This window comes from Streptomyces sp. NPDC050504 (assembly GCF_044458065.1).
GTDB lineage: Bacteria > Actinomycetota > Actinomycetes > Streptomycetales > Streptomycetaceae > Streptomyces.
This window is the reverse complement of sequence record NZ_JBITHO010000002.1, coordinates 802934-1210544: the sequence shown is the minus strand read 5'-3', so window position 1 is coordinate 1210544 and position 407611 is coordinate 802934. Positions and strand designations below refer to the sequence as shown.

General features: G+C 73.1%; 382 protein-coding genes, 4 tRNA genes, 1 other RNA gene, 6 pseudogenes, 2 CRISPR repeat arrays and 1 riboswitch. Of the genes and pseudogenes, 249 read left to right on the top strand and 144 right to left on the bottom strand.

Features of this window, described 5'->3' with window-relative positions; all coding sequences use genetic code 11:
- The first annotated feature begins 509 nt into the window (after nucleotides 1-509).
- From lpdA to ACIBNE_RS11340, 6 genes are all read left to right on the top strand, one after another.
- Nucleotides 510-1898 (top strand): dihydrolipoyl dehydrogenase, encoded by a 1389-nt coding sequence (gene lpdA / locus ACIBNE_RS11365; protein ID WP_399271236.1) that lies wholly within the window; start codon nucleotides 510-512, stop codon nucleotides 1896-1898.
- Between the two features lie 59 nt (nucleotides 1899-1957).
- Entirely contained in the window at nucleotides 1958-3760 is a 1803-nt protein-coding gene (gene sucB, locus ACIBNE_RS11360; protein WP_399271235.1) for a 2-oxoglutarate dehydrogenase, E2 component, dihydrolipoamide succinyltransferase, read from the top strand.
- A gap of 627 nt (nucleotides 3761-4387) precedes the next feature.
- Nucleotides 4388-5011, top strand: coding sequence for a GntR family transcriptional regulator (locus ACIBNE_RS11355; RefSeq protein WP_399271234.1), 624 nt, complete (start codon nucleotides 4388-4390; stop codon nucleotides 5009-5011).
- 327 nt (nucleotides 5012-5338) lie between these two features.
- A complete protein-coding gene (aceE, locus tag ACIBNE_RS11350; protein ID WP_399271232.1) occupies nucleotides 5339-8035 on the top strand; it encodes a pyruvate dehydrogenase (acetyl-transferring), homodimeric type in 2697 nt (898 codons plus the stop codon).
- Nucleotides 8036-8141: 106 nt separating this feature from the next.
- A complete protein-coding gene (locus ACIBNE_RS11345) occupies nucleotides 8142-8918 on the top strand; it encodes a VOC family protein (protein ID WP_399271231.1) in 777 nt (258 codons plus the stop codon).
- A 55-nt stretch (nucleotides 8919-8973) separates the two neighbouring features.
- A complete protein-coding gene (locus ACIBNE_RS11340; RefSeq protein ID WP_399271230.1) occupies nucleotides 8974-10032 on the top strand; it encodes a helix-turn-helix transcriptional regulator in 1059 nt (352 codons plus the stop codon).
- Here the strand turns inward: ACIBNE_RS11340 and ACIBNE_RS11335 are convergent.
- Nucleotides 9980-10942 (bottom strand): SDR family oxidoreductase, encoded by a 963-nt coding sequence (locus tag ACIBNE_RS11335; RefSeq protein WP_399271229.1) that lies wholly within the window; start codon nucleotides 10940-10942, stop codon nucleotides 9980-9982. The genes ACIBNE_RS11340 and ACIBNE_RS11335 overlap by 53 nt on opposite strands.
- A gap of 100 nt (nucleotides 10943-11042) precedes the next feature.
- On the opposite strand from ACIBNE_RS11335, the gene ACIBNE_RS11330 reads away from it, so the two are divergent.
- Entirely contained in the window at nucleotides 11043-11558 is a 516-nt protein-coding gene (locus tag ACIBNE_RS11330; protein WP_399271228.1) for a DUF4240 domain-containing protein, read from the top strand.
- Between the two features lie 48 nt (nucleotides 11559-11606).
- Here ACIBNE_RS11330 and ACIBNE_RS11325 read toward each other — a convergent pair whose 3' ends face one another.
- Nucleotides 11607-12125 carry a GNAT family N-acetyltransferase gene (locus ACIBNE_RS11325; RefSeq protein ID WP_399271227.1) on the bottom strand — a complete coding sequence of 173 codons (519 nt, stop codon included), beginning with the start codon at nucleotides 12123-12125 and terminating at the stop codon, nucleotides 11607-11609.
- A 42-nt stretch (nucleotides 12126-12167) separates the two neighbouring features.
- Here ACIBNE_RS11325 and ACIBNE_RS11320 point away from each other — a divergent pair, with 42 nt between their 5' ends.
- Nucleotides 12168-13064: a TIGR01777 family oxidoreductase gene (locus ACIBNE_RS11320; RefSeq protein WP_399271292.1), complete on the top strand. Its 897-nt coding sequence runs from the start codon at nucleotides 12168-12170 to the stop codon at nucleotides 13062-13064.
- A 430-nt stretch (nucleotides 13065-13494) separates the two neighbouring features.
- Entirely contained in the window at nucleotides 13495-14925 is a 1431-nt protein-coding gene (locus ACIBNE_RS11315) for an FAD-dependent oxidoreductase (RefSeq protein ID WP_399271226.1), read from the top strand.
- A gap of 31 nt (nucleotides 14926-14956) precedes the next feature.
- Here ACIBNE_RS11315 and ACIBNE_RS11310 read toward each other — a convergent pair whose 3' ends face one another.
- Nucleotides 14957-16414, bottom strand: a complete 1458-nt coding sequence (locus ACIBNE_RS11310; RefSeq protein WP_399271225.1) for a regulator — start codon at nucleotides 16412-16414, stop codon at nucleotides 14957-14959.
- 204 nt (nucleotides 16415-16618) lie between these two features.
- Between ACIBNE_RS11310 and lipB the strand changes: the two genes are divergently transcribed.
- The 4 genes from lipB to ACIBNE_RS11290 all read left to right on the top strand — a co-directional run bounded on the left by lipB (nucleotide 16619) and on the right by ACIBNE_RS11290 (nucleotide 19717).
- Complete coding sequence (gene lipB, locus ACIBNE_RS11305) at nucleotides 16619-17425, top strand: lipoyl(octanoyl) transferase LipB (RefSeq protein ID WP_399271224.1); 807 nt, start codon at nucleotides 16619-16621, stop codon at nucleotides 17423-17425.
- 127 nt (nucleotides 17426-17552) lie between these two features.
- On the top strand, nucleotides 17553-18533 hold the full coding sequence (lipA, locus tag ACIBNE_RS11300) for a lipoyl synthase (protein ID WP_399271223.1): 981 nt from the start codon (nucleotides 17553-17555) through the stop codon (nucleotides 18531-18533).
- 247 nt (nucleotides 18534-18780) lie between these two features.
- Complete coding sequence (locus ACIBNE_RS11295) at nucleotides 18781-18987, top strand: hypothetical protein (protein ID WP_399271222.1); 207 nt, start codon at nucleotides 18781-18783, stop codon at nucleotides 18985-18987.
- 22 nt (nucleotides 18988-19009) lie between these two features.
- Entirely contained in the window at nucleotides 19010-19717 is a 708-nt protein-coding gene (locus ACIBNE_RS11290) for a DUF4191 domain-containing protein (protein ID WP_399271221.1), read from the top strand.
- Between the two features lie 75 nt (nucleotides 19718-19792).
- On the opposite strand, the gene ACIBNE_RS11285 is transcribed toward ACIBNE_RS11290, so the two are convergent.
- Nucleotides 19793-20260, bottom strand: a complete 468-nt coding sequence (locus ACIBNE_RS11285; protein ID WP_399271220.1) for an RDD family protein — start codon at nucleotides 20258-20260, stop codon at nucleotides 19793-19795.
- Between the two features lie 184 nt (nucleotides 20261-20444).
- Between ACIBNE_RS11285 and glnA the strand changes: the two genes are divergently transcribed.
- Entirely contained in the window at nucleotides 20445-21854 is a 1410-nt protein-coding gene (glnA, locus tag ACIBNE_RS11280; protein WP_399271219.1) for a type I glutamate--ammonia ligase, read from the top strand.
- A gap of 71 nt (nucleotides 21855-21925) precedes the next feature.
- On the opposite strand, the gene ACIBNE_RS11275 is transcribed toward glnA, so the two are convergent.
- Nucleotides 21926-22822: a carbohydrate kinase gene (locus ACIBNE_RS11275; protein WP_399271218.1), complete on the bottom strand. Its 897-nt coding sequence runs from the start codon at nucleotides 22820-22822 to the stop codon at nucleotides 21926-21928.
- A 38-nt stretch (nucleotides 22823-22860) separates the two neighbouring features.
- The gene (locus ACIBNE_RS11270) at nucleotides 22861-24138 is read right to left on the bottom strand and encodes an MFS transporter (protein ID WP_399271217.1); all 1278 of its coding nucleotides are present in this window, start codon (nucleotides 24136-24138) and stop codon (nucleotides 22861-22863) included.
- A gap of 212 nt (nucleotides 24139-24350) precedes the next feature.
- On the opposite strand from ACIBNE_RS11270, the gene ACIBNE_RS11265 reads away from it, so the two are divergent.
- From ACIBNE_RS11265 to ACIBNE_RS11230, 8 genes are all read left to right on the top strand, one after another.
- On the top strand, nucleotides 24351-25367 hold the full coding sequence (locus tag ACIBNE_RS11265; protein WP_399271216.1) for an ABC transporter substrate-binding protein: 1017 nt from the start codon (nucleotides 24351-24353) through the stop codon (nucleotides 25365-25367).
- Nucleotides 25354-26460: a FecCD family ABC transporter permease gene (locus tag ACIBNE_RS11260; protein WP_399271215.1), complete on the top strand. Its 1107-nt coding sequence runs from the start codon at nucleotides 25354-25356 to the stop codon at nucleotides 26458-26460. The genes ACIBNE_RS11265 and ACIBNE_RS11260 overlap by 14 nt, the downstream gene beginning before the upstream one ends.
- Nucleotides 26460-27320: an ABC transporter ATP-binding protein gene (locus tag ACIBNE_RS11255; RefSeq protein WP_399271214.1), complete on the top strand. Its 861-nt coding sequence runs from the start codon at nucleotides 26460-26462 to the stop codon at nucleotides 27318-27320. Before ACIBNE_RS11260 ends, ACIBNE_RS11255 begins: the two co-directional genes overlap by 1 nt.
- A complete protein-coding gene (locus ACIBNE_RS11250; RefSeq protein ID WP_399271213.1) occupies nucleotides 27281-28150 on the top strand; it encodes a Rossmann-like domain-containing protein in 870 nt (289 codons plus the stop codon). The genes ACIBNE_RS11255 and ACIBNE_RS11250 overlap by 40 nt, the downstream gene beginning before the upstream one ends.
- Complete coding sequence (locus ACIBNE_RS11245; protein ID WP_399271212.1) at nucleotides 28147-29181, top strand: GHMP kinase; 1035 nt, start codon at nucleotides 28147-28149, stop codon at nucleotides 29179-29181. Before ACIBNE_RS11250 ends, ACIBNE_RS11245 begins: the two co-directional genes overlap by 4 nt.
- Complete coding sequence (locus tag ACIBNE_RS11240) at nucleotides 29102-30202, top strand: pyridoxal-phosphate dependent enzyme (protein ID WP_399271211.1); 1101 nt, start codon at nucleotides 29102-29104, stop codon at nucleotides 30200-30202. The genes ACIBNE_RS11245 and ACIBNE_RS11240 overlap by 80 nt, the downstream gene beginning before the upstream one ends.
- A 277-nt stretch (nucleotides 30203-30479) precedes the next feature.
- Nucleotides 30480-30722: a hypothetical protein gene (locus tag ACIBNE_RS11235; RefSeq protein ID WP_399271210.1), complete on the top strand. Its 243-nt coding sequence runs from the start codon at nucleotides 30480-30482 to the stop codon at nucleotides 30720-30722.
- A 19-nt stretch (nucleotides 30723-30741) separates the two neighbouring features.
- Nucleotides 30742-31587 (top strand): MOSC domain-containing protein, encoded by an 846-nt coding sequence (locus ACIBNE_RS11230; RefSeq protein ID WP_399271209.1) that lies wholly within the window; start codon nucleotides 30742-30744, stop codon nucleotides 31585-31587.
- 94 nt (nucleotides 31588-31681) lie between these two features.
- Here ACIBNE_RS11230 and ACIBNE_RS11225 read toward each other — a convergent pair whose 3' ends face one another.
- Nucleotides 31682-31972 carry a hypothetical protein gene (locus tag ACIBNE_RS11225; RefSeq protein WP_399271208.1) on the bottom strand — a complete coding sequence of 97 codons (291 nt, stop codon included), beginning with the start codon at nucleotides 31970-31972 and terminating at the stop codon, nucleotides 31682-31684.
- A gap of 155 nt (nucleotides 31973-32127) precedes the next feature.
- Between ACIBNE_RS11225 and ACIBNE_RS11220 the strand changes: the two genes are divergently transcribed.
- Nucleotides 32128-32490: an arsenate reductase family protein gene (locus ACIBNE_RS11220; protein WP_399271207.1), complete on the top strand. Its 363-nt coding sequence runs from the start codon at nucleotides 32128-32130 to the stop codon at nucleotides 32488-32490.
- A gap of 16 nt (nucleotides 32491-32506) precedes the next feature.
- Here the strand turns inward: ACIBNE_RS11220 and ACIBNE_RS11215 are convergent, their stop codons facing one another.
- The 3 genes from ACIBNE_RS11215 to ACIBNE_RS11205 all read right to left on the bottom strand — a co-directional run bounded on the left by ACIBNE_RS11215 (nucleotide 32507) and on the right by ACIBNE_RS11205 (nucleotide 34997).
- On the bottom strand, nucleotides 32507-33031 hold the full coding sequence (locus ACIBNE_RS11215) for a hypothetical protein (protein ID WP_399271206.1): 525 nt from the start codon (nucleotides 33029-33031) through the stop codon (nucleotides 32507-32509).
- The gene (locus ACIBNE_RS11210; protein WP_399271205.1) at nucleotides 33028-34011 is read right to left on the bottom strand and encodes a class I SAM-dependent methyltransferase; all 984 of its coding nucleotides are present in this window, start codon (nucleotides 34009-34011) and stop codon (nucleotides 33028-33030) included. The genes ACIBNE_RS11215 and ACIBNE_RS11210 overlap by 4 nt, the downstream gene beginning before the upstream one ends.
- Nucleotides 34012-34109: 98 nt before the next feature.
- Entirely contained in the window at nucleotides 34110-34997 is an 888-nt protein-coding gene (locus ACIBNE_RS11205) for a Gfo/Idh/MocA family protein (protein WP_399271204.1), read from the bottom strand.
- 224 nt (nucleotides 34998-35221) lie between these two features.
- Between ACIBNE_RS11205 and ACIBNE_RS11200 the strand changes: the two genes are divergently transcribed.
- The 6 genes from ACIBNE_RS11200 to ACIBNE_RS11175 all read left to right on the top strand — a co-directional run bounded on the left by ACIBNE_RS11200 (nucleotide 35222) and on the right by ACIBNE_RS11175 (nucleotide 40964).
- The gene (locus ACIBNE_RS11200) at nucleotides 35222-36640 is read left to right on the top strand and encodes a hypothetical protein (RefSeq protein WP_399271203.1); all 1419 of its coding nucleotides are present in this window, start codon (nucleotides 35222-35224) and stop codon (nucleotides 36638-36640) included.
- On the top strand, nucleotides 36637-37773 hold the full coding sequence (locus ACIBNE_RS11195) for an ARPP-2 domain-containing protein (protein ID WP_399271202.1): 1137 nt from the start codon (nucleotides 36637-36639) through the stop codon (nucleotides 37771-37773). Before ACIBNE_RS11200 ends, ACIBNE_RS11195 begins: the two co-directional genes overlap by 4 nt.
- A 159-nt stretch (nucleotides 37774-37932) precedes the next feature.
- Nucleotides 37933-38970: a glutamine synthetase gene (gene glnII / locus ACIBNE_RS11190; RefSeq protein WP_399271201.1), complete on the top strand. Its 1038-nt coding sequence runs from the start codon at nucleotides 37933-37935 to the stop codon at nucleotides 38968-38970.
- A gap of 137 nt (nucleotides 38971-39107) precedes the next feature.
- On the top strand, nucleotides 39108-40019 hold the full coding sequence (locus tag ACIBNE_RS11185) for a DUF6891 domain-containing protein (RefSeq protein WP_399271200.1): 912 nt from the start codon (nucleotides 39108-39110) through the stop codon (nucleotides 40017-40019).
- 132 nt (nucleotides 40020-40151) lie between these two features.
- The gene (locus ACIBNE_RS11180; protein ID WP_399271199.1) at nucleotides 40152-40274 is read left to right on the top strand and encodes a hypothetical protein; all 123 of its coding nucleotides are present in this window, start codon (nucleotides 40152-40154) and stop codon (nucleotides 40272-40274) included.
- An 87-nt stretch (nucleotides 40275-40361) separates the two neighbouring features.
- The gene (locus ACIBNE_RS11175; RefSeq protein ID WP_399271198.1) at nucleotides 40362-40964 is read left to right on the top strand and encodes a winged helix-turn-helix domain-containing protein; all 603 of its coding nucleotides are present in this window, start codon (nucleotides 40362-40364) and stop codon (nucleotides 40962-40964) included.
- A gap of 60 nt (nucleotides 40965-41024) precedes the next feature.
- Here ACIBNE_RS11175 and ACIBNE_RS11170 read toward each other — a convergent pair whose 3' ends face one another.
- On the bottom strand, nucleotides 41025-42506 hold the full coding sequence (locus ACIBNE_RS11170) for a PepSY-associated TM helix domain-containing protein (protein WP_399271197.1): 1482 nt from the start codon (nucleotides 42504-42506) through the stop codon (nucleotides 41025-41027).
- A 46-nt stretch (nucleotides 42507-42552) separates the two neighbouring features.
- Nucleotides 42553-43284: a hypothetical protein gene (locus tag ACIBNE_RS11165; RefSeq protein ID WP_399271196.1), complete on the bottom strand. Its 732-nt coding sequence runs from the start codon at nucleotides 43282-43284 to the stop codon at nucleotides 42553-42555.
- Between the two features lie 157 nt (nucleotides 43285-43441).
- Between ACIBNE_RS11165 and ACIBNE_RS11160 the strand changes: the two genes are divergently transcribed.
- Both ACIBNE_RS11160 and ACIBNE_RS11155 read left to right on the top strand, forming a co-directional pair.
- Nucleotides 43442-44716 (top strand): histidine kinase, encoded by a 1275-nt coding sequence (locus ACIBNE_RS11160; protein WP_399271195.1) that lies wholly within the window; start codon nucleotides 43442-43444, stop codon nucleotides 44714-44716.
- A complete protein-coding gene (locus tag ACIBNE_RS11155; protein WP_399271194.1) occupies nucleotides 44701-45354 on the top strand; it encodes a LuxR C-terminal-related transcriptional regulator in 654 nt (217 codons plus the stop codon). Before ACIBNE_RS11160 ends, ACIBNE_RS11155 begins: the two co-directional genes overlap by 16 nt.
- A gap of 281 nt (nucleotides 45355-45635) precedes the next feature.
- On the opposite strand, the gene ACIBNE_RS11150 is transcribed toward ACIBNE_RS11155, so the two are convergent.
- Nucleotides 45636-46094, bottom strand: a complete 459-nt coding sequence (locus ACIBNE_RS11150; protein ID WP_399271193.1) for a MarR family winged helix-turn-helix transcriptional regulator — start codon at nucleotides 46092-46094, stop codon at nucleotides 45636-45638.
- Nucleotides 46095-46280: 186 nt separating this feature from the next.
- On the opposite strand from ACIBNE_RS11150, the gene ACIBNE_RS11145 reads away from it, so the two are divergent.
- The 3 genes from ACIBNE_RS11145 (at nucleotide 46281) to ACIBNE_RS11135 (ending at nucleotide 48664) form a co-directional block, all read left to right on the top strand.
- Nucleotides 46281-46763, top strand: coding sequence for a carboxymuconolactone decarboxylase family protein (locus ACIBNE_RS11145; protein ID WP_399271291.1), 483 nt, complete (start codon nucleotides 46281-46283; stop codon nucleotides 46761-46763).
- Nucleotides 46764-46823: 60 nt separating this feature from the next.
- Nucleotides 46824-47183, top strand: a complete 360-nt coding sequence (locus tag ACIBNE_RS11140; protein WP_399271192.1) for a glyoxalase superfamily protein — start codon at nucleotides 46824-46826, stop codon at nucleotides 47181-47183.
- Between the two features lie 140 nt (nucleotides 47184-47323).
- Nucleotides 47324-48664, top strand: a complete 1341-nt coding sequence (locus ACIBNE_RS11135) for a DUF1996 domain-containing protein (RefSeq protein WP_399271191.1) — start codon at nucleotides 47324-47326, stop codon at nucleotides 48662-48664.
- Between the two features lie 31 nt (nucleotides 48665-48695).
- Here ACIBNE_RS11135 and ACIBNE_RS11130 read toward each other — a convergent pair whose 3' ends face one another.
- Complete coding sequence (locus ACIBNE_RS11130) at nucleotides 48696-49094, bottom strand: hypothetical protein (protein WP_399271190.1); 399 nt, start codon at nucleotides 49092-49094, stop codon at nucleotides 48696-48698.
- A 207-nt stretch (nucleotides 49095-49301) separates the two neighbouring features.
- On the opposite strand from ACIBNE_RS11130, the gene ACIBNE_RS11125 reads away from it, so the two are divergent.
- The 5 genes from ACIBNE_RS11125 to ACIBNE_RS11105 all read left to right on the top strand — a co-directional run bounded on the left by ACIBNE_RS11125 (nucleotide 49302) and on the right by ACIBNE_RS11105 (nucleotide 54643).
- Nucleotides 49302-51227, top strand: a complete 1926-nt coding sequence (locus ACIBNE_RS11125) for a hypothetical protein (protein WP_399271189.1) — start codon at nucleotides 49302-49304, stop codon at nucleotides 51225-51227.
- A 127-nt stretch (nucleotides 51228-51354) separates the two neighbouring features.
- Nucleotides 51355-52236 carry a metal-dependent hydrolase gene (locus ACIBNE_RS11120; protein WP_399271188.1) on the top strand — a complete coding sequence of 294 codons (882 nt, stop codon included), beginning with the start codon at nucleotides 51355-51357 and terminating at the stop codon, nucleotides 52234-52236.
- 3 nt (nucleotides 52237-52239) lie between these two features.
- Nucleotides 52240-53307 carry a PDR/VanB family oxidoreductase gene (locus tag ACIBNE_RS11115; RefSeq protein WP_399271187.1) on the top strand — a complete coding sequence of 356 codons (1068 nt, stop codon included), beginning with the start codon at nucleotides 52240-52242 and terminating at the stop codon, nucleotides 53305-53307.
- 34 nt (nucleotides 53308-53341) lie between these two features.
- The gene (locus tag ACIBNE_RS11110; protein WP_399271186.1) at nucleotides 53342-54052 is read left to right on the top strand and encodes a TetR/AcrR family transcriptional regulator; all 711 of its coding nucleotides are present in this window, start codon (nucleotides 53342-53344) and stop codon (nucleotides 54050-54052) included.
- 45 nt (nucleotides 54053-54097) lie between these two features.
- Nucleotides 54098-54643: a GNAT family N-acetyltransferase gene (locus ACIBNE_RS11105; RefSeq protein ID WP_399271185.1), complete on the top strand. Its 546-nt coding sequence runs from the start codon at nucleotides 54098-54100 to the stop codon at nucleotides 54641-54643.
- On the opposite strand, the gene ACIBNE_RS11100 is transcribed toward ACIBNE_RS11105, so the two are convergent.
- The 3 genes and pseudogenes from ACIBNE_RS11100 to ACIBNE_RS11090 form a co-directional block, all read right to left on the bottom strand.
- Nucleotides 54580-56229 carry a SpoIIE family protein phosphatase gene (locus ACIBNE_RS11100; protein WP_399271184.1) on the bottom strand — a complete coding sequence of 550 codons (1650 nt, stop codon included), beginning with the start codon at nucleotides 56227-56229 and terminating at the stop codon, nucleotides 54580-54582. The genes ACIBNE_RS11105 and ACIBNE_RS11100 overlap by 64 nt on opposite strands.
- A gap of 173 nt (nucleotides 56230-56402) precedes the next feature.
- Nucleotides 56403-61718, bottom strand: a complete 5316-nt coding sequence (gene pulA / locus ACIBNE_RS11095) for a pullulanase-type alpha-1,6-glucosidase (RefSeq protein WP_399271183.1) — start codon at nucleotides 61716-61718, stop codon at nucleotides 56403-56405.
- A 331-nt stretch (nucleotides 61719-62049) separates the two neighbouring features.
- Nucleotides 62050-63438 (bottom strand): annotated as a pseudogene (locus ACIBNE_RS11090) (alpha-amylase family protein); the annotation flags it as partial.
- A 339-nt stretch (nucleotides 63439-63777) separates the two neighbouring features.
- Here ACIBNE_RS11090 and ACIBNE_RS11085 point away from each other — a divergent pair.
- The 6 genes from ACIBNE_RS11085 (at nucleotide 63778) to ACIBNE_RS11060 (ending at nucleotide 70706) form a co-directional block, all read left to right on the top strand.
- On the top strand, nucleotides 63778-65091 hold the full coding sequence (locus ACIBNE_RS11085) for an extracellular solute-binding protein (RefSeq protein WP_399271182.1): 1314 nt from the start codon (nucleotides 63778-63780) through the stop codon (nucleotides 65089-65091).
- A 166-nt stretch (nucleotides 65092-65257) separates the two neighbouring features.
- The gene (locus ACIBNE_RS11080; RefSeq protein WP_399271181.1) at nucleotides 65258-66199 is read left to right on the top strand and encodes a carbohydrate ABC transporter permease; all 942 of its coding nucleotides are present in this window, start codon (nucleotides 65258-65260) and stop codon (nucleotides 66197-66199) included.
- Nucleotides 66196-67044, top strand: a complete 849-nt coding sequence (locus ACIBNE_RS11075; RefSeq protein ID WP_399271180.1) for a sugar ABC transporter permease — start codon at nucleotides 66196-66198, stop codon at nucleotides 67042-67044. Before ACIBNE_RS11080 ends, ACIBNE_RS11075 begins: the two co-directional genes overlap by 4 nt.
- Before the next feature lie 105 nt (nucleotides 67045-67149).
- Nucleotides 67150-68751, top strand: a complete 1602-nt coding sequence (locus ACIBNE_RS11070; RefSeq protein WP_399271179.1) for a glycoside hydrolase family 13 protein — start codon at nucleotides 67150-67152, stop codon at nucleotides 68749-68751.
- A 1-nt stretch (nucleotide 68752) separates the two neighbouring features.
- Entirely contained in the window at nucleotides 68753-69844 is a 1092-nt protein-coding gene (locus ACIBNE_RS11065; protein ID WP_399271178.1) for a LacI family DNA-binding transcriptional regulator, read from the top strand.
- A 37-nt stretch (nucleotides 69845-69881) separates the two neighbouring features.
- Nucleotides 69882-70706 carry a phosphatase PAP2 family protein gene (locus ACIBNE_RS11060; protein WP_399271177.1) on the top strand — a complete coding sequence of 275 codons (825 nt, stop codon included), beginning with the start codon at nucleotides 69882-69884 and terminating at the stop codon, nucleotides 70704-70706.
- Nucleotides 70707-70768: 62 nt separating this feature from the next.
- Here ACIBNE_RS11060 and ACIBNE_RS11055 read toward each other — a convergent pair whose 3' ends face one another.
- Nucleotides 70769-73777: a bifunctional [glutamine synthetase] adenylyltransferase/[glutamine synthetase]-adenylyl-L-tyrosine phosphorylase gene (locus ACIBNE_RS11055; protein ID WP_399271176.1), complete on the bottom strand. Its 3009-nt coding sequence runs from the start codon at nucleotides 73775-73777 to the stop codon at nucleotides 70769-70771.
- A 416-nt stretch (nucleotides 73778-74193) separates the two neighbouring features.
- On the opposite strand from ACIBNE_RS11055, the gene ACIBNE_RS11050 reads away from it, so the two are divergent.
- On the top strand, nucleotides 74194-76251 hold the full coding sequence (locus ACIBNE_RS11050) for a PIG-L family deacetylase (RefSeq protein ID WP_399271175.1): 2058 nt from the start codon (nucleotides 74194-74196) through the stop codon (nucleotides 76249-76251).
- 106 nt (nucleotides 76252-76357) lie between these two features.
- Here ACIBNE_RS11050 and ACIBNE_RS11045 read toward each other — a convergent pair whose 3' ends face one another.
- Nucleotides 76358-76594, bottom strand: coding sequence for a cold shock domain-containing protein (locus ACIBNE_RS11045; RefSeq protein WP_399271174.1), 237 nt, complete (start codon nucleotides 76592-76594; stop codon nucleotides 76358-76360).
- Between the two features lie 50 nt (nucleotides 76595-76644).
- Between ACIBNE_RS11045 and ACIBNE_RS11040 the strand changes: the two genes are divergently transcribed.
- Both ACIBNE_RS11040 and ACIBNE_RS11035 read left to right on the top strand, forming a co-directional pair.
- Nucleotides 76645-77064 (top strand): helix-turn-helix domain-containing protein, encoded by a 420-nt coding sequence (locus ACIBNE_RS11040; RefSeq protein WP_399271290.1) that lies wholly within the window; start codon nucleotides 76645-76647, stop codon nucleotides 77062-77064.
- Between the two features lie 10 nt (nucleotides 77065-77074).
- Entirely contained in the window at nucleotides 77075-77491 is a 417-nt protein-coding gene (locus ACIBNE_RS11035) for a VOC family protein (RefSeq protein WP_399271173.1), read from the top strand.
- Nucleotides 77492-77547: 56 nt separating this feature from the next.
- Here the strand turns inward: ACIBNE_RS11035 and ACIBNE_RS11030 are convergent.
- Nucleotides 77548-77697: pseudogene (locus ACIBNE_RS11030) on the bottom strand (glutamine synthetase); the annotation flags it as partial.
- Between the two features lie 298 nt (nucleotides 77698-77995).
- Nucleotides 77996-78586: direct repeats of the CRISPR family, unit length 29 nt; unit sequence GGTGGTCCCCGCGCACGCGGGGGTGGTCC.
- A 94-nt stretch (nucleotides 78587-78680) separates the two neighbouring features.
- On the opposite strand from ACIBNE_RS11030, the gene ACIBNE_RS11025 reads away from it, so the two are divergent.
- Together ACIBNE_RS11025 and ACIBNE_RS11020 are read left to right on the top strand one after the other, a co-directional pair.
- On the top strand, nucleotides 78681-79148 hold the full coding sequence (locus tag ACIBNE_RS11025) for a GntR family transcriptional regulator (protein WP_399271172.1): 468 nt from the start codon (nucleotides 78681-78683) through the stop codon (nucleotides 79146-79148).
- A complete protein-coding gene (locus ACIBNE_RS11020; RefSeq protein WP_399271171.1) occupies nucleotides 79145-79708 on the top strand; it encodes an HD domain-containing protein in 564 nt (187 codons plus the stop codon). Before ACIBNE_RS11025 ends, ACIBNE_RS11020 begins: the two co-directional genes overlap by 4 nt.
- On the opposite strand, the gene ACIBNE_RS11015 is transcribed toward ACIBNE_RS11020, so the two are convergent.
- Both ACIBNE_RS11015 and ACIBNE_RS11010 read right to left on the bottom strand, forming a co-directional pair.
- Nucleotides 79705-80178 (bottom strand): NUDIX domain-containing protein, encoded by a 474-nt coding sequence (locus tag ACIBNE_RS11015; protein ID WP_399271169.1) that lies wholly within the window; start codon nucleotides 80176-80178, stop codon nucleotides 79705-79707. The two genes, ACIBNE_RS11020 and ACIBNE_RS11015, sit on opposite strands and share 4 nt — an antisense overlap.
- Nucleotides 80179-80180: 2 nt before the next feature.
- Nucleotides 80181-80939 carry a helix-turn-helix domain-containing protein gene (locus ACIBNE_RS11010; RefSeq protein ID WP_399271168.1) on the bottom strand — a complete coding sequence of 253 codons (759 nt, stop codon included), beginning with the start codon at nucleotides 80937-80939 and terminating at the stop codon, nucleotides 80181-80183.
- A 649-nt stretch (nucleotides 80940-81588) separates the two neighbouring features.
- Between ACIBNE_RS11010 and ACIBNE_RS11005 the strand changes: the two genes are divergently transcribed.
- The 17 genes from ACIBNE_RS11005 (at nucleotide 81589) to xerC (ending at nucleotide 94791) form a co-directional block, all read left to right on the top strand.
- Complete coding sequence (locus ACIBNE_RS11005; RefSeq protein WP_399271167.1) at nucleotides 81589-81819, top strand: hypothetical protein; 231 nt, start codon at nucleotides 81589-81591, stop codon at nucleotides 81817-81819.
- Between the two features lie 82 nt (nucleotides 81820-81901).
- Complete coding sequence (locus tag ACIBNE_RS11000) at nucleotides 81902-82300, top strand: DUF3307 domain-containing protein (protein WP_399271166.1); 399 nt, start codon at nucleotides 81902-81904, stop codon at nucleotides 82298-82300.
- A 166-nt stretch (nucleotides 82301-82466) separates the two neighbouring features.
- Nucleotides 82467-82754 (top strand): hypothetical protein, encoded by a 288-nt coding sequence (locus ACIBNE_RS10995; RefSeq protein ID WP_399271165.1) that lies wholly within the window; start codon nucleotides 82467-82469, stop codon nucleotides 82752-82754.
- A complete protein-coding gene (locus tag ACIBNE_RS10990; protein WP_399271164.1) occupies nucleotides 82751-83404 on the top strand; it encodes a GGDEF domain-containing protein in 654 nt (217 codons plus the stop codon). Before ACIBNE_RS10995 ends, ACIBNE_RS10990 begins: the two co-directional genes overlap by 4 nt.
- Nucleotides 83401-83931, top strand: a complete 531-nt coding sequence (locus ACIBNE_RS10985; protein ID WP_399271163.1) for a hypothetical protein — start codon at nucleotides 83401-83403, stop codon at nucleotides 83929-83931. Before ACIBNE_RS10990 ends, ACIBNE_RS10985 begins: the two co-directional genes overlap by 4 nt.
- Nucleotides 83928-84911 carry a DUF2637 domain-containing protein gene (locus ACIBNE_RS10980; protein WP_399271162.1) on the top strand — a complete coding sequence of 328 codons (984 nt, stop codon included), beginning with the start codon at nucleotides 83928-83930 and terminating at the stop codon, nucleotides 84909-84911. The genes ACIBNE_RS10985 and ACIBNE_RS10980 overlap by 4 nt, the downstream gene beginning before the upstream one ends.
- A complete protein-coding gene (locus ACIBNE_RS10975) occupies nucleotides 84911-86047 on the top strand; it encodes a DNA cytosine methyltransferase (RefSeq protein ID WP_399271289.1) in 1137 nt (378 codons plus the stop codon). Before ACIBNE_RS10980 ends, ACIBNE_RS10975 begins: the two co-directional genes overlap by 1 nt.
- Nucleotides 86048-86139: 92 nt before the next feature.
- Nucleotides 86140-88374 carry a cell division protein FtsK gene (locus ACIBNE_RS10970; RefSeq protein ID WP_399271161.1) on the top strand — a complete coding sequence of 745 codons (2235 nt, stop codon included), beginning with the start codon at nucleotides 86140-86142 and terminating at the stop codon, nucleotides 88372-88374.
- A gap of 140 nt (nucleotides 88375-88514) precedes the next feature.
- Nucleotides 88515-88799, top strand: a complete 285-nt coding sequence (locus ACIBNE_RS10965; protein ID WP_399271160.1) for a hypothetical protein — start codon at nucleotides 88515-88517, stop codon at nucleotides 88797-88799.
- Between the two features lie 5 nt (nucleotides 88800-88804).
- Nucleotides 88805-88993: a hypothetical protein gene (locus tag ACIBNE_RS10960; RefSeq protein ID WP_399271159.1), complete on the top strand. Its 189-nt coding sequence runs from the start codon at nucleotides 88805-88807 to the stop codon at nucleotides 88991-88993.
- 11 nt (nucleotides 88994-89004) lie between these two features.
- Nucleotides 89005-89610, top strand: coding sequence for a hypothetical protein (locus ACIBNE_RS10955; RefSeq protein WP_399271158.1), 606 nt, complete (start codon nucleotides 89005-89007; stop codon nucleotides 89608-89610).
- The gene (locus ACIBNE_RS10950; protein ID WP_399271157.1) at nucleotides 89607-89915 is read left to right on the top strand and encodes a hypothetical protein; all 309 of its coding nucleotides are present in this window, start codon (nucleotides 89607-89609) and stop codon (nucleotides 89913-89915) included. Before ACIBNE_RS10955 ends, ACIBNE_RS10950 begins: the two co-directional genes overlap by 4 nt.
- 16 nt (nucleotides 89916-89931) lie before the next feature.
- Nucleotides 89932-90324, top strand: coding sequence for a hypothetical protein (locus ACIBNE_RS10945; RefSeq protein ID WP_399271156.1), 393 nt, complete (start codon nucleotides 89932-89934; stop codon nucleotides 90322-90324).
- A gap of 86 nt (nucleotides 90325-90410) precedes the next feature.
- On the top strand, nucleotides 90411-91295 hold the full coding sequence (locus tag ACIBNE_RS10940) for a bifunctional DNA primase/polymerase (protein WP_399271155.1): 885 nt from the start codon (nucleotides 90411-90413) through the stop codon (nucleotides 91293-91295).
- Between the two features lie 3 nt (nucleotides 91296-91298).
- Nucleotides 91299-92780, top strand: coding sequence for an ATP-binding protein (locus ACIBNE_RS10935; protein ID WP_399271154.1), 1482 nt, complete (start codon nucleotides 91299-91301; stop codon nucleotides 92778-92780).
- Between the two features lie 454 nt (nucleotides 92781-93234).
- Nucleotides 93235-93456 (top strand): helix-turn-helix domain-containing protein, encoded by a 222-nt coding sequence (locus ACIBNE_RS10930; protein WP_399271153.1) that lies wholly within the window; start codon nucleotides 93235-93237, stop codon nucleotides 93454-93456.
- A gap of 69 nt (nucleotides 93457-93525) precedes the next feature.
- Nucleotides 93526-94791, top strand: coding sequence for a tyrosine recombinase XerC (gene xerC, locus ACIBNE_RS10925; protein WP_399271152.1), 1266 nt, complete (start codon nucleotides 93526-93528; stop codon nucleotides 94789-94791).
- A 78-nt stretch (nucleotides 94792-94869) separates the two neighbouring features.
- On the opposite strand, the gene ACIBNE_RS10920 is transcribed toward xerC, so the two are convergent.
- The gene (locus tag ACIBNE_RS10920) at nucleotides 94870-96231 is read right to left on the bottom strand and encodes a glutamine synthetase family protein (RefSeq protein WP_399271151.1); all 1362 of its coding nucleotides are present in this window, start codon (nucleotides 96229-96231) and stop codon (nucleotides 94870-94872) included.
- Nucleotides 96232-96373: 142 nt separating this feature from the next.
- On the opposite strand from ACIBNE_RS10920, the gene ACIBNE_RS10915 reads away from it, so the two are divergent.
- From ACIBNE_RS10915 to ACIBNE_RS10900, 4 genes are all read left to right on the top strand, one after another.
- On the top strand, nucleotides 96374-96796 hold the full coding sequence (locus tag ACIBNE_RS10915) for a hypothetical protein (protein ID WP_399271150.1): 423 nt from the start codon (nucleotides 96374-96376) through the stop codon (nucleotides 96794-96796).
- An 82-nt stretch (nucleotides 96797-96878) separates the two neighbouring features.
- Nucleotides 96879-97538 (top strand): DUF3105 domain-containing protein, encoded by a 660-nt coding sequence (locus ACIBNE_RS10910; RefSeq protein ID WP_399271149.1) that lies wholly within the window; start codon nucleotides 96879-96881, stop codon nucleotides 97536-97538.
- Nucleotides 97539-97540: 2 nt separating this feature from the next.
- Nucleotides 97541-98317, top strand: a complete 777-nt coding sequence (locus ACIBNE_RS10905) for a DUF305 domain-containing protein (protein ID WP_399271288.1) — start codon at nucleotides 97541-97543, stop codon at nucleotides 98315-98317.
- A 100-nt stretch (nucleotides 98318-98417) separates the two neighbouring features.
- Nucleotides 98418-98843 (top strand): CBS domain-containing protein, encoded by a 426-nt coding sequence (locus tag ACIBNE_RS10900; protein ID WP_399271148.1) that lies wholly within the window; start codon nucleotides 98418-98420, stop codon nucleotides 98841-98843.
- Nucleotides 98844-98977: 134 nt separating this feature from the next.
- Here the strand turns inward: ACIBNE_RS10900 and ACIBNE_RS10895 are convergent, their stop codons facing one another.
- Together ACIBNE_RS10895 and ACIBNE_RS10890 are read right to left on the bottom strand one after the other, a co-directional pair.
- Nucleotides 98978-99814 carry an alpha/beta fold hydrolase gene (locus ACIBNE_RS10895; RefSeq protein WP_399271147.1) on the bottom strand — a complete coding sequence of 279 codons (837 nt, stop codon included), beginning with the start codon at nucleotides 99812-99814 and terminating at the stop codon, nucleotides 98978-98980.
- A 135-nt stretch (nucleotides 99815-99949) separates the two neighbouring features.
- The gene (locus ACIBNE_RS10890) at nucleotides 99950-101413 is read right to left on the bottom strand and encodes an APC family permease (RefSeq protein ID WP_399271146.1); all 1464 of its coding nucleotides are present in this window, start codon (nucleotides 101411-101413) and stop codon (nucleotides 99950-99952) included.
- Between the two features lie 82 nt (nucleotides 101414-101495).
- On the opposite strand from ACIBNE_RS10890, the gene ACIBNE_RS10885 reads away from it, so the two are divergent.
- The 4 genes from ACIBNE_RS10885 to ACIBNE_RS10870 all read left to right on the top strand — a co-directional run bounded on the left by ACIBNE_RS10885 (nucleotide 101496) and on the right by ACIBNE_RS10870 (nucleotide 107093).
- Complete coding sequence (locus ACIBNE_RS10885) at nucleotides 101496-102113, top strand: hypothetical protein (protein ID WP_399271145.1); 618 nt, start codon at nucleotides 101496-101498, stop codon at nucleotides 102111-102113.
- A gap of 105 nt (nucleotides 102114-102218) precedes the next feature.
- Nucleotides 102219-103895, top strand: a complete 1677-nt coding sequence (locus ACIBNE_RS10880; RefSeq protein WP_399271144.1) for a multicopper oxidase family protein — start codon at nucleotides 102219-102221, stop codon at nucleotides 103893-103895.
- A 171-nt stretch (nucleotides 103896-104066) separates the two neighbouring features.
- On the top strand, nucleotides 104067-105236 hold the full coding sequence (locus tag ACIBNE_RS10875; protein WP_399271143.1) for a DUF4190 domain-containing protein: 1170 nt from the start codon (nucleotides 104067-104069) through the stop codon (nucleotides 105234-105236).
- Nucleotides 105237-105338: 102 nt separating this feature from the next.
- On the top strand, nucleotides 105339-107093 hold the full coding sequence (locus ACIBNE_RS10870) for an NAD+ synthase (protein WP_399271142.1): 1755 nt from the start codon (nucleotides 105339-105341) through the stop codon (nucleotides 107091-107093).
- Between the two features lie 268 nt (nucleotides 107094-107361).
- On the opposite strand, the gene ACIBNE_RS10865 is transcribed toward ACIBNE_RS10870, so the two are convergent.
- The 3 genes from ACIBNE_RS10865 to ACIBNE_RS10855 form a co-directional block, all read right to left on the bottom strand.
- The gene (locus ACIBNE_RS10865) at nucleotides 107362-108384 is read right to left on the bottom strand and encodes an endonuclease/exonuclease/phosphatase family protein (protein WP_399271141.1); all 1023 of its coding nucleotides are present in this window, start codon (nucleotides 108382-108384) and stop codon (nucleotides 107362-107364) included.
- Between the two features lie 169 nt (nucleotides 108385-108553).
- Nucleotides 108554-109186 (bottom strand): TetR/AcrR family transcriptional regulator, encoded by a 633-nt coding sequence (locus ACIBNE_RS10860; RefSeq protein WP_399271287.1) that lies wholly within the window; start codon nucleotides 109184-109186, stop codon nucleotides 108554-108556.
- Between the two features lie 29 nt (nucleotides 109187-109215).
- Nucleotides 109216-110844, bottom strand: a complete 1629-nt coding sequence (locus ACIBNE_RS10855) for an MFS transporter (RefSeq protein WP_399271140.1) — start codon at nucleotides 110842-110844, stop codon at nucleotides 109216-109218.
- A gap of 156 nt (nucleotides 110845-111000) precedes the next feature.
- Here ACIBNE_RS10855 and panB point away from each other — a divergent pair, with 156 nt between their 5' ends.
- From panB to ACIBNE_RS10840, 3 genes are all read left to right on the top strand, one after another.
- On the top strand, nucleotides 111001-111864 hold the full coding sequence (gene panB / locus ACIBNE_RS10850; protein WP_399271139.1) for a 3-methyl-2-oxobutanoate hydroxymethyltransferase: 864 nt from the start codon (nucleotides 111001-111003) through the stop codon (nucleotides 111862-111864).
- A gap of 98 nt (nucleotides 111865-111962) precedes the next feature.
- The gene (locus ACIBNE_RS10845; RefSeq protein ID WP_399271138.1) at nucleotides 111963-112964 is read left to right on the top strand and encodes an ATP-binding cassette domain-containing protein; all 1002 of its coding nucleotides are present in this window, start codon (nucleotides 111963-111965) and stop codon (nucleotides 112962-112964) included.
- Nucleotides 112961-113800: an ABC transporter permease gene (locus tag ACIBNE_RS10840; RefSeq protein ID WP_399271137.1), complete on the top strand. Its 840-nt coding sequence runs from the start codon at nucleotides 112961-112963 to the stop codon at nucleotides 113798-113800. The genes ACIBNE_RS10845 and ACIBNE_RS10840 overlap by 4 nt, the downstream gene beginning before the upstream one ends.
- A 97-nt stretch (nucleotides 113801-113897) precedes the next feature.
- On the opposite strand, the gene ACIBNE_RS10835 is transcribed toward ACIBNE_RS10840, so the two are convergent.
- Nucleotides 113898-117431 (bottom strand): AfsR/SARP family transcriptional regulator, encoded by a 3534-nt coding sequence (locus tag ACIBNE_RS10835; protein WP_399271136.1) that lies wholly within the window; start codon nucleotides 117429-117431, stop codon nucleotides 113898-113900.
- A 138-nt stretch (nucleotides 117432-117569) separates the two neighbouring features.
- Between ACIBNE_RS10835 and ACIBNE_RS10830 the strand changes: the two genes are divergently transcribed.
- The gene (locus ACIBNE_RS10830; protein WP_399271135.1) at nucleotides 117570-118367 is read left to right on the top strand and encodes a site-2 protease family protein; all 798 of its coding nucleotides are present in this window, start codon (nucleotides 117570-117572) and stop codon (nucleotides 118365-118367) included.
- 46 nt (nucleotides 118368-118413) lie between these two features.
- On the opposite strand, the gene ACIBNE_RS10825 is transcribed toward ACIBNE_RS10830, so the two are convergent.
- Nucleotides 118414-118593 (bottom strand): hypothetical protein, encoded by a 180-nt coding sequence (locus ACIBNE_RS10825; protein ID WP_399271134.1) that lies wholly within the window; start codon nucleotides 118591-118593, stop codon nucleotides 118414-118416.
- 65 nt (nucleotides 118594-118658) lie between these two features.
- Entirely contained in the window at nucleotides 118659-119372 is a 714-nt protein-coding gene (gene npdG / locus ACIBNE_RS10820; protein WP_399271133.1) for an NADPH-dependent F420 reductase, read from the bottom strand.
- Between the two features lie 76 nt (nucleotides 119373-119448).
- Here npdG and ACIBNE_RS10815 point away from each other — a divergent pair, with 76 nt between their 5' ends.
- Both ACIBNE_RS10815 and ACIBNE_RS10810 read left to right on the top strand, forming a co-directional pair.
- The gene (locus ACIBNE_RS10815) at nucleotides 119449-120090 is read left to right on the top strand and encodes a hypothetical protein (protein WP_399271132.1); all 642 of its coding nucleotides are present in this window, start codon (nucleotides 119449-119451) and stop codon (nucleotides 120088-120090) included.
- A 79-nt stretch (nucleotides 120091-120169) separates the two neighbouring features.
- On the top strand, nucleotides 120170-121477 hold the full coding sequence (locus tag ACIBNE_RS10810; protein WP_399271131.1) for an MFS transporter: 1308 nt from the start codon (nucleotides 120170-120172) through the stop codon (nucleotides 121475-121477).
- 210 nt (nucleotides 121478-121687) lie between these two features.
- Here ACIBNE_RS10810 and ACIBNE_RS10805 read toward each other — a convergent pair whose 3' ends face one another.
- Nucleotides 121688-121912, bottom strand: coding sequence for a hypothetical protein (locus ACIBNE_RS10805; RefSeq protein WP_399271130.1), 225 nt, complete (start codon nucleotides 121910-121912; stop codon nucleotides 121688-121690).
- A 58-nt stretch (nucleotides 121913-121970) separates the two neighbouring features.
- Between ACIBNE_RS10805 and map the strand changes: the two genes are divergently transcribed.
- A complete protein-coding gene (gene map / locus ACIBNE_RS10800) occupies nucleotides 121971-122816 on the top strand; it encodes a type I methionyl aminopeptidase (RefSeq protein ID WP_399271129.1) in 846 nt (281 codons plus the stop codon).
- Between the two features lie 146 nt (nucleotides 122817-122962).
- Nucleotides 122963-123610, top strand: a complete 648-nt coding sequence (locus ACIBNE_RS10795) for a heme oxygenase (biliverdin-producing) (RefSeq protein ID WP_399271128.1) — start codon at nucleotides 122963-122965, stop codon at nucleotides 123608-123610.
- A 33-nt stretch (nucleotides 123611-123643) separates the two neighbouring features.
- Here ACIBNE_RS10795 and ACIBNE_RS10790 read toward each other — a convergent pair whose 3' ends face one another.
- The 3 genes from ACIBNE_RS10790 to ACIBNE_RS10780 all read right to left on the bottom strand — a co-directional run bounded on the left by ACIBNE_RS10790 (nucleotide 123644) and on the right by ACIBNE_RS10780 (nucleotide 127582).
- Nucleotides 123644-124291 carry a PhzF family phenazine biosynthesis protein gene (locus ACIBNE_RS10790; protein ID WP_399271127.1) on the bottom strand — a complete coding sequence of 216 codons (648 nt, stop codon included), beginning with the start codon at nucleotides 124289-124291 and terminating at the stop codon, nucleotides 123644-123646.
- Between the two features lie 86 nt (nucleotides 124292-124377).
- The gene (locus tag ACIBNE_RS10785; protein WP_399271126.1) at nucleotides 124378-126102 is read right to left on the bottom strand and encodes an HtaA domain-containing protein; all 1725 of its coding nucleotides are present in this window, start codon (nucleotides 126100-126102) and stop codon (nucleotides 124378-124380) included.
- 31 nt (nucleotides 126103-126133) lie between these two features.
- Entirely contained in the window at nucleotides 126134-127582 is a 1449-nt protein-coding gene (locus tag ACIBNE_RS10780; RefSeq protein WP_399271125.1) for an HtaA domain-containing protein, read from the bottom strand.
- 127 nt (nucleotides 127583-127709) lie between these two features.
- Between ACIBNE_RS10780 and ACIBNE_RS10775 the strand changes: the two genes are divergently transcribed.
- The 7 genes from ACIBNE_RS10775 to ACIBNE_RS10745 all read left to right on the top strand — a co-directional run bounded on the left by ACIBNE_RS10775 (nucleotide 127710) and on the right by ACIBNE_RS10745 (nucleotide 135294).
- Nucleotides 127710-128756 (top strand): hemin ABC transporter substrate-binding protein, encoded by a 1047-nt coding sequence (locus ACIBNE_RS10775; RefSeq protein ID WP_399271124.1) that lies wholly within the window; start codon nucleotides 127710-127712, stop codon nucleotides 128754-128756.
- A complete protein-coding gene (locus ACIBNE_RS10770; RefSeq protein WP_399271123.1) occupies nucleotides 128753-129889 on the top strand; it encodes a FecCD family ABC transporter permease in 1137 nt (378 codons plus the stop codon). The genes ACIBNE_RS10775 and ACIBNE_RS10770 overlap by 4 nt, the downstream gene beginning before the upstream one ends.
- Entirely contained in the window at nucleotides 129886-130719 is an 834-nt protein-coding gene (locus ACIBNE_RS10765) for a heme ABC transporter ATP-binding protein (RefSeq protein ID WP_399271122.1), read from the top strand. The genes ACIBNE_RS10770 and ACIBNE_RS10765 overlap by 4 nt, the downstream gene beginning before the upstream one ends.
- 254 nt (nucleotides 130720-130973) lie before the next feature.
- Complete coding sequence (gene efeO / locus ACIBNE_RS10760) at nucleotides 130974-132119, top strand: iron uptake system protein EfeO (protein WP_399271121.1); 1146 nt, start codon at nucleotides 130974-130976, stop codon at nucleotides 132117-132119.
- 15 nt (nucleotides 132120-132134) lie between these two features.
- Nucleotides 132135-133451, top strand: coding sequence for an iron uptake transporter deferrochelatase/peroxidase subunit (efeB, locus tag ACIBNE_RS10755; protein ID WP_399271120.1), 1317 nt, complete (start codon nucleotides 132135-132137; stop codon nucleotides 133449-133451).
- Nucleotides 133452-133469: 18 nt separating this feature from the next.
- Entirely contained in the window at nucleotides 133470-134435 is a 966-nt protein-coding gene (efeU, locus tag ACIBNE_RS10750) for an iron uptake transporter permease EfeU (protein WP_399271119.1), read from the top strand.
- On the top strand, nucleotides 134386-135294 hold the full coding sequence (locus tag ACIBNE_RS10745) for a hypothetical protein (RefSeq protein WP_399271286.1): 909 nt from the start codon (nucleotides 134386-134388) through the stop codon (nucleotides 135292-135294). Before efeU ends, ACIBNE_RS10745 begins: the two co-directional genes overlap by 50 nt.
- Nucleotides 135295-135390: 96 nt before the next feature.
- Here ACIBNE_RS10745 and ACIBNE_RS10740 read toward each other — a convergent pair whose 3' ends face one another.
- Nucleotides 135391-136140, bottom strand: a complete 750-nt coding sequence (locus ACIBNE_RS10740) for a bifunctional DNA primase/polymerase (RefSeq protein WP_399271118.1) — start codon at nucleotides 136138-136140, stop codon at nucleotides 135391-135393.
- A 410-nt stretch (nucleotides 136141-136550) separates the two neighbouring features.
- Entirely contained in the window at nucleotides 136551-137186 is a 636-nt protein-coding gene (locus ACIBNE_RS10735) for a TetR/AcrR family transcriptional regulator (protein ID WP_399271117.1), read from the bottom strand.
- 106 nt (nucleotides 137187-137292) lie between these two features.
- Between ACIBNE_RS10735 and ddaH the strand changes: the two genes are divergently transcribed.
- On the top strand, nucleotides 137293-138138 hold the full coding sequence (gene ddaH / locus ACIBNE_RS10730) for a dimethylargininase (RefSeq protein ID WP_399271116.1): 846 nt from the start codon (nucleotides 137293-137295) through the stop codon (nucleotides 138136-138138).
- Here the strand turns inward: ddaH and ACIBNE_RS10725 are convergent.
- On the bottom strand, nucleotides 138127-139143 hold the full coding sequence (locus ACIBNE_RS10725) for a small ribosomal subunit Rsm22 family protein (protein WP_399271115.1): 1017 nt from the start codon (nucleotides 139141-139143) through the stop codon (nucleotides 138127-138129). The genes ddaH and ACIBNE_RS10725 overlap by 12 nt on opposite strands.
- A 96-nt stretch (nucleotides 139144-139239) precedes the next feature.
- On the opposite strand from ACIBNE_RS10725, the gene ACIBNE_RS10720 reads away from it, so the two are divergent.
- Both ACIBNE_RS10720 and ACIBNE_RS10715 read left to right on the top strand, forming a co-directional pair.
- Nucleotides 139240-140673 carry a hypothetical protein gene (locus ACIBNE_RS10720; RefSeq protein ID WP_399271114.1) on the top strand — a complete coding sequence of 478 codons (1434 nt, stop codon included), beginning with the start codon at nucleotides 139240-139242 and terminating at the stop codon, nucleotides 140671-140673.
- A gap of 188 nt (nucleotides 140674-140861) precedes the next feature.
- Nucleotides 140862-141041, top strand: coding sequence for a hypothetical protein (locus ACIBNE_RS10715; RefSeq protein WP_399271113.1), 180 nt, complete (start codon nucleotides 140862-140864; stop codon nucleotides 141039-141041).
- Between the two features lie 69 nt (nucleotides 141042-141110).
- Here the strand turns inward: ACIBNE_RS10715 and ACIBNE_RS10710 are convergent, their stop codons facing one another.
- Complete coding sequence (locus ACIBNE_RS10710) at nucleotides 141111-142472, bottom strand: Bcr/CflA family multidrug efflux MFS transporter (protein WP_399271112.1); 1362 nt, start codon at nucleotides 142470-142472, stop codon at nucleotides 141111-141113.
- A 43-nt stretch (nucleotides 142473-142515) separates the two neighbouring features.
- Between ACIBNE_RS10710 and ACIBNE_RS10705 the strand changes: the two genes are divergently transcribed.
- A complete protein-coding gene (locus ACIBNE_RS10705) occupies nucleotides 142516-143514 on the top strand; it encodes a Gfo/Idh/MocA family protein (protein ID WP_399271111.1) in 999 nt (332 codons plus the stop codon).
- Here ACIBNE_RS10705 and ACIBNE_RS10700 read toward each other — a convergent pair.
- Nucleotides 143511-145148: an alkaline phosphatase D family protein gene (locus tag ACIBNE_RS10700; RefSeq protein WP_399271110.1), complete on the bottom strand. Its 1638-nt coding sequence runs from the start codon at nucleotides 145146-145148 to the stop codon at nucleotides 143511-143513. The two genes, ACIBNE_RS10705 and ACIBNE_RS10700, sit on opposite strands and share 4 nt — an antisense overlap.
- Nucleotides 145149-145254: 106 nt before the next feature.
- Here ACIBNE_RS10700 and ACIBNE_RS10695 point away from each other — a divergent pair, with 106 nt between their 5' ends.
- Nucleotides 145255-145998, top strand: coding sequence for an SDR family oxidoreductase (locus tag ACIBNE_RS10695; protein ID WP_399271109.1), 744 nt, complete (start codon nucleotides 145255-145257; stop codon nucleotides 145996-145998).
- 318 nt (nucleotides 145999-146316) lie between these two features.
- Nucleotides 146317-147207 carry a PhzF family phenazine biosynthesis protein gene (locus tag ACIBNE_RS10690; RefSeq protein WP_399271108.1) on the top strand — a complete coding sequence of 297 codons (891 nt, stop codon included), beginning with the start codon at nucleotides 146317-146319 and terminating at the stop codon, nucleotides 147205-147207.
- 52 nt (nucleotides 147208-147259) lie between these two features.
- Here ACIBNE_RS10690 and ACIBNE_RS10685 read toward each other — a convergent pair whose 3' ends face one another.
- Together ACIBNE_RS10685 and ACIBNE_RS10680 are read right to left on the bottom strand one after the other, a co-directional pair.
- A complete protein-coding gene (locus ACIBNE_RS10685; protein WP_399271107.1) occupies nucleotides 147260-147583 on the bottom strand; it encodes a nuclear transport factor 2 family protein in 324 nt (107 codons plus the stop codon).
- A 103-nt stretch (nucleotides 147584-147686) separates the two neighbouring features.
- A complete protein-coding gene (locus ACIBNE_RS10680; RefSeq protein ID WP_399271106.1) occupies nucleotides 147687-148715 on the bottom strand; it encodes a hypothetical protein in 1029 nt (342 codons plus the stop codon).
- Between the two features lie 198 nt (nucleotides 148716-148913).
- On the opposite strand from ACIBNE_RS10680, the gene ACIBNE_RS10675 reads away from it, so the two are divergent.
- Nucleotides 148914-149288: a hypothetical protein gene (locus ACIBNE_RS10675; RefSeq protein WP_399271105.1), complete on the top strand. Its 375-nt coding sequence runs from the start codon at nucleotides 148914-148916 to the stop codon at nucleotides 149286-149288.
- Nucleotides 149289-149303: 15 nt separating this feature from the next.
- Here ACIBNE_RS10675 and rnpB read toward each other — a convergent pair.
- An RNA gene (gene rnpB / locus ACIBNE_RS10670) (RNase P RNA component class A) lies at nucleotides 149304-149704 on the bottom strand.
- Nucleotides 149705-149782: 78 nt separating this feature from the next.
- On the opposite strand from rnpB, the gene ACIBNE_RS10665 reads away from it, so the two are divergent.
- The 3 genes from ACIBNE_RS10665 to ACIBNE_RS10655 are packed head-to-tail and all read left to right on the top strand — an operon-like array spanning nucleotide 149783 to nucleotide 151661.
- Nucleotides 149783-150568, top strand: coding sequence for a MerR family transcriptional regulator (locus ACIBNE_RS10665; protein WP_399271104.1), 786 nt, complete (start codon nucleotides 149783-149785; stop codon nucleotides 150566-150568).
- A complete protein-coding gene (locus ACIBNE_RS10660; protein ID WP_399271103.1) occupies nucleotides 150565-150825 on the top strand; it encodes a hypothetical protein in 261 nt (86 codons plus the stop codon). Before ACIBNE_RS10665 ends, ACIBNE_RS10660 begins: the two co-directional genes overlap by 4 nt.
- Complete coding sequence (locus ACIBNE_RS10655; protein ID WP_399271102.1) at nucleotides 150822-151661, top strand: hypothetical protein; 840 nt, start codon at nucleotides 150822-150824, stop codon at nucleotides 151659-151661. The genes ACIBNE_RS10660 and ACIBNE_RS10655 overlap by 4 nt, the downstream gene beginning before the upstream one ends.
- On the opposite strand, the gene ACIBNE_RS10650 is transcribed toward ACIBNE_RS10655, so the two are convergent.
- The gene (locus ACIBNE_RS10650) at nucleotides 151612-153054 is read right to left on the bottom strand and encodes an RNB domain-containing ribonuclease (RefSeq protein ID WP_399271101.1); all 1443 of its coding nucleotides are present in this window, start codon (nucleotides 153052-153054) and stop codon (nucleotides 151612-151614) included. The two genes, ACIBNE_RS10655 and ACIBNE_RS10650, sit on opposite strands and share 50 nt — an antisense overlap.
- 211 nt (nucleotides 153055-153265) lie before the next feature.
- Here ACIBNE_RS10650 and yaaA point away from each other — a divergent pair, with 211 nt between their 5' ends.
- The 3 genes from yaaA to ACIBNE_RS10635 all read left to right on the top strand — a co-directional run bounded on the left by yaaA (nucleotide 153266) and on the right by ACIBNE_RS10635 (nucleotide 156161).
- Nucleotides 153266-154048, top strand: coding sequence for a peroxide stress protein YaaA (gene yaaA, locus ACIBNE_RS10645; protein WP_399271100.1), 783 nt, complete (start codon nucleotides 153266-153268; stop codon nucleotides 154046-154048).
- Nucleotides 154049-154111: 63 nt separating this feature from the next.
- Entirely contained in the window at nucleotides 154112-154729 is a 618-nt protein-coding gene (gene eda / locus ACIBNE_RS10640; RefSeq protein ID WP_399271099.1) for a bifunctional 4-hydroxy-2-oxoglutarate aldolase/2-dehydro-3-deoxy-phosphogluconate aldolase, read from the top strand.
- Nucleotides 154730-154880: 151 nt separating this feature from the next.
- The gene (locus ACIBNE_RS10635; protein WP_399271098.1) at nucleotides 154881-156161 is read left to right on the top strand and encodes an LPXTG cell wall anchor domain-containing protein; all 1281 of its coding nucleotides are present in this window, start codon (nucleotides 154881-154883) and stop codon (nucleotides 156159-156161) included.
- Between the two features lie 97 nt (nucleotides 156162-156258).
- Here ACIBNE_RS10635 and ACIBNE_RS10630 read toward each other — a convergent pair whose 3' ends face one another.
- The 3 genes from ACIBNE_RS10630 to ACIBNE_RS10620 are packed head-to-tail and all read right to left on the bottom strand — an operon-like array spanning nucleotide 156259 to nucleotide 159192.
- Nucleotides 156259-157605, bottom strand: a complete 1347-nt coding sequence (locus tag ACIBNE_RS10630; protein WP_399271097.1) for a bifunctional RNase H/acid phosphatase — start codon at nucleotides 157603-157605, stop codon at nucleotides 156259-156261.
- A gap of 7 nt (nucleotides 157606-157612) precedes the next feature.
- Nucleotides 157613-158356 (bottom strand): zinc ribbon domain-containing protein, encoded by a 744-nt coding sequence (locus ACIBNE_RS10625; protein WP_399271285.1) that lies wholly within the window; start codon nucleotides 158354-158356, stop codon nucleotides 157613-157615.
- A complete protein-coding gene (locus tag ACIBNE_RS10620; protein ID WP_399271096.1) occupies nucleotides 158353-159192 on the bottom strand; it encodes a Nif3-like dinuclear metal center hexameric protein in 840 nt (279 codons plus the stop codon). Before ACIBNE_RS10620 ends, ACIBNE_RS10625 begins: the two co-directional genes overlap by 4 nt.
- A gap of 246 nt (nucleotides 159193-159438) precedes the next feature.
- Between ACIBNE_RS10620 and ACIBNE_RS10615 the strand changes: the two genes are divergently transcribed.
- On the top strand, nucleotides 159439-160833 hold the full coding sequence (locus ACIBNE_RS10615; protein WP_399271095.1) for a hypothetical protein: 1395 nt from the start codon (nucleotides 159439-159441) through the stop codon (nucleotides 160831-160833).
- A gap of 434 nt (nucleotides 160834-161267) precedes the next feature.
- Here ACIBNE_RS10615 and ACIBNE_RS10610 read toward each other — a convergent pair whose 3' ends face one another.
- From ACIBNE_RS10610 to ACIBNE_RS10600, 3 genes are all read right to left on the bottom strand, one after another.
- Entirely contained in the window at nucleotides 161268-162224 is a 957-nt protein-coding gene (locus ACIBNE_RS10610; RefSeq protein WP_399271094.1) for a 3-oxoacyl-ACP reductase, read from the bottom strand.
- Between the two features lie 26 nt (nucleotides 162225-162250).
- A complete protein-coding gene (locus ACIBNE_RS10605) occupies nucleotides 162251-163327 on the bottom strand; it encodes a Zn-dependent alcohol dehydrogenase (protein ID WP_399271093.1) in 1077 nt (358 codons plus the stop codon).
- Between the two features lie 65 nt (nucleotides 163328-163392).
- Entirely contained in the window at nucleotides 163393-164256 is an 864-nt protein-coding gene (locus ACIBNE_RS10600; protein ID WP_399271092.1) for a MaoC/PaaZ C-terminal domain-containing protein, read from the bottom strand.
- 321 nt (nucleotides 164257-164577) lie between these two features.
- Here ACIBNE_RS10600 and ACIBNE_RS10595 point away from each other — a divergent pair, with 321 nt between their 5' ends.
- Both ACIBNE_RS10595 and ACIBNE_RS10590 read left to right on the top strand, forming a co-directional pair.
- Nucleotides 164578-165867, top strand: coding sequence for a sensor histidine kinase (locus ACIBNE_RS10595; protein ID WP_399271091.1), 1290 nt, complete (start codon nucleotides 164578-164580; stop codon nucleotides 165865-165867).
- A 29-nt stretch (nucleotides 165868-165896) separates the two neighbouring features.
- Complete coding sequence (locus tag ACIBNE_RS10590; protein ID WP_399271090.1) at nucleotides 165897-166538, top strand: response regulator; 642 nt, start codon at nucleotides 165897-165899, stop codon at nucleotides 166536-166538.
- Here the strand turns inward: ACIBNE_RS10590 and ACIBNE_RS10585 are convergent.
- From ACIBNE_RS10585 to ACIBNE_RS10575, 3 genes are all read right to left on the bottom strand, one after another.
- Nucleotides 166535-167983 (bottom strand): MFS transporter, encoded by a 1449-nt coding sequence (locus ACIBNE_RS10585; protein ID WP_399271089.1) that lies wholly within the window; start codon nucleotides 167981-167983, stop codon nucleotides 166535-166537. The genes ACIBNE_RS10590 and ACIBNE_RS10585 overlap by 4 nt on opposite strands.
- A gap of 91 nt (nucleotides 167984-168074) precedes the next feature.
- Nucleotides 168075-169262 carry a thiolase C-terminal domain-containing protein gene (locus ACIBNE_RS10580; RefSeq protein ID WP_399271088.1) on the bottom strand — a complete coding sequence of 396 codons (1188 nt, stop codon included), beginning with the start codon at nucleotides 169260-169262 and terminating at the stop codon, nucleotides 168075-168077.
- Nucleotides 169263-169274: 12 nt separating this feature from the next.
- Entirely contained in the window at nucleotides 169275-171560 is a 2286-nt protein-coding gene (locus tag ACIBNE_RS10575) for an acyl-CoA dehydrogenase (protein ID WP_399271087.1), read from the bottom strand.
- Between the two features lie 193 nt (nucleotides 171561-171753).
- Between ACIBNE_RS10575 and ACIBNE_RS10570 the strand changes: the two genes are divergently transcribed.
- Both ACIBNE_RS10570 and ACIBNE_RS10565 read left to right on the top strand, forming a co-directional pair.
- Nucleotides 171754-173358: an MFS transporter gene (locus tag ACIBNE_RS10570; protein WP_399271086.1), complete on the top strand. Its 1605-nt coding sequence runs from the start codon at nucleotides 171754-171756 to the stop codon at nucleotides 173356-173358.
- A 13-nt stretch (nucleotides 173359-173371) separates the two neighbouring features.
- The gene (locus tag ACIBNE_RS10565; RefSeq protein WP_399271085.1) at nucleotides 173372-174025 is read left to right on the top strand and encodes a class I SAM-dependent methyltransferase; all 654 of its coding nucleotides are present in this window, start codon (nucleotides 173372-173374) and stop codon (nucleotides 174023-174025) included.
- 21 nt (nucleotides 174026-174046) lie between these two features.
- Here the strand turns inward: ACIBNE_RS10565 and ACIBNE_RS10560 are convergent, their stop codons facing one another.
- A complete protein-coding gene (locus tag ACIBNE_RS10560) occupies nucleotides 174047-174634 on the bottom strand; it encodes a GNAT family N-acetyltransferase (RefSeq protein ID WP_399271084.1) in 588 nt (195 codons plus the stop codon).
- Nucleotides 174635-174791: 157 nt separating this feature from the next.
- Between ACIBNE_RS10560 and ACIBNE_RS10555 the strand changes: the two genes are divergently transcribed.
- The 3 genes from ACIBNE_RS10555 to ACIBNE_RS10545 all read left to right on the top strand — a co-directional run bounded on the left by ACIBNE_RS10555 (nucleotide 174792) and on the right by ACIBNE_RS10545 (nucleotide 178086).
- Nucleotides 174792-175745: an N-acetylmuramoyl-L-alanine amidase gene (locus tag ACIBNE_RS10555; protein WP_399271284.1), complete on the top strand. Its 954-nt coding sequence runs from the start codon at nucleotides 174792-174794 to the stop codon at nucleotides 175743-175745.
- Between the two features lie 318 nt (nucleotides 175746-176063).
- Entirely contained in the window at nucleotides 176064-176930 is an 867-nt protein-coding gene (locus ACIBNE_RS10550; protein WP_399271083.1) for a hypothetical protein, read from the top strand.
- Nucleotides 176931-177075: 145 nt separating this feature from the next.
- Nucleotides 177076-178086 carry an LLM class F420-dependent oxidoreductase gene (locus tag ACIBNE_RS10545; protein WP_399271082.1) on the top strand — a complete coding sequence of 337 codons (1011 nt, stop codon included), beginning with the start codon at nucleotides 177076-177078 and terminating at the stop codon, nucleotides 178084-178086.
- Between the two features lie 144 nt (nucleotides 178087-178230).
- On the opposite strand, the gene ACIBNE_RS10540 is transcribed toward ACIBNE_RS10545, so the two are convergent.
- The gene (locus ACIBNE_RS10540; protein ID WP_399271081.1) at nucleotides 178231-178770 is read right to left on the bottom strand and encodes a hypothetical protein; all 540 of its coding nucleotides are present in this window, start codon (nucleotides 178768-178770) and stop codon (nucleotides 178231-178233) included.
- Between the two features lie 118 nt (nucleotides 178771-178888).
- Between ACIBNE_RS10540 and ACIBNE_RS10535 the strand changes: the two genes are divergently transcribed.
- A complete protein-coding gene (locus tag ACIBNE_RS10535) occupies nucleotides 178889-179185 on the top strand; it encodes a hypothetical protein (protein WP_399271080.1) in 297 nt (98 codons plus the stop codon).
- Here ACIBNE_RS10535 and ACIBNE_RS10530 read toward each other — a convergent pair.
- The 3 genes from ACIBNE_RS10530 to ACIBNE_RS10520 form a co-directional block, all read right to left on the bottom strand.
- Nucleotides 179182-180279: a prenyltransferase gene (locus tag ACIBNE_RS10530; protein ID WP_399271079.1), complete on the bottom strand. Its 1098-nt coding sequence runs from the start codon at nucleotides 180277-180279 to the stop codon at nucleotides 179182-179184. The two genes, ACIBNE_RS10535 and ACIBNE_RS10530, sit on opposite strands and share 4 nt — an antisense overlap.
- On the bottom strand, nucleotides 180276-181052 hold the full coding sequence (locus ACIBNE_RS10525; RefSeq protein WP_399271078.1) for a methyltransferase domain-containing protein: 777 nt from the start codon (nucleotides 181050-181052) through the stop codon (nucleotides 180276-180278). Before ACIBNE_RS10525 ends, ACIBNE_RS10530 begins: the two co-directional genes overlap by 4 nt.
- A 67-nt stretch (nucleotides 181053-181119) precedes the next feature.
- The gene (locus ACIBNE_RS10520) at nucleotides 181120-182463 is read right to left on the bottom strand and encodes a glycosyltransferase family 4 protein (RefSeq protein WP_399271077.1); all 1344 of its coding nucleotides are present in this window, start codon (nucleotides 182461-182463) and stop codon (nucleotides 181120-181122) included.
- A 241-nt stretch (nucleotides 182464-182704) separates the two neighbouring features.
- Between ACIBNE_RS10520 and ACIBNE_RS10515 the strand changes: the two genes are divergently transcribed.
- Together ACIBNE_RS10515 and ACIBNE_RS10510 are read left to right on the top strand one after the other, a co-directional pair.
- Complete coding sequence (locus ACIBNE_RS10515; protein ID WP_399271076.1) at nucleotides 182705-183325, top strand: TetR family transcriptional regulator; 621 nt, start codon at nucleotides 182705-182707, stop codon at nucleotides 183323-183325.
- A 254-nt stretch (nucleotides 183326-183579) separates the two neighbouring features.
- A complete protein-coding gene (locus ACIBNE_RS10510; protein WP_399271075.1) occupies nucleotides 183580-184209 on the top strand; it encodes a LuxR C-terminal-related transcriptional regulator in 630 nt (209 codons plus the stop codon).
- 249 nt (nucleotides 184210-184458) lie between these two features.
- On the opposite strand, the pseudogene ACIBNE_RS10505 reads toward ACIBNE_RS10510, so the two are convergent.
- The 6 genes and pseudogenes from ACIBNE_RS10505 to ACIBNE_RS10480 all read right to left on the bottom strand — a co-directional run.
- Nucleotides 184459-185058, bottom strand: a pseudogene (locus ACIBNE_RS10505) (ATP-binding cassette domain-containing protein); the annotation flags it as partial.
- A 916-nt stretch (nucleotides 185059-185974) separates the two neighbouring features.
- Nucleotides 185975-187765 carry an ABC transporter transmembrane domain-containing protein gene (locus ACIBNE_RS10500; RefSeq protein ID WP_399271074.1) on the bottom strand — a complete coding sequence of 597 codons (1791 nt, stop codon included), beginning with the start codon at nucleotides 187763-187765 and terminating at the stop codon, nucleotides 185975-185977.
- A gap of 142 nt (nucleotides 187766-187907) precedes the next feature.
- On the bottom strand, nucleotides 187908-188042 hold the full coding sequence (locus tag ACIBNE_RS10495; RefSeq protein ID WP_399271073.1) for a SapB/AmfS family lanthipeptide: 135 nt from the start codon (nucleotides 188040-188042) through the stop codon (nucleotides 187908-187910).
- Between the two features lie 97 nt (nucleotides 188043-188139).
- Nucleotides 188140-190716 carry a class III lanthionine synthetase LanKC gene (lanKC, locus tag ACIBNE_RS10490; RefSeq protein WP_399271072.1) on the bottom strand — a complete coding sequence of 859 codons (2577 nt, stop codon included), beginning with the start codon at nucleotides 190714-190716 and terminating at the stop codon, nucleotides 188140-188142.
- A 125-nt stretch (nucleotides 190717-190841) separates the two neighbouring features.
- Entirely contained in the window at nucleotides 190842-191075 is a 234-nt protein-coding gene (locus ACIBNE_RS10485; protein ID WP_399271071.1) for a ferredoxin, read from the bottom strand.
- The gene (locus ACIBNE_RS10480) at nucleotides 191075-192535 is read right to left on the bottom strand and encodes an aldehyde dehydrogenase (RefSeq protein WP_399271070.1); all 1461 of its coding nucleotides are present in this window, start codon (nucleotides 192533-192535) and stop codon (nucleotides 191075-191077) included. The genes ACIBNE_RS10485 and ACIBNE_RS10480 overlap by 1 nt, the downstream gene beginning before the upstream one ends.
- Nucleotides 192536-192709: 174 nt before the next feature.
- Between ACIBNE_RS10480 and ACIBNE_RS10475 the strand changes: the two genes are divergently transcribed.
- The 6 genes from ACIBNE_RS10475 to ACIBNE_RS10450 all read left to right on the top strand — a co-directional run bounded on the left by ACIBNE_RS10475 (nucleotide 192710) and on the right by ACIBNE_RS10450 (nucleotide 200166).
- Nucleotides 192710-193747 carry an MBL fold metallo-hydrolase gene (locus ACIBNE_RS10475; protein ID WP_399271069.1) on the top strand — a complete coding sequence of 346 codons (1038 nt, stop codon included), beginning with the start codon at nucleotides 192710-192712 and terminating at the stop codon, nucleotides 193745-193747.
- 107 nt (nucleotides 193748-193854) lie between these two features.
- A riboswitch (cobalamin riboswitch) is annotated at nucleotides 193855-193928 on the top strand.
- 113 nt (nucleotides 193929-194041) lie between these two features.
- The gene (locus ACIBNE_RS10470) at nucleotides 194042-195355 is read left to right on the top strand and encodes a prenyltransferase/squalene oxidase repeat-containing protein (protein WP_399271068.1); all 1314 of its coding nucleotides are present in this window, start codon (nucleotides 194042-194044) and stop codon (nucleotides 195353-195355) included.
- On the top strand, nucleotides 195352-196065 hold the full coding sequence (locus tag ACIBNE_RS10465) for an SCO2322 family protein (RefSeq protein WP_399271067.1): 714 nt from the start codon (nucleotides 195352-195354) through the stop codon (nucleotides 196063-196065). The genes ACIBNE_RS10470 and ACIBNE_RS10465 overlap by 4 nt, the downstream gene beginning before the upstream one ends.
- Nucleotides 196062-197282 carry an energy-coupling factor transporter transmembrane protein EcfT gene (locus ACIBNE_RS10460; protein WP_399271066.1) on the top strand — a complete coding sequence of 407 codons (1221 nt, stop codon included), beginning with the start codon at nucleotides 196062-196064 and terminating at the stop codon, nucleotides 197280-197282. The genes ACIBNE_RS10465 and ACIBNE_RS10460 overlap by 4 nt, the downstream gene beginning before the upstream one ends.
- Nucleotides 197279-199288 (top strand): ABC transporter ATP-binding protein, encoded by a 2010-nt coding sequence (locus ACIBNE_RS10455; protein ID WP_399271065.1) that lies wholly within the window; start codon nucleotides 197279-197281, stop codon nucleotides 199286-199288. Before ACIBNE_RS10460 ends, ACIBNE_RS10455 begins: the two co-directional genes overlap by 4 nt.
- A complete protein-coding gene (locus ACIBNE_RS10450; protein WP_399271064.1) occupies nucleotides 199285-200166 on the top strand; it encodes an ECF transporter S component in 882 nt (293 codons plus the stop codon). Before ACIBNE_RS10455 ends, ACIBNE_RS10450 begins: the two co-directional genes overlap by 4 nt.
- Here the strand turns inward: ACIBNE_RS10450 and ACIBNE_RS10445 are convergent.
- From ACIBNE_RS10445 to ACIBNE_RS10425, 5 genes are all read right to left on the bottom strand, one after another.
- The gene (locus tag ACIBNE_RS10445; protein ID WP_399271063.1) at nucleotides 200163-201446 is read right to left on the bottom strand and encodes an alpha/beta hydrolase; all 1284 of its coding nucleotides are present in this window, start codon (nucleotides 201444-201446) and stop codon (nucleotides 200163-200165) included. The genes ACIBNE_RS10450 and ACIBNE_RS10445 overlap by 4 nt on opposite strands.
- A 99-nt stretch (nucleotides 201447-201545) precedes the next feature.
- Nucleotides 201546-202775: an ABC transporter permease gene (locus tag ACIBNE_RS10440; RefSeq protein ID WP_399271062.1), complete on the bottom strand. Its 1230-nt coding sequence runs from the start codon at nucleotides 202773-202775 to the stop codon at nucleotides 201546-201548.
- Nucleotides 202766-203560, bottom strand: a complete 795-nt coding sequence (locus tag ACIBNE_RS10435; protein ID WP_399271282.1) for an ABC transporter ATP-binding protein — start codon at nucleotides 203558-203560, stop codon at nucleotides 202766-202768. Before ACIBNE_RS10435 ends, ACIBNE_RS10440 begins: the two co-directional genes overlap by 10 nt.
- Nucleotides 203561-203622: 62 nt before the next feature.
- Nucleotides 203623-204738 carry a peptidoglycan-binding protein gene (locus ACIBNE_RS10430; RefSeq protein ID WP_399271061.1) on the bottom strand — a complete coding sequence of 372 codons (1116 nt, stop codon included), beginning with the start codon at nucleotides 204736-204738 and terminating at the stop codon, nucleotides 203623-203625.
- Nucleotides 204731-205396 carry a hypothetical protein gene (locus ACIBNE_RS10425; protein WP_399271060.1) on the bottom strand — a complete coding sequence of 222 codons (666 nt, stop codon included), beginning with the start codon at nucleotides 205394-205396 and terminating at the stop codon, nucleotides 204731-204733. Before ACIBNE_RS10425 ends, ACIBNE_RS10430 begins: the two co-directional genes overlap by 8 nt.
- A 115-nt stretch (nucleotides 205397-205511) precedes the next feature.
- On the opposite strand from ACIBNE_RS10425, the gene ACIBNE_RS10420 reads away from it, so the two are divergent.
- The 3 genes from ACIBNE_RS10420 to ACIBNE_RS10410 all read left to right on the top strand — a co-directional run bounded on the left by ACIBNE_RS10420 (nucleotide 205512) and on the right by ACIBNE_RS10410 (nucleotide 209368).
- Nucleotides 205512-206318, top strand: a complete 807-nt coding sequence (locus tag ACIBNE_RS10420; protein WP_399271281.1) for a response regulator transcription factor — start codon at nucleotides 205512-205514, stop codon at nucleotides 206316-206318.
- Nucleotides 206315-208177 (top strand): ATP-binding protein, encoded by a 1863-nt coding sequence (locus ACIBNE_RS10415; protein ID WP_399271059.1) that lies wholly within the window; start codon nucleotides 206315-206317, stop codon nucleotides 208175-208177. The genes ACIBNE_RS10420 and ACIBNE_RS10415 overlap by 4 nt, the downstream gene beginning before the upstream one ends.
- A 282-nt stretch (nucleotides 208178-208459) precedes the next feature.
- Nucleotides 208460-208854: a CRISPR direct-repeat array (repeat unit 29 nt; unit sequence GTCCGCTCCGCGCAGGCGGAGGTGTTCCG).
- Between the two features lie 313 nt (nucleotides 208855-209167).
- Nucleotides 209168-209368 carry a DUF397 domain-containing protein gene (locus ACIBNE_RS10410; RefSeq protein WP_399271058.1) on the top strand — a complete coding sequence of 67 codons (201 nt, stop codon included), beginning with the start codon at nucleotides 209168-209170 and terminating at the stop codon, nucleotides 209366-209368.
- A 169-nt stretch (nucleotides 209369-209537) separates the two neighbouring features.
- Here the strand turns inward: ACIBNE_RS10410 and ACIBNE_RS10405 are convergent, their stop codons facing one another.
- Entirely contained in the window at nucleotides 209538-210707 is a 1170-nt protein-coding gene (locus ACIBNE_RS10405; RefSeq protein WP_399271057.1) for a steroid 3-ketoacyl-CoA thiolase, read from the bottom strand.
- 254 nt (nucleotides 210708-210961) lie between these two features.
- Here ACIBNE_RS10405 and ACIBNE_RS10400 point away from each other — a divergent pair, with 254 nt between their 5' ends.
- Nucleotides 210962-212218 (top strand): cytochrome P450, encoded by a 1257-nt coding sequence (locus tag ACIBNE_RS10400; RefSeq protein WP_399271056.1) that lies wholly within the window; start codon nucleotides 210962-210964, stop codon nucleotides 212216-212218.
- 323 nt (nucleotides 212219-212541) lie between these two features.
- Nucleotides 212542-213243 (top strand): annotated as a pseudogene (locus ACIBNE_RS10395) (pyridoxamine 5'-phosphate oxidase family protein); the annotation flags it as partial.
- On the opposite strand, the gene ACIBNE_RS10390 reads toward ACIBNE_RS10395, so the two are convergent.
- On the bottom strand, nucleotides 213153-215318 hold the full coding sequence (locus ACIBNE_RS10390; RefSeq protein ID WP_399271280.1) for a bifunctional glycosyltransferase 87/phosphatase PAP2 family protein: 2166 nt from the start codon (nucleotides 215316-215318) through the stop codon (nucleotides 213153-213155). The pseudogene ACIBNE_RS10395 and the gene ACIBNE_RS10390 sit on opposite strands and share 91 nt — an antisense overlap.
- A 161-nt stretch (nucleotides 215319-215479) precedes the next feature.
- Between ACIBNE_RS10390 and ACIBNE_RS10385 the strand changes: the two genes are divergently transcribed.
- Nucleotides 215480-215830 (top strand): antibiotic biosynthesis monooxygenase family protein, encoded by a 351-nt coding sequence (locus ACIBNE_RS10385; protein WP_399271055.1) that lies wholly within the window; start codon nucleotides 215480-215482, stop codon nucleotides 215828-215830.
- Nucleotides 215831-215862: 32 nt separating this feature from the next.
- Here the strand turns inward: ACIBNE_RS10385 and ACIBNE_RS10380 are convergent, their stop codons facing one another.
- Complete coding sequence (locus tag ACIBNE_RS10380) at nucleotides 215863-216498, bottom strand: hypothetical protein (protein WP_399271054.1); 636 nt, start codon at nucleotides 216496-216498, stop codon at nucleotides 215863-215865.
- Entirely contained in the window at nucleotides 216498-217172 is a 675-nt protein-coding gene (locus ACIBNE_RS10375; RefSeq protein WP_399271053.1) for a hypothetical protein, read from the bottom strand. Before ACIBNE_RS10375 ends, ACIBNE_RS10380 begins: the two co-directional genes overlap by 1 nt.
- Nucleotides 217173-217272: 100 nt before the next feature.
- Here ACIBNE_RS10375 and ACIBNE_RS10370 point away from each other — a divergent pair, with 100 nt between their 5' ends.
- Together ACIBNE_RS10370 and ACIBNE_RS10365 are read left to right on the top strand one after the other, a co-directional pair.
- Nucleotides 217273-217758 carry a GNAT family N-acetyltransferase gene (locus ACIBNE_RS10370; RefSeq protein ID WP_399271052.1) on the top strand — a complete coding sequence of 162 codons (486 nt, stop codon included), beginning with the start codon at nucleotides 217273-217275 and terminating at the stop codon, nucleotides 217756-217758.
- Between the two features lie 152 nt (nucleotides 217759-217910).
- Nucleotides 217911-218870 carry a peptidoglycan-binding protein gene (locus tag ACIBNE_RS10365; protein ID WP_399271051.1) on the top strand — a complete coding sequence of 320 codons (960 nt, stop codon included), beginning with the start codon at nucleotides 217911-217913 and terminating at the stop codon, nucleotides 218868-218870.
- A 41-nt stretch (nucleotides 218871-218911) separates the two neighbouring features.
- On the opposite strand, the gene ACIBNE_RS10360 is transcribed toward ACIBNE_RS10365, so the two are convergent.
- Nucleotides 218912-219487 (bottom strand): RICIN domain-containing protein, encoded by a 576-nt coding sequence (locus ACIBNE_RS10360; RefSeq protein WP_399271050.1) that lies wholly within the window; start codon nucleotides 219485-219487, stop codon nucleotides 218912-218914.
- A gap of 67 nt (nucleotides 219488-219554) precedes the next feature.
- On the bottom strand, nucleotides 219555-220181 hold the full coding sequence (locus ACIBNE_RS10355; protein ID WP_399271049.1) for a hypothetical protein: 627 nt from the start codon (nucleotides 220179-220181) through the stop codon (nucleotides 219555-219557).
- A 208-nt stretch (nucleotides 220182-220389) separates the two neighbouring features.
- On the opposite strand from ACIBNE_RS10355, the gene ACIBNE_RS10350 reads away from it, so the two are divergent.
- Nucleotides 220390-223383: an AfsR/SARP family transcriptional regulator gene (locus ACIBNE_RS10350; protein ID WP_399271048.1), complete on the top strand. Its 2994-nt coding sequence runs from the start codon at nucleotides 220390-220392 to the stop codon at nucleotides 223381-223383.
- A gap of 140 nt (nucleotides 223384-223523) precedes the next feature.
- On the opposite strand, the gene ACIBNE_RS10345 is transcribed toward ACIBNE_RS10350, so the two are convergent.
- The 3 genes from ACIBNE_RS10345 to ACIBNE_RS10335 all read right to left on the bottom strand — a co-directional run bounded on the left by ACIBNE_RS10345 (nucleotide 223524) and on the right by ACIBNE_RS10335 (nucleotide 225969).
- Nucleotides 223524-224180 carry an HAD-IA family hydrolase gene (locus ACIBNE_RS10345; RefSeq protein ID WP_399271047.1) on the bottom strand — a complete coding sequence of 219 codons (657 nt, stop codon included), beginning with the start codon at nucleotides 224178-224180 and terminating at the stop codon, nucleotides 223524-223526.
- A gap of 141 nt (nucleotides 224181-224321) precedes the next feature.
- A complete protein-coding gene (locus ACIBNE_RS10340; protein ID WP_399271046.1) occupies nucleotides 224322-224903 on the bottom strand; it encodes a TMEM165/GDT1 family protein in 582 nt (193 codons plus the stop codon).
- A 331-nt stretch (nucleotides 224904-225234) separates the two neighbouring features.
- Nucleotides 225235-225969 (bottom strand): ABC transporter permease, encoded by a 735-nt coding sequence (locus ACIBNE_RS10335; RefSeq protein WP_399271045.1) that lies wholly within the window; start codon nucleotides 225967-225969, stop codon nucleotides 225235-225237.
- Nucleotides 225970-226229: 260 nt separating this feature from the next.
- On the opposite strand from ACIBNE_RS10335, the gene ACIBNE_RS10330 reads away from it, so the two are divergent.
- From ACIBNE_RS10330 to ACIBNE_RS10315, 4 genes are all read left to right on the top strand, one after another.
- Nucleotides 226230-226916 carry an HNH endonuclease family protein gene (locus ACIBNE_RS10330; RefSeq protein WP_399271044.1) on the top strand — a complete coding sequence of 229 codons (687 nt, stop codon included), beginning with the start codon at nucleotides 226230-226232 and terminating at the stop codon, nucleotides 226914-226916.
- An 88-nt stretch (nucleotides 226917-227004) separates the two neighbouring features.
- The gene (locus ACIBNE_RS10325) at nucleotides 227005-228708 is read left to right on the top strand and encodes an alkaline phosphatase D family protein (RefSeq protein ID WP_399271043.1); all 1704 of its coding nucleotides are present in this window, start codon (nucleotides 227005-227007) and stop codon (nucleotides 228706-228708) included.
- A 98-nt stretch (nucleotides 228709-228806) separates the two neighbouring features.
- Nucleotides 228807-229259, top strand: a complete 453-nt coding sequence (locus ACIBNE_RS10320; protein ID WP_399271042.1) for a DoxX family protein — start codon at nucleotides 228807-228809, stop codon at nucleotides 229257-229259.
- A gap of 321 nt (nucleotides 229260-229580) precedes the next feature.
- Entirely contained in the window at nucleotides 229581-230225 is a 645-nt protein-coding gene (locus ACIBNE_RS10315) for a DedA family protein (protein ID WP_399271041.1), read from the top strand.
- Here the strand turns inward: ACIBNE_RS10315 and ACIBNE_RS10310 are convergent.
- The 3 genes from ACIBNE_RS10310 to ACIBNE_RS10300 all read right to left on the bottom strand — a co-directional run bounded on the left by ACIBNE_RS10310 (nucleotide 230191) and on the right by ACIBNE_RS10300 (nucleotide 232816).
- The gene (locus ACIBNE_RS10310; protein WP_399271040.1) at nucleotides 230191-230436 is read right to left on the bottom strand and encodes a DUF2277 domain-containing protein; all 246 of its coding nucleotides are present in this window, start codon (nucleotides 230434-230436) and stop codon (nucleotides 230191-230193) included. The genes ACIBNE_RS10315 and ACIBNE_RS10310 overlap by 35 nt on opposite strands.
- Nucleotides 230437-230730: 294 nt before the next feature.
- Entirely contained in the window at nucleotides 230731-231948 is a 1218-nt protein-coding gene (locus tag ACIBNE_RS10305) for a tyrosine-type recombinase/integrase (RefSeq protein WP_399271039.1), read from the bottom strand.
- A gap of 493 nt (nucleotides 231949-232441) precedes the next feature.
- Nucleotides 232442-232816: a helix-turn-helix domain-containing protein gene (locus tag ACIBNE_RS10300; protein ID WP_399271038.1), complete on the bottom strand. Its 375-nt coding sequence runs from the start codon at nucleotides 232814-232816 to the stop codon at nucleotides 232442-232444.
- Nucleotides 232817-233362: 546 nt separating this feature from the next.
- Here ACIBNE_RS10300 and ACIBNE_RS10295 point away from each other — a divergent pair.
- The 24 genes and pseudogenes from ACIBNE_RS10295 to ACIBNE_RS10180 all read left to right on the top strand — a co-directional run bounded on the left by ACIBNE_RS10295 (nucleotide 233363) and on the right by ACIBNE_RS10180 (nucleotide 245007).
- Nucleotides 233363-233584, top strand: a complete 222-nt coding sequence (locus tag ACIBNE_RS10295) for a hypothetical protein (RefSeq protein ID WP_399271037.1) — start codon at nucleotides 233363-233365, stop codon at nucleotides 233582-233584.
- Between the two features lie 82 nt (nucleotides 233585-233666).
- Entirely contained in the window at nucleotides 233667-234503 is an 837-nt protein-coding gene (locus tag ACIBNE_RS10290) for a phage antirepressor KilAC domain-containing protein (RefSeq protein ID WP_399271036.1), read from the top strand.
- A complete protein-coding gene (locus ACIBNE_RS10285; RefSeq protein WP_399271035.1) occupies nucleotides 234500-234775 on the top strand; it encodes a phiSA1p31-related protein in 276 nt (91 codons plus the stop codon). Before ACIBNE_RS10290 ends, ACIBNE_RS10285 begins: the two co-directional genes overlap by 4 nt.
- Nucleotides 234772-235233, top strand: a complete 462-nt coding sequence (locus tag ACIBNE_RS10280) for a hypothetical protein (protein WP_399271034.1) — start codon at nucleotides 234772-234774, stop codon at nucleotides 235231-235233. The genes ACIBNE_RS10285 and ACIBNE_RS10280 overlap by 4 nt, the downstream gene beginning before the upstream one ends.
- A gap of 114 nt (nucleotides 235234-235347) precedes the next feature.
- Nucleotides 235348-236151: a hypothetical protein gene (locus tag ACIBNE_RS10275; protein ID WP_399271033.1), complete on the top strand. Its 804-nt coding sequence runs from the start codon at nucleotides 235348-235350 to the stop codon at nucleotides 236149-236151.
- Nucleotides 236148-236534, top strand: a complete 387-nt coding sequence (locus tag ACIBNE_RS10270) for a hypothetical protein (protein WP_399271032.1) — start codon at nucleotides 236148-236150, stop codon at nucleotides 236532-236534. The genes ACIBNE_RS10275 and ACIBNE_RS10270 overlap by 4 nt, the downstream gene beginning before the upstream one ends.
- The gene (locus ACIBNE_RS10265) at nucleotides 236531-236782 is read left to right on the top strand and encodes a hypothetical protein (RefSeq protein WP_399271031.1); all 252 of its coding nucleotides are present in this window, start codon (nucleotides 236531-236533) and stop codon (nucleotides 236780-236782) included. Before ACIBNE_RS10270 ends, ACIBNE_RS10265 begins: the two co-directional genes overlap by 4 nt.
- A gap of 97 nt (nucleotides 236783-236879) precedes the next feature.
- Nucleotides 236880-237677, top strand: coding sequence for a Rad52/Rad22 family DNA repair protein (locus ACIBNE_RS10260; protein WP_399271030.1), 798 nt, complete (start codon nucleotides 236880-236882; stop codon nucleotides 237675-237677).
- On the top strand, nucleotides 237674-238210 hold the full coding sequence (locus ACIBNE_RS10255) for a hypothetical protein (protein WP_399271029.1): 537 nt from the start codon (nucleotides 237674-237676) through the stop codon (nucleotides 238208-238210). Before ACIBNE_RS10260 ends, ACIBNE_RS10255 begins: the two co-directional genes overlap by 4 nt.
- Nucleotides 238207-238446 (top strand): annotated as a pseudogene (locus ACIBNE_RS10250) (WhiB family transcriptional regulator); the annotation flags it as partial. The gene ACIBNE_RS10255 and the pseudogene ACIBNE_RS10250, both read left to right, overlap by 4 nt.
- A gap of 422 nt (nucleotides 238447-238868) precedes the next feature.
- A complete protein-coding gene (locus ACIBNE_RS10245) occupies nucleotides 238869-239666 on the top strand; it encodes a hypothetical protein (protein ID WP_399271028.1) in 798 nt (265 codons plus the stop codon).
- The gene (locus ACIBNE_RS10240; protein ID WP_399271027.1) at nucleotides 239663-240100 is read left to right on the top strand and encodes a hypothetical protein; all 438 of its coding nucleotides are present in this window, start codon (nucleotides 239663-239665) and stop codon (nucleotides 240098-240100) included. Before ACIBNE_RS10245 ends, ACIBNE_RS10240 begins: the two co-directional genes overlap by 4 nt.
- Nucleotides 240097-240318 (top strand): hypothetical protein, encoded by a 222-nt coding sequence (locus tag ACIBNE_RS10235; protein ID WP_399271026.1) that lies wholly within the window; start codon nucleotides 240097-240099, stop codon nucleotides 240316-240318. The genes ACIBNE_RS10240 and ACIBNE_RS10235 overlap by 4 nt, the downstream gene beginning before the upstream one ends.
- On the top strand, nucleotides 240308-240658 hold the full coding sequence (locus ACIBNE_RS10230; protein WP_399271025.1) for a hypothetical protein: 351 nt from the start codon (nucleotides 240308-240310) through the stop codon (nucleotides 240656-240658). Before ACIBNE_RS10235 ends, ACIBNE_RS10230 begins: the two co-directional genes overlap by 11 nt.
- An 87-nt stretch (nucleotides 240659-240745) precedes the next feature.
- Entirely contained in the window at nucleotides 240746-241573 is an 828-nt protein-coding gene (locus ACIBNE_RS10225; protein ID WP_399271024.1) for a helix-turn-helix domain-containing protein, read from the top strand.
- Nucleotides 241570-241980, top strand: a complete 411-nt coding sequence (locus tag ACIBNE_RS10220) for a DUF4326 domain-containing protein (RefSeq protein WP_399271023.1) — start codon at nucleotides 241570-241572, stop codon at nucleotides 241978-241980. Before ACIBNE_RS10225 ends, ACIBNE_RS10220 begins: the two co-directional genes overlap by 4 nt.
- On the top strand, nucleotides 241977-242183 hold the full coding sequence (locus ACIBNE_RS10215) for a hypothetical protein (RefSeq protein ID WP_399271022.1): 207 nt from the start codon (nucleotides 241977-241979) through the stop codon (nucleotides 242181-242183). The genes ACIBNE_RS10220 and ACIBNE_RS10215 overlap by 4 nt, the downstream gene beginning before the upstream one ends.
- On the top strand, nucleotides 242180-242800 hold the full coding sequence (locus tag ACIBNE_RS10210) for an NUDIX hydrolase (protein ID WP_399271021.1): 621 nt from the start codon (nucleotides 242180-242182) through the stop codon (nucleotides 242798-242800). Before ACIBNE_RS10215 ends, ACIBNE_RS10210 begins: the two co-directional genes overlap by 4 nt.
- On the top strand, nucleotides 242797-242988 hold the full coding sequence (locus ACIBNE_RS10205; protein WP_399271020.1) for a hypothetical protein: 192 nt from the start codon (nucleotides 242797-242799) through the stop codon (nucleotides 242986-242988). Before ACIBNE_RS10210 ends, ACIBNE_RS10205 begins: the two co-directional genes overlap by 4 nt.
- A 28-nt stretch (nucleotides 242989-243016) precedes the next feature.
- Nucleotides 243017-243214 carry a hypothetical protein gene (locus ACIBNE_RS10200; RefSeq protein ID WP_399271019.1) on the top strand — a complete coding sequence of 66 codons (198 nt, stop codon included), beginning with the start codon at nucleotides 243017-243019 and terminating at the stop codon, nucleotides 243212-243214.
- Nucleotides 243215-243242: 28 nt separating this feature from the next.
- Entirely contained in the window at nucleotides 243243-243680 is a 438-nt protein-coding gene (locus ACIBNE_RS10195) for a hypothetical protein (RefSeq protein WP_399271018.1), read from the top strand.
- 67 nt (nucleotides 243681-243747) lie between these two features.
- Nucleotides 243748-244179, top strand: coding sequence for a hypothetical protein (locus tag ACIBNE_RS10190; protein ID WP_399271017.1), 432 nt, complete (start codon nucleotides 243748-243750; stop codon nucleotides 244177-244179).
- Nucleotides 244176-244412: a hypothetical protein gene (locus ACIBNE_RS10185; RefSeq protein WP_399271016.1), complete on the top strand. Its 237-nt coding sequence runs from the start codon at nucleotides 244176-244178 to the stop codon at nucleotides 244410-244412. Before ACIBNE_RS10190 ends, ACIBNE_RS10185 begins: the two co-directional genes overlap by 4 nt.
- A gap of 52 nt (nucleotides 244413-244464) precedes the next feature.
- Nucleotides 244465-245007 (top strand): WhiB family transcriptional regulator, encoded by a 543-nt coding sequence (locus tag ACIBNE_RS10180; RefSeq protein WP_399271015.1) that lies wholly within the window; start codon nucleotides 244465-244467, stop codon nucleotides 245005-245007.
- 73 nt (nucleotides 245008-245080) lie between these two features.
- Here the strand turns inward: ACIBNE_RS10180 and ACIBNE_RS10175 are convergent, their stop codons facing one another.
- Nucleotides 245081-245368 carry a sigma factor-like helix-turn-helix DNA-binding protein gene (locus ACIBNE_RS10175; RefSeq protein WP_399271014.1) on the bottom strand — a complete coding sequence of 96 codons (288 nt, stop codon included), beginning with the start codon at nucleotides 245366-245368 and terminating at the stop codon, nucleotides 245081-245083.
- A 174-nt stretch (nucleotides 245369-245542) separates the two neighbouring features.
- Here ACIBNE_RS10175 and ACIBNE_RS10170 point away from each other — a divergent pair, with 174 nt between their 5' ends.
- From ACIBNE_RS10170 to ACIBNE_RS10000, 35 genes are all read left to right on the top strand, one after another.
- Entirely contained in the window at nucleotides 245543-245872 is a 330-nt protein-coding gene (locus ACIBNE_RS10170) for a hypothetical protein (RefSeq protein ID WP_399271013.1), read from the top strand.
- A complete protein-coding gene (locus ACIBNE_RS10165; protein WP_399271012.1) occupies nucleotides 245872-246036 on the top strand; it encodes a hypothetical protein in 165 nt (54 codons plus the stop codon). The genes ACIBNE_RS10170 and ACIBNE_RS10165 overlap by 1 nt, the downstream gene beginning before the upstream one ends.
- Before the next feature lie 68 nt (nucleotides 246037-246104).
- Complete coding sequence (locus tag ACIBNE_RS10160; protein WP_399271011.1) at nucleotides 246105-246953, top strand: protein transporter Sec31; 849 nt, start codon at nucleotides 246105-246107, stop codon at nucleotides 246951-246953.
- Entirely contained in the window at nucleotides 246953-247480 is a 528-nt protein-coding gene (locus ACIBNE_RS10155; RefSeq protein ID WP_399271010.1) for a hypothetical protein, read from the top strand. Before ACIBNE_RS10160 ends, ACIBNE_RS10155 begins: the two co-directional genes overlap by 1 nt.
- Nucleotides 247477-247983 (top strand): hypothetical protein, encoded by a 507-nt coding sequence (locus tag ACIBNE_RS10150; protein ID WP_399271009.1) that lies wholly within the window; start codon nucleotides 247477-247479, stop codon nucleotides 247981-247983. Before ACIBNE_RS10155 ends, ACIBNE_RS10150 begins: the two co-directional genes overlap by 4 nt.
- Nucleotides 247980-248741 carry a hypothetical protein gene (locus ACIBNE_RS10145; RefSeq protein ID WP_399271008.1) on the top strand — a complete coding sequence of 254 codons (762 nt, stop codon included), beginning with the start codon at nucleotides 247980-247982 and terminating at the stop codon, nucleotides 248739-248741. The genes ACIBNE_RS10150 and ACIBNE_RS10145 overlap by 4 nt, the downstream gene beginning before the upstream one ends.
- A gap of 230 nt (nucleotides 248742-248971) precedes the next feature.
- On the top strand, nucleotides 248972-249391 hold the full coding sequence (locus ACIBNE_RS10140) for a hypothetical protein (protein ID WP_399271007.1): 420 nt from the start codon (nucleotides 248972-248974) through the stop codon (nucleotides 249389-249391).
- On the top strand, nucleotides 249388-250731 hold the full coding sequence (locus ACIBNE_RS10135; RefSeq protein ID WP_399271006.1) for a terminase large subunit domain-containing protein: 1344 nt from the start codon (nucleotides 249388-249390) through the stop codon (nucleotides 250729-250731). The genes ACIBNE_RS10140 and ACIBNE_RS10135 overlap by 4 nt, the downstream gene beginning before the upstream one ends.
- A gap of 10 nt (nucleotides 250732-250741) precedes the next feature.
- On the top strand, nucleotides 250742-253021 hold the full coding sequence (locus ACIBNE_RS10130) for a phage portal protein (protein WP_399271005.1): 2280 nt from the start codon (nucleotides 250742-250744) through the stop codon (nucleotides 253019-253021).
- A 192-nt stretch (nucleotides 253022-253213) separates the two neighbouring features.
- Nucleotides 253214-253561, top strand: a complete 348-nt coding sequence (locus tag ACIBNE_RS10125) for a hypothetical protein (RefSeq protein ID WP_399271004.1) — start codon at nucleotides 253214-253216, stop codon at nucleotides 253559-253561.
- On the top strand, nucleotides 253561-254205 hold the full coding sequence (locus ACIBNE_RS10120; protein ID WP_399271003.1) for an HK97 family phage prohead protease: 645 nt from the start codon (nucleotides 253561-253563) through the stop codon (nucleotides 254203-254205). Before ACIBNE_RS10125 ends, ACIBNE_RS10120 begins: the two co-directional genes overlap by 1 nt.
- 186 nt (nucleotides 254206-254391) lie before the next feature.
- Nucleotides 254392-255690 carry a phage major capsid protein gene (locus ACIBNE_RS10115; RefSeq protein ID WP_399271002.1) on the top strand — a complete coding sequence of 433 codons (1299 nt, stop codon included), beginning with the start codon at nucleotides 254392-254394 and terminating at the stop codon, nucleotides 255688-255690.
- Between the two features lies 1 nt (nucleotide 255691).
- Nucleotides 255692-255925, top strand: a complete 234-nt coding sequence (locus tag ACIBNE_RS10110; protein ID WP_399271001.1) for a hypothetical protein — start codon at nucleotides 255692-255694, stop codon at nucleotides 255923-255925.
- A gap of 2 nt (nucleotides 255926-255927) precedes the next feature.
- On the top strand, nucleotides 255928-256203 hold the full coding sequence (locus ACIBNE_RS10105) for a hypothetical protein (RefSeq protein WP_399271000.1): 276 nt from the start codon (nucleotides 255928-255930) through the stop codon (nucleotides 256201-256203).
- Between the two features lie 3 nt (nucleotides 256204-256206).
- Entirely contained in the window at nucleotides 256207-256884 is a 678-nt protein-coding gene (locus ACIBNE_RS10100; protein ID WP_399270999.1) for a hypothetical protein, read from the top strand.
- A gap of 50 nt (nucleotides 256885-256934) precedes the next feature.
- On the top strand, nucleotides 256935-257354 hold the full coding sequence (locus ACIBNE_RS10095) for an HK97-gp10 family putative phage morphogenesis protein (RefSeq protein ID WP_399270998.1): 420 nt from the start codon (nucleotides 256935-256937) through the stop codon (nucleotides 257352-257354).
- Nucleotides 257354-257659, top strand: coding sequence for a hypothetical protein (locus ACIBNE_RS10090; RefSeq protein ID WP_399270997.1), 306 nt, complete (start codon nucleotides 257354-257356; stop codon nucleotides 257657-257659). Before ACIBNE_RS10095 ends, ACIBNE_RS10090 begins: the two co-directional genes overlap by 1 nt.
- Nucleotides 257659-258111, top strand: coding sequence for a hypothetical protein (locus tag ACIBNE_RS10085; RefSeq protein ID WP_399270996.1), 453 nt, complete (start codon nucleotides 257659-257661; stop codon nucleotides 258109-258111). Before ACIBNE_RS10090 ends, ACIBNE_RS10085 begins: the two co-directional genes overlap by 1 nt.
- Nucleotides 258112-258178: 67 nt before the next feature.
- Nucleotides 258179-258745, top strand: coding sequence for a phage tail protein (locus ACIBNE_RS10080; RefSeq protein ID WP_399270995.1), 567 nt, complete (start codon nucleotides 258179-258181; stop codon nucleotides 258743-258745).
- Between the two features lie 91 nt (nucleotides 258746-258836).
- Nucleotides 258837-259352: a hypothetical protein gene (locus ACIBNE_RS10075; protein ID WP_399270994.1), complete on the top strand. Its 516-nt coding sequence runs from the start codon at nucleotides 258837-258839 to the stop codon at nucleotides 259350-259352.
- Nucleotides 259325-259465, top strand: coding sequence for a hypothetical protein (locus ACIBNE_RS10070; RefSeq protein ID WP_399271279.1), 141 nt, complete (start codon nucleotides 259325-259327; stop codon nucleotides 259463-259465). The genes ACIBNE_RS10075 and ACIBNE_RS10070 overlap by 28 nt, the downstream gene beginning before the upstream one ends.
- A gap of 12 nt (nucleotides 259466-259477) precedes the next feature.
- Nucleotides 259478-263017, top strand: a complete 3540-nt coding sequence (locus tag ACIBNE_RS10065; protein ID WP_399270993.1) for a hypothetical protein — start codon at nucleotides 259478-259480, stop codon at nucleotides 263015-263017.
- Nucleotides 263017-263865, top strand: a complete 849-nt coding sequence (locus ACIBNE_RS10060; RefSeq protein ID WP_399270992.1) for a phage distal tail protein — start codon at nucleotides 263017-263019, stop codon at nucleotides 263863-263865. The genes ACIBNE_RS10065 and ACIBNE_RS10060 overlap by 1 nt, the downstream gene beginning before the upstream one ends.
- 13 nt (nucleotides 263866-263878) lie before the next feature.
- Complete coding sequence (locus ACIBNE_RS10055) at nucleotides 263879-264982, top strand: hypothetical protein (protein ID WP_399270991.1); 1104 nt, start codon at nucleotides 263879-263881, stop codon at nucleotides 264980-264982.
- Complete coding sequence (locus ACIBNE_RS10050) at nucleotides 264982-266136, top strand: hypothetical protein (protein ID WP_399270990.1); 1155 nt, start codon at nucleotides 264982-264984, stop codon at nucleotides 266134-266136. Before ACIBNE_RS10055 ends, ACIBNE_RS10050 begins: the two co-directional genes overlap by 1 nt.
- 1 nt (nucleotide 266137) lies before the next feature.
- Complete coding sequence (locus tag ACIBNE_RS10045; protein ID WP_399270989.1) at nucleotides 266138-266620, top strand: hypothetical protein; 483 nt, start codon at nucleotides 266138-266140, stop codon at nucleotides 266618-266620.
- A gap of 9 nt (nucleotides 266621-266629) precedes the next feature.
- Nucleotides 266630-266995 (top strand): hypothetical protein, encoded by a 366-nt coding sequence (locus ACIBNE_RS10040; RefSeq protein WP_399270988.1) that lies wholly within the window; start codon nucleotides 266630-266632, stop codon nucleotides 266993-266995.
- A gap of 12 nt (nucleotides 266996-267007) precedes the next feature.
- Nucleotides 267008-267973, top strand: coding sequence for an N-acetylmuramoyl-L-alanine amidase (locus ACIBNE_RS10035; RefSeq protein ID WP_399270987.1), 966 nt, complete (start codon nucleotides 267008-267010; stop codon nucleotides 267971-267973).
- A 14-nt stretch (nucleotides 267974-267987) separates the two neighbouring features.
- Nucleotides 267988-268215, top strand: coding sequence for a holin (locus ACIBNE_RS10030; protein ID WP_399270986.1), 228 nt, complete (start codon nucleotides 267988-267990; stop codon nucleotides 268213-268215).
- Nucleotides 268179-268643: a hypothetical protein gene (locus tag ACIBNE_RS10025; RefSeq protein ID WP_399270985.1), complete on the top strand. Its 465-nt coding sequence runs from the start codon at nucleotides 268179-268181 to the stop codon at nucleotides 268641-268643. The genes ACIBNE_RS10030 and ACIBNE_RS10025 overlap by 37 nt, the downstream gene beginning before the upstream one ends.
- Nucleotides 268636-269016, top strand: coding sequence for a hypothetical protein (locus ACIBNE_RS10020; RefSeq protein ID WP_399270984.1), 381 nt, complete (start codon nucleotides 268636-268638; stop codon nucleotides 269014-269016). Before ACIBNE_RS10025 ends, ACIBNE_RS10020 begins: the two co-directional genes overlap by 8 nt.
- 25 nt (nucleotides 269017-269041) lie before the next feature.
- The gene (locus ACIBNE_RS10015; protein WP_399270983.1) at nucleotides 269042-269485 is read left to right on the top strand and encodes a hypothetical protein; all 444 of its coding nucleotides are present in this window, start codon (nucleotides 269042-269044) and stop codon (nucleotides 269483-269485) included.
- Nucleotides 269482-270354, top strand: a complete 873-nt coding sequence (locus ACIBNE_RS10010) for a hypothetical protein (protein WP_399270982.1) — start codon at nucleotides 269482-269484, stop codon at nucleotides 270352-270354. The genes ACIBNE_RS10015 and ACIBNE_RS10010 overlap by 4 nt, the downstream gene beginning before the upstream one ends.
- On the top strand, nucleotides 270347-270622 hold the full coding sequence (locus ACIBNE_RS10005) for a hypothetical protein (RefSeq protein ID WP_399270981.1): 276 nt from the start codon (nucleotides 270347-270349) through the stop codon (nucleotides 270620-270622). Before ACIBNE_RS10010 ends, ACIBNE_RS10005 begins: the two co-directional genes overlap by 8 nt.
- 104 nt (nucleotides 270623-270726) lie before the next feature.
- Nucleotides 270727-271032, top strand: a complete 306-nt coding sequence (locus ACIBNE_RS10000) for a hypothetical protein (protein ID WP_399270980.1) — start codon at nucleotides 270727-270729, stop codon at nucleotides 271030-271032.
- A gap of 30 nt (nucleotides 271033-271062) precedes the next feature.
- On the opposite strand, the gene ACIBNE_RS09995 is transcribed toward ACIBNE_RS10000, so the two are convergent.
- Nucleotides 271063-271818 (bottom strand): GntR family transcriptional regulator, encoded by a 756-nt coding sequence (locus ACIBNE_RS09995; RefSeq protein ID WP_399270979.1) that lies wholly within the window; start codon nucleotides 271816-271818, stop codon nucleotides 271063-271065.
- A gap of 144 nt (nucleotides 271819-271962) precedes the next feature.
- On the opposite strand from ACIBNE_RS09995, the gene ACIBNE_RS09990 reads away from it, so the two are divergent.
- Nucleotides 271963-272313, top strand: a complete 351-nt coding sequence (locus ACIBNE_RS09990; RefSeq protein ID WP_399270978.1) for a hypothetical protein — start codon at nucleotides 271963-271965, stop codon at nucleotides 272311-272313.
- Nucleotides 272314-272694: 381 nt separating this feature from the next.
- On the opposite strand, the gene ACIBNE_RS09985 is transcribed toward ACIBNE_RS09990, so the two are convergent.
- Both ACIBNE_RS09985 and ACIBNE_RS09980 read right to left on the bottom strand, forming a co-directional pair.
- A complete protein-coding gene (locus ACIBNE_RS09985; protein ID WP_399270977.1) occupies nucleotides 272695-272928 on the bottom strand; it encodes a helix-turn-helix domain-containing protein in 234 nt (77 codons plus the stop codon).
- Between the two features lie 549 nt (nucleotides 272929-273477).
- Nucleotides 273478-273549, bottom strand: a tRNA-Val gene (locus tag ACIBNE_RS09980).
- 178 nt (nucleotides 273550-273727) lie between these two features.
- Here ACIBNE_RS09980 and ACIBNE_RS09975 point away from each other — a divergent pair.
- The 3 genes from ACIBNE_RS09975 (at nucleotide 273728) to ACIBNE_RS09965 (ending at nucleotide 276340) form a co-directional block, all read left to right on the top strand.
- Complete coding sequence (locus ACIBNE_RS09975) at nucleotides 273728-274492, top strand: DUF4097 family beta strand repeat-containing protein (protein ID WP_399270976.1); 765 nt, start codon at nucleotides 273728-273730, stop codon at nucleotides 274490-274492.
- A gap of 71 nt (nucleotides 274493-274563) precedes the next feature.
- A complete protein-coding gene (locus tag ACIBNE_RS09970) occupies nucleotides 274564-275943 on the top strand; it encodes a hypothetical protein (protein ID WP_399270975.1) in 1380 nt (459 codons plus the stop codon).
- 181 nt (nucleotides 275944-276124) lie between these two features.
- Nucleotides 276125-276340 (top strand): zinc ribbon domain-containing protein, encoded by a 216-nt coding sequence (locus tag ACIBNE_RS09965; RefSeq protein ID WP_399270974.1) that lies wholly within the window; start codon nucleotides 276125-276127, stop codon nucleotides 276338-276340.
- 96 nt (nucleotides 276341-276436) lie between these two features.
- On the opposite strand, the gene ACIBNE_RS09960 is transcribed toward ACIBNE_RS09965, so the two are convergent.
- Genes ACIBNE_RS09960 through ACIBNE_RS09950 form a run of 3 tightly spaced genes read right to left on the bottom strand, consistent with a single transcriptional unit; the run spans nucleotide 276437 to nucleotide 278919 of the window.
- A complete protein-coding gene (locus ACIBNE_RS09960; protein ID WP_399270973.1) occupies nucleotides 276437-277096 on the bottom strand; it encodes an O-methyltransferase in 660 nt (219 codons plus the stop codon).
- A 33-nt stretch (nucleotides 277097-277129) separates the two neighbouring features.
- Complete coding sequence (locus tag ACIBNE_RS09955; RefSeq protein ID WP_399270972.1) at nucleotides 277130-277774, bottom strand: response regulator; 645 nt, start codon at nucleotides 277772-277774, stop codon at nucleotides 277130-277132.
- Nucleotides 277765-278919: a sensor histidine kinase gene (locus ACIBNE_RS09950; protein WP_399270971.1), complete on the bottom strand. Its 1155-nt coding sequence runs from the start codon at nucleotides 278917-278919 to the stop codon at nucleotides 277765-277767. The genes ACIBNE_RS09955 and ACIBNE_RS09950 overlap by 10 nt, the downstream gene beginning before the upstream one ends.
- Nucleotides 278920-279149: 230 nt before the next feature.
- Here ACIBNE_RS09950 and ACIBNE_RS09945 point away from each other — a divergent pair, with 230 nt between their 5' ends.
- A complete protein-coding gene (locus ACIBNE_RS09945) occupies nucleotides 279150-279770 on the top strand; it encodes a DedA family protein (RefSeq protein WP_399271278.1) in 621 nt (206 codons plus the stop codon).
- Here ACIBNE_RS09945 and ACIBNE_RS09940 read toward each other — a convergent pair.
- From ACIBNE_RS09940 to ACIBNE_RS09930, 3 genes are read right to left on the bottom strand one after another with little or no spacing between them, the layout of a single operon-like run.
- Nucleotides 279739-280602 (bottom strand): HAD family hydrolase, encoded by an 864-nt coding sequence (locus tag ACIBNE_RS09940; protein ID WP_399270970.1) that lies wholly within the window; start codon nucleotides 280600-280602, stop codon nucleotides 279739-279741. The genes ACIBNE_RS09945 and ACIBNE_RS09940 overlap by 32 nt on opposite strands.
- Complete coding sequence (locus tag ACIBNE_RS09935) at nucleotides 280599-283316, bottom strand: phosphoribosyltransferase (protein WP_399270969.1); 2718 nt, start codon at nucleotides 283314-283316, stop codon at nucleotides 280599-280601. Before ACIBNE_RS09935 ends, ACIBNE_RS09940 begins: the two co-directional genes overlap by 4 nt.
- Entirely contained in the window at nucleotides 283316-284479 is a 1164-nt protein-coding gene (locus ACIBNE_RS09930) for an HpcH/HpaI aldolase/citrate lyase family protein (RefSeq protein ID WP_399270968.1), read from the bottom strand. Before ACIBNE_RS09930 ends, ACIBNE_RS09935 begins: the two co-directional genes overlap by 1 nt.
- A gap of 177 nt (nucleotides 284480-284656) precedes the next feature.
- Between ACIBNE_RS09930 and ACIBNE_RS09925 the strand changes: the two genes are divergently transcribed.
- Complete coding sequence (locus ACIBNE_RS09925) at nucleotides 284657-285640, top strand: TerD family protein (protein WP_399270967.1); 984 nt, start codon at nucleotides 284657-284659, stop codon at nucleotides 285638-285640.
- 154 nt (nucleotides 285641-285794) lie between these two features.
- Here ACIBNE_RS09925 and ACIBNE_RS09920 read toward each other — a convergent pair whose 3' ends face one another.
- From ACIBNE_RS09920 to ACIBNE_RS09895, 6 genes are all read right to left on the bottom strand, one after another.
- A complete protein-coding gene (locus tag ACIBNE_RS09920) occupies nucleotides 285795-286529 on the bottom strand; it encodes a Tellurium resistance (protein ID WP_399270966.1) in 735 nt (244 codons plus the stop codon).
- A gap of 325 nt (nucleotides 286530-286854) precedes the next feature.
- Nucleotides 286855-288033 carry a DUF475 domain-containing protein gene (locus ACIBNE_RS09915; protein WP_399270965.1) on the bottom strand — a complete coding sequence of 393 codons (1179 nt, stop codon included), beginning with the start codon at nucleotides 288031-288033 and terminating at the stop codon, nucleotides 286855-286857.
- 72 nt (nucleotides 288034-288105) lie between these two features.
- Nucleotides 288106-288681 carry a TerD family protein gene (locus tag ACIBNE_RS09910; protein WP_399270964.1) on the bottom strand — a complete coding sequence of 192 codons (576 nt, stop codon included), beginning with the start codon at nucleotides 288679-288681 and terminating at the stop codon, nucleotides 288106-288108.
- A gap of 92 nt (nucleotides 288682-288773) precedes the next feature.
- Entirely contained in the window at nucleotides 288774-289349 is a 576-nt protein-coding gene (locus tag ACIBNE_RS09905) for a TerD family protein (protein WP_399270963.1), read from the bottom strand.
- Between the two features lie 157 nt (nucleotides 289350-289506).
- On the bottom strand, nucleotides 289507-289965 hold the full coding sequence (locus ACIBNE_RS09900) for a peroxiredoxin (protein ID WP_399270962.1): 459 nt from the start codon (nucleotides 289963-289965) through the stop codon (nucleotides 289507-289509).
- 180 nt (nucleotides 289966-290145) lie between these two features.
- Nucleotides 290146-290574 (bottom strand): DUF3052 domain-containing protein, encoded by a 429-nt coding sequence (locus tag ACIBNE_RS09895; RefSeq protein WP_399270961.1) that lies wholly within the window; start codon nucleotides 290572-290574, stop codon nucleotides 290146-290148.
- Between the two features lie 526 nt (nucleotides 290575-291100).
- Here ACIBNE_RS09895 and aceE (ACIBNE_RS09890) point away from each other — a divergent pair.
- Both aceE (ACIBNE_RS09890) and ACIBNE_RS09885 read left to right on the top strand, forming a co-directional pair.
- Nucleotides 291101-293833, top strand: a complete 2733-nt coding sequence (aceE, locus tag ACIBNE_RS09890; RefSeq protein ID WP_399270959.1) for a pyruvate dehydrogenase (acetyl-transferring), homodimeric type — start codon at nucleotides 291101-291103, stop codon at nucleotides 293831-293833.
- A gap of 74 nt (nucleotides 293834-293907) precedes the next feature.
- Nucleotides 293908-294696, top strand: a complete 789-nt coding sequence (locus ACIBNE_RS09885) for a potassium channel family protein (RefSeq protein ID WP_399270958.1) — start codon at nucleotides 293908-293910, stop codon at nucleotides 294694-294696.
- Here the strand turns inward: ACIBNE_RS09885 and ACIBNE_RS09880 are convergent.
- Together ACIBNE_RS09880 and ACIBNE_RS09875 are read right to left on the bottom strand one after the other, a co-directional pair.
- A complete protein-coding gene (locus ACIBNE_RS09880) occupies nucleotides 294677-295069 on the bottom strand; it encodes a peptidase inhibitor family I36 protein (protein ID WP_399270957.1) in 393 nt (130 codons plus the stop codon). The two genes, ACIBNE_RS09885 and ACIBNE_RS09880, sit on opposite strands and share 20 nt — an antisense overlap.
- 170 nt (nucleotides 295070-295239) lie before the next feature.
- Complete coding sequence (locus ACIBNE_RS09875) at nucleotides 295240-296847, bottom strand: MFS transporter (protein ID WP_399270956.1); 1608 nt, start codon at nucleotides 296845-296847, stop codon at nucleotides 295240-295242.
- A gap of 146 nt (nucleotides 296848-296993) precedes the next feature.
- Between ACIBNE_RS09875 and ACIBNE_RS09870 the strand changes: the two genes are divergently transcribed.
- The 3 genes from ACIBNE_RS09870 to ACIBNE_RS09860 all read left to right on the top strand — a co-directional run bounded on the left by ACIBNE_RS09870 (nucleotide 296994) and on the right by ACIBNE_RS09860 (nucleotide 299963).
- Nucleotides 296994-297659, top strand: coding sequence for a TetR/AcrR family transcriptional regulator (locus ACIBNE_RS09870; RefSeq protein ID WP_399270955.1), 666 nt, complete (start codon nucleotides 296994-296996; stop codon nucleotides 297657-297659).
- Nucleotides 297660-297772: 113 nt separating this feature from the next.
- Nucleotides 297773-298957: an alpha/beta hydrolase gene (locus ACIBNE_RS09865; RefSeq protein WP_399270954.1), complete on the top strand. Its 1185-nt coding sequence runs from the start codon at nucleotides 297773-297775 to the stop codon at nucleotides 298955-298957.
- A 100-nt stretch (nucleotides 298958-299057) separates the two neighbouring features.
- Nucleotides 299058-299963 carry a DUF4429 domain-containing protein gene (locus ACIBNE_RS09860; RefSeq protein WP_399270953.1) on the top strand — a complete coding sequence of 302 codons (906 nt, stop codon included), beginning with the start codon at nucleotides 299058-299060 and terminating at the stop codon, nucleotides 299961-299963.
- Between the two features lie 16 nt (nucleotides 299964-299979).
- On the opposite strand, the gene ACIBNE_RS09855 is transcribed toward ACIBNE_RS09860, so the two are convergent.
- The 4 genes from ACIBNE_RS09855 to ACIBNE_RS09840 form a co-directional block, all read right to left on the bottom strand.
- A complete protein-coding gene (locus ACIBNE_RS09855; RefSeq protein ID WP_399270952.1) occupies nucleotides 299980-301143 on the bottom strand; it encodes a PP2C family protein-serine/threonine phosphatase in 1164 nt (387 codons plus the stop codon).
- Nucleotides 301144-301358: 215 nt separating this feature from the next.
- Complete coding sequence (locus ACIBNE_RS09850; RefSeq protein WP_399270951.1) at nucleotides 301359-302372, bottom strand: hypothetical protein; 1014 nt, start codon at nucleotides 302370-302372, stop codon at nucleotides 301359-301361.
- A gap of 234 nt (nucleotides 302373-302606) precedes the next feature.
- Complete coding sequence (locus ACIBNE_RS09845; RefSeq protein ID WP_399270950.1) at nucleotides 302607-303626, bottom strand: aldo/keto reductase; 1020 nt, start codon at nucleotides 303624-303626, stop codon at nucleotides 302607-302609.
- Nucleotides 303623-304099, bottom strand: coding sequence for a MerR family transcriptional regulator (locus ACIBNE_RS09840; RefSeq protein ID WP_399270949.1), 477 nt, complete (start codon nucleotides 304097-304099; stop codon nucleotides 303623-303625). Before ACIBNE_RS09840 ends, ACIBNE_RS09845 begins: the two co-directional genes overlap by 4 nt.
- Nucleotides 304100-304253: 154 nt before the next feature.
- Here ACIBNE_RS09840 and ACIBNE_RS09835 point away from each other — a divergent pair, with 154 nt between their 5' ends.
- The gene (locus tag ACIBNE_RS09835) at nucleotides 304254-305075 is read left to right on the top strand and encodes a serine hydrolase domain-containing protein (RefSeq protein ID WP_399270948.1); all 822 of its coding nucleotides are present in this window, start codon (nucleotides 304254-304256) and stop codon (nucleotides 305073-305075) included.
- On the opposite strand, the gene ACIBNE_RS09830 is transcribed toward ACIBNE_RS09835, so the two are convergent.
- Entirely contained in the window at nucleotides 305067-305738 is a 672-nt protein-coding gene (locus ACIBNE_RS09830; RefSeq protein ID WP_399270947.1) for a pirin family protein, read from the bottom strand. The genes ACIBNE_RS09835 and ACIBNE_RS09830 overlap by 9 nt on opposite strands.
- A gap of 78 nt (nucleotides 305739-305816) precedes the next feature.
- Here ACIBNE_RS09830 and fasR point away from each other — a divergent pair, with 78 nt between their 5' ends.
- From fasR to fabF, 5 genes are all read left to right on the top strand, one after another.
- Entirely contained in the window at nucleotides 305817-307001 is a 1185-nt protein-coding gene (gene fasR, locus ACIBNE_RS09825; protein ID WP_399270946.1) for a fatty acid biosynthesis transcriptional regulator FasR, read from the top strand.
- Between the two features lie 89 nt (nucleotides 307002-307090).
- A complete protein-coding gene (locus ACIBNE_RS09820; protein ID WP_399270945.1) occupies nucleotides 307091-308017 on the top strand; it encodes an ACP S-malonyltransferase in 927 nt (308 codons plus the stop codon).
- A 15-nt stretch (nucleotides 308018-308032) separates the two neighbouring features.
- Entirely contained in the window at nucleotides 308033-309034 is a 1002-nt protein-coding gene (locus tag ACIBNE_RS09815) for a ketoacyl-ACP synthase III (protein WP_399270944.1), read from the top strand.
- Between the two features lie 82 nt (nucleotides 309035-309116).
- Nucleotides 309117-309374, top strand: a complete 258-nt coding sequence (locus tag ACIBNE_RS09810) for an acyl carrier protein (RefSeq protein WP_399270943.1) — start codon at nucleotides 309117-309119, stop codon at nucleotides 309372-309374.
- Between the two features lie 73 nt (nucleotides 309375-309447).
- Nucleotides 309448-310722 carry a beta-ketoacyl-ACP synthase II gene (gene fabF, locus ACIBNE_RS09805; RefSeq protein WP_399270942.1) on the top strand — a complete coding sequence of 425 codons (1275 nt, stop codon included), beginning with the start codon at nucleotides 309448-309450 and terminating at the stop codon, nucleotides 310720-310722.
- Between the two features lie 275 nt (nucleotides 310723-310997).
- Here the strand turns inward: fabF and ACIBNE_RS09800 are convergent, their stop codons facing one another.
- Complete coding sequence (locus tag ACIBNE_RS09800; RefSeq protein ID WP_399270941.1) at nucleotides 310998-311492, bottom strand: DUF3145 domain-containing protein; 495 nt, start codon at nucleotides 311490-311492, stop codon at nucleotides 310998-311000.
- A gap of 247 nt (nucleotides 311493-311739) precedes the next feature.
- Here ACIBNE_RS09800 and ACIBNE_RS09795 point away from each other — a divergent pair, with 247 nt between their 5' ends.
- Complete coding sequence (locus ACIBNE_RS09795) at nucleotides 311740-312657, top strand: SGNH/GDSL hydrolase family protein (protein WP_399270940.1); 918 nt, start codon at nucleotides 311740-311742, stop codon at nucleotides 312655-312657.
- 23 nt (nucleotides 312658-312680) lie between these two features.
- Here ACIBNE_RS09795 and ACIBNE_RS09790 read toward each other — a convergent pair whose 3' ends face one another.
- Nucleotides 312681-315113 carry a beta-glucosidase gene (locus ACIBNE_RS09790; protein WP_399271277.1) on the bottom strand — a complete coding sequence of 811 codons (2433 nt, stop codon included), beginning with the start codon at nucleotides 315111-315113 and terminating at the stop codon, nucleotides 312681-312683.
- Nucleotides 315114-315410: 297 nt separating this feature from the next.
- Here ACIBNE_RS09790 and ACIBNE_RS09785 point away from each other — a divergent pair, with 297 nt between their 5' ends.
- Nucleotides 315411-315983 carry a TetR/AcrR family transcriptional regulator gene (locus ACIBNE_RS09785; protein WP_399270939.1) on the top strand — a complete coding sequence of 191 codons (573 nt, stop codon included), beginning with the start codon at nucleotides 315411-315413 and terminating at the stop codon, nucleotides 315981-315983.
- A gap of 194 nt (nucleotides 315984-316177) precedes the next feature.
- Here ACIBNE_RS09785 and ACIBNE_RS09780 read toward each other — a convergent pair whose 3' ends face one another.
- Together ACIBNE_RS09780 and ACIBNE_RS09775 are read right to left on the bottom strand one after the other, a co-directional pair.
- Nucleotides 316178-317479 (bottom strand): pyroglutamyl peptidase, encoded by a 1302-nt coding sequence (locus tag ACIBNE_RS09780; protein ID WP_399270938.1) that lies wholly within the window; start codon nucleotides 317477-317479, stop codon nucleotides 316178-316180.
- A gap of 9 nt (nucleotides 317480-317488) precedes the next feature.
- Nucleotides 317489-318097, bottom strand: a complete 609-nt coding sequence (locus ACIBNE_RS09775; RefSeq protein ID WP_399270937.1) for a LysE family transporter — start codon at nucleotides 318095-318097, stop codon at nucleotides 317489-317491.
- A gap of 181 nt (nucleotides 318098-318278) precedes the next feature.
- On the opposite strand from ACIBNE_RS09775, the gene ACIBNE_RS09770 reads away from it, so the two are divergent.
- Nucleotides 318279-319085 carry a pentapeptide repeat-containing protein gene (locus tag ACIBNE_RS09770; protein ID WP_399270936.1) on the top strand — a complete coding sequence of 269 codons (807 nt, stop codon included), beginning with the start codon at nucleotides 318279-318281 and terminating at the stop codon, nucleotides 319083-319085.
- A 166-nt stretch (nucleotides 319086-319251) separates the two neighbouring features.
- Here the strand turns inward: ACIBNE_RS09770 and ACIBNE_RS09765 are convergent, their stop codons facing one another.
- Nucleotides 319252-320013: an EI24 domain-containing protein gene (locus ACIBNE_RS09765; RefSeq protein ID WP_399270935.1), complete on the bottom strand. Its 762-nt coding sequence runs from the start codon at nucleotides 320011-320013 to the stop codon at nucleotides 319252-319254.
- 140 nt (nucleotides 320014-320153) lie between these two features.
- Between ACIBNE_RS09765 and ACIBNE_RS09760 the strand changes: the two genes are divergently transcribed.
- Entirely contained in the window at nucleotides 320154-322730 is a 2577-nt protein-coding gene (locus tag ACIBNE_RS09760; RefSeq protein WP_399270934.1) for a M14 family zinc carboxypeptidase, read from the top strand.
- A 61-nt stretch (nucleotides 322731-322791) separates the two neighbouring features.
- Here the strand turns inward: ACIBNE_RS09760 and ACIBNE_RS09755 are convergent, their stop codons facing one another.
- Together ACIBNE_RS09755 and ACIBNE_RS09750 are read right to left on the bottom strand one after the other, a co-directional pair.
- Nucleotides 322792-323217, bottom strand: a complete 426-nt coding sequence (locus ACIBNE_RS09755) for an organic hydroperoxide resistance protein (protein WP_399270933.1) — start codon at nucleotides 323215-323217, stop codon at nucleotides 322792-322794.
- 39 nt (nucleotides 323218-323256) lie between these two features.
- Nucleotides 323257-324291 (bottom strand): NADP-dependent oxidoreductase, encoded by a 1035-nt coding sequence (locus ACIBNE_RS09750; protein ID WP_399270932.1) that lies wholly within the window; start codon nucleotides 324289-324291, stop codon nucleotides 323257-323259.
- 284 nt (nucleotides 324292-324575) lie between these two features.
- Here ACIBNE_RS09750 and ACIBNE_RS09745 point away from each other — a divergent pair, with 284 nt between their 5' ends.
- The 11 genes from ACIBNE_RS09745 to ACIBNE_RS09695 all read left to right on the top strand — a co-directional run bounded on the left by ACIBNE_RS09745 (nucleotide 324576) and on the right by ACIBNE_RS09695 (nucleotide 340927).
- Nucleotides 324576-325163: a hypothetical protein gene (locus ACIBNE_RS09745; protein WP_399270931.1), complete on the top strand. Its 588-nt coding sequence runs from the start codon at nucleotides 324576-324578 to the stop codon at nucleotides 325161-325163.
- Between the two features lie 103 nt (nucleotides 325164-325266).
- On the top strand, nucleotides 325267-326304 hold the full coding sequence (locus ACIBNE_RS09740) for a rod shape-determining protein (protein WP_399270930.1): 1038 nt from the start codon (nucleotides 325267-325269) through the stop codon (nucleotides 326302-326304).
- Between the two features lie 140 nt (nucleotides 326305-326444).
- The gene (locus ACIBNE_RS09735) at nucleotides 326445-328040 is read left to right on the top strand and encodes a GAF domain-containing protein (protein ID WP_399270929.1); all 1596 of its coding nucleotides are present in this window, start codon (nucleotides 326445-326447) and stop codon (nucleotides 328038-328040) included.
- A 43-nt stretch (nucleotides 328041-328083) separates the two neighbouring features.
- A complete protein-coding gene (locus ACIBNE_RS09730) occupies nucleotides 328084-328707 on the top strand; it encodes a hypothetical protein (protein ID WP_399270928.1) in 624 nt (207 codons plus the stop codon).
- Nucleotides 328708-328800: 93 nt separating this feature from the next.
- Nucleotides 328801-330000 (top strand): nitrate/nitrite transporter, encoded by a 1200-nt coding sequence (locus tag ACIBNE_RS09725; protein WP_399270927.1) that lies wholly within the window; start codon nucleotides 328801-328803, stop codon nucleotides 329998-330000.
- A 141-nt stretch (nucleotides 330001-330141) separates the two neighbouring features.
- Nucleotides 330142-331590 carry an acyl-CoA synthetase gene (locus tag ACIBNE_RS09720; RefSeq protein ID WP_399270926.1) on the top strand — a complete coding sequence of 483 codons (1449 nt, stop codon included), beginning with the start codon at nucleotides 330142-330144 and terminating at the stop codon, nucleotides 331588-331590.
- Entirely contained in the window at nucleotides 331583-332968 is a 1386-nt protein-coding gene (locus tag ACIBNE_RS09715; protein WP_399270925.1) for a carboxyl transferase domain-containing protein, read from the top strand. Before ACIBNE_RS09720 ends, ACIBNE_RS09715 begins: the two co-directional genes overlap by 8 nt.
- A 93-nt stretch (nucleotides 332969-333061) precedes the next feature.
- Entirely contained in the window at nucleotides 333062-333523 is a 462-nt protein-coding gene (locus ACIBNE_RS09710; protein WP_399271276.1) for a CU044_2847 family protein, read from the top strand.
- On the top strand, nucleotides 333520-335418 hold the full coding sequence (locus ACIBNE_RS09705; RefSeq protein WP_399270924.1) for a trypsin-like peptidase domain-containing protein: 1899 nt from the start codon (nucleotides 333520-333522) through the stop codon (nucleotides 335416-335418). Before ACIBNE_RS09710 ends, ACIBNE_RS09705 begins: the two co-directional genes overlap by 4 nt.
- A gap of 66 nt (nucleotides 335419-335484) precedes the next feature.
- Nucleotides 335485-336492, top strand: a complete 1008-nt coding sequence (locus ACIBNE_RS09700) for an AAA family ATPase (protein WP_399270923.1) — start codon at nucleotides 335485-335487, stop codon at nucleotides 336490-336492.
- 13 nt (nucleotides 336493-336505) lie between these two features.
- A complete protein-coding gene (locus ACIBNE_RS09695; RefSeq protein ID WP_399270922.1) occupies nucleotides 336506-340927 on the top strand; it encodes an SAV_2336 N-terminal domain-related protein in 4422 nt (1473 codons plus the stop codon).
- Nucleotides 340928-341010: 83 nt separating this feature from the next.
- Here ACIBNE_RS09695 and ACIBNE_RS09690 read toward each other — a convergent pair whose 3' ends face one another.
- Nucleotides 341011-344445: an AfsR/SARP family transcriptional regulator gene (locus ACIBNE_RS09690; RefSeq protein ID WP_399270921.1), complete on the bottom strand. Its 3435-nt coding sequence runs from the start codon at nucleotides 344443-344445 to the stop codon at nucleotides 341011-341013.
- Between the two features lie 177 nt (nucleotides 344446-344622).
- Between ACIBNE_RS09690 and ACIBNE_RS09685 the strand changes: the two genes are divergently transcribed.
- Both ACIBNE_RS09685 and ACIBNE_RS09680 read left to right on the top strand, forming a co-directional pair.
- Nucleotides 344623-345372: an SDR family oxidoreductase gene (locus ACIBNE_RS09685; RefSeq protein WP_399270920.1), complete on the top strand. Its 750-nt coding sequence runs from the start codon at nucleotides 344623-344625 to the stop codon at nucleotides 345370-345372.
- A gap of 40 nt (nucleotides 345373-345412) precedes the next feature.
- Entirely contained in the window at nucleotides 345413-346051 is a 639-nt protein-coding gene (locus ACIBNE_RS09680; RefSeq protein ID WP_399270919.1) for an NAD(P)H oxidoreductase, read from the top strand.
- A gap of 200 nt (nucleotides 346052-346251) precedes the next feature.
- Here ACIBNE_RS09680 and ACIBNE_RS09675 read toward each other — a convergent pair whose 3' ends face one another.
- The 13 genes from ACIBNE_RS09675 to ACIBNE_RS09615 form a co-directional block, all read right to left on the bottom strand.
- Nucleotides 346252-346809 (bottom strand): TetR/AcrR family transcriptional regulator, encoded by a 558-nt coding sequence (locus tag ACIBNE_RS09675; protein ID WP_399270918.1) that lies wholly within the window; start codon nucleotides 346807-346809, stop codon nucleotides 346252-346254.
- 74 nt (nucleotides 346810-346883) lie between these two features.
- The gene (locus ACIBNE_RS09670; protein WP_399270917.1) at nucleotides 346884-347864 is read right to left on the bottom strand and encodes a 3-oxoacyl-ACP synthase III family protein; all 981 of its coding nucleotides are present in this window, start codon (nucleotides 347862-347864) and stop codon (nucleotides 346884-346886) included.
- 126 nt (nucleotides 347865-347990) lie between these two features.
- Nucleotides 347991-349166, bottom strand: coding sequence for a hydroxymethylglutaryl-CoA synthase (locus tag ACIBNE_RS09665; RefSeq protein WP_399270916.1), 1176 nt, complete (start codon nucleotides 349164-349166; stop codon nucleotides 347991-347993).
- A gap of 2 nt (nucleotides 349167-349168) precedes the next feature.
- Complete coding sequence (locus ACIBNE_RS09660) at nucleotides 349169-350230, bottom strand: hydroxymethylglutaryl-CoA reductase (RefSeq protein WP_399270915.1); 1062 nt, start codon at nucleotides 350228-350230, stop codon at nucleotides 349169-349171.
- Complete coding sequence (fni, locus tag ACIBNE_RS09655) at nucleotides 350227-351318, bottom strand: type 2 isopentenyl-diphosphate Delta-isomerase (protein ID WP_399270914.1); 1092 nt, start codon at nucleotides 351316-351318, stop codon at nucleotides 350227-350229. The genes ACIBNE_RS09660 and fni overlap by 4 nt, the downstream gene beginning before the upstream one ends.
- Entirely contained in the window at nucleotides 351315-352433 is a 1119-nt protein-coding gene (locus ACIBNE_RS09650) for a phosphomevalonate kinase (protein ID WP_399270913.1), read from the bottom strand. The genes fni and ACIBNE_RS09650 overlap by 4 nt, the downstream gene beginning before the upstream one ends.
- Entirely contained in the window at nucleotides 352430-353482 is a 1053-nt protein-coding gene (gene mvaD / locus ACIBNE_RS09645; RefSeq protein ID WP_399270912.1) for a diphosphomevalonate decarboxylase, read from the bottom strand. The genes ACIBNE_RS09650 and mvaD overlap by 4 nt, the downstream gene beginning before the upstream one ends.
- On the bottom strand, nucleotides 353475-354506 hold the full coding sequence (gene mvk / locus ACIBNE_RS09640; protein ID WP_399270911.1) for a mevalonate kinase: 1032 nt from the start codon (nucleotides 354504-354506) through the stop codon (nucleotides 353475-353477). The genes mvaD and mvk overlap by 8 nt, the downstream gene beginning before the upstream one ends.
- A 69-nt stretch (nucleotides 354507-354575) precedes the next feature.
- The gene (locus ACIBNE_RS09635) at nucleotides 354576-355658 is read right to left on the bottom strand and encodes a polyprenyl synthetase family protein (RefSeq protein WP_399270910.1); all 1083 of its coding nucleotides are present in this window, start codon (nucleotides 355656-355658) and stop codon (nucleotides 354576-354578) included.
- A 298-nt stretch (nucleotides 355659-355956) separates the two neighbouring features.
- Complete coding sequence (locus ACIBNE_RS09630; RefSeq protein ID WP_399270909.1) at nucleotides 355957-357351, bottom strand: cytochrome P450; 1395 nt, start codon at nucleotides 357349-357351, stop codon at nucleotides 355957-355959.
- Between the two features lie 67 nt (nucleotides 357352-357418).
- Nucleotides 357419-358495 carry a terpene synthase family protein gene (locus ACIBNE_RS09625; RefSeq protein WP_399270908.1) on the bottom strand — a complete coding sequence of 359 codons (1077 nt, stop codon included), beginning with the start codon at nucleotides 358493-358495 and terminating at the stop codon, nucleotides 357419-357421.
- A 752-nt stretch (nucleotides 358496-359247) separates the two neighbouring features.
- Nucleotides 359248-360750: an MFS transporter gene (locus tag ACIBNE_RS09620; protein ID WP_399270907.1), complete on the bottom strand. Its 1503-nt coding sequence runs from the start codon at nucleotides 360748-360750 to the stop codon at nucleotides 359248-359250.
- A gap of 142 nt (nucleotides 360751-360892) precedes the next feature.
- On the bottom strand, nucleotides 360893-361309 hold the full coding sequence (locus ACIBNE_RS09615; protein WP_399270906.1) for a PPOX class F420-dependent oxidoreductase: 417 nt from the start codon (nucleotides 361307-361309) through the stop codon (nucleotides 360893-360895).
- Nucleotides 361310-361389: 80 nt separating this feature from the next.
- On the opposite strand from ACIBNE_RS09615, the gene ACIBNE_RS09610 reads away from it, so the two are divergent.
- Nucleotides 361390-361863, top strand: coding sequence for a hypothetical protein (locus tag ACIBNE_RS09610; RefSeq protein WP_399270905.1), 474 nt, complete (start codon nucleotides 361390-361392; stop codon nucleotides 361861-361863).
- Nucleotides 361864-362033: 170 nt separating this feature from the next.
- Nucleotides 362034-362600 (top strand): TetR family transcriptional regulator, encoded by a 567-nt coding sequence (locus ACIBNE_RS09605; protein ID WP_399270904.1) that lies wholly within the window; start codon nucleotides 362034-362036, stop codon nucleotides 362598-362600.
- Between the two features lie 253 nt (nucleotides 362601-362853).
- Here ACIBNE_RS09605 and ACIBNE_RS09600 read toward each other — a convergent pair.
- From ACIBNE_RS09600 to ACIBNE_RS09590, 3 genes are all read right to left on the bottom strand, one after another.
- Nucleotides 362854-362927 (bottom strand) — tRNA-Ile (locus ACIBNE_RS09600).
- Between the two features lie 189 nt (nucleotides 362928-363116).
- Nucleotides 363117-363189, bottom strand: a tRNA-Asn gene (locus ACIBNE_RS09595).
- Between the two features lie 5 nt (nucleotides 363190-363194).
- Nucleotides 363195-363267, bottom strand: a tRNA-Asn gene (locus tag ACIBNE_RS09590).
- 250 nt (nucleotides 363268-363517) lie between these two features.
- On the opposite strand from ACIBNE_RS09590, the gene ACIBNE_RS09585 reads away from it, so the two are divergent.
- The 5 genes from ACIBNE_RS09585 (at nucleotide 363518) to ACIBNE_RS09565 (ending at nucleotide 369693) form a co-directional block, all read left to right on the top strand.
- Nucleotides 363518-363832, top strand: coding sequence for a YtxH domain-containing protein (locus ACIBNE_RS09585; RefSeq protein ID WP_399270903.1), 315 nt, complete (start codon nucleotides 363518-363520; stop codon nucleotides 363830-363832).
- Between the two features lie 98 nt (nucleotides 363833-363930).
- Nucleotides 363931-365385: an FGGY family carbohydrate kinase gene (locus tag ACIBNE_RS09580; protein WP_399270902.1), complete on the top strand. Its 1455-nt coding sequence runs from the start codon at nucleotides 363931-363933 to the stop codon at nucleotides 365383-365385.
- Between the two features lie 203 nt (nucleotides 365386-365588).
- On the top strand, nucleotides 365589-367322 hold the full coding sequence (locus ACIBNE_RS09575; RefSeq protein WP_399270901.1) for an ABC transporter ATP-binding protein: 1734 nt from the start codon (nucleotides 365589-365591) through the stop codon (nucleotides 367320-367322).
- On the top strand, nucleotides 367322-369244 hold the full coding sequence (locus tag ACIBNE_RS09570) for an ABC transporter ATP-binding protein (RefSeq protein WP_399270900.1): 1923 nt from the start codon (nucleotides 367322-367324) through the stop codon (nucleotides 369242-369244). The genes ACIBNE_RS09575 and ACIBNE_RS09570 overlap by 1 nt, the downstream gene beginning before the upstream one ends.
- A 122-nt stretch (nucleotides 369245-369366) precedes the next feature.
- Complete coding sequence (locus ACIBNE_RS09565) at nucleotides 369367-369693, top strand: hypothetical protein (protein WP_399270899.1); 327 nt, start codon at nucleotides 369367-369369, stop codon at nucleotides 369691-369693.
- 88 nt (nucleotides 369694-369781) lie between these two features.
- Here the strand turns inward: ACIBNE_RS09565 and ACIBNE_RS09560 are convergent.
- The 5 genes and pseudogenes from ACIBNE_RS09560 to ACIBNE_RS09540 all read right to left on the bottom strand — a co-directional run bounded on the left by ACIBNE_RS09560 (nucleotide 369782) and on the right by ACIBNE_RS09540 (nucleotide 376189).
- A pseudogene (locus ACIBNE_RS09560) lies at nucleotides 369782-371070 on the bottom strand (RNA polymerase sigma factor).
- Between the two features lie 156 nt (nucleotides 371071-371226).
- The gene (gene dnaG / locus ACIBNE_RS09555) at nucleotides 371227-373128 is read right to left on the bottom strand and encodes a DNA primase (protein WP_399270898.1); all 1902 of its coding nucleotides are present in this window, start codon (nucleotides 373126-373128) and stop codon (nucleotides 371227-371229) included.
- Between the two features lie 112 nt (nucleotides 373129-373240).
- On the bottom strand, nucleotides 373241-374500 hold the full coding sequence (locus tag ACIBNE_RS09550) for an NAD(P)/FAD-dependent oxidoreductase (protein WP_399270897.1): 1260 nt from the start codon (nucleotides 374498-374500) through the stop codon (nucleotides 373241-373243).
- A gap of 129 nt (nucleotides 374501-374629) precedes the next feature.
- Nucleotides 374630-375937: a deoxyguanosinetriphosphate triphosphohydrolase gene (locus ACIBNE_RS09545; RefSeq protein ID WP_399270896.1), complete on the bottom strand. Its 1308-nt coding sequence runs from the start codon at nucleotides 375935-375937 to the stop codon at nucleotides 374630-374632.
- A 60-nt stretch (nucleotides 375938-375997) separates the two neighbouring features.
- A complete protein-coding gene (locus ACIBNE_RS09540) occupies nucleotides 375998-376189 on the bottom strand; it encodes a hypothetical protein (RefSeq protein WP_399270895.1) in 192 nt (63 codons plus the stop codon).
- 129 nt (nucleotides 376190-376318) lie between these two features.
- Between ACIBNE_RS09540 and ACIBNE_RS09535 the strand changes: the two genes are divergently transcribed.
- From ACIBNE_RS09535 to ACIBNE_RS09525, 3 genes are all read left to right on the top strand, one after another.
- On the top strand, nucleotides 376319-377056 hold the full coding sequence (locus ACIBNE_RS09535; protein ID WP_399270894.1) for a vancomycin high temperature exclusion protein: 738 nt from the start codon (nucleotides 376319-376321) through the stop codon (nucleotides 377054-377056).
- 122 nt (nucleotides 377057-377178) lie between these two features.
- On the top strand, nucleotides 377179-377850 hold the full coding sequence (locus ACIBNE_RS09530; RefSeq protein ID WP_399270893.1) for an FG-GAP repeat protein: 672 nt from the start codon (nucleotides 377179-377181) through the stop codon (nucleotides 377848-377850).
- Nucleotides 377847-379112, top strand: coding sequence for an ATP-binding protein (locus tag ACIBNE_RS09525; protein WP_399270892.1), 1266 nt, complete (start codon nucleotides 377847-377849; stop codon nucleotides 379110-379112). The genes ACIBNE_RS09530 and ACIBNE_RS09525 overlap by 4 nt, the downstream gene beginning before the upstream one ends.
- 12 nt (nucleotides 379113-379124) lie before the next feature.
- On the opposite strand, the gene ACIBNE_RS09520 is transcribed toward ACIBNE_RS09525, so the two are convergent.
- From ACIBNE_RS09520 to ACIBNE_RS09510, 3 genes are read right to left on the bottom strand one after another with little or no spacing between them, the layout of a single operon-like run.
- Nucleotides 379125-380984 carry an ABC transporter ATP-binding protein gene (locus ACIBNE_RS09520; RefSeq protein WP_399270891.1) on the bottom strand — a complete coding sequence of 620 codons (1860 nt, stop codon included), beginning with the start codon at nucleotides 380982-380984 and terminating at the stop codon, nucleotides 379125-379127.
- Nucleotides 380981-382714 carry an ABC transporter ATP-binding protein gene (locus ACIBNE_RS09515; protein ID WP_399270890.1) on the bottom strand — a complete coding sequence of 578 codons (1734 nt, stop codon included), beginning with the start codon at nucleotides 382712-382714 and terminating at the stop codon, nucleotides 380981-380983. Before ACIBNE_RS09515 ends, ACIBNE_RS09520 begins: the two co-directional genes overlap by 4 nt.
- Nucleotides 382715-382736: 22 nt before the next feature.
- A complete protein-coding gene (locus tag ACIBNE_RS09510) occupies nucleotides 382737-383339 on the bottom strand; it encodes an NADPH-dependent FMN reductase (RefSeq protein ID WP_399270889.1) in 603 nt (200 codons plus the stop codon).
- A 109-nt stretch (nucleotides 383340-383448) separates the two neighbouring features.
- Here ACIBNE_RS09510 and ACIBNE_RS09505 point away from each other — a divergent pair, with 109 nt between their 5' ends.
- The 4 genes from ACIBNE_RS09505 to ACIBNE_RS09490 all read left to right on the top strand — a co-directional run bounded on the left by ACIBNE_RS09505 (nucleotide 383449) and on the right by ACIBNE_RS09490 (nucleotide 387417).
- On the top strand, nucleotides 383449-384240 hold the full coding sequence (locus ACIBNE_RS09505; protein WP_399270888.1) for an aminotransferase class IV: 792 nt from the start codon (nucleotides 383449-383451) through the stop codon (nucleotides 384238-384240).
- 201 nt (nucleotides 384241-384441) lie between these two features.
- Entirely contained in the window at nucleotides 384442-385080 is a 639-nt protein-coding gene (locus ACIBNE_RS09500) for a hypothetical protein (RefSeq protein ID WP_399270887.1), read from the top strand.
- A 125-nt stretch (nucleotides 385081-385205) separates the two neighbouring features.
- Nucleotides 385206-385838, top strand: coding sequence for a class F sortase (locus tag ACIBNE_RS09495; RefSeq protein WP_399270886.1), 633 nt, complete (start codon nucleotides 385206-385208; stop codon nucleotides 385836-385838).
- Between the two features lie 265 nt (nucleotides 385839-386103).
- Nucleotides 386104-387417 (top strand): phytase, encoded by a 1314-nt coding sequence (locus tag ACIBNE_RS09490; protein WP_399270885.1) that lies wholly within the window; start codon nucleotides 386104-386106, stop codon nucleotides 387415-387417.
- A gap of 44 nt (nucleotides 387418-387461) precedes the next feature.
- Here ACIBNE_RS09490 and ACIBNE_RS09485 read toward each other — a convergent pair whose 3' ends face one another.
- The gene (locus ACIBNE_RS09485; protein WP_399270884.1) at nucleotides 387462-388244 is read right to left on the bottom strand and encodes a sulfite exporter TauE/SafE family protein; all 783 of its coding nucleotides are present in this window, start codon (nucleotides 388242-388244) and stop codon (nucleotides 387462-387464) included.
- A 134-nt stretch (nucleotides 388245-388378) separates the two neighbouring features.
- Here ACIBNE_RS09485 and ACIBNE_RS09480 point away from each other — a divergent pair, with 134 nt between their 5' ends.
- From ACIBNE_RS09480 to ACIBNE_RS09470, 3 genes are all read left to right on the top strand, one after another.
- The gene (locus ACIBNE_RS09480; RefSeq protein ID WP_399270883.1) at nucleotides 388379-388963 is read left to right on the top strand and encodes a TetR/AcrR family transcriptional regulator; all 585 of its coding nucleotides are present in this window, start codon (nucleotides 388379-388381) and stop codon (nucleotides 388961-388963) included.
- 83 nt (nucleotides 388964-389046) lie between these two features.
- On the top strand, nucleotides 389047-389823 hold the full coding sequence (locus ACIBNE_RS09475; protein ID WP_399270882.1) for an SDR family NAD(P)-dependent oxidoreductase: 777 nt from the start codon (nucleotides 389047-389049) through the stop codon (nucleotides 389821-389823).
- A 78-nt stretch (nucleotides 389824-389901) separates the two neighbouring features.
- Nucleotides 389902-390903: an oxidoreductase gene (locus ACIBNE_RS09470; RefSeq protein WP_399270881.1), complete on the top strand. Its 1002-nt coding sequence runs from the start codon at nucleotides 389902-389904 to the stop codon at nucleotides 390901-390903.
- 25 nt (nucleotides 390904-390928) lie between these two features.
- Here ACIBNE_RS09470 and ACIBNE_RS09465 read toward each other — a convergent pair whose 3' ends face one another.
- A complete protein-coding gene (locus tag ACIBNE_RS09465) occupies nucleotides 390929-391363 on the bottom strand; it encodes a VOC family protein (protein ID WP_399270880.1) in 435 nt (144 codons plus the stop codon).
- A gap of 302 nt (nucleotides 391364-391665) precedes the next feature.
- Between ACIBNE_RS09465 and ACIBNE_RS09460 the strand changes: the two genes are divergently transcribed.
- From ACIBNE_RS09460 to ACIBNE_RS09435, 6 genes are all read left to right on the top strand, one after another.
- Nucleotides 391666-392856, top strand: a complete 1191-nt coding sequence (locus ACIBNE_RS09460) for a cytochrome P450 (RefSeq protein WP_399270879.1) — start codon at nucleotides 391666-391668, stop codon at nucleotides 392854-392856.
- A gap of 5 nt (nucleotides 392857-392861) precedes the next feature.
- Complete coding sequence (locus tag ACIBNE_RS09455) at nucleotides 392862-393086, top strand: ferredoxin (RefSeq protein ID WP_399270878.1); 225 nt, start codon at nucleotides 392862-392864, stop codon at nucleotides 393084-393086.
- Nucleotides 393087-393188: 102 nt separating this feature from the next.
- Nucleotides 393189-394454, top strand: a complete 1266-nt coding sequence (locus ACIBNE_RS09450) for an ABC transporter substrate-binding protein (protein WP_399270877.1) — start codon at nucleotides 393189-393191, stop codon at nucleotides 394452-394454.
- Nucleotides 394451-395362, top strand: coding sequence for a carbohydrate ABC transporter permease (locus ACIBNE_RS09445; RefSeq protein WP_399270876.1), 912 nt, complete (start codon nucleotides 394451-394453; stop codon nucleotides 395360-395362). The genes ACIBNE_RS09450 and ACIBNE_RS09445 overlap by 4 nt, the downstream gene beginning before the upstream one ends.
- Entirely contained in the window at nucleotides 395362-396249 is an 888-nt protein-coding gene (locus tag ACIBNE_RS09440; protein ID WP_399270875.1) for a carbohydrate ABC transporter permease, read from the top strand. Before ACIBNE_RS09445 ends, ACIBNE_RS09440 begins: the two co-directional genes overlap by 1 nt.
- Nucleotides 396250-396423: 174 nt before the next feature.
- Entirely contained in the window at nucleotides 396424-397584 is a 1161-nt protein-coding gene (locus ACIBNE_RS09435; protein ID WP_399270874.1) for an alkaline phosphatase PhoX, read from the top strand.
- Here the strand turns inward: ACIBNE_RS09435 and ACIBNE_RS09430 are convergent.
- The 6 genes from ACIBNE_RS09430 to dusB form a co-directional block, all read right to left on the bottom strand.
- Nucleotides 397550-398296, bottom strand: a complete 747-nt coding sequence (locus ACIBNE_RS09430; protein WP_399270873.1) for an ArsR/SmtB family transcription factor — start codon at nucleotides 398294-398296, stop codon at nucleotides 397550-397552. The genes ACIBNE_RS09435 and ACIBNE_RS09430 overlap by 35 nt on opposite strands.
- A gap of 762 nt (nucleotides 398297-399058) precedes the next feature.
- Complete coding sequence (gene ppdK, locus ACIBNE_RS09425; RefSeq protein WP_399270872.1) at nucleotides 399059-401809, bottom strand: pyruvate, phosphate dikinase; 2751 nt, start codon at nucleotides 401807-401809, stop codon at nucleotides 399059-399061.
- Nucleotides 401810-402138: 329 nt separating this feature from the next.
- Entirely contained in the window at nucleotides 402139-402777 is a 639-nt protein-coding gene (locus ACIBNE_RS09420) for a response regulator (protein ID WP_399270871.1), read from the bottom strand.
- A 1-nt stretch (nucleotide 402778) separates the two neighbouring features.
- Entirely contained in the window at nucleotides 402779-403963 is a 1185-nt protein-coding gene (locus tag ACIBNE_RS09415) for a sensor histidine kinase (RefSeq protein WP_399270870.1), read from the bottom strand.
- A 5-nt stretch (nucleotides 403964-403968) separates the two neighbouring features.
- A complete protein-coding gene (locus ACIBNE_RS09410; protein ID WP_399270869.1) occupies nucleotides 403969-406167 on the bottom strand; it encodes an MMPL family transporter in 2199 nt (732 codons plus the stop codon).
- Between the two features lie 140 nt (nucleotides 406168-406307).
- Complete coding sequence (gene dusB / locus ACIBNE_RS09405; RefSeq protein WP_399270868.1) at nucleotides 406308-407453, bottom strand: tRNA dihydrouridine synthase DusB; 1146 nt, start codon at nucleotides 407451-407453, stop codon at nucleotides 406308-406310.
- Nucleotides 407454-407611: the final 158 nt, after the last annotated feature.

The following is a 407611-nucleotide window of genomic DNA, read 5'->3' as shown; positions in this document are numbered from 1 at the left end:
AGTTTAGCCGAAGCCATCGGAGCCTCCCTTGCGACAGTCCCTCGCCACCGCGTCCCCCTACTTCCCCGACCACACCCCCCACACCCCCCCCCCCCCGGCCCCCCCCCCCCCCCGGGGGGGGGCCCGGGCCCCCGGGGGGCCGGCCCCCCCCCCGCGGGGGGCCCGGGGGGGGGGGGGGCCCCGGGGGGGGGGGGGGGGGCCGCCCCCCGCGGCGGGCGCGGGGGGTTGACGGGGGGGGGGGGGGGGGGCCCGGGGGGGGCCCCGGGGCCCCGCCCCCGCGTTGTTCGCCCTCGACGAAATCCGCACGCCAGTACGGATCAGTAACCCCAGGAGACGGTGTTTCCTCCGTCTCGGACCCTGGCCCCGCGTCCCGCCTTCCGGCAACAAGTGCGAAGATGGGTTCTCGGCAGGACAGGGCCCCCACCACAGGGCCGAAGAAAAGCGGCCGAACACCAGCCGCCGCCGGTCATCGACGACCGCGCCCGGCGCACATGCATGGAGGACGTGACGTGGCGAACGACGCCAGCACCGTTTTCGACCTAGTGATCCTCGGCGGCGGTAGCGGCGGTTACGCCGCGGCGCTGCGCGGAGCTCAGCTGGGCCTGGACGTCGCCCTGATCGAGAAGGGCAAGGTCGGCGGCACCTGCCTGCACAACGGCTGCATTCCCACCAAGGCGCTGCTGCACGCCGGTGAGATCGCCGACCAGGCCCGCGAGGCGGACCAGTTCGGCGTGAAGGCCACCTTCGAGGGCATCGACATGGCGGCCGTCCACAAGTACAAGGACGACGTGATCTCGGGCCTCTACAAGGGCCTGCAGGGTCTCATCGCGTCCCGCAAGGTGACGTACATCGAGGGCGAGGGCAGGCTCTCCTCCCCGACCTCCGTCGACGTGAACGGCCAGCGCGTCCAGGGCCGCCACGTCCTGCTGGCGACCGGCTCCGTGCCGAAGTCGCTGCCGGGCCTGGAGATCGACGGCAACCGCGTCATCTCCTCGGACCACGCGCTGAAGCTGGACCGCGTCCCGCAGTCCGCGATCATCCTGGGCGGCGGCGTCATCGGCGTCGAGTTCGCCTCCGCGTGGAAGTCCTTCGGCGCCGAGGTGACCGTGATCGAGGGCCTCAAGCACCTCGTGCCGGTCGAGGACGAGAACAGCTCCAAGCTCCTGGAGCGCGCGTTCCGCAAGCGCGGCATCAAGTTCAACCTGGGCACCTTCTTCCAGAGCGCCGAGTACACCGAGACCGGTGTCAAGGTCACCCTGGCGGACGGCAAGACGTTCGAGGCCGAGGTGCTGCTCGTCGCCATCGGCCGCGGCCCGGTCTCGCAGGGCCTGGGCTACGAGGAGCAGGGCGTCGCGATGGACCGCGGCTACGTCCTGGTCGACGAGTACATGCAGACCAACGTCCCCACCATCTCCGCCGTCGGCGACCTCGTCCCGACGCTCCAGCTCGCGCACGTCGGCTTCGCCGAGGGCATGCTGGTAGCGGAGCGTCTGGCCGGCCAGAAGGTCGTCCCGATCGACTACGACGGTGTTCCGCGCGTCACGTACTGCCACCCGGAGGTCGCCTCCGTCGGCATCACCGAGGCCAAGGCCAAGGAGATCTACGGCGCGGACAAGGTCGTCGCTCTGAAGTACAACCTCGCGGGCAACGGCAAGAGCAAGATCCTCAAGACCGCGGGCGAGATCAAGCTCGTCCAGGTCAAGGACGGCGCCGTGGTCGGCGTCCACATGGTCGGTGACCGTATGGGCGAGCAGGTCGGCGAAGCGCAGCTGATCTACAACTGGGAGGCGCTGCCGGCCGAGGTCGCGCAGCTCATCCACGCGCACCCGACGCAGAACGAGGCGATGGGCGAGGCGCACCTGGCCCTGGCCGGCAAGCCGCTGCACTCCCACGACTGATCCTTCAGTCCCCGGGCGCGACGACCACTTACCGCAATTCGATAGGAGCAACCGAAACCATGTCGGTTTCCGTAACCCTGCCGGCGCTCGGCGAGAGCGTCACCGAGGGCACCGTCACCCGCTGGCTGAAGGCCGAGGGCGAGCGCGTCGAGGCCGACGAGCCGCTGCTCGAGGTCTCGACGGACAAGGTCGACACCGAGATCCCGGCGCCCGCGTCGGGCATCCTGGCGTCCATCAAGGTCGCCGAGGACGAGACCGTCGAGGTCGGCGCCGAACTGGCGATCATCGACGACGGCTCGGGCGCCCCCGCGGCCGCCCCGGCGGCGGAGGCCGCTCCGGCCCCCGTCGCCGAGCCCGCCCCGGCCGCTCCGGTCGCCGAGGCCCCCGCGGCCCCGGCCCCGGTCGCCGAGGCCCCCGCCGCCGCTCCGGCCGCGTCCGGCGCGTCCGGCACCGACGTGACCCTGCCCGCCCTGGGCGAGTCGGTCACCGAGGGCACCGTCACCCGCTGGCTGAAGCAGGTCGGCGAAGAGGTCGCGGAGGACGAGCCCCTCCTCGAGGTCTCGACGGACAAGGTCGACACCGAGATCCCGGCGCCCGTCGCCGGTGTCCTGCTGGAGATCGTGGTCGCCGAGGACGAGACCGCCGAGGTCGGCGCCAAGCTCGCCGTCATCGGTGCCGCCGGTGCCGCTCCCGCCGCTGCTCCGGCCGCCGCGGCTCCGGCTCCGGCCGCAGCTCCGGCCGCCGCCGCCCCGGCCCCGGCCGCCCCCGCGGCGCCCGCCCCGGCTCCGGCCCCGGCGGCTCCCGCCGCTCCGGTCGCCGCCCCGGCCCCGGTCGCGCCCGCCGCCCCGGTCGCCGCTCCGGCTCCGGCTCCGGTCGCGCCCGCCCCCGTCACCCCGGCCCCGGCGCCCGCCGCGACCTCCGGTGACGACGGTGCGTACGTGACCCCGCTGGTCCGCAAGCTCGCCTCCGAGAACGGCGTGGACCTGGCGACGGTCAAGGGCACCGGCGTCGGTGGCCGCATCCGCAAGCAGGACGTCATCACCGCTGCGGAGGCCGCCAAGGCCGCCGCTCCGGCCCAGGCCCCGGCCGCCGCCGCCGCTCCGGCCGCGTCCAAGGCCCCGGCCCTGGAGGTCTCGCCGCTGCGCGGCCAGACCGTCAAGATGACCCGGATGCGCAAGGTCATCGGCGACAACATGATGAAGGCCCTGCACTCGCAGGCCCAGCTCACCTCGGTCGTCGAGGTGGACATCACCAAGCTGATGAAGCTGCGCGCCAAGGCCAAGGACGCGTTCGCGGCCCGCGAGGGCGTCAAGCTCTCCCCGATGCCGTTCTTCGTCAAGGCCGCGGCCCAGGCGCTGAAGGCCCACCCGGTCGTCAACGCCCGGATCAACGAGGACGAGGGCACCATCACCTACTTCGACTCGGAGAACATCGGCATCGCCGTCGACTCCGAGAAGGGCCTGATGACCCCGGTCATCAAGGGTGCCGGTGACCTCAACCTGGCGGGCATCTCCAAGGCCACCGCCGAGCTCGCGGGCAAGGTCCGCGGCAACAAGATCACGCCGGACGAGCTGTCGGGCGCGACCTTCACGATCAGCAACACCGGCTCGCGCGGTGCGCTGTTCGACACCGTCATCGTGCCGCCGAACCAGGTCGCCATCCTGGGCATCGGCGCCACCGTCAAGCGCCCGGTGGTCATCAACCACCCGGACCTCGGCGAGACCATCGCCGTGCGCGACATGACGTACCTGTCGCTCTCCTACGACCACCGTCTGGTGGACGGCGCGGACGCCGCCCGCTACCTGACGGCCGTCAAGGCGATCCTGGAGGCCGGCGAGTTCGAGGTCGAGCTCGGCCTGTAGGACTCACCACCGCACCAAGCGGCACAGCGCCCCCGCCCGGTCCTCCGGGCGGGGGCGTTCGCGTCGCGGGTGTTCCTCGTGTCACACCCGGCAGAGCCGCCGCACGGGTCGGCGCGGCGGTTGCCCGGCGCGGATCCCGGGGGCCGGGAGCGGGCGGCGCACAGGGTGCCGGTGCGGACCCGCGCGGGCGCAGCGGGCGGACGCCGCGCACACCTGCGTGGCGGGCCGGGCGCACCTCGCGGAGCGGGTGGCGGGGAAGCCGCTGCCCGACCCCGGCTCCGGCACTGCGCCACGGGCGGTCGCACCGCTCGAACTCCGCCCGTACGAGAAGGAGTTCACGACCCCCGTACGCCCAAGGAAGCGCGCGGCGCCCGGCGGCGGCGAGGGTCGCGGGCGGCCCCGGGAACCGTCGCCCGCGGCCCCGTCCGAGGCGCGCGAGCGGGCGGTGGCGCAGCCGGTGGGACCGCCCGAACGCGTTCCCGAACGGGCCGTCGCGCCCGGCCGGTTCCGCGGCGCGGCACCGGCCGCCACGGGGACGTCCGGTTGAGGGAGCGTCGCGGCAGAGCGTTTCAGGGATGCCGTGTCGCCGTATTGTCTAGGAGGTTTTCCCGTCCCTAAGGAGCCTCCATGACCCCGCCCGTCGTCCACTCGCTGCGCGAACAGATCCGCGAGCACATCGTGGAGGGCATCGTCAGCGGCCGCTGGAAGCCGGGCGAGCGGATCGTGGAGCGGCGCATCGCGACGGAGCTCCAGGTGAGCCAGACGCCCGTGCGGGAGGCGCTGCGCGAGCTGGAGTCGCTGCGCCTGATCGAGTCGGCGCCCAACAAGGGCGTGCGCGTGCGGAACCTCACCGCGGCCGATCTGGAGGAGAGCTACCCCGTGCGGGCGGGCCTGGAGCAGATCGCCGCGGAGCTGGCGGCCGAGCGGCTCGCGGACGACTGCTCGGCGCTGGAGCCGCACGTCGCGGCGCTCTACGAGGCGGACGCGTCGGCGGACGGCACGGGGCAGGTGCGGCACACGGTGGGGTTCCACCGGGAGCTGGTGCGCGCGGCGGGCAACGGCGTGCTGCTGCACACGTGGGAGGGGCTGGGCATCGAGGTGTTCACGGCGCTGTCGATCCGGTGGCTGGGGACGGTGCAGAAGTCGTACGCGGAGGAGCACCAGGACCTGGTGGAGGCGTTCCGCCGCCGCGACCCGGAGATCGGCTCCCTGGTGAAGGCCCACGTCCTGGGCTGCGCCCCGAGGGCGTGAGGCGGGGGGTCAGGGGGGTACGGGTTCCGCTGCGCGAGAGTGGGGCACCGCCCGCCGCAGGCGAAAAACGCCCACTCCGGGGCAATGTGACCCACGACATCGCGCGCCCGAAATGCCCCGTTCTATGGGGCACCCCGTGCCCCATTTCGCGGCACCCGATGCCAATTTCTTGCCCCAGGCACATTTTTCCCGCCCAAGCTTTGATCGATCATCGATCGTGCGTTTACAGTCGACGGCGCGGGTCCACCAGACCCCACCCCGCCCTGTCCTGCCAGACAAGGCCCCAAGACTTTTATCTCCACCCCCTCCATCCGGAAGGCGGCCATCGTGACCGACCCCGTAGGCAAGCTTCCGAGCGAGCTCGACCAGCTCCCGGACCGCGACACCGAGGAGACCGCCGAGTGGGCGGCCTCCCTCGACGCCGTCGCCAAGGCCGCGGGCCCCCACCGGGCCGCGTACCTGATGCGCCGCACCCTCCAGCACGCCGACGCCGCCGGTCTGGCGCTGCCCAAGCTGCTGGAGACGGACTACGTCAACACCATCCCCACCTCCGCCGAGCCGGCCATCGACGGCGACGAGGAGATGGAGCGGAAGATAACCGCGTGGAACCGCTGGAACGCGGCCGCGATGGTCACCCGGGGTTCGAAGTACGGCGTCGGCGGCCACATCGCCACCTTCGCCTCGGCCGCCTGGCTGTACGAGACCGGCTTCAACCACTTCTTCCACGGGAAGGAGCGCGACGGCTCGGGCGACCAGCTCTACATCCAGGGCCACGCCTCCCCCGGCATCTACGCCCGTGCCTTCCTGGACGGCCGCATCTCCGAGCAGCAGCTCGACAACTTCCGGCAGGAGTCCGGCGGCAACGGCCTGCCCTCCTACCCGCACCCCCGCCGCCTCCCGTGGCTGTGGGAGTTCCCCACGGTCTCCATGGGCCTCGGCCCGCTCTCGGCGATCTACCAGGCGCGCTTCAACCGCTACCTGACCAACCGCAACATCAAGGACGTCTCGGCGTCCCACGTGTGGGCGTTCCTCGGCGACGGCGAGATGGACGAGCCGGAGGCCACGGCGGCACTCGGGCTCGCCGCCCGCGAGGGCCTGGACAACCTGACCTTCGTCATCAACTGCAACCTGCAGCGCCTCGACGGCCCGGTCCGCGCCAACTTCAAGATCGTCCAGGAGCTGGAGGCCCAGTTCCGCGGCGCCGGCTGGAACGTCGTGAAGTCGCTCTGGGGCGGCGCCTGGGACGAGCTGTTCGCCCTCGACACCACGGGCGCGCTCATCCGCCGCCTGCGCGAGGTGCCGGACGCGCAGGTCCAGACGTACCAGACCCGCGACGCCGCCTACATCCGCCAGGACTTCTTCGGCAAGGACCCGGCGCTCGTCGAGATGGCGAAGCTGCTCTCGGACGACAAGATCCTGGAGTGCTTCCACCTGTCGCGCGGCGGCCACGAGCCCCGCAAGGTGTACGCGGCGTACAAGGCGGCCCTGGAGTTCAAGGGCGCGCCGACCGTCATCCTGGCGCAGACCGTCAAGGGCTTCACGCTGGGCTCCGGCTTCGCGTCGAAGAACGCGAACCACCAGATGAAGAAGCTGTCGAACGACGAGTTCAAGGAGATGCGCGACCTCCTGGACCTGCCGATCTCCGACAGCCGGTTCGTCGACGGCCAGGTGCCCTACGGCCACCCCGGCGCCGACTCCCCCGAGGTCCGCTACCTCCAGGAGCGCCGCGCCGCGCTCGGCGGCCCCGCCCCGGCCCGCCGCACGCAGCCGCTGCCCGCGCTGCCCGCCCCCGCCGACAAGGCGTTCGCGGCCTTCGACAAGGGATCGGGCTCGCAGTCGGTCGCCACGACCATGGCGTTCGTCCGCCTCGTCAAGGACCTGGTCCGCGACAAGGAGACCGGCAAGCGCTGGGTGCCGATCGTCCCCGACGAGGCGCGCACCTTCGGCATGGAGAGCCTCTTCCCGTCCCTCGGCATCTACTCGCCGAAGGGCCAGACGTACGAGCCGGTCGACCGCGACCAGCTGATGTACTACAAGGAGGCGGTGAACGGGCAGATCCTCAACGAGGGGATCACCGAGGCCGGCTCGATGGCCGACTTCATCGCCGCGTCGTCCGCGTACTCCACGCACGGCGAAGCGATGATTCCGTTCTACATCTTCTACTCGATGTTCGGCTGGCAGCGCACCGCCGACCAGATGTGGCAGCTCGGCGACCAGCTCGGCCGCGGCTTCCTCGTCGGCGCCACCGCGGGCCGCACCACCCTGACCGGTGAGGGCCTCCAGCACGCCGACGGCCACTCCCCGGTGATCGCCGCGACCAACCCGGCCGCGCTCACCTACGACCCGGCGTTCGCCTACGAGGTCGCCGCGATCGTCAAGGAGGGTCTGCGCCGGATGTACGGCGAGGCCGCCCCGGGCGAGGACCAGGACGTCTTCTACTACCTGACGGTCTACAACGAGCCGATGCCGCAGCCCGCGAAGCCCGCGGGCGTCGACGAGGGCATCGTCAAGGGCCTGTACCGCTTCAGCACGGCGGAGTCGGCCGGCCGGACCCTCCCGGTGAACGCGCCGCGCATCCAGCTGCTGGGCTCCGGCACGGCGATCCACTGGGCCATCGAGGCGCAGAAGCTGCTCGCCGAGGAGTGGGGCGTGGGCGCCGACGTGTGGTCCGCGACCTCCTGGACCGAGCTGCGCCGCGACGCGCTGGAGGCGGACGCCGCCCTCCTGCGCGGCGAGGAGCGCGTGCCGTACCTCCGCAAGGCGCTCGGCGGCATCGAATCGCCGGTCCTCGCGGTCTCCGACTACATGCGCCAGGTCCCCGACCAGATCGCGCAGTGGGTCGAGCAGGACTACTCGTCGCTGGGCGCCGACGGCTTCGGCCTCTCGGACACCCGTGACGCGGCCCGCCGCCACTTCGGCGTCGACGCCCAGTCGATCGTCGTCGCGGCCCTGGCCCAGCTCGCCCGGCGCGGCGAGGTCCCGGCGACGGCCGTGAAGGAGGCGCGCGAGCGCTACGGCCTGTAGTCGCCGCCCGCCGCACGAACAGCCGCGCGTGCCCCGTCCCGATTGCCGGGACGGGGCACGCGTGCGTGAATGGTCGACCGGGGGCCACCGACTCCGGGAGCACGCCATGAAGACCGTCAACCAGCCCTCGACGCCCACCTGGGCCGACCTCTCGACCACCGACGTGCCCGCCGCGAAGACCTTCTACCAGGACCTCTTCGGCTGGACCTGCGCCGACGTCCCGATGGAGGAGGCGGGCGGCTACGGCATGTTCCTCCAGGGCGAGGAGTACGTCGGCGGGTACGGCCCCTGCATGGCGGCGGGCCAGCCGGTCGGCTGGTCGACGTACTTCCGCTCGGACGACGCCGACGCCACGGCCGCGCAGGTCACCGAGAACGGCGGCACGGTGATCGCGCCCCCCATGGACGTCTTCGACTCGGGCCGCCTCGCCTACTTCACCGACCCCGAGGGCGCGGCGTTCGGCGTCTGGCAGCCCAAGGAGCACAAGGGCTTCGGGGTGTACCAGGAGCCGGGCGCCGTCTGCTGGTTCGAGCTGATGAGCCGGGACGCGGACCGGGCGAAGACCTTCTACCGGGCGGTCTTCGGCTGGGACGCGGACACCTGCGGCACCGACGGCGGGGGCGCGTACACCGAGTGGAAGCTGGGCGGGGAGCCGCTCAGCGGGATGATGCACATGGCGGGCGAGGGCTTCCCGCCCGAGATCCCGGCGCACTGGATGGTGTACTTCGCGGTCGCGGACTGCGACGCGACGGCGGACCGGGCGCGGGAACTGGGCGCGGCGGTGGCGGTGCCCCCCACGACCGTCCCCCCGGGCCGCTTCTCGGTGCTCCGCGACCCCCAGGGCGGCCACTTCTCGGTGATCGCCCTGGACGGGCCGCGGTAACGGGACCTGTCAAGGGGCGGGGCCCCCGCCGCCGCCCCCGTGGCAAGGTGGCCGTATGCGCGCCGCACGCCTCATCAAGATGGTCCTGCTCCTCCAGTCCCGCCCCATGATGACCGCCGCCGAGCTCGCCCAGGAGCTGGAGGTCTCCGAACGCACCATCACCCGGGACGCCCTCGCCCTCTCCGAGGCGGGCGTCCCGGTCTACGCGGACCGGGGCCGCACCGGCGGCTACCGGCTGATCGGCGGCTACCGCACCCGCCTCACGGGCCTGGCCCGCAGCGAGGCCGAGGCCCTCTTCCTCTCCGGGGTCCCGGGCGCGCTGCGCGAGATGGGCCTGGACGACGCCGCGTCCGCCGCCCGCCTCAAGGTCTCCGCCGCCCTCCTCCCCTCCCTCAGGGACGCCTCCGCGTCCGCCTCGCAGCGCTTCCACCTGGACGCGCCGGGCTGGTACCAGGAGCCCGAGACCCCCGAACTGCTGCCCTCGATCGCGGACGCGGTCTGGGACGACCGTCTGATCACCGCCCGCTACCGGCGCCAGGACGCCGAGGTGGAACGGGAGTTGGCCCCGTACGGCCTGGTCCTGAAGGCGGGCGTCTGGTACGTCTGCGCGCAGGCCGGGGAGAGCTTCAGGACGTACCGCGTGGACCGCTTCACCGCGGTCGCGACGAGCGCCGAACGGTTCGTGCGGGACGAGGAGTTCGACCTGCCCGCGTTCTGGGAGGAGCGCGCGGCCCAGTTCGCGCGCTCGCTGCTGCGCGCGGAGGTGACGGTGCGCCTCTCCCCCGCGGGCGCCGCCCGGCTGCCGTACGTCGTGGACCGCGCCGCCGCGCGCGAGGCGCTGGACGCGGCGGGGCCGCCGGACGCGCGGGGCCGGGTGACGGTGACGCTCCCGGTGGAGTCGGTGGACGTCGCGTACGGCCAACTGCTCGCGCTGGGCCCCGAGTCGGAGGCGCTGGAGCCGCCGGAGCTGCGCGCGAGGTTCGCCGGGGCGGCAGCGGCGATGCACCGGCTCTACGGAGACCCGAGCGCCCCGGACGGCGCCGCCCCCGCCCCGGAACGGCTCAGCGGTACTCCTCCGCGGACCTGCCCGTCTCCCCCTCGACGGCTTCCATGAAGTACCGCCAGGCGTCCGGCCTGCTGCCGTCCGCGTCCGTGAAGCCGTACTCCTTGGCGAGCTGTCCGCTGGAGAGCGACTGCCCGCTCCAGCGCGCCCGCTCGGGGTCGGCGGCCAGTGCGGCGACCGCGCGGCCGACGTAGCGGGGCGACTCGGCGATCGCGAAGTGCGGCTCCTTGGCGATCACGTCGCGCCAGTTCTCCTCGGTGACCCCGAAACCGGCGAGCATCTGCTCGGACCGCAGGAAGCCCGGTGTGACCGAGACCGCGGTGCCGCCGTGCTCCGCGAGTTCCTTCGAGAGGCCGAACGCCATTCGGATCGGGGCGTTCTTGGCGAGGTCGTAGTAGAGGTTCTCGCGGTAGCGGGTGCCGTTGTACTCCCAGGTGCCGTCGGTGACCTCGACGACCAGCCCGCCCCTGTTCCGGACGAGCAGCGGGAGCGCGTGGCTGCTGGTGATCAGGTGGGTCTTCACCCCGAGCTCCAGCATCCGCAGCCCCTTGTCCAGCGCCATGTCCCAGGTGCTGGTGCCGAACTCGACGAGGTGTTCGCCGCCCCACACGTCGTTGACGAGGACGTCGAGCCGCCCGCCCCGCTCCCGGTCGATCCGCTCGACCAGCGCCGCCACCTGCTCGGGCACCAGGTGGTCGGTGGGCACCGCGACGCCGGTGCCGCCCGCCGCCGTCACCAGCTCGGCGGTCTCCTCGATGGTCTCCGCGGCCCGGCCGACCTCGCTGACCTTCTCCCGGGTGGTGCGCCCCGTGACGTACACGGTCGCACCCGCCCGGCCCAGCTCCACGGCGATGGCCCGGCCCGCGCCCCTGGTCGCGCCCGCGACGAGCGCCACCTTCCCGGTGAGGGGCCCCTCGGCCCTGCCGCCGTCCCGTGCGTTCTCGTTCCCGTTCTGGTTCATGGGACCAGCGTCCCCCGTAAACCCGACATCTTCTGTCCGCTTTCCATTTACGCATCTCCGCGTGCGTCTCCCCCCGCCAAGCCCGATGCTTGAGCCTGTGATGGACGAGACGGAGTTCTGGGAGATCGTCGACCGTACGCGCCAGGCGGCGGGAGGCGATCCCGAGGAACACGCCGACCTGCTGGTCGAGCGGCTGCTGCGGCACGATCCGGACTCCGTGCTGGACTTCGCCAGGCACTTCGAGGCCCGCTACAACCGCGCGTACCGCTGGGACCTGTGGGGCGCCGCCGCGCTGCTGCTCGGCGGGGCGGACGACGAGGCGTTCGACTACTTCCGCTGCTGGCTGATCGGCCAGGGCCGGGAGGTCTTCGAGGGCGCGCTGCACGACCCGGACGCCCTCGCCGGGCTCCTCGACTCGTTCGACGAGGAGTTCGACGGGGACGGCGAGGAGCTGGGGTACGCGGCGGACGAGGCGTACGAGCAGCTGACCGGGGTGGTCGCGCCGGACCTGGGCGTCCCGCCGCAGTCCGCCGAGCCCGCGGGCACGCCGCTGGACCTGGCGGACGAGGACGCGCTCGCCGAGCGCTACCCGCAGCTGTGGGAGCGCTTCGGATAGCCCGGACGGCGCACGCGCCGCGGGCGGCCCGGTACCGGGTCCCGAACCTCACCGGTCCCTGACGGGATCGGCGACGACCAGCGAGCGCCCCATCAGCACGTCGTCCACGTACCGCCCGTCCAGCCGGAACTCCCCCGGCAGCACCCCTTCCACCGCGAAGCCCTCGGATGCGTACAGCGTCCTGGCGGGGGTGTTGTGGCCCAGCACGCGCAGGGTCATGCGGTACGCGCCCTGGCGGCGCGCCTCGTCGAAGGAGGCCCGCAGCAGGGCCCGTGCGACGCCCTTGCCGCGCGCCCCGTCGGCGACGGCCAGGCCCTGGATCTGGCGGACGTGGCCGTTGCTGGGCAGCGGGGTGGGCGCCACGAGCCGCAGGTAGCCGAGGACCGTGCCGCGCGCGTCCTCGGCGACGAGGATGTCCTCGGGCCGGTGCCGCTCGTCGAAGAACGGGGCGTACGGGGGCGCGGGTCTGGGCGTGACGGCGTGCAGCGGCGACCAGGTCTCGCGGTCGAGGACGGCGAGCGCGTCCTCGTCGGCGGGTCGGGCTCGGCGTATGTGCGTTCCTGACATGGCCGCACTCTGCCACGCGGGGCGCGTGGTGTTGACGGAATAATCCGTCGCATGCGGATCGCTATCACCGGCTCGGCCGGGCTCATCGGTACGGCGCTGGCGCGCTCCCTGCGGGCGGACGGGCACGAGGTGGTGCGCCTCGTCAGGCGCCCGCCGCGCGGCCGCGACGAGGTCGAGTGGGACCCGAAGCGGGGGTACGTGGACGTGTCGGGCCTGGTCGGCTGCGAGGCCGTGGTGCACCTGGCAGGCGCGGGGGTGGGCGACCACCGCTGGACCGACGCCTACAAGAAGGAGCTGCGGGACAGCAGGGTGCTGGGCACGGCGGCGGTCGCGGAGGCGGTCGCGGCGCTGGACGTCCCGCCGCGCGTCCTGGTGTGCGGCACGGCGATCGGCTACTACGGCGACACCGGGGCGCGCCCGGTGGACGAGGGCGCCCCGCCCGGGAGCGGGTTCCTGGCGTCGCTGTGCGTGGACTGGGAGGAGGCGGCGGCGCCCGCGGAGGAGGCCGGGGTCCGCACGGTGTTCGCGCGCACGGGCCTGGTGGTGGCGAAGGAGGGCGGCGCCTGGGGCAAGCTGTTCCCGGTCTTCCGGGCGGGGCTCGGGGGGCGCCTGGGCTCCGGGCGGCAGTACTGGTCGTTCATCTCGCTGCACGACGAGATCGCGGCGCTGCGGTTCCTGATCGACACGGAGTCGCTGGCGGGCCCGGTGAACCTGACGGCCCCGGAACCGGTCACGAACCGCGAGGTGACGGCGGCGATGGGGAGCGTGCTGCGACGCCCGACGGTGTTCGCGGTGCCGGGATGGGCGATGCGGGTGGCGCTCGGCGAGTTCGCCGAGGACGTCCTGGGCAGCCAGCGGGTCCGCCCCGCGAAGCTCCGCGAAGCGGGCTTCGAGTTCGCCCACCCGGACATCGCGGAGGCGGTGAGGGCGGCGAGGTAAGGGGGTTGGGGGGTGGTCCCGTTGCCCGGGGTCGCCGCTTTTTCGCCTGCGGCGGGGCGGGTACGCGCGGCGTCTGCCCCACCCTCGCGCAGTTCCCCGCGCCCCTGAAGGGGCGTGCGCCCCTTTAGGGGCGCGGGGAACTGCGCGACCAGCCCACCACCGCCCCGCAGGGTAGGGGACCGGCCCGCCGCAGGCGGAGAAGCGGCGCCCCCGGGCAACGCCCCCCCCCCGAAGACCCGCCCCCGAAGGGGGCCACGCGCCCCCGCGCTCCCGTACCCCCTCGCACGCGCGTCCGCCCCCCGCCCCGCCCTCCCTACCCTCGACCGGAACCCGGGCATCCCGAAGGCCCGTTCGGGGCATCACGCCACCAGCGGCCCGAGCGGCCGCGCACCCAGCCCGCACCACCCGCGCCGACCACGGGGAGGGTCACGTGCTCAGCACGGCACACCACGCGGACGTCATCATCGTCGGAGCCGGCCTCGCAGGCCTCTCCGCAGCCCACCACCTGACCAGCGCAGGTGTCAGCGTCACCGTCCTGGAGGCCGCCGAACACGCCGGCGGCCGCATGGCCACCGAACACCTCGACGGCTTCCGCCTCGACCGGGTGGGCCAACTGCTCAGCTCCTCCTGTCCTGAGCTGAGCCGCATCCCCGCCCTGGCCGCGGCCGCCCTGCGGCCCTTCGCGCCGGGCGTACTCGTCCGCAGCGGCGACCGGCTGCACCGCACCGGCGAGCCGGGGAGCGCGAGGGGCGCATTACAAGCAGCGCGCGCCCTCGCGAGCGCCCCCCGCAATACCCCTCGCGGCGCCCCCCGAGGCACCCCCAGAAGCGCCCACCGCGCCGCTCAACGCACCGCCCGCACCATCCGCACCACCGACCCCCGCGCCCCCGTCGCCCGCCCCGCACCGGCCCCCCTCGGCGGCGCCCTGGACCAGGCCCGCCTCGGCGCCGCCCTCGCCCGCCTCGCCGCCACCCCGGCCGACCGGCTGCTCGCCCGCCCCGAGCTGCCCGCGCACGAGGCGCTGTACGAGCGCGGCCTGCCCGCCCGTACCGTCGACGGCTTCCTCCGGCCGCTCCTGGCCGCACTGCTCTGCGACCCCGCGCTCACCACGTCCAGCCGCTGCGCCGACCTGGCCCTGCGCGCCTACGCGCGCGGCCGCCTCTGCGTGCCCGCGGGCGGCGCCGCGACGCTGCCCGCGCTGCTCGCCGCCGCCCTGCCCCCGGGCACCGTACGCACCGGGGTCCGGGTCAAGGACGCCGCGATCTCCACCGTGGACACCGAGGAGTACGGCCCGCTCTCCTGTCGCGCCCTCGTCCTGGCGACGGGCGCCCGCGCCGCCGCCGAACTGCTGCCGGGCCTGCGGGTGCCCGACTTCCACCCCGTCACCGTCTTCCACCACACCGCCCCCACGCCCCCGCTCACCGTCCCCGCGCTGCTGCTGGACGGCGGCGGCAGCGGGGCGGGCCCCGTCGCGCACACCTGCGTGATGAGCGAGGTCGACCCGGACCGCGCCCCGCACGGCCGGGTCCTGGTCTCCTCGACCGTCCTCGGCGCGGCCTCCGGCGTCGCGACCGACCGCGAGGTGCGCGCCCACCTGACCCGCCTGTACGGCACCTCCACCCACGACTGGGAGCTGCTGGCCGTCCACCACACCCCCGACGCGGTCCCCGTGATGGCCGCGCCGCACGACCCGCGCCGCCCGGTGCGCCTGCTGGCCGGGCTCTACGTCTGCGGCGACCACCGGGACACGAGCACGGTCCCGGGCGCACTGCTCTCCGGGCGCAGGGCCGCCAGGTCCGTGCTGCGCGACTTCGGCGCCCTGCCGGGGTCCGCGCCCGCCCCGCTCCCGGCCGCCGCCTGAGCCAGGGGCGCCCGGACCCGGGGCCGGGTCGTCAGTGGAAGGCGGCGACCCGGTCCCGGTAGTTCCGCACGGCCGCCGCGTCCCGGTAGGGCTCCAGCCTGCGCTCGAAGTCCCGTACGTACTCCGTCGCCCGCGCCGAGCGCATCTCGGCCGCCTGCTGGGCCGCCTCGGCGCCCAGCGCGCACGCCTGGTCGAGCTCGCCGAGCCCGAGCCTGGAGGTCGCGAGCACCACCCGGCAGAACAGCCGGGAGCGGGCGAAGGCGGGGGCGCGCAGCTGGAGCGAGCGCTCGGCGCTCTGCGCGGCGGCCCGGTACTGCTGGAGGTCGCGGTAGCAGTGGCCCTGCTCGTCGGCGAGCTGCGCCTCGTCGAAGAAGCGCGCCCAGTGCGGCACCTCGTCGCCGGGGCGGGCCGACTCCAGCGCCCGCTCGGCCCGCATGAGGGACGCCGTGCACGCCCTGACCTCGCCGAGCACGCCGTGCCCGCGCGCCTCCACGGCGTGCAGCAGGGACTGCACGACGGGCGAGGCGGAGGAGCCGACGCCCTGCTGGGCGACGCGGGCGAGCTGGACGGCCTCGCGGCCGTGCCCGAGGTAGACGGCCTGGCGGCTCATGGTGACCAGCACGTAGCTGCCGTACGCCCGGTCCCCCGCCGCCTGCGCCAGGCGCAGCGCCTGGACGAAGTACCGCTGGGCGAGGCCGTGGGCCGCGATGTCGTACGAGGTCCAGCCCGCGAGCCTGGTGAGGTCGGCGGCGGCCGCGAAGAGGCGGCGGCCGACCGCCTCCCCGTAGGTGCCGCGCAGCATCGGCTCCGCCTCGTGCTCCAGGTACCTGACCAGGGCCTGGCGGGCGTGGCCGCCGCCGTAGGCGTGGTCGAGGGTGCGGAACAGCTCGCCGACGGAGCGGAGCGCGGCGATGTCCCCGCCGCTGACGCGCTGTCCCGGGCCCCGGTCGGTGGCGCGCTGGCGGGGCACCGAGGGGCGGCCCTGCACGGGGATGCGCACCCCGGCGCCGTTCTGCACGACCTGCGGGGGCTCGCCGCGGCCGACGCGGTCGTCGGGGCGGCCGATGAGCCAGTCGCGGCTGGGGACGACGAGTCCCGCGGGGGTGAAGGCGATCTTGCGCAGCTCGATGTGGCTGCCGGAGTCCTTGCGCCACAGGCCGCTGACGATGTCCACGGCCTCTTCGGGGGTCGCGGCGAATTCGAGCCCCGCGTAGACCGGGGCGCACGCGTCCAGGCCGAGGTCCTGGGCGGAGAGCCGTCGCCCCAGGCGCCGGGTGAAGACCTCCGCGATCAGCGCGGGCGTGGTGCCGCGCGGCTGCTGGCCGCGTAGCCAGCGGGTCACGGAGGTCTTGTCGTACCGCAGGTCGAGGCCGTGCTCCAGGCCGAGCTGGTCCACCCGGCGGGCCAGACCCGCGTTGGAGAACCCCGCTTCCGCGATGAGTGCGGCGAGCTGTCGGTTGGGGATGCGCTGCGGGGGTCGTTCCGTCATCAGCTCTATGGTCTCCTGCCTTCTGGGCCCGGGTTCAGCCCTCATGGAACGGCGCGAATTTAGCGGTCGCGGGCCCCCTCTCCGACCCCACGGCCGCACATTCATCCGATCGTGTGAGGAGGTGCCGTTTCTGCCCGCCGAAGAGGTGTGGCGCGCGCGGTCGTACAGTGTCAGGGGCGCGATACAGACATTCGAGGAGCTGTCGTGAGTGAGCTGCGGTTGGTCCGTCTCGGATTCGGCGAGGAGGCGGTCGAGTACCAGCGGGCGTGGGACGAGCAGCGCCGGGTGCACGCCGCACGCTTCGCCGACGAGGTCCCGGACACCTGTCTGCTGCTGGAGCATCCCGACGTCTACACGGCGGGGCGGCGCACGGCCGACAGCGAACGCCCCCTGGACGGCACCCCGGTCATCGACGTGGACCGGGGCGGCAAGATCACCTGGCACGGGTACGGACAGCTGGTCGGCTATCCGATCCAGAAGCTGCCGCGCCCGGTCGACGTCATCGCGCACCTGCGCCGCCTGGAGGAGGTCGTCATCCGGGTCTGTGCCGACTTCGGCGTGGAGACCAGCCGGGTCGAGGGCCGGGCGGGCGTGTGGGTGCTGGGCGACCCGGTCGAGGAGCGGCCCAGGCCCACCCTGGGCGGGCTGTCGCTGGACTTCGACCCCCGGCTGCAGGACGAGGAGTTCGACCCGCGGATGAACGGCCCCCAGTACGCGCCGTCCAACGCGGGCCAGCGCCGCGAGGACCGGAAGATCTGCGCGATGGGCATCCGGGTCGCCAAGGGCGTGACGATGCACGGCTTCGCGCTGAACTGCGACCCCGACCTCAGCAAGGGCTTCGACCGGATCATCCCGTGCGGGATCCGGGACGCGGGTGTGACCTCGCTCTCCCAGGAACTGGGCCGCGAGGTGACGATCGCCGAGGCGCTGCCCGTGGTGGAGAAGCACCTGAAGGACGTGCTGGAGAACGCCGCGCTCGCGCCGCGCACGGTGGAGCGGGCTCCGGCCTGAGCACCGCCCCGGGGGAATGGCCCCCCATGGCCATTGGTTGGCCATGCGTAAGACCGTACTTTCAACGGGCGTACCCTGGTGTATGCCGCCGATTCGAATGCCCGCGATAGCAGAAAGGGGCGCCGACGTGTCCGCTGTCGCACCCGACGGACGCAAGATGCTGCGCCTGGAGGTCAGGAACGCCCAGACCCCCATCGAGCGCAAGCCCGAGTGGATCAAGACCCGGGCGAAGATGGGCCCCGAGTACACGAAGATGCAGGCCCTGGTGAAGGGCGAGGGACTGCACACGGTCTGCCAGGAGGCGGGCTGTCCCAACATCTACGAGTGCTGGGAGGACCGCGAGGCGACCTTCCTCATCGGCGGTGACCAGTGCACCCGGCGCTGCGACTTCTGCCAGATCGACACCGGCAAGCCCGAGGCGCTGGACCGCGACGAGCCGCGCCGCGTGGGCGAGTCCGTCGTCACGATGGACCTGAACTACGCCACGATCACCGGTGTCGCCCGCGACGACCTGCCCGACGGCGGCGCCTGGCTGTACGCCGAGACGGTGCGCCAGATCCACGAGCAGACCGCGGGCCGCGAGGCGGGCCGCACCAAGGTCGAGCTGCTGGCCCCCGACTTCAACGCGGTGCCCGAGCTGCTGGCCGAGGTCTTCGAGTCGCGCCCCGAGGTCTTCGCGCACAACGTCGAGACGGTGCCGCGGATCTTCAAGCGGATCCGCCCCGGCTTCCGCTACGAGCGCTCGCTCGACGTGATCACCCGGGCGCGCGACTTCGGCCTGGTGACCAAGTCGAACCTGATCCTGGGCATGGGCGAGACCCGCGAGGAGGTCAGCGAGGCGCTGCGCCAGCTGCACGACGCGGGCTGCGAGCTGATCACGATCACGCAGTACCTGCGCCCGTCGGTCCGGCACCACCCCGTGGAGCGCTGGGTGAAGCCGCAGGAGTTCGTGGAGCTGAAGGACGAGGCCGACCAGATCGGCTTCTCCGGCGTGATGTCGGGTCCGCTGGTGCGCTCCTCGTACCGCGCGGGCCGGCTCTACCAGCAGGCGATGGAGCGGCGCGCGACGGGGAACGCGACTCCGGTCGACGCGGCCCAGGCCGTGTGAATTCGCGCACAAGCTACTACCGGTCGGTAACGGCCGGGTCGCGCGGCCCGTACGGCTCCCCGCAGGTGGGGGTGCCCGTACGGGCCGCGTCAGTGTTCCGAGGCCGCGCATCAAGGTTTCATCGGTGTTTGACCGGTCGGTCACGCACTGGTAACACCGAACAGTGACCCTGGCTTCACACCCCGCGTCCGGCGCCGCACCCGCCGGGAACACCAGCCACCCACTGACCCGAGGGGGGACCTCAACGATGCAGGCCGTGCCCGTCCGTCCGGTTCGCGCCACCGCCATCCCGTCCGTCACCGACGCCCTGCGCGCCATGGAGGCCGTCCTGCTGCGCGGCGGCCAGCGCACCGCCCGCCGCAACGCCTGGACCGCGGTCCTCGAAGACCGCCGCCGGGCCAAGGACCGGGTCGAGACCCAGCACGTGGTCGAGGCCGTGGCCGCCCGCTCCTGAAGCGCAACGTAAACTTCGTCGTATGGCGAGGAAGGCAAAAACAGAGGGCGCCGAGAGCGCCGCGAATGCGGGGCGGTTCAAGCAGATCGCCCTGACGTACAAAATGACCCGCAGGTCCGACCCCAAGGTCGGTCTTGTCGTGGCGGGTGTGGGAATCGTCACCTTCGGTGCCTTCCTCGCGTTCGGATTCTGGATCGACCACCCGATCTACCTGGGCATCCTGGGCTTCCTGCTGGCGTTCCTCGCGATGGCGATCCTCTTCGGACGCCGCGCCGAGCGCGCCGCCTTCGGGCAGATGGAGGGCCAGCCGGGCGCGGCGGCCGCCGTACTGGACCGGGTCGGCCGAGGCTGGACCACGACCCCCGCGGTGGCGATGAACCGCAGCCAGGACGTCGTGCACCGCTCCGTGAGCAAGGCGGGCATCGTGCTGGTCGGCGAGGGCAACCCGAACCGGCTGAAGACGCTGCTGGCGGCCGAGAAGAAGAAGATGGCGCGCATCGTCGTCGACGTGCCCGTCCACGACATCATCGTCGGCAACGACGAGGGCCAGACGCCGCTGAGCAAGGTCCGTACGAAGATGCTCAAGTTCCCCCGCGTCCTGACCGGCCCGCAGGTCACCGCGACCAACGACCGGCTGCGCGCGATGGGCGACCTGATGAGCAACATGCCGCTGCCGAAGGGCCCGATGCCCAAGGGCATGCGGATGCCGCGCGGCGGCAAGGCGCGCTGACGCGCTGAGGAGCGTACGAGAGAGGGCGGGGACCGACGATTCGGTCCCCGCCCTCTCTCGTGCTCCCGTACGCGGCTAGGCCCGCACCTGGACGGCCTTGGCGAGGCGGTCGTGCAGGCCGCGGCCGTCGCGGTCCCAGACCAGCGCGGGGATCGCCAGACAGAGCAGCACGCCGCGGACGACGCCCCAGAGGAAGCCGAGGCGCTCGCCGCGCTCGGAGATCACCCGCAGCCCCATCAGGCGCTTGCCCGGCGTGGTCCCCAGGGTGCCCACGAGCAGCACCGACATCGCCAGGAACACCACCAGGGCCCAGTTGCTGGTCGCCTGCGAGTAGTGGCCGACGATCATTCCGTACGCGATGAGCATGCACAGCGCCCAGTCGACGAAGAGCGCGCCGAAGCGGCGTCCGAGCGGCGCCACCGACCCCGGGCCCTCCTCGGGCAGCCCGAGCCGCTGGCCCCGGTACCCGAAGTCGGCGCCCATTTCCTCGGCCGCCGCGCGGGGGCCGGAGAGCCACGATCCGATTGCTTGCCTGTTGTCCACCCGTCCACGGTACTGCGACCCCATTCCGCCCTTTACGGGCGGGCCCGGTTAACTTGGGTGAAACAAACGGGTCACGCTTGAGAAATCCCCCGTCCTTAAGGTCGGGAACCAGCGTGGGCCACCGCACTGGCCGCACCACTGAGCTGCAACCCCGCCCCTCCCGGGTGGGAGTAGGAGGAGTTGGATGTTCCAGAACGCCGACGACGTCAAGAAGTACATCGCGGACGAGGACGTCAAGTTCGTCGACGTCCGCTTCTGTGACCTGCCGGGCGTGATGCAGCACTTCACGATCCCTGCCACGGCGTTCGACCCGGACGAGGAGCTGGCCTTCGACGGTTCGTCGATCCGCGGCTTCCAGGCCATCCACGAGTCCGACATGGCGCTGCGCGCGGACCTGTCGACCTCCCGCGTCGACCCCTTCCGCCGCGACAAGACGCTCAACATCAACTTCTTCATCCACGACCCGATCACGGGCGAGCAGTACAGCCGCGACCCGCGCAACATCGCCAAGAAGGCCGAGGCCTACCTCGCGTCGACCGGCATCGCGGACACCGCGTACTTCGGCCCCGAGGCGGAGTTCTACGTCTTCGACTCGGTCCGCTTCGCGACCTCGGCGAACGAGAGCTTCTACCACATCGACTCCGAGGCCGGCGCCTGGAACACCGGCGCGGTCGAGAACAACCGCGGCTACAAGGTCCGCTACAAGGGCGGCTACTTCCCGGCCCCGCCGGTCGACCACTTCGCCGACCTGCGCGCCGAGATCTCCCTTGAGCTGGACCGCCAGGGCCTCCAGGTCGAGCGCCAGCACCACGAGGTGGGCACGGCCGGCCAGGCGGAGATCAACTACAAGTTCAACACGCTGCTCGCCGCGGCCGACGACCTGATGCTCTTCAAGTACATCGTGAAGAACGTCGCCTGGCGCAACGGCAAGACCGCGACCTTCATGCCGAAGCCGATCTTCGGCGACAACGGCTCGGGCATGCACGTCCACCAGTCGCTGTGGTCGGGCGGCCAGCCGCTGTTCTACGACGAGCAGGGTTACGCGGGCCTGTCGGACACCGCCCGCTACTACATCGGCGGCATCCTCAAGCACGCCCCGTCGCTGCTGGCCTTCACGAACCCGACGGTGAACTCCTACCACCGCCTGGTCCCCGGCTTCGAGGCCCCGGTCAACCTGGTCTACTCGCAGCGCAACCGCTCCGCCGCGATGCGCATCCCGATCACGGGCTCGAACCCGAAGGCCAAGCGCGTCGAGTTCCGCGCGCCCGACCCGTCCTCGAACCCGTACCTCGCCTTCTCCGCGCTCCTCCTCGCGGGCCTGGACGGCGTCAAGAACAAGATCGAGCCGGCCGAGCCGATCGACAAGGACCTCTACGAGCTGGCCCCCGAGGAGCACGCGGGCGTCCCCCAGGTCCCCACGTCCCTCCCGGCGGTCCTCGACGCCCTGGAACAGGACAACGAGTACCTGCAGGCGGGCGGCGTCTTCACGTCGGACCTGATCGAGACCTGGATCGACTACAAGCGCACCCAGGAGATCGCCCCGATCCAGCTCCGCCCGCACCCCCACGAGTTCGAGCTGTACTTCGACCTCTAAGCCGTTCCGGTCGTCGCACGAAGGCCGCCGCCCCCTCGGGGCGGCGGCCTTCGCCGTGCGGCGGCGCGGGCCTACAGCTCGTGGGCGTACGGGGGTTGGGCTCCTGGGCGGGAGCAGGTGATTGCTGCTGCTTCGGCCGCTCGGGTGAGGAGGGCGTGCCAGGTTTCGGGCGGGAGCGTCGCGCGCTCCTCCGGGGGCAGGGGGGACAGGGCGTGGAGGAGGACCGCGTTGACCGTGTCTCCCGCTCCGATCGTGTCCGCGATCTTCGCGGGGGTCGCGGGGACCGAGACTTCGGGGCCGTTGGCCGTGTATACGGTCAGGCCCCGCGCTCCCCGCGTGAGGACCACCGCTTCGGGGCCGCGCTCCAGGCAGGTGGCGATGTCGACCTCCAGCCAGTTCGCGTCCTCCTCGCTGAGCTTGAGGAGCGTGACGTGCGGGAGCCAGGTCAGGAAGCGGGCGCGGTAGGCGGCCGGGTCCTCGATCAGGGGCGGGCGGACGTTGGGGTCGAGGAGCGTGAACGTGCCCCGGGACGCTTCCCGGCGCAGGAGTGCCTCGTAGGCGCTCGCTCCCGGTTCCAGGACCAGGGAGCAGGTGCCCACCGCCAGGGCGCGGGTCGTCGGGGGGAGGGCTCCGGGTGCGGTGAAGAGGCGGTCCGCCGTGCCCTGGGTGTAGAAGGTGTACGTCGCCGAGCCCGCCCCGTCCAGCGCGGCCACCGCCAGGGGCGTCGGCTCCGGGCCCCGTTGCACCAGGGTCACGTCCACGCCCTCCGCGCGCAGGTGCGCCAGCAGCGCCTCGCCGAACTCGTCCGTGGAGATCCGGGAGCAGAACGCGCTCTCGCCGCCCAGCCTCGCCAGGGCGACGGCCGTGTTGTACGGGCCGCCGCCCCTGGCCGGGCGCAGGGGGGCCAGCGCGTCCGACGCGGTCTCGGGGACTAGGTCGATCAGGGCCTCACCTGCGATGACGATCACTGACGTTGCCTTTCGGGAGCTGCGGGGCTACCCGGACATCATGGGGTACGCGGGGTCTGCCGTACCGAGAGGTGGCGCGCGCTCGGGGTGAGGGCCGCCACCGCCGGCGCCAGGAAGCAGAGCGCCGCGCACGTCACCAGGACCGGGGTCGGGCCGAAGGCGTCGATCGCGGGGGCGATCAGCGCCAGGCCCAGCGGGGCCAGGCCGTAGGAGACCAGGAAGTCCAGTGACGAGACGCGGGCCAGCCGGTCGGGGGCCACCTCGCGCTGGGTCGCGGTGAACCAGGGGACGTTGAAGAGTTCGATGCCGATGCCCGCGAGGGCGTACGCGGCGAGGACCACCGCGTAGTGGACCGGCAGCGCCAGGCTCAGCGGGGCCAGGCCGTAGCAGGCCAGGCCCGCGAAGGCCACCCAGCCCTGGGCCTTCGGGCGCCAGCGGGCGATGAGCAGCGCGCCGCCGAGCGCGCCCAGGGTGTACGCGGTCATGGCGGCGGCGAGCACCGCTTCCGTGTCGTAGCGGTCCCGGCTGACCAGCGGGAGCGCCACGCCCGTCGCCGAGTAGCCGGTCGCGACGACCGCCGACAGCGCGCCGAGGCCCGCGAGGAACCACGGGTGGCGGCGGGCCTCCTGGACACCCTCGCGGAACTCCCGTACGAGGGAAGGGGGTTCCGCGGACGGCACGCGGGTGGCCCGTGCGGCGCCCCGGCCCGGCACGAGCGCCGCCACCAGCCACAGCGCGCCGATCCCCAGGAGCAGCGTCGAGGTGTCGAGGAGGACCGCGAGCAGGGCGGTCAGCGCGGGGCCCGTGAGCGTCGTGACGCGGACCGCGAGGGTCATCGCCGCGTTCGCCCGCTGCCTGCGGTCCTCCGCGACGACCTCCGCGGTGAGCGCCTGGAAGGCCGGGCGGCAGGCTCCCTGACCCGCGCCCGCCACGACCGCGGCCGCCGCGATCAGGGGGAGGGAGGCGTCGAGTCCCGCGGCCATCACGGGAGTCGAGGCCGCTGCCGCGAGTCCCGACCAGAGGACCACGCGCCGCCGGGAGTGGCGGTCGGCGAGGACTCCGCCGACCGCCACGGCTATCAGGAAGCCCGCGGTGCGGGCGCCCAGCAGCAGGCCGAGCGTGGTGGCGTCGATCGTGCGGTCCAGGACGGCGAGGCCCAGGACGAAGGGCAGGGCCCAGGTCGCCAGGCCCGACGCGGTGGTCCCGGCCCAGAGGCGGAGGAAGGCGGCGTCCTTCAGGAGGGAGTTGCCGGGGCGCGGGCGGGGAGGGCCGGTTTCCGTCCGGCTCTCGGCGGGATCGGCAGGAGTGGTGGGCACGGGGTTCGGGGCTCCTCTTCGGTGAGGTCAGTGGGGTTGGTGGGGTCAGTGAGGTCGGCGGTGCGCGAGTGGCGGGGCGCTGGGGATCGTGCCCCGCAGGCGGGCGCACCACCCGGGGTAGCTTAATGAAAATGATTACCGTTATGCTAGCCGCCTTCCCGGGCCCGCTCGCCCGGCTCCCACCCGAACCCTGCCTGGACCGGAGAACTCCCATGCCCCGAACCGCCCGCACGGGCGCCGTCGCGCTCGTGCTCGCCCTCGCCGCCGTCAGCTGTTCCGGAGCCCCGGGAGGCGGCGGAGGTACGGAAGCCGCCGGGAAGGGCGGCGCCACCGTACGCAGTTGCGGACAGAACCTCACCTTCCGCACACCGCCCGAACGCGCCGTCACCCTCGACCAGTCCGCCACCGAAGTCCTGCTGGAACTCGGCCTCCAGGACCGGATGGCCGGCACCTCCAACCTCAAGACGAAGATCGCCCCGGAGTACCGGAAGGCGTACGGGAAGGTCCCCGTCCTCAGCCCGAAGCTGCTCGGCGGCGAGCAACTGCGCGCCGCGAACCCCGACTTCGTCGTCGCCGGGTTCACCGACCACTTCACCAAGGACCGCGTCGGCACCCGCGCCGAACTCGCCGGGCTCGGGCTGCCCAGCTTCGTCAGCGCGGTCGACTGCCCGAAGCGGAACGCGCCCGGCAGCTCGCCCTTCGACCTGCTGATGGCGGACTACACCGCGCTCGGCCGGGCGTTCGGGGTCGAGGACCGGGCCGCCCGGCTGGTGCGCGAGCAGCGGGCGACGCTCGCCGCCGCGAAGAAGGCGGCGGCCGGAGTGACGGGCGCGCCGCGCGTGGTGTGGGTCTACTCGGTGTACGGCGACGCCCCCTACGTCGCGGGCGGCACCTCCATGCCCAGCGAGCTGAGCCGGATCGTCGGCGCGAAGAACGCCTTCGACGACCTGGACGAGGACTGGCCCGCCGTGACCTGGGAGGAAGTCGCCAAGAGGAACCCGGACTTCATCGTGGTCGGCGACCTCTCCGAGCGCGGCAAGCCCGGGGACAGCGCGGCGGACAAGCTCGCCGCGATGCGCGGCAACCCGGTGGTCTCGAAGCTGGACGCCGTACGCGAAAACCGGTTCGTGACGATACCCGGCACGGAGATGGACCCCTCGGTGCGGACCGTGGACGCGCTGCCGCGCCTCACCGCCGGAATGCGGGAACTCGGCCATGGCCGGCGGTAGTTCCGGGACCGGACACGACCTCCTGCTGCCCACCGCACGCGGCGTCCTCGTCGAGCACCGCTCCCCCGCGCTCCGCGGCCCTTCCGCGCTCTCCCGCACCGCGCTCCTCGCCGCCGCCTGCGCCGCGCTGCTGCTCTCGGTCGCGCTCTGCGTGCGCATCGGGACGACCGACGTCGGGTACGCCGACCTCGCCCGCACCTTCGGCGCCCGTCTGGGCCTGGGCACAAGGCCGTTGGCTCCCCTGCTCGACTCGCTGGTCTGGGACCTGCGGGTCCCCCGCGTGCTGCTCGCCGCGCTCGTCGGCGCCTCGCTCGCGGTGTGCGGGGCCGTGCTCCAGGCGGTCACCCGCAACGCGCTCGCCGACCCCTACCTGCTGGGCGTCTCGTCCGGGGCGTCCACCGGGGCCGTCGCCGTGGTGGTGCTCGGGTACGGCGCGGGGACGGTGGGCGTGAGCGGCGGGGCGTTCGCCGGGGCGCTGCTGTCGTTCGGACTGCTGATGCTGCTGCTGCGGCGCGGCGGGCTCGACTCGGTGCGGGTCGTGCTGACCGGTGTCGTGGTGGCGCAGCTGTTCACCGCGCTGACCTCGCTGGTCCTGATGGCCTCGGGGGACGCCGATCTCATCAGGGCCGTGACCCAGTGGCTGCTGGGCTCGATGGCGGCGGCGCGCTGGGACGCCGTCGCGATCTGCGCGGTCGTGACGCTGCTCGGGCTCGCGCTGGTGTGGCCGTACGCGGGGGCGCTGGACGGTTTCTCGTTCGGCGCCGACACCGCCGCCTCGCTCGGCGTCGACGTGCGGCGCACCAGGACGGTGCTGCTCGTGGTGGCCTCGCTGATGACGGCGGTGGCCGTGGCGGCGGTCGGGGCGATCGGGTTCGTGGGGCTGATCGTGCCGCACTGCGCCCGGTTCCTGGTCGGGCCCAGGCACCGCGTGCTGCTGCCGTTCTCGGCGGTGGCGGGCGCGGTGTTCCTGGTGTGGACCGACGCGCTGGCGCGGGTCGCGTTCGCCCCGCAGGAGGTGCCGGTCGGGGTGTTCACCGCGCTCGCCGGCGTGCCGCTCTTCCTGTTCGTGCTGCGTCGGCGGGGCGAGCTGTGATGCGGATCGGGGCCGACGGGGTGAGCTGGTCGGCGGGCGGCGAGGACGTGGTGCGCGCGGTCTCCTTCGAGGCGGCGGCCGGCTCCACGGTCGGGCTGATCGGGCCCAACGGCTCGGGGAAGTCCTCGCTGCTGCGCTGCCTCGCAGGGGTGAGGGCGCCTTCGGCGGGGAGCGTGCGGTACGACGGGGAGCCGATCGCGGGCTGGAGCGCGCGCCGCGTCGCGCTGCGCGCCGCGTTCGTGGAGCAGTCCGCCGAAGCGGCGAGCGAGCTGCGGGTCGCGGACGTGGTGGGCCTGGGCCGGACGCCGTTCCGTGGGCGGTGGCGCGGCGAGGGCGCCGGGGACCTGGCCGTGGTGGCGGCCGCGCTGGAGCGCGTCGGGCTCGGCGGGCTCGGGGAGCGGCCGTGGCGGGCACTGTCCGGCGGGGAGCGGCAGCGCGTCCACCTCGCGCGGGCGCTGGCGCAGCAGCCGTACCTGATCCTGCTCGACGAGCCCACCAACCACCTCGACATCAAGCACCAGTTGGCGCTGATGGAACTGCTCGCGGGCACCCCGCAGACCGTGCTCGTGGCGCTGCACGACCTGTCGCTCGCCGCGCGCTACTGCGACCGGCTGCTGCTGATGGACCAGGGGCGCCTGGTCGCGGACGGGCCGCCCGACGAGGTGCTGACGCCCGCGCGGCTCGCCGAGGTCTTCGGGGTCGACGCGCGGCTGGGGCGCGACGGGCTCGGCAATCCGGCGGTGACGTACCGCTCGACCGTGGACGAGAAGAACCACAAGAACCAGAAGAACCAGAAGAACGAGAAGAACGAGGAGTCCGCATGGAACCGACCACTGCCACCGACTGCGTCGAGGAGCTGATCGATGCCGTACGCAGGGGTGAACACGGGCCGCTGCCCGGTGAGTTGACCGCGACCAGCGTCTTCTGGCTGCACCACGGCACCCGGCTCTCGGGCGGGCACGTCACCTACCTCAACCAGTACGCGCTGGTGCGGGTCGGCGGGGCCTTCGGCGCGTGCGCGTTCGAGGCCGGCGAGGTCGGCCCCGACGTGTGCCGCGACGCGTCGGGCAGCGCGCTGGACGCGCTGCTGCGCCCCGACGTGCCGCGCGCGCTGCGGATCGCCGCGCTCGACGCGTACTTGGCGACCGTGAGGCCGCACAGGGAGGCGGGCACGGAAGCGGACGCGGGCTCGGGCTCGGGCGCCGCGTGGCGCGTCGAGGCCGTGCCGCTGCCCGTCGGGCCGCCCGAGGTGCGGGCCGTCGCCAGGGACACCGCGATCGCCGGGCTGCTCGACGTGCGGCCCGGGGCCCGCGTCGCGCTGATCGGCGTGGTGAACCCGCTGGTCGCGGCGATCCGCGAGCGCGGCGGCGTACCGCTGCCGTGCGACTTCAACCTGCGCGCCACGCAGTGGGGCGACCCGGTGACCCGGGACATGGAGGAGGTGCTGGACGCCGCCGACGCGGTGGTCGCGACCGGGATGACGCTGAGCAACGGCTCGTTCGACCGGATCGTGCGGCGCTGCCGGGAGCGCGGGGTGCCGCTGGTGGTGTACGCGCAGTCGGGCAGCGCCGTGGCGCGGGCGTTCCTGGGTGCCGGGGTGACGGCGGTCTCGGCCGAGCCCTTCCCGTTCTCGCAGTTCAGCGCGGACGAGACGGTGCTGTACCGGTACCGCGCGGCGGGGCGCTCGTGAACGGCGGTACGGGGGTCGGTGTCGCCGACGCCCACCACGGGGAGCTCCTCCAGGGCGTCTTCCTCGACGCCGAGGGGCGGCGGTGCGCGGGGCTGGTGACGCTGCCGCTGCGCGGGCTCGGCACCCGGGCGCGTTTCGTCCGCCGTCCGGGTCCCGGCGTCTCGGTGGTGCCCGCCGACCGGACCAAGGCGCTGCGGGCGGCCGGGATGGCGGTCGGCGAGTGCTGCCACGGCCGCCGCGTGCTGTGCGACGGGGGCGAGTTGACGCTGGAGTCGACGGTTCCGGTGGGCCTCGGGATGGGCTCGTCGAGCAGTGACGTCGTCGCCGCGATCCGGGCGGTGGCCGCCGCCTTCGGGGTGGCGCTGCCGGCCGGGACCGTGGCGCGGATCGCGGTGCGCGCCGAGACCGCGTGCGATCCGCTGATGCTCGGCGACGGGCGGCCCGCGCTCTTCGCCCAGCGCGAGGGGCGGGTGCTCGACGTGCTCGGCGACGCGCTGCCCGGCGCGGTCGTCGTGGGGTGCGCGCTCGGCGGCGGGCGCCCGGTGGACACGCTGGCGCTGGCCGGGGCCGACCCGGAGGCGTACGGCGAGGAGGACGTGCGCGCCTACGCGGACCTCCTCGCGCTGCTGCGGCGCGCCGTCCGCGAGGGCGACGCGGGGCTGCTGGGGCGGGTCGCGACGGGCAGCGCGCGGCTCGGCCAACGGCGGCTGCGGCACGCGGAGTTCGATGAGCTGGTGGAGGTCGCGGGGCGAACCGGGGCGGTGGGCGTGCAGATCGCGCACAGCGGCAGCGTCGCGGGGCTGCTCTTCGACCCGGCGGCAGACGGCGGGCCCGAACGACGGGTGCGGGGGTGCCTGCGGGCCCTCGCGGGGCTGGGCATCCCGGTCACCCGGATCTTCCGCACGGACGACGGCGGCAGGGGCCACGGGGCCCCCGAGGAGTGGGAGCGGCATGGACGGGCACATAGCGGACGCGGTCGGCAGGCCCGATCTGGTGCGGCTGGAGGACGGGCTCGTCTGCCTGCGCTTTGAGACGATGAAGGTCGTGTCGGCGCTGGCCGCCGTGCGCCACCTGCTGGACACGGGCGCGGTGCGGCGCGGGGACACGCTGCTGGACAGCTCCAGCGGCATCTACGCGTACGCGCTGGCGCTGGCCTGCCACCGCTACGGGATGCGCTGCCACATCGTCGGCTCGACGACCGTCGACCGGGCGCTGCGCACCCAACTCGCGGTGCTGGGCGCGACGGTGGAGCGCGTCGAGCCGAGCAGCGACCTGAAGCTCGACCAGAAGCGGCGGGTCGCGCGGGTCGCGGAGATCCTGCGGGAGCGGCCGGACGTCCACTGGATGCGGCAGTACCACGACGACGTCCACTACCTGGGGTACCGGGCGGTCGCGGACCGGATCCGCGCGGAGGTCGTCGGGCGCGACGGCCGCGGGGACGGCCGCGGTGCGCTGACTCTGGTCGGCGGGGTCGGGTCGGGGGCCTCGACCGGGGCGCTCGCCCGGTACCTGCGGGAGGCGGGCACGGACGTGGAGCTGGTGGGCGTGCAGCCCTTCGGGAGCGTGACGTTCGGCAGCGAGCACGTGGCGGACCCGGAGATCGTCATCGCCGGGATCGGCAGCTCCATCCCGTTCGGGAACGTCGCGCACTCCTCGTACGACACGGTGCACTGGGTCTCCTACGAGGCCGCGCTCGCGGGCAGCGTCGACCTGCTGCGGCGGCACGCGGTGTTCGCGGGGCTCTCGACGGGCGCGGGGTACCTCGCGGCGCGCTGGGAGCGGGACGCCGCGCGGCGGGAGCGGGGGGCGGCCCGCGGCGGTCCTGGCGCCCCGCCCGCCGGCGGGCGGACCGTGCTGTTCGTCGCGCCCGACACCGGGCACCGCTACGTGGAATCGGTGTTCGCGCGGCACGAACGGGCGCGGCCCGTATCGGAGTTGGCGCCGCGCGAGGTGACGGACACCGGGGAGCTCGCGCTGCCGTGGGCGCGGATGCGGTGGGGCCGCCGGGGGCGACGGAGGGTAGCGGAGGAAGGCACCGGTTCGGGCGGGTAGCGGCAAATCACTGGGCTGCCGCAGGGGCCGGGGCTACGCTGTGTACAACGGCCCCAGCCCCGGCAGCGCCCTCCGCTCCCGGACGAAGCTCCTCAAGTCCCCGTGCCGACAGGGCACTTGCCACGGACTCCGGCCGTCCGACCGACCGACGTGCGCGCCGCGGTCCAGGAGGACCGCGCCGTTCGGGGACGCGTCCTCCGCGGCGCGCACGCGTTCGACTCATAGCGCCGCGACGGGCGGGGTCCCCCAGGCCGCCGTGGTGCCTAGGAGGTTGGTGATGCTTCCGTTCGTCCTCGTCCTCATCGTCGTGCTGTTCGTGATGGGGTTCAGCAACCCCCTGCTGTGGGTGGCAGCCGGGGTCCTCCTCTACATCGTCATCAGTTCGGGCCGGGGCGCGCTCACCCGGGACCCGGAGTACCAGCAGTACCGCGAGCGTCGCATCCGCAACGCGCGCTACGAGAAGCGGTTCCGCCGCGAGCACCCGCACGGGGGCGGCGGTGGCGGGGGCGGCTTCCGGTAGGCCGACTACGATCCCCGCCATGGGGATCACTGTGCACGCGCTGAACTACTACCCGGTCAAGGGCTGCGCCGGAACCGCCGTCGAGTCCGCCCGGGTCGGCGGGACCGGCCTCGAACACGACCGCACGTTCATGGTCGTCGACGCCGTCGACGGCACGTTCCGCAGCCAGCGGAAGCAGCCCGCTCTCGCGGTGGTACGGCCCCGGATCGAGGATTCCGGGGCCGTACTGACGTTGGAGGCGCCCGGCACGGACGACCTGCGCGTCGAGGTCGACCCGGAGGGCGAGCGGCTGCCCGTGACCCTGTTCGGCAAGCCGGTCGGCGAGGCGGTGGACCAGGGCGACGCCGTCGCCGACTGGTTCTCCGACGTCCTCGGCGCGAAGTCGCGACTGGTGCGGGCGGGCGCCGACTTCGACCGCGACGGCTGGGGCGAGCACCCGGGCAAGATCGTCTTCGCCGACGCGCACTCCGTGCTGGTGACCTCGCTCGCCTCGCTGGCCGAGCTGAACCGGCGCATCGCGGAGGCGGGCGCGGACGCCGTGCCCATGGCGCGCTTCCGGCCCAACGTGGTGCTCGCGGGCGACGGCGCCGCGCCGGACACCGACCCGCACGTCGAGGACCGGATCCGGCGGATGCGCGTCGGCGGCGCGGAGTTCGGCTACTCCACGCGCGCCATGCGGTGCAACGTCACGCTCGTCGACCAGTCGACCGGCAGGCGCGGGGGCCCCGAGCCGCTGCGCACCCTGGCGACGTACCGGCGCGAGCCGGAGTTCGACAACAAGGTCAGCTTCGGGGCGAAGAACGCGGTCCTGCGGCACGGCGTGATCGCCGTGGGCGACGCGGTGGACGTGGCCGCCTGGGCGTGAGGCACGGCGCGTGCGGCACGGCCCTTCGGGCGGGGACGGGACACGGGACACGGGCGGGCCGCGCTCCGCGGCCCGCCCTCCCGGCTCCCGGGGCTCAGCGGCCGTATCGGATCAGGGCGCGCACCATCCGGCAGGTGATGTCGGACGGCGGGTGCACCCCGATGCGCTCGGCCGTGGCCCGTATCGTCCGGTTGTCGGCCTGCGCCGGGTGGTACACGCCCGCGTCCAGCAGCGCGATCGTCAGGCGCATCGCCTTCAGGCGCCGGTTGTGCGAGACGTACCACTCGCGCGGCTGCCCGGCCGGCAGGCGCTTCTTCTCCGGGGACTCGTAGAACGAGAGCTGGACCGGAACGGTGAACCTCGTCGGGACTGCGGCAACGGCCATCGGCGACCTCCTGGCGCGTAGTTGAGAGCCTCACGAACTACCCCCAATTTTACGAGGCACCACTGACAATCGCCCCTGACCAGACGCCCGTTCTGAACGCCCTTTCGAATACGTCCGTGAGGTTTGGCGCGCGGTGCGGGCGGTACCTTGGCGGCATGGAGATCTGGATCAACCCCGCCTGTTCCAAGTGCCGCGGCGCCCTCACCATCCTCGACGCCGAAGGCGCCGATTACACCGTCAGGCGCTACCTGGAGGACGTGCCGACCGAGGACGAGATCCGCGCGGTGCTGGAGCGGCTCGGCCTCGAACCGTGGGACGTCACCCGCACCCAGGAGGCCGCCGCGAAGGAGCTCGGGCTCAAGGACTGGCCGCGCGACGAGGCGGCGCGCGGGCGCTGGGTCGCCGCGCTCGCCGCGCACCCGAAGCTGATCCAGCGGCCGATCATCACGGCGGACGACGGCACGGCCGTGGTGGCGCGGACCGACGAGGCGGTACGGGACGCGCTCGGCCGGTCCTGAGCCCGGCACCCGGCCCCTACAAGGGCGCCCGGTACCAGCGGCGGTGCGCGACCGGCTCGACCAGCAGCACCCCCGCCGACGCGACGAGCGCGACGGCCGCGGCCGCGGGCGAGCCCCACGCGGCGGCGGCCGCGCCCGCCGCGACGACCAGCGGGCGCAGCAGGGTCAGCGGGCCGAGCCCGACGACCGTGGCGAGCGTGCTCAGCCGGAACGGCCCCCACAGGTACGCGGCGAGCGAGGCCGCGACCACGGCCGCGTACGGCAGGTGGACGCGGAGCATGCGCCCGGCGGCGGCGTCGAGCGCGGCGTACCGCTCGGCCACGGCCGCCGCCCCGCCGCCGACGCCGGTCCCGGTGAGCAGCACCGCGCAGGCGACGGCCGCCGCGAGCGCCAGCGCGGGCACGCCGAGCGCGAGGCCACGGCGCGCGGCGAGCGCGTTGGCGCGGGCCTTGCGGATGCGGCCGTCGCGCCCGGCGGACGCGCGGAAGCCCGCGAACGCGGCGTCGGCCAGGCCGAGGAACAGGAGCAGGGCGGCGTTCATCCGGCGGTCCCGGTGAGCCTGGGGCCGAGCGCGGCCCGCAGCGGGCCGCGCAGTTCGGGGCGCACGCCGATCACGGGGCGCAGGGTCGTGCAGAACGGGTTGCTCAGCCGGCGCGGTTCGTAGAGCAGCGGTACGAGGCCTTCGGCGTGCCGCGCGGCCCGCAGCAGCGTCGCGTCGTCGTGGGCGCGGCGCGCCGAGACGATGCCGTCGTGGCGGCCGAGCGGGTCGCGCATCCGGGCCCGGTGGAAGACCTGGGCGCCGATCGGGGCGAGCGGGGTGACCGCGATGTCGTAGTGGACGAACGCGGCGGTGCCCGGCGCGGAGTGCGCCGCGAAGAAGGCGTCCAGGTCGGGGCCCCTGAAGTGGTGGAGCACACCGGTGGAGACGTACACCGTGGCGGCGGCTCCGCCCCCGGCGTCCCCGCCGCCGATGGCGAAGGCGTCGCCGCGCTCGAAGCGGCACGGCAGGTCCTCGGCGCGGGCCAGCCGCGCGGCCTCGGCGACCAGCGCGGCGTTGAAGTCCATGCCGATCAGCTCGACGCCGTCGGCGCGGGTCCCGTCGGCACCGGGGACGTCCGCACCCGTCGCGCCCGCAGCCGTCGCGCCGAGCGCCCCGGACGCGGCGAGCCAGCGCACCAGGTAGCCGAGGCCGCAGCCGACGTCGACGATCCTGATCCGCCCGTGTCCACCGGCGCGCAGCGCGTCGAGCAGCGGGCGCAGCAGTGCGGTGATGCGGTCGCCGGTGCGCAGTTCCTCGCTGAGCCGCTGGAGTTCGGTGTGGACGGCGACCAGGCGGCGGTCCACGGCGTCGGGGTCGAGGGTGCCGTCGGGCGCGCACGGCAGGGTCGCCGCGATGCGCGCGCCGCGCCGGTCCCCGGCCGCCGCGAGCCGTGCGACGACCGCCTCGCGCGGGACGGGCCGCCGCTCGTGCGTGACCGGGTCGTGGTCGATGACCAGGTCGGATATCTCCAGCAGGTTCACGCGCGAACGTTACGTCAGGGTGCGCGTCCCACGGGATGCGCTCCGGGGCCGGCCGGGGGGCGCGCCTCGCGTGGGCCCGCCCCCGCTTCCCCCATTTCCTACTTCAGCAGTCCCTCCGCCTCCGCCAGCACCTGGGTGAGCCGCAGTCCGAAGCGCGCGTCGCAGGGGTGCGGGGCGTCCGACAGCAGGGCGGTGAGCGCGCGGCGCAGGGCGGCCTGCGGGTCGGTCCAGTGCGGCATCGTCGACGTGCCCGCTTCGCCGTGGACGTGGATCTGTGCGCCCGCCGCCTTCGCGGGCGCGCTCAGGCCGAGCGTGGCCGTGCTGGACGCGCCCGACGCGTGCCGCAGCACGAGGTGGACCGTGTCCTTCGGGCCCGCGGCCGCCGTCACCCCGGTCGCGTCGCCGAGCAGCGGCAGCAGTACGGACAGCACGTGCGGGCCCACGTCCCACAGCGCGCCCTTCTCGCGGCGCCAGGGCGAGGCGGCGTACGGGCTGCTCGACCCCTCCGTGAAGAGCGGGGACAGCCAGCGGGCCTCGGCGGTGAACCAGCCGTCCACGGCGCTCTGCTCGGCCAGCCAGCGCTCGGTCTCCGTCGAGAAGCGCAGCGTGCAGAAGACCACCGACGCGACGCCCGCCGCCGCCACCGCGTCCGCGACCTCGGCGGCCGCCGCCACGTCCGTCGCCACGGGCTTGTCCAGCAGGACGCGGCAGCCCGCGCGGGCCGCCCGCACCGCGAGCGGGGCCTGGACGTCGGGCGGCAGCGCGAAGGCGACCGCGTCGCTCGCCGCGAAGAGCGCGTCCACGTCCTCGTACGCCTCGGTGCCGTGCTCCGCGGCGAGTTCGGCGGCCGCTTCGGGGCGGCGGCCCCAGACGCCGCTGAAGACGGCTCCCGGCAGGCCCGCGATCGCCGGGGCGTGGGTGCGGGCGGCCCAGGGGCCCGTGCCGAGGAGCCCGATGCGCTGTGTGGTGGTGACGGGGGTGTCCATGGGGCCAGTCTGCCTGCGGGGACCGGAGTGGCGGGACCGCGCGTACCGGAAATTCCCGACGGGCGGGCCGGGGGCGGTGTTACGTTTTCCGGGCCGGCCGCGGGACTCCGGCGCGACTTCCGAGACTTGCTTCTGACGCAGTGATTTCGCCGTTCGCGCCCCCTTTCCCCGGCCGGCGTCCGCATGCCACCGGGGGAACCGGGGAACCAACGGGGAGATCCACCATGGCGGAGACCTTCGCCGATCTCGTCGAGGCCGAGGACGTGCTCCTCTTCGTCAACGCCTCGGTCACGGCCACGGGACAGCGCGAGTTCCGTTCGGGCGCGCACGAGCAGCGGCTGTCGCTGGCCTTCCTGCACGAGTACGTGCGGGTCAACTACCGCAGGGTGTACGCCGCCGCGCTCGCCCTGGACATCAACGACCACAACGCCGCCACGATCGTGCGCGAGCTGCTGATCTTCGCCGCCGACGCGACCGACGAGGAGAAGCGCACCGAGGGGCGGCTCATCGCGGCCCGGCTGGCGCGGCTGCCGCCGCAGCGCGTGTACCGGCTCTTCCGCGAGCTGCGCGCCGCCAAGGTCAACAACCGGCGCACGCGCGTGATCGTGCGCGACTGGCTGGCCGGACGGCCCGACCTCGCGCACGACGCGGTGAAGTACCGGGGCGGGCTGCGCACCGCCCTGCGGCACAACCGCCCGGCGGACGTGCCCGCCGAGGTCCGCGACTTCCTGTTCCGCCCGGGGCGCCGCACCCGGTACGAGAACGCGCTCCTGGACGCCCACCGCCGCGCGCACTACGAGCAGGCGGCCGTGTACGAGCTGCCGTTCACCGTCGCCGAGGGCTTCGCCGCCAAGCACGGCATCGACCGGGCGACGTTCCTGGAGCGCATCGCGCCGCGCATGACCCGCCTGGAGCGGCTGCGCACCCGGGAGCGGGCGGCGGAGGGGCGGGGCGCCGACCTGACCGTGATGCCGCTGACCAGGCTCGCGCTGTACGCGCTTTCGCTGCCCGTCGAGGAGCGGGTGCGGCGCCGCGCGGAGCTGGAGGGCGCACTGCGGGCGTCCGCGCTGCGGGCCGCCGGGCCGCACGCCGGGACGTGGGGGCGGGTCGCCGCCGTCCTGGACGACAGCTACTCCGCGTCGGGCTCGGCCGAGAAGCGGCGCCGCCCGCTCGCGGTGGCGCTGGCCTGCCACCACCTGCTGGCCGCGCTCTCGGCCGCGTACACCCCGCTGTGGACGTCGGGGGCCAAGGACCCGCTGCTGGTGCGGCCCTGGGGGCCGACCCCGCTCGGGATGCGCATCGTGGACGCGCTCGAAGGCGCCCCGGAGCGGCTGGTGATCGTCTCGGACGGCTGGGACAACGCGCCGCCCGGACTGGCGGGCGAGGTGCTGCGGGTGTGGCGCACCCGGCTGGACCGGGAGCGCCGGACGGCCGTGGTGCACCTCAACCCGGTGTACGACGCGGACGGCTTCGACGTGCGGCGGCTCGCGCCGAGCGTGCCGACCGCGGGCATCAGGGACGGCGAGGACCTGCCCGCGCTGGTGGAGATCGCCCAGTTCGCGGAGGGGCGGACGGGGCTCGCCGAGCTGTACGCGTACCTGGACCGCCGGGTGCTGCGCACGATCGGGGGGACGGCGCGGTGAGCGCGATCGACCTGACCGGCCTCGCCGTGCGCCCCGCGCAGGTGTGGGGCGGCATCCGGCTGGTGCCGCTGGTGCGCGACGAGCCGGTGCCGGGACTGCGGCTGGCGCGCGAGGCGTACGGGGAGGGGTACACGTCGGTGCGGGTCGGGCCGCGCACCGAGTACGTCTCCTACGTCCCGCACGGCTTCGTCGCGTCCTGGGGCGAGGACGCGGAGCAGTCCGCCGCCTACGGCACGCGGCTCGGCACGGCCCGGGAGCTGCCGCGGGTGCCCGTCCGCCGCCACCACCGGATGGCCAAGCGCCGGCTCGGCGACCGGCTGCGCTTCCTGCCGCTGCACCTCGCTCTCGACGGCTACCTCGCGCTGCACTTCGGCGGCCCGTCCACGGTGTGGGAGGAGTGGTCGCGCCGGGCCCTGTCCGAGGGGCTCTCGCCGCGCGTCGAGGACGCCTACCTGGGCGCTTCGGTGCGGGGCCTGGCCGAGGCGCTGCGGATCTTCGAGATCCACCCGGGGCAGTGCGGCGTGCTGCTGTACGCGGCCGACGCGCTCGCCGGGGCCTTCGTCGTGCCGCACCCCGACGACTACCGCGCCCTGCACCCCTCGCTGATCCAGGACCTGTACGGCGAGACGGTGCACCACCACGCCTTCTTCGGCGGCCCCGTCCCCGACTTCGAGGCCCGCATCGCCGACGGCCCGCACCTGCGGAGCGTCGCCGACCTGCGGAGCGCGGCGCTGGCCCAGGAGCGGGCCTGGGCGCGGGCGCACGACGACGTGCTGGCGCGCGGGCTGCTCACCGACGCGTACGCCTTCGAGCGGGTGTACGCGATGGGGTCCTTCACGCTGTCGCGGTTCCGGCCGCCCTTCCGGCGGGACGGGCGGGAGCAGCACATCGGCGAGACGATCACCGACCACAAGGGGCGCGTCGCCTATCTGAAGACGTTCCGGCTCTCCGACGCCCAGACCAGGCGCGGGCACCTGCTGGACCGGCTGTCGGAGAACGACTGGCACCTGGAGCGCACGGCCCGGGCGATGCGCACCACGTACGAGGACCTGGTGCGCCGCGTGGAGCGCGCCGGGTTCGGGTCGATGCTGGACACGCACGCGGTGCGTCGGCGCGCCAAGGGGGCCCGGTAGCCACCGTGGGAACGCATCGGAGCCTCTGATGGCGCCGGGACCTTCGAATTCCAGGAAACACGGGGTTCACATTCGGGCAACGGATGGGAAATCCGAACTTGCGATGGTCGGGCCATCCCCCTGGACGCGCCCCCGCTGGACCCGCAAAGGATGACTTCCGTGACGTACAAGGCCGAGTACATCTGGATCGACGGCACCGAGCCGACCGCCAAGCTCCGCTCGAAGACGAAGATAATGCCCGGCTCGCCGGAGTCCGTGTCCGCCGCCGAGCTGCCGATCTGGGGCTTCGACGGGTCCAGCACCAACCAGGCCGAGGGCCGCTCGTCGGACCGCGTGCTGAAGCCGGTGTTCACCTGCCCCGACCCGATCAGGGGCGGCGGTGACGTCCTCGTCCTGTGCGAGGTCTACGACATCGACATGACGCCGCACGCGTCCAACACGCGGGCCCTGCTGCGCCCGGTCGCCGAGCGGTTCGCCGACCAGGAGCCGATCTTCGGCATCGAGCAGGAGTACACCTTCTTCGACGGCGCCCGCCCGCTGGGCTTCCCCGTCGGCGGCTTCCCCGCCGCGCAGGGCGGTTACTACTGCGGCGTCGGCGCCGACGAGATCTTCGGCCGCGAGATCGTCGAGAAGCACCTGGACCACTGCCTCGCCGCCGGGCTCGGCATCTCCGGCATCAACGCCGAGGTCATGCCGGGGCAGTGGGAGTTCCAGGTCGGTCCGCTGTCCCCGCTGGAGGTCTCGGACCAGCTGTGGGTGGCCCGCTGGCTGCTGTACCGCACCGCCGAGGAGTTCGACGTCTCGGCGACGCTGGACCCGAAGCCGGTGAAGGGCGACTGGAACGGCGCGGGCGCGCACACCAACTTCTCCACCGGGGCGATGCGCGAGGGCTACGACGCGATCATCACGGCCTGCGAGTCGCTGGGCGAGGGCTCCAAGCCGATGGACCACGTCAAGAACTACGGCGCGGGCATCGACGACCGCCTCACGGGCCTGCACGAGACGGCCCCGTGGAACGAGTACAGCTACGGCGTCTCCGACCGCGGCGCGTCCGTCCGCATCCCGTGGCAGGTCGAGCAGGACAAGAAGGGCTACATCGAGGACCGCCGCCCCAACGCCAACGTCGACCCGTACGTGGTGACGCGGCTGATCGTCGACACCTGCTGCACCGCGATCGAGAAGGCCGGCCAGGCCTGAACCGGTCCTCCCGCACGGCTCGTTGGGCGTCCGCCTCTCCGGCGGGCGCCCGCCGTGCGTCCCGCCGTGCGTCCGGCCGCGCTGACCGGTCGCGCTGACCGGCCGTGTTGTCAGTGGCGTGTGCCAGGGTTCCCACCATGAGCGACGCACTCGACATCAAGGTGAGGACCGAGCCCGGCGACATCGTGCTGCGCCCGACGCGGGAGCGGTTCGCGGAGCTGGTGGGCGGCATAGGGAACAGGCACGACCGGTTCGCGGTGGTCGACCGGGTGCCCGCGCTGCCCGACGTGTACGTCCAGGTCTGGTACGACGGGGGCGACGCCTACCAGTTGGAGCACCGGGACGGCGCGGCCGACCGGCACTACACGTGCGACGTGGCGGAGCTGGAGCGGGTCACGGAGGCGATGACGCGCTGGGCGCTCGGCGAGGAGGGCTGGGACGCGGGCATCGAGTGGGCGTCGGCCGGGTTCGACGTGCCCGCGCCGCCGCCTGAGCCCGAGCCCGACGTGCGGCGGCGGATCGAGGAGCGGGTCCGCGAGCGGATCGTCTACGGGTACGACGGCCTCGACGAGCTGACCGAGATCGCCGAGGAGTGGCTGGTCTCGGGCGAGGAGCGGCCGGTCACCCGCGACCAGGCCCAGGTGATCGTCGAGCGGCTGTGGCTGGAGCGGGTCACGGAGATGGCCGCCTGGCGGGGCGAGACCGACCCCGAGCGGCTCGCGCGGGTCTTCGCCGAGTTGGCCGCGGCGGACATCACGGCCAGGGAGGACTTCGCCTGCTGCCGCGGCTGCGGCCTGTCCGAGATCGGCGCGGAGCGGGCGGACGCCCGGGGCTTCGTGTTCTTCCACTCGCAGTCCGACGCGACGGTGGGCCGCGGGCAACTGACGCTCCACTACGGCGGGTTCGACGAGTCCGATGAGACGACGGAGGCCGTCGGGCACGAGGTGGCCCACGCGCTGCGGGCGGCGGGGCTCACCGTGGAGTGGGACGGCTCGCCCGACCGGGCGATCGAGCTGACCGGTCTGGACTGGCGCAAGCGGCTGGTCTGAGGGGAACGTCCGAGGGGTGCGGCAGTGAGCGGGTCCGTGAACGATCGATTTCGGCCATTGGTCGACAAGGTTCCGTATCGACCGGTGACACGCCCCTACTGCCGCGCTCCTGACGTCTGCTTCAATAGGGGCATGTCAAGCTTCCAGAACTCCCGCGCTACAGGTCGTTACGACCTGGAGCCGTTCTGGCCTTCCCGTCAGCACCACGACTTCGACCGGGTGTGTTGCCGCGCGATGAACGCGCAGGCCCTCTAAAGCCGCTCACCCCGGTCTTCGGCCCGCGCGCAAGAAGTACGTCCGACCCACGTCCTTCTCGTCTCCGCGCGAAAGAGCTGACCTCTCATGGCTAACGCCCGTACCGCCACCGTTCCCCAGAACCGCCACCGACTCCGTGCCGTCGACCGCGACGAGGTCGTGGACGTCGCGGACTTCCTCCCGCCGGGCACGACCTGGCTGCCCGCTCCCCCGCACACCCTGCCCACGCTGCCCGGCCGCCCGCCCATGATCGGCTACCTGGTGCTGGTCCCCGCCGACCAGCAGCCGCCGGTCCAGGCCGTGCACGACACCGCGTCCTTCCCGGCGCCCGCCGGATACGTCGTGGCGGGCACCTCGCCCGCCGCCGCGCCCGACGAGACCGCGGGGACGCCCGCCGCCGGGCCCGGCGCCGGACCCGTCACCATCGACTCCGCCCAGCGCACGGCCTTCGTGGACGGGCGCACGCTCGACCTCACGTACCTGGAGTTCGAGCTCCTCGCGCACCTCGTCGCCCACCCGCAGCGGGTGCACACCCGCGACCAACTGGTCACCACCGTCTGGGGGTACGGGCACGTGGGCGACGGCAGGACCGTCGACGTCCACGTGGCGCGGCTGCGCCGCAAGCTGGGCACCGAGTACCGGCACGCGATCCAGACCGTGCGGCGGGTCGGGTACAAGTACGCGCCGTGATCCGGGAGGAGGTGGGGCCCGGCGCCGCGAACGGCGCCGGGCCCCGCCCCCGTACCGCCGCTAGGACGCGGCCGTCTCCCGGCCCGCGCGCAGCCGCGCGACCGCGCCGAGCGTCAGGTCGACCGCCAGGAACACCAGCAGGCTGATCCCCAGCATCGGCACGAACCAGCCGACCAGCGCGGTCAGCGCGCCGAGCGGCAGCAGCCAGTACACCGGCACCTTGCGCCACGCGCCGCGCGGCACCGGCCGTCCCACGGCGAGCCCGCGCTCCTTGGTCGGCCTGCGCAGCCACCACATGCGGTAGCCCCACACGATGAGCAGGATCAGCGCGAGCGCGAGCGCCGCGAGGGCCAGCTGGTTGACGAGGCCGAGGAAGACGCCGGTGTGCGCGTCGATGCCGAACCTGGTCAGCTTGGCGAGCACCGGATAGTCGTCGAAGCGGAGTTCGTCGATGATGCCGCCGTTGACCGGGTCGAGGGCGACCGAGTCGAGGTGGACGGGGAAGTGGGTGTCGGTCTCCTTCACCACGTAACCGCGGCCCTCGCCCGGCAGGACGATGGAGATCCGGCCGGTCTTCTCGCCTATCCCGGCGGCGCGCGCGGTGTCCAGCGCGGCGTCGATGCCGACGTCCATGCCGGGCATCCGCTGCCCGTCGTGCTCCATGCCGCCCTGCGCCGTGCCCGTGCCCCCGCCGCCGTGCCCGGCGTGCTCGCCGCCGCCCGCCGGGGCGTCGCCCAGGGTCGCGGAGACCGTCGGGGTCGCGCCGCCCAGCTGGTCCTGGACCTTGCCGATGTTCTCGCCCGCGTACCGGGACCAGGTGAGCCCGGTCGCGGACAGCAGGACGAGCCCGGTCACCGCCCACAGGCCGACCGAGCCGTGCCAGGAGAGGGTGCGGCGGCGGGACTTGGGGCCGCGCTCGGGGATCAGCAGGGTGCGCTTGGCGGTGCGCCTGCGGCCGATCCACAGCAGCAGGCCGCCGAGCGCGACCACCCAGAGCCAGCTCGCGGCGAGTTCGCTGTAGTTGCGGCCGAGGTCGCCGAGGCGCAGGTCGCGGTGGAACTCGTCGAGCCAGGTGCGCAGCGGGAGCGCGCCCGAGCTGCCGAAGCTGGTCAGCTCGCCGCGGACCTCGGCGGTGTACGGGTTGACGAACACCGCGAGGGACTTGCCCTCCTCGACCTCGGGGGTCGTCATCAGGACGCGGGTGGTGGCGCCGTCCACGGCCGACGGCCACACGGCGGTGACCTTGCCCTCGGGGTGGGCCTTCTTGGCGGCGGCGACCTGGGCGGAGAGCGGGACGGACCGGTCGCCGACCGGGACCTCCAGCTCGTGGCTGTAGACGATCTTCTCCGCCTGGAAGGAGAGCGCGTAGAGCAGCCCGCTGGCGGCGGCGATCAGCAGGAGCGGGGCGATGAGCAGGCCCGCGTAGAAGTGCAGGCGCAGGAAGAGGGGGCGCAGGGCGCTCCAGGTGGTGGGGGCGGCCTTCGGCTCTGAAGGTGCCGCTCCGGGGTTTCTCGTCCCCTGTACGGGGTCGTCAATGGCCATGGTGGTCCCAAGGGTTCGGTTCTGGCATGGGGAAGGAGACCCCAGGTCAGACGGCGACTCCTGGGGCCGTGGCACGGGTGAGGGGGCGGCGTGCGGGCGGGCCGCGCCGCGAGAGGGAGTGCGCGAGGACGACGCCGCGGAAGTGCGGGAGCCTCGCCCCGGTCCCGGCCCGCGCGGGGCGGGGCAGCGGGGGCGGGGCGAGGGCCGAGGGCGGCGGGCGCAGGGGCGCGAAGGCGAGGGCGGCGGCGGTGCGGGCGAGCTGGAAGAAGGCGGCCTCGCCCCGGGCCAGCCACAGGGCGCACACGAGGGCGGCGACGAGGTGGACGAGGAGCATCCCGAGGGCGCCGTGCAGGACGGTCCCCGGGACCGGCAGGCCGGGGCCCGCGACGAGGGCGGTGACGTCGGCGGCGGCCGTGGGGTCGTGGAGCGGGGCGGCGGACCCGGGGGCGGCCGGGTGGGACCCGGCGCCCGGGTGGGACATGGTCATGCCGCTGCCGGGGTGGGCGTGGTGCCCCGGGCTCCTCGGATGGGCGTCCGCGTACAGCAGGTGCAGCGCGCCCTGGACGGCGAGCATGCCCGTACCGATCGGCACGGTCCCGCGCCGTCTGCCGCCCGCGAGCCAGCCGACCGCGCCCGTCACGCCGAACGCGGCGGCGAGCGTGGGGAACGGGATCGGGTGCCCAGACATGGACGAATGCCCCACGGATGCCAGAGTGACGCAGATCGCCGCGAAGAGTGCGGCTCGCAGCGCCCGTACCGGCGACCGTGCGTCTGTCATGGTGGGCTCATCCTGCCATCGGATTCCCGCCACGCGGCAGGGGTGTCGCTGGGTACACCCCGGGAGCGGGGTGCGAAGGCCCGTGACCTTCCCCGCCCGGCCGGTAAGACTGGGGCCCACGGCTCGGCGGACGGACCGCCGGGGGAGGATGATCGTCATGAAATCGATGCGCGCGGGCACCGCGGTCAGGGACGGACTGCGCGGCACCGGCCTCGCGGTCCACGCACTCGTCTGCTCGATCACCCTGTTCGTCCTCTCGCTGCTCTCCCTCGTGTTCATCGCCCTCGGCATCGGCTTCCTCACCACCCCTTACCTCGTGGGGACGGTCCGGCGCTACGCCGACCACCGGCGGCGGCTCGCCGGCACGTGGTCGGACGTGACGATCCCCTCGGTGTACCGGCCGTTCCCCGACGACCTGCACTCCGGCTTCCTCGGGCAGGTGCAGCGCACGACGCTGCTGCTGAAGGACCCGGCGACCTGGCGCGACCTGCGGTGGCTGCTGCCCGACGCCGTGGCCGGGTTCCTCACCGCGCTGCTGCCGGGCGTGCTGCTGCTCTACCCGGTCGAGGGCCTCGTGCTGGCGGCGGGCCTGTGGCGGGCGTTCGCCGGTTCCGGCGACGTGTACTGGTACGGCTTCGTGCCCGTCGACAGCCAGGCCACCGGACTGGCGGCGCTCGGCCTGGGCGCCGCGCTCCTGGCGGTCGGCCTGTTCGTCAACCCGACGCTCCTGCGCGGGCACTTCCTGCTGTGCCGCGCCCTGCTCGGGCCCGGCCGCGAGGAGGCCCTGGAGCAGCGCATCGACCGGCTCACCGAGACGCGGCACGACGCCGTCGACACGTCGGCGGCGGAGCTGCGCCGCATCGAACGGGACCTGCACGACGGCGCGCAGGCACGGCTGGTCGCGATGGGCATGCACCTGGGCACGATCGAGGCGCTGATCGAGAAGGACCCGGCGCAGGCGAAGCAACTGGTCGCGATGGCGCGGGAGTCGTCGGCCGAGGCCCTGACCGAGCTGCGCGACCTGGTGCGCGGCATCCATCCGCCGGTGCTCGCCGAGCGCGGTCTGGGCGATGCGGTACGGGCGCTGGCGCTGCGCATGGCGGTGCAGCCGGAGGTCTCCGTCGACCTGCCGGGACGCGCGGACGCGCCCGTCGAGTCGGCGGCGTACTTCGCGGTGAGCGAGGCGCTGACGAACGCGGCGAAGCACTCCGGGGCGGACCGGATCTGGGTGGACATCGGCTACCGGGACGAGGACGGGATGCTCGTCGTCGGCATCACGGACAACGGGAAGGGCGGGGCGGTCGTCGGGGGCGGGTCCGGGCTGAGCGGCGTCGAGCGCCGACTCGGTACATTCGACGGCGTCCTGGCCGTCAGCAGCCCCGTGGGCGGCCCCACCATGGTGACCATGGAGATCCCTTGCGTGTTGTCCTAGCCGAAGACCTGTTCCTGCTCCGCGACGGGCTGGTGCGCATGCTGGAGGCGTACGGGTTCGAGATCCTGGCGGCGGTGGAGAGCGGGCCCGAACTGACGCGGGCCTTCGCCGAGTTGGAGCCCGACGTCGCGGTGGTGGACGTCCGCCTCCCGCCGTCCCACACGGACGAGGGCCTGCAGTGCGCCCTGGCGGCGCGGCGGGCGCGGCCGGGCCTGCCGGTGCTGGTGCTGTCGCAGCACGTGGAGCAGTTGTACGCGCGGGAGCTGCTCGCCGACGGCAACGGGGGCGTCGGATACCTGCTGAAGGACCGGGTGTTCGACGCGGAGCAGTTCGTGGACGCGGTGCGGCGGGTGGCCGGGGGCGGCACGGCGATGGATCCGCAGGTGATCTCGCAACTGCTGTCGCGGCGCTCCCAGTCCCGGGACAAGCCCATGGGCGGGCTCACGCCCCGGGAGCTGGAAGTGCTGGAGCTGATGGCGGAGGGGCGGTCGAACGCGGCGATCGCGGGGAAGCTGGTGGTGACGGAGCGGGCCATCGCGAAGCACACGTCCAACATCTTCGCGAAGCTGGGGCTGCCGGTGTCGGACGACGACAACCGGCGGGTGCTCGCGGTGCTGGCCTTCCTGGACCGGGGGTAGCCCTTCCGGGGGCGTTGCCCCGGGGGCGTTGCCCCGGGGGCCCTGTGCACGGGGGCACTCCTTGCGGGGTGCGGGGTGGCGGGGTGCGGGGTGGCAGGGTGCGGGGTGCCGTTGCCCGGGGCGGGCGCCTTTCGCCTGCGGCGGGCAAGTCCCCTCCCCGCCCCTTCCCGAAAACCTGCCGGTGGCGAGCCCGCTTGCGCGGGGTGGATACGTTGCGCGTCTGCCCCACTCTCGCGCAGTTCCCCGCGCCCCTGACGGGGCGCACCTGTGCTCGCGCCCCCCTACCCCGTCATCCAGCTCGCCGCGTCCAGGCCCGTCGCGCCCCCGGGGGCCACCTCCCGCAGGGCCTCCTCCATTCCCGTCACCCGGTCCTCCCCCAGCCGCGCGACCCACGCCCCCCGCAGCCGGTCGAAGATCTCCGCCGACAGGGCCAGCACCTCCGTGCCCCGCCGCGTCAGCCTGACGATCTTGCGGCGGGCGTCGGCGGGGTCGTCGGCCCGCTCCACGTACCCGAGCGCCTCCAGCCGTTCCACGGTCTTGCCCGCCGCCTGCTTGGAGACCCCGAGGCGCCGTCCGATCTCGCTCGCGGTCGCCCCGCGCACGCCCACCGCCTGGAGCGCGAACCCGTGCGCGGGGCGGGCGTCGGGGTGCCCCCGCTCCGCCAGCTCCGCGTGCAACTCGTCGATGAGCGAGCGGAACCCGGCGAAGAGGAGCAGCGGCAGTTCGTACCCCTCAGCCATGCGGAGCCCCGTCCTCCACAAGGAACCCCTTGCCAGGTTCGACAACCTCGTTTACCTTTTGGTCAATCACGTTGTCGAGTTTAGCCGAAGCCATCGGAGCCTCCCTTGCGACAGTCCCTCGCCACCGCGTCCCCCTACTTCCCCGACCACACCCCCGACACCGCCCCCGCCGAGGCCCGCCGCCCCATGCGGGCGGTCGCCGGGCACCAGGGCTTCCTGCCCGCCCCCGTCGCCCGCCTCGCCTCCTCCCCCGAACTCCTCGACGGCTTCCTGAAGATCAGCGCGATCTTCGAGTCCACCACCCTGGACCCGCTCTCCCGCGAGACCGTCGTCATGGCGATCGCGACCCGCAACGACTGCCACGTCTGCGTGGCGATGCACACCGCCAAGCTCACCGGGCTCGGCGCGTCCGCCGAGCTGATCGCCGCACTCCGCGAGCAGCGCGAGCTGCCCGACGAACGCCTGGAGGCCGTACGGCAGTTCACGCTCGCGGCCGTCGCGACGAGCGGCGCGGTCGCCGACTCCGACATGGACGCGTTCCTGGCCCACGGCTACACCCCGCGCAACGCCCTCGAAGTCGTCCTGGGCATCGGCGCCTACACCATGTCCACCCTCGCCAACCGGCTGACCGGCGCCCCGATCGACCCCCAGCTGGCGCACTTCGCCTGAGAGCCCGTGCGCCCGCACGGCCGTGCGCCCGTGCGCCCGCACGCCTGTGAGAATCGGCGCATGAGTGAACAGCCGTCCCGGCCCGAAGAGGCCATCCCCGTCCTCCGCGTCCTCGACGCCGCCGCGTCCGTCGCCTGGTACGCCCGCCTCGGCTTCCGCCAGCTCTGGGAACACCGCTTCGAACCCGGCTTCCCGGCCTTCGTGGAGATCGCCCGCGGCCCCATGCGGCTCTTCCTCTCCGAGCACGAGGGCGACGCCAGGCCGAACACCCTGGTCTACCTCCGGGTGCCGGACGTCGACGCCCTGGTCGCGGACTTCGGGGTGACGGGCGAGGACACCGAGTACGGCATGCGGGAAACCGAGCTGACCGACCCGGACGGCAACCGCATCCGGGTGGGGACGGAACTGCCCGAGCGGTAGCGGCCGAAGGGTAGCCCCCGCCGGGCCGGGGTGCGGGAGGTTTCGGGGAATTCGGGTGGCGTTGAGCGCCACGGGGCTTTCGTCCGTATGGAACGGCACGTTTCCCCCCACACCGAAGCAACCGAAGCAGAGGCACACCCATGGCACGACAAGCACAGCAGACCTCCCACAAACGCTCCCGGCGCGCCCGCCGCGCCGTCGCGGCCGCCACCGCGCTCCTCCTGGGCGGTGGCGGCCTGGTCGCCCTCAACGTCCGCGCGTCGGCGGACGAGGAGGGGGCCCCACCGCCCCGTACCGCGTCGGCCACCGTCGACTGCCCCGACGTCGCCCATGCCGTACGGAACCTCCCCGACGGCTCCCGGCGCGGCGTCGACGCCGAACTCGCCGCCGTGGACGACCAGATCACCGAGGCGTACCGGGCGCTCGCCGACGATCCGGGCGCCCCGCCGCGCGACGTGCTCGGGCCGCTCGGCGAGCGGCGCTCCGCGAGCATCGAGCGGCTCGTCGCCGCGACCGGGCAGCGGGAGCTGCGCGACCTCGCGCCGTGCGCGCTCGTCCCGGTCGCCGACGCGGCCGACCGCCCCTCCCCCGGGGGCAACGGCCCCGCGGCCGACGACTTCGCGCCCATCCGCTCCGCGCCCCGCGAAGCCCCCCGCCCCGGGCCCGCGCGCGGCGCGTCCCTCGGGTCGTTCACCACCGACTGCGGGCGCAACGCGAACGGGAAGTTCAACCCGGACAACGTCATCGTCGCGCCCGGCGTCGGCAACGGCGCCCACCACATGCACGACTACGTCGGCAACCAGGCCACCGACGCGTTCGCGAGCGACGCCGACCTCGCGGCCGGGGCGACCTCGTGCCGCGAGAAAGGCGACAGGTCCACGTACTACTGGCCCGTCCTGCGGCTCCAGAACGGCGTCGCCGAGGACGACGCCGACGCGGACGGCGGCGGCAGGGACGGCAACACCGGGGAGATCAGGACCCCGGCGCGGGTCACGCTCCGGTTCGTCGGCAGCCCCGTCGGCAAGGTCACCGCGATGCCGCGCTTCCTGCGGATCATCACGGGCGACGCCAAGGCGTTCACCAACGGCACCGCGAACGCCAACGCGTCCTGGAGCTGCACCGGGTTCGAGGACCGGCAGCTCAAGGACAAGTATCCGATCTGCCCGCGCGGCAGCCAGGTCGTGCGCACCTTCCGCTTCCAGAGCTGCTGGGACGGGCGCGGCACCGACAGCGCCAACCACCGCACCCACGTCGCCTTCGCCGACCGGGCCGGGCGCTGCCCGACCGGCTTCCGGGCGATCCCGCAGCTGGTCCAGCGGATCGTGTACGACGTCCCGCCGGGGCCCGGATTCGCCGTCGACTCGTTCCCCGAGCAGTTGCACAAGCCGGTCACCGACCACGGGGACTTCATCAACGTCTTCGACGAGCGGCTGATGCGGCGGCTGGTCGCCTGCATCAACGCGGGGCGCGTCTGCCGCTGACCGCCTCGCGCCGCGCGGCCGGTCGGCTCCCTCAGTGGTCCCGGGAGTCGTGGGCTCCGTGCCCCGCGCCCGACTCCAGGGTCCCGCCCAGCCGGCCGCGCAGCGCCTCCACCGTGTCCACGTCCCCCGACACCACCCACTTGCGGCCGACCAGGTACGTGCCGCCGTACGCCTTCGCGTCGTTGATCCACTCGCGCTGGCCGCGGTCGGTCGTGAAGGTGGTAATGACGTAACGCCCGTTCTTGGTGCGGCAGTTCGCCTGTCTCAGCTCGGGGGACCCGGCCCTCTCTGCGGGGACGCAGCCGACCCGTTCGGCCAGCGCCTCCAGACTGCCGCCGGGCGCGACGTCCTCGCTCGCGCAGGCGGTGAGTGCGGCGAGCAGGGCCACGGTCGCCGCCGCGAGGGCGGGCACGGTCCGCTGGTGCAGCATTCCGCCAGAGTGCCGTGCCGGGCGCGGCACACGGGGAGGTTCGCGCGATTGCGGTACAGGGCGGCACGGGGTGTGCTGTACGGCGGGGCGGATGGGCGGGGTACGGGTGGCGGGCCCGCCCGGCACGTCCAGCACAGGCGCCCCGCCGCACGCGCCCCGCGCCCCGCGCCGAAGTGACCATCGCATCAATCGCTCGTTTTGCTGAACGTGCGCCCACAGCAGCGGAACCCCCCGCTCCCCGTGCCCCTGGACCTCGCCGAAGCCGCCCTCGTCGAGCACTACCCCCGCCTCGTCCGCATCGGGTACCTCGTGCTGCCGCCCGCCCTCGGGCGCAACCGCCGCGTGCTGACCGCGCACTCCCTCGTGCAGCGCGCCCTCCCCCGGGGCCGGGCCGCGGCGGCCCACTCCCCCGCCGTGCCCGCCCCGCGCGGCGCGCGGCCCGGGGGCGACCCCGGGTACGCGTACGTCCGCGCCCGCGTGCTGAAGCAGGCCATCGACGCGGGCCTCCCGCTCCGCCGCAGGGGCCTGCCCAGGCGCGCGCAGCTGCCGCCCCTGCTGCCGCAGGTCTGGGGCCTGCGGCTCTTCCCGCGCTCCGGCGGCGCCGACGAACTCGTTCTGAACCAGCGGCTCTCCGCCCTCCCCGGACCGGCCCGCGCCGCGTACGCGCTGCGCGGGATCGAGCGGCTCGAAGACCCCGAGGTGCGCCGGGTCCTGACCGCCGCGGGGGTCACGGGCGCGGACGCGGACGCCGCGCTCGCCCTCGCGGACGGGGTGCGCCCCGCGTACGAGCTCCTGGAGTCACCGGAGTTCGACCCCTGCTCCCTCCAGGCCAGGCCCACCGACCTGATGCGCCGCAGACAGCACGCCAAGGCGGCGCTCGCCGCGTCCGCCGCGCTGCTGGTGTGCGGCGTGCTCCTCGGGCTGCCGGGCGAGGGCTGGGGCCCCGACGGGGCGGCCGCCCCGGTCTACGCCCGCAATCCGGCCGCCGAGCGCGCCCTCGACCCGGGCGCGCTGCGCCGCGTCGCGCCCGCCGAGTGGCGCCACGCCTCGCGCGCCGACTTCTCCGTGTGGCCCACGCGCGGCGACCGCGCCGCCGACCGCGCCCTGCTGCGCCGCGCGCTGGCCGTCTGGGCCCGCCCGGGGACGCGCGTGGAGACGACGGCGACGCCCGGCACCCCGGTCGGGCCGCCCATGGGCCCCGCCCAACTGCTGTACGCGGGGGTGGTCGACGGGGCCGCCGTGGTGCTGTTCTTCGACGGGCTGCGCGTCGTGCGGTACGCCGAGCCGGTCTCGGGACAGCGCGGCGCCGCGCTGGACTTCGCACGGGTCGACGGCGCCGCCGAGGCCGACGCGCAGGCGCTGGTCGTGGGGCGCACGGCGAGCGGCGTCCGCTATCTCACGGCGCCCTGGGTGCGCGCCGCCAAGGCCCGTGACCTGCTGCGGCCCGCCGCGCCCGGAGCCGTACTGCCGCTGGGCGCCGACGGGGTCACCGCGCCGCTCGCCGCGCCCGCGCGGGCGGGCGACTGCCGGAGCTGGGCCGCCCTGGAGCTGCGGGGCGCCGCCGCGACCCGGCTGCTGACCGACCTCGGCGAGCTGGCGCCCGCGCGGCTCACGTCCGGGGCGCCCGGGGCCCCCAAGGACGTGGTGGAGGGGGCCGGCCTCGCGGGCTGGGCGCGCACCGCCTGTCTGCTGCCCGCGTTCCGCTCGCACGGGGTGCGGTCCGTCAACTCCTGGCAGTTCGCCCGGCAGCCGCTGCCCGAGGACGGCGGCACGGCCCGCTGGCTGTGCACCCGCGCGGAGACCTGGCGGGGCGGCGGCAGCCGGGTGTTCGCGCAGTTCCAGGCCCCGGCGGCGGCGCCCGCCGCGCCCGGCGCGGTCGCGGCGCGGGCCGAGTCGTCGCCCGCGTGCGGGGAGCGGTACCCGAAGGTGCTGGCGGGCGTGCTGTGGAAGTCGCGCGGCGGGTCCTGGTACGTGCTGGCGGCGGGCAGCAACCAGCTCGTGTCGGTCGCCGCGTTCGGCGGCGTCACCGGCAGCGCGCGCGGCCCCCTGCTGACCGTGCCGGCGAAGGCGGGCGCGCGGGCCGAGCTGGCGGGACGGCTGGCGGACGGCACCGGGGTCGCGGCGCTCCGCTGAGCGGGACCGCACCCCGCTGCCGCACCCCCTGCCGCGTCCGGCGGCCCGCGACCGCATCCTCCCGCTTCGGAACTTTCTCGGCGCAAGGCCCTGTTGCCAACCCCGTACCCGTCAGTACATTGACGCCATGTCTAATACGCCGGAGTCGATCGCGTCGGAGCGGGCGCCTCTCAAGGCCCGCAAGGTCTCCTTCGGGTGGGAGGACACCCCGCTCCACTGGATACCGGGCGATCCGTTCACGACGCACACCATCAACGTGCTGCACCTGCTCCTGCCCGCGGGCGAGCGCTGGTTCGTGCACGTCTACAAGCAGGTGCTGCCCTACATACACGACGAGCGGCTGCGCGCCGACGTGATCGGGTTCATCGGCCAGGAGGCCGTGCACTCCCAGGCCCACGACGACGTGCTGCCGCACCTCAAGCGGCTCGGCCTCGACCCGACCCCGTACACCGCGCAGGTCGACTGGTTCTTCGAGAAGCTGCTCGGCGACCGCACGCTGCCGCCGGGCAGGGCGCGCCGGTGGTGGCTGATGGAGCGGGTCGCGACGATCGCCGCGATCGAGCACTACACGGCGTTCCTCGGGGACTGGGTGCTCAACGCGGACGCGCTGGACCGGCGCGGCGCCGACCCGACCATGCTGGACCTGCTGCGCTGGCACGGCGCGGAGGAGGTCGAGCACCGCTCGGTCGCCTTCGACCTGTTCATGCACGTCGACGGCGGCTACCGGCGCCGGGTGCGGACCTGGGCCATAGCCTTCACCGCCCTGCTCTTCTTCTGGCAGCGCGGCACCCGGTTCTTCATGGAGAACGACCCGAGCCTGCTCGACGGCAGGGCCAGCGTCCGGGCGTTCGTGCGCAGCGGCCGACGGGGCACCCTGCCGACGGCGGGCGCGATGGCCCGCTCGATACCCCGCTACCTCAGCCGCGCCTACCACCCCTCCCAGGAGGGCAGCACCGAGCAGGCCGTGGCCTACCTCGCGGCGTCGCCCGGCGCGAACGGAGGGCACTGAGCCATGCCGAGGATCCGTACCGTGGTGGCCGTCGCGGGCGCCGCGCTGCTGGTGAAGCGCGCGCTGGGCCGCCGCGTCGAGCGCTCACCGCTCTGGCCGCTGCCCGCCCTGGAAGAGCCCGTCTCCGGTTACGGCAGGGGCCGCACCGCGACCCGCCGGGTGCGCGTCACCGAGCGCACCGCACCCGCCGAAGGCGTCGTGCGGCTGCGCCTCGAAGGACCCGGGCTGCCCGACTGGGAGCCGGGTGCCCACCTCGACCTGGTGCTGCCCTCCGGTCTCGTCCGGCAGTACTCGCTGTGCGGCGACCCGGCCGACACCGACGCGTACACCGTCGCGACCCGGCTGGTCGAGGACGGCCGCGGCGGCTCGCGCGAAGTCCACGAACAGCTCCACGAGGGCACGGAGGTGGAGATCCGAGGGGTGCGCAACCGCTTCCCGCTGGTCGCCGCCGACGCGTACCTCTTCGTCGCGGGCGGCATCGGCATCACGCCCGTCCTGCCGATGGTCCGCGAACTGACCGCGCGCGGCGCCGACTGGCGGCTGCTGTACGGGGGCAGGGACCGGGCGTCGATGCCGTTCCTGGACGAGCTGGCGAAGCTCGACGCGGACGCGGGCGGCGGGCGCGTGACGGTCGTGGCGCAGGACGAGTCGGGGCACCCCGACCTGGCGGCCGCGCTCGCGGCGACGGCCGAGGGCACGGCGGTGTACTGCTGCGGCCCCGAGCCGCTGATGGACGCGGTCGCCGCGGCCCTGCCCGAGGGGCGGACGCCGCACCTGGAGCGGTTCGCGCCGGGCGCGCCGGGCGCGGGCGGCGCCTTCGACGTGGAGCTGCGGCGCAGCGGGGTCACGGTGCCGGTGGCGGCGGGCCGGTCGGTGCTGGACGCGGTGCGGGCGGCGGTGCCCGGGGTCTCGTACTCCTGCGAGCAGGGCTTCTGCGGAACCTGCCAACAGCGCGTGCTGGAGGGCGAGATCGACCACAGGGACGAGCTGCTGACGGACGGCGAGCGGGCCGACTCGATGCTGATCTGCGTCTCGCGGTGCGCGGGGACCCGGCTCGTCCTCGACCTCTGACCGGGCCGGGCACGGGGCTGGGTACTCTGTTTGTATGACCACCGGGGTGCGCCGCAGGATGGGTGTCGAGGAGCGCAGACAGCAGCTGATCGGCGTCGCGTTGGAGCTGTTCAGCCACCGCTCCCCCGACGAGGTGTCGATCGACGAGATCGCTGCGGCCGCGGGCATCTCGCGGCCGCTCGTCTATCACTACTTCCCCGGCAAGCAGAGCCTGTACGAGGCCGCGCTGCGGCGCGCGGCCGACGAGTTGGCCGAGCGCTTCCACGAGCCCCGCGAGGGGCCGCTCGGCGCGCGGCTGCTGCGGGTGATGGGCCGCTTCTTCGACTTCGTCGACGAGCACGGGCCCGGGTTCTTCGCGCTGATGCGCGGGGGGCCAGCGGCCGGGGCGGGTTCCTCGCGGACGAACGCGATGATCGACGAGGTGCGGCAGGCGGCCTACGAGCAGATAATCGCCCACCTCGGCATCCAGGAGCCGCCCGCGCGGCTGGAGTTGGTGGTCAGGTCGTGGGTGTCGCTCGCCGAGTCGACGGCGCTGATCTGGCTGGACGGGCGGAAGGTGCCGCGCAAGGAGCTGGAGCTCCAGCTCGTGCACGACTTCGCCGCGCTGGTGGTGGTGAGCGCCGCGTACGACGCGGAGATGGCGGGCGTGGTGGCGCGGGTGCTCGCCGGGGAGCCGCTGGAGGGGCCCTTCGGCGACCTCGTCGACCGGCTCGCGGCGCTGGCCCCGCGCATCCTGCCGGGGTAGCGGTCCCCCCGCCGCGGGCGCGGGCGCGCCCCGCATAATGCGCGCATGATCCAGATGCGCCTCGCCGTCCCGTCCGACGCCCCCCTCCTCGCCTCCCTCTACGACACCGCCGCCCGCTGGATGGCCGGTCGGGGCATCGTGCAGTGGAAGCCCGGCGGCAAGGACGCCGCACACTTCCTGCGGTGGATGGCGCAGGGCGAGGTCTGGCTCGGCGAGGAAGCCCGGGGCCGGGAGCGCCGCGTCATCGGGGCGTACGAGTTGTGGTGGGACGACGAGCCCGCCTGGGGCCCGCAGCCTCCCGTCGCCGGCTACGTCCACCGCCTCATGACCGACCGCGCGCACGCCCCCGCCGGCGCGGGCCGCACCCTCCTCGCGCACGCCGAGTCCCGCGTCGCCGCCCGCGGCAGGCGCCTCGCGCGGCTCGACTGCCTCTCCTCCAACCCGCGTCTGCGCGCCTACTACGAGGCCCTCGGCTACGCCGTCGTCGGCGAGGAGCCCCACAAGGAGGACCCCGGCGGCGGGGCGGGCTACGGCGTGACCCTCCTGGAGAAGCCGCTCCCCCCGGCCCCGTCGCCGCGGCCGTCCAGCTGAAGCGCCAGCAGCGCCACGTCGTCGTCCCGCTTGCCGAAGCAGTCCAGCAGCGTGTCGCACAGCGGCCCCGCCCCCGGCGGCGCGTGCGCCGCCGCGAGGCGCAGGCGTTCCATGGAGACCGCGAGGTCCGTGCCCCGGGTCTCGATCAGCCCGTCGGTCACCATCAGCAGCCGGTCGGCCGCGCCGATCGTGACCGCGCTCGCCGACGGGTGCGTGAGCCCGAGGCCGAGCAGCGGCCCCGCGGCGGCGGCGAAGGCGGTGTCGTCGCCCGCGACGACCAGGGGCGGGATGTGGCCCGCGTTGGCGACCTCCGCGCGGCCCGTCCGCGGGTCGATGAGCGCCAGGCAGACCGTGGCGGTGGCCTCGGGGTGGTAGAGCTGGAGCATCCGGTCGAGCCGGGTGAGGAGGTCGACGGGGTCGGGGCGGTCGGCGACGTACGCCCGCAGCGCGTGCCGCAGTTCGACCATGACGGTCGCCGCGTCGAGGGAGTGGCCCACGACGTCGCCGACCCCCACGAGCAGCCCCTTGGGCGTGGACAGCGCGATGTAGAAGTCGCCGCCGATCTCCGCGCTCGTCGACGCGGGCACGTACCGCACGGCCATTTCGGCGCCGGGCAGTTCGGGCGGCCGCTGCGGCAGGAAGCTGCGCTGGAGGGTGAGCGCGACGCGCCGCTCCTCGGCGTAGCTGCGCAGCGCGTCGGCGGACACGGCCAGGCTGCTGGCCAACTGACCTACGCAGAGCGCCATTTCGGGGTCGTCCGCGGAGTAGGCGGGCTGGGCGATGCAGACCGGCGGCTGGTCCACCCGCTCGCGGGCGAGCAACAGCCGCGCCCCGCCCGGCCCTTCGGGCTGGAGGAAGCCGGGCGGCCACAGCGGGGCGGGCGCCAGCAGGCCCCGCACCCCGGTCCGCCCCGCCATCGCCCGCTGGAGCAGCAGGGCGACGGCGGCCCGCGCGCTGTTGTCGGGGGCGCGCAGGGCGCGGCGCGGCTGGCCGACGTACAGCATGCCGTCGATGCCGAAGGCGAACGCGACGGCCGGGCCGCCGGTCAGTTCCGCCGCCCCGGCGGCCGCCAGGTCGACCAGTTCCTGCGGGGTGTGCGCGACGTGCAGTTCGGCGATGCCGACGGCGAGCCTGCTCAGCCGGTCCACCTGCGCCTCGGCGTCGTGGCGCGAGCGGGCGCCGCGCATCGCGGCCCGTACGACCGCCTGTATCTCCTCCGGTTCGACGGGGACGGTGAGGTACGCCTCCGCGCCCGCGTCGAGGCCCCTGCTGCGGTCGGCGGAGGTGACGGCCGCGGCCGAGAAGTGCACGACGGGGATGCCGGAGATGCGCGGGTGGGACTTGATGTGGCGGCAGAGGTCGAAGCCGCTCATGTCGGGCAGCCCGACGTCGACCAGCGCCGCGTCGGGCAGGGTGCCCGCGCGCAGCCCGGTGTCGAGCTTGACCAGGGCGTCGCCCGCGCTCGACGCGGGCAGGACGCGGTGGCCGGCCCGGTGCAGCACGGCCTCCATCGCGTACCGGTTGGCGTCCAGGTCGTCGACCACCAGCACGGTGGTCGACGCGTTCGCTTCTCGGGTGCTGTTCACCCGCTCCCCCTCACGGGATGCGGCGGCGGGGTGACGGAGCGTTCCCCCGTGGAGCACCTTCGCACCGCGACCACCCCCGGCACAGCGTTTTGGCCGACCCTCACGCCTGAGGACCGGCCAGAGCGCCTGCCTTTACGACACGTTCACGAACGGACGGACCCTACGGTCCGCCGTCACCGGCGGGCCGCGCGGAACACCGCCACCGTCCTGGCCGGCACGGTGAACGCGCCCGCCCCGGTCTCGTGGCGCGCGGTCTTCACCACCGCGTCCGCGCCCGCCGCCTGCACCGGGTGCAGCGCGTACGCCCTTCCGGCCAGCTCGGGCACCTTCTCCGTGCGCCGCTCGGGGGTCGCGTTGAAGACCACCACTAGGTCGCCCGCCCGCATGAGGACGACGCCCGGCGTCTCTCCGGTGCCCGACAGCGGGAAGGAGACGTCCCGCTGGACGGCCTCGGCCGTCGCGAGACCGAGCGCGCCCTCCGTCGTGCGGATCCGCAGCAGGTCCCGGTAGGCGGCCGAGGCGGCCGTCATCTCCGTACATCCGGCCCGCAGCTTCGGGTCCTTCAACAGGGGAAGCGCGTAGGGCCACTTGGTCCTGTTGTCGGCGGCGGGCGGCAGTCCCCGGCCGAATCCGTTGCCGTCCCGGCAGTCCCAGTTCAGTACGTTGAACCAGTCGCCGCTGTCGTAGGAGTTGCGGTCCAGGGACTTGGAGCGCAGCAGGTCGCTGCCCGCCTGGGAGAGCGCGGGGCCCTGGGAGAGCGCGGCGGTCGCCATGGCGAGCACCTGCATCCTGGCCCGGTCGCCGGGGGACGTGGCCGCCGGGAGCTTGAAGGCCAGCGCGTCGTAGAGCGTCTCGTTGTCGTGGGCGTCCGCGTAGGCGAGGGCGTCGCCGGGCTCGGCGGCGTATCCGGCGGGCGCGCCGTTGTAGTCGACCTCCGAGCCCTTCACCGTACGGCCCCTGGTGTCGGTGAAGCGGAAGTCGGCGAGGTTGCCGGTGAGGCCGACCTTGATGAGGTCCTGGTAGTGCAGCAGCCGGGCCCGCTGCTCCTCCCTGCTGCCGTTGGCCTTCGATGAGTTGGGGTCGGTGAACAGGCCGGAGGCGAAGCCCTGCACGCCCGGGTCGTCGTCGAAGGGGCCGCCGCCCCTGACGGCGTCGCGCGCGCGGTCGGAGAAGGTGGCGATGCCGGTGCCCGCCATGTTCTTCTGCGTGGCCTGGACGAAGCGCGCGTCGTCGGCGACCTCGCCGAAGTTCCAGCCCTCGCCGTAGAGCACGACCGCCTTGCCGTCGACGCCGTCCTTCTCGACGGTCAGGGCGTCCAGGGCGCGGCGCACGGCCAGCATGTTGGCCTTGGGGTGGTGGCCCATGAGGTCGAAGCGGAAGCCGTCGACCTTGTACTCCCTGGCCCAGGTGACGACCGAGTCGACGACGAGCTTGCCCATCATGGCGTGCTCGGGCGCGGTGTTGGCGCAGCAGGTGGAGGTGGCGACGGAGCCGTCGGCGAGCAGCCGCTGGTAGTAGCCGGGCACGATCCGGTCCAGGACGGACTTCTCGGACTGGCCGGCGGCGACGGTGTGGTTGTAGACGACGTCCATCACGGTCCGCAGCCCGGCGCCGTTCAGGCCCTGCACCATCCGCCGGAACTCCACGGTCCTGCGGGTGCCGTTCGGGTCGGAGGCGTAGGAGCCCTCGGGGACGGTGTGGTGCAGCGGGTCGTAGCCCCAGTTGTAGGCGTCCGCGGCGGCCGTCCTGGCGACGCAGGCCTGCTGCTCTTCGGAGTCGGGCGGGAAGGCTGCCAGGTCGCAGTCGGGGGTCCGCTGGTCGGACTTCTTCTCGGGGACGGTGCCGATGTCGAAGACGGGGAGCAGGTGGACGTACGAGGTCCCGGCGGCGGCGAGGGACTTGAGGTGGTTCATGCCCTTCGACGCGGTGTCGGTGAAGGCCAGGTACTGGCCCCGGTGCCTGGCGGTGCGGTCGGAGATCGAGAAGTCGCGGACGTGCAGCTCCTGGATCCGCGCGTCGCGCAGCGGCACGGCGGCGGGCTTCTCCAGCCCCCGCCAGCCCTCGGGGGCGAGTGCGGGGTCGGCGAGGTCGACGACGAGGGAGTGCGTGGAGTCGGCGGTCAGGGCGGTGGAGTAGGGGTCGGTGACCTTGTTGGTGACGACCTCGCGGACGCCGGGCGCCCACACCTTCACGGCGTACCGGTAGGGCTTGCCCGTCCAGCTCCTGCGGCCGGTCACCGACCAGACGCCGGTCGCGCCGTCGCGCTTCATCCGCACGGTCCTGCCGTCGAGTTCGAGCGCGACGGACTGCGCGGTGGGGGCCCACACGGACAGCGTGGGGCGGCCCTTCCGGTCGAAGACCGGCCCCAGGCGGGCGTTCCGCGCGTCGTACAACGCGTCGAGCGCGCCGGGCAGTTGGACGCCGGTCGCGGCGAGGAGCGCGCCGTTGGCGGCCCGCTGGGTCGCGACGACCTGGCCGCGCAGGGCGCCGCGCACCCGGTCGCGGTCGCGCGGGTCGACGGTGAACGCCGGATGGTCCTTCAGGTGCGGGTACTTGGCGCGCTGCGCGTCGGTGAGGGTGCTCGGGCCGAGCCGCAGCCAGCGGCCCTCGGTGGTCAACGCGCCGTCCACGACGGCGATGTCGCCCTTCTCGGAGTAGACGAGCTGCTGGCTGGTGTCCTTGGTGGCCCTCACCTTCCAGACGACGGTGTCGGCGTCGATCCACTGCGCCTCGGCCTTGGAGAGGTCGAGGGAGGTCCCGCCGAGCTGCGGCAGCAGGTACGCGGGCCGCCCGGCGAGCAGCCACACCTCGTGGCCGTACGTGCCGAGCGCCAGCGACTGGTCGCCCGGCAGGTCCTTCTCGTCGCCCTTGTGCAGGATGTAGCTGAGCGAGGTGGCGCCGGGTGCGAGCGGGACCTCGAAGGTCGCGCCGTACGCGTCCGTGCGGACGGGCCTCAGCGGCCCGGCCCAGTCGGTGGGGTCCTTGGCGCCGGTCCAGGTGTGCAGGCCCCAGCCGTCGTAGTCGCCGTCCGGGCGGTTGTAGTGGATGACCGCCTTGGTCCTGTCCTGCGGCGGGTGGGCGCCGTCGGGCGCGGCGTCCGCCTGGCCGTCCTTGCCCCGCTCGATCCACACCTCGCCGGTGCGGGCGAGGTTCACGACGCGCTCGGGCCCGTCGCGGACGCCGTCCTTCTCGACGGTGTACGCGAGGGTGCTCGCGCCCTCGGGCAGTTCGACCCAGGCGAAGGCGCCGTAGGCGTCGCGCCCGCCGAACGCCGCCCGTGCCGCGCCCGCCTTCACCTGCCAGCCGTCGTAGTCGCCGTCGGGGCGCTTGTAGTGCACGACGGCGTGGGTGCGCTCCACCGCCACGGGCTTCTCGGGCGGCGGGGCCTGGCCCGCCGTGGTCGAAGCGGTCGCACTGCTGGTCCGTCCTCGGCTGTCCACCACGACTGCCTTGTACCGCAGGGCGGTTCCCGCGGCCACCGTCGCGTCGACGTACTGGGTCACCTTGTAAGGGGCGTGGTCGGCGGACCCGAGGACCCGCCAGGGACCGTTGCCCGCCTGGGCGGCGAAGACGACGCGGTTCAGCTGTCCGCCGGTCACGTCGGCGGAGACCTCCACGGTGCCGGTGGCGCCCGCCGCCGGGGCCTTGAGGGTCAGCGCGGGCGGGTCGGCGGGCGGCGCCTGGGGCGCGCCCGCGCGCAGGACGACGCTGGAGAGGGCGGGCACGGTGACGGTGGCCCTGCGGTCGGCGCCGCTGCTGACCGTACCTTCGCCGCCGTAGAGGTACCGGAAGTCCGTGCCCGCCGAGCCAGTCGGCAGCTGGACGGTCTTCGGGTCGGCGCCGTTGTTGGCGGCCACGAGGTATTCGACGCGGGCCTTCGCGTCCGTACGGGAGAAGGCGTACACGCCCCCGTCCGCGTACCGCTCCTCCTGGACGCCGTCGCGCAGCGCCGGGTGCGCCTTGGTGAGGCGGGACAGCTCAGCGATCGACCGGTAGAGGGGGTGGGTCGGGTCGTAGGCGTCGGTGGCGTGGGTGCGGTCGGTGCCGATCAGGTCGTCGTCGAGGTAGTCGGGGGTGCGGGAGGCGAAGAGGGTCTGGCGGGCGTCCTTGTCGCCGCCCGCGCCGGTGAAGCCCTGCTCGTCGCCGTAGTAGACCACCGGGTTGCCGCGCGAGAAGAACATCAGCTCGTTGGCGAGGCGGGCGCGGCGCAGGAGCCGCGCGTCGTCGGCGCGGGGGTCGTCCTGCTTGAGGAAGGTGCCGATGCGGCCCATGTCGTGGTTGCCGAGGAAGGTCGGCGCCTCGTAGGCGTTGGCCTTGTCGGTGGTGTACCGGTAGTCCTGCGCGAACACCCCGGCGAGGCGCTTCGCGTCGGCGCCCTGGGAGACGTAGGCGCGCAGCGCGTCCTGGAGCGGGAAGTCGAGGGTCGCGTCGAGGCGGCCCCGGGTGACGTAGGGGGCGGTCTTCGCGGGGTCGGAGTCGTAGACCTCGCCGAACATGAAGAAGTCGTCCCGGCCGCGCTCGGCGGCGTACGCGTCGAGGGCGGTGGCCCACTGGGTCCAGAAGTCCAGGTCGACGTGTTTGACGGTGTCGATGCGGAAGCCGTCGATGTCGAAGTCGCGGACCCACTTCTCGTAGATCTTCTCCATGCCCGCGACGACCTCGGGGCGTTCGGTCCACAGGTCGTCCAGGCCGGAGAAGTCGCCGAGTTCGGCGCTCTCGCCCGCGAAGGTGGAGTCGCCCCTGTTGTGGTACAGCGTGGGGTCGTTGAGCCAGCCGGGCACCTTCTCGTCGCTGGTCGCCTTCGGGGTGTACGGGAAGGAGTCGCCGTCCACGTCCCCCTTGGCCCCGTCCGTGGGGCGGCCCTGCGGGTCGAGGTAGGGGAAGGCGCCCCTGGGCTTGTAGCCGTACTCCTTCTCCGCGTAGTCGACGGTGTCGGCGGTGTGGTTGGTGATGACGTCGAAGAAGACCTTCATGCCCTTGGCGTGGGCCGCGTCGATGAGGCGGGAGAGGTCGGCGTTGGTCCCGAAGTGCGGGTCGACCTGGGTGAAGTCGGTGATCCAGTAGCCGTGGTAGCCGGCCGAGGCGTCCTTGCCCTTCCCCTGGACGGGCTTGTTCTTGAAGATCGGGGCGAGCCAGATGGCGGTGGTGCCGAGGCCCTTGACGTAGTCCAGCTTCCGGGTCAGGCCCTTGAGGTCGCCGCCCTGGTAGAAGCCCTTGTCGGCGGGGTCGAAGCCGTGGGCGAGGCGGTCGCCCGGTATGCCCGCGCGGTCGTTGGCGGGGTCGCCGTTGGCGAAGCGGTCGGGGAGGACGAAGTAGAACTGCTCGCGGGTGAGGTCGTGGCGGGCGGGGGCGCTCGCGAGGGCGCGGTCGGAGGGGGGCGGTGGCGGTGGCTTCGCCCCGGGGGCCGGGGCGGCGGCGGCCGGGGCGACGGGGAGGAGCGCTGCGCACAGGGCGGCGATGAGGAGGGTTGCCCGGGGTCTGCTGGGCATGGGGGTGGGCTCCTTGGGTTGGTGGGTGGGTTGAGACGGGTGGGCGCAGGTGAGTGGGGCGCAGGTGAGTGGGCGGGCCGCTGCGCGGGGCGGTCCCCTACCCGCCCTTTCCCGAAACCCTGCCGGGGGCTGGGCGGGGTGGCGAGCCCGCCGAGCGCGGGTGGTGCCCTGCGGGCCGGTGGACGGCTGGCCGCGCAGTTCCCCGCGCCCCTATCGGGGCGCACCTGTGCGCAACGGGGTCGTCCCGCACAGGCGCCCCGTCAGGGGCGCGGGGAACTGCGCAAGGGTGGGGCAGATGCCGCGCGTACCCACCCCGCGCCCGCTAGGGCGCCGCGCAGCCCCGTGCTCCGACGTGCAGCGCGACCGCCGTCCCGGCCGGGACCGTCGCCGTGAACCATCCGTCCCCGTTCACGACCACCCCCCGCCCCGACTGCACGTCGCAGTAGACCCCGCCGGGCAACCCGGTCCGGAAGGACCGCGTCATCGCCGTGCCCTCGTGGTTGATGACGACGTACGCCTTGTCGCCCCGCCCGAAGGCGATCGCGTCGCCCCCGTTGTCCCACCACCCGGTCACGGGCTGTCCGCGCGAGACGTTCCGCAGGGCGACCATCGAGGAGATCTCGCGCCACGCGTGCTGGCACTTCCAGCCGTCCTGCCAACAGGCCGCCACCGCGCCCCCGTCGGGCGGTCCCGCGTCGCGGTCGGACCACTCGTAGCCGGAGTGGACGTCGGGCGCCCCGTAGGGCCAGGCGAGCATGAAGACGTTCGCGAGGGTGTAGTCCGCGCCGTCCTTGTAGTTGAGGGTGTCGCCGCCGCGCTCGGTGTCGTGGTTGTCGACGAAGACCGCCGACTTCCCGGACGGCAGGTACCCCCACCCCTCGCCGTAGTTCTTCAGGTAGGCGAGGTTCTCGTTCTTGAAGACGCGCTTGAGGTCGCGGGCGTAGCGGAACTCCTGGACGTCGCCGGTGCCCAGGTACTCGTCAGGGGAGACGGCCTCCCCCGCACCGTGGATCGCCTCCTGCTTCCAGTACGCGCCGGGATCGGTCAGCCGGGACTTGATGTTCGCGAGGTCGGCGGCCGGCATGTGCTTGGCCGCGTCGATCCGGAAGCCGTCGACGCCGAGCGACAGCAGGTCGTTGAGGTAGGCGGCGATGCGGCTCCGCACGTACTCCTCGCCCGTGTCGAGGTCCGCGAGCCCGACCAGCTCGCAGTTCTGGACGTTGGCGCGGTTGCCGTAGTCGTCGCCGATCCGGCTGCGGCAGTCGTCCATGTCGGCGCCGGACCAGATGCCGGGGTAGCGGTACTTCTCGTACGCGCTGCCGCCGGTGCCGGTGCCCGAGCCCGCCGCCATGTGGTTGATCACGCTGTCGACGACGACCTTCACCCCGGCGCCGTGGCAGGTGCCGACCATGCGGCCGAAGGCCGCCCGGTCGCCGAGCCTGCCCGCGATCCGGTAGCTGACGGGCTGGTACGAGGTCCACCACTGGCCGCCCTGGACGTGCTCCTGCGGGGGCGAGACCTGGACGTAGCCGTAGCCGGCCGGGCCGAGCTGGTCGGTGCACGCCTTGGCGACGGAGTCGAAGCGCCACTCGAAGAGCACGGCCGTGACGTCCTTCGGTCCGGGCGGCGCGGCCGTCGCGGCGCCGCCGGGCGCCGCGACGGCCAGGGCCGCGCCCAGCGCCAGGGCGAGCGCGGCGGCCAGGGGCCTGCTGCTGACCATGTTTCCTCCTGGGGACGGAGTCTCCTGGTGACGGAGTGCGGAAACGAAAGCGGCCTCGCAAGACAACGCGCCGTGCCCGAAAGGCTCTTGCAGTTCTTTGCAGCTATTTGCAGATCTTGCAGCAAGCCGTTCACATCCAGCCAGCGGCCCGCCGTGCAGCAGACCGTAGGAGGCGCCCACTCCGGCGTCAACCCTCAGGACACGGGGAGGTTACAACCTGGAAACCCGGCCGTTTTCTTCTTGCAAGGTCTTTCGCAAGCTCTTGCAGGACTGTTAACTTCACGCCGCAGCAGCCCAGCCCGAGGACAGGCGGGGCCTGACCTCAACGAGGAGATCAAGATGCGCATCAAGGGCATCAGGGGAATATCGGGCGTCGCTCTTGTCGGCGCCCTGGCCCTGACCGTCGGCGCCTGCGGCAGTGACGGCGGCAGCAGCGACAGCAGCGGCAAGAAGGCCGCCGAGGACCCGCAGAGCGTCAGCGGCTCCATCACCTGGTGGGACACGTCGAACGAGGCCGAGGGCCCCACGTACGACAAGCTGGTGAAGCAGTTCCAGGCCGAGTACCCCAAGATCAAGGTCCAGCGCACGCCGGTCTCCTTCGACCAGGCCGAGCAGAAGTTCAAGACCGCCGCGCAGAACGGCAAGGGCGCCCCCGACGTCATCCGCACGGACGTCGGCTGGTCGGCCGGGTTCGCCAACCTCGGGTACCTCCAGCCGCTGGACGGCACCCCCGCGCTCGACAACCCCGGGGACTTCATGGAGGGCCCCCTGTCGACGGCCAAGTGGAAGGGCGAGACGGTCGGCGTCCCGCAGGTCACCGACACCCTCGGGCTGCTCTACAACAAGGAGATCTTCGCGAAGGCCGGAATCACCAAGCCGCCGGCCACCTGGGACGAGTTCGTCGCCACCGCGAAGACCATCAAGCAGAAGACCGGCGTCGCGGGCACCCAGCTGAACCCCGAGGGCTACTTCTCGCTGCCGTTCCTCTACGGCTCCGGCGCCGACATGCTCGACGTCGAGGGCAAGAAGATCACGGTCAACTCCCCCGAGGCCGTCAAGGGCATGGAGACCGCGGTCGAGCTGACCAAGGGCGACGTGGCGCTCAAGCCCGCGTCCACCGACGGCTACGTCGCGGCCCAGACGTCCTTCAAGGACGGCAAGGTCGCCATGGTGATCAACGGCCCGTGGTCGGTCTCCGACGACTACAGCGGCAAGGCCTTCAAGGACAAGGCCAACCTCGGCATCGCCAACATCCCGGCGGGCCCCTCCGGCAAGGCCGCGGCCCCCATCGGCGGCCACAACTACTCGGTCTACCGCGGCTCGAAGAACAAGGACGCGGCGTACCTCTTCGTGAAGTTCATGGCCTCCGCCAAGAGCCAGGAGCTCACCGCCAAGGAGATCAACACCCTCCCGACGCGCAAGTCCGCCTACACCCCGGCCGTGACCGCCGACCCGGCGAAGAAGGCCTTCCAGCAGGCGCTGACGATCGCGAAGTCCCGCCCGGTGATCCCCGGCGTCGGCGACCTCTTCGTCGCGTTCGACCAGCACTACGTGAAGATCCTGCGCGGCGACAAGTCGCCCAAGGACGGGCTGGACGGCCTGGCGAAGGAGTGGAAGGACAAGCTCCTGAAGGACTACGAGATCGGCGGCTGACCCGCCGTACGGGCACCGGGCTCCAGCGGCCCGCCCACAGTCTCCGGTTCGGCCGGTCGGGGGACCTCTTCCCCGCTCCGCGTGGGACAGGCCCCACGCGCCCGGCCGGCCGAACCGGTCCGCACGACCCCGCCGAGCACCACCGCCGTACGCCTTACGGAGAACGATGAGCACCCTCATAGCCAGGACCCGAAGGTCCTTCGCCACCCACTGGTACGCGTGGGCCATGGTCCTGCCCGTGGTCGTCGTCCTCGCGGTCCTCGTCGGCTATCCGCTCGGCCGGGGCATCTACCTCTCCTTCACCGACGCCAACGAGGCCAACATCGGCCGCACCATCGGTGACTTCGAGGTCCCGGCGTCGTACGAGTTCGTCGGGCTCGACAACTACTGGAACATCCTCTCCGGCCAGGAGGGCTCGTTCTACCCGCGCCTGACCTGGACGGTCCTGTGGACCGCCTCCTGCGTCTTCCTGCACTACGCGATCGGCCTCGGCCTCGCGCTGCTGCTCAACCGCAAGATGCGCGGCCGCTCGGTCTACCGCGTGCTGCTGATCCTGCCCTGGGCGGTCCCGGCGTTCGTCGCCGCCTTCGCCTGGAAGCTGATGTACAACACCGACAACGGCGTGCTCAACGCGCTGCTCGGCAAGGTCGGCATCGGCGCGGTCGACTGGCTCGGCGACCCGACGATCCAGAAGCTCTCGGTCATCGCGGTCAACACCTGGCTCGGCGTGCCGTTCATGATGGTCGCCATCCTCGGCGGCCTCCAGTCCATCCCGCGCGAGCTGCACGAGGCCGCCGAGATGGACGGCGCGAACGCCTGGCAGCGGTTCTGGAACGTGACGGTCCCCGGCCTCAAGCCGGTCTCCTCGACCGTGATCCTGCTCGGCACGATCTGGACGTTCAACATGTTCCCGATCATCTACCTGGTGATCGGCCAGGCGGGCGGCACCGAGAGCGAGATCCTGGTGACGTACGCCTACCGGCTCGCCTTCCAGGGCGTGCGCGACTACGCGGGCTCCGCCTCGTACGGCATCGTGATCCTCTCCCTGCTGCTGGTCTTCTCCGTCTTCTACCGCAGGATGCTCGAACGCCAGGAGGCCGCCAAGTGAGCACCGTCAAGATCCGTGCGCGCGGCGAGCGCTCCCCCGCGGCGTCCTTCGCACTGCACGCCACCCTGGTCGTCGCCTCCCTGATCGCGCTGTTCCCGATCGCCTTCATCGTCCTGGTGTCGATCCGCGGCGAGAACGGCTGGACGCACCCGACGGAGATGGAGGGCTTCACGCTCGCCAACTACCGCCACGTGCTGGGCGACACCGAGTTCGCCACCTGGTTCCTCAACTCGGCGGTCATCGCGGGCGGCACGATGCTCGTCGGCGTCTTCATCTCGGCGAGCGCCGGGTACGCGGTGTCGCGGATGCGCTTCCCCGGCATGCGCCCGCTGATGTGGTCCTTCCTGCTGTGCCAGATGTTCCCGGTGGCCGTGCTGATCGTGCCGCTCTACAACATCCTCGGGAAGCTCGGCCTGCTCGACTCGTACGGCGGCCTGATCATCACGTACTGCTCGGTGTCCGTGCCGTTCTGCGCGTGGATGCTCAAGGGGTACTTCGACACCATCCCCACCGAGATCGACGAGTCGGGCCGGGTCGACGGGCTGACCCCGTTCGGCACCTTCTGGCGGCTGGTCGTCCCGCTGGCCAGGCCGGGCCTCGCGGTCACCGCGTTCTACACCTTCCTCACCGCCTGGGGCGAGGTCGCCTTCGCGACGTCCTTCATGAGCAGCGAGAAGAAGTACACGCTCGCGGTGGGGCTCCAGACCTTCGTCGGCCCGCACCGCGCCGAATGGGGCCTGATGACCGCGTCCTCGGTCCTGATCATGGTCCCGGCCGGGCTGCTCTTCTTCTTCGCCCAGAAGCACCTGGTGGCCGGCCTGACGGCGGGCGGCACCAAGGGCTGACGCAGGCGGGGAAGGGCTCGGAGCCCGAACCTCGTATCCGGTCCGCGCCGCGACGCGTTGACCCCGTAACGGCACTTCCTCGAACGTAACGTAGGGAACACGTACATGACCCAGGAGCTCGCTCCCACCCTCCGCGACCAGTCCTCCGCACCGGCGGGCGAGTGGTGGCGCGACGCCGTCATCTACCAGGTGTACGTGCGCTCCTTCGCCGACAGCGACGGCGACGGCATCGGCGACCTGCGCGGCATCCGCGAGCGGCTGCCGTACCTCGCCGACCTCGGCGTGGACGCCGTCTGGCTCACCCCGTTCTACGCCTCGCCGCAGGCCGACGGCGGCTACGACGTCGCCGACTACCGCGCCGTCGACCCGCTCTTCGGCGACCTCCAGGACGCCGACGACCTGGTGCGCGAGGCCCACCGCCTGGGCCTGCGCGTCATCGTCGACGTCGTGCCCAACCACACCTCCGACCAGCACGCCTGGTTCAGGGCCGCGCTCGCCGGAGGGGACGAGCGCGACCTGTACCACTTCAGGCCGGGCAAGGGCGAGAGCGGCGAACTCCCGCCCAACGACTGGGAGTCCGTCTTCGGCGGCCCGGCCTGGACCCGCACCGGGCGGGGCGACTGGTACCTGCACCTGTTCGCCTCCGAGCAGCCCGACCTCAACTGGGAGAACCCGAAGGTCCGCGAGGAGTTCGAGGCGATCCTGCGCTTCTGGCTCGACCTGGGCGTCGACGGCTTCCGCATCGACGTCGCGCACGGCATGGTCAAGGCGCCCGGACTGCCCGACATCGGGGCCAGCGAGCAGGCGAAGATGATCGGCGCGCAGACGCTGCCCTTCTTCGACCAGGACGGCGTCCACGAGATCCACCGCTCCTGGCGGACCCTGCTGGAGAGCTACGGCCCCGAGCGCATCGGCGTCGCCGAGGCCTGGGCGCCCACCTCGGAGCGGCTCGCGCTGTACGTGCGCCCCGACGAGCTGCACCAGGCGTTCAACTTCCAGTTCCTGACCTGCGACTGGGACGCCGCCGCCATGCGCACCGTCATCGACGGGTCGCTGGCCGCGACCCGCTCGGTCGGCGCGCCCACCACCTGGGTGCTCTCCAACCACGACGTCGTGCGGCACACCACCCGCTACGGCGGCGGCGAGCAGGGCCTGCGCAGGGCCCGCGCGGCGGCGCTGCTCACCCTGGCGCTGCCCGGCTCCACGTACGTCTACCAGGGCGAGGAGCTGGGCCTGCCCGAGGTGACCGACCTGCCCGACAGCGCGCGCCAGGACCCGGCGTTCTTCCGGGGGGACGGGCAGGACGGGATGCGCGACGGGTGCCGCGTGCCGCTGCCGTGGTCCGGCACCGAGGCCCCGTACGGCTTCGGGCCCGGCGGCTCCTGGCTGCCGCAGCCCGACTCCTGGAAGGCCCTGTCGGCCGAGGCGCAGAGCGGCGACCCGCGCTCCACGCTGGAGCTGTACCGCTCGGCGCTGGCCCTGCGCAAGGAGCTGCCGGGCCTCGGCGACGGCGAGATGACCTGGCTGGAGGGCCCCGACGGCGTCCTCGTCTTCGGCCGCCCCGGACTGGTGTGCACGCTCAACACCACCGCCGCCGAGGTCGAACTCCCCGTCCCCGGGCGCCCGGTGCTCGCCACCGCCGCGCTGGAGTTCTCCGGCGGCAGCGCCCGCGTCCCCGGCGAGACCTGCGTCTGGTGGGCAGTCTGAGATGCGCCCGGTACAGTCGCATCCCGTGACCGCACCCGCACGACTGGCCGACATCGCAGCCCAGGCGGGGGTCAGCGAAGCGACCGTGAGCCGCGTCCTCAACGGAAAGCCGGGTGTCGCCGCGACCACCCGCCAGTCCGTTCTCGCCGCACTGGACGTACTCGGATACGAGCGTCCGGTGCGGCTGCGCCAGCGCAGCGCCGGACTGGTCGGACTGATCACCCCGGAGCTGGAGAACCCGATCTTCCCCGCGCTCGCCCAGGTCATCGGACAGGCGCTGACCCGGCAGGGCTACACCCCGGTCCTGGCGACCCAGACGCCGGGCGGCTCGACCGAGGACGAGCTGACCGAGATGCTGGTGGACCGGGGGGTCTCCGGGATCATCTTCGTCTCGGGCCTGCACGCCGACACCTCGGCGGACATGAACCGCTACGAGCAGCTGCGCGCCCAGGGCGTGCCCTTCGTGCTCGTGGACGGCTTCTCGCCGCGGGTCCAGGCGCCCTTCATCTCGCCCGACGACCGGGCGGCGATGCGCCTGGCGGTGACGCACCTGGTGTCGCTCGGGCACAGCAGGATCGGCCTGGCGCTGGGCCCCAGGCGCTTCGTGCCCGTGCTGCGCAAGATCGAGGGGTTCGTCGCGGCGGTCGGGGACCAGCTGGCGCTGGACGCGGCGACGATAGAGACCGAGCTGATCCAGCACTCCCTGTACACCCTGGAGGGCGGTCAGGCGGCGGCTTCGGCGCTGATGGACCGGGGCTGCACGGCCGTGGTGTGCGCCAGCGACATGATGGCGCTGGGCGCGATACGGGCGGCGCGGCAGCGGGGCCTGGAGGTGCCGGACGACGTCTCGGTGGTCGGCTTCGACGACTCCCCGCTGATCGCCTTCACCGATCCGCCGCTGACCACGGTCCGCAAGCCGGTGCCCGCGATGGGGCAGGCCGCGGTCCGCACGCTCCTGGAGGAGATCGGGGGCACCCCGGCCCCGCACAGCGAGTTCGTCTTCATGCCCGAACTGGTCGTTCGCGGTTCAACCGCTTCCTGTCCGCGCGTCGCGCGGCAGCGGAGCGGGGGGGCAAATCCGACTCAGGTATGAACAGCCGGGCGGTACCCGTCTGGCAGAATCTGACCCTATGGGTGAAACGACCGTACAGACACCGGAGGGCCGCGCGAAGGCCGCTCCGGCACCCATCGTCACCGGCCGGCTCGCCCGGTTCCGTGTGCCCCGGCGCCCGCGCATCTGGTTCGAAGTGCTCCTCATCGCGGTCAGTTACTGGGTGTACTCGCTCGTGCGCAACGCGGTGCCGGAGCAGAAGGCGACCGCGCTGAGCAACGCCGACTGGATCTGGTCGGTGGAGAAGTCGCTCGGCATCGCGGTCGAGGAGTCGGTCAACCACGCCGTGAACTCGGTGACATGGCTGATCGTCGGCATGAACTACTACTACGCCACGCTGCACTTCGTGGTGACCATCGGCGTCCTCGTCTGGCTCTACCGGTGGCACCCCGGGCGGTACGCGGCGGCCCGCACGGTCCTCTTCGCGACCACCGCGGTCGCCCTCGTCGGCTACTACCTGTACCCGCTGGCCCCGCCCCGGCTGATGACCGGGCAGGACTTCATCGACACGGTGCTGGTCCACCACACGTGGGGCTCGATGGCGTCGGGCGACCTGAAGAACATGTCGAACCAGTACGCGGCGATGCCCTCGATGCACATCGGGTGGTCGACGTGGGCGGGCCTCATGATCTTCGCGATGGCCAAGGTCCCCTGGGCCCGGGTCCTGGGCCTCCTCTACCCCGTGGCGACCCTGGTCGTGATCGTCGCGACGGCGAACCACTTCTGGCTGGACGCGGTGGGCGGCCTGCTCTGCCTCGCGTTCGGCATCGCGGTGAGCCGCTACTGGTACGGCGCGTACCCGGGGAGCCTGCCGCGCTTCCCGGAGGACGCGGGCCCCTTCTAGGGGCGCGGGGGCCCGCCGCAGGCGAAAAGGACGACGCCCCCGGGCAACGGACCCCGTGAGGGCTACGCCCCGTAGAAGTACGTCTCCATGACCGCCCGCGCCCGCCGCGTCATGCGGCGGTAGTCGTCCAGCATGTCCCCGACGTGCCCCGGCTCGTACCCCAGGTACCGCCCCACCGCCGCCAGCTCCCGCCCGTCCGAGGGGAACGTGTCCCCCGCGCGCCCGCGCACCAGCATCACCCCGTTGCGCACCCGCGTGGCCAGCACCCACGCCTCGTCGAGGATCTGCGCCTCCTCCGCGGGGATCAGCCCCGCCGCGTGCGCCGCGGCCAGCGCGTCCCGCGTACGGGTGGTCCGCAGCCCCGGCTCCGCCCACCCGTGCCGCATCTGCATCAGCTGGACGGTCCACTCCACGTCGCTCAGCCCGCCCCGCCCCAGCTTGGTGTGGAGCGTGGGGTCCGCGCCGCGCGGCATGCGCTCGGTCTCCATGCGGGCCTTCAGCCGCCGGATCTCGCGCACGGCGTCCTCGCCGAGCCCCTCCACCGGGTACCGCAGCGGATCGGCCAGCTCGATGAAGCGCCGCCCGAGGTCCGCGTCGCCCGCCATGGGCTCGGCGCGCAGCAGGGCCTGGGACTCCCAGACGAGGGACCAGCGCCGGTAGTACGCCTCGTACGACTTGAGGGTCCTGATCATGGGCCCGCTCTTGCCCTCGGGCCGCAGGTCGGCGTCGATGAGCAGCGGCGGGTCCGCGGTGGGCAGCTGGAGCAGCCGCCGCATCTCGGTGACCACGGTGTTCGCGGCCTTCGCCGCCTCCTGCTCGTCGACGCCCTCGCGCGGCTCGTGGACGAAGAGGACGTCGGCGTCGGAGCCGTAGCCCAGCTCGTGGCCGCCGAAGCGGCCCATGCCGATGACGGCGAAGCGGGTGGGCAGCGTGTCGCCCCACCGCTCGCGCACGGCGGCGCGCAGCGCGCCCGCGAGGGTCGCGGCGTTGAGGTCGGTGACGGCGCCGCCGACGCGGTCGACGAGCGCGCCGGGATCGGACTCGGCGGGGCTGTCCTCCGTGCCGTACGAGCCGATCAGGTCGGCCGCGGCCGTACGGAACAGCTCCCTGCGCCGCACCCCGCGGGCCGCCGCGACGGCCGCCTCCGCGGTGTCGGCGCGGCCGACGGCGGCCAGCACCTCCTGCTCCAGGTGGTCGCGGTCGCGCGGCACGAGACCTTCGGGGTCGCCGAGGATGGCGACGGCCTCGGGGGCGCGCAGCAGCAGGTCGGGGGCGAGGCGCCCGGCGGACAGGACGCGGGCGAGGTTCTCGGCCGCGGCGCCCTCGTCGCGCAGCAGCCGCAGGTACCAGGGCGTCTTGCCGAGCGCGTCGGAGACCTTGCGGAAGCCGAGGAGCCCGGCGTCCGGGTCGGCGGAGTCCGCGAACCAGCCGAGCAGCACGGGCAGCAGGGTCCGCTGGATCGCGGCCTTGCGGCTGACGCCGGAGGACAGCGCCTCCAGGTGGCGCAGGGCCGCGACCGGGTCGGCGTACCCGAGTGCTTCCAGGCGCTGGCCCGCGGCCTTCGGGGAGAGCCGGGTCTCGCCGGGCGCGAGCTGGGCGACGGCGTCCAGCAGCGGCCGGTAGAACAGCTTCTCGTGGAGCCTGCGCACCACGGAGGCGTGCCGCCGCCAGGCGCGGTTCAGTTCGGCGACCGGCTCCTTGCGCAGGCCGAGCGAGCGGCCCAGGCGCCGCAGGTCGGCCTCCTCCTCGGGGACGAGGTGGGTGCGGCGCAGCCGGTACAGCTGTATGCGGTGCTCCATGGTGCGCAGGAAGCGGTACGCCTCGTCGAGCTGCGCGGCGTCCGCGCGGCCCACGTAGCCGCCGGCGGCGAGCGCGGCCAGCGCCTCCAGCGTCGAGCCGCTGTGCAGCGTGGCGTCGCTCCTGCCGTGCACGAGCTGGAGCAGCTGTACGGCGAACTCGACGTCCCGCAGCCCGCCCGGCCCGAGCTTCAGCTCGCGGTCGACGTGCGCTGCGGGGATGTTGTCGACGACCCGGCGGCGCATCTTCTGCACGTCGGGCACGAAGTTCTCGCGCTCGGCGGCCTGCCAGACGAGCGGGGCCAGGGCCTCGACGTACTCCGCGCCGAGCGCGAGGTCGCCCGCGACGGGCCGGGCCTTGAGCAGTGCCTGGAACTCCCAGGTCTTGGCCCAGCGCTGGTAGTAGGCGAGGTGGGAGGAGAGGGTGCGGACGAGGGGCCCGTTGCGGCCCTCGGGCCGCAGGTTGGCGTCGACGGGCCAGATGACGCCCTCGACGGTGGTCTCGGAGCAGATCCGCATGAGGTGCGAGGCGAGGCGGGTCGCGGCGCGCAGCGCCTTGCCCTCGTCGACGCCGTCCGTCGCTTCCGCGACGAAGATCACGTCGACGTCGGAGACGTAGTTAAGCTCGTGGCCGCCGCACTTGCCCATCGCGATGACGGCGAGGCGGCAGGCCGCCGCGTCGTCGGGGGCCGCCGTACGGGCGATGGCGAGCGCGGCGCGCAGGGTCGCGGTCGCCAGGTCGGCCAGCTCGGCGGCGGTCTGGGCGACGTCGGTGGTGCCGCAGACGTCGCGGGCGGCGATGGTGAGCAGGCAGCGGCGGTACGCGACGCGCAGCGCGACGGGGTCGGCGGCGTCGGCGAGCCCGCGCTCGAACTCCGCGACGCCCGGGTGGAGGTCCGCCGACTCGTACGTGACGAGGGCCTGCCAGTCGGCGGGGTGCCGCGCGAGGTGGTCGCCCAGGGCCTCGGAGGCGCCGAGCACGCCGAGGAGGCGGTCGCGCAGGGGCTTGGCGCTGACGAGGGTGTCGAGCAGGGCGCGGTGCTCGTCGCCGCCCCGGGCCCCGTCCTGCGCCTCCTGCGCCTCGGCGAGGCGCACGAGGCCGCGCAGGGCGAGGTCGGGATCGGCGGTGGCCCCGAGCGCGTCGAGGAGGACGGGGTCGGTGCGGACCTCGTCGAGGGCCGGGGACTCCAGGAAGCGTTCGGCGGACGAGGGGTCCGTGAAGCCGTGCCGGAGCAGGCGGGTGAACGTACTGCTTCTGCGCCCAGGCACCGTCATCCCCGTGACCTCCGCTCAACGTGATCGCCCGGGGCCGAGCCTATCGGGAGCGGCCCGAAAGAGGACGCCGCCTCACGCCTGCGGCGGGCGGGGCACCCGTCTTGGCCCCGTTGCCCGCCTGTGCGGGGCGGGGCCGTTCAGCACAGGCGCCCCGTCAGGGGCGCGGGGAACTGCGCGACCAGCCCACCACCGCCCCGCAGGGCCCCCGGAGGGTTTCGGGAAGGGGTGGGGAGGGGCCTTGCCCGCCGCAGGCGAAAAGACGGCGCCCCCGGCAACGGGCACCCCGCGAGGAAGCCCGCCCCACCCCCGGGCGCCCCGCCCGACGCGCGCCCCGCCCCGATGAACCGCATCCTCAAAATCCCCGTCTTCTTCACGGATCGTCCTAAGATCCGACCCCGCACAAGACCGGAACCCCGATGCCACCCACCCCGCCCCACGCACCCCGCGCACCCCGTACGCCCCGCCGCCGCAGACCCGCCCGCACCCGCCGCACCCTCATAGCCACGAGCGCCGCCCTCGCCGCGGTCCTCGGCGGGGCGCTCGTCGTGAACCTGCGCGGCGCGGACCCCGCCTCCTCCTCGCACCGCCACACGCACCGCCCCCAGCAGGACGCCCCCGTCCAGCCCCTGCGCACCGGCCCCGGCGCGGCCGTGATGCAGGTCGTCGCGCACCCCGACGACGACCTGTTCTTCATGAACCCGGACACCCACCGCACCCTCACCGACCCCCGCGCCACCCTGACCTCCGTCTACCTCACCGCGGGCGAGTCCGACGGGGTCAACGCGCGCCGCGACGACGAGCCGAAGCCCCGCGCCGACAAGGCCAAGTACGCCGAGGCCCGGCAGAACGGCATCCGCGCCGCGTACGCCGAGATGGCCACGGGCAGCCGCACCAGCCCCTGGAAGCGCACCGCGATCCGCACGGCGGGCGGCGGCACCGCCGAGCTGGACGTCCTCAAGGCGAAGCCGCGGATCAGCCTGGTGTGGGTGCAGCTGCACGAGGCGGGCTCGATCTCGGGCGACCGCCCGCGCAGCCTGCGCGGCCTGTGGGACGGCCGGGTCGGCGAGCTGAAGTCGCAGCTGGCGTCGGGCTCCCCGGTCACCTCCTCCTTCGCGTACGACCGCCAGGAGGTCGTCGCCACCGTCGCCGGCCTCATGCAGCGCTTCCGGCCCACGCACATCCGCATGCAGGACCCGACGCCCGGGAACAACCCCAAGAGCGGGAAGCTCAACGACCACCAGGACCACATGTACGGCGCCCGCTTCGCGCAGGCGGCGATCGCGCGGTACGCCGCGTCCCCCGGGCATCCGCGCTTCACCGTGCAGAACTACCTCGGCTACTACACCAGCGCCCTCCCCCACACCCTGGACAGGGCCGCCGCCGAGGCGAAGCTGCGCACCATGAAGACGTACGCCTGGATGGACGCGCCCGCCGACCACTGCCGGTCGAAGGCGGGCTGCGGCGACCGCAAGGTGGCCGCGCGGCCCACCGGGCACGGCTGGACGAAGACGATCCGCTACACCCGGGGCGAGTCCACGAGCTGGGTGCTGCCCGGCGAGGGCGGCGCACTGACCGCGTACGGCGTCCTGGACCAGAAGCTCGCGGTGTGGCGCAAGGCCCCGTCGGACGGGGCCTGGAAGGGCCCCGAGCTGCTGCCGGGCGGCGGCCTCGACAGCGGGGTCACGGCCGTGCGGCTGCCGGACGGCAGGGCCGCGGTGCTGGGCACCCGCACCGCGGCCGACGCGGCGACCGGGAAGTACCACCGCGACGTGGTGGTGCGCACCCAGAGCGCTCCCGGCGGGCCGTTCGGCGCGTGGCGCTCGCTGGGCGCGCCCGGCGGTTCGACGTCCTTCGGCGCGCCCGCCGCGACGGCGGACGCGAAGGGCCTGCTCACCGTCTCCCTGCGCGACGGCGAGCACCGCCTCGCGAGCGCCGCGCAGCGCACGGGCGGCGGCTGGTCCGGCTGGCGGAACCTGGGCGGCGACGGCGACCTCCAGGGCGACCCGCTCGCCGTCACCGACGCCAAGGGCCGGGCGCACGTCTTCGCGGCGACCACCGGCACGGTGCTGACCTGGGCGCAGCCGAAGCCCGGCGCCCCGCTGCCCGCGGCCCCGGCCGCCACGGGCCTGCCGAGGACGACGCTGGCGCTGAGCGGGGCGGCGGAGGGCGCGGGGGTGCGGATCTGGTTCCGCAAGCCGGACTCGGGCGACCTGCGCACGGCGCTGCTCACCGACGGCCGCCCCTCGCCGGTGACGGCAGCGGGAACGCCCGGCCTTGGCGGCTTCGGCCCGCCCGCCGTCACGGGGAACGGCGTGGCCGGCGCCCGGTCCACGACGGGCCTGCTCGCCACGGTCCCGCGCTGGCGCGCGGCCACCGGGGGCGGCCTGTTCGTCGGCGCCCCGGCGGCGACGCCCGCGGGCGTCGCGGTGATCGGCCTGGACGGACAGCTGCGCTGGACGCCGCTGGGCGGCTAGCCGGGCCGCTGGACGGGCGGCTCGGGCAGCTGACCGGGCGGCTGGACGGGACTGCGGGACCCGGCTCGACGGATCACGAACGCGTCGGGCCGGGTCCCGCCCGGCATCAGGCGGGGCGGGGCACGATGAGCAGTGCGCGGTACTCGTACCCGTCCTGCCGGAAGCCGGGCGCCTCCCACCTGAGGTCCACGGTCTGCCCCGGGGTCAGCGTCCGGAACCCCGCCGCCTCGATGTTCGAGTAGTGCCCCCAGCAGCCCCCGGGAGTCTCGGGGCAGTCGAGGACGCCCCACCCCTCCTCCTCGTGCCACACCCGTACCGTCGCCCGCACCGTCGCCTTCGCCATGCGGGCACCCTACGGCGCGGGCGCTGTGCGAAGGTGGGCGGGTGAAGCAGGTGAACCTGGAGGACCTCGCCCGGCTGCGCCGGGCCCGCGACCTGATGGACCGCGAGTACGCGGAGCCGCTCGACGTGTCCGCGCTGGCGCGCGTCGCCCTGATGTCGGCGGGCCACTTCTCGCGCAGTTTCCGCGCCGCGTACGGCGAGACGCCGTACAGCTACCTCATGACGCGCCGCATCGAGCGGGCGAAGGCGCTGCTGCGGCGGGGCGACCTGTCGGTGACGGAGGTCTGCTTCGAGGTGGGCTGTACGTCACTGGGGTCGTTCAGCTCGCGCTTCACCGAGCTGGTCGGGGAGAGCCCGAGCGCGTACCGGGCCCGCGACCACGGGGCGGACTCGGCGGTCCCCGCGTGCATCGCCAAGATCTACACGCGACCGGTCAGGAACGGAGAAGCGAAGCCGGAGCCCCGCTCGTAGCGTGGAGGACATGGACATCACGCTCTCGCAGTGCTTCATCGCCACCTCCGACCACGACACGGCGGTCCCCTTCTACCGCGACGTGCTCGGCCTGGAGGTCCGCAAGGACGTCGGCTACGCGGACATGCGCTGGGTGACGCTCGGCGCACCCGCGCAGCCCGGGGTCGACATCGTCCTCGAACCGCCCCTCGCGGACCCCAACGCGGCGCCCGAGGACCGCAAGGCCATGGACGAGCTGCTGGCCAAGGGCCTGCTGCGCGGCGTCATCTTCGCGACCGAGGACTGCGACGCCACCTTCGAACACATCCGCGCGGCGGGCGCGGAGGTCCTCCAGGAGCCGGTGACCCAGCCGTACGGAGTCCGCGACTGCGCCTTCCGCGACCCCTCGGGCAACATGATCCGCTTCGCCCAGCCCCACCGGTCCTGACACGACGAAGCCCCGGGCGCCTGGTGTTCCACCAGGCGCCCGGGGCTTCCCCACGCCTACAGCACCGGCAGGTTCTTCCGCAGCTCGAAGGCCGTGACCTCGCTGCGGTACTCCTCCCACTCCTGCTTCTTGTTGCGCAGGAAGTGGCGAGACCAAGGACGGCCCTGCGGAGATCTCGGCACCGCAGGGTCTGACCTGCGGAGTAGCGGTCATCGTTGGTCATTGGCGGGCACTGGTGGGCGTCGCTTGACGGCCCAGGGACGGCCCAGACCCACCGCAGACCAGAAGGCCCGCACGACACAAGCGAACTCCCCCGAACGCGGAATTCAGAACGGATTGAGACCACAACTGAGACCGGATCACGGATACCTATCGCACCTCCCGCCAGAGACGGGCATGCTCACCATGCATCCCACTGCCTGAGCCAGAAGGGCGAGGAATGTCCGTTTCTCTCAAAGTGAGTAAAAACCGGGGTCGGCTCGACTAACGTGCCTGGTCAGCTCCTGTGGTCCCCGCGCACGCGGGGGTGGTCCGCGGAAATAGCCCTGATCGGGGTCCGCCTCCAGGTGGTCCCCGCGCACGCGGGGGTGGTCCCTGCGTTCAGTCCATCACGCGTCAGGACGGTGGGTGGTCCCCGCGCACGCGGGGGTGGTCCCCCGCTGCCGTTGTGTTTCTCCCAGATCACGTCGTGGTCCCCGCGCACGCGGGGGTGGTCCCGCGTGCCGCTGCAAGGTCGTGAAGCGCGGGAAGTGGTCCCCGCGCACGCGGGGGTGGCCCCCTGTTCCTCGGCGTCACCGAGGACGCCCTCGGCGACGCCGCCGAGTGGTCCCCGCGCATGCGGGGATGATCCCCTACACACGTGAGTAGGCTGAATGAGGTCCTGGTGGTCCCCCGCGCACGCGGGGGTGGTTCCGCACAGACCTCGGCTGTGGGGTCGCGCTCGACGCGGTCCCCGCGCACCCGGGGCTTTTCCCGAGACGCGGAGGCGTTAGGTGTTCAGACGATGTGGTCCCCGCGCGTGCGGGGGTGTTCCCACAGTCCCGGCTTCACGAGAACACGCGGGTGGGCGATCCCCACGCGCGCGGGGGTGCTCCGCAGGCAGCCCTGCCCGAACGATGGTCTTCGCTGTTCGCTCCGCGCAGGTGGGGATGGTTCGGTATTACGCCTCCTCTGGCCGGGAGGAGCGCTCGTGTCGCAGCAGGTGAGTCCTCGCGGGACGTATCTGAAGATCGTGGACGCCATCAAGGGACAGATCGCAGACGACCCGAACATGCACGAGCTGCCTTCGGCCGTTCACGTGATGGAGACCCACGGAGTTTCCCGGGGCGTAGCCCTGCGTGCCTTCAACGCGCTGCGCGAGCAAGGCGTTGCCGAGCCCGTTCCGGGAGCGCGCTGGCGAGTGGTACGGGACGGGGAGCCGACCGATCGTCGCCCGCTGGCCGACCGTATCGCCGCCGTGATCACCGAGGACGGGCTGTCCGTGGGGGCGAAGTTCCCGAGTGCTACGGCCTTGTGCGCGCGCTTCGACGTGTCGCGGCCGACCGTGCGCAGAGCCCTGGACCAGTTGGAGGCCAAGGGGCTGCTCTCCGCAGGGAGTCAGGGGAAGGCCCGCACCGTACGCGCCGTACCGAACCGAGAGGAACCGGACCGATCGTGAGTTCCGACGGGCTGACCGCATGGGCCTACCGACTCTCCGAATCGCTGCTCGCACAGCCACTTCCACGTCGCTGGCAGCACTGTCTTGGTGTCGCCGAGCGGGCACGCTCCCTCGCGCCGATCCTCGGCGAGGACGCCGAACTGATGGAGGCGTCCGCCGTCCTGCACGACATCGGATACTCCCCCGGCCTGGCCAAGACCGGCTTCCACCCGCTGGACGGCGCGCGGTACCTGCGCGACGTCGCACGGGCCGACGTACGCGTGCAGCGGCTCGTGGCTCACCACTCCTGCGCCTGGATGGAAGCGGAAGCGCGCGGGTTGCGGGACGAGCTGGAGGAGGAGTTCCCCCGGGAGCTCCCGCACCTCGCGGACGCGCTCTGCTTCTGCGACATGAACACGACTCCGGACGGCACGCCGACCAACCCCGTCGACCGCGTCAACGAGATCGCCGGACGGTACGGGTCCGACAGCCTCATCGGCACGTTCATCCGCCGCGCCGAACCCGAGATCCTCGCCAGCACGGCCCGCGTGCTCGAACGCCTCGCCGCGGCGAAGCGCTAGCCGATGTAGGGGGCGGACCGGCCGCTGTCCATCGCGTGCTCGATGCGCAGGCGCATCGTGGGGTGCACGTCGTACGTCGCCAGGTCCGCCGGGTCCACCCAGCGGACCTGCGTCGTCTCGTCGCTCGTACGGATCTCACCGCCGACCGGCCGCGCCCGGAAGCAGATGCTGAACTGCTGCCTGGCCTCGCCGTCGTCGTACAGCATCACGTGCCCCGGGTCGGTGTAGATCCCCGACATGTCGACGACCTGGGCCTTGATGCCGGTCTCCTCCCAGACCTCGCGCACCACGGTGTCGCTGATGGACTCGCCCACGTCGTGACCGCCGCCCGGCAGCGCCCACCGGCCGTTGTCGGAGCGCTGGATCATCAGCACGTGCCCGGCGTCGTTCCGCACGAAGGCAACGACGGACGGCACGACCGAGTTGGCCGGCGGTGCGTCGGGGTCGTGCAGGTAGTCGATGCGTCCCATGGTCAGACTCCCGTGAGGTCGTGCTCGGTCACCTGGCGCGCGCCTCCCCAGGTCTGTTCGATGCTATTCGCGTACGTGTCGAAGAGCCCGCCCCCGGGGAGTCGGCGCAGGTGGAGGACGGGGGCCATGTACGCGCCGATCCCGTAGACGTGGGTGTTGACCAACATCTCGTCGTCCGCCCGGAACAGCGAGTTGTAGAGCGTCGCGTCATGCAGCCGGAACCCGATCTCGGGGTGGCTCTTGAACAACGGGCGGTAGTTCATCAGGGCGTTGCGGATCTTGCCGCCCATGATGCGGTGCCCCTCGTCGACGCCCCGCTGTTCCACGGCAGCGCAGTCCGGGTCCCCGAGCAGGATGCGCACCTGGGTGTTCCCCTGCACTTTCGACCTGAGCAGGTCGAGGAACTTGGGGTCCTCGGAGAGCCACAACCCGGCGTAGACGAGCACGTCGATGTGCGCCGCCGCACGCGCGTACATCTCCCGCCAGAGGTCCGTGGGCACCATGTGGCGGTGGGGGTAGACGGTGACGATCTCCGCCTTGCTCAGGTCCATGGCGCTCTCGGCCGTGCGGGAGTCGTCCCAGAGGGTCGTCACGTCGACCTTGAGCACGGTCGCCGCCGCGTACTGATGCCGTCGGTACGGCACCTTGCCCTGCGTGATCCAGCGTTCGACGGTCTTCGGGTTGACCTCGATCGCATCCGCCAGTTCTTGGACGGTCAGGCCCTGAGCTAACAGGGCCGACCGCAAGCGCTCGTTGGACATCCGCCCTCCCCATGGGACGTCTTGGGATTTCTTGACGGTAACGAGATGCCCTCAAGGTGTCCACGGATGAGGTGACCAAGGCCCCTGACCTGCGGGGATTCTGATGGTGCGCCAAGAAGTTCCGGCGCGAAGCCAAGAAGTTTCGACGCTCCACTTGACGACACCCCTATGCAGTACCTGTAATACAGGTACTGCATCACGCGGTCGGCGAATCCGACTGCGAGTGCTTGCAAGACCCGTTTGAACTGCATGGCGCGGGGACGCTGCAACCCCGCTAAAGGCCAGGTGGAACAGGGTTTCGGCCCGTACTGGCGAGGTGGCCCGGCGACCGCGAGCAACGGCCGGAGAGTGGGGACGCAGGTCCCCCTTGCAGTGCGTATCCCCTGTTCAGCGACGTGGAGGTGTGGAAGTGAACCGACGAAAGCGATGGGCGCGGCCGTGACGACTGGCATGGCGGCGCCGCTTCACCCTCGTGGTCCGTGAACGTGGCGGGCCGACCGGTCGCCCTTTCGACTGCTTCGCGGCGGCTAGCGCCGCGCCGCAGCGATGCCGCCCCGATGGTCGTAGGCCGGGTTCGACTCCCGGTCGGGGCGCTGCCCCTGCCGCTCTGGCGTGGGGTTTTCCGTTCCCTCCAGCTCAAGGATGTGCCGTGGACCAGAACCAGCTTGACGAGATCGGCCGCCGTATCGGTGCTGCCGCCGCCCTGTTCGCTCCGGCCCACAAGCCGACCCCGTTGCAGATGGCGGATGCCGCTTCGGTCCTGCGGAACATGATCCAGGCCGTGGCGATCTACGGGGTGGCGTTCGAGCACTTCGACGGCGTCGCGGACTTCCCGCGTATGGCCATCCAGCTCGTTCAGCGTCGCGACCAGGACCAGTAATCGAGCCGGGGCGGCCGACTCACTGCCAGGCGACCGGCCGCCCCTTCCCTCCCCAACCCGCTACAGATCAGGGAGAAAGCCCATGTTCGCATCGCTGTTCGTCCTGCTCTACGTCGCTCACCTGCTGTCGGACTATCCGCTCCAGACGGACCATCAGGCCGCGCACAAGGCCGGGGCGGGAGCCTGCGGATGGCGGGCGAACCTCGCCCACGCCCTGACGCACGTGGCCGTGACTCTGGTCGCGCTCGCGGTCGGCGCCGCCGTGCTCGATCTGGATCTGAACCTGATCGCTGTGGCGGCCGGAGTCCTCTGGATCGGTGCCACGCATGCGGTCATCGATCGGCGCTGGCCGGTGGCCCGCTGGATGACGCTCGCACGGCAGGCCGGGTTCGCCCAGCACGGCGGCGCCGCCCACGTCGACCAGACCGCCCACCTGACCGCCCTGGTCATCGCCGCGCTGGCCATCACAGGCATGTCCTGACCAGCACCGATCAACCGCCCCGATGGTCGCAGGCCGGGTTCGACTCCCGGCCGGGGCACGGTCCGTTCCGCGCTCGCGGTACGGCTGCACGCACAGGGGTGGCCGCCTCTCACCACAAGGCCACGGCCGCTCCTGCCCGCTGTCCCTTCGGTCTCAGGAGAGCACGATGCGTACCTACATCGGCGGCCATCAGGCCGTCAGCGACACCGATTTCGTTGAACTCGCCCTTGGTACGCCGGTCGAGCTGTGGCTCGGTGTGGAGGGCGAGAGCGAGGAGGAGCGGGCCGCCCGTCTGGACGCGGCCCGTGACATCCTCGCCGACAACCCCGGCTTCCCCGACGACGCGATTCGCGTGGCGAGCGAGGCGATCGAGGCGTACGCCCCGGAGCTGCTCGCCGTCCCGCTGGCGTCGTCCGCCCCGCGGCGCTCGCCCCGCCGGGCGGTGGCGGCATGAGCGAGGCCATGACGGCTCTGGCCGCAGCGCTTCCGCTCGCGGCTGGATGGTCCCTGCACAGCCTGCGTCTGCGCCGCCGCATCGAGGTCGCGCGCCGCGACCCGCTGACCGGTCTGCTGACCCGCGACGCGTTCGCCAAGCTCGCGCAGCGCACGTTGGCCGGCGGGCGCAGCGCGGTCTACCTGATCGACCTGGACCGGTTCAAGCAGATCAACGACACCCATGGGCACGCTGCCGGGGACGCGCTGCTGTGCGCGACGGGGCAGCGGCTGCGCGAGTGGGCCGACGATCACTCGGGGACGGTGGTCCGGTTGGGCGGCGACGAATTCGCGACTGTGGCCCGGGTGCTGAGCCGTGACGATCTGATCTGGACGCTGACGGAGCTGACCCGCTCGTTGGAGCGGCCCGTGCAGGTCGACGGGCATGCGCTCACGGTGGGCGCGTCGATCGGTGCGGTCGCCTTCGACCCTGCGGTCGACACGCTGGATGTGTCGGAGCTGCTGCGGCTGGCCGATGAGCAGATGTACCGGGCCAAGCGCTTCGGCGCACCGTGGCTCAACGCGCTCGACCTGGCCCCGGAGCACGGGACGGTCAACGGCCGTCGTGCCGGTCGTCCCGGCACCGGGGGCGGCCAGGGGGTGGCGGCATGATCCGTATCGTCACGAAGAAGCGCCTCGCGCTGCTCGAAGCCGACACGCGGGCCGCGTTCGAGCGGGCCCGCCAGGCGGCCGAGGCCGCGGGCAAGGCGTCCGCCCGGCACGCGGTTGAGCTGTTCGATGTCACTGGCCGCGCGGAGCGCGCGGAGTCGGCCGCGGCTGAGGCCGGTGCGCTCCTTTCCGGTGCCCTGGAGGAACTGGGGGCCGCTGAGGAAGAGCTTCTGCTGAAGGACATCGAGCGGCGGCGCCTGCGCGAGGAACTCGTCGAGGCGCTGCTGCCGACGCGGCAGGTGTTCGTGCTCGTGCACTACGGCACCCCGTGGATGGTCTACCACAGCCGCGAGGACGCCTACGCCGACACTGCCACCCACGGCGCCCCGGCAGACGCGGCCTGGGGCCCGGTCCGGACGTTCTGGGCGGATGCGGAATGGCTGCTGTCGGCGTTCACGTACGACCCTGCGGCACGTGGCTTCCGCGGTTCGCTCACCCCGGTCGCGGAACCGGTGGGGGGCACGGCGTGAACACTGTTCATATCCGTTCAGCGGAGAAGGCACTGTCGGTCGGCACGTGGCTGATCGTGTCGGGGGCGATGCTTTTCTCCGTCCTCACCGTGACGCCGCTGATGGCCAAGCACACCGCCGACGCATGGGACTGGACGGCCCCGATCCTGCCGCTGGTGGTCGATGCGGCCGTGGTGATCGTGGTCAAGCTCGATGACGTGCTGGCCCGTCTGGGTGGGCACGGCGGGCGCTGGCCGGTGGTGCTGCGCTGGATGACCGGTCTGATGACGCTGGCGCTCAACACCGCCGACTCCGCGTTGAGGAAAGACCTGGTCGGAGTGTCCGTCCACGCCGTGGCGCCGCTGCTGCTCATCGTCACGGCAGAGACCGGCCTTGCCTACCGGCGGGCCATCGCACGGGCCCTCAGCGCCCTGGAAGCCCGGCAGAAGGCCGAGCGTGAGGAGCGGGAACAGGCGGCCCGTGAGCGTGCCGAGCGGGCCCGTGCCGAGGCCCGTGAGGAGCGCGAGCACGCGGAGCGGCTGGCCCGTGAACAACGCGACCACGAAGCGCGCCTGGCCCGTGAACAGGCCGAGCGCGAAGAACGTGCCCGCCGTGAGGAGCGCGAAGCCCGTGAGCGGGCGGAGGCTGCTGAGCGGGCGGTCCGTGAACGCCGTGAACGCGAGCATGAACAGCGTGAACGCGAGCGTCAGACGCGTGAACGCCAGGCCCGCGAGCGCGCGGAAGCGGAACAGCGCGAGCGGGCCCAGGCGGCTGAGCATGAACGCCGTGAACGCCGGGAGCGGGCCGAGCGTGAACGCGCCGCGCTGCTGAGCCGGGGCCCTGCCGAGGGCAAGCTGCCCGAGGACGAGGCCCGCCGGATCGTGGCTGCCGCGCTCGCGGTGGACATGCCGGTGCGGCAGACGGCGGAGCTGTGCGGCTGGTCGGTCGGGTGGGTCAACGCCCGGGTGCACGACCTTCGTAACGAGCGGCTGGCCGCGTGATGGGCCTTCGGATCGGTTCGCTGTGTACCGGGTACGGCGGCCTGGACATGGCCGTCCAGGCGGTGTTCGGCGGTTCGCTGGCGTGGGTCGCAGACAACGATCCCGGAGCGGGCCGCATCCTCGCCCACCGCCACCCAGGGGTGCGCAATCTCGGGGACATCACAGCCGTCGACTGGCACGACCTAGAGCCGGTCGACATCGCCTGCGGCGGCTATCCGTGCCAGCCGTTCAGCCTCGCCGGCCGTCTGAAGGGAACCTCTGATGAACGCCACCTCTGGCCGGACATCGCCCGTGCCCTTCGCGTTCTACGACCCCAACTCGCGATTTTTGAGAACGTCGCGAACCACCTTCGGCTTGGATTTGACCAAGTCCTGCGGGACCTTGCCCGCCTCGGGTTCGATGCACGCTGGTGCACTCTTCGCGCGTCCGACGTCGGCGCCGCCCACCAGCGCAAACGTCTCTTCGTCCTCGCGTGGCCTGCCGACTCCGGCGGCCAGGGACTGGCGTGGGGGCGGGCAGACGGGCCAGCTCCCGACGGCCGTCGCTTCGCTGCTGCCGACCCCGTCGGCCTCGGAGAACACCGGTCCCGGACACGCGGCGCAGGGCGGGATGAACCTGCGGCATATCGTCTCGCTGCTGCCCACGCCCCGGGCATCGGAGAACGAGAACCGGCAGACCCGACGCACCCCCTCGCAGCAGGCAGGGACGCACGGCAAATGCCTGGCGGCGGAGGTGGCGCACCTGCTGCCCACGCCGACCGTCGCGGACTCGAACGGGACCCGGAACCACCGGCCGGACGGAACGCCCTACGCCAGCGGGTACGGCAGGACCCTGACAGACGCGACGACGCTCCTGCCCAACCCGGCACCGACTTCGGCGAGTACGGCCCGGCGGTCGCGCGCTGGGAAACCGTCCTCGGACGCCGGAGTCCCGGGCCAGTTGATGCTCTGGGACGACTGAACCCCGCTTTCGTCGAATGGCTCATGGGTCTGCCCGCCGGCCACGTCACCGACGTGCCCGGCCTCTCCCGCACCGCCCAGCTCAAAGCCCTGGGCAACGGCGTCGTCCCCCAGCAGGCCGTTGCAGCTCTGCGTTTCCTGACGCTCGCTGCTCTTCCTGCTCGTACTGCCGCTTGACCTGCACAACTTCGCAGAGCGGGGCCCGGACGGTCGGCTGTCCAAAGCGCCGTCCGGGCCCCTTCCAACTCCACTGAGGGAGCAGACCCGCCGTGTCTGAGATTCAGGTCGTTGACCAGCAGGAAGAGGCGCCGGACCAGAAGATGTCCGGCGCCGGTGGAGCGGCTGAGGTGCTGCCGTTCCCGCTGAAGAAGAAGGCTGGGGAGTCGGCGGCGCCCGCGCCGGGTGAGGTGAAGCCCGGTGAGTGGGAGGCCGAACTCCCCGACGACAACCCGGACGACGACGGGCAGGTGAGCGAGGGCGACCCGGTGGACCCGCCCAAGCACGCGTTCCCGCCGTCGATCGCCGAAGTCATCGAGGCCAAGGACAAGGCCCGCCGCCCGGTTCTGCCGGACTGGCTGACCAGCGCCAAGCAGCGGGCCGCGGTCATCAAGTGGGCCGCCGGCCACTACGGCAAGACCAGCCTGTACCACCTGGTGCGGACCCCGGTGTACTCCGCCAAGCTCATCGCCTACGCGCCGCGCGGCGCCTTCCGCTGGGTCGCCGCGACCGGCCGGTGGGCCTCCGACGCGGAGGGCCTGCCGGTCCGCCTTGCGGCGGTGAGGACGGAGGACGCAGGCGAGTACCTCAAGCTGTCGCGTCAGCGCGACGCGCGGGTGAAGCTGCGCGGCATCATCGCGGTCATCGCCTCGTTCGTCGGACTCGGGGCGACGCTCGCCATGTGGGTCCTGGCCCCCGCCTGGCTGCTGGCCCTGGCGGTGCTCGCCCTGACCGGGGCACTGGGCTGGGCGGGTACGCCCGCCGACCGGCCGCTCATCGATGCGGCCAAGGTGAAGTTCCGCCACCGCAAGCTCACCTCCGACATCGTCACCCGCGCGTTCCTCGCGGCCGGGCTGACCAAGCCGGACCAGGGCGTGGCCTTCCCGCAGCCGATCCGGCAGGACGGCGACGGCTGGCGCGTGGTGGTGGACCTGCCGTACGGCAAGACGTTCTCCGACGCGGTCAAGAAGCGCGACGCGCTCGCGTCGGGCATCGACGTCGCGGAGACCCAGGTGTTCCTGGACCGCGACGTGAGCAGCTCGCGGCGGGTGTCGATGTGGGTGGCCAACCGCGATCCGCTCGCCGTGCCGACCGGCCGCACGCCGCTGCTCGGGGCCACGAGGGTGGACTTCTGGAAGCCGTTCCCCTGGGGCCGTGACGAGCGCGGCAACGAGGTCGAGATCAGCATGCTGTGGCTATCGCTGCTGGTCGGCGCTGTCCCCAGGCAGGGCAAGACGTTCTCGGCCCGCACCATCGCGCTCGCCGCGGCGCTCGATCCGTACGTCCGCCTGTACGTCTTCGACGGGAAGGCGTCGCCGGACTGGCGGAAGTTCTCCAAGGTGGCCCACCGCGTCGGCTTCGGCACCGTGCCGCAGGGCGGGACCGACCCGGTGATGCACCTGGTCACCTCGCTGCAAGAGCTCAAGGCCGACGTGGAGGACCGCTATCACAGGCTCTCCGAACTGCCGCTGCACGTCTGCCCGGAGGGCAAGCTCACCCCGGCCATCTCCCGCGACAAGCGGTACAGCATGCCGCTGGTCCTGTTCGTGGTCGATGAGGTGCAGGAGTACCTGATGCACCCCGTGCACGGGAAGACCATCCTGGAACTGCTGGTCTTCCTCGCCCGCGTGGCCCCGGCGGTCGGTGTCTCGGTGATGACCGCGACGCAGAAGCCGGACGACACGGCCTGCCCCTCGGTGCTGCGCGACCAGCACCAGGCCCGGTTCGCGCTGCGGGTCGGTGCCTACCAGGTCTCGGAGACGATCCTCGGTGCCGGTTCGTACGGCGAGGGGCTGGACGCCTCGCGGCTGCTGAAGTCCCACAAGGGCGTTGGACTCCTCAAGGGCATGTCTGACGACGCCGGGATCGTCCGCACCTACCTCGCCGATGGCCGCGACGCGGAGACGATCCTCACCCGCGCACAGGCGCTGCGCGAGGCCGAGGGCACCCTGAGCGGCGACGCGGTGGGCGAGGCCCCGGCCGATGCCGCGCTCGCCACGGTCCTGGACGACGTCGCGGCCGTCATCGGCCGCGGCGAGGCCAAGATCTGGTCCGAGACCATCGTGGACCGGCTCGCCGAAGCACGCCCCGAGGTCTACGGGCCCTGGGCCGAGATGGAGCCCAAGCCCAAGGCCGAACAGCTCACCAGCGCGCTCAAGCCGTACGGCATCGGCACCGAGCAGATCAGCCGCCGCATCGACGGCAAGACGGTCAACAAGCGCGGCATCCTCCGCTCCGCCGTCACCAAGGCGATTACAGAGCGCGACAAGAAGCGGGACGCGAGCTAGCCCCGGAAGGTCGCTTGCGCAAGCACCCGCTATCGCTTGCGCAAGCGACCCCGCTAGCAACCCAAACCGCACCTGATCAGGTCGCTAGCAGAAAGCGTCCGACCTGCGAAAACCCCGAAAACCCGCCCTGGAGGCCCTTCATGCCCCTGCCCGCGTTCGCTAGCACCTTCCTCCTGCTGTTCACGCTCGGTTACATCTCTCTGTGCGCCGCCTCGCCGTTCGGCCGCTGCCGCAAGTGCGACGGGCTCGGCTTCGCCCTCAAGCACGACCGCGCGGGACGGCCCAAGCGCGGCAAGCACTGCCGCCGCTGCGACGGCCACGGCATCCGCATACGCACGGGCCGTCACCTGTGGAACCTGTGGGCCCGCACCTACCGCAGGGGCACCCCCGCCCCCACCGCCAAGCAGCCCGCTCAGAAGGGATAGCCCCGATGGCCATGACCGTCTCGCTGGTCGCCCTGTTCGGCCTCGTCCTGTTCTTCCTGCTCCGCTCCAAGACCCTCGGCTACGGCTCCGCGTTCATCGCCGCCATGTTCGGCTTCCACCTCGCCGCCACCGGCGCCTACCAGCCGGTGACCGACCTCACCACCGCCGTCGTCAACGCCATCGGCAACCTCTGAGGAGACGGGCCGTGAACGAACCGATCGTCGCCCGCCACTGGCTGGCACTCGCCGCCCCCAAGGCGGCCCCCGCCGTGGCCACGTCCACGGTGCTGATCCTGGGCCGGATCTGGAACGCCAACGGCGCCGAACACAGCGTCGGCAACGCGGCCCTCATGGTCGTGCTCGCCGCCGGGGCCGCGACCGCCGGCGCCTTCGCCTCCGCCGGACGCGCGGGCGATCCCGTCATCGCCGGGACCGCGTTCGCCAGCTCCGGCGCGCTGGCCCTGGCGGGCGTGGCCGGGTACGCCGACAGCATGCCGCTGCCCCTGCTGCTGTGGGCAGTGGCCACCGCCGTCGCCTACGGACTGGCCGCACGCCACTGGCGCACCGACCGCCGCGAAGCGGTGGCCGACCAGCGGCACACCACCGAGCGCCACGACCAGTACATGCACCTGGAGCGCGTCGAAGCGATCCGTGCCCGCGCACAGGTCGAAGTCGCCCGCGAGGGCGCCGCCTACGCCGAAGCCCTAGCCGCCGCACTCACCATCCGCGCAGCTCTGCCCGGCTTCGACCCGCGCGCGCTGCAAGACGCGGGGCTTCCTGAACTGCCCGCCGCTGAGAGGGAAACCACGTGACCCCCATCCCCCTGCCCCGCCTCCGCATCCAGCTCACCGGCTGGCCCCGCCGGAACCTGATCCTGACCGACACGCCCCGCCCCGGCTGCCGCGACTGCCGGGGCACGGGCGGCTTCGAGTACGACTACGGCGACTACGAGACCGGCGAGTACGCCGGTACCGACTGGAACCCCTGCCACTGCTGGAACGAGAACCGCCGCTGGGTCCTTCTGCCCCTGCCGCGCCTGCCACGCTGGCTGCACCGCCGCCGCCAGGGCCGCGACCCGTGGACCGGCAACGGCTCCAACAACGAACCGCCCTTCTGACCACGAAAGGAACACAATGACCAGCCGAAAGACCGACCCGGTACGGAACCCGCAGAAGGCCGCTGAAGCGATCCGGCTCTTCAACCACGCCACCCTCCCCGCCCGTAACGGACACCCCGGCCTCGCCTACCCGGGCACGGTGTACCGCGCCATCGGCGCCTTCCAGTCGCTCGCGTACCGGCTGCCTCAGTCGTTCGACCACATCGCCATGGCGCTGGCCGACCTCCACAAGACCGGACACCTCACCGCCGACTACGGCACCCCCACCGAGCACACGGCTGCCGCCACGGCGGCCCTGCGCGAGGCCGAGCACCACGCGCTCGCGATGGCCGAAGCCCTGGAACGCGCCCACGGCGCCACCAGCCCCCTCGGCTACTGCGGCCCGATCGACCCCGACGACGACCTGTAGACACGCCCGGGGCGGTCGCCTCTCACCACAAGACCGCGACCGCCCCGGCTCTCCGTCCCTTCGACAGAAACAGGAGAACCCCCAGAATGCCGCACCCGAACCGCTCCCGGCGAGAAGGCCTCGCACACCAGTCGGCCCCGCCTCTCGACATCGCGCTGGCGCTCGCGGCCCGGGGAGTGCCCGTACTGCCCCTGCGTGTGGGCAAAGCCCCCTTCGGGAACTGCGAGGCCTGCACCAAGAACGCGTGCGGCGGTCGGCCGAACATGAAGCAGGCCGGTCCGTGCACCTGCCCGCGCCCCTGCCACGGCTGGGCCGCCGCCACCACGGACCTCAGCATCCTGACATCCACCCCCTGGACGGCGGCCTGGCACAAGGCCGCCGCTGTCGCCTACCACCCCGCCGGCGCTCGCCTCACCGTCGTCGACCTCGACAACGCCGCGGCCATCGCCTGGGCCCACACGCATCTGCCGCCCACACGCACCGTCCCCACCACACGCGGCCAGCACTGGATCTACGCGGGCACGATGCCGTCCGCCAATGGCGTGCGCCCCGGCGTGGACGTCAAGTCCCGCATGTCCTATGCCCGCTGGCTCAGCCCCGGGAGCGGACGCATCGGACCACTGCCCAACGCCGTGCGCGAGCTGGCCCCAGGCAAGCCCACCCCGGCACCGGCCGCGCCGCAGCCCTTTGCCGCGACCGCGCCGGACGGGACTGGGGAGTGCCGACATCGCACGCCGGTGTTCCTGGAGCGCGGCATCGCCATGGCGGAACAGCGCATCGTCGAGGCTTCCAGCGGCATCCACGCGACCGTCTACCGCACCTTCCTCGCCGTGCTGTCCACGCACGGCCGATGCGGCTGCCTCACCGACACGCACGTAGAGCGGCTGTTCACCGCCGCGCAGGCCAAGGGCGAGACCGCACGGCACTGCGCGGACGCATGGGCCAACGCCCGCACCGCGCTGGGGATGTGAGCCATGTCCGAGGACGAGAAGCACCCGGCGCGTGAGGTCATCACGGACTATGCGCAGCAACACTTCCGGTACTTCCGCACCACTGAGGGCACCGTGTACGCGCAGCACAACGGCCACCCCGTGGCCCGCCCGATCCGCTCCCAGGGCACGACCGGGAGCCATCGGCAGGAACTCATGGTCGGCCTCTACAACGACGGACACGGCGTGTTCAACGGCACCGCCCTGAAAGAGGCGTTGGACCTGATCGAAGCACTCGCGCTCAGCCGCGACGTGCAGCCCACGCACATCCGTGTGGCGCCCGGCCTCGACGGGGCGACGTGGCTGGACCTGGGCCGCGACGACGGCCAGTCCGTGCGCATCCACCCCACCGGCTGGGACATCACCGTGCCCGACCCGCGTGAGGTGTCCTGGCGGCGCACCCAGCTCACCGGCGAACTCCCCCTCCCCGCCAAGGACACCAACGGCAAGGGCATCGACCTGCTGCTGCGGCTGTGCAACTTCGCGGGCGCGGAATCCGAGTGCCTGGCCATCGCCTGGCTGATCGGCTGCCTGGAACCGTCCGTGCCCGTCCCCGCCCCCTTCCTCACCGGCCCCCAGGGAGCGGGCAAGTCCACCGGCGGTCGGATGCTCGTGCGGATCATCGAGGGCATGACCGGCGACCTGCGCCGCGCGCCCAAGGATGAGGAGAACCTGATCACGGCCGTCGCGGCCGGGTGGGTCACCGCGCTGGACAACCTCTCCCACCTGACCCCCGACCTCTCCGACGCCATGTGCTGCATCGTCACCGGCGGCGAGAACGTCAAGCGCGCGCTGTTCACCGACGGCGACGTCGTACGCGCCCGCTACCGCCGCCCCCTGCTGCTGACCGGCATCGACGTCGGCGTCATCCGCCCCGACCTCGCCGAACGCCTCCTGCCCCTACGGCTCGTACGGCCCCGGGTACGGCGCACCGAAGCCGAACTGTGGGCGGAGTACGAGGAGATCCTGCCCGTCGTCCTCGGTTCCCTGCTGGACCTGACCGTGAAGGTACGGGCCAGTGAGGCAGACATTCCCACCGACCTGCGGATGGCCGACTTCGCCCATCTGTGCGCGCAACTCGACACCGCCACGGGCCTGGGAGCGCTCGCCGCCTACCGGGCGAGCCTGGACGACCTGAACGACGACGTCATCGAGGGCGACCTGCTGGCGCAGACGGTCCTGAAGCACGCCGCGGGGCTCGACGCGGGCGCGGAGGTACGGATGGCGTCGGCGGAATGGCTGCACTGCCTCACCGGCCTCTACAGCGGCGAGGACTACCGTCCCCTGCCCAAAGGATGGCCCACCACCGGCAAGGTCCTCTCCGACCGGCTCAAGCGGCTCCAGCCGACCCTAGCCGCACGCGGCGTCCTCATCGACTGGGGCCGTACCCGCACCGCCCGCTACATCGAAATGACCCGGCCCCCGGCCCAGCCGCCCGACCAGGACCAGCAGGAAACCGCGTTCTGACCAACGGACAGCGTCGCGCCGCGCGCACAGGCAAGAGGAGCACCACCCGGCCCGGGCGACCGGTGCTCCTCTTGCTCTTCCGGCGGCTTGCCGCCGCCGCAAGGTCGTGCCGCGTCGCGGCTCCGCATTCGCGCGCTGAGCCGCACCCCACCACCAACAGACGCCCCTTCTCTTTTCCTAAGAAGGGAAGCGCTGCGTCACCTGCGTCACCGCGTCACACCAGACGGCCGCTGACCTGCGGCGACGAGCGTGACGCAGAGCCCGAAATCCTGCGTCACCTCGCGTCACCCGCGTCACCCGTGACGGACGCCCGCGTCACCCGTGTCACATCCCGCGCCCCGCTGTGTCACGAAAGACCGCAGGTCACGAGCGCGGTTGACGCACATGACGCTGTGACGCAGAAATCCCAACCTCGGACAGACGCAGGCCCCAAGACGCCCTGCGAGAGGAACCCATGCCCATCGCAGCCTCGGCCACCCTCCGGGGCGGTCTCCCAGACCGCTACCTCACCCCCGAGGACATCGCCGCCCTCTTCTCCGTCCCGCTGGAAACCGTCTACGCCTGGCGCAAAAAGCGCACCGGCCCGCCCGGTTTCCGCGTCGGCAAGCACCTGCGCTACGACCCCACCGACGTCCACGCCTGGGCCACGAGCCTCGCCGCGGGCGAAGTCGCCTGAGCACCCCACCCCTCGCAGGGGCGCACCCTCGTCGGGCGCGCCCCTGCCCCATGCCCGACAGGAGCCCGCATGGCTGGCCACATCCAAGACCGCTGGTACAAGACCGAGACCGACGCCGACGGTAGGACCATCCGCGTCAAGAGCGACCGCTACGGCACCGGCCTCCGCTACCGAGCCCGGTACGTCGGCCCCGACGGCACCGAGAAGTCGCAGAGCTTCCCGGACGGACAGAAGCGCCTCGCCGAGAAATGGCTGACGAAGACCAAGGCCGACATGGACAGCGGCCGGTACATCGATCCGAAGGCAGGCCGGATCACCTTCCGCCAGTACGCCGAGAAGTGGCTCAAGTCGCAGACGACCGACCAGACCACCAGGGAGCCCGTCGGCGTACAGATCCGGCGCCACGCCATCCCGTACCTGGGATCGCGTCCGCTCGGCTCGTTCAAGCCCGAGCACATCCGTGACTGGCTCAGCGAGCTGGAACGCGCGGTGCCCGCCACGTCGTACCGGCGCGTCATCTTCGCCTCCGTGTCCGGGGTGTTCACGGCGGCCGTGGAGGACGACCACCTGCACCGGAATCCGTGCAAGGCAAGCACCGTCCATGTGCCTGGCCCGAGCAACCGTCGTGTCGTCCCGTGGACAGCGGAACGAGCGTTCTCCGTTCGTGCCGCGCTCCCGGAGCAGTACCGCGCCGCCGTCGACCTGGGCGGCGGATGCGGCCTGCGACAGGGCGAGATCTTCGGTCTCTCGGTCGATGCGATCGGGTTCGACACCGGATGGCTGCATGTCGGCTGTCAGGTGAAGGTGTCGGGCGGGAAGCTCGTGTTCGGCCCGCCGAAGCGTGGCAAGGAGCGAGACGTGCCCCTCGCTGGTTCAGTGGCACATGCGCTGAAGGAGCACATGGAGGATCACCCGCCCGTTGACGTCACGTTGCCGTGGCTGCGCCCTGATGGGGAGTTGATCACGAAGCGGCTCTTGTTCGTCCGCCCCGACGGAGGCGGGGCCGTGCGGCGTACGGACTTCAACACTCGCTTCTGGAAGCCCGCTCTCGTAGCGGCCGGCGTCATCCCTGAGCCCAAGCCGGGCGAGCGTCACCAGGCGGCACGCGAGCACGGCATGCACGCGCTCAGGCACTTCTACGCGTCCGTACTGCTGGACGCTGGAGAGAACATCAAGGCCCTGAGTACGTACTTGGGGCACACGGACCCCGGCTTCACGCTCCGCGTGTACACGCACCTGCTGCCGAGCAGCGAAGGACGCAGCCGCAGGGCCGTGGACTCTGTGTTCCAGCGCACCGCTCTGGCGCCTGACGGCCCACAGACGGCCCAGCCGTAGCCAGACGGCCGGAGGGGGCCACGACTCGCGACCGTGACCTCCTCCGACGTGACCGGCGAAATGCCCGCTGACCTGCGCCTACAGCACCGGCAGGTTCTTCCGCAGCTCGAACGCGGTGACCTCGGAGCGGTACTCCTCCCACTCCTGCTTCTTGTTGCGCAGGAAGAAGTCGAAGACGTGTTCGCCCAGGGTCTCCGCGACCAGTTCGCTCTTCTCCATCAGGGCGATCGCCTCGCCGAGGTTCTGCGGGAGGGGTTCGATGCCCATCGCGCGGCGTTCGGAGTCGGAGAGGGCCCAGACGTCGTCGTCGGCGCCCGGGGGGAGTTCGTAGCCCTCTTCGATGCCCTTGAGACCGGCCGCGAGGAGGACCGCGTAGGTCAGGTAGGGGTTGGCGCCCGAGTCGATCGAGCGGACCTCGACGCGGGACGAGCCGGTCTTGCCCGGCTTGTACATCGGGACGCGGATCAGGGCCGAGCGGTTGTTGTGGCCCCAGCAGATGTACGAGGGGGCCTCGCCGCCCGCGCCCGCCGCGCGGGACGAGCCGCCCCAGATGCGCTTGTAGGAGTTGACCCACTGGTTGGTGACGGCGGAGATCTCCGCCGCGTGCCGCAGCAGGCCCGCGATGAAGGAGCGGCCGACCTTGGAGAGCTGGTACTCCGCGCCCGACTCGTAGAACGCGTTGCGGTCGCCCTCGAAGAGGGAGAGGTGGGTGTGCATGCCGGAGCCGGGGTACTCCGAGAACGGCTTGGGCATGAAGGTGGCCTGGACGCCCTGTTCCAGCGCCACCTGCTTCATGACCAGGCGGAACGTCATGATGTTGTCGGCCGTGGAGAGCGCGTCGGCGTAGCGCAGGTCGATCTCCTGCTGGCCGGGCGCGCCCTCGTGGTGGCTGAACTCGACCGAGATGCCCATGGATTCGAGCATGGTGATCGCCTGGCGGCGGAAGTCCATGCCGACGTTCTGCGGGGTGTGGTCGAAGTAGCCGGAGTTGTCGGCGGGCGTCGGGGTGGAGCCGTCCAGCGGCTTGTCCTTCAGCAGGAAGAACTCGATCTCCGGGTGGGTGTAGAAGGTGAAGCCCAGGTCGGAGGTCTTGGCGAGGATCCGCTTCAGTACGTAGCGGGGGTCGGCGAAGGACGGGGAGCCGTCCGGCATCAGGATGTCGCAGAACATCCGGGCGGTGCCCGGTGCCTCCGCGCGCCACGGCAGGATCTGGAACGTGCCGGGGTCGGGCTTGGCGATCATGTCCGATTCGTAGACCCGGGCGAAGCCCTCGATCGCGGAGCCGTCGAAGCCGATGCCCTCGTCGAACGCCTGCTCCAGCTCGGCGGGGGCCACCGCGACCGACTTGAGGAAGCCGAGCACGTCGGTGAACCACAGGCGCACGAAGCGGATGTCGCGCTCTTCGAGCGTCCGGAGCACGAATTCCTGCTGCTTGTCCATGTGCCACATCCTTGCAGTTCAGACGGGTTGTGCACCACCGCCCCTGCGCAGCGGATGAACGTCAGTATCGCCACCCGGGGTTTCGGCCACATTACGCACCCGTATGACCTGCGGCACCCCCCGCCCATTACCATCAGCGCCCATGGGGGGTACGCGGCACATCCGCAGCGCGCGCGTCGCGCGTCACACGCGCACCGCGCGTCGCACGGGGACCGTTCCGGGGGCCGCCTCCGGGCCCGTCCTCGTGCTCGCCGTGGCGACGCTGCTCGCCGCCCTCTTCCTCTGTACGGCTCCGGCGGGCCACCACCCCGTCGACGAACCGGCCGCAGGCGCGACCGTCGGCACCGCCGAGCGGTTCAGCTGTCCGCTCGACACCGACGACTGCCGGCTCTTCCCGCGCTCGGGCCCCGCCGTGCTCACCGCCCCGCTCCTGGACCCCGGCGCGGGCGGCGGCGAGCTGCCCCGCGGCGCCGTCCCCCCGTCTCCGGCGTCCGTCGCCGTCCCCGAGGGGGCGGCCCGGCCCCGCGCGCCGGATCTGCACGTCCTTCAAGTGCTGCGGACCTAGGAGGGCCCGGCCCGGCATGCCCCGGACCGCCCCTCCTTGATCCCCGTTTCGCACACATATACGACAGAAGGACCTCACCCCCATGACTTCCAAGAACCAGAAGATGGACCGCAGGGCCCGCATAGCCGAGGCGCGCCGGGCCGAGCACGCGCGCGAGACCCGCAACCGCTTCATCACCATCGGACTGAGCGTGGTCGTCGTCGCCGGGCTCGTCGGCTACGGCTCGTACGCGCTGCTTGAGGAGTCCGACAAGAAGGAGAAGCAGCAGGAGAAGGTCGCGACGATGGCCAAGCAGCCCATCTCGGCCGAGAAGAGCTGGGACGCCAAGAAGCTCGGCCGCAACCACGTGCAGCAGGCCGTCACGTACCCGATGAAGCCGCCGGTCGGCGGGGACCACAACCAGGTCTGGATGAACTGCGACGGCGACGTCTACGAGAAGCCGGTCCCCGATGTGAACGCGGTTCACTCGCTGGAGCACGGCGCGGTCTGGGTGACGTACAACGAGAAGGCGCCCAAGGCCGACGTGAAGAAGCTGGGCGAGAAGGTCGAGAAGACGACGTTCTCGTTGATGAGCCCGGTCCCCGACCAGGCCGGCGCGATCATGCTGAGCGCCTGGGGCAAGCAGCTGACGGTCGACAGCGCGGACGACCCGCGGGTGGACCAGTTCTTCACCAAGTACGTGCGCGGCGCCCAGACCCCCGAGCCGGGCGCGCCCTGCACCAACGGGATGGGGGAGAAGTGACCCTGACCCGTACGCACTGGGCCGCGGCGATCGCGGTGGTGCTCGCGCTGCTCTTCGCCGGGGCGGCGACGGTGGCGACCGCCGGGGAGGACGGCGACGGCGGGTCCGGCGCGCACGCGGCGCACACGCCGGGCGAGGCGTCCGCCGACGCGGGGTTCGCGCGGGACATGTCGGACCATCACCAGCAGGCGGTGGAGATGTCGTTCATCGTCCGGGACCGCACCCGCGACGAGGAGGTCCGCAGGCTGGCGTACGACATCGCCAACACGCAGGCGAACCAGCGCGGGATGATGCTGGGGTGGCTTGACCTGTGGGGGCTGCCGAAGGTGTCCATGAGCGGTGCGCCGATGGCCTGGATGGGATCGGGAGCGGCGTCGGGATCGGGGTCGGGGTCGGGGCCGGGGTCGGGGGCGCACTCCGGGCACGACATGCACGGCTCGTCGGGCGCTGCCAACGGCTCGGCGGGCGGCACGACCGGCTCGGCGGGCGGCGCGAAGGGCTCGGCGGGCGGCGCGAAGGGCTCGCTCATGCCCGGGATGGCCACCAAGGCCGAGCTCGCGCGGCTGCGGGCGTCGAGCGGACGGGCAGCCGAGGTGCTGTACCTCCAGCTGATGACCGACCACCACAAGGGCGGGGTCGCGATGGCCGAGGGCTGCGTACGGCTCTGCACGGTCGGCGTCGAGCGCGAACTCGCCCGGGGGATGGTCGACGCCCAGCGGTCCGAGCTGGACCTGATGGCTCAGATGCTGGTCAAGCGGGGTGCGAAGCCCCGGGGCTGACCCGTTTGGGCGAGTGCGGTCGCGTGGGCCGAACGGCCCACAGACGATGGGGTGGTCCCCCGGATCGAGAGACGAGTGATCGAGAGATGAGGACCACCCCATGACCACCGCACGAGACATCATGCACGCGGGCGCCCACTGGATCTCCTCGCACGAGACCCTGGACCGCGCGGCGCAGGTGATGCGCGACCACGACCTCGGGGCGCTGCCCATCTCCGCCAACGGCGACGAGGGGCGCATGGTCGGCATCCTCACCGACCGGGACATCGTCGTCGGGTGCGTGGCGATGGGCCACGACCCGTCGAAGGTCACCTGCGGCGACATGGCGAAGGGGACGCCCCGCTGGATCGACGCGGGGGCGGGGGTCGAGGAGGTGCTGGAGGAGATGCAGAGCCATCAGATCCGGCGGCTTCCGGTGGTGGCGGAGAAGCGGCTCGTGGGGATGATCAGCGAGGCGGATCTCGCGCGGCACCTGTCGGAGGAGCAGATCGCGGGGTGGGTGGAGAAGGTGTACGCGACGGGGTGAGGCCCGCGGGCGGCGGGGCGGAGTGTCGGGGCGGACGGGGCGGGGCGGACAGGGGTGGGGGTCGGCCCGCTGCGCGGGGCCGGTGGGCGCGTTCCGCGTGTGCCCCGCTCCCGCGCAGTTCCCCGCGCCCCCTTTCAGGGGCGCGGCGTCGTCAGGATGCTGGACGCCACCGCCTCCGGCGCGTCCAGCATCATCAGGTGGCCCGCCCCCGGCACGATCCGCAGGCGGGCGTCCAGGAGGTGCGCCAGTTCCCGCTGCCGGGTCGTCCAGCGGCGGCTGTCCGGCGCCGCGAGGACCGTCGTGGGCGCGAGCAGCGGACGGGCCGCCCGCAGCGCGAGCACCTGCGCGGCGACCGCCCGGTAGTGGGTGTTCTCCAGGAGCGCCCCGTTCAGCACGCGGGACGTGGCGTAGCACCGCCGTACCAGCTCGGCGGCCGCCGGGTCTCCCCCGCCCGTGCGCGAGAGCCGGACCGTCGCGCGCCGCGTCAGGGGGCCGAGCGCGGCGGGCGCCCCGGCCGCGCCGAGCGCCGCCCCCACGGCCCGCGCCGCCGCGGTGCGCAGCGCGGGCGCCCGCGGGGCCCGCGCGCGGCCCTCGACGCTGGAGTCGACGAGCACGAGCCCGGCGGTCCGCCCGGGGTGCAGCCGGGCGAACGCCTCCGCGTGGAACCCCGCGATGGAGTGCCCGACGACGGTCACCCGCTCCTTGCCCAGCCCCAGCGCGTCCAGGAGCCCGGCGATGCGGTGCGCCTCGCCGGACGCGGACGGCGGGACCTCGGCGGGCGCGGAGAGGCCGTGGCCGGGGCGGTCGAAGCGGACGACGGTGCGCCGGGGGGCGAGCAGCGGGACGACCGGGTCCCAGTCGAACCAGCTCATCGCCAGCCCCGCGCTCAGCACGCAGACCGGGCCCTCGCCCTCGACGACCACGTGGTGCGCCACCCCTCCGACCCGTATGAACTCCCCCGTGGACGCCACCGCTCCTCCTCCACCGCCGACCGCGCGAGTACCTCGGGCCAGCCTGTCACGAGCCGCCCCCGCAGGTCGTGTCCGCCCCCGGAGCCGTACCCGGAAGGGGTCACCCCGGCCCCCCGCCCCCCCGGCCCGAGCGCCTCACTCGATCTCGGGGTTGCCCCGCGTCGGGTCGCTCCGGTGGTCCGGGTGCACCCAGCTCGCCTTGCGGAACTTCAGCAGCCCCAGCGGGATGGCCAGGCCGAGCACCAGCAGGCCGCCGCCGACGATCAGCAGGAACCGCCAGAGCGGGCCGCTGCTGTAGTTGTCCGGCGGTACGAAGCCGATGAACAGCGCGGCGACCGACGCGACGAAGCCCGTGCCCGCGACGAGTTTCACCGCCGGCACCCGGAAGCCGCGCTCCACGCCCGGCTGGGTCGTGCGCAGCTTCACCACGGCGAGGAACATCAGCAGGTACGCGAGGAGGTAGATCTGGACCGTGATCACCGAGAACATCCAGTACGCGCTGGAGACGTTGTCGCTGAACGCGTACAGGAGGCCGATCAGGGTCGTCACCACGCCCTGCGCGATCATGATGTTCTGCGGCACGCCGTTCTTGTTGACCTTCTGGAGCGCCGGGGGCAGGTAGCCCTCCTGGCGGGCGAGCGCGACCAGGCCCTTGGAGGGGCCCGAGAGCCAGGTGAGCATGCCGCCGAGGGCGGCCATCACCAGCATGATGCCGACGACCTTGGTCATCCAGCCGACCGAGAAGTGGTCGAAGAACGCCTGGAACGCCTGCATCAGACCGGCCGTGAGGCTCAGCTCGCTCGACGGCATCACCCAGCTGATCGCCAGGGCCGGAAGGATGAAGATCAACAGGACGAGGCCGGTCGCCAGGAAGATCGAGCGCGGGTACTCGCTGCGCGGGTGGCGCAGCGACGAGACGTGGACGCCGTTCATCTCCATGCCCGCGTACGAGAGGAAGTTGTTGACGATCAGCACGAGCGAGGCGAGGCCGGTCCACGGCGGCAGCCAGTGGTCGGCGCTCATGGGCGCGGCCGAGGCGTTGCCCTGCCCGAGGAAGACGATGCCGAGCACGACGAGCAGGACGCCCGGGATCAGGGTGCCGATGACCAGGCCGAACGAGGAGAGTCCCGCGACGGTCCTGGTGCCGCGCGAGGAGACCCACACCCCGGTCCAGTAGATCGTGACGATCACGATCGCCACGTACAGGCCGTTCTCGGCGAGGCTCGGATCGATGACGTACGCGAAGGTCGACGCGACGTACGCGAGCAGGCTCGGGTAGTACGCGATGGTCATCGCGAACTGGCACCACACCGCGAGGAAGCCGAGCGGCTTGCCGAGCGCCTCGCTCACCCAGCGGTAGATGCCGCCCGACCAGCCGGACGCCAGCTCGGCGCCGACGAGTGCGGTGGGGAGCAGGAAGACGACGGCGGGGAGGAGGTAGAGGAAGATCGCGGCGAGGCCGTAGATCGCCATGGTGGGCGAGGGGCGCAGGCTCGCCACCGAGGCGGTGGTCATCAGCGCGAGGGTCACCCAGGAGATGAACTGCCGCTTGGTCCCGTCGTCCTGGACCTGACCCTCGGCCGTATCCGTGCTCGTCATGGGGCCATGATCGACGGGGCGGACGGAGCCCGCATGTCGACCGGCGCGCCGCTGGATACCCGGTGGGGGTAGGGTGCACGGCATGGCGGACGGAACGGGGAGCACGGGGTACGGGCAGCGGCTGCTGCTCCTCGTCGCGCTGCTGTTCGGGATCGTCACGATGCACACGGTGGGGCATCCGTCGGGGTCGCACGGGGCGGGGCCGGGGCACTCCGGCGCTGTTACGGAGAGCGGTGCTCTCGGTGCGGGTGGCGTTCTGGGTGTGAGCGGTGCTCTCGGCGTGAGCGGTGCTCTGGATGCGAGCAGTGCTCTCGACATGGGCGGTGCTCGCAGTGCGAGCGGTGCTCACAACGAGAGCGGTGCTTACAACGAGAGCGGTGCTCACGTCGCGAACAGTGCTCACGTCGCGAGCGGTGCTCTCCCGGCGGGCCAGAGCACCGCTCTCGGCGTAGAGCACCGCACCCCCGGCGACCGGTTCGGGAGCGCGGACTCCGGCGGCACCGGCATGGACCCGCTCTCCGTGTGCCTCGCCGTGCTCGTCGCCTGGGGCGCGGCCCTGCTCGTACGGATGCTGCTCGCCGCGCGTGCGCCCGGTTCGCGCACCGCGCCCGCCGCCCCGACGCGCCTGCCGCACGCGCTGTGGCCCCATCCCCCGCCCACGCGCACCGCCCTCGCCCGGCTGTCGGTGCTGCGGATCTAGGAGGAGTGCGTACGGGTGCCCGCGGAGCGACCGGCTCCGCACCCGCACCCGCGCGCTCCCCCGCCATCCGCAGATCACCCACACCCACACGAGGTGCACTCCGTCATGCGTTCCACCCAGCACACCCGCCGCGCCCTGCTCGGCGCCGGTCTCGCGATCGCCGGGACCGGGGTCCTCTCCGCCTGTTCCGACGGGTCGGGCGGCTCCGGCCAGTCCGCCACGTCCGGCGGCCACGGCGCCGGCCACGGCAGCGGCTCCGGCTCCGGCTCCGGCTCCGGACAGGGCGCCGCGCCCGAGGGCTTCGTCGACCCCGCGGGCCCCGAGGTCGCCGCCGCCGAGGCGAAGCGCGGCAGGCCAGGCCCCGTGCGCGAGGTCCGGCTCACGGCGACCGCCGCCACCGTCGACCTGGGCGCGGGCCGTACCGTCAAGACCTGGGCGTACGGCGACGCGCTGCCCGGCAAGGAGGTCCGCGTCACCGCGGGCGACACCCTCGCGCTCACCCTCGCCAACCACCTCCCCCAGGCCACCTCCCTGCACTGGCACGGCCTCGCGCTGCGCAACGACATGGACGGCGTGCCGGGCCTGACCCAGCAGCCGGTCAAGCCCGGCGCGGAGTTCGCGTACCGCTTCAAGGTGCCGCACCCCGGCACGTACTGGTTCCACCCGCACTCCGGCGTCCAGCAGGACCGCGGCCTGTACGCGCCGCTGATCGTCGAGGACCCGAAGGAGCCCCTGAAGTACGACAAGGAGTGGACGGTCGTGCTCGACGACTGGGTCGACGGGGTGGACGGCTCCACCCCGGACGCGGTCCTCGCCGAGCTGCGCAAGGGCATGGGCGCGGGCGCGGGGATGGACCACGGCTCGGGGCACGACATGTCGGGGCACGGGATGACGGGGCACGGGATGACGCGGTCGTCCGCGCGGTCCCCCGAGAAGCCCGAGCCCTCGCCCTCCCGCATGCTCATGGGCGCCAGGAGCGACGTCCTGGGCGGCGACGCGGGCGACGTCGCGTATCCGCACTACCTGATCAACGGCCGTACGCCCGAGGCCCCTTCGTCCTTCGCGGCCGAGCCGGGGGACCGCATCCGGCTGCGCATCGTCAACGCGGGCGGCGACACCGCGTTCCGCGTCGCGCTCGGCGGCCACGAGATGACGGTCACCCACACGGACGGCTTCCCGGTGCGGGAGGCGAAGACGGACGCGCTGCTGCTCGGCATGGGCGAGCGGTACGACGTGCTGGTCACGGCGGGCGACGGGGTCTTCCCGCTCACCGCGGTCGCCGAGGGCAAGAAGGAGGCGGCGCTGGCCCTGCTGCGTACGGCTCCGGGCGCGGCGCCCGCCGCTTCCGTGCGCCCGCGCGAGCTGTCCGGCAGGCTGCTGACCGCCGACAGGCTGCGCGCGGCCGACGCGGTGGCGCTCCCGGCGCGCAGGCCGGACCGCACGGTCCGGATCCGACTGACGGGCGGGATGGCGAAGTACGACTGGGCCTTCGACGGCAAGCCGTACGCGCCCGACCAGCGGCATCCGGTGGAGGCGGGCGAGCGGGTCAGGCTGGAGTTCACCAACGCCACCGCCATGTGGCACCCGCTGCACCTGCACGGCCACACCTTCGCCCTGGCGAACACACCCGGCGGGCCGCGCAAGGACACGGCGGTGATCCTGCCGAACGGCAGGCTGACGGTGGACTTCGACGCGGACAACCCCGGCCTGTGGATGATCCACTGCCACAACGTGTACCACTCGGAGTCCGGGATGATGACGGTGCTGGGGTACCGGCGCTGAGCCGACGGCCGAGCGGCCGGGGCACGGGGCGGCGGACCCACAGGGCCTGCCGCCCCGGCCCCGGCGACCGTAAAAGGGGCGTGGGGGGCCGGGTGGGGGCCCTGTAATGTCGCCAGGAATCGAAAAGTCGAACCTGTATTCGCCTTGCCCCATACTCTCCGAGGACCACGCATGCCCCAGCCGCCCACCCCCTCCGAACCGGACCCGTGGGCGCCGCCCCAGGGGGAGCCCCGGAAGCAGCCGATCGATCTCGTGAAGTCGACCCCGAGCCCGGAGCCGGACCGGGAGCCTGACCCGTCAGAGTCCGCCCCCGACCCGTCGGGGATCGCCCCGGACCCGTCGGGGGCCGATCAGGGGTACGGGCAGGGGGCCGGGCAGGGGGCCGCTCAGGGATACCCGCCGTACCCCTACGGCGCCGCCCCGCACTCCCCGTACGGCCACCCCCCGTACGGCCACTCCCCGTACGGCCACCCCCCGATGCCGTACCCGGCGCAGGCCCCGCGCAACGGGATGGGCGTCACCGCCCTGGTCCTGGGCATCACCGGCAGCGTCCTCGGCATCCTGGTCATCTTCTTCTGGCTGAGCTGGATCCCGGCGCTACTGGCCGTGGTCTTCGGCTTCATCGGCCTGAGTCAGGCCAAGAAGGGCCTCGCCACCAACCGGGGCATGGCCCTGGCCGGCACGATCCTGGGCGGAGTCGGCCTCCTGTTCTCCGGCGCGGGAGGGACGCTGCTCGTGGCGGGCCACTACTGGGGCGACGGAGAGGGCTCCATCATCGAGGTGTCGGGCGGGGACGACTCCTCTGACGACCCCTCGGATGACTCGGACGCCCCTTCGGACGAGCCCACCGACAAGGAGCCCACCGAGGCGGAGAAGCGGCTGGCCGAGCTGGAGGCCTCCCGTGCCGCCGAGGCGCGGGAGGAGGCCGAGGCCGCGAAGCCCAAGGCGTGGGGCACCACCTACACGTACCCGAACGGCGTATCGATCAAGGTCGGCAAGCCCGAGCCCTACACCGCGAGCGGCACCGCGGCCGGGCACACCGACGGCTACAAGACGTACACGGTGAAGATCACGATGACGAACGGCTCGAAGGAGAAGTTCGACTCCCTGTACGCGATCCCGCGCTTCATGGACGCCGACGACGCCGAGGTCCAGAACGTCTTCGACGGGGACGTGCCCGTCTCGTTCCGCGGGGCCCTGCACCCCGGCAAGTCCAAGACCGGCACGTTCGCCTTCGACCTGCCGCCGGAGGCGGCCGGGACGGCGAAGGCGGAGATGTCGCCGGGCGTCGGATACGCCGAGGCCATCTGGTCGGGCCCGACCGGGCAGCCCCCTCAGTAGCCCCCTCACCAGCCCCCCACGGGGGCGGCGCTCCGAAGCCGCCGGCACGTCTCGCGGCAGTCCGCCAGGACATCGCGTCGCTCTGACGATTACACTGGGCGCGTGCCTCAACTACGACTCGCCCTGAACCAGATCGACTCCACCGTCGGCGACCTCGCCGCCAACTCCGAGGCGGTCGTGCACTGGACCCGGCACGCCGCCGAGCAGGGTGCGCACCTCGTCGCGTTCCCGGAGATGGTGCTGACCGGCTACCCGGTCGAGGACCTCGCCCTGCGCTCCTCCTTCGTCGAGGCCTCGCGCGCCGCGCTCACCGCGCTCGCGGCGCGCCTGGCCGACGAGGGCTTCGGGGAGCTGCCGGTGGTCGTCGGCTACCTCGACCGCTCCGAGAAGGCCCAGCCCAAGTACGGCCAGCCCGCGGGCGCCCCGCGGAACGCGGCGGCGGTGCTGCACGGCGGCCGGGTGGTCCTGTCCTTCGCCAAGCACCACCTGCCGAACTACGGGGTGTTCGACGAGTTCCGGTACTTCGTGCCGGGCGATTCGATGCCCGTCGTACGGGTACGGGGCGTGGACGTGGCCCTCGCGATCTGCGAGGACCTGTGGCAGGACGGCGGCCGGGTACCCGCGACGCGCTCGGCGGGCGCGGGCCTGCTGGTGTCCATCAACGCCTCGCCGTACGAGCAGAACAAGGACGACACGCGCCTCGAACTGGTCCGCAAGCGCGCCCAGGAGGCGGGCTGCACCCTCGCGTACCTCGCGATGATCGGCGGCCAGGACGAGCTGGTCTTCGACGGGGACTCGATCGTCGTCGACAAGGACGGCGAGGTCGTCGCGCGCGCCCCGCAGTTCGCCGAGGGCAGCGTGATCCTGGACCTGGAGCTGCCCGCGGCGGCCGCGGACGCGCCGACGGGCGTGGTGGACGACGGGCTCGTCATCGACCGCGTGGTCATCTCCGAAGAGCCGGTCCCGGCGTACGAGCCGGAGCTGACGGGCGGGTACGCGGAGCGTCTCGACGACGACGAGGAGGCGTACACCGCACTGGTGGTGGGCCTGCGGGCGTACGCCGCGAAGAACGGTTTCAGCTCGGTGCTGATCGGCCTCTCGGGCGGCATCGACTCGGCGCTGGTCGCGGCGATCGCCTGCGACGCGCTGGGCGCGGCGAACGTGTACGGCGTCTCGATGCCGTCCAAGTACTCCTCCGACCACTCCAAGGGCGACGCGGCGGAGCTGGCCCGGCGGACCGGGCTGAACTACCGGACCGTGGCGATCGAGCCGATGTTCGACGCGTACATGGGGTCGCTGGGGCTGACCGGGCTCGCCGAGGAGAACCTCCAGTCGCGGCTGCGCGGCACGACGCTGATGGCGATCTCCAACCAGGAGGGCCAGATCGTGCTGGCGCCCGGCAACAAGTCGGAGCTGGCGGTGGGGTACTCGACGCTGTACGGCGACTCGGTGGGCGCGTACGGGCCGATCAAGGACGTGTACAAGACGTCGGTGTTCCGGCTCGCGCGGTGGCGCAACCGGGCGGCCGAGGAGCGGGGGCAGGTGCCGCCGATCCCCGAGAACTCGATCTCCAAGCCGCCGAGCGCGGAGCTGCGGCCCGGTCAGGTCGACACGGACTCGCTGCCGGACTACGAGGTCCTGGACGCGGTCCTGGCGATGTACGTGGACCGGGACCTGGGGGCGGACGCGATCGTGGCGGCCGGGTTCGAGGAGGAACTGGTCGCCCGGACGCTGCGGATGGTGGACACGGCGGAGTACAAGCGGCGGCAGTACCCGCCGGGTACGAAGATCTCGCCGAAGGGGTTCGGGAAGGACCGGCGGCTGCCGATCACCAACCGGTGGCGCGAGCGCGCCTGACGGCGCGGGCGGGTGGGGGCGGGGCCTTGCGGGGTGCCCGTTGCCCGGGGGCGCCGTCTTTCGCCTGCGGCGGGCCGCCCCCCACCCCGCCCCTTCCCGAAACCCTGCCGGGGGCGCCAAAAGATTCGCGCAGTTCCCCGCGCCCCTTTAAGGGGCGCGGGGAACTGCGCAGTCTTCGGCGGGGGCTGGGGCAGCGCCCCAGTTTCGGGAAGGGGCGGGTAGGGGAACGCCCCGCGCAGCGGAACCCGCGCCGTCCCCCCGCCCGCCGCTACAGGCGGACCCGGGCCGCGATCGGCAGGTGGTCGCTCTTCGTCGCCGGGAGCGTCCAGGACGACACCGGGTCCACGTTCCGCACCATGATCTGGTCGATCCGCGCCATCGGGAACGACGCGGGCCAGCTGAAGCCGAAGCCGTCGCCCGCCGCGCCCTGCGTGGACCGCATCTGCGCCGTGACCCCGTTCAGCGCGCGGTCGTTCATCGTGCCGTTCAGGTCCCCGAGCAGGACCACCCGCTCCACGGGCTCCCGCTTGATCGCCTCGCCCAGCGCGTCCGCGCTGTTGTCGCGCTGGTTGGCGGTGAAGCCCGCGTGCACCTTCACCCGTACGGACGGCAGGTGGGCGACGTACACCGCGACGGGGCCCTTGGGCGTCGTGACGGTGGAGCGCATCGCGCGCGTCCAGCCCATCTGGATGTCGACGGGCCGGGTGTCGCTCAGCGGGTACTTGCTCCACAGGCCGACCGTGCCCTGCACGGAGTGGTGGGGGTAGGTGGCCGCCAGGGCCTCCTGGTACGTCCCGACCTTGCCGCTCGGCAGTTCTTCGAGGGCCAGGACGTCCGCGCCGGACGCCGCGACCTCACGGGCCGTGCCCGCCGGATCGGGGTTGTCGGCGTTGACGTTGTGCGTGGCGACCGTGAGGTCGCCGCCCGAGCCCGACTTGTCGAAGAGCAGGCCGCCGAAGAGGTTGAGCCAGACGGAGACCGGGAGCACCACGGCGATCAGCGCGGTCGCCGAGCGGCGCCACACCGCGAGGGCGAGCAGCAGCGGGATCAGGACCCCGAACCAGGGCAGGAACGTCTCCGACAGGCTGCCCAGGTTGCCGATCTTGTTGGGGATCTCCGCGTGGAACGCCATGACCAGCGTCAGCAGGACCGCGCCCGCCGCTGTCACCAGTCCGCGCCGCCAGATGCCCCGGTTGCCGCGCAGCCGTTCCAGCAGGGTCCGGAGCCTGGACCCGGTGGGCTGGGGCTCCGTGCCGCCGCTGTCCGTTTCCGTGCTGTACGCCTGCGTCATCGCTGCCCTCACTGCCTTGCCCACTTGCCGCCGCCCCTGGTCCGCCCCCGACACTAGGCGATGACCGGCACGGCCGTACTGTCGGCAGGACGTCGGGGCACGGCGCACAGTTCCCGCAGGTGGGACGGGTCACGACGCTGTGACAGAACCCGGACGAAGCGGTCATTCGTCAGCCGGGTGGGCGTACCCCCCGTAGTGCCGCGTCCACGATCTGCTCCGCCAGGTCGTCGGGGAGCGGTGTGTCGGGGCGCACGACGGTGCGCATCAGCATGGGGCCCACGACGAGGTCGTTGACCAGTTCCAGGTCGAGGTCGGCGCGGATCTCGCCGGCGTCGACGGCGCGCCGCAGCACGTCCAGCATCATGCGGCGGCGCGGTTCGATCACGGTGGTGTGGTAGGCCTTCCAGAGCTTGGGGTAGCTCAGCATCTGCGCGTGCACGTTGTGCAGCAGCAGCGAGGAGCGCTTGGCGAGGCCGCGCTGCCGCAGCGCCTCCAGGAAGGCGATCATGTCGTCGCGGAGCGAGGTGCCGGGGAGCTTCGGGTCGGGCGGCTCGATGTCGGCGAGCACGTCGACGAAGAGCTCTTCCTTGCCCTTCCAGCGGCGGTAGATGGTGGCCTTGCCGACGCCCGCGGTGCGGGCGATGCGCTCGATGGACAGCTCGGCCAGCGGCACGCCCTCCTCGAAGAGCTTCACCACCGCTTCGAGGATGGAGCGCTCGACGGCCTCGCTGCGCGGTCGCCCGCGCCGCGCCGTCTCGGCGTCCCCCGCGTCCCCGGCCTTCCGCCCCGCATCGCCCCGCACGTCCTCAGCCCCTCGCTCCACCGGTCACGTCACTCCGTGCCGATTGTCGCCGACCGGGGCCGTTCCTCCGCTCCTCCCCCGGTTCCGCCCGGTGCCGCGGCCGTCCTGCCGGGCAGGAACAGCGCCACGACGGCCGCGCCGACCAGTGCGACCGCCGCCGAGCCGATCGCCGTGACGTGCATCGCGTCGATGAACGCGGCGTGCGCGGGCGCGATCAGCACGTCGCCTGCGGGGCCCAGCTTCTCGGCCACCGCGAGGGTGCCCTCGATCGACTCGCCCGCGGCCTCGCGCGCGCCCGCGGGCAGGGCGGTGAGCCCGTCCAGGTGCCCCTCGATCTCGCCGCGGTACGTCGTGGAGAGCAGCGAGCCCAGTACGGCGACCCCGAGCGCGCCGCCGACCTGCCGGAACGTGTTGTTGACCGCGGACCCTGAGCCCGCCTTCTCGCGCGGCAGCGACTGCATGATCGAGACGGTGACCGGCGGCATGATGTGCGCCATGCCGGCGCCCTGCACGAAGAAGACGACTTCCAGGACCCACAGCGGGGTGTCGGCGTCGAAGAAGGCGAAGCAGGCCAGGCCGAGCGCGACGGCGAGCATGCCCGCGGTGCACACCGCGCGGGCCCCGAACCGCTCGACGACCAGCCGGGTGCGCGGCGCGAACACCATCTGGGCGACGGCGAGCGGCAGGATCAGCAGGCCGGATTCGAGCGCGCTGTGGCCGCGTACCGACTGGAGGTAGAACGCGGAGAAGAAGGTGACGCCCATCAGGGCGAAGAAGACCAGCGCGATGGCGGCGACGGCCGCGGAGAACGCGGGCTTCTTGAAGTACGAGACGTCCAGGGCCGGGTGTTCGGCGCGCTTCTCGTACAGCACGAAGGCGACCAGCACCGCGAGGCCGCCGAGGCTCGGGAGCAGCACGGAGGGGGCCGTGAAGTCGGCGAGTTCGCCGCCGCGGATGATGCCGTACACCAGCAGGACCAGGCCGACGACGGAGAGGGCGACGCCGATCGGGTCGAGGCGGCCGGGCTTGGGGTCCTTGGAGTCGGGGACGAGCCAGACCGTCAGGGCGAGCGCGATCAGCACGACGGGGACGTTGACCAGGAAGACCGAGCCCCACCAGAAGTGTTCGAGCAGGACGCCGCCCGTGATGGGGCCGATCGCGATGGCGAGGCCGACGCCGCCCGCCCAGATGCCGATGGCCTTGGGCTGCTCGTCGCGCTCGAAGACGTTCATCAGGACGGCGAGGGTGGCGGGCATCACGAAGGCCGCGCCGAAGCCCATCAGCGCGCGGTAGGCGATGAGCTCGCCGGGCGATCCGGACATGGCGGCGAGCGCGGACGCGGCGCCGAAGACGGCGATGCCGAAGAGCATGACCTTCTTGCGGCCGAGCCGGTCGCCGAGCAGGCCCGAGGTGAACAGCAGGCCCGCGAAGACCAGCGTGTAGGAGTTGATGGCCCATTCGAGCTCGCTCTGGGTGGCGCCGAGGCCGGTGGGCCCGGGGGCCGCGATGGTCTTCACCGCCACGTTCAGGATCGAGTTGTCCAGTACGACGATGAGCAGGCTCAGCATGAGCACGCCGAGGACGGCCCAGCGCCTGCGGTGCACGGCCTCGGGTATCCGGGGGCCCTGGTCGGCGGCCGGTGGTGCGGTGTCGGTCATGGCGACAGCCTAGATCAATTCCGATACGAGACCGTCTCGTATTTGAAAGTCTTTACCCGGGGCTCCCCCTTTCCGTCCACTGGCACGAGGTGCCACCATGGATGTGATCCGGGGACGCCGTCAGGGCGCCTCGAGATGACGAAGGAGCCGTTCACCATGACGCTTCAGGCTGCCCAGAAGCAGTCCGACAGCAGCAGCAAGGCGCTGTACGGAGGCAAGGGCACACGCCGCATCACCGTCCACGACATCGCCGCCGCCAAGCAGCGCGGCGAGAAGTGGCCGATGCTCACCGCCTACGACGCGATGACCGCGTCGGTCTTCGACGAGGCCGGGATCCCGGTCGTGCTCGTCGGCGACTCGATGGGCAACTGCCACCTCGGCTACGAGACGACCGTGCCGGTCACCCTCGACGAGGTCGCGATCCTCTCCGCCGCCGTCGTGCGCGGCACCAGGCGCGCGCTGGTCGTCGGGGACCTCCCCTTCGGCTCGTACCAGGAGGGGCCCGTCCAGGCCCTGCGCAGCGCCACCCGGCTGGTCAAGGAGGCCGGGGTCGGCGCGGTCAAGCTGGAGGGCGGCGAGCGCTCGCTGGCCCAGACCGAGATGCTGGTGAGCTCCGGCATCCCCGTCATGTCCCACCTGGGCCTGACCCCGCAGTCCGTGAACACCATGGGCTACCGGGTGCAGGGCCGCGCCGACGAGGACGCCCACCGGCTGCTGCGCGACGCCAAGGCGGCGCAGGACGCGGGCGCGTTCGCGCTCGTCCTGGAGCTCGTACCGGCCGAACTGGCCGCCGAGGTCACCCGCTCGCTGCACATCCCGACCATCGGCATCGGCGCCGGGCCGGGCACCGACGCGCAGGTCCTCGTCTGGACCGACATGGCCGGGCTGACCGGCGGCAAGGTGCCGCGCTTCACCAAGCAGTACGCGAACCTCCGCCAGACCCTCGGGGACGCGGCGCGGGCCTTCGCCGACGACGTCGCCGGCGGGGCGTTCCCCGCCGAGGAGCACACCTTCCACTAGCCACTCCCGGTACGACCGACAGCCCGCCGACTCCCCCATCGGCGGGCTGTCGGCAGCCTGTCGCCGCGCTGTCGGCGGGCGCTGGTGTCCTTGGGGACATGGAACGAATCGACAAGACGCCCCACGCCGTGGAAGTGCGGGGGCTGGTCAAGCACTACGGCGGGACCAAGGCCCTGGACGGGGTCGACCTGGACGTGCGCGAAGGCACCGTCCTCGGCGTGCTCGGCCCCAACGGCGCGGGCAAGACCACGCTGGTACGGGTGCTGTCCACGCTCGTCAGGCCGGACGCGGGAAGCGCCCGCGTCGCCGGGTACGACGTGCTGACCCAGCCCCGGCAGCTGCGCCGCACCATCGGGCTCACCGGACAGTACGCGTCGGTCGACGAGAAGCTCTCCGGCTGGGAGAACCTCTACATGATCGGCCGGCTGCTCGACCTGTCCCGCGCCGCCGCCCGGCGCAGGGCCGACGAGATGCTGGAGCGGTTCTCCCTCACGGAGGCCGCAAGGCGCCCGTCGGGCACCTACTCCGGCGGCATGCGGCGCCGCCTCGACCTGGCCGCCTCCATGATCGGCAGCCCCGCGGTGCTCTACCTCGACGAGCCGACCACGGGCCTCGACCCCAGGACCCGCAACGAGGTCTGGGACGAGGTGCAGCGGATGGTCGCCGAGGGCGCCACCGTGCTGCTCACCACCCAGTACATGGAGGAGGCCGAGCAGCTCGCGAACGAACTGACGGTCATCGACAAGGGCCGGGTCATCGCCAGCGGCGGCGTCGACGAGCTGAAGGCGCGCGTCGGCGGCCGGACCCTGGAGGTCCGCCCCGCCGACCCCGCCGAGCTGCCGCGGATGGCGCAGGCGCTGCGCGAGTCCGGCCTCGACGGCGTCGCGGGCTCCTCCGCCGTGCCGGACGAGAACCTGCTGCGCGTGCCGATCCTCAGCGACGAGCAGCTGACCGCCGTGGTCGCGCTGTTCGCCGCGCGCGGCTTCGGCATCGCCCACATCGGCACCCACCTGCCCAGCCTCGACGAGGTGTTCCTGGCCATCACCGGCCCGGAGCGGACCGTCGCCCCGAACCACGCACCCCAGGAGGTCGCGGCATGAGCGCGGCAACGCTTCACGCGGACCCGGCCGCGCCCGGCCGCCCCGCCGACGACGTGCGCATCGGGCTGCGCGGCAACCTGCGCCACATCGGCGCCCTGGTCCGCAGGAACCTGCTCCAGATCAAGCAGGACCCCGAGTCGATGTTCGACGCGGTGCTGCTGCCGATCGTCTTCGTGCTGCTCTTCACGTACGTCTTCGGCGGGTCCGTCGGCGCGAGCCTGGGCGGCGGCCGGGAGGAGTACCTGAAGTACATCGTCCCCGGCCTGATGGCGATGATGAGCGTCAACATCGCGACCGCGGTCGGCGTCGGCATGAACGACGACTTCCGCAAGGGCGTCATGGACCGCTTCCGCACGATGCCGATCTCCAAGTACTCGGTGATCGTCGCGAAGATCGTCGTGGAGGTCGGCCGGATGCTGATCGCCTCGGCGATCCTGCTGGCCTTCTCGTTCCTCATCGGCTTCGAGCTGGAGGGCCCGGTCCTCGGGCTGCTCGCCTCCGTGGCGCTCGCCGCGGTGTTCGGCTCCGCCATCATGTGGATCTTCATCCTGCTCGGTCTCTCCCTCAAGACGTCCCAGGCGGTCCAGGGAATGGGGTTCCTGGTGCTGATGCCCCTGCAGTTCGGCTCGTCGATCTTCGCCCCGCCGACCACGATGCCCGGCTGGCTCCAGACGTTCACCGACTACAACCCGCTGTCCAACATGGCCGACGCGGCGCGCGCCCTGATGTCCGGCGGTTCCGCCGCGCACTCGGTGTGGCTGACGCTGGCCTGGTCGGCGGGGATCACGGTGGCGGTCGCGCCGTTCGCCGTCGCCAAGTTCCGCAAGAAGACGTGACGCGGGACGGACGGGGGTACGGGCAGGGCCCCGGGGCGAGCGGCCCCGGGGCCCTGCCGCCTCGGGCACGGGCCCTGCCGCCCCCGGGCGCGGGCTCTCAGTGGGCCCGGCCGTCCAGCAGGGCGATCGCGTCCGCCACCGTGAGCCCGCGGCCCTCCGCGTGCGCCCGCTCGAAGGCGGCGTCGCCCAGCGCCGCGCGGGCCGTCTTCTCCGCGTCGTCCCCGTCGTGGCGCTCCATCAGCCTCGGCACGTGCCCTGCGGGCAGCAGCACCTCCTGAAGGCCCAGCATCCTGGCCGCGTCCCGCACGTCCCCCGCCCCGCCGAGCCCCGCCAGCACCCGGGCCGCGACCCCCAGGTGGAGGGCCGGCATCTGCGGGGCGACCAGCATCGACATCGGCTCCACGGCCCGCTCCAGCGCCTCGCGCACCCGCGCGAGACCCGCGGCGTACTGCCCGTCCTGGCATTCGAGCCAGGCGTGCGCGCCCGCCAGGATGCCCCGGAAGAGGTGCAGCATGTCGGGGCGGAACTCCTTCTCCAGCTCCGCCACCTGCTCCCTGGCCTCGCCGGTGCGGCCCGTCGTGCCGAGCAGCACGATGAGGGACATCCGGGCCATGGGCAGCGCCTGGTGGCCCGAGCGCCGCCGGGCCAGCACGCCCCTGAGCACGGTCTCGGCCTCCTCGTCGTGCCCCAGCTCCCCCATCGACATGGCGTACCGCGCCCGCAACAGCTCCACCTGGCCCTGCGCGCCGAACCGCTCCGCGTACTCGACGGCGGCCAGGAAGTCGGCCGCCGCCGCCTCGAAGTCGCCCTTGTTCTCCCTGGCCTCGCCGCGCGCGGACAGCGCCTCCGCCACGCCCCACTCGTCGCCGAGCCGCCGGAAGATCTCCAGGCTCTCGTCGGCGGCCGCGCCCGCTTCGGCGGCGCTCTCCGGGGAGCCCGCCAGGATGTTGGCGCGGGTGTGGAGCGCGGTGCCCAGCTCCCACTCGTACCCGAGCTCGCGGCAGGTGGCGACGGCCGCGTCCAGCACCTCGCGCAGGTGCTGGACGTCCCCGCTCAGCAGCACCGCGTAGAGCCAGAGCGAGCCGGGCGCGCGGCACGCCTGCGGCAGCCCGGGGCGGTAGGTGTCGACGATCACGCGCAGCCTGGCCCGGCCCTCTTCCGAGAGCCATTCGTCGCCCTCGTGCTCCATCCCGGCGAGCGCGATGAGCGCGGCCCCGCGCCTGGCCTCCTGGAGCACGTCGGGCGCCATGGGCGGCGGGGCGTCCGTGCAGCGGTCGAGGACCGGGAGCGCGGGGACGGCGGGACCCGCGAACGGGTCGGGGCCCAGGCTCGACGCGGCCTGCGCCCACTGGCGGGCCTCGGTGCGCAGGTCGCGCAGCTGCCAGTACCAGGTGAGGGCGTGCACGAGGCACAGCGCCTCCTGCTCCTCGCGTGCGGCGACCGCACGGCGCAGGGCGGTGCGGAGGTTGTCGTACTCGGCGGTGAGGAGCGCGATGGCCGCCTGCTGGCCCGGCCCCCTGAGCAACGGGTCGGTGGTGCGGGCGAGTTCGCGGTAGTGCGTGAGGTGCCGACGCTCGGCCCCGGGGCGGTCGCCCGACGCGTCGAGGTGTTCGGCCGCGTACTCGTGGATGGTCTCCAGCATCCGGTAGCGCATCCCGGTGCCGTCCGGCGCGGGCGCGGCGACCAGGAGGGACTTGTCGACGAGCGAGGAGAGGTGGTCCAGCGCGAACGGCCCGGTCACCGCCTCCGCCGCCGCCAGGTCACAGCCGCCCGCGAAGACCGACAGCGCGGCGAGCGCACGGCGCTCGTCCGCGTCCAGCAGCTCCCACGACCAGTCCACCACCGCCCGCAGCGTCTGCTGCCGGGGCAGCACCGTACGGCTCCCCGACGTCAACAACCGGAAACGGTCGTCCAGACGGTCCGCGATCTGCCGCAGCGTCAAGTGCCGCAACCGGGCCGCCGCCAACTCGATCGCCAGCGGCAGACCGTCCAGACGACGACAGATCTCGGCGGCGGCTTCGGGATCGGAGTGGGTGTCGGTGCCGGTACCAGTACCGGTACTGGTTTCGGAGCCGGTTCCGGCGGAGGCCGGGTTGGCCGCCGCGCCGCGTTCCGCCAGGAGGCGGAGGGCCGCCGGGGTGGGCAGCGGGCCGACGGGGCGGACCGATTCGCCCGGTACGCCGAGGGGTTCGCGGCTCGTGGCCAGAACGCGGAGTCCGGGGCAGCGCGTGAGCAGGGTCTGCGCGAGGTCGGCGGCCGCGCCGATCACGTGCTCGCAGTTGTCCAGGACCAGGAGCATGTCGCGGCGCGCGCAGTGTTCGACGAGGCGGGCGACGGGGTCGTCGGCGTGCCCTTCGGCGGCGCGCAGCTCCTCGGCGCCCGCGCCCCTGAGGACGGTCTCGCGGGCGCCGAGCGCGGTGAGGACGGCCTCGGGGACGGTGCCGGGGTCGGTCACGGGGGCGAGCTCGGCGAACCAGACCCCGTCGGGGCAGGTGGGGGCGGCGGCGGTGGCGGCCTCCTGGGAGAGCCGGGTCTTTCCGGCGCCGCCGGGGCCGAGGAGGGTGACGAGGCGGGTGCGGGCGAGGTCGGTGCGCAGGGCGTCGAGTTCGACCTCGCGGCCCACGAAGCTCGTGAGTCTCGCGGGGAGGTTGCCCTGCGCGGCGGGGTGGACGGTCCCGTACGGGGTGCCGTTGCCCGGGGGCACCGTCGCCCGCGGCGCGGTCCCCTCCCCACCCCTTCCCGAAAACCCGCCGGTGGCGAGGGCCGCTTCGCGGGGTGAGTGGGTACGAGGGGTGGCGGGCCCGCTCGGGGTGGGTGGGTGTGCCCGGCGTGTGCCCCACTCCCGCGCAGTTCCCCGCGCCCCCAGGGGGTCCGCCCCACCGGGGCCGTTCGGTTCATCCTCCCCGCCCTCCAACAGCTCCGCGTGCAGCGCGCGGAGCTGTGGGCCCGGGTCCGCGCCCAGGCGGGCCGCCAGGTCCCGGCGCACCTCCTCGTACGCCGTGAGCGCCTCCGCGCCCCGCCCCGCGCCCCGCAGGGTCCGCAGGCGCAGGGCCTGGAGCGGCTCGTCCAAGGGGTGCTCCGCGCACAGCGCCACCAGCTCCGGCAGCGCCTCCCGCGCCCGGCCCAGCGCCACCAGCGCCTCCAGCCGGGCCCGCACCGCGTCCAGGCGGCGGGCGTCCCAGCGGGCCGCCTCCGTCGCCCGGTCCGGCAGGTCGGCGAGCGCGGGCCCGCGCCACAGCGCCAGCGCCCCGTCCAGCAGGGCGAGCCCGCCCGCCGCTTCGCCCCCCGCGACCGCCGCGGCGCCCTCGCGCGCGAGCCGGTCGAAGCGGTGGACGTCCACGTCGTCGGGGCCCGCGTCCAGCCGGTATCCGCTCTCGTCGGAGAGCACCGCGTCCTTGCCGAGCGCCCTGCGCAACCGGCCGACCAGCGCCTGGAGCGCCCCCACCTCGTCGGCGGGCGGCTCCCCCGCGCCCCACACCTCCGCCACGAGCACGCCCGTGCGCACCGCGCGGCCCGGCCGCAGTGCCAGGACCGTCAGCAGGGCGCGCAGCCGCGCACCGCCGACCGGGACGGGAGTCCCGTCGGGGCGGTGGACCGTGGTGGTGCCGAGCACGTCGTAGCGGTAGCGCACCGGCCCATTGTCCTGGACGGCGCCGACGGCGCGCGAAACCCCCCACGGCAGGTGGAACCACCTTCCGTATCCGGGACGTTCCACCCGAGTGACGGGTACGGTCGATCCGGCCCGCACCCCACCCCAGGAGCTCCGCGCATGACCACCGCCACCTCACGCCGCGGCGAGCGGCGCATCAGCCCCGTGTTCCTGGGGATCGTCGCCGTGATGGCCGTCACGGGCTGGGCGGTGTGGACGGACTTCGCGCCGCGGGCCGGCCTCGCCGTGTTCCTGTTCGTGACGTCCGCGTGGATCGTCTCGCTCTGTCTGCACGAGTACGCGCACGCCCGCACCGCGCTGCACGGCGGGGACATCTCCGTCGGCGCCAAGGGCTATCTGACGCTGAACCCGCTCAAGTACACGCACGCGCTGCTCAGCATCGTGCTCCCGGTGGTCTTCGTGGTCCTGGGCGGCATCGGTCTGCCCGGCGGCGCGGTCTTCATCGAGCGGGGCCGGATCAGGGGCCGCTGGAAGCACAGCCTGATCTCGGCGGCGGGCCCGCTGACGAACGTGCTGTTCGCGGTGGTGTGCACGGCGCCGTTCTGGCTGGACGCGCTCGACGGGGTGCCGCTGGTCTTCCAGGTCGCGCTGGCGTTCCTAGGACTGCTCCAGGTGACGGCGGCGATCCTGAACTTCCTGCCGGTCCCGGGCCTAGACGGCTACGGCGTCATCGAGCCCTGGCTGTCGTACGGGGTCCGCCGCCAGGTGGAGCCGTACGCGCCGTACGGGCTGCTCCTCGTCTTCGTGCTGCTGTGGGTGCCGGAGGTCAACGACGTGTTCTTCGACGCGGTCCACGGGGTGCTGCGCGGGCTCGGCGTCGAGGAGCTGTGGACGTACTGCGGCCGGGAGTACTACCAGTTCTGGCAGGACCCGAACGAGATCTGCGTGCCCCGGTGAGCCGTGCCCCGCTGAGCCGCGTCCCGGTGAGCCGCGCCCCCGCGGGTCAGGAGCGCGCGGCCTTCTCCAGCTTCGCCTTGCGCAGGTAGTACCAGGCCATGTTGGACGTCAGGCCCGCCAGCAGCACCCAGACGATCCCGATGAGGCTGCCCTGGACGAAGGCGACCACGGCGGCGGCCACCGCGAGGGCGCAGAGCACGAGGGAGTAGAGGGCGAGGCGCGGCATGGGGGACTTCTCCTGTCCGGGGCTGAGCTGGTGCCCGTCCAGTGTCCCCCATGCCCGCCCCCACCTCACACGTCGGTGACGCGCAGGCCCGCGTGGGCCTTGTAGCGGCGGTTGACCGAGATCAGGTTGGCGACCAGCGACTCGACCTGGTGGGCATTGCGGAGCCGGCCCGCGAAGACGCCCCGCATGCCGGGGATGCGCCCGGCCAGCGCCTGGACGAGGTCGGTGTCGGCGCGCTTCTCGCCGAGCACCATCACGTCCGTGTCGATCTCCTCGATCGACGCGTCCTGGAGGAGGACCGCCGACAGGTGGTGGAAGGCGGCCGTGACCCGGGAGTCCGGCAGCAGGGCGGCGGCCTGCTCGGCGGCGCTGCCCTCCTCGGGCTTCAGCGCGTACGCGCCCTGCTTGTCGAAGCCGAGCGGGTTCACGCAGTCCACGACCAGCTTGCCCGCCAGCTCCTCGCGCAGGGCTTCGAGGGTCTTGGCGTGGCCGTCCCACGGCACCGCGACGATCACGATGTCGCTGCGCCGCGCGCACTCGGCGTTGTCGGCGCCCTCCACGCCCAGGCCCAGCTCGGCGGCGGCCGACTCGGCGCGCTCGGCGGCCCGGGAGCCGATGATCACCTTCTGCCCGGCGCGGGCGAGCCGGTAGGCCAGGCCCCGGCCCTGGTCGCCGGTGCCGCCGAGGACGCCGACGACGAGGCCGGAGACGTCGGGGAGGTCCCAGGGGTCGCGGGCGGGTGCGGGGGCGGCGGCCGAATCTGTCTTCGAAGAGGTCATGGTGCCGACCCTACTTCGGGTGACCCGGGGCCCGTTCGGACCCGCCGCGCACCCCGGGCCGCGCACGATGCGGGCCATGGACGCTGTGCGCGTGGCGCTGCTCAGGGAAGTGCTGGCCGGGACCGAGTGGCCCGCGGAAGCCCGGCGGTTCGCCGGGGTGCTGAGGTCGTCGGTGGTGCCGCACGGCGGGGGCCTGCTGCTGGTGGGCACGGAGTCGTACGAGCCCTGGCACATGGCCGCCCACCTGGTCGACGAGGCGGCGTGGGCGGGGCTGCCCGAGCTGGCGCCCACGCTCGTGCGGCACCGGGTGCGGCCGGGCGCGCCGGGCCACCTCGGGGTGGGGCTCGGGCGGATCGAGGCGGCGGGGCGCGGCGAGACGCTGCTGGTCGTCGCGGACGGGGCGCCGGACGCGGCGCTCCTGGAGCGGGTGCACGGGGCGCGGCGGGCGGGGGCGACGGTGCTCGCGCTGGAGGGCGGGGGCACGGGCCCCGGGCGCGGCGGGGATCCGGAGCTGCGGGCGCTGGCCCACGAGGCGCTGGTCGCGGACGGCGCGGCGGGGCCCGTCGACCTGGACACGGCGCAGCACCTGGTGAGCGCGGCGGCCGGGGAGAACACGGTGGCGGCGGCGGAGGCGGGGCGGCGCGGCAGGCGGGGGTTCCGGGACCGGCTGTCGCGGCTCGCGGACCGGTTGACGGCGCCGCCTCCGCCCCGGTGGTGAGCGCGGGGCGGAGGGTGCGTCCGGATAGTGGGTTAATCCGTTTGCCCCGTACAACGGTCTTGGCGGACCATGTCCCGTTGTGACCGACAAGCCCCCCGCTTCCCCCACGCTCCGCGCGCGCCTGACGTCGGTGCTCCCCGACCTCTCCCCCTGGCACTCGTCCGCGGACTTCCGGCTCCTGTGGGTGCAGGGCCTGATCACCTACTTCGGCAGCTCGATGGCGCTGGTCGCGCTGCCGCTCCAGATCAAACACCTCACGGACTCGCCGCTCGCGGTGGGCGTGATGGGCGCGGTCGAGCTGGTGCCGCTGATCGTCTTCGGGCTGTACGGCGGGGCGCTCGCCGACGCGGTCGACCGGCGCAAGGTCATCCTGCTGACCGAGGCGGGGCTCGGGCTGCTCGCGCTGGTGCTGCTGGTGAACGCGGTGCTGCCGTCGCCGCTGCTGTGGCCGCTGTACGTGGTGGCCGCGGGCGTGTCGGCGCTCGCCGGGCTCCAGCGCCCGGCGCTGGACTCGATGATGGCCAGGATCGTGCCGCACGACCAGCAGACGGCGGCGGCCGCGCTCAACGCGCTGCGCTGGCAGGTCGCGACGATCGCGGGGCCCGCGCTCGCGGGTCTGGTGGTGGCGTACGCGGGCAGCGCGACGGCCTACGGGACGACGGTCGGCTGCTTCGTCGTCTCGGTGCTGCTCTGCACCCGGCTCTCGCCCGCGCCCGCCGCGCACGACGCGCAGAAGCCGTCGCTGCGGGGCATCGCGGAGGGCGCGCGGTACGCGTGGTCGCGGCCCGTGCTGCTGGGGACGTACGCGGTGGACCTGGCGGCGATGTTCTTCGCCTTCCCGAACACGATCTTCCCGTTCCTCGCGGACGACCTCGACGCGGAGTGGTCGCTGGGCCTGATGTACGCGGCGGGCTCGGTCGGCTCGGTGGTGCTGAGCCTGACCAGCGGCTGGATGTCCCGGGTGCGGCGGCACGGGCTGTTCGTGGTGTTCGGCGCGGCGGGCTGGGGCGTGGCGATCGCGGCGGCGGGGTGGTTCTCGAACGTCTGGCTGGTGCTGCTGTGCCTGGCGTTCGCGGGCGCGGGCGACATGCTGAGCGGGCTCGGCCGGTCGACGATCTGGAACCAGACGATCCCGGAGGAGCTGCGGGGGCGCCTGGCGGGGATCGAGGTGCTGTCCTACAGCGTGGGCCCGCAGCTGGGACAGGTGCGGGCGGGCGCGATGGCCGGGTGGACCGGGACGCGGGCGGCGGTCTGGAGCGGGGGCGTGGCGTGCGTGGCGTCGGTGATGGTGCTGTCCGCGGCGCTGCCGAAGCTGATCTCGTACGACTCCGAGACGGATGAGGACGCGGTGCGGCGGCGCGGCCAGCGGGAGCCGGCGGCGTCCTAGGGGGCGGTGCCGGGGGGGCGGTGCCCGGGGGGTGCGTGCGGGTTCCGCTGCGCGGGGCGTTCCCCCACCCCGCCCCTTCCCGAAACCCTGCCGGGGGCGTCAAAGATTGCGCAGTTCCCCGCGCCCCTTTTAGGGGCGCGGGGAACTGCGCGAGAGTGGGGCACACGCGCAACGTGTCCACCGCCCCACAGGGCCCCCGGCGCGGGGACGTTACCCCGCCTCCCCCGGAGGGGCGTTGCGCCACTTGGGGTCTTCGTCCCACGCCTCGTTGCGCTCCCGCGCCGTCTCCATCGCGTGCTCCGCCTCCTCCCGGGTCGCGTACGGGCCGAAGCGGTCCGCCGCGCGGCACTCGGGGCCCTCCTCCACCACCCCGTGCCGCAGGCAGTAGTACCACTCGCCCGCCTTGCCCACCGTGCGCTTCTTGAACAGGGCCATGTCCGGCTCCTTTCTCACCCCCCATGCTGCCCCACGGCCGCTGGTTAGACTCGCTGGCATGCAGCTCGTACCGGGGGAGATCTCCCCCATCCGTTCCGTACCCGGAAACATCCGGCGCCCCGAGTACGTCGGGAAGCCCGCTCCCACCCCGTACACCGGTCCCGAGGTCCAGACCCCGGAGACCGTCGAGGCCATGCGCGTCGCGGGGCGCATCGCCGCGCGGGCGATGGAGGAGGCGGCCAAGCACATCGCGCCCGGTGTGACCACCGACGAACTCGACCGGGTCGCCCACGAGTTCATGTGCGACCACGGCGCCTACCCGTCGACGCTCGGCTACCGCGGCTTCCCCAAGTCGCTGTGCACCTCGGTCAACGAGGTGATCTGTCACGGGATCCCGGACTCGACCGTGCTGCGCGACGGCGACATCGTGAACCTCGACGTGACGGCGTACATCGGCGGCGTGCACGGCGACAACAACGCCACCTACCTCTGCGGCGACGTCGACGACGAGTCGAAACTGCTCGTCGAGCGGACCCGGGAGGCGCTGAACAGGGCCATCAAGGCGGTCAAGCCCGGCCGCCAGATCAACATCATCGGCCGGGTCATCGAGTCGTACGCCAAGCGCTTCGGCTACGGCGTCGTGCGGGACTTCACCGGCCACGGCATCAACACCTCGTTCCACTCCGGGCTGATCGTCCCGCACTACGACTCGCCGCACGCCACGACCGTCATCCAGCCCGGCATGACCTTCACGATCGAACCGATGCTGACGCTGGGCACCCACGAGTACGACATGTGGGAGGACAGCTGGACCGTGGTCACGAAGGACCGGAAGCGGACCGCGCAGTTCGAGCACACACTGGTCGTGACGGAGACCGGGACGGAGATCCTCACGCTGCCGTGAGCGCGTCCCGCGCAGATGCCGACAGGGCGTCGGGAACCAGTTGACTTAGGTAAGCCTAAGTAGGAAGATCGGTGGTGGCAGGCGCCACCGCCGTAACTTCCGTTTTCCGTGTTCCCACACGCCCCATCGGCCACCGGAGGCCCGCCTTGGACGCTTTCTCCACGCTCATCCGTGTCGCTTCGCACGAACAGCACACGGAGGCGGAGACCTCGACCTTCATGAGCGACCTGCTCGGCGGGCGCCTCGGCGTCGACGCCTACGCCCGCTACACCGAACAGCTGTGGTTCGTGTACCGGGCCCTGGAGGACGCGGCGGACGGGCTGAAGGACGACCCGGTCGCCGGGCCCTTCATACAGGCGGAGCTGATGCGCACCGCCGAGCTGGAGCGGGACTTGGCGCACCTGCGCGGGCCCGACTGGCGCGCCGGAGCGCGGGCGCTGCCCGCCACCGCCGCGTACGCCGCCCGGGTCGAGGAGTGCGCGCGCACCTGGCCCGCCGGGTACGTCGCCCACCACTACACGCGCTACCTGGGCGACCTGTCCGGCGGGCAGATCATCCGCGACAGGGCGGAGAAGACCTGGGGCTTCGCGCGCAAGGGCGACGGCGTGCGGTTCTACGTCTTCGAGGAGATAACCAACCCGGCGGCCTTCAAGCGCGGCTACCGCGAGCTGCTGGACGCGGTGGACGCCGACGACCTGGAGAAGCAGCGCATCGTCGACGAGTGCAAGCGGGCGTTCGCCTTCAACAGCGCCGTCTTCCACGAGCTGGGCGCGGAGTACCCGCTCAGCGCGTGAACCGCTTAGCGCCCGGGTCCGGACCGGGTCCGCTCAGTCCGCGAACCTCACCCGCCCGCCGATCTCGATCGTGCCTTCAGGGCCGGGGCCTCCCGTCAGGATCTGGGAGCCCCGGCCCTGCGTGACGTTCAGGGCGCGGCCCAGCCGCGCGGTGAGCAGCAGGGCCGCCGCGCCCGTCGCCTCGTCCTCGTCGATGCCGTCGCCGCGCCCGGGGAAGCCCCGCGCCCGCACCCGGCCCGCCGCCTCGTCCTCCCACGCCCAGGCGTAGACCCACTCCCCCGGCTCGGGCACCTCCAGCGCGTCGACCTCGGCGGCCGACGCGTACTGGCGCAGGGTGCGCGACGGCGCCCACTCGGGGCGGGCCTCGATCCAGCTGAACTCGCCGTCCTGGCGCGCGAACACGTCGCCCACCTCCAGTTCGAGCACCTCGATGTCGAGGAGCCAGGAGGCGCCGATGAGCGGGTGGCCGGCGAACGGCAGCCGGGTGCCCGGCGTGTAGATGTCGAGCCTGCCGCGCTCGGGGTCGTCCACGAACACGGTCTCGCTGAAGCCCAGTTCGGCCGCGTACGCCTGGCGGGAGGCCGGGTCGGGGTGCGTACGGCCGTCGCGCACGACACCGAGCAGGTTGCCGTGGCTGCCGTCGGGTCCGCAGAAGACGTTCAGTACGTCGAGTTCGTTCACGGGTGGCATTCAAGCACCAGGGCCGTACCGCGTGGATCGCGGTACGGCCCTGGGGTGTTTCCCGTGGGTCCCGTTGGTCCCGTGGGTCAGGAGGCCCGGGTGCGCCTGCGCGCGGCCCAGACCGCGCCCGCGCCCGCGGCGACGATCAGCCCGGAGGCGCCGACCAGCGCGCCGGTCGGGACGCCCGCGCCGGTCGCGGCGAGCGAGCCGCCGCCGGTCGTGCCGCCCGTGGTGCCCGCGCCGCCGACCGTACCGCCGCCCACAGTGCCGCCGCCGACCGTGCCGCCCGTGGCGTCCTGGCCGCCTGCGGTCCCGCCGCCCGCGGTGCCCCCGGTCGTGCCCGCGCCGCCCGTCGTGCCGTCCGTCGTGCCGCCGGTCGAGCCGGTGCCGCCGTCCGTGCCGCCCGAGTCACCGGGGACCTCGGGGAGCGCGGTGCCCTCCTTGAGGGAGACCGCGAGGTTCAGGTCGTCCAGCGCCTCGCCCTGCTCGTAGCCGCCGCCGAACGCCTTCTCGGCGCCCGCCGCCGTGAGGGTGGCGTTGACGCCCTCCAGGACGACGACGCCCTTCTCCGCCTTCATCGGGCCCTGGGGCAGCCGGAGGGTGGCCAGTTCGAGGCCCTTGTGGTGGTACGTCTTCTCGGGCTTCGCACGGTCGTTGACGTCGACGTCGGCGTAGAGGGTGCCGGTCCTGCCCTTGGCGACGACCTTGAGGTTGCTGAAGCCCGCGTCGAGGCCGTACACGCCGTTCGTCAGGTGGCCGCGGAAGCGGACCTTGCCCTGGAAGGACGCCTTCAGCTCCTGGCCCGCCGCGTCGAAGGAACCGGTGGCCTTGGTGAAGCGGTAGCCCGCGCCGTCCTTGGCCGCGCCGTCCGAGACGGTGGCCTCGCCGTGGGCGATGGGGCCCGTGACGTACTTCCGGAAGCGGGCGCTGACGCCCCAGCCGAGGGTGCCGTCGACGACCGGGCCGCTCTCGACGGGCTTCTCGTCGGGCTTGCCGCCCCCGTCGGGCTTCCCGTCCGGCTTGCCGCCACCGTCCGGCTTCTCGTCCGGCTTGCCGCCACCGTCGGGCTTGCCACCGCCGTCCGGCTTGCCGCCACCGTCGGGCTTCCCGTCCGGCTTCTCGTCCGGCTTCGGGTACACCGCCTTCGTGGTGAGCGTCGCCGCGTCCAGCGCCTCGCCCTCCTGGTACGAGCCGCCGAACGCCTCCGCGCCCTTCGCGGTCAGCTTCGCCGGGATGTCCTTGAGGACGATCGTGCCGTCCGCGCCGCCCGCCATCCTGACCTTCGACAGGTCGAGCGAGGCTATCGCCACGTCCTCGCCCTCGACCCAGGCGCCCTTGCGGTCCTTGGACCTGAAGTCCGCGACGATCTCGCCGGTCCCGTCCGGCACGCCCTTCGTGACCAGCTTGAAGTCGCCGAACGTCATGTCGAGCACGCCGCCGTAGCCCTCGAAGCGCACCGACCCCGGGACCTGGGACGAGATGGCGTGCGTCGCGCCGCCCGCGTAGCGGCCCTTGCCGCCCTTGAAGGTGAACGGGCCTCCGGGGGTCGCCTGTTCGGCGCCGCCCGTCACGGTGGTCTTCCCGTTCACGAAGGGCTTCGCGATGTGCTTGCGGAAGTCCTCCTTGATGCCCCAGTCCAGTTGGACGTCCTTGAGGTCCATCGCGGGGGTGCCGCTCGTGCCCGCCGCGGGGGCGGCGGACCGGTCGGCCGCGTCGAGCGCGAGCGCCGGGAGGGTCAGCGAGGTGACGCCGAGCGCGGCGGCCGTGGCGACGGCGGCGGCGAGTGCTACGGGGCGGCGGGTGGCTGCCATGGTGGTGGATCTCCTGATGGGGGAAGGGGGTTCAGCTGTGGGGGGTGGCGTCGGCCCGGCGCCTGCGGGCGACCAGGGCGTACGCGAGGGCCGCGAGTGCGACCAGGACGATGCCGCCGACGGCCAGGTACGTGCCGGTGCCGGTGCCCGAGGAGGACTCCGACGCGGCGGGCGCGGTCTTCGGGTCGGCCGGCTCCCCGGCCGCCCCCGACTTAGCGGGCTTCTCGGCGGCCGCGGTGGCCTTGGGGTCGCTGCCCAGGTCGGGCAGCGCGGGGAGCTGCGCCTTCGGGTCGACGGAGACGGCGAGGGAGACGGGGTCCATCTCCGTACCGGCCTTGTACATGCCGTTGAAGGCCTTGGAGCCCTGTGCGGTGAGCACGGCGGGGGCCTCGGTGAGGGCGGCCAGGCCGTTCTTCGGGGCGAAGTCCTTCGCCGTGAAGGTGACCAGGGGCGTGGCCCGCTGGGTGCGGCCGCCGCTGGTGACGTCGGCGGTGAGCGTGCCGGTGCCGCCCCGCACCTTGACGGCGACCTTGCCGAGGGTGAGGTCGAGGTGGGCGCCGGTGAAGCGGACGCTGCCCGCGAAGGCCGCGTCGAGCGTCTGCGTCCCGGCGTCGTACGTGCCCTTGCCCTGCGGGAAGCGGAAGAGCGCGCCGCCGTCCCTGGCGCCGTCCGCGAGGGTCCACTCGCCCTTGGCGATGGCACCGGTGACGTACTCGCGGAACGTGCGGCGCACGCCCCAGTCGACGGCCGCGTCGCGCAGCGCGCCCGCCTGCGCGGGCTTGCCGGACGCGCCGGGCTCGGCGGGCTCGGCGGGGGCCTTCGACGGCGCGGGCTCCGCGGGCCGCCGCTCGGCGGGGGCCGTGGTGTCGACGGAGAGGCTGACCGGGTCGAGCGCGGTGCCCGCCGGGTAGTAGCCCGCGAACGCCTTGGCGCCCTGCGCGGTGAGCGAGGCCGGGACGCCCGTGAGGGCGACCGGGGACGTGCCGCCGCGCATGTCGATCCCGGCGAGGTTCAGCGAGGCGAGCGGGACCTGGGACGAACTGGTGACCCGGCCGGTGCCCTTCTCCTTGCTGACCATGTCGGCGAAGAGGGTGCCGCCGCCGCCCTGGATGCGGACGGTGGGGCGGCTGATGGTGAGGTCCAGCTCGTGGGAGCCGTCGGCCTTGCGGTGCCCGGTGAAGCGCACGCCGCCGGAGAAGCCCGCCTCGAAGGCGCCGCTCGCGGGGTCGTACGAGCCCTTGGCCGAGTGGAAGCGGAAGAGGCTGCCGCCCGCGGTGGCCGCGCCGCCGGTGAGGCTGTAGCCGCCGCTCGCGATGGGCCCGGTGACGTAGCTCTGGAAGGACGCCTTGATCCCCCAGTCGAGCCTGCCGCCCTGCACCGTGCGGCTCGCCGCGTGTGCGGCGGTGGCCGGGAGCAGGGCTCCCAGCAGCGCCGCGAGAAGCGCCACGGCGAGAGCGCGGGCCGGTTGGGACGGCAGCATGGGGGACCCCTCCTGGGACTGGATAGCAAGGTAAGGCTAACCTAAGCTATCCGTGGTCCCGGTCGGAACCCCATCCGCCCCGGGCCGACCGCACACCACACCCCGGAACGACAGGACGGTGCCAACGGTGCGTCAAACGCGCAGTGCACGGCGGGTAGGCGCCCGTACATCGACAGCGGTCCTCGGCCTTGTCCTCGCCCTCGCCCTGACGGCGTGCGGCGGGACCGGGACCGGGGACGGGGCATCGGCCGCGAAGGACACCGGCGCCGCGAAGCCCGCGGCCGACCGGGTCGAGCCGCTGGCCGCGAAGCCGCGGCCCGCGCTCCCCGTGACCGTGCCGTCCGCCGACGGCAAGCGGGTGGAGGTCACGTCGGCCGACCGCATCGTCCCGCTCACCGGCTCGCTCAACGAGATCGTGTTCAGCCTCGGACTCGGCGAGCACGTCGTGGCGCGGGACATCACCGCCACGTTCGAGCAGGCGAAGGAGCTGCCCGTGGTGACGCGCGCGCACGACGTCTCGGCCGAGAGCGTGCTCTCGCTGCGCCCGACGCTCGTCATCGCCGACACCACCACGGGCCCCGCCGAGGCCGTCGGGCAGATCCGCGACGCGGGCGTCCCGCTGCTGGTGGTCGCGCCCGCCAAGAGCCTCGCCGACGTGGGACGCCGCATCGACGCGGTCGCCGCCGCGCTGGGCGTCGAGGCCGCGGGCAAGGAGCTGAGGCAGCGCACCGAGGCCCGGATCGCCGCCGTGCGCAAGGACGTTCCGGCCCCGGAGTCCGACGGCGAGAAGCCCCGGGTCGCCTTCCTCTACCTGCGCGGCTCGGCCGCGGTCTACCTGCTGGGCGGCCGGGAGTCCGGCGCGGGCTCGCTGCTCGACGCGGCGGGCGCGGTGGACGCGGGCGCCGAGTCGGGCCTCACGAAGGACTTCACCGCGATCACCAGCGAGGCCCTGGCGAAGGCCGCGCCCGACGCGATCCTCGTCATGCGCAAGGGACTCGAATCGGTCGGCGGCATCGACGGCCTCGTGAAGATCCCGGGCGTCGCCCAGACCCCCGCCGGAATGGACCGCCGCGTCGTCTCCATCGACGACGGGGTCCTGCTCAACTACGGCCCCCGCACCGACCAGGTGCTGAAGTCGCTGGTGGAGCAGTTGTACGGGAAGCGGGCGTCGTGAGCGTGACGCGCGCCCCCGAAGCCGCTGGGCCCCGCCCGGAGGCTCCCGACACGGACCCGGCCACGGACCCGGCCACGAAACCCGCCGCGAAACCGGCCGCGCCCCGCCGGGCCGCGCCGCTCGCCCTGAGCGCCGGACTCGTCGTCGCGCTCGTCGCGCTCGCGCTGCTCTCCGCCGGGCTCGGCTCGTACCACCTGACCTTCGGCGAGGTCACCGGCTCCCTGCTGCACAGACTCGGGCTCGGCGGCGCCGAACTCGACCGGGTCGGCGAGAGCGTGCTGTGGAACGTCCGCCTGCCGCGCGTCGTGCTCGCGCTGCTCGTCGGCGCCTCGCTCGGCTGCGCGGGCGCGCTGATGCAGGGCGTGTTCGGCAATCCGCTCGCCGAGCCCGGCGTCATCGGCATCTCGGCGGGCGCCGCGGCGGGCGCGGTCGGGGCGATCGCGCTCGGCCTGAGCTTCGCGGGCAACTGGACCGTGACCGTCTGCGCGTTCGTCGCCGGACTCGCCACCGTCCTGCTGGTGTACGCGATGTCCCGCTCGGGCGGCAGGACCGAGGTCGTCACGCTGATCCTCACCGGCATCGCCGTGAACGCCTTCGCGGGCGCCCTCATCGGCCTGTTCATCTTCCTCGCGGACAACGCGCAGATCTCCCAGATCACCTTCTGGCAGCTCGGCTCGCTCGCGCAGGCGACCTGGCCCAAGGTGCTCGCGGTGCTGCCGTGCGCGCTGGCCGGGCTGCTCGTCGCGCCGCTCTACGCCCGCAAGCTGGACCTCCTCGCGCTCGGCGAGCGCCCCGCCCGGCACCTGGGCGTGGACGTGGAGCGGCTGCGGGCGGTGCTGATCCTGGTGGTCGCGCTGCTCACCGCCGCCGCGGTGGCCGTCGCGGGCGTCATCACCTTCGTGGGGCTGCTCGTCCCGCACCTGCTGCGCCTCGCGAACGGCCCCGGGCACCGCTTCCTGGTGCCGGGCAGCGCGCTGGGCGGGGCGCTCGTCCTGCTCGCGGGCGACCTCGCGGCCCGTACCGTCGCCGCGCCCGCCGAGCTTCCGCTGGGCGTGCTGACCGCCCTCTTCGGCAGCCCGTTCTTCTTCTGGCTGCTGCGCAGGACCCGTCGCAAGCAAGGTGGTTGGGCATGATCAGGAGCTTCTTCGCGGCGCGCGGCCGGACCCTGCCCGAGCCCGTCGCACCGGGCGGACCGGTCGCGGTCGCCGAGGACGTGCGGGTACGGCTCGGCGGGCGCCCCGTCCTGGACGGCGCCGGCCTCACCGCGCGCGCGGGCGAGGTGCTGGCCCTGGTGGGGCCCAACGGCGCGGGCAAGTCGACGCTGCTCGCGGCGGTCGCCGCCGACCTGCCCGCCGAATCCGGCGAGGTGCGGATCTGCGGGCGCCCCGCCCCCGAGTGGACCGCCGCCGAACTCGCCCTGCGGCGCGCGGTGCTGCCGCAGTCCGCGACGCTCTCCTTCCCCTTCCCCGTCGAGGACGTCGTACGGATGGGCCGGGCGCCGTGGGCCGGGACGGACCGCGCCGACGAGGACGAGGAGGCCGTCGCGGACGCGATGGCCGCGACCGAGGTGACCGGCTTCGCCGGGCGGCCCTTCGCCGCGCTGTCCGGCGGCGAGCGCGCCCGGGTCGCGCTGGCCCGGGTGCTGGCGCAGCGCGCCCAGCTGCTGCTGCTCGACGAGCCGACGGCCGCGCTCGACCTGCGCCACCAGGAGCTGGTGCTGCGGGTGTGCCGCGCGCGGGCGGCGGCGGGCGACGCGGTGGTGGTCGTCCTGCACGACCTGGGGCTCGCGGCGGCGTACGCGGACCGGGTGGCGGTGCTGCGCCGGGGCCGGGTGGCGGTGGAGGGAGCGCCGGGGGCGGTGCTGTCGGACGGGCTGCTCAGCGAGGTGTACCGGCAGCCGGTCGAGGTGTTCCCGCATCCCCGGACGGGGGTACCGCTGGTGGTGCCGGTACGCGGCGCGTAGGCGGGTGGACCTCCGCGGCGCGGGGCGGCACCCCGCCCCGCCCCTTCCCGGAACCGGGGCGGCCCGGTCCGAATTGACTTCCGTTTGACCTTCCCGTGGGTGCCTCATGGGGGCGCCGTGACAGCTCCGTAGCCGTACGCCCCGTATGAGAGCTGAATCACTGGACGGATGGGTATCGCCCAGGTAAGCCTCAGTTAAGTTAGGGCGGCCTCACCCCGAGGCGACCCCCCTCCTTCACCAGCGTGGAGTCCCGCATGCGCCCCACCCGCCGCCGATCCCTCGTCACCGCGACCGCGGCCACCGCCGCCGTCCTGACCGCCGTCACGGGCTGCGCCGAGAAGAGCGACGCCAAGGGCGACGGCGCGGTGCGGGTGACCGCCAAGGACGACTCCTGCGAGGTCTCGAAGAAGGAGTTCCCGGCCGGTCACGTCCAGCTCGCCGTCGAGAACAAGGGCTCCAAGGTCACCGAGGTCTACCTGCTCTTCCCCGACGACCGCATCGTCACCGAGCGCGAGAACATCGGCCCCGGCACGGAGGCGAACATCACCGCCGAGGTGAAGCCCGGCTCGTACGAGATCGCCTGCAAGCCCGGCATGAAGGGCGACGGCATCCGGCAGAAGGTCACGGTCACCGGCGACGGCAAGGCCGCGAAGCGCAGCCCCGAGATGGACGCGGCGGTCGCCGCGTACCGCACCTACGTGCAGGCGCAGGCCGACGAGACGCTGCCGAAGGCGAAGGCCTTCACGGACGCGGTCGCCGCGGGCGACGTCGAGGCCGCGAAGAAGGCGTACGCGGACTCCCGCATCGGCTGGGAGCGCACCGAGCCCGTCGCGGAGTCCTTCGGCGACATCGACCCGAAGGTCGACCTGCGCGAGGACGGCCTGGAGAAGGGCCAGAAGTGGACCGGCTGGCACACCCTGGAGAAGGCGCTGTGGCAGACGAAGAAGATCGGCCCCGCCGAGAAGGCCCTCGCCGCGACCCTCTACACGGACCTCGTCGACTGGCAGAAGCGGGTCGGCAAGGCGGACATCTCCCCGACCTCGATGGCCAACGGCGCCAAGGAGCTGCTGGACGAGGTCGCCACCGGCAAGGTCACCGGTGAGGAGGAGCGCTACAGCCACACCGACCTGGTGGACTTCAAGGCCAACGTCGAGGGCGCGCAGAAGTCGTACGAGCTGCTGAAGCCGATCGCGGCGAAGAACGACCCGAAGCTGACGGCCACGCTGGACGAGCGGTTCGCCGCGCTGAACACGCTCCTCGACAAGTACCGCGAGGACAAGGGCTCGTACGAGTTCACCTCGTACGACAAGGTCGGCAAGGCGCAGCGCAAGGAGCTGAGCGACGGCGTGAACGCGCTCGCCGAGCCGCTCTCCAAGCTGGCCGCGGCCGTCAAGAAGTAGCGGGAGGGCAGCGTCGTGTCCGAGACACCAGAGACACCGAAGACGCCGGAGACGCCGGAGACATCCGAGACACCCGGGACGTCCGGGACGCCGGAAGCTCCCGGCTCCCCCGCTCCCGCCCCCACCCGGCGCTCGCTGCTCGGCTGGGGCGGCGCCGGCCTCGCGCTGGGTGCCGCCGCCGCCGGTGGCGCGGCGGTCGCGCTCGGCCGGGAGACGGACGCGGTGCCCACGGCCGGGTCCGGCGCCGCCGTGCCCTTCCACGGTCCGCACCAGGCGGGCATCGCCACGCCCGTGCAGGACCGGCTGCACTTCGCCGCGTTCGACGTGAAGACCGAGGACCGCGCGGAGCTGGTCCAGCTGCTGAAGGACTGGACGGCCGCCGCCGCCCTGCTCACGCAGGGCCGCGAGGTCGGCGAGGGCGCGTTCGGCGGGCTCGCCGAGGCGCCGCCGGACGACACGGGCGAGGCGCTGGGCCTTAAGGCCTCGCGCCTCACGCTGACCGTGGGCTTCGGGCCCTCGCTCTTCGCCAAGGGGCGCTTCGGGCTTGAGGGCAGGCGCCCCGACGCCCTGGTCGACCTGCCGAAGTTCCCGGGCGACAACCTCGACCCGGCGCGCAGCGGCGGCGACCTGTGCGTGCAGGCGTGCGCGGACGACCCGCAGGTCGCGGTGCACGCGATCCGCAACCTCGCGCGCATCGGCTTCGGCCGGGTCGCGGTGCGCTGGTCGCAGCTCGGCTTCGGCAAGACGTCCTCCACGACGCCCGACGCGCAGACCCCGCGCAACCTCTTCGGCTTCAAGGACGGCACCCGCAACGTCGCGGGCACCGACGCGAAGGCGCTGGACGAGCACGTGTGGGTGGCGCCCGGTTCGTGGCTGTCCGGGGGTTCGTACCTGGTGGCGCGGCGGATCCGGATGAACATCGAGACCTGGGACCGCACTCCGCTCGGCGAGCAGGAGGACATCTTCGGCCGCGACAAGGGCGAGGGCGCGGCCGTGGGCAGGTCGAAGGAGCACGACGAGCCGTTCCTGAAGGCGATGAAGCCCGACTCGCACGTGCGCCTCGCGCACCCGGACAGCAACGCGGGCGCGACGATCCTGCGCCGCGGCTACTCCTTCACGGACGGCACGGACGGGCTCGGACGGCTGGAGGCGGGCCTGTTCTTCCTGGCCTACCAGCGCGACGTCCGTACGGGCTTCGTGCCGCTCCAGACCTCCCTGGCGCGCTCCGACGCGCTCAACGAATACATCCAGCACGTGGGTTCGGCACTGTTCGCCGTCCCGCCGGGCGTCCGCGACAAGGACGACTGGTGGGGCCGGGCGCTGTTCTCGTAGGCGACGAAGGGAACCGTCGTGTTCAGCAACTTCCTGATCGGACTGCGCGAGGGCCTGGAGGCCAGCCTCGTCGTCTGCATCCTCGTCGCCTATCTCGTGAAGACGGGCAACAAGGACAAGCTGGCCCCGCTGTGGGTCGGCGTCGGCATCGCGGTGGCGCTGAGCCTCGCCTTCGGCGCGGGGCTCGAATTCGGTACGCGGGAGCTGACGTTCAAGGCCCAGGAGGCGATCGGCGGCACGCTGTCGGTCGTCGCGGTGGGCCTGGTGACGTGGATGGTCTTCTGGATGCGCAAGACCGCGCGGCACCTGCGGGCCGAGCTGGGCGCCAAGCTGGACGCGGCGCTCACCATGGGCACCGGCGCGCTGGTCGCGACGGCGTTCCTGGCCGTGGGCCGGGAGGGCCTGGAGACCTCGCTGTTCGTGTGGCGCGCGGTGAAGGCGGCGGACGACGGCTGGCACCCGGTGGTCGGCGCGCTGCTGGGGCTGCTGACCGCGGTCTTCCTCGGCTGGCTGTTCTACCGGGGCGCGCTGAAGATCAACCTGTCGAAGTTCTTCACCTGGACCGGCGGGCTGCTGGTGGTCGTCGCGGCGGGCGTGCTGGCGTACGGCTTCCACGACCTCCAGGAGGCGGAGTTCATCGGCGGCCTCGCCGACAAGGCGTTCGACGTGTCGGGCGCGATCCCGCCGGACAGCTGGTACGGCACGCTGCTGAAGGGCACCTTCAACTTCCAGCCCGACCCGACCGTCGTCCAGGTCACGGTGTGGGCGCTGTACCTGGTCCCCACGCTCGCCCTGTTCCTGGCCCCGGTAGGGTTCGGACGGTCAGTGGGGGGCGAGGAGCAGAAGGCGACCGATGAGAACGCTGCGAAGGCTGAGCCGGCCGGCGGTGGGGCTCGTGGCGGCGACGGTACTGTCGCTGACGGCGAGCGGCTGCGTGACGGTGCACGGCGAGCGGGAAGTGGTTCCGTCGGCGACGCGGGATGAGGCCGCGCAGGCGCTGACCGATTTCACGAACGCCTACAACAAGGCGGACAAGGCGTACGACCCGGCCCTCGACGAGGGCCGGGTCACCGGCGCGCTCGGCGCGGTCAACCAGGCGGGCCTCAAGGCGCGCCGGGTGCAGAGCCCCGACGGCAACGCGCGGCACCGGCCGCTGGTGCTGGACGACGCGAAGTACACCATCCCCAAGAAGGCGGGCTGGCCGCGCTGGTTCGTCGCCGACACCGACTCCGACCGCGACGCCGAGTCCGGTCCACGGGACACGCGCTGGCTGGTCGTCTTCGTGAAGAGCGGCCCCGACGCGCTGTGGGAGGCGTCCTACCTGACGGTGGTCGCGCCCGGCGACGTACCGGAGTTCGAGCTGGACGGCGACGGGTACGCCAGGACCGTGCCGGTGGACTCCGACGGCCTCGCGGTGGCCCCGAAGGACCTGAGCGAGCGGTACGCGGGCCACCTGGGGACGGGGAAGCCGGACGCGTTCGCGCCGGGCACCCACACCACGGGCATCCGCGACTTCCGGCGCACGCACCGCAGGGCGGGCTTCTCCTTCCAGTACGTCGACCAGGCCCTGGACACCGGGGACTTCGCGCCGCTGGGCCTGGCGACGAAGGACGGCGGCGCGCTGGTCTTCTTCTCGACGCGGCACTTCGAGCGGCAGACCGCGGCGAAGGGCCTGAAGCCCGAACTGAACGCGGACGTCAAGGCGCTGCTGACCGGCGAGGTGAAGTCGACGCTCACCAAGGAGCGGGTGGCGGGCCAGGTGGCGTACGTCCCCGGGGGCGCGGGCGGCAAGGTGGAGGTGCGGGGCCGTCTCCAGGGCCTCGTCGCGGCGAAGGGCTCCTGACGGGCCCCGGAGGGCGTGCCGGGCGAGCCCGGCGGAGTTCGGGACGGCGGGTTCGGGACGGCGGGCCCGGTGTGCGGGGCCCGCGCCTCCGCGCTCCTACCGGGACAGGGGCCAGGCGGGTTCCTGGGGCTCCGACGCCGCGTACTGCGCGCAGGCGTCCGTGAGCGTCTCCAGGAGCGTCAGCGGGTCGGGCAGCGGGTGCTCGGGGCCCCGCAGCCAGGAGACTCCCAGGTCACCGGGGAGCTGGGCGGGCGGCACCAGGACGTAGCTGCCGCGGCAGTGCCAGCGCAGGCCGGGGTGCTCGTCCATCGTCTCGGGGTGGCAGTCCAGCTCGCACGGCCACCACTCGTCCTCGTCCTCGGGGGTGCCGCGCGTCGCGGTGAAGAAGAGCAGCCGGCCCTCGCCCAGTTCGCCGTGCGGCCCGGGGGACTCGGCCACGGGGCCGACGTCGACGCCCGCGGCGAGCAGTCGCTCCAGCGCGGCGCGGCCCGCTTCCGCGGGGACGTCCAGGACGTCGTGGATCATGCCGGTGGCGGTGATGAAGTTGGCCTGGGGCTGGTTGCGCGCCCAGCGCTCGATCTGGGACCTGTCGGTGGTGGACTGGGTCTGCCACGCGAAGGAGACCGGATGCCTGGCCGGGGTGGGACAGCCGACGCGCTCGCACGAACATCGGTAGCCGACGGGGTGCGCGGCGGGGGCTATCGGCATTCCGGCGGCGGCCACGGCCAGCAGCAGTTCCTCGCGGGCGGCCCCGCCCTCGTCCGCCGCGGCCTTCTTCGGGCGGCGGCGCAGCCAGCCGGAGATCCTGCCCTCTGTGCCGCGATAGCGGCCGAAATCGGCGCCCATCTATCCCCTCACCTCAGCGTTGCCCCGAGCGTCAGCACTTCACATGGTCGCACCATCCTGCGCCCCGGGTGGCCACAGTCCTCAACCGGGGTACGGGGGTGGATGGCGCGAGACGGGTGCCATTCCATGTGATGCACGGACATAACACCCGAGCGGGGGGCGCTCCGTGACGGTGACCACACCGGGGGCGGGTGCGGACCCGCGACCCGGCGGCGGGTTGCTCGCACAGTTCCCCGCGCCCCTGGGTGGCCTGTACCGGACGGTCCCGTTCAGTACAGGTGCGCCCCTTCAGGGGTGCGAGGCCGTGCCCGATGTGCGGCTCCGCCGCGTGGGCGCGAGAGTGGGGCAGATGCCGCGCGTACCCACCTCGCGCGAGCGGGCTCGCCACACGCGCCCACCCCGGGCGACGGTCACGTCCCCCGGACGATCCCCCCGAGCACCTGGTTCACCAGCGCCTCCGCGAACTCGTGCGTCACCGGCCCCGTCCGGTGCAGCCACCGGTGGTGCAGCGGCCCCACCAGCATCTCCACCGCCACCCTGAGGTCCACGTCCTCCCCGATCTCGCCCCGCTCGCGGGCGACCCGCAGCCGCTCCTCGTACAGCCCGAGCGCCGGCGCCAGGTACCGCTCGGTGAACGTCCGCCCCAGCTCGGGATCCGTCGCCCCGGCGGCCGTCAGCGCCCGCATCGGCGCCTCGACGCGCGCGTCGTGGAACTCGTCGACGGTCGCCCTGAGCACCAGCTTGAGGTCGGCCGCGAGGTCCCCGGTGTCGGGGAACACCGCCGCCACCGCGCCCCCGTCCTCCGCGCCCCCGTCCTCCGCCGGGGGACTCTCCGCGAACACCCCCGCCGCGTCCAGCAGCACCGCCGCCTTCGACGGCCACCACCGGTAGATGGTCTGCTTGCCGACCCCCGCGCGGGACGCGATCGACTCGACGGTCAGCTTGTCGTAGCCGACCTCGCCGACGAGCGCGAGGGCCGCTTCGAGGATCGCCCGCCGCGAGCGCTCGCTGCGGCGGCTGGAGTCGGGGGCCTTCGTGGATGCCATGCCGCGAGGATACCGGACACACGATTCGAGACGTATCGTCTCGCCAATCGCGCCTCGGACGTACCGCCCATTCCGTGTGCTTCCATAACTCCACGCGCACAACGACGTGCGTCCTGTCGCTCGTGAGGAGCCCTCATTGCCTCGTGACGCTTCGCCCCGCCGCTACCTGATGTGCCCGCCGGCGCACTTCAAGGTGACGTACTCCATCAACCCGTGGATGGACCCCTCGAAACCGGTCGACCTGCCGCTGGCCCTCGCCCAGTGGGAGGTCCTGCGCGACCGCTACCGCGCGCTCGGCCACACGGTGGAACTGCTCGACCCCCGCCCCGACCTGCCCGACATGGTGTTCGCCGCCAACGGCGCGACCGTGGTCGAGGGGCGCGTGCTCGGCGCCCGGTTCGCCCACCCCGAGCGCACCGACGAGGCCGCGGCCCACCTCGACTGGTTCCGCGCGCACGGCTTCACCGAGATCCACGAGCCGACGCACGTCAACGAGGGCGAGGGGGACTTCGCGGTCACCGCGTCCTGGATCCTCGCGGGACGCGGCTTCCGCTCCAGTCCGCTCAGCCACGACGAGGCGCAGGAGTTCTTCGGCCGCCCCGTCATCGGCCTCGAACTGGTCGACCCGCGCTACTACCACCTGGACACCGCGCTGAGCGTCCTCGACGACGCGGCGGACGAGGTCATGTACTACCCGGGTGCCTTCTCCCCCGGCAGCCGCGCCGTCCTGGCCAGGCTCTTCCCCGACGCGCTGATCGCGAGCGGGGCCGACGCCGCCGCGCTGGGGCTCAACGCGGTGAGCGACGGCCGCCACGTCCTGCTGCCGCAGGGCGCCACCGGCCTGTTCGAGCCGCTGCGCGGGCGCGGCTACGAACCGGTCCCGATGGACCTCGGCGAACTCCTCAAGGGCGGTGGCAGCGTGAAGTGCTGCACCCAGGAGCTACGCCCCTGACACCTCGTGCGATTCCTCGTGGGGCGGCGGCCAGCCGTCGCCCCACTCCGCGTCGCGGGCGCCGCGGTAGAGCGGCCCGTGCCGCTTGGTGACCGTCTCGCGGCGCAGCCCCTCTTCCTCGGTGCACAGCTCCAGCAACACCTGCCCCTTGCGGATCTGCGGCTTGCGGGTGATCCGGGCGGGCACCGGCTCCGCGGCGAAGCGCACCCCGACGACGTACGCGAACTTCTCGTCCTCGTACGGCAGCGAGCCGCCCTTCACCCGGCGGTGCAGCGAGGACCTGCTGACCCGCGCCGAGAAGTGGCACCAGTCCTTGCCGGGCACGATCGGGCAGGCGCCGCCGTGCGGGCAGGGCGCGGCGATCCGCAGCCCCGCCGCGAGCAGCCGCTCGCGCGCCTCGACGATCCGCTCGTAGCCGTCCGGGGTGCCCGGCTCGACGACCACCACCGCCTGCGCGGCGGCCGCGGCGGCCGTCAGCAGGTCGGCGCGGTCCCGCTCGGTCAGCTCCTTGAGCACGTACGAGACGGTGACCAGGTCGGTCTCCGCCAGCTCCGGCGCGGCCCCGATCCGCGCCTTCTGCCACCGCGCGCCGCGCAGCGCCGGGGAGCCGGACGCGGCGGCCAGCTCGCGGCCGAGCGCGAGGGCGGGCTCGGCCCAGTCCAGGACGGTCGTGGCGTGGCCGTCCCACAGCTCGGCGACGGCCCAGCTCGCCGCGCCCGTGCCGCCGCCGACGTCGGTGTGCGTGGCGGGCGCCCAGCCGGGGGCGGCCGCGTGCAGCGCGGCGAGCGCGGCCCGTACGGCCTCGAAGGTCGCCGGCATGCGGTACGCGGCGTAGGCGGCCACGTCCGAGCGGTCCCTGAGCACCGGGGCGTCGGTGGGGGTGGTGCCCCGGTAGTTGGCGATCAGCCGCTCGACGGCCTGCGCGGCCTGCTTGGGCGGCAGCCCGTCGAGGAGCCCGGCGAGGGCGCCGCGCAGGGTTTCGGCGGTGGAGGGGGAGACGTTCACCGGCCGAATTCTAGGCGTGCCGTGTTGCTACGCTGGCGCCCGGAGCCGTCCGGGGCGAGCCGTCGGGACGCGGGGCGCTGGGCACACGGGGGAACCATGAAGTTCGGGATCGCTCGTGCCGTCGGGGGCCCGCGCAGGTTCCGGGTCGTCGCCCACGACGTGCCGCTGGGGCGGCGGCTCCTGCGGCTCGGGCTGACCGCGGTGGGGTTCGCGCTGGCCGCGCTGCTGGTGCTGGCGGTCTTCGGCGACGGCGGCGCGCGGCGCGAGACGCCGCCCGTCGAGCGGCCCGGCGCGTCCGTCGAGCCCGTCCCCTCCCCCGTGACCAGGCTCACCGTCCCCTCCGGCTTCGCGACGGACCGCGGCTGGGAGGTCGCCCAGGCGTCCCCGGAGATCGCGCTGGCGCGGACGGCCGGGCTCGTGGCGTACCTGGAGCGGGTCTCCGACGACGGGTTCCGGCTGCGCACCGTGGCGGCGGCGAGCGGGAAGGCCGGCTGGCGCAGCGAGCCCTTCAGGCCCGCGGACCGGGCCCACTACCCGGGGCTGCTGTCGCTGACGCGCGGCGGGCGGGAGTACTTCGTCGCCTGGTCGTACGGGAAGGTGGCGGGCGACGCCCTGACGAAGGCCGCGCAGCCGATCGTCTCCCTCGACGTGTACGACGCCCAGGACGGCACCCGGCAGCGGGCCGAGCTGCCGTGGCCCGGCGTGCCGACCGTGACCGTGGCGGGGCCGTCCGTCGTCGTCACGGACGGCCGGGCGCGGGCCGCGCTGGTCGACCCGGTGACCGGCGAGGTCGGACAGGTCCCGGCGGCGGCGCTCGGCTTCCCGAAGGGGTGCGCACAGTGCCGCGGGTCCGCCGAGGTGCTGGGGCAGACGCCGAAGGGGCTGCTGGTCGGCGGGGGCCGGGAGTTCTGGGTGAGCGGGGCGTGGTCGAGCCGCGACCGGGCGCCCGCGGGGACGGACGCGCGGTCCGGTACCGCGACGGCCCTGACGCCGCGGCAGGTGCTGGCGCGCTGGCACAAGGCGCGGGGTGCGAAGCGGGCGGCGACGCACGACGTGTGGGCGGTGCACGACGGGGCGAGCGGGCGGGTGGTGGCCACCGCGGAGTGCCACAAGCCTGCGATAGCGCCCGGTGAGCACCCGGAGGCGGTCCTCTCGCCGGACGGGCGGTTCCTGGTCGCCGGGAACCTGGCGTTCGACCTCGCGCGCGCGAAGGGGTTCTGCTTCGAGAACGCGGACGGTTCGCGGCCGCTGACGCTCACCACGGTGGGCGACGCGGGGCTCGCGTACGGCGCGCGGGCCGCGCGCAACGCGGCGGACGCGCTGGCGGGCGGGGGCGCGCCGGTCGCCGTCGACCTCACGGAGACCGGCGACCGGGGCCTGCCCGAGCCGGTCGGCCTCGCGCCGAGCGTGCGGCTGCCGGGCGCGGTGGTGCCGGGGGCCGGGCTGTTCCGGTGGACGGACCCGCGGGGGCGCGAGCACTTGATCGCGTACGCGGAGAAGCAGGCGGAGGAGAAGGCGGAGGAGCAGTAGGGGCGGCCGGGAAATCAGTGGAACGGCGCTCCGCGCGGGGCTACCGTTCCCCTGCCCGTACCCCTCCTCCGAAGGACACGCCGTTGTACATCCGGTGAGAAACCCCGAGCGCTGATCCGTCGCGCGTCGCGCAACTGGTGCGACGTGCCCCTTCCAGCTGAGCTCCTCTCCCCGGAACGAGTGTGTCCATGTCCAGAACCTGGTCGAAGAACCGTCCCTTCCCGCCCACCTGCGCGGGGCAGCGCCGCCCGGCCTGGCAGTCGCCGTACGGCCCCGCGCCCCACCGCTCGCGCCGCGCCCGCTGGTCCCCGGTCCCGGGCCTGAGCGGCGCGCTCGTGCGCGAGAGGTGGCGGGCCCGCTCCCGCTGAGTGCCGCTCGCGCGGTTGCCCGCACCCCTGAAAAGGGGCGCGGGCAACCGCGCGATCCTGTGACGCCCCCTAAAAGGCGCGCTCGTCCTTCTTCCGGCACAGGAGGAGGAAGCACCCCAGCGCCACCACTCCGCATCCCACCTGCACCGCGGCCATCGGCACCGCGGTGCCCTCCCCCGCGACCCCCACCAGCGGCGAGGCCACCGCGCCGATCAGGAACGACGACGTGCCCAGCAGCGCGGACGCCGACCCCGCCGCGTGCTGCGTCCGCATCAGCGCGGACGCGTTGGTGTTCGGCATCACCAGCCCCATCGAGGACATCAGCACGAAGAGCCCCACCGCGACCGGCACGAGCCCGACCTCGCCGAAGAGCCCCGCCGTCATGAGCAGCAGCGCCGTCGCCGCCAGCGTCATCACGACCAGCCCGACGAGCAGCACCTTGTCCGTCGAGACCCGCCCGACCAGCAGCTTGCCGTTGACCTGGCCGACGGCGATCAGGCCCACCGAGTTGACGCCGAACAGCAGCGAGAAGGTCTGCGGCGAGGCCCCGTAGATCTCCTGGACGACGAAGGGCGAGGCCGTGATGTACGCGAAGAGCGCCGCGAAGGCCAGGCCGCCGGCCAGCATGTAGCCGGTGAAGACGCGGTCCGCGAGCAGCCCGCGCATGGTGCGCAGCGCCTCGCCCACGCCCCCGCTGTGGCGCCGCTCGGGCGGCAGCGTCTCGCCCAGCCACTTCCACACCACCAGGGTGAGCAGCACGCCCACGCCCGCCAGGACGTAGAAGACGCCCCGCCAGTCGGTGACCCGCAGCACCTGCCCGCCGATCAGCGGGGCGACGACCGGGGCGACGCCGGAGATCAGCATCAGGGTGGAGAAGAAGCGGGCCATCTCCACGCCGTCGTACAGGTCGCGGACCATCGCGCGGGCGATCACGATGCCGGCCGCGCCCGCGAGGCCCTGGAGCAGCCTGAAGGCGATCAGCAGTTCGACGGAGGGCGCGAAGGCGCAGATCAGGGTGGCGACGACGTACACGACCATGCCGACGAGCAGCGGCGAGCGCCGTCCCCACCTGTCGCTCATCGGGCCGACCACCAGCTGCCCGAGCGCCATGCCCGCGATGCAGGCGGTGAGGGTGAGCTGGACGGTCGCGGAGGGCGCGGCCAGCGAGCCGGTGACCTCGGGCAGGGCCGGGAGGTACATGTCCATGGAGAGCGGCGGCAGGGCGGTGAGGCCGCCGAGCGCCAGGGTGACGAGCATCCCGGCCCGGCGCCCGCCGGCCGCCGGGGCCTGGGCCCCGTCCGCCGCCAGGTCCCGCGCGGCGGACCTGGCCGGGATCACGGCGGCGGACTCCGGGGACGCGACCGGGGTCACGGCCTCCGGGGGCACCGCCCCGGGTATGTGTTCCTGCTGGGTGGGACCGCTCTCCGGCATCTGTCTCTCCAAGTCGTTGAATCCGCATCTATGCTCTCAGGCCATGACTCCTGAGAAGACCGTGCGGTGGGGCGTACTGGCTACGGGCGGCATAGCCGCGGCGTTCACGGCCGACCTGAAAGAGCTGCCGGACGCGGCCGTGGTGGCGGTGGCCTCCAGGACCGCCGCGTCGGCGAAGGGCTTCGCCGAGCGCTTCGGGATCGAGCGGGCGTACGGGGACTGGGCCTCGCTCGCCGCGGACCCGGACGTCGACGTGGTGTACGTCGCCACCCCGCACTCCGCGCACCTCGCCGCCGCCCGCCTGTGCCTGGAGGCGGGGAAGCACGTCCTGGTCGAGAAGGCGTTCACGCTGAACTCCCGGGAGGCCGAGGAACTGGTGGGCCTGGCCCGCGAGCGCGGGCTGTTCCTGATGGAGGCCATGTGGATGTACTGCAACCCGGTCGTCCGCCGCCTCAAGGAACTGGTCGACGGCGGGGCCGTGGGCGAGGTCAGGACCGTACAGGCGGACTTCGGCCTCGCGGGCCCCTTCGCGCCCGACCACCGGCTGCGGGACCCCGCGCTCGGCGGCGGCGCCCTGCTCGACCTCGGCGTCTACCCGGTCTCCTTCGCCCACCTGCTGCTCGGCGAGCCCGACCGCGTCCAGGCCGACGCGCTGCTCTCGCCCGAGGGCGTCGACCTGAACACGGGCGTGCTGCTCGGCTGGGACCGCGGCGCCACCGCCCTGCTGTCCTGCTCGATCACCGCCGACACCCCGATGACCGCGTCCGTGACGGGCACGGAGGGCCGCATCGACTTCGAGCGCGGCTTCTTCTACCCGGAGCGGCTGACCCTGCACGGGCCGGACGGTTCGGATCCGCGGACGTACGCGATCGAGGGGGACCGGCACTCGCTGCGGTACGAGGCGGCGGAGGTGATGCGGGCGCTGCGGGCGGGCGAGACGGAGTCGCCGCTGGTGCCGCTGGACGGCAGCCTGGCCGTGATGCGGACGCTCGACGCGGTGCGGGACCGCATCGGCGTCCGCTACGCGGCCGACCGGTCCTAGGCGGGCTTGAGGCCCTGGTCGCCGACCTCCGTCACGAAGGAGGCGGCCGTGGTGATCGGCGCGCCCGGCTTGGTGACACCGGAGACGGTGCGGAAGTCGGCGCGCGCCCGCTCGGTGCCCAGGGTCACCTTCACGTATCCGCGCCGCCCGTTGTAGAACTTCATGTGCGGGTTGGCCCGGGTGAAGTTGTCCCAGTTCGAGGGCTTGTCGGCGCCGTCCTTGCCGCTGCTGATCGAGGTGGCGACGATCTCCGTGCCGACCGTCCGCGACGCGGGGTCGTCGAAGTCGGCCTTGAGGTCGAAGCCGTAGCCGACGTGCACGTCGCCGGTGAGGACCATGAGGTTGTCGACCCCGGCGGACGCGGCGCCGTCCAGGACCCGCTTCCTGGAGGCCGGGTAGCCGTCCCAGGAGTCCATGGAGAGCTTGAAGTCGGGGCGCGGGACGTCGCGCCGCTGCGCGAAGGTCACCTGCTGCGGCACGACGTTCCACAGCGCCCTCGACTGCCGCCAGCCGTCGATGAGCCAGCGCTCCTGGGCGGCGCCCGTCATGGTGCGCGTCGGGTCCTCGGACTCCGGGCCCGGGACCTTCCAGCCGTCGCCGTACGCCTGGTTGGAGCGGTACTGGCGGGTGTCGAGGATGTCGAACTGGGCGAGGCGGCCGAACTGGAGGCGGCGGTAGAGCCGCATGTCGGGGCCGGTGGGGCGCTGCGGGGCGCGCAGCGGCTGGTTCTCCCAGTACGCGCGGTAGGCGGCGGCCCTGCGCAGCAGGAACTCCTCCGGCGGCACGTCGTTCTCCGGGTCCTGGCCCGCGTAGTTGTTCTCGGTCTCGTGGTCGTCCCAGGTGACGACGAAGGGGTGCGCGGCGTGCGCGGCGCGCAGGTCGGGGTCGGACTTGTAGAGCGCGTACCGCAGCCGGTAGTCCTCCAGCGTGAGGGTCTCGCGGTTGAAGTGCGCGGGCAGCCTGCGGTCGGTGTAGGCGCGGGCGCCGCCGGTGGCGGTGACGGCGTACTCGTAGAGGTAGTCGCCGAGGTGGAGGACGACGTCGAGGTCCTCCTCCGCGAGGTGCTGGTACGCGGTGAAGTAGCCGTCGTGGTACGCCTGGCAGGAGACGGCGGCGAGCTTCAGCTCGGACACGCGGGCGCCGCGCGCGGGGGCGGTGCGAGTGCGGCCGACGGGGCTGAGCCAGCTCCCGGCGCGGAAGCGGAAGTAGTACGTGCGGTCGGGGTCGAGCCCGCCCGCCTCGACGTGCACGGCGTGGTGGAACTCCGGGTGGGCGGTGACGCGTCCGCGCCGCACGACGCGCCGGAAGCGCTCGTCGCGGGCGAGTTCCCACCTCACCGTTATGCGCGCCTTGGGCAGGCCGCTGTCCGCCTCGTACGGGCGCGGGGCGAGTCTGGTCCACAGGAGCACGGATCCGGGCATCGGATCCCCGGACGCGACGCCCAGCGTGAACGGGTCCTCCTTGATCCGCGCGGCGTCGAACTCGGCGGCCTGCGCGGTGCCGGGCAGGTTCACGGCGAAGGCGAGGGCGGCGGCGGCACCGGTGCCGGTGAGGAACCTGCGGCGGGCCAGCCGGCGTGCCGCGGCGCGGAGTTCGGGATCGTGGGACTGCTGGGACGTACGCGCATGTGTCATGCACGCATTGCAGCGGGACGCGACAGCGCAGGCCTGACACGTACACAACACTCAGATGGCGGACGGGTGAGATCCGGGTGCCGGGCCGTCCCGTACCCTCCCGCGCATGTCGAAGATTGCGGTGGTTACGGGAGCGGGTTCGGGCATCGGCCGCGCGGTGGCGCTCGCGCTGGCGGAGGCGGGCTGGTCGGTGGCGCTGGCGGGGCGGCGGGAGGCGCCGCTGCGGGAGACGGCTTCCGCCTGCGGGGCGGGCGCCCTGGTGGTCCCGGCGGACGTCGCCGATCCGGCTTCCGTGGACGGGCTGTTCGCGGCGGTGCGGGAGCGGTGGGGGCGGCTCGACCTGCTGTTCAACAACGCGGGGACGTTCGGCCCGGGGAACGTGCCGCTGGAGGACCTGGCGCACGAGGCGTGGCGGCACGTGGTGGACGTGAACCTCACGGGTGCGTTCCTGTGCGCGCAGGGTGCGTTCCGGCTGATGAAGGAGCAGGATCCGCAGGGCGGCCGGATCGTCAACAACGGCTCGATCTCGGCGCACGCGCCGCGCCCGATGTCCGTCGCCTACACGGCGACGAAGCACGCCGTGACCGGCCTGACGAAGTCCCTTTCGCTGGACGGGCGTCCGTACCGCATCGCCTGCGGCCAGATCGACATCGGCAACGCGGCGACCGACATGACGGAACGGATGCGGACGGGGGTGCCGCAGGCGAACGGGGAGACGGCGGTGGAGCCGGTGATGTCGGTGGCGGACGTGGCGGCGGTGGTCGTGCAGATGGCGGGCCTGCCGCTGGAGGCGAACGTCCAGTTCGCCACGGTACTCGCGACGAACATGCCGTACGTGGGGCGGGGTTAGGGGCGAGTGTGGGGATGGCGGGTGCGGGGGTGGCGGGTGTGGGGGTGGCGAGCCCGCTCGCGCCGGGTGGTCGCCTGCGGCCCGGTGGTGGCTCGCTCGCGCGGTTCCCCGCGCCCCTGACGGGGCGCCCGTGCTGGACGTGCCCGGTACGGCGGACCCCATGGGGGCGCGGGGAACCGCGCGAGAGTGGGGCAGATGCCGCACCTGCCCACCCACACCGAGCGGGCTCGCCCCAGAAACCCCCGCCCCAGAACCGCGCCCCCGCCCGGAGGGCAACGCCCCCGGGAATGCCCGCCGCACCCGCCACGTTCACGCGACATGATCACGGACGCACCCGCACCCGCCGCACCCCTCCACTACACCGCCTTCTCCACCGACCCCGCCGGAGGCAACCCCGCCGGCGTCGTGCTGGACGCCACCTCCCTGGACGCCTCCGCGATGCTCGCGACCGCCGCGGACCTCGGCTACAGCGAGACCGCGTTCCTGACCGCCCCGCCCGAGGGCCTGGACGCCGAGCCCGGACGGGGCTTCACGGTCCGGTACTTCAGCCCCCAGGCGGAAGTCCCCTTCTGCGGCCACGCCACCATCGCCACGGCCATCGCCCTCGCGGACCGCATCGGCCCCGGCGACCTCACGTTCGCCACCCTCGCGGGCACCATCCCGATCACCGTCACCCGCTCCCCCGCCGGGCACCTCCTCGCGACCCTCACCACCGTCGAGCCGCACACCGCCCCCATCGAGGACGCCGACGTCACCGAAGCGCTCGCCGCCCTCGGCTGGCCGGCCGCCGACCTGGACCCCGCGTTCCCCCCGCGCGTCGCCTACGCGGGCGCCCGCCACCTGGTGCTGGGCGCCGCGACCAGGGAGCGCCTCGCGGACCTCGCGTACGACTTCGAGCGCCTGAAGGCCCTCATGCTGAGGCTCGACCTGGTAACCGTCCAGCTGGTGTGGCGCGAGGCGGCGGACGGGACGACGTTCCACGTGCGGAACCCCTTCCCGGTGGGCGGGGTCGTCGAGGACCCGGCGACGGGCGCCGCGGCCGCCGCCTTCGGCGCGTACGCCCGCGAGCTCGCCCTGGTCCCCGGCGACGCGGTCCTGACCCTGCACCAGGGCGCCGACATGGGCCGCCCCGGCACGCTCACGGTGACGCTCACCGAGGGCGACCCGAGGATCAGGGTGAGCGGCACGGGCACGGAGATCCCCGCCTGAGGCCCAGCCCGAGGCCCCGCCCGCGCCCGCCCGCGCCCGTCCTGCCGCCCCCTCACGCCTGCCCGGTGTCGAACCGCGCGACCTTCCCGTCCTCCACGGTGAAGCGCCACGCGGTCCGCATCGCGCCCCACGTGTCGTTGCGGTAGAGCGCGACGAGCGAACGGCCGTCGTCCGACTGGGACTCGACGTCCATGTGGCCGCCCGAGGAGAAGACCTCCCGTTCGGTCCACTCCGTCAGGTCCCGGTCGGAGCCGTCGTCGGACATGGCCGCGCCCGGGGCGAGCGCGGCCCGGAACGCCTCCCGGTCGCCCGCGTTGATCGCGGCGACCAGGGCGCGCACGGCGGGGTCGGTGAGCTGGTCCACGGGAACGGTCACGGTGCCTCCAGGGGTACGGATCAGGGGTACGGATCAGGGGTACGGATGCGGACGTACCCCCACCCCTACACCCCACGACCCCCCGCACCGCCCCCGACAGGCCCTACGCCGCCGCGGGGGCCACCCGCGCGAACCACCGCGCGGCCTCGTCGGGTGCGAGCACCCGCTCCAGCACCAGGTCGCCCGCCATGTCGGGGAAGAACCGCCCGGACGGCCAGGTGTGCGGGTACGGCGGCGGGTCGAGGACCAGCAGCCGGGCGCCGTCCACGAGCGGGATGTCGGACGGGTCGCCCTCGTTCCAGACCCGCTCGCCGTCGGGCGCGGACATCATGAAGGAACCGGTGGTCAGGATCCGCTCGTGCGCCTGCCGGTCGCGGCAGACGTCGACCTCGGCGGCCGACGGCGCGTGCCCCGCGACATGCCCGCCGCCCACCAGCGCGTCGGCGAGCAGCGTGTGCAGCTGGAAGTTGTCGCCTATGCCGGATATCCGTACGGCGTAACCGGTGCCGCTCTCCCGGTGCAGCACCACCACCTGCTCGTCGTCCAGCACGCGCAGCGCGTACGCGAGCCCCTTAAACGCATCGCCCGCCACCCGCGAGACCCGGCCCAGCAGCGCGAGGGCCTCGCGCCTGCGCGCGGGGTCCACCGTGCGGCGCACGGCCGGGTGGTTGAGGTGGGCGAGGGCCGCCATCTGCCACTGCGGCATCCCCCACCAGCCCTCGGCGAGCAGGCCTCCGACCCGCTCCACGACCTCTGGCGAAGGCCCCAGGTCGTCGGGCATCGGCACGTCACCGCCCCCGCCCTCCTCCCAGAGGGCGCAGAACTCCAGCGCGTCCTCCAGCGATTCGCGCAGCCCGTCGAAAAGTCCGGGCGCGCTCAGCACGGGATCGGCCCCGCGCTCCACGCACGCCCCGACGATCACGGCCACCACGGCCCGCGGCCCGGCGGGCACCTGCGCGACCACCCCCGCCAACCGGGGCCCGGCCCCAGCCACTTCCCCCGCCCCGGCCCGCCCGAAGGTCTCCCGCAACCCCATGAAAGCCCGCCCGGTCCCCTCGGGGTCCCTGGCCAGCACCGCCGCCTCGAAATCCACTGCCGCACGCGCGAATTCGCCACTGTGTCCGTACACCATCCGCGCACCCTAACCGGGCGGCGTCCCGGCAGCGGCCCCGGGATCCGTGGCGGCCCCGCGCGCGGCGGGGGGCCAAGTCCCTGTTGGCGAGGTGTTGTTGATCCGTTGGTGCGGCTTCATAGCCTGGGTCCGGAACGTTCGGAGTTCAACGAGTTCTCCGGGCGCACGACGACACGATCGAACGGGGGACATCTCCACATGTCCAAGAACATCGCCGCACGCACCGCCACGGCCGTAGTGACCGCCGCCCTGGCCGCCACCGGAGTGCTCGTGGGCGCGGGTACGGCCTCCGCCGGCTCCAACGGGCAGCAGATCATCTTCAGGGACAAGGCTATGCCCAACTACCGCCACTCGGTCGAGCTCTACGGCTACAACCACAACGGCGAGGAGACCCTCGGCTGCTTCAACATCAACTCGGGCGGCACCACCTACATCTCCGGCTGGTGGTGGCGCGGCCCGCTGACGGTCAAGTCGTACAACAGCTACAACTGCCAGAACAGCTACAGCTGGGGCACCAACATCTCCGTGCCGTACTCCCAGAGCGACGACTGGGTCACCGTCACCGGCTACTAGTCATAGGTGGGGCGGCAGACGAGTCGGGCTGTACGCCGGGTTCTGTACCGCGGGTCCTCGCGGACGTCGCGGTGACGGCCATCCATCTAGGGCCGGTGTTGCCACCGGCCTCGTGCGGTCTACCCGCGGACTCGGGCGGGCAGCCCTCGAACGTCCGCGCAGAGCACGTTTCACGGTGCTCCTCTTGACCTTGCTCCAGGTGGGGTTTACCTAGCCGCCTGAGTCACCTCAGGCGCTGGTGGTCTCTTACACCACCGTTTCACCCTTACCCGGCGCCGAAGCACCGGGCGGTCTGTTTTCTGTGGCACTGTCCCGCGGGTCACCCCGGGTGGCCGTTAGCCACCACCTTGCCCTGTGGAGCCCGGACGTTCCTCGGGAGGTTCCGAAGATCCCCACGCGGCCGCCCGCCCGGCTCGTCTGCCGTGCCGACCATGCTACCCGCCGCACCGCCCGGTCCTTGACCCTGCCGCCGCGTCAACGTTTCTACTGGGGCCATGCGGATCGGAGAGCTCGCCTCACTCGTCGGCGTCACCCCGCGCGCGGTGCGCCACTACCACCACCGCGGGCTGCTGCCCGAGCCCAGGCGGCTGGGCAACGGCTACCGGGAGTACGGGCTGCGCGACGCCGTGCTGCTCGCGCGGATCAAGCGGCTCACCGAGCTGGGGCTCGGCCTCGACGAGGTGCGGGACGTCCTCGCCGACGACGCCGGGCGGGAGCTGGTGGAGGTGCTGGGCGGGCTGGACGCCGACCTGGCCCGGCAGGAGTCCGGGATCCGGGAGCGGCGGGCCAGGCTCGCCGTACTGATCCGGGAGGCCCGTGCGGGGACGCTGCCCGCGCAGGGGCCGTTCTCGCCGGAGCTCACCGCGCTCCTGGGGGACGTCGCGCGGGCCTCCGCCGGGCTGCCCGAGTCCCCCATGGCCGCCAGGGACCGCGAGATCCTGGCCCTCCTCGACACCGCGGGGACCCCCGAAGAGCGCGGGCGGCTGCTCGCCGCGATGCGGTCGGTGACCGGGGCGCCGGGCGCGGCCGAGCGGGCCCACGCGGTGTACGCGATGCTCGACGCCCTCGTGGACGCGGCGCCCTCCGACCCCGCGGTGGACGAGGCGGCCGCCGCGCTCGCCGCGCTCGTCCCCGTGGAGGCGCTGGGCGCGCCGGGCCGGGACGCCGAGCTGTCCGGGCCCGTCGTCGACGCGATGTTCGCGGACTTCGCGCCCGCGCAGGCCGAGGCCGTGCGGCGCGCGATGCGGATCGCCGCCGCCCGGCAGGACGGGCCGTCGTGATCCGGGCACCGTGGGGCGCCGCCGGGACGGGCGCGGCCTCGTACCGGATGCTGCGGAGCGCCGCAGGGTCGGGCGCGGCCTCGTACCGGGTGCAGCGGAGCGCTGCCGGGCCGGACACGGCCTCGTACCGGATGCGGCGGAGCACCGCCGGGACGGGGGGCAGCCTCGTGAACCGGATGCTGCGGAGCGCCGTCGGGACGGGCGCGGCCTCGTACCGGGTCCTGCGGAGCGCCGCCGGGTCGGGGGCGGGCTCGTGATCCGGGTGCTGCGGCTCGCCGCGTACGCCGTGCTGCCCGGCGAGCTCGTCCTGGTGATGTGCCTGGTCGCGGGCGTGCGGATACCCGGGGGCTTCCTCGTCGCCGCCGAACTGCTGATCGGCGCCCTGTTCCTCGCCGAGCTGTGGGCGTTCCAGCGGCTGCGACGGCGCCTGGGCGGTGCGCGGGCGGCCCTGGCGGAGCTGGTGCCGCGCCCGGTGCGGGCCCTCGTCGGGCACGAGCTGCGGCTGCTGGTGTCGCTCGCGCTGTGGGTCGCACGGCGGCGCCACGGCGTGCGGCCCGGCTCGCGGGCCTTCGGGCACGCGCGGGACCAGGCCGCCACGATGTACGGCTTCGCGTTCGTCTGCGCCGTGGAGACGGCCGGGATGTCGTACCTGCTCAAGGGGCTGCCCGCGGTGCACGCCGTGGTGCTCGTGCTCGACGTCTACACGGTGCTCTTCGTGCTCGGGCTGCACGCCGCCTCCGTGGTGCGCCCGCACGTGCTGGGCGGCGGTGCGCTGCGGCTGCGGCAGGCCGGGCACGTCGACGTGACGGTCCCGCTCGGGCTGGTCGAGGACGTCCGGTACGAGCCGCTGTTCACGCACCGCGCGAAGGAGGGCGAGCTGAACCTGGCGGTCGGTTCGCAGACCTCGCTCACGCTGCGGCTGCGCGAGCCCCTCGACGTACCGACGCTGCTGGGCAGGGCCAGGCCCGTGCACACCCTGCGCTGCCACGCGGACGACGCGCGGGCCCTGTACGCCGCGCTCAAGGATGCCGTCGCGGACCCGTTCACGCCGGGGCGAACAGCACCTTCGGCGCCCCCGGATCCGCCTGCGTGAGCCGCACCCTCAGCCGTTCCCCCAGCGGGAGCCGCGCCGTGCCGCCCTCGATCCTGGCGACCACCGCCGGGTCCTCCAGGTGGACCGTGCCGACGGCGGGCTCGCGCTCCTTCACGTCGACCACGTACGCGTCGAAGACCTCCCCCACCCGGTCCTTGAGCAGCGCGGCCTCGACGGTGTCGACGCACTCCCGCTCGACCGTGTTGGCCCGGCGCGAGCCCTCGGCCATCTCGCGCGGCAGCGCGTCGAGCGCGGCGCGCGCCCACTCCGGGGGCTCCTCGCCCGCGACGGCGGCCACGCACAGCTCGGCCGCGTACCGGTCGACGAGGCGGCGCAGCGGGGCCGTGCAGTGGGTGTACTCGTCGGCGACGGCGGCGTGCACGGTCGCGGCGGGGACGTTGCCGTCGGTGAAGACGGTGTAGCCCGCGCCGCGCAGCAGGGTCGTGCACTCCTGGAGGAAGGCGGCGTGCCGCGACACGCGCGGGTCGAGGGAGCGGATGACCTGGGCGTACGGGACGTGGTGCGGCCAGTCGATGCCGAGCGCCTTCGCGCTGTGCCGCAGCCGGGCGACGGCCCCGTCGGGGGCGGTGGGCAGGGTGCGCAGGATGCCGGTGCCGGCCGCGGTCATGAGGTCGGCGGCGGCCATGCCGGTGAGCAGGGAGATCTGGGCGTTCCAGCCGTCGGCGGGGAGCGGGGCGCGGTATTCGAGGGTGTACGCGCCGTCCAGCTCGACGATCTCCTGTTCGGGGACGTTGAGGGAGATCCCGCCGCGCTCCACCTCCAGGGCCTCGCGCAGCAGCCCGATGTCCTTGAGGAGGGCGAGGGGTTCCTCCGCGGTGCCCGCGTCGATCTGCCGCTGGACGCCCGCGTAGTCGAGCTTGGCGCGGCTGCGGACCAGGGCGCGGCGCACGTCGGTGGCGACGCGGCGGCCCTCGGCGTCCAGGTCGATCCGCCACAGCACGGCGGGGGCCGGCTGGCCGGGCAGCAGGCTCGCGGCGCCCTCGGAGAGGACCGCGGGGTGCAGGGGCACCTTGCCGTCGGGGAAGTAGAGGGTCTGGACGCGTCGGTGGGCCTCGGCGTCGAGGGCGCCGCCGGGGGTGACGTAGGCGGCGACGTCGGCGATGGCGTAGTGCACGCGGTAGCCGCCGTCGGCGCGGCGGGCGAGGTGCATGGCCTGGTCGAGGTCGACGGAGGTGGGCGGGTCGATGGTGAAGAGCGGGATGTCGGTGGCGTCGCGGCCCGGCAGGCGCGGGGACTTCGCGGCGTCCTCGGCCTCGGCGAGCACGGCGGCCGGGAACGCGTCCGGCACCTCCAGTTTCGTACGCAGTGCGCGCAGGGCGGCCCGCAGGGGCGCTTCGGCTGCGCCGGTCACGTGCATCTGGCGGCGAGGCATGCGTCGAGCGTATGGCGCGGGGCGGGGCGCGGCACTTCGGGCCTGTCCCGCGGGTCGTGGCGGCTCCGGGGACCGCTGACGGTCAGGACCGGGTGTGCGTGCCGGACCCCGCGGTCCAGCCGTGACCCGCAGGACAGGCCCTAGGCTTGCGGGTCCGGGGCCGTACCCCCTTGTCTGTTTGTCCCTGGTCCGTACGTAGAGGAGATCCACCGTGCTCGTGCTGTTGCCGCCGTCGGAAGGCAAGGCCGCTTCCGGGCGCGGGGCTCCGCTGAAGCCCGAGTCGCTGTCGTTGCCTGGGCTCGCCGGGGCGCGGGCCGCCGTCCTGGACGAGCTGGTGGAGCTGTGCGCGTCGGACGCGGCGAAGGCGCGCGAGGTGCTGGGGCTGAGCGAGGGGCTGAGCGGCGAGGTCACCAAGAACGTGGACCTGCGGGTCGCGGGCGCGCGCCCGGCCGGTGAGGTCTACACCGGGGTGCTGTACGACGCTCTGGGCCTGGCCACGCTGGACGCGGCGGCGCGCAAGCGGGCGCGGCAGTGGCTGCTGGTGTTCTCGGGGCTGTGGGGCGCGGTCCGGGTGGACGACCGCATTCCCTCGTACCGCTGCTCGATGGGCGTGAAGCTGCCGGGGCTCGGGGCGCTGGGCGCGCACTGGCGGGGCCCGATGGCGGAGGTCATGCCGGAGGCGGCGGGCAGCGGTCTGGTGCTGGACCTGCGCTCGTCGGCGTACGCGGCGGCGTGGAAGCCCAAGGGCGAGGTCGCGGGGCGCACGGCGACGGTACGGGTGCTGCACGCGCCGACGCGGAAGGTGGTCAGCCACTTCAACAAGGCGACGAAGGGCCGGATCGTACGGAGCCTGCTGGAGACGGGGACGGCTCCGGCCGGGCCCGCCGAGCTGGTCGACGCGCTGCGGGAGCTGGGGTACGCGGTGGAGGCCGAGGCGCCGGGGAAGGCCGGGAAGCCCTGGTCGCTGGACGTGCTGGTGGACGAGATCCACTGAGTGGCGTTGCGCCCTGCGCAACGCCCGTTGCACAGGGAGTCCGCCGTGGGCAGTATGGCGGGCATGAGCTCTGTTCTTGACCTGGCCCCCGTCATCCCCGTCGTCGTGATCGAGGACGCCGCCGACGCCGTACCGATGGCGCGGGCGCTGGTCGCGGGCGGGCTGCCCGCGATCGAGGTGACGCTGCGCACCCCGGCGGCACTGGAGGCGATCCGCGCGATCGCGGACGGGGTGCCGGACGCGGTGGTGGGCGCCGGCACGGTCGTATCGCCCGCCGGGGTCGCGGACGCGGTCGGCGCGGGGGCCCGCTTCCTGGTGAGTCCGGGCTGGACGGACACGCTGCTGACGGCGATGCGGGAGTCGGGGGTGCCGTTCCTGCCGGGCGTCTCGACGACGTCGGAGGTCGTGGCGCTGCTGGAGCGCGGGGTGGAGGAGATGAAGTTCTTCCCCGCGGAGGCGGCGGGCGGGGTGCCGTACCTGCGGGCGCTCGGCGGGCCGCTCCCCCGGGCGCGGTTCTGCCCGACGGGCGGGGTGTCCCCGGCGTCCGCACCCGCGTACCTCGCCCTGCCGAACGTCGGCTGCGTGGGCGGCAGTTGGATGCTCCCGGCGGACGCGGTCAAGGCCCGCGACTGGGCCCGCGTCGAGTCGCTGGCGCGCGGGGCGGCGGCGCTGGCGGGCTAGGGGCCCGCCCCTCGAACGCGGGTGGCCCATCCACAGTTCCGGGAGGTTCACCGCGGGACACGGGCGGCCATTCGTGTGGATTCCGGGAAGACACACCCCGAGGAACGCATTCATTACGAGCCAATTATCCGATTCATCACAATATCTGACTATGCGTTCCCTTCCTTCGTCCCTGTACGGGGCGACAACAGTTGCGGCGCTCGCGAGCTCACTCGTGCTGCTCGCCTCGCCCGCCTACGCCAATCCACACCCGGACGCGCCCTACGGCGGCTCGGACGTCAGCTCGCCAGAGGCTCCGAAGGTCCCGGGAATTACGCAGATCGCCGGAATTCCGCAGGTGCCGGACGTAAAGCCCGCGACGCAGCCGGGCGAGTCGTACGGCGGCCCGGACATCAGCCTTCCGCAGCTTCCGAAGATGCCGGAGCTTCCGCCCATTGCGCAGATCGCCGGAATTCCCGGCATTCCGGATTCCCCGGGTGCGAAGCCCGTTGAGCAGCCCGCCGAACAGCCGGACGAGCAGCCGGAGCAGCCGCCTTACGGGGAGACGCCGGACGAGCCTCCCATGGAGCCCGACGAGCCTCCCATGGAGCCCGACGAGCCCGGAGGCCCCGGCTGCGACGCCCCGGGCACGCCCGGCGACGAGCCTTCCGTCCCGGACTGCCCGACCACTCCGGACGAGCCCGGTACGCCCGACGAGCCCGGAACCCCGGACGAGCCCGGCACCCCCGACGAGCCGCCGATCGAGCCCGATGAGCCCGGCGTTCCGGACGGGCCCTGCGTGCCTCCCACCCCGGGCAATCCCGGCACCCCCGGCGTGCCTTGCGCGCCGGACGAGCCGGGAACCCCGGACGAGCCCGGTACGCCGGACGAGCCCGGCACTCCCGATGAGCCGGGTACGCCCGACGAGCCCGGAACCCCGGACGAGCCGGGTACGCCCGATGAGCCGGGAACGCCGGACGAGCCGGGGACCCCGGACGAGCCCGGAACCCCGGACGAGCCCGGCACTCCCGACGAGCCTGGTACTCCGGACGAGCCCGGTACACCCGATGAGCCGGGCACTCCCGACGAGCCGGGAACCCCGGACGAGCCCGGAACGCCCGATGAGCCCGGCACTCCGGACGAGCCGGGAACCCCGGACGAGCCCGGTAGCCCCGACGAGCCCGGTAGCCCGGACTGCGACGAGCCCAGTGCTCCGGACGAGCCCGGTACGCCGGACTGCGACATCCCGGTGTCTCCGGACGAGCCGGGCAGCCCCGACCAGCCGGGCGGCCCGCACCACCCGGGCACCCATCCCTCGGGTGACGAGCACGGGGACAGCCTCGCGGAGACCGGTGCGTCGAGCGGTCTGCTCACCATGCTCGGCGCCTCGGCGGCCGCGCTGATCTCCATGGGCGGCGCCGTGGTCAGGCGCAACCGTCGCAAGACCTCCTGAGGCGGGCCCGGCGGCGATAGCGAAGAGAAGCAGGAAGGGGCCGGGTGGCTGAACACAGCCACCCGGCCCCTTCCGTGCGTCCCGCGGCCGAGGTGCCTCAGCGCAGGTGCGACGTGTCGTTCAGCAGCCGCACCGACGCGTTGCCGTCCGCGTAGTACGCCACCGCCGAGATCGACGCCGCCGACAGCTCCATGCGGAACAGCGACTCGGGCGGCGCGCCGAGCGCGAGCCGTACCAGCGTCTTGATCGGCGTCACGTGGCTGACCACCAGGACCGTGCGGCCCGCGTAGCGCCCGGTGAGCCGGTCGCGCGCGGCGGCCACCCGCCGGGAGACGGCCGCGAAGCTCTCGCCGCCGCCGGTGGGCGCGGCCTTGGCCGAGCCGAGCCAGGCCGTGAGGTCGTCCGCGTACCGCTCGCGCACCTCGCCGAACGTCAGCCCCTCCCAGGCACCGAAGTCCGTCTCGCGCAGCCCCTCCTCGACGTGCACGTCGAGGCCGAGCCGGGCCGCGACCGCCTCGGCGGTCTGGCGGCAGCGCTTCAGCGGGGAGCTGACGACCGCCTGGACCGTGCCGCGCGCGGCGAGCGCCGCGGCCGTCGCCTCGGCCTGGCGGCGCCCGGCGTCGGACAGCTCGGGGTCGCTGCCGCCGCTGCCGGAGAACCGCTTCTCGGGGGTGAGCGCGGTCTCGCCGTGCCGCAGCAGGACGAAGGTGGCGGGCGCCCCGAGGTCGGCGGGCGCGGCCCAGCCGACGGGCGGGGTGGCGGGGCGAGCGGCGGCGAGCGAGGCGCGGGCCTGCTCGGCGACCTGCCCGGCCGCGGCGGCGGAGGCGGAGGCCGGGGCCTTGAGCGCCGTACCGGCAAGAGCCGTACCGCCGCCCTGTGCCGCGCCGCCGCCCGGTGCCGCGCCGCTCAGTGCCGCGCGGGCCTTCGCCGCTCCGGCCGCCGCGTCACCGGGCGGGCCCGAGGGCGCGAGCGCGGCCGTCCGCGCGGCGGACGCGTCGAGCGCCGCCGACGAGGACGCGGGCTCCCACTGCTTGCCGCGCTTGCCCGCGTCCATCGCCTCGTTGGCCAGCCGGTCCGCGTGCTTGTTCTGCTCGCGCGGGATCCACTGGTACTTCACCTGCGAGCGCGGGTAGACCGTCGCCGCCTCGGCGGCGAGCGGCTTCATGTCGGGGTGCTTGATCTTCCAGCGGCCCGACATCTGCTCGACGACGAGCTTGGAGTCCATCCGGACCAGGACCTCGGCGTCGGGCGCCAGCGCGTGCGCCGCGCGGAGCCCGGCGATCAGGCCCTTGTACTCGGCGACGTTGTTGGTCGCGACGCCGATGTACTCAGCCGCCTCCGCCAGGGTCTCCCCCGTCGCGGGGTCGATGACCGCGGCACCGAAGCCGGCGGGACCCGGGTTGCCCCGGGAACCGCCGTCGGCCTCGATGACGACCTTGCGCACGGACAACTCAGAGGCCCGACTCGGCGGTGCGCACCAGGATGCGGCTGCAGTTCTCGCAGCGCACGACCTCGTTCGCGGGGGCCGCCTTGACCTCGTTGATCTCGGTGATGTTCAGCTCCAGCTGGCAGCCCTCGCAGCGGCGCTGGTACAGCCTGGCCGCGCCCACGCCGCCCTGCTGGCCGCGCAGCTTGTCGTAGAGCTTCAGCAGGTCGGCGGGGACGGACCCGGCGACGACCTCGCGCTCCTTGGTGACCGAAGCGGTCTGCTCGTCGATCTCGGCGAACGCCGCGTCGCGGCGGCCGGTCGCGTCGTCGGCCTTGGCCTGCACGGAGGAGACGCGCTCGGTGAGCTCGGAGACGCGCTCCTGCACGCTCTCGCGGCGCTCCATGACCTCCAGGACGACGTCCTCCAGGTCACCCTGGCGCTTGGCCAGCGAGACGATCTCCTTCTGGAGGTTCTCCAGGTCCTTCGGGGAGGTGATGGCCCCGGAGTCCAGGCGCTGCTGGTCGCGGACGGCGCGCTGGCGCACCTGGTCGACGTCCTGCTCGGCCTTGGTCTGCTCGCGGGCGGTGTCGCTCTCCTCGGTCTGCGCGGCGACGAGCAGGTCGCGCAGCTGGGCGAGGTCCTTGGTCAGGGACTCCAGCTCCGCGTGGACGGGGAGCGACTTGCGCTTGTGCGCGAGCTGCGCGAGGCGGACGTCGAGTGCCTGGACGTCGAGGAGGCGGATCTGGTCGGCGGGCGCGGCGTTCAGTTGGGGGCTCCAGGAGAAGAGAGGTGGTTTGTCCAGGGGTCGGTGACCCGCTTCGAGACGTGGACTCGCAGTCCCCATCCGTTGCGGTCGGAGATCTCGTCGAGCTGGGCTGCGGCCAGCTCGCACCAGGGCCACTCGGTGGCCCAGTGCGCCGCGTCGAGCAGCGCGAGCGGCGCCTGCTCACGGGCTTCGGAGACCGGGTGGTGGCGCAGGTCGGCGGTGAGGAACGCGTCCACGCCCGCGGCGCGCACGTCCGCGAAGAGGCTGTCGCCCGAGCCGCCGCTGACCGCGACGGTACGGATCGTCGCTTCGGGGTCGCCCGCGACCCGTACGCCCTGCGCGGTGGCGGGCAGCCGGGCGGCGGCCAGCGCCGCGAACTCGCGCAGCGGCAGCGGGACGTCGAGCTCGCAGATCCGGCCCAGGCCCCGGCGGCCCGCCGGGTCGGCGGGGTCGGGCACCAGGGGGCGCAGCACCCGCAGGCCCAGGGCGCCCGCGAGGGCGTCGGAGACTCCGGGGTCGGCCTTGTCGGCGTTGGTGTGCGCGACGTGCAGCGCGACGTCGTGCTTGATCAGGGTGTGCACGACGCGGCCCTTGAAGTGCGAGGCCGCGACCGTCGTCGTGCCGCGCAGGTAGAGCGGGTGGTGCGTGACGACGAGCTGCGCGCCGAGTGCGACGGCCTCGTCCGCGGTGTCCTGCACGGGGTCGACGGCGAACAGCACCCGCGAGACCTCGGCATCGAGGTCGCCGCAGACGGTGCCGACGGCGTCCCACTGTTCGGCCCGCTCGGGGGGCCACAGGGCGTCGAGCGCGGCGATGACTTCAGACAGACGGGGCACGCAGACAGGTTACCCGCGCCGCGTGCCCCACCGGCCATGGCTCGGTCCGGCGGCCCGCTCCGCCACCTGGTACGGCCCGGGTACGGCGGGGACCCCCGCTCCGTGCACCCCGCTCCCGTGCAGCACAGCCGCCCCTGATTCATCCCGCGAACCGGGACAACAGCACCCTTCTGTGTGAAGTGACGGGTCTCGCGTTGTCCGGTCGGACGAGCGAAAACTAGCTTCGCCACCGGAGGTGACGATTCGATGACGGCGTGTGCCATCGAGACCGTCCGGCTCGGTACGGGGTCCGGCGCGGGTTCCGGGTCCGGGTCCGGTACGGGGGCCGGTCCCGGTCCGGGGTCGCTCACGATCTCGGCCGACGGTTCGTACGCGGCCCGGCTGGCTCCTGCGGGGGGCCGGGGCCCGGACGCGGGGGGCGGCGCGGGGAACGACCCGGGGTGGGGGGTTCCCGAGGAGGCGGGCGGGGCAGGAGGGGCGGGCGGGGCGGCCGGGGTCGCGTGGTTCGTCGAGCGGTGGACGCTCGGCGGGCCCGAGCCGTACGCCGTGCCGCTCCCCCTCGCCCAGCCGGAGGAGGCCGAGGCGGACGTGCTGCCGCTGGCCGACGGGCGGGTGCTGGTCAGGCGGCGCGTCGCGGAGCGGCACACGCTGTCGCTGCTCTACCCGACCGGTCCCGGGACGGGCGAGGTGCAGCTGGGCGCCGTCGAGTGCCCCGCGCTGACGCTCCTGCCGCCCGCCCCCGACGGGCGCAGCGCCTACGCGCTGGCGGTCGGGGCGCACTCCACCGCGATCTGGCTGGTGGCGGGCGGCGCGTTCGGGCCCGAGCACGTCGCGGAGGTGCGCGGGCGCTGCTCGGGCGGGGTCTGGCTGGACCGTGCGGGGCGGCTGCTCGCCCTCGACCGGGAGACCGACGGGGTGCTGAAGACGGTCGCGGTCGACCTGGGGCGGGGCGGCGAGGTGACGCCGCTGCTCCAGATCGCGGAGGGCAGCGACGACCGGCTGCTGCTGGCCGAGCCGGACAGCGGGCTGCTGCTCGTACGGTCGGACGCGCCCGGCGAGGACCGGCTGGGCTGGGGGGTGCTCGGCAGCCACCGCCCCGTGCGGTTCCCCGAGTGCCTGCGGGTCGGGGAGGCGGGGGGCGTGGCGGTGACGCCCTTCGCGGCGCAGCCGGGGCAGGTGCTGATGCCCGAGGCGTGCGCGGTGGCGCTGGAGATCGGCGGGGATCCGGCTTCCGGGGCGGGGAGTTGGCTGGGGGTCTGGCGGCCCGCCGAGCGGCGCATGACCCAACTCCCGGCGCCGGTCGGATGGTTGGCCGGGTCGGGGCTGTGGACCCGGGAGGGGGTGCTGCGGCTGCCGTGCTCCACGGCTGCGGCGCCGTGCTCGGTGGTGGGGGTGGGGGTGCCTGCCGCGGGGGCGGCGGAGGCGGGGCCGGAGGTCGCTGTGGGGGCGGGGGTCGCGGCGGGGGCGGCCGGGGCCTTGGAATCCCCGGGTTCCCCAGGAGCGCGGCGGGGGGATGTGCCCGGTGCGCCCGGGGGTGCGCCGGGGTCTGCGCCGGGGCTCGTGGCCGCGCCGAAACCCGTCCCTCTGCAACAGGCTCCGCTTACGGGGCAAGTGTTCACGAGGCAGCCCGTCGCGGGCTAGGAAGGCTGGTTAGACTCTGCGCCTGACCAGCAGCCGTACCAGTACAACGGGGTGACGTTCCAGCATGTCTGAAACCCGAACCGATTCGGCCACGGGGCGCCCGCAGGGCGAGGCCGACGGCTCAGGAAAGTCCGGTAAGCACCGTGGGGGGCCGGCTTTGACGGAGGACTCTTCGTCTCCGGCACACGGCAGGCACAGGCGGCCCGGGGAGGGCGAGGGCCGGGCGGCCTGAGCCTCGCGGTGCGCGTGATCACGAGGGACCTCGGCTTCGGCCGGGGTCCCTCACCCGTTTACGGGGCGTTGCCCGTTTACGGGGCGTTGCCCGTTTACGGGGCGTTGCCCCCGGGAGGCGCGAGCCCGCTCGGGGAAGGGGCGAGCCCGCTCGGGGAGGCATGCGCGGCATCCGCCCCGCCCTCGCCCGGTCCCCGTACCGGCTACGCCTCCCGCCTCAGGCCCAGGACCTCCGCCGCGCCGAACGTCTCCCCGGGCGGGCGCCCCGCGAAGTAGCCCGACAGCGCCTCGTCCAGTTCGTCGAACCCGAACACCCCCTTCGCCGCGTCGAACTTCGCCGCGACCCGGGGCCGCTCGACGACCGCGACCATCCCGCCGTGCACGACCAGGAGTTGGCCGTTCACCCCGGCAGCGGCCGGCGACGCCAGGTAGCCGACCAGCGGGGCGACGTGCTCGGGCGCCAAGGGGTCCCGCTCGCCATCCCCCGGCTCCGCGAACCCCGCGAAGACGTCCTCCGTCATCCGGGTCCGCGCCCTGGGGCAGATCGCGTTGGCCGTGACCCCGTACTTCGCGAGGGCCAGCGCGCACGACGTCGTCAGGCCCACGATCCCGCCCTTGGCCGCCGCGTAGTTGGGCTGGCCCGCCGAGCCCGCGAGGAACGCCTCGGACGAGGTGTTGACGATGCGCCCGTACACCGCGCCCCCTCCCCCTCCGCCCCCCGTCTTCGCCCGCGCGCGCCAGTGCGCCGAGGCGAACCTGACCGTGTTGAAGTGGCCCTTGAGGTGGACCCGTACCACCGAGTCCCACTCGTCCTCGGACATGGAGAAGACCATCCGGTCGCGCAGGATGCCCGCGTTGTTGACCAGGATGTCGAGCTTGCCGTACGCGGAGACCGCCAGGTCGACCAGTTCGCGGGCCTGCTCGTGGTCGGACACGTCCCCGATGTGGGCGACCGCCCGGCCCCCGGCCGCCTCGATCTCGGCCACGACCGCGTCGGCGGGCGCGGCCGACGCCTCACCCGAGCCGTCGCGGCCCGGCTGCCCGTAGTCGTTGACGACGACGGCGGCGCCGAGCCGGGCCAGCTCCAGCGCCTCGGCGCGGCCGAGCCCCCGGCCCGCGCCCGTGACGACGGCCGACAGGCCCTCCAGAGGAAGTGACATTCCCGAAACCCCTTCGGCGTTCGTTGTCAGAGCTCGATGCAGGTGCGGAGCGCCTCGCCCGTGCGCATCTGGTCGAGCGCCTCGTTGACCCCGGACAGCGGCACCCGGTGCGTGATCAGGGACTCCAGGTCGATGCGGCCCGCCCGCCAGAGCGCGATGGTCCGCTCGTACGAGCGGATGACGTCGCCGCCGCCGTACAGCGAGGGCAGGATGCGCTTCTCGTCGAAGAACAGCTCAAACATGTTGAGCTGGAAGAGGTCCTCCAGCCCGCCCGCGCCCACGACGCACAGCGTGCCGCCGCGCCGGGTCGTCTCGTAGGCGGTGCGGGCCGTCGCGGACTTGCCGACGACCTCGAAGACGTAGTCGAAGCCCTCGCCCGCCGTGACGCGTTGCTTGGCGTCGGCCAGTTCGTCCGGCGCGACCGCCTCCGTCGCGCCGAACCGCAGCGCCGCCTCGCGCCGCGCCGGGACCGGGTCGACGGCGACGATCTGCGCGGCGCCCCGCACCCGCGCGCCCTGGATCGTGGAGATCCCGACCCCGCCGCAGCCGATGACGGCCACCGACGAACCGGCTTCCACCTGCGCGGTGTTGATGGCCGCGCCGAGCCCTGTCGTCACCCCGCAGCCGATGAGCGCGGCGATGTCGAAGGGCACGTCGTCCGGGACGGGCACGGCGCACCCGGCGGCCACGACGACCTCCTCGGCGAAGGTGCCGGTCCCCGCGAAGCCGAAGACGTCCCCGCCCGCGCGGCGGAAGTTGGGGGTGCCCGCGTTCATGAATCCGGCGAGGCACAGGTGCCCCTGACCGCGCTTGCAGGCGGGACAGGCGCCGCACGCGGGCAGCCAGCACACCAGGACGCGGTCCCCCGGGGAGAGCCCGGTGACGCCGTCGCCGACGTCGACCACCTCGCCCGCGCCCTCGTGGCCGGGGACGAACGGCGCGGGCTGCGGGAGCACCCCGGTCATCGCGGAGACGTCGGAGTGGCAGAGGCCGGTGGCACGGATGCGCAGCCTGACCTTGCCGGGGCCGAAGCCCACCGCCTCGACGTCGTCGAACACTTCGAGCTTGTCCTGGCCCGTCTCGTGCAGTACCGCTGCGCGCATGGTGCGGCTCCCCTCGGGTTCGTCCTGATGGCTCGTGCCGCTCGCTCGTGTCGCTCAGGTGTGGCTCAGGTGTGGGACACGACGGTGTCGGTGAGGACCGGTGCCCCGTCCCGCTCGACCGCCTCCACCGCCACCCGTACGCGCCCCTCTCCCGCCGCCCCGGTCCACATCCGGATGCGCAGGGTCTCGCCGGGGAAGACGACCCCGGCGAAGCGGGTGGCGTACGAGGTGACGCGGGCGACGTCCCCGCCGAGCACGGTGTCCACGACGGCCTTGAGCGTCGCCCCGTACGTGCACAGGCCGTGCAGGACGGGCCGGTCGAACCCGGCGAGCTCGGCGAACTCAGGGTCGGCGTGCAGCGGGTTCCAATCGCCGGAGAGCCGGTAGAGCAGTGCCTGGTCCTCGCGCACGGCCCGCTCGACGGTGAAGTCCGGTTCGCCGTCGGGCCGTCCGGTGCGGACGGAGGGGCCGCGCTCGCCGCCGAACCCGCCCTCCCCGCGTACGAAGATGTCGGCGTCGGCCGTCCACAACGGCCCTTCCCCGTCGGCCACTTCGGTGCGCAGCACGAGGACGGCCGCCTTGCCCTTGTCGTAGACGGCGGCGACCCGGGAGGTGGCGACGGCCGCGCCCTCCGGCGGGATGGGGCGGTGCAGGCGGATCGCCTGGCCGCCGTGCAGCACGGCGGTGAGGTCGACCTCGATGCCGGGGGCGGAGAGGCCGCCGACGACGCCGCGGCCGCCGCCCGCGACGGTGGCGAAGGAGGGCAGGACGTGCAGCCGGGACTCCAGGGTGTAGCGCAGCTCGTCGGGGTCGGTCGCGGGGACGCCCGCGCCGATGCCCAGGTGGTAGAGCTGGACGTCCTTGCGGCCCCAGGAGATCTCGGCGGAGCGGGGCTCGGCCGAGACGGCCCTTGCGGCGTCGATGGGCATGTGGCTGCTGCTCCTTGGGCTCGGATCCCGGGCACGGCCCGCGGTCGGTGAGAAGCATCAAGACCTCGGCGCGACCGTCCGCACCGTCGGCCGCGCCGAGGTCGCTCGGGACCGGCCCGCACCCGCCCGTTCTAGAACGCGTTCTAGGCCGATCGGCCCTATGTATAACGCACCCCCCAGGAGTTGTGAAGACTCCCCGGCAGGTCATTCTGACGACTCGTCAGCACGGTGGTCCGCGTGCGCTGCCCGGTACATTTGTCACGCCCGGGTCCGTACATGCGGATCTGCCGCCGCGCCCCGCCGCTCCGTAGCGTTCCCGGCATGACAACGACACCCGGGGCCGTCCGCTTCGTGCGGAGGGCCGAGCGCAAGGCCCGGCGGGAAGCGGGCTGCGGGCCGGAACTCGGCCCCCCGCCCACCGGCTTCACGCTGCTGCCCTGGCTGCTGCTGGGAATGGGCTCGCTCTCCAACCTCCTCCAGGGCAACACCCCGGACCCGTGGATCGGCGGGGCGGGCCTGCTGGTCTTCAACTCCCTCTACGTCGCCGTGGTGTTCCGCGCGTTCGACCGGCGCAAGCGGGAGAGCCGGGCGACGCTCGCCGCACTGTCGGGCATGGGCGTGGTGACCTTCGCGTTGGCGCTCGGGTACGGCGGGAGCTGGCAGATGTTCTTCCCGCTGCACGCGCTGGCCTGGGGAGCGGTGCTGCGCGGCAAGGACCTGCCCCGGGTGATCCTGCCGCTGGCCGTGGCGTCGGGCGCGGCGAGCGCGGTGCACGACGGGTGGGGCGGGGTCACTATCGGCTACTCCACCCTGCTGGCGGGCATGGTGACCTCGGTGATCCTCGCGCTGTCCGAGGCGGTGCGGGAGCTGCGCGCCACGCGTGAGGAGCTGGCGCGCTCGGCGGTCGAGCAGGAGCGGCTGCGGTTCTCGCGGGACCTGCACGACCTGCTGGGCCACACGCTCTCGGTGATCGTGGTGAAGTCGGAGGCGGCGCGCCGCCTGGCGCCGCGCGACCTGGAGGCGGCGCTCGGCCAGGTCTCGGACATCGAGTCGGTGGGCCGCCAGGCGCTGACCGAGATACGCGAGGCGGTCACCGGCTACCGCGAGGGCAGCCTCGCGACGGAGCTGGACCGGGCGGTGTCGGCGCTGACGGCGGCGGGCATCGAACCGCTGGTGCGCCGCTCGGGCCCGCCGCTGGACCCGCGCACGGAGGCGCTGCTGGGCTGGGTGGTGCGGGAGGCGGTCACCAACGCGGTGCGCCACAGCGGCGCGGCGCACTGCGACATCACGGTGGGCGGCGGCCCTGGAAAGGTCCTGCTGACGGTCCTGGACGACGGCGGGGGCGGGGGCGGTACGGACGGCGGGGGCGGGGGCGGTACGGGCGGTAGCGGCGGTACGGGAAGCGCCGACCGCCCCGGCACGGGCGGCACGGGCACCGGCACCGGCACCGGTCTCAAGGGCCTGACCGAGCGCCTGGCGGCGGCGGGCGGCGTCCTGGACGCGGGCCCCCTGCCGAGATCGGGCTTCCGGGTGAGCGCGGAGCTGCCGGTGGAGGCGGCGGAGGCGGAGGTGGCGGCGGAGAGCGCCGTGGCCAGCCGTACGCTCCCTTGAGCCGACGCGTCGGCCGTAGCCTGGCGTCCATGGACGAGATGCCCCGTGAGCGGCGGGCCGGGAAGTGCGTGCGGGTGCTCCTCGCCGAGGACCAGGGCATGATGCGGGGCGCGCTCGCGCTGTTGCTGGGGATGGAGCCGGACATCGAGGTCGTCGCGCAGGTCGCCGCGGGGGACGCGATCGTGGACGCCGCGCTCACCGCGCGGCCCGACGTGGCGCTGCTCGACATCGAGCTGCCCGGCATGAGCGGCCTCGACGCCGCCGCGCTGCTGCGGGACGAGGTGCCGGACTGCCGGGTGCTGATCCTGACGACCTTCGGCCGCCCCGGCTACCTGCGCCGCGCGATGGAGGCCGGGGCCGCGGGGTTCCTGGTGAAGGACGGGCCCGTGGAGGAACTGGCGGTGGCGGTCAGGCGCGTGCTGACCGGGGAGACCGTGATCGATCCGGCGCTGGCGGCCGCCGCGCTCGGGGCGGGGCCCTCGCCGCTGACCGCGCGCGAGCGGGACGCGCTGAACGCCGCCGTGGACGGCGCGACCGTCGCGGACATCGCGGCGAAGCTGCACCTCTCGGAGTCGACGGTGCGCAACTACCTGTCGTCCGCCATCGGCAAGACGGGCACCCGCAACCGCATGGAGGCGGTGCGGGCGGCCCGGCAGCAGGGCTGGCTCTAGGACCTGTCGTCGGCCGGTGCCTTCGGCAGCCAGACCAGCATCAGCAGGACGCCGCCCAGCAGCACGAACCCGCTCGTGCGGAACGCCTCCGCGTACCCCTCGGTCAGCGCGCCCGGCGCCGTGGAGCCGTCCGTGCGGGACGCCGCGACCGTGGAGAGCACGGCCAGGCCCAGCGCGCCGCCCATCGTGCGGGAGGTGTTGACCAGGCCCGAGACCAGGCCCGCGTCGCCGGGGGCCGCGCCCGACGTGGCGAGCGCGGCGAGCGGGGTCATCGCGAGGCCCGCGCCGAGCATCATCAGGATGCCGGGGAGCAGGATCGCGGTGACGTACGAGCCGTCCTCCGTCATCGTCGACTGCCAGCCGAAGCCGGTCGCCGCGATCAGCGAGCCGAGCAGCGCGACGTTCTTCGGGCCGATGACCGGCATGACGCGCGGCGCGAACTTCGAACCGATCATGACGGTCAGCGAGCTGGGCACCAGGGCCAGGCCCGCCTCGAAGGCGGAGTACCCGAGGACGTTCTGCGCGTACAGCGTCATGAAGAACCACATGGCGAACATCGCCGCGCCGTTGACGAACATCGCGGCGTTGGCCGCGGAGACCGCCCGGGAGCGGAACAGGCCGAGCGGCATGAGCGGGGCGGCGGTACGGGCCTGCACCAGCAGGAACACCGCGAGCAGCACGAGCCCGACGGCGAGCGGCACGAGCGTCGCGGCGGCCGTCCAGCCCTCCGCCTCGGTCTGCACGATGCCGTACGCGAGGGTGGCGAGGCCCGCCGTGACCAGGACGGCGCCCGGCAGGTCGACGCGGCGGGCGTCGCCCGCGCGGCTCTCGCTGATCCAGCGCACCGCGGCGACGATCACCAGGGCGCCGATCGGGACGTTGATCAGCAGCACCCAGCGCCAGGACAGCCCGTCGGTGAGCGCCCCGCCGACGAGGCCGCCGGCGGCCCCGCCGCCCGCGCCGACCGCGGCCCAGGTCGCGATGGCCCGGGTGCGGGCGGCGCCCTCGGGGACGGCGGAGGTGAGGATCGCGAGCGTCGAGGGCGAGAGGACGGCCGCGCCGAGGCCCTGTACGGCGCGGGCCGCGAGGAGCTGCCAGCCCTCCTGGGCGAGGCCGCCCGCGAGGGAGGCGGCGGTGAAGAGGGCGAGGCCGAGGAGGAACATCCGCTTGCGGCCGAAGAGGTCGCCGGCGCGGCCGCCGAGGAGCATGAAGCCCGCGAAGGCGATGGAGTAGGCGTTGACCACCCACTGGAGCTGGAGGGTGCTCAGGCCGAGGTCGGCGCGCATGGAGGGGAGGGCGGTGTTCACGACCGAGACGTCGAGCACGACGAGGAACTGGCCCGCGCAGGCGGCGAGCAGGACGCCCCAGAGGGGGACGGGGCGGCGGGGGCGGCGGGGGGCGTCTTCGGTTATGGAGTCGGGCTCGGTCTTGAACATGCCTGTCATGGTCGCAGAGGTTCGTTGCCCCGTACATCGGGTATCGCGGACGTCTCGTTCACGGGGCGCCCGGCCCCCGGGCAACGATCACCACCCGCCCCTACCCCCGTCGAAGCACCGTCACCACCGCCGCGCCGCCCAGGCCCACGTTGTGCGTGAGCCCCACCCTCGCGCCCGGCACCTGCCGCGGCCCCGCCTCGCCCCGCAGGTGCCACACCACCTCCGCCACCTGCGCGAGCCCCGTCGCCCCCAGCGGATGCCCCTTCGAGATCAGGCCGCCCGACGGGTTCACCACCCAGCGCCCGCCGTGCGTCGTCGCGCCCGACTCGACGAGCTTCCCGGACTCCCCGTCCGCGCACATGCCCAGCGCCTCGTACGTCAGCAGCTCGTTGATCGAGAAGCAGTCGTGCAGCTCGACCACGTCCACGTCCTCGATGCCCAGTCCGGACTCCTCGTACGCCGCCCTGGCCGCCGCCCGTGACATCGGCCTGCCGACGACGTCGACGCAGGAGCCCGAGGCGAAGGACTCCTCGGTGTCCGTGGCCATCGCCTGGCCCGCGATCTCCACCGTGCCGCGCAGGCCGCGCTCCGCCGCGAAGCGCTCCGACACCACGACCACCGCCGCCGCCCCGTCCGACGTCGGCGAGCACTGGAGCTTGGTCAGCGGCCGGTGCACCTCGCGCGAGGCCAGGACCTCAGCCACCGAGTACACGTCGCGGAACTGCGCGTTCGGGTTGTCCGCCGAGTGCCGGTGGTTCTTCGCGGCGACCGCCGCGAGCTGCGCCGCGCTCGTCCCGTACCGCTCCATGTGCTCGCGCGCCGCGTTGCCGAAGATCTGGGCGGTGGGCGGGGTCCGCTCGAAGCCGTGCCGCGCGGCCATCACGCCGTAGTGCCGGGCGACCGGCGACGTGGCGAAGCCGTCGCCCTCGGCCCCGGCGCCCAGCGCGCCGCGCTTCATCTTCTCGAAGCCCAGCGCGAGCACGCAGTCGGCGATGCCGCCCGCCACCCACTGCCGGGCCAGCAGCAGCGCGCTCGCCCCGGTCGCGCAGTTGTTGTTGACGTTGAGGACCGGGACGCCGGTCAGTCCCAGTTCGTACGCGGCGCGCTGCCCGGCCGTCGACGCCTGGAAGCAGTATCCGGCGGCGACCTGCGCCACCTCCCCGTACCCGATCCCCGCGTCGGCGAGCGCCGCCGCGCCCGCCTCCCGGGCCATGTCCCAGTACTGCAGGTCCCGCGTCTCGGGCTTCTCGAACCTGGTCATGCCGACACCGGCGACGTACGTCTTCACCACTGGTTCCCTTCAGTCTCGGGGCAGGCCGAGGATCCGCTCGGCGACGACGTTGAGCTGCACCTGCGTGGTGCCGCCCGCGATGGTCAGGCAGCGCGACACCAGGAAGCCGTGCACGGCCCGCTCCCCCGCGCCCTCGCGGACCGCGCCCGCCGGGCCGAGGAGTTCCAGGGCGAGTTCGGCGACCTTCTGCTGGTGCGGGGTCTGGAGGAGTTTGCGCAGCGAGGCCGCGGGGCCCGGTTCCAGGCCCGACACCTGCGAGAGCGTGGTGCGCAGCGTGATGCAGGCCAGGGCGTGCGCCTCGGCGGCGAGCGCCCCGATCCGCGCGCGGTACGCGCCGTCCAGCTCGGCGGACCGGGCGATCAGCGCTTCGAGGCCGGTGTCGAAGGTGAGCTGGTCGGCCATGTGGACGCGTTCGTTGCCCAGTGTGTGGCGGGCGACCCGCCAGCCGCCGCCGACCTCGCCGACCACCGCGTCGTGCGGCAGCAGCACGTCGTCGAAGTACACCTCGTTGAAGAGGGAGTCCCCGGTGATCTCCTTGAGCGGCCGGATCCCGATGCCCGGGGTCCGCTTCATGTCGACGAGGAAGTAGGTCAGCCCCCGGTGCTTGGGGGCTGACGGGTCGGTGCGGGCCAGCAGGATGCCGTGGTCCGCGGTGCGGGCCGCGCTCGTCCACACCTTCTGGCCGTTGACCAGCCAGCCGTCGGCGGTGCGCTCGGCGCGGGTGCGCAGCGCCGCGAGGTCCGAGCCCGCGCCGGGCTCGCTGAAGAGCTGGCACCACAGGAGGTCCCCGGCGAGCGTCGGCGCGAGGTACGCGGCGCGCTGCTCGGGCGTCCCGTACGCGATGAGCGAGGGGACGACCCAGGTCCCGATCCCCAGGTCGGCGATGCGCACCCCGGCGTCGGCCAGCTCGCGCTGGACGGCGAGCTGCTGGACGGGCCCGGCGCCGAGGCCGTACGGCTCGGGAAGGTGCGGGGCGGCGAGTCCGGTGGGCGCGAGGGCGCGGCGGGCCGCGGCCGGGTCGAGGCCGCGCGCCGCGGCGACGGCCGCCGCGGCCCGGTCACGGAACTCCGCTGCCTCGGGCGGGAGTTCGACGCGCAGTTCACGGCGGGTGCCGTCGGCCGCGTACCGCAGGGCCCGCGCCCTGTGGGCGTCCCCCGGGCCGAGGAGCTGGCGGGCGACGAGCGCCCTGCGCAGCCGGATGTGGGCGTCGTGCTCCCAGGTGAAGCCGATGCCGCCGAGGATCTGGACGCAGTCCTTGGCACAGCTGTACGCGGCGTCCAGCGCGGTCCCCGCGGCGAGGGCGGCGGCCAGGGAGCGGGCGGCAGGGTCGGCGGGGCTCCGGAAGACGCCGCCGCCCCGGGCGTCCTCGTCCAGGGCGCGGGCCGCGTCCCAGGTGAGCGCGCGGGCCTGTTCGAGGCGGAGCAGCATGTCGGCGCAGAGGTGCTTGACCGCCTGGAAGCGCCCGATGGGGTGCCCGAACTGCTCGCGGACCTTGGCGTGTTCGGTGGCGGTGGCCAGCGCCCAGGCGGCGGTCCCGCAGGCGTCGGCGGCGAACAGGGCTGCGGCCAGGTCCCGGACGAGGTCGGGGTCGGGAACGCGGTCCGCGTCACTGTCGGGAACGCGGCCCTCTTCCCTGTCGGGGGCGCGGCCCGCGTCGTTGTCGGGGGCGCGGCCGAAGTCGAGGAGGCGTCCGGCGGGGACGAGCGCGCCCCGGGCCGCGACCTCGGCGGTGGGCCGGGTGGGGTCGGCGCTCTCGTGGGGCCGTACGGCCAGCGCGGCGGCGTCCACCGCGAACCAGAGCGTGCCGTGCTCGGACCCGGCGGCGAGCAGCACGAGGTCGGCCTGCGCTCCGCCGAGCACGGGCGGCGCGGTGCCGTCGAGGAGGTGGCCGCCCTCGACGGCGACGGCGGTGAGGGTGCCGGGCGCGAGTGCGACGGCCGCGACGCGTTCGCCGCCGGTCACGGCCGCGCACAGCTCGCGCCGCCCGGCGCGGCGCAGCAGTTCGGCGGCGAGTACGGCGGGCAGGAAGGGGCCGGGCAGCGCGGCGGTCGCGGCCTCCTCCAGGACGACGGCGAGGTCGACGAGGCCGCCGCCCCCTCCCCCGTACTCCTCGGGGACGTGGGGGCCGAGCAGTCCCTGTCCGGCGAGCGCGTCCCAGTGGCCGGGGCGGCCCACGGCGCTCGTCGCGGGGAGGTCGAGGGGTTTGCGCGCTTCTTCGGGCGGTACGGCGCGGGCCAGCCAGCCCCGCACGGAACGCCGCAACTCCCTCTGCTCCCGGGTGATTCCGATGCCCATGCGCGGCAGAGTAGAACACGTTCCAATCTGACGGAAGGTCAGATCCGGTGTCGATCCCAAGAGAACGTCAAGATTTCCCCAGGTGTTCCCTCCGCCGGAATGGTCGCCCCGGGTAACAGGTTCAGTCTGCATAGATCTCGCCGCCCGCTCGTCCGCACCCGCCCGCCCGCACCCGCTCCGGAGGCCGCACCACATGCACCGACCGACGACCCCGCACACGACCGACCGGCAGCACGGCGGCAGAGGCATCGTCCCGGTCCTCGCCTTCTCGGGCATCGTCGTCGCGGTGATGCAGACGCTGCTCGTGCCCGTCATCAAGGACCTGCCCGAGCTGCTGGACGCCGCCCCGGCCGACGCCACCTGGGTCCTGACCTCGACCCTGCTCGCCGGCGCCGTCGCCACCCCGATCATGGGGCGGCTCGGCGACCTCTACGGCAAGCGGCGGATGCTCGTGGCCAGCCTCGCGGTCATGGTCGTCGGCTCCCTAGTGGCCGGGCTCACCAGCGACCTGCTGGTGATGATCGCGGGCCGCGCCCTCCAGGGCTTCGCCATGGGCGCCATCCCGCTCGGCATCGGCCTGATGCGCGACGGCCTGCCCGCCGACCGGCTCGGCTCCGCGATGGCCCTGATGAGCTCGTCCATAGGCGTCGGCGGCGGACTCGCGCTGCCGGTCGCCGCGCTGGTGGCCCAGCACGCCGACTGGCACGCGCTGTTCTTCGGCGCGGCGGGGCTCGGGGCCCTCGCGATCGCGCTCGTCCTGCTCTTCGTGCCGGAGAGCCCGGTGCGCGCCGGCGGCGGCTTCGACGTGCCGGGCGCGCTCGGCCTCACCGCGGGGCTCGTCCTCCTCCTGCTGCCGATCACCAAGGGCAGCGACTGGGGCTGGGCGTCGGGCACCACGCTCGGGCTGTTCGCCGCCGCGGCCGTGGTCCTGCTGCTCTGGGGCTGGATGGAGCTGCGCCGCAGGGCCCCGCTGGTCGACCTGCGCACCACCGCGCGGCGCGAGGTGCTGCTGACCAACCTCGCGTCCGTGATGATCGGCGTCGCGTTCTACGCGGTCTCGCTGGTGCTGCCGCAGCTCCTCCAGCTGCCGACCGCCACCGGCTACGGCCTCGGCCGGTCGATGGTCGTCGCCGGGCTGTGCGTGGCGCCGCTCGGCCTGACGATGATGCTCACCGCACCGGTGTACGCCCGCGTCTCCGCGCGGTACGGCCCGAAGGTCACCCTCATCACCGGCATGCTCGTCATCGCGATCGGGTACGGCTCCGGGCTCGCGCTCATGAGCTCCGTCTGGGGCACGATCGTCATCTCGGTGGTGCTCGGCGCGGGCATCGGCCTCGCGTACTCCTCGCTCCCGGCGCTGATCATCGGCGCGGTCGACCCGTCCGAGACCGGCGCGGCGAACGGCCTCAACACCCTGATGCGGTCCATCGGCACGTCGGTGTCGAGCGCGGTGGTCGGCATGGTCATCGCCAACACGGCGGACGTCGTGGAGACCGGGACGGGGCCCGTCGCGGTGCCCACGATGGAGGGCTTCCGGATCTCGTTCCTGATCGCGACGGGCGCGGTGGCGGTGGGGCTGCTCTTCGCGCTGCTGCTGCCGTCGCGGTCCGGCGGCGGCCTCCGGCTGCGCGCGAGCGGCGGGGAGAACCCTCGGGGCACGGAGGCGGACTCGGAAGGCGCTGAGGGCGCGAAGGGCACGGAGGACGCGAAGGGCACGGAGAGTGGCGCGCGGGGTGCGGAGGTGCCCGCCGCTCCCCCGGTCGGGGCCGTACGGCACGATGGGGCGTCCCGTCCCTGACCAGGAGGTTCCCATGGCCGCCGCGCCCGCTCCCGCTCCTTCTCCCGAGGTCGTCGCCGCGTTCTCGGCGGCCAAGGGATTCATGCCCGAGCACGAGGGCCTCGCGCTGTACGCCGCCGCGGCCGAGGCCGCGGCGCTCGGGCTGCCGCTCCTGGAGATCGGCACGTACTGCGGCCGCTCGACGCTGCTCCTCGCGGACGCGGCGCGCGCGGCGGGGGTGAGCGTGCTCACCGTGGACCACCACCGGGGCAGCGAGGAACAGCAGCCCGGCTGGGACTTCCACGACCCCGAGGTGGTCGACCCCGAGACCGGCCTGATGGACACGCTGCCCACCTTCCGCCGCACGCTGCACCGCGCGGGGCTGGAAGAGCACGTGATCGCGCTCGTGGGGCGCTCGCCGCAGGTGGCGAAGGCGTGGGGCGGGCGGCTCGGCCTCGTCTTCGTCGACGGCGGCCACACCGACGAGCACGCCACGGCGGACTACGAGGGGTGGGCGCCGCACCTCGCGGTGGGCGGGCTGCTCGCGATCCACGACGTGTTCCCCGTGAAGCACGACGAGTGGACGGGGCAGGCGCCCTACCGGGTGTACCTGCGGGCGCTGGAGTCGGGTTCGTACGAGGAGGTCTCGGCGACGGATTCACTGCGGGTGCTGCGCAAGGTGCGGTGAGCCGGGCGGGGCGGGCCCCCCTCAGGCGGCGCCCCGTTCCCGGCCGGGAGCCCGGCCGGGCTCCCGCTCGGACTCCCGCTCGGGCTTCCACTCGTGCGCCAGCAGCCCGAGCAGCACCTCGTCCAGGAACTCGCCCAGCACCCAGGCCGAGGCGCGCAGCACGCCCTCGCGGACGAAGCCGTTGCGCTCGGCCGAGCGCAGCATCGCGGTGTTGTCGGCGAGCGTCTCGATCTGGAGGCGCTGGAGGCCGCGCACGACGAAGCCGTAGTGGCACAGGGTCGCGACCACGTCGGTGCCGTAGCCCTTGCCGCGGGCGGCGGGCAGCAGTCCGAGGCCGATGTGCGCGGTGCGGTTGTGGTTGTCGATGCCCCAGAGGGTGGCGGTGCCGACGAGGGTTCCGTCCGCCAGGTCGACGACGGAGAACTGGACGACGGCCTCGGACTCGGAGTCGCCCGTGAGGCGGGGGTCCTTCGCGCCGGGCCTGATGGGGCGCCACGGGCCGCCCTCGGCGCGCGAGCCGTTGACCACGTCGTCGTAGAGCTCGGTCCGCAGGACGGGGACGTCTTCCTCGTGCCGGGCCCTGAGCCCGATCTTGTCGCCTCGAAGCATGCACGCTTCCTATCCGGCGGGGCACGGCGGCGGCAATCGATTATGCGGGGAGAGGAGGAGGTGCGCCCGGCGCGTGCCCCGCTCTCGCGCAGTTCCCCGCGCCCCTTGCGGGCCGCACCGCGCGCCAGGGTGCCGTCGCCCCGGAGTGCGACCTAGCATCGCCCCCGTGTCGCACTCCAAGCCGTACCTCGCCCACCTGTCCGCCTTCGCCGCAGCCCTCACCGCCGCCCTCGCGCTGACCGGCTGCTCCGGCTCGGGCCCGGTCCCGGCCAAGGGCCCGGTCGGCTCCCCCGCCTCCCCCTCGGAGAAGCCGAGCACGAAGCCCTCCGCGACGCCCTCCCCCAAGGCCACGGCCGAAGCCCCCTCCAAGGCCCCGTCCACGGCCCCCTCCACGGCCCCGTCGAAGGCGCCCACCGCCTCCGCCCGCGGCCCCCTCTCGGGCAGGCTCGTCGTGGTCGACCCCGGCCACAACACCCGAAACCGCGACCACACGCGCGAAATCAATAAGCTCGTCGACATCGGAACGAATCGCAAAGAGTGCGACACCACCGGCACTTCCACCAATTCTGGATATTCGGAGGCCGAATTCACTCTGGACGTCGCCCACCGGCTCCGTTCGATTCTGGAAAAGCAGGGCGCCAGGGTCGTCCTCACGCACGACGGCGAGCGTCCTTTCGGACCGTGCGTGGACGAGCGCGCCCGGATCGGCAACAAGGCGAAGGCCGACGCGGTCGTATCGATCCACGCGGACGGCTCGGCGGTCGGCAACCGGGGGTTCCACGTGATCCTCCCCGCCCTGGTCAGGGGCGGCGCCGCGGACACTTCCAAGATCGTCGCGCCGTCCCGCGACCTCGGCACCCGAATCGCCGGGAAATTCGTCCAGGCGACCGGAAGCGCCCCGTCCAATTACGTCGGCGGGCGCACGGGCCTCGACGTCCGCAAGGACCTCGGCGGACTCAACCTCTCCACGGTCCCCAAGGTGTTCATCGAGTGCGGCAATATGCGCGACGCGGCGGACGCCGCGCTGCTCACCGACGCGCGGTGGCGGCAGAAAGCCGCGGCGGGCATCGCCGACGGAATCGGGAGTTTCCTCGGGGCGCGAAGGGCGTAAGGTGCGCGGAGCACAGGGAGAGAACCTCCACGGTGCATGTGCGCCGCGTGTACGGAGTACGTGAGGAGTACGGGGAGGAACACGGGGCGGAACACGGGGGAAGAGTGCGCGCGGGCGGGCCCGCACGGATTCTCCACCGCGTACACCCTTCGCACCCCCGTACGATGCCGGGCCGTACCGCATCGCGCGCCAGCTCGGCGGGTAGTCCTTATCCCAATCCGACACCCCTGCCGAATGGGCGATAGTGTCATCCGTACGATGAGGGGCCATCCCCCGATCTCCGCCGCCCCGACGAGCCGACCGACTAAGGACTTTTACGTGGATATCCGCTCACTCACCCGAGGCGACGCAGCAGTGCTCGGCGGGGCGGTGTTGCTTTTCATCGCCTCTTTCCTGGACGTCTTCTCCATCGACGACGCCCCGGACGACTACGACCTGACGAACTCCTGGGACAGCGGGCCCATCCTGATGAGCGTCGTCCTGACGGGCATCATCGGCGCCGCCCTCATCCTCCTCGCCCACCTCAGGCCGCAGCAGGCGCCGAAGCTCCTCGGCATGGACCTGGGCCACTTCGGCACCGCCATGGCGATCTTCGCCGCGTGGAGCGCGCTCGGCCAGGTCTTCGACCCGTCGGGCGGCCTCAACAACCTCGAAGGCGCGCGTGACGGCTTCGACGCGGGCACGGGCCTGATCCTGGGCCTGATCGCCACCCTGCTCATCGCGGGCGGCGCGGTCCTGTCGATCACCGTTCCGGCCATGAAGGCCCCGCTCCTCGGCGCCCCGCGCCCGGCCGGCCCGCAGCCGTACGGCGCGCAGCCGCCCGTCGGCGGCGGCTACGGCTACCCCGGCGCCCAGCAGCAGCAGCCGCCCTCCTTCGGCGGCCAGGCCCCCGGCCAGCCGCAGCCCTACGGCGCCCAGCCCGGCCCCGCGGCCCAGCCGCAGCCCGCCGCGCAGGCCCCGCAGCCCGCGGCCGGCGACACCTCCGGCGGCTTCGCGCCGTACTGGTTCGCCGTTCCCGTGGCCCGTCCGCTGTACGCCGAGGACGGCTCGCAGAACCAGATCGCCGAGCTCGCGCCCGGCACCTGGTACCTCGCGGTCGAGCAGCGCGGCAACAGCATCGTCGCCGAGACGCAGGACCAGCGCCGCGGTCTGCTGCACGACACGACGGGCATCCAGCGCGGCTGACCGGAACCCCCGGAGCACAGTCGCACGCGCACCGCGACCGGCCCCCCGCCCCTTCCGGGCGGGGGGCCGTTGTCGTATCGTCACCCGGACGCCGATCTGACGGTTCGTCAACACTCTTGCGCTGCCTCGGTGGAAGGGGTCCGACATGCGGCTGGGACTCGCGCTCGGCTACTGGGGCCGCGGCCCCGACCCCGGCCACCTCGACCTCGCCCGCGAGGCGGAGCGCCTGGGCTACCACTCGGTGTGGACCGCGGAGGCCTGGGGCTCCGACGCGTTCACCCCGCTCGCCTGGATCGCCGCGCACACCTCGCGGATCCGGCTCGGCACCGGCATCGCGCAGATGGCCGCGCGCACCCCGACCGCGACCGCGATGCACGCGCTCACCCTCGACCACCTCTCGGGCGGCCGGATGATGCTGGGGCTCGGGCTGTCCGGGCCGCAGGTCGTCGAGGGCTGGTACGGGCGCCCCTTCCCCGCGTCGCCGCTGACCGCGACGCGGGAGTACGTGGAGGTGGTGCGCCAGGTCCTGCGGCGCGAGGGGCCCGTGGAGCTGGCCGGGCGCTTCCACTCCCACCCGTACCTGGGGCTCGACGGCACCGGCACCGGCAAGCCCCTGAAGCCGATCACGCATCCGCTGCGGGCGGACCTGCCCGTGCTGCTGGGGGCCGAGGGGCCCAGGAACATCGCCCAGACCGTGCGGATCGCCGACGGATGGCTGCCGCTGTACTGGTCCCCGCTGCGGACCGACGTCTACGCGGCGTCGCTGACCGGGCTGCCGCCCGGCTTCATGATCGCGCCGCTCGTGCGGGCCCGGATCTGCGACGACGTCGCGCAGGGGCTGCTGCCCGTCAAGGCGATGCTCGGTTTCTACATCGGCGGGATGGGGCACGCGGCGCGGAACTTCCACGCGGACCTGATGGGACGGATGGGGTACGAGGAGGAGGCGCGGCGCATCCAGGAGCTGTTCCTCGCGGGGCGGCGGGAGGAGGCGGTGGCGGCGGTGCCCACCGCTTTCGCCGACGAGATCTCGCTGGTCGGGCCCCGGGGGCGGGTCGCGGAGCGGCTCGCCGCGTGGCGGGCGGGGCCCGTGACGGACCTCCTGGTGACGGCCCCCGACCCCGCGACGCTGCGGGTCCTGGCGGAGCTGAACGGGTGACAGTCTCGCCTGCGGCGGGCCGCACCCCTCCCCGCGCCCCTTTTAGGGGCGCGGGGAACTGCGCGAGAGTGGGGCACACGCGCAACGTGTCCACCGCCCCGCAGGGCCCCCGGAGCCGTACCGGCCCCCGCGAAGCGCGCCGCGCTAGCCCGCGAGCTGGGACACCGACGGGACCTTGTCCGTCACCTCCGCGCCCGCGCTCCGCCCCGCCCCCTTCACCTCGTTGATCACGTTCTCGATCGCACCGACGTCCGCGTCCCCCGCCTCCCCCTTGCGGAACTTCGTGCCCAGGCCCTTCAGCGACTCGATCCCCGCCTCGACCGGCACCAGCGCCTTCGACAGCAGCTCGTCGCCCTTCGCGTTGTTCACCGCCGCCTTCAGCCTGTTGTACGCGAACGTGCCCGCGAGCCCCGCCTTGACCAGGGCGAACTTCTGGCCGTCCGCGCCCTTCTTGAACTTCCCCGCCCGGTACGGCTTCACGATCCACTGGTACGCGGCCCCCGTCGCCAGCCCCGCGTTCGTGACGAAACGGGTCTTCGCGAACTTCTGGGCCTCGGCGGAGGTGGAGGGGGAGGCGGTCAGCGCGTTCTGGGTGTCGCCGCCGCACGCCGTGCCCGCCACCAGCAGCGTGCAGGTCAGGAACAGGGCGGGGGCGATGCGGCGCGTACGGGGACTGGGCGGCACGGCGGGGACCTCCGGAGGGGAGCGGCACGGGCCGCCAGCCTCACCCGGGCCCCCGCCGCGCGCCACCCGGCGCGGGCCGTGCGGGTTTCGGCCGCCCTCCCCTGGCTACCCGGACCCCATGGACCGTAAGTCGCACCGCAGCGGAAGCAACCAGGCCGCGACCCTCGTCGCCGTCGTCGCCGACGTCCTCGCAGTGATCATCGGGCTGTGGATCCTGATGTACCTGCTGGACGCGAACCGGGCCAACGACCTCGTGTCCTTCGTCCAGGACGCGGCGCGCTGGCTCGCGGGCTGGTCGTACGACCTGTTCACGTTCGACGAGGCGTGGGCGCGCGTGGTCGCCGGGTACGGGCTCGCCGCCGTCGTGTACCTGTTCGTCGGCCACGCCGTCGCCAACCGGCTGCGCCGCTACTAGGTCGCGTCGGGGCCCGTCGGGCAGCACCCCGGGGCCGCCAGGCCCCTCGGCAGGCGTTCCCCGCCGAACACCGCGACCGTCGCCTCGTCGCCGCCGAGCGCCGCCACCGCGAGGAGCAGCGAGCCCGCCGTCCAGGTGGTCAGCTCCTCGGGCCAGATCGCCCGGTCGCCCTCGAAGACGTAGCCCGTCCAGTACATGCCGCCGTCCCGCGCGCGCAGGTGCTGGACGGACTGGAGGATCTCCAGGGCCCGGTCCGACTCGCCCATCGCCCAGAGCGCGAGCGCCAGTTCGCAGCTCTCGCCGCCGGTGACCCACGGGTTGGGCAGGACGCAGCGCACCCCGAGGCCGGGGACGACGAAGTCCTCCCAGTGCTCCTCGATGCGGGCCTTGGCCTCCGGGCCGGTGAGCGCGCCGCCGAGGACGGGGTAGTACCAGTCCATCGAGTAGCGGCTCTTGTCGAGGAAGCGCTCGGGGTGGCTGCGGATCGCGTGGGCGAGCGCGCCGGTGGCCAGCTCCCAGTCGGGCTGCGGCTCCTCGCGCAGCTCGGCCAGCGCGAGCGCGCAGCGCAGCGCCTGGTGGACGGAGGAACTGCCGGTCAGCAGCGCGTCGGTCACGGCCGTGCCGTCCTCCTCGCGCTTCCAGCCGATCTGCCCGCCGGGCTGCTGGAGGGCGAGGACGAATGCGATCGCGGCGCGCACGACGGGCCACATGCGGTCGGCGAACGCGTCGTCGCCGGTGGCGAGGTAGTGGTGCCAGACGCCGACGGCGACGTACGCGCAGAAGTTGGTCTCGCGGCCCCGGTCGGTGACGTCGTCCGGGTCGCCGTCGCGGTAGGCGGCGTACCAGGAGCCGTCGGCGTTCTGGTGGGCGGCCAGCCACGCGTAGGCGCGGGCGGCGGCCTCGTGCTCGCCCGCCGCGTCCAGGGCCATCGCGGCCTCGGTGTGGTCCCACGGGTCGAGGTGGTGGCCCCTGAACCAGGGGATGGCGCCGTCCGCGCGCTGGACGGCGAGGATGCCCTCGACCGTCTCGCGGGCCTGACGGTCCGTCAGGACACCGGGCAGGACGAGGTGTTCGGTGCGTCCGGGGCTCGTCACGCCTCGGCCCCGGCCTTCGACCCGACCTTCGCCCCGGCCTCGTCCCGCGACAGCGCGGGCAGGTGCGGCTTGGTCGCGTACGCCACGAAGCTCTTGCCGATCAGCGGGTTGAGCGCCTGCTCGGCGAGCTTGGTCGCCAGCGGCTTCTTCATGATGTCCCAGACCAGCAGCTTGTGGTACGCGCGGACGGGCAGCGCCTTGTCGTTGTCCACGCCGAAGGCGCACTTGAGCCACCAGTACGGGGAGTGCAGCGCGTGCGCGTGGTGGGTGCCGTACGGCTTGAGCCCGGCCTGTTCCATCTTGGCGAGGAGTTCGTCCGCCCGGTAGATGCGGATGTGGCCGCCCTCGACCTCGTGGTAGGCGTCGGAGAGCGTCCAGCAGACCTTCTCGGGGCCGTAGCGCGGGACGGTGACGGCGATGCGGCCGCCGGGCTTGAGCACCCGGACCATCTCGGCGAGCACGCCCTTGTCGTCGGGGATGTGCTCCATCACCTCGGAGATGATGACGACGTCGAAGGACTCGTCGGGGAAGGGCAGGTTGAGGGCGTCGCCCTCCATGGCGGTGGCGGTGGCGCCCTCGGGGGCCTCGCCCGCCTCCTTCATCGCGGCGAACCACTTGGCGACCTCGCGGATCTCCTCGCCGTTCTGGTCGAGGGCCACGACCCGCGCGCCGCGCCGGTAGCACTCGAAGGCGTGCCGCCCCGCGCCGCAGCCGAGGTCCAGGACGCGGTCGCCCGCGGCGAGCGGGAAGCGGGAGAAGTCGACGGTCAGCACGGGGTCTGCCCTTCCGGGTGGGTTGCGGTGCCCCGGGGCGGGGCGGGACTGCGGGTGGTGCGCGCGGTCACTCGGCGGACCCCTCGGCCCGCCCGGTCCGCGCACCCGCGATGGCCTCGCGGTACAGCTCGGCCGTGCCCTGCGCGGCCTTCGCCCAGGTGAAGCGGGCGAGGACGCGTTCGCGGCCGGCCGCGCCGAGGCGGGCGCGCAGTTCGGCGTCGCCCAGCAGGCGGCCGAGCGCGGCGGCCAGCGCCCCGGAGTCGCCCGGCGGCACGGCCAGGCAGGTCTCGCCGTCGGCGCCGGTGACCTCGGGGATCGCCCCGCCCGTGGTGGCGACCAGCGGGGTGCCGGTGGCCATCGCCTCGGCCGCGGGCAGCGAGAAGCCCTCGTAGAGGGAGGGGACGCAGGAGATCTGGGCGCCGCGCACGAGGTCGACCAGTTCCTGGTCGGTGATGCCCTTGACGAACTCGACGGCGCCTTCGAGCCCGTACTTCTCGATCGCCTGCGCGACGGGACCGTGCTCGGCGCGCTTGCCGACGACGACCAGGTGCGCGTCGGGGCGCTCGGTGCGCAGCTTCGCCAGCGCCTCGACGAGGTGGACGAGGCCCTTGAGCGGGACGTCGGCGCTTGAGGTGGTGACGATGCGGCCCGGCACCTCGGGCACCGAGGGGTCGGGCGACCACAGGTCGGTGTCGGCGCCGATGTGCACGACGCGGATGCGCTCGGGGCGCACGCCGAGGTGTTCCACGATCTCCCGCTCGGAGGAGCCCGAGACGGTCAGCACCGAGGACAGTCTGCGCGCGACGCGCTTCTGCATGCGCGTGAAGCCGTACCAGCGGCGCACGGAGGCGCGCTTCTTGCGGTCGGGCGCGGCGTCCAGCTCCAACTGCCGGTCGACGGTGATCGGATGGTGGATGGTGGTGACCAGGGGCGCGCCGAGGTCGGCCAGGAGGCCGTAGCCGAGGGTCTGGTTGTCGTGGATCACGTCGAACTCGCCGCGCCTGGCGGCGAGGTGGCGCCGGGCCCGCAGCGAGTAGGTGAGCGGCTCGGGGAAGCCGCCGGTCCACATCGTGGCGACTTCGAGCGCGTCGATCCAGTCCCGGTACTCCTCGCGCTTCGGCGTGCGGAAGGGGTCGGGCGAGCGGTAGAGGTCGAGGCTGGGCAGCTCGGTGAGGGGGACGCCCTCGTCAAGGACGGGGTAGGGCTGGGAGCCGATGACCTCGACGCTGTGCCCGAGGCGGGCGAGTTCGCGGGAGAGGTGGCGGACGTAGACGCCCTGGCCGCCGCAGAACGGGTTCCCCTTGTACGTGAGGAGCGCGATGCGCAGCGGTCCTCCGCCGTCGGGGGCCCCGGGGGCCCGTCGTGCGTCGGACCCCGCGCGGGGGCTCGCCTCCATGGCCTCAGCGGTCACACTCGGCCCCCTTCATCACTGCTCTTTCATCGGAGCACACCGGAGCGTAACCGCTGGCGCTAACCTAGAACAAGTTTCAGTATCGATCGTTCGACGAGCTTTGAATCTACCGGCAGGTAGCGGCATCGCAAGCGGCAGGATCAGGTGATTCGCGCCACGGCACGGGCCCTGCCATGCTGTGCCGCTCGGGGGCGCCACACCCCCATCCTCTTTCAGGACAAAAGCTAAGGGATGGGACGCGATGACAGCGGAGATCAAGCCGGCCACCGCTCCACTGACGGAGCGTCAGGAGGCGCGCCGCCGCCGGATCCTGCACGCCAGTGCGCAGCTCGCGAGCCGGGGCGGGTTCGACGCCGTGCAGATGCGCGAGGTCGCCGAGGTGTCGTCGGTCGCGCTCGGCACGCTGTACCGCTACTTCCCCTCCAAGGTGCACCTGCTGGTCGCCACCATGCAGGACCAGCTGCACCACATGCACACCACGCTGCGCAAGCGCCCGCCGGGCTCCGAGAGCGCCGCCGAGCGGGTCGCCGAGACCCTGATGCGGGCGTTCCGCGCGCTCCAGCGCGAGCCGCACCTGGCCGACGCGATGGTGCGCGCGCTGACCTTCGCGGACCGCAGCGTGAGCCCCGAGGTGGACACCGTCTCCCGGCAGACGACCGCGATCATCCTGGACGCGATGGGCCTCGAAGGGCCGCCCACCCCGGAGCAGCTGTCGGCGGTCCGGGTGATCGAGCACACCTGGCACTCCGCGCTGATCACCTGGCTGTCGGGGCGGGCCTCGATCGCACAAGTGAAGATCGACATCGAGACGGTGTGCCGGCTGATCGATCTGACGACGCCGGAGGCCGGACCCGCCGACTGACTCCGGCGGATCCCGCGGCCGCCGTCCCGCGCTCCCGGGGCGCGCGTGCCCGCGTCACGGTCCGACCTGGTCGTGTGCCCCGGCGGGGGGCGCCCAATCCTGGGTTGTGCACAGGTTGCCCGTGCGCCGGGGCGTGCGCCCCCCTTGCCACTCGTTGGCCGGTTCTACCCGCTCATGACGCGCACTCTCCGGATAGGAATAGTCACGTGCTGAACAAGGTAATCGGTAGGCGGGGAGCTTGAGGGGGCAGGACGTTGACCCGGGTACTTCTGGTGCACGACGCTTCGCTACTGCGAGCGGCGCTCGCGGAACGGATAGCGCGTGAACCGGACCTCGACGTGTTCCACACGGTCTGGAGCAGAGCGGCCGCCCTGGCCCGCACGCTGCGGCCCGACATATACGCCGTGGACCTCGACTCCACGGACACGTACGGCATAGCGCCGCTGGGCGAGCTGCCGGTGCGCGAGCCGTGCGCGAAGCGCGGCGGCGCGCGCTGCGACGGCGGCGCGCTGCTCGTCCTCACCGCCGCGAACCGGCCAGGACCGCTGCGGCGCGCGGTCGAGGCGCACGCGCTGGGCTACGTCGACACGGCGGGCACGCCCGAGCAGCTGATCACCGCCATACGGCAGGTCGCCAGGGGCGAGCGCTTCATCGACGAGTCACTGGGCTTCGGCTTCCTGCGGGCGGCCCAGATGCCGCTCACCCAACGCGAACTGAGCGTCCTCACGCTCGCCGCCGAGGGCGCCACCATCGCCGACATCGCCCGTCGGCTGCACCTCTCCAACGGGACGGTGCGCAACTACATGGCGGCCATCACCCGCAAGACCGGCGCCCGCAACCGCGTCGACGCCATCCGGATCTCGCAGGGCGAGGGCTGGCTCTGACGCACGGTCCCGGGCCGGGCCACCCACCGGCTCGCCGTGTCCCGTCAACTCCCGGTAGAAGGCCGACCGCGCCAGCAGCTCCGCGTGGCCGCCGCGTTCCGCGCGCGCCCCGTCCATCAGGAGCACCCGGTCGGCCCGCCGCGCGGACGCGATCCGGTGCGCGATCACCACCAGGGTGCCGGGGCGCTCGCGGAACGCCAGCTCCGCCCGCTCCTCGGCCGCCGGGTCCAGGTGGCAGGTCGCCTCGTCCAGCAGGACCAGCGGGGCGGGCGAGAGGTGCGCCCTGGCGAGCGCGACGAGCTGCCGCTCCCCCGCCGAGAGGGCGGCCGGGTCGAGGGGCGCGTCCAGGCCACCGGCGCGGCGCACCAGCGCACCGGCGCCGACCGCTTCGGCCGAGGCGAGCACTACGGCGTCCGGCGGCGGCTCCGGGCAGTGGTGGACGAGGTTCGCGCGGACGGACGCGGTGAAGACGTACGCCTCCTGCGGTACGAGCACCCGCGCGTCCCGGATCGTCACCGCGCCGGAATCCGGCCGCAGGACGCCGGCGATCAGTGCGGCCAAAGTGGACTTGCCGATACCGCTCGGCCCGGCGACGGCGAGGTGCCCGCCGACGGGCACGTCGAGGTCGAGCCCGTCGACGACGGGCGCGGCGCCCTTCCCGTACGCGAAGGTGACGGCCCGGAGGCGGACGGCGGGGGCGCTTTCCGATGACTCGGGAGGTTCGGGGGGCCCGGGGGACCCGGGGGGCGTACGGGGCGCGGTTCCCCGGGGCTCCGGGGCCGCTTCCGCGGTTACGGCTCCGAAGGGGGTCGCCGCCGGGTCGGGGAGCCGCTCCAGGCGGCGCAGCACCACCGCGAGGCGGGCGCCCGAGCCGCCGATGCCCTCCACCAGGGACTGGAGCGCGGGCAGCAGCGACTGCGTCAGGTACGCCAGCGCGCCCACCAGCGCCCCCGCGCTCACCCCGTGGTCGAGCAGCCACGGCGCGGCGACCAGCAGCAGGACCACCGGGAGCCGTCCGCCGACGCCGACCGCCAGGTCGCGCACGGTGCCCCAGCGGGCCAGCGCACGCGCCGCGCGGTACTCCGCGCCGATCACCCGCTCCGCGTCCGCCGCCACCGCGTCCTCGGCCCCGGCGGCCCTGACGTCCCGCAGCCCCGCCGCCGCGCCGCCCACTCCCGCGGCGACGGCCTCGTCCGCGACGAGGAAGTCCTCCTGCCTGCGGGCCAGGGGGCGCAGCGTCAGCAGAAACAGCGCGAGCCCCGCGGCGAGCGGCGGCAGGACCACGGCGAGCAGCGCGGGCGCCAGCGCGAGGAGCCCGGCGAGCGCGCCGACAGCCGTGAACACGAAGGTCCTGGAGACCAGGACGAGCCCGGCGAAGGTGTCCCTGGCGATCTCCACCTGGTGGGTGAGGCGCGAGACGGCCGCGTCGCCGCCCTCCGCGAGCGCGCGCCGCACCACGCGGTGCACCAGCTCGTCGCGCACGGGCTCCACCAGTTCGGCGACCGCGCGGTAGACCCGGCCCGTGCCCAGCGCCCCCGCGAGGACCGCGGCGGCAGCGGCGGCGAGCCAGCCGAGCCCGACGCCGACCCGGCCCGGCACGAAGCCGTCGTCCAGGGCGCGTGCGATGGCGTACCCGAGCAGGAAGGTCTGCCCGGCCTCCAGCACGGACCAGCCGGCGAGCCGCGCCAGGACCCGCCGCCGCCCGCGCAGCAACCGCACCCGCCCGCCCCTGTCGGCGCCCCCGCCCACGCCCGCGCCCACGTCCTCACCCACGCCGCGTCCCCTCCACGGGGCCCGCGCCCGCCTCGTTCCCCGTCCCGTTCCCCGTCCCCGTCCCTGTCCCCGTCTCCGTCCCTGTCCCCGTCTCCGTCCCTGTCCCCGTCTCCGTCCCCGTCCCCGCCTCCGTGCCGAACACCGCGCGGTACCCCGGCTCCCGCCACAGCTCCTCGTGCGTGCCCGTGCCCGCCACCGCGCCCTCCTCCAGCCACACCACCAGGTCCGCCCGCGCCGCCGTCGCCGCGCGGTGGGCGACGATCAGCCGGGTGCCGTGCCGGGCGCCGCCCAGGACCGCGTCGGTGACCTTCGCCTCGGTCGCCGAGTCCAGGCTCGACGTCGCGTCGTCCAGCACGAGCAGCCGCCCCGGGTGGGCGAACGCCCTTGCCAGGCCGAGGCGTTGGGCCTCGCCGCCGGAGAGCGGGGCCGCCTCGCACGGCGTGTCGTACCCCCGGGGCAGCCGTCGCACGAAGTCGTCCGCGCAGGCCGCGCGCGCCGCCGTCCGCAGCGCCGCGTCGCCCGGGGCGTACGCGCCGAGCGCGATCGTGTCCCGGACCGTCGCCCCGAGGAGCGCGGGGCGGGCGAAGGCGTGGCCGACCTCGCGGCGCAGCACGTCCTTGGACAGTTCGGGCAGCGGGACGCCGTCGAGCAGGACGGTGCCGCGCTCGGGGTCCGCGAGCCGCCCCGCAGCCGCCGCGAGCGCGGACTTGCCGCTGCCCGAGCGGCCCACCACGGCGGCGACCGTGCCCCCCGGGATCACCAGGTCCACCGCGCCGGGCCCGCCCACGCCCACCGTACGGAAAGTCAACTCGCCGAACCCGGGAGGCAGTCCGCGCGTCCCGTACGCCATGACGGCCGACTCCTCGACCTCCGCGAGCCTGCGCGCGGCCGCCCTGCCGCGCACCAGCGCGTTGAGGCGGCCGACGAGGACGCCCGTGCCGGTCGCGAGCACCGCGTACCGCCAGGCGGCGAGCATGCCGCCGACGCTCAGCGCCCCTTCGGCGACCCGGCTGCCCGCCACGGCGAGCACCGCGAGCTGGAGCAGCGGCAGCAGGGCGGCGGCCTGGGCGGTGGAGCGGCCGAGCACGTGCCACATCCGCCGTCCCTGGCGGGAGAGTTCGGGGAGGGGCTCGAGGATCCGGGCGGCGTCGCGCTCGGCCGTCCCGGCGGCGACGACGGTGCGCACCCCGCGCACCGCCTCCATCAGGCGCCCGGCGATCTCGCCCTGGGCTGCGAGGTATCCGGCGCTGGACTCGCCCGAGCGGCGCACGAAGACCTTGAGCAGCAGGATCAGCAGCGGGGCGCCCGCGACCAGCACCAGTGCGGTCCAGGCGTCGACGAGGACGAGCGCGACGAGGCCGCCGACCGGGGTGATCACGGCGGCGAGGGCCGCGGCGAGCGCGGTCGGCACGGTCCCGGCCTGGGCGGCGTTGCCGGTGAGCCGGGCGACGATCTCGCCGGGCGGCAGGGTGCCGCTCCCCCGGGCCGGGCCCGCCGCCAGGACGTGCCGCAGGACCCGGCCGCGCAGCCAGGCCGTGCCGCGCGCGTTGGCGGTGCCCGCGACGACCCCTTCGACGGCGCCGAGCGCCATCGCGAGGACGGTCAGCGCGGCGCAGCCGACGAGCCAGGGCCGGGCGTCGGCGTCGCGTCCGGCGAGCAGCAGGTCGAGGGTGCGCCCGAGCAGTGCGGGCAGCGCCAGTCCGACGGCGGCGGTGGCGCAGGTCAGCAGGGCGACGAGGGCGGCGCGCGACGCGCCGTGGCGGACGGTGTCACGCAGCAGCACCGGGCTCTTCGCTCCTCGGGTTCTTCAGGTTCTTCGGGTGCTTCGGGTTCTGCGGTGCTTCGGGTGCTTCGGCGGGAACGGCCGGTGGCCCCGGCCGGGCGGCAGACGCCGCCCGCCCGGGGCCACGGACTTCAGCAGACCGTCAGAGACACAGCAGGTTGCTGTGGGAGCTGTGCTTGTCGCACAGCAGGAGGCTGAGGCTGCTCTCGTCGCCGTGACCACCGCCGCCGCCGTTGGTCTCCGGGACGTCCATCTTCTGAAGGTCGAGAAGGCTCATAGTTCTCTCCTGTTCATGTGGGGACTCGGTGCTTTTCGTCATGTGGTGCCGTACGCCTGGTGGTGGCGCGTACGTCGTGCGGTGTTGCGGTGTTGCGTCAACCCCTCGCGGGGTTGTCCGTGGGGCCGCGGCCCGGCGCAGCCGGGAGCGGCGGGAGGAAGGGCAGTCCGGCTCCGCCGCCGCCCGCGGCGTCGAGCGCCAGCAGGCAACCGGCGGTGCCGGTGGCGAGGTCCATGGAGAGCCGCATCATCTGGTCGCCGGGGAAGGCGAGTTCGTCCTGGTAGCGCATCGCGTACCAGCCGAGCGCGGCGGCCTGCGCGGCCGTCTGCTCGGGCGGCGCGCCGGTGCGCGCCAGGTGCAGGACCATGCCGGCGCGGCCGTTGAAGAGGCCGGGCTGGGCGTAGTAGCGCAGCCGGGCGGCGGGCAGGATCGCCGCCCTGGCCTCGGCCAGTTCCCCGTCGTGCCGGTGGGCGAGGTGGTCGTCGAGCACCGCGCCGATGCCGACGCTGCCCGCGCCCAGGTAGGGCATGCTGCGCGAACCCTCGTCGACGAGGAGCGTGCCCGCGGAGTCGCGGACGCAGCGGGCGAGGTCGCGGCGCAGGAACTCCGCGGCGCGGTCCAGGAGTTCGGGCGCGCCGGTCGACTCGTACAGCCGCAGGAAGAGCAGGGCGGGGCCGCTCGCGCCGCGCAGCAGTCCCGCGCGGCCGCCCAGGGCCGCCGGGGGACGCTCCGCGACGATCCGGGCGGCCTCCGCCGCCGCCTCCCGCCGCCCGAGGCGGTCGAGGACGAGGCCGAGGCCCGCGAGGCCGCCGTGCAGCCCCGAGTCGAGGCGCTGCCACTTCTCGTCGAGGATCCGGTCGACGAGCGCCTGCGCCCGCTCGTGGTGGCCGAGGCCGTCGAGGACGAGGGCGGCTCCGGCGAGGCCGTCGTAGAGGCCGAGCGGGGTGCCGGACGGCGGGGGTTCGGTGTGGTCGACGAGCCACTGCTCGCCGCGTTCGTAGCGGGTGCCGGTCTGGGCGAGCGCGTACAGGACTCCGGCGGCGCCGTGGGCGAGGCCGAGGCCGCCGCCGTCGGCGAACTGGGCGACGTCGCCCGGGAAGAGCCGGTCGTCGCGCTCGGGGGTGGCGGAGGCGAGGATCGCCCTGACCATGGACTCGCGCCCGCCGGGGCGCTCGTCGGGCCGTACGGAGAGGTAGGGCCCGGGGCGCGCGGCGGCGGTGCCCGCGGGGCCGCCCTCGCCCGCGCCGCCCCCGATGACCTCCACGGCCTGGGCGAGGAAGCCGTCCGGCAGGCCGGGGAAGAGTTCCTCCGCGACCTCGGCGAGGTGGGCCGCCTTCGTCCGGTCCACGGCGAGCAGGGTCGTCATGGGGACGAAGAGGGCGAGCCGCAGACAGGCGAGCGCGTAGCGGTCCACGTCGAAGCCCTCGCGGTCCCCCGGTGCCACGAAGCCCGGGTGGGCCATCGCCTGTCCGCGGTGCTCTGCGACCGGGATCGCCGCCTCGAAGTCGAGGAGGCGCACGGTCCGTTCGTCGGGGGAGACCATGATGTTGAACATGTGCAGGTCGTTGAAGACCAGCCCGCGGCCGTGGACGGCGGCGACCGCCTCTTCCACGGCCCCGAGTATCCGCAGCGCCCACTCGGTGTAGTCGGCGACCTTCTTCGGGTCGGGTTCGACGGCGAGCAGCGGGTGGCGGCGGGCGAAGAACGAGTTGAGCGGGCTGCCCTCCAGGAACTCCATCACCAGGAAGGAGTGGTCGCCGAGGGTGAACCAGTCGCGCGGCTCGGGCGCGACGCCGAGCCCGGCCAGGGTCTCAAGGGCGGCGCGCTCGCGGCCGAGCCTGGTGACCGCGTCGGCGCCGTCCGCGGCGAGCCCGGCGTGCGGGCGGGCCTCCTTGAGGACGACCTGTTCGCCGGTGCGGGTGTCGGTGCCCGCGTAGACGCCGCCGCCGTTGGAGAAGTGCAGGGCGCGCTCGATGCGGTACGGGAGGTCCTGGACGGTCGTGGCGTTGCGGGCGGCGAGCTGCGGGGCCAGGAAGTCGGGGAGGGTCACCCAGTCGGGGACCTGGAAGACGGGGTCCCTGCGGTCGGGGACAAGCGTGCCGTCCGCGTTCTCGATCGCGGGCACCAGCGTGCCGTCGGGGCCGACGCAGTGGCGCTTGGCGAAGCCTCCGTACCGTACGTACAGCGGCCCCTGCTCCCAGCGCAGGTCGGTGAGGATGTACGGGCCCGCCTCGCCGGCGAGCAGCGCGCCGAGCTCTTCGAGGATCGTGCGCAGCTCGGTCTCGTCGAGCGGGTAGATCGTGGCGAACTTGCCGCTGGAGCCGCGCCCGGCGTACTTGGAGTTGCGCAGGTGCAGCGGCTGGCGGCCCGGCACGAACTTGAACGGGATCCGGCGCTCGACGCAGTAGTCCCAGACCTTGGCGCCGGTCTTCTCGGCGTTGTCCAGACAGGCGGAGACGTGGATCTTCCAGCCCTGGCGGGGGCGGGCGACGCCGTCGGGGCTGTAGTGCAGCCAGTCCCCCGACATGAAGCGCTGCCAGCCCTCGGGCGCGGGCCTGCCCGCCGCTTCGAAGAGCGGGACGGAGCGGCCCTGGCGGGCGGCGGAGGACAGGCGGTCCGGGGTCTCGTAGAACTGCCTGTCCGCCAGACAGAAGACCTCGTACCGCTTGTCCATGGTGTGTCCCCCCTCGACGGCGTGGCGTTGAGATTTCCACGCGGCGAGGGGGGCGGCACAGTCACGGCTGTCACGAGGTCACCGTGCAGTACGCACACGTCAACCTCTGTTCGAATAAGAGGAGTTCACTCCTCCGGAGGGAAGACGGGCTCGCCGGATCCGAGCAGGCTGATGGCGATCGCCTCGACCGGGCAGCCCTCGGCGGCGGCGAGGATCCGCTCGTTGGCGTCGGTGTCGGGTTCGACGGGTACGGACTGCCGCGCGGCGTCGAGCCGGAAGCCGTCCGGGGCGTGGCCCGCGCAGGCCCCGGAGCCGACGCAGACGCTCCGGTCGACCTCGACGTGCCAGCGGTCGCCCATCAGGCCCCCTCGTACCCGGCGGGGAGGTGGATCATCTTGTGCTCCAGGTACTCGCCGTAGCCCTCGGGGCCGAACTCCCGCCCGATGCCGGAGTTCTTGTAGCCGCCGAAGGGCCCGAGCATGTCGACGCTGAAGGTGTTCACGGAGAACGTGCCGGTGCGCACGCGGCGCGCGACGTCGATGCCGCGTTCGGTGTCGGCGGTCCATACGCTGCCGCTGAGGCCGTACTCGGAGTCGTCGGCGATGCGCACCGCCTCGTCCTCGTCGTCGTAGGGCAGGAGGCAGACGACGGGGCCGAAGATCTCCTCGCGGGCGATGCGCATGGAGTTGTCGACGCCGCCGAAGAGGGTCGGCTCGACGTACCAGCCGTGCTCCAGGTGGGCCGGGCGGCCGCCGCCCGCGACGATCTTGGCGCCCTCCTCCTGGCCGATGCGGATGTAGTCGAGGGAGCGGCGCTGCTGGCGTTCGGCGACCAGCGGGCCCAGTCCGGTCTCCGCGTCGAGCGGGTCGCCGATCTTGAGCGCGGCCGCCTCGGCGGCGAAGGCCTCGGCGTACTCGTCGTGGCGGGCGCGCGGCACGAGGATCCGGGTCTGGGCCACGCACGCCTGGCCGTTGAGCATCCAGGCCCAGGGGGCGACGCCCTTGACCGCGGTCTCCAGGTCCGCGTCGGGCAGGATCACGGCGGCCGACTTGCCGCCCAGCTCCAGGGTGACCCGGGAGAGGTTGCGGGCGGCGACCTCCATGACGCGCCTGCCCGCCGCGACGGAGCCGGTGAAGGAGACCTTGTCGACGCCCGGGTGGCCGACCAGGTACTCGCTGACCTCCCGGTCGGCCGGGAGGATCGACAGGACGCCGTCGGGCAGCCCGGCCTCGCGGCAGATGTCGGCCAGGACGTAGGAGTCGAGCGGGGTCTCGGGCGACACCTTGAGGACGGCGGTGCAGCCGGCGAGGAGCGCGGGCGCGAGCTTGGCCGCCGCGGTGAACTGCGGGACGTTCCACGGCACGACGGCCGCGACGACTCCGACGGGCTCGCGGCGCACCAGGAGCGGGCCCAGCGCGCCGGCCCGCCGCTCCTCGTACGGGAAGTCGCGGGCGATGGCGAGGTTGGCGTCCCAGACCATCAGCGCGGCGAGCGCCTGCATCATGACGCTCGTGGTGTACGGGGTGCCGTTCTGGGCGCTGATCGTGCGGGCCAGCTCCTCGTGGCGGGCGCCGATCGCGTCCTTGACGCGGGTGACGACGGCCAGCCGTTCCTCCAGGGAGGCCCGGGGCCAGGGGCCTTCGTCGAAGGCCGTGCGCGCGGCGGCGACGGCGCGGTCGACGTCGGCGCGCGAGGCGTGCGGGACGCGGCCGACGGGCCGTCCGGTGTGGGGCGAGATCACCTCGATGACGTCCGTGCCGAGCGGGTCGGTCATCCGGCCGCCGATGAAAAGCTTTCCGTGTTCCACGAGCTCGGTCATGGCTGAAGCCCCTCCTGACGCCGTTTCAGAACTGATACCAGTTCTACTTCCCATCGGGAAGGGGTGCGCATCCGCCACGAACGGCTACAGACGGAGCTGGAGTTGACGGCGTGCGCGGTGGATACTGAAACCTGTTCCATTCCTTGGCCGGGCCCTCACGGAAGCGGGGAACGCATGACGCGGACGACCGACCACGGCGGGGGCGTCTGGTCCATCGGGGTTCCCATCCCGGACAATCCGCTCGGCCACACGCTGGTGTACGTCGTCGACACCGACCGGGGCCCCGTCCTCATCGACACCGGCTGGGACGACCCGTCGTCCTGGGACGCGCTCTCGGCGGGCCTGGCCGCGCTCGGCCTGGCGGTCCGGGACGTCCACGGCGTGGTCCTCACCCACCACCACCCCGACCACCACGGCCTCTCGGGGCAGGTGCGCGAGGCGTCGGGCGCGTGGCTCGCCATGCACCCGGCCGACATCGAGGTCGTGCGCCGCACCCGGGGCGCCGAGCCCCGCGTCTGGCTCGACTACCTCGTGCGCAAGCTCGCCTCGGTCGGCGCGCCCGACGACCACCTGGGGCCGCTGCGCGCCGCCAGGGACTCCGGCCGCGCCCGCTCCCTGCCGGGGCTCGGGGCCGCCCTGCCGGACCGGGACGTCGTCCCGGGCGAACTGCTGCCGCTGGCCGGGCGGCGGCTGCGCGCGGTCTGGACGCCGGGCCACACCCCGGGCCACGTCTGCCTGCACCTGGAGGAGGCGCACCCGGCGGCGCTGCCCGGCAACGGCAGGCTGTTCTCCGGCGACCACCTGCTGCCCGGGATCAGCCCGCACATCGGCCTGTACGAGGACCCGGACGACACCGCGGTCACCGATCCCCTCGCCGACTACGTGGACTCCCTCGAACGCATCGGCCGCCTCGGCGCCGCCGAAGTCCTCCCCGCGCACCAGCACGCCTTCACCCGTCCGGCCGACCGGGTCCGCGACCTCCTCGCCCACCACGAGGAGCGCCTGGCCGAACTGCTCGCCCTGCTCGCGGTCCCGCTCACCCCCTGGCAGGCCGCCGAGCGGATGACCTGGAACCGCCCCTGGGCCGAGATCGCGCCCGCCTCGCGGAACATCGCGGTCTCGGAGGCGGAGGCGCACCTGCGGCGCCTGGTGAAGCTGGGGCGCGCGGAGCCGGTGCACGGCATGGAGCCGGTGGCGTACGCGGCGGTGTGAGCGGCGGCGCGGACGGCACCGTGGGCCGCGCTGCGGGCGGCGCTCCGCCCGAGGGGCCCGGCGACACCGCCCCCGGTAGAGTGTGCGAGTCGTCATCATGCCCGTACAGGGAGAAGCCGGTGTAAATCCGGCGCTGACCCGCAGCCGTGAGCGTGCCCCCGGGCACACAGCCGGAACGCCCTGGCCGACATGACCGGCACCGTCGAGGAATACGGAGCCGGAGCCCGGTCTCGCCCGCCGCCCCGTGCGCGGACGCCCGCGCCCTGGTTCCCCGCAGGAGAGGCACCAGCCGCCATGACCGTCCGCCGCAGCGCCCTCGCGCTCGCCGCATCCGCCGCAGCGCTCGCGACCGCGCTCGCGTCCGCCGCCCCGGCAGCGGTCGCGGCGCCCTCACCGTCCCCGAAGCCGGTGATCCCCTCCGGTCTGTACGGCACGAAGGACCCCGCGTACGACGGCGTGTGGCGCCAGTCGCTGTCCTTCCTCGCCCAGCTCACCCAGAAGGTGCGGCCCGCGGAGAAGTCCGTGGAGTGGCTGCTGGGCCAGCAGTGCGACAGCGGCGCCTTCCCCTCGTACCGCCCCGACCCCGCCGAGGCCTGCGGCACGCAGACGATGCTCGACACCAACGCGACGGCCGCCGCCGTGCAGGCGCTGGACGCGCTCGGCGACCGGCAGGAGGCCGTCGAGAAGAGCGTCGTCTGGCTGAAGACCGTGCAGAACGCCGACGGCGGCTGGGGCTACAACCCCGGCAGCCCCAGCGACACCAACTCCACCGCGATCGTGATCGGCGCGCTGGCGGGCGCGGGCGAGGCGCCCGGCGAAGTGCGGTCCACGGCGGGCAAGTCGCCGTACGACGCCCTCGTCACGTTCTCGATCCCCTGCGGGCAGCCCGGCGGCGGCGCCTTCGCCTACCAGCCCGACAAGAAGGGCAAGCTCGTCGCCAACGGCGACGCCACCGCCGCCGGTGTGCTCGGCGGCCTCGGCAAGGGCCTCGTCGCGGCGGGCCCCGAGCCCGTGCGGGCCCCGGCCTGCGAGAAGGCGAAGGGCGCCGCGCTCAGCCCCGACCAGTCCGCCCGCAACGGCGCCTTCTACCTGGCGGGCGCCCTCGCCAGGACCGGCCACCTCGACCTGCCGCCCATGCCGGGCGCCGAGTCCACCAAGCCGCTCCCCGACGTCGGCAACACCGCCGACGCGGTCGTCGCGCTCGCCGGGGCCGGGCACAAGGACGCGGCCGAGGGCGCGATCGACTGGCTGGAGAAGAACGCGGCCCCCTGGGCCAAGGAGGGCGGCCCCGCCGCCTACGCCCAGCTGATCCTCGCGGCGCGCGCCACCGGCGCCGACCCGCGCGCCTTCGGCGGCATCGACCTCGTGCACCACCTGAACGCGACCGGACCCGCGCCCGCCGTCGACCCGCTGAACCCGGACACGTCCGCCTCCCCCTCGCCCTCGCCGTCCGCCACCGACTCCTCCGGTTCCGCCGAGTCCTCCGACACGTCCGAGAAGGACGACGACGGCGGCGTGGGCGTCTGGTGGATCGTCGGCGTCTTCTTCGTCGCGAGCGTGGGCGTCGGCTTCCTGCTCAGCTCCCGCAAGAGGAACCAGCAGTCGTGACCCGCCGAAGGACCGTCCCCGGCGCCCTCGTCTGCGCGCTGTTCGTGCTGTTCTCGCTGCTGGGCACGGCGGGCGCCGCGCAGGCCGCCGGGTACCGCTACTGGTCGTTCTGGGAGGGCGGGTCGGGCCGGTGGGCCTACGCCACCCAGGGCCCGGCGACCGCCAGGCCCGACGACGGCGCCGTCATCGGCTTCCGCTTCTCCGTGAGCGAGGACTCCGGCGACTCCGCGAAGCCCCGGCAGGCCGCCGACTTCGACGCGGTCTGCGCCGGTACCGGGGCCGAGGACGGCAAGAAGCGGATCGCCGTCGTCGTCGACCCCGGCACGCCCGCCGACGCCCCGTCCGGCGAGACCCCGCCCGAGCGGCGCGCCGGATGCGCGGTGGTCGGCGGGGACGCGACGGGCGCCGACGCGCTCGCCGCCGTCGCCAAGCCGCTGCGGTACAACAGCCAGGCACTGCTCTGCGCGATCTCCGGCTACCCGAAGTCGGGCTGCGGGGAGCAGGTCTCGGACTCCGGGGAGAAGGACAAGGACAAGAAGGAGACGGTGGAGTCCGCCGCCCCGAAGGCCACGGGCTCCTCGGCCGCCGCCTCCGACTCCAGCTCCGACTCCGACTCCGGCGGGCCGAGCGTCGGCCTCCTCGTCGGCGTCGCCGCCGTGCTCGCCCTCGGATCCGCCGCCCTCTGGCAGGCGCGCCGCCGTCGCGGATGACGGTGCCCGCCGGTCCGAGGAAGTCCCGCAGGCTCCGGAAGCCGCGCAAGGCCCTGCGGGCCCCCGAGGCCACCCGCTCCAACGCCCTGCACGCGGGCGCCTGGTGGCTGTGGGCGCTCGGCCTCGCCACGGCCGCCTCGCGCACCACCAACCCGCTGCTGCTCGGGCTGCTGGTGGGCGTCGCGGGCTACGTGGTGGCCGCGCGCCGCACGGACGCGCCGTGGGCCCGCTCCTACGGGGCGTTCGTGAAGCTGGGCCTGATGGTCCTGGTGATCCGGCTGCTCTTCTCGGTCTTCCTCGGTTCGCCGATCCCCGGCACCCACACCCTGTTCACGCTGCCCGAACTCCCGCTGCCCGACTGGGCGAAGGGCGTGCGGATCGGCGGCCGGGTCACCCTCGAACAGCTGGTCTTCGCGTTCTACGACGGCGCGAAGCTGGCGACGCTGCTGATCTGCGTGGGCGCGGCGAACGCCCTCGCCAACCCGGCGCGGCTCCTGAAGTCCCTGCCGGGCGCGCTGTACGAGGCCGGGGTGGCCGTCGTCGTCGCGATGACGTTCGCGCCGAACATGGTCGCGGACGTGGCCAGGCTGCGCAGGGCGCGCAGGCTGCGGGGCCGGCCCACGGGCGGGGTGCGGGCCGTCCTCCAGATCGGCCTGCCGGTCCTGGAGGGCGCGCTGGAGCGGTCGGTGGCGGTCGCCGCGTCGATGGACGCGCGCGGCTACGGGCGCACCGCCGAGGTGCCGCCCGCCGTCCGGCACACCACCAACGCGCTCACGCTGGGCGGTCTGCTCGGGGTGTGCGCGGGGACGTACGGGCTGCTGGCCGCCGAGGGCGCGACGTACGGGCTTCCGCTGATGGGCGCGGGGCTCGCGGCCGCGCTGGCCGGGCTGCGGCTCGGCGGGCGCCGCCAGGTCCGCACCCGCTACCGGCCCGACCGTTGGGGCGTGCGGGCGTGGCTCGTCGCGGGGTCGGGCGCGGCGGTCGCGGCGCTGATGATCTGGGCGGGCGCGTACGACGCCGGGGCCCTGCACCCAGGGGTCGTACCGCTGACCGCGCCCCAACTGCCGCTGTGGCCCGCCGCTTCGGTGCTGCTCGGGCTGCTGCCCGCGTTCGTGGCCCCGGCCCCCCGTACCGCCACCCCCTCGGGGCAGACCCCTTCGCGGGAGACCCCCTCGCGGGAACACCCTTCGCGGGAGACCAAGGAGACCGCCAAGTGATCCGCTTCGAGAACGTCTCGGTCACCTACGGCGAGGGCGGCGCGCCGCCGACCGTGTCCGGGGTGGACCTCACCGTCCCCGAGGGCGAACTCGTCCTGCTCGTCGGCCCCTCGGGCGTCGGCAAGTCGACCCTGCTCGGTACGGTCTCCGGGCTCGTCCCGCACTTCACGGGCGGCACCCTGCACGGCCGCGTCACGGTCGACGGCCGCGACACCCGCACCCACAAGCCGCGCGAACTCGCGGACCTGGTGGGGACGGTGGGCCAGGACCCGCTCGCGCACTTCGTCACGGACACCGTCGAGGACGAGCTGGCGTACGGCATGGAGTCGCTGGGCCTCGCCCCCGACGTGATGCGGCGCCGCGTCGAGGAGACGCTGGACCTGCTGGGCCTGACCGAACTGCGCGACCGCCCGATCGCCACGCTCTCCGGCGGCCAGCAGCAGCGGGTGGCGATCGGCTCGGTGCTCACCCCGCACCCCCGGGTGCTGGTCCTGGACGAGCCGACGTCCGCGCTCGACCCGGCGGCGGCGGAGGAGGTCCTGGCGGTCCTCCAGCGCCTGGTGCACGACCTGGGCACGACGGTCCTGATGGCGGAGCACCGCCTGGAGCGGGTGGTGCAGTACGCGGACCGCGTGGTCCTGCTGCCGGGCGCGGGCGGGGCCCCGGTGTCGGGCACCCCGGCGGAGGTCATGGCGCTCTCCCCGGTGCACCCGCCGGTGGTGGCCCTGGGCCGGCTGGCGGGCTGGAGCCCACTGCCCCTGTCGGTCAGGGACGCGCGGCGCATGGCGGGCGGGCTGCGGGAGCGCCTGGCGGGGGCGGATACGGCCCCGGAGGCGCCGCTGCCCACGAACGCCCCGCGCTCCGCCGAACCGGAGGAGTCCCCCGCCCCGCCCCTTCCCGGAACCGGGGGCCTGCGCGGAACTCTGGGTCGCCTGTTCAGGGGCGGGGCCCGAAAGGCCCTCCCGGTTTCCGGGGGCGGGGCCCACGATCCAGCCCCTGCGGCGTTCGAGGAGCGGGGTCCGGGGCAGCGCCCCGGCGCCCCCCCCCCCCCCCCCCCCCCCCCCCCCCCCCCCCCCCCCCCCCCCCCCCCCCCCCGGGGGGGGCGCCCCCCCCCCGGGGGGCCCCCCCCCCGGGCGCCCCCCCGGCCGGGGGGGGGGGGGGGGGGGGGCCCCCCCCCCCCGCCGGGGGGGGGGGGGGGGGGGGGGGGGGGGCCCCCCCCCCCCCCCGCCACCCCCGCCCCGCCCGCACCCGCCCCCGCCCCCGTCGCCACCGCCGCCTCCCTGGGCGTGCGCCGCGACCGCGTGGAGGCCCTCCGCCGCGTCGACCTCCGCGTCGCCCCCGGCGAGACCGTCGCCCTCATGGGCCGCAACGGCGCGGGCAAGTCCACCCTCCTGGGCACCCTCGTCGGCATGGTGACCCCGACCTCGGGCACCGTCACGGTCGGCGGCCGCACCCCCCACCGCACCCCGCCCCGCGAGATGGTGCGCGAGGTCGGCCTCGTCCCGCAGGAACCCCGCGACCTCCTCTACGCGGACACGGTCGCCGCCGAGTGCGCGGCGGCCGACGCGGACGCGGGCGCGGAGCCCGGCGCCTGCCGCGCCCTGGTCTCGGAGCTGCTGCCCGGCGTCGCGGACGGGACGCACCCGCGCGACCTGTCGGAGGGCCAGCGCCTGGCCCTCGCGCTGGCGATCGTCCTCACCGGCCGCCCCCCGCTCCTGCTGCTCGACGAGCCGACGAGGGGCCTGGACTACGCGGCGAAGGCCCGGCTGGTCGGCGTGCTCAAGGGCCTCGCGGCCGACGGCCACGCCATCGTCATGGCCACCCACGACGTGGAGCTGGCCGCCGAGCTGGCGCACCGCGTGGTCATCCTCGCGGACGGCGAGGTGGTGGCGGACGGTCCGACTCCGGACGTGGTCGTCTCGTCGCCCGCCTTCGCGCCGCAGGTGGCGAAGATCCTCGCGCCGGGCCCGTGGCTGACGGTCGACCAGGTGCGGAGGGCGCTGTGAGCACGCCCGGGACGGCCCCGGTCCGCGAGCGCCCGCCCCGCACCGGCCCCGTCCGCACCGCCCCCGTCCGCATCGGCCCCCGCGCCGCCGCCGCGCTCGTGCTGGTGAGCGTCGTCGGGGTGATCGCCTTCGGCTGGCCGCTGCTGGCCGACGAGGCCTCGGGCCTCGCGCACTCCAAGGACGCGCCGTGGCTCTTCGCCGCGCTGCTGCCGCTGCTGGTCGCCGTGGTCGTCGCGACGATCACGGACGGCGGCCTCGACGCGAAGGCCGTGGCGATGCTGGGGGTGCTCGCCGCCGTGGGCGCGGCGCTCAGACCGCTCGGCGCGGGCACGGCGGGCCTGGAGCCGATGTTCTTCCTGATGGTGCTGAGCGGGCGCGTGCTCGGGCCGGGCTTCGGCTTCGTGCTGGGCTCGGTCACCATGTTCGCCTCGGCGCTGCTGACCGGCGGGGTCGGCCCGTGGATGCCGTTCCAGATGCTCTCCATGGGCTGGTTCACGATGGGCGCGGGCCTGCTGCCGGGCGCGGGGCGCCTCAGGGGCCGGGGCGAGCTGGTGGTGCTCGCGCTCTACGGGGCGCTCGCCTCGTTCGCGTACGGCACGATCATGAACCTCCAGGGCTGGACGTACATCGGCGGGATGTCGTCCGGGATCTCCTTCCACCCGGGCGACCCGGTCCACGACAACCTGGTGCGCTTCCTCGCGTACTGCGCGGCGACCTCGCTCGGCTGGGACCTCGGCCGCGCCGCCCTCACCGTCGTACTGACGATGACGGTCGGCGCGACCGTGCTCAAGGCGCTGCGCCGCGCGACGCGCCGCGCGGCGTTCGACGCGCCGGTCGGTTTCGACCCGGGGCCGGGGCACGTCGGGCCCCGGCCCTAGCGAGCGGGTCGAACCCCGGCCAGCCGGTCGAACCAGCGCACCGAGTCGGGCCCCGCCTTCATGAACGTGCCGCCGTGGTCGACGTTCCCCTGGTCGAGGACCGGTGCCCGCACGCCGCGCTTCGCGAAGTCGGCCGCGCAGCTGCGCGCGTTGGCGATCGGCACGTCGCGGTCGCCGCTCGACGCGTAGAGCCGCACGGGGACCTTCGGCTTCCAGGCGCAGCCGCCGTCCTGGCGGCGCAGCACGTCGAGGAGGGATCCCGAGGGGTTCGCGAGCCGCGCGTAGAAGTCGGGCGTGAACAGCTCCTTGATGTTCGGCGGCAGCGCGCCCGCGATCTGCTCCTCGGTGTGCAGGCCGTCGTACAGGCCCTCGACGACCTTGTCGTACGGGGCGCGGTAGACGTCCGCCGGGTCCTTGTAGATCGGGTGCAGGCGCTTTTGCGCGGTGAGGAAGTACGTCATGTAGACGACGGCGCTCACGTCGTTGATCCGCCCGTCGAACATCGCGGGCAGCTCGGCGCGCTCCAGGTCGTAGGGGCCCGCGACCGGCGCCAGGGCGCGCAGTCGCAGGTGCCGGTCGGCGCCCGCCGCGAGCTGCTTGGCCAGTGCCGCGGCGACCTGGCCGCCCTGGGAGAAGCCGGTGGCGTACACGTCGCCGGTCAGCGGGCGGCCGAGCCGCTGCGCCGCCGTGCGCGAGGCGCGCAGCATGTCGAGGGAGGCGGTGACGGAGGAGCGGGTGTCCATGTACGGGTGGGTGCCGGGGCCCTTGCCGAGGCCCAGGTAGTCCGGCGCGGCGACGGCGCGCCCGGCCGAGCCGTGCAGGTAGGGCGGCAGGAGCCCGAAGTCCTCGGCCACCGAGGGCGCGTAGTCGCGGTGGACCATGGTGCCGTGCGTGTCGGAGACCAGGTCGAGGCGGTGCGCGCCGCCCTTGGGGAGGACGAGCAGGCCGGTGGCGGTGGTGGGTCCGCCGGTGGGCGTGACGGTGCGGTAGGTGAGCCGGTAGGTGCGGATGCCGTACCGCACGGTGCCGTCGCCGGGGCCCGCCGCCTTGAGGAACGCGGCGACCTCGGCCCGGTCGAGGTCGGCGACCGGGGTGACGGAGACGAGCGCGCCGCGCTGGGCGGTGGCGTGCCGGGCGGCGGGCGCCCCGTCGACGGTGGGGATCGCGGCGGCGGGAATCGCGGCGGCGGCCGGGGCGACCGCCCCGGCGAGGGCCGCCACCGCGACGGCGGCGGCCGCCCAACTCTTGGCCCTGCGGGTGAAGTTCGCGTTGGTGTTCATGAGGAGGACGCTACGTGCCCCGGGGCCCGTACCGACATCGGGAATGTCCCCGGTTCAGGGGTGTACGTAGGAACACCCCCCGCCCCACCGCCCCGCCCTTCAGGACGCGGCCAGCGCCTCCGTCGGCATCAGCCGCGCCGCCCGCACCGACGGGTAGACCCCGGCCACCACCCCGACGAGCAGCGCCCCGCCCGTCCCGGCCGCGACCGCCTCCCAGGGCACCGCGCCCGGCCACCCCCGCCAGGCCGCGTAGCCGAGCGTCGCGACGGCCCCCAGCGCGCCGCCCGCGAGTCCGCCGAGCCCCGACAGGACCACGGACTCGGTGAGGAACTGCCCCCTGACCTGCCCCTTGCTCGCGCCGAGCGCCCGCCGCAGACCGATCTCCCTGCGGCGCTCCAGGACCGAGACGACCATGGTGTTGGCGATGCCGACGCCGCCGATGAGCAGCGCGACCCCGGCGAGGCCGAGGAAGAGCCCGGAGAAGGTGTGCTGCGCGGCCCGCTTCGCGGCGAGCGCGTCGGACGGCCTGCCGACCCGCACGAGACCGGGCGCCTCGGCGTGCAGCGTGGGCGCCAGCACGTCGCGCACGTCCTCCAGGGCGTCCTCGCGGGCCGTCACGTAGACGACCGTGGGGTGGCCGTCGAAGCCCAGGTGCTTCTTCGCCGACCCCCAGCCGACGACGACCGCGCGGTCCAGCTCGGGCGCGAGCGGCACCGGCGCGAGGATCCCGACGACGGTGAACCACTGCTTGCCGACCATCACTTGGGGCGGGGGCGCGCCCGGCTCCAGCGTCTCGAAGCCGAGGCGCCGCGCGGCCGAGCGGCCGAGCACGACCGTGGGGAAGTCCGCGTCGACCGCGCCGATGAAGCGCCCGGACGCGACCTCGCCGTGCACGGTGGCGAGCAGGTCGGGGCGGCCCGCGAGCACGGTGATGCCGCCGCCGTCCGTCTCGTCGAGCCGGTCCGAACGGCGCACCGGCGCATGGGTGTTGGCGACGGCGCTGGCGCCGGTCACGGGCCCGATGCGGCGCACCATGCCCACCGACTCCTCGGGCAGCAGCACGGGCGGCGACTGGTCGGGGGACGGCTCGGCGCGCAGCAGGTCGGTGCCCATCGCGGAGAGCTCCGCCTCCAGGGCCCGTTGGCCCGCCGCGGGGATGCCGACGACCAGGACGAGCGTGGCGATGCCGAGGCCGACGCCGAGCGCGGAGAGCGCGGCGCGCAGCTTCCTGGTGCGGATCCCGACGAGACCGAGGGCCAGCAGGTCGAGGGGGTTCAGCCGGACGGGGGCGAAGTCCCGGCGGGCGGACCTGCGGTGCTTCACGCGCACCGCCCGGTGTCCGCGGGACGACCCGTGTCCACGGGACAACTCGTGTCCGCAGGACAACCCGTGCCCGCAGGACAACCCGTGCCCGCAGGACAACCCGTATCCGTGGGACAACCCGTGTCCGTGGGACAACCCGTGTCCGCGACGATCGCGCCGTCCAGGATCTCCACGCGGCGCGGCAGCGCGGCGGCGATGTCCCGGTCGTGGGTGATGACCGCGATCGTGGTGCCGTCCGCGTTGAGCCGGGTCAACAGGTCAAGCACGGCACGTCCGTTCGCGGTGTCCAGCGCCCCGGTCGGCTCGTCGGCGAGGACCAGCGAGGGGCCGTTGACCAGGGCGCGGGCGATGGCGACGCGCTGGCGTTCGCCGCCGGAGAGCTGTTGCGGGTGGTGGCCCGAGCGGTGGCCGAGGCCGACCCGCTCCAGCGCTTCGAGCGCCAGGGGGCGGCGCAGCCTGCGGGCGACGCCCGCGTAGAGCAGCCCGGTCGCGACGTTCTCGGCGGCGCTGAGCCCGTCGGTGAGGTGGAACTGCTGGAAGACGAAGCCGAGCCGGCGCCCGCGCAGCGCGGAGAGCCGCCGGTCGGAGAGGGCGGACACGTCTTGCCCCTCAACCAGGACGGTGCCTGTGGTGGGCCGGTCGAGGGTGCCCATCAGGTTGAGCAGGGTGGACTTGCCCGAGCCCGACGGGCCGACGATGGCGAGGAGTTCGCCGCGCCGCACGGTGAGCGAGACGCCGTCGAGGGCGGTGAGCCCACCGGCGTACGCCTTGCTGACGTCCCGTATCTCCAGGACGGGTTCGCGCTGCTCGGGTACGGTCCCGGCAGCCGTCTCCGGCTCCGCGCGCGTCACGCTCACGACGCGGTCACCACCCTCGTCCCGGCCCGCAGCCCCTCACCGGTCACCTCGACCATGCCCCGGGCGAACATCCCGGTCTTCACGGCGATCAGCGCCCCGCCCGGCACCTGCACCGCGTACCCGCCCTCGCGCAGCGCCACCAGTGCGGCGACCGGCACGGCCAGCACGCCGTCGCGGGTCGCGGTCGTGAAGCGGACCCGGACGGACGCCGCGTCCAGGTTCTCGGCGCCCGCTCCCCCGTCGCGCTTCAGCCGGACGGTGACGTCCACCTTGGCGGGGCCGCCGTCCTGCCCCGGCCCGCCCGCGTCCGCGCCGCCCGCGCCACCGGTGGCGATGCGGCTGACCGAGGCGACGGTGCCCGGCACCTCCGTACCGTCGGGCAGGACGACGGTGACCGCGCCGCCCCGCTTCACCGCGCCGACCTCGGTCGCGTCCATCGGCACGGTGACGGCCTTCGCGGTGGTGGTGACGGTCATCAGCTGGCCGGTGGCGTCGTCGCCGAGCTGCGCGCCGACCCCGCCGACCCGCACCTCACCGGGCAGTACGGCCACGTCGCCGACGTCCAGCGTGCCGGTCGGGGCCATGCCGACCCGCTTCTGCCAGCGCTTGACCGCCGCGCTCAGCGACGCGGTGAACTTGCCCTGCTCACCGCCCGCCGTGGAGACCCGCGACCCGGAGGCGCGGTAGGGGCCGATGTCGTAGCCGAGCGCCACCAGGTTGTCCGCGACGACCTTGACGTCGCCGCCGGTCAGACCGGGCTTGCCGAGCTTGCGGAAGAGCGGGGTGCCGCCGTAGAAGACGGGCACGGGCCGGTCGTCGACCCGGTAGAGCGTCTTGCCCCTGCGTACGGTGTCGCCGCTGGCGGGCAGCCAGGTCACGGTGCCCTTCCTGCCGCCCTTGAGCGGCTTCTCGGTGCCGAAGCCGAGCGTGCCGGTGACCTCGCGGGTGTCGGAGAGGTCGGTGCGCACGACGGCCGCGGTGCTCGCCTTCGCGGGGGCGTCGGCCGCGGCGGGCGGCGCGGCGTCGCGGCCGGTGAGGGCCACGGCCCCGGCGCCGATGCCGCCCGCCGCGAGGACCGCGAGGGCGACCAGCACGGTCCGCCCGCTAGCCACCGAACGCCTCCTTCTGGCACTCGCGCTCGATCGTCTTCTGCTCGGCCTCGGGGACGCCGGGCCCGTCGGACGAGGTGTAGGTCCAGCCGTCCGGGATCTCCTTGATCTTCATGCCGCGCTTCTGCATGCAGCGGACCTGCGCGGACCACTGCTCGCGGTAGCGGGGGTTCTTGTCCTCGTCCAGCTCGGGCGGCTGGAGCGGCATCTTGACCTCGCACTTCTTGTACGCGGCCGCGGGCTCCTTGCCGTACTGGTCGGCGATGGCGAGACCGCCGTTGATCTCCAGCATCTCGACGCCGTTGTCCTTGAGGCAGCGCATGTAGCGCTGCCAGAGCCGGTTGGACTCCTCGTCGGAGGTGTCCAGGCGCAGCTGGGGACGGCCCTCGTCGGAGGTGGTGCCGTCGGAGCGGGTCCGCCCGGGAGCGGGGGCCCCGTCCTTCCCCGTGCCCTTCCCGGCGTCCTTCCCGGCGTCCTTCCCCGCGGGCTTCTCGATCGAGGCGACGTCGCCCCGCCCGTCCGTCGCGGCCTTCGTCCCGCCGCCGTCACCGCCGCCGTCACCGTCACCGCCGCCGCAGGCCGCGAGGGTCAGCAGGAGGGCGGCCGCGCCGAGTGCGCCGCCCGCGGCGCGCCGCCGGGCCCCACGCTTGTGAATCGTCATGCCGCCAGGCTGACCTGGACTTTTGAAGAACTTGTCAGACTCCTGTCGCCCTCGGGTCAGCCCGCCCGTCCGGCCCGTCCGGCTGCGTACTCTCAGTGGCGTGTGCGCAAGAGTCATGGTCGCCGAGGACGACGAGAAGCAGGCCGAGCTCGCCCAGCTGTATCTGGCGCGGGAGGGCCACGAGGTGCTGGTGGTGCGGGACGGGCGCGACGCGCTCGACCTGCTCCGGCGCACCCCGCCCGACCTGCTGGTGCTGGACGTGATGATGCCGCGGCTCGACGGCCTGGACGTGCTGCGGGTGCTGCGCGCGGAGGGGTACGAGCTGCCGGTGCTGATGCTCACGGCCCGCTCCACCGAGGACGACCTGCTGCTCGGCCTCGACCTGGGGGCGGACGACTACCTGACGAAGCCGTACAGCCCGCGCGAGCTGGTGGCCCGGGTGCGCACGCTGCTGCGCAGGACCCGGGCGGTACGGGGTCCGGCGCCCGAGCCCGATCCGGTGCTGCGGGTGGGCGGCCTGGCCGTCGACCCGGCGCGGCACGCGGTGACGGTGGAGGGCCGGGCGGTGGAGTGCACCCCCGGCGAGTTCCGCGTCCTGGCGGCGCTGGCGGCCCTGCCGGGGCGGGTGTTCACGCGGCGCCAGCTGCTCTCGGAGCTGCACGGCTTCGACCGGTACATCACGGAGCGGACGGTGGACGTGCACGTGATGAACCTCCGCAAGAAGATCGAGCGGACACCGCGCAGGCCGGAGCGGCTGGTGACGGTGTACGGGGTGGGCTACAAGCTCCTGGAACCGGGGACGGGGCCGGGACCGGGGCGGGAACAGGGCGCGACGGCGGGGCCGGGGTCAGGCGCATCGGCGGGGCCGAACGCATCGGCGGGGCCGGGGCCGGGCGCGTCGGCGGGGCCGGGGGCCTCGTGAAGGAGCGAGCCCGCCCCGCGAAGAACCCGACCCGCCCCACGAAGGACCCGGCCCGTCCCGCGAAGAACCCGTCCCGCCCCGCGAAGGGGCGCCGGCGCCCCCGCCTCGCCCCGCACCGCGGCCTGCACGCCCGCCTGCTGGCCCTCACCACGCTCGTCGCGGCCGTGTCGATCGCGGCGACCGCCTGGCTGGCCGCGCAGACCACGTCCGGCGCGATCCGCCAGGAGCAGGGCCAGGTGCTCGCGGACGACACCCGCGTCCACGACACCCTCCTCGGGTACGCGGCGACGCACCCCACCTGGGCGGAGGTGGGCCCCGAACTGACGCGCCTGGCGGCGTCGACGGGCCGCCGCATCGCGCTGACCCGCCAGGACGGCACCCCGCTCGCGGACTCGGCGCCCGAGGGCACCGCGCTGCCGCCGCGCGCGGCGGCCGTGCTCGACCCGCTGTCGGTGGACTCCACCGACCGGATCGACCCGCGCGCGGTGGGCCCCTTCAGGCTCACCGCCGCCGAGCGATCCCGGCTGCGGCAGCTCGCCGAGCGGCGCAAGAACTGCCTGGACGAAACCGCCGTGGACGCGTCGGTGCAGACACGGCCGAACGGCCGTTCCTACGTCCAGTTGGTCAGCAAGGACCCCGACACCCCCGTGCGCCCCTGCGAGATCCCGGAGCTCGACCGGCCGACGGCGACCGAGCGGGCGGCGCTGGCCCGGCTGAACGCACTGGTGGCACGGTGCCCTTCGGGGCGCGGCGGCTTCGAGGGCATCGAGGTGGGGCTGGACTTCTCCTGGCGCAGGACGGCGCCCGCGGTCGCGGCGAGCGGCGTGGACCGGCAGATCGCGGCGTGCGTGGAGTCGGCGCGGCGGACCCTGCTCGGCCCCCATGTGGCATCGCCGGCCCGGCTGTTCCTGGGGTCGGGGGACAGCGGCGGCACCGTGCCGGGCTTCGACCTGTCGCCCGCGAACACCGCGCGCCTGGCGTGGCTGGCGGCGCTGGTGCTGGCGCTCGCGGTGGCCGTTTCGGTGCTGGCGGCCGGGCGTCTGGTGCGCCCGCTGCGGGCGCTGACGGGCGCGGCGCAGCGGATGCGGGACGGCGACACGGCGGCGCGGGTGCCGGTGGCCGGGTCGGACGACGAGGTGGGCAGGCTGGCGGGCGCGTTCAACGAGATGGCCGAGCGGCGTACGGAGCTGGAGGCGCAGCGCAAGGACATGGTGAGCGACATCGCGCACGAGCTGCGCACCCCGCTCTCCAACATCCGGGGCTGGGTGGAGGCGGCGCAGGACGGGGTGGCCGCGGCGGACGGCGCGTTCCTGGAGTCGCTGCACGAGGAGGCGATGCAGCTCCAGCACATCGTGGACGACCTCCAGGACCTGGCGCAGGCGGACGCGGGCGAGCTGCGGCTGCACCCGGAGCCGCTGGACCCGGCGGAACTCCTCGACCAGACGGCCGCGGCGCACCGGGCGCGCGCGGAGGAGGCGGGCGTGGCGCTGACGGTGTCGGCCGAGGCGGGACTCGTCCTGCTGGCGGACGGGGTGCGGCTGCGACAGGCGGTCGGCAACCTGGTCTCGAACGCGGTGCGCCACACGCCGCGCGGCGGCGAGGTGCGCCTGTCGGCGTACGGCGACGGCGCGACGCTCGTCCTGGAGGTGACGGACACGGGCTCGGGCATCGCCCCCGAGGACCTCCCGCACGTCTTCGACCGCTTCTGGCGCGCGGAGAAGTCGCGGACGCGGAGGGCGGGAGGCAGCGGCCTGGGCCTGGCGATCGTCCGCAAACTGACGGAGGCGCACGGAGGTTCGGTACGGGCGACGTCCACCCCGGGCAAGGGCACGACGTTCACGCTACGCCTGCCCCGGTAGCCCGCCTCTCCAGATAAAGCCGCAGCTCAGGACGTATCGTCCCCGCACGAGCGAAGGTGTTTCGCGGTGCTCGGCAAAGTCGCGAACCAGGCCCTCGTCCACTCCCCACACACAAAGACATCGCGAACAAGACCGCCCTGTCCCCGCAGAACCGATAACCTCCAAAACCCGCACCGCCCCCAGACCAGGACCCCACCCATGCACGCAGCAGCACAGGCTTACCGAAGCAGCCCGCACAGTAAAGGAATTACCAAGCCCCTCTAACGCCGCAGGTCGCAAAGTGTCCGCTCCGCGCAGGCGGAGGTGTTCCGCCCGAGGTCTTCGGCGGTCTTGACGTCGGTGGGTCCGCTCCGCGCAGGCGGAGGTGTTCCGGTCTGGGCGGAGTGGGCGGCCCCGTTGGTGAGGTCCGCTCCGCGCAGGCGGAGGTGTTCCGACTCCTCGGGCATCTTCTCGACCTGGTCGGGGGTCCGCTCCGCGCAGGCGGAGGTGTTCCGATTCCCGCGTCCCAATCCGTTCTCGGCGCCCTGTCCGCTCCGCGCAGGCGGAGGTGTTCCGGCGTCGATCCTGGACCCCCGGAATCCTGCGTCGTCCGCTCCGCGCAGGCGGAGGTGTTCCGTTCGCCGTGTTCCGGATCGCAGCCGATGCCGCGTCCGCTCCGCGCAGGCGTGGTGACCGCCCCCGCCACTCGGCGAAACGCCCCCCGGCCGCCCCACAAAGCCCCGTGCCCCAGACCTCCGCTCCACCCCCGGCAGCCGCATCTCAGCCCCACCGCGCCCGGCCCCGGTGCCCTGTCACGCCCGCATCGACAGCTCCACCAGCACCGCCAACAGCACGTACGCCTCTGTGTGATTGGTCGACCCGGCGAGAGCATCTGGAACGGGACAGCTCCACTGGCGTGCCCGTACTGGAGGCATACCATCAGCTGCAGGCCGAGCCATCGCCCCGAGCAGCCTCCGTAGACCTGATCGACCAGTTACGAAAGGCTTCGAAGTGACGACCGAAACCCCCCGCTGGTTCACGAGTTCGTACAGCGGTAACGGCGGCCAGTGCGTACAGGTCGCCACGAGCCTCGCCGCCGCACACGGCATCGTCCTCGTACGTGACTCCAGGACTTCTGACGGCCCCACCCTGAACTTCCCCGCTTCCGCGTTCACTTCCTTCGTCGCGGGCATCAGGGAGGTCACCTCGTGACGCTCGGAGCCCGCCAGTAGTCCACGCCCTCGTACAGCAACGACGAAGGTCCCGCTGTCCCCGGGCAGCGGGACCTTCCGCGTTCGGCTCGCACGGGCGGCCCGCGCGATCACACCGCCCCACGCGCCGCGCCCCGGCCCCGGCCCCGGCCCCGGCCCACAACGCACCCCTACAACCGCTGGATGATCGTCCCCGTCGCGAGCGCGCCCCCCGCGCACATCACCACCAGTGCGAACTCCTTGTCACGGCGCTCCAGTTCGTGCAGCGCCGTCGTGATGAGCCGCGCGCCCGTCGCGCCCACCGGGTGGCCGAGGGCGATCGCGCCGCCGTTCACGTTCACCTTCGTCAGGTCCTGCTCGAAGACCCGGGTCCAGCTCAGCACCACCGACGCGAACGCCTCGTTGATCTCGACGAGGTCGATGTCCTTCAGGGACATGCCCGCCTTCCCCAGCACCGCCCGCGTCGCGTCGATCGGCCCGTCCAGGTGGAACCGGGGCTCCGCCCCGACGAGCGCCTGCGCCACGATCCGCGCGCGCGGCCGCAGCTTCAGCGCCCGCGCCATCCGCTTGGACGCCCACATCAGCGCGCACGCGCCGTCGGAGATCTGGGAGGAGTTGCCCGCGGTGTGCACCGCGGTCGGCATGACCGACTTCAGCCGCCCCAGCGCCTCCATGGAGGTGTCCCGCAGCCCCTCGTCGCGGTCGACGAGCCGCCACATGCCCTGCCCCGCGGCCTGCTCCTCCTCGTCCGTGGGGACCTGCACGGCGAACGTCTCGCGCTTGAACCGCTCCTCGGCCCACGCGGTCGCCGCGCGCTCCTGCGAGAGGAGGCCAAGCGCGTCGACGTTCTCCCGGGTCAGCCCGCGCCTGCGGGCGATGCGCTCGGCCGCCTCGAACTGGTTGGGCAGGTCGACGTTCCACTCGTCGGGGAAGGGCTTGCCGGGACCGTGCTTGGAGCCGCTGCCCAGCGGCACCCGGGACATCGCCTCGACGCCGCAGCTGATCCCGACGTCGACGACCCCGCACGCGATCATGTTGGCGACCATGTGCGAGGCCTGCTGGGAGGAGCCGCACTGGCAGTCGACGGTCGTCGCCGCGGTCTCGTACGGAAGTCCCATCGCGAGCCAGGCGTTGCGCGCCGGGTTCATGGACTGCTCGCCCGCGTGGGTCACGGTGCCGCCGACGATCTGCTCGACGCAGTCGGCGGGTATGCCCGTACGGCCGAGGAGTTCGCGGTAGGTCTCGCCCAGCAGGTAGGCCGGATGGAGGTTGGCGAGCGCGCCGCCGCGCTTGCCGATGGGGGTGCGCACTGCTTCGACGATGACGGGTTCCGCGGCCATGGGCTGGTCCCTTCCTCCCTCGACTGCCGCCGCCCGACCCCCCGTACACCGGACCGGCTCAAGAACTGATACGCGTTCTACTTCTACCGACAGTCTTACGAGTGCTACCCCCGGTACACAAGGGTCGTGCACGCTCCTCACCGACCCTTCACCGGTAACGGATCCGGCCACGCGTCTTGCGACTTGTAGAACTCGTTACTACCGTCCGGACGACTTCTGATGGTTCGTCAGACGGCTGTATCTGGAGTGAGCCGATGCCCTGTCCCGAGCTTCCGGACCTTCCCGACCTCCCCCGGGGATTCGACTTCACCGATCCCGACCTGCTCCAATCCCGCGTCCCCCACCCGGAGTTCGCCCGGACGCGGCGGACGGCCCCGGTCTGGTGGTGCGCCCAGCCCGCCGGGATCGCCGGGTTCGCCGACGAGGGCTACTGGGCCGTGACGCGCCACGAGGACGTCAAGTACGTCTCCACGCACCCCGAGTTGTTCTCCTCGAACACCAACACCGCCGTCATCCGCTTCAACGAGTCGATCAGCAGGGACCAGATCGAGGTCCAGAAGATGATCATGCTCAACATGGACCCGCCCGAGCACACCAGGGTCCGCCAGATCGTCCAGCGCGGCTTCACCCCGCGGGCGGTCCGCTCCCTGGAGGACGCGCTGCGCACCAGGGCCCGCGCGATCGTGGCCGCGGCGGACGCCGAGGGCGGCGAGACCTTCGACTTCGTCACCCGGGTCGCGGTGGAGCTGCCGCTCCAGGCGATCGCGGAACTCATCGGCGTACCGCAGGAGGACCGGAGCAAGATCTTCGACTGGTCCAACAAGATGGCCGCGTACGACGATCCGGAGTACGCCATCACCGAGGAGGTCGGCGCGGAGGCCGCGCTGGAGATCGTCTCGTACGCGATGAACCTGGCCGCCGCCCGCAAGGCGTGCCCCGCGAAGGACATCGTCTCCCGGCTCGTGGCCGCCGAGGACGAGGGAAACCTCTCCAACGACGAGTTCGGCTTCTTCGTGATCCTGCTGGCCGTCGCGGGCAACGAGACGACGCGCAACGCCATCAGCCACGGCATGCACGCCTTCCTCACCCACCCCGACCAGTGGGAGCTCTACAAGCGCGAGCGGCCCGCGACCGCGGCCGAGGAGATCGTCCGCTGGGCCACGCCCGTCGTCTCCTTCCAGCGCACCGCCACCCAGGACGTGGAGCTGGGCGGGCAGCGCGTCAAGAAGGGCGACCGCGTCGGCCTCTTCTACTCGTCGGCCAACAACGACCCCGAGGTCTTCGACGAGCCCGAGCGCTTCGACATCACCCGCGACCCCAATCCGCACCTGGGCTTCGGCGGCGGGGGCCCGCACTTCTGCCTGGGCAAGTCCCTGGCGGTGAAGGAGATCGACCTGATCTTCCACGCGATCGCCGACACCCTGCCCGACCTGCGCCTGGCGGGCGACCCCAGGCGCCTGCGCTCGGCCTGGCTGAACGGCATCAAGGAACTCCGGGTCACCCGGGGCTGAGCGGGCGGGCGGGGCCGCATCCCGGACCACGCCCGGCCCCGCCCGCCCCCGGCCCGCCCGTACCGCCCACCCCCGGCCCGCCCGTACCGCCCGTCGCGCCCGTCGCGCCCGGACCGCCCGTACCGCCTGGCGCGCCCCAGACCGCCCAGACCGCCCGGCGCGCGCCCGGACCGCCCGTACCGCCCGGACCGCCCGACCCCCGCCAAGACCACCCCGCCCGCCGCCGGACCGCCCGTCCGCACCGCGAAATCCCCCTGTCCCACGCGGGAGCGAGCTGCCACAGTGAGCGCGCACACGGCAACTCCACCGACCCCGCAGGGACCATGACTCAGACACCACCGACCACCACCGCACCGACGGACCCGCAGCTGGCCGTCACCGCGCGCACCCGCCACAACCGCCTGCGCCACAAGGGCAGCACCTCGCGCGCGGACCTGGACGCGGTCCTGCGCGCCGGATTCGTCTGCCACCTCGGCGTCACGGTCGACGGCGCCCCCATGGTCGTGCCCACCGTCTACGGCGTGGACTTCGAGGCGCGCGAGCTCTATCTGCACGGCTCGGTCGCCAGCCGCAGCCTGCTGCACTCCCCCGACGCGACGGTCTGCGTCACCGTCACGCACGTCGACGGCCTGGTCCTGGCCCGGTCCGTCTTCGAGCACGGCGTCAACTACCGCAGCGCCATGGTCTACGGCACCCCGCGCCAGGTCACCGCGCGCACCGACCGCGACGCCCTGCTGCACGGCCTGCGCGTCCTCACCGAGCACTGCGCCCCCGGCCAGTGGGACTACGCCCGCCGCCCGAGCGCCAAGGAGCTGGCGGCCACCACGCTCCTCGTACTGCCCCTGGACGAGGCGTCCGTGAAGATCGCGTCGGGCCCGCCGGACGACGGCGAAGGGCCCGACGCCGAGCTGGGCCTGTGGGCGGGGGTGCTCCCCTACCGGACGCTCTTCGACGCCCCGGAGCCCGACCCGGCGCTCCCGGCGGGCACGGCGCTCCCGTCGCACATCGCGTCCTTGGCCTCCGCCGCGCGGCCGCCCGCCGAGCCATCCGCGGAGCCGTCCGCCGAACCGCCCGCGGAGCCGTCCGCCTTCACCGCCTGAGCCACCACCTTCGCCTGAAGCCGCAGCGGCCCCGCCAGTACGTAGGTCAGGCCGAAGCCCGCGGCGACGACCGCCGCCCCGCCGACCGCGTCCATGATCCAGTGGTTGGCGGTGGCGACGATCGCGATGACCGTGAAGAGCGGGTGGAGCAGTCCGAGCGCCTTCATCCACCACTTGGGCGCCATCATCACGATGACGACGCCGCACCACAGCGACCAGCCGAAGTGCAGCGAGGGCATCGCGGCGTACTGGTTGGTGACCTCGGTCAGGCTGCCGTAGTCCGGCTTGGAGAAGTCCTGCACGCCGTGCACGGTGTCGATGAAGCCCATGCCGGGCATCAGGCGCGGCGGCGCGAGCGGGTAGAGGAAGAACCCGATCAGCGCGATCAGCGTGGCGAAGGCCAGCGAGCTGCGCACCCAGCGGTACGAGGACGGCAGCCGCCAGTACAGCACGCCGAGGATCGTCAGCGGCACCACGAAGTGGAACGACGTGTAGTAGAAGTCGAAGAAGTCCCGGAGCCAGCCGATCTCCACGACGGCGTGGTTGACCGACTTCTCGATGTCGATGTGGAGCCACCGCTCCAGCTCGTGGATCTGCCGGCCGTGCGCCTCGGCGTCGGCCCGGCCCGCGGTCGCCTCCATGCGGATCTGCGAGTAGAGCGAGTAGCCGACCCGGATCAGCAGCAGTTCGAGCAGCAGGTTGGGACGGCTGAGCACGCGGCGCCAGAACGGCACCAGCGGCACCCACGACCAGCGGCCGGGCACGGGCTTGGCGTAGTCGGTGGGGATCGGCCTGCGGAAGTGCGGCGAGTTGCGCGAGAGGAACGGCACGGCGAGCGCGGCGGCCAGCGCCGCGATCAGCAGGACGTTCTCCTGTACGGGCTGGAGGACGCTGCGGTTGGGCAGCAGCCACTTGCCGGGCAGCGTCATCACGAGCACCACGGCCACCGGCCACACCAGCCGGTCCCTGGCCCGCTTGCCGACGCGGCCGACGACCGCGAGGAGCAGCCAGACCAGCTGGTGCTGCCAGGCGGTCGGCGAGACCGCGACCGCGACGCAGCCGGTCAGCGCGACGGCCAGCAGGAGCTGCCCGTCCTCGGCGAAGTGCACGGCGCGGCGCAGCCCCACGAAGGCGACGGCGGCGGCGAGCACCAGCAGCAGCACGACCTCCAGCGGGCCGCTGAGGCCGAAGCGGAGCAGCATGCCGTGGAGCGACTGGTTGGTGGGGCTGTCGGCGTCGCCGCCGAGCCCGGCGCCCGCGACGTGGTGGATCCAGTACGTCCGGGAGTCGTCCGGCAGGGCGGCCCAGGCCAGGGCGGTGCCGGCGGCGAAGGTGGCCACGGATCCGGCGGCGGCGCGCCTGCGCCCGGTGAACCAGAGCAGCGGGGCGAAGAGCAGCACGGCGGGCTGGAGGGCGGCGGCGATGCCGACGAGGACGCCCGCGGTGCGCTCGCCGCGCACGGCGAGGCAGGCGAGGACGACCAGGAGCACCGGGACGATGCTGGTCTGGCCGAGGTGGACGGCGTTGCGCACGGGCAGCGAGAGCAGCAGCAGGATGATCGCGACGGGCGGCGCGAACAGCCTGGCGCGGCGGGTGACGGGCTCGGGCAGGGAGCGGGCGACGACGAGACCGAGCGCGACGACGAGCAGCAGCGTCCCGAAGGTCCAGGCGACGCCGAGCGCCTGCTCGGCCGCGTGCGACAGCGGCTTGAGCACGAGCCCCGCGAACGGGGTCCCGGTGAACTTGTCGGCGTCGTACAGCGACCCCGAGGTCCGCAGGACGCCGCCCTCGCCGGTCCACGCGCCCAGGTCCAGCCAGCGCTCGCCCTCGGGCTTGCGCAGGACGACCGCCATCTGCCGTACCGCCAGTACGGCGGCGAAGAACCAGAGCGCGGCCCTGAGGGCGCCCTGCCTGTTCCCCGCGCTGTTCCCCGCAGTCGTGCCTGAACGCACGCTGTGTTCCGCATTCGCCACGCCGCGCCGACCCTCCAGCCCGTTCATTCCGTTACCCATCAGCCCGTTTTGTCCGTCTGTCGTCGGCACTCCCCTGGACATAGAGCGTCGCATTGCCCCATGAGGGAGACACCGGCAACCCCCACTTCGCCTGACCGTCATCCCGGTTTTGTCCGAAAGAACCTAACGGAGCACGCAGAATGAAGCGCATGAGCATCGTGAAGATCAATGTGCTGACCGTCCCGACCGAACAGCGCGAGGTCCTGGAGAAGCGGTTCGCCTCGCGGGCCGGGACCGTGGAGAGCTCGGACGGTTTCGAGTGGTTCGAACTGCTCCGCCCGGTGGAGGGCACGGACCAGTATCTCGTATACACGCGGTGGCGCGACGAGGCCGCCTTCCAGGCCTGGATGGAGGGCCCGATGAAGGCGGCGCACCAGGGCGGGCAGCAGGGCGGCCCCGGCCAGGGCGGGGGCGAAGGCGGCGAGCGTCCCAAGCCCGCCGCCTCCGGGTCCACGGTGTGGTCGTTCGAGGTGGTCCAGCAGGCGGCCCCGAAGTCCTGAGCCGCCTGTGTGACGTCCGCTACAGCGGCTGCCTACAGCCTCAGCAGCCGCTCGGCCGTCTCGCGGTAGGACCGCAGGGCGACCCGCAGTTCCTCGGTGTCGGCGGCCCCGCGGTCCGCTCCGCCCTCCCAGGCCGTACGCAGGGTGCGGCGCCGCTCCGCGAGGTGCTCGGTCAGCCTGCGGACCGTCTCCTCCAGGACGCCGTCGGCCTCCTCGACCGCCCGGCGCGGGCTGTCGACGAAGTGGCTGACGGCGTGCTGGAGCCGCTCGCCGAGGCGGGCGCGCTCGCCGTCCGGGTAGGCGCTCGCTTCGGCCCCGGTGTGCGCAGGCCCGGGAGGGACGGCGCCGGGGGCGGGCCCGGACGTGCGTCCGGGGGCGGATCCCGGTGCGTGCCCGGGTACGGGTACGGGTCCGGGGTCCGACGTGCGCCCGGGTACGGGTCCGGGGTCTGACGTGCGCCCGGATACGGATCCGGGGTCCGACGTGCGCCCGGATACGGGCCCGGGGTCCGACGTGCGCCCGGATACGGATCCGGGGTCCGACGTGCGCCCGGATACGGGCCCGGGGTCCGACGTGCGCCCGGATACGGGCCCGGGGTCCGACGTGCGCCCGGATACGGGCCCGGGGTCCGATGTGCGCCCGGGTACGGGGTCCGGTGTGTGCCTCATCACGCCTCGCTTCCCTTCGCGCCGCGCCGCGGCCCCAGCGCGCGCGGTCCGTGTCCCTGCCGGGTGCGGGCGCCGCGTCGGCCGGTGTCCTCGGGGCCCGCCTTGACCAGTGCTTCGAAGAGGGCGCGCGCGTCGACGAGCGCCCCGCGCAGTTCCTCGGTCGTTCCGACGTTCCCCGCCGCTCCGGCCGCTCCGGCCGCGTCGGCCGGTCCCGCCGCGCCGTCGGCGAGGGCCGCGCGGTGCGCCCTGCGGGCGCCCGCGACGTACTGGGGGTGGTGCACGGAGAGCGCGGCGATCCGCTCCTCGTACTGCTCCTCGCCCGCCGGATAGCCCCGGTCCCCGGCCAGCGCGGCCAGCAGCCGGTCCGCGTCGGCGACCGCCTGCCGGGGCGCGTCCACGAAACGCTCCTGGAGACCGGCCCAGCGGGCCACGTACTGCTCGCGCGCCTCGGGCGGCAGCGGGCGCTGCCGCAGCGAGCCGTGCCGCCTCAACCGCTCGTTCAGCGCCTGCTCGGCGGCCTTGGCATCGCCGTCGTGCCGGGCGACTTCCCGGTCGTACTCGGGCCCGAAGCGGCGCCTGAGCCCCTTGCTCGTGCCGGGCCTGGCGTACAGCACCGCCACGACGACGGCGACGAACACCACGACGAGCGCGACGACGATCAGCACGGTGGACATGGCACCTGCCTTCCTGCATCTGACTGGCTGAACGGGTCACCCTGCCGAGTAACCGGGAAATCGTTGGCCAAACAGGCACGGGGTCCCGTAGGCAGTCCCCATGACATGGACCGTGACGCCGGAGCGCTACGACACCGCGGACGCGACGAGGCTGCGACGCGACTACTACGACGAGGTCGCCAGCAGGTACTGGCAGCGCCCGGCGACCGGGGCGGAGATCGACGAGGGCCTGAAGGACGACGGCGTGGAGCTCCTGGCGGCGCCGACGGGCGCGTTCCTGGTGGGCCGCTACGACGGGAAACCGGCGGCGTGCGCGGGCCTGCGCCTGGTGGGCCCCGGAGCCCCCGGGGTGGCGGAGGTGACGCGCGTGTACGTGGCCCCGGCAGCACGGGGCACGGGAGGAGGAGCGCTCCTCCTGAAGGCGCTGGAGGAGGCGGCGCGGGAGTACGGGGTGGAGCTGCTGCGCCTGGACACGAGGAACGACCTGGTGGAAGCGAGAGCCCTGTACACCCGTCACGGCTACGAAGAGGTCCCGGCGTTCAACGAGGGCGAGTACGCGGAACACTGGTACGCCAAGCGGATCTAGGCCGCCTTCACCTCGCGGGCGCGGGGCACACGCGCGACATGCCCACCCGCCCCGGGCAACCCCGCCCCGCCCCCCCCTCACGCCCCCTTCGCCCCAACCACCCCTCCCCCGCCTGCATAATCGCAGGCAGTCCAAAGGGGAGGGGACCCGAAATGACCGGTGATTCCAGACAGGCCAGCGACGACGGCCACGTCTGCGACGGCAGCAGACCGGACTGCGACTGCGCGGAGCGCGCGGCACGGCGGCTCCAGGCCGAGCGCACGGCCGAGATGGCCGCGGCGGAGGACTTCGACCCGCTGCGCATACGCCCCTACGTGACGCTCCAGGGCATGGAACCGGCGGAGGAACCGCCGACGGCGGCGATCCCGCAGGTGGAGTCGACCATGCCGCTACGGCTGCCGCAGGCACCCCCGTACGCCCAGGAGGACCGGAGCCGTCCGGAAGGCCAGGCGAACCCCACGGACCGCACGGACCACACCGACCGTACGGCCCCGGAGGCGCACCCCCCACCACCCCCCGCACGCCGCCGCACCGCATACATCGCGGCGGCGGCCGTAGCACTCACCGTGATCGGCACGGCGGCGTTCGCCGGCGGCCTGTTCTCCGCCGACGAGGACCGCACGGCGGCGAGACCGGCCCTGACCTCCTCGGGGCCGACCCACGAGCCACAGGCGCCCAGCAGCGAGCCGTCCGGGACGCCCGAGCCCTCCAAGAGCCCGTCGCGAGAGCCCTCTTCGAAGGCACCGGACCCGTCGCCCACGCCGTCCCCGTCCGCGACGGAGAAGCCCTCCGAGAAGCCGTCGCCCCCGCCGGAGAAGCCGTCCCCGTCCGCGCCTTCCTCCCCGAAGGCCACGGACGGGGCGACACCTCCCCCGGCGGAGGAGTCCGCGGGCGAACTGCGCCGCGGGGACAGCGGACCCGCGGTGCTCGACCTCCAGGAACGCCTGACCGGCATCGGAATGTACTGGGGCCCGTTGAACGGCCGGTACACCCAGCAGTTGGAGAACTCGGTCGGCTGGTACCAGCGGCAGAACGGCATAGAGAGCGACGAGCCCGGCGTCTACGGCCCGAACACGCGCAGGGCGCTGGAATCGGGCGAGTCGGACTGGTGACCCCGGTGAACGCCCCCGCCGTCGGCTGAGCGCCCCCGCCCTCAGCCGAACTGCTCCATGCTGAAGAGTTCGGCCCGGTTGGACTGGACGATCTGGGCCTCCGGGGCGGTCGAGTTGCCCTCGGCGCCGAGCCACGTGCGGCCGGAGGACTGGGTGTGCTGCGGGGAGAGCGCGAACAGGTTGGTCCCGGGGACTTCGAGGAGCAGGAACTCCTGGGCGTTGTTGTAGTCGTCGCAGTGGTCGGTGATCACCCACGCGCCGGAGGAGAGGCTCCGCTGGTCGACTGCCATGCAGCGGTCGCGCCACCCGATGAACCGGTAGATCCTCTTGCCGTCGGTCCCCGTGATGTAACAGGCCCTCCAGCGCTGGTTCACGAAGTCGTTCCACCAGAACTGGGCGACCGAGCCGTGGTTGCCCGACGCCTGCGAGACCTCCACGGCGAGTCCGCTGTTGGCGGCGGTGATCTTCTGGTAGCCGCCCTTGCAGGTGTAGCCGGCCGGGACGACGGCCTGGGCGGCCGGGGCCGTGGCGAGCAGCGTCGTGGAGAGGACTGCCGTGGTGCCGAGCGCGGCGGTCAGGAGGCGCGCTCTGGAGCGGGGGCGGTGCTGGTTGCGCATCGTGGGCTCGCTTTCACGAAGAAGGGGTGCGGAGAGCGGAGAGGGCTGCGAAAAAGCTGCGGACCGGTCAGCAGCCGATCCGGCTGCGGGCGGCCGCGCGCAGCGTCCCGGCGGGCTCGGGCGTGGCGCAGGAGACCACGCCCACCTCGACGTCCGCGAAGGTGATGTACGTGCCGGTGTCACTGGGGTTGGTGTTGAGCCAGTAGCCGGTGGCCGGGCCGGAGCGCGCGCAGATGTAGCGGGCGAACTGGCCCTGCACCTTCCGGGTGCCGCGGTAGATGCCGTACTGGCCGGGGGTGTTGAGGTTGAACTTGGTGGTGATCGTGCTGGTCTCGGTGGTCGCCCTGGTGGTGGCGACCGAGAAGCCCGCCTTGACGCCGACCTTGACGAAGATCGCCTTGAAGTCGGCGCTGACCTCCAGGCTGCGGTTGACCGTGGTGCTGACCGAGTCGACCCGCTGGAGGGTCTGGCTGAACTCCCCGGTGGTCCCGGGGGCGGTGTAGGACGCGTGGAACTCCGTGACGACCGGGTCGACCTGGGCCGTGACGACCTCTTCCCAGACGGTGTCGACGTTCGGGTTGCAGGTCTGCGTCGGGGGCGCGGCGGCCTGCGCGGGGGCGGCGGCGGTCAGCGGAACGACGACGGCGGCGGCGAGGGCGGCGGCCGCGGCGGCGAGGGGTCTGACGCGGGACATGGATGCTCCTTCGAGGCGTACGGGCGCTCAAGGCGTACGAGTGGCTCCAGGCCCACGGGTCCTCGGGACGTACGGGTGCTCAAGGCCCACGGGCACGGTTTCTGCGGGGAGTTGCGAGATCGACTCTCCCAACCGGCAGCACGGGTCTGGCATGATCTGGTCATCACGCGATCATCACGTGTGAGGGGCGGCGCCCCGGGAGGAGCACGTGGAGTTCGGGGTCCTGGGGCCGCTGGAAGTGCGGACCGACGCGGGCGGCAGGATCCACCTGGGAGGACACAGGCCGGAGCGGCTGTTCGCGGCGCTGCTGCTGCACGCGGACAGCAGCGTCCCGGTGGTCCGGCTGGTCGACGCCGTCTGGGACGGCTGCCCTCCGGCGACCGCCGACCGCCAGGTCCGCAACCTGGTCGGCGTGCTGCGCAGGATCTTCAGCGAGGCGGCTCCCGGCGGTCCGCCCGTGCTGCTGACCGACGGCCGCGGGTACCGGATCCCCCTGGACGGCCACCGGCTGGACGCCCGCCTGTTCGCCGACCGGGTGGCACGGGCCCGCGCCGACACCGCGGCGGGCGGGACGGCGTCCGCCGCCGCGGGCCTGCGGGAGGCGTTGGCCCTGTGGCGGGGACCCGCGCTCGAGGGCCTCTCCGGCGGGCTGATCGGCGCGGGCGGCCTCGCCCTGGACGAATCACGGCTGACGGCGTGGGAGGACTGCCTCGACCTGGAGGCGGCACTGGGCAGGCACCGGGCGATGGTGCCCGAGCTGACCGCCCTGGTGGCCGAGCATCCGCTGCGGGAGCGTTTCGTCGGCCGTCTGATGCGGGCGCTGCACCACTCGGGCCGGACGGCGGACGCCCTCGCGGCCCACCGGCTGTTCGTCGGGCGCCTGGCCGAGGAGACGGGCCTGGACCCCGGTCCGGAACTACGGCTCCTGCACCGCACGTTGCTCACGAGCGAACCCGGCGGCACGAGTGGGCGCGACGGCGTGACCGGGCACGACGGCACGAGCCAACCCGGCGCCGCGAGCCAACCCGACGGCACGAGCCAGCCCGGCGCCGCGAGCCAACCCGGCATCACCAGCCAACCCGGCCCCGCGGCCGGGCGCGACGCGCCTGCCGCCGACGGCCGCACCGCACCGCCCGGCTCCACCGGGAACGGGCGGGCACCGGCCGGTGCCGGGCCGATGACGTGGAAACCGGCCCAACTGCCTTCGGCACCCGCCACCTTCACGGGGCGCGGCGCGGAGCTGGCGGCGCTCGACGACTTCGCCGACCGCGCCTGCGCCGGGCACGGCGCGCGGCGGGAACCCGGCACGGCCCCCGCTCCGCCCGCGGCCCGGATCTGCACGGTTTCCGGAGGCGCCGGAGTCGGCAAGAGCACCCTGGTCGTGCAGTGGGCCCACCGGGTCCGCGACCGTTTCCCGGACGGTCAGCTCCACGCCGACCTACGGGGCTTCTCCGACGGTCCGCCGCTGGCGCCGCACACCGTCCTGGCCCGGTTCCTGCGCGCCCTCGGCGTGCCGGGCGAGCAGGTTCCGAACACGCCGGACGAGGCCGCCGGGCTCTACCGCTCGCTGCTGGCCGAACGGCGGGTCCTCGTACTCCTCGACAACGCGCACAGCGCCGAACAGGTCCGTCCGCTGCTCCCCGGTACGCCGAACTGCCTCACCGTGGTCACCAGCCGCACCGGCCTGCTCGGGCTCACCGCCAGGGACGGCGCCGCTCCGCTGACCCTCGGCCTCATGCCCACGGCCGACGCCGTCGCCCTGCTCGACCGGGTCATCGGCGGCGACCGCGCCCGCGCCGAGCCCCGCGCCACCGCCGAACTCGCCTCCCTCTGCGGCAGGCTGCCGCTCGCGCTCGCCATCGCCGCGAGCCGACTCGCGGAGCGCCCCGGCCTCAGCATCGCCGACAACGTCGCCGAGCTGCGCGAAGCGGAGGACCGCCTCGGCGCGCTGGAGATCGCGGGCGACGCCACCTCCGCCGTACGCGACGCGTTCGACCTCACGTACCTGGCCCTGCCCGAGCGCGCCCGGAGCCTGTTCCGGCTCCTCGCCCTCGCTCCCGCCCCCGACCTGGGCGCGCCCGCCGCCGCCGCGCTCCTCGGCGGGCGGACCGGGGCCGTGCGTCCGGTCCTCGACCAACTGGTCACCGCCCACCTGGTCACCCACGAGGACCACGACCGGTACCGGACGCACGACCTGCTGCGCCTGTACGCCGCCGAGCGCGTCGCCGCGGAGACCTCCCCGGCCGAACGCGCCGCGGCGCGCGAACGCCTCTACACGTGGTACTCGCACCACGCGCACGCCGCGAGCCTCCTGATCACCCCGCACCGGTCGCAGTGGGAACCGGCCGATCCCGGCCCCTGGTACGAGCCCCCGGGCTTCACCACGGTCGCCGGGGCCCGCGCCTGGTGCGAGCGGGAGCACACCCATCTGCTGGGCGCCGTCAGGGACGCCGCCGAGCGCGGCCTCGACCGCTTCGCCTGGCAGATTCCCCGGGCCCTGGAGGGCTACTACTTCGTGAGCCCCCACCTGGAGGACCGGAAGGAGGCGGCCCGGCTGGCCATCGCCGCCGCCGGGCGCGCGGGCGACCGGCGCGCCGAGGGCCACGCCAGGAACGACCTCGCCACCGCGCTGTGCGTGCTCGGCGGGTACGACGAGGCGCTGTCCGAACTCCATCGGGCCCGGCGGCTGTTCCGGTCCGCCGACGACCGGATCGGCGAGGCCCTGACGGTCGGCAACCTGGGCTCGGTCGCCCTGCACACCGGCGCGTACGAGCAGGCCGGGGAGCACTTCCGGAGTGCGCTCGCGGTGTGGTGTGAGCAGCCCGAGGAGAGCAGGGACCACTGGGCGATCGGCGCCTGGGAGGCCAGCATCGGGATCAGCGCCATGTACGCGGGCGACGACGCGGACGCGAACGAGCACCTGCACCGGGCCCTCGACCGCCACCGCGCGGCCGGGGACCCGGTCCTCGAAAGCCGGACCCTCTTCTACCTGGGCGACCACCACCGCAGACAGGGCAGGCGGGAGCAGGCGTCCGCCCGGCTCCGCGAAGCCCTGGAAGTGATCAACAGCGCCGCGGAGAACCCCCTGCTGCGCGCGCGGGTGCTGATAGCCCTGGAGGAGGTCCGCACGGTCCCGTCTCCGGTACCGGAGACGGGACCGGATCCGGAGCCGACGGCCGACGCCGCTCCGCCTTCCGGCTGACCGGGCCGCTCCGCGAACTCCCCGCTGAACTTGAACGGACCGCTCCCGCGAACTCCCCGCTGAACGCGCGCGGACCGCCCGCGCGAACTCCCGGCGGAACTCGCGCGGACCGCCCCCGCGAAGCGGACCCGCGTCCGCCGCTACGCTCCGCGCAGCTCCACGACCCCGCCCGCCACGAACGAGAGCTCCAGCTCAGCGAGGTCCCGCACGTGCAGGTCGGGCGCCTGCGCGGCGGCCCGCTCCCCCACGCCCACGACCTTCATCCCCGCCGCCCGCCCCGCGGCGATGCCCGCCTCCGAGTCCTCGAAGACCACGCACTCCCCGGGTGCGAACCCCAGCTCGGCCGCGCCCTTGAGGAACCCCTCGGGATCGGGCTTGCTCGCGCTCACGGACTCCGCCGTGACCCGGACGCGCGGCATGGGCAGCGCGGCCGCGGCCATCCTGGCCCGCGCGAGCGCCGCGTCCGCCGACGTGACGAGCGCGTGCGGGAACTCCGCTATCGCGGCGAGGAACGCCCCCGCGCCCCCGATGGGCACGACGCCCTCGACGTCGGCCGTCTCCCGCTCCAGCATCACGCGGTTGTCCGCGAGGTTGAGCTCCACGGGCCGGTCGGGCAGGAGCTCGGCCATCGTGGCGTGCCCCTGCCTGCCGTGGACGACCTTGAGCGCCTCGTCGGGGTCGAGCCCGTGCTCGACGGCCCAGGCGCGCCAGATGCGCTCCACGACGGCGTCGGAGTTGACGAGGGTGCCGTCCATGTCGAGGAGGAGGGCGCGGGCGGTCAGAACGGTGGCGGGCATCTGCGTACTCCCAGGAGAAAGAGAAAAGGGCCCCGTCCGCCGGTCAGGGAATACGCACGGGGCCACTTTGTTCCTCAACAATACAAACGAGCCCCCGTCCCCCGTCAAGCGGGTGCCCCGGCGGACGGGCGGACGGGCGGGTCACCCGGTGATCGCCTCGAACAGGCTGAACCCCGCGAGCGCCACCATCAGCGCCGCCGCCACCTTGGTGATCAGCCGCAGCGGTACGTACTTCATGAGCGTGCGCCCGCCGACGATGCCGAGCCCGGCCACCGCCCAGAGCGCCAGCACGGCGCCGATGCCCACGGACACGGGGTTGTCGTAGCGGGCCGCGAGGTTCGCGGTCATGATCTGCGTGAGGTCGCCGAACTCCGCGACGAGGATGAGCATGAACCCGGCGCCCGAGACCTTCCAGAAGGACTGGTCGGCGGGGGCCGCGACCTCCTCGTCCCCGTCGTCCTTCTTCAGCAGCAGCATCGCCGCGCCGCCCAGGAACAGCAGCCCCACGATCGCCTGGAGCAGCCGCTGCGGCAGCAGGGTCAGCACGCTGCCCGCCGCGATGGCGAGCGCGACGTGCACCGCGAAGGCCGCGGCGACGCCCACGAAGACGTACGAGGCCTTGTAGCGCGTGCCGAGCATCAGCCCGGCGAGCGCGGTCTTGTCGGGGAGTTCGGCGAGGAAGACGACACCGAAGGTGATCGCCATCACGGTGATGCTGAACACGCTGGAATACCTCAATCGGTCGGGCCGCCCCACCGAGAGTTGAACCGCGAAAAAGGGATCGCTTCGGCGCGGCAGCGTCAAAACGACCCACACCGAAGCGGCGTGCGCCAGAGACAACTGCGGCCGAAGGTCTCGCTGGCGTGTCGCGGGACACGCCTCCGGGCGCCGGCCGGGCGCGAGGCCCAGCAGTATGTCGACGGTCCGGCGAAGAGCTACTCCCCTTCTGCACGAACAAGCGTACGCCACCGCGCGGACAGCCGCGCCCCGCCGTACGGACAGCCGCGCCCCGCCGTCCGCCTCGCGCTCCCCGACGCCCCTGGGCGGCCACCGCCTACTCCCGGTGCACGATCCCCCTGGCCACCAGCTCCAGCACGACCGCCACGGCCACCGCCTGCACGGCCATCAGCGCGACCAGCACGAACAGCTGCACCGCCCCGGCCTGCACCGGCGACGCCCCGCCCAGCAGCATCCCCACGAAGGCGCCCGGCAGCGTGACGAGCCCGACGGTCCTGGTCTGGTCGAGCCCCGGCAGCAGCGCGTCCGACGCCGCCCCGCGCGCCACCTCCATCCGGGCCTCGCGCTCCACGAGCCCCAGCGCGAGCCCCGCCTCCACCTCGCCCCGCCGGTTGCCGAGCTCGTCCAGGGCGCGCCGCCCGCCGAGCACGGTCGCGGTGAGCGCGCCCCCGACGAGGATCCCGGTCACGGGGATCAGCGTGATGCCCCGCACCGGCACGAGCCCGGTCAGCACCAGCGCGAGCACCACGGGGGCGACGCCGGCCGCCAGCGGCGCGGCCGCCCACCACCAGGTCCCGTTCGACGTGATGCGGCGCCCCGCCGTCCGTACCGCCACCGCGAACATCACCGCCAGGAAGGCGAACAGCAGCGGGACGTGGCGCGCCACGGCCCCGATGAGCAGCGAAACGACCCCGAGCTGGACGACCGCCCGCGCCCCGGCGACGACGATCTCCCGGGACCTGCCGAGCGCGGCCCAGGCGGCCGTGCCCGCCGCCACGACCAGCAACAGCACGAGCACGACCGCGAACACCACATCGACCGGCAGCAGCACGCGGCCACCCTAGGGCCTGCCGGCAACCGCCCCCTGACGCCCCGCCAGCCCCGCCAGCCCCGCCGCCAGTCCCGCCAGCCCGGCCCGCCCCGCCCGGCGGCCCGCCAGCCCCGCCAGTCCCGCCCGAGCCGCCCCGCGACCCTTGAAATGACGTGTCCATGTCGCCACGCTGTTACCTGGCGCCCATCCCCGCGAAACCCGGCGCTTCGAACATGGCCGTGTCGCAACGGCCAAAGTCCCCCCACGACAAGGGAGTTCCCGTGCCCAGCATCTACGCGCGTCGCAGCCCGCACACCGCCCACGCACGAGGACGGACCGGCCGCACGGCCCTCGCCGCCTCCGCCGCCGCCCTGGCCACCGCCGCCCTCCTCACCCTCACCGCCGCCCCGGCCCAGGCATCGCCGCCCACCCCGGTCAGCGCCGCGACGGCCCGCACCTACCTCGCCTCGCTCACCGTCAAGACCGAGGGCTCGTCGACCGGTTACAGCCGCGACAAGTTCCCGCACTGGATCACCCAGTCCGGCGCCTGCAACACCCGCGAGGTCGTCCTCAAGCGCGACGGCACCGGCGTCCAGCAGGACTCCAGCTGCGCGGCGGTCGGCGGCAGCTGGTTCTCCGAGTACGACGGCGCGACCTGGACCGCCGCGTCCGACCTGGACATCGACCACGTGGTCCCGCTGGCCGAGGCCTGGCGCTCGGGCGCCAACTCCTGGACGACGGCCCAGCGCCAGGGGTTCGCCAACGACCTGACGCGCCCCCAGCTCATCGCCGTCACCGACAACGTGAACCAGGCCAAGGGCGACAAGGACCCGGCCGAGTGGCTGCCCCCGCGGACCTCCTACCGCTGCACGTACGCCCGCATGTGGGTGCACGTGAAGCACGACTGGAACCTCAGCGTCGACCAGGCCGAGAAGAGCGCGCTCCAGTCGGTGCTGAACGGCTGCTGACGGACCCTGCCGCCCGCCCCCTCCTTTCCGTACCGTTCCGTTCCGTACGGCACCCCCGTACGGAACGGGGCGACGGAGGAGGGGACCCATGACGGGACTGCGCCTTGGACCGGCACTGCGGCACGTCGACTGGGAAGGCGGGGGCACCGCGACCGTCTGGGTGGAGACCGAGGGGCCCTGCACGGCCGAGGTGCGCTGCGCGGACGGCGCGCGGGGCACGGCGCCGACCTTCCAGATAGCGGGGCACCACTACGCCCTGGTCCCGGTGACCGGCCTGACGCCCGGCACCACCACACCGTACGAAGTGCTCCTGGACGGCCTGCCGGTATGGCCCGAGCCCCGCTCGCCGTACCCGCCCAGCACCATCACCGCGCCCGCGCCCGGGTCAGGCGCGCGGGTCCGCGTCACCTTCGGCTCCTGCCGCTGGGCAGCGCCGCCCGCCGACGGGCGCGACCGCGTCGGCCCCGACGCCCTGGACACGCTCGCCGCGCACCTCGCGGCGGACCCGGACGCGACGCGCCCCGACGTCCTGGTGCTGCTGGGCGACCAGGTCTACGCCGACCGGACCTCACGGGCCGTGCGCCGCCGCATCGCCGCCCGCCGCGACCTCGCCGACCAGCCGGGCCCGCAGGTCGCGGACTACGAGGAGTACACCTGGCTCTACGACGAGTCCTGGGGCGACCCGGAGATCCGCTGGCTGCTCTCCACCGTCCCGAGCTGCCAGATCTTCGACGACCACGACGTCATCGACGACTGGAACACCAGCGCGGCCTGGCTCGCGGACGTGCGGGCCACGCCGTGGTGGCAGGAGCGGATCGTCAGCGGGCTGATGTCGTACTGGGTCTACCAGCACCTGGGCAACCTCTCCTGTGCCGAACTGGCCGCCGATCCGCTGTACGCGGCGGTGCGCGCGACCCCGGACGGCACGGACGAGCTGCGCCGCTTCGCCGCGAACGCCGACGCGGACCCCGCGTACACCCGCTGGAGCTACCGCCGCGACTTCGGCCGCACCCGGCTGCTGATGGTCGACACCCGCGCGGCCCGCGTCCTGGACGAGCAGAAGCGCGCGATACTCGACCCCGACGAGTCGCAGTGGCTGCGCGAACAGGCGCTGGACGACCCGGGCGGCTGCGACCACCTGCTGCTCGGCACCTCGCTGCCGTGGCTGCTGCCGCACCTGATCCACGACGCGGAGGGGTGGAACGCCGCGCTGTGCCGGGGCGAGCGCGGGGGGCGCTGGAGCCGCTTCGGCGAGGACCTGCGCCGCCGCTCCGACCTGGAGCACTGGGCCGCGTTCCCGGCCTCCTTCCAACGGCTGGCCGATCTGTTCGCTGAGGTCGGCGCCGCCCCGCGGGCCCCGGCGACGATCTGCGTCCTCTCCGGCGACGTGCACCACGCGTACGTGGCCGAGGCGGCGTGGCCCGCGCCGGCCGCGCCCGCCCCGCACCCGGACGCCGCGCCCGCCCCGCCCCCTGATGCCGCGCCCGCCCCGCGCGTGCTGCAACTGACCTGCTCGCCCGTGCACAACTCGGTGCCCGCCTCGGTCCGGCTCGGCTTCCGCTTCGGCTGGAGCCGGGCGGGCCGCCGCCTGGGCCGGGCGCTGGCGCGGCACGGCCGCACGGACCCGTCGCCCGTCACCTGGCGCAGGACGGGCGGGCCGTGGTTCGGGAACCAGCTCATGACGCTGACGCTGAGCGGCCGGAGCGCCGAACTCCAGCTCGACCAGGCCCGCCAGGAGTCCACAAGCGCCCGACTCAGGACCGTAATGAAGCGAAATCTAGTCCACGAATGACCAAAAAGTGAGATGTTGAACTTGCAAGCAATGCTTAGGCCTCCCTAACCTGGGGCGCTCATCGGTTACGTCCCCAAACCGGATGGAGTCCTGCCCCCATGTACACCCGCCTCAACCAGGCCCAGCCATACGTGCTCGGCGCGTTCCGTGCCGTCGTCGGCCTGCTCTTCACCTGCCACGGCGCCTCCACCCTCTTCGACGCGCCCGTCAAGGCCGCCTTCGGCACCCCTGAGATCGGAAGCTGGCCCGGCTGGTACGCGGCCGTCATCCAGCTCGTCTGCGGCATCCTCGTGCTCGTCGGCTTCGGCACCCGCTTCGCCGCGCTGCTGGCCTCCGGCTCGATGGCGTACGCGTACTTCGTGGAGCACCAGCCCGACGGCCTCTTCCCCCTGGAGAACGGCGGCGGCATGGCCGCCCTGTACTCCTGGGCCTTCCTGCTGCTGGTCTTCACCGGCCCCGGCGCCTTCGCGCTCGACCGCTACCTGAACCCCGCCGAGCGCGCCACGGCGCAGGCCGAGGAGCAGACCCGCAAGAGCACGGTGGCCGCCTGACGCACCACGCGCACGCGCGACGGCGCGCAGCGCACCCGACGCCCGGGACCCACGAGGTCCCGGGCGTTTCCCACGTCCGCGCCGGGCTCCCCGGCGGTGAAGTCAGGCCATACTTCAGCGGCCTGAACCAGTCGTCCGAAAAACGGACCGCCTTCCGGAGGTTTCCCCTCCGCCACGCCCCCGCCACCGCCCGCCACGGCCCCCGGGACGTGAGGTGCACAACATCGCCGGACTCCGGGTGATCTCCGGGCAAAGCACAGGCGTACGCTGTACAGCGGCCGTTGTGTAGCGGCCGTTAGCAAACGGGGAGCAGGAGCGGTCGTGCTGGAGAGTCTGGGTGCCCTGACGGGCAGCCCGTGGATCTACGCGGTGGTGGGACTCTCCGTCGTACTCGACGTCTTCCTGCCCGTCCTCCCCAGCGGAGTGCTGGTCATCACGGCCGCGACCGCCGCCGCCGCGGGCTCGTCCACCGCCGTCGCGGGTGCGGCGCAGGCCGCGGGGAAGGTGACCCAGGAGGTCCCCTCCCTCTTCGCCCTGTTCCTCTGCGCGGCCACCGCGTCCGTCCTGGGCGACCTGGTCGCGTACCGGCTGGCCTGGCGCGGAGGCGCCCGCCTGGAACGGGCCATAGCCCGCTCCCGCCGCCTCACCGAAGCGCAGGAACGTCTCGGCACGGCGCTCAACCGGGGCGGCGGCGCCCTGGTCGTCGTCGCCCGGTTCGCCCCCGCGGGCCGCTCGGTCGTCTCGCTCGGCGCGGGCGCGGCGCACCGCAAGGCGAAGGAGTTCCTGCCCTGGTCGGCCCTGGCGGGCGTGGCCTGGGCGGTCTACAGCGTCGGCCTCGGCTACTTCGGCGGCCAGTGGCTGGGCGCGAGCTGGGTGGGCGCGGGCGTCTCGGTCCTGGCGCTCTTCGCCGCGGGCACCCTGGCCGCGTACGTCATGCGGCGTCCTCGCCCGGCGACCGCCGCCTAGCGCCGCCGCGCACCTCGATCCCGGCGAGCAGCTCAGCGGTGGCCGCGGCGACCGCGTCGACGGCCCGCTCGAACGCCTCGCGGTTGTGCGCGGCGGGCGCCCGGAACCCGGACACCTTGCGCACGTACTGAAGGGCGGCGGCCCTGATGTCGTCCTCGGTCGCCTCCTCGGGGAGGACGGGCGGGCGGAGGGTCTTGATGCTGCGGCACATACCTCCAGTGTGCGCCAACTCCCCCGCCCGTCCAGGAGGAACGGAAACAGATGTCAAAGGCCCCTCGCCATGATCGGCGAGGGGCCTTTGCACTGGTGGGCGCGGACGGTTTCGAACCGCCGACATCTGCTTTGTAAGAGCCTCGATCGCTCTAACCGGGGCTTCCGAGTGCCGCCGAGACTCGCCGGGCCTTGATCGCGCCCCCTCGTAACTCGCGATCGACGATCCGCCGAGAGACCCCGAGAACCACCGAGGGGGATTTGTGGACTCTTCGTGGACTCCCGCCCATGTGGATCACTCCACAGCCCGGAGTCCACTACGCGGCCCCTCCAGCGCGGCGCGCACGCTCTCGCGCGCATCCTCACTCTCGTGCGTGTAGATCCATGTGACCTTGCCACCACGGTCGTGCCCGAGAAAGGACTGCGCGTCCTTCTCCGGAACGCCGCCGTGGTGCAGCGCGCTCGTGACCCGGTCCCGGTAGTGGTAGACGTCCGGCCACCACCGCGTGCGCCCGGTCTCCTTGTCCACGACCTTCCGCGACACCCCGGCCTGGTCCGTAGCACGCCTCCACGGACGGCGCAGGTTGTTGATGTTCAGTGCTGCACCGCGCGGGCCCCGCAGAACCAGCTCCTCCAGATGCAACCCCGTGCCGTCCCCGATCGCCGACCGGGTCCGCGCCGGACGCCACTTCGCCCGCATGAACTCCACCGCCGACCACGCCCGGTCCGTCAGGGGGACCGTACGAAACCCCGACTCGGTTTTCGGTGCAGCCTGGCGTACGAGCCGCCCGCCGTCCGAGACCAGGATCTCCTTGATGTGAACGACCCGTTCCTCGTCATCGATGCAGTGCTCCCGCAGCCCTGCGTACTCGCCGGGGCGCATCCCGGTCTCGTGCGCAAAATCCCTCAGGATCACCTGGTAGTACGCGGGAAGCGCGGCATGGATCAGCGCGTACTGTGCCGCCGTGGGTGGGGCAAGGTCGTCCCTGTGCCGCTTCACCCGCGGTGTCGTTACCGTCAGGTGCAGGGTCGGGTCCACGGTGATCCGCTCCCCGTCCTTGACCGCCGCGTCGAGCATCGCGTGCAGGAGCTCCTTGGCCTTCTTCTGAGTGTCGTGTCCCTTCAGCCCATGGGTGAGCCAGTGCTGAAGCGCCATGTACTCCAGGTCAACCAGCCGGTAGCCGCCCCATCGAGGCTCGATGTGCTTCTGCCAGATCCCCAGCTTCCGCGCACGAGTGCCGAGCCGCCCCTTCTCCTGCTCGATCTCCCAGAAGATCTCCCACCAAGCAGCGAGGCGAATCTCCCCGCGCTTCGGGTCGCGGTACCGCCGCTCGCGCACGGCCGTGCGCGTCTTGTCGAGGAACGCCTCGGCGGCCTTCTTGCCGCCGTCCTTGATCGGGAAGTTCCTCGCCTTCTGCGCCCCCGTGGGGTCGCGGAACCGGGCCTGCCAGGGGCCGACGCAGTCGCGCCGCGGGGCCCGCTCGCCGTGCTCTGCTGGCGGGTACTTCTCCATGCACAGGCCGCACCCGCACGTCTTGATCCTGATCTGCCGAGGGTTGTTCAACGCCCTACGAGGCATGCTTGATCACCTGCTCACCGCTCCTTCGCTGCTGAGGAATGCGGGGCAGCACAGACACAGGCTGCCCGCAGAAGCAGCGTGCACCCAGCGAGGGCTGGGCGATGTGGAGTTCGGCGAGTACCGCTCTTACGGCGTGAAGTGTGCTCGCTGGCGAAAGGCCAGCGGGGACGGTGATGGCCAGTGCGATGGGATCCCAGGGGACCAGCGAGTCGAGCGAGGCCAGGCGGACGCGGATGCACATACGGAACCCCCCGTGATGCAGGCGACGGGATGCCAGCCGCGGGGGAGGACGCGAGCCGTGGCCCGACGGTACTCCGAGATTGTCGAATATGCGACCACTCTGCGTCGCTCAACTCCAGCGGCGCTTACGGGGAGTGAGGGGCCCAACCTTGTTAGATCAGTAACTGCCCGCGAGGGTTGTACGCGATCAGGTGCGGTTCGCGTCCCGGAGTGCGCGCATCTCGATCTCCTTCATCTCCTGCTGCTCCTTGGTCAGGCCACGGAACAGTTCCAGGAGGCGCTCTTCGGCGGCGGGGCTCAGCGGCCCCGGGGCCTTGCGGCCGGCGGCGGCGAACAGCTCGGCTTCGCTGAAGGCGGGGAAGGCGGCGGAGAGCGCCCTGATCGTGTCGGGGCGCGGGATGCGCTTACCGGAGAGCCAGGTGCTGACTGCGGCCCCGGACATGCCGGTGCGGCGCCCGATCTCAGTGCCCGAGATGCCGTCGTAATGGGCGATCAGGCGCCGAAGGATCTGCGGGAAGGTCTCACCCTCGTCCGCGCTGTGCCTCTGCCCCTCGTACTCCACGCTGCCAGAGTGCCGGTTGACTTCTACTTTTCGCAAGTAAAAGTAGAGCCGTGGCGCATTCAGGCGTAGCGCACGGCCTCCCCGTTGCGCGCCGGAGCGCGGGCATATGCCGCCATCATAGAACGAACTTTCGAAGATCGGACCCTCCTTGATCCGACTCGGGGAGTCTCGGGGAAACCGTTGACAGGACCTTAACGTCAACTGTAGAACTGTGAATGCGCCCCAAGAGAGGCGCGGAACCCGCTCCGCACGAGGTCCTTATGCCCAAGTTGCTCCGCCTCAGATCCGGCCAACCGATCCGCGATGAGATGGAACGGCAGGGGCTCACGCTCGACACCCTCGCCCGGAAGACCCGTCGAGCCGACCCCTCCGGGCGGGGCGTAAGTCCGGCAACGATCGGACGCCTCACCGGGAAGGGCCGCACCGCGCGAGACCGGTGCGAGCTGCACACCGCATGGCTGATCACCGTGGGTTTGGACGTACGGATCCACTCGCTCTTCCGCCTGCTTCCAGAGTCAACATCAACTGTAGGAAGGTCAAGGTCTGATGCCGAAGAAGACTGACCGCGTCACCCCCCTCCCGGCCGGTCTGCTCCCTCTCCTGAGCCAGCGCGAGATCGAGACGTACTACGGCGTCTCCGACTGGCAGATCCTCCGCTGGATCGAGGCGGGGATGCCGCAGGAGCCGTACGTCGGCCGTGGCCGCCGCTTCGACCTCCAGAAGGTCAAGAACTGGCACGCCGAACAGGCCGAGCTCGCCACCGCCTGACCCCATCACGCACACGGGGCCGCCCCGGACGTGACCCGGAACGACCCCCTCGGCACACCTCAACCCAGAGATCGAGGACACCGTGAACGACATCATCCCACCGAGCGGGACCAGCCCGTTCGACCGCCTCAAGCAGACCTCCCCGGACGGGCACGAGTACTGGTCGGCCCGCGAGCTCCAGGCCGCGATGGGCTACGACCGCTGGGAGCGGTTCACCGACGCGATGGACCGCGCGATCGCGGCCGCCATGAACACGGGCGTCGAGCCGCTGGACCATTTTCGCGGCGCCGCGAAGATCACGAACAACGCTCGCGGGCAGCAGCGCAGGATCCCGGACTTCCACCTGACCCGCTTCGCTGCGTACTTGATCGCGATGAACGGCGACCCGCGGAAGGCGGAGATCGCCTCCGCGCAGACGTACTTCGCCGTGCAGACCCGCAAGGCCGAGACCGCCGTCACGCCGCCCGCGTTGCCGGACATGGCGACGCCGCAGGGCCGGATGGCGGTGGCGCGGCTGCTGCTGGAGTCGACGGAGCGGGAGGTCGAACTGACCTCGCGCGTCGCGGAACTGGAGCCGAAGGCGCTGGCGCACGACACGTTCATGACCGCACAGGCTGGTGACCGGCTGGTGCGGCAGGCGGCGAAGGAGCTGGGCTGGCGCGAGTCGGACCTGCGCGGGTTCCTCCTCGACGAGCGGCTGATCTACCGGCGGCAGCGGACGTGCGGCGGCTGGGAGTACGACTTCTACGCGGCGCACCGCGAGCACTTCACCTCGGTGGAGAAGGTCGTGGAGCACACGTGGGGGAGCTGCGCGCACTACACGCTGCACCTGACGCCGCGCGGGCTGTCGTTCGTGCAGATGCGGATCGCGAAGCGCCGGTCGGAGATGCGCGCCGCGGTCGAGGGCGGTGCGTCGTGACGATCACCACCTTGGCCAGCGCGTCGACCAACATTCCCGCTGGCGACCGCCGTACGTACGCCGTCGCTGGCCTCTCCCTCCCGCCGACGGCGTACGTCGACGCGGATGGCGACCGCTGGGTCGTCACCGCCGAGCGCACCCCGGACGGCGAGCAGGTCCTCGCCTGCCCGGAGCCGCAGGACCCCGGCGACCAGGGCGTTGGCCCGTCGTATCCGTGGACGCTGCGCCTCGTCGAGATGGCGTTCGGGCCGCTGACGGAGGTGCGGTCATGACGCGCACCCCAACCCCCGTGGAGCGGCAGGCGATCCGCACTGGGTACGCCGCGCTGCACGAGTCGCAGTCCCCGAACTCGGAGATCGTCGAGCAGGTTGTGTACGCGCTCGGCGCCGCTGATCTGCTGCGTGCCGTCGCTGCGCCCGCAGTTCCCTCGCCGTTGCCTGTGGTCGCCCCGCAGCGGGTGATGACGACGGACGACGGGACCCGCTGGGAGCGGCGTGGCACGTCCTCCTCCGGCGACGGCCTGTACGCGGTGGAGGGCAGCGTGCCGAGCTGCCCGGCGTTCGTGATGGCCACGCTCCCGGAGCTGGCGCGGCACGGGCTGCTGGTGCTGGACCCGATGTGCGCAGACCCGGGCTGTTCGTCCCCGCCGCGTCCGGGCTCCCCGTGGTGCTCGACCACGTGCCGCAACCGCGACGACCGGCACGACGACGGGGCGGTGCGCGATGCCTGACTGCGACTGCGGCACCTGCTGCCCCGGGTGCGGGCACTACCCGGGCTGCATCAGCGGCCTCGGGACCCCTGACGACGCCGCGGCGCAGGTCGCCGCGGAGGACGGGGGACGGCGATGAGCTCCACACAGCACGTCGTCATGTGGTCCGGGGGGATCACGTCGTGGGCGACCGCCAGGCACGTCGTCGCTGAGCACGGTGCCGACGCGGTCACCCTGCTGTTCGCCGACACCCTCATCGAGGACGCCGACCTCTACCGGTTCAACGACCAGGCCAGCGCGAAGCTCGGTGTCCCGATCACCCGCGTTGCCGACGGCCGTACGCCTTGGCAGGTGTTCGAGGACCGGCGATGGCTGGGCAACACTCGCATCGCCCAGTGCTCCCACGACCTCAAGCAGAAGCCGTGCCGGGACTGGCTGACGGAGAACACCGACCCCGCGCGCACCACCGTGTACGTCGGGATCGACTGGACCGAGACGCACCGGCTGCCCGCGATAGAGGCGGGCTGGTCCCCGTGGACTGTGGATGCGCCGCTGACCCGGCCGCCGTGGCGCGACAAGGAGGCGCTGCGCACGGAGGCCCGCGCCGCCGGGCTGATCGACCCGCAGTTGTACCGGCTGGGCTTCGCCCACAACAACTGCGGCGGCGGCTGCGTACGCGGCGGCCAGGCCCAATGGGCGCGGCTGCTGCGCCTCTTCCCTGAGCGGTACGCCCGCGCCGAGGCTGCGGAGGTCAAGATGCGCGGCCTGCTCGGCACGGACGTGTCGATCCTGAGGGACCGGGTGGGGGGCACCGTGCGGCCGCTCACGCTGGCCGCGCTCCGTGCACGCATGGAGGCCCGGCCGGAGCAGCTTGATCTCTTCGATGAGCTCGATGAGGGCGGCTGCGGCTGCTTCACCGAGGCAGGTGATCCCCGATGACCGAGACACCTGCCTACGACCGGCTGGTCGACCTGCTCGCCGGGTCTCCGGAGGTCCGCCGCGGTGAGGCCGCGCAGCTGGTCGACGCGGTGGTGCGGGAGGCGGCCGCCGTGGTCGTGCCGCCGCTGCCCCCGCTGGCCGACGGCACTCCGGCTGGGCTGGACCCGCGCGCGGCTGCGGTCCTCGCCTACGCCCGTGCTGCTGGCGGGCCGGTCCGTACGCGGGCTGTGCACCGTCACCTCCTGGACGGCGGTGACCGGACGGCGCAGCCGTGGCAGGTCCGGCGTGCGCTCCACGTCCTCACGGCGCTCGGGCTGCTGGTCGAGCACAGGCGCCCTGCTGATCGTTTCTACACCCCGACCGCGAAGGGCGGCTCCCGATGACCGGGCCCGAGCACTACCGCGAGGCCGAGCGCCTCCTCGGCCAGGCGCACCACTGGACGTACGGCGACGGAGGGGACCCGGTCGTCGGGCACGCGCTCGCCGCCGAGGCGCAGGCGCACGCGACGCTCGCGCTCGCCGCCGCGACCGCGCTGTCCGAGCCGACCCGGTCCGCGTTCCGCGCCACGATCCCGGAGTGGGACGCGTGGCAGGCCACCGCTGGCTGCCCTGTGAAGGACGGTGCGTCGTGACCGAGCCCGAGAACCGGTTCGTGAGCGGCTGCGTCGTCGGGACCTTCTACGCCGTCGCCCTGTGGGCGCTGATCATCCTCATCCTCTGGAGGGTCCTGTGACTGTCAACGCAACACCTGGCACCCTGACCGAGCAGCAGACTCAGGTCCTGCTCGGTCCCATCAGCCCGAAGCGCGTCCGGAACCTGCGCGGCATGTCCCACCTGGAGGCATGGGATGTTCGCCGCCAGCTCATCCGCGTGTTCGGTTTCGATGGCTTCACCATCGAGACCCAGGCGCTAGAGCTCGTCGCCGAGCGTGAGTCACGGACCGGCGAGCGCTCGCGGTGGACAGTCGTCTACCGTGCGCAGGTCCGCCTCACTCTGAAGGCCGTCGACGGTCAGCCGCTCACCGTCTTCGAGGACGCAGCCGCAGGCGACGCGGTGAACCAGCCGTCCCTCGGCGACGCGCACGACTTGGCCATGAAAACGGCTCTGTCGCAGGCGCTGAAGCGCTGCGCGGTCAACCTCGGCGACCAGTTCGGCCTGTCGCTCTACAACGACGGCTCTCAAGGGGCTGTAGTCCTGCGGTCGTTGGCCTACATGGGCGCGCCCGTCGCGGACTCGGAGGACAGCGAGGTCCGCCCCGAACCCACCCCCGCCACCCCAACGCCAGTCCCACAGCAGGCTGGCACGCCTCCACAGGCCGATCCGCCCCGCCCCGGGGCGGCCCCGCTCGCAGGCCCCGCCGAGCGGCAGGCCGCGCTCGACGCAATGTGGGAAGCCGCCCGCGCAGTCGGCTTCACGGACGGACTGCCGGTGCAGTTCCAGCAGTCGTTCGGCCATCCCATCGAGCAGGGCACTCCGGCCGAATTCCGGCAGGCCCGTGAGCTGATGGTGGGGGGTGCTGCCGCATGACGCTCCGGGACCTGGCCATGGAAGAGGCCACGCTGAAGGCGCTCGCCGACCTCGTCAAGGAGCGGCTGACAGTTGTACGCGGCGAGTTGCAGCAGGGGCTCGACGCTGCCGAGCGGGAGACGGGGACGCGGCAGATCGCGGCGGCCCTGCCCGACGGGACGACGGTGGCGACCGTGTCCCTGACCGATCCGGCGCCCGAGGCGAAGGTCATCGACGCCGAAGCGTTCAAGGCGTGGGTGATGGCCGCCTTCCCCAGCGAGATCGAGCGGCGCTTCGTGACCGAGGTGCGACCCGCGTTCGTCGACAAGGTGCTCGCCGAGATGACGGCCGCAGGTGTAGCCCGGCTGGTGGACACGGAGACGGGCGAACTGCACGAGGTGCCAGGCGTCGCGGTCCGGGCGACGCGGGCACGTAATCACTCGCTGCGCTTCCGGAGCGAGGGCAAGAGCAGGATCGCCGAGGCGTGGACAACAGGCGCCCTCGCTCTGCCGGGCATCACCGGGCCCGCGCAGATCGAGGGCGGTGCGTCGTGACCGCCCTCGCCGCACCCCACCCGATCCGGGATCTCGCCGCGCCCTGGCGGACGGCCGCCCTGTGCGCGCAGACCGACCCCGAGGAGTTCTTCCCCGAGAAGGGCGGCTCCGCGTACCAGGCGAAGAAGATCTGCATGGCCTGCGACGTGCGCGCCGCGTGCCTGGCCTACGCCCTCGCCAACCGCGAGCAGCACGGCGTGTGGGGTGGGCTGACCCGCACCGAACGCGCCCACCTCAACGGCGACGCGGCCGACGCCGACGACCCGCAGGCCGCCGCCCACGCACGGATCATCCAGCACGCCCAGCCCGCCGAAGACGGGCACTCCACCTGGACCGGGCCGCGCACCGCGACTGTCTGCGGCCGCAGCATGTCGCCCGTCCGCGCCGCCTGGCTGGCCGCGCACGGCGAGGAACCGCAGGGCCACGTCCGAACCGAATGCGGGCGGTCCGGCTGCGTCGCCGCCGACCACCTCGCTGACGACGCGGTCCGTGCCCGGCGCCACGGCACCCCGGCCTCGTACGCGCGGCACCTGGCTGTGGGCACCGAGCCGTGCGCGCCCTGCATGGAAGCGCGCGAGGAAGAGCTGGCCCGGCGGCGGATGCTGCGCCGCCAGCGCGATGCGGCCCGCCGGACGGCGGCCCTGGCGGGGAGGGCGGCATGAGCGAGCGCCCCCACGGCTACGCCCGGTACAAGCTCGACGGCGGCCGCTGCCTGACGTGCCGACTCGCCGCATCCGAGTACGACACGAACCGCACCCGCGCCATCGCCTACGGCACATGGCAGCCGTGGGCCGACGCCGAACCCGTCCGCCGGCACCTGCGTGAACTCCAGTCCTGCGGGCTCGGGCTGCGCCGGATCGCCGTCCTGGCGGGCGTGGACTACGCGCGGCTCCAGGCCGTGCTGACGGGGCGTCCTGGGCGGGGCACGCCGCCGCAGGCCCGGGTCCGTCCGGCGCTCGCGGCCGCGGTCCTCGCCGTCGAGCCGGGTCTCGACGTGCTCGGCGCCGCGACGGTCATCGACGCGACGGGAACCCGACGCCGGCTTCAGGCACTGGTGGCGGGCGGCTGGCCGCAGCACCACCTCGCGCAGCACCTGCGGATGAGGGACGGGAACTTCGGGCTGATGATCCGGGCCGTCCGGGTCACCGTGCGCACGGCGCGCGCGGGGCGTGTCCTGTACGACGAGCTGTGGGCGGCCGACCCGCGCGAGCACGGCGTTGGCCGGCAGCCGTACGTCCGGGCCCGGAACCAGGCGGCACGGCAGGGGTGGGCGCCGGTCGGGGCGTGGGACGACGACACCATCGACGACCCGGCCGCGGCCCCGGACTGGACCGGCCGGTGCGGCACGCCGGGCGGGGACGCCGCGCACCGGTACATGGGCACGCCGGTCTGCCCACGGTGCCGGGAGGCACGCAACGCGGCGCGTAGGGACGCGCGGGCGGGGGTGGCGGCATGAGGGTCCGTGAGGATGTCGCCGCGCTGCTGCGCGAGGGCCTGACCGACATGGCGGTCGCCGCGCGCCTGGGGGTTGCCGCTTCGGGTGTGGGCCGTGCGCGGGCCGCGCTCGGTATCCCTCCGCACCGGCGCGGCCGCCCCGCCGCCCCGTCAGCCGAGGCCCTGTTCCGTGCCCGTACGACGCCGGCCGCGGGCGGGCATCTGCACTGGGCGGGATACCGGACGGCCGACGGTGTTCCGGTGGCGCGCTGGCGGGGGCGGGGGCTCGGGGCTCGCGGGGTCGCGTTCCGGATCAGGTACGGGCGGGACCCGGTGGGTTACGTCAAGGCTGGCTGCGGCGACGACGAGTGTGTCCACCCGGGTCACGTGGAGGACCGGCCGATGCGCGAGCGGAACCAGGCCGCCTACAGGGCGATCTTCGGTGATCCGCCGTGACCACGGCCGACGGGCTGTCCGGTCTGCATGTCGACTTCGGTGTCGACCACCGCGGCTACCGGGTCCGCCCGCCGAGGGCCCGCTACGTCTGCACGGCGTGCGGCACGACGGAGGGCCCCGTGTACGGCCATGACCAGGTCAGGGCTCTCGTGGCGAGGGTCATGACCGACCACCCCACCTACTGCACCGCCCGAACGGAGACCTCCCATGACCACTGAACTCACCATCCCCGCGGGCGCCGACGTGGAGCGTCTCGTCGCTGCCCTCAACGCCGCCCACGCGATCGGCATCAAGTTCGACCTCGGCCCCAACCCGCATATCCGCTGGGACTCGCTGACCAACCGGTACGCCCCGGCAGCATCCCTCCCGCGCGACGAGGACTCGGTGACCACTTGGGAGGGAGGGCACGCCCTCGTCATCGAGTACGGCGACTGCGAGTTCTACGGCCGCTGCCAGTGCGGCAGGTCGTTCGGCATGGTCCCGCCGAATCGGTTCCGGGGCGACGTGTTCGGCAGCGCGTGGGAGCGCCATGTGATGACCGAGCTGCCGTCCGACTGACCTGCCCCCGCATGCCCGTCCGGGGCGGCTGGCCCGAGCCCCGCCCCGGACGACGAACCCCCGCACCGCCGTTACGAAAGAGAGCCCGTGAGCAGCGACCACGTGCAGACCGTGCGCAACGCCTGGATCAACGCCCTCAGGGCGGAGGTCTTGCGCGTCGGTCCGTCGGTCCCCGAGGTGGCGCGTGTTGCTGCTGTGGGGGTGTGGATCGCCACGTACGCGGATGCCGACGGCGGCAACGCGTTCCCGGGGCGGGACACTCTGGCGCGGCTGGCGGGCTGCTCGCAGGAGACCGTGACCCGCGCGGTGAAGGTGTTGCTCGGGGTGGGGCTGCTGGTGCGGCGGCGGCGGCCGAATGCGTCGTCGGTCTACCAGTTGATGATCCCGATGGGGCGCCCGGACTGGGCTCCGCACATGGTCGCGTTCACGGATACGCGGCAGCGTCGGGCGCACGCGAAGAAGAAGGCGCAGGAGATCGCGGAGTTGACCGAGTCCCCTCGGACAGCGTCCGTGGACGCGGTCCGGACAGCGTCCGTGGCTGGTGTTCCGGACAGCGTCCGTAGCGGGGGTTCCGGACCCTCCGGAGACCCCCCGGATAGCGTCCATGGACGCCCCCGGACAGCGTCCATAGTCGCGGTCCGGACAGCGTCCATGGACGCGCCTACCAGTTCCACCCCTACCTGCGGTAGGGACCCAGACCCCGACCACACCCCGCCTGGGCTCTCACCTCAGCCACAGGTCCGCGCGAGCGCGCGAGGCGAAAACGATTCCTCCCCCACCCCACAGCCCGCCACGGCCACCGCGCCGCCGCTCGCAGTCGTTCGCTGCCCGGTCTGCCACCGCCCCGTCATCCCCGACCCCCGCCGCCCCGGCCGCACCACCCACACCCACTGCGCCGAAAGGACCGCCTCATGAACCCCACTCGCATCCAACGCCGCCGAACCAAGGGGTGGACCGCGCCCGAGGGCGCCGTCTACGTCGGCCGCCCCACCCGTTGGGCCAACCCGTTCACCGTCCGCCCCGTTAGCACCGGCTGGCAGCTCATCGATCTCGGCGACCGCAGCCGCAGCCTCCGCGAGGCCCCCCAGATCTTCGCCCCTACAGACCGGCTCTATGCCCGGCTCATGGCCACCCGCCTCTTCGAGCTTCACCACACCACCGAACTCGGTATCTACCGGTACAACGCCGCCGCCCTCGCCACCCTCCGGGCGGACCTCGCCGGGCGGGACCTCATGTGCTGGTGCCCTCTCCCCGGCGACGGCGAGCCCGACCACTGCCACGCCGCCGTCCTCCTGGCCCTCGCCAACGAGCCGCAGTCATGACGCCCCTGGAGCGCCTCCTGCGCGACGAACTCCCCTCCTGCCCCGAACACCCCACCCCCCGCCCCGCAGACAGCCGCACAGCACCCGCCTGGACCCCGCAGCAGCAAGCCCAGCACCGGGCCGACCTCGCCGCCGCACTCGACGGCTGGACCGACCGCACCAACCCCCGCCACCTCCACGCCGTACGAAACGAGGCCGCATGACCGACCTCGCCCGCCACCTCACCGCGCTCGGCATCGACCCCGCCGAGATCCACGCCATCACCAGCAGCCCGGCCCGCCCGCAGGCCACAACTGCGCCCCGACACAACGATCATCAGGAGACCACCGTGACCGACCAGCCCCCGAACTCCGACCAGCTCGCCGAACTCCGGCCCCTCGCCGCCGTCATCGAGCACGCGATCGCCGAGACCCCCGTCCGCCTCGGCACCAACGACTGGGGCACCGTCCTCGCCGCGCAGGTCCTCGCCGAGGTCGCCGCGTACATGGGCCGCACTCTCGGCCCGGACGCGGGTCTGCTCGGCGAGGTGCAGGCCGAGCGGCAGCGGCAGAACGCCCGCTGGGGCGAGCAGAACCACCCCGACGGCACCGGGCTGCCCGTCTACCAGCACGCCGTCCGCCGCTACCGGGAGCAGACCGAACGCGCGGCAGCGACCGGGTTCCTCGCCTGGCGGGACGTGCTGCTGGAGGAGGTCTACGAGGCGCTCGCCGAGACCGACCCTGCTGCGCTGCGCACCGAGCTGGTCCAGGTCGCTGCGGTGTGTGTGGCGTGGGCCGGGGCGATCGACCGGCGGGCCGCCGCCGAGGGGGCCCCGGCGTGACGCGTCGTCGGCATCGCACGACCCGTGCCCGCGCCTGCACCGGGAAGCACGCCCACCGCGACCGGGCCGCTGCTCTCGCGCAGATCGCGTCGCTGCGCCGCATGGACGGCGCGGTGCGGATGGCCCCGTACCGCTGCCCGTACTGCCGCCACTGGCACGTCGGGCATCTGCCCGGCAGCCGCCACTGACCCACCCATCACATCACTGGAGATGACCATGAGCGACGAAATCACCTGGACGTTGATCAACACCGAGGACTGGGGCGGCGGGCTGGAGCGCACGTACCGCGCCAGGGGCGTCGAGCACGCTGGCTGCGGCGGTGACGTCCTCCTCGTCCACCTCCATGACGAGGAGGACGCGCTGGTCCACGCGCACTCCCACTGCGGCGAGTGCGGCGAAGACCTGACGCCCTGACCCGCCCACCACACCACAGGAGTTGATCATGACTGACCGTCCGTACACCGACGCCGACCTCCGCGCCGAAGCCGCCCGGCAGCACGCCGAGCTGGTCGACGACCCCGAGTACATGTGCATCGGCGAGATGATGCAGGACGCGATCGTCGAGTCCACCGACGACGGCACCTGCGCGCGCCAGTCGTGGAATGAGCTGCTCGTCGCCCCCACGCCGAACGACGAGTACGACGCCCTCAACGAGGCGCAGCGCGCCATCCACCGCCTGATCACCGGCGCGGCCGACGTGCCCGAGTGGGCGATCAACCTCGGCGCCGACGGACTAGAGCCCGCCGAACACCAGCTCACGATCAACGCCGACGACCGCCCGATCGCCCGCATCCACTTCGCGTTCGAGCCGGGGATGCCCGAGGACATGCGCACCGCGCTGGTGGAAGGCCTGGCGCACGAGATCGCCAGGTACGTCTGACCCCGGCCGCCCCGCCCGCAGGCAGCGCGGGCGGGGCGCGCACCCAGCACACCACGACCACACGGAGATGACCATGGTTCAGCACTACTCCTCCTTCGGCGAGGCGGCGGGCGCCGCGATGGCGCACAACGCCCGCATGGCCGCCGACGCCGCCGTCGCACGAGCCGCCGAAGAGCAGCCCGCCGAGACCCCGCCTGCCGTCGTTGACCAGCCCCTCCGCGGCCGCATCGCCGAAGCGCTCGACCGCGCGGACACCTTCGGGCAGCTGCGCCTCGACGACCGGTACCGGTTCGCCGACGCGGTGCTCGCCGTCCTCCCCGCGCCCGCCGACCGAGCCGCTGTGCTGGAGGAGGCAGCCGACGTCGTCGACAACGACGACACGTGCGACTGCGGCGGCTGCGACACCTGCATCCCGCGTGCGTTCGCTGCCGACCTTCGCCGCATGGCCGCCGAGGCGCGCGGCACCGGGGAGCAGCCCGACAAGGACGAGAACCGATGACCGACCCCACCCCCACCGTCCGCTACGCCCTCCAGTCCCGCCCCGCCCCCAGCCAGCCCTGGCAGGCCACCGGACCACAGACGTCCTGGGCACGGCGAGACACGGCGCTACGGGCACTCGCCGCACGCCGCCAAGCACAACCGTCGTGGGAACACCGGCTCGTACGGCGCACCACCACGGTCACCGAGACGCCACTGACCGAAGACGACGTCCCCACCCACGACCTGCTCTGACCAGCCAACTGCCCCACAGCCAACCCCCCAGACCAACCCCCGGGGAGCCTCGATGCCCACCCTCACCACCCTCACCGACAACGCCCCCCGACTCCCCTGCCGAACCGACCCCGACCGGTGGCACAGCCCCCACGCCAACGACCGGCGCGCCGCGGTCGAGGGCTGCCAGCCGTGCCCGGTGCGTGCGGCCTGTGCCCGGTACGCGCTCGACCATCCGGAGGTGACCGGGGTGTGGGGTGGGACGACGACGGCGCAGCGCCGGTCGTGGCGGGATGGCCGGCCGTGGCGGTTCGATGAACAGGGCCGGTTGCGGCTGGTGTGTGGTAGCGAGGAGGCGTACCGCAGCCATTTCGGGTACCGGGAGCAGCCCTGTGTGGCGTGTGTGGCGGCGCACGAGGCGCACATCGGGGCCGGGCGCCGGGCGCGGCTCGCGGAGGCTCACAGGGCCGCTGGGGGCGGTTCTGCGGCGGGGTACTGGCTGCACCGTCGGTTGGGGGAGGTGGCGTGTGCGGCGTGTGTGGCGGCGGTGCAGGCGCGGCGTCCGGCTCGTCAAGCTCGTCGGGGGGCTCGTCCGCCGGCGGTTGCGGCGGCGTGATCGGGTGGTCCGGACGGATCCGGACAGCACGCAGCCCCCGACCCGATCCGGGCGGGGGCTGCGACGGGCGGAACTACTCCGTCTCGGCGGCCGCCTTCCGCTTCGCCTGCCCAGCGGTCTCGCCCGCGATGATCTGGCGCACCCGGCCGAAGGACACCCCCAGCTCCTCGCCGATCTTGCGGAGGGACATGCCGCTCTCGTGCATCTCCTTCACCGCTTCCTGGCGCATGCCGCGGACCTTGGCGTGGGTATCGGGCCAGTCGTCCAGCAGCTCGGTCAGGCGCCGGGCACGATCCGCCGCATCGCCGTCCGTGCCCAGCGCGTCGATCGAGTCGAGCACTCGCTGCACCTCCTCATCCACGCCCACTCCGTTCTTCGGAGCGCAGCCTTCCCCGACATTGCTGTGTAGGGTACCCTGCACAGGAGTCGGGTGGTAGCTCCGCTGCCAGCCGTATGCACAAAACCCCCGGCCCGGAGCTGTCACTCCACATGGGCCGGGGGTGCCCACTCCGCTGCGATCACAGGAGCAGGCCCCATGAAGCCTACCGACCGACCCGTTGACCAGCCCACCCCCGAGCGGCCCTTCGACGCCGACGAACTACTCGGCCGCATCCTCACCGAGCCGTCCTTCCCCGCGCAGATCCTGATCGTCGCCGCACGCCTCATGGCCAGCAGCACCGACCCGATCAACCCATGGACGCTCCACCAGCGCCTCACCACCGCCGAGGACGCGATCTGCGGGATCCTCCCCGACCCCGTCCGCACCGACGCCAGCAGCCGCGCCCGCGCCGCCCTCCCGCCCCTCGGCGGCGCCCCCCAGTGGCAGTACGCCACCACGCTCCGCGAGATCGCCGGGAGCCTGTGATGGCCGACCAGACCCCGGCCCACCCCGGCGAGCCCACCCGCGACGAGATCCGCGTCATCGCCGCGCAGCCCGCCACAGTCGCCACCTGCCGCGCCGACTACGCCAAGGGCGCCGCCGCCCGCGCCGCACTCGACACGGCCGCACGCCGCCTCCGCGGCCGCTGACCCCCTCCGACCGCCGCCCCCGCGTCCATCCCCCCTCGCGGGGGCGGCACCAGCTCCTGGAGCACCACGTGCGCTACCGCACCGAGACCCGCACCCGCGAGGTCACCCACACCGTCGACGGCCAGACCGAGATCATCGACGAGCCGTACGAGATCCACATCCCCGTCCCGCCCCGCGACTGGGACCAGATCATCCGGCACGCCGTCCTCGCCGTCGCCGCCCTCATCCTCACCGCCTCCCTCGTCTGGTCCACCGCCAGCATCGGCGGCCTCCTCACCCTCCTCGTCATCGAGCCCGCCGCCTACGCCGCCGCCGTCGTCTTCGACCTCGTGTGGATGGCGTGCATGGCCCTGGAATGGCTTGCCCGCTACGACCCCCAGCGCGCCGCCCTCCCGCGCAACGCCGGACACCTTGCCCTCGCCGTTGCGATGATCGCGGTCGCCGCGCACGGCAGCGTCCAGGGACAGCGGACGATCGGGATCGTCGGCGCCGTCGTCTCCGCGCTCGCCAAGGGCCTGTGGACGATCATGCTGCGGCAGATGACGCCGCCCCTCGACGCCCGCACCCAGGCATGGGTCACCGCCCGCCGGGCCCGCGTCGGCGCGCAGCTCGGCATGATCTCCGTGCAGCGCGACCTCACCCGCGCGCAGAGCCAGGTCGACGCCGAGCGGGCCGCCCTCCAGGCCAGTCCGGACGCGGATCCGGACCGTCCGGACCAGTCCGCAGACGATCCGGACGCCGACGTCCTCGACCTCGCCGCACACGCCGAGAGCACCAAGGACGCAGTCCGGATCGCCTGGGACGCAGGCCTCCGCGACCGCGACGCGGTCACCCGCTGCGTCGGCAAGGCCACCGGCCGCGCCGTGTCCCCGGACACCGTCGACCGCTACCTGCGCGCGCTGAAGGTCGGTGCCTGATGGCCGACCAGCCGATCACCCCCACACGGATCATCCCGCCCGGCGCGCCCCTGCCCATCCCCGTGCAGCCCGCGGCCCCGCCCGCGCCGCCGCCTCCACCCCGCCCGCCGGCACCCCCACGCTGGGCACCGCCCCCGCCTCCCCCGCCGGGGCCCGTCGAAGTCCACGTCACCGTCGACCTCGTCTACCCCCAGCCCGAGCCGGAGCCTGTACGGGACTGGAGCTGGCTGTGGCGGTGGGCCAGGCCCGCCCAGACCCTCGGTGCCGTCGTCCTCGCCCTCGTCCCGATCACGCCCGGGGGCAGCCTCGTCGCCGTCTGGTCCGCGACCCTCGCGGAGTGCCGCACCGAGGCCAGCATCGGCGGGGCGTACGCGCTGGCCGCCGTCGCTCTCGGCGCCGCACTGATCATCGACGGGCGCACCGGGCGCTGGTGGGCGCGCACTCTGCTCGTCACCGCCATGATCGGCGGCACCGGCGCGATGGCCCTCTACGACCCGATCACCTGGCTGACAGGGGTACGCCCGTGAACGGCACCAGCCTCAGCCTCGCCGGAGTCGGCATCGCCCTCGCCGTCGCGTGGGCCAACTTCCGCCCCTGGTGGAAGGGCACCCGCGACCCCAAGGCCCTGATCCCCTACGGCGCCGGGCTCTACCTCGGCTCCCTCGCCACCATCTGCATCGGCGGCGCCCTCGGCTGGGGAGCCGCAGGCATCGCCGGACTCGCCTCCGGCGGCGGCGACAGCATCGTCGCCAAGCTCGTCGGCACCGGCGCCTCCCAGCTCGGCAGCCGGTCCGCGGGCACCCTCACCCCTGCCGGAGGCGTGGCCGTCGCCCTCGTAGCCGTCGGCGTCGGCATCCTCTTCAAAGCGTCCGGCAAGCAGGACAAAAGACGCATCGTCGGGGGCCTGGTCACCGGCTCCGTCCTCGCCCTGCTGCCCGGAATCGCCACGTCGCTGGACTGGCTGCCCAGCACCGTCAACACTCCCGGCGCGTGGGCCGAGGGCTACCTGAGCGGACGGTCCTCCCTGTGACCGCCCTTCAGCGTGCCGCCGAGCGCCTCGTCGCCGGATGCGAGCAGCTCGCCCGCCGCGCCGCCGACCGAGCGGTCGCCTGGGTCCGCCGCGGCCGCCGCACCGACCTCACCTGCTGGCAGGCCGAGCTCGGCGTGTGGCTCCGCATCGCCGTCCTCGCCGGACTCGCCGCCCTCCTCTGGCGGATCATCCGCGCCACCCCCGTCATCCTCTGGGTGATCGTCGCCCTGCTCCTTCTCGCCGCATGGCGCCTCGGACGCCCGGTCGGCCCCCCACCAGCACCCGCCGCAGCCGCTCTTCCCAAGGCCGACGCAGAAGACCCCCCGGCCCTCGCCGTGGCCGACCTCATCCGCCTCGTCCGCGAGGCCATGGGGACCGGCCCCGGCGTGCACACCACCGCCCTCGCCACACACCTCACCCAGACCACCGGAGAGAAGTGGTCCCCCGCGGCCGTCCGGGCGGCCCTCTCCGAGGCCGGGATCGAGCACGGCCCCGGGGCCCGGATGAGCGGCGTCTCCTACCCGTCCGGAGGGGTCCGCCGAACCGCCCTCCCCGACCCCTCCCCGACCCCGCCTGTAGGGGCTGTAGGCGACGTAGTTTCCGCAGGTCGTCCGGCGACTACAGGGGCGGCTACGCCTACAGCTACAGGGCCCGAACTACAGCCCGGGGAGCGGGGCTTCGAGTGCGTCGATGACCCCGACCGGCCCACCCGGACGCACGTCCTGTGGAAGCGCGAGGAGGTGAACCGATCATGCTGACCCTCCTGGCCGCACTCCGCTTCGACCAGCCCGAGCTGCCGTACTGCCCGACGTGCGGCGGCCACTACCCCGCCCACACCCACTGACGCATGACCACCCGTACCCCGGGTACACGGACCGCAGGCCCCGCCGGACATCCCCCGACCGGCGGGGCCTCGCCATGCTGGCGGATTGCAGACCCCAAGATCCTGGGCTGCCCGGAATCCGTACCGTCCCAGCAGGGAGGTGCAATGGTCCGGCGGAACTCCAACCACGATCTCGGCCTCGTGCGACAGCACGAGGTCGTACGCATGCGCACCCAGGAGCACCTCCACTTCCGGCAGATCGCCGAACGTCTGGACTGCGACGTCAAGAACGTCTACGTCGCCTGGAAGCGAGGCGTCGCCGCCCTCGCCGAACAGGCCGCCGCCGCCCACAGCGAGTACATCGGCGAGCAGCTCGCCAACCTGGACATCGCGGTCAACGCCCTGATGCCCAAGGTCATCAAGGGCGATACCAGGTCCGTCGAAGGCCTCGTCCGCCTCTTCGACCACCAGGCAAAGCTCCTCGGCCTGTACGCCCCCGTGAAGGCGAGCGTCACCGTCACCGACGAGATGACCGCCCGCGTACGCGCGCTCGCCGACGAGCTGGCCGCCCTGGACGACGCGTGACCGCCGACCTGGACGCGCGCCTCGCCGGGATGAGCCCCGCCGAGCTGGAGCTGCTGGAGACCGAACTGGCCGCCCGGCTGTGGCAGAAGCGGTGGGGCCGCTGGAAGCCGTACCCGTGGCAGGTGCCGCCCCCAGCGATCGAGACGCTCGGCTGGTGGCTCCAGCTCGGCGGGCGCGGCACCGGCAAGACCGACGGCTGCGCCCGCTACATGGTCGCCCACGTCAACGGGCCCCCGTGCGACGAGCGGCTGCGCGGCGGGCACCGCATGGCGATCATCGCCCCCACCCAGGGCGACGCCGTGGAGGCGTGCGTCAACGGGCCCTCGGGGCTGAAGGCGCACGACCCGCGGGTGGTTCTCCGCACGACGGTCGGCGGGACGTTCGCCCGCTGGCCGTCCGGCGCCGAGGCCAAGTTGTTCGGCAGCCACACCCCCGACGACGTCGAACGCCTCCGCGCCGGCGGCAACAGGTGCTTGATCTGGATGGAGGAGGTCGCCGCGCAGCGCCGGTTGAAGGACGCCATCACCCACTCCGAGATGGGCCTGCGCCTCGGCAACAACCCCCACTACATCGGCAGCACGACGCCCAAGCCGCGCACCGAGCTGATCGAGCTGACCCGCTCCGACAAGGTCATCGTCACCCGCGGCCGCACCCGCGACGCCATCCACCTCCCCGAGGAGCAGCGGCTACACCTGATCCGGAAATACGCCGGCACCCGCACCGAGGCGCAGGAACTCGACGGCATCCTGCTGGAGGACATCGAGGGCGCCCTGTGGTCGCGGGCCGGGCTTGACGCTGCCCGTGTCGGCGCCGCCCCGCCCATGAGTCGCATCGTCGTCGCCATGGACCCCGCCGCTACCTCGCACGCCGAGTCCGACGAGATGGGCATCATCGTGGCCGGGCGCGGGCAGCAGTACATTCCGGACAAGAACGGCTTCCAGCGGCAGCACGGCTACGCCCTCGACGACCTGTCCGGACGGATGCCGCCCATCGAGGCCGCGCGCCGGGCGATCCGGGCGTACCACGAGCACCGGGCGGACGCGATCGTCGCCGAGGTCAACAACGGCGGCGAGTGGATCGGCACCGTGGTCCGGCAGATCGACCCGACGGTCAACTACCGCACGGTCACCGCGAGCCGGGGCAAGGCCACCCGGGCCGAGCCGGTGGCGGCGCTCACCGACCAGGGGTCCGCGCACGTCGTCGGCTCGCTCCCCGAACTGGAGGAGCAGCTCGTCAGCTGGGTGCCCGGCGACTCCAGCCCCGACCGGCTCGACGCGTACGTGTGGGCCCTCACCGATCTCATGCTCGCCCCCGCGGGCAACCTTGCCGCGGTCGCCTGAGGAGGACGACGTGAGCCAGTACAGGAACCGGGCGATCAGCCGGGCCGCCGAGAAGCGAGCCGTCGGCCTCGACACGCTGCGCGACCGCATGCCCATCACCGTCGCCTCCATCGGCGGGCAGCACTCCCTCACCATGGCCCTCGACGCCGAGGCGAGAGGCTACTCCAACAGCGCCGTCGCCTACCGGTGCGTCGCCGCCATCGCCGACAACGGATCATCCGTCCCACTGGCCGTACGCCGACCCGATGGCGAGATCATCGAGGGCCACCCCATCGCCCGCCTGTTCAACAAGCGGCCCAACCCGTTGATGAGTGCCCGCGTCTTCAAGTCGCTGGCTCTTCAGCAACTGGAGCTGGCCGGCCAGTCCTTCGTGTGGCTGGACCGCGGGGAGACCGGCCTCGGCGACGCCACCGAGATCCACCTCGTCTTCGACCAGGTCGACGTGATCGTGGACCGGCCGATCGCGCAGCGCCCGACCACGGCCAACATCATCGGGTTCATCATCCGGCGCGGCGACGGGGTCCAGGTTCCCGTCCTGCCCGAAGAGATGCTGTGGCTGCGCTATGCCCATCCTTGGGACCCGCTCGGCTGCCTGCCCCCGTGGCGTGCGGCCCGGCATGCGGTGGACATGGACTCGTACGCCCGTGAGTGGCAGAAGCAGTCCTACAAGAACGGCGCCCGCCCAAACGGCGTGGTCTACCTCGGACACATGGAGCAGCGCGAGTTCGACGCGGTGAAGGCATCGTGGCGCTCTTCGATGCAGGGGCCGCAGAACGCAGGCCGTGACCTACTGGTGCGGTCCGCAGCACCGGGCGGCGGGCAGGGCTCCAGCGGCGGCATCGGCTACGAGCGGCTCGGGTTCACGCCCGAGGAGATGGACTATCTCGAATCTCGGATGGCGAACTCGGCTGAAGTCATGCTGGCGTTCGGTGTGCCCAGGGACTACTTGCTCGGCGGGACGACGTACGAGAACCGGACCGCGGCGAAGACCACGCTGTGGTCGGACGCGATCGTGCCGAAGCTGGAGGTCATCGGCAGCGAGATCGACCTGAGGCTACTGCCCTCGGATGCCGAGGAGGCGGTGTTCGATCTGTCCGGGGTGGACGCTCTGCGCGAGTCCCGGGATGCAGTGGTCACGCGAACCACACGCCTCGTCGAGGCCGACGTCGTCACGCTCGACGAGGCCCGCGCCGAGGCCGGGTACGACTCGCTGCCTGGCGGCATTGGCGAGCAGACCCTGACCGCGTACCGGGCGCAGTACAGGCCCGTCACCCCTGCGGCCGGGGTGCAGCGCTTCGACAGCAGCGAGCTGGAGGCCGTCGTCAGCCGCGCGGTAGCGTCCGTGCTGGCGCCGCTTGTCGCCCCGATGCCGAAGGTGGACGCGCGCGAGACTCCCCGGCCCGAGCTGACCCGCGCGGACGCCTCCCCGTCGCTGGCCGACATCAACGCGGCGTACGACGACCTGGAGGGCGCCGGCCGCCGCGCGGTGCAGGCCCTTGCCCGTGAGCAGCGGGAGCGGGTGCTGAGGGATTTCGACCGGCTGATGAAGAAGCCCGAGCGGTCCGCCGCCTGGCTCGGCGAGGTGCGCACCGAGGCGTGCGCCCTCGCCCGCGAGCAGTGCGTCACCCTCGCCCCGCCCGACCCCGAGCAGGTACCAGCCGCCCGCCTGACCGACCTGGACGTCGCTGCGGGGCCCGAGGGCTGGGAGGAGCGGATCAAGGTGAGGGACCTGTTCGACCCGCGGTACTGGCGGCGGCGGACGGGCGAGGTGCTGCGGCCGTTCGTGGAGCGGGCGTGGAAGCGCGGCGGGGCCAGCATCACCGCCGACTTCGATCTGGACGAGCCGACCGTGGCCGACGCGCTGGCCGCGCGGGTGGAGGAGCTGGCGGGGCAGGTGACGGCGACGACGGAGCAGGTGTTGCGGTCGCAGATCCTGGCGCACGGAGTGGCCGAGGGTGAGTCGGTGCCGGAGCTGCGGGCGCGGATCCAGCGGGTGTTCACGAACCTCAGCGACTACCGGGCGACGATGATTGCGCGTACGGAGACCGTGGGCGGGTACAACCAGGCGGCGTTCGTGTCGGCGCTGGATGCCGGGGCCACGACGAAGACGTGGCTGGCGACCGACGACAAGCGGACCCGGCCCACGCACCGGTCCGCGAACGGCAAGAGCACGCCACTGAACAGGCGATTCGAGCTGACCCAGTCCCGCTGGCCAGCTGACCCCACCGCCCCTGCCAGCCAGAGCATCCAGTGCAGGTGCGCGCTGACCTTCACCTTTGAGGAGTCCTGATCATGGTCCCTGAGTGCGTCCACCACGTAGAGCTGTGCCCAGAGTGCGGGGGGTTGCAGGCTTCCCGGCTCGAACGAGTTACCGGGATCGCCAGCATCGAGATCGACGGGGCGGCGGCGGTCACCTTCTCCGGCCCGGTCGAGGTGTTCGTAGGTCAGGCAGTCGAGCCCTGCCCGGCGACGGTGGCCTGACGTGGCTACCCTCCTGCGCGGCGAGGTCCGCGTCATCCTCCAGCCCGCCGGGATCAGCCAGTACCGGGGCGCGTACTGCCCGCCCGGCGTGCCGTTCGCCGAGGTGAGGCGTGGGCCCTTCGATGGCAAGCAGGACATCGCCGTCCGGCCCGACCAGGACGGCGGCCTGCCCCAGCACGTGACGTTCGGCGGGGGCCGGACCGTCTACGAGTACGACGGCCGGGACCGGAAGGGTCGCGCCGTCTACCGGTACGCGCCCCGCCTGTCTCCGTCCCACCAAGCGGTCATGGACGGCGTGGCCGAGGTCTACGCCGAGCACGCACTGAAGCAGGCCAAGGGAGGCCAGTGATGGAGATCGAGTTCCGTAGCCTCGAAGACGTCGAGTGGCGCGTCGAGGACGGCGACGGCGGCACGTTCGCCGGGTACGCCTGCCGCTACGGCAAGAAGGACAGCTACGGCACGACGTTCCACCCCGGCGTGTTCCGCAAGGGTCTCGACAAGCAGGACTACGCCCTGCTGTTCATGCATCACCCGATGCAGCCCGTGGGTACCTTCCGTGCCGAAGAGCGCGCGGACCACCTGTGGATCGAGGGCCGCTACGACGACACGGCCGCCGGGCGCGACGCCCGTGTCATGGCCCGCTCGGGGAGCGCCCGGGAGCTGTCCGTCGGGTTCGTGCGCACCGACCTGCCGGACTGGAAGAAGCTGTACGAGATGGAGGAGGAGGCCAGGAAGGACGTCCTGGAGAACATCCGGTCGGCGCGCCTCGTGGAGGTCTCGCAGATCACTGCGCGGATGGCGGCCGTTCCCGGCTCGAAGCTGAAGACCGTGCGGTCCGCGCTTGGCGACCTGTACGCCGAGGTCGACGCCCCGACGATCACCGACCGCATCCGCGAGGAGCAGGAGCGCCGGACAGCCGAGGAGACCGCTGCGCAGGCCATGCGGGAGCGTGCCCGGCGCGCCGCGCTGCTGCGCCTCCAGACCGCTGGCTGACACGGGATTGCAGCCCCCACCCGCGCGCACCCCCCGAGTCGATCTACTCTCCCCCCATCCGGGCCGCTCGCACCGGACGTGAAAGCCGCGAGCCTGCCGGGCGCGTTCCACCGGCCGTGACAGACGGACGCAGCACCCATGACGCATGGGCGGCTGCTGCCGTCCACGGACCGAGAGGACCCCACGGTGAGCAACTTCGCCCGCGTCCGCCCCATCGGTCGCCGCCGAGACGGCCGACCGATCTACCCCATCAAGGGCGGCGCACCCACCCTGCTGGAGCAGCGCGACGAGGTCATCGCGCACCTCCGGGACCCGAACTACGACGGCGACATCGACGAGCTGAACCAACGCGCCGACCAGCTCACCGCCCAGATCGAGCAGGCCAACGCCCGCGCCTCCCGCCTCCGGGCGCTCCAGGGTGCCGTCCCGCCCGGCGACCCCCAGCCGCAGCAGCAGGGTGGGCAGCAGCGCAGCCAGCCCGGCCAGGGCCCCGACGAGGACGGCAACCCGGACCCGGTCACGGTCGCCGAGGCGTTCGTACGGTCCGCCGCGCTCCAGTCGTTCCGCGAGCGCGGGTTCCGCGGCGAGTCCGGGGCCGTCGAGTTCCGCGCCGCTCCGGCCGGCACCGTCACTACGGGCACGCAGCCGCAGCAGAACACGAGGGTGCCGGGGATCATCCCGCAGAACCCCGATCTGCCGCTGATGATCGCGAACTTGCTGGACCGGCAGACGTCGGACGGGACGACGCTGGAGTACATGCGGGACACGTCGGGTCCGCAGTCGACGTGGAACGCGGCGGCGGTCGTCGCCGAAGGCGCCGACAAGCCCAAGAGCGGGCCTTTCAGCTTCGATCTGATCTCCACCAGTCTGAAAACGGTGGCCCACTGGGTGCCCATCACGAGGCAGGCTGCGGACGACAACTCGCAGCTCATGGGCTACATCAACGGCCGCCTCACGTACGGCCTGGAGTACAAGCTGGACAGGGAGATCCTGACCGGCAACGGCACCACCCAGATGCAGGGCATCCTCACCACCTCGGGCATCGGCGCCTATCAGCCGGGTGTCGGCAACACCGACCCGAAGCTGATCACGGTCCGGAAGGCCAAGACGCAGGGCGAGCTGGCGATGTACCCGCCGGACGCCATCGTGATGAACCCGCTCGACTGGCAGGACATCGAGCTGGACACCGACGCGAACGGGCAGTTCCGCGTCATCACCTCGGTGACCGACTCCGGCGCGCCGATGCGGATCTGGGGCCTGACCGTCGTCACGTCCGTGGCCATGGCGTCGGGCACGGCGCTGCTCGGCGGGTTCCGGATGGGCGCCACGCTGTGGGAGCGGCAGGGGATCACGATCCTGATGACCGACTCGCACGCCGAGCTGTTCACCGCGAACACGCTGGTCGTCCTCGCCGAGCGGCGGGCGAACGTGGCGGTGCACACCCCGCTGGCCTTCACGAAGATCACCTTCGCGGCGGCGACCTGACATGGGTGGAGTCGTCAAGCAGGTCACGCTCACCAAGTCGAGCGCCGCCCGCACCGAGAACCAGGACACCGAGGTACTGCGCGTCATCGGCACCGCCCCGGCCCTCCTCGACGGAACCACGAAGCCCGTCGTCAACAACCAGGGCTCGACGTTCGCCGACCTCGCGGCAGTCACGGCCGCCTACAACAGCCTGCTCGCCGCGCTCCGTACGCGTGGCGTCATCGGAGGTACCTGATCATGGCAGCACGCAAGAGCACCGATCCCGAGCAGGCTCCGGCGGCAACGGTCCGCACTCAGGAGTACGACGGCGGCACGGGCTGGCAGGTCGGCCAGCGGGCCCCGCAGGACGCGTACCGCGCGCTCGACGCGGCCGGTACGGGCGAGTCGACCGGGCCCGTCGTGCACCAGCACCCCGGCGGCTACGCCCGGCAGATCGTCGCCGCGGGCGGCCTCGTCACCGACGGCGTGCGCCGCGAACTCGACGCCGCCGAGGCCGAGAGCGCCGAGGACTGACCCATGGCGTACTGCACGATCCAGGCCGCCAGAGACGCAGGCTGCACCGGCACCGACGCCGTGGTCGCCGCGTGGATCCAGGCTGCCCGCGACACGATCGAGCGGTACACCCAGCAGGTATTCGAGCCAACTGACCTGGTGGTGGTGGCGGATGTCGGCGCGGGAGGACTGGTCATCCTCCCGCGCCGCGTCCGGACGGTCACCAGCGTCACGCCCGTGCCGGCCGCCGACGACGAGCCGACGATCCCGGCGACCGCCTACCGCGTCACGTCCTCGTCCGTCCTCGGGCAGGTCGACGCCGTACACCTGTCGTGGGGCGGGTGGGACGACCTCGTGGCCGGCGCCGAGTCGTACAACGGCGGCTGGCTGGGGCTGTGGGAGCGGTGGGGCGCTGAGCAGGTGCGGGTGGCTGGGGAGTTCGGCTACGACACCGCGCCGATGCTGGTCGGTCAGGGGTGCGCGCTGCTGGCCGCGCATCTGCAGGCTGCGGCTGCCCCGTCGGACGCGGACGCTGCGCAGGACGGCGGCCTGACGGTGGACGACGAGGGAAACAACGTCGCCATCGAGGATGCCGACGATGACGAGGTGCCGCCGCCGTCGGCGTCGACCGGGTCGGTGCAGGTCGACGCACTGCTGGCGGGCTACCTGAACCGCGGCGCGTCGCTGATCGGCGGTGTGTGATGGCGCGCGTTCGCGGGTCGGTGCCGTTCCGGGGGACGTCGGCCACGTCCGTGACGATCAACACCCGTGCGTACGAGCGGGGGCTGCGCCGCTATCTGGGGCGCATGTCGGACGACGTGAAGCGTGCGGTGGACCGGACGCGGATGGACGTGCAGAACGAGGCGCGGCGGCGGGCGCCGGTCGACACGGGGCGGCTGCGGTCGAGCATCGTGTCGCGTGCGGAGGGCTCGGGCCGCGAGGTCGGTTACGTGGTGGGCACGAACGTGACCTACGCGGCGGCCGTGGAGTATGGCACGGCCCCGCACGTGATCAAGCCGCGCTTCAAGAAGGCGCTCTACTGGCCTGGGGCCGCCCACCCGGTCGCCAAGGTCAACCACCCCGGCACGGCTGCACAGCCGTTCCTGCGTCCGGCGATCGAGATGACGCCCACCTTCTGGCGGGCGCACGCGTCGCAGATTGGGCGGCGCTGATGAGCCGCGACTACGGCGTCCCGCCGTCCGACTGGCCCGGCCTGGAAACGGCGGCCATGACCAGGCTCACCAACGAGATCTACTTCGGGTGGCTGGCGGACGAGACCAACCCCGTGTTCTGGCACTGGTGCTCGACGCTGGCCGACGTCCCGGAAGAGCGTACGACGACCAGCCCATGGGTGGCCGCGGGTACAGGTGCGCACACCCTCGTGTCCCGCGAGCCGCTGCACCTCGAACCGTCCCTGCTGTGGAACTGCTGCGGTCTGCACGGCTGGGTCCGCAACGGCCAGTGGACGGGGGCGTGATGGCCGCCACGACAGCGGGCGCCATCAAGGCCCGCCTGGAGACGCTGGGGTTCGGCGTGCCGGTCTTCCGCGACGGGCCGCGCGAGGGCCAGGCCGAGCCGTTCATCGTGGTGCAGGAGGGCCTGCCCGCCGCCCGCGATCTGCGGGCATCAGGGGATTTCGGGGATCCGGACGCCACGATCGAGATCGCTGAGACCGTCGTCGTCGACCTTGTACAGCAGGCCCGTGTGAAGACCGGCGCCCGCACGACGAAGGTCACCGAGCGGTACGGGCTGGCCGAGGCCATCGCCCACGCTCTGCACGGCTGCACGCTCCCCGACCACCCCGCGCGGGTTACGGCGGTGACGGTGCAGGACATCGACCGGATCCCGATCGAGGAGAACCGGGTGCGGCACTCGATCACTGTGCAGATCCGCCGGGCGCTGCTCGCTGCGGAGGTGACCCCCGCATGAAGATCACCTACCCGTTCCCGACTCGCTCACCTCGTAGGGCCGGACCCCGGCACCGAAAGGACAGGACATGCCCATCTCCCGCGTGACCAAGGTCTACGCCATCCAGGACGCGAAGATCGCACCGCTGACCGCCGACCCGGCCGGGGGCTCCGCGACGTACGGGGCGCTCATCGACGTGCCCGGCATCAAGTCGCTGGAGATCTCCGGCGATGTCGAGGTCAAGTCGCTGCGCGGCGACAACACCCAGCTCGCCACGAACTCGTCCATCACGAACGTGCAGGTCAGCGTCACGCACGCCAAGCTGTCGCTCGACGTCCTCGTCGCGATCCTCGGCGGCGCCGTCACCGACTCCGGCACGGGCACCGCCGAGACGTCCACATGGGACCTCACCAGCGCAAACGCGACCATGCCCCCGTTCAAGCTGGAGGGCGTCACCCCTGCTGGCGGTGTGGACACCGTCGGCGGCGACCTGCACGTCGTCCTCCACAAGCTGACGCTCGCGTCGTTCCCCGACCTCGGCTTCAGCGAGGAGGACTTCCGGATCGCCTCGTTCACGGCGAACGCGGACCCGCTGCTGTCCAACAGCAAGTGGATCAGCATCACGCTCAACGAGACCGCCGCCGCCATCGCCTGATCTCCGGGCGTGGCGTGTCTCTCGCTCAGCGCGCCCGCCCGGTCCCCCTCACCCGCAGGCCGAACCCCGGCACTCACGTAGGGACACCACCATGACCGCAGGACTCGACCTGCTCGCCAGCGGCGCGAGCATCACCCTCACCGACGGCACCGCCGTCTCACTCCGCTACTCGATGCGCGCCATCGCCCTGCTGGAGGCCCGGTACGGGTCCGTCGCAGCGGTGCAGGACGCCATCGATACCACCGGCAGCGGCGCCGCCTACGGCCCCATCGTCCAGCTCCTCGGGGCCGGGTGCCTCGGGCCCGGGGGCTTCGAGCCCCACTTCCGTGAGCACCAGGACGCGAAGGGCGAGCGCCGGATCAGCGGCGACATCACGTACCGGCGCCGTACGGACGGCGCGGACCTCGCCGACCTCCTGCACCCCGGACAGCTCGGCGAGTACGTCGACGCGTGGACGTCGGCGTTCACGAAGGCGCTGGAGGCCCTGGGAAACGACAGCGGCGGGAGCACCGCCACGACGACGGTGGAGACGGTTTCCCCTGGTCTCAGCTCTACTACCTCGCCGTCGGTGCCCTCCACATTCCTCCCGACGCCTTCTGGGACATGACGCTCGGCCAGCTCATGACGCTGGCCGACGAGTACCAGGCCGCCCACCACACCGGCGGCACCCGAGCCCAATCGTCCGGCCCCGGCCTGCTGGAAATGGCCGCCATGCAGTAGAGGAGGTGCGACGTGGCAGACGACATCAACCTGCCAAACCTCCTGTCGCACCTCTCCGTAAACCTCGACGGCCTCAACGGCACCGTCGCCGACGCCGGACGACAGGGCTCCAGCATCGGCGCCGCCCTCGGCAGCGGCGTCCAGCGGCAGCTCCGCGACCTCGTCTCGAACTTGCCAGACATCGAGATCACGGGCGACTCCGACGAAGTCGACCGCGACCTTGCCCGCGTCCGGCGCGAGCTGGAGGAGCTGGGCAACCAGCGCATCGGCGTCGACATCTCCGTCGATGAGGCACTGCGCCGGATCAACGAACTGAACCCGCACCTCGCGCGCCTGTCCGACACCCACCCGAACATCAGCGTGCAGGCCGCGACCCGGCAGGCCGCAGCCCAGTTGGACGAGCTGCTGGCGGCCGCGCGGGGGGTCGACGACACGGACGTCGACATCGACGTGGACGTCGACGAGGACCGCGTGCGGCGCGCGGACCGCCTGGCCGGGGCGTTCGGCCGGATCGGCGGGATGGCCAGCTCGCTCGGCGGGGTCGCGGCGACGATCGGCCGGATGGCCGCCGGACTCGGCGCCGCGGTCCCGGCAGCTGCTGCGGTCGTCTCCACGCTCCAGAACGTGGCCCCTGCTGCGGCCGTCGCGGTCACGGGCATGGCCGCCGTGCAGCTCGCCTCGGGCACGGTCAAGCTCGCGATGATCGGTGTGAAGGACGCCGTGTCCGCCGCGCTCGATCCGAGCAAGGCCAAGGAGTACGCGGAGTCGCTGAAGAAGCTCAGCCCCGCTGCCCGCGAGTTCGCCGAGAAGGTGCACTCGATGGCGCCCGCGCTGCGGGCCGTGCAGCAGGAGGTGCAGCAGGAGGTTTTCTCCGGGCTGGCCACGAACCTGGAGCACACCTCCAAGGCCGTACTGCCGCCGCTCCGCAAGAACCTCCTCAACAGCGCCACGGCGCTCGGCGATATGGCCGGCGGGGCGCTCGGCGCGGCCCGCGACCTCGGCGAGAACGGCACCCTGGGCGTCGCCCTCGGCTCGGCGAGTGCGGGCCTGCGGAACCTCTCCGGCGTCCCGGGCGTGGTGGTCACCGCGCTCGGCCAGCTCGCCGCAGCGGCCGGGCCGTCGTTCAAGGGGCTGACCGCTGCGGCCGCGCGCTCGGCCGCCGACATCGGCCGACGGCTCGGCACCGCCTTCCAGTCCGGGGCTCTGCGGGAATCGATCCAGCACGCCATCGACCTGCTCGGCGACATGGTCGACGTCGGCCGCAACGTAGCCACGATCATCGGGAACATCTTCAACGCGGCACCCGAGGGCGGCGGGCTGATCTCGTTCCTGGGCAGCGTGACAACGTCACTGGCAGATGCCACCGCCACCGACGGCGTGCAAAACGCGCTGCGCTCCCTGTTCCAGACGATGACCCTCATCGGGCAGACGGCCGGTCCGCTCCTCGCGCAGGCCCTGTCCGTGATCGGCCCGGTCGTCACCGCGCTGGCCCCTCCGGTTCAGGAGGTCGTGGCCGCGCTCGGCACTGGGCTACGGCCGATCATCGCCGCGCTCGGTCCGGTCCTCGCGGGGGCGTCGGGGGCGCTCGGGGTGCTGGTGAGCGCGCTGGCCCCGCTGCTGCCGGTCCTCGGGCAGCTGGTGGCCGGGCTGCTGCCCGCGTTTACGCCGCTGCTGGCCGCGTTCCAGACCGGTTTCCAGGCCCTGGCGCCGGTGATTCAGCAGGTGGCGACGATCCTGCAGGCGACGCTCGCGCCGATCCTCGCGGAGCTGCCCGCGCTCATCACGCCGCTGGCCCAACTCATTGCGGATCGGCTCGTGTTCCTGTTCGATCTGCTGGGGCAGATGCTCGTGCAGCTGAGCCCCGTGCTGGTGTCGCTGGGGCAGACGCTGGGCACGCTGCTCGTCGCGCTGACCCCGCTCCTGGGCGCGTTTGTGCTGCTCCAGTCGGAGCTGTTCACCGCGCTGATGCCGGTACTCACACAGTTGATCACCCTGGTGGGCGGGGTGGCCCGGGTGCTGGCGGCCGTGCTGGGCGGCGTCATCAAGGGCGTCGTCGTGCCGATCATCCAGGCCCTGAGCGCCCTCCTGCGCGGCGACTTCTCCGGGGCATGGAACATCGTGAAGGCCGCAGTGAGCCAAGCGGCGTCGGTGATCGGGCAGGCCGCCACGCGAGTCGGTGCGGCGGTCGGCCGCGCAGTGAACACGGCCGTGGACTGGATCAAGGGGCTGCCTGGTCGGGCCGTGTCGGCGCTCGCGCCGCTGGCGGCCAATCTCGGGGCGTCCGCGCTGGCTGCCGGGGCACGACTCGTCACCGCGATCTCCTCGAAGATCGCCGACGCGGTGGGGAAGGTCCGCGCTCTGCCAGGGCAGGCAGCGAGCGCCCTGGGGAATCTCGGCGGCAGGCTGATGGGCGCAGGCGCCTCGCTGATCCAGGGTTTCATCGACGGTATCCAGTCGAAGATCGGCGCGGTCAAGAGCAAGCTCGGCGAGATCACCAACAGCCTGACCGACTGGAAGGGCCCGCCCGCCAAGGACGCGCGGATCCTCACCCCGGCCGGTCGCCTGCTCATCGAGGGGTTCATCCGCGGCATCGACGAGAGCACGTCGCGGCTACGGTCCCGGCTCGCCTCGATCACCCGCGCCCTGCCCGACAACGTACGGAGCGGCATCGGGCGGACGCTGGCGCGCGCCACGGCCGAGCTCCAGCGCGAGGTGACCCGCCGCGACGGCGTGGTGAAGCGGCTGGCGGCCGCACAGAAGCGGCTCGACGACCTCGTCAAGGCCAGGAGCAAGGCATCCGCCGACATCCGGTCGGGCATCCTCTCCGAGGCCAACATCACCACCGGGCACAGCGACGTGAACAGCGTCGGCGCGATCACGGTGGAACTCCAGCAGGCACTGAAGGCATCGAAGGCGTTCCAGGCCAACATCGCCAAGCTGAAGAAGGCCGGGCTCCGCAGTGATCTGCTCCAGCAGATCGCGGACGCGGGCGTGGCCGGGGGATCGGCGACGGCCGACGCGCTGGCGAAGGCCACCCCGGCGGAGCTGAAGAAGATCAACGATCTCCAGTCGCAATTGTCGAAGAGCGCGACGGCGACGGGCAACACGGTCGGGGACGCGCTGTACGGGGCGGGCATCCGCGCCGCTCAGGGGCTGGTCGCGGGGCTGAAGAGCCAGGAGAAGGCCATCGAGGCGCAGATGCTGAAGATCGCCCGGCAGATGCTCGCGGCCATCAAGAAGGTCCACAAGATCAAGTCCCCCAGCAGGGCGTTCCACGCCCTCGGCGTCATGGACGGCGAGGGGCTGCGCGGCGGCCTCCTCGCCACCGCCGGACGCGTCCGGGCCGCCGCGCGCACCGTGGCCGGGGCCGCCCTCGACGTCACCGCCGGGGCCCTCGCCACCACCCCCACCGCACGGCAGCTCTCCGCCGTCTACGCAGGCGGCGCAGGCGGCGGAGACCAGAACAACGTGTTCAACCTCTACAGCACCGAAGCGACTCCGGACGGAATCCTGCGGGCGCTGTCCTGGCAGAGCCTGGTCGGGGGGCAGTAGTGCAGCAGCGACTCGGCAACATCACGTGGAACGGGATGACGTTCGGGCCCGGGACGCAGTACGCCGTCACCGCCCTCTCCGGCATCGACGACCTCCCCGACGTACGAGCAGAGGACATGGACCGGCCCGCGCAGCACGGCGCCTACACCGGGCCGGACGTCACCGGGGCGCGCGTCGTGCAGCTCCAGCTCGGACTGCGCGGGCTGTCCCCGGACGACCTGCGCTCGCTGAGCCTGGCGCTGCGCGCGGCAACGCAGCCGCAGGCAGCGCCGGCCGAACTCTGCCTCCTGGACTGGGACATCCTGCTGCGGGCAAAGGTCCGCAAGCGCAGCATCCCGTACGACGCCGAACGCCTCTGGTCGATCGGGGACGCGGCGATCGAGTTCTACTGCGCCGACCCCTACCTGTACGGGCTGACCGAGCGGTCCGCGTCCACCACCGCCTACAGCCCCTCGGCGGGCCGCACGTACCCGCTGACGTACCCGCGGTCGTACGGAGTCGCCGGACTGTCCGGCCGGATCACCGCCTCGAACCTCGGCGCGGCGCCCGCATATCCGGTGCTGCGGATCGACGGGCCCGTCGCGTCCCCGTCGATCGAGCAGACCGGCGGCGGCACCCTCCAGATCGATGCCGTTCTCCAAGTCGGCGAGTTCCTGCTGATCGACACCAGCACCCGGGCCGTCCTCTACATGGGCTCCACGCCGCGCCGCTCCTGGGTACGCGCCGGATCGGTGTGGCCCCTGCTGATGCCCGGCACCACCGAGCTGACCTACCGCGGCGACGCCCTCGCCGGGGCCCCAGGCCAGCAGTCCCTGCTCACCGTGACCTGGCGCGACACCAGCCTGTAGGAGAGGAGCGGCCGTGGCCGTCATCAACCCGCCCGCCTGGCAGCAGGCTGGCAGCTATCCGGCCCGCAACGACCGGCTCGCGCTCAGCGGTCTGCTGGGCTACCCGGGCAACGCCGCCGACGAGGCCACCCCGCTGCGGGTCCGGCCCGGGGTGAAGCCCAGCTACCAGGGTTACCAGATGAAGGTGCGCGCGGCGGGCACCCCGAACATGACCGTCCTTGTGAGCGGGGGCACCGTGTTCATCGACCAGCGGGAGACCGGCGGATCGGGCGCCTACATCTGCGCGAACGACGGCGACGTCACCCTGACCGTGCAGCCCGCGGGCGGCGCCGGGCAGTACCGCAAGGACACTGTCGTCGCCTCGGTGTACGACGCTGAGTACTCCGGCGTCGTGTCCGAGTGGCGACTGGAGGTGATCCAGGGTCCGTACGCCGCGAGCGCCGGCGCCACCGTGCGCGGCACCCTGCCAGCGAACTCGGTGCCGCTGGCGGATCTGGCGATCGCGCCGTCGCAGACGAGCGTGGCCACGGGGAACATCACCGACGTCCGCGTCTACGGGGTCGCGATCGGCGGGGTGCTGCCAGTGGCGTCGTCGGCGGTGCCCGCGCGCCTGCACCCGGGGCAGGTGGCATATCTGACGGACGTGGACCGGTTCGTGTACGGCGATGCGGCCAGCGCCACGAAGGATCTGGTACAGCGGGACTGGGTCAGCTATGCGGTGGCGTGGTCGTCGTCGGGCACTGCGCCTGCGGTCGGCAACGGGATGCTGCGCGGGGTGTACTGCCAGATCGGCAAGACGGTTCATGTCCGCATCAACTTGCTGATGGGCATCACGACAACGTACGGGACCGGCACGTGGCGGTTCACGGTGCCAGTGACGGCGGACGCACTGGAGTCGAGCGCGTTCTACCAGGTCGGCTCCGCAATGATGATCGACGAATCCGCAAATGCCCTCTACCCGGGCACCGCGTTCATCACCGCGAGCACGGGATTCATCGGGGTATCGACGGCGACCGGCGGTTCGAACGTGGCGGCCGGGGCGATCTCTACGAGCACCCCGTTCACGTGGGCGTCCACGGACAGCGTGCACATCCAGATCACGTACGAGGTGGCGTGATGGCGGCGCACACGTACACGTACCTGTTCTGCGACCTGATGACGGACACGCTGCTCGCCGAGCTCCCTATGTCGGGGGTGACGTACGGCTACACCATCAACGGGATCGGCACCCTGCGCGGCACAGTCCCGTTCAGTGACGAGACGCTGCCGCTGGACCCGCTGAACGCGACGACCCCGGCCAGAACCGCGATCTACGTGGACCGGGACGGAGTGCTGGTGTGGGGCGGCATCCTGTGGACCCGCGAGGACGTTGCGGGCGGCAAGTCGCTCCAGGCGGCCGAGTTCCTGTCGTACTACCAGCACCGGTACGTGAAGACGACCTTGTCCACGGACACGTCGCTGATCACGAACCCGGCCTACGTCGGCTCGGCGCCCGGGGCGCAGCGCCTGTACCCCGACCAGAAGGGGATCGTGTGGTCGCTGCTGCGGTACGCCCGCGACCAGGTGGGCGGCGAGATCGGCATCGACCTGAACGCCCTGGCCGGGACCGGACACGGAGTCGTGCGCACGGCCACGTACTTCGGGTACGAGCGGCCCGAGATCTACAAGGCGATCACGGATCTCGCGGCCGCGGACGACGGGTTCGACTTCGGGATCGAGGTGGGTTGGACGCAGGCCACCACCGGCACCCCGCCGAGGAGGTACCGGCGCGCCGTCTCCTACTACCCGCGGCGCGGCAGGTCCGCCGACGACTCCGGGCTCGTGTTCTCCACCGGGGGCGGCGCCTCCAACATCCTCAGCTACAACTGGCCCGAGGACGGCACCAACTTGGTGACGGAGATGACGGCACTGGGGGCAGGCTCGGGCGAGGCGCGCATCGTGAAGACCGCCGCCGACTCCGATGCGCTGGCCTCTGGCTGGCCGCTGCTGGAGGGCGTCGCCACGTACGGCGAGGTCGTCGACGAGGCGCAGGTGCAGGGGCTGGCGAACGCGGAGCTGGAGGACCGCTCGCCGACGCAGCCGACGTTCGAGGTGCTGGCGGACGCCGATCCCGCGTTCGGCTCGTACTCGGTGGGCGACGAGGCGCTGTTCGAGATCGATCCCGAGCGCCAGTCCCCGTACGGACGGAGCGCCATCCTGCGCATCGTCAGCATCGAGAACAGCGCGAGCAGCGGCCCCGAGCGTGTCCGCCTGACCTGCGTGGGGGCCTGACATGCCGAAGACGTCGATCACCCCGGACGTGCTCCAGCGGCTGGCGCGCGTGGAGCGGGAGCTGGCCGCGCTCCAGCGGCAGGGTGCGGTGAAGGACGAGCTGCCGTTCTACCCGACCTCGTACCGCGGGTTCCCGTACGAGGACGGCACGTCGTTCGTGACGTTGTGGGAGACGGTCCTGACTCCACGCACGGCGTCGCTGTCGATCGGGCTGGTGCTGATCGGGGACCAGGTGTCGGCGACGAACACGGGCGGCGCGTGGCAGATCCTCCTCGACGGCGTCACGGTCGCCGCGTCCGGCTCGGTGCCTGCCACGTTCACCCTCACGTATCCCACGGCCGTGATCGACCTGACCCCGTACCGGGCGGCCGCGCAGCTCAAGGTCCAGTTGCAGGTACGACGCACGAGCGGCGCGTCGACGGGCGGGAAGTTCGGCGGCGGCGGGTCCATCGGCGGCGCACCGACCTATGCCCGACTCATCTAGGGAGCATCCATGATCGACACTGCTGGCGCCACCTACCGCATGATCGGCGGCGCCCTCCGCAACACCGGCACCGGCTGGGGACTGATCAACGACGCCGGACACCAGCCCACCGGCATCACTGCCGTGCTGACGAGACCGGACCACATCGAGATCCAGCACCCCGTCAGCGCCGTGAAGGTGTCCAGCTTCCAGGTCACCCCGGACGAGACGTACGCGCAGCAGGGCCTGCGGGTCGGCATCTCGGCGGGCCTCGCGCTGTCCAGGGTCTACCTGTACTCGGGGCCGCCGGGGCTGCCTCCGGTCGACCCGTCCACGGTCGCGGCAGCCAGCGGCAACCTCTGGCTGACCGGTTTCCTCCAACTTCCGACGGCCTGAGAGGGGGACGTCATGGCCTGGTACCCAGGCGCCACCCGCATGGAGCTCCAGCCCGAGTCCGACGCCCAACCGGCGATCACCCCGACGCAGTTCATCGTCCACTCGATCGCCGCGCCGTGGACGAAGGAGCGGATCTACGAGTACTGGCGGGACTCGACGAACCTCGAATCGCACTTCGGCCAGTCCTACGACGGGTCGATCGCCCAGTTCATCGGCACCCAGACCAGGGCCGACGCCAACTTCCTGGCCAACAGGCGCCCGGACGGCACCGGCGCGGTCTCTATCGAGACCGCGTCCAACCTCCACCACACCGACCCGTGGACCCCCGAGCAGGTGGAGGGCCTCATCAGGCTCGGGCTCTGGCTGCACCGCACCCACGACATCCCGCTGCGGATCTGCCGCACCTCGGAGGACCCGGGGTACGGCTACCACCGGCTGCACGCCGCCTGGTCCGACGGCGGCACCGCCTGCCCCGGCGACGCACGGGTGAAGCAGTTCCGGGAGACGGTCTTCCCCGCGATCGTCGCCCGCGCGACCGGCCAGCCCACCACCCCCGCGCCGACGGCGCCCACCCAGGAGGACCCCGTGCCCAGCATGCTGAACCTGTCGAACTCGGTCGACTACGACCTGACCGGCGGCGCCTGGACCACGCTCGCGTTCGCCACGGACGGGGTGATCCACCCGGGGCCTCGCCGCCACTTGACGCTGGTGCACCTGCTCTTCGACCCGCTGCTGGTGGAGACGGAGATCGAGGGCCGCTACTACCTCACGGACGCGGACGGCGCGAACCGCTCGAACTACCTCCCCACCCTCATACGGGCCGCAGGCGGGGAGGGCGTCGGTGGCTACCAGTTCTCGTGCACCGGCGACGTCCCCGCGGGACGCACGCTGCGCTACGAGGTCCGCGTGACCACCCCGGACGGCACGCCCGCCCGACTTCTCCACCGCACCGCATCCGGCCCGTACTGGGCACTCTGAGATCGGAGATCACCATGGCGTCTGCCTCTGCCCCCATCGAGAAGAAGGTCAAGGCGTCCAGCGTCCTGGCCTACCTGACCAGCCTCGCCGGGCTGCAGATCCTCGGCGCGGTCACCGACGACCCGTCCCTCATCAGCGGGATGCCCGACGCGCTGGAACCGTTCGTGCTCGCGCTCGTCCCCGCTGCGGCGTCCGCCATCGCCGGATGGGCGGCGCCGCACACCCCACGCTCGGACGTCTGATGTGGGCCGCCGTGTGGCGGCACCTCGGCTGGCGCGGCCTCGCCCTCGCCGGGGCCGGCGCCTGCTGGACCGTGTACGGGGTCGGCCTGCTGGTGACGCACCGGCAGGGCCTGTCTCTGGCGACCGCTCCGATCCTGCGGGTGATGTGCCTGGAGGCGTGGGGTGGGGTGTGGATCGCGTGCGGCCTGGCGGGGCTGGTGACGGGCGGCCTGCGCCCGGGACGGGACGTGCTCGGCTTCGCTGCGGTCACCGCGCCGCCCGCGATCTGGGGGCTGGCGTTCCTCGGGGCCGCGGCGACGGGCGACTACGTCGTCGCGTGGGCGTCGGTGCCGTTGTACGTGGCGGTGGTGTTGCTGGTGGTGATCGTGGCTGCGCTGACGGGGGGTCGCAGGCGCTGTACGTGTGAGAGGGGGCGCCTCGATGGGTGAGGGTTCGGTGCTGGGTGTGGTGATAGCGGTGGTGGGGATGGTCGGTTCGGTGCTGGTGGCGCGGATCTCGTCGCCGCGTGCCCGGGTGGTGGGGCCGCCTGTGGAGGAGGACGAGACTGCGGGGCCGCTGGCGGTGTCGCCGGAGATCTGGACCCAGCTCAACAGCAAGATCACCACGCTGGAGGGTGAGGTGGCAGCAGTGCGCCGGGAGGCGACGGAGGCGGCCGTGTTGTACAGCTCGCGGGTGTCGCTGCTGGAGGGGCTGCTGCGGCAGGCCATGCGGATCATCCGCCGGACGAACCGCAGGTTGACGGGTGCGGGGCTGCCTCCGGAGGAGGTCCCTGCCGACCTGATCCCGTACTCGATCGACTGATCGCACACTACAGAGGAGGCCCGTCGTGGCTACCTTCACGTTCAACGTCGCCCTCGGACGGGTGGCCCACTACGCGTCGCTGCCCGCCGCCAACGACGGCCTCACTCTCGTTGCGCTGGAGGCCAGCGGGCTGGAGTCCGACTCCGTCCTGCGCAAGAAGACGACGCTGTCGGACGTCGTGTCTGGCGCCACCAACGAGCAGGTCACCGTGGGGCGCAAAGCTCTGACTGGCGTCACGGTCACCGTGAACCACAGCCTCGACAGGGTCGAGGTCGACGCCGACAACGTCACCTACACCAGCCCGACCGGCAACCCGGTCGGCGCCCTGGTCATCTGCTACGACCCCGACACCACCACCGGCACCGACGCGGACCTGATCCCGCTGACCAAGGCCGACCTGTCGTGGAGCCCGGACGGGATCAGCCTCCCGCTCACGATCGCCGACTTCTTCCGGGGTGCCTCGGGGTGACCTCCTTCAGCGACGACTTCAACCGCGCGGACAGTACGGCCCTCGGTGCCGGGTGGGTGGAGGTGTCCGGCAACTGGTCGATCGTCAGCGACCAGCTCTCGCCCGGCACGGATTCCGGCACGGTGATCCTGCGCGCCTCCGGGGCGATGGACAGCAGTGACCACTACGCCGAGATCGTCATCGCCACGCCGAGGGTCGCAAGCATGGGCGTGTGTTGCCGCGGCAATGCTGGCTTCACCACGGCCTATCTGTTGCGTCACGACGGGGGCACGAACCTCAGCCTGTTCTCTGTCGTGGACAACACGTTCGACGTGCGGGGCGCCCATGTGACGGCCATCGCGCCAGGTGACGTCCTGCGGATCCAGGCGGTCGGCAGCACGATCAAGGGTTTCCTCAACGGCAGCGAAGTGATCTCCGTCGTCAACAGCTCGGTGCCGTCAGGGACTGGCGTCGGCCTCCGCTCCGGAACTCCCAGCACCGGCGGCGAGATCAGGTACGACAGTTTCTCTGCGGCGGACGTCGCTGCGGGTGCGACGCTCGGCACCGCGTCCGAGGTCGACACCGCGCAGGCCCTCGTGGGGGCGAAGGCCGCCACGCTCGGCGCGTCGCTGGGGACCGACACGGCGCAGCAGCTCGTCGGCGCGAAGTCCGCGTCGCTCACGGCCGCGCTCTCCGTGGAGACCGCGGTGCCCCTCGTCGGCAGCAAGGCCACCGTGCTCGGGACGGCGAGCGAGACGGACACGGCGCGCCCGCTCGCCCGGCAGTCCACCGCGGTGCCGTCGCCGGACCGTACGTACCGGATCCCGCCGGAGATGCGGCGTCTGGCCGTGGCCGCCGAACAGCGCACATTGGAGGTTGGCCGTGGCTGATCGTTTCACCAAAGACCCGCAGGCGCGGCTGGACTACTCGTGGGACTGGACGGACTGGCTCGGCGCTTCGGACACGGTCGCGTCGGCGACGGTCACGGTGCCTGCCGGACTCACGGCTGTGGGGGCGCCGGTGGTCGCGGACGCGGTGGTGACGCAGCGCGTGTCGGGGGGTGTGCTGGGGGAGGTGTACACGCTGGTGTGTCAGGTGACCACGGTGGGCGGGTTGATCGACGAGCGGTCGATCCGCCTCACGATCGGCGACCGGTAGCAGCCCCTCGCTGCCACGGTCCCGCATAAATACGGGTGTCTGTACACGCGCCGGGTGGCTCGGGACGATGTGGCGGTCCGATCAGCGACCAGCAGGGAGGGCTCATGGCGCAGGAACCCATGACGGAGCGCGAGTGGGGGTTGCTGCTGCGATGCGGCACCGGCATGAGCAGGGCTAGAGCTGGACGGGTCTATGACATTGGCGAGTCGCACGTGTCGACCATCATCCGGCGGGCGGTCAGGAAGCTGGACGCCGAGTCTGTGGCGCACGCGTTCGCGGTCGGCCTCGCCACAGGCGTCTATGTCGTTGAGGACATCACCTGGTTGGAAGAGCAGGGAGAGCTGGCGGTCACTCGCCGCGCTCGCGACTTCGCCAAGGTGCAGGAAGCTGACCGGAAGGCGTGCGACTGACCCTGGAGGGGGAGTTCGCTGTGTCCGGGGTCAGTCGTCGAGGTCGATGACGAAGTCCACGACGGTGGTGTCGCCGCGTCGCACGATCGGATGAGCGACCTCGACGATCCGGCCGGTGTCGGAGATGTGCCGACGGGTGTACCGGAGGACGGGGACACCCTGGCCGACGCGCAGGGTCTCGGCCTCGGTGTCGTTGGGCATGGCCGCGGTGAACGACTCGGTGATGCGGGTGATGTTGATGCCGAGGCTGGCCATCTGGGCGCGGGTGCCGCCGGGCCAGGGCTCGTTGATCGGGTCGGAGACGGGTGTGCCCGCGACATCGGACCAGCGGACGTAGCTGGTGCTCATCTGGGTGGGCTGGTCGTTGTCGTAGAACACGAAGTGCCGCGCGAGGAGGCGCTCGCCGGGCTCGCACTCGAAGAGTGCGGCCAGTTCGGCGTCGGCCCGCACGCGCTCGAACCGCTTGTCGAGCCGGTACTCGGACCAGCCGATTCCCTGGTCGCGGGTGTACGGGGTGGACTTCGCTCCGGTGGTGTTGCGGTACCGGTCTGCGGCCATTCGGTGGACGGGCGGCCGGGGCCGGACGAGGGTGCCCGCGCGGGCCCGGGTCTCGACCAGGCCCTCGTTGGCGAGGGTGCGAATCGCGTTGCGGATGGTTGTCTCGGAGACCCGGTATTGCTCGCACAGCGCGGGGAGGGTGGGGAGTTGGTCGCCGGGCCCGAACTCGGCGCTGGAGATGCGGCGTCGCAGGTCGGCGGCGATCCGCACGTATTCGGGCTGAGCCACTCTCGCACCACCTTGCCGCACCAGTTCGTCAATCTGAGTACACATACTCTCCGCACCCCTTGACCTGCGCCAACTCCGGCGACAATCTGAGTACAGATAAGCACTATCCGTACTCAGATAAACGCGGGATCCGAGGGGACATTCATGTCCGAATCAGGGCAGAGCTGGCAGACCGTTTTCAAGGGTCTCCCCGAGGAAGCGGCCCGGATTCGCAGCTGGACGGCCAGCCGCGTCACCCACGAAGACGCTCCCCTGATCGCCAACGAACTCTTCGTCGCGGTCCTCGGCCCGCCCGAGCGTCGCCCCACGGTCGTCGAGATGACGATCTCCACGTCTGGTCGGCGCATCAGGCTGACCGCCACCGGCACCGCACCCCTGCCGTTCCTCCAGATCCACGGGCCGGGCGGCATCCTCATCACCCACCTCTCGCAGACGAGCGGCGTCTCGGCCGACTTCCACAGCCTGTGGGCGCTACTCCAGGAGCCCTTGCCATGAGAACTGCACGCACAACCACCCGCCGGGACCTCACCCCGGAGTGCGGGCGGGGAGAGCACGACGAGTGCGACGGTCCCGTTGACCTACATCTACCTAACTCCCCCTCGTGGGCGGCCCCTATCGAGCAGTTGCACTGCGGCTGTCCCTGTCACCCGGCAGGCGTCCGCCGACGCGTGGAGGTGACGGCATGAGCGAGGTCCCCCGGTGTGACCGGTGCGGCAGTGGCCGCGACGTGCGGGTCGTCGACTGGGTGGATGCCTCGTCGGGCCCTCCGAGGCCGGTGTACGCGTGTGACGGACACCGGCCCGCGATGGCGCCGCCGCGCAGTCGGCCGGCCGCGTCCCGCTGATCGCCCGCCCCGCCCGGACCCCGCGGGGCGGGTCAGCGCACGAGGTCGGCGAGGGGGACACCGATCGCGTCGGCGATGCGGATCAGGTTGTCCAGCAGTGCGGATCGGTGCCCCTGCTCGATCTCGCTGATGGTCGCAATGCGGATTCCGGTGCGCAGGGAGACCGCCTCTTGCGTGAGGTTCGCGTGGAGGCGGGCGCTACGGATCTGGTCGCCGATGGCGCGACGGCGTGCGAGGACGCGGTCGTCGGGGATCGGCTGGTGCACCCGACCACGTTCGTGGCCACATGATCCTTTTGTCTTTACGGTCAACCGTAAATTGGTTGATCATGGCCTGATTGGGTATGGCACGGGGATCCCCCGTCACAACCGCCCCGCGATCGGCACCCGCTGATAGCAGGGCAGGACGGCACATCCGGCGTCCGTACATCCGCCCTATGTGGCCGTCCTCCGCTCTGATTCGGTCAGAGCGAGCCGCCCCGCCCCCCTCTGGGGGCGGGGCGGTTTACCGTTACGCAAGAAGGCCCCACGCCGACGAACGCGGCGAGGGGCCTCTCCCTATGAGGCGGGCCTCCCCGCCCGGCACTCACAGGATGTGGACGGCGTACATCTGGCGCGCGTGGGGAGACGCACCGGCCCCGTCCGAGACAGCACTCTACGGATGTACGGCTGCTGAACAATCCCTCGAACAGGTGACAGCCCCCACAAGATCAGCGGGAGTTGTGGACTCTATGTGGACTCAGGCCACGAGAAAGGCCCCCTAATCGATCACGACTAGAGGGCCGAAACAGGCTCTCACCTGCTGCTACCTACCGGTGGGCGCGGACGGTTTCGAACCGCCGACATCTGCTTTGTAAGAGCAGCGCTCTACCCCTGAGCTACGCACCCGTGGATGAGGGAACAGCGTACATGCCCTGGGGGAGTGACCTGCAAACCGATTGCCCGGCGGGGGGTTATCCCCACCCGGAGACGGTGGTGCTCCGCATCGTCGCGGCGCCGCGGTCTCCCTAGGGTTGAACCACAAGAAAGAACAGACCGACAGCACCACACTGGGGGATCGATCACCGTGTCACTCCGTACCCGCACCCTCCTCGCCTCCGGCGGGGCAGTCGTCGCCGCGCTTGCCCTCACCGGCTGCGGGGGTGCGAACCTCGACGACGCCCCGGTCGAGCACAAGTCGTTCGCGTTCAGCGGGAAGAGCCTGACCATCGACGCCGACAACTCCGAGCTGAAGCTCGTACCCGCCGATGTGAAGGCGGTCGAGGTGACCCGGCAGTACGACGGCTGGGTGCTCGTCGGGGACGGGCCCGAGGCCAGCTGGAAACTGGAGGGCGACAAGCTCACGCTGCGCGTGAAGTGCTCCGGCGTCGCGGCGAACTGCGACTCGCGGCACGAGGTGAAGGTACCGCGCGGCATCGCGGTCACCGTCGACAACGACAACGGCTCGGTGAACGCCTCCGGCTTCGCCACCCCCCTGAAGGTCCGCTCCGACAACGGCAGCGTGACCGTCAGCGACTCCAGCGGCGCGCTGGACCTCGGCAGCAGCAACGGCTCGGTCACCGCCAAGAACGTCACCAGCAAGTCCGTCGACGCCGACTCCGACAACGGCGAGGTCAAGCTCTCGCTCGCGTCCGTGCCGAACCGCATCGACGTCCGCAGCGACAACGGCTCCGTCGTCATCGACCTCCCGAACACCCCGACCTCCTACAAGGTGACCGCGCGGAGCGACAACGGGGACACCAGGATCGACGTGCCGAAGAGCGACTCCAGCAGGCACACCGTGAAGGCCGTGAGCGACAACGGTGAAGTCACGGTCCGAACCGCGAACTAACCGTCCCGTGTGTTCGTCCTTACCGGGTGGGAGAATGTACCCGGCAGGCCGAGCAAGCACGGGAGAGGGATGTGACGGCAATACACGCGCAGCCGCGACCACAGGCCAGGGCGAGTGCGCGTGGAAGTGCGGTCAGTGACGCCCTCGCGCTGGTGCTCCTGCCCGTACCGCTGATCGCCGTGGCGCTCCCGTCCCTCGCCTTCACCGGCGGGGGCACGCGCCGCTGGTTCGGCGGCCGGGGCGAGGGCCAGCGCGCCGACGCGCAGGCGGCCAAGGACGCCGCGGCCGCCGCCTTCTACGAGCTGGACACCGCCCAGCGCGACCTGCGGATCTCCATCGAGACGATCACAGCGGTGGACAGCTCGCCCGGCGCCCGCAAGGTCGTCGCCGACTTCGCCGCGCTCGGCCACCGCATCGACGAGGTCAGCGACGCCTACATCACGGCCGTCGACTCCCACGACCTGGACCGCGACGACCTGGAGGCGTCGGCCGCGTCCCGGGCCCGCACGGAGCTGACCCGCGCCAAGGACGACCTCGTACGGGTCAAGGGCGACCTGGACCGCTTCGCACAGGGCCTCGGGCCGCTGCTCGGCAAGGCGGAGACGCAGCTCGCGCGGCTCGCGCCCGCCGTGGAGCGGGCCAGGCAGTCCCTGCTGGCGGCGAGCAACGCGCTGGACGCCGTGCGCGCGTCGGGGCTGCGGGCCGACGACCTCGCCGCCCGGCTCGCCGCGCTCGGCCCCGAGCTGACCAAGCTCAACCAGGGCGCGGGGCAGCACGGCGTGGCCGAGACCCTGACCCGCGCCGACAAGGTGCTGCGCGACGCGGAGGCCGTACGGTCCGAGGCGGAGCAGCTTCCCGAGCGCGCCGCCGAGATCGACCGCCGCCTGGTCTCGCTGCGCACCCGCGCCCAGGCCCTCACCACCCGGGCCGGAACCGTCGACCCGGTCCTCAGCGAGCTGCGCCGCCGGTTCTCGGCCGCCTGCTGGCAGGACCTCCAGTCCGTGCCGGGCCAGGCCGCGGTCAACGTGCGGCAGGCCGAGGAGAAGCTGAAGGAGGCGGCGAAGGCCCGCGAGGAGCAGCGGTGGGCGGACGCGACCTCCCGGCTCAGCACGGTGCGCGCGCTGCTGAACACCACCGACGAGGCGGTGTCCGCCGCGGGCGACCGGCTGCAACGGCTGAACGCCGTGTCCAAGGACCCCCAGCAGGAGATCTCCCGGACCCGGTTCGCGATCCGCGACGCCCAGCGCCTCGCGATGGCGGGCCGCTCCACCCCCGACCCCCGCCACGCCCGTCCCCTGGACGACTCGGTGGGCCGTCTGGAACGGGCGATCACCGGCCTGGAGGGCCGCCACCCTGACTACTGGCACTTCCTGACCGAAACGGAAGCGGTACGCCGCACGGTCTCCCGGGTGGTCGACCAGATCCGAGAAGAACGCGGCGCGGGCGCCTGAGCCGAAGTCGGGGCCGGGGCCGGGGCCGGGGCAAGCCGGAACTACCCAGGCTGCCGGGGCTGCCGGGGCTGCCGGGGCTGCCGGGGCTGCCGGGGCTGCCGGGGCTGCCGGGGCTGCCGGGGGCGATGAAACTCTCCGACCGGCCGGGACCGCCGTCGCCCTGTTTCAGTACGCTGTCGCCATGCCTCGTTACGAGTACCGCTGCCGCTCCTGCGGAGACACCTTCGAGCTGAGCCGTCCCATGGCGGAGGCCTCCGCCCCCGCGACCTGCCCCGAGGGGCACGAGGACACGGTCAAGCTGCTGTCCGCCGTCGCGGTGGGCGGCACCGCCCAGACCGCGCCCCAGGGCGGCGGAGGCGGCGGGGGCGGTTGCTGCGGCGGGGGTTGCTGCGGCTGAGGTCGCCGGGACCGAGGTCGCCTCGGCCGGCCCCGGGTACGGCCGACGGCCGCCCCGGTAGGCCCCGGCCGGCCTCGGTAGGCGCTGACCCTGGGGTCAGCGCCTGCGGGAGAGCGTCAGGCCGTCCGACACCGTGAGCATCACGCTCTCCATCCGCGCGTCGGCCGCCACATGGTCGTTGAACTCCTTGATCGCCGCCGCTCCCCCGGTAGCCTCGGGGTCGACCACGGCGCCGTGGAAGAGGACGTTGTCGCTGACGATCAGCCCGCCCTGCCGCATCCGGGGCACCAGCTCCTCCCAGTACGGGACGTAGTTCACCTTGTCCGCGTCGAGGTAGGCCAGATCGATGTGCGGCTCCTTCGGCATGGCGGCCAGCGTGTCGAGCGCGGGGGCGATCCGCAGCTCGATCCGGTCGGCGACACCCGCCTCCTCCCAGGCCCTGCGCCCGTACTCCGTCCACTCCTCGGATACGTCACAGGCGATGAGCCTGCCGTCCTCGGGCAGGGCCAGGGCCATGGCGAGCGCGGAGAAGCCTGTGAAGGTACCGACCTCCACGACGTGCCTGGCGCCCACGAGCCGCACCAGGAAGGCGAGCAACGGGCCCTGCTCCCGGGCGGACTGCATGCCCGCGTGGTCCGGGAAGCGGTCGTAGGTCGTCTCCACGAGCCGGTTCTGCACCGCGTCCAGCGGCGGATTGTGGGCGAGCATGTACGCGTACAGCTCATCCGTGATCTTGGTGCTGTTTCCCTTGGTCATGCCGTGCTCCCCTGTGCTCCCCGCGGTCCGCCGTCATGTCCCCAAGTACCGCAGTACGGCGAGGACGCGGCGACTGTAGCCGCTGTTCCCCGACAGTTCGAGCTTGTCGAAGATCGCGTTGATGTGTTTCTCTACCCCGCTCAGCGAAATGTGCAACCGCTGGGCGATCGCCGCGTTGGTGTACCCCTGCGCCATCTCGGCGAGCACCGCGCGCTCGCGCTCGGTGAGCCCGGCGAGCGGGTCCGCGAGGCTGGTGCGCTTCAGCAACTGCCGCACCACGTCCGGGTCGAACGCCGCCTGCCCCGCCCCGACCCGCTCCAACGCGTCGAGGAACTCGTCCACCTGGACCACCCGGTCCTTGAGCAGGTACCCCACCCCCTCGGACTCCCCGGTCAGCAACTCGGTGGCATAGCGCTTCTCGACGTACTGGGAGAGGACCAGGACGCCGATACCCGGCCGGGTCCTGCGGATCTCCAGCGCCGCGCGCAGCCCCTCGTCGGTGTGCGTGGGCGGCATCCGGACGTCAGCGACGACCACATCGGGCTGGTCGGCCTCGACCGCCGCCAGCAGCGCCTCCGCGTCGCCGACCGCCGCCACCACCTCGTGCCCCTCCTCGGCGAGCAGCCTGACCAGTCCTTCTCTCAGGAGGGTCGAGTCCTCGGCCAGGATTACGCGCATGGGAACTCCGCAGTGATGGTGGTGGGGCCGCCGGGCGGACTGTCGACCCGCAGCCGCCCGTCGAGCGCCTCGACCCGACGGGCGAGACCTATCAAACCCTGCCCCGTCGGGTCGGCCCCGCCGATGCCGTTGTCGTCCACCTTGACGAGCAGCACGCCGCTGTCCGTGCGGGAGACGTCGGCCGAGAGCACCGTGGCGCGGGAGTGCTTGACGGCGTTGTTGGCGGCTTCGGACACGACGTAGTAGACGGCGGTGGCCTCGGGCTTGTCGGGCTCGGGGGCGGCTCGGGTGCCGAGCCCGTACTGCAGGAGGAAGGGCAACGGGCAGCGCTCGGCGACGGATTCGAGCGCCGCGCGCAGTCCGGCCTCCTCCAGCACCTTCGGATATATCCGCCACGTCACTTCGCGGAGTTCGCCAAGGGTGCTCTGGGCCTGGTCCCGGGCCTGGAGCAGGAGCCGATCGACGTGCTGCTGGTCGCGGCTGCGCAGCGCGCGACCGATGAGCATGCCGAGCGCGACGACGCTCTGCTGCACCCCGTCGTGCAGGTCCCGCTCGATGCGGCGCCGCTCCTCCTGGACGGCCTCGACTATGCCGGCGCGGCTGGCGGCCAGCTCGGAGATGCGCCGCTCCAACTCGTCCTGGTGGCTGGGCCCCAGGAAGTGCCGGGCGAGCTTCCCCTCCAGCCGCGCGACCCCGTAGATGCTCTGGAGGGCGAAGAAGAGCAGCAACAGGCCCGCGAGGCTGGACATGACGAACTCGCCCGGATGCTTGACGTCGGTGATGAACCAGCCGTAGAAGACGAGCCCGCCGTACGCGCACCCGATCAGCACGCACATCAGGACGACGGCGCCGAGCAGCCCGAGGGGCGCCCGCACCGCGAGGTAGCGCAGGGCCTGCGCGTCCGTGTAGGCGTCGGAGATCCGCACTCCGGTGAGCCCCACGAGCCGACGCCGCTCGTACTCCGTGGCGCGGCGGGCGGCTGCGCCCGTCGGCCGCAGCACCGCCTGCCGGCCGCGCTGCCAGGTGAGGACCAGGAGCAGGACCACGCCGGTCAGCGCCATCAGGGGCAGCTCTATCAGGGCCGTGACGGCGCCGATGAGCAACGCCATCGCGAACCGACCACCGCTGATTGCCAGTTGCTTCATGATCCAAGACGCTAGCCGCAGTGACCTTCCGAGCACACTGCGGAAAACCGCAATGTTCCGCTGCGGTGTGCACCACCACATCCTTGCGGTCGGCTTCAGTGTGGCTTCAGCTGCGAATATCTAGCGTTGAGCGCATGATCGAGACCAGCGCAGCAAGCGAAGCCGGTGCGGCAGTCGAAACCGGTGCGGCAACCGAGGCCGTCGTGGCGACGGCGGCGGCCGCGTCGGAGATGTCGGGCACCGAGGCCTGGGTCAGCGGCCTCATGGAGACCTTGGGCGCGCCCGGCGCGGGCATCGCGATCGCCCTGGAGAACCTCTTCCCGCCCCTGCCCAGCGAGGTCATCCTGCCGCTGGCGGGATTCTCCGCGAGCCAGGGCCAGATGGGCCTGCTGGCCGCGTTGCTGTGGACGACCGCCGGTTCGGTGGTGGGCGCGCTCGCGCTGTACTGGGTGGGGGCGCTGCTGGGTCGGGAGCGCACGATAGCCATCGCGGCGAAGCTGCCGCTGGTGAAGGTCAAGGACATAGAGAAGACGGAGGCGTGGTTCGTCCGGCACGGTACGAAGGCGGTGTTCTTCGGCCGGATGATCCCGATCTTCCGTTCGCTGATATCCGTGCCCGCGGGGGTGGAGCGGATGCCGCTGCCGGTCTTCCTCGGTCTGACGACGCTCGGCAGCGCGATATGGAACACCGCCTTCGTCCTGGCGGGATACGCGCTCGGTGAGAACTGGGAAGAGGTGACGTCCTATGTCTCCATGTACTCGAAGGTGGTGCTGGTGGGCGCCGCTCTCGCCGTGCTCTGCTTCGTCGGCGTCCGGGTGTTCAGGCCCGGTCCCGGCGTGCGGCGCGGATGAACCGGCGCAGGATCTCCTCTCCCGCCACGACGCCGGTCTCGGGGAGCACGGTGGTGTGCGGGGCGGTCCAGCCGGTGTCGGCCAGCTCGCCGTGGCCGGGCCGCCAGGCGAGGTCGGCGTCGAGGAGCAGGTCGGCGTCGAGGAGCGAATCTCCTGCCGCGAGGGTGAGTTCGGCGTCGGTGCGGCGGGCGACCTCGCGCATGGCGGCGCTCTTGGTCAGCGGTCCGGGCACGGCATAGATCTTGCGGCCCTGGAGGGAGACTGTCCATCCCTTGGTCGCGGCCCAGGCTCCGAGTTCCTTCACCCAGCCTTCCGGCAGGAGGTCGCGTTCGACGACGAGATAGGCGAAGAGGTCTTCGGCGACGCGTTCCTTGAGCACCCACGCGGGGTCGGCCGCGGCGAGGAGGTGGGCGCGGACCTCGGCGAGGGAGGCGCATTCGTCGGTGAGGCGGCCGGTGACCTGCCGGTGCCAGTCGGGGTCGGAGACTCCGTCGACGAGGAGGTGGCCGCCGTTGGCGCAGATGGCGAAGTGCGGTGCGGGTCCCGGGAGGTGGATGCGGTGGTACTGCTCGCGGGTGCGGGTGGTCGTGGGGACGAAGACCGTGGCGCCGGCCAGGTCGGTGAGGAGTCCGGCGGCCGTCTCGGTGAGGTAGGAGAGCGGCTTGGAGTTGTAGACCTCGACGCAGAGGAGTCTCGGCGCCTCGGCGTCGGGCATGGAGAGCTGGAGGGCCGCGGTCGAATAGATGAGGGTGCGGTCGAGGTCGCTGGCGACGAGCACGAAAGGGGAGTCCGGGGCCTGCGGGGACTGCGCGATGTCCGAGGTGGGGGTCACTTGGACGTCACCGCCTTGCCGTCGGCGCCGACGGCGCCCTTGGTGTACTGCGGGTGGATCAGCCCGACGCAGCTGTACGGCAGGCCGTCGACCTCTTCGACGGGGACGCCCCGCTGCTCGGCCAGCAGGCGGATGTGGTCGAGGTCGGCTCCGGCGCCGCGCTGGGCGAGGATCTTCCAGGGGACGCGGCGCAGCAGGACTCGGGTGGTCTCGCCGACTCCGGGCTTGACGAGGTTCACGTCGTTGATGCCGTACTCCTCGCTGATCCGCTCGACGGCGGCCCAGCCCTCCCAGGTGGGGGCGCGGTCGGCGGAGATCAGCTCCTTGGCCTCGGCGTCGACGGCCGCGGCGACCTCGTCGAAACGGGCGGCGACGGTGTCGAGGAAGTGGTTGGAGACGTCGGCTCCGGCCAGCTCGCGGTAGAACTTCCCGCCGTGGAAGTCGTCGGGGCCGACCAGGTCGGAGCGGAGGACCGTACGGGAGATCAGACCGGAGACCGTGGAGTTGAGGCAGGCGGAGGGTATGAGGAAGTCCTCGCGGGTGCCGTAGGTGCGGACGCAGCCGCCGGGATCGGCGAGGACCGCGATCTCCGGATTGAAACCGGGGAACTCTCCGATGGCGGCGGCGAGTTCGCGGGTGATGGCGCCCTTTCCGGTCCAGCCGTCGACGAAGACGATGTCGGCCGGGTCATGGTGGGCGGCGAGCCAGCGCAGGGCGGTGGCGTCGATGCCGCGGCCGCGCACGATGGAGACGGCGTAGTGAGGGAGGTCGATGCCGTGGCGGTGCTGGGCCCAGCGGCGCATCAGCACGCCGACGGGGGTGCCGGCTCTGGCGAGTGAGACGAGGACGGGTCGGGGGCCGCGCTCTGCCAGGACCGTCTCGGTGACGGTGCCCACGGCCTGGGCGACGCGGGCGGCGGACGTCTTGAGGGCGGCGTGGAAGAGTTCCTGGTACTGGGCGCTCGGCTGGTACTCGACCGGGAGCGATTCGGCGTAGTGCGCGCCACCGCTCTGTATCGCCTCTTCGCGCTCCTCGGTCGGGGCCTCCAGCTGGACGTTCGAGAAGTCCTGGAGCAGCCAGCCGACCTCGTCGGGAGCGTAGGAGGAGAAGTCGGGACCGCGAAGGGGCTCGGGCAGCATGGCGGGCCTTTCGGGCACGTGCGGAGGGAGGTACGAGGGGATCACGGCCAGCACCACGCGGTCGGTGTGGGCGGCGAGCTGGGCCAGCAGTCCGTCGGGGGCGTGGAGTTCGGGGGTGTCGGCCGCCGAGTCGACCACGGCCACGATCGCGTCGAAGCCCGCGCCCGCGACGTTGTAGGCGTAGCGGGTGCCGGGACCGTCGTCGGGGTCGTCGTGGGAGGGGAAGCTGAGCCGGGTGCGTATCGCGTAGCCGGGGTCGTCCACGGCGAGGACGGGTGACCGGGTGGTGGTGGAGAACCGTACGTCGGCGCCCGTGTGCTCCAGGGCGAGGCCCAGGCGCAGCGGGGCGTACATGAGCTCCTCGAAGCCGAGGACCAGGACGCGGCGCGGGTCGTGGTGGGGGGCGCGGGCCGGGTCGTGGTGGGGGGCGCGCGGTTCGCCGGCCCCGTTCGTCTCCGGGGTGCCGGGGTCGTCCGGGGCGGCCAGGGCCTCGGCGAGGCGGGCGGCCATCGCGGGGAGGGCGGCCTCCAGGGCCTCGCGGTGTACGGGACGGAAGCCGTGCCGCCCACCGTCGGGCACCCTGGCCGGCCATGCCAGGTCGACCCGGTGCACGGCGGCGCGCACGACCGGGCCGCCTCCGGTGCCCACGGCCGTTCCGGTGCCCACGGCACCCCCGGTGCCGCCGGCCGTTCCGGTGCCCACGGCGCCGCTGGCTCCCACGGCGGCTCCGGTGCCCCCGGTACTCCCGGTGGTCTGGGTGGTTTCGTGGGTGGTTACCAGGGCCTGGCCCTTGGCCAGGACGTCGTCCGGGAGGCTGACCGTGCCGGAGGCCGTCGCCACCAGGTCGACGCGGGCGCCGATCTCGTCGGCGAACGCGGCGAACCGCTCCCGGTCGGCGGGAGAGCGCATGTCGACCAGGGCGACGATGACGTACCGCTGCCTCGGGTAGCGCTCGTGCAGGCCGCGGATGGTGTTGAGGACGGTGTTGCCGGTGGAGAACTCGTCGTCGACCAGCACGAGCGGGCCCCCGCCCGCGAGCAGAGCGGGGTCCTCGGGGAGGAGGAGGTGCGAGGTGGCGTGCGAGTGGGACTCCTCGAAGCCGCCCGCCTGGGCCACGCCGGGGACGGCCCGACGGGTGGAGTGGAGGTAGGGGGCGTGGGCGAGGCCGTCCGCGACGGCGTGCCCGAGGCCGGTGGCGGTCTCGGCGTAGCCGAGGACGACCGCGCGGCGCGTCCCCTCGTCGCCCAGCAGTTCGCGTACCCGCTCGCCGAGGGCGAGACCGGCGCCGTACACCACGGAAGGAAGCTGAGGGACGTGCTTGCCGAGCACCTGGGAGACCAGCAGGTGCGCGCGTTTGGGGTTGCGGCGCAGTGCCAGGCCGAGGAGCCCCGGGAGGCGCTCGTCACCGTTGAGTTCCACGCCGAGCCGCTCCGCGACCCACGTTCCGGTCCACACCACGTTGCCGTTCTCTCCTACGTCCGTCTTGTCCGCTGCCGTCGTGTCCGTTGCATTCGTCGCGTCCGGCTCATCCGGCGCGTCCGTCGCGTCCGCTGCTGCCTCCGGGCGGCGCGGCATCAGCGGGCCAGTCCCGCGGCCAGCAGTTCCACGAAGCCGACGTCCTCCCTGGCGACGCCGAAGACCTCGGCGCGCTGCAGGGTGCGCTCCGCCCAGGCGCGGTGCGGCTTCACCTCGTTCATCTTGTTCGTGTACGCGGAGCGCAGCACGCCTCCTCCGCCCCGCTCCGGGCGGAGGATGTCCTGGGCGTCGCTGTACTCCTCGTGGCTGACCACCGACAGTGCGTGCACGGGCAGCACGTGGGAGGGGTGGATGCAGGTCTTGCCCACGAGGCCGTTGGCCCGGTCCAGCTCGATCTCGCGCAGCAGGCCGTCCAGGTCGTGCTGGATCAGCGCGGTGCGCAGTTCGTCGGCCCGGCCCTCCATGAAGGGGCTGCGGCGCAGCTGGGGCTTGAACATCCGCTCCTGGAGCCTGAAGTACTCCCAGACGGGCCCGGTGATGGTGAAGCCCGTCCCGTCGGAGCGCCCCAGCACGTTGACGACGTCCGCGATGACGGAGGCGACGATCTGTACGTCGTATGCGGTCATGTCGGGTGAGCGGCGCAAACCGTACGCGGAGCAGAAGTCGGTGACACCGAGACGCAGCGCGAGGATTCGCTCGCGGTACTTCTCCACCGTACGAGCAATTCCGGCCAAGGTCTCGGTTCGGGTCTCCAGGTGCAGCAGCCCGGCCGATTCCAGCACCGGCATCGCGAAGAGCCGCCGCCCGCTGGCGGTCTCCGCCGCCGCCAGCGCCTCCAGGAACGGCATGCCCCGCTCCTCGGTGAACTTCGGCAGCACGAACCCGGAGAGCAGCCTGGCCGACGGGCCGAGCCTGCGCACGAGGCTCGGAATCTGCGCCGGTTCCCTGACGCGGATGAAGAGCAGCGGCACCTCGGCGCCGCGTGTGTCGAGGTCGGCGAACTGCCGGACGAGGTTCACCTCCGCCCCCTCGACCTCGGCGTCGTCGATGGAGTCCTCCAGGCACAGCACCATGGAGACGACGCCGGCCGCCGCCTGCTTCAGCACGTCGTCGGCGAGTCGCAGACGCGTGGCGGGGCTGTACAGCGTGGCCCCCAGGGCCGCGGAGAGCACCTTGGCCGGAGAGGCCGCGGTGAAGTCGCACGGCTCGCGATGGAACAGTCCCTGCCGTACAGCGGTCGGGATATGCCCGAAATGACGCATTAGATTCCCCGTACTGCCGTGATGGCCCTGACGACGCGTGGCCGGTAATAGTACGTAAGGCCAGGTGTCAAGAGTTCCCCAAGTGCGTGAAATTCAGGTAACCCGTCTGCTTCCTCCCCATCTCCGGAGCGTAGGGAACGGCCCCCGCGTTGTCCGCGCGCGCGGCGGGAGGGCAGGATGACGGACATGACGCACGCGATGCTGAAGGGCTCGAACGTCCCGCTCGACGCCACGGCCGTGAGGGCCGTACTGCGCTGGTCCCCCGGCGTGGGCGTCCCCGACGTGGACGCTTCCGCCCTGCTGCTCGGACCCGGCGGCCGCGTGCGCTCCGACGAGGACTTCGTCTTCTACAACCAGCCGCGCCACCCCTCCGGGCTGGTCCGCAGGCTGTCGAAGAAGCGCGTTCCCGAGGGTCTGACCGACACCATCGAGGCGGACCTGGCCGCGCTCGACAGGTCCGTGGAGCAGGTCGTAGTCGCCGCTTCGTCCGACGGCGCCCCGTTCCAGCACGTGCACGACCTGCGCATCCTGCTGTACGACGCGGGGGCGGCCGACCGCCCGCCGCTGGCGGTCTTCGACATCAGGCCGGAGACCGGCGAGGAGACCGCGATCATCTGCGGCGAGCTGTACCGCAGGGGGGACGGCTGGAAGTTCCGCGCGGTGGGGCAGGGCTACCCGACCGGGCTGATCGGGCTGGCGACGGCGTTCGGCATCTCCGTCGACGAGACGGACGGCGGCGCTGCGGGCGCGGGCTCCGCCGCCCACGGGGCACACGCCTCCGGGCAGCCGCAGCCACAGCCACAGGCACAGCCGCGCGTCCCCGCGCCCCCGGCCGCGCCGCCCTCGATGGCCGGTACCGTCGCGCACGCGCCGTCGCCCGACTCCCAGGTCACCGTCCAGCACCCGCCGCCGCACCAGCCCCAGCAGCCCCCGCACCCGCCCCGGCAGCAGCCGCAGCCCGGCTACGGGTATCCCCAGCAGCCCGGACCGATGCCCGCCGCCACGGGGGCCGGCACCGGACCCGCCTACGGCTACCCGCAGTCGCCCGCACCCGCGCCGCAGCCCGCGTACGGCTATCCGCAGCCCGCCGCGGCGGCCGCGCACGCCCCGGACCCGAACTTCGCGCTGCCGCCCCAGGGCCCCCAGTTCCTGCCCCGCTGACCCGCCCCGGCCCTGGCCCCGGGCACGGCCACGGCCCTGGGCACGAGCAAGAGCACGAGCACGGGCAAGAGCACGGGGGCGGGCAAGAGCACGGGGGCGGGCGCCCGGGAAGGTGCGGGCGACGCAGCGCGCGCACACGCGCGCGCCTCCCTTCCTACGCCCTCGTCTTGTAGCCGCGGGCCCACTGCAGGCCCCATCCGTACAGCCGGTCCAGCTCCGCCTGGAAGCCGTACACGAACTTGACCTCGCGGCGCACGGTCAGGTCGCCGTCGACGTTCTCGATCAGGAGGACCGCGCAGGAGCGGGCCTGCGAGGCGCGTTCGTCGAGGTGGATCTCCACGCGGGGGCCGTTGGTCGGGTAGAGCGTCACGACGGCCTTCGTGCGGTCGAAGGCCGGGGTCTGGTCGTAGATGTACACGAAGACCAGCAGCCGCTTGATCTCGTCGCGGTGGTCGAGGTTGACGAAGAGCGTCTCGCCCGACGGCGCGCCGAACCGGTCGTCGCCGCTGGTGCGGACGTACGGCGGGGCGTTGGTGTCGCCGAAGAGCTTGCCGAGCGGCTGGACGACGCCCTTGGAGCCGTCGGCCAGCTCGTAGAGGCAGCCGAGGTCCAGGTCGACGTTGACGACGCCCTGGGTGTGCCCCTGCACCGGCTCCGGCTTGAAGAGCTGGAAGGGCTTGCGCAGCATTCCGCTCTGCCGCGACCGGCCCTCGATGTCCGAGGTGCGCATCTGCCAGGAGAGGTTGATGCGCAGGTTGCCGGTGGCCGCGCCCTGTTTGCTGAGCGAGACCTCCGGGCGGCGTTTGGTCAGTTGGATGGCGTTGGTCGCCGCGCTGCCCGAGTCGAACTGCGGTTCCTTGCCCCGCCAAAGGCCGTCCCAGAAAGCCATTGCCCACCCCCAGGTAGTGGTCCGCGGACCCGCGCGGGAGACGGATCCCGTGCGCGCGCCCGTACAAGTACCCCCCGTACGAGAACACGGGGCGGCCGGGAGGCCGTGGCCTCGTGGCCGCCCCGTGGAAGAGCGTTCCTCGACAGCTCCGGGGTCACACCCCGGGGCCGGGGTCGCATCCCGGCTCAGGGGGGCGCACCCGGCATCGGGGCCGTCCCCGTGGGGGAGGCGTGCCCCGCCCCCGGCTCCCGGGGCGCACACGGCCCCGGGAGGGGCGCATCCCCGTCCGGAGCGCGCCCCGGACCGGCTCACGCCCCCGGCCGGGTCAGACTCCGGAGGGGACTTCCGCCTTGTCCCCGGAACCGGAGGAGCCGGAAGGACCCGAGGAGTCGGAGGAGTCGGAGTCGCCCTCCAGCGCCTCGCGCTTGTTGCGGCGGATCGAGGACCAGAAGGAGGCGGCGATCAGAAGGACGCCGATGCCACCGGTGATGACCTCGTTGATCTCGTACTGGATGGTGATGAGCAGGATGGCGGCGAGCGCACCGATCGCGTAGTGCGCGCCGTGCTCCAGGTAGACGTAGTCGTCGAGGGTGCCCTGGCGGACCAGGTAGACCGTGAGCGACCGGACGTACATGGCGCCGATGCCCAGACCCAGCGCGATGACGACCGGGTCGTTGCTGACCGCGAAGGCACCGATGACGCCGTCGAAGGAGAACGAGGCGTCGAGGACTTCGAGGTACAGGAACATGAAGAACGCGGCCTTGCCGACGAGCTTGGCGGCCGAGACCGGCTTGCCCGACTTCCTGGCCTCCTCCTCGGCCTCCTGCTCGCGCTCCTCCTCTTCCTCCAGCTTGTCCTCGAAGAAGCCGGAGAGACCGCCGACGACCATGTACGTGATGAGGCCGGCGATGCCCGCGGTGAGGACCGTCGCGGACTTGTCCACGTGCACCCCGCCGTACTGGTGGGCGTGGACGGCGACGGTCGCGGAGGCGACGAGCAGGACGATCAGCGCGACGCAGGCCGACAGCATGTCGACCTTGCCCAGCTTGGCCAGCGGACGCTCCAGCCAGCCGAGCCACTTGATGTCGCGGTCCTCGAAGATGAAGTCGAGGAAGATCATCAACAGGAAGATGCCACCGAAGGCGGCGATCGACGGGTGCGCGTCCGTGACCAGCTCTTCGTAGCGCTCGTGGTTGTTGAGCGCCAGATCGACGGCTTCGATCGGGCCGATCTGCGCGGTGATCGCGACGATCACCACCGGGAAGACCAGCCGCATGCCGAAGACGGCGATGAGGATGCCGATGGTGAGGAAGATCTTCTGCCAGAACTCGCTCATCTTCTTCAGGACACCGGCGTTGACGACGGCGTTGTCGAAGGAGAGCGAGATCTCCAGGATCGACAGGATGGCGACGAGCCCGAAGGCCGCCCACCCCCCGTACAGCACTGCCAAGGCCAGGCCGATCGCGGTGACCGCGAACGACCAGCCGAAGGTTTTCAGAACCACTGGCTTCCCCATCGATTAAGTACGGGATCCCCCGCGCCGATCGGAGCCGCGGACGGCTTGCCGAAGACGGCTTTACGAAACGTTGACCCCGAAGTCTAGAGCGATGCCCCTCAGACCGGACGCGTACCCCTGGCCGACTGCACGGAACTTCCACTCCCCGCCGTAGCGGTAGAGCTCGCCGAAGATCATCGCGGTCTCGGTCGAGGCGTCCTCGCTCAGGTCGTAGCGCGCCAGCTCCTGACCGTCCGCCTGATTCACCACGCGGATGAACGCGTTGCTGACCTGACCGAACGTCTGGCCCCTGTTGTCCGCGTCGTGGATCGACACCGGGAAGACGATCTTGTCGCAGTGTCCGGGGACCAGCGTGAGGTCGACGATCAGGGACTCGTCGTCGCCGTCGCCCTCACCGGTGAGGTTGTCACCGGTGTGCGTCACCGAGCCGTCGGGGCTCGTGAGCTGGTTGTAGAAGATGAAGTACTCGTCGCCGAGCACGCGACCCGAGTTGCACAGCAGCGCGCTGGCGTCGAGGTCGAAGTCAGCTCCGGTGGTGGAACGCGCATCCCAGCCGAGCCCGACCAGAACCTGCGTGAGGTTCGGTGCGGCCTTGGAGAGGGAGACGTTGCCTCCCTTGGCGAGCGTGACGCCCATGATCGTGGATCCTCCCCGAGGTGAAGATGATGGTGTCGAGCGCGTCCGGCGCCGCACTTCAGTGCGGCGCCGGACGGGGTGGTACGGCAGGCTCAGACGTTGACGCCGAAGTCCTGCGCGATGCCGCGCAGGCCGGATGCGTAGCCCTGGCCGATGGCACGGAACTTCCACTCCGCGCCGTTGCGGTACAGCTCGCCGAAGACCATCGCGGTCTCGGTCGAGGCGTCCTCGCTCAGGTCGTAGCGCGCCAGCTCGGTGTTGTCGGCGGCGTTCACGACGCGGATGTACGCGTTGCGCACCTGGCCGAAGCTCTGCTGACGGGTCTCGGCCTCGTAGATGGAGACCGGGAACACGATCTTGGCGACGTCGGCCGGCACGCCGGCGAGGTTCACGTTGATGACCTCGTCGTCGCCCTCGCCCTCACCGGTGAGGTTGTCACCGGTGTGCTCGACGGAGCCGTCGGGGCTCTTGAGGTTGTTGAAGAAGACGAAGTTCGAGTCGTTGGCGACCTTGCCCGCCTCGTTCGTCAGGATGGCGCTGGCGTCGAGGTCGAAGTCTCCGCCGGTGGTGGTACGAGCGTCCCAGCCCAGACCGACGATGACCGCCGTCAGGTTGGGGGCTGCCTTGGTCAGCGAGACGTTGCCGCCCTTGCTGAGGCTGACTCCCACGAGTCCTCCATTTTATTCGGTGAGAAGGGGCGGGGCCCCGTCGTACGTTGGCATCGGATCAACGTGTGGATCCTAGTGACCGGTTCCCTGCCACTGTGCCCTTTTCCGGGGGAAACCCGGGATCAAAGGGCCTCCCGGGACCAGGGAAGCGGATGGATCAGAGCACGTCGAGGGCTTTCACATACTCGTTGAGGTCACGCGCGTCGGGAAGGCCGTTCACCACGGTCCAACGGACCACGCCCTCCTTGTCGATGATGAAGGTGCCGCGCACGGCGCAGCCCTTCTCCTCGTCGAACACCCCGTAGGCCCGGGACGTCTCGCCGTGCGGCCAGAAGTCGGAGACCAGGGGGTACTCCAGCTTCTCCTGCTCGGCGAAGACGCGCAGCGTGTGGATGGAGTCGTTGGAGACCGCGAGCAGCTGGGTGTCGTCGTTGACGAACTTGGGCAGCTCGTCGCGGAGCGCGCACAGCTCACCCGTGCAGACGCCGGTGAAGGCGAACGGGTAGAACAACAGCACCACGTTCTTCTCGCCGCGGAAGTCCGAGAGCCTCACGGTGCGCCCGTGATTGTCCTTCAGCTCGAAGTCCGGGGCCTGGGTGCCGACCTCGATCGCCATGGAAACGCATCCCTTCGCTGGGCTGTTCGGGTGCCGTCCACCCTACAAAGAACCCGGGCCCGGAACCCAAGGACGAAAGTCCCGGGACCCGGAAGAAGCACGTGCGGGCAGCACGGAGCCCCCGCCGGTTCACCCGGCGGGGGCTCTGGACGCCATCGGCTCGTGACCGAGGCAGGGACCTCAGCGCTTGGACTTCGGCGCGACGAGCTTGCTGCCCGACCAGTCCTTGCCCGCGTTGATGCTCTTGGTCTGGGAGAGGCCGGCGGTCTGCGCGGCGTCGTTGATGTCGCTCGGCTCGACATAGCCGTCACGGCCCGTCTTGGGGGTCATCAGCCAGACAAGGCCGCCCTCGTCGAGGAGGCCGATGGAGTCCACCAACGCGTCCGTGAGGTCGCCGTCCTCGTCGCGGAACCAGAGCAGCACGACGTCGGCGACGTCGTCGTACTCCTCGTCCACGATCTCCTGTCCGGTAACGGCCTCGATGCCCTCACGGAGCTCCTGCTCGACGTCGTCGTCGTAGCCGATCTCCTGGACCACCTGTCCGGGCTCGAACCCCAGCCTGGCGGCCGGGTTGGTCCGCTCCTCCGCGTGGTCCGCGGTCGCGCTCACGGCTTGCCTCCTGATCTTGTTTTGGTAAGTGCTGCGGCCCCGCGCGTACGCGGGGCATTGGGCGTAGTCCACACGGGCGGGACGAATCGCGCAAGTACCCGGCCTCCGAACCCGCCCTTTGGGGGTCGGTGTGACCGTCCTTGGAAGTGCCAGAGGCCCAGGTGGTGATTCATCCCACACGCTTTTGTCGCTATTGAAGGGGTTTATCCCTTCAGTGCGCCAATCGGGGTGGAATCAGAATCCCACAGCCTTTGGGAACACATGGTCGCATTGGGAGCAAGGTCGCGATTCGGCGGCCCGGAGCGGGGTAGGTGCGGAGCCGTGGACGCCCGCCGACCGCCCGGCCCGACGCGCGCCGGTTACCTTTCGGTAGAGATGACGTTTGCCCCCGCGCGGTACACGATGGGATGCGGCGCGGCCCCGTGTGCGCACCGCCGTTCGGACAGCTTCGGCACCGCCCGCGGCAGACAGCCCAGAAGACAGTCCCAGACCCCTGTCGAGCATCACCGAACAGTGAAGGAACAGCGTGGCTTCCGGATCCGATCGCAACCCGATCATCATTGGCGGACTTCCGAGCCAGGTCCCGGACTTCGATCCGGAGGAGACTCAGGAATGGCTCGACTCCCTCGACGCGGCGGTCGACGAGCGCGGCCGTGAGCGCGCCCGCTACCTGATGCTCCGCCTGATCGAGCGCGCCCGCGAGAAGCGCGTGGCCGTGCCCGAGATGCGCAGCACGGACTACGTCAACACGATCGCGACCAAGGACGAGCCGTTCTTCCCCGGCGACGAGGAGATCGAGCGCAAGGTCCTCAACGCGACCCGCTGGAACGCCGCCGTGATGGTCTCGCGCGCCCAGCGCCCCGGCATCGGGGTCGGCGGCCACATCGCCACGTTCGCCTCCTCCGCCTCCCTCTACGACGTGGGCTTCAACCACTTCTTCCGGGGCAAGGACGAGGGCGACGGCGGCGACCAGATCTTCTTCCAGGGGCACGCCTCCCCCGGCATCTACGCCCGCGCCTTCCTCCTGGACCGGCTCTCCGAGCAGCAGCTCGACGCGTTCCGCCAGGAGAAGTCGAAGGCGCCGTACGGGCTCTCCTCCTACCCGCACCCGCGGCTGATGCCGGACTTCTGGGAGTTCCCGACCGTCTCGATGGGCCTGGGCCCGCTCGGCGCGATCTACCAGGCGCGGATGAACCGCTACATGGAGGCGCGCGGCATCGCCGACACCTCCAAGTCCCACGTGTGGGCGTTCCTGGGCGACGGCGAGATGGACGAGCCCGAGTCGCTGGGCCAGCTCTCCATCGCCGCCCGCGAGGGCCTGGACAACCTGACCTTCGTGGTCAACTGCAACCTCCAGCGCCTCGACGGCCCGGTGCGCGGCAACGGCAAGATCATCCAGGAGCTGGAGTCGCAGTTCAGGGGCGCCGGCTGGAACGTCATCAAGCTGATCTGGGACCGCTCCTGGGACCCGCTGCTCGCGCAGGACCGCGACGGCATCCTGGTGAACAGGCTGAACACCACGCCCGACGGGCAGTTCCAGACGTACGCGACCGAGACCGGGGCGTACATCCGCGACCACTTCTTCGGCGACGACCAGCGGCTGCGCGCCATGGTCGAGTCCATGACCGACCAGCAGATCCTGCACCTGGGGCGCGGCGGCCACGACCACCGGAAGATCTTCGCGGCGTTCTCGGCGGCCAAGGCGCACAAGGGCCAGCCGACGGTGATCCTGGCGCAGACGGTCAAGGGCTGGACGCTCGGCCCGAACTTCGAGGGCCGCAACGCCACGCACCAGATGAAGAAGCTGACGGTCGACGACCTCAAGCGCTTCCGCGACCGGCTGCACATCCCGGTCACGGACAAGCAGCTGGAGGACGGCCTGCCGCCGTACTACCACCCGGGCCGCGAGTCGCCCGAGATCCAGTACATGCACGACCGCCGCAAGGGCCTGGGCGGGTACGTGCCGACGCGCGTGGTGCGCGCCGCGCCGCTGGCGCTGCCCGACGACAAGGCCTACGCGACCGCCAAGAAGGGCTCGGGCACCCAGTCGATCGCCACGACCATGGCGTTCGTCCGCATCCTGAAGGACCTGATGCGGGACAAGGAGATCGGCAAGCGGTTCGTGCTGATCGCGCCGGACGAGTACCGCACGTTCGGCATGGACGCGTTCTTCCCGAGCGCCAAGATCTACAACCCGCTGGGCCAGCAGTACGAGGCGGTCGACCGCGAACTGCTGCTCGCGTACAAGGAGTCGCCGACCGGGCAGATGCTGCACGACGGCATCTCGGAGGCGGGCTGCACGGCCTCGCTGATCGCGGCGGGTTCGGCGTACGCGACGCACGGCGAGCCGCTGATCCCGGTGTACGTCTTCTACTCGATGTTCGGTTTCCAGCGCACCGGCGACCAGTTCTGGCAGATGGCCGACCAGTTGGCGCGCGGTTTCGTACTGGGCGCGACCGCCGGCCGTACGACGCTGACCGGTGAGGGCCTCCAGCACGCGGACGGCCACTCGCACCTGCTCGCCTCGACGAACCCGGGCTGCGTCGCGTACGACCCCGCGTTCGGCTACGAGATCGCGCACATCGTCAAGGACGGCCTGCGGCGGATGTACGGCGAGAACGCCGAGGACGTCTTCTACTACCTGACCGTCTACAACGAGCCCATCCAGCACCCGGCGGAGCCCGCCGACGTGGACGTGGACGGCATCCTCAAGGGCGTCTACCGGTTCAGCACGGGCGAGAAGGGCGCGATCCCGGCCCAGATCCTGGCGTCCGGCGTCGCCGTGCCGTGGGCGGTCGAGGCCCAGCGGATCCTCGCCGACGAGTGGAACGTCAAGGCGGACGTCTGGTCGGCGACGTCCTGGAACGAGCTGCGCCGCGAGGCCGTGGAGTGCGAGGAGCACAACTTCCTGCACCCCGAGGAGGAGCAGCGCGTGCCGTACGTGACGCAGAAGCTCACGCACGCCGAGGGTCCGTTCGTGGCCGTGTCCGACTGGATGCGTTCGGTTCCGGACCAGATCGCGCGCTGGATTCCGGGCACGTACACCTCGCTGGGCGCCGACGGCTTCGGCTTCGCCGACACGCGCGGCGCGGCCCGCCGCTTCTTCCACATCGACGCGCAGTCGGTCGTGGTGGCGGTCCTCACCGAGCTGGCCAAGGAGGGCAAGGTCGACCGCTCGGTGCTCAAGCAGGCGATCGACCGCTACCAGCTGCTCGACGTGACGGCGGCCGACCCGGGCGCCGCGGGCGGCGACGCGTAACGGTCCGTACGGCACCGGAGGGCGGTGGGGCCCGTGGGTCCCGCCGCCCTCCGGCGTTCCTTACGATGCGTGACATGAAGGAACGCCCCGCGCAGACCCGGTGGGAAGAGCGGATGCACAAGCCGCTGCTGGCCCTCGCCGTGCTCTTCGCCATCGCCTACGCCGTGCCGATCGTGGACCCGGACGCCACGAGCTGGGTGCACACGGCGTGCCAGTTCACCGAGTGGGCGGTGTGGGGCGCGTTCGCCGTCGACTACCTCGTACGGCTGTGGCTGACGCCCGGAAAGTGGCGCTTCGTACGCGGTCATCCGCTGGACCTGCTCGCCGTCGTGCTGCCGTTGATACAGCCGCTGCGGCTGCTGCGGGTCGTCGCCACGCTGCTGCTGGTCGGCAGGCGGGCCAGGATGGCGCCGCAGATCACCCTGACGACGTACGTCGCGGGCGCCGTGCTGGGCCTGATGATGTTCGGCTCGCTGGCCGTGCTGCACGTGGAGCGGAACGCGCCCGATGGGAACATCAGGACGCTGGGCGACGCGGTGTGGTGGTCGTTCACGACGATGACGACGGTCGGCTACGGGGACCACGCGCCGACCACCGGGCTCGGCCGGGTCCTCGCGGTGGGGCTGATGCTCTCGGGGATCGCGCTGCTCGGTGTGGTCACGGCGAACATCGCGGCGTGGTTCATCAGCCGCTTCGAGCGGGACGACGCGGTGGAGCGGCACCAGACCGAGCTGCTCCTGTCCCTGACCCGCGAGGTCAAGGAGCTGCGCGCGGAGGTGGCCAGGCTGGCGGGGACCGACGGGGTCCCCGCGCAGCAGGACCGGGTCCCCCCGGGGAGGGGGATCAGTTCTCCCAGATCTTGAAGGCCCTGACGCGGTACGGGGAGCCGGGCGCCCAGGCGCCGCTCGGGTAGGTGTCGAACTCGCCGGTCTCCGCGCACTCCGCGGACTGGTAGGTGGTGACGGGGCGCCCCGTCCGGTTGGCGAGCGACTGGGCGTCGGCGCCGCGCGGCAGGGCGACGCAGCTCTCGATGTCGGTGCCGGACAGCTCGTGCACCCGCCTGGTGCCGGTGAAGTCGGGCTTGGTCCACAGGCACAGCTCCCCCGCGGCGCACGCGCCGAGCGGAGCCCCTGCGGGCCGGGCGGGCGCGGCGTGCGCGGCGGTCTGCGGCAGCAGCGCGGTCAGGGCGAGCAGGCCCGCGGCGACGGCCGTGTTGGTGCGCGTGGTGTTTCGCATGTGGTCTACCCCCGTGTCGTACGGATCAGTGGGCCGCAGCCTGACCTGCGGCGGGACCGGTCCGGAAGGGGGTCGGGAGTGATCCACCCGGATAGGCGACCGCCCCGCCGGAACCGTCCGGCGGGGCAGTCGTACGCACGGGGTTGACGCGCCCCGCGGGCGCGGCCGCGTCAGATGTGGACGCCGCCTCCGCCCGCCTCGGCGTTCTCGCCGCGCTTGGTGAGCATCGCGACCAGCGCCGCCACCGTCGCCACGACACCGGCCACCATGAAGGCCAGGCCCATGCCGGACATGAAGGTGTCCTTGATGACCCCGCCGATCTTCTCGAACAGGTCCGGGGTCATCCCCGGCGCGTCGGCCAGCTCCCCGGGGACCGCGCCGACCTCGGCGGCCTCCTCCAAACGGGGGTCGTACGGGCCGGGCACGCCCGCCTCCTTCCAGTTCGCCGCGAAGTCGCCGCTGACCTTGGAGGACATCACCGCGCCCAGCACGGCCGTGCCGAGCGCGCCGCCGACCTGCATGGCGGCCTGCTGGAGGCCGCCCGCGACGCCGGAGAGCTCCAGCGGGGCGTTGCCGACGATGACCTCGGTGGCGCCGACCATGACGGGGGCGAGGCCGAGGCCCAGCAGGGCGAACCAGAGGGACATCACCGGCGTGCTGGTGGTCTCGGTCAGCGTGGTCATCCCGAACATCGCGACGGCCGTGCAGACCATGCCGCCGACCAGCGGGACGCGCGGCCCGAACCTGGTGATCAGGGCGCCCGCGAGCGGCGAGGAGACGATCATCATGCCGGTCAGCGGCAGCAGCCGCAGACCGCTGTCGACGGGGCCCATGCCCTGGACGCCCTGGAGGTAGAACGTCACGAAGAAGAGGCCGCCCATGAAGGCGAAGGCCATCATCACCATCAGGACCGTGCCGGCCGACAGCGGGACCGAGCGGAAGAGGCCCAGCGGGATCAGCGGCTCGGCGACCCTGGTCTCCCAGAGCGCGAAGAGCACGAACAGCAGGACGGCGCCGCCCAGGCACAGCCAGGTGTTCGTGCCGCCCCAGCCCCAGCTCTCGCCCGCCTTGATCAGGCCCCAGACCAGCGCGGCCATCGCGCCGGAGAGCAGCACGATGCCGGGGACGTCGAAGGACTTCGGGGCGTTCGCCGCGCGGTGGTCCTTGAGGACCAGCAGGCCGAAGACGAGGGCGACGACGCCGACGGGCACGTTGATGAAGAACACCGACTGCCAGCTGACGTGCTCGACCAGCACACCGCCCAGGATCGGGCCGCCCGCCGTGGACGCGCCGATCACCATGCCCCAGATGCCGATGGCCATGTTGAGCTTCTCGGCGGGGAAGGTGGCGCGCAGCAGGCCCAGCGCCGCGGGCATCAGCAGGGCGCCGAACAGGCCCTGAAGGACGCGGAAGGCGATGACGCCGGTGATGGAGTCGGCCAGGCCGATCGCGGCGGACGCGGCGGCGAAGCCGACGACGCCTATCAGGAAGGTCTGGCGGTGGCCGAAGCGGTCGCCGAGCTTGCCCGCGGTGATCAGCGCGACGGCCAGCGCCAGCAGATAGCCGTTGGTGATCCACTGCACCTCGGAGAAGGAGGCGCCGAGGTCCTTCTTGATCTCCGGATTGGCGATGGCCACGATCGTGCCGTCGAGGGCCACCATCATCACGCCGATGGCCACGGCGAGGAGAGTCAGCCAGGGGTGGCCGCGCAGCCCCCCGGCCGGAACGGGCGGGACAGGCTCGTGCGACGCCTTGTCCAGGGTGGTCTGACTAGTCATGCCGCGAGGCTAGTGACAGCGGCTGACAATTGACAAACAATTTCATGTGCTGGTGACTGTCGTGTGGCTCACAGCGTCAGGAAGAGTACTCTGAGCTGGGAAAACAACGAGCGCGCGGGAACAGGGCGACAGATGGGGACCAGGAAGTGACGGCCGGGACCACCGAGGCCACGGGGCTCAGGGAGCGCAAGAAGCAGCGCACCCACAACGCCCTGCTGCGCGCCGCCCTGCACCTCTTCAGCACGCAGGGGTACGAGCGGACCACCGTCGACGAGATCGCCGAGGCCGTCGACGTCTCGCAGCGCACCTTCTTCCGCTACTTCGCGAGCAAGGAGGACGTCGCCTTCACCGTCCAGCGCATGGTGGAGTCCCACTTCGTGGCCGCCGTGCGCGCGCGCCCCGCCGCCGAGAGCCCCTTCGAGGCGATGCGCGGCGCGGTGCTCGGCACCTGGGACGGCATCGGCGAGGCCATCGAGGAGCTGGTCCCCGTCGAGCTGCACATGCGGACGTACCGGACGATCGAGTCGACGCCCGTGCTGCTCGCCGCGCACCTGCGCCGCACCGTCGAGGTGGAGCGGGAGATCGCCGAGGTGATCGCCGAGCGCGAGGGCCTGGACGTGGAGGCCGACCCCAGGCCCCGGGTGGCCGTCGCGATGTTCAGCGGGGTGATGCGGGTGACCGCGCAGCTCTGGGGCCGGGGCGCCGATCCCGGCCTCGACGCGCTGCGCGCCCTCACCGAGGCGTACCTGGACCGGCTCACGCCCGACCTGCTGGGCGACTGGCGTCAACCCGGCGGCGGCCCCACGCCGTAGCGTGCGCCGCTCCTCAACGCTGTGTGACGCGCGGGGAGTTTAATCCTGTGCGCCCCGTGATCTGGGTCACTCTCCGCGTGCCGGGCCCCACGGGTCTCCTACTCTGTCCGGCAGTGACTTCCTTCGACTCCTCCCCCTCCCTCAACGCCTGGCGCGCCCTGCTCGCGCTCGCCGTCGTGTTCGTGATGCTCTCGACCACCGGCTGGACCGCCGTGCGCCAGCACCGGCTGACGGGGCCCCGCGAGATCGCGCTCGCGGCCTGGGAGAAGGGCCGGATCGGCAACCGCCCGCTGCCGGACGCCGAGGCGTCGCCCCAGGTCATCGCGGGCTTCTTCGCCTCGCTCGGCGCGGCCCAGCGCACCGCGCTCGCCGCGCGCCACCCGCTGATCGTCGGAAACCTCAACGGCGCCCCGATCCCGCTGCGCTACCGGGCGAACCGGCTCGCGCTCGCCCAGGCCCGCAAGGGCGAGCAGCAGCGCACGCACGACCAGGAGCTGTCGCCCGCCGGCCGCGCGGACGCCGAGCGCCGGGTGCACCGCTACGACTCGCTGCTCTCGGGCGACCGCCAGATCCTCGCCTTCGACCCCTCCAGCAGGGGCCGCGCCGCCGAGGTGCTGGGCGACCTGGAGCACGCCGAGCGGGTCTCGGTGATCGTCCCGGGCGTCGACACCAACCTGCTCACGCTGGAGCGGACCCACCGCAAGTACAGCGCCCCCGTCGGCATGGCCCAGTCCCTGTACGTCGCCGAGCGCGCGGCGGCCCCCAGGACCCGTACCGCCGTGATCGCCTGGGCCGACTACACCACCCCCGTCGGGGTAGGCGTCGACTCGGCCATCGGGCGGCTCGCGGAGAACGGCGCCGTGCGCCTCAGGGCGCTCCTGGAGTCGCTGCCCGGCACGTCCGAGGTCTCGCTGTTCTGCCACAGCTACGGCTCCGTGCTGTGCGGGGTCGCCGCCGACGAACTGCCCGCCCGGGTCAGCGACATCGCGGTCGCCGGCAGCCCCGGCATGCGCGTGGACCACGTCGGGCAGCTGGACACCCGGGCCCGGGTGTGGGCCATGCGGGACGGCGACGACTGGATCGCGGACGTGCCCAACCTGGAGTTCGGCGGGCTGGGGCACGGCGCCGACCCGGTGGCCCGGGGGTTCGGGGCGCGGGTGCTCTCGGCGTCGGGCGCCGTCGGGCACGCGGGCTACTTCGTGCCGGGCACCGACAGCCTCAGCAACTTCGCACGCATAGGCGTCGGTTCGTACTCCACGGTGACGTGCGCCGACGGCAGCAACGCCTGCCGCGTCTGACGCGTGCCCCCTGCGCACGAGCCTGACGCGCGTAGATTCGCCGCCATCGGGCCCCTCTCCCGGGGGGACGCGCGGGCGTGCGCCGCATACGATGAGGCGCATGGGTGACGTACTGGCGGGAATTCAAGCCACTTGGGAGTTCGAGGAAGACTCCGTGCTCATCCGCTTCGAACGGGGGATCCGCACACCGAGGCTCTTTCACGCGCTGCGCGAACGGCGCGTGCCGCACGAGGCGTTGGAGTCGGTGACGCTCTCCCCCGGCAAGCGGGGCACGGTCGTCCTGCACGCCGTACCCAGAGCGGGCGCCGACCCGCTCATGGACGTGGCCGCCGGACAGCTGAAGGAAGGGTGCGACCCGTACCGGCTGGTGCTGCCCGCCGAGCGCGAGACCCTCGCGGAGTACTACGCCGACGAGCTGCGCGCCCGGCTGCTGCCCGCGGACGAGGCCAAGGAGCCCGCCGAGCGGTTCCTGGTGGCGGCGCCCGAGGGGCCGCCGCAGTTCAAGGCGTACGACGCGAAGGCGTCCTTCGACGGCGCCAAGGTCTCCTTCCGCTGGTCGTGGACCGGGGCCTCGTCCGCCAAGTGGAAGGCCGGGGACCAGACGTTCCGGGTCGACGCGTTGAGCGGGGTCGAATGGCGCTCGCCCGAGGCGTTCGACGGCTATCTGCGGCTGCTGCCGCGCGCCAGGGACACCGAGGGGCGCCCGGCCGCGCCCGTGCCCGTGCCCGCCGACCAGGACCCGGCGACGGTCGTCTTCGGGCTCGGCTACGGCCCCGTGCACGAGTCGCTGCCGTTCGCGGCCGCCGTGCTCGCCGCCGTGCGGGACGCGGTCGGGAGCGGCGCGGGCGGCGGGAGCGGGGGCGGGGTGCGGGTGCTCACCGCGGTCCGCCGCGACCCCGCGGACATCGCGGACCGCATCCGGCACCTCGGGGAGCTGCACCAGGCGGGGCTCGTCACGGACGACGAGTACTGCGCGAAGAAGGCCGAGCTGCTGGCGGAGCTGTAGCCGCGGCGGCGGGGCGTCAGAGCGCCCCCGGGCGGACGAGCATCATGATCGCGTCGTCGCCCGGGGCGTCGCCCCTGTGGTGCGCCAGGTCCGACTCCAGGGCGTCGAGCAGCCCGTCGAACTCGGGCCCGGCGTGCGCGCGGCCGGTCTCGTCGGGCTTCTCGGGGGCGGTGAGCGCCGCGAGGCGGTCCACCAGCGGATAGAAGTCGCCGGTGCCGTTGCGGCACTCGGCGACCCCGTCCGTGCAGAGCAGCAGCCAGTCGCCGGGCTCGGGGCGCAGCCGGACCGTGGGGCAGTGGTCGCCCCCGAGGTCGAGCAGGCCCAGCGGGGGCGCCGGGTCGAGTCCCGGGACCCAGCCGATGCCCGCCGCGCCGACCAGCACCGGGGGCGGGTGGCCGCAGCTGAGCAGCTCGACGCGGCCCTCGCGGTCGACGTTGAGCAGCAGGGCGGTGACGAAGCCGTCGCCGGGGTGGATCCGGCCCACCGCCGTGTCCAGGCGCAGCGCGATGCCCGCGAGGAGCGGTTCGTGGTGGGCCAACTCGCGCCAGATGTGCAGCACTTCGGCGGCGGCGGCGACCGCGTCGAGCCCCTTGCCCGAGACGTCCCCGATGAACAGGCGGGTGCCGTACAGGGTGTGCTCGGCGCCGCAGATGTCGCCGCCGACCGTGGCGCCCGGCGTCGCCGCGAGGTACCGCGCGTCGAGGAGCGTTCCGTCGACGGAGGCGGGCGGCCTGGGCAGCACCGCCGCCTGCACGGCCCTGGCCAGCGTCTGGAGCTCGGCGATCCTGGCCTCCTGGCGGCGGCCCCGGCCGACGACGAAGCGCACGAGGGCGGCGGCCGCGAGCGTCGTCGCGGCGGCGGCGCACAGCAGGGACGGCCGCCCCCAGGCGAGTATGCAGACCCCGACGAGCGCCACACCGCCCGCGAGCGCGGCCGCGCGGGTGCCGGCGGCGGAGAGGACCGGCAGTACGGGCAGCAGGGCGACGGCGGACACGACGTGCAGGAACGTCACCGGATGCCTGAGCAGCAGACCGAGCACGACACCGGTGGCGGCGAGGAGGACCGCGGCGGCCATGAGGACCAACTCGGCCGGTGCGGGGGTTTTCCGCCGGTCGGGCTGCGGTACGGAGCGGCGCGACGGATCCTCGACGGCAGCCCCGGGGAGAGGGAGTACGGGCATGGGTGGACCCATCGGACGGGGGTACGGTGGCGACACTTGGAGCGAGAAAGTGTAGCCAGCCCTTCACGCGGCGTGAGCGGGAACATCAAAAGAGCCCCGGGAAAAGGGATGTGCCGCTACGTCCGGACCCGGGGGGCCCGGCGGGGCGGAACTCAGGAGCGGTGGAACTCAGGAGTGCAGGAGTGGCGGGATCCGGGGTCCGGGGATCCCGCCACTCATCCCCTGGCCATCAGCCAGTCCAGGCAGCGCGCCAGAAGCTCTCGTTCCTCGCCCAGCCTGGCCAGGCCGCGGCGGCCGTACGCGCGGCCGAGACGCGAGACGCGCAGGCCGTCCGGAGTCTCCAACAGCAGCGAGCGGTCCGCCAGTTCGGCGAGCGCGACCCCGATCCCCGGCTCCGGGAGCCGGACGTCGCCGCACACCCGGCGGGCGTCCGCCGCGGTGAACGCCCCGGGGAAGACGCTGCACCGCGCCCACAGCAGCCGCTCCTTCGGCGTGCACAGCCGCAGGCTCCAGTCCAGCGAGCCGCGCAGGGTGCGCTGCCGCACGGGCAGCCCCGCCCTGGGGGCCGGCAGGTCGAGGAGCGCGTCCGGGTCGACCGCGCCCGCCAGCAGGCCCTCGGGGCCCACCCGCTCCAGCCTGCCCGCGGCGATGCGCGCGGCGAGCGGCAGCCCGTCGAGGAACGGCCCGATGCCCAGGGCCAGTTCGTGCTCACCCGGGGCGTACGACTCGAAGACGCGGACCGTTTCGTCGACGGTGAGCGGGGCCAGCGGCAGCTCGACGCCGGTCGCCACGGGGGTCCTGCTCGTCGCGACGGTGTGCAGCCGCGGGCAGGCCGCGTGCAGCGCCGCGAACGCCTCCGCGCAGGCGGGGGCGGTGGTCTCGCAGGTCTCGGCGACCAGCAGGACGCGCCGGTCCCCCAACGCACGCGCGAGCGCGGCGAGTTGGGGGAGGCCGGGGTCACCCTCCGTGCGCAGGGCGCGGGCGAGGGCGTGCGGGACGAGGGCGGGGTCCTGGACGCGGTCGAGCTCGGCGCGGCCGATGACGTCCCAGGGTTCGGGGTTCCCTGCGTTCTCGGGGTTCCCTGCGTTCTCGGGGTTCTCGGCGTTCTCGGCGTTCTCGGCGCGGAGCCTGTGGGCCGCCTGTGCCGCGACGGCGCTCTTGCCCACGCCGCCGGGACCGGTGATCGTGACGGTGCGGTGCTCCCGTACGAGACGCACGGCTGTGCGCACCGCCGTTTCCCTGCCGACCAGACCGTCGCACGTTCGCATGTGCCCTTGCCTCTCCGCTCGGTGAGTGCCCGGGTTCAGCGTGGCGGGGGCGGGGACGTGCGGGCATCCGTGGACCGCGGGAATCCGTATACCTATCCCCCGCGTACGGGTACGGGCTCCCGCCGCGCGGGGCGGGGTGGGGGGGAGGCCCCGCGCAGCGGAACCCCCCGCCCGCCCCCGCGGCCCGCCGGAGGGCTAGTCGCGGTCCACCGGGGTGAAGGACATGTCCGCGTAGCGCGTGCCCGCGACCCGCCCCGCGATCGGCTCCAGCGCGGCCAGGTCCGCCTCCGTCAGGACGAGCCGCGTCGCCGCCGCGTTCTCCTCCACCCGGCTCCGCTTCCGCGTCCCCGGGATGGGCACGACCTTCAGCCCGTGCACCTCGGCCCGCGCGTGCGCCCACGCCAGGGCGACCTGCCCGAGGCTCGCCCCGTGCGCGTCCGCGACCTCCCGCACCGGCTGGAGGAGCGCCGCGTTGGCCGCCGCGTTCTCCCCGGTGAAGCGCGGCTGCTGGCGCCGGAAGTCGTCCGCGGCCAGCTCCTTGTCCGCGTGCACGAACGCCCCGGTGAGGAAGCCCCTGCCGAGCGGGGAGTACGGCACCACGGTCACGTCCAGCTCGGCGGCCGCGCCCACCACGCTGTCCTCGATGTCCCGGCTGAACAGCGACCACTCCGACTGGAGCGCGGCGATCGGGTGCACGGCGTGCGCCGCGCGCAGCTCGCCCGCGGAGACCTCGCTCAGGCCCAGCTGCTTGACCTTGCCCTCCCGCACCAGCTCCGCCATCGCGCCGACCGACTCCTCGATCGGCACGTCCACGTTGCGGCGGTGCATGTAGTAGAGGTCGACGGCGTCCACGCCGAGGCGGCGCAGGCTGCCCTCCACGGACCGGCGGACGTACGCCGCGTCGTTGCGGATCTCGCGCCTGGTCGGGTCCTCCGGGTCCATCACGATGCCGAACTTCGTGGCCAGCACGATCTCGTCGCGGTGCGCGGCGACGAAGGGCGCGATGAACTTCTCGTTCTCGCCGAACCCGTACATGTCGGCGGTGTCGTACAGCGTCACGCCCAGTTCGAGGGCGCGCTCCAGCGTGGCGCGCGCCTCGTCGGCGTCGGTCGGGCCGTAGGCGAAGCTCATGCCCATGCAGCCCAGGCCCTGAACTCCGACCAGGGGGCCTTCCGTACCCAGCCGGACCTGTGCGATGCGGTCTTCGGTGCTCATCCTCGGTGCCCCTCGGCGTAGAAGTTGATCTTGTAGTCGAGTACGGCGAGCGTGCCCCTGAGCTCCGCCATCCGCGCGAGTACCGCGCGCCTGGTCTGCTCCAGGAGCGCTTGGCGCGCCTCGAAGGTGTGGTCGCCCTCGCGGACCAGTTCCGCGTACCTGACCATGTCGGCGACCGGCATTCCGGTCAGCCGCAGCTTGGTGATGAGGTTCAGCCAGTCCAGGTCCCTGTTGCGGAAGCGGCGCTGGCCGGTGTGCGAGCGGTCGACGTGCGGCATGAGGCCGATGCGCTCGTACCAGCGCAGGGTGTGCGCGCTGAGGCCGGTGAAGGCCGCGACCTCGCTGATCGTGTAGCGGTCCTGGCCCTCGGGGCGGGGGTGGGGGGTGGGGCCGGTGGCCGTACAGGCGTCTGATTCCGGGGTCGGGTCGGGGGCGGGGTCGGCGCGTATCGGTGTGCTCTCGATCACCGTCATGGGGAACACGCTAAAACCTTCGAGTGCGCTCTAAGCAAGCGGAATTCGGTACGGGTTCCCTGGGGCGTGCCCGCTCGGGGCGGCTGGGTGCGTGCCGCGTGTGCCCCACTCCCGCGCGCGGGCCCGTCGGCTCGTTCCCCGTACGCTCGTGCGCATGCAGAGTCCCGCGTTGATTGAGAACTGGCCCGTCGCCACCGCCTCCGCCGCCGTCGTCCGGGCGGACGGTACCCTCGTCGGCTCCCACGGCCCCACCGCGCACCGCTTCCCGCTCGCCTCGGTGACCAAGCCGCTCGCCGCGTACGCCGTGCTCGTCGCGTACGAGGAGGGGGCGGTCGAGCTGGACGAGCCCGCGGGGCCCGAGGGGGCGACCGTGCGCCACCTGCTCGCGCACACCTCGGGGCTGGCGTTCGACGAGGACCGCGTCTCGGCCGCGCCGGGGACCCGGCGGATCTACTCCAACACCGGCTTCGAGGCCCTCGGCGACCACGTCGCCAAGGCGACCGACATCCCGTTCGCCGAGTACCTCCGCCAGGCGGTGCTGGAGCCGCTCGGCATGACGTCCACCACCCTGGACGGCTCGCCCGCCAAGGACGCCGTGTCGACCGTGGAGGACCTCGTGCGGTTCGCCGCCGAGGTGCAGGCGCCCCGGCTGCTCGACGCCAGGACCGTGCTGGAGGCCATGACCGTGGTCCACCCGGGGCTGACCGGGATCCTGCCCGGGTACGGGCACCAGCGGCCCAACGACTGGGGCCTCGGCTTCGAGATCCGCGGCTCCAAGTCCCCGCACTGGACGGGCGCCTCCTCGTCGCCCCGTACGTTCGGGCACTTCGGGCAGGCCGGGACGTTCCTGTGGATCGACCCGGACGCGGGCGCCGCCTGCGTCGCGCTCGCCGACCGGCCCTTCGGGCCGTGGGCCGTCGAGGCGTGGCCGCCCTTCACCGACGCGGTCCTCGCCGAGCTGCGCGCCTCAGTCTGACGTGCCGTCCGCCGCCCACATCAGGACCTCGGTGGCGGGTGCCAGGGACACCAGGGCCAGGCCCCGCGCGTCCGTGATCCGCGCCGAGTCCCCGGGGGCCAGTTCCTCCGCGTCCGCCAGCAGCACCCCGCCGCGCACCACGTGGAGGTAGACGAACGCCGCGTCCGGCACCTCGGCCCGCTCCCCCTCGCCCAGGCGGCGCGCGTGCAGCAGCGCGCCCGCCCGGGGCAGCGCGTACGGGGTGGCGTCCGCGATGCCGCGCACCACTTCGTACGAGGGTTCGCCGCCCGGCGTCAGCGGCGCCAGCCACATCTGCACGAACACCAGGTCGGCGTCGGAGTCGTTGCGCTCGACGTGCCGCACGCCGCCCGCCGAGCTGAGCCGCTGCACGTCGCCGGGGCGCACCACCGTGGCGTGCCCGGCCGTGTCCCGGTGGGTCAGCTCGCCCTCGACGACCCAGGTGACGATCTCGGTGTGGCTGTGCGGGTGCTCGTCGAAGCCCGCGCCGGGCGCCAGGCGCTCCTCGTTGCAGGCGATGACGGGCCCGAAGCGGAGGTTGTCGGGGTCGTAGAACGGCCCGAAGGACAGGGCGTGCCACGACTCGATGCCGGCCTGCGGGTCGCCGCCCCGGTAGCGGTCGTCCGAGCGCTGTACGCGAATCACGGCCCCACGGTAGCCCCGCGGGGCCGCGTCGGGCCCCGGCGGGGCACGCCCCCGTCCCGATAAGGCACTCTTGTCCCCGTGCCTGAACCCGCCGCGAACGCCGCCCATCCGCACGCCGCGACACTGAAGCGCCTGGAGCAGTCCTCCGGCAGCCTCGCCGCGAGCGCGATCGCCCGCATGGACGAGACGCTGCCCTGGTACCGGGCGATGCCGCCGGAGAACCGGTCCTGGATCGGCCTGGTCGCCCAGGCCGGCATCGCCGCGTTCACCGAGTGGTTCCGGCACCCCGAGACCCCGCAGGCCATCTCGACGGACGTGTTCGGGACCGCGCCGCGCGAGCTGACCCGGGCGATCACGCTGCGGCAGACCGTGGAGATGGTGCGGACGACCATCGAGGTCATGGAGTCGGCGATCGACGAGGTCGCCGCCCCCGGCGACGAGTCCGTGCTCCGCGAGGCGCTGCTGGTCTACGCCCGGGAGATCGCCTTCGCGACCGCCCAGGTGTACGCGCAGGCCGCCGAGGCGCGCGGCGCCTGGGACGCGCGCCTGGAGTCGCTGGTGGTGAACGCCGTGCTGTCGGGCGAGGCCGACGAGGGCGCGGTGAGCCGGGCGGCCGCCCTGGGCTGGAACGCCCCCGAGCACGTGTGCGTGGTGCTGGGGACCGCGCCCGACGGGGACTCCGAGCTGACCGTGGAGGCGATCCGCAGGGCCGCGCGGCACGCCAAGCTCCAGGTGCTGACGGGGGTGCTCGGCGACCGGCTCGTGGTGATCGCGGGCGGCAGCGACAATCCGCTCCAGGTGGCGAAGGCGCTGATCGGGCCGTACGCGGCGGGGCCCGTCGTCGCGGGGCCCGTCGTCCCCGACCTGCTGGCCGCGACCCGCTCGGCGCAGGCCGCCGCGGCCGGACTCAAGGCGTGCGCGGCGTGGCAGGACGCGCCGAGGCCGGTTCTCGCGGATGATCTCCTGCCGGAGCGCGCGATCGCTTCCGACCCTGCGGCGCGCGAGCAGTTGGTGGAGGAGATCTACAGACCACTGGAAGAAGCGGGCTCCGCTCTCCTGGAAACGCTGAGCGTGTACCTGGAGCAGGCGAGCAGCCTCGAAGGGGCCGCCCGGATGCTCTTCGTGCACCCCAACACCGTGCGCTACCGGCTCCGACGTGTGACGGACGTCACCGGCTGGTCGCCCTCGGACGTGCGATCCGCGTTCACCCTGCGGATCGCGCTCATCCTGGGGCGCCTGGCCGACGGAGATTCACAACCCTAGACTTTTGTTGGACACCAACAATTCCCCTGACGGTTCTTCGTCCCTGTCCCCACGGGCGTCCCGGCCCGTCCACAAGAGAGAGTGTGAGGGTGCTCGTACTCGTCGCTCCCGGCCAAGGCGCTCAGACGCCCGGCTTCCTGACCCCCTGGCTCGACCTCCCCGGTGCCGCAGACCGCATCGCGGCCTGGTCCGACGCCATCGGGCTCGACCTCGCCCACTACGGCACGAAGGCCGATGCGGACGAGATCCGCGACACCGCCGTGGCCCAGCCGCTGCTGGTCGCCGCGGGCCTGCTGTCGGCGTCCGCGCTGGACCTCGCGGGCAACGCGCCGGGCGCGGTCGCCGGGCACAGCGTGGGCGAGCTGACCGCCGCCGCGTGGGCCGGCGTCCTCGACGACACGGCCGTCATGAAGCTCGTACGGGGACGCGGTCTGGCGATGGCCGAGGCCGCCGCCGTCACGGAGACCGGCATGTCGGCGCTGCTCGGCGGCGACCCCGAGGTGTCCGTCGCGCACCTGGAGAAGCTGGGCCTGACCCCGGCGAACGTCAACGGCGCGGGCCAGATCGTGGCCGCGGGCACCCTGGAGCAGCTGGCGGCGCTGGACGCCGACAAGCCCGAGGGCGTGCGCCGCGTCGTGGCGCTCAAGGTGGCGGGCGCGTTCCACACCTCGCACATGGCCCCGGCCGTGACGAAGCTGGCGGCCGCCGCGCAGGGCCTGGCCCCGGCCGATCCGACCGTGACGTACGTCTCCAACAAGGACGGCGCGACCGTCGCGACCGGCGCCGAGGTCATCGAGCGCCTGGTCGGCCAGGTCGCCAACCCGGTCCGCTGGGACCTGTGCATGGAGACCTTCCAGAAGCTCGGCGTCACCGCGCTGATCGAGGCGTGCCCCGGTGGCACCCTCACGGGCATCGCCAAGCGCGCCCTGCCCGGTGTGCAGACCCTCGCGCTGAAGACGCCCGACGACCTCGACGCCGCACGCGAGCTCATCGCCGAGCACGGCCAGGCCGGTTAAGGAGCCGAGAAGAGCATGTCGAAGATCAAGCCGAGCAAGGGCGCCCCTTACGCGCGCATCATGGGCGTCGGCGGCTACCGGCCGACGCGCGTGGTGCCCAACGAGGTGATTCTGGAGACGATCGACTCGTCCGACGAGTGGATCCGCTCCCGCTCCGGCATCGCGACCCGCCACTGGGCCTCCGACCAGGAGACCGTGGCCATGATGTCGATCGAGGCCTCGGGCAAGGCCATCGCCGACGCCGGGATCACCCCGGAGCAGGTCGGCGCCGTGATCGTCTCCACCGTCTCGCACTTCAAGCAGACCCCGGCCGTCGCCACCGAGATCGCCGACCGGCTCGGCACGGGCAAGCCCGCCGCGTTCGACATCTCCGCTGGCTGTGCGGGCTTCGGCTACGGGCTGACCCTCGCCAAGGGCATGGTGACCGACGGCTCCGCCGAGTACGTCCTGGTCATCGGCGTCGAGCGGCTCAGCGACCTCACCGACCTGACCGACCGCGCGACCGCCTTCCTGTTCGGCGACGGTGCGGGCGCGGTCGTCGTCGGCCCCGCCAAGGAGCCGCAGATCGGTCCGACGGTCTGGGGCTCGGAGGGCGACAAGGCCGAGACGATCAAGCAGACCGTGCCGTGGACGGACTACCGCGACGGCGCGGTGGACAAGTTCCCGGCCATCGCGCAGGAGGGCCAGGCGGTCTTCCGCTGGGCCGTCTTCGAGATGGCGAAGGTCGCCCAGCAGGCGCTGGACGCGGCCGGGATCACCGCGGCCGACCTGGACGTCTTCATCCCGCACCAGGCCAACATGCGGATCATCGACTCGATGGTGAAGACTCTGAAGCTGCCGGAGCACGTCACGGTCGCACGTGACGTCGAGACCACCGGCAACACCTCGGCCGCCTCGATTCCGCTCGCGATGGAGCGGCTCCTGGCGACCGGGCAGGCGAAGAGCGGCGACACCGCGCTCGTCATCGGCTTCGGGGCGGGTCTCGTCTACGCCGCGACGGTCGTTACCCTCCCCTAGGCACCATCCGGGACCTTCCGGACGCCGAAGAACCACCCTGCATCCGCAGACATTCGTCAGAACACACCGAAGGAGCGCCAACATGGCCGCCACTCAGGAAGAGATCGTCAACGGTCTCGCCGAGATCGTCAACGAGATCGCCGGCATCCCGGTCGAGGACGTCCAGCTGGACAAGTCCTTCACCGACGACCTGGACGTCGACTCGCTGTCCATGGTCGAGGTCGTCGTCGCCGCCGAAGAGCGCTTCGACGTGAAGATCCCCGACGAGGACGTCAAGAACCTCAAGACGGTCGGCGACGCCGCCAACTACATCCTCAACAACCAGGTCTCCAAGGCCTGACGCTGAGCGTCTGTCGCCGCCCGGCGGTGGCGCCGTGAGTTCCGAACCTTCTACACGTGGAGAAGATTTTCCAGTGAGCCCGACCAATCGCACCGTGGTCGTCACCGGTATCGGCGCAACTACACCGCTGGGTGGCGACGCCGCATCGACCTGGGAAGGTCTGCTGGCAGGCCGTTCGGGCGTGCAGCCTCTCGAAGGCGAGCGCTTCGCGGAACTGCCCGTCCGGATCGCGGCCCTCGCGGCCGTCGACCCGGGCGACGTCCTCCCCCGCCCGCTGGCCCGCAAGCTGGACCGCTCGGCGCAGTTCGCGCTGATCGCGGCCCGCGAGGCGTGGGCCGACGCGGGGTACACCGGCAAGGCCGGCGAGGAGGACGACAAGATCCAGCCCGAGCGGCTCGGTACGGTCATCGCCTCCGGCATCGGCGGCGTGACCACCCTGCTCGACCAGTACGACGTGCTGAAGGAGAAGGGCGTACGCCGCGTCTCCCCGCACACCGTCCCCATGCTCATGCCGAACGGCCCCTCCGCCAACGTCGGCCTGGAGGTGAACGCCCAGGCGGGCGTGCACACCCCGGTCTCCGCCTGTGCGTCGGGCGCCGAGGCGATCGGCTACGCCGTCGAGATGATCCGCACCGGCCGCGCCGACGTGGTGATCGCGGGCGGCACCGAGGCGGCGATCCACCCGCTGCCCATCGCGGCGTTCGCCAACATGATGGCGATGTCCAAGAACAACGACGAGCCGCAGAAGGCCTCGCGGCCCTACGACAAGGCCCGCGACGGCTTCGTGCTGGGCGAGGGCGCCGGCGTCGTCGTCCTGGAGTCGGCCGAGCACGCCGCGAAGCGCGGTGCCCGCGTCTACTGCGAGGTGCTGGGCCAGGGCCTGTCCGCGGACAGCCACCACATCGCGCAGCCCGAGCCCTCGGGCCGCGGCATCGCCACCGCGCTCCAGCACCTGCTGGACAACACCGACCTGAAGGCCGAGGAGGTCGTGCACGTCAACGCGCACGCCACCTCGACGCCGCAGGGCGACGTCGCCGAGGTCAAGGCGCTGCGCAAGACGCTCGGCGACGACCTGGACCACGTGGCGATCTCCAGCACCAAGTCGATGACCGGCCACCTGCTGGGCGGCGCGGGCGGCATCGAGACCGTCGCGACGGTCCTCGCGCTGCACCACCGCACGGCTCCGCCGACCATCAACATCGACGAGCTGGACGAGGAGATCGCCGAGGACGGCGCGGACATCGTCCGCGACGAGCCCCGCGCGCTGCCGTCCGGCACGATCGCCGCGATCAACAATTCGTTCGGCTTCGGCGGCCACAACGTGGTTCTGGCGTTCCGCTCGGTCTGATCCGGCCACACCCGCGCAAAGGCCCGCCCCCTACCCGGGAGGCGGGCCTCGCCACACCCCGACGGACGGAGTCCGACGCAGCGGCCCGAAGCCAGCGAAGCGACGCGAGGACCGCAGAAAGAAGGGGCCAACTCGTTCGGCTTCGGCGGCCACAACGTCGTCCTGGCATTCCGCTCGGTCTGATCCGGTCTGTTCCGGGCTGTTCCGGTCTGATTCCGGTCGTACGTACGTGAGGGGCCCCGCACCTGGTGGTGCGGGGCCCCTCGCGTACGTATTCAGACGACCTGGTGCAGCCAGCGGACCGGGGCGCCCTCGCCCGCGTAGCGGAAGGGCTCCAGCTCGTCGTCCCAGGGCTTGCCGAGCAGTTTGGCCAGCTCGGCCTCCAGGACCGTCTCGCCGCGCGCGGAGCGGGCCAGCGCGGCGCGCAGCCGGTCCTCGGGGACCAGGATGTCGCCGTGGATGCCGGTCACCGCGTGGAAGATGCCCAGCTCGGGCGTGGCGCTGTAGCGCTCGCCCTCGGCCGTCGCGGACGGCTCCGCGGTCACCTCGAAGCGCAGCAGCTGCCAGCCGCGCAGCGCGGAGGCGAGCTTGGACGCGGTGCCCGCCTCGGCGCGCCAGGAGAACTCGGCCCGCCAGGTGCCGGGGGCGGCCGGCTGTCTGATCCAGTCGAGCTGGGCCCGTACGCCGAGGACGCCTCCCACCGCCCATTCGATGTGTGGGCAGAGCGCGCGCGGTGCGGAGTGAACGTAGAGAACTCCACGTGTCGTCACCGGGACCTCCAGTGTGGGACGAGCTTCGCCTTCCCCAGCGGCCTCGTGCCCCCAGTAAACAGCATCGGGAGTTAATCTCCTGAAAAGGGACAGTATGTGACGTGTTGTAATTTACCGGAGTCGAAATTCGCCGGGTGGTGGGCAAAAGCTATCGTGCGGCGGCCGCACAGGTGTGACGTACTGTCGGTCCCGGGGCGCCGATTCGCTCAGCATTCACTCGCCAGGACGCCCGGGAGGGGAACACCGCATGCGTCGGAGCCGCTCGAACCGCCCGCAGCTCGCCGCCGTCGCGGCCGCGGCCGCGACCGTTTTCGCCGGTACGGCCGTGCTGAGCGGCTGTGACTCGGGCGGCGGGGGCCTGACCCGGGGCGCGCCGCCCGAGGCGCGCGGGGCCGCGGCCCCGCGCGCCCCCGCGTGGGACCGCTCGCCGGCCTCGCTCGCCGCCGTGGGCGACTCCATCACGCGCGGGTTCGACGCCTGCACGGTCCTGGAGGACTGCCCCGAGGTGTCCTGGGCGACCGGCACGGACCCGGCGGTGCGCTCGCTGGCGTCGCGGCTGCTCGGCGCGAACGGCATGACGGGCAACGTGTGGAACTTCGCGCGCACCGGCGCGCGGGTCGCGGAGCTCGCGCAGCAGATGGGGCAGGCGGCCCAGCGCAAGCCGGGGCTCGTCACGGTGATGGTGGGCGCCAACGACGCCTGCCGGGAATCGACCTCGGGCATGACGGCGGTCGGGGACTTCCGGGCGTCGTTCCAGTCGGCGCTGCGCCAGCTGCGGGCCGCGTCGCCGAAGACGCAGGTGTACGTGTCGAGCGTGCCGGACCTGATGCGGCTGTGGTCGACGGGCCGGGGCAGCGCGCTGGGCAAGCAGGTGTGGAAGCTGGGCATCTGCGCGTCGATGCTGAAGGACGCGGACGACATGGGCGAGGACGCGCAGCGCCGCCGCGCCATGGTCCAGGAGCGCGTGGTCGCGTACAACAAGGTGCTGAGCGAGGTCTGCGCCGGGTACGAGCGGTGCAGGTACGACGGCGGCGCGGTCTTCGACTACCGCTTCGGCAACGGCCAGCTGAGCCACTGGGACTGGTTCCACCCGAGCAAGGACGGGCAGGGCGAGCTGGCGGCGATCGCGCACCGCAACGTGACGGCGGCCCGGCCCCCGGCCTGAGAGCCGGTGGCTCACCGGGTCGGTCACACGGTCAGCGGGATGCTCAGGCGGGCGTCGCCGAGCGAGCGGGCCGCCAGGAGTTCGTAGCCGCCCCGGACCGCGGTCCAGGCTCCCGCGGTCCCGTCCCAGACCTCGAAGGCGCGGCGGTCCAGGGCGATCTCCACCTCGACGTCCTCGCCCGGCGCGGCCTCGACGACGGCGAAGCCCGCGAGGCGGCGGGCGGGCAGCTCGGCACCGGCCGGGGCCCGCGCGTCCTCCCCCGGCGCGAGGTAGAGCTGGACGGTCTCGCGGCCGGGGCGGGTGCCGGTGTTGCGCACGCGGACGCGGGCGGCGTCCCGGGTCGCCTCCAGGGACTCGTACTCCCAGGAGGTGTACGTGAGGCCGTGTCCGAAGGGGTACGCGGGGACGGCGCACGCCCGGTCCCAGGCGCGGTAGCCGATGAACACGCCCTCCGCGTAGGCGAGGCGGCCGTCGGTGGGGACGACCTCGGTGACGGGGGCGTCGGCGAGGGCCCCGGGCCAGGTGGTGGGCAGGCGTCCGCCGGGCTCCTCGGCGCCGAACAGGACGTCGGCGAGGGCGGCGCCGCCCTCCTGGCCAGGGAACCAGGTGAGGAGGATCGCCGCGACCTCCTCGCGCCACGGCAGCTCGACCGGGGAGCCGGCGTTGACCACGACGACGGTGTTCGGGTTGGCGGCGGCGACCGCGCGGACCAGGTCGTCCTGACGGCCGGGCAGCCGCAGGTCGGTGCGGTCGAAGCCCTCGGACTCCACGCGCTCGGTGGTGGCGACGACCACGACGGCGGTGTCGGCGGCGCGGGCGGCCGCGGCGGCCCGAGCGATCAGTTCGTCGGCGTCGCGCAGCGGGGGCCGGTGCAGGAGCGAGAACATCACGGCGGGCAGCGGGAGGGCGGTGAGGTCGCCCACGGGGTGGGTCAGCGAGACCTCGACGGGTTCGCCCGCGGCGAGGTGGACGCGGGCCCGCTCGGCGGGGGTGCCGGAGAACGCCTCGAAGGGGTCGGCCCCGCCGCCGGGGCGCTGTGCGCCTTCCCAGACCGTCCCGCCCGCCACCTTGAGCGTGAACGCGCCGAGACCCCGGGTGCCGAAGGCGTGCTCGCCGCCCTCGCGCGGGGTGAGGGTGCCGGTGACCTCGATGGTGTGCAGGGCCGCGTGGGTGACGCCTTCGGGGAGGTCGTCGCCGATCCACTGGACCTGGCCCGAGGACAGCGGGCGCTCCCCGATGACGGCGCCCGACGCGTCGCGGCAGACGGCGCGCAGCGTCCAGCCCCGGTCGGCCGGGGTCAGCCCGTCCTCGGGGTCGGCGCCGACGGCGTACGTCACGGCGCCTTCGGGCAGCGCGGCGGTCAGGCCCTCCAGCGGGGAGACGACGCGCTCGGGGAAGACGGTCGCGGAGCCGCCGCCGAGCACCCGGGCGTCGCGGGCGGCGGCGCCGCTGACGGCGAGGGTGGTGGTGCGGGCGGGGTCGAGGGGCAGTACGGGCCCCCGGCCGCGCGCCAGGTTCCGTACGAGGACGAAGGAGCGGTGGGCGATCTCGCGGGCCAGGGCCGGTCCGTCGATCCCGGCGGGCGGGTCGGAGACGACGGGCCGGGCGCCGTCCAGGGCGCCGACGCGGGCGGCGAGGCGCAGGACGTTGCGCACCGCCTCGTCGACGGCGGCCTCCTCGACCTCGCCCGCGCGGACGGCGGCGGCCAGCGGCTCGCCGTACACGGTCGCCGGGCCCGGCATCGCGATGTCCAGGCCGCCCTCGATGCCGCCCCTGGTGGAGCGGGCGGCCGTCCAGTCGGAGACGATCGCGCCGTCGAAGCCCCACTCGCCGCGCAGGACGGTGTTCTGGAGGTGGTGGTGCTCGGTCATCGTCACGCCGTTGACCTGGTTGTAGGCCGCCATGACGCCCCAGGGGCGGGCGTTCTTGACGATCTTCTCGAAGGGCGCGAGGTACAGCTCGCGCAGGGCGCGGGGTTCGACGGCGTTGTCGACGGTGAAGCGGTCGGTCTCGGCGTCGTTGGCGACGAAGTGCTTGACCGTGGTGCCGACGCCGCCGTCCTGGACGCCCAGGACGTAGCCCGTGCCGATCTCGCCCGTGAGGTACGGGTCCTCGCTGTAGCACTCGAAGTGGCGGCCGCCGAGCGGGGAGCGGTGGAGGTTGACCGTGGGCGCGAGCAGGACGTGGACGCCCTTGCGGCGGGCCTCCTGCGCGAGGAGGCGGCCCGCGCGGCGGGCGAGGGCCGGGTCCCAGGCGGCGGCGAGCGCGGTGGGCGACGGCAGGGCGACCGAGGGGTCGTCGGCGCTCCAGCGCACGCCCCGGACGCCGACGGGGCCGTCGGACATGACGAGCGGGGCGAGGCCGATCTCGGGGAGCGCGGGCAGCGACCACATGTCCCGGCCGCCCAGGAGGCGGGCCTTGGCGTCGAGGTCGAGCTTGCCGAGCGCGGTCTCCACCGCCGCGTCGCGGGCCTGGTCGGCGGCGGTGTACGCGCACGGTTCCGGGGCGGGTTCGCGGGGTTCCGGGGCGGATGCGCGGGGTTCCGGGGCGGCCACGGCCGTACCTCCTCGTCGACGTCCTGACGTCCTGCCTTGCCCACCAGGGTTACGCCATGGTTACTCGCGAAACCTGTGAGACGGTAGGTGTTGTTACCCGTTCGATACCTTCGATGCGTGACGTACGGTCCTGCTGCGTACGTACCGCGTACGTGCCGTGCGCGCCATGCGTACGGGGCCGTGAGCGAGGAGGCGGGCATGTCGAGGGCCAGGAGCGTGGAGCGGCGCGCCGACATCCTGCGGGCGGCCCTTGAGGTCATCGCGGAGCGCGGCTACCGGGGCGCGTCGCTGGCGGCGGTCGCGGAGCGCGTCGGCCTCACCCAGCAGGGGCTGCTGCACCACTTCCCCACGAAGGAGGCGCTGCTCGTCGCGGTGCTGGCGGAGCGGGACCGGTGGGACACCGGGGGCGGGTCCGCGGGCCCCGCGGAGAGCTGGCGGCTCGACCTGGTCGACGCGCTCGTGGAGTACAACGCGATGCGGCCCGGGATCGTCCAGACGTTCTCCGCGCTGCTCGGCGAGAGCGTCACGGACGGGCACCCGGCGCGGGAGTTCTTCACGGGGCGGTACGCCCAGGTGCGGGGGCAGATGGGGGCGGTGCTGCGGGCGGAGTTCGGGGAGCGGCTGCCCGGGGGGCTGCCGGTGGAGCGGGCGGCGCCGCTGTTGGTGGCGGTGATGGACGGGTTGCAGTACCAGTGGCTCCTCGATCCCGAGGGGGTGGACATGCCGGGGGCGTTCCGCGATTTCCTGGGGTTGTTGCGGGGGGCGCGCTGACGGGCGGGGTGGGGTGGGGTGGGCTTCGTTGCCCGGGGGCGGGTCGTTGCCGGGGGCGCCGTTTTCGCCTGTGGCGAGCCCGCTCGCGGTGGGTGGGTGCGTTGCGCGTGTGCCCCACCCTCGCGCAGTTCCCCGCGCCCCCGTCGGGGGCGCGGGGAACTGCGCGACCAGCCCGTCACCGGGCCGCCGCCCCGCTACCCCGCGAGCGCCGCGCGCACTATCTCGCGCACCTGGGCGACGATCTCCGACCGGTTCCGTACGAAGTCCGGGTCCTCGATCTCCGTCGCGTTCCCCGCCCCGAACTCCAGCACCGGCGTGTGCACGTGCCCCGCGGGCAGCCGCGCGCCGAGCCCCAGCCGGTCCCGCAGCAGCGTCGCGCGGTAGGCGATCTCGTTCGAGAGGTAGTTGCCGCCGCCCCCGGACCTGGCCGCCGAACCCGGGGTCGGGCCCTCGGGCCGTACCACAGGACCCGTACCGCCCGCCGGGACCTCCGTCACCTCCGTGTTGTCCCGCACGGGGAACCGCCCCGTCGCCGCGCCCACGATCGCCCCGTACGGCAGCGTCGTCGCCGTCCACTGCGGCTGCGACGCCGGATCGGCGACCGGCACGACCCCCGTCGACGACGCGTTCTCGTTGTCGCCGAAGCCGCCCCGCCACGCCCCGTTGTACCGCTCGATGTCGAACCGGCCCGGCCGCCCCTGGCTGACCGTCGTGACCAGGTCCGCCTTCGGCAGCACGGGGCGCAGCGCCCGCTCCACCGTGCCGTCCGCGAAGTCGGCCCAGCGGACCGGGAACACGGCCGTCTCGATCCTCGCCCACCGGCCCGACGCCGTGCGGACCAGCGTGCCGTCCAGCGCGAGCGCCGTCGCGCCCGACGGGTTGCCGATCCGGATGTCGCGGTCCAGCGTGAAGGGGTCGAAGCCGGTCAGGACCACGCGCTCGACGCCCTTGCCCGCGCCCTTGCCGCTTCGGAAGTCCATCGAGTCCTGGCCCCTGGAGGAGCGCTCCAGGCGGTCGAGCAGCCGCGCCCTCTGCCGGTCCGAGAGGCCGAACCCCGGTTCCCAGGAACGTAGTTCGCGCGTCATGCCGAGCCGAGCCCAGTACAGCGGCCGGTCGTCGCCCCGGCTCAGGTCGCCGCCCGCCGGGCCCCTGCCCTGGGCCCGGTCCACCGCCCTGCGCCACAGCCGCTCGGCGTGCCGCTCGACCGTGCGCTCGGCCGCGCGGTACGAACCGGCCCGCGCGAGCGAGCGCGCGAACTCCGGTGCCGCCGCGTCGAATCCGGCGCGCTCCAGGATCTCCTGCGGGACCGCCCGGTCGAGCCGCTGCTCCTCGACGGTGGGCGCGGCGGACGCGACGGGCGCGGTCGGCGCGGCGTCGAGCGCCTGGGCGGGCGCCGTGCCCGCCGCCAGCGCGGCCAGCGCCACGAGGCCGGTCAGACCGGTGAGCGCGGAGAGGCGCGTGCGGCCACGGGGACGTGTGCGTACGGGAGTTGTCATCGCGGCAGGCTAGCGCGCGAAGCCCAGCGTGACACCCAGACCGACCAGTACCGACCCGATTCCCCGGTTCAGCGCCTTCTGCCTGCGGAGCATCGCCGTGCGCAGCCGGGAGTCGGAGAAGAAGAGCGCGACCAGGCCGAACCAGCACAGGTGCGCGAAGGACATGAACAGCCCGTACCCCGCCTGCTGCCACACCGCCGTGTCCGGGCCGACCACCTGGGTGAACGTCGACACGACGAAGAGCGTCGTCTTGGGGTTGAGCGCGTTGGTGAGGAAACCGGTCCGCAGCGCGCCCCAGTTGGACAGGCCGGGCCTGGACTCCAGGTCGACCGCGAGGTCGGCGCGCGCGAAGAAGGTGCGCAGCCCGATGTAGACGAGGTAGGCGGCGCCCGCGAGCTTGATCGCGGTGAACAGCTCGGTGGACGACGCGATCAGCAGGCCGACGCCGAGCATGGTGTAGGTGACGTGCACCAGCACGCCCGCGGCGACTCCGGCGGCGCCGAACAGGCCCGTCGTACGCCCGTAGAGGTAGCTGTTGCGCACGACCATCGCGAAGTCGGCACCGGGGCTGATGACGGCGAGGATCGTGATCACTGCGACGGCGAGGACTTCGGTCATGGGCCGATGCTGGGGGAAGGCGCCGCGTCGATCAAGGGGTACGGGAAATTGCTGCCGGTGGGTGCGGGGCGGCTGGGCGGGTCTCGACCGGTTGGTCCCGGATGAGGCGCCTCACCTACGATGCGTCCCGCCCGTGCTGCCCGTACGGCCCGTACCGCCCGCACCTCTGGAGCCCTCCGCCATGTCCGACACCGACGTCCTGCGCGCCGACTGCGCGAACTGCTTCGGGCTGTGCTGCGTCGCGCTCGCCTTCACCGCGTCGACCGACTTCGCGGTCGACAAGGCGGCCGGGGAGCCCTGCGCGAACCTGCGGGAGGACTTCCGCTGTTCCGTCCACACGAAGCTGCGGTCCGAGGGCTTCCAGGGGTGCACGGTGTACGACTGCTTCGGCGCCGGGCAGCGGATCTCGGGGACCACGTTCGCGGGGCGCAACTGGCGGGAGCACCCCGAGGAGCGGGACGAGATGTTCGCGCTGCTGCCGGTGATGCGGCAGCTCCACGAGCTGCTCTGGTACGTGACCCAGGCCCTGGGCCGGGCGGCGGCCGCGCCCGTCCACGCGGAGCTGCGGGCGCTGCTCGACGAGACGGAGGCGCTGGCCCTGCGGCCGGCCGGGGAACTGCTGCGGCTGGACGTGGCGGCGCAGCGGCAGAAGGTGAACGTGCTGCTGCTGCGGGCGAGCGAGTTGGTGCGGGCGGAGGCGAAGCCCGGCAGGAAGAAGAACCGGCGCGGGGCGAACCTCTTCGGCGCGAAGCTGCGCGGGGCGGACCTGCGGGGGGCGGACCTGCGGGGCGCCTATCTGATCGCGGCGGACCTGCGGGGGGCGGACCTGCGGTTGGCCGATGTGATCGGGGCGGATTTCCGTGACGCGGATGTCCGGGGGGCGGATTTCTCGGGGTGCCTGTTCTTGACGCAGTCGCAGGTGTCGGCGGCGCGGGGGGATGCGGAGACCCGGCTCCCGGGGGACGTTTCGCGCCCGTCGCACTGGTAGCGGAGGGGGTTTTGCTGCGCGGGGCGGGCGGGGACGCGGGTGGCGAGCCTGCTCGCGGTGGGTGGGGACGTGCGGCATCTGCCCCGCCCTCGCGCAAGCCACCACCGGGCCGCAGGTCCGCACTCCCCTGGCGGGCCCGCCGCCCCCGGGCAACGGGCGCCCCCCGTCAGAGGGTCTTCGCGGGCGCAGCCCGCTCCTCGTCGATCTCCCGTGCCATGAGGGTCGCCCCCGCCACCGCCCCCGGCATCAGGAACACCGCCACGAACGGCACCAGGAAGGCCAGCGCCAGGGGGACGCCGAAGCCCAGGGTCCGCAGCCGCCGCCCCTTCAGCAGCCGCAGCCGCTCCCGCAGCTCCACGCCCCTGCGCTGGAGCGCCACCGCCGTCAGCTCCTCCGCCAGGAAGAAGCCGGACACGCAGAAGCCGAGCACCGGCACGACGGTCTGCCCGAGCACCGGCACGAAGCCGAGCCCGAACAGCAGCGCGCCCCAGAGCGCGACCCGCACCACGACCCGCAGGCTGTCGCGGGCCGAGATCCACAGGTCGCGCCAGAGCGGCAGCCCTGAGGTGGGCACGTCGCCGCCCTCCTCGCGGTCCACGGCCTCCGACAGCGACTCGTAGAAGGGCTGGCCGACCAGGAGCGTCACGGCCGTGAAGGTGACCACGGCCAGGAAGAGGCCGAGCAGGAAGACCAGCACCGTGAGGGTCTTGCGCAGCAGCCCCTCCCACAGCGACGACCAGTCGTCGGCGAACGGCGTCGCCCAGGCCACGAAGTCGTCGGCGCCGTACGCGAGGCCGACGAGGGCACCGGCGTACAGGACGAAGGTGATCAGCCCCGGGAGGAGACCCAGCCGGAACCACCGGCCGTGGCCCGCGATCCACCGCTGGCCCTTCATCAGGTGCCCGAAGCCCACTCCAAGATCACGCATGGGGCCATGCTAGAGCGCGAAAAGGGCGGGACCGCCCCCGGGGTTGTCGAGGTGAGACGAACGCACTCTTGTTGCGGGCGAGTTCAGCGGGTAGACCCCTGCCTATTGATCACGTCCACACTCCACCGGGGGTCCACCGCATGGGCACACGCATACCCAGGTCCGTACTGATCGCCACCGCCGCGCTCGCGGGCACCGCCCTCCTCGTGCCGTCCGCAGGCGCCCGCCCCGGGCCCGGTCCGGCGTCCGGGCCGGTCAGGGAGGGGGCCGGGCGCGACGGGGTCTCCGCGCTCGCCGTACCGCAGCCGCCCGCCGGGGCCCCGGCCGCCGCCCGGCTGTCGGGGGCCGCGGGGCGGGACGCCGCGCCGCTGGACAACACCAGCGGCTATCCGCGCCGCACCGCCCTCAAGGCGCCGCCCGTCAACACTGCCGACAAGTCGATAAAGCTCGGCCTCGTGCCGTACCACTCCATAGCCCCGCGCCTCAACGCGCTGCAGAAGCTGGGCGACCGGGTCAGCGTGGAGGTCGCCGGGCGCTCGGCGGGCGGCCACGAGCTGTACCTGGTGACCGTCACCGCGCCGGAGAGCGCGCGCGAGGCCCGCGAGCAGGAGCGGATGCGCGAGCGCATCGAGCACGCGCCCGCCGCCGCCGCGAAGGACCGGGCGCTCAAGTCCGCGTACAAGACGCCGCTGTTCATCAACAACAACATCCACGGCAACGAGTGGGAGGGCACCGACGCCGCGCTGAAGCTCATCGAGGAGCTGGCGCGGGCGAAGGACGCGAAGACCCGGGACCTGCTCGCCAGGAGCCGGATCTACCTGAACGTCACCGCCAACCCCGACGGGCGCATCGCGGGCACCCGCGCCAACGGCAACGGCTTCGACCTCAACCGGGACTTCATCACCGCGTCCCAGCCCGAGGCCCGCGCGATCCGGCGCATCGCCATCGACAAGCAGCCCGCGACGATGCTCGACCTGCACGGGTACGTGAACGGCACGCTGATCGAGCCGACGACCCCGCCGCACGGCGAGAACTACGAGTACGACCTCTTCCTGAAGAACTCCTACGCCAACGCGCTCGGCATGGAGAAGGCCGTCAACGGCCTCGGCTACACGCCGAAGGAGGACGGCGTGGAGCCTGCCGTCATCCCCTTCCGCGACCAGCAGGAGGGCTGGGACGACTGGCCGCCGATCTTCACCCCGCAGTACATGCCGTTCCAGGGCGCGGTCGCCGCGCACACCATCGAGTTCCCGATGGCGGTGAACAACGAGGAGTACGACACCCTGCCGGTCGCCGAGCTGCGCCGCCGTTCCGTGATCAACACGCGGATCGCGGGCGCGGCGATGCGCGCGACGCTCGACTACACGCACCGGCACCGCGCTTCGGTGATCGCCGACCAGATCGAGACGTTCCGGCGCGGTGCGGCGGGCGAGGCGCAGCGGCCGGTGTCGGACGAGACGGTGCCCGGGGTGCCGGGCATCGGTCCCGAGGACGTCTACACGACCGAGTTCCCGCGCGCCTACGTCATTCCGGCGGGGCGCGGCCAGCGTTCGGCGACGGCGGCGGCGCGGCTGGTGGACCACCTGATCGCCAATGACGTGAAGGTGCTGCGGGCGGTGAAGCCGGTGCGCGCGGGCGGGCGGGCGTACCCGGCGGGCTCGTACGTGGTGGACATGCGCCAGCCCAAGCGCGGCATCGCCAACGTGATGCTCGCGGACGGGCGGGACATCAGCGCGGACGTCTCCGCGATGTACGACATCTCGGGCTGGAGCCTCGGCCGTCTGTGGGGCGCGACCGTGGTGGGCGTGAAGGGCGGGAACCCGTACGTCTCCGGGCGCCCGGTGCACGCGGCGGCGCCGACCGGGTACGTCGCGCCGCACGGTGACCTGAAGCTGCGGCTGGACGACCCGAAGGAGGTCGCGGCCCTCAACTCGCTCCTCGGGCAGGGCGTGCGGGTGCGCGGGGCGGCGGACGGTTCGGCACTGGTGCCGGGCTCGGCGCGGAAGGCCGCGGGGGTCCTGGCGGACCGGCTCGGGGTGGCGTTCTCGGCGACCCGCGAGAAGGGCGGCGCGGCGCTGGCCCGCACCCGGATCGCGGCGGCGGCGAGCGCGGGCGAGGCGTTCGCGCTGCGGGAGATGGGCTTCGAGGTGCTGCCGGTGTCGACGGCGACGCTCAACTCCGGTTCCTTCGACTGGTCGAGGGCCGATGCGCTGTACGTCTCCGGGGGTCTGGAGTACGGGCGGCTGAACGCGGCGGCGAAGAAGGGCGTGGACCGGTTCGTCGGCGCGGGCCACGCGTTCGTCGGGCTCGGCGCGGACGGCGCGGCGTTCAACGCGGCGGCCGGGCTCGTGGCGGCGAAGGCCGTGGCGGGGACGGACTCCGCGAACGGTGTCGTACGGGTGGTCAACGCGCCGGGCAGCGCGATCACGGGCGGGGCCCCGAGGCACTCGTTCGTCTACGCGCCGCTGTGGTTCACCGGGTTGGGCGCGGGGGTGCGGGCCGAGCAGCGGTACGGGGCCGGTGCTCCGCTGGTCTCCGGGCACTGGCGCGCGGGCGAGGGCGGGGCCGGGGGCCCCGCCGACGCGGCGGGCCGGGCGTCGGTGGTGAGCGGGGCGGCGAAGTCCGGTGCGCCGGTCGCCCTGTTCGGCACGGAACCGCTGTTCCGGGACCACCCGAAGGGCCTGTTCGCGCAGGTCGCGCGGGCGCTGCTGCGGTAGCGGGCGGGGTTGCCCGTGCTGGACGTGTCCGTCCAGCACGGGCGACCGGTCAGGCGACCGGTCAGGCGACCGCGAGGTCGACCGTGATGTTGCCGCGGGTCGCCTTGGAGTACGGGCAGACCTGGTGGGCCTTCGCCACGAGGTCGCGCGCGGTCGCGGCGTCCGCGTTGGGGATGCTCACGGAGATCTTGACGATGATGCCGAAGCCGTCGTCGTTCTTGCCGATGCCGACCTCGGCGGTGACCGTCGAGCCGGAGATGTCGGCCTTCGCCTCGCGGGCGACGACGCCGAGCGCGCCCTGGAAGCAGGCGCTGTACCCGGCGGCGAAGAGCTGCTCGGGGTTGGTGCCCGCGCCGGAGCCGCCCATGGCCTTCGGCGGGTTGACGACGACGTCGAGCTGGCCGTCGTCGGTGGAGACGCGGCCGTCACGGCCGTTCTCGGCGGTGGCGACGGCGGTGTAGAGGACGTCGGACTGCTGGATGGGCATGGTGGCGTGACCCTCCTGAGAAGTGAGAATGGAAAAAGCTTATCGGATCGTGGAAACGACCATCTTGCCGGTGTTCTCGCCGCGGAGCATGCCGAGGAAGGCGTCGTAGCCGTTCTCGATGCCCTCGACCACGGTCTCGCGGTACTTCAGCTCGCCCGACGCCAGCCAGGAGCCGACCTCCTGGACGAAGCGGCCCTGGAGGTCGTAGTGGTCGCCGACGAGGATGCCCTGGAGGCGGAGCCGCTTGCCGATGATCATCGGCATGTTGCGCGGGCCCGGGTGCGGCTCGGTGTCGTTGTAGCCGGAGATCATCCCGCAGACGGTGACGCGGCCGTGGACCTTGAGGGCGCCGATCGCGGCTTCGAGGTGGTCGCCGCCGACGTTGTCGAAGTAGACGTCGATGCCGTCGGGGGCGGCGGCGGCCAGCTGCTCGTGGACGGGACCGTTCTTGTAGTTGAACGCCGCGTCGAAGCCCAGCTCGTCGACGAGGTACTTGACCTTCTCGTCGGAGCCCGCGGAGCCGATGACGCGGGAGGCGCCCTTGATGCGGGCCATCTGGCCGACCTGGTTGCCGACGGCGCCGGCGGCGCCGGAGACGAAGACCGCGTCGCCCTCCTTGAAGGAGGCGACCTCGAAGAGGCCCGCGTAGGCGGTCAGGCCGGTCATGCCGAGGACGCCGAGGTAGGCGGAGAGCGGTGCGAGGTCCGCGTCGACCTTGACGGCCTGCGCGGCGTCGACGTCGGCGTACTCGCGCCAGCCGGAGAAGTGCAGGACGTGGTCGCCGACCGCGAAGCCGTCCGCGCGGGACGCGACGACCTCGCCCACGGCGCCGCCCTCCATCGGCCTGTCCAGCGCGAACGCGGGGATGTACGACTTCGTCTCGTCCATGCGGCCGCGCATGTAGGGGTCCACGGAGAAGTGGAGGTTGCGGACGAGGATCCGGCCCTCGCCCGGGGCCACGACGGGGACCTCGCGCAGCGCGACGTCCTCGGCCTCGGGCCAGCCGTGGGGGCGGGCCACGAGGTGCCACTCGCGGGAGGTGGCGGGGAGCTGGGGGAGCGTGGGGTCGGTCATGGGCCGGGGCCTCCTAGAAAAGCTTTATGAACTCAAACAACCATGCTCATCAATATTTAACATTGTCAAGTAAATGCGGATGGGGCGGGGGGTGTGGGGGTGGGTGGTGCGGTGGTGCGATGCGGTGCAGCGCGGTGGTGCGGTGCGGGTGGGTGGGCCGCTGCGCGGGACGGTTCCCCACCCCGCCCCTCCCCGAAACCCCGCCGGGGGCGGGGTGGCGCATTCGCGTCGCGCGTGTGCCCCGCCCCGGCGCAGCGGGAGCCCGACCCGCCATGATTGGCCGCATGAGCAGCGCGCAGCGCCCCCTCGGCCCCCGGGAGTTCCAGCTCGTCCTCCTCCGCCGCATGGCCGACCACCAGCCCGACCTCGTCGCCGACGCCCGCCGCGCCCTGGGCGCGTCCCTCACCGAGCAGCGCGACGCCAACCGGCGCTGGCAGGCCGCGTCCCACGGACCCGGCGGTCGTGGCGGGCGCGGCGGCCTCTCCCGGTACCGCGCGGTCCTCGGCGCCCCCGAGGCCACCGCCCGGCGCCAGGTGGGCGACCTGGTGTGCGAGGCGCACCAGTGGCCCGTACCCCTCTGGCCCGACCTACGCTTCGAGGTCGTGGCCGCGCCGGGCGGCGCCGTCTGGAACGAGTGGCTCGTCCGCGCCCCCGGCGCCCCCGCACCCCGGCTGACCTGTGCGGACGACCTCGCGCCCTGGTCCTGCACGGTCGACGAGGTGGCCCGCGCCTTCGCCCCCGTACGCCCCCTGGAAGGCACCGCCCCCACCCGCTGGGGGCTCGCGTTCGCGCTCCCCGACGGGCGGCGCTGCGCGGCCGAGTTCACCTGGGGCCTCCTCCAGCGCACCGCGCTCGACCACCGGGGCCCCTGACCCGCCCCTGACCCCCCGTCCGATCTGGCGGCCCGTCAGGGGCGTACCCCCCGACGGCTCAGCCCAGCGCGCGCCGCGCCCCCGGCGGACGCACGATGCGATCATGACCGTGAGTCTTGAGCAGTTGCGCCGTTGCCATGTCGCCGTCGACCTCGGGGCCGCGAGGACCAGGGTGTACGTCAAGGGGGCGGGGCTCGTCGTGGACGAGCCGAGCGTCGCCGCGGTGAACACCAGGACCGGCGCCCTGATCGCCGTGGGCGCCTTCGCCGAGCAGATGACCGGCCGCACCCCCGACTACATCCGGGTCGTGCGCCCCGTCTCCGGCGGCACCGTCGTCGACATCGAGATGGCCCAGCGCATGCTCCGCCAGCTCCTCGGCGAGAAGCTCCGCCGCCAGCTGCGCCGCAAGCCCCGGCTGCGGGCCGCCGCCGCGACCCCGCACGACAGCGATCCGCTCGCCCAGCGCGCCACCGTCGAAACCCTGGTCGGCCTCGGGGCCCGCCGCGTCGAGCTGGTCGACACGCTGATCGCCGCCGCCGTCGGCTGCGGGCTGCCCGTCGAGCAGCCGACCGCCACCATGATCATGGTGTGCGGCGCCGCCACCACCCAGGTCGCCGTCCTCTCGCTGGGCGCGATCGTCACCGCCCAGCGGATCCCGGTCGGCGGCGACGCCATCGACCACGCGGTCATCCAGCACCTGCGCCACCAGCACGAGCTGATGCTGCCCAGCCAGTCCGTGCGCCCGCTGCAACTGGCGCTCAGCAGCAACGGGCTGACCCCCCAGGGGCCCGAGTCGACCGAGATCCACGGACGCGACGTGGCGACCGGGCTCGCCCGCTCCGTCCACGTGGACACCGCGGCCGTACGGGAGGCCATCCACACCCCGCTCACCGCCGTCCTGGACGGCATCGGCAAGGTGCTCCGGGACTGCCCGCCCGACCTGGTCGCCGACCTCGCGGACCGCGGGATCATGATGGTCGGCGGGAGCGCGCTGCTGCCCGGCCTGGACCAGATGCTGCGCGAGGCGACGGGCATGCCGGTGCACATCGCGGAGCGGCCCGACGTCTGCGCGATCCTCGGGCTCGGCGCGATGCTGGAGGGCAAGATCGAACCGATGGTGCTCGACCCGCTCGCGGGCTGACCCGGATGCCGGACGCCGCGCTCCCGCCCCGGACCCCATCCCCGCAGTCCCCCGATCCGTCCGCTTCCCCCGATCCGTCCGCTCCCGCTTCCCCCGGCTCCTCCGCTCCTTCCGCCGACCCCTCCGCGCAGAAGCTGCCGATGCTGCTCGAAGCCGTCCTCGGCGTCGGCACCGACCTGGAGCTGCGCACCACGCTCCAGCACATCGTCACCTCCGCGCGCGACCTGTCCGGCGCCCGCTACGCCGCGCTCGGCGTGCTCGACCCCGAGCGCGGCGGGCTCACCGAGTTCGTCACCGACGGGCTCACCGAGGCCGAGCGGGAGCGGATCGACCGGGTCCCCGACGGCCGCGGCGGGCCGCTCGGGCCCCTCGGACCCCTCGGGCTGCTCGTCAGGGAATCCGGAACGCTGCGGATCGACGACGTGGACGCCGATCCGCGCGCGGCGGGACTGCCGCCCGGCCACCCTCCCGTGCGCTCCTTCCTCGGGGTGCCGATCCAGGTGCACACCGAGGTCTTCGGCAACCTCTACCTGGCCGGGAAGGCGGACGGCCCCTTCACCGACGACGACACGGCGGTGCTGCGGGTCCTCGCCTCGCAGGCGGGCATCGCCATCGGCAACGCCCGGCTCTACGACACGGCCCGCAGACGGGAGCGGTGGATCGAGGGCGCGGCGGCCGTCACCACCGCGCTGCTCACCGGCGAGAGCGCGGCGGACGCGCTGATGACCGTCGCCGAGCGGGCCAGGTCGCTGGCGGACGCGGCGGCCGGCGTGGTGCTCCAGCCGACCGACGAGGGCGGGATGGAGATCGTCGCGGCCTCGACGCTGGAGGACCCGGCGGGCCTGGTCGGCACCACGATCGAGCCCGGCTCGCCCGTGCTGGTCCAACTCCTGGGCGGGGAGCCGGTGTTCATCGAGGACTCGGCGACCGACCCCCGGATGACCACGCACGTGCGCAGCCGCTTCGGGCCCAGCATGATGCTGCCGTTGCAGAGCGGCGGCAGGCTGATCGGCACGCTGGCCCTCCCCCGGCGGCGCGGCGCGCCGCCGTACAGCGCCGTGGACCGGCTGCTCGCCTCGCAGTTCGCCTCGCAGGCGGCCCTCGCGCTGGTGCTCGCCGACGCCCAGCACGACCGGGAGCAGCTGGCGGTGTACGAGGACCGCGACCGCATCGCCCGCGATCTGCACGACCTGGTGGTCCAGCGGCTGTTCGCCACCGAGATGATGCTGGAGTCCACCCGGCGCAGGGCGCTGGTGCCCGAGGCCGACGGGCTGATCGCGCGGGCCGTCGACGAGCTGGACGCCACCATCCAGGAGGTGCGGACCGCGATCTTCGCGCTCCAGCAGCCGCCCGCCGACGCGCCCACCACGTTCCGGGGCCGGGTGCTCAAGGAGACGGCGGGCGCCGCCGCGCTCCTGGGCTTCCGTCCCTCGGTGCACTTCACGGGTGCGGTGGACGCGCTGGTGGGCGAGCCGGACGCGGCGGCGCTGCTCGCGGAGCTGCGCAGGGCGCTCGCGGCGGCGCACCGGCGGCCGGGGATCTCGGCGGTGGACGTGGCGGTGTCGGCGTCCGGCGAGGGGCCCGTGCGGCTGACGGTGACCGACGACGGGACGCGGGACGACGGGGAGCGCGGCACGACGGTGGAGTGGACGTCGGCGGCGCGACCGGCCGCCGGGAGGGACGGTGGCGGGACCGTCGGGAAGGGCGCAGGGGAGACCTCCGTACCGGCCGAATAATTCGCTCGCGGGGCGGGGCCGCCTGGCCCCACAGTGGTGCGCCATGAGCGAGTTGTGGACGACCGGCCTCGCGGGCGCGGCGGCCGGCCTGGGCGTGGCCGTACCCATCGGGGCGATGGGCGTGCTGCTGATCCAGGAGGGCATGCGCGACCGGCGCGGCGCCGTCGCCGCCGCGGCCGCCGTCGCGACGGTCGACATGGCGTACGCGGCCGTGGCGACCGCGCTCGGCCCGCTCGTCGCCGCCGCGCTCTCCGGGGTCGAGGCGTGGGTGCGGCTGGTCTCGGCGGGCGTGCTGCTGACGATCGCGGGCCGCGGCCTGTGGGCGGCGCGGCACGGGACGCAGGCCCCGCCGCCGGATTCGGGCGGCGGCGCGGGGGCGGTGCGGACGTTCACCAGGTTCGCCGCGCTGACGCTGATCAACCCCACCACCGCGCTGTACTTCGCGGCGCTGACCACGGCCCAGGGCTCCGCCCTCAGCGGCGGCGTCCAGGGGACGGTATTCGTCGCGGCGGTCTTCGCGGCGTCGCTGCTGTGGCAGCAGCTGCTGGTCGCGGCCAGTTCGTTCGCCGGGGCGCGGATCTCGGCGACGGCGCGGGCGTGGACGTTCCGCGTGGGGTACGGACTGGTGGCGGTGTACGCGGTGAAGATCGCGCTGCCGCTTCCGTAGCCCGCTGCCGCTTCCGTAGCCCCCTCGCCGGAGGTTCCCCCGTTCGGAGCAGTCCACCGGGCCGCGCGGGCCCGCGCCTCCTTGACTGGTGCCGTGGAAGCCCCCGAGAAACCGCAGCAGGAGAAGCCCCCGGCCGCCGCGTACCGCAACCTCGTGACGGCGACGGTCGGCTTCGCGCTGACCTTCTGGGCGTGGTCCCTGATCGCGCCGCTGGGCAGCGACTACAAGGAACGCCTGGGCCTGTCGTCCTTCCAGCAGTCGCTGCTGGTCGCGGTCCCGGTGATCGTGGGGTCGCTGGGCCGCATCCCGGTGGGCGCGCTCACCGACAAGTACGGCGCGAAGAAGATGTTCCCGCTGGTGTCGGCGCTCACCATCGTGCCGGTCCTGCTGCTGATCCCGGCGCGCGACTCGTACGGGCTGATGCTGGCGGTGGGGTTCCTCCTCGGCCTCGGCGGCACGACCTTCGCGATCGGCGTCCCGCTGGTCAACTCCTGGTTCCCGCCCGCCAGGCGCGGCTCGGCGATCGGGGTCTTCGGCATGGGCATGGGCGGTGTCGCGCTCTCCGGGTACTTCACGCCGCGCATGGCGGAGCACGGCGAGAACCTGCCGTTCACGGTGGTCGCGATCGCGCTCGCGGTGTACGCGGTGGCGGCCGTGTTCCTGGTCTCGGACCGGCCCGGCAGGGCCGTCCCGACGGACTCCCTCGGCACGCGGCTCGGGCGGGCCGGGCGGCTGCGGGTGACGTGGGAGCTGTCCGCGCTGTACGCGATCGGGTTCGGCGGGATCGTCGCCTTCGGGGTCTACCTCCCGACGTACCTCAAGACCTGGTACGAGCTCGATCCCACCGACGCGGGCACCAAGGCGGCGGGGTTCGCCCTGGTCACGGTCGTCTTCCGGCCCTTCGGCGGGTGGTTGTCCGACCGGGTGCACCCGGCGGTGGTCACCGCGGGGGCGCTGGCGGCCGTCGCCCTGTTCGCGGTCGTCCAGGCCTTCGACCCGTCGCTCGCCCCCGTCGGCACGGTGTCGCTCCTGCTCATGGCGGCGGGGCTCGGCACGGCGAGCGGCAGCGTCTTCGCGCTGGTCGCGCAGGTGACGCCGCAGCCGCAGGTGGGGAGCGTGACGGGGATCGTGGGGGCGGTGGGGGGACTGGGGGGCTTCGTACCGCCGCTGGTGATGGGGGCGATCTACAGCGCGAAGGATTCGTACTCGATCGGCTTCATGCTGCTGTCGGACCTGGCGCTGGCGGGGTGCGTGTACGCCTACGTCCGCATGCGGACGCTGCGGGCGGGGTAGGGGGCGGCCCTGTCGGGGCGCCGTCGCCCCGGGGGGGGCGGGCCGCTCGCGCGGTTCGCCGCGCCCCCGGAGGCGCGCGGGTGACCACCGACACCCCTCTCCGCGGCCCCACGCCCACCCCCCACCGCCTACTGTGCTGGCGTGACGACGCCACTCTTTCCCCTGGTCCAGGACGGCTCCGCCGACGAAGCCGTACGGTTCGGCGAGCGCTCCCTCTCCTACGCCGAACTGGCCGCCGCCGCGGGCGGCATCGCGCACCGCCTCCCGCCCGGCGGGCGCGTCGCGATCTGGGCGACGCCCTCCCTGGAGACCGCCGTCGGCGCGGTCGCCGCGCTCCTCGCGGGCGTGCCCGCCGTACCGCTCAACCCCAGGACCGGCGCGCGCGAACTCGCGCACATCCTGGCCGACAGCGCCCCCGCCGCGGTGCTCGCCGCCCCCGGGGACGTACTCCCCGAAGCACTCGCCGCCCTCCCCCGCGTCGACGTGCCGACGGACGCGGGGGAGCGCGTGCCGCTTCCTCCCGAGCCCTCCCCCGAGACCCCCGCCTTCATCGTCTACACCTCCGGCACCACCGGCCCTCCCAAGGGCGTCGTCCTCCCCCGGCGCGCCGTCGCCGTCACGCTCGACGCGCTGGCGGAGGCGTGGGGCTGGACCGGGGACGACGTCCTCGTGCACGCACTGCCGCTGTTCCACGTCCACGGCCTGGTCCTGGGCGTGCTCGGCCCGCTGCGGCGCGGCGGGGCGGTCCGCCACCTGGGCCGGTTCTCCGTGGCCGGCGTGGCCCGCGAGCTGTCCGACGGCGCCACGATGCTGTTCGGCGTGCCGACGATGTACCACCGCATCGCCGAGGCCCTGGGCGATGCGGACCAGGGCCTCGCCCAGGCCCTGCGCTCCGCCCGCCTCCTCGTCTCCGGCTCCGCCGCCCTGCCCCTCCACGACCACGAGCGCATCACCGCGGCGACCGGCCGCCGCGTCGTCGAGCGGTACGGGATGACCGAGACGCTCATGAACACGAGCGTGCGCCCGGAGCACGACCCGCTCCCCGGCTCGGTGGGCGTGCCGCTGCGCGGCGTCGGACTGCGGCTCGTCGACGAGGACGGCACGGAGATCACCGCGCGGGACGGCGAGACGGTCGGGGAGATCCAGGTGAAGGGCGCGCACCTCTTCACCGAGTACCTCAACCGCCCCGACGCGACCGCGGCCGCCTTCGACGGGGACTGGTTCCGCACGGGCGACATGGCGACGCTCTCCCCCGGCGGGCACGTCCGCATCGTGGGCCGCAAGGCCACCGACCTGATCAAGAGCGGCGGCTACAAGATCGGCGCGGGCGAGATCGAGAACGCGCTCCTGGACCACCCCGGGGTCCGCGAGGCGGCCGTGACCGGTGAGCCCGACCCCGACCTCGGCGAGCGGATCGTCGCCTGGGTGGTGCCCGCGGACGCCCGAAGGCCGCCCGCCGCCGACGAGTTGGCCGACCACGTCGCCGCCCAGCTCGCCCCGCACAAGCGCCCCCGCACGGTCCGCTACCTCGACGTCCTCCCCCGCAACGACATGGGCAAGATCATGAAGCGGGCGCTGCCCCATGGCTGAGCGGCCAGTCGACAGCAGCCCGACCCGCCACGGCCGCACGTCCGCCCGCGAGGCGATCGCCGCCGTGACGGAGGAGTTCCACGAGCACGACCCCGCCGAACGCGTCACGACCGGCGAAGGACCACTGGACTGGGCGGGCTACGCCGAGTCCCGCGCCCGCGCGGCCGCGCGCACGGGCGAGGAGGAGTCCGTGGTCTACGGGCTCGGCACGATCGGCGAGGTCACCTGCGTCGTCCTGTCCTTCGAGTTCGGCTACCTCGGCGGCTCGCTCGGCCGCCGCACGGGCGACCGCGTCGTCGGCGCCCACCGGCTGGCCCGCGCGCACGGCTTCCCGCTGGTCTCGCTCGTCGCCACGGGCGGCAGCCGGATGCAGGAGGGCATGGTCGCGCTGACCCAACTACAGCGCGTCGCCAAGGAGTCCGTGCTGCTGCGCGACGCGGGCGTGGCCCAGGTCGCGGTGGTGCGCGACCCGACGACGGGCGGCGGCTGGGCCACGCTCGGCGCGGGCGCGGACGTGATCCTGGCGCTGCCCGGCGCGCAGGTCGCGTTCGCCGGGTCACGGGTGCGGCCCGCGGGCGCCGACCCGGCCGCGTACACCGCCGAGGGGCAGTACGAGGCCGGGCAGGTCGACGCGGTCGTGTCCCCCGACGCGCTGCGCGAGACGCTGACGCACTGGGTGCTCGCGCTCTCCCGCGCCCACTCCTTCCGGCCCGCCCCGGTCCCCGACGCGCTGTCCGACGCGGAACCGCCCGCCACCGGCTGGGAAGCGGTGCGCCGGGCGCGCGACCCGGAGCGGCCCCGCGCGGACGCCTACCTGGACGCGTACTTCACGTACCGCGTGGAGCTGAGCGGCGACCGCTGCGGCGGCGGCCGCGACCCGGGGACGCGCTGCGGGCTCGGCCTGCGGGGCGGCCTGGCGTACGCGTACGTGGCGCAGTGCGGCACCGCGACCCTGCCCGCCGGCTACCGCACGGCGGCCCGCACGATCCGGCTCGCCGACCGCCTCGGCATCCCCGTGCTGACCCTGGTCGACACCCCGGGCGCCGCCAACGGCGCGGACGCCGAGCGGGCGGGGCAGGGCGCGGCCATCGCGGACGCCTTCGCCGCGGTGGCCGCCGCGCGGGTGCCGGTGACGACGCTGGTGGTCGGCGAGGGCGGTTCGGGCGGCGCGCTCGCGCTCACCTCGCCGGACAACACCTGGGTGACGGCGGACAGTTACTACTCGGTCATCGCCCCCGAGCTGGCGGCCGCGATCCTCAAGCGGGGCCCCGCGGACGTCGAGGCCACGGCGGACCAACTGAAGATCAGGCCGCAGGACTTGGTGGAGCTGGGCATCGCGCGCGGGATCGTGCGGCGACGGAATCCACCGGTGGACTGACAGGGCGCGGGGCCATCGGGGAGAATGTCAGCCTCCGCGGACAGGTCGGCGGACGGTTCAATGGGGCAGCGCACGGGGGACGTTGTGGATCAGATGGTCGAGTACACGATGACCGACGGCTCGACGGTGACCGTGGCGGTCGCCGAGAGCCGTACGACGGGTTCGCGCCCGGTGTCGCGCAACGGGCAGGGCGTGACGCGCGCGACGGAGACCTTCGAGGGGGCGCTGGAGAGCGTCAGATCTGCGGCGTCCGCCGCGCTCGCGGTGTTCCGGGACGGCAGCCTGCGGCCCGACTCGGTGGAGATCGAGTTCGGCGTGCAGCTGACGGCCGAGGCGGGCGCGGTGATCGCGAAGAGCTCGGTGGGCGGACACCTGACGGTCAAGCTGGCCTGGGCGCCGGGGAATTCGGCGCCGACGGCCGCTGAGGACCCGGGAGCGTCCACGGGCGCTCCCGCGGGCGCGGCCGGGGGCACGGGGACGCCCGCCGGTGCGGCGGCGCCCGTCAGTACGGGGACGGCCGCGGCCACGGGAACGTCCGGGACCGCCGGGCAGTGACCAGCGGCTCGTCCGGCCGGACCGGCACCCCGGGCCGCCCCGGCCACCCCGGCGGCTCCGCCGGTCCCGCCTGGCACGTGCGCGTCGAGTGCGGCCCCGAGGTGGGGGCCGGTTTCCTGGTGTCCGAGCGGCACGTGCTGACCTGTGCGCACGTGGTGCGGTACGACGACGGCGCGACCGTCGCGCTGGCCAACTCCGGGCGCCCCGAGCCGCTGTCCGCCCGGGTCGTCGCGCGCGGCACCTGGCAGCGGGAGACCGACCCCGGCGACGTGGCCGTGCTGGAACTGGACGCACCGGTGAGCGGGGTGCCCGCCGCGCGGTTCGCCGATCCTGGCGACGCCTACGCGCGGGCGGGGCGCGACCTGGTGGCGTACGGCTTCCCGGTGGGGTTCGACGAGGGGGCCCTCGCCAAGTACCGCCCGTTCGCAGGTCAGTTGATCGCCGACGAGTGGGTGCACCTGGAGGCGGTCAGCGGGCACGGGCAGCCGCTCGCCGAGGGCTTCAGCGGCTCGGCCGCGGTGATAGAGGGGACCGGCCTGGTCGCCGGGATGGTGACGTCCATCGCGGCCGACCCCGGGGTGCGCACCGGGCGGATGCTGCCGGTGCAGGTGCTGGTGCGCTACTGGCCGCCGCTGGCCGACCTCGTGCCGACGCCGGGGTACGAGCGGGCGGAGAAGACGGAGCTGCGGGAGCTGGTGGCCCGCGTCGAGGAGTACGGGCACGCCGAGTGCCGGGCCGACGAGCTGTACGCGCACGCGGCGGGCGGGCTGGCGCCCGAGCCGCCGCCCGGCGGCTTCCGGACGCTGTGGGACGCGCTGTGGTTCCTGCTCTCGGAGGTCTCGGCCGGGCCGGACGCCGACCCGGCGGCGCGGTTCGCCGAGCGGCTCGCCGCGCACGTCGCCGACCCGGAGCTGCGGCTCGGCCTGCGGTCCTGGGCGCGCGGACGCACGGGCGGGCGCGACGGCGGGGCGCGGCGGAGCACGACCGGCCGGACCGCGGGGGACGGGACCGGGGGTAACGGGACCGCGGGGAACGGGACCGCGGGCGACGGGACCCCGGGGGGCGCGGCCGCCGGGGCCGTACGCCCGTGGTCGCCGATCCTCGTGGAGATCGACCACAGCGGCGCCGACCGGGGCGTCTACCTCGTGGAGGTCTCCGCCTGCCACGACCGGGGCCGTCGGGTGGTGGGCACCGGCAAGCTGCCCAAGCGGTGCGTGAAGCCCCGGGTGCGGGAGTGGATCGGCGACGCGTACTGGGAGCTGGCGCAGGACGGCCGGGACCTGATCGCCTTCGTGCTGCCCCGCGCCTGGCTCAACGAGCCCGTCGACCGCTGGCCGCGCGCCAAGGGCGACACCTCGCCCATCGGGCTGTTCTCGCCCGTGGTGGTGATGGACCTGGAGCGGCGGCGCGACGGCGCGCTGCAACGCAGGCTCAAGGAGAAGTGGCAGCTCATCGACCGGCAGCCCGCCGGGCTCGAACTGCGCGCCGTGGCCTGCGGCGACACCAGGTCCCAGCCGCTGCTCGGCAGGCTCCGCAGGGGCTGCGAGCTGGCCGGCTTCCCCGGCCCGCCCAGGGCGGGCGCCGCCCGCAGGCTCCTGGAGGCCGGGCTCAACGCCCCCTCCCCCGCGCTGCTGTGGTCGCGCACCGGCTGCCGGGGCGACCACGCGGCCGACGCCCCGTGCCCCGGTGACGAGTTCCTGCGGGAGCTGGCGCGGCGCATCGAGGGCACGCCCGCCGCCGAACTCCCGGACGCCGTCCTGCGGTTGCGCGAGGAGGCGGCCGACGCGGAGGCCTCGGGAGAGGCCGCGCACTGGGCGCGGGACCTGACGCTGCTGTGGGAGGACCCGCGCTGGTTCCCCGAGACGACCGGGTACCGCAGACCCCCGACCAGCTGAGCGGCCCCGTACGGACGGGGCCGCCGGGTACCGGCCGAACGCCCGAGGACCGACCGAAGAGGAGAGATGAGCACCGAGACGTCACCGCTGTGGCCCGTCTACACCGGCACCGACGAGCCCCACGACCGCATCGAGCGGCTGCCGCCGCCCCCGCCGTGGCGCGCGTTCGACGGCTCCCCCGTGCTGCCGCCGCCCACCGGGCCGGTGGCCGCGCCACCGGACCGGGTGCACCGCGCCACCACGTACCAGGCGACCGACGAGGTCGTGCAGCTGGTGAACGCGGCGCTGTACCTGCGCCGCCCGCTGCTGGTGACGGGCCCGCCCGGCAGCGGCAAGTCGTCCCTGCCGCACGCCGTGGCGCGGGAGTTGCGGCTCGGCCCGCTGCTGCGCTGGAACATCACCAGCCGCACCACGCTCCAGGACGGCCTCTACCGCTACGACCCGCTGTCGCGGCTGTACGCGGCGAGCCGCGACGGCGGGCGGGGCAGGGTCGGCGGCGACGTCCAGGACCACCTGCGGCTCGGCCCGCTGGGCACGGCGCTGCTGCCGTACGAACGGCCGCGCGTACTGCTCATCGACGAGATCGACAAGAGCGACCTGGACCTGCCCAACGACCTGCTGCACGTCCTGGAGGAGGGCGAGTACGAGATCCCCGAGCTGGTGCGCGGCGCCACCGACGCCCAGGTGATGATCGCGGGCCAGGACGAGCGGGTGACCGTGCACAAGGGGCGGGTGCGCTGCCGCGCCTTCCCGTTCGTGGTGCTGACCAGCAACGGCGAGCGGGAGTTCCCGCCCGCGTTCCTGCGGCGCTGCGTCACGCTCCAGCTGCGCCAGCCGCAGCCCGCGCACCTGGCGGAGATCGTACGGGCGCACCTGGGCGGCCTCGACGCGTACGGGCAGAGCCTGGTCGACCAGTTCCTGCGCCGGGGCGACGAGGGTGAGCTGGCCACCGACCAGCTCCTCAACGCGATCTACCTGACCGGGGCCGCGGGCCTGACGGGCCGCACGCGCGACGAGCTGGCGCGGCGGCTGATGCCGTACCTGAGCCGCACGGCCGAACCCGACGAGTTCTGACGGCCGGTTCCCGATGGATGACGACCGGACGGCACGGGCGCACCGCGCCGCGCGCGAGGAACGGCCCGCGCCGCGCGCGATGAGCGCCGGACTCGACGCGCTGGCCGACCTGTTGGCCGACGCGAACGGCGGCACGCGGCCGACCGGCACCGAGCTGGCCGAACTGCTGTGGCTGGCCGGGCACTGCCGCGGGCCAAAGGCCGCGGACGGCGCCGCGCCGCCGCCGCCCGACCCGGCGACCCCGCTCACCGCACCGCCCGCGGCCGCGCCCCCGCCCGTACCGCCGCCCGCGGGGCCGGGCGGCGGCCGGATCCCGCTGCTCACCCCGGCCGCACCCGAACCGTCCGACCCGGAAGACTCCGCCGCCGCGCCGAACGGCCCCGCCCCATCCGCGCCCGAACCGGACCCCGCACCGGACCCCGCACCGAACGCCCCCGACGGCCGGGACCGTACGGCACACGCCGCCCTCACCTCGCCCGCGCCGCCGATGCTGGCCCGCCCGCTGCTCCTCCAGCGCGCGCTGCGCCCGCTGCGGCGCACGATCGCCTCGCCGACGGCCAGGGAGCTGGACGAGGAGGCGACCGCGCACCGCATGGCGCGCGTCCGGGCCCGCCCCGGCCGGTGGCTGCCGGTGCTGCGGCCGGTGCGCGAGCGGTGGCTGCGGCTGCGGCTCGTGCACGACACGGGGCCGACGATGCCGGTGTGGCAGCCGTTGGTGCGCGAGCTGCACACGGTCTGCGTGCAGACCGGGATCTTCCGCACGGTGGAGACGGCCGCGCTGGCGACGGACGGCACGCTGACCGGCTCGCCCGCCCACGCGCCCGTGGAACACACCGTGACGCTGCTGGTCAGCGACTGCACGGGGCCGCAGTGGCGGGAGGGCGCTGCGGGCACGCGCTGGTACCGGACGCTGCGCGGCTGGGCGGAGCGGATGCCGGTCGCGGTGGTCCAGCCGCTGCCGGAGCGGCTGTGGCGGCAGACCGCGCTGCCGACGGTCGCGGGGCTGCTGTCGTCGCCCGCGCCCGGCGCGCCCGACGCGGCGCTCGCCTTCGCACCGTACGGCGAGAGCTGGCCCGACGGGATGGTGCCGCTGCCCGTCCTGGAGCCCACCCCGCAGTGGCTGGGCCACTGGGCGCACCTGGTCGCGGGGACCGGCGGGCAGGTGCCGGGCGCGGTGGCCGCGCTCGGGACGCGGCCGCCCCTCGCGCCCGAAGGGCCGGAGGCCGACGAACTGGCCCCCGACGAGCTGGTGCTGCGCTTCAGGTCGCTCGCCTCGCCCGAGGCGTTCCGGCTGGCGGGCCACCTGACGGCGGGCCGCCCCGACCTGCCGGTGATGCGGCTGGTCCAGGCGGCGGTCGAGCGGCACCCGCAGCCGCAGCACCTCGCGGAGATCGTCCTCAGCGGCATGCTCAAGGCGGTGCCGGGGCCCGCGGGCAGCTACGTGTTCCGGCCGGGCGTGCGGGACGTGCTGCGCCGCACGGTGCCGCGCAGCGCGTACGGGCGCACGCAGGACCTGCTGGTGCGCGTCGGCAAGAAGATCGACGAGCGGGCGGGCACGGCGGCCGGGGAGTTCCGGGCGCTGGTGGAGGTGGCCCCGGAGGACGGGGGCGCCCCGGAGGACGGGCGCGGCGAGCGGCCCGGCGATTCGTTCGCGACCGTCACCCGCCAGACCGTACGGAACCTGGGCGGGGCGGACCTGGAGCCCGTCGGATCGGCGCCGGACGAGCCGGATGACCCGGACGGCCCCGGACGGCCGGACGAGGAGGGCGCACCGGACGAGCAGGGGCGGCTCCCCGATCGGTACCGGGTGGAGCGGATGCTCAAGGCGGGCCACAAGTGGTTCGTGTGGCAGGCCTGGGACTCCAGGGAAGAACGGTTCGTGGCACTGAAGACCACCCCGCGCCCGGACAACTGGCAGGGCGCGCTGAACCGGCTGCGGGCGGCGCGGCAGGCGAGCGTGCGCTTCCCCGAACACCTCGCGGGGCTCTACGACTTCGGGGTCACGGGCGACCGGGTCTTCGTCGTCATGGAGCTCCTGGACGGGAAGCCGCTCAGCGAGCTGATCGAGCACTCCAAGAACGGCATGCCCGAGCTGGCGATCCGCACGGCGGCGTACGAACTGCTCACGGCCATGGACCAGTTGACGGAGTACGGGGTCGAGCACGACGACATCAAGGCGTCCCGGATCAAGTTCGCGTCCAACGGCCGCCTGAAGCTGTGCGACTACGGCCTGGACGTCCGTCCGAGGCCGCTGGACCGCAACCGCGACCTCTACGCGCTCGGCGGCCTGTTGAACCAGATGGCGACCCTCGCGCACCCGCGCCGCGCGGTGGTCCCGCTGGCGGTGCGGCGGCCCGACCTGTCCGCGGAGATCAGAGGGCTGATCCAGGAGCTGACCGCCCCCGAGCACGCGCGCCGCCAGGCGGCGGCCCGGTCGATCGACACGCTCCGGGCGGCCCCCGACGACCCGCCGAGGCGGCAGGCGGCCCTGCGCTACCGGGTGCTGGGTCCGCTCTCGGTCTCGCGCGGCGGCACCCGGGTGACGCTCGGATCACCCGAACAGCACGCCGTGCTGGCCCAGTTGGTGATGCGCCGGGGCCACGCGACGCCGATAGCGGACCTGGTGCGGGGCGTGTGGGGCAAGGGGGCGCCGCCGGGCGCCGAGGGAACCGTGCGGGTCGCCCTGTCCCGGCTGAGCAAGGTGCTCGGGCAGGACGCCGTGGTGCGGCGCTCCCAGGGGTACGCGCTTGAGCTGGCCCCGGCCGACGAGGTGGACCTGGACCGGCACTGGGCGCTGGCGGAACAGGCGCGGCGCCGCACGGACGCGGACGACCCGGAGGGCGCCGCCGAACTGCTGCGCGAAGCGCTGCGCCTGTGGCCCGTGCCGACGCCCGAGCAGGGGCCGAGCCCGCTGGACGGGGTGCCGGGGCCCGCCGCCGACGAGACCCGCACGGTGCTGGCCGAGGAGTGGTTCCAGCTGGTCGCGTCCCTCACCGAGATCGACATCGCGCAGGGACGCGCGGAGGCCGCCCTGGAGCGCGTCAAGCCGCTGCTGCTCACCCATCCGGGCAGGCAGCAGCTGATGTCCCTGTTGGCCAGGGCCTTCCAGGAGGTCGACCCGGACGCCCTGGCGGAGTTCACGACGCACATCGCCACGTCCGCCTCCGCGTACGACCCCGGGGCGATCACCCTGATGGGCGCCCTGAACACGCTCATCAGGGAAGCGGGGGTGCGGTTCGGCCCGCTGGGCGGCGAACGCAGGGTGGTGGTCTTCGAGTACCTGACGGGCGGGGGCGCGGGCGCGGCGCCGCAGGCCGATCCGCGCGAGGAGACGCGGCTGCGTCAGGACCTGCGCGCCCTCGTCGCGGACGTGTTCGCCGGTACGGATCTGCGCCCCGACCACATGTCGGGACTCGCCATGCGCGGACGCGTCACCGTCGGCGCGTTCTTCGAGCCGCCGGACGAGGCGGGCACGCTCCAGCCCCGGCTGGTACGGCTGTTGCGCGAGCGGCTGCTGCCCGCGCTGACCTCCGTACGGAACAGGCCGCCGCTCCTGGCCGCCGTCGTGCCGTTCCGCTCCGCGCCCTGGGACGCGGCGGCGGAACTGGCCCCGCCCGCGCTGCTCCGCGCCCGCCTGGCGGCGGCGGGCGCGCCGGGGGCCGTCGTCGTCCCCGACTCCCTGCTCCCCCGGCTCGACGCGGAGGGGGAGGCGGAGGCGTTCACCGAGGTCGGGGGCGGCGGTCAGGGCCACTACTGCCTGCTGGGGGTACGGCAGCCGGACAGCGATCCGTTCGCCCGGGTGCGCACCGTGGTCTTCGGCCTGGGCAGCCTGGTCCTGCTCCAGGGCACGCCGTCGACGCACTGGATCCGCACCGTGCTCGACGCCATGGCGTCCGACGGCATGAGCCCCGATCCGCGCGACTGGGACGGCAGTTACCCCAGCGACCTGCTGCGGCAGTACCCGTCCCACCGCTACATCCGTCACCTCAGGGAGGCGGTGGCGGATCACGAGCTGGCGGCGGTCCAGAAGGCGAAGGCCGATCCGGAGGCACGTTCCCTGGTTCGAGCGCTGCACGCGTCGGGCCGCGAGGTGGCCGTGGTCTCGGACCTGCACCGCGACGCGGTCGTGGCGCACCTGGAGGCGTTCGACCTGCTGGATTCGGTACGGGGAGGGGTGTTCGGCCGCCCGGCGGACCCGAGCCGGATGATGCCGTCGCCGTACGTGCTGAACGAGATGCTGGCCGAGGAGGGGAAGGACCGCAAGCGGTGCCTGATGATCGGCACGTCCCCGAGGAACGCGGCGGCGGCGAGGGCGGCGGGCGTCCCCTTCCTGGGGGTGGCCCGCTGGCAGCGCGACGGCGCGGCGCTGAAGGAAGCGGGCGCGACGAGGCTCGCGAGGTCCCTGGGAGAGGTGCGGGAGTTGTTGGAGGGGTAGGGGCCGGGTGGTCCCGGGCGGTCCCTGGCGATTCCGGGCGGTTCCGGAGGGGCGACGCCCCGCGCAGGAGCCCGACGAGGCCCTCAGGGCGCCCCGCCCCGCACGACCCCCCAGATCCGCTCGACGTCCCCCCGCTCCCCGGAGGGCAACCGCGCCCCGGCCCCCGCCCGGATCCCCTCCGCCTCCTCCAGCAGCGCCGCCGCCCTCTTCACCTCGCCCGCCAGGGCGCACGCCCCCGCAAGCCCCTCCAGCGCGAGGGCGACCGCGCGCGGGTCGCCCCCGGCCCGCGCCATCGCGTACCCCTCTTCCTGAAGCGCCCGCGCTCCCGCCGCGTCGCCCCGCAGCTCCGCCACGAACCCCAACTCCGCGAGCACCAAGGCGTTGGAGCCCTCAAGACCCACCTCCCGGTGCCACTCCAGCACCCCCCTGAGCCACTTCTCCGCCTCCTCCAGCGCGCCCTCCCGCCGCGCGCCGAGCCCGAGCCCCAGCTCGGCGTTGACGGCCCCGGCGCGGAAGCCCTGCTCGTCGGCGAGGCGCAGCGACCGCTCGTGGTACGCGCGCCCCTGCGCGTGGTCCCCGGTGAGCAGCGCGATCCTGCCGAGCCCGGACAGCAGGTCGGCCGCGAGGGTGGCGAGGCCCAGGCTCTCCGCCGCGCCGAGCCCGTCCCGCAGGATCCGCGCGGCGCCCTCGTAGTCCCCGTACACCTCGGCGAGCTGTGCGAGCGGGTGGGCCACGCCCACCTCGCCCGCGCGGTCCCCGAGTTCACGGAAGATGTCCGCGCTCTCCCGCCCGTCGCGCGCGGCCCCCGCCAGCTCGCCGCGCAGCAGCCGCTGCATCGCCCGGTCCCCGAGCGCGGCCGCCGTGCCCCAGCGGTCGCCCAGCCGTTCGTACGCCTCCAGGGCCCGCCTCGTCAGCTCGGCGCCCGCGAGGTAGTCCCCCGTGCCGCACTGCGCGTGCGCCAGGAACCACCGCGCGCGGGCGAGCCCGGCGACGTCGCCCGCCCCGGACTCCCCCGCATCCCCGGACTCCCCTGCCTCCCCGAACTCCCCGAGCGCCGCGCCGATCCGCGCCTCCCGGTCGGCCCCGTACCCGCCCATCATGTCGACGCCCACGGCCCAGGCCCCGACCCGGGCCCGCAACAGACGCCCCGCACCCGAGGCCCCGGAACCGGCACCGTCCCCAGCCCCGGCACCGGCACCGGCACCGGCACCGGCACCGAAATCGGCACCGAAATCGGAACCCGCCGCGCGTCGCGCCCCGCGCCCCGCGACGCCCAGTGCCGCGCCCGCCGACCTCCGCGCCTCGCCGATGCGCCCGCGCAGGACCCAGTACCAGGTCAGCGCGTCGACCAGCCGCAGCGCGCACTCCGCGTCGCCCTGCCCCACCGCGTTCTCCAGCGCGGCCCGCAGGTTCGCGGACTCCGCGTCGAGCCTGGCCAGCCACTCCCGCTGCCCGTGCCCCCGCAGCTCCGGCTCCGCGCGCTCGGCGAGCGCCGTGAAGTGGGCGTAGTGCCTGGCCCGTACGGCGGCCAGCTCGCCCGCGTCGCCCAGCCGGTCCAGGCAGTACGCGGCGACGGACTCCAACAGCCGGTAGCGCGGCCCGTCCGCCCCGACGACGGCGACGACCAACGACCGGTCGACCAGGCGCACGAGCAGGTCGAGCACCTCGTCGGGCGCGACGGCGCCTCCCGCGCAGACCTCCTCGGCGGTCTCGGGCGTGCAGCCGTCCGCGTGGACCGCGAGCCGCCGCAGCACCGTGCGTTCGGGCTCGCCCAGCGGCTCCCAGCTCCAGTCGATCATCGCGCGGAGCGTCTGCTGGCGCCCGGGGACGCCGCGCCGCTCGTTGCCCGGCAGCCGGAAGCGGTCGTCCAGCCGGTCGAGCAGCCGACGCACCCCGAGCGCCCTGACGCGGGTCGCGGCGAGTTCGAGGGCGAGCGGAATCCCGTCGAGGCGTCGGCAGATCGCCTCCACCACGGGCCGGTTGTCGTCGTCGAGCGCGAAGCCGGGCGCGGCGGCCGCTGCCCGTACCGCGAACAGCTCGGCCGCGTCCGCCGGATCCAGCACGGGCACGCCCCACAGCGTCTCGCCCGCGAGCGCCAGCGCTTCCTGACTGGTCGTCAGTATCCGCATTCCGGGAGCCGATCTGAGCAGCAGCTCGACCAGGTCGGCGACGGGTTCGACCAGGTGCTCGCAGTTGTCGAGCACCAGCAGCGCGCGTCGGCCGCGCAGCGCGTCCGCGAGCCGCGCGGCGGGCCCGGTCGGGCCCCCGACCGCGCCCCACACCCCGTCCTCGCGGATCCCGAGCGCGGCGGCGACCACTTCGGCGACGTCCCGCTCCCCCGCGCCGCCCGCGCTCTCCCCGGCCAGCTCCACGAACCTGACCCCGTCGGGAAACACCCCGGCGAGCCCGTCACCCGGGCCGCCCCCGCCCTCCGGGCCGCCCGCGGCCTCCGCCTCCAGCCCCCGCGCCACCTCCAGCGCGATCCGCGTCTTGCCGACGCCCCCGGGCCCGGTGAGCGTGACCAGCCGCCGCTCGGCGAGCAGCGCCCTGACCTCGGCGACCTCGGCCTCTCGCCCCACGAGCCCGGAAACGGGCGCCGGCACCCGCCCGGCACCCCACCCCGCACCCGCGTCCGCGTCCGCCTCAGCACCGGCACCGGCACCGGTCTCCACCCGACTCCCCGCACCACTCGCCGCACCGCGCACGACACCATTCCCCACACCGCTCACCGCACCGCTCACCGCACCGCTCTCCGCGACCGCGCCGAGCTCCGGGTCCTGCGCGAGGATCGCCCGCTGGAGCGCGACCAGCTCAGGACCGGGATCCAGCCCCAGCTCGTCGGCCAGCCGGGCGCGCAGCTCCTCGTACCCCGCCAGTGCCTCGCTCTGCCGTCCCGCCCGGTACAGCGCCCTGAGCTGCACGGCGCGCAGCCGCTCCCGCAGCGGGTGGCGCGCCACCAGCTCCGCCAGTTCCCCGCCGAGCAGCGCGTGTTCACCGAGTTCGAGCCGGGCTTCCGCACGGTCCTCAAGGGCGGTGATCCGCTCCTCCTCCAGCCGGTTCACCGCTGCCCGTACGAACGCCTCGTCGGCGAAGTCCGCGAACGCGGGCCCCCGCCACAGCTCCAGCGCCTCGGTCAGCAGCGCGACCCGCGCGCCGGGGTCCGCCGCGGCCCGCGCCCGCGCCGCCAGCCGCACGAAGAGTTCGGCGTCCGACCCGCCGGTGCCGCCTGCCGGTTCGATCGCGTATCCGGGAGCCCGCGTCACCACGAGGCCGCGCCCGCCGGGCTCCGCCTCGTCCAGGGCGCGCCGCAGCTGGGAGACCTTGGCCTGGAGCGCCCGCGCGGGGTTGCCCGGCGGTTCGTCGCCCCACAGGTCGTCGACGAGCCGGTGCACGGCGACCGGGCGCCCCGCGTCCACCAGGAGCGAGGCGAGCAGCGCGCGGACCTTCAGCTCGGGGACCCGGACGGACGTGCCGTCCGAGGTCCAGACGGCGATTTCCCCCAGAACCCCGAATTTCATGGCGCCCACCGTAACCCCCGGCAAACCCTTGGCCCGAGCAGTTCCACAACACCCCCGCATCCGATCCGAACAGAGCCCGAACCGAACCCGAACCGAGGGGCGGCAACGTGATCCCCGCAACCACCGAACAGCACACGACGCGGACCTCGGGCCGCGCGTCGACACGAGGAGCACATCATGGGCAAGCTCACCGGCAGGACGGCACTGGTCACCGGCGGAAGCCGCGGCATCGGCCGGGCCATCGCACAGCGCCTGGGCAGCGAGGGCGCCCTGGTCGGCGTCCACTACGCCAGCAACGAAGCCGCCGCGAAGGAGACCGTCACCGCGATCGAGGAGGCGGGCGGCCGGGCCTTCGCGATCCGCGCCGAGCTGGGCGTCCCGGGCGACGCGGACGCGCTCTGGGCGGCGTTCGACGCCCACGCGGACGGCGTGGACGTCCTGGTCAACAACGCGGGCGTCGCGGGCCCCGGCAGGATCCACGAGGTGACGGAGGCCGACTACGACCGGGTCTTCGCGGTCAACGCCAAGGCGCCCTTCTTCATCGTCCAGAAGGGGCTGGACCGGCTCCGCGACGGCGGCCGCATCGTCAACGTCTCCTCGGGCGTCACGAAGGTCGCCTTCCCCGACATGACGTCGTACGCGGCGTCCAAGGGCGCGGTCGAGGTGCTGACCCTCACCCTGGCCCAGACGCTCGGCGCCCGCGGCATCACGGTCAACGCCGTCTCGCCCGGCACCATCGAGACCGACATCCACCCGTGGATGGCGATCCCCGAGGCGAAGGCGCGGGCCGCCGCCTTCTCGGTGTTCGACCGGGTGGGGCAGCCCGGCGACGTCGCGGACGTGGTCGCCTTCCTCGCGTCGGACGACGCCCGCTGGGTGACCGGCCAGAACATCGACGTCAGCGGCGGCTCGGGCCTCGGCATCTGACCCGTACGCACGCCACCCCCCTCACCCCAAGGAGCCCGCCGTGCCCCGCAGCACCCTCCTGGTCCAGGCCCACCCGCGAGGCGACTCGCTCACCGCGCAGGTCGTCGAGACCGTACGCCGCAAGCTGCTGGCGGACGGCGGGACGGTCGACCTGCTCGACCTGTACGCGGAGGACTTCGACCCCCGGCTCACCCCGGCCGACGAACCGGACTGGGACGACCGCGAGAAGGAGTACTCCCCAGAGGTCGCCGCGCACATGGAGCGCATCCTGGCGGCGGACGACATCGTGGTCGTCTTCCCCGTCTGGTGGTTCTCGGTGCCGGCGATCCTGAAGGGCTGGATCGACCGGGTGTGGAACTACGGCTTCGCGTACGGGCGCAGCAGGCCGCGCCTCGCGGGGCGCCGCATGCTCTGGCTCGGCCTGATGGGCATCTCCGCCGAGGAGTCGGCGGAGAAGGGCTTCACCGCGGCGATGGACCTCGGGCTCCGCGTGGGGATCTCGGAGTTCTGCGGTCTGCCCGACGCGCGGCTGCGGCTCGTGCACGGCACGGACCTCGCCGGCCTCCCGGTGGCGCTGCGCGCGGGCCGGGTGGCGGAGGTGCTGGCGGAGGCGGAGGAGGCGTACGCGGAGTTCGACGCGAGCGCCCTCCGCTCGCCGGAAGCGGCCGGGCGCCCCTAGGTCCTGCCGGGCCTCGACCCGGGTGCGTCAGCCGCACACCCCTCGGGCGACGAAGACCGGCACGGCGACGAACGCCCTCCCCGCACCGGCCCGTTCCCGCTGCTCGGCGAGCCACGCGGCGGCCCGGTCGGCGCCGACCGTCCCCGCGTCGCGCGCCGCCCCGCGCCCTGCCCCGCACGTCGCGTCGAGCGCGCCGCCGCCTACTCCAGAACCCGCCGCCGCACCCGCTCCATGACGTCCTCGTGCATGCGCGTCCCGTGGTCGAACGTCACGAGGTGGGCGGCGACGCGCATCGAGACGACGATGACGCAGCGCGCCTCCACCTCGACCTCGTCGGGGCAGAACTCCCTGAACAGCCCGCGCAGGTAGCCCATCTGGCGCTCGTCGACGCGCCGGAGCCGGTGCGCCACGGCGGGGTCGCGCCGCGCCCACTCCCGTATGGCCAGCTCCGTGCCCACCTCGGTGCTCGCCCTCGGCCGGTTGCCCACGACGCGGAACAGGTTGCGCAGCCGCTCCCGTCCGTCGCCGCCCTCGGCGTCGACGCTGTCGATGATCGCCTCGGTGACCTCGCGCTCCCAGGTGTCGAGCATCTCGGTGAGCAGCGCGTCGCGGTCGGCGAAGTAGCCGTAGAAGCCGCCCTTGGTGACCCCGAGCGCCCTGGCGATGGCCTCGATCCGGACCGCGTCGGGGCCTCCGGCGGCGAGGGCGCGCAGCCCGGCGTGGATCCACTCGGTGCGCGGTGTGGTGGCGCTCGCCACGGAAGACCTCCCGGTTCTCGGTGTACGGCACCGTACAGCGCGGCGGGGCCGCGCGAGGTCCCGCCCGCGTCACCTCACCACTCGACCAGCGCGAATCCCGCCGACATGCCGCCGCCGAAGCCGGCCACGAGGATCAGGTCTCCGGCGGTGAAGGCGCCGGCGCGGGCGGCCGCGTCCAGGGTGATCGGGATGGAGGCGGCTCCCGTGTTGGCGTAGTGCGTCACCGTGCGGTGCATGGTCGCCTGAGGCAGTTCCAGGGCGGCGAAGACGCTGTCCAGCATGGCGCCGTTGGCCTGGTGCGGCACGAAGTGGCCGATGTCGTCGGGTACGACACCGCATTCGTGCAGGAACCCCTTGACCAGCTGCGGCAGGTGGTCGCCGACGAAGTCCCGGACGCCCCGCCCGTCCATCGTGAAGTACTGGAGCCCCGCGTCGAGGACCGTACGGTCCACCGGCATGCGGCTGCCGCCCGCGGGCACCTGGATGAGGTCCGAGTGTTCGCCGAACGAGTGCAGCGCGAGGTGCCGGACCCGTGGCCCGTGGTCGGCCGACGCACCCAGGACCACCGCTCCGGCGCCGTCCCCGAACAGGATCACGGTCCTGCGGTCGGCCCGGTTCAGGATGCGGGAGTACACGTCCGCGCCGATGACCAGTGCGTGGCCGCCGGTGCGGGCGAGCACGCCCTCGGCCGCGGAGAGCGCGAACACCGCGCCGGAGCAGACCGCGTTGACGTCGAACGCGGCCGCGCCGCCCGCGCCGAGCCGCTGCTGGACGTAGGCGGCGGTGGGCGGTTGCGGCCGGTCGGGCGTGGACGTGGCGACCACGATCACGGACAGGTCGTCGGCGGTGAGGCCGGCCGACCGCAGCGCGGCCCGCCCCGCGGCGGTGGCCAGGTCGGAGGTGGCCTGGCCGTCGGCAGCCCAGCGCCGTTCCCTGATGCCGGTCTTACCGGTGATCCACGCGTCGTCGACCCCCGCCGCCGCGGCGACCTCGTCGTTGGACACGATTCGCTCCGGCACGTAGGCACCCGTACCGAGGATCCTGACGTCGGCCATACGGCTGCCCTCCCCTCAAGTGGTATGGAGAACGGTGTGTGAAGAACTGGCGTGCGGCGGCCGTGGCGGGCGCGTGCGGGGGCGGCCGTGGGGGGCCGCCCCCGCACCCGCGGGACCGGAGGTGTTCTAGCGCGCCTGGTAGATGCGCTTGTGACCGCTGAGGCCGGCCAGGCGGAAGGGCCCCGTGGTCTCCGACGGGGTCAGGTGCTCTCCTCCGTCGGCCGGGAAGGACCACTCGTGCAGCTCGCGGTAGCGGGCGAGGTCGACCGGCTTGCGCCGGGCTATCGCCGCCTGGTTCGCCTCGGTCCGCAGGTGTTCGCGGTAGCCGGGGACCGCCGTGCCCGCGAAGAACTCGGCGACGCTGCCTGACCCGTAGCTGAGGAAGCCGACGGGCCGGTCGGTCAGGTCGTCCGCCTGGTCGAGCAGCGCGGCGAGGGCCAGGTACACCGAGGCCGTGTAGCTGTTGCCGATGGTGGCGTTGTAGGCCACGGTCTGCCCGACGGCGCGCTCGATGTCGGCCTTCTCGGTCTCGTGGCCCGTGTGGTTGAGCAGGTGGTGGTGCGCCTTGTAGGCCATCTTCGTGAACGGCTGGTGGTAGCAGAACGCGGCGAACTCGTCGAGGGCGCGGCCGCCCTGCTCGCCGTAGTCCTTCCAGCTGCTCGCGACCGCCTGCAGGTACGCCTGGATGGACTCGTGCCCGTCGACCAGCGCGGTGGTGCGGTAGTTCGGCCGCCAGAAGTCCATGACGTCGGCGGTGAACAGGCCCGAGGCGTTCTCGATCCGGACCAGGGCGGGGTCGGCACCGACCAGCATGGCCACCGCGGCGGCGCCCTGGGTCGCCTCCCCGGGGCTGTCCAGGTCGTACTTGGAGACGTCGCTCGCGATCACGAGGACCTTCTGGTCCGGGTCGCGCCGTACGAGTCCGATGGCGAACTGCAGGGCGGCCGTCGCCCCGTAGCAGGCCTGCTTCAGCTCGACGACGCGGCAGGCCGACGGAAGGCCGAGCAGCGAGTGCACGTACACGCCCGCGGCCTTCGCCTGGTCGATCCCGGATTCCGTCGCGAAGACCACCGTGCGGATCCGTTCGGAGCCGTGCCGGGCGATGATCGGGGCGGCGGCGGCCGCGGCCAGCGTCACGATGTCCTCGTCCGCGGCGGGAACGCTCATCGACCGCTGGCCGATGCCGATGTGGTACTTGCCGATCTCGGTGCCGTTGTGCTCGGCGAGCGTCGTGTGCTCCAGGACGTACTCGGTCGTCGCGAAGGACAGGTCGTGGATCCCGAAGGAAGAGTCGTTGGACATGCTCAGACACCGACCTTTGCCGTCTTGTTGCCGCGTTCCAGTACGACGTGCGCGCGCATGAGTTCGCCCGGGTTGGTCTGCGCCGCGAGCAGCGAGAGCTCGCCGCAGAGGACCGTCGCCGCCGTGATGACGGCGAGCCGGCGGGCGTTCTCGCCGGGTGCGCGGTCCTCGCGGCAGCCGAGGCGGGTCAGGTTCGTCTCCACGAACTCCAGGCCCTTGCCGTTGCCCACGGTGCCGACGATCAGGTTGGGCAGGTTGCAGGAGAAGTAGAGGTCGCCGTCGCGGTCCTCCGCCAGGGTGACGCCCTGGGAGCCCTCGACGATGTTGGCCGCGTCCTGGCCGGTGGCCAGGTAGAACCCGAGCAGCATGTTGGCGTAGTGGGCGTTGGCCGAGCGGATGCCGCCGGCCAGCAGGGTCCCGAGCAGGTTCTTGCGGATGTTCAGCTGGACGATCTTGGCGGCCGTGGTGTGCAGGACGCGTTCCACCACGTCGCGCGGGACGAGCAGTTCCGTGACCACGTTCTTCCCGCGGCCGAGGATGCCGTTGATCGCGGTCGCCTTCTTGTCCGTGCAGTAGTTCCCGGAGATCGACCCGTAGGCGATTCCCGGAACGGTCTGCAGCAGGTGCGTCATGAGGGCGTCGGAGGCGAGCGTGGCCATGTTGTGGCCGGAGGCGTCGCCGGTGCTGAACTCGAACCGGACGAACAGCAGGTTGCCCGCGATCTCGTGCCGGACCTCCAGCAGTTCGGCGAACCGGCTGCAGGTGCGGACCACGGCCCGCAGTTCCTCGATCCGCGCCTCGATGGTGCGGACGGCCGTGTACGCGGTCTGGGCGTCGGTCGCCTCGAAGAGCACCGAGCGGGTCATGCGCTCGTCGACGAGGGTGGCGACGATGCCCCGCTCGGTGAGCATGGACACCTTCGCGCCGCGGCCCACGGAGGGCCACAGCGGCGTCTCGTAGGTGGCGAGGGGCACGTGGGTCTCGGTGTCGGCGACGTTCCCGGAGATGCGAAGGGGCCCGACCCACTTCATGGGAACCCTGGCAATGGCGTGCGTGTCGGTCATCGTGCTCTTCCCGTCGAATCGTGGAGGGCGTCGGCCGATCGGGCACGCCGGGCGAGTCGCCCCGTGTCGATGCCGCGGTCGGCGCAGAAGGAACGGAGGGTGCCGTGGATGATCAGGTCCTTGCCGGCGAGGTCGGCAGGGGTGCGCGCGCCGAGCATGGTCTGCAGGGCCGCGAGTTGGTCCAGCCAGCTCGTGATCTGTGCGACCAGCGCCTCGACACCGCCGTCGAGCAGGGTGCGCAGGAACACTCCGGAGGCCCCGACGCCACGGGCGCCCAGGGCGAGGGCGCGGGCCGCGTCGAGGGGGTGGCGGACGCCGCCGGAGGCGAGCACGGGCAGCCCGACGTCCTGCGCGTCCAGGAGGCAGGCGGCGGTGGACTGGCCCCAGTCGTGGAGGAAGGCGTAGTCGCCGAGCGGGCGCCGGCCGTTCTCGATGCGGGCGAAGTCGGTGCCGCCCCGGCCGCCGAGGTCCGCCGCGCGGACGCCCAGTTGACGCAGCGTCAGGACGGTCTCGCGGCTCAGGCCGTTGCCGACCTCCTTGACGATCACGGGCACGTCGACGGCCGCCGTGATCTTCTCGATCTGCGAGACCCAGGACCCGAAGGACCGGTCGCCCTCCGGCATGGCCGTTTCCTGCGCCGTGTTGACGTGGATCTGCAGGGCGTCGGCCGCCAGCAGTTCGACGGCGCGCCGCGCGTCGGCCACCGATGCCGTCGCGTTCACGTTGGCCATGACGAACCCGTGGGGGTTCTCCGTGCGCAGGACGCTGAAGGTGTCGGCGCACGCCGGGTCCCTGAAGAAGGCGTGCACGGAGCCCGACGCGATGGGCACCCCGGTCTCGCGGGCGGCGATCGCCAGGTCCCGGTTGATGACGCCGGTTCTGGCGGTGCCGCCGGTCATCGCGTTGATGTAGAGCGGCACCCGCCAGGAGATCCCGGCGAAGTCCGTGTCCAGGGACACCTGCGGCCGGTCGATGCCGGCCAGGGCGTGGTGTACGAAGGACACCTCGTCGAACTGGTTGATCGCGCTGCGGGTGTCCTGCTGCTCGATGGCTAGCCGGACGTGGTCGTCCTTGCGCTGAGCGCTCATTCCTCGATCCCTTCCGGGGCGGGCCCGACGGGCAGGGTCAGCACCCCGGCCGCGGCCCACCGTTGGCGTACGTGTGAGATGTCGTGCGTGGCTCCGGCGTCGAGCAGGGCGATGCCGCAGTCGCCGCCGCCCGCGCCCGACGGCTTGGCGGCGCCGCCGACGGTTTCGGCGGCCGTGCACAGGGCCGTCAGCGCGGGTGTGAAGATGCCGAGCCCGACTTCGTCGTCGAGGCGGGCCAACTCCTGCCGGGCACGGCGGATCTGGCGCAGCAGGCCCTGGTCGTCGCCGGCTTCGAGAGCGGTGATCGAGGCGCGTACGAAGTCGGTGGAGGTCTCCACGAACGCGCGGTGCGACGCGGTGCCGCGCCAGGTCCCGCGGTGCAGGCCGGACACGAGCGCGGTGGTGGAGGCCGGGTTGCCGGTCCAGCCGACTTCGAGTGCGAGGCCGCGCGGGGCCGGAAGCCTGCGGACCGAGAGGCCGGGCCAGGGCGTGCGCAGCGCTTCCCCGATGCCGTGGCGGCGGGCGAGGTCGCGCACGAAGTCCCGGTCGGGTGCCTGGTACGCGATCCAGCCGCCCCAGGTGCTGGCGGCGAGGTCGCCGCCGGAGCCCTTGGGGTCGATCCCGGCCGAGGAGATCAGGGCCAGGCGGTACCGGGCGTCGAGCGAGAGGTCCAGGCCGCACAGCGACGTGACGGCGTCGATCGTGGCCACGGTCACCGCACCGCTCGACCCCAGGCCGTACTTGCGGCCGTCGTCGTGCAGTCGGCTGCTGATCGAGATGTCCAACCCGGGCAGCGGCAGGCCGCGTTCGACCAGCAGCCGGCGCACGGTCTCGACCGCCGACACCACGTGCGTCAGTGCGCCGTGTCCCGCGGTCTCCCCGTCCTCGGTGCCGGGGGCCCGGAGCCGGCCGTCGAGCCATCGCCAGGTCACCGCCCCGGGGACGAGGTCGGACGAGACCACGACGTCGGCCGTGTCCAAGGGCGCGACCGTCACGGTGATCTCCCGGTCCACGGCCACCAGGACGGCCGGGGTGCCGGGCTCCACCACCGCGTACTCGCCCGCGACGAACAGCTTGCCCGGCGCGCTGCGGACGACCGTTCGCCCGGAGGTCATCGCCCGCCCTCGTCCGCCAGGCGGGCGCCCCGCCCCGGCCCCGCGACGTGCACGGTGCCGCCCGCGGCGGCGGCGCGCACGGCCTCGGCGACCCGGTCGGCGTCCGTACGGCGGCAGAGCACCTTGACGTTCGGTCCGGCGTCCATGGTCGCGTAGGCCGATATGCCCTCGCGCCGCAGTTGCAGCACGCTGTCGAGGACGGTGACCGAGGCGGGCGAGAGGTAGCGCACCGCGGGGCGCGCGCCCAGCATGGTCGCGTGCATGCCGAGGGAGTTGCGCTCGGCGATCTCGCCCACCGCGTCGAGGTCGCCGCGCGAGAGCGCCGCCCTCATCTCGGCCAGGTCGTCCCGGCTCGACTCGGCCCAGGGCTCGAACAGGGGCGAGGTCTCTACGGTGCGGCGCATGGCCGCGCGGCTCGACACCTCCTTGGGGCCCGCGTTGACCACCGCGATGACCAGTGCGGGGTCGAGGTCGCCCGTCCGCACCGGCTCCGCGTAGGAGCTGAGGTCGGCCTCCTCGGGCGGCGCCGTGTGGGTGCCGGCGTGCCAGACGACGAAGCCGCCGAAGATCGACCGCGTGGCCGAGCCCGAGCCGCGGCGGGCCAGCCGGGAGAGAGCGGTGTCGTCGAGGTCCAGTCCGTACGCGGTGGCGGCGGCGACGGCGAGCGCGGCGAACCCGCCGGCGGAGGAGGCGAGGCCCGCCCCGGTGGGCACGGTGTTGCGGGTGTCGACGACGGCCCGGTGCGGGATCCCGGCCCGCTGGCGCACCAGGTCGAGGAATCCGGTGATGCGCCGCCGTTCCTCGCCCGCCGCGGGTGCGCCGTTGAAGGTCACCTCGTCGTCCGCGGCCCCGGCGTCGAGGTGGACGCCGGTGGTCGTGGGGAAGATGTCCAGGGTCATCGACAGGCTGCTGGTCCACGGGAGGAAGAGGCGCTCGTCGCGCTTCCCCCAGTACTTGATCAGCGCGATGTTCGGGTGCGCGACCGCGGTGGCTCCGCCCGCGCCCGGCCGCTCCCGCGGGCGGAGCACGGTGCTCTGCTGCTCAGCCATGAGTGACGAACCTCCTCAGTGGGACGATCCACGTCTGCACGGCGCCCGCCTCGTGCAGCCGTCGGGTGACCTCTCTCGCCTGCTCGGGCTGGGTCAGTGCGAGGACGCAGCCGCCCAGTCCACCGCCGGTGATCTTGGCGCCGAGGCTGCCCGTGGCGAGTGCGGCACTCACCATCGCCTCGATCCGGTCGGTGCTCAGCCCGGCCTCGCGGAGCAGCCCGTGGTACTCCGTCAGCAGGGTGCCGAGCTCCTCGGGCCTGCCCGCGGCGAGGGCGCCCACGGCTTCGTGGGTCAGCTCCGTCGCCCGGCGCAGGAACTTCTCCTGCGTTCCGGCGTTCTGCCGGAACCTCTCCCGCAGCTTGTCGACCGCTTCCTTGGTGCTGCCGACGGCGCCGCTGTCCGCGATGACGAACAGCGCGTCGCAGCCGACGCTCAGCGTGCGGGCCTCGCCCGCCTGGAACAGCAGCGGGGCGCTCGCGCCGACGGTGACCGCGTCGACGCCGCTGGCCTTGCCGTGCATCACGTTCTCGGCGGTCTGCACCAGGTCGAACGCCGTCCGCTGCGAGACCTCGGTGCCGCAGAGGTCGGCCAGGGCGAGGACGACGGCACGGGCGCAGGCCGCGCTGGAGCCGAGCCCCCTGCCGAGCGGAATCGAACCGTCGATGATCACATCGAGGTGCCGGCCGTCGTCGACGCCCATGGCCGCCCTGAAGTCGGCGGTCATCCGGCGCAGCCCCTCGGACGCCTGCGTTCCGACCTTCTTCCAGGCGGATCCGGTCATCGTGAAGGACACGCCGGCCGGTTCTCCGCCTCGGACGGAGAACCCGGCGTTGGCGGTGATCGACAGCTGCGGAACCGGTAGGGCGAGCGCCGGGGCTCCGTAGACAACCGCGTGCTCCCCCAGCAAAATGGACTTGGCGTGGGCCCGGCCGGTGCCGACCGAGCGCGCACGGCTGCCTTCCGCCGTCCCCACCACCGGGGCCGGTGGAGTCGACGTACTCAGCACCCCTTGTCGAAATTCCATTGAGATCGCGTCATCCAGATTTCTAGGAAGGAATGAAGTAGGTCCGCTCGACCGCTCGTCGCTCCGTGCTCAGGTGGCCCTGAGCGTCGTGGTGGTGACGAAGGTGTCGAGGGTCTTCCTGACCTCGTCGGGGAACGGGGCCTCGTCCAGGACCTGCCTGGCGCGCCGCACCCGGTCGGTGATCATCTGTTCCACCTTGTCGGCGGCGCCCGTGTCCCGGAGGATCCCGCGGACCGTCTCGGCGCCCGCTTCGTCCAGGTCGGGGTCGCCGACCAGGGACTTCAGCACCTGCGCCTGCTCGGCGTCGGCGGCGTGGAGGGCGTGTGCCATCAGCGCTGTCGCCTTGCCCTCCCGCAGGTCGTCCAGGGTCGACTTGCCGGTCTTGGACGGGTCGCCGAAGACGCCGAGGAGGTCGTCGCGCAGCTGGAAGGCCTCGCCGATCGGAAGGGCGTAGGCGGTGCAGACGTCCAGCAGGGACTGGTCCGCTCCGGCGAGGGCCGCGCCGATGTGCAGCGGCCGCTCCACGGTGTACTTGGCCGTCTTGTAGCGGATCACGGCCAGCGACCGCTCGACGTCCGCGGTGGGCTGTCCCGTGGCCAGCAGGTCCCGGTACTGACCGATCATCACTTCGGTGCGCATGGCGTCCAACAGTGGCCTGACGGCGGCCAGTTGCTGCGGGTCGAGGCCGCTGGAGTGCAGCAGCTCGTCCGACCAGACCATGACGAGGTCGCCGAGCAGGATCGCGCTGTTGGTGCCGAACCGCTCGGCGGTCATGTAGTTCGCGCCCGTCTCCAGCGTGCGGTGGAGGGTCGGGCGGCCGCGCCGGGTGTCGGAGGCGTCCATCACGTCGTCGTGGATGAGGGTGAAGGCGTGGAAGAGTTCGAGCGAGGCCGCCGCGCCGATGACGGGCTCCGTGTCGCCGTGTCCGCGCGCCGCGTGCCAGCCCACCATGCACAGGAGCGGCCGTATGCGCTTGCCGCCCGCGATCAGGAAGCCGCGCAGGTGCTCGATGAGCGAGACCAGGTGGACATCCGTGTCCCGGCCGCTCTTGGTGTCGAGGAAGGCGTTCAGTCGTTCGTCGATCAGGCCGCGCAGGTGTACCGAGTCCAGGGCGTCGGCACCCGGTTCGCGAAGGCTGGTGGTGGGGCTCATGTGTCGTTGCTCCTGTTCGTCAAGACCGTGTGGACCGCGTCCGTGAGGGCGTGAAACGGGAGGGGAACCGCCGAAGAGGGACATCGCTTTCCGGCCGGGCCGAGGAGGGGCCCGGCAGTCGCCGGGCCGCACCGCGGGCACGAGGCACCGAGGAAGGGGCGAGCGGTGGCGGAGGGTTCGCACCGCACCGCGGGGCCGGCCCTCCGCGCACGTGGATCCACGTGCCGGAGGGCGGGCCGGACAGGGGCGGCATCGGGTACGGGACCCGCCGGGCCCCTGTCGGTCGAGCGGGCCGGGTTCAGCTCGCCGCGGCCTGCGGCTCGCGTGCCGACCGCCGGCGGGTCGGCACGACCTTGAACTGGTCGGGGCGCAGGCTCATGCGCACGAGGGCGCGGGTGGGGCGGGTGCCCGGGGCGCGGTCCAGCTTCCAGTACTGGGCCACGGTGGCCACGATGACCTGGGCCTCGGTGAGGGCGAACACGTCACCGATGCACTTGCGGTTCCCGGCACCGAAGGGCAGGTAGGCGTCGCCCTTGCGCGCGGTGGTCGACTTGGTGAGCCACCGGTCGGGCTCGAAGCTGTCGGGGGCGTCGAAGTAGCGGGCGTCCCGGTTCAGCAGGAAGGGGCTGTACGACAGCTCGGTGCCGGCCGGCACGGACAGCCCGCCGAGCGTGGTGTCGACGGCGGCGCGACGGCTGAGCAGCCAGGCCGGCGGGTAGAGCCGCAGACCCTCGGCGACGACGTTGCGGGTGTACGGGAGCTTCCGCAGGTCCTCGGCCGTCACCGGGCGGCCGTCCAGCACCTCGTCGAGTTCCGCGTGCAGCTTGGCGGCGGCCTGCGGGTTCTCGTGCAGCAGGTGGAAGATCCACGACATCAGGACGGCGGTGGTCTCCGCGCCCCCGAGGAGCAGGGTGATGGACTGGTCGTGCAGTTCCTGGTCGGTGAAGCGGTGCCCCTCCTCGTCGACCTCCGTCATCATCGTGCGCAGCAGACCGCCGCCGTCGCCCGAATGGCGGTAGCGGTCGATGGTCTCGCGCACCACCTGGTGCAGCTGCGCCTCCGCGCGCTTGTAGCGCTGGTTGCCGGGGGTGGGCAGCTGGGCCAGGGTCGGCAGCGGGTTGAGCATGCGGAAGAACATGCCGTCGATCACGGTGTTCAGGGCCGTCGGGAGGTTGTGGTGGGCGCCCCGGCGCACCTCGCCCTCACCGGGCTCGGAGAACAGGCAGCTCAGTGCCACGTCGGCGCTGAGGTTGCCCATCTGCATCAGGAGGTCGACGTTCTCGCCCTCCGGCCATTCGTGGGCCGAGGCGGCCGCCTGCTTCTGCATGATGCCGACGTACTCGGCGATGCGCGCGGGGTGGAAGGACGGCTGGATCAGGCGCCGCTGCTTGCGGTGGACGAGGCCGTCGACGGTGACGAGCCCGTCTCCGAGGACCGTGCGCACGCGGTCCATCACGGGACCGCCCTTGACGAAGTCCTTGACCTTGTCGGTCAGCATCTCGTGGACGAGATCGGGGTGGCACGCGATGTACATGGGCGTCGGCCCCACCATGATCTTCACGAGGTCGCCCTGCTTGGGCAGCGACCGGAGGAAGCTGAGCGGGTCGCTGCGCAGTCGGTGCGCGTGTCCGAGCACGGGCAGCGCGCTCGGTGCGGTGCCCTTCGTGTAGCTCTTGGTTGCCTGGCCTGTCACGGAACGAACCTCCATGCGTTTGTTGACTGACGGGTTTGCGGACCCGGCGGGCTCCGTACTGCCGCTGTCAGCCCTCCAGCTGGTCCCACCACCAGGCGACCTGCGGAATCGGCAGGGGTGCGGGGTCCGCGTCAGCCGGCTCGTCCGCCCAGACCAGGCCGTAGCCGCCGAAGTTCTGTTCTTCGCCGGTCTCCGGGTCGACGGGCGCGCAGTAACGGGTGGTGAAGTCGGCCCAGATGATGTGCCCGCGAATCCAGTAGCCGATCTCGTGGACGTAGCGCTTCAGTTCCGGACGGGCGGTCGCGGAGATCTCGTCGCGCAGGCGCAAGTACAGAGACATGATTCGGTCACGCAGAGCGTGGACTTCGGCGACCGCTTCCTCGGGTGTGCACTGCCGGTCGCGCACCAGGATGCTAATGGCGTTCTGGTCGAACAAGCCCTGGAGATTCTCCCGGTGAATGGAGATCAGGTCGTTGTCGAGACCGACGATTACGGATACCGCTTCGGATACCGCGCGCACCCGGGGATCGATCCGTTCGGCTGCGGTCAGTTCATATCCGCCGCCGATTGGAGTGAGTGCGGTCAGCCAGGGGCCGGCCACATCGTTGCCCCGCATGATCAGGTAGTCGCCCAGTTCGGGGAGTTCACCGAGACTCTGGTTTGCGCACTTCCACAGGACACCGTCGAAATAGCTGCAGAAACCCTGGCGCAGATGCTCAAGCTGACTCGGCGTCGACACGCCGGAGATGTGGTTCCAAAAGTCCTGGAAGGACGAGAGGTACGGATCTCCCGACGGCACGGCGGACTTGGGCGAGGCAAGGATGTGCTTGAGCCGACTGACGTGGACGGTCAGCGGTCCTGGCTGGTCCAGCCCCGGGATCACGTCGAGGTCGTCGTCCCAGGCACCGCCCCAGTACATGACATAGGTGATGATTTCGGCGTACCGGTCGAGGACGTACGGCATGCAGTGCGCGGTGTACGAACCCGCTTTCATTTTCGGCAGCCAGTCGCCCTCCTTGCGGAAACCCTGCTGAAACATCCAGGCAACAGCGCCGGCATCTATTTCGTCCGGCTTGTCGTACACGACGTCGGGCAGCGGGCAATAGAACGGCGGAACGGCGAGTTTGCGGCGCACAGTTGTCATACCAAACTCCCTTTGGGCAGAGCTGAACGTCTGGGATTTCACAGAAAAGTCGGAGTAGCCCTCGGAGTCAGCCCGGAGCGAAAGGTGATCTTGGGCGGTGGAGCCACGCACGGCAGGCTGCGGACCACCAATGGCACGCACTCAAGGAACACACGCGGTGGAAGTTCCTCAAGCCCCCTCGGCAGTTACTCGGCGGTTACTTGTCTCTCGCAAGGATCGCCTTCAAAAACTAACAGGACGGTTAGCTTTGAACCATAGAGTGGCTTGTTCTCGACCATTCGATCGGGCCGTCGGGAAATTTCCGAAGCGCACGACAATGTCCCATATCTTACTTTGATGCCGAGCGTGACCCCTGCGGCCGAAATGCGCTGCGCAATCTCCGGCCCCACAGCTGCATATGCCCCTGGAAAGCGAGGCTCCCATTCCAATTGAGCCAGGCGCCCTGACGCTAAACCTCGATCATATGACTGAATTTCGACCGGACGGAACGGAAAACGACATCCGCCGTTTACATTTGCGCCACCGCGAGAACCCGTGGACTTCGGGCGCCGTACGGGTCGCGACGGGGGTGGAGCCCTCACCGACGGGCCGGAGGACCGGTACGGCCCGGTGACGTACCCGGCTTCCTACAGGAGTCGCTGGAGGTCCGCCAAATCGAGAAGCCCCCCGGTGACCGTCAGCGCGGGTGCGCTGCACGGCCCTCGGGGGGCTGCTTCCCGTTCGGGAGGGAGGGGACTTCGTGGAGCAGGTCGTCACATGGCGACGGTCTTCACCGCGTCGGGGTCCTTCTCCCGGACGCCGGGGCGGTAGAGCAGGAAGGTCACGACGAGGCCGAAGGCCGCGAGGCCCGCCGCCCACCAGTACGCGGTGGAGTAGCTGTGCAGCGCCGCCTCGGCGATCACCCCGGGCGTCGCCTGCCGGCTGCTGAGGTAGCTGCTCGCCGCGCTCGCCGCGATCGTGTTGAGGACGGCGATCCCCAGCGAACCACCGATCTGCTGCGTGGTGTTGACCGCCGCGGAGGCCACACCAGAGTCGTCCTCGTGCACCCGGTAGGTGGCGAGGTCGATCGCCGGCGCGTAGACCAGGCCGAGGCCCAGGCCCAGGACGATCAGCGGCGGCAGGATGCCTCCGACGTAGCTGCTGTCCAGCTCCAGGCGGGTGAACCAGACCATGCCCGCGCCCAGCAGCGCCATCCCGAGGGGAATCACGATCTTCGGCCCCACCCGGGGCATCAGGACGCCCACGGCCAGACCGGAGGCGACGACCAGCGAGACCGGGATGGGCAGGAAGGCGAGTCCCGCCTCGACCGGGGTGTACTGGAGCGTCTGCTGCATGTAGTAGGCGAGGAACAGCGCGACCGCGTACATGACTCCGGTGGCGACCAGGATGGCGATCTGCGAGGCGCCCCGGTCCCTGTCGACGAGGATGCGCAGGGGCAGCAGCGGCCGGTCCGTCGTCGTCTGCCAGTACGTGAAGAGGGCGAGCAGGGCGACGCCCCCGACCAGCAGGCCCCAGCTGGCGGGAGAACCCCAGCCGTGCGACTCGGCGTTGGAGAACCCGTAGACCAGTCCGAACAGACCCAGGGTGACCAGCACCGCGCCGGGGACGTCGAGCTTGGCGCGCTGGGTCACCCGGGGCTGACGCTCGATCAGCAGCAGACCGCCCAGGAACGCCGCCGCCGCGAACGCCAGGTTGATGTAGAGGGTCCAGCGCCAGTCGAGGTACTCGGTCAGCACGCCGCCCAGCAGATTGCCGAGCGCGCCGCCCGCGCCCGCGATGGCACCGAAGATCGCGAAGGCCCGGCCGCGTTCCTTGACGTCGGTGAAGATGGTCGTCAGCAGGGAGAGGGCGGCGGGCGCCAACAGGGCGCCCGAGACGCCCTGGAGCGCCCTCGCCAGCACCAGTACTTCGAAGTTGCCCGCTGCTCCGCCGAGCACCGAGGCGGCGGCGAAACCGATGATGCCCGCGAGGAAGGTCTGCTTGCGGCCGAAGAGGTCGGCGATGCGCCCGCCGATCAGCAGCAGGCTGCCGAAGGTGAGCGCGTAGGCAGTGACGATCCACTGCCTGTCGTTGTCGGAGAAGCCCAGGTCCGCCTGGGCGGACGGCAGTGCGATGTTCACGATGGTGGCGTCCAGCATGATCATCAACTGGGCCAGAGCGATCACGGCCAGCGCCCACCACCGCCGCGAGGACCGCGGGGACGAGGGTCCTGGTTCGGGCGGGCTGCCGATGAATTCACCGGTGGGTAACGACATGGCGGTGCCACTCCGTTCGAAAAGTCTTTGACTAACTAGATGGTTACCAGTCTGGAGCAAGGCTGCCCGAGATACGACGGCCCGTCAACAAGGGTTCGGCCGGGAGCGATGGGGACCGGACGCGGCCGGGGGCCCGCGAGGATCACTCCACGAGCCGGATCCGGATGCCCACCGTGCGGTGCTTGGACCCCTTCAGCCGGCTGCCCAGCAGGCCGATCCGCGCGACGAGACCGTACTTGCGCTTCATCAGGTCGAGGTAGTGGACGGTGTCCCGGTCGGCGGGCAGGTCGGCGACGCCCGGCACGGACTCCCCCCTCGGGGTCCCCCGCCAGTCGCAGGGGGCGACGGTCACCCGGCCGCTGTTGCGGATCCGCTTGACCTTGCCGGCGTCGGCCGCGCTCCACACGGCCAGGAAGTCCCCGTCCCTCATCACCCACACCGGAGTGGGCACCGCCCGCCCGTTCCGGCGGAACGTCGTGAGAAGTACGTATTTGGACGCCCCCAGTCGCTCAACCAGGCTGCTCGGTAAGGACGGTGAGTCGGATGGTGAGGTGGTCATCGCGATAGCGTAACCGGTTAGTCACCCTGTTGTCGCCACGAACCGACGCGGCGTCAGCTCCCCACGACGAGGAGTACCACGTGCTGAAATTCGCCTGGGCCGTGCTCGCCGGATTCGCCCTGGGCACCCCGGCCGTACCCTTCGGCCTCTCGATCTCCCTGGCCCCGCCCGTCGCGCTCGTCGCCGTGCTCCTCGGTGCGGCCGGATGCCTGCTGTCCGCGGTCTTCGCGGTCGGGTGGCTGCGCACCCGATGGCTGGCCTGGCGCTCGACGCGACGGCCCGTCACCGCGGGGGCGCCGCCCGAGGAACGGCGGAACCGGCTCTCCGGATCCACCGGTCGGCGGGCCCGGCGCGTGGCGAACCGGTACGGCGTGATCGGGTTCGGCATCATCGGGCCCGCGCTCTTCGGCACCTGGGGATCGGCCATGCTGGGCACTGCGCTGGGCCTGCCCCGGTGGCGGCTGATCGGCTGGCTCATGGCGGGCGTCACCCTGTGGTGCACCGTCATGCTGCTCGCCTCCGAGGCGCTGATCGACGCCTTCGGACTGAGGTGACGGCACACCCGCCCCACCCGCCCCCCGATCGCGACGACCGGAGCCGACCAGCGACAACTCACCTCCCCTATACGGCACTTCGTCCTCCGTGACCCACGGACGACGGCGGCGACGGCAACGGGCCTCCACGCCCCCCGCAAGAGCCATGAACCACTGTTAACATGACCCTCATGTCCCGAGCCGAGGCCACTAAGGCCCGCATCCTCCACGCGGCGACCGAGGAGTTCGCGGCGTACGGGATCGCGGGAGCACGCGTCGACCGAATCGCCAAGGCCGCTTCGGCGAACAAGAACCTCATCTACGTCTACTTCTGCAACAAGGACGGCCTCTTCGACGCCGTCTTCGACGCACACCTCGGGCGCGGCCTCGACATGGTGCCCTTCACGCCCGACGACCTGCCGGAGTACGCCGGGCAGCTGTTCGACTTCTTCCAGAAGCACCCCGAGGTGCTCCGCCTGGCGACCTGGCACCGGCTGGAACGCGGCACTTCCGTGGAACGGGACCCCGCCGTCGCCCAGCCGACCCGCAACGAGAAGCTCTCCTCGCTGGAAGCGGTGCGCAAGGGCCAGGTGGGCGCATCGGGCTTCGACCCGGCCACGCTCCTCACCCTCGTCCTGGCCATCGCCTCGGCCTGGAGCCCGACGAACGCCGCGAGCATGCCTGCGGCGGCCGTCCTGGCGTCGAACCCGGCGGACTGCCGCAGCGCGATCATGGAGGCCGTGCGGCGCCTCCTGTGACGGGTGGCGGGCGCCGCTCGCCCCCGTCGCGCGGCCCGGCCGCCCCGGGGCCGCGGCGCCCCGCCGCGCGATCGTCTGCCGGTGCTGGAGAGCGCGGGCCACGAAGACGGTCCACCGGCCGACGGTGGGAGCTTCCGCGGCCCCGAAACCCATTTCGCGCTGCGCGCGGGGCGGGCCGGGGCCGACTCGCGCCCACAGCCCCAGAAAACGCCAAAGCCGCAGGTGAGATCGTTTCTGCACCTGCGGCACACAGTGGGGCGGGTGGGACTCGAACCCACGGCCGACGGATTATGAGTCCGCTGCTCTAACCGGCTGAGCTACCGCCCCTAACGGCGCGTCGCGCACATTTGTGCGCGCCGTCTGCCGCAGCATAGCCGGTCATACGATCTCCTGCTTCGGATGGTCGGCAACGCATGACCATGAGGACACCGCCGCGGCCTGCACGGTTCCCGGAAGCGCGGGCGAACAGCGCCGGAAAACGAAGAAGAGGGCCCCGCAGGGCCCTCTTCCCGATCGCTCCCCCGACTGGACTCGAACCAGTAACCCTCCGGTTAACAGCCGAATGCTCTGCCAATTGAGCTACAGGGGATCGCGCTCCCCCGACTGGACTCGAACCAGTAACCTGCCGGTTAACAGCCGGCTGCTCTGCCAATTGAGCTACAGGGGATTGCTGCGTTGCACCGAACGAACCCACCTGGGACTTGCCCGGGAGGCGTGCGTTCGCTGCGACACATACATTAGCGCAAGCAGGGGGGTGCTCCGCCAATCGGTATCCCGGAGAGCGGACCGGGGTGCCCGCCGGGCCCTCCCCGGACGGTCCTCCGGGATGATCTCCGGGCGGCTCCCGGGGTGATCTCGGGCCGCTACGGGTAGGCGGGCAACCACACAGCCCACAGCACCAGGGAAGGGTGGAGGCCATGCGGTACAAGCTCACGTTCATCGCCGGTCTGGCCGTCGGATACGTCATCGGCACGCGGGCCGGGCGCGAGCGGTACGAGCAGCTGAGGAAGTCCGCGCGGCAGATCGCCCAGAATCCGGCCGTCCGCAACGCCGCCGAGTCCGCGGCGCAGGGCGGCCGCGAGTTCGCGGGCAGGGCGTACCACTCGGTGAGCGGGAAGGTCGGCGAGAAGGTCGGGGACAAGGTGCCCGACTCCGTGGCGGCCCGGGTGCGCTCGCTGCGGGAGCGCAGCCGCAGCGGCGAGGACGACGACTGGGGCACCACCAACACCTGATCCGCCGGCACCGGGTCCGTACGCGGCGAAGCCGCACCGGCCGGGGTCCTGCGTCACAGGGGCCCCGGCCGCGCCGCGCGTGCGGCAGAATCTTGTCCATGGGGATAGTCGCCGGTCTGGACAGCTCAGCCACCTTCACGCGCATCGTCGTCTGCGACACGGACACGGGCGCCGTCCTGCGGCAGGGGTACGCGCCGCATCCGATCGAGGACAAGAGCAGCGACGTCGATCCACAGGCGTGGCTGCTCTCCCTCGGCGAGGCGGCGGGCGGCGGGCTCCTGGAGGGCGTCCAGGCGATCGGCGTGTCCGCGCAGCAGCACGGCCTCGTGCCGCTGGACGCCCACGGCAACCTCGTGCGCCCCGCGCTCGTCGGGAACGACAAGCGGGCGCAGGTCGCCGCGGTGGACCTGGCCGATGCGCTCGGCGGGCGGCAGGCCTGGACCGAGGCCGTCGGGGCGTACCCGCAGGCCGGGATGGCGGTGGCGAAGCTGCGCTGGCTGGCGCGGCACGAGCCGGAGGCGGCCCGGCGGGTCGCGGCCGTGCTCCAGCCGCACGACTGGCTGGTCTGGCAGCTGCTCGGCCGTCCCGCCCGGCGCACCACCGACCGGGGCGCGGCCTCCTCGACCGGCTACTGGTCGCCCGCCACCGGCTCGTACCGGCCCGACCTGGTGGACCTCGCGCTCGGGCACCAGGCCGCGCTCCCCGAGGTGCTGGCCCCCTCCGAGGTCGCCGGGACGACGCCCGAGGGGCTGCTGATCTCCGCGGGGACCGGCGAGACGATGGCGGCGGCGCTGGGGCTCGGGCTGGGCACCGGGGACGCCGTGGTGTCCCTCGGCGCGTCGGGCTCCGTGATGGCGGTGCACCACGAGGCGCTGGTCGACCCGGCGGGCTCCATCGCCTCGTTCGCCGACGCGACGGGCATGCACCTGCCGGTCGTGCACACGCTCAACGCCGTACGGGTGCTGCGCGGGTCCGCCGAAATGCTGGGCCTGGAAGGGCTCGACGAGCTGTCCGCGCTGGCGCTGAAGTCGACGCCCGGCGCCTCCGGGCTCGTACTGCTGCCGTATCTGGAGGGCGAGCGGACGCCGCACCTGCCGCACACCGCGGGCACCCTGTGCGGGCTGCGGCGCGAGGCGATGAAGCCGGAGCACCTGGCGCGGGCCGCCTTCGAGGGCATGCTGTGCGGGCTCGCCGACGCGCTGGACGTGCTGCGCGGGCGGGGCGTGTCGGTGCGGCGGGTGTTCCTGCTGGGCGCGGCGGCCGAGCTGCCCGCCGTGCAGGCGATCGCGCCCGCGCTGCTGGGCGCGCAGGTCGTGGTGGTGGAGCCCGCCGACTACGCGGCGCTGGGCGCGGCCCGGCAGGCCGCCTGGGCGCTGGGGGTCTCGCAGGGGACGCTGTCGCCCTCGGCGCCGCCCGCCTGGCAGGGGGCGGCCGGGCAGGTCTTCGAGCCGGGCGACGAGCTGGCCGTGGGGCAGGCCGTACGGCAGCAGTACGTCACGACGCGCGACCAGGTGCACCCCGGCGCGTTCGGCGCGGCGCAGGGCTCCCTCTAGCGGTCGGGGGGCACCCGCGGGTGGCCGTCCGGAGGCCCGCAGGTGGCCGTCCGGGGGCCCGCGGGTGGCCGTCCGGGGGTCTTCGGGGGCCCTACCGGACTTGAGACGAGCTTGACCCTCGATTGGGCAAATCGGTTCGCGGGAGCGAGGGTTCCTGGCGGAAAATGGGCTGGACCCCGATCTTGCCGACCCGAGAGACGCGCGTGCTCATACAACTCCTGCGGGCCCATCTGGGTCCGTACAAGAAGGCGATCGGTCTGCTGGTGCTGCTCCAGCTGCTGCAGACCTCCGCCACGCTCTATCTGCCGACCCTCAACGCGGACATCATCGACAACGGCGTCGTGAAGGGCGATACGGGGTACATCCTGTCGCTCGGCGGCGCGATGATCGCCGTCAGCCTGGTGCAGGTCGTCTGCAACATCGGTGCCGTGCACTACGGCGCGAAGACCGCGTCGGCGCTCGGGCGGGACGTCCGGGCCGCCGTCTTCGACCGCGTACAGAGCTTCTCCGCGCGGGAAGTGGGGCACTTCGGGGCGCCCTCGCTGATCACCCGCACCACGAACGACGTCCAGCAGGTGCAGATGCTCGTGCTGATGGCGTTCACCCTGATGGTCTCCGCGCCCATCATGTGCGTCGGCGGCATCGTCATGGCGCTCGGGCAGGACGTGCCGCTCTCGGCGGTGCTGCTGGCCGTGGTGCCGGTGCTGGGCATCGCGGTCTCGCTGATCGTGCGGAAGATGCGACCGCTGTTCCGGACCATGCAGGAGCGCCTGGACACGGTCAACCGCGTGCTGCGCGAGCAGATCACCGGCAACCGCGTCATCAGGGCCTTCGTGCGCGACGCGTACGAGAAGGAGCGGTTCCGGGGCGCCAACCAGGACCTGACCGATGTGTCGATGGGCACCGGGCGGCTGATGGCGCTGATGTTCCCGACCGTGATGACCGTGGTGAACCTCTCCAGCGTGGCCGTGGTGTGGTTCGGCGCGCACCGGATCGACGACGGCGCGATGGAGATCGGTTCGCTGACCGCGTTCCTCGCGTACCTGATGCAGATCGTGATGGCCGTGATGATGGCCACCTTCATGTTCATGATGGTGCCGCGCGCCGAGGTGTGCGCCGAGCGCATCCAGGAGGTGCTGTCCACGGAGAGCAGCGTGGCGCCGCCGGTCTCGCCGGTGCGCAAGCTGCTCGGCCGGGGCCGGCTCGAAGTGCGCGGCGCGGACTTCCGCTATCCGGGCGCCGAGGAGCCGGTGCTGCGGGACGTGGACCTGGTGGCGCTGCCGGGGCAGACGACGGCGGTGATCGGCTCCACGGGCTCGGGCAAGTCGACGCTGCTGGGCCTGGTGCCCCGGCTGTTCGACGTGACCGACGGCGAGGTGCTGGTCGACGGGGTGGACGTGCGGACGCTGGACCCGGCGCTGATGGCGCGGACGGTGGGTCTGGTGCCGCAGAAGCCGTACCTGTTCTCGGGGACGGTGGCGTCGAACCTGCGGTACGGGAAGCCGGACGCGACGGACGAGGAGCTGTGGCACGCGCTGGAGGTGGCGCAGGCGGCCTCGTTCGTGCGGGAGCTGGAGGGCGGGCTGGACGCGCCGGTCGCGCAGGGCGGCACGAACGTCTCCGGCGGGCAGCGCCAGCGGCTGGCGATCGCCCGGACGCTGGTCCAGCGTCCGGAGATCTACCTCTTCGACGACTCGTTCTCGGCGCTGGACTACGCCACGGACGCGGCGCTGCGGACCGCGCTGGGACGCGAGACGCGGGACGCGACCGTCGTCATCGTCGCCCAGCGCGTCTCCACCATCCGCGACGCCGACCGCATCGTCGTCCTCGACGAGGGCCGGGTCGTGGGGACCGGCAGCCACCACGAGCTGATGGCGGACAACGAGACCTACCGGGAGATCGTGCTCTCCCAGCTGACGGAAGCGGAGGCCGCGTGATGGCCGGGCCCGGCGGGCGCATGATGACGGGACCGGTCGAGCGGTCCATGGACTTCAAGGGCTCGGGCAGGCGGCTGCTGGCGCAGCTCAAGCCGGAGAAGGCCATGCTGTACGTGATGCTGCTGGCGTGCGTGCTCAGCGTCGCGCTCGCGGTGGTCGGCCCCAAGATCCTCGGCAAGGCCACCGACCTGGTCTTCGCGGGGGTCGTCGGGCGGCAGATGCCGGACGGCGGGGACAAGGCGGGCGCCGTCGAGGCGCTGCGCGAGAAGGGCGACTCGGGGCTCGCGGACATGCTCTCCGGCGTGGACTTCACGCCGGGCGAGGGCATCGACTTCGGGGCGGTCGGCGACGTGCTGCTGCTGGCGACGGCGGTGTACGCGGCGGCCGGGCTGCTGATGCTGGTGGCGACCCGGGCGTCGATCACGGTCATCAACCGGACCGTCTACCGGATGCGCGAGGACGTCCAGGCGAAGCTGGCGCGGCTGCCGCTCTCCTACTTCGACCGGGCCAGGCGCGGCGAGGTGCTGAGCCGGGCGACCAACGACATCGACAACATCTCGCAGACGATGCAGCAGACGATGGGCCAGCTCATCAACTCCCTGCTGACCATCGTGGGCGTGCTGGCGATGATGTTCTGGATCTCGCCGCTGCTGGCGCTGGTCGCGCTGGTGACGGTGCCGGTCTCGGTGTTCGTCGCGGCGAAGGTCGGCAAGCGCTCGCAGCCGCAGTTCGTGCAGCAGTGGAAGACGACCGGCACGCTCAACGCGCACGTCGAGGAGATGTACACCGGGCACGCCCTGGTGAAGGTCTTCGGGCGCCAGGAGGAGTCGGCGAAGGACTTCGCGGAGCAGAACGAGGCGCTGTACGAGGCCGGTTACCGGGCGCAGTTCAACAGCGGGGTCATGCAGCCGCTGATGTTCTTCATCTCCAACCTCAACTACGTGCTGGTCGCGGTCGTCGGCGGGCTGCGGGTCGCGTCGGGCACGCTGTCCATCGGTGACGTGCAGGCGTTCATCCAGTACTCCCGGCAGTTCTCGATGCCGCTGACGCAGGTCGCCTCGATGGCCAACATGGTGCAGTCGGGCGTCGCTTCGGCCGAGCGGGTCTTCGAACTGCTCGACGCCGACGAGGAGGAGCCGGACGCGGCGGCGCCGCGGCGGCCCGCGCGGCTGCGGGGCGCGGTCTCGCTGGAGAAGGTCGCCTTCCGCTACGAGCCCGACAAGCCGCTCATCGAGGACCTGTCGCTGAGCGTGGCGCCCGGCCAGACCGTGGCGATCGTCGGCCCGACGGGCGCGGGCAAGACCACGCTGGTCAACCTCCTGATGCGGTTCTACGAGGTGACGGGTGGTCACATCGCGCTGGACGGCGTGGACATCGCGAGGATGTCGCGGGACGAACTGCGCTCCTCCATCGGCATGGTGCTCCAGGACACCTGGCTGTTCGGCGGCACGATCGCGGAGAACATCGCGTACGGGGCGTCGGGCGAGGTCGGCCGCGAGCGGATCGAGGAGGCGGCGCGGGCGGCGCACGCCGACCGGTTCGTACGCACCCTGCCCGACGGCTACGACACCGTCATCGACGACGACGGGGCGGGGGTCAGCGCGGGCGAGAAGCAGCTGATCACGATCGCGCGGGCGTTCCTCTCCGACCCGGTGATCCTGGTCCTGGACGAGGCGACCAGCTCGGTCGACACCCGTACGGAGGTGCTGATCCAGAAGGCGATGGCGCGCCTCGCCCACGGGCGGACCTCGTTCGTGATCGCGCACCGGCTCTCCACGATCCGGGACGCGGACGTGATCCTCGTGATGGAGAGCGGCTCGATCGTCGAGCAGGGCACGCACGAGGAGCTGTTGGCGGCCGGCGGGGCGTACGCGCGGCTGTACGCGGCGCAGTTCGCGGAGGCGGTCGTCGAGGTGGAGTGATCCCGCCGACGTGCTTGGCGAAAGCGGATCGAAATGGCTCGTACCTAGTGTCTGGTTCCGCCGCCGCGATCAACAGCGGGGCGGAATCAGACAGTTGATATTTTTTCGAGTCAGGAGATTCCATGAAGAAGTCGGTCGCGGCACTCGTCGGCGCGTTCAGCGGCCTCGCCCTCGCCGGTGCCGCCCTCACGGGTACGGCCCAGGCCGCCGAGGCGGGCGCCACGGCGACGGCGCCGAGCTGCGTGACGTTCGAGTTCATCTTCGTGCCGTTCAGCGCCTACAACAACTACGAGATCACCAACGGCTGTTCCACCACCCAGTCGGTGAAGGTCGCCTTCGAGGAGAACAAGGTCGACACCGAGTGTCACTCCCTGCGGGCGGGCCAGGTCAAGGCCGTGAAGTACGTCGCGGCCTTCACTCCGGCCGTCAAGGAGCTGCGGACCTGCTGAAGGCCCCGGCGGGTCCCCGGCGCGGGCGCCGCCGCGTCCGGGGGCCCGCCCGTCGTTCGACCGGGCGGCCCGTCGGCCCGTCGGCCCGTCAGTCCAGGTAGCCGCGGAGCTGGTCGGCGAAGGCGTGGTCGCGGAGCTTGTTGAGGGTCTTGGACTCGATCTGGCGGATGCGCTCGCGCGTCACGCCGAAGATCCGCCCTATCTCCTCCAGCGTGCGCGGGCGGCCGTCCACCAGCCCGTACCGCAGCTGGACCACCTTGCGCTCGCGCTCGCCGAGCGTGGAGAGCACCGCCTCCAGGTGCTCGCGCAGCAGCAGGAACGCCGCGGACTCCACCGGGGACGCGGCGTCGCCGTCCTCGATCAGGTCGCCGAGCGCGACGTCGTCCTCCTCGCCGACCGGCGCGTGCAGCGACACCGGCTCCTGGGCGAGCCGCAGCACCTCGCTGACCCGCTCGGGCGCCAGGTCGAGCTGGGCCGCGACCTCTTCGGGCGTCGGCTCGTGGCCCCGCTCCTGGAGCATCCGGCGCTGGACCCGCACGACGCGGTTGATCAGCTCGACGACGTGCACCGGGACGCGGATGGTGCGGGCCTGGTCGGCCAGGGCGCGGGACATCGCCTGGCGGATCCACCAGGTCGCGTACGTGGAGAACTTGTAGCCGCGCGCGTAGTCGAACTTCTCGACCGCGCGGATCAGGCCGAGGTTCCCCTCCTGGACCAGGTCGAGCATGGTGAGGCCGCGGCCCACGTACCGCTTGGCGACCGAGACGACCAGCCGGAGGTTGGCCTCGATGAGCCGGCGCTTGGCCATCCGGCCCAGTACCACCAGGGTGTCCAGGTCCACGGCGAGCTGCGAGTCGGGGTCGGTGCGCGCCAGCCGCTCCTCGGCGAAGAGCCCGGCCTCCACGCGGCGGGCCAGCTCGACCTCGTCGGCGGCGGTGAGGAGCGGGATGCGGCCGATCTCGCGCAGGTACTGGCGGAAGAGGTCGGACGAGGGGCCGCTCGTGTCGGCCCTGCCGCGCGGCTCGGGGGACTCCGCGGCCTCGGCGGCTTCGGACGTTTCGGATGCTTCGGACGCTTCGGGGTCGGGTGCGTCGGGAGCCCCGGCGGCGTCGGGCGCGTCGGGCGCCTCCGCGGGGCCGGTCGCCCCGGGGGGCGCGTCGGGGAGCGCTTCGGGATGGTTCTTGAGCCTGTTCTGCGGCGGGACCGCCGTGGCCGTATCGGTCTCCGTCAGGGTCTGGGTCTGCACGGGTGCGACCTCCAGGGTGATCGCTGCCGGATTCGGGGGGGGTGCGGCAGCGGGACGGGGTGGGCTGCCTTGCCGCTTTCCGTCCCGTACGCGATGAGCGGATCCGCGGGGGTGAACGGCCCACTTCCCATGGGCCGGCCGCGGTCCGGTGACACAGGCTCTCAAGCACCGCCCCCAGTGTGGGGTACGACACACAGCCGCCACGAGGGGCGTGCGGTGACTTTTTGAGTCCGTTCCGTGACGGACCGATTACCCACGGAGCGGGGCTCCGTACCGCGCGGGGGCGCTCAGAGCGCGTCGGCGCCGTTGTTCCGCAGGGCCTGACTGTACTGCTGGAGCACCCACAACTCGTTCTGCACGGCGGTCAGTTGCTCCGGGTCGCCGTGGCCGCTCAGCCGGGCGTAGCTGCTCTGGACGTCGCCGATGCGCCGGTCGACGGCGCGCAGCCTGACCTGGACCAGCTGCACTCCCGCGTACGTCTCGTCGACCGTACGGGCGTGGACGGCCTCCACCGCCAGCTCGGTGATCATGGCGCGGACCGTGTCGTCGGGGGCCGTCTCCAGGACCGCCGCCAGGTAGTCGGACGGCGCGTCCGTGGCGCCGCCCGCCTCCGCGATGCACTGGCGGACCGCCGCGTAGGGCGGGGCGGTGAACTCGTCCACGCCGTACGCGTCGAAGGCGGGCGAGACCAGGGCCGGGTGCTGGAGGGCGAGCTTCAGCAGCTCGCGCTCGGTGCGGTGGGCGGGGCTGCGCAGGGTGAGCGCGGGGCCCGAGAAGCCGCGCGGGGCCTCGGGCTGCGCGAAGGACTCGCGCGACCGGCCGCGCTGACCCTGGCGGTCGGCGCCCGAGCCGCGCTCGCGGGCCCAGCGGGCGAGCTGGCTGACGCGCTTGACCACGAACTGCGTGTCGAGGATGCCGAGCATCCCGGCGAGCTGTACGGCCACCTCGTGCTGCGCGCCGCTGTTCTTGATGCGGGCCACGATCGGGGCGGCCTCGTCGAGGGCGGCGGCGCGGCCCGCCGGGGTCTCCAGGTCGTAGCGCGCGGTGACCTGGCGGAGCGCGAACTCGAAGAGCGGGGTGCGCGGCTCGGCCAGCTCGCGCACGGCGTCGTCGCCCTTGGCGAGACGAAGGTCACAGGGGTCCATGCCGTCGGGCGCGATCGCGATGTACGTCTCGGCGGCGAACTTCTGGTCGTCCTCGAAGGCGCGCAGGGCGGCCTTCTGGCCCGCCGCGTCGCCGTCGAAGGTGAAGATCACCCGGGCCGAGCCGTTGTCCATCAGGAGGCGGCGCAGGATCTTGATGTGGTCGGTGCCGAAGGCGGTGCCGCAGGTGGCGATGGCGGTGGGGACGCCCGCGAGGTGGCAGGCCATGACGTCGGTGTAGCCCTCGACGACGACGGCCCTGCTGACCTTGGCGATCTCCTTCTTGGCCAGGTCGATGCCGTACAGGACCTGGGACTTCTTGTAGATCGGGGTCTCGGGGGTGTTGAGGTACTTGGGGCCGTTGTCGTCGTCGCGGAGCCTGCGGGCGCCGAAGCCGACGACGTCGCCGCCGATGTCCTTGATGGGCCACATCAGGCGGCCCCTGAAGCGGTCGATGGGGCCCCGGCGGCCGTCCTGCGAGAGCCCCGAGGTGATCAGCTCGCGGTCCGTGAAGCCCTTGCCGCGCAGGAAGCGGGTGAGGTGGTCCCAGCCCGCGGGGCTGTAGCCGACGGAGAAGTGCGCGGCGGCGGCCTGGTCGAAGCCGCGCTCCGCGAGGAACTTCCGGCCGATCTCGGCCTCGGGGCTCGTGGCGAGCTGCTCCACGTAGAACTGTGCGGCGATCTTGTGCGCCTCGACGAGGCGGGTGCGTTCGCCGCGCTGCGTGGAGGGGTTGTAGCCGCCCTCCTCGTAGCGCAGGGTGATGCCCGCCTGCGCGGCGAGGCGCTCGACCGTCTCCGAGAAGGAGAGGTGGTCGATCTTCATCACGAACGCGATGGTGTCGCCGCCCTCCTGGCAGCCGAAGCAGTGGAACAGGCCCTTGCTGGGGCTGACCTGGAAGGAGGGGGACTTCTCGTCGTGGAAGGGGCAGAGGCCCTTGAGGTTCCCGCCGCCCGCGTTCTTGAGCTGGAGGTACTCGGATACAACGGCGTCGATCGGGACCGCGTCCCGAACCGCCTTCACGTCGTCATCGTTGATCCTGCCTGCCACGGATGAATTCTACGGGTGAGCGGTGACAGTCCGGGCGCGGCGGGGTGGGGCGGGGTGGGGCGCTCGCCCCGCACCCCCGCCCCGCCCGCACGGCGGAGCGCGCCTCCCGGGGCTAGCCCAGGCTCTCCAGCGGGACCGACGGGTCCGCGAGGGCCGTCTGGTCCACCTGCGCGCCCGTCCTGATCACGTGCTGGATCCGCTCCGTGACGTCCCACACGTTCACGTTCATCCCGGCGAGCACCCGCCCCTCCGCCAGCCAGAACGCGATGAACTCGCGCCTGCCCACGTCGCCCCGGATCACCACCTGGTCGTAGGACCCGGGCGGCGCCCAGCCGGAGTATTCGAGACCGAGGTCGTACTGGTCGGAGAAGAAGTACGGCACCCGGTCGTACGTCACGTCCCGCCCGAGCATCGCGCGCGCCGCCGCCGGTCCGCCGTTCAGCGCGTTCGCCCAGTGCTCGACCCGCAGCCGCGTCCCGAGCAGCGGATGGTCGGCGGCCGCCACGTCGCCCGCCGCGTAGATGTGCGGGTCCGAGGTCCGCAGCGAGGCGTCGACGGCGACCCCGCCCCCGTCCGCCCAGTCGGCGATGGCGAGCCCCGCCGCCTCCGCGAGGGCGGTCCGCGGCGCGGCCCCGATCGCGGCGAGCACGTCGTGCGCCGGGTGCTCCTCGCCGTCGTCGGTGAGCGCGGCGAGGACCATCCCGTCGTGCCCGGTGATCTCGGTGAGGCGCGCGCCGAAGTGGAAGCGGACGCCGTGCTCGGCGTGCACGTCGGCGAAGACCTGCCCGAGCTCGGGCCCGAGGACGCCGTGCAGCGGGGTCGCCTCGGGCTCGACCACGGTGACCTCCGCGCCGTACCCGCGCGCCGCCGCCGCGACCTCCAGGCCGATCCAGCCCGCGCCCGCGATCACCAGGTGGCCGTTGTCCCGGCCGAGCGCGGACAACACCTGGCGCAGCCGGTCCGCGTGGGCGAGGCGGCGCAGGTGGTGGACGCCCACCAGGTCCGTGCCGGGGATGTCGAGGCGCCGCGGCTCGGCGCCCGTGGCGAGCAGGAGCTTGTCGTAGTGGACGAGGGTGGAGTCGCCGAGGCGCACCGTCCGCGCCTCGCGGTCGATGTGGGTGACCGTCTGCCCGAGGTGGAGCTCGACGTCGGACCGCGCGTACCAGGCCGGTTCGTGGACGTAGACGCTGTCGCGCTCTTCCTTGCCGGTGAGGAAGCCCTTCGACAGGGGCGGGCGTTCGTAGGGATGCTCGCGCTCGTCACCGATCAGGATCACCCGTCCGGTGAAGCCCTCGGCGCGGAGCGTCTCCGCGGCCTTGGCCCCGGCGAGACCCCCACCGACGATGACGAAAGTCCGGTCTCCGTCGACCACTTGATGCCTCCTCGTTGCCTGTACGTGGCGTGGCCGCCATCAGGGAGCGTCCCGCACGCAGCGTGATGACGGAAGAGGGACGGGCGCGGGGCGCCGCCCCGGCCGCCCCGAACTGGCGGGTCCCCGGCGTCAGGACGGGCCGTCCTGGCGGCCGGGGCGGGTGAGTCTGGCGTGCAGGGTGCGGGCCGATGCGTCGGTGAGTGAGGCGATCTGGTCCACGATGACGCGTTTGCGCTCCCGGTCGTCGGCCGCGGCCTCGAAGATCGCCCTGAACTGCGGGTCCAGGCCCTCGGGGGCGCGCGCGGTGAGCGCGTCGGACAGCTCGGCGATCACGATGCGCTGGTCGGCGCGGAGCGCTTCCTGCTGCGGGCGCTGCATCACGTACCGGACGGCGACCGCCTTGAGAACGGCGCATTCGTTGCGGGTCCCGCGGGGCACGGCGAGCTCCGCCGCGTACCGCGTGAGGCGTCCGGGGCCGTACGCCCGTCTGGTCGCGCCCTCCGCCGCCTGGCAGAAGCGGCCGATGAGCTGGCTGGTGGCGTCCTTGAGGCGGGCCTGCGCGACGACCGAGCCGTCGTAGCCGTGCGGCCACCACTCCTGGTCGAGCAGCCGGTCCAGGGCCTCGGCCAGCTCCCCGGGGTCGGTGTCCTCGGGGACGTACCGGCCGATCGCCACCTGCCAGATGTCGGCCCGCTCGGGCTCGGCGAGCAGCAGGTTGGGGTCGATGTGCCCGGCGTGCAGGCCGTCCTCGAAGTCGTGGACGCTGTAGGCGACGTCGTCGGACCAGTCCATGACCTGGGCCTCGAAGCACTTGCGGTGCTCGGGCGCGCCCCTGCGGACCCATTCGAAGACCGGCAGGTCGTCGTCGTACACCCCGAACTTCACCGAGTCGGGGTCCGTGGGGTGGGCGCCGCGCGCCCAGGGGTACTTGGTGGCGGCGTCCAAGGCGGCGCGGGTGAGGTTGAGGCCGACGCTGACCGGCTCGCCGGTCTCCCCGTCCGGCACGAACCTCTTGGGCTCCAGGCGGGTGAGCAGCCGCAGCGACTGGGCGTTGCCCTCGAAGCCGCCGCAGTCCTTGGCGAAGTCGTTGAGCGCGACCTCGCCGTTGTGCCCGAAGGGCGGGTGTCCCATGTCGTGCGCGAGGCAGGCCGCTTCGACGAGGTCGGGGTCGCAGCCGAGCGCGGCGCCCAACTCCCGCCCGACCTGGGCGCATTCCAGGGAGTGCGTGAGGCGGGTGCGCGGGCTGGCGTCCCACGCCTGGCTGTACGAGCCGGGCGTGACGACCTGGGTCTTGCCCGCGAGGCGGCGCAGCGCGCCGGAGTGCAGCACGCGCGCGCGGTCGCGCTGGAAGGCGGTGCGGCCGGGCCGTTTGTCGGGCTCGGCCGCCCAGCGCTCGATGTCCGACTGGTCGTACGGGACGTGCGTGGTGCCTTCCATGCCACCGACATTAAACGGAAGCACTGACAAACGGACCGACCGAATGGCCGACGGTCGCCGTCAGACGGGCTGACGGCCCGGCCCGGGGCGGTGCGCCAGGGGTACGCCGCTGAGGGTGACCCGGCCGAGCTGGGCGCCGAGCTGGGCGGTGATGCGGGTGAGGAGTTCGAGGGTGCTCGGGGCCGAGGTGTCGAACGGGGTCTTGGGGGATGCCTCCGGCAGGGACTCGCCTCGGTGCGCCTTCTGCGTCATGGCCCGATGGTGCCCGCCCGAGGTTGCCGGTCCGTTGCGCGGCGGTGACGCCCGCGAACCTTCGGGGCGTCCCGTACGTCTGTACTTGTGCACCGATGACCGGCACGGCCGACGAGATGGGGAGGGCGCATGCGGATGCCCCGCGCGGGACTGGGGAGCGGACGGCTCGGGCGGGCCGCCCTGCCGGGCTGGCCGCGCACGCGGCGGGGACAGCGGCGGACGTTCCAGGCCGTCGTCCTCGGCTCGGTGCTGGCCCTGGCCCCCTCGGCCTGGATGTACGCGGTGGCCGACGAGCGGGTGCGGTCGGTGGACGCGGTGCCCGCGCAGGACGTCGCGGTGGTGTTCGGGGCCGGGCTGTGGAAGGGCAGACCGACGCCGTACCTCGCGCACCGGCTGGACGCGGCGGCCGAGCTGTACCGGGCGGGCAAGGTGAAGGTCGTGCTGGTGACCGGCGACAACAGCCGCGTCGAGTACGACGAGCCGGACGCCATGCGCACGTACCTGGTGAAGCGCGGGGTGCCGGACGGGCGGATCGTGAGCGACTACGCCGGGTTCGACACCTGGGACTCGTGCGTGCGCGCCAAGAAGATCTTCGGCGTCGACCGGGCCGTGCTGGTGACGCAGGGCTTCCACATACGCCGGGCGGTCGCGCTGTGCCAGGCGGCGGGCGTGGAGTCGTACGGCGTCGGGGTCGCCGAGCCGCGCGACTCGACGTGGCTGTACGGCGGGGTGCGCGAGGTCGCGGCGGCGGGCAAGGCGGCGCTGGACGCGGTGCTCGAACCCGACCCGCGCTTCCTCGGGGACCGGGAGCACGGGGTGAGCGAGGCGCTGGCGGGGGCGGGCCCGGGGCCTTCCGTACGCCCGTGACCAGGACTTTGGTCCCTCGAACCGCGCCGGAAGCCGTCCCGTACGGAGTTTCCGCACGCTCTATGGCTCGCTGTTACACAACGTCCCGGTTTCCGTGATGCGCGCTTCCTAACGTCGACCGGGTGACCCACCGCTCCCGCACCGCCCTCCGGGCCCTCACCGCCGCCGCCGTCTGCGCCGTGCCGCTGCTCGGCGGGTGCGCCGCGCCGTCGGGGCTGGCCGAGGGCGATGCCGTGCCCGCCGTCGCCGCGCAGCCCTCGCCCGCCGCGCTGTGGCCGGCCTGGTCCGACGCGTCCTCATCGGAGCCCGGCGGCGCGGCGGTGGCCGGGCAGCAGCCCGCGCCGCGCCCGCTGGCCGGGGTCAGGATCCCGGCGGGCGGGCTCGCCGCGCTGGACGTGCGCGAGGTCGTACGGGCCGATCCGAAGGCCAGGGCCTGCTGCGACAAGCCGCGCATCGACCGGCCCGGCCGGGCCGGCGTCCGGCCGCCCGTCCTGCACGACCTGACCGGGGACGGGCACGCCGAGCTGGTGGTCGCGGCCGACCTGGAGAGCGGGCGCAGCGCGGTGGCGGTCTACCGGGCGCGGGGCGAGCTGCTGGTGCCGGTGCTGTACACGACCGGGCGGCGCCTCGCCGTCGAGGCGGTGGGCACCGACCTGCTGGTGCGCGGCGCGGCCGACGACGGGGCGGAGCAGGCGGTGCGGTACCGGTGGGACGGGGAGCGGCTGTCGACGGTGAGCGACATCAAGAACTATCCGGAGCCGTCGAAGAGCGCCGCGGACGGGGAATCGGAGTGAGCCTGCGCCGGAAGATAGCCGCGCTGCTCGCCCTGGGCTGCGCGGCGGTCGCCGTGACGATCGGGCTGCTCATGCACCACTCGCGGGCCGAGCAGGTGGACGCGGCGGCGCGGTCGAACGCGGTCGCGCAGCTGGTGCGGCTGCGGCAGGTGTACGAGCTGACGGGGCAGGTGGACGGCGCGGACAGCGGTGCGGCGGTGGACTCCCCCGCGCTGCCGCCTGCGCTGCGCGCGTCCGCGCTCGCGGGCCGCCGCAGCACGTTCGTGGACCTGTCGGGCGCCGCGCCCTCGGTGTGGGCGGCGCGCCCGATGGCGGACGGCCAGGTGCTGTCGGTGCGGCTGCCGCTGGTGGAGGAGCGTGCGGAGCTGGCGGACTTCGACCGCCAGTTGCTGATCTGGGGCACGGTCGTGGTGGGCCTGGCCGCGCTGGGCGGCGCGGTGATCGCGAGCAGGCTGAGCCGGAAGCTGCGGGCGACGGCGGCGACCGCGCGGCGGATCAGCGAGGGGGAGCTGGACGCGCGGACGGGCGGCACGACGGGGGTCTGGCCCGGGGGCCGCCGGGACGAGGTGGCCGAGCTGGGGGCGGCGGTCGACACGATGGCGGCGTCGCTCCAGGAGCGGATCGTGGCGGAGCAGCGGTTCACCGCGGACGTGGCGCACGAGCTGCGCACGCCGCTGACGGGCCTGCACACGGCGGCGGAGCTGCTGCCCGACGGCCGTCCGACGGAGCTGGTGCGGGACAGGGTGGCGGCGCTGCGGGTGCTGACGGAGGACCTGCTGGAGGTGGCGAGGCTGGACGCGCGGGCGGAGGAGCCGCAGTTCGACGTGTGCGGGCTGGGTCCCCTGGTGGAGGGGATAGCGCGCCGCTCGGGCCTGGAGGTCTCCCTCCCGGCCGGTGAGTCGGTCCGTACGGACGTGCGCCGCCTGGAGCGGATCCTCACGAACCTCCTGACGAACGCGCGCAGGCACGGGGCGGGCCCGGTGGAGGTGCGGGTGGACGGCCGCACGGTGACGGTGCGGGACCGGGGCCCCGGCTTCCCCGAAGAACTCCTGGAGAAGGGCCCGCGCCGCTTCGTGACGGGCACGGCGGAACGGGGCAGGGGCACGGGCCTGGGCCTCACGATCGCCCTGGGCCAGGCGGCGGTGATCGATGCGGAGGTCCGGCTGCGGAACGGCGAGGACGGGGTGGGCGCGGTGGTGACGGTGACGCTGCCGAGCGGGGCGGGGGTCGGGGCGGATGCGGGGGCGGGGGCGGGGGCTTGATGCGCTCACTCCTCAAGCCGCCGCGCCCGCGAACTGCGCCGCGTACAGGTGGGCGTACGCGCCGTTCGCGTCCAGGAGTTCCTCGTGGCTGCCCTGCTCCACGATCTTGCCCGCCTCCATCACCAGGATCACGTCCGCGTCCCTGATCGTCGACAGGCGGTGGGCGATCACGAACGACGTGCGGCCCTCCCGCAGGGAGTTCATCGCCCGCTGGATCAGCACCTCCGTACGGGTGTCGACCGAGCTCGTCGCCTCGTCCAGGATCAGGATGGACGGTTCCGTCAGGAACGCCCGCGCGATCGTGATCAGTTGGCGCTCCCCCGCGCTCAGCCCCGCCCCCTCCTCGTCGATCACCGTGTCGTAGCCGTCCGGCAGCGTGCGGATGAAGCGGTCCGCGTGGGTGGCCTTCGCCGCGTGCACGACGCGTTCCCGGGAGACGTCGCCCGCCACTCCGTACGCGATGTTCTCCGCGATCGTGCCGCCGAACAGCCAGGTGTCCTGGAGCACCATCCCCACCTGTGCGCGCAGTTCCTCCCTCGGCAGGGTCGCGATGTCCACGCCGTCCAGCGCGATGCGGCCGCCCGTCACCTCGTAGAACCGCATCAGGAGGTTCACCAGGGTCGTCTTGCCCGCGCCCGTCGGGCCGACGATCGCGACCGTCTCGCCCGGGGCGACCTTGAGCGTCAGGTCCTCGATCAGCGGCTTCGTCGCCTCGTAGCGGAACGCGACCTGGTCGAAGGTGACCGCGCCCTCGACCCGGGCGGGGAGCCCGCCGGCCACGTCGTCGTCCGTCTCCTCCTCCGCGTCCAGCAGGTCGAAGACCCGTTCCGCCGACGCCACCCCCGACTGGAGGAGGTTGGCCATGGCCGCGATCTGGGTGACGGGCCCGTTGAACTCGTAGCCGTACTGGATGAACGCCTGCACGTCGCCGATCGTGAGCGCGCCCGACGCGACGCGCAGGCCGCCGATCACGGCAATCAGCACGTAGTTGAGGTTGCCGACGAACGTCAGCGCCGGCTGGATGATCCCCGAGATGAGCTGCGCCTTGAAGGATGCCTCGTAGAGGTCCTCGTTGTGGCGGTCGAACGTGGCGCGCGCCTCCCGCCCCCGGCCGAAGACCTTCACCAGCGCGTGGCCCGTGTACATCTCCTCGACGTGGCCGTTCAGGCGGCCCGTGACCGCCCACTGCTTCACGAACTCAGGCTGCGAGCGCCTGCCGATCAGCCACGCCGTGACGATCGACAGCGGGACCGTCGCCAGCGTCACCAGTGCCAGCAGCGGCGAGATCCAGAACATCATCGCCAGCACGCCCACGACGGTGAGCACCGAGCGGACCATCTGGCTCAGCGCCTGCTGGAGGGTCTGTGTGACGTTGTCGATGTCGTTGGTGGTGCGCGACAGCACCTCGCCGCGCGGCTGCCCGTCGAAGTAGGAGAGCGGCAGCCGCGCCAGCTTCGTCTCGGACAGCTCGCGCAGCCGGTAGCCCACCCGCTGGACGACCTTCATCGTCAACCGCATCTGGATCCAGGTGAATCCGGCGGCGGCGGCCGTCACGCCCAGGACGATCGCGAGGAGTTCGCCCACCGCGTCGAAGTCGACGCCGCCCGGGTCGCGCGCGCCGCTCACCACGAGGTCGGTGGCGTGGCCGAGGAGCTTCGGGCCGACGACGGTCAGGACCACGGCGGCGAGTCCCGCCGCGAGGAGCGCCGTCAGGAGCGCGCGCTCAGGGGCCGTCATGCGCAGCAGCCGCAGCCCGGACGTGCGGAAGTCCAGGGAGCGTTCGAGGGACGGGGTGCCGGGCGTCCCGGGAGTGCGGGGCGTGGCCGCGGGGCCCCTTCGGGCCGGTGCGCCCTTCTTCACCGGAGTGCTCATGCCGCTTCCTCCTCGGAGAGTTGGGAGAGCACGATCTCCCGGTAGGTCTCGTTGTCCGCCATCAGCTCGTGGTGGCTGCCGGTCCCCACGACCCGGCCCTCGTCGAGGACGACGATGCGGTCGGCGTCGCGGATGGTGGAGACGCGCTGGGCGACGATGACGACGGTCGCGTCCCGCGTCTCGCGTCCCAGCGCGGTCCGCAGCGCCGCGTCCGTGGCGTAGTCCAGCGCCGAGAACGAGTCGTCGAAGAGGTAGATCTCAGGACGCTGGACCAGCGTCCTGGCGATCGCCAGCCGCTGGCGCTGCCCGCCGGAGACGTTCGTGCCGCCCTGCGCGACCGGCGCGTTCAGCCCGCCCTCAAGCTCCCGCACGAACGAGGCCGCCTGCGCCACCTCCAGCGCGTGCCACAGCTCCTCGTCCGTCGCGTCCGGCTTCCCGTACCGCAGGTTCGACGCCACCGTCCCCGAGAACAGATACGGCTTCTGCGGCACCAGACCCACCGTCCGCGCCAGCGTCCCGGGGGCGACCGTGCGGACGTCGGTGCCCGCGACCCGCACTTCTCCTCCGGTCGCGTCGAAGAGTCGGGGGATCAGGTGGAGGAGGGTGGTCTTGCCGGAGCCCGTGGAGCCGATGACGGCGGTGGTGCGGCCGGGGCGCGCGGTGAGCGAGATGCCGCGCAGGACCGGCTCCTCCGCGCCCGGATAGCTGAAGTCGACGTTTCTCAGGTCGAGTTGTCCGCCGCCGTGCAGCCGGGTGACGGGCGCCGTCGGCTCCACCACGGACGGTTCGGTGTCCAGGACCTCCTTGATGCGCTCGGCGCCGACCTGTGCGCGCGGCGCCTGCATCAGCAGGAACAGCGTCATCATCACGGCCATCAGGATCTGCATCAGGTACGAGAGGAAGGCGATGAGCGCGCCCGCCTCCAGGCTGCCCGAGTCGATGCGTCGGCCGCCGAACCAGATGAGGGCGACCGTGGCGAACTCCCAGACCAGCAGCACGGTGGGGAACATCAGGGCCTGGACGCGGCCCGCCTTGAGCGCGACGTCCATCAGCTCGCGGTTGGCGCGGGCGTAGCGGCGCTGTTCGTGGCCGTCCCTGACGAAGGCGCGGATGACCCTGATGCCGCCGATCTGCTCCCGCATCATGCGGTTGACCTGGTCGACGCGGGTCTGCATCGTGCGGAAGAGCCCCGGCATCCGGCGGATGAGCAGGCCGACCGCGCCGCCGAGCAGCGGCACGAACAGCAGCAGGAGCAGCGCGAGCGGCACGTCCTGGCGCAGCGCCATCGCCGTACCGCCGAGCGCGGTGAGCGGGGCGGCGACCAGCACGGTCAGCCCGAGTACCGCGAGGAGCTGCACCTGCTGGACGTCGTTGGTGGTGCGGGTGATCAGCGAGGAGGCCCCGAAGCGGCCGACCTCGCGCACCGAGAAGTCCTGGACGCGGGAGAAGACGGCGGCCCGCAGGTCGCGGCCCACGCCCATGGCGATGCGGGAGGCGACGTACACGGCGGCGACGGCGGCGGTGATCTGGAGCAGGGTGACGGCGAGCATCACGCCGCCCAGGGCGAGTACGCGGTCGGTGTCGCCGCGCAGCACGCCCTCGTCGATGAGGTCGGCGTTGACGGTCGGCAGGAAGAGGGTGGACAGGGTCTGGACCAACTGGAGGGCCACGACCAGGGCGAGCGGCTTGCGGTAGGGCCGCAGCCGCTCGCGCAGGAGTGTGATCAGCATGGGGTTCGGGTCCCGTCGGCCGTCAAGCGGCGTACGGGCGGACGGATTTGGCGTCGCGCAGCGTCTCGCCCCACCAGGAGAGCTGGTCCAGGAGCTTCTTGGCCGCCGCGTCCGCGCCCGCCGGGTCCTTGTGGCGCCCCTCGTCGTCGAAGTCGCCGAAGGCGTTGTGGAAGGAGACGACGTCGCGGACGGTGACGGAGTGCATCTCGGCGAAGACCTGGCGCAGTTGCTCGACCGCGCGCAGGCCGCCGGAGAGCCCGCCGTAGGAGACGAAGCCGACGGGCTTGGCGCGCCATTCGCCGTAGTGCCAGTCGATGAGGGACTTCACGGACGCGGGGAAGGAGTGGTTGTACTCGGGCGTGACGACGACGAAGGCGTCGGCGTCGGCGAGCTTGGGGCCGACGGCGGCGAGGGTCGCCTGGACGTCGGGGGTGGGGTTGGAGGTGAGGGAGGTCGGCAGGTCGTGCTCGGCGAGGTCGATCAACTCGACCTGGATGTCGGGCCGTTCGGCGGCGCGGCCGAGGAACCAGTCGGTGATGACGGGGCCGAAGCGGCCTTCGCGGTTGCTGGCGAGGACGACGGCGAGCTTCAGGGGCGCCTTCGTGGCGGCAGTGGTGGTGTCCATGGGGAAGAGGCTCTTACCTCAACCATGGTTGAGGTCAAGCGCACCTGGCAGGATTCTCGGCACGACCTCCGAAACGACCTCCGATTCGAGGAGTTGAGGGACTTTGTCCTTGGACACGAACCAGGCGGGCCGCACCGCCGTGGACCACATGGAGATCAACGGACGGGCCGCGGCCGACGACGCCGGACTGCGCGCCGCGGCCTTCAACGGCTATGCGCACTTCACCGCCATGCAGGTCAGGGCGGGCCGGGTGCGCGGCATCGCGCTGCACACCGCCCGGCTCGACGCGGGGCACCGCGAGCTGTTCGGGGCGCCGCTCGACGGGGAGCGGGTGCGGGAGCTGGTGCGCGGCGCGCTGGCGCGGGCGGGCGTCTCGGCGGGGGACGCGGCGGTGCGGGTGTACGGGTACGGGCCCGATGACGTACTGGTCACCGTACGGCCGCCCATGGACATGCCGCCGGGGGCCAGGAGCCTGCTGCCGGTGGCGTTCGCCCGGGAGTTCCCGCACGTCAAGCACCTGGGGAGCTTCGGCCAGACCCGGCACCGGGTGCTCGCCGAGCAGGCGGGGCACGACGACGCGCTGCTGTCGCTGCCCGACGGGACGGTGACCGAGGGCTCGGTCGCCAACATGGCTTTCTGGGACGGGAGTTCGGTGGTGTGGCCGGACGCGCCGCAGCTGCGCGGCACCACGATGGAGCTGCTGGCGCCACTGCTGCCCTCGGTGCGGCGCCGGGTGACGCTGGAGGAGCTGGCGGCGGGAGCGTACGACGCGGCGTTCGTCACCAACGCGCGGGGGATCGCGCCGGTGGGGCGGATCGGGGAGCGGGAGCTCGCGGTGGACGAGGAGCTGATGAAGGGGGTGCGGGAGGCGTACGAGGGGGTGGCGTGGGACGAGGTGTGAGCGGGGCGCCCGTATGCGAAGGGGCCTGCGGGTGAGGTGATCACCCATTCGGCCAGGAGGCGGTGCGGATCTTTCGCACCGCCTCTGACCTGCGGTTACGACTCCGAGTAACGGGGCGTTCGACGTGTTCCCGACAGGCGGGCACGGGAGCGCGGCCCCTATTTCAGTAGGAAGACTCTCGCGCTTCCCCGGAGGACCGCCATGCACTGCCGCCGCCCCGCCCGCCTGCTGACCGGTACGGCGCTGGCCGTCGCGGCGGCCGCCGCGCTCGCCGCGCCCTCGACGTCCGCCTTCGCGGCGGTCTCCCCCGGGCCCGCCGAAGCCGGATCCGCCGAAGCCGGATCCGCCGTCACCGAGGTCGCCGCCGGGCCCGCCGTCGTCCCCGCGATCACCGTCGCGGCCGGGCTGCCAGGGGACTCGCCGCGGCCCGAGGCGCTGGAGGTCTACCCCTCGACCGGGGTACGGGGCGCGATGATCACCGTCAACACGACCGCCTGCGGCCCCGACGGGCACGGCAAGGGCGACACGGGCTCGCTGGGCGCGGGCTCGTTCGACCTGTCCGTCGGCACGCACAAGGAGGTCGTGGTCGGGCAGTTCACGGTCCCGCACAGCGCGCAGCCGGGGTCGTACTCGATCGACGTGCGGTGCGACGACGGCGCGCTGGCCACGGGCGAGCTGACGGTCAAGGCGTCGGGGCCGAGCGGCCACGTGAACACGGGGGTCGGCGGCAGCGTGGGACCCGACCGGGTGCAGGTGGCGGCCGGTTTCGCGGTGCTCGCCGCCGCGGCGGGCGGCGGCGCGTGGTGGCTGCGGCGCAGGTCACAGGGGGCCGGGGCGTAGGGGGGCAGGCATGGAGGGCCGGGGCGTGGAGGTCCGGGGCGCAGGGGGGCCGGGCGTGGGGGTCCGGGACGTGCGGGTGCGGGTACGGACGGCGGGGCCGCCCCGCGGCGGCCGGGTGTAGCGGCGTGGCGTCGGGCAGGGCCAAGGGCTGGCTCATAGGCGTGGCCGTGCTGGGCGGGGTGTGGCTCGTCCAGAACGGCTCGGAGACCCAACTGCCGCCGCAGCCGGTGGCGGCGGGCGGGGCGTTCAGGGCGGGCCCCGGGCAGCACGCCGCCGGGACCCCGCCCGCGGCGGACCCGCTGCGGCCGTCGGCGCCCGTACGGCTGCGGATCCCGCACATCGGGGTGGACGCGCCGTTCGTCCGGCTGGGCCTCGGGCGGGACGGCAGCCTGGACGTGCCGCCGGCGGCGAACCGCAACGTCGTGGGCTGGTACAAGGACGGCCCGCCGCCGGGTGCGGCGGGCACGGCGATCGTGGCGGGCCACGTGGACAACGAGCGCGGCAAGTCGGTCTTCTACGGCCTCGGCACGCTGGAGAAGGGGCACGCGGTCGAGGTCGTCAGGAAGGACGGGCGGACCGCGGTGTTCACGGTGGACGCGGTGGAGGTCTACGAGAACGAGTCGTTTCCGGACGAGCGGGTGTACGGGGCTGCGGAGGGCTCGGAGCTGCGGGTGATCACTTGCGGGGGCGGGTTCGAGGAGGGCGTGGGGTACCGGGGGAACGTGGTGGTGTACGCCCACCTCACGGCGGTGCGGTAGGCCGAGGTCCGTTGCCGGGGGCGGACGGGGCGGGCGGACGGGCGGTTGCGTCGCGCGTCCGCCCCGCTCTCGCCCGCCACCGGCCCGCCACCGGCCCGCACGTGACCACGCGCCCCACCCCACCCCACCCACCCCGCCCCGCCCCGCCCCGGAACCACGCGCCCCCCTGCGTTCACGCCCCGCCCCACCCCCCGTCAGGAAACCTTCACGCACCGCTCCCAGAGTTGCCCGGTCATGTCCGCGCCATGAAGGGACCCTCAACCTCATGCACCGCACCCCCCGCCGCGCCTTCGGCAGAACCGCCCTCCTCTCGGCGACGCTGGTCGCCCTCCTCGCGGCGGACCCCGCCACCGCCGCGCACCGCGCCCCCGCCCTCCCCGGCCTCGCTCCCACCTCCGAAACCGCCCCGCTCCACGACGACGCCGAGGGCGGCGACGCCGACGCCGACGACCCCGCGATCTGGCGCAACCCCGCCGCCCCCGGCCGCAGCCTCGTCATCGCCACCGCCAAGCAGGGCGGCCTGCGCGTCTACGACCTCGACGCCCGCGAGGTCCAGTCGATCGCGGCCCCCGCCGCCCCGGGCCCCGACGACGCCCCCGGCCGGTTCAACAACGTCGACCTCGTGCACGGCGTGAAGCTCCCGTCGGGCCGCGCCGACCTCGCCGTGACCAGCGACCGGGGCAGCGACCGCCTCCGCGTCTACCGCATCGACCGCGACCGCCCCGGCGGCCCCCTGACCGACGTCACCGACCCCGCCGCGCCCCCGGTCTTCTCCGCCTCGCAGGGCGAGATCAACGACCAGCGGACCGCGTACGGCCTGGCGACCTGGACGGACCCGGCGACCGGCCGCTCGTACGCCGCGGTCAGCCAGCGCGAGCGCACCCGCATCGGGCTGCTGGAGCTGACCGCCCGCCCGAACGGCACCGTCGGCTACCGCAAGGTCCGCACGCTCGACCTGCCCGCCTCCTTCCGGCTGCCGAACGGCACTTCGTGGTCGCCGTGCGCCGAGCCGGGCGAACTGCCGCAGGTCGAGGGCATGGTGGTGGACCCGGCGAACGGCACGCTGTACGCGGGCCAGGAGGACGTCGGCATCTGGCGGCTGCGCGCCGACCTGACCGGCACCCCGAAGCTGGTCGACAAGGTCCGCGAGTACGGCGTCCCCGGCACGTACGACGAGACGACCGAGGAGTGCGTCCCGGGCGCCGACCCCGGCTACGGCGGCACGCACCTGACGGCCGACGTCGAGGGCCTGACCCTGCTGCACCAGAAGGACGGCGACGGCTACCTCCTCGCCTCCAGCCAGGGCGACAACACCTTCGCCGCGTACGACCGCGAGCTGTCCGACGACAACGAGTACGAGGGCGGCTTCCGCGTCACCGCCGCGCCCGCGCCCGCCGCGCTCGACGGCTCCGAGGAGTGCGACGGCGCCGCCGTGCTGAACCAGCCGCTCGGCGCCAAGTACCCCAACGGCCTGCTGGTCGTGCAGGACGGCCACGACGCGCCCGGCGACCAGGACCGCCCCGCCACCAACTTCAAGTTCGTGGACCTGGGCAAGGTGCTCGACGCGCTCGACGACTGACCGCAACGGGTCAGGGGCGCGCGGCCCTCACGCGCCGCGCGCCCCTACCCCCACTGGTCGAACGCCAACTTCGCCACCAGCGAGAACACCACCACCAGCAGCACCCCCCGGACGAACTCGCTCCCCTTGCTCAGCGCCATCCGCGCCCCCACGAGGCCGCCCGCCAGGTTGAACACCGCCATCAGCCCGGCCAGTTGCCACAGCACCACGCCCTGGTAGGCGAACATCGCCAGCGCGCCCACGTTGGTGCACACGTTGACGATCTTCGCGGTCGCGGACGCCGTCACCAGGTCCAGGTGGAGCACCGCCGTCAGCGCCAGCACCAGGAACGTGCCCGTGCCGGGGCCGAACAGCCCGTCGTAGAGGCCGAGCCCGCCGCCGACCAGGACGATCGCGGTCAGCACGCGCCGCCGGGGCAGCTCGGAGCGGTCCACGGGGCGGGCCGTGCCGAAGGCGGGGCGCAGCATGACGTACGCCGCGACGCCGACCAGCACCACCATGATCATGGGGCGCAGCACGTCGTTGCTGATCCCGGCCGCGAAGAACGCCCCGGCCATCGATCCGGCGAGGGCGAAGATCCCGATGCGCACGGCGGTCCGCACGTCGACCGGGGCCTTGCGGGCGTAGGCGACGGCCGCGCCGGTCGTGCCGACGATCGCCACCGCCTTGTTGGTGCCGAGCACGTGCGGGCCGCTGACCTGCGGCATTCCAAGGAGCAGCGCGGGGATGAGCAGGAGCCCCCCGCCGCCCACCACCGCGTCGACCCAGCCGGCGACGGCCGCGGCGACGCAGAGCAGGACGACGGTGGTGAGAGTGATGTCGGGCATGATCCCGACCCTAGGGACGGGACCGTTGGTACGTCCATGAATCCCCGGAGAGTTGAGCCAACCCTGAGGTTCGCGGACTCCCGCCCCCGCCCCCATAGTTGACCGACCGTTCCAATAAGTCGTACAGTCCTTCCGTGGCCAGGACCAAGGAATTCGATCCGGACGCCGCGCTCCAGTCGGCCCTAGAGCTCTTCTGGCGGCGCGGCTACGAGGCGACGTCGATGGCGGACCTCGTGGCCCACCTCGGCATCGGCCGCGCCAGCATCTACGCGACCTTCGGCAACAAGCACGAGCTGTACCTCAAGGCGCTCGACCGGTACGCCGAGACCCGCGACCCGACGCTCGTCGAGGAGCTGTCGGGCTCGGGCTCCGCACTGGCGGGCGTACGGTCCGTGGTGCGCCGCTTCGCCGCCGAGGCCGCGAGCGAGCCGCACCGGGCGAGCGGCTGCTTCGTCACGAACACGGCGAGCGAGCTGGGCCCGCACGACCCCGCCGCGGCGCGCCGCGTCGAGCGCAGCTGGGAGCAGATCGAGACCCTGCTGCACTCCGCGCTGGTGCGCGCCAGGAACGCGGGCGAGCTGCCCGCGGACCGCGACCCGCGCGCGCTCGCCCGGCTGCTGCTGGTGCTGCTCCAGGGCTTCCGGGTCGTCGGCAAGGTGCCGGCGGGGCCCGAGCGGATCAGGGACGCGGCCGAAGAGGCGCTGAAGCTGCTCGACTGACACCACCGGGACTCGTACGCGGGTACCGCGTCCTTCCGCCTGCCCAAATTATGGAACGTTCGGTCAATTATAAGGAGTACGGGATGTCCACCACCGCCCACCACCGCTTCACCGGCAGGTCCGTCCTGGTCACCGGTGCGGGCTCGGGCATCGGCCGCGCCCTCGCGCTCGCCTTCGCCGCCGAGGGCGCATCGGTGACCGTCGCGGGCCGCACCGCGGCGCCGCTCGCCGAGACCGTCGCCCTGATCGAGCGGGCGGGCGGCACCGCGCTCGCGGTCACCGCCGACGTCTCCTCGTCCGACGAGGTGCGCGCCCTGGTCGCCCGTGCCGTCGAGCGCTTCGGCTCGCTGGACGTCGCCGTCAACAACGCGGGCGTCTTCCGGGGCGGCGGCCCGATCGCCGAGCTTCCCGAGGCGGACTGGCACACCCTGCTGGACGTCAACGTCACGGGCGTCCTGCACGCCCTCCAGGCCGAGACGGCCCAGATGCGCGGCCAGGAGACCGGCGGCGCGATCGTCAACGTCTCCTCCAACCTCGGCGCCCACGCCCGCCGCCCCGGCCTCGCCGCCTACGCCGCGTCCAAGGCCGCCGTCTCCGCCCTGACCAGGGGCGCGGCCCTCGACCACATCGGGGACGGGGTGCGGATCAACGCGGTCAGCCCGGGGGCCTCGGACACCGGCATGTCGCTGCTGCCCGGCGAGAGCGAGGCCGAGCGGGCCGTACGGATGAAGGAGCAGTCGCCGCTCGGCCGGGTGTCCTCGCTGGACGAGGTCGCGGCGGCCGTGCTCTACCTGGCGTCCGACGCCGCCGCATCGGTGGTCGGCACGGACCTCGTCGTCGACGGGGGCGCATCGGCCTGACCCGGCCGCACCACCGCCTCCCCGGCCGTCCTGTCCGACCCGTTCGCCCCGCGCGCCCCGGCCCGTACCCTGTGCCGCATGACGAAGGCGAAGGCAGGAGCCGGGACGGGCACGAAGGGCAAGAAGGGCTGGAGCGCGGGCGACATGCCCGACCAGAGCGGCCGCACCGCCGTGGTGACCGGCGCCAACAGCGGCCTCGGGCTCGCCACCGCGCGCGAACTGGCGCGGCGCGGCGCGCGGGTGGTCCTCGCGTGCCGCAGCGAGGCGCGCGGCAGGGCGGCCGAGGAGCTGATCCGCCGCGAAGTGCCGGGCGCCGAGGCGAAGTTCCTGCCGCTCGACCTCGCGGACCTGGGTTCCGTACGGGAGTTCGCGGCCGGATTCCCGTACGGGACGGTGGACCTGCTCATCAACAACGCGGGCGTCATGGCGCTGCCGTACGGGCGCACGGCGGACGGCTTCGAGACCCAGTTCGGCGTGAACCACCTGGGGCACTTCGCGCTGACGGGGCTGCTGCTCCCCCGGCTGGCGGGCGTGCCGGGGGCCCGCGTGGTGAACGTGTCCAGCGGGCTGCACGCACTGGCCAACGTCGACATGGGCGACCTCAACAGCGAGCGCCGCTACCGGCGTTGGGTCGCCTACGCCCGCTCCAAGAGCGCCAACCTGCTCTTCACGCACGAACTGGCGCGCCGCCTCGCGGGAGCGGGCGCGGGATCGGGAGCGCGTAAGGGCTCGGGCGCCGCGGTCGTCGCCGCCGCCGCGCACCCCGGCTACGCGGACACCAACCTGCAGACCGCGGGCGCGCGCATGGAGGGCCGCGCGCTGGCCGAGCGGTTCTTCGCGCTCGGCAACCGGCTGATCGCACAGCCCGCCGCGTCCGGGGCCCTGCCCACCCTCTACGCCGCCACCGCGCCCGGGGTGCGGCCCGACGCGTTCTTCGGCCCCGGGCCCCTGGGGCTGCGCGGGGCGCCCGCCCCGTCCTGGCGGGCGCCGTGGACCCGCGACGACGTGGCGGCCGAGCGCCTCTGGGTGGCGTCCGAGCAGCTCACGGGCGTCGCCTACGGAGGCGGCGGCAGGGGCTGAGCCCGCCCGGGTCCCGGCCCGGCCCTCAGGCGTCCGGGGCCCCGCCCGCCTCACCCATGGCGGCCATGGCGGCCACGTCCATGAACATGTACTCCCAGTGGTGGCCGTCGGGGTCCAGGAACGAGCGGCCGTACATCGGGCCGTCCTCCATGGTCTCCTTCGCCGGGGAACCGCCGGACGCGAGCGCCGCGTCGACCTTCTCGTCCACCTCGGCGCGGCTGTCGGCGGACAGACAGAGCAGCACCTCGTTGTGGGTCGCGGTGTCGGTGATCTCCTTGGTGGCGAAGCCCTGGAAGAAGGGCTCGACGAGCAGCATCGCGTAGATCTCCTCGCTGAAGACCAGGCACGCGGCGTTGTCGTCGGTGAACATCGGGTCGAAGGAGTACCCGAGCTTGCCCCAGAACGCCTTGGACGCCTCCAGGTCCTTGACGGCGACGTTGACGAAGATCTTCGTGGACATGAGCGGTCTCTCTTCTCTCCGGGGAGCCGTACGGCGCTTGCCGTTCCGGCCGTTCTCACACAGGGGTAGACCACGGCCCGGCACGGAACTCATCGCTCCCGGCCGAGAAATCCCGGAAGGATTTTCGAACGCTTCCGGCCGGTCCCGCCGGGGTGCCCACGGCCCAGCGTAGGCATGCCGCCCCTCCCCCGCCCGGCGAACACCGGCCCGGACGAAATGGCCGAACCCCCCATGGAGAATTAGCTGCCCCAGGCATCTAATGGCAAGTGCAAGGAGCGCATCCCTCCGCCCGTGAGGTGATCATGACCGACCCCGTTGCCTTCCCCCAGGACCGCACCTGCCCCTACCACCCGCCCGCCCCGTACGAGCCGCTGCGCCGGACCCGCCCCCTGACCCGCGTCTCCCTCTACGACGGCCGCGCCGTCTGGGTCGTCACCGGACACGCCGCCGCCCGGACCCTCCTCGCCGACCCCAGGCTCTCCTCCGACCGCACCCGCGACGACTTCCCGCACCCCTCCGCGCGCTTCGCCGGGAACACCAGGCGCCGCACGGCACTGCTCGGCGTGGACGACCCGGAGCACAACGCGCAGCGCAGGATGCTGATCCCCAGCTTCTCGGTCAAGCGCGTCGCCGCGCTCAGGCCCCGCATCCAGCGGACCGCGGACCGGCTGATCGACGCCCTGGTCGAGCAGGGGCCGCCCGTCGACCTGGTGCACGCCTTCGCCCTGCCGGTGCCGTCCATCGTCATCTGCGACCTGCTCGGCGTGCCGTACGCGGACCACGACCACTTCGAGGCGCTGTCCCGGCAACTGCTGCGGGGGCCGACGGCCGACGACACCCTGGCGGCGCGCGACGCGCTGGACGCGTACCTCGGCGACCTGATCGACGCCAAGCGCGCCGGCCCCGGCGGGGACGGACTGCTCGACGAGCTGATCGCGCGCCAGGAGGCCGAGGGCGGGTACGACCGCGACGAGCTGACCGCGCTCGCCGTGATCCTGCTGGTCGCGGGGCACGAGACCACCGCCAACATGCTCTCGCTCGGCACCTTCACGCTGCTCCAGCACCCCGAGCAGCTGGCCGAGCTGCGGGACGACCCCGGGCTGCTGCCCACGGCCGTCGAGGAGCTGATGCGGTTCCTGTCGATCGCGGACGGCATGCTGCGGGTCGCGGTCGAGGACATCGAGGTGGCCGGGGCCCGCATCGAGGCGTCCGACGGCGTGGTGTTCTCCACGTCCGTCATCAACCGCGACGACACGGCGTTCGCGGCGCCCGACACCCTCGACTGGCACCGCCCGGCCCGCCACCACGTGGCGTTCGGCTTCGGCGTCCACCAGTGCCTGGGGCAGAACCTGGCCAGGGCGGAGATGGAGATCGCCCTGCGGACGCTCTTCGAGCGGCTGCCCGGCCTGCGGCTCGCGGCGCCCCCCGAACGGATCCCGTTCAAGCCCGGCGACACCCTCCAGGGGATGCTCGAACTCCCCGTGACCTGGTAGCCGCCGTGGATCCCGACATCCGCGTCGACCGGACGAAGTGCATCGGCGCCGGCATGTGCGCGCTGACCGCGCCCGACGTCTTCACCCAGGACGACGAGGGCCTGAGCGAGCTGCGGCCCGGCAGGACCGGCCCGGCGGGCCCGCTCGTGCGGGAGGCGGTCCGCGTCTGTCCGGTGGGCGCCATCACCGTGCGGGACCCGGCGGCCCGCGTACCGGACCCGGAGCCCTGACGGCTCAATCGCGCCACGCCGTCGCAACACCCCTGTCGTAATTCCGCCGCATGGTTGATCGTTGGGCCGTGCGACGGTCTCACGACAGGGGGACGGAACACCATGACGATCACTCGCAGGCGCCTGCTCACCACCGGAACCGGCCTCGCGCTCACCGGCGCCCTCGCCACCGCGTGCGGCTCCAACACCGGCCGCGACGACGGCAGTTCGGGCAAGAACGGGCCGACCATCGAACACTGGTACCACCAGTACGGCGAGCCGGGCACCGAACAGGCGGTGCGCCGCTACGCCGCCGCGTACCCCAAGGCCGAGGTCAAGGTGCAGTGGCGGCCCGGCAACTACGACCAGCAGACCGCGGCCGCCCTGCTCACCGACGCGGGCCCCGACGTCTTCGAGGCCAACGGCCCCACCCTCGACCAGATCCAGGGCAAGCAGGTCGTCGACCTCACCGACCTGATCGCGCCGGTCAAGGACGACTTCAACCCCGCGGTCCTCGCCCCCAAGACGTACGAGGGCAAGGTCTGGGGCATCCCGCAGGTCGTCGACATGCAGCTGCTCTACTACCGCAAGAGCCTGCTCGCCGACGCGGGCCTGAAGCCGCCCGGCACGCTCGACGAACTGATCGACACCGCGGCCGAGTTGACGGACAAGAAGACCAAGGGGCTGTTCCTCGGCAACGACGGCGGCGCGGGCGTCCTCGGCGGCACCCCGCTGTTCGCCGCCGGGCTCGGCCTCGTCACGGGCGACGGGAAGGTCGGCTTCGACGACCCCGCCGCCGCCCGGACCCTCGGCAAGATCCGGCAGCTGTACGTCGACGAGTCGCTGCTGCTCGGCGCGCCCAGCGACTGGTCGGACCCCTCCGCGTTCGTCCAGGGGCTGACCGCCATGCAGTGGTCCGGCCTGTGGGCCATGCCGCAGATCAAGAAGGCGCTCGGCGACGACTTCGGCGTGCTGCCCTTCCCGAAGGACGGCGCGCGGGGCAGGCCGACCGTGCCGGTCGGGGCGTACGGCGCGGCGGTCAACGCCCGCTCCGAGCACCGGGACGCGGCGAAGGCGTACGTGAAGTGGCTCTGGGTGGACTCCACCGAGAGCCAGGAGGACTTCGCGCTCTCCTACGGCTTCCACATCCCGGCCCGGATCTCGCTGGCGAAGAAGGCGGCGAAGCTCCGCGAGGGCGCGGCGGCCGACGCGGTGAAGTACGCCACCGAGTACGGCTACTCCGAGCCGCTGCTGTGGACCCCGGCGAGCAAGGTCGCCTACCAGGACGCGCTGAGCCGGATCATCAAGGACGGCGCCAATCCGGACAGCGAGCTGCGGACCGTCGTGCGCAAGGCGAACGAGGAGCTGAAGCGGGTCGGCCGGAGGTGACCACCCGCGCCGCGAGGAACGCCCTGTGGTTCTGGGTCTTCGTCGGCCCGTTCGCCGCGGGGCTGGTCCTCTTCACCTACGTGCCGCTGGGCTGGAGCGTCTACCTCAGCTTCTTCGACGCGCACAACACCGTCTCGCCCACCGAGTTCGTCGGGCTCGACAACTACGCGGCGATGCTGCGCGACGACGCGTTCACCGACAGCCTGACGACGTTCCTGGCCTTCACCGCGTTCATCGTGCCGACGACGTTCGCGCTGTCGCTGGCGCTCGCGCTGATGGTGAACAGGCTGCGGTTCGCCCAGGCGTTCTTCCGGTCGGTGTTCTTCCTGCCCGCCGCCTGCTCCTACGTGGTGGCGGCGCTGGTGTGGAAGCTGTCGATCTTCAACGGGGTGCGGTTCGGCCTGGCGAACACGGTGCTCGGCTGGTTCGGCGCGGAGCAGATCGCCTGGCTCTCCACGACGGACCCGCCGTGGTACTGGCTGGTGATCGTGACGGTACGGCTCTGGCTCCAGGCCGGTTTCTACATGATCCTCTTCCTGGCCGGACTCCAGCGGATCGCTCCGGCGCTGTACGAGGCCGCGGCGGTGGACGGCGCGCGGCCCGGCTGGCAGACGTTCCGCCACATCACCTTCCCGCAGCTGCGGCCGACCTCGATCGCGGTGGCGCTGCTGCTGGTCATCAACGCCTTCCAGGCGTTCGACGAGTTCTACAACCTGCTCAGCGACTCGCGCGGCTACCCGCCGTACGCCAGACCGCCGCTGGTGTACCTCTACTACACCGCGCTCGGCCAGGGGCAGAACCTCGGGCTCGGCAGCGCGGGCGCGGTGATCCTGGCGGCGGTCGTCGCGGTCGTCACGGTCTTCCAGGCCCGCTGGTTCGGGCTCGGCTCGGGCAAGGAGCGGCATTGATGCGGGGCGACGTTCGACTGCGGGACCGCGCGCGGGGGCGGGGGCGGGTGCGGGACGACGGCCTGGTGCGGGCCGGGCGGGCGCTGCGCGTGGCGCTGCTGGTCGCGCTGGCCCTGCTCTTCCTGATCCCGTTCTACCTGCTCGTGCGCAACGGGCTCGCGACCGAGCAGGAGATCACCTCCCCCGACTGGACGTTCTTCCCCGCCGAACTCCAGTGGTCGAACGTCACCGAGCTGTTCGACGACCCGGCCGTGCCGATGGCGCGCTCGCTGCTCAACTCGGCGCTGATCGCGGTCGCGACGACGCTCGGCACGCTGGTGCTGGCCTCGCTCGCCGGGTACGGCCTCGCCCGGATCCCGTACCGCTACGCGGACCACGTGTTCTACGCGGTGCTGGGGACGCTGATGGTCCCCGCGGCGGTCACCTTCGTGCCGAGCTTCGTGCTGGTCTCCTCGCTGGGCTGGGTGTCGACGCTGCGCGGGCTGATCGTGCCGACGCTGTTCTCGGCGTTCGCCGCGTTCGTCTTCCGGCAGTACTTCCTGGGCTTCCCCGCCGAGTTGGAGGACGCGGCGAAGGTCGACGGGCTCGACCCCTGGCGCACGTACTGGCGGATCGTGGTGCCCAACTCGCTGCCGGTCTTCGCCGCCGTGGGCACCATCGTCTTCATCGGGGCCTGGAACTCCTTCCTGTGGCCGCTGGTCATCGGCCAGGACAAGGAGGCGTGGACCGTGCAGGTGACGCTCTCCACGTTCACCACGGCCCAAGTGGTCAATCTGCACGAGCTGTTCATCGCGGCCGTGGTTTCGGTGCTGCCGCTGCTGGTGGTCTTCCTGGTCTTCCAGCGGTGGATCGTGGCCGGAGTGGAGCGCTCCGGGGTCAACGAGTAGGACGCGGCGCCCGGGAGGGGGCGGAAAACGGGGCGAACGGCGACAGTCCGACCGCGGCGCGCCCCCGCCTCCCCCCGACGTCCCCGCTTCACCGGGCGTTGCCGGTACGGCCACCCCGCGCTCCTAGGTTCCTGGACGCACTCTCCGCTCAAGTCCACGACACCTGGAGTGACCATGGAACGACGCACCCTCCTGCGCGGCGCCGTCGTCGGCTCGTCCGCCGCCGCGTTCGGCGGCTCGCTGTGGCGCGGCGCCGCTCAGGCCGCCCCGGCGCAGCCCGCCGCCGGTCCGTACGGCGCGCTCGGCCCGGCCGACGCCAACGGCATCCGGCTGCCCGCCGACTTCACCAGCCGGGTGATCGCCCGCTCGGGCCAGAAGGTCTCCGGCACGTCGTACACCTGGCACAGCGCCCCGGACGGCGGCGCCTGCTACGCCGACGGCTCCGGCTGGATCTACGTGTCCAACTCCGAGATCAACCCGTCGGGCGGGGCGGGCGCGGTGAAGTTCTCCGCGACCGGCGCGGTCACCGGCGCGTACCGCATCCTGTCCTCGACGCGGCAGAACTGCGCGGGCGGCAAGACGCCGTGGAACACCTGGCTGTCCTGCGAGGAGGTCGACCGGGGGTACGTCTACGAGACCGACCCGTGGGGCGTGAACCCGGCCGTGCAGCGCGCCGCGCTGGGCCGGTTCAAGCACGAGGCCACGGCGGCCGACCCGGTCCGCAGGGTGATCTACCTGACCGAGGACGTCACCGACGGCTGCTTCTACCGCTTCACGCCCACCACCTGGGGCGATCTGTCGGCGGGGAAGCTGGAGGTGCTGAAGATGGGCTCGGGCACCAGCGGCCCGGTCACCTGGGGGCAGGTCACCGACCCGTCGGGCGCGTCCACCGCCACCCGCAACCAGGTGTCGGGCGCCAAGCGGTTCAACGGCGGCGAGGGCTGCTACTACGCCGACGACACCTGCTGGTTCACCACCAAGGGCGACAACCGCGTGTGGCAGTACAACGCGGCGTCCTCGACGATCGAGCTGGCCTACGACGACTCGCTGGTGCCCTCGGGCGCCGCGCCGCTGACGGGCGTGGACAACGTCACGGGCACGTCCTCGGGCGACCTGTACGTCGCCGAGGACGGCGGGAACATGGAGATCTGCCTGATCACCCCGGACGACAAGGTCGCGCCGTTCCTGCGGATCGAGGGCCAGTCCGGTTCGGAGATCACCGGACCGGCCTTCTCTCCCGACGGCACGCGGCTGTACTTCTCCAGCCAGCGCGGGACGAGCGGCAGCTCGTCCGGCGGCATCACCTACGAAGTGACGGGGCCCTTCCGCGCGTAGCGGCGGGCGCGTCGTGGGCGCCGCCGCGCAACAGGGCGGCGCCCAACGGCGTCAGCGTGTGCAGCACGGCGCTGCCGTGCCGCAGCGTGACCAGGAGCCCGGCGTCCCGCAGGACGGTGGCGTGCTGGCTCGCCGAGGCGAGCGACACCCCCGCCCTGCGGGCGAGTTCGCTGGTCGTGCAGCCCTGCCCTATCGACTGGAGCACGGCCGACCTGGTGTGCCCGACGAGCCGGCCGAGCGCGGCGCTGGGCCCGCCGTGGGCGGGGGCGTCGGTCTCGTAGTGCGTGACGGGGTAGACGAGGACGGGCGGCAGCAGCGGGTCGCGGTAGACGACCGGTGTGCGGCGGCAGAAGTACGAGGGCTGGAGCAGCAGCCCGCGCCCGTTGAGGTGCAGCTCGCGGTGGCACGGGTAGTCGGCCTCCAGGACCGGCGGCCGCCAGCGGAGCATCGGAGGCAGCGAGGCGAGGAGTTCGTCCGCTCCGCCGTCCAGGACGGCCCTGCCGCGGATCGCGCGGTCCGCCTCGATTCTGGCCTGGACGTGCGGCCAGTACGGCTCGACGGCGGCCCTGTGGTAGCTGCCCAGCGCCCCGATCAGCCGGTCCATCGGCTCTGTGCGCCCGTCGGCGAGGGCACAGAGCCAGCCCGGCAGCGTGCGTTCGGCGCCCAGGAGGGCTATCTCGGCACGGACGCGGTCCGGTTCGGTCTGGCGCACGGCGTCGGTCGCCGAGTCAAGGCCGTCGCTTCCGAACGGCGTGAGAAAGTCCGGAAAATAGCCCCGGGAAGGGACTACCGCGGAGAGCAGGCGTGTTTCACCATTCAACCGGGTACGTGCTTCGGCCCGCCATTCGCCGAAGACCTGCGAACCGCTCCGGTCCCTTAATCGGTGATAGCTCAAAATGGTTTCCCACAAGACGTCGGGACGGCCGGCCAAGCGCATCTTGGCCAAGTCCACCCCAGTGAAATGAATACGAAGCATGCAATCCCCACCTGTTGCAGCCGCAATGACCCCGTTCTCTGAGTATGCACGCTGTCACAGGCCGTCACCACGGGGTTTCAGCCACAGTTGAAACGTATCGCGGGCAGGGTGTGCTAACCGAAAAGCTGTACCAGGTCGGCCGCCGAAATGGTGTGACGAAGACCGTGGGGGGCTTTGTGCGCCCGGCGGTGGTCGGCGGGGGTAACAGGGTGCGTCCCGCGGGTGGGGATCCGCGGGACGCATCCGGCGAATTCACCACGGCATTACTTCCCGGCCACGGCGGCGGGCGCGGTACGGCGAATAACCATATGTGGTTCGCCTGCAAAGCCCATGCATTCAGCCACAGGGGGGCGCGCACGGCGCGCGACGGGCGAGCAGATCCTAGCCCTTGCCCCGGAGGCACCCCACGCCGGGGGCGCCGCACGCCGAAGCGGCGACACCCCCGCACAGGGTGCCGCCGCTCCTGGAAAGGGCTCCGGGCCCTTGGTCACCGCGCGCTCAGCGCGAGTCGCTCCCCTTCGCCTCCGCCGCCGCACGCCCCGCTTCGAGGCGCGCCACGGGGATCCGGAAGGGCGAGCAGGACACGTAGTCCAGCCCCACCTCGTGGAAGAAGTGCACCGACTCCGGGTCACCGCCGTGCTCGCCGCACACGCCGAGCTTCAGGTCGGGCCGCGTCGCCCGCCCCTGCTTCACCGCGTGCCGCACCAGCGACCCGACGCCGTCCTTGTCGATCGTCTCGAACGGCGAGACCCCGAAGATCCCCTTCTCCAGGTACGCGGTGAAGAAGCTCGCCTCCACGTCGTCCCGGGAGAAGCCCCACACGGTCTGCGTGAGGTCGTTCGTGCCGAACGAGAAGAACTGCGCGGCCTCCGCGATCTGCGCGGCCGTCAGCGCGGCGCGCGGCAGCTCGATCATGGTGCCGATGGTCAGCTTGAGGTTGGTGCCGGTCGCCGCCTCGACCTCCGCGATGACCGCGTCGGCCTCCTCGCGGACGATCTCCAGCTCCTGGACCGTGCCCACCAGCGGGATCATGACCTCGGCCCGCGGGTCGCCCTTCGCGTTCTTGCGCGCGGCGGCGGCCTCCGCGATGGCCCGCACCTGCATGGCGAACAGACCGGGGATGACCAGGCCCAGGCGCACGCCGCGCAGGCCCAGCATCGGGTTCTGCTCGTGCAGCTTGTGCACGGCCTGGAGGAGGCGCAGGTCGTTCTCGTTGGCGTCCTCGCGGGACTCGGCGAGCGCGACGCGCACCGACAGCTCGGTGATGTCGGGCAGGAACTCGTGCAGCGGCGGGTCCAGGAGGCGCACCGTCACCGGCAGCCCGTCCATGGCCTCGAACAGCTCGACGAAGTCCTTCTTCTGGAGCGGCAGGAGCGCCCCCAGGGCCTCCTCGCGCTCGGTGTCCGTGTCGGCCAGGATCAGCCGCTCGACCAGCTCGCGGCGCTCGCCGAGGAACATGTGCTCGGTGCGGCACAGGCCGATGCCCTGGGCGCCGAAGCGACGGGCGCGCAGCGCGTCCTCGGCGTTGTCGGCGTTGGCGCGCACCCGCAGGCGGCGGACCCGGTCCGCGTACGCCATGACGCGGTGCACGGCCTGCACCAGCTCGTCGGCGTCGTCGGCGCCGGCGTGCATCCGGCCCTCGAAGTACTCGACGACCGGGGACGGCACGACGGGCACCTCGCCCAGGTACACCTTGCCGGTGGAGCCGTCGATGGAGACGACGTCGCCCTCCTCGACCACCCGGTCGCCGACCGTCATGCGGCGGCGCTTGGTGTCGACGTCCAGCTCCTCGGCGCCGCAGACGCAGGTCTTGCCCATGCCGCGGGCCACGACCGCGGCGTGCGAGGTCTTGCCGCCGCGCGAGGTCAGGATGCCCTCGGAGGCGATCATGCCGTCGAGGTCGTCGGGGTTGGTCTCGCGGCGGATCAGGATGACCTTCTCGCCGGAGCGGGACCACTTGACCGCGGTGTACGAGTCGAAGACGGCCTTGCCGACGGCCGCGCCGGGCGAGGCGGCGATGCCCCGGCCGAGCAGGTCGGTGGTGGCGTCCTCGTCGAAGCGCGGGAACATCAGCTGGGCGAGCTGGGCGCCGTTGACCCGCTGGAGGGCCTCGGCCTCGTCGATCAGGCCCTGGTCGACGAGCTGGGTGGCGATGCGGAACGCGGCACCGGCGGTGCGCTTGCCGACGCGGGTCTGGAGCATCCACAGCTGGCCGCGCTCGATGGTGAACTCGATGTCGCACAGGTCCTTGTAGTGCGTTTCGAGCGTTTCCATGATCTGCATGAGCTGGTCGTACGACTTCTTGTCGATCGACTCCAGGTCCGCGAGCGGCACGGTGTTGCGGATGCCCGCCACCACGTCCTCGCCCTGGGCGTTCTGCAGGTAGTCGCCGTACACGCCCTGGTGGCCGCTGGCCGGGTCGCGGGTGAAGGCGACGCCGGTGCCCGAGTCGGGGCCGAGGTTGCCGAAGACCATGGAGCAGACGTTGACGGCCGTGCCGAGGTCGCCGGGGATGCGCTCCTGGCGGCGGTAGAGCTTGGCGCGGTCGGTGTTCCACGAGTCGAAGACCGCCTGGATGGCGAGGTCCATCTGCTCGCGGGCGTCCTGCGGGAAGTCGCGGCCCGCCTCGTCGGCGACGATCTTCTTGAACTTCTTGACGAGCTTCTTGAGGTCGGCGGCCTCCAGCTCGGTGTCGACCTTGACCTTCTTGGCGGTCTTCGCGTCGTCGAGGGCGTCCTCGAAGAGCTCGCCCTCGACGCCGAGGACGGTCTTGCCGAACATCTGGATGAGGCGGCGGTAGGAGTCCCAGGCGAAGCGCTCGTCGCCGGACTGCTTGACCAGGCCCACGACGGAGGCGTCGGAGAGGCCGATGTTGAGGACCGTGTCCATCATGCCGGGCATGGAGAACTTGGCGCCGGAGCGGACGGAGACCAGCAGCGGGTCGTCGGCCTGGCCGAGCTTCTTGCCCATGCGGGTTTCGAGCGCGTCGAGGTGCGCGGAGACCTCGTCGCGCAGCTCGGCGGGAGCGTCGCCGCTCTCCAGGTAGACCTTGCAGGCCTCGGTGGTGATGGTGAAGCCCGGGGGGACGGGGAGGCCGAGATTGGTCATCTCGGCGAGGTTCGCGCCCTTGCCGCCCAGGAGGTCCTTCAGATCCTTGTTGCCCTCCGTGAAGTCGTAGACGAACTTCGGGGACTCACTGGACTCGTCGCTCACAGTGGTGGCTACGTGGGGATCTTTGTTTTCCGACACTGGTCTCGACTCCTCGGGACGCGGTGGCTGCCCTGACGGCGAGGAACATACCCAGATCGAAGGCTTCTGGGTACGTCCACCTGTGCGTCATGCGGCTTTAACCACCCGTCCGCCAGCAGATCGAAAGTAACCCTTCGGTAGGGCAAGTTTTTACACCCCGAAGTCGGCTTGACCCAAAGTAGAGCCAGGGCGCTCATGTGAGCGGGCATTGCAGCATTTGCGTTCAAGACTTGAAAGCAGAAAGGGTGGCACTGAGTGCCACCCTTCAATTACCGCAGAGCCTCAAGATCCGCTCATCTGAGCATGACCCCCATCAAGCGTGGCGAGAATCACGCCCTTCGCAGCAGCCCGAGCTCCATCGCCCTGACCACGGCGAGCGTCCGGTCGCTCACGTCGAGCTTGGCGAAGACCCGCAGCAAATGGGTCTTGACCGTGGCTTCTGTGATCACCAGACGGCGTCCGATCTCCACGTTGGACAGCCCGTCGGCGACCGCCCCGAGCACATCGAGCTCACGCGCGGTGAGCACCACGGGCGCGGGCCGCCGCATCCTGGCCACCAACCGCTCCGCGACACGGGGTGCCAGTACCGTCTCGCCCCTGGCCGCCGACCGGATGGCGTCCGCGAGCTGTTCGCGCGTGGTGTCCTTGAGCAGATAGCCCACCGCGCCCGCCTCCACGGCCCGCTCGATCTCCTCGTCGGTGTCGTACGTCGTCACGATCAGCACCTTGGTGCGGGCCGGGCCCGCCACGATCGCGGCGGTGGCGCTCGTCCCGTCCAGCACCGGCATCCGCAGGTCCATCAGCGCCACGTCGGGGTCGAGCCGGGCCACCAGCTCCACCGCCTCGCGCCCGTCGCCCGCCTCGCCGACGATCTCGATGCCGGGCTCGGCCGCCAGCAGGGCCACCACCCCGGCGCGCATCACCGTGTGGTCGTCGACCACGACGACCCGCAGCCTGTCCCGCGTCATGTCACACCTGTCCGTTCGTAGGGATCATCGCGAGTATCCGGGTGCCGTCCCCGACCGAGCTGGTGACCGTCAGCTCCCCGCCCAGCTCGGCCAGCCGCTTGCTCATCCCGTTGAGCCCGAAGCCCCGGGACCCGGCCACCACGAACCCCTTCCCGTCGTCGGTGATCTCCAGCTCGACCCCGTAGGAGTACGGGGTGAGCACCACGTCCACCGCGGAGGCCTCCGCGTGCTTGCGGACGTTGGCCAGCGACTCCTGGGCGCAGCGCAGCAGCGCGATCCCGGTCTGCCGGTCGCACTCGACGTCCGGCAGTTCGGCCCCGACGGCGATCCCGGTGTCCTCGGCGAACCGGTCCAGGACCCTGCGCAGCGCCTGGGAGATCGAGCCAGGCGCCGGGGCCTGGGAGGCGGCGCCCACCAGGATCCGCGCCTCGGCCAGGTTCTCCCGCGCGGTGCGCTCGATGGAGAGCAGTTGCTGGGCGCTCCGGTCCGGCGCGGTCTCCAGGCCCGCGCGGGCCGCCTCCGCGAGGACGACGATCGACGCGAAGCCCTGGGCGAGCGTGTCGTGGATCTCCCGGGCGATGCGCTCGCGCTCGTCGGCCGCGCCCTGCTTCTGGTGCGCTTCGGCGAGCCGCTGCTGGGCGCTCTCCAGCTCCGCCGAGAGCCGCCTGGCGCGCTCGTCGCTGTGTTCGGACATCCGGTGCCAGCCCGTGCCCATCAGGACGCTCACCGCGTAGAAGAGCAGCGTGAACGCCGTGTCGTAGGTGAGGAGGCCGCCGTCACCGCCGTGGTCCCTGGCCGCGTCCGCGGCGACGGTGAGCGCCGCCGCGGCCCCGCTGTGCGCGACGGCGGCCCGCGCCCCGTCCGCGTACAGCCAGAACAGCGGCAGGGTCACGGCGAACAGCGCGGCCCCGCCGTCCCGCAGGAAGGCCAGCGCGCCGAGGCCGATGACGAGCACCCGCAGGACGGTGCGCGGGGGCACGGCGGGGTGGCCGGGGAACGCCTCGGCGGCGGCGTAGGTGAGCGTCGTGACGCCCAGCGCGCCCAGCGCGGCGAAGCGCACCGCGCCGGTGTCGCCCACGGCCGCGATCACCTGCGGGCAGAACCCGAAGACGAACCAGACGGCCGCGGTCCACCGCCGCGACGCCGAACCTGCGAACGGGGCGGTGGACCGCGGGTGTTGCGTCATGGGGATCAGCCTACGTACTGGTGCGCGGGGGCCGTCGGGGCGGCCGTCCCGGCCCCCCGAGCGCGGCCCCCGCGCCCCCAGGCCCGCTCGCCGAGCAGCAGCAGCGCGGCGGGCAGCAGCACCAGCCGTACGACCACCGCGTCCAGCAGCACCGCGACCGCCAGGCAGAAGCCCATCTGCTTCATCTCGGTCAGGTGCAGGGCGACGAACCCGGCGAACACCGTCACCATCACCACCGCCGCGCTGGTGACGACCTTCGCGGAGCGGGTGATGCCTTCGAGCACCGCCTCCCTGGCGGGCGTTCCGGCGTCCTTGGCCTCCTTGATCCGGCTCAGTACGAACACCTGGTAGTCCGTCGACAGGCCGAAGAGGATCACGAAGAGGAAGAGCGGCACCCGCGACGCGATCCCGCCCAGCGAGTCGAAGTCCAGCAGCCCCTCGGCCCAGCTGCCCTGGAAGACCAGGACGAGCAGCCCCAGCGAGGCCCCGGCCGACAGCAGGTTGAGCACGACGCCGAGCAGTCCGATCACCACCGAGCGGAACGCCCACACCGTCATCAGGAAGGTGCACAGCAGCAGCGCGCCGACGACCAGCGGCAGCCGCTCGCTCTCGTGCGTCACGTAGTCCCGGCCCCGGGCCACGTCCCCGCTGACCGCGCTCTCCACCCCGTCCAGCGCGCCCAGCGCGGCCGGCAGGTGGACCTCGCGCACGCGGGCCAGGGACGCGACGCCCTTCCCGGAGTTCGCGCTGTACGGCGAGGCGACCTCCAGGACGTGCACGCGGCCGTCGGCCGAGGCGAGCAGCCGCGGCTCGTGGCCGGGGACGAACAGCGGGTCGGCGGCGGCGCGGCGGCCGAGGTCGGCGAGCGCGGCCTTCACCCGGGGGGCGTCGGCGGCGTCGGCGCGGGCCACGACCCGGTGCTGGGTGGTGAGTTCGGGGAAGGCGTCGTTCAGCCGGTCGTACACCCGCATGGCGTGCATGTCGCGGGAGAAGGTGTCGCGGCCCGGGTCGATGAGCTTCATGCCGAAGGCGGGCAGGGCGAGGCCCAGCATGGCGAGCGCGGCGAGGACGAGGGCGAGCGCGGGGCGCTTGCGGGCGGGGCTGAGCAGGGTGTCCAGGACGCGGCCGGTCTCGGGCTTCGCGGCGCGGCCGCGGGGCTTCCTGCCCTGTGCGGCGCGGCGGGCGGCCCTGCGCTCGGTGCGCCTGCCGATCCGTACGAGCAGGGCGGGGAGCACCGTGACCGAGCTGAGCACGGCGACGGCCACGACCAGGATGGTGCCCGTCGCGATCGAGGAGAAGATCACGTCGGAGGCGAGGTAGAGCGTCGCGGTGGAGAGGATCACGGCCATCCCGGACACCACGACGGCCCGTCCTGCGGTCGCCGCGGCCAGTTCGACCAGGGCCTCGCTGCTGAGCCTGCCGCCCGCCCCGGCCCGTTCCTCGCGTTCGCGCTTGAGGTAGAAGAGCGTGTAGTCGACGCCGACGGCGAGGCCGATCAGCAGGATGAGGTTGGCGCTGACGCCCGCGTCGGGCACCAGGTGCGAGGCGAGCATGGTGAGGCCGAAGGCCGCCGCGATCGAGGTGAGCGCGAGCAGCAGCGGGACGCCCGCCATGGTCACGGAGCCGAAGACGACCAGCAGCGTGATGAGCGTGACGGGCAGCGAGATGCGCTCGGAGAGCGCCAGGTCCTCGCCGCGCTGGTCGTTGACGGCCTTGCTGATGGCGGGCGAGCCGGTCTCCTCGACGATCACCGTCGGGTGGCTCTTCGCGACCTGCGCGGTCTGTTCCAGGAGCGGCCCGACGTTCTTGCGCCCCTCCAGCTCGGGGCCCTTGAGGACGACGGAGACCATCAGCGCGGTGCCGTCGGCGGAGCGCACGGGGGCGGCGACCGATTCGACCTGGGGCAGGGCCCGCATCCGGGCGGTGACGTCCGCGGCCGCCGCGTCGGCGGCCGCCGCGTCCAGGCGTCCGTCCGCGGCCCGGATCAGCACCTGGTCGGTGGGCCTGCGCTCCAGGCCGCCGTCGGCCGCCATGGCCTCGGCGCGGCCGGCCTCGCCGACCCGGAAGTCCTCGGACCCGGCCTGGTCGGTGCCGACGGCCATGCCGAGTCCGAGGCAGAGGACGACGAAGGCGAGCCACCCGGCGATGGCCTGCCAGGTGTGGTGGGCGCTCCACCGGGCTATCCGTACGGGAAGTCGGTTCATGCCCGTAATGCTGCTGGTCAGAGCCCTGTCGGCGACAGGACCGACCGATGGGACCTGGGGTCGACCGGTCGGTGGACAAGGGCCCTGGGGACAGCCCCCCGGGCCCTCGGGGACAGCCCCAGGGGGCCCTTGCCGGAAGGTCAGCCTCCGGAGGTGTCCAGCTCCGCGTCGGCGCTGATGCCCGCGCAGTCGTACGGGTCCTTCAGCCAGCCGTCCGGGAGCACCACGCGGTTGTTGCCCGAGGTGCGCCCGCGCGGCCCGTCGGCCCCGTCGGGCCACGCCTGGTCCAGGTCCAGCTCGTCGAGCCCGCCGCGCAGGTCGGCCAGGGTGGAGGTGATCGCGAGGCGCTTTCGCATCTCGGAGCCGACCGAGAAGCCCTTGAGGTACCAGGCGACGTGCTTGCGGAAGTCGATGACGCCGCGCGCCTCGTCCCCGATCCACTCCCCCAGCAGCGTCGCGTGGCGCACCATCGCGTCGGCGACCGTGCGCAGCGTCGGCGTCGCGCGCTCCCCGCGCCCCTCGAAGGCGGCCACGAGGTCGGCGAAGAGCCAGGGCCGCCCCAGGCAGCCGCGCCCCACGACCACGCCGTCGCAGCCGGTCTCGCGGACCATGCGCAGCGCGTCGTCGGCGGACCAGATGTCGCCGTTGCCGAGCACCGGGATCTCCGGGACGTGTTCCTTGAGGCGCTTGATGGCGTCCCAGTCGGCGGTGCCGCCGTAGTGCTGGGCGGCCGTGCGGCCGTGCAGCGCGATGGCGGTGACGCCCTCCTCGACGGCGATGCGGCCCGCGTCGAGGTAGGTGATGTGGTCGTCGTCGATGCCCTTGCGCATCTTCATGGTGACCGGCAGGTCGCCCGCGTTGGACACCGCCTCGTGCAGGATCGCCCGCAGCAGCGGCCGCTTGTACGGGAGCGCGGAGCCGCCGCCCTTGCGGGTCACCTTGGGGACCGGGCAGCCGAAGTTGAGGTCGATGTGGTCGGCCAGGTCCTCGTCCACGATCATGCGGACGGCCTTGCCGACGGTGACGGGGTCCACTCCGTACAGCTGGATCGAGCGCGGCGTCTCGGTCGCGTCGAAGTGGATCAGCTGCATGGTCTTCTCGTTGCGCTCGACCAGCGCCCGCGTCGTGATCATCTCGCTGACGAACAGCCCCTTGCCGCCGGAGAACTCGCGGCACAGCGTGCGGAAGGGGGCGTTGGTGATGCCGGCCATGGGTGCGAGCACCACGGGCGGCTGCACGGCGTGCGGGCCGATGGAGAGCGTGGTCATCAGACCATTGTCACGCATCGCGGCGGGAGCCGGTGGCACAGGGCGCACGCACAGGGCGGCGGGGGCCGCCCCCCCCCCCCGGGGCGGGGGCCCCCCCCGGGGGGCGGGGGGGGGGGGGCCCCCCCCCCCCCCGGGCCCCCCGGCGCCCCCCCCCGCCCCCCCCCGGGGGGGCGCCG

Coding starts and splice junctions, on each gene's coding strand:
- sucB (WP_399271235.1), top strand. CDS start 1,958: ATGTCGGTTTCCGTAACCCTGCCGGCGCTCGGCGAGAGCGTCACCGAG.
- ACIBNE_RS11355 (WP_399271234.1), top strand. CDS start 4,388: ATGACCCCGCCCGTCGTCCACTCGCTGCGCGAACAGATCCGCGAGCAC.
- ACIBNE_RS11345 (WP_399271231.1), top strand. CDS start 8,142: ATGAAGACCGTCAACCAGCCCTCGACGCCCACCTGGGCCGACCTCTCG.
- ACIBNE_RS11340 (WP_399271230.1), top strand. CDS start 8,974: ATGCGCGCCGCACGCCTCATCAAGATGGTCCTGCTCCTCCAGTCCCGC.
- ACIBNE_RS11335 (WP_399271229.1), bottom strand. CDS start 10,942: ATGAACCAGAACGGGAACGAGAACGCACGGGACGGCGGCAGGGCCGAG.
- ACIBNE_RS11330 (WP_399271228.1), top strand. CDS start 11,043: ATGGACGAGACGGAGTTCTGGGAGATCGTCGACCGTACGCGCCAGGCG.
- ACIBNE_RS11325 (WP_399271227.1), bottom strand. CDS start 12,125: ATGTCAGGAACGCACATACGCCGAGCCCGACCCGCCGACGAGGACGCG.
- ACIBNE_RS11310 (WP_399271225.1), bottom strand. CDS start 16,414: ATGACGGAACGACCCCCGCAGCGCATCCCCAACCGACAGCTCGCCGCA.
- ACIBNE_RS11295 (WP_399271222.1), top strand. CDS start 18,781: ATGCAGGCCGTGCCCGTCCGTCCGGTTCGCGCCACCGCCATCCCGTCC.
- ACIBNE_RS11290 (WP_399271221.1), top strand. CDS start 19,010: ATGGCGAGGAAGGCAAAAACAGAGGGCGCCGAGAGCGCCGCGAATGCG.
- glnA (WP_399271219.1), top strand. CDS start 20,445: ATGTTCCAGAACGCCGACGACGTCAAGAAGTACATCGCGGACGAGGAC.
- ACIBNE_RS11265 (WP_399271216.1), top strand. CDS start 24,351: ATGCCCCGAACCGCCCGCACGGGCGCCGTCGCGCTCGTGCTCGCCCTC.
- ACIBNE_RS11260 (WP_399271215.1), top strand. CDS start 25,354: ATGGCCGGCGGTAGTTCCGGGACCGGACACGACCTCCTGCTGCCCACC.
- ACIBNE_RS11255 (WP_399271214.1), top strand. CDS start 26,460: ATGCGGATCGGGGCCGACGGGGTGAGCTGGTCGGCGGGCGGCGAGGAC.
- ACIBNE_RS11250 (WP_399271213.1), top strand. CDS start 27,281: ATGGAACCGACCACTGCCACCGACTGCGTCGAGGAGCTGATCGATGCC.
- ACIBNE_RS11240 (WP_399271211.1), top strand. CDS start 29,102: ATGGACGGGCACATAGCGGACGCGGTCGGCAGGCCCGATCTGGTGCGG.
- ACIBNE_RS11235 (WP_399271210.1), top strand. CDS start 30,480: ATGCTTCCGTTCGTCCTCGTCCTCATCGTCGTGCTGTTCGTGATGGGG.
- ACIBNE_RS11230 (WP_399271209.1), top strand. CDS start 30,742: ATGGGGATCACTGTGCACGCGCTGAACTACTACCCGGTCAAGGGCTGC.
- ACIBNE_RS11225 (WP_399271208.1), bottom strand. CDS start 31,972: ATGGCCGTTGCCGCAGTCCCGACGAGGTTCACCGTTCCGGTCCAGCTC.
- ACIBNE_RS11220 (WP_399271207.1), top strand. CDS start 32,128: ATGGAGATCTGGATCAACCCCGCCTGTTCCAAGTGCCGCGGCGCCCTC.
- ACIBNE_RS11215 (WP_399271206.1), bottom strand. CDS start 33,031: ATGAACGCCGCCCTGCTCCTGTTCCTCGGCCTGGCCGACGCCGCGTTC.
- ACIBNE_RS11205 (WP_399271204.1), bottom strand. CDS start 34,997: ATGGACACCCCCGTCACCACCACACAGCGCATCGGGCTCCTCGGCACG.
- ACIBNE_RS11200 (WP_399271203.1), top strand. CDS start 35,222: ATGGCGGAGACCTTCGCCGATCTCGTCGAGGCCGAGGACGTGCTCCTC.
- ACIBNE_RS11185 (WP_399271200.1), top strand. CDS start 39,108: ATGAGCGACGCACTCGACATCAAGGTGAGGACCGAGCCCGGCGACATC.
- ACIBNE_RS11180 (WP_399271199.1), top strand. CDS start 40,152: ATGTCAAGCTTCCAGAACTCCCGCGCTACAGGTCGTTACGACCTGGAG.
- ACIBNE_RS11175 (WP_399271198.1), top strand. CDS start 40,362: ATGGCTAACGCCCGTACCGCCACCGTTCCCCAGAACCGCCACCGACTC.
- ACIBNE_RS11170 (WP_399271197.1), bottom strand. CDS start 42,506: ATGGCCATTGACGACCCCGTACAGGGGACGAGAAACCCCGGAGCGGCA.
- ACIBNE_RS11165 (WP_399271196.1), bottom strand. CDS start 43,284: ATGACAGACGCACGGTCGCCGGTACGGGCGCTGCGAGCCGCACTCTTC.
- ACIBNE_RS11160 (WP_399271195.1), top strand. CDS start 43,442: ATGAAATCGATGCGCGCGGGCACCGCGGTCAGGGACGGACTGCGCGGC.
- ACIBNE_RS11150 (WP_399271193.1), bottom strand. CDS start 46,094: ATGGCTGAGGGGTACGAACTGCCGCTGCTCCTCTTCGCCGGGTTCCGC.
- ACIBNE_RS11145 (WP_399271291.1), top strand. CDS start 46,281: ATGCGGGCGGTCGCCGGGCACCAGGGCTTCCTGCCCGCCCCCGTCGCC.
- ACIBNE_RS11140 (WP_399271192.1), top strand. CDS start 46,824: ATGAGTGAACAGCCGTCCCGGCCCGAAGAGGCCATCCCCGTCCTCCGC.
- ACIBNE_RS11135 (WP_399271191.1), top strand. CDS start 47,324: ATGGCACGACAAGCACAGCAGACCTCCCACAAACGCTCCCGGCGCGCC.
- ACIBNE_RS11130 (WP_399271190.1), bottom strand. CDS start 49,094: ATGCTGCACCAGCGGACCGTGCCCGCCCTCGCGGCGGCGACCGTGGCC.
- ACIBNE_RS11120 (WP_399271188.1), top strand. CDS start 51,355: ATGTCTAATACGCCGGAGTCGATCGCGTCGGAGCGGGCGCCTCTCAAG.
- ACIBNE_RS11115 (WP_399271187.1), top strand. CDS start 52,240: ATGCCGAGGATCCGTACCGTGGTGGCCGTCGCGGGCGCCGCGCTGCTG.
- ACIBNE_RS11110 (WP_399271186.1), top strand. CDS start 53,342: ATGACCACCGGGGTGCGCCGCAGGATGGGTGTCGAGGAGCGCAGACAG.
- ACIBNE_RS11105 (WP_399271185.1), top strand. CDS start 54,098: ATGATCCAGATGCGCCTCGCCGTCCCGTCCGACGCCCCCCTCCTCGCC.
- pulA (WP_399271183.1), bottom strand. CDS start 61,718: ATGCCCAGCAGACCCCGGGCAACCCTCCTCATCGCCGCCCTGTGCGCA.
- ACIBNE_RS11085 (WP_399271182.1), top strand. CDS start 63,778: ATGCGCATCAAGGGCATCAGGGGAATATCGGGCGTCGCTCTTGTCGGC.
- ACIBNE_RS11080 (WP_399271181.1), top strand. CDS start 65,258: ATGAGCACCCTCATAGCCAGGACCCGAAGGTCCTTCGCCACCCACTGG.
- ACIBNE_RS11070 (WP_399271179.1), top strand. CDS start 67,150: ATGACCCAGGAGCTCGCTCCCACCCTCCGCGACCAGTCCTCCGCACCG.
- ACIBNE_RS11065 (WP_399271178.1), top strand. CDS start 68,753: ATGCGCCCGGTACAGTCGCATCCCGTGACCGCACCCGCACGACTGGCC.
- ACIBNE_RS11060 (WP_399271177.1), top strand. CDS start 69,882: ATGGGTGAAACGACCGTACAGACACCGGAGGGCCGCGCGAAGGCCGCT.
- ACIBNE_RS11055 (WP_399271176.1), bottom strand. CDS start 73,777: ATGACGGTGCCTGGGCGCAGAAGCAGTACGTTCACCCGCCTGCTCCGG.
- ACIBNE_RS11050 (WP_399271175.1), top strand. CDS start 74,194: ATGCCACCCACCCCGCCCCACGCACCCCGCGCACCCCGTACGCCCCGC.
- ACIBNE_RS11045 (WP_399271174.1), bottom strand. CDS start 76,594: ATGGCGAAGGCGACGGTGCGGGCGACGGTACGGGTGTGGCACGAGGAG.
- ACIBNE_RS11035 (WP_399271173.1), top strand. CDS start 77,075: ATGGACATCACGCTCTCGCAGTGCTTCATCGCCACCTCCGACCACGAC.
- ACIBNE_RS11015 (WP_399271169.1), bottom strand. CDS start 80,178: ATGGGACGCATCGACTACCTGCACGACCCCGACGCACCGCCGGCCAAC.
- ACIBNE_RS11010 (WP_399271168.1), bottom strand. CDS start 80,939: ATGTCCAACGAGCGCTTGCGGTCGGCCCTGTTAGCTCAGGGCCTGACC.
- ACIBNE_RS11000 (WP_399271166.1), top strand. CDS start 81,902: ATGTTCGCATCGCTGTTCGTCCTGCTCTACGTCGCTCACCTGCTGTCG.
- ACIBNE_RS10995 (WP_399271165.1), top strand. CDS start 82,467: ATGCGTACCTACATCGGCGGCCATCAGGCCGTCAGCGACACCGATTTC.
- ACIBNE_RS10990 (WP_399271164.1), top strand. CDS start 82,751: ATGAGCGAGGCCATGACGGCTCTGGCCGCAGCGCTTCCGCTCGCGGCT.
- ACIBNE_RS10985 (WP_399271163.1), top strand. CDS start 83,401: ATGATCCGTATCGTCACGAAGAAGCGCCTCGCGCTGCTCGAAGCCGAC.
- ACIBNE_RS10975 (WP_399271289.1), top strand. CDS start 84,911: ATGGGCCTTCGGATCGGTTCGCTGTGTACCGGGTACGGCGGCCTGGAC.
- ACIBNE_RS10965 (WP_399271160.1), top strand. CDS start 88,515: ATGCCCCTGCCCGCGTTCGCTAGCACCTTCCTCCTGCTGTTCACGCTC.
- ACIBNE_RS10960 (WP_399271159.1), top strand. CDS start 88,805: ATGGCCATGACCGTCTCGCTGGTCGCCCTGTTCGGCCTCGTCCTGTTC.
- ACIBNE_RS10945 (WP_399271156.1), top strand. CDS start 89,932: ATGACCAGCCGAAAGACCGACCCGGTACGGAACCCGCAGAAGGCCGCT.
- ACIBNE_RS10940 (WP_399271155.1), top strand. CDS start 90,411: ATGCCGCACCCGAACCGCTCCCGGCGAGAAGGCCTCGCACACCAGTCG.
- ACIBNE_RS10935 (WP_399271154.1), top strand. CDS start 91,299: ATGTCCGAGGACGAGAAGCACCCGGCGCGTGAGGTCATCACGGACTAT.
- ACIBNE_RS10930 (WP_399271153.1), top strand. CDS start 93,235: ATGCCCATCGCAGCCTCGGCCACCCTCCGGGGCGGTCTCCCAGACCGC.
- xerC (WP_399271152.1), top strand. CDS start 93,526: ATGGCTGGCCACATCCAAGACCGCTGGTACAAGACCGAGACCGACGCC.
- ACIBNE_RS10920 (WP_399271151.1), bottom strand. CDS start 96,231: ATGGACAAGCAGCAGGAATTCGTGCTCCGGACGCTCGAAGAGCGCGAC.
- ACIBNE_RS10915 (WP_399271150.1), top strand. CDS start 96,374: ATGGGGGGTACGCGGCACATCCGCAGCGCGCGCGTCGCGCGTCACACG.
- ACIBNE_RS10910 (WP_399271149.1), top strand. CDS start 96,879: ATGACTTCCAAGAACCAGAAGATGGACCGCAGGGCCCGCATAGCCGAG.
- ACIBNE_RS10900 (WP_399271148.1), top strand. CDS start 98,418: ATGACCACCGCACGAGACATCATGCACGCGGGCGCCCACTGGATCTCC.
- ACIBNE_RS10890 (WP_399271146.1), bottom strand. CDS start 101,413: ATGACGAGCACGGATACGGCCGAGGGTCAGGTCCAGGACGACGGGACC.
- ACIBNE_RS10885 (WP_399271145.1), top strand. CDS start 101,496: ATGGCGGACGGAACGGGGAGCACGGGGTACGGGCAGCGGCTGCTGCTC.
- ACIBNE_RS10880 (WP_399271144.1), top strand. CDS start 102,219: ATGCGTTCCACCCAGCACACCCGCCGCGCCCTGCTCGGCGCCGGTCTC.
- ACIBNE_RS10875 (WP_399271143.1), top strand. CDS start 104,067: ATGCCCCAGCCGCCCACCCCCTCCGAACCGGACCCGTGGGCGCCGCCC.
- ACIBNE_RS10865 (WP_399271141.1), bottom strand. CDS start 108,384: ATGACGCAGGCGTACAGCACGGAAACGGACAGCGGCGGCACGGAGCCC.
- ACIBNE_RS10855 (WP_399271140.1), bottom strand. CDS start 110,844: ATGACCGACACCGCACCACCGGCCGCCGACCAGGGCCCCCGGATACCC.
- panB (WP_399271139.1), top strand. CDS start 111,001: ATGACGCTTCAGGCTGCCCAGAAGCAGTCCGACAGCAGCAGCAAGGCG.
- ACIBNE_RS10845 (WP_399271138.1), top strand. CDS start 111,963: ATGGAACGAATCGACAAGACGCCCCACGCCGTGGAAGTGCGGGGGCTG.
- ACIBNE_RS10840 (WP_399271137.1), top strand. CDS start 112,961: ATGAGCGCGGCAACGCTTCACGCGGACCCGGCCGCGCCCGGCCGCCCC.
- ACIBNE_RS10830 (WP_399271135.1), top strand. CDS start 117,570: ATGACCACCGCCACCTCACGCCGCGGCGAGCGGCGCATCAGCCCCGTG.
- ACIBNE_RS10825 (WP_399271134.1), bottom strand. CDS start 118,593: ATGCCGCGCCTCGCCCTCTACTCCCTCGTGCTCTGCGCCCTCGCGGTG.
- npdG (WP_399271133.1), bottom strand. CDS start 119,372: ATGACCTCTTCGAAGACAGATTCGGCCGCCGCCCCCGCACCCGCCCGC.
- ACIBNE_RS10815 (WP_399271132.1), top strand. CDS start 119,449: ATGGACGCTGTGCGCGTGGCGCTGCTCAGGGAAGTGCTGGCCGGGACC.
- ACIBNE_RS10805 (WP_399271130.1), bottom strand. CDS start 121,912: ATGGCCCTGTTCAAGAAGCGCACGGTGGGCAAGGCGGGCGAGTGGTAC.
- map (WP_399271129.1), top strand. CDS start 121,971: ATGCAGCTCGTACCGGGGGAGATCTCCCCCATCCGTTCCGTACCCGGA.
- ACIBNE_RS10785 (WP_399271126.1), bottom strand. CDS start 126,102: ATGGCAGCCACCCGCCGCCCCGTAGCACTCGCCGCCGCCGTCGCCACG.
- ACIBNE_RS10780 (WP_399271125.1), bottom strand. CDS start 127,582: ATGCTGCCGTCCCAACCGGCCCGCGCTCTCGCCGTGGCGCTTCTCGCG.
- ACIBNE_RS10765 (WP_399271122.1), top strand. CDS start 129,886: ATGATCAGGAGCTTCTTCGCGGCGCGCGGCCGGACCCTGCCCGAGCCC.
- efeO (WP_399271121.1), top strand. CDS start 130,974: ATGCGCCCCACCCGCCGCCGATCCCTCGTCACCGCGACCGCGGCCACC.
- ACIBNE_RS10740 (WP_399271118.1), bottom strand. CDS start 136,140: ATGGGCGCCGATTTCGGCCGCTATCGCGGCACAGAGGGCAGGATCTCC.
- ACIBNE_RS10735 (WP_399271117.1), bottom strand. CDS start 137,186: ATGGCATCCACGAAGGCCCCCGACTCCAGCCGCCGCAGCGAGCGCTCG.
- ACIBNE_RS10720 (WP_399271114.1), top strand. CDS start 139,240: ATGAAGTTCGGGATCGCTCGTGCCGTCGGGGGCCCGCGCAGGTTCCGG.
- ACIBNE_RS10715 (WP_399271113.1), top strand. CDS start 140,862: ATGTCCAGAACCTGGTCGAAGAACCGTCCCTTCCCGCCCACCTGCGCG.
- ACIBNE_RS10710 (WP_399271112.1), bottom strand. CDS start 142,472: ATGCCGGAGAGCGGTCCCACCCAGCAGGAACACATACCCGGGGCGGTG.
- ACIBNE_RS10705 (WP_399271111.1), top strand. CDS start 142,516: ATGACTCCTGAGAAGACCGTGCGGTGGGGCGTACTGGCTACGGGCGGC.
- ACIBNE_RS10700 (WP_399271110.1), bottom strand. CDS start 145,148: ATGACACATGCGCGTACGTCCCAGCAGTCCCACGATCCCGAACTCCGC.
- ACIBNE_RS10695 (WP_399271109.1), top strand. CDS start 145,255: ATGTCGAAGATTGCGGTGGTTACGGGAGCGGGTTCGGGCATCGGCCGC.
- ACIBNE_RS10690 (WP_399271108.1), top strand. CDS start 146,317: ATGATCACGGACGCACCCGCACCCGCCGCACCCCTCCACTACACCGCC.
- ACIBNE_RS10680 (WP_399271106.1), bottom strand. CDS start 148,715: ATGGTGTACGGACACAGTGGCGAATTCGCGCGTGCGGCAGTGGATTTC.
- ACIBNE_RS10675 (WP_399271105.1), top strand. CDS start 148,914: ATGTCCAAGAACATCGCCGCACGCACCGCCACGGCCGTAGTGACCGCC.
- ACIBNE_RS10665 (WP_399271104.1), top strand. CDS start 149,783: ATGCGGATCGGAGAGCTCGCCTCACTCGTCGGCGTCACCCCGCGCGCG.
- ACIBNE_RS10650 (WP_399271101.1), bottom strand. CDS start 153,054: ATGCCTCGCCGCCAGATGCACGTGACCGGCGCAGCCGAAGCGCCCCTG.
- eda (WP_399271099.1), top strand. CDS start 154,112: ATGAGCTCTGTTCTTGACCTGGCCCCCGTCATCCCCGTCGTCGTGATC.
- ACIBNE_RS10635 (WP_399271098.1), top strand. CDS start 154,881: ATGCGTTCCCTTCCTTCGTCCCTGTACGGGGCGACAACAGTTGCGGCG.
- ACIBNE_RS10615 (WP_399271095.1), top strand. CDS start 159,439: ATGACGGCGTGTGCCATCGAGACCGTCCGGCTCGGTACGGGGTCCGGC.
- ACIBNE_RS10610 (WP_399271094.1), bottom strand. CDS start 162,224: ATGTCACTTCCTCTGGAGGGCCTGTCGGCCGTCGTCACGGGCGCGGGC.
- ACIBNE_RS10605 (WP_399271093.1), bottom strand. CDS start 163,327: ATGCGCGCAGCGGTACTGCACGAGACGGGCCAGGACAAGCTCGAAGTG.
- ACIBNE_RS10600 (WP_399271092.1), bottom strand. CDS start 164,256: ATGCCCATCGACGCCGCAAGGGCCGTCTCGGCCGAGCCCCGCTCCGCC.
- ACIBNE_RS10595 (WP_399271091.1), top strand. CDS start 164,578: ATGACAACGACACCCGGGGCCGTCCGCTTCGTGCGGAGGGCCGAGCGC.
- ACIBNE_RS10590 (WP_399271090.1), top strand. CDS start 165,897: ATGGACGAGATGCCCCGTGAGCGGCGGGCCGGGAAGTGCGTGCGGGTG.
- ACIBNE_RS10585 (WP_399271089.1), bottom strand. CDS start 167,983: ATGACAGGCATGTTCAAGACCGAGCCCGACTCCATAACCGAAGACGCC.
- ACIBNE_RS10575 (WP_399271087.1), bottom strand. CDS start 171,560: ATGGGCATCGGAATCACCCGGGAGCAGAGGGAGTTGCGGCGTTCCGTG.
- ACIBNE_RS10570 (WP_399271086.1), top strand. CDS start 171,754: ATGCACCGACCGACGACCCCGCACACGACCGACCGGCAGCACGGCGGC.
- ACIBNE_RS10565 (WP_399271085.1), top strand. CDS start 173,372: ATGGCCGCCGCGCCCGCTCCCGCTCCTTCTCCCGAGGTCGTCGCCGCG.
- ACIBNE_RS10560 (WP_399271084.1), bottom strand. CDS start 174,634: ATGCTTCGAGGCGACAAGATCGGGCTCAGGGCCCGGCACGAGGAAGAC.
- ACIBNE_RS10545 (WP_399271082.1), top strand. CDS start 177,076: ATGCGGCTGGGACTCGCGCTCGGCTACTGGGGCCGCGGCCCCGACCCC.
- ACIBNE_RS10535 (WP_399271080.1), top strand. CDS start 178,889: ATGGACCGTAAGTCGCACCGCAGCGGAAGCAACCAGGCCGCGACCCTC.
- ACIBNE_RS10515 (WP_399271076.1), top strand. CDS start 182,705: ATGACAGCGGAGATCAAGCCGGCCACCGCTCCACTGACGGAGCGTCAG.
- ACIBNE_RS10495 (WP_399271073.1), bottom strand. CDS start 188,042: ATGAGCCTTCTCGACCTTCAGAAGATGGACGTCCCGGAGACCAACGGC.
- lanKC (WP_399271072.1), bottom strand. CDS start 190,716: ATGGACAAGCGGTACGAGGTCTTCTGTCTGGCGGACAGGCAGTTCTAC.
- ACIBNE_RS10485 (WP_399271071.1), bottom strand. CDS start 191,075: ATGGGCGACCGCTGGCACGTCGAGGTCGACCGGAGCGTCTGCGTCGGC.
- ACIBNE_RS10480 (WP_399271070.1), bottom strand. CDS start 192,535: ATGACCGAGCTCGTGGAACACGGAAAGCTTTTCATCGGCGGCCGGATG.
- ACIBNE_RS10475 (WP_399271069.1), top strand. CDS start 192,710: ATGACGCGGACGACCGACCACGGCGGGGGCGTCTGGTCCATCGGGGTT.
- ACIBNE_RS10470 (WP_399271068.1), top strand. CDS start 194,042: ATGACCGTCCGCCGCAGCGCCCTCGCGCTCGCCGCATCCGCCGCAGCG.
- ACIBNE_RS10460 (WP_399271066.1), top strand. CDS start 196,062: ATGACGGTGCCCGCCGGTCCGAGGAAGTCCCGCAGGCTCCGGAAGCCG.
- ACIBNE_RS10445 (WP_399271063.1), bottom strand. CDS start 201,446: ATGAACACCAACGCGAACTTCACCCGCAGGGCCAAGAGTTGGGCGGCC.
- ACIBNE_RS10425 (WP_399271060.1), bottom strand. CDS start 205,396: ATGACGATTCACAAGCGTGGGGCCCGGCGGCGCGCCGCGGGCGGCGCA.
- ACIBNE_RS10420 (WP_399271281.1), top strand. CDS start 205,512: ATGGTCGCCGAGGACGACGAGAAGCAGGCCGAGCTCGCCCAGCTGTAT.
- ACIBNE_RS10405 (WP_399271057.1), bottom strand. CDS start 210,707: ATGGCCGCGGAACCCGTCATCGTCGAAGCAGTGCGCACCCCCATCGGC.
- ACIBNE_RS10400 (WP_399271056.1), top strand. CDS start 210,962: ATGCCCTGTCCCGAGCTTCCGGACCTTCCCGACCTCCCCCGGGGATTC.
- ACIBNE_RS10390 (WP_399271280.1), bottom strand. CDS start 215,318: ATGAACGGGCTGGAGGGTCGGCGCGGCGTGGCGAATGCGGAACACAGC.
- ACIBNE_RS10385 (WP_399271055.1), top strand. CDS start 215,480: ATGAGCATCGTGAAGATCAATGTGCTGACCGTCCCGACCGAACAGCGC.
- ACIBNE_RS10380 (WP_399271054.1), bottom strand. CDS start 216,498: ATGAGGCACACACCGGACCCCGTACCCGGGCGCACATCGGACCCCGGG.
- ACIBNE_RS10375 (WP_399271053.1), bottom strand. CDS start 217,172: ATGTCCACCGTGCTGATCGTCGTCGCGCTCGTCGTGGTGTTCGTCGCC.
- ACIBNE_RS10370 (WP_399271052.1), top strand. CDS start 217,273: ATGACATGGACCGTGACGCCGGAGCGCTACGACACCGCGGACGCGACG.
- ACIBNE_RS10365 (WP_399271051.1), top strand. CDS start 217,911: ATGACCGGTGATTCCAGACAGGCCAGCGACGACGGCCACGTCTGCGAC.
- ACIBNE_RS10360 (WP_399271050.1), bottom strand. CDS start 219,487: ATGCGCAACCAGCACCGCCCCCGCTCCAGAGCGCGCCTCCTGACCGCC.
- ACIBNE_RS10355 (WP_399271049.1), bottom strand. CDS start 220,181: ATGTCCCGCGTCAGACCCCTCGCCGCCGCGGCCGCCGCCCTCGCCGCC.
- ACIBNE_RS10345 (WP_399271047.1), bottom strand. CDS start 224,180: ATGCCCGCCACCGTTCTGACCGCCCGCGCCCTCCTCCTCGACATGGAC.
- ACIBNE_RS10325 (WP_399271043.1), top strand. CDS start 227,005: ATGACGGGACTGCGCCTTGGACCGGCACTGCGGCACGTCGACTGGGAA.
- ACIBNE_RS10320 (WP_399271042.1), top strand. CDS start 228,807: ATGTACACCCGCCTCAACCAGGCCCAGCCATACGTGCTCGGCGCGTTC.
- ACIBNE_RS10310 (WP_399271040.1), bottom strand. CDS start 230,436: ATGTGCCGCAGCATCAAGACCCTCCGCCCGCCCGTCCTCCCCGAGGAG.
- ACIBNE_RS10305 (WP_399271039.1), bottom strand. CDS start 231,948: ATGGAGAAGTACCCGCCAGCAGAGCACGGCGAGCGGGCCCCGCGGCGC.
- ACIBNE_RS10295 (WP_399271037.1), top strand. CDS start 233,363: ATGCCGAAGAAGACTGACCGCGTCACCCCCCTCCCGGCCGGTCTGCTC.
- ACIBNE_RS10280 (WP_399271034.1), top strand. CDS start 234,772: ATGACGCGCACCCCAACCCCCGTGGAGCGGCAGGCGATCCGCACTGGG.
- ACIBNE_RS10275 (WP_399271033.1), top strand. CDS start 235,348: ATGAGCTCCACACAGCACGTCGTCATGTGGTCCGGGGGGATCACGTCG.
- ACIBNE_RS10270 (WP_399271032.1), top strand. CDS start 236,148: ATGACCGAGACACCTGCCTACGACCGGCTGGTCGACCTGCTCGCCGGG.
- ACIBNE_RS10265 (WP_399271031.1), top strand. CDS start 236,531: ATGACCGGGCCCGAGCACTACCGCGAGGCCGAGCGCCTCCTCGGCCAG.
- ACIBNE_RS10255 (WP_399271029.1), top strand. CDS start 237,674: ATGACGCTCCGGGACCTGGCCATGGAAGAGGCCACGCTGAAGGCGCTC.
- ACIBNE_RS10245 (WP_399271028.1), top strand. CDS start 238,869: ATGAGCGAGCGCCCCCACGGCTACGCCCGGTACAAGCTCGACGGCGGC.
- ACIBNE_RS10240 (WP_399271027.1), top strand. CDS start 239,663: ATGAGGGTCCGTGAGGATGTCGCCGCGCTGCTGCGCGAGGGCCTGACC.
- ACIBNE_RS10230 (WP_399271025.1), top strand. CDS start 240,308: ATGACCACTGAACTCACCATCCCCGCGGGCGCCGACGTGGAGCGTCTC.
- ACIBNE_RS10220 (WP_399271023.1), top strand. CDS start 241,570: ATGAACCCCACTCGCATCCAACGCCGCCGAACCAAGGGGTGGACCGCG.
- ACIBNE_RS10215 (WP_399271022.1), top strand. CDS start 241,977: ATGACGCCCCTGGAGCGCCTCCTGCGCGACGAACTCCCCTCCTGCCCC.
- ACIBNE_RS10210 (WP_399271021.1), top strand. CDS start 242,180: ATGACCGACCTCGCCCGCCACCTCACCGCGCTCGGCATCGACCCCGCC.
- ACIBNE_RS10200 (WP_399271019.1), top strand. CDS start 243,017: ATGAGCGACGAAATCACCTGGACGTTGATCAACACCGAGGACTGGGGC.
- ACIBNE_RS10195 (WP_399271018.1), top strand. CDS start 243,243: ATGACTGACCGTCCGTACACCGACGCCGACCTCCGCGCCGAAGCCGCC.
- ACIBNE_RS10190 (WP_399271017.1), top strand. CDS start 243,748: ATGACCATGGTTCAGCACTACTCCTCCTTCGGCGAGGCGGCGGGCGCC.
- ACIBNE_RS10185 (WP_399271016.1), top strand. CDS start 244,176: ATGACCGACCCCACCCCCACCGTCCGCTACGCCCTCCAGTCCCGCCCC.
- ACIBNE_RS10180 (WP_399271015.1), top strand. CDS start 244,465: ATGCCCACCCTCACCACCCTCACCGACAACGCCCCCCGACTCCCCTGC.
- ACIBNE_RS10170 (WP_399271013.1), top strand. CDS start 245,543: ATGAAGCCTACCGACCGACCCGTTGACCAGCCCACCCCCGAGCGGCCC.
- ACIBNE_RS10165 (WP_399271012.1), top strand. CDS start 245,872: ATGGCCGACCAGACCCCGGCCCACCCCGGCGAGCCCACCCGCGACGAG.
- ACIBNE_RS10155 (WP_399271010.1), top strand. CDS start 246,953: ATGGCCGACCAGCCGATCACCCCCACACGGATCATCCCGCCCGGCGCG.
- ACIBNE_RS10140 (WP_399271007.1), top strand. CDS start 248,972: ATGGTCCGGCGGAACTCCAACCACGATCTCGGCCTCGTGCGACAGCAC.
- ACIBNE_RS10120 (WP_399271003.1), top strand. CDS start 253,561: ATGGAGATCGAGTTCCGTAGCCTCGAAGACGTCGAGTGGCGCGTCGAG.
- ACIBNE_RS10110 (WP_399271001.1), top strand. CDS start 255,692: ATGGGTGGAGTCGTCAAGCAGGTCACGCTCACCAAGTCGAGCGCCGCC.
- ACIBNE_RS10105 (WP_399271000.1), top strand. CDS start 255,928: ATGGCAGCACGCAAGAGCACCGATCCCGAGCAGGCTCCGGCGGCAACG.
- ACIBNE_RS10100 (WP_399270999.1), top strand. CDS start 256,207: ATGGCGTACTGCACGATCCAGGCCGCCAGAGACGCAGGCTGCACCGGC.
- ACIBNE_RS10090 (WP_399270997.1), top strand. CDS start 257,354: ATGAGCCGCGACTACGGCGTCCCGCCGTCCGACTGGCCCGGCCTGGAA.
- ACIBNE_RS10085 (WP_399270996.1), top strand. CDS start 257,659: ATGGCCGCCACGACAGCGGGCGCCATCAAGGCCCGCCTGGAGACGCTG.
- ACIBNE_RS10080 (WP_399270995.1), top strand. CDS start 258,179: ATGCCCATCTCCCGCGTGACCAAGGTCTACGCCATCCAGGACGCGAAG.
- ACIBNE_RS10075 (WP_399270994.1), top strand. CDS start 258,837: ATGACCGCAGGACTCGACCTGCTCGCCAGCGGCGCGAGCATCACCCTC.
- ACIBNE_RS10050 (WP_399270990.1), top strand. CDS start 264,982: ATGGCGGCGCACACGTACACGTACCTGTTCTGCGACCTGATGACGGAC.
- ACIBNE_RS10045 (WP_399270989.1), top strand. CDS start 266,138: ATGCCGAAGACGTCGATCACCCCGGACGTGCTCCAGCGGCTGGCGCGC.
- ACIBNE_RS10040 (WP_399270988.1), top strand. CDS start 266,630: ATGATCGACACTGCTGGCGCCACCTACCGCATGATCGGCGGCGCCCTC.
- ACIBNE_RS10035 (WP_399270987.1), top strand. CDS start 267,008: ATGGCCTGGTACCCAGGCGCCACCCGCATGGAGCTCCAGCCCGAGTCC.
- ACIBNE_RS10030 (WP_399270986.1), top strand. CDS start 267,988: ATGGCGTCTGCCTCTGCCCCCATCGAGAAGAAGGTCAAGGCGTCCAGC.
- ACIBNE_RS10025 (WP_399270985.1), top strand. CDS start 268,179: ATGGGCGGCGCCGCACACCCCACGCTCGGACGTCTGATGTGGGCCGCC.
- ACIBNE_RS10020 (WP_399270984.1), top strand. CDS start 268,636: ATGGGTGAGGGTTCGGTGCTGGGTGTGGTGATAGCGGTGGTGGGGATG.
- ACIBNE_RS10000 (WP_399270980.1), top strand. CDS start 270,727: ATGGCGCAGGAACCCATGACGGAGCGCGAGTGGGGGTTGCTGCTGCGA.
- ACIBNE_RS09990 (WP_399270978.1), top strand. CDS start 271,963: ATGTCCGAATCAGGGCAGAGCTGGCAGACCGTTTTCAAGGGTCTCCCC.
- ACIBNE_RS09965 (WP_399270974.1), top strand. CDS start 276,125: ATGCCTCGTTACGAGTACCGCTGCCGCTCCTGCGGAGACACCTTCGAG.
- ACIBNE_RS09960 (WP_399270973.1), bottom strand. CDS start 277,096: ATGACCAAGGGAAACAGCACCAAGATCACGGATGAGCTGTACGCGTAC.
- ACIBNE_RS09955 (WP_399270972.1), bottom strand. CDS start 277,774: ATGCGCGTAATCCTGGCCGAGGACTCGACCCTCCTGAGAGAAGGACTG.
- ACIBNE_RS09950 (WP_399270971.1), bottom strand. CDS start 278,919: ATGAAGCAACTGGCAATCAGCGGTGGTCGGTTCGCGATGGCGTTGCTC.
- ACIBNE_RS09945 (WP_399271278.1), top strand. CDS start 279,150: ATGTCGGGCACCGAGGCCTGGGTCAGCGGCCTCATGGAGACCTTGGGC.
- ACIBNE_RS09935 (WP_399270969.1), bottom strand. CDS start 283,316: ATGCCGCGCCGCCCGGAGGCAGCAGCGGACGCGACGGACGCGCCGGAT.
- ACIBNE_RS09930 (WP_399270968.1), bottom strand. CDS start 284,479: ATGCGTCATTTCGGGCATATCCCGACCGCTGTACGGCAGGGACTGTTC.
- ACIBNE_RS09925 (WP_399270967.1), top strand. CDS start 284,657: ATGACGGACATGACGCACGCGATGCTGAAGGGCTCGAACGTCCCGCTC.
- ACIBNE_RS09920 (WP_399270966.1), bottom strand. CDS start 286,529: ATGGCTTTCTGGGACGGCCTTTGGCGGGGCAAGGAACCGCAGTTCGAC.
- ACIBNE_RS09910 (WP_399270964.1), bottom strand. CDS start 288,681: ATGGGCGTCACGCTCGCCAAGGGAGGCAACGTCTCCCTCTCCAAGGCC.
- ACIBNE_RS09900 (WP_399270962.1), bottom strand. CDS start 289,965: ATGGCGATCGAGGTCGGCACCCAGGCCCCGGACTTCGAGCTGAAGGAC.
- ACIBNE_RS09885 (WP_399270958.1), top strand. CDS start 293,908: ATGAAGGAACGCCCCGCGCAGACCCGGTGGGAAGAGCGGATGCACAAG.
- ACIBNE_RS09880 (WP_399270957.1), bottom strand. CDS start 295,069: ATGCGAAACACCACGCGCACCAACACGGCCGTCGCCGCGGGCCTGCTC.
- ACIBNE_RS09875 (WP_399270956.1), bottom strand. CDS start 296,847: ATGACTAGTCAGACCACCCTGGACAAGGCGTCGCACGAGCCTGTCCCG.
- ACIBNE_RS09860 (WP_399270953.1), top strand. CDS start 299,058: ATGGGTGACGTACTGGCGGGAATTCAAGCCACTTGGGAGTTCGAGGAA.
- ACIBNE_RS09855 (WP_399270952.1), bottom strand. CDS start 301,143: ATGCCCGTACTCCCTCTCCCCGGGGCTGCCGTCGAGGATCCGTCGCGC.
- ACIBNE_RS09845 (WP_399270950.1), bottom strand. CDS start 303,626: ATGAGCACCGAAGACCGCATCGCACAGGTCCGGCTGGGTACGGAAGGC.
- ACIBNE_RS09840 (WP_399270949.1), bottom strand. CDS start 304,099: ATGACGGTGATCGAGAGCACACCGATACGCGCCGACCCCGCCCCCGAC.
- ACIBNE_RS09835 (WP_399270948.1), top strand. CDS start 304,254: ATGCAGAGTCCCGCGTTGATTGAGAACTGGCCCGTCGCCACCGCCTCC.
- ACIBNE_RS09815 (WP_399270944.1), top strand. CDS start 308,033: ATGTCGAAGATCAAGCCGAGCAAGGGCGCCCCTTACGCGCGCATCATG.
- ACIBNE_RS09810 (WP_399270943.1), top strand. CDS start 309,117: ATGGCCGCCACTCAGGAAGAGATCGTCAACGGTCTCGCCGAGATCGTC.
- ACIBNE_RS09795 (WP_399270940.1), top strand. CDS start 311,740: ATGCGTCGGAGCCGCTCGAACCGCCCGCAGCTCGCCGCCGTCGCGGCC.
- ACIBNE_RS09785 (WP_399270939.1), top strand. CDS start 315,411: ATGTCGAGGGCCAGGAGCGTGGAGCGGCGCGCCGACATCCTGCGGGCG.
- ACIBNE_RS09780 (WP_399270938.1), bottom strand. CDS start 317,479: ATGACAACTCCCGTACGCACACGTCCCCGTGGCCGCACGCGCCTCTCC.
- ACIBNE_RS09775 (WP_399270937.1), bottom strand. CDS start 318,097: ATGACCGAAGTCCTCGCCGTCGCAGTGATCACGATCCTCGCCGTCATC.
- ACIBNE_RS09770 (WP_399270936.1), top strand. CDS start 318,279: ATGTCCGACACCGACGTCCTGCGCGCCGACTGCGCGAACTGCTTCGGG.
- ACIBNE_RS09765 (WP_399270935.1), bottom strand. CDS start 320,013: ATGCGTGATCTTGGAGTGGGCTTCGGGCACCTGATGAAGGGCCAGCGG.
- ACIBNE_RS09760 (WP_399270934.1), top strand. CDS start 320,154: ATGGGCACACGCATACCCAGGTCCGTACTGATCGCCACCGCCGCGCTC.
- ACIBNE_RS09755 (WP_399270933.1), bottom strand. CDS start 323,217: ATGCCCATCCAGCAGTCCGACGTCCTCTACACCGCCGTCGCCACCGCC.
- ACIBNE_RS09750 (WP_399270932.1), bottom strand. CDS start 324,291: ATGACCGACCCCACGCTCCCCCAGCTCCCCGCCACCTCCCGCGAGTGG.
- ACIBNE_RS09745 (WP_399270931.1), top strand. CDS start 324,576: ATGAGCAGCGCGCAGCGCCCCCTCGGCCCCCGGGAGTTCCAGCTCGTC.
- ACIBNE_RS09740 (WP_399270930.1), top strand. CDS start 325,267: ATGACCGTGAGTCTTGAGCAGTTGCGCCGTTGCCATGTCGCCGTCGAC.
- ACIBNE_RS09735 (WP_399270929.1), top strand. CDS start 326,445: ATGCTGCTCGAAGCCGTCCTCGGCGTCGGCACCGACCTGGAGCTGCGC.
- ACIBNE_RS09730 (WP_399270928.1), top strand. CDS start 328,084: ATGAGCGAGTTGTGGACGACCGGCCTCGCGGGCGCGGCGGCCGGCCTG.
- ACIBNE_RS09715 (WP_399270925.1), top strand. CDS start 331,583: ATGGCTGAGCGGCCAGTCGACAGCAGCCCGACCCGCCACGGCCGCACG.
- ACIBNE_RS09710 (WP_399271276.1), top strand. CDS start 333,062: ATGGTCGAGTACACGATGACCGACGGCTCGACGGTGACCGTGGCGGTC.
- ACIBNE_RS09700 (WP_399270923.1), top strand. CDS start 335,485: ATGAGCACCGAGACGTCACCGCTGTGGCCCGTCTACACCGGCACCGAC.
- ACIBNE_RS09695 (WP_399270922.1), top strand. CDS start 336,506: ATGGATGACGACCGGACGGCACGGGCGCACCGCGCCGCGCGCGAGGAA.
- ACIBNE_RS09690 (WP_399270921.1), bottom strand. CDS start 344,445: ATGAAATTCGGGGTTCTGGGGGAAATCGCCGTCTGGACCTCGGACGGC.
- ACIBNE_RS09685 (WP_399270920.1), top strand. CDS start 344,623: ATGGGCAAGCTCACCGGCAGGACGGCACTGGTCACCGGCGGAAGCCGC.
- ACIBNE_RS09670 (WP_399270917.1), bottom strand. CDS start 347,864: ATGGCCGACGTCAGGATCCTCGGTACGGGTGCCTACGTGCCGGAGCGA.
- ACIBNE_RS09665 (WP_399270916.1), bottom strand. CDS start 349,166: ATGTCCAACGACTCTTCCTTCGGGATCCACGACCTGTCCTTCGCGACG.
- ACIBNE_RS09660 (WP_399270915.1), bottom strand. CDS start 350,230: ATGACCGACACGCACGCCATTGCCAGGGTTCCCATGAAGTGGGTCGGG.
- fni (WP_399270914.1), bottom strand. CDS start 351,318: ATGAGCGCTCAGCGCAAGGACGACCACGTCCGGCTAGCCATCGAGCAG.
- ACIBNE_RS09650 (WP_399270913.1), bottom strand. CDS start 352,433: ATGACCTCCGGGCGAACGGTCGTCCGCAGCGCGCCGGGCAAGCTGTTC.
- mvaD (WP_399270912.1), bottom strand. CDS start 353,482: ATGGCTGAGCAGCAGAGCACCGTGCTCCGCCCGCGGGAGCGGCCGGGC.
- mvk (WP_399270911.1), bottom strand. CDS start 354,506: ATGGAATTTCGACAAGGGGTGCTGAGTACGTCGACTCCACCGGCCCCG.
- ACIBNE_RS09635 (WP_399270910.1), bottom strand. CDS start 355,658: ATGAGCCCCACCACCAGCCTTCGCGAACCGGGTGCCGACGCCCTGGAC.
- ACIBNE_RS09625 (WP_399270908.1), bottom strand. CDS start 358,495: ATGACAACTGTGCGCCGCAAACTCGCCGTTCCGCCGTTCTATTGCCCG.
- ACIBNE_RS09620 (WP_399270907.1), bottom strand. CDS start 360,750: ATGTCGTTACCCACCGGTGAATTCATCGGCAGCCCGCCCGAACCAGGA.
- ACIBNE_RS09615 (WP_399270906.1), bottom strand. CDS start 361,309: ATGACCACCTCACCATCCGACTCACCGTCCTTACCGAGCAGCCTGGTT.
- ACIBNE_RS09605 (WP_399270904.1), top strand. CDS start 362,034: ATGTCCCGAGCCGAGGCCACTAAGGCCCGCATCCTCCACGCGGCGACC.
- ACIBNE_RS09585 (WP_399270903.1), top strand. CDS start 363,518: ATGCGGTACAAGCTCACGTTCATCGCCGGTCTGGCCGTCGGATACGTC.
- ACIBNE_RS09580 (WP_399270902.1), top strand. CDS start 363,931: ATGGGGATAGTCGCCGGTCTGGACAGCTCAGCCACCTTCACGCGCATC.
- ACIBNE_RS09570 (WP_399270900.1), top strand. CDS start 367,322: ATGGCCGGGCCCGGCGGGCGCATGATGACGGGACCGGTCGAGCGGTCC.
- ACIBNE_RS09565 (WP_399270899.1), top strand. CDS start 369,367: ATGAAGAAGTCGGTCGCGGCACTCGTCGGCGCGTTCAGCGGCCTCGCC.
- ACIBNE_RS09545 (WP_399270896.1), bottom strand. CDS start 375,937: ATGGAAGGCACCACGCACGTCCCGTACGACCAGTCGGACATCGAGCGC.
- ACIBNE_RS09540 (WP_399270895.1), bottom strand. CDS start 376,189: ATGACGCAGAAGGCGCACCGAGGCGAGTCCCTGCCGGAGGCATCCCCC.
- ACIBNE_RS09535 (WP_399270894.1), top strand. CDS start 376,319: ATGCGGATGCCCCGCGCGGGACTGGGGAGCGGACGGCTCGGGCGGGCC.
- ACIBNE_RS09520 (WP_399270891.1), bottom strand. CDS start 380,984: ATGAGCACTCCGGTGAAGAAGGGCGCACCGGCCCGAAGGGGCCCCGCG.
- ACIBNE_RS09515 (WP_399270890.1), bottom strand. CDS start 382,714: ATGCTGATCACACTCCTGCGCGAGCGGCTGCGGCCCTACCGCAAGCCG.
- ACIBNE_RS09510 (WP_399270889.1), bottom strand. CDS start 383,339: ATGGACACCACCACTGCCGCCACGAAGGCGCCCCTGAAGCTCGCCGTC.
- ACIBNE_RS09500 (WP_399270887.1), top strand. CDS start 384,442: ATGCACTGCCGCCGCCCCGCCCGCCTGCTGACCGGTACGGCGCTGGCC.
- ACIBNE_RS09490 (WP_399270885.1), top strand. CDS start 386,104: ATGCACCGCACCCCCCGCCGCGCCTTCGGCAGAACCGCCCTCCTCTCG.
- ACIBNE_RS09485 (WP_399270884.1), bottom strand. CDS start 388,244: ATGCCCGACATCACTCTCACCACCGTCGTCCTGCTCTGCGTCGCCGCG.
- ACIBNE_RS09475 (WP_399270882.1), top strand. CDS start 389,047: ATGTCCACCACCGCCCACCACCGCTTCACCGGCAGGTCCGTCCTGGTC.
- ACIBNE_RS09470 (WP_399270881.1), top strand. CDS start 389,902: ATGACGAAGGCGAAGGCAGGAGCCGGGACGGGCACGAAGGGCAAGAAG.
- ACIBNE_RS09465 (WP_399270880.1), bottom strand. CDS start 391,363: ATGTCCACGAAGATCTTCGTCAACGTCGCCGTCAAGGACCTGGAGGCG.
- ACIBNE_RS09460 (WP_399270879.1), top strand. CDS start 391,666: ATGACCGACCCCGTTGCCTTCCCCCAGGACCGCACCTGCCCCTACCAC.
- ACIBNE_RS09450 (WP_399270877.1), top strand. CDS start 393,189: ATGACGATCACTCGCAGGCGCCTGCTCACCACCGGAACCGGCCTCGCG.
- ACIBNE_RS09440 (WP_399270875.1), top strand. CDS start 395,362: ATGCGGGGCGACGTTCGACTGCGGGACCGCGCGCGGGGGCGGGGGCGG.
- ACIBNE_RS09435 (WP_399270874.1), top strand. CDS start 396,424: ATGGAACGACGCACCCTCCTGCGCGGCGCCGTCGTCGGCTCGTCCGCC.
- ACIBNE_RS09420 (WP_399270871.1), bottom strand. CDS start 402,777: ATGACGCGGGACAGGCTGCGGGTCGTCGTGGTCGACGACCACACGGTG.
- ACIBNE_RS09415 (WP_399270870.1), bottom strand. CDS start 403,963: ATGACGCAACACCCGCGGTCCACCGCCCCGTTCGCAGGTTCGGCGTCG.
- ACIBNE_RS09410 (WP_399270869.1), bottom strand. CDS start 406,167: ATGAACCGACTTCCCGTACGGATAGCCCGGTGGAGCGCCCACCACACC.
- dusB (WP_399270868.1), bottom strand. CDS start 407,453: ATGCGTGACAATGGTCTGATGACCACGCTCTCCATCGGCCCGCACGCC.